Consider the following 461,373-nt stretch of genomic DNA (forward strand, 5'->3'; position numbering starts at 1 on the left):
AAGGCGTTCGACGATGTAATGAATGTAGAGACTGCCGCGTTCGCCGGCGTTCTCCAGGAAGGACGGGTTGCTCGCGAACCACAGGCGCTGTTGCTCGATGCGCGGGTTGACGCCAACGTTGTCCTGCAATTGAAAGCCCCGGCGCATGCGTTCCCAGACGTCCTGGGGTACTTCGGGGCTGGGCTTCTCTGTGAGCCAGATAGGTTTTTGCTTGATCTTGGCAGCAAGATTGGGTTTGGGTTGCACGGTGGTTTGTGCAGCGTAATTTGTCGATTGGCAGCCCGCCAGAGTTGCGGAGACAGCCACCGCCACAGCTTGAGCCAGGCGGGTCAATGCGTCTGAATGGTTGGATTTACGAATAGATGACGACATTGGCTGGAAGTAAGTTCCGGGCAAAAATGTCGGGCGATTCTAGAAAGCGCTTTGGTTCCGGTCAACCATTCAGAAATTACGTATCAGATTGCATCGTCTTAGAACTTATCTTTCCACGCCCTCAAGCTAGCAAAAACCTCGGCCCCAGAGCGGTTGTCGCGGCCGTTCCGTTCGTCCGCTTTTTGTTTAACGGATGTTTCAGAGGTGCGCAAAAAAGGGTTGGTGCGTTTTTCCAGGGCCAGGTTGGAGGGCAGTGTTATCTCGCCACGGGCCCGCAGTTGGCGGACGCTTTCCACCCGTTCGGCGATATCGGCGTTGTCTGGTTCCACCGCTTGGGCAAACTTGAGGTTACTTTGTGTGTATTCGTGGGTGCAGTACACCAAGGTGTCGGCGGGCAGGACAGCCAAACGCTCCAGCGAAGTGTGCATCTGTTCAGGCGTGCCCTCGAACAGGCGCCCGCAACCGGCGGCGAACAGGGTGTCGCCACACAACAGCACGCCCGGGTGATAAAAAGCGATATGGCCTAGGGTGTGGCCGGGCACGGCATAAATGTCGAAGTCCCAGCCGAGCACCGTGATGCGGTCGTTATCATTTAACGCCACGTCCCGCGCCGGGATCTGTTCGTTGGCCGGGCCGTAGACCTTGGCGTTGGTCGCGTGCTTGAGTTGTTCGACGCCACCCACGTGGTCATGGTGATGGTGGGTGATCAGGATATCGCTCAAGGTCCACTCGGGATTTTGCGTGAGCCAGGCCAGTACCGGCGCGGCATCGCCGGGGTCGACCACCGCGCAGCGCTTTTTAGGCGGGTTCTGTAACAACCAGATGTAGTTATCGGTGAAGGCGGGCAGGGCACTGATCTGTATCATTCTTCGATTCGCCAAGCTGAACACATTGGTGCATCTTAGAACGTCTAGGCGAGTTGGAGAATGCAATGACTGATAAAGCGTTCGCCCAGGCCGATCCTGAGTGGCTGGCCCTGATCGGCGCGGCCCGTGAATGGCTGTCCGGGCCCATCGGGCAATTTCTGCTGGATGAAGAACGGCGCATGCTCGAAGACGAGCTGGGCCGCTTCTTTGGTGGCTATCTGGTGCATTACGGTCCCTCCGCACAGACGCCGCCGTCTGCGCCGCAGGTGCAACGCAATGTGCGCCTGGGCGCACCTTTGCCGGGCGTCGAGATCGTTTGCGAGGAACAGGCCTGGCCGTTGAGCGAGCACGCCGCCGATGTGGTGGTGTTGCAGCATGGCCTGGATTTCTGCCTGTCGCCCCACGGTTTGCTGCGCGAGGCGGCGAGCAGCGTGCGCCCTGGTGGCCATTTGCTGATTGTCGGCATCAACCCTTGGAGCAGTTGGGGGCTGCGCCATGTGTTCGCCCATGATGGCCTGCGCCAGGCGCGCTGCATCGCGCCGTCGCGGGTGGCGGACTGGCTGAACCTGCTGGGCTTCGCGCTGGAGAAACGCCGCTTCGGGTGCTATCGTCCGCCGCTTGCCTCGACCAGGTGGCAGGCGCGCCTCAGCGGCTGGGAACGCCGGGCGGGTATCTGGCAACTGTCGGGCGGCGGCTTCTATCTATTAGTGGCGCGCAAGATTGTGGTCGGGCTACGGCCGGTGCGCCAGGTAGCGCGCCAGCCCATCGGCAAACTGGTGCCGATGCCGATGGCCAAGGTCAACCGCAAGCAAAGTGAAACGTAAAACCCCTTTTTGATTTAAGACCGAGTAACTGATGACTGACAGCGTAGAACTCTTCACCGATGGCGCCTGCAAGGGCAACCCAGGCCCTGGCGGCTGGGGCGCCTTGCTGGTGTGCAAGGGCGTCGAGAAGGAACTGTGGGGCGGCGAAGCCAACACCACCAACAACCGCATGGAACTGATGGGCGCGATTCGCGGCCTGGAAGAACTCAAGCGTCGCTGCAACGTGCTGCTGGTCACCGACTCGCAGTACGTGATGAAGGGCATCAACGAATGGATGGTCAATTGGAAGAAGCGCGGCTGGAAGACCGCCGCCAAGGAACCGGTAAAAAATGCCGACCTGTGGCAATTGCTCGACGAGCAATGCAATCGCCATGACATCACTTGGAAGTGGGTTCGCGGGCACATCGGCCACCCCGGCAACGAGCGGGCAGACCAGCTCGCCAACCGTGGTGTAGACGAGGTGCGAGGCTACAAGCAGAGCTGACGTGCTAACATCGCGCCCTTTGACGCACACCACAGTGCACACCACCGTTGAGAGCTGAACCCTGATGGCCATCCGATCTGTTGTACTCGATACCGAAACCACCGGCATGCCGGTGACTGACGGCCACCGGATCATTGAAATCGGCTGTGTCGAACTCATGGGTCGGCGTCTCACCGGGCGTCACTTCCACGTCTACCTGCAACCGGACCGCGACAGTGACGAAGGCGCCATCGGCGTCCACGGTATCACCGACGAGTTCCTCAAGGGCAAGCCACGCTTCGCTGAAGTGGCCGATGAGTTCTTCGAATTCATCAAGGGCGCCCAGCTGATCATCCATAACGCGGCGTTCGACGTCGGTTTCATCAATAACGAATTTGCCCTGATGGGGCAGACTGATCGTGCAGACATTTCCCAGCACTGCTCGATCCTCGATACCTTGATGATGGCCCGTGAACGTCACCCCGGCCAGCGCAACAGCCTCGATGCGTTGTGCAAGCGGTATGGTGTCGACAACTCCGGCCGCGAACTCCACGGCGCTCTGCTCGACTCCGAGATTCTCGCCGACGTCTACCTGACCATGACCGGCGGGCAGACCAGCCTTTCGTTGGCGGGGAATGCGTCCGATGGTAGTGGCTCGGCAGAAGGCTCGGGCAACCGTCCTTCGGAAATCCGCCGCCTGCCGGCAGATCGCAAGCCGACCACGATTCTTCGCGCCAGCGAACAGGACATGGTCGAGCATGCACAACGCCTGGAAGCAATTGCCAAGTCGGCCGGTGCTCCTGCGTTGTGGACTCAGCTGACACAACAATAGCCATCAAAACGTCGGAGGGGGCTTGCCCCCCTACAGTTGATCTCCATAGCTCTCAAAATCTTCATTCGCGTCATCGCAGCCTAGCTTCTACCCTGAGTGCATAGCCCTCAGGACTCTACGCCCTCATGTACAAAGACCTGAAGTTCCCTGTTCTTATCGTGCACCGCGACATCAAGGCCGACACCGTTGCTGGCGACCGGGTCCGCGGCATTGCCCGGGAGCTGGAACAGGAGGGCTTCAGTGTTTTTTCCGCCGTGGACTACGCTGAAGGTCGGCTGGTGGCGTCTACCCATCACGGCCTGGCCTGCATGTTGATCGCCGCCGAGGGCGCTGGCGAAAATACCCACCTGCTGCAAAACATGGTCGAGCTGATTCGCCTGGCGCGGGTGCGGGCACCCAACCTGCCGATCTTTGCCCTGGGCGAGCAAGTCACCCTGGAAAACGCCCCGGCCGATGCCATGAGCGAACTCAACCAGCTGCGCGGTATTCTTTATCTGTTCGAAGACACCGTGCCATTCCTGGCCCGGCAAGTGGCCCGCGCCGCACGCACCTATCTAGATGGCCTGTTGCCGCCATTCTTCAAGGCGTTGGTACAACACACCGCCGACTCCAATTATTCCTGGCACACCCCCGGTCATGGCGGAGGCGTGGCGTATCGCAAAAGCCCAGTGGGGCAGGCGTTTCATCAGTTCTTCGGGGAAAACACCCTGCGTTCGGATTTGTCGGTTTCAGTGCCCGAACTGGGCTCGCTGCTGGACCACACCGGCCCGCTGGCCGAAGCCGAGGCTCGTGCTGCGCGCAACTTCGGCGCCGACCACACCTTCTTTGTGATCAATGGCACATCCACCGCCAACAAGATCGTCTGGCATTCCATGGTCGGCCGCGATGACCTGGTGCTGGTGGACCGCAACTGCCACAAATCCGTCCTGCACTCGATCATCATGACCGGCGCGATCCCGCTGTACCTGTGCCCGGAACGCAATGAACTGGGGATCATCGGCCCCATTCCCCTGAGCGAATTCAGCCCCGAGTCGATCCGCGCCAAGATCGACGCCAGCCCCCTGACCCGTGGGCGGCCCGCGAAAGTGAAGATGGCCGTGGTCACCAACTCCACCTATGACGGCCTGTGCTACAACGCCGAGCTGATCAAGCAGCAACTGGGCAACAGCGTCGAGGTGCTGCACTTTGACGAAGCCTGGTATGCCTACGCAGCGTTCCATGAGTTTTTCGCCGGGCGCTATGGCATGGGCACCTCGCGTACCCCGGACAGCCCGCTGGTGTTTACCACCCATTCCACCCACAAACTGCTGGCGGCCTTCAGCCAGGCCTCGATGATCCATGTCCAGGACGGCGGTGCGCGGCAGCTGGACCGCGACCGTTTCAACGAAGCGTTCATGATGCACATCTCCACATCGCCGCAATACAGCATCATCGCCTCGCTGGACGTAGCGTCGGCGATGATGGAAGGTCCGGCCGGGCGTTCGTTGCTCCAGGAAATGTTCGACGAAGCCCTGAGTTTTCGCCGCGCCCTGGCTAATCTGCGCCAGCATATCGCCGCCGAGGACTGGTGGTTCTCCATCTGGCAACCGCCGTCGGTGGCCGGCATCGACCGCGTCGCCACGGCGGATTGGCTGTTGCAGCCGCAGGATGAGTGGCATGGCTTTGGTGATGTGGCCGAAGACTATGTGTTGCTGGACCCGATCAAAGTCACGCTGGTGATGCCCGGCCTCAATGCAGGCGGTGCCTTGAGCGATTGCGGGATTCCCGCGGCGGTGGTCAGTAAATTCCTCTGGGAGCGCGGGCTGGTGGTAGAAAAGACCGGGCTATATTCCTTCCTGGTGCTGTTTTCCATGGGCATCACCAAAGGCAAATGGAGTACGTTGCTCACGGAGTTGCTGGAGTTCAAGCGCAGTTATGACGCGAATACCAGCCTGGCCAGTTGTTTGCCGTCAGTATTTGCCCAGGGCCCGGCGCGTTATCAGGGCCTGGGTTTGCGCGACCTGTGCGACCAACTGCACAGTTGCTACCGCAGCAACGCCACCGCCAAACACCTCAAGCGCATGTACACCGTATTACCGGACGTCGCGATGAAACCGGCGGACGCCTACGACCAATTGGTAAGAGGAGAAGTGGAGGCCGTGTCGATTGATGCCTTGCCAGGACGCGTCGCAGCCGTGATGCTGGTGCCTTATCCGCCCGGCATTCCGTTGATCATGCCCGGCGAGCGCTTTACCGAGTCAACCCGCTCGATCATCGACTACCTGGCATTTGCCCGGACGTTCGATAGCAGTTTCCCCGGTTTTGTTGCCGATGTTCACGGGTTACAACACGAAGATGACGGCAGTGGTCGTTGTTACACCGTAGATTGCATCAAGGGTTAAGGATGTTTATGCAAGCCGTAATGAACCCGAAGTACCCAGGGCTCAGTGTGCGAGTCGCCGACGAAGGCTTCGATGCCTACGTGTGGGGCAATGACTTCAGTTTCGAGGTCAGCGCCTATAGCGTGCCGGAGATGGGCAAGCGCGTCGATCAGTGGCCGCTGGAGCGCATCCTGCCGTACCGCAAATGTTATGGGATTGATCCTGAGGAGTTCGCCAGTTTCCGCGATGCGCCAGACAGCGCGATTTTCATGGCCTACCTGGACGATCGAGCGGTGGGGCATATCGTGGTCAGTACCAACTGGAATGGTTTTGCCCATGTGGATGAACTGGCGGTGGTCCTGCCGGCACGGCGGCACGGCGTGGCCAAGGCGTTGCTGGATGTGGCGCAGTTCTGGAGCCGCAAGAAAAACCTGCCGGGCATGATGCTCGAAACCCAAAACAACAACCTCGGCGCGTGCCGTCTTTATGAGCGCTGCGGTTATGTGATGGGGGGATCGACCACCTGCGTTATCGCGGCATCGACCCGCAAACGCGCGAAGTGGCGATTTTCTGGTATCGGTTGTTCAAGTCCGAAGTCGACAAGACTTAACCCAACAGCAGGCTTTCAGCCTTCTGCGTGACAATCTCCAGCAATGCATTCAAGGCTGCAGAAGCCATCCCATCCTTGAGGGTCAGCGCGTACAGATGGATCGTGATCGGCGGCGACACCGGGCATGCATCCAGCCCGGCCTCCCGTGCGCCGAACGCGGTGAACGGGTCGACAATCGCCAGGCCTTCTCCCGCTTCCACCATGCTGCGCATCATCTGGTAGGTCTGCACGCGGGTTTGCACCACCGGCAGTGGCCGAAGGGCTTGCAGCTTGGCGTCCAGCAGGCGGCTGAGTGGGTCTTGCCCCTCCAGCCCGATCATCGACTGCCCGGCCAGGTCCTGCAGCGCAATGTACTTTTGCTTGGGCTTGAGCCAACCGTGGGGTGCGAGTAGCTGCAGTTTGCCCTGGGCGAGCACGGTGCTGAGGATTTGCGGGTGTTCCGGGTCATGCAGGCTCAGGCCGACGTCGGCCTCGTGCAGCAACAGGCTCCTGACGATTTCTCGTGTGGGCTGGCTCGACAGGTTGCAGGGGGTGTCCTGGAAACGTCGGCGCAGCACCGCGATGCTGTGCGGCAACAGTTGATTGGCCAGGGGCGGGGTGCAGAGCGCTCGCAGGGGTGGGGCGTGATGGTGTTTCAGGCGGCTGGCCAGCCGTTGCACCGGCTCCAACGCTTCGTACACATGGGCGATTTCTGGCTGCAACGCCAGGGTTTCCCGCGTTGCCTGCAAGCGCCCGCGTACGCTGGCGAACAGCATAAAACCCAGTTGCTGCTCGGCTTCCTTGAGCGACGCCTCCACATCGCCCACGGGGAGCTGCAACCATTCGGCGGCCGTGCCGAGGTGTCCGGTCTGCAAGATGGCCTGAATCACTTCGAGATGACGTAAACGCATGGCCGGAGTCTATGTGCAGTGCCGTGGGGTTTCAATGGTACAAGTGGTCGTGCGTAAAAAAGACGGTGCAGGTCGCCTGTGCCACTGGCGTTCAATCACGACCTCACTAGAATGGCTTGTCTGATCATCAACGACCAAAGCCGGATACCGGCACTTACAACAAAAACAGGTCTGGTCTCAAATGCCTATTCCCTCGACGTTCTTCGGGGTAACGGCCAAGCAACTCCTGGTCCTGGTGACCGTAGGGTGCGCGGCGGCTTATCTCTTCAGCAATCACGACGACACACCGCAGAGCCTCGCGCTCGAAGCGTTTATCCGTGCCCAGGAACAGGTGGGCGAGCAGGTGGGGGCGGTGTTGGGGGTTACTCTGGTCAGGCAGGTGGAGGCATATCCCGCCTACAACACGTCAGGCTACACGCGCACGGTGTACGCCGTTGAAGGGGAGCGGGGGCACTTGCTGGTGACGCTCAAGCAGAGCGAGCAGGGTCTTGAGGTCACGGAAATCCGCAGCCCTTGATCACCCCGGCCCAGTCGATGCCATCAATGGCCAGGACTGAGCAGGTCATCAAGGCGAGATCTTATGACGCGAGGGTGGTTTGCGATTCGCGGACAATAATGATGCCCGACTGGATCAGTTTGAACTCATCGCCTTCCAGTTTTTCTACACGGTCGCCAATGGCCAGCTTGTAGGTCGTGGTGGGCGTCGAGCCAGCCAAGTCGGCTTGCGCCGGGTTGGATTCCTGGAACTCATGCACGGAATACACGCGGCCTTCCGCGTCTCTGGCATGGAACTGTCCGACAAGTACTGCTGCCATCTGTTTAGAACCTCTGGAGATAAACACTCGATTTACGGTTCTGTAGACCGCCATAAAGAGAGGTAGTTTGCCTACACAAAAAAAATACTATTCATTGAGATTTTCAGACACTTCCTACGCAGCAGCGTGCGACGCAAACGCCTGGAGGAATCTCAAAACCTTCTGGTGAACCCGTCGTGAAGTCTCTATAACTACAAGCTCCATTAGTCAGACATCGGGAAAACCTCCATGAGCAAGGTCTACACGATTGCCGTCCTGGTTGGCAGCTTGAGAAAACAGTCGATCAACCGCAAGGTCGCGTTGGCATTGGCCGAACTGGCTCCGGCCAATCTGAAGTTGAGCATTGTCGAAATCGGCGATCTGCCGCTCTACAACGAAGACATCGACGCTGATTCACCGCCGGCAGCCTACAGTACTTTCCGCAAACAGGTGAGTTCATCCGACGCGGTGCTGTTCGTGACACCGGAATACAACCGCTCGGTGCCGGCCCCATTGAAGAATGCGATTGACGTGGGTTCCCGCCCTTATGGACAAAGCGCCTGGAGCGGCAAACCGGGAGCGATCATCAGCGTGTCGCCGGGCGCCATTGGCGGCTTTGGCGCCAACCACCATCTGCGCCAGTCCCTGGTGTTCCTGGATGTGTGGTGCATGCAGCAGCCGGAAGCCTACCTGGGTGGGGCGGGCAGTGTGTTTGATGAGTCGGGCAAGGTGTCAGAAAAGACCAAGCCGTTTTTGCAGACCTTCATTGATGCCTACGCACAATGGGTAGAAAAACAGACCGCATAGGTATCTACACAAGTTCTACAGGATAATGCGAAGCGGCTGCCAAGTATCCCCGTCACCCGTAGCAGCTGCCGAGCGCAAGCGAGGCTGCGTTGGGCGCCCCGCAGATCGCGGGGTGTCAATACGTCCGCCACGCAGCCTCGCCAGGCAAGCCCCTCTTCACCTGTTCAGATCAGCGCAGCCAGTTGGTCCGCGCTAATTCGATCACCTCATCGCCACGCCCACTCATCACCGCCTTGAGCATATACAGGCTGAACCCCTTGGCCTGTTCCAGCTTGATGCTCGGCGGCATCACCAGTTCCTGAGTGGCGGTTACCACATCCACCAGCACCGGGCCATCGTGGGCCAGGGCGCGGCGCAGGGCGGGTTCCAGATCTGCGGATTGCTCCACGCGAATGCCGAGGATTCCCATGGCGTTGGACATCGCCGCGAAATCCGGATTCTTCAGCTCGGTGCCCGTGTCCAGATAACCCGCGGCCTTCATCTCCATGGCGACAAATCCCAGTGACGAGTTATCAAATACGATGACTTTGACCGGCAACTTCAGCTGCGCCAGCGAGATGAAATCCCCCATCAGCATGGCGAAACCGCCGTCGCCGGACATGGAAATCACTTGCCGACCCGCAAATGCGGCCTGCGCGCCAATCGCCTGGGGCATCGCGTTGGCCATGGAGCCATGGTTGAACGAGCCGATCAGGCGGCGCTTGCCGTTCATCTTCAGGTAGCGCGCCGCCCAGACCGTGGGCGAGCCGACATCGGCGGTAAAGATCGCGTCATCGTCGGCCAACTCACTGAGCAGTCGCGCAACGTATTGCGGGTGGATCGGTCGATTGGCCTTGGACGGTTGCGCAAGGTCGTCCAGCCCCTGACGGGCTTTTACGTAATGCTTCAACGAGGTTTCAAGGAAGCTGCGATCCGTCTTGCGGGTCAAGCGCGGCAGCAGGGCATCGATGGTTTCGCTGACATCCGCGGCGATACCCAGGTCCAAGGTGGCGCGACGGCCCAGTGCCTGCGGATTGCGGTCGACCTGGATGATTTTTGCGTCGGTGGGGTAGAACTGGCGATACGGGAAGTCGGTGCCGAGCATGATCAGCGTGTCGCAGTCGAGCATGGCGTGGTAACCGGAGCTGAAACCGATCAGGCCGGTCATGCCCACATCAAAGGGGTTATCCCATTCCACATGTTCCTTGCCGCGCAAGGCGTGTACCACCGGCGCGCCCAGCATGTCCGCCAGGGCCACCACTTGCGCATGGGCGCCGGCACAGCCGCTGCCACACAGCAGCGTGACCTTTTCACTGCGCGAGAGGATCTCGCTCAATTGCAGCAGATCGGCCTCTGCCGGCAAGGTGCGTGGCGCGTGCAGGGCCGGCCACGGCTTGAGGGTGTCTTCGACTTCCAGCAGCGACACATCCCCCGGAATCACCACCACCGCCACGCCGCGATTGAGGATCGCCGAGCGCATGGCGCGGTGCAGCACCTGGGGCATCTGCGCGGGGTTGGTGACCAGCTCGATGAAGTGGCTGCACTCCTTGAACAGTTCCTGGGGATGGGTCTCCTGGAAGTAGTTCAGGCCGATTTCCGAGGATGGAATCTGTGCGGCAATCGCCAGCACCGGCACATGGTTGCGATGGCAGTCGAACAGACCATTGATCAAGTGCAGATTACCCGGCCCGCAACTGCCGGCGCACACCGTCAACTCGCCGGTGGCGGCGGCCTCTGCACCGGCGGCAAAGGCCGCGACTTCTTCGTGGCGCACGTGCATCCACTCGATACTGTCCATGGTGCGCAGCGCATCGGTGAGACCGTTGAGGCTGTCGCCGGTCAGGCCCCAGATGCGCTTGATGCCCGCCTGTTCAAGTGTGGTCGCCAGTTGCTGGGCCAGGTTGATTTTCGCCATGAAGCACTCCAATCGTCAGTGAGGTTAAAAGCTGCTGATCAATAGGGGACAGTTCGATCACGGCGAATGCTCCTTCTTTAATGTGAAGATTGCGTCATGGCCGCACGGTATTGCCGTGTGCGGCGGGCGATAAACCATTGGTCACACGCCAGTGCCAACCAGGGCATCACCTTGGGGTTGGGCCGCCGACCACGGCTGAGGCGGCGCATCTGGTTGCGCACCACGGCGAGCGTGGCGAGCGAGGCCAGGGGCTTGCGCTTCCAGTCGATCGGCTTGAGTTGCGGGTTGAGGTCGCGACCTTCGCGCCAGTGTTTGATCAGTTGCGGTTCCAGCGTCAGGGCGGTGGCGATACCGGCCATGGCGATGCCGCTGTCCAGCACTTGCTGCACGATAGGCAGGCGGCGAATGCCCCCGGTGACCATCACGGGCATGCTGGCGACGCTGGCCATTTGGGCGGCAAATTCAAGGAAGTACGCTTCACGGGCGAGCGTGCGACCGTCCCGTGCTTCGCCTTGCATGGCGGGCGCTTCATAGCTGCCGCCGGACAGTTCCAGCAGGTCGATGGGCAATGGGTTGAGCATTTCCACCACTGCCCGCGCATCGGTTTCGTCAAAGCCGCCGCGCTGGAAATCCGCCGAATTGAGTTTGACCGCCACGCAAAACGACGGGCTGACGCTGGCGCGCACCGCGTGAATCACTTCCAGCAGCAGGCGCGCACGGTTTTCCAGCGAGCCGCCCCAGCGGTCAGTGCGGTGGTTGCTCAAGGGCGAGAGAAACTGACTCAGCAAATAGCCGTGGGCGCCGTGGATCTGCACGCCGGTAAAGCCGGCTTTCTCGGCCAGGCGTGCGCTGGTGGCGAAGCGCTGGATCACGTCCTGGATTTCGTCTTCGCTCATGGCTTTGGGCTTGGCGAACATCTTGGAAAAACTGCCCAGGTCGAGGGCAATGGCGGACGGCGCCAACGCTTGCTGGCCGAGATTGGCCATGGTCTGGCGCCCTGGATGGCTGAGCTGCACCCAGAAGTGCACGCCCTTGTTGCGCGCCACATCGGCCCATTCGCGAAAGCTGTCCAGGTGTTGCTCGTTTTCCAGGGCCACGCCGCCGGGGCCGGTCATGGCGTGGCGGTCGATCATCACATTGCCGGTCAACAGCAGGCCGGGTTCGCCGTCTGCCCAGGCCTTGTACAACTGCTTCAATTCGCGGGACGGCGCCTGGTTGATATCGGCCATGTTTTCTTCCATCGCCGCCTTGGCGATGCGGTTGGCGATGATTTGGCCGTTGGGCAGTTGCAAGGCTTCAAAAGGTGACATGCGTTGACTCCTGAGTGGGGGAGGCCTCAGGCTAAGCTTAAAGTTAACTTTAATGTCAAGCAGGCGTTGTGATGAATATTGGTGAGCTGGCAAAACAGAGCGGCCTGGCGGCTTCGCGCATCCGCTTTTACGAGAGTGAAGGCTTGATCAGTCAGGTGGGACGCCAAGCCAATGGCTATCGGCGCTATTCAGAAGACGCGTTGCAAACCTTGCAGTTGATCCAGAGCGCGCAACAGGCCGGGTTTACCTTGCAGGAACTCAAGGCGTTGATGCCCGCGCCGGGGGAGCACAAGCGCGACGAACTCATCCTGGCCTTAGAGAGCAAGGTGGCGCAGATCGAAGTGATGCAGGCGCAACTGGTCCACAGCAAAGCCCAGTTGCTGGGAGTGATTGAGGCCGTACGTGCGCAGCCGGAAGGCGTCCCATGCTCCATGGGACAGAAACAGGTGCTGGCGTCGATCAAACTCCAGCCATGAAAAAGCCCTGGCATGCCAGGGCTTTTTCATGTCCGCAAACTTACCGGCGACGAAACAGCGGCAGCGGCTCATCCGTTGCAGCCTGGTACGTCACCGAGAAGTCCTTGAGGCTTTCCAGCGCTTCGTACGGGTCTTTGTCTGCGCGCAGGGCGAAGGCATCGAACCCGCAACGGCGCAGGTAGAACAACTGGTCGCGCAGCACGTCGCCAATCGCCCGCAGTTCGCCCTTGTAACCGTAGCGGTCGCGCAGCAGGCGGGCGTTGGAGTAGTTGCGACCGTCGGTGAAGGCCGGGAAATTCAGCGCGATGACCTGGAAGTGTTCCACGTCGGCGCCGATCTCTTCGGCTTCTTCATCGGCGTCCAGCCACACACCCAGGCCGCCGTCGCGGGCCTTGAGGGCGTGGCCGTGTTCGCGCCACAGCGCCAACGGTACGATCAGGTCGTCGCAGTTGGAGATGCCGTCGAAGCTCGCGTCCTTGGGCAGCAGGTGCCAGGTTTCGTCGAGGACTTCGTTGTTCTTAATGATTCGCTGCATAGACGCGCTCCTTGAACAGGTCAATGCCGATGCGCTGGTAGGTGTCGATGAAACGCTCATCTTCGGTGCGCTGTTCGATGTACACATCGATCAGTTTGCCGATCACCTCGGGCATGGCTTCCTGGGCGAAGGACGGGCCGAGGATCTTGCCCAGGCTCGCATCGCGGCTGGCGCTGCCACCCAGGGACACTTGGTAGAATTCTTCGCCTTTCTTGTCCACGCCCAGGATGCCGATGTGGCCGACGTGGTGGTGACCACAGGCGTTCATGCAACCGGAAATGTTCAGGTCCAGCTCGCCGATGTCGAACAGGTAGTCCAGGTCGTCGAAACGGCGCTGGATCGATTCGGCAATCGGGATCGACTTGGCGTTGGCCAGGGAGCAGAAGTCGCCACCCGGGCAGCAGATGATGTCGGTCAAAAGGCCGATGTTCGGCGTGGCGAAACCGCCTTCGCGCAGCTCGCCCCACAGGGTGAACAGTTGGCTCTGCTCAACGTCCGCAAGGATGATGTTCTGCTCGTGAGAGGTACGCAGTTGGCCGAAGCTGTAGCGGTCAGCCAGGTCGGCGACGGCGTCCAGCTGCTTGTCGGTGATGTCGCCCGGTGCAACACCGGTCGGTTTCAGCGACAGGGTCACCGCCACATAGCCCGGCTTTTTGTGCGCCAGGGTGTTGCGGCCACGCCAGCGGGCAAAGCCTGGATGCTGGCGTTCCAGCTCGGCGATTTCGGCGTCCTGGTTGGCCAGGGCCTTGTACTCGGGATCGACGAAATGCTTGGCAACGCGATGCACTTCGGCTTCGGTCAGGGTGGTCTGGCCGCCGCGCAGGTGTTCCATCTCGGCGTCGACTTTCTGGGCGAACACCTCGGGGGTCAGCGCCTTGACCAGGATCTTGATCCGGGCCTTGTACTTGTTGTCACGACGGCCGTAGCGGTTGTAGACCCGCAGGATGGCGTCGAGGTAGCTCAACAGATCCTGCCACGGCAGGAACTCGTTGATGAATGCGCCCACCACCGGCGTACGGCCCAGGCCGCCACCGACCAGCACACGGAAGCCCAACTCGCCAGCGGCGTTGTACACCGGCTCCAGGCCGATGTCGTGGACTTCGATGGCTGCGCGGTCCGAGGTCGAGCCGTTGACGGCGATCTTGAACTTGCGCGGCAGGTAGGCGAATTCCGGGTGGAAGGTGGTCCATTGACGGATGATTTCACACCATGGGCGAGGGTCGATCAGTTCGTCGGCAGCAACGCCGGCGAATTGGTCGGTGGTCACGTTGCGCAGGCAGTTACCGCTGGTCTGAATGGCGTGCATCTGCACGGTGGCCAGTTCAGCCAGGATGTCCGGCACATCTTCCAGGGCCGGCCAGTTGAACTGCACGTTCTGGCGGGTACTGATGTGGGCATAGCCTTTGTCGAAGTCGCGGGCAATCCTGGCCATCATGCGCATCTGGCGCGAAGTCAGTTGGCCGTAGGGCACGGCCACCCGCAGCATCGGCGCAAAGCGCTGAACATAAAGGCCATTTTGCAGGCGCAGAGGGCGGAACTCTTCTTCGCTCAGTTCACCTGCTAAGTAGCGTCGGGTCTGATCACGGAACTGCTTGACGCGGTCCTCGATGATGCGCTGATCGTATTCGTCGTATACGTACATATAGGTCCTGTTCTCGGCAAATCTGCGCGCACGGCCGCGCACTCCCAACGGAGCCGGCGCACGATACCAGTTTGCGTTTATGCGCAAAAGTGATGTTTGGGTATATGGAAATAACCAAAATGACTAATGAGAACGGTTATCGGGATATCCACATTTGTCATGCGGGCAATCGTCGACTTTACTGTGAGCGAGTCTTAGTGCAATCACCTATAAAACCGACAAGAGGCGATGCGATGAGCAATCCGACAAAAGCCCGTAAACCCGACAGTACCGTGGATGCCTGGGCCATTCTGTTCTTGATCATTCTGGTGGTGGGAACCGCCGTTTTCTGGGTCAGCCACCAATAAAGGACGTTGATTGAGCCTCGATTGGTTTAGGCATTGCCACTATCATGGCGGCCTAATTTCGAGGCTCAAGCGTCCATGTTGAAGGTGTTGATTACGTGTGTCTGGTTGCTGGGATCGACGTACGGGGCGATGGCCCATGCCACGTCGGTGGTGTTTCTCAATCCGGGCATGTCGACCGAAACCTTCTGGGTCAGCTACACGCAATTCATGCAGGCCGCCGCCAAGGACCTCGGCCTGGATTTGCGTGTGCGTTATGGCGAGCGCGATGTCGCCAACACGCTGCTCCAGGCGCGTGAGGTGCTGCAAGGCAGCCAGCGTCCGGATTACCTGGTGCTGGTCAATGAGCAGTACGTCGCCCCGCAGATCCTGCGCATGGCCGAGGGCAGTGGCGTCAAGCTGCTGATGGTGAACAGCGCACTGACCGTCGATCAAGAGCAACTGTTGGGCACCCGCAGTGGTATCCGTTTGATCGGCAGCCTGGTCGCTGACGATGAAGAGGCGGGCTACCTGATGCTGCGTGATCTGTTGCGCCAGCACGGGCCGGTTGCGCCGGGCCAATCCCTCGACCTGTTGGCCTTTTCCGGCGCCAAGACCACCCCGGGAGCGCAGTTGCGCGAGCGGGGCCTGCGTCGAGCACTGGCCGAGCATCCCGAGGCGCGCCTGCGCCAGTTGGTCTACGGCGAGTGGAACCGCGAGCGCGCCTTCGAGCAAGCGACGCAACTGTTCAAGCGCTACCCGCAGACGGCGCTGGTGTGGTCGGCCAACGATCAGATGGCCCTGGGCGCCATGCAGGCGTTGCAGGCCAGTGGGCGGTTACCGGGTAAGGACGTGCTGTTCAGCGCGGTCAACAGTTCACCCGAGATCCTGCAGGCGCGCCTGGACGGTCGCTTGTCGAGCCTGGTCGCCGGGCATTTCACCGTAGGCGGGTGGGCCATGGTGCTGATCAATGATGATGCCAAGGGCGTGGATATCAGCGCCCACGGTGGGCGCGACCGCCAGTTGGCGTTGTTCCAGTTGATCGACATTCCCCAGGCGCGGCGCTTGTTGGGGCACACGGCACCGGTGAATTTTCGTGCGCTGTCCGCCCAGGGCAAGCCAGCATCCTACCTTTACCCGTTCAGCCTGCAGTTGCTGCTGCGCTAGGCACCGGCCAGGTGCAGCACCAGCTTGACGATGCCAAACAAGGTCAGCGCAAACACGGCTGTGAACACAATCCCCAGGACCACGAAGTGGCTGGGTTTGCCGTGGGTGAAGTCGCGCGCGCGGTTCTTGCCGCTTTGCACGCCAATGGCCGCAGCCATGACGCTCTGCAGCATCTGCCATAAGGTCGGCGGTTTATTGTCCGGGGTGTCCATGAAGCCTCCGCAGGTCGGGTGGTATCGGCGCGGTGCCACCCACAGGATAGTTCAGGAAACGTCATAGCTAAGTACTTCGGATGCGCCCGCGCGCGGTGATCAACTGGTCTCTTCATTATCAGGAGAGTCAGTATGTCGGTAGTTCCCCAGACAAACGTGCCTGCACGGGCGGCAGGCGCATCCGCGAGCATTCATGCCAAGTCATTGATAGCGGCTGTCCCACCGTGGCTGATCGATGCCACACCGCAGCGTCGTGAGGCACTCAGTAAAGCCGATACAACGCTGGCGCAGGCGTATTGGCGCGCAACCCCACAGCGGCGTCAGCGAGTGCACGATTGCGTACTTGAGAGCTTCACCGAACAAACGGTGCTGGATAAGACGATGTCAGCCTTGCAGGACATCGAGACGTTCGGCCGACCGTTACTGGTAAAGGCACTCAAGGATCAGTACGGCGTTGAGCTTGCCGGCGGGCTGTCCACCTGGATAAGTCTCAGAAAGTCGCTGCAAGTGAGCTATCTGAATATAGAAGCGCGTACCTATGATTATTTGAAGCTTGAGCTGTTTCAGGTCGCGCTCCACAACTTCGAGGCGAGCGAGTGTGAAGAGGGTTTTTTTCATTCGTCCTCCGGCTTCAGATGGCAAACAGGATCGCTTTCTGAGCCGCTGTTACCGGTGCGCCTGGGGGGGCTGAAAGTCCATCAATTTCTGACACTGTGCCGGCAGTTGAATATTGGCGGGCAGTATCAGGCCTATCTCAAGCGGTTTTTTCACCCCGCCGAGGCTTCTGTCGAGGCCACCTTAAGGTTGCAATTCGCCCTCAGCCAAAAGGCCGCGATGCGGGCCGCCGCCGAATTGGCTTTGTTGCAGCAGGATATCGACGACGATGTCTACGCCATGCTGCTTCGCGTCATTGAAGGCGAGCGCTCACCCCGTATCGGGGCGCAAACCGTGCTGGTTCGCGACGTTGGCCTGATGAATCTGCGAATCACCGGCTGCGTGATGTTTCAGGTCATGGCGGGTGAGAAGGTTGATTACCCCATTCTCTACATACCCCATGACCCGTACCACCCGCTGAAGCGCTATCGCGATTACGGCCACATGCTCGCGACGTTGAGCGACCGGTTTATCACGCCAGGCGCCCCCACACAGCGGGTGACAGGCCCCACGGCTTACCAGCGTTTTTTCAGTCAGTTCGTGAGCCATGCCGATTGGCCGCGTTACTTCAGTGAGTTCACGCAGGATGCCGCAGACGCGACTTTTCGCGAGAAAATCGGTTCCACGTTTCCCGGCATAGGCGATATGTATGAGTTGGTCAGTCGCATGACGCCTTTTCGACTCAAAAATTTCCCACCCTTGCCTCGATCTCCCCAGGTGCCAAACCCGGCGCCCTATCTGGCGCCCGCAGCCCTGGTGTTCAAGGACAGTCCGGCGGGCGCTGACGCCATTGATCTTTGGACGTATCTCTACAATCAAAACCGAGACAAGGTTGTGTCGGACGCCGCCAGTTATGCCGTCCCCACCGCGGACGTCGATGCCAGGGTGCGTCAGCGAAAACTGGCGATGTTTCTCAATGTGGGGGTGTTCGTACTGGGTTTCGTTGCCGGGTTCGTGCCTGTGTTGGGTGCAATCATGCTGGGGGTCATGGTCGCACAGCTGTTGTACGAGACATTTGAGGCGGTGTCAGAGTGGAGTGAAGGCGATCGCAAAGCGGCCAAGGTGCACCTGATCGACCTGGCAGAAAACCTCGCCTTGATCGGGGTGACCGCCGGCGTGGGTAAAGCCCTGAGCAGACCAAGGGTCGAACCGGTCATTGAAGGCACGGTAAGGGTCAGCCTGCCTGACGGTAAGGCGCGTCTGTGGAAGCCTGACCTGGCACCCTACAGGAGCGACGTGGTGTTTGATTCAGCAGTCCGGCCTGATGCGACGGGTCAGTACATGCGTGGAGGCAAGACTTACATCCGTATTGATGGATCATTCTACGAAACAAGCTTTGACGCCGATCTGCGCAAATGGCGAATCAGACATCCGCACGACGACATGGCTTACCAGCCAATCCTTGAGCATAACGGCGAAGGTGCCTGGCGACATATTCATGAGTATCCGCTGTCGTGGGAGCGCCTGAAGCTGCTGCGTCGCCTGGGGCATTGCGCGGAGGGTTTTTCTGATGAAACCCTGAGCGCCGTGGGTGAAATAAGCGGTGTCAGCGACGACCAGTTGCGAAAAGTGCACATGGACGGCTTGCCTGTGCCGGCGGTGCTGGCCGATACCCTGGAGGATTTCAAGGTCGACCAGCAGGTTGATGAGCTGATCGGCCAGATTCGTCGAGGAACACCGAGGGACGCTGGCTATGAGTACGCGTTGGGTCTCGTGGTCGAAATGCCAGGCTGGCCGCAGGCAAAGGTATTGGAGGTGTTTGCAGGTTCTGAACCCGTGGGGCACCCGCGTGTCGATGTCGGCAAGACGCCCATCGAGCAACTGGTGGGTAGCACTGGCCCGCTAGGCGAGGACGCGGCTAACTGCGCGTTGGGCCAATTGGGCAGCCGTTTCGAACCGGTTACCCCGCTGATCGATGAGTGGTCTGGTGCCCCCTTGAAAGAGCCACTTCAGGTCCAGGAAACGACGATTTTCAGCGGGCGCTCCGTGCGCCATGGTCGGGCTCTTGCTCCGGGCGCTAACCAGGCCACTCTCAAAATCAGTATTGACGATGTATTCCAAGGCAAGCTCGCATCGACTGTCTTGTCTGGCCTGAGCGAAGACGAAACCGCCCAGCTGTTGGGCAGCGAGTCAACCTGGGGTGGGGCCACCAGAACGCAGGTCTTCAATGAGAGGCTTGCAGACGTGGCGCTGCAAAGACAGCAGGCCTTGTTCAGCGCTCTGTTGCGCGCAAGAAACCCGCACCACGCCGCCCCCGGTTCGCTGCACCGGCGGTTCCCCACGTTGTCAAGACGAGCGCACGCGCAACTGCTCGACCTGGATACCGGCAACGCCGCAGAGCGCCTTGATCTCGCCGCGCGTATCGCTGTGCAACAGGGGCGCCTTGGACGGGCACTCAGCGGGCTGCATCGGGACAGGCTAGCCGGCGTCGACAGCGACTGGCTGGCCCTGCATACCCTTGCGCGCCTGCCAGGGTGGCCGGAGGGGCTGCGCCTGGAAATACGCGAAGGCCATATCAACGGACCATTGAAGGCCGGCATAGGCGAAGAAAGCGCGGCAATGCGCAGATACCTGATCAAGATCGACGAGCGTTTTCAAGCCGTTGACGCGGCCGGCAATGCGCTGAATGAATTGCCCCCCCATGGTCGTAACTTCTATGCGTCAATCATGCATGCCTTGCCGGACGAAACCCGTCAAGCGCTGGCGCTGCCGTCGACCAGCCAGGGCGCCGATTTACAACAGGCGTTGGCCGCGTATGCCAGATCGCACCGAGACGTTGTGGCCAATCAAGTGTTCAAGCTGCGCATCCCGAGGTCAAAGCCCTCATGGCGTCTGCCGAGCGGGCGTTTGGGCTATGAGTTGTCGGGCAGGAGCAAGGCTTTTTTCCTGAGTGAACAGTTGATTCGTCAGTTACGCAGTGTCTATCCGAATATCCCTGAAGAGGAGGCTGAGGCATTTTTGTGGTCTCGAAGGCGCGACGGTGAAAGCGATGCGCAGGTTTCGCAGATGCTTTCCTCGCGTCAACGCGAACTGGCGGCATTACAGCTCAGGCTCGCGCAATGGGCCGGGCAGGATGGTTATCGCTCACGTGTTGCCAACGATGTGATCGGCTGTTGGCGCCAGGGCCTGGACCGGGATCGCGCGCCCAGTGCGGTTCTGAACATTCGCGGGGCGCAGCCGCTGCCGACGCTGGAGGCAGACTTTTCCCATGTGCGTACAGTGTCGTTATCAGGCGCCAGATTGCTTGCCGAGGGGAGCGAGGCCTTGCACCGGTTGTTACCCCGTTTACAGCGTCTTGAACTCTACGTTAACCCCATGGACCTGGACGCGGTGGCCGCTCGGTTGCCAAGCCTGCCCGGTATTACCGAACTGTTGATTCAAGGGCCTTCACTCGCGTATTCCAGTGAGGCGTTGCAGGCTATCAACCGAATGGCGGGGCTGGAGCAGCTGGTTCTCGGGGGGGCTCTTCAAACGCTGGACGTCAGCGAGTTGACATCATTGCGTCGCTTGACCGTGTCGGGGGCCCTGGGGGCTTGGCCGCGTGGCGTCACTGCGCTTGAGCACCTTGAGTCCCTCGATCTCTCGGGTACCCGATTGCATTCGGTGCCGCCTGAGATGTTCAGCGGGCATGAGCGCGTGTGGCGCGGTTTGCAGATGAATTGGGCAGGGTTTGAATCCCAGGACTTCAAGGCGGTGTTTGATCACTTGCAGGGCAACCCCGCCCATCTGATGGATGAGGCCCGGCTGGTGCGGGACTATTGCGAGGGGGTGCTGAGAGGCCTCTGGAACGGTGATCCGGTTTTTGTTTCGAGTGCCATGGCCGAATTCAGCGAGCAGGGGTTGTCGCCGCCGATGCGTGTGGCGCGTGTGAACACGGTCCGTGAAGAATATCAGCGACTGGCCGCAGAGCTTGAACAATGGCGGCAGCAAGATGCGTCCCGGGATATGGCCGCCGAAAAGCTGCTGGAGTGTTGGCGTGCGGGTTTAGCGCAGCGTTTTATCACCCCTGGTCAGCCCGGCCATTTCGAGGGCGATGCGCCGGCAGGCTCGCGGCTCGATCTGTCAGGAGATCGGCTGGGTGGTTTGCCGCCGTTGCCGACGGCCGGTTTTGCCCATGTTCGCGACCTGAACTTGAGCGGTGCAGGTGTCCCCATCGAAGCCATCAACCCGTGGCTCGACCATTTTACCGGGCTCCAGGCCGTCAGCCTTGCAGGGAATAACCTGACGGAACTGCCGTCGACACTCACTCGATTTGAAACCCTCAGGCAGTTGGACCTTTCGCGCAACAGGTTGGTCATTACTGCGCCCACACAAGCCCGGTTGAACACGTTCGCGCAGCTTTCATCCTTGCAATTGCAGTACAACCCAATCGGCAGTCTGGATGCGCGCAGTCTCGAACAACTGCGTAGCCTGGACCTGAGTCACAGTGCAATTAACGCCTGGCCGCAAGGCTGGCAACACCTGGAACGTCTGGACCTGAGCCACAGTGCGGTGACCGCTATCCCCGAGGCGGCCTTGCAGGGGCATGATCCCTTGCTGCTCGGCACCAGCCTGCGGGGCTGCCGCCTTACCACTCAAGCACGTGCGCAAGCGCGGTTGTTTGCGCGACGCTACACCCAGGATCACTCAATGGACACGTTGGAAAACCCATTGGGCATACCCCACGACCTGCTGTTTCAGGGATTGACCGGAGGCGACCCTGAGTATTTCCCGGATGACCTTCACCAGCGTCCCGAGTGGCTCACTGCGCTGCCCGGTATCTCAGACCCCGCGCGTGTCAGGCCAACCCCAGCGGAGCGGCTGCAACGTCTGAACCCTTCGCTGGACGACGCCCAGGCGCAGGCATGGATGGATGAGTTGGGTGTCAGCGGTCACGACGCGTTTAAGGTCGAGGCCAAATTGGTCGAGTGGGAGAGGCAATACGACGAGTGGGTATCGCTGTTGAATCAGTGGATCGGTGCTGAGGATTATCAGAGTGAAAGCGGGATCAGTGCGCTGGATCGGCGCAGGGCGGCGGATCGATTGCTGCAGGGTTGGCGTTTCACATTGCGGGCAGAACCCTCGGCGTTTGTGCCAGAGAGCGCTCAACAATTGAACTTGTCGGGCCTGACGTTGGGGGATCTACCTGCCGTGCCGGCATATTTCGCGCATGTAAACGAGCTTGACCTGAGCGGCGTCGCCCTGACGGCAGAGGGCTCCAGCGGGTTTCTGCGCAGTTTCGCCCATGTAAAAAACTTGACGCTCAGTCATAACGCGCTGCCCGTCTTGCCGAACGTGCTCAACGAATTTCATTCGTTAAGCCGGCTGGACTTCAGCGGTAACCGACTGCGTAACTCGATCGTATTACAGCCGCTCCTGGGCAATATGCCTGAACTGGCATGGTTGGACCTGAGCGGCAATATCCTTAGACGGGTGGATGCCACGGGCTTGAACAGGCTTGAAACACTGAACCTGCAGCACAACCTCCTGGAGGATTGGCCGAGCGCTGTGCTTGAGCTGCCACGGCTGCGTCAGATGGACCTGGGCAACAACTGGATCGAGACTATCCCTGCCGCCGCCCTGGAGCCGCGGCATCAACAATTGATGGCCGGCACCACGCTCTCGGGAAATGAGCTTGGGCTGCATGAGCTTGAAGATTTACGCACCTATCTGCTCCAGACCGGCAATGGCCTGGGGTATTCCGCCCAGGAGCTGGAAGGCCTTATCAACCCCTCTCGCTCGACCAGTGAAGCCGAGTTTTCCGGGGCGGAGCACGTCTTTCAAAATCACCCGGACATTGAGCCTGTGCACGTCCAGAAAAACCGTTGGTTTGCCACGCTGGAGGCTGACTCCCCCAGGCATGCCGCGTGGGATGTACTCGTGGCTGAAGAGGGCAGCGCGGACTTTTTCTTTGTGCTTTCCCGGTTGGCGGACACCGTAGACTTTCTTCAGTTTCCTGCCGAGTTGAGGCGGCGAGTATGGGCGGTGCTGGACGCGATGGGCGATAGTCTGCAACTGAGGCGGTACATATTCGCCAGGGCGACGGCCCTTATACCGGGTGCTACGTGCGGTGACGGTCGAATCCTGATTTTCAACGAGCTTGAAACGAGCGTCCTGGAGTTCGATGCGCTTAGAGAGTCTGAGCTGGCGCAAGACGGCGCTGCGCTGTTGGCACTGGCCAGGAGCATGATCCGTCTGGAGGCGGTGGAGGACATTGCCCGGGCCGCTATCGAGCGCAGCCCCCATATCGATCCCGCCGAAGTACGGCTGGCTTACCGTATCGGCCTTGCCGAGCGTCTACAGTTGCCCACGCAACCCTCGGGCATGTTGTATGCCGACCTGGCACAGGTCAGCCAGGCCGATATCGACGATGCCTACGTTGAAGTCCTGGCGCGTGAACGCGAACCAGATTTCGATGAAAAACTGATCACCCGTGAATATTGGCTTAATTACTTGAAAAACAAATACGCCGACGAGTTCTCGGCGCTGGCCCACGCGCTCGATAAGCAGATTGATGCACTTGAGGAGCGTTTTCCGGAGGTAGGCCCCGCGTATTTGAAGGAGTACGCAGAACTGGGTGCCAGGCGCAGCGAGCAACAAACCGCGCTGGCTATCCGGCTGACGCGGCAGGAGCGAGAGCGACTCCAGCGTTAGGGGCGGGCCGATGCAGGCGTTCGATAACGCCTGCACCGGCTGCGGGCCTTAGTTGTCGTAACCCAGGTTCGGCGCCAGCCAGCGTTCGGTCACGGCCAGGTCCTGGCCCTTGCGTGCGGTGTAGCTGGTCACCTGGTCCTTGTCGACCTTGCCCACGGCAAAGTACTGCGCCTGCGGGTGGGCGAAGTACCAGCCGCTGACCGCCGCCGCCGGGAACATCGCGTAGTGCTCGGTGAGGAACACGCCGCTGCGCCCGGCCTGCATCTCGCGGGCTTCAGGGTCCAGCAGTTGGAACAACTGGGCTTTCTCGGTGTGGTCCGGGCACGCCGGGTAGCCCGGGGCAGGGCGGATACCGCTGTACTGCTCCTTGATCAGCGCTTCGTTATCCAGCTGTTCGTCCTTGGCGTAACCCCAGTGTTCTTTACGCACCTGCTGGTGCAGCCACTCGGCACAGGCCTCGGCCAGGCGGTCGGCCAGGGCCTTGACCATGATCGAGTTGTAGTCGTCGCCCGCGTCCTGATAGGCCTTGGCCACCTCTTCGGCGCCGATGCCGGCGGTGGTAATAAAGCCGCCGATGTAGTCGGTCACGCCGCTGTCCTTGGGCGCGACGAAGTCGGCCAGGGAGAAGTTCGGCTTGCCGTCGGTCTTGATGATCTGCTGGCGCAGGTGGTGCAGTTTGGCAATCGGCTGGCCATCTTCGCCGTAGACTTCGAGGTCATCGTCCTGCACCTGGTTGGTCGGCCAGAAACCGAATACTGCACGGGCGCTGATGAGTTTTTCGTCGATCAGCTTCTTGAGCATTTCCTGGGCATCGGCGTACAGCGCGGTGGCGGCTTCACCCACCACTTCATCGGTAAGGATGCGCGGGAACTTGCCGGCCAGGTCCCAGGAGATAAAGAACGGGGTCCAGTCGATGTACTCGGCCAACACGTTGAGGTCGATATTGTCCAGCACCTTGGAGCCGGTAAACGTCGGCTTGACCGGCGTGTAGCTGCTCCAGTCGAACTGCGGCTTCTTGGCGATTGCCACCGGGTAGCTCAGACGCTCGGTGCGCGCACTGCGGTTGGAGGTACGCTCACGTACATCGATGTATTCCAGGCGAGTCTTCTCGACGAAGCCGGCCTTCAATTCCTTGGACAGCAACTGCGTAGCCACGCCCACCGCACGGGAGGCGTCGGTGACGTAGATCACCGCGTCGTTGCTGTACTTGGGCTCGATCTTCACCGCTGTGTGCGCCTTGGACGTCGTCGCACCGCCGATCATCAGCGGCAGGTGGAAGTCCTGGCGCTGCATCTCGCGCGCCACGTGCACCATCTCGTCCAGGGACGGGGTGATCAGGCCGGACAGCCCGATGATGTCGCACTTCTGTTCCTTGGCCACCTGCAGGATTTTCTCGGCCGGCACCATCACGCCGAGGTCGACGATGTCATAGCCGTTGCAGCCGAGCACCACGCCGACAATGTTCTTGCCGATGTCATGCACGTCGCCCTTGACCGTGGCCATCAGGATCTTGCCCTTGGCTTCGGGCTTGTCGCCTTTTTCCAGCTCGATGAACGGAATCAAGTGGGCCACGGCCTGCTTCATCACGCGGGCGGATTTGACCACCTGGGGCAGGAACATTTTGCCCGCGCCGAACAGGTCGCCGACGATGTTCATGCCAGACATCAGCGGGCCTTCGATCACTTCGATCGGGCGTGCGAACGACTGTCGGGATTCTTCCGTATCTTCAACAATGTGCGTGGTGATGCCCTTGACCAGCGCATGTTCCAGGCGCTTGTTCACCGGCCAGCCGCGCCATTCCTCGGTCTCGGCTTCTTTGACGCTGCCGTCGCCCTTGTACTTGTCGGCGATGGCGAGGAGGGCGTCGGTGCCTTCCGGGGTGCGGTTGAGCACCACGTCTTCCACGGCGTCACGCAGCTCGGCCGGGATCTGGTCGTAGATCTCCAGCTGGCCGGCGTTGACGATGCCCATGGTCAGGCCGTTGCGAATTGCATACAGCAGGAACACCGAGTGGATCGCCTCGCGCACCGGGTTGTTGCCACGGAACGAGAACGACACGTTGGACACGCCGCCGGAAGTCAGCGCGTACGGCAGCTCGTCGCGGATGTAGGCGCAGGCGTTGATAAAGTCGACGGCGTAGTTGTTGTGCTCTTCGATACCGGTGGCGACCGCGAAGATGTTCGGGTCGAAGATGATGTCTTCCGGCGGGAAGCCGACTTCATTGACCAGGATGTCGTAGGAGCGCTTGCAGATTTCCTTTTTGCGCGCCTCGGTGTCGGCCTGGCCGGCTTCGTCGAACGCCATTACCACCACGGCGGCACCGTAGCGCTTGCACAGCTTGGCGTGATGAATGAACTGCTCGACGCCTTCCTTCATGCTGATGGAATTGACGATGCCCTTGCCCTGGATGCACTTGAGGCCGGCTTCGATCACTTCCCACTTGGAGGAGTCGATCATGATCGGTACGCGGGAGATGTCCGGCTCGCCGGCAATCAGATTGAGGAAGGTCACCATGGCCTTCTTCGAATCGAGCATGCCCTCGTCCATGTTGATGTCGATCACCTGGGCACCGGCTTCCACCTGTTGCAGGGCGACTTCCAGGGCTTCGGTGTAGTTGTCTTCGCGGATCAGACGGGCAAAACGCGCGGAACCGGTGATGTTGGTACGCTCGCCGACGTTGACGAACAGCGAGCTGCGATCAATCGTGAACGGCTCCAGACCCGACAGGCGACAGGCCTTGGGAATGTCCGGGATCGGGCGCGGCGCGTAACCGGCCACGGCCTTGGCGATGGCTTCGATATGGCCCGGTGTGGTGCCGCAGCAACCGCCGACGATGTTGAGAAAGCCGCTCTGAGCGAACTCTTCGATGACCTTGGCGGTTTCCGATGGCAGCTCGTCGTACTCGCCGAATTCGTTGGGCAGGCCGGCGTTGGGGTGCGCCGACACATGGGTGTTGGCCTTGTTGGACAACTCTTCCAGGTACGGGCGCAGCTCGCTGGCGCCGAGGGCGCAATTGAGGCCCACGGAAATCGGCTTGGCATGGGCGACCGAGTTCCAGAACGCTTCGGTGGTCTGGCCCGAGAGGGTACGGCCAGAAGCGTCGGTGATGGTGCCGGAGATCATGATCGGCAATTCGATATCCAGCGCTTCAAACACGCCCTGCACGGCGAAGATCGCGGCCTTGGCGTTGAGGGTGTCGAAGATGGTCTCGATCAGGATCAGGTCGGCGCCGCCTTCGATCAGGCCTTTGGTGGCCTCGGTGTAGTTTTCCACCAGTTCATCGAAGGTGACGTTGCGGTAGCCGGGGTTGTTCACATCGGGCGACAGCGAGCAGGTGCGGCTGGTCGGGCCCAGGACGCCGGCAACGAAGCGTGGCTTGTCCGGGTTCTCGGCGGTCTTGGCATCGGCGATCCTGCGCGCCAGGCGTGCGCCTTCGACGTTCAGCTCGTAGGCCAGCTCTTCCATGCCGTAGTCGGCCATGGAAATGCGCGTGGCGTTGAAGGTGTTGGTTTCGAGGATATCGGCGCCGGCATCCAGGTAGGCCTTCTCGATCCCGCCGATCACGTCAGGGCGGGTAATCACCAACAGGTCATTGTTACCCTTGACGTCGCTTGGCCAGTCAGCGAAGCGTTTGCCACGGTAATCGTGCTCTTCCAGCTTATAGCTCTGGATCATCGTGCCCATGCCGCCGTCGAGGATCAGGATACGTTCCTTGAGGGCGTGGTGAAGGGCGTGCAGACGAGCGCTACGATCGGACATGGGACTACTCTGGTCAGGCATTACGGAGGGCATGGATCATAGCAAACCTGTGCGGATTTGCGGCATGTCAGGCTTTTGCATGAATATCGCTCATGTTGTGAGGGGCGATGGCCCGGTAGAATCATCGCAATTTTCAGCGCATGCATTGAATCGGGACCGGATACATGTCACTTCGTCTTATCGTCAGCGCCGTCCTGGCCTTGATCGCCAGTACTGCGCAGGCAGCAGGTCCCGCTCCGGCGATTTCCTACACCCGCGACATTCAACCGATTTTCACCGAGAAGTGCGTGGCCTGCCATGCCTGCTACGACTCCGCCTGCCAGCTCAACCTGGGCAGCGCCGAGGGCGCGGCGCGGGGCGCGAGCAAGATGCCGGTGTATGACGGCGAACGCAGCCAGGCCGCGCCGACCACCCGTTTGTTTTACGACGCATTTGGCAAGCAGGCCTGGCAGCAGAAGGGCTTCTATTCGGTGCTGGACGCCCAAGGCAGCCAGGCCGCGCTGATGGCGCGCATGCTGGAACTGGGGCATAACGCGCCTTTGCAGCCCAATGCCAAGTTGCCCGATGACATTGTGTTAGGCCTGAACCGCGAAAACATGTGCGCCACCCCCGGCGAGTTCAATGCCTATGCCGGCGCCCATCCCAGAGAAGGCATGCCCCTGGCGGTCACGGGCCTCACCGACCAGCAATACCAGACGCTGCAACGCTGGCTCGCGTCCGGCGCGCCGATTGATCAGCAGGGCCTGGCGCCGAGTGCCAACGAAGCCTTGCAGCTTCTACAGTGGGAAAACCTGCTCAACCAGCCCGGCGCCCGTGAAAGCCTGGTGGCCCGCTGGTTGTTCGAACACTTGTTCCTGGCCCATATTTATTTCGAGAACGGCGAGCCAGGGCATTACTTCCAGTGGGTGCGCTCGCGTACGCCGAGTGGGCAGCCCATCGACCTGATCAACACCCGTCGCCCCAATGACGACCCAGGCACGCGGGTCTACTACCGCCTGTGGCCGGTGCAGGGCGTGATTGTGCACAAGACTCACATCACCTATCCGTTCAGCGCTGCGAAAATGGCGCGTATCAAAGACCTGTTCTACAGCGGCAACTGGCAGGTCAACGCCTTGCCGGGTTATGGCCCGGGCCGCCGCGCCAATCCGTTCGACACCTTCGAGGCGATCCCGGCCAAGGCGCGCTATCAGTTCATGCTGGATAACGCCGAGTACTTTGTACGCACCTTTATTCGCGGGCCGGTGTGCCGTGGGCAGATCGCCACGGACGTGATCCGCGACAACTTCTGGACGCTGTTCCAGGACCCGGACCACGACCTGTACATCACCGATGCGCGGTACCGCGGCCAGGCCACGCCGTTGCTGGCCATGCCGGGGCAGAACGACGATGTGGGCAGTGTGCTGAGCCTGTGGTTGGCCTATCGCGACAAGCGCAACAGGTACGAGGCGTTGCGTCGGGACAGTTATGCCGATTTACCGCCGCCGAGTTGGTCGAGCCTGTGGGCGGGCAATGACAACGCGTTGCTGAGCATCTTTCGCCACTTCGACAGTGCATCGGTCAACAAAGGCCTGATTGGCGAAGTGCCGCAGACGATGTGGCTGTTCGACTATCCGTTATTGGAGCGCACCTATTATCAGTTGGCGGTGAATTTCGATGTGTTCGGCAACGTCTCGCACCAGGCCCAGACTCGGTTGTACTTCGATTTGATCCGTAACGGTGCAGAGCAGAACTTCCTGCGCTTGATGCCGGCGGACGCTCGTGAAGGCTTTATGGATGATTGGTATCAGAACAGCGGCAAGATCAAGCTGTGGCTGGATTACGAAGCGATTGATGACGATAAACCGACAGGCTTGCACTTGAATGAACAGGACCCCAAGCGGGACTTCGCCAACCAGTTGATTGCCCGTTACGGTGATCTGAATGCGAGCCCGGACCCGATTAATCGGTGTTCTGGCGCGTATTGTTCGCGTGACGGGATTGACCCGGCCTTGCAGGATGCTGAGCAGGCGCTTAGCCGGTTGACGTCGCGTCCGGCGGCGGGGCTCAAGGTGATTGATCAGTTGCCTGAGGCGACGATGCTGCGGGTTGAGACTGCCAGCGGGCAGCGTGTGGTCTATAGCCTGCTGCGCAACCGTGCCCACAGTAATGTGGCGTTTTTGCTGGGCGAGGCGTATCGCTATCAGCCGGGGCTGGATACCTTGACCCTTTATCCGGGGGTGCTCAGTAGTTATCCGAATTTCATCTTCAATATTCCGGCAGGGGACGTGCCGGCGTTTGTGGCGCAGATGGAGCAGGCCAAGGACGCCCAGCAGTTTGAGAGGATCGTTGATCGTTGGGGGGTACGCCGGAGCCATCCGCTGTTCTGGCAGTATTTCCACGATTTGTCGGAGTATGTTCGGGAGACTACGCCGGTTGAGGCGGGGGTCCTGGATATGAATCGGTATGAGAATTTGTGAGTGGTGGGTTGGGGGAGCGCTCTCAGATCAAAAGCAAGCGCGCGGCGGCCTTAGAGCAGACCGGGTTGTTAAGTCGAGCCCCCTCCCACATGTTGATCTCCATATATCAGGTAGGTGTCACCCCACCCCCCGCCAACCCCTAACCCGACAAAAACACTGGGACTTTGTACCTCCGTAATAATTTGGCGTAAACTCCGGGCAAGCCTGTGAGGAGTTTCCATGACTGCCATAACCATTACCGACGCCGCCCACGATTACCTGGCTGACCTGCTGTCCAAGCAGAACACCCCAGGTATCGGCATCCGCGTCTTTATCACCCAGCCCGGCACCCAGTACGCCGAGACCTGCATTGCCTATTGCAAGCCTGGTGAAGAGAAACCTGAAGACACCGCCCTGGGGCTCAAAAGCTTCACCGCGTACATCGACCACTTCAGCGAAGCTTTCCTGGACGATGCCGTAGTCGACTATGCCACCGACCGTATGGGCGGCCAGTTGACCATCAAGGCGCCCAACGCCAAGGTGCCGAGCGTCAACGCCGACAGCCCGGTCAACGAGCGCATCAACTACTACCTGCAAACCGAGATCAACCCAGGGCTCGCCAGCCACGGCGGTCAGGTCAGCCTGATCGACGTCGTTGATGACGGTATCGCGGTGCTGAAGTTCGGCGGCGGTTGCCAAGGCTGCGGCCAGGCGGACGTGACCCTGCGTGAAGGCATCGAGCGTACCCTGCTGGAGCGCGTCCCGGAGCTCAAGGGCGTACGTGACGTGACCGACCACACGCAGAAAGAAAACGCCTACTACTGAGTAAGGCGTTCACTGCGAACAAAAAAACGGCGCCCCGTGAGCGCCGTTTTTTTTGCTTAAAATTCATTGCTTTACGCAATACATCTAACAAAGAAGATCAACTGTGGGAAGGGGCTTGCCCCCGATAGGGTCATATCAGCCGCCACCTAAGCAAGCTGGTACGCCGCCATTTGTGAGGTAAAAACTCACGGCCGATAAAGGTGCGCATGCCCCGCCCGATACAGCGACGATTCACTGAAACTGTCACTCTCCAACACCCGTCCCACCACAATCAGCGCCGTACGCCGAAAACCCTTGGCCTCGACCTTTCCGGCAATGTCACTGAGCGTGCCCACCACCCAATCCTGATCCGGCCACGTGGCCCGGTGCACCACCGCAATCGGGCAATCAGCGCCATAGTGCGGCAGCAGTTCGGCGACGATTTTCTCCAGATGGTTGACCCCCAGATGAATCGCCATGGTTGTCCCATGCCGCGCCAGACTGTCGAAGTCCTCGCCGGCCGGCATGCTGGTTTTATCGGCATAGCGGGTCAGGATCACGCTTTGGGCGATGTCCGGCAGAGTCAGTTCGGTCTCCAGCAGCGCGGCGCAGGCCGCTACGGCGGTGACGCCAGGGATGATCTGGAATGGGATGCCCAGTTCACGCAAATGACGGATTTGCTCGCCGATTGCGCCGTAGAGGCTCGGATCACCGGAGTGCACGCGCGCGACGTCCTGGCCTTTGCCGTGGGCAGTCTTGATCAGGTCGATGATCTGCTCCAGGTGCAGTTCGGCGCTGTTCACCACCTGTTCTGCCTGATGCCCCTCCAGGACCGCAGCGGGCACCAGCGAACCGGCGTAAATGATCACCGGGCAACTACGGATCAGCCGCTGGCCTTTGACGGTGATCAATTCCGGGTCGCCGGGGCCTGCGCCGATGAAGTAGACGGTCATTGGGGAGTTCCTGTCAAAAACGGGCGAGCATGAAGATTGCTCATGATCGGGGAGGGCGATTATCGGGGGTTTAACCGGCGCAGGCCAACGCAAAGGTGGCTTGGGCGGTTTTTTTGCGGGTGATGAGCAACCGGGCAGGAGCGCCGCAGAGCTGTTCCGCAAGGGCCAGGGCGGCGCTTTCGGCGATGCCGTAACAGCCCGTATGGGCGAACGCGACGGCGGACTTGTGGCTGAGTCGGTCTGCATAAGCGGCCAGTTGCTCGGCGCTGAAGCACTGCAAAGGCAGATTCAACTGCCGCGCCAGCGCCAGCAAGCCTGGCTCGTCCTGTTTGCGGTCGATGCTGGCCAGTGCGGTGATGCTGTGGCGATCAATCCCGCCCTCGGCGAGGGCGGTATCCAACAGCGCCAGCAGGGCGTGAGCCGCACAACCGCGCTGGCAACCCAGGCCGACCACGTAGGTCATGCCGAGTATTGATCGTCGCGGTTGCGGCGGAACAGCCAGGCGCTGATCAGGCCCAGGGCCAGCCAGAACGCCACGTTGGTCAGTTGCGAGGCGATTTTGAACTGCGCTTCCAGGGCTTGCGGCGCGAGCATCGCATGCACTTCCGGTTGCGGCGCGCCGATCACGTGCGGTACCGCAAGGATGGCAGCGCCGAGCACTTTGAGCAGCCAGTTGCGGCCGAACACGATGAGCGCAATCCCGGCAGCGGTGGAGGCCGCAGTGCCGATCCACCACGTCTGGCGCAGCGCCAGATCAGCGGCTGCCGTGCCCGGCAACTCGGGCGGCAGGCCCATCGTCGGTGCCAGCACAAAGGTCGCGTAACCGGCCAAACCCCACAGCAGGCCTTGTGCCGTGCGGGTGGGCGCACGCAAGGTGTAGAGGCCGGCCAGCATCAGCGCGAAACCGACCGCTACCACCAGGTTGCCACCCGTAGTGGACAGCACGCGCTGCCAGCCGTCTTCCGGCTCCCAGGCTTCGGCATCGTGGGTGTGGGCAGCAGCGCTGGCGGCGTGTTCGTGCACCACTTCGGTGGCTGCAGGGGCTTTTTCAAAGGTTTCCGCCTGCAATATCAGCGGGGCGACCCAAAAGCTTTGCAGCAGGGTCAGCAGCAGGGCGGCCAGCAAGCCGGTGAACCCTGCGGTTTGCGCAATACGCTTGATCATGTCGGCAGGTCTCAGTGGCACGGGAACGCGGCGCTGTGGCGAGTATCGTGGGCAGCGTTGTGCACCGCCTCGATATGCGAGAAACCGGCGAAATACACCAGGCACGCGCCGAGAATCGACGCACCGATGGCGGCGGTCAGGCGTTGGCTCAGGGTAGAAGTGCTGCTGGCGGAGGGCGAAGTGCTGCTGATGATCGACATGGCGCGTCCCTTTCAGGTGTCTGGGTGAAACGAGCGCATGAAAACCCCGCGAGCCAGGCACGCAGGGTTCCGAACAGCGCCCGCCCACCGCGGGTTTGTTATCTGATTTTTCGGGCCGGTCTCCGGGCTTGCGAGGGACACTGGGTCTATAAAGCATCGCCTTCCCATGCCGTACTGGCACAGTGGATCTGACGCTTCACTCGCTTACCGTTGCGGGGGCAGCACCGGACTGGTCATGGCGTGCATGATTTACCGGTTTCCCGTTTCACCCCGTGAGGGGCACCCGAAACAAGATGTGTAGGAGAGCATGGGCGGGGGACGGTAGTCAAATGCGGCAAGCCCCTGTAGCCTTGCACCTTCGAGGTTCTTCGGCCCAGGCCGAAGCTAAGAAGGGAACGCGGTTCAAGCCGCGGCTGCCCCCGCAACTGTGAAGGGTTCATCCGACTGCCACGCCACTGCCATCAACGGCGGGAAGGCGCAGTCGGCGCCGGTCTCGCGACCCGCAAGCCCCAAGCCAGGAGACCTGCCTCGCAACCGATTTTCCAATTCAACCGGGCGGGGTGATCCGGTGACGAAATCCGCTTCTGCGCCATGCCGCAGGGCCTATCGTCCCGTATGCCCGCCCCCAAGGGCATCCGATGAAAACACTGGCCAAACTTCCCGTCACCATCGTTACCGGCTTCCTCGGCTCGGGCAAAACCACCTTGCTGCGCCATATGCTCGACAACGCCCAGGGCCGTCGCATCGCCGTGATCGTCAATGAGTTCGGCGAGCTGGGCATTGATGGTGAAATCCTCAAGCAGTGCTCCATTGGTTGCACCGAAGAAGAAGCCAACGGCCGTGTCTACGAACTGGCCAACGGCTGCCTGTGCTGCACCGTGCAGGAAGAATTCTTCCCGGTGATGCGCGAGTTGGTCGCCCGTCGCGGCGACCTTGACCATATCCTTATCGAAACCTCGGGCCTGGCCCTGCCAAAACCACTGGTACAAGCCTTCCAGTGGCCGGAAATCCGCAGCGCCTGCACGGTAGACGCGGTGATTACCGTGGTCGACAGCCCGGCCGTGGCCGCTGGCACCTTCGCTGCGTTCCCCGATCAAGTGGACGCCCAGCGCAAGCTCGACCCGAACCTGGACCACGAGTCGCCGCTGCACGAGCTGTTCGCCGACCAACTGGCCAGCGCCGACCTGGTGATCCTCAACAAGTCCGATCTGATCAGCCCGCAAGACCTGGCCCGTGTCCGCCTGGAAGTCGCCGAAGAGCTGCCGCCAGCCGTGAAGATTATCGAAGCCAGCAGCGGTCGCGTACCCCTGGACGTGCTGATTGGCCTGGGTGCTGGGTCCGAAGAGCACATCGACGGTCGTCACAGCCATCACGATCACCACCACGAAGGTGAAGACGACCACGATCACGATGCGTTTGACTCCATCTCCATCGACCTGCCTCAAGCCGATGAAGCGCTGCTGCTCGACGCCTTGACCCAGCTGGTGGTGCAGCACGGCATCCTGCGCGTCAAAGGCTTCGCCGCGATCCCGAACAAACCGATGCGCCTGCTGATCCAGGGCGTGGGCACCCGTTTCGACAAACACTTCGACCGCGCCTGGACGGCCGATGAAGCCCGCATCACGCGCCTGGTGCTGATCGGCCAGGACCTCGACGCGGCCGGCCTCGAAGCGCAATTGCGCGCCGCGCTCAGCGTTTAACCCATGCACCTGCTCAGGACTCAGCCCGGTGGTTTCGTCGCGGACGACAATATTGCCGACCTTGGCCAAACGCCCGCCGAGCTGGTGATCCTGTGCAGCGGTGATTCCAGCCTGGCATTGTTGGCCGAAGCGGCCCAGCAGTTACCCGACGACTACCCCAGCCTGCGCCTGGCCAACCCGATGCAAGTGCAGAACCATGCCTCGGTCGACCTGTATGTCGATGAGGTGCTGCGCCACGCCAAGGTCATCCTGATTTCCCTGCACGGGGGCATCGGTTATTGGCGCTACGGCATCGAACGCTTGGTGGAGTTGGCGGAGCGCGGCGTGCAGTTGATTCTGGTGCCGGGAGATGATCGCCCGGATCCGGAGCTCAGCGGCCTCAGTACCGTCGGCGTCGAGGTTCGGGATCGCCTGTGGCAGTTTCTGCGTCAGGGCGGGCTGGCCAATGCGCTGGATTTCTATCGCTGCCTGGCCAGTGGCTATCTGGACCGCGATTACCCGTGGGCCGAACCGCAAACCCTGGCGCGCACGGCGATCTATCACCCCCATAAAGCCAATGCCCGGCTCGACGACTGGCAGGCGGATTGGCACGCCGAGCAAGCTGTGGCGGCCGTGCTGTTCTACCGCTCGCACTTGCAGGCGGCCAATACCGGTTTTATCGACGTGTTCTGCCAGCGCTTGCAGGCGGCGGGCCTCAATCCGTTGCCGATGGCGGTGGCCAGCCTGAAAGAGCCCGGCTGCCTCGCGGCGGTCGAGGACTGGCTGGATGAAGCGCAGGCCTCGGTGATTCTGAATACCACCGGTTTTGCCCAATCCAGCCCCGAAGCCCCGCATTTGCGCCCGTTTCGCCGCAATATTCCGGTGATCCAGGCGATTTGCGCCCAGGACAACCAGCCGGGCTGGGAGGCCAGCGAACAAGGCCTTGGCCCGCGTGATCTGGCGATGCACATTGCCTTGCCGGAGCTGGACGGTCGCATTATCAGCCGGCCGATCAGCTTCAAGGACCTGGCCTGGCGCAGCGAACGCAGCCAGTCGGACGTGGTGTGCTACCGCGCAGCACCCGAGCGCATGGATTTTGTCGCTGAGTTGGCGCGGCGCTGGGTCGAACTGGCGCGAGTGCCGAATGGGGATAAACGCATCGCGCTGATCCTGGCCAACTACCCGACCCGCGACGGCCGTATCGGCAATGGCGTCGGGCTGGATACCCCTGCGGCGGCGCTGAATATCCTGCTTGCGTTGCAGGCTGAAGGTTACCCGGTGCCGACGGCCCTGCCGGAAAGCGGCACCGCCTTGATCCACGAGTTGCTGGGCGGCGTCACTAACGACCTGGACAGCCTCGACCTGCGCCCGTGCCATCAAAGCCTCGGCCTGGATGACTACGAGGCGATGTTCAAGCGCCTGCCTGCTGCCAATCAACAGGCCGTGCTGGAGCGCTGGGGCACGCCCCACAACGATCCGATGTTCCGTGACGGTCGTCTGATGGTCGCCGGTCTACGCCTGGGCCTGACGTTCGTCGGCATCCAGCCGGCACGGGGTTACCAGGTGGACGCGAGTGCGGTGTACCACGACCCGGACCTGGTGCCGCCCCACGGCTACCTGGCGTTCTATTTCTGGTTGCGCCACACCTATGGCGCCCATGGCGTGATCCATGTGGGCAAGCACGGCAACCTGGAATGGCTGCCGGGCAAGGGCGTGGGCCTGTCGGAAAATTGCTGGCCTGATGCGTTGCTGGGGCCGCTGCCGAATATCTACCCGTTTATCGTCAACGACCCCGGTGAAGGCGCACAAGCCAAACGCCGTACCCAGGCGGTGATCATCGATCACCTGATGCCACCGCTGACCCGCGCCGAAACCTACGGCCCGCTACGTAACCTGGAGTTGTTGGCGGACGAATATTACGAAGCCCAACTGCTCGATCCACGCCGCGCCCGCGAGCTGCAAAAAGACATTCTCAAGCTGGTGCGTGAAGCCTGCATCGACCAGGAACTTGAACTGGATGGCGACGCCGATGCGGCGGTCTGGTTGCCACGCCTGGACACCTACCTGTGTGACTTGAAGGAATCGCAGATTCGCGACGGCCTGCATATCTTCGGCGAGTCGCCCCAAGGCCGCTTGCGCATCGACACCTTGCTGGCGTTGCTGCGCATCCCCCGTGGTGATGGCCGTGGCCCGCAATCGAGCCTGTTGCGCGTGCTGGCCAAGGCGTTTGAGCTGGGTTTCGACCCACTGGACTGTGCCCTGGCCGAACCGTGGACTGGACGCCGCCCGGCGGTGTTGCAGAGCATCGACACGCAGCTATGGCGCACCGCCGGTGACACCCGCGAGCGCCTGGAACTCTACGCGGCGCGCCTGATCGATCAGGCGCTGGAAGGCCCGCTTGAGCAGTTGGAAGAACCCGGTTGGGAAGACGTGAAAGCGGTTATCGAAAGCCTGCGTATTGTCGTAGCGCCACGCCTGGATGCCTGCGGTCCGGCGGAAATGCGCGGTTTGCTGGATGCCCTCAGCGGCCGCTTCGTACCGGCGGGGCCGAGTGGCGCGCCGAGTCGGGGTCGCCTGGATGTACTGCCCACCGGGCGCAACTTCTTCACCGTCGATGTGCGCAACCTGCCCACCACCACGGCGTGGCGCATCGGCTTCCAGTCGGCCAGCCTGATACTGGAGCGGCATCTGCAGGACCACGGCGATCATTTGCGCCAGTTGGGTCTCTCGGTATGGGGCACCGCCACCATGCGCACCGGCGGTGATGATATCGCCCAGGCCATGGCGCTGATGGGCGTGCGCCCAGTGTGGGCCACGGGCAGCCAGCGGGTGGACGACTTCGAGATCCTGCCGGTCAGCCTCTTGGACCGCCCGCGTGTGGATGTAACACTGCGGGTGTCCGGGTTCTTCCGCGATGCGTTTGCCAACCTGATCCGCCTGTTCGATGCGGCGGTTCAAGCGGTCGCGGCCCTCGACGAGCCCGACGACATGAACCCGCTGGCGGCCAAGGTGCGCAGTGAGCGCGCCGCGTTGCTGGCGTCTGGCCTGGACGCAGAAACCGCCGCCAGGCAAGCCGGCTGGCGGATCTTCGGCGCCAAGCCCGGTGCCTACGGCGCGGGCGTGCAGGGCGCGATTGATGGTCGCCTGTGGCAAAGCCGCGAGGACCTTGCCGAGGTTTACCTCAACTGGGGCGGCTACGCCTATGGCGGCGCCGACGAAGGCACCGCTGCCCGCGAGCAGTTCGCCCAGCGCCTGAGCCAGGTGCAGGCCGTGCTGCAAAACCAGGACAACCGTGAGCACGACCTGCTCGACTCCAACGATTACTACCAATTCCAAGGCGGCATGCTCGCCGCCGTGGAAACCCTGAGCGGCGACAAGACTGCCAGCTATCACGGCGATCACAGCCAACCGGACTTGCCGAAGATCCGCACCTTGAAAGAGGAGCTGAACCGAGTGATCCGTTCTCGCGCCGCCAACCCCAAGTGGATCGACGGCGTGAAGCGTCACGGCTATAAAGGTGCGTTTGAAATGGCCGCGACGGTGGACAATCTGTTCGCTTTCGACGCCACCACGTCGCTGATCGACGACCATCAATACGCCTTGCTCGCCGACGCCTACCTGCTCGACCCCGACACTCGGGACTTTGTGCAGCAGCACAACCCCGCAGCGCTGCGCGATATGACCGAGCGCATGCTGGAAGCCCAGCAGCGTGGCCTGTGGCAAGAACCGGGGGCGTACCGCGAGGCGTTGGAAAACCTGTTGCTGGATATAGAAGAAGACAGCTGATGACTGATACCCCCCATTTCCCGCTGTCCGCCGTGGTCGGCGCCGACGCGTTGAAACTGGCGCTGTGCCTGACTGCCATCGACCCGAAGATCGGTGGCGTGCTGATCGAAGGCCCGCGTGGCATGGCCAAGTCCACTTTGGCCCGTGGCCTGGCGGACCTGCTCGCCAGCGGCCAGTTTGTCACGTTGCCGCTGGGTGCGACCGAGGAGCGCCTGGTCGGCACCCTGGACCTGGACGCTGCGCTGGGCGAGGGCCGTGCGCAGTTTTCCGCCGGCGTATTGGCCAAGGCCGACGGCGGCGTGCTGTATGTCGATGAAGTCAACTTGCTGGCCGACCACTTGGTCGACCTGCTGTTGGACGTGGCCGCCAGCGGCACCAACTTGATCGAGCGTGACGGCATCTCCCATCGGCATTCGGCGCGCTTTGTGCTGATCGGCACGATGAACCCGGAGGAGGGTGAGTTGCGTCCGCAGTTGCTCGACCGTTTCGGTTTTAACGTGGCCTTGAGCGGGCAGACATTGCCGGCCGAACGTGGCCAGATCATCCGCCGTCGCCTGGATTTCGACAGTGACCCTGTTGCGTTCTGCGCCCAGTGGGCCGAACCCCAGGCGGCCTTGCGCGAGCGCTGCACCCAGGCGCGGGCGCGGCTCGACAGCATTGCGCTGGATGATCGGGCCCTGGCGCAGATCACCGAGCGTTGTTTTGCCGCTGGCGTGGATGGCTTGCGCGCCGACCTGGTCTGGCTGCGCGGTGCCCGGGCGCATGCGGCGTGGCGCGGTGCCCAGGCGATTGCCGAAGAAGATATCGACGCGGTGGCCGAGTTTGCCTTGCGTCATCGGCGCCAGGCACAGTCTCCGCCGGCCAGTCCGCCGCCTGAAGACCAGTCGCCCAGCTCCAGCGAGACCTCCGCCGGCCAAGGCCAGTGGGGCGATATGCCCGCGCCGCCGCTGCCCACCGGTGCGCGTCGCGAAGTGCCCACCTGGCCAAAAAAGCCTTAGGCATTCGTCCCCGACCTGACGCGGGGGCGGATGCCCGGCCCAAGGCGGGGCGACTGGACAGGGGCAGGCAAGGCAAGGCACGCAGCGCGCAACAGGGCGCGATCAACTGGCCGGGCACCTTGCTCGGTGGTCGGCCGCAATCCCGTGAGGATCTGCTGTTTCACCTGCGCAGCCGTTCGGCCCAGGAGCTGTGGCTGGTGATTGTCGATGCATCGGCCTCCACTCGGCGCCACCACGCGTTGAGCGATGCCAAGGGCTTGCTGGCCCAGCTGTTTGATGACGCCTACCGGCAACGGGCACGCATGGCGTTGTTGACGGCCAGCGGGCAATCGCCCAAATGGCAGGTGCAGGGCTTGAAGGCGGCGAAGAGTATGGCGGGTTGGCTGGAGCGACTTGGCGCGGGTGGCGGTACGCCGTTGCTGGCGGCACTGACCGAGGCCGGGCACTGGTTGCAGGCGCGGCGCAGGCGTTATCCGGCTGAACAGCAGAAACTGCTGGTGATTACCGATGGCCGGCTCAAGGACATCGCCGGGCTGCCTTTGTTGGAATGTTCAGGGTTGCTGGTGGATATCGAACGTGGGCCGATCCGATTGGGTAGGGCTCAGGCGCTGGCGGCTGGGTTGCAGTTGGATTATCGGCATATCGATAGGGTGTAGTGCCGGTGGCGCCGCCATCGGGGGCATCTACACAACTTCCGGAGGATGCTCAATCTATGGCAAATGGGCTGTTGTGGTGAGCGGGCTTGGGGACTGTCATAAATTTTGTGTTCGGGCATAACATGTTGATAGAGGTGCATGTATGCCGACCAAAAAGAAACCGGCCCGTGAGGCCCCGCGAGACCTTCCATCCATTCCCCAAGAGCTGATCGACCAGTTCGTCAGCGGCCCGATGAGTGCCGAAGCCATTCAGGATGCCTCGATGGCGTTCAAAAAGGCGCTGATCGAGCGAGCTCTTGGTGCCGAGTTGGGCCACCACCTTGGCTATCCTCAGGGCGCGGAGCGCCCTGAGGAGTCGAGTAACCAGCGCAACGGCAAGAGCGGAAAAACGGTGCTAACCGATGACGGTCCGCTGCGTTTGGACATTCCCAGAGACCGTGATGGAAGCTTTGCTCCGATTCTGATCCCCAAACACGAACGGCGTTTTACCGGCTTCGATGACAAGATTATCGCGATGTATGCCCGAGGCATGACGGTTCGCGAAATCCGGGCGTTTCTCTCTGAACAGTACGGAACAGACGTCTCTCACGATTTCATCAGCTCCGTCACTGACGCAGTGTTGGAGGAGGTTACCGCCTGGCAACAGCGACCGCTTGAACCGATGTACCCGGTAATTTTCTTCGATGCATTGCGAGTCAAAATTCGCGACGAAGGCTTGGTTCGCAACAAAGCGATCTACTTGGCACTGGGAGTATTGCCGGACGGAACGCGAGATATTCTGGGCATTTGGATTGAAACAACCGAAGGCGCCAAATTTTGGATGAAGGTCTTTAACGACCTGAAAACCCGAGGCGTCGAAGACGTCTTGATCGCCGTAACTGACGGTCTCAAAGGCATGCCCGAAGCGCTGAGTGCTGTGTTTCCTGAGACGACGTTGCAGACCTGCATCGTCCACCTGATCCGTAACAGCCTCGATTACGCCCCGTGGGATAAGCGCCGTGAGCTGGCCAAGGCACTGAAACCGATCTATCAAGCACTCAATGCTGACGCCGCAGAACAAGCGCTACTGGCTTTCGAAGCCGGGCCTTGGGGTAAGCAATATCCGACAGTCGTATCAGCTTGGAAACGTGCTTGGGATCGAGTTATCCCGTTCTTCGTGTTTCCCCCGGCGATACGCAAAGTGATCTACACAACCAATGCCATCGAGAGTATCAATGCCCAGTTGCGCAAGGTCATCAAGACGCGAGGCCACTTCCCAACGGATGAGGCCGCGACAAAACTAATCTGGCTGGCATTACGAAATATCACCGCGAACTGGGGCAGTGCAGCTCATGATTGGAAGAACGCAATGAATCAATTTGCGATTCTGTACGGAGATCGATTTATCAGGCCGACCTGGTAAAGATGGCCTGCCTGACGGCAGGCCGTAACCGGCCCGAACACAAAAAATCTGACACTCTCCGGGCTTGTCCCGCGCTGGGCTGCGCAGCAGCCCCAAAACCTTCACCTCGATTGGTTCTGGCACTCTGCGGTGACCTTATTGGGGCTGCTTCGCAGCCCAGCGCGGGGCAAGCCCGCTCACCACAGGATTCTGTGTCAGCCTTTAAGAGTTGTGTAGATACTCATGCCCCGATGAGGCCATCACCTACACCTCAGATCTATCCGCCAGCCCCCGGCACATTCGGCCAAAGATCCGCCACCAGGAACAACCGCTCCGCTTCCTCCCAGTCCTCACCGTTCTGCACCATCCGCACCAACAACTGCGCCGGCGCCATTGGATCAAGTGCGGTCAGCCAATGCTGCATCCGCTCCTCGCTCCACACGTCATCCGCCAGGTAGTGCGCCGGCGCCAGCCAGGCATGCCGGGGCAGGGGTTGCCAGCGCCCGGGTGCGCTGGCGCTGGCAAACGCCTGCCAATCCCGTTGATGCAACCAGCGTCCACGCAAATGCTGCGCGTGGGCGCCGTCCGGTGGTTCGGCCAGGCCGGGCCAGGGATAGAGCAAATACCCGCCGAGCCACAAATGCGCGTCGAACTGCTGGATATCCAGCGCCGCCAAGACTTCGCGGCTTTCCGGCCGCGCCGAAATCGGCAACTGATGCTGGGCCAGATGTGCCAACTTGCGGTCCAGCCGGTCATGGCAACCCGGCCCCAGCCACTGCGCCGTGTCCTGGCCATTTCCGTTCTGCGGCCCCAGATACAGCTTGATCGCCAGTTCCAGGTGGTGCACGCCATCACGATCGCGCAGCAGCATGTCCAGCTCACCCAAGGTATGCCCCGCGCGGCGGATCGGCAGGTTGGCGGCCAGCAGTTCAACCCCCGGCGCGTGCTGCACGGCAAATTGCCACAGTCGCTCGTAGTACAGGCCCAGGCGGCGAGTGCGGGCCAGGCTCAGCCACTGCTGCAAAGCCCGGCTGTCCTGATCCAGTTGCCGCAACCAATGTTCCAGGCGGTCGGGCGCCTGCACCCAGTCGCTGCCGGCCAACGGATGGCGCTGCGGCCAGGGCGTCTGCGCGAGCATCGGCGGGGCGAGCACCACCCACGCCAGGTCGCGCACCTCAGGGTGACGCAATTGGCGGGGCAGGGTATGCAGGTCGGGGAATACAGTCATGGTCCGAGCATAGCCTTTTAAGCCAGGGGTGGGCGTGTGAGAACCATTGTCATCAAGGCGTAGCGGTGACAAAGGATTTTGTCTGTGGCGGCCTTTCGCCCATAATCGTTTCTTTTTTGCCACACCCCACATCCCGCAGGAGCCCCATGGAGCACTTTCGCAATATCGGCATTATCGGTCGCCTGGGCAGTACCCAGGTGTTGGACACCGTCCGCCGGCTGAAAAAATTCCTGCTGGATCGCCACCTGCACGTGATCCTCGAAGACACCATCGCCGAGATCCTCCCCGGCCACGGCCTGCAGACCTCCTCGCGCAAGATGCTCGGCGAAGTGTGCGACATGGTCATCGTGGTCGGCGGCGACGGCAGCCTGCTCGGCGCCGCCCGTGCACTGGCGCGGCATAACGTGCCAGTGCTGGGGATCAACCGGGGCAGCCTGGGGTTTCTCACCGATATCCGCCCGGATGAGCTGGAAGTCGAAGTGGCCAAGGTGCTCGACGGCCATTACCTGGTGGAAAACCGCTTCCTGCTGCAAGCCGAAGTGCGTCGCCACGGCGAAGCCATCGGCCAGGGCGATGCCCTCAACGATGTGGTGCTGCACCCCGGCAAGTCCACGCGGATGATCGAGTTCGAGCTGTACATCGACGGCCAGTTCGTGTGCAGCCAGAAGGCCGACGGCCTGATCGTCGCCACGCCCACCGGTTCCACGGCCTACGCGCTGTCGGCCGGCGGGCCGATCATGCATCCCAAGCTGGATGCCATTGTGATCGTGCCGATGTATCCCCATATGTTGTCGAGCCGGCCGATTGTGGTCGATGGCAACAGTGAGCTGAAAATCGTGGTGTCCAAAGACATGCAAATCTACCCGCAGGTGTCCTGTGACGGGCAGAACCACTTCACCTGCGCCCCCGGTGACACCATCACCGTGAGCAAAAAGGCGCAGAAGCTGCGGTTGATCCACCCGCTGGACCACAACTATTACGAAGTGTGCCGCACCAAGCTGGGCTGGGGCAGCCGCTTGGGGGGTGGAGGCGACTGATGCTCGATCCCGCGCGTAGCTACGACCTGATTGGTGACGTGCACGGTTGCGCTCATACCCTTGAGCACTTGCTCGACCAGATGGGTTACCACAAGCAGGGCGGCACCTGGCGTCATCCGTCGCGCATGGCGGTGTTCCTCGGCGATATCATCGACCGTGGCCCCCGCATCCGCGAGGCGCTGCATATCGTCCACGACATGGCCGAGGCCGGCCAGGCGCTGTGCATCATGGGCAACCACGAGTTCAACGCCCTGGGCTGGACCACACCGGCGCCCCCGGGCAGTGGCAAGCAGTTCGTGCGTGAGCACAACCCACGGCATGCGCGGTTGATCCACGAGACCCTGACCCAGTTCGAACACCACCCGGCCGATTGGCACGACTTCCTCGGCTGGTTCTACGACATGCCGCTGTTCGTCGACGCTGGGCGTTTCCGCGTGGTGCATGCGTGCTGGGACGACGGTTTTATCGCGCCGCTGCGTGCGACCTTTCCGGACGGCTGCATCGACCAGCATTTCCTGCAGGCCGCCGCCGTGCCCGGCAGTTTTGCCTGCAACGCCTTCGACCGCCTGCTGCGCGGCACCGACATGCGCCTGCCCGATGGCCTGACGCTGACCGGTGGCGACGGCCTGACGCGCTCGTTCTTCCGCACCAAGTTCTGGGAAGACGACCCGAAGACCTACGGCGACATCGTGTTCCAGCCCGACGCACTGCCCGAGCCGGTGGCGCGCACGCCGCTGTCCTCCACCGAAAAAAATTCACTGCTGCGTTATGGCGTCGACGAACCGTTGCTGTTCGTCGGCCACTACTGGCGCAGCGGCAAACCAGCGCCGATCCGCGACAACCTCGCCTGCCTGGACTACAGCGCGGTGCTGTACGGCAAGCTGGTGGCGTATCGCCTGGACCAGGAAACCCGCCTCGACCCGCGCAAGTTCGTGTGGGTCGATGTCGAGCGGCCGCAGGTGCTGAAATGAGCCCCTGCGCGACGCACATGCACTTTTGAGGAACCTCCATGGATGATTCGACGTTCGACCAACTGGAGGCCGCGCTGTCCGCTGCCCCCGGTAACGTCGCGCTGCTGACCCTGCTGCTCGGCGCCAGCCTTGAGCGTGGCGAGCACGAGCGCGGGCTCAAGCTGTTGCCTGCTGATCTGGAACACTTGCAAGACGCCTCAGCCTTGAAACTGGCGGCGGCCCAGTTGTTGCTGGCTGACGGCCAGGCGCAAAGAGCCCTGCCCCTGATTGAAGGTGACGATCCCGCAGCGCGTCTGCTCAAGGCGCGCGTGCTGGCGGCTTTGGAGCGCCTCAAGGAAGCCCAGGTGGAATACCGCGCAGCGGTGGACGCCAACCCGGCCCTGGAAGACATGGCGCTGTGGCGCCGCTTGAATGTGTCGGTGGTGGATTTTCCGGGCGCCGAAGGCCGCCCGCGCTTGCGGGTGATCTCCAATGACGACACCGACCAGAGCGAAGTGGTGCGCCTGCTGGTGCCGGAAAACGAAACCCTGACCTTCGACGACATTGGCGGCCTGGATGAGCTGAAAAAGACCATCCACAAGAAGATCATCCTGCCGTACCAGAAGCCGGGATTGTTCCAGCGCTTTCGCAAGAAAGTCGGCGGCGGCGTGCTGCTGTACGGCCCGCCGGGTTGCGGCAAGACCATGCTCGCCCGCGCCACGGCCGGGGAGTGCAAGGCGACGTTTTTCAACGTGGCGATTTCCGACGTGCTGGACATGTACATCGGCGAGTCCGAGCGCAAGTTGCACGCGCTGTTCGAACAAGCGCGGGCCCAGGCGCCGGCGGTGATGTTTTTCGACGAGGTGGAAGCCCTGGGCGGTAAACGCTCCAACACCCGCGAGTCCACGTCGTCCAAGCTGGTCAGTCAGTTCCTCTCCGAGATGGACGGCTTTACCAACGACAACCACGGCGTGCTGATCCTGGCCGCGACCAACGTACCGTGGTCGGTGGATTCGGCGTTCCGTCGCCCCGGTCGTTTTGACCGCGTGCTGTTTGTGCCGCCACCGGATCGCCCCGCGCGGGAAAGCATGCTCAAGTCGATGATGAAAGGCCGACCGATGGCCGACGATATCGACTTCGCCTTTCTCGCCAAGAATACCTCGGGCTTCTCCGGCGCCGACCTCAGTGAACTGGTGGAAACCGCCGCCGATGAGGCGATTGAAGCGTCCATCGAGAGTGGCGCCGAGCAGTCCATCTGCGACCGGCATTTCAAGGCAGCCTTGAAAGACGTGCGCGCCACCACCCTGGAATGGCTGACCACCGCGCGCAACTACGCGCGCTACGCCAACGAAGGCAACCAGTACGACGAAGTGCTGGCGTTCCTCGACAAACACGGGAAGGGCCGCTGATGGCGCAGTACGGTGGTTATCGCATCGAAGATGAACCGCGTCCGGGGGCCTTGGCCAAGTTTGCGGTTTCGCCCTTCTGGCCGCTGCTGGGCCTGATGCTGGGCGGCGCCTGGCTGGGCTTGCCGTGGTTCGTGTTCAACTCGATTGCGGTCGGCAGCCCGACGCGGGTGCGCGAGTGGATACTTGCCGGCGTGGCGCTGGTGGGCAGTGTCGTGATCGGTTTTGCATTGCTGCAACTGGTGGGCGCCGGTTATATCCAGACCCCGGCCGAGATTCAGTACGCCTTGCTGGTGCTGGTGGTGTGGAAACTCACCATCGGCTACCTGCTGTACATGCAGCAAAACGCGACCATCGAGATTTACCAGTATTACGGCGGCGAGTTGAACCGCTTTGGTCTGCCCTTGGCGTTAATTGGTGGCTTCGTGCTTAAAGGCATGGTCGTCAAATGGCTGCCGTACACCCTGTGGTATCTGGTGGTGAGCTGATGAATACCGACTATCTGCTGCAACTGGCTTACCAACGCCTGCAAGCCGACCACAACGACGGCGCCATTGATGCCCTGCGCCAATTGCTCGCCAGCGATCCGCATTCGGCCGAGGCCCATGCCTTGCTGGCGATCTGCTTGATGAACATGCGCCGGGTGCATGCCGCCAAGCGCGAAGTGCAGTTGGCGCTGGTTTGCGACGCGCAATTGCCGTTGGCCCACTATGCCGCCGCCCAAGTGGCGATTGCCCAGCGCAAATTCAAGCTGGCCCAGGAGCATGTGAACCAGCTGTTGGACATGGAGCCGCTCAACCCGGTCAACTACCGCTGCCTGGCCGACCTGTATCAACTCACCGGCCGCCTGGCGCAGAGCCGCGAGCCGTTGGAAAAGGCCCTGGAACTCGGCCCGGACGATCCGGCGAACCTGGTGGCCATGGCGCAGTTCCATCGCGCCAGCGCCCATTGGGACCAGGCCTATCAGTTTGCCCGCCAGGCGTTGCAGGCCGATCCATCGAACGCCGCCGCCGTGGTGGTGCTCGGCCACCTGTTGCTGCGTGAAGGCGACCTCAACGGCGCCCGCGAGCATGCGATCTGGGCCCTGCAGGAAAACCCCAGCAACATCTCCGCGCTGCATTTGCTCACGGCCGTCAAGGCGCGCAGCAATGTGTTTCTCGGCACGTGGTGGCGCTTCAACAGCTGGATGAACGAGCGCAGCGCCACCGGCGCCATTGTTCTGCTGCTGCTGATGTTTGTGGTCTACCGTGTAGTGGTCATTACCCTCACGGCCCAGGGCTATCCGCAGGCGGCCGAGATGATCAATTGGCTGTGGCTGGCCTTTGCCGCGTATACCTTTGCCGCGCCGCAGATTTTCCGGCGCTTGCTCGACAAGGAGCTTGTCCAGGTCAAGCTCTCCAAGGATTTTTGACGGGCCAGGCCCCGTCGCCCATGCACTCGCTGAACCAGCGACCGTTACCAGAGGTTGTCTACATGTCGTCTTTTGTTGAAATGATCGAAAACATCACCCCGGACATCTACGAGAGCCTCAAACTCGCCGTAGAAATCGGCAAGTGGTCCGATGGCCGCAAGCTCACCGCCGAGCAGCGCGAGCTGTCCCTGCAAGCGATGATCGCCTGGGAACTCCAGAACCTGCCGGAAGAACAGCGCACCGGCTACATGGGCCCGCAGGAATGTGCGTCCAAATCCGAGCCGGTGGCGAACATTCTGTTCAAGTCGGATGCGATCCATTGATTGAAATTGGTCGCGGTGCAGTCAGCAAAATGTCGGCGCAACTCGGTGAGCCGACCGTTCAATATGCGTTTCGCCTGGGCGACACAGAGGTGCCGGTCAATCCATTGATCGGTACTCATATTCGCCTGGAGTACCTCGGTGCCATCCATTGCAGCCATTGCGGCCGCAAGACCAAGACCAGCTTCAGCCAGGGGTATTGCTACCCGTGCATGACCAAGCTGGCCCAGTGCGACCTGTGCATCATGAGCCCCGAGCGTTGCCATTACGACGCCGGCACCTGCCGTGATCCAGGCTGGGGCGAGCAGTTTTGCATGACTGATCATGTGGTCTACCTGGCCAACTCGTCGGGCATCAAGGTCGGTATCACCCGCGCGACCCAACTGCCCACGCGCTGGCTGGACCAGGGTGCGAGCCAGGCGTTGCCGATCATGCGTGTGGCCACGCGCCAGCAGTCCGGCTTCGTCGAGGACGTGCTGCGCGGCCAGGTGGCCGACAAGACCAACTGGCGTGCGTTGCTCAAGGGTGACGCGGCGAAGGTGGACCTCAAGCACGTGCGCGATGAGCTGTTCGCCTCCTGCGCCGAGGGCCTGGAAAACTTGCAGGAACGCTTTGGCCTGCAAGCCATCCAACCAGTGACCGACATCGAGCCGATTGAGATTCGCTACCCGGTGGAGCAGTATCCGGCCAAGATCGTCAGCTTCAACCTGGACAAGAACCCGATTGCCGAAGGCACGCTGCTGGGGATCAAGGGCCAATACCTGATCTTCGACACCGGCGTTATCAATATTCGCAAATACACGGCCTATCAGCTCGCCGTGCATCAGTAGAAGGATGCCACCCATGCGCACCGAACAACCGAAGATGATTTACCTGAAGGACTATCAGGCGCCGGACTACCTGATCGACGAGACGCACCTGACCTTCGAGTTGTTCGAGGACCACAGCCTGGTCCACGCGCAACTGGTGATGCGCCGTAACCCCGAGCATGGCGCTGGCTTGCCGCCGTTGGTACTCGATGGCCAACAGTTGGAGCTGTTGAGCGTTAACCTGGCCGACCAGGAGTTGACTGGCGCTGACTACCAGTTGACTGACAGCCACCTGACCGTGCACCCCAAGAGCGACACGTTCACCCTCGACACCACGGTCAAGATCCACCCGGAAACCAACACCGCCCTGGAAGGCCTGTACAAATCCAGCGGCATGTTCTGCACCCAGTGCGAGGCCGAAGGTTTCCGCAAGATCACCTATTACCTCGACCGCCCGGACGTGATGAGCACGTTCACCACCACGGTGATCGCCGAGCAGCACAGCTACCCGGTGCTGCTGTCCAACGGCAACCCGATTGCCAGCGGCCCCGGTGAAGACGGCCGCCACTGGGCGACCTGGGAAGACCCGTTCAAGAAGCCGGCCTATCTGTTTGCCCTGGTGGCCGGGGAATTGTGGTGCGTCGAAGACAGCTTCACCACCATGACCCAGCGCGAAGTGGCGCTGCGCATCTATGTCGAGCCAGAAAACATCGACAAGTGCCAGCACGCCATGACCAGCCTGAAAAAATCCATGCGCTGGGACGAAGAAACCTACGGCCGCGAGTACGACCTCGATATCTTCATGATCGTCGCGGTGAACGACTTCAACATGGGCGCCATGGAGAACAAGGGCCTTAATATCTTCAACTCCAGCGCCGTGCTGGCCCGTGCCGAAACCGCCACCGACGCCGCGCACCAGCGTGTCGAGGCCATCGTCGCCCACGAATACTTCCACAACTGGTCGGGCAACCGCGTGACCTGCCGCGACTGGTTCCAGCTGTCGCTCAAGGAAGGCTTTACCGTGTTCCGCGATTCGGGCTTCTCGGCCGACATGAACTCGGCCACGGTCAAGCGCATCCAGGACGTGGCGTACCTGCGGACCCACCAGTTCGCCGAAGACGCCGGCCCGATGGCCCACGCGGTGCGCCCGGACAGCTTTATCGAGATCTCCAACTTCTACACCCTGACCGTGTACGAAAAGGGCTCGGAAGTGGTCGGCATGATCCACACCTTGCTCGGTGCCGAAGGCTTCCGTAAAGGCAGCGACCTGTATTTTCAGCGTCACGACGGCCAGGCCGTGACCTGCGACGATTTCATCAAGGCCATGGAAGACGCCAACGGCGCTGACCTGAGCCAGTTCAAACGCTGGTACAGCCAGGCCGGTACGCCACGTCTGGCGGTAAGCGAGTCCTACGACGCGGCGGCCAAGACCTACAGCCTGACCTTCCGCCAGAGCTGCCCGGCCACCCCGGACAAGGTCGAGAAACTGCCGTTCGTGATTCCGGTCGAGCTGGGCTTGCTGGACGGGCAGGGCGCCGGCATCGCCTTGCGCCTCGCCGGTGAGGCGGCGGCGGGTGCCACATCCCGCGTGATTTCGGTAACAGAAGCCGAGCAGACCTTCACCTTTGTCGACATCGCAGAACAGCCGCTGCCATCGCTGCTGCGCGGCTTCTCGGCGCCGGTGAAACTGAGCTTCCCGTACAACCGCGATCAACTGATGTTCCTGATGCAGCACGACAGCGACGGCTTCAACCGCTGGGATGCCGGCCAGCAACTGTCGGTGCAGGTGTTGCAGGAACTGATTGGCCAGCATCAGGCGGGCCAGGCGCTGAAGATGGATCAGCGCCTGATCGACGCGCTGCGCACGGTACTGAGCGACGAAAGCCTGGACCAGGCCATGGTCGCGGAGATGCTCTCGTTGCCGGGCGAAGCCTACCTGACGGAAATCAGCGAAGTGGCCGATGTGGATGCAATCCACGCCGCCCGCGAATTTGCGCGCAAGCAACTGGCCGACCACCTGTTCGAAGGGCTGTGGTTGCGTTATCAGGCCAATCGCGAGCTGTCCAAGCAAACCCCTTATGTGGCCGCGGCCGAGCACTTTGCCCGGCGCGCCTTGCAGAACATCGCGTTGTCGTACCTGATGCTCAGCGGCAAGCCTGAGGTGTTGGCGGCGACCCTGGAGCAGTTCGACAGCAGCGACAACATGACCGAGCGCCTGACCGCGCTGGCAGTGCTGGTGAACTCGCCGTTCGAGGCGGAAAAAGCCCAGGCGTTGGCGGTGTTTGCCGAGAACTTCAAGGACAACCCGTTGGTCATGGATCAGTGGTTCAGCGTGCAGGCCGGCAGCACCCTGCCGGGCGGGCTGGCGCGGGTGCAGGCGTTGATGGAGCATCCAGCGTTTACGCTCAAGAACCCCAACAAGGTGCGTGCCCTGATCGGCGCCTTCGCCGGGCAGAACCTGATCAACTTCCATGCGGCGGATGGCTCCGGCTACCGCTTCCTGGCGGACCTGGTGATCCAGCTGAATGGCTTCAACCCGCAGATCGCATCGCGCCAATTGGCGCCGTTGACCCGCTGGCGCAAATACGACAGCGCGCGGCAGGCGCTGATGAAGGCCGAGCTGGAGCGCATTCGTGGCTCGGGCGAGCTGTCGAGCGACGTGTTTGAGGTGGTCAGCAAAAGTTTGGCGTGATAGCTCGGTACGAGGCGTGCAGCTGGGGCGGGGCTACGAATCCTCTTACTCAACGGGTTGATAAGTCTCCCTTCCAGCCCGGACGTTGTTGATAGGCTGGCGTTCTCCAAAGCAATCATCCTTCTCGGTGAACGCCATACCACCGAGAAGGATGATTCGTGATGATAAATAATCTGCCTCTGAGCCCAGCGCCCAGCAATAACTTCAAGCGGATGCAGGAATTTCGTGAACGGGATGAGCGCGGCAAAAGCCAACCGGCTAATCAAAAGCCTTCCTATACCGGTGATCAAGCATCCGATCATATAGCGGCCAGCGGGCCGGATCCCTGGACCGACAAGAATGGTAATGGGAAGACGGAGCTTACTTACACGTTTTTCAAGCGCCCTACGATTAACTTTGATGACGCGGGGCTGACAGGTTTTTCAGCATTTAACCGAGAGCAAAAAAATGATGCGCTCAAGGCCATGCAGAACTATGGGGACGTGGCGGGCATCACGTTCACCAAAGACTCCCCCAAGGGGTCTGCCAATGGTGGGGAAGGGCATGTCGGCTTTGGCAATTTTGGGGGCACGGCCAATCCCCAGGCAGGCATGCGCGGCGTAACGTTAGTGAGCGCTGAGCGCGAGGGCTGGGACAGCTTCTACCGCAATAAACCCATGCCAGGCACTGCTACGTTTCCCGCGCCGGACGCGCCCGGCAGGTTCTTGAAACTGCATGAACTGGGGCACCAGTTAGGGCAGGGGCATCCGGGGTTCTACAATAACAACCACAGGCTAGGATTTGAGAAGGCCAAAACCTATCAGCAAGACACGAATGCTTACACGGTCATGAGTTATTGGCCCGAAACCCATAGTGGCCATGACTTTACCAAAGATGGTGTTCGACACTACCCCAAAGGATTGATGATGGATGACATCACTTCAATCCAAAAGCGTTACGGTGCCAACCATGAGACACGCTCCGGTGATACGGTCTATGGGTTTAACTCCAATTCCGAGCGGGATCACTACAGCGTCAAATCCAATGATGATCCCTTGGTGGCGTCGATATGGGATGGTGGGGGGCATGATACGTTGGACCTTTCCGGTTATCGCGATGACCAGAAAATCAATCTGAATGCAGGCACGTTTTCCGATGTGGGAGGCATGAAGGGCAACCTCTCCATCGCCCCGAACGTGGTCATCGAAGATGCGCTCGGTGGGTCCGGCCACGACTTGATCCTGGGTAACCAAGCGCCCAACAACCTTGTTGGCGGGGCCGGTGATGATGTGATCGACGGCGGCCCAGGGCAGGACAGGCTCTGGGGCGGGCGGGGCAAGGATACCTTTGTGTTTTCCGACGCCAGCCATTCCACCGCTGCGGCGCCTGACAAAATCATGGACTTTCGCCGGGGGCAAGACACCATTGATGTCTCCAGTATTCGTGCGGCGACCGGAAAACCCGGCTTGAGCTATGTCGATGAGTTCAGCGGGCAGGCAGGAGAGGCCAGGCTCCACTACAACCCTAAGAAAAGATTGAGCAGCCTTGAGATCGATCTTGATGGGAAGGGGATGGCCGGCTTCAAGGTCAATGTTTCGGGCAAAGTCTTGAAGCAGGATATCGTCGCCTGATAGTTGAAGGCGGTGCCGTGGCTGGGTGTGCCTGCTGCTGACAATTACTGACAGTAGGCTCTGCTAAGCTGCGGCACTTTTCCTTTTTCGGCGGGATCAATGTGTCGCGTACCACTCGTCTACTGACCTTGTTGCAGGCCCTGCGGGGCAAGAAACGTCCGGTGACCGCTGCTGTGCTGGCGGCGCAGTTGGAAGTGTCCGAGCGCACGTTGTACCGCGATATCGCCGAGTTGACCGCCCTTGGCGCCCCCATTTTCGGTGAGGCCGGTGTCGGGTATGTGCTGCGCAGCGGGCTGTTTCTACCGCCCTTGATGCTCAACGCCGAGGAGACGGAGGCAGTGGTGCTGGGCTTGCGTTATGTGGATCAGCGTGGGGATGAGGTGTTGAGTCGGGCGGCAGCCAATGCGCTGGCCAAGATTGCCGATGTGCTCGACCCCGCCGCCCAGGAAGCCTTGCGCAACCCGACGCTGCTGCCTGGACCGCCAGGCTTCGGCTACCCGGAAAACCGCGTGCCCCTGAACGTGTTTCGTGAGGCTATCCGCAACCAGGCCAAGCTGCATATCGACTACGCCGATGCCAGCCAGACCCAGAGCCAGCGGCTGGTCTGGCCGCTGGCCCTGGGTTTTCTCAATGAAGCACGCGTGATTGTGGCTTGGTGTGAATTGCGCGGCGCTTACCGCACCTTTCGTACCGACCGTGTGGCGAGCGCTCAAGCCCAAGGTGAAAGGTATCCGGGGCGGCGCAGTGATTGGCTGAGGGCCTGGCGCACGCTGATGGAGCAGAATGAGTCTGCACCGTTCACTCCTGACAAAAGCTGACACAGCCCTGGCTTAGCATGGCGCCATAAATCACCAAAAAAGGAGCTGTGTCATGCCCCAGTCTCAGTTGGCCCCGGCCATTCAGGCCTATATTGCGGCGACCAATACCCGCGACACCTCAGCGGTTGCCCAGTGGTTCGCCGACGATGCGAATGTGTTCGATGAGGGCGAGCACCAGGTCGGCCCCGCCGCGATTGCGCGCTGGATGGAGGACACTGCACGACGTTACCAGCCGCGGGTCGAGGTGCTGAATGTGCAACACCGCACCGGTAAAGTGCTGGTGAGCAACGTGGTCTCCGGCAATTTCCCCGGCAGCCCGCTGGAGTTGCGCTACACCTTCCGCCTTAACGAGCAGGGCAAGATTTCACGGTTGGATATCTCGCTGTAGGTCATAATCGCGGGCATGACTTTCGACTCGCCCCTCGCTGCCTATCAACACGCCATCGCCCAACAAGGCTTCGTCGCCGACGACGCCCAGCGCCGGGCGGTGGATGCCCTGCAAGCCTGTCATGACGCCCTGCACCAAGGCTGCTCGCCGATCAACGGCGTGTACCTGTGGGGGCCCGTCGGGCGCGGCAAGACCTGGCTGATGGATCAGTTCTACCAGAGCCTGCGGGTGCCGGCGCGGCGGCAGCACTTTCATCACTTCATGGGTTGGGTGCACCAGCGCTCATTCCAGCTGACGGGCACCGCCGATCCTTTGCAGGCCCTGGCGCGGGAACTGAGCCAGGCAGTGCGTGTGCTGTGCTTTGACGAGTTGTTCGTCAATGACATTGGCGACGCGATCATCCTGGGTCGGTTGTTCCAGGTGATGTTCGAGGAGGGTGTGGTGATGGTCTGCACCTCCAACCAGCCGCCCGACCTCCTGTATGCCGAGGGTTTCAACCGCGACCGGTTTTTGCCGGGTATCGCAGCCATCAAGCAACATATGCGGGTCGTAGCGGTCGACGGCGTTGAGGACCACCGCCTGCATCCGGGTGTCGGCCTGCAGCGCTATTGGGTCAATCAACCCGAGGCGCTGGCGAATGTGTTCGGGCAATTGGCGCAGGGGCAGAGGGTGAGCCACGAGCCGGTCGTGGTCGGCCACCGCAGCATCGTGACGGTGCGCTCCAGTGACAGCGTGCTGTGGTGTCGTTATGCCGACCTGTGCGAGCAACCCTTGGCCGCGATGGACTTCATGCTGCTGTGTGATCGCTTCAAGGCAATCTTGCTCGGCGACGTGCCTGACCTGAGTGCGCAGCAGCGCCCTGGCCGGATCGCCCGAGGCACCGAAGACGGCGCCGAGCGGGTAGTGGCGGGTGATCGCGAATTGCCGCAGTTGTCCGTGCATGATGACAGCGTACGCCGGTTTATCGCCCTAGTGGACGAGTGCTACGACCGCAAGGTGCCCCTGTTCATTGAGGCACGCGTGCCGCTGGAGCGCCTCTATACCGAGGGCTACCTGGCGTTTCCCTTCCGCCGTACCCTCAGTCGCCTGCAGGAAATGCAGCTGGAACGTTTCGGCGCGGCGTTGTAAGACCCGGCAAGGCTTGCCTGGCGCTGTTTCCCGCGCATACCGTGCGCACTTCAGGCAGATATTTGTAGTTAATCTCCTTCATCTACCGCCGACTCCGCGCTTACAATCGTGCCCCTCAAAGGGAGCCGGTTCCCTTGTTGTCGTGATCGAGGAAGGCAATGGAAACCCCAGATATCCTGGTGCTGCAAGCCAGCTACACCAACCCCGTGCACGCTGAAGCCATAGGCCACGTGCTGAACCACTACGCCGAAGACCCGATGGGCGGTGGCCATAGCCTGCCCGCTGACCTGTTGGAGCAACTGCCGGCAGAACTGGCAAAACGCCCGCACGCCTTCAGTGTTCTCGCGTTTGTCGGCGGTGTGCCGGCAGGGCTGGTGAATTGTTTTGAGGGGTTCTCCACCTTTGCCTGCCGGCCACTGGTCAATATTCATGACGTGGCGGTGATGAATGATTTTCGCGGCCTGGGCCTGAGTCAGAAAATGCTGCAGAAGGTCGAGGAAATTGCCCGCCAGCGTGGCTGCTGCAAAATCACGCTTGAGGTGCTTGAGGGTAATGCTGTCGCCCAGTCGGCGTATCGAAAGTTCGGTTTTGATGATTCGAAGTTTGATCCAGCCCATGGCCGCATGTTGTTCTGGAACAAACCGCTTCAATAAATAACAGGCAAAAAAAGGGCGCCATTAAATGGCGCCCAATAAACCATTGGCCAATGGAGCGGAATGGCCATGGGTGTTGCGGATTAACTAAACATTAATTAACTCTTCGGTTGTTCCTGATCGGTGGTGCTGGTCTTTGACGTCTTGCCGTCGGCGGAAGCGGTCTGTTCATTTGTGCCGTGAACGCTCTGCTGGGTGAAGGTGAAGTTGTTGTAGTACTCCTTCATCCGCTCGGAGCCATCCTCTGCAAACGCGGCGGCGGAGGCCAGGGTCATCAGGCTGGCAAGCATCAAGGTCGAGAGTTTCATCGGGGTATTCTCATTAAGTGTGATCGTTTTATCCGTTCTGTCCTTGAGCAGATTCTTGGGGCGATTGTGGAGTGATCTTATTAAGTGGGAATTAACCCGAGCAATATCCGAAGTTAACGATTTGGTTAACTTCGGATGGGGGGCTTTAAAGTTTCCAGTCCAGCGCGAGGGTAATGGAGCGTGGATCACCCCAGTACACGCCGTTATAGAAGCCGACACGCTCGTAATATTTTTTATCAAACAAATTGTTGACGTTAAGCGACGCTGAAACGTGTTCGTCGAACTGATAGCGGGACATCAGGTTGACCACGGTGTAGGCCTGCTGCGTAATTTTTGCCCGGGTGGTGATCATGTCGCCGTCACTGTCGCGCTCACCGGTCGGTCGATTGCTGAAGTCGTAGATATCGCTCTGCCAGTTCACTGCGCCGCCCACGGTCAGGTTGCGCCATGCGCCCGGCATCCGGTAAGCGCTGGACACCTTCAGCAGGTTCAGCGGTTGCCCGGTGTTGTTGCGTTTGCCAGAGCCATTCACTGAATGGGTGTAGGTGTAGCCGGCCGTGAGGTTCCAGTCGGGCATGACTTCCCCGGACGCTTCCAGTTCGAAGCCGTTCACCTTGTTGCCTTTGCCGCCTGACTTGTAGTACTCCTCGCCGGTCGCTGGGTTGCGTGGTACGGTATAGTCGCGCTCGGCAACGTTGTCCTGGGTGCTCCAGAAATACGCTGCCGCCAGGTTCAGGCGCTCTTGCAGCACGCTGCCCTTGATGCCGACCTCGTAGTTGCTGCCCACCACCGGCTCAAGGTATTTCTTGTTGGCATCCTTGAGGCTTTGGGGTTTGAAAATATCGGTATAGCTGGCGTAGACGGTGTACTCCGGCGAGATGTCGTACAGCAGCCCGGCGTAGGGAGTCCACATGTCATTGTGGGTCTGGCTGGTTTTGCCGGCGGCGGTCAGTTGGTCGTTGTCATCGTAATCAGGAGCGGCGCTTTTCAGTTCCCAACTACCATAGCGGCTGCCCAGCACCGCATGCAGGCGGTCGGTGAGGCTCAGTCGCGTGGCCAGGTAGCCAGCCTTCTGTTGCTTGCTGCTGTGTTCGCCTTTGAGGTCGGTGACGGTGTCGCCGAACTTGGCGATCGCACCCATGTATTTCCAGTCTTCAATGCTGTAGTAACCAGCGGGGATGTTGTCGCGCATAAACGGCGAACTATCGCGTTGCGCGGCCTCGCCATAGCCCATCATCAGCGCGTGTTCGCGGCCCAGTAATTGATAGCTGCCGGCCAGGTTGAGGTCGATGGCCTCCATGCGCGAAGTGCCGCGCATGTGGCTCGCCCAGGCGGCCATGCCGCTGCGGTCGTCGTTGGGGAAGCCTGAGCCGCCGTAGTAGACCTTGCCATCTGTGTCGCTCTGACGATGGGTGTAGGCGGCCTTGATATGCCAATCGCCGCCCAGGCGATGGTCAAGGGTGGCGAAGGTAGTCTTGTCCGTCAGCGGCCAGGAACTCCAGTGCGCCGCCATATTGGTAGAGCGCGACAGCCCGGCCTTGCCGCCCTGGCTGTTCCAATAGGGCACGGTGCCCCAGGAAGTGCCCTGGACTTGTTTGTTCTGGTAATCGAAACCTACAGCCAGCACGGTGTCGTCTGACAGATCGCCTTCGAGAATGCCGTAGCCGACCGCCCGCTGCAGCCCATAGTTGTCACGGAAGGATTGGCTGTCGCGGTAAGCCAGCACCGTGCGCCCGCGCAACTTGCCGTCGAACGCCAGCGGGCCGCCCACGTCCACGTAGCTGTAGTAGTTGTCATGGCTGCCTGCGCTGATGCCGGTTTTCGCCTGCCATTGGGCGGTGGGGCGTTTGCGCACCATATTGATGGTGGCCGAAGGGTCGCCGGCACCTGTGGTCAACCCAGTAGCGCCGCGCACGACCTCGATATGGTCGTAGATGATGGTGTCGGCGTCAGACTTCATGTAACCGAAGGTGTTGAGCATCCCGTCAACCTGATAATTGGTGATGCCATAACCCCGGGCCGAATAGGACACACGGTCGGAGTCATTGTGCTGCACGTTGATACCGGTGGTCTGGCGCAGCACGTCGGTCAAGGTATTGAGATTGAAATCATCCATCTGCTGGCGCGTGATCACCGAGATCGATTGCGGGGTTTCCTTGACGGACAGGTTGAGGCGGGTGGCGGTGCTCATCGAGCCGGTGGTGTAGGCCCCGGTGTGTTCGGTGGTGGCGCCGAGGCCATCGGCAGTGACCCGGGTGGCGCCGAGTTCGAGCGGGGTCTGTTCGGGGGCTGTTTCAGCCAGCAGCTCCGTACTCAATGCGGCGCTGCACAGGCCAAGCGTGAAGGTCAGGGAACGGGTAAAGGGCGCGAACATCGCGGAAGACTCCTTGTCGTCTTTGCGGCCACCCGGAAAGGGAAGGCCTTGGCTCAAAGACGAAAGGAGGGGAGGAACTTTAGGCTTAAACGAGAATGATTGTTATCTTTCTGTTACAAGCCCGGCGCTTCCTGAAGCACCACATCGGTCGGGTCAACCTTCTTCGGCTTGATCAGGCTGAAGTCGATCAAGGCTTTCTGCTGGCGCATATACGGATTGCCGATCAGCTGTGGGCGCGGTTTGAAGCTGTCGCTCACCAGGCTTTTGCTGCGGTCCAGTTCATTGAAGCTCAGCCCGGCCAGGTCGGCCCAGGTGTGAATCAACTGTGAGCTGGTGTACGGGCGTTGCAGGTCGCTTGCGAAACTCCAGTCGTGGGTTTCGCGCCATTTTGGCGAGGCGTAGGCCATGAAGGGAATGGTGTACATCGGCGCAGTCGGTTTGCCTTCGTTACGTCCCAGCGTGGCGTGGCCCGCGGAGTCGAATACGTCTTCGCCGTGGTCCGACAGGTACAGCAGGAAACCGTTTGGATCGGTCTTGGCGTAATCCTTGATCAGGCTCGACACCACGAAGTCGTTGTACAGCACCGCATTGTCGTAGCTGTTGTAGGTGGGCAATTGATCATCGCTGATACCCGCCGGTACGCCTTGGCGATCAGTGAACGTGTCGAAGGTCGGCGGGTAGCGGTACTGGTAGCTCATGTGGGTGCCAAGCAGGTGCACCACGATGAACTTGCGTTCGGCCGGATCGGCCAGGGCCTTGGAGAAGGGCGCAAGGACGTCGCCGTCGTACTGGCGGGCGTTCTGGTTACGGTTGTTGTTCAGGTAGACCTGTTCGTCGGCCTGCTCGGAAAAGGTCGTGAGCATGGTGTTGCGCTTGGTCATGGTCTGCTGGTTGGTGATCCAGTAGGTCTTGTAGCCGGCCTGTTTCATCACGCTGACAATCGACGGCGTTTTCAGGTACAGGTCCGGGTTCTCCTCGTCGGCAAACGTCAGCACCTGTTGCAGCGCTTCGATGGTATAGGGGCGCGGGGTGATGACGTTGTCGAACACGGCCAATTGGTCGCGCAGCTTGTCCAGTTCCGGCGTGGTGTTGCGCGGGTAGCCATAAAGGCTCATGCGCTGGCGGTTGGTGGACTCGCCGATGACCAGCACCAGGGTCGAGGGCTGGCCGGCCATGGTGTCCTTGAGATTGGTCAGGGGCGGGATCTGGCTGGCGCTGTCGAGCATGCCTTGCATGTTGTCGAGTTGTTCGGTGTAGCGCCGATAGGCAACGATCATCTGCCAGGGCACGGCAGGCTCGATGCGCGATTCGAAGCGGTCGATGGCGTCGTCCATCGTGTCGCTGCGGGCGATCTGTTTGACCAGCGGGTAACCGATAATGGCCACCAGGATCGCAGTTGCCGCCACCAGGGCCTGGCCGCGTGGCAGGTACACGGGGCGCACTCGGGTCCACAGGAAAATCGCCACGGCGGTATGGGCAATAAAGGCCAGCACGATCCACCAGGCGAAGTACTGGGTGGCGTACTCGCCCGCTTCAGAGATGTTCGATTCGAACATGATGAAGATGACGCTTTGGGAGAATTCCTGCTGGTAAATGAAGAAATAGCCCAGGCTGGCCATGGAGCAGGCCCACAGCACCACACCGATCAGGGCGGCAAGCAAGCGCGTACGGCGCGGGAAAACGAGCAGGGGGGCAAGCCACAGTGCGCTCATGAAGAACGCTTGGCGAAAACCACTGAAGCCGGACGTGCCGCTGAGTTGAATCAGCAGCTGGGTGATACCGGAGAAGTACCAGAAAAACAGGAATAACCAGCCAAGACCGGCCCAATCAAAGCCTTTCGCAGACTTAGTGCTGCGTTCGAACAGTGCCATCCAGCGCTCCAACCCGGTAATTTTTCAGTCGCGCGCAGGGCTGCGCGCAACGGAGGCCACCCTTGCATGGGATGGCCCTTGGGGGCGGGAGTATCGGGAGGTGCGTGTGAAAACTTTGTGAGATTTTTGTAGCCGTTATCTTACAAAGTGATGACGGGGCTCAGCAGAGCGCAGGTTGCGCGCCGGAAGGCTGGTCCAGTTGGGCTTGAATGATATGAGCACGCAGGCGCATGACCTCGTGCTGCAACTGGTCGCGTTCGTCTTTCAACTGGCGCAGTTCATCGCGACGGAGCGTGACGTAGAGGGTCTGGGGAGGACGGGTCATCTGTGCAGTGCTCATTGCTTACCTCGCAAATAGCCGGTGTGTCGCGGTGTGCCAGAACGCTTGAGTCGAGGTTCTCGGCATCAGTCGGAAGCAATTCTGAATTCTTTTTCAGCGCAATGGAACTTTTTTATTTTTGGCGGTCGTGTGACTTTTGCTGGCGTGATGGTGAAACGATGGCAACATTTTCTCATGAAACTACATGGATCTGCCCCTGACTAACCCTCATTAGCCTCATTGCGCTATAAACTATGTCACACATTTATTTAGTAGTTAGGAGCATCAGCACATGCAACTGGGGATTATCGGACTAGGCCGCATGGGCGGGAATATTGCACGGCGCCTGATGCTCAATGGGCATTCCACCGTTGTTTTCGACCGTAACGAAGCATTTGTCAAAGGCTTGAGCGAGGAGGGCGCCACGGGCGTCGCCGACTTGAAAGCCCTGGTTGCCGGGCTGCAAAAGCCTCGCGCCGTGTGGGTGATGTTGCCGGCAGGCGACCCCACTGAAAACACCATCAATGAACTCAGTGAGCTGCTCGAAGACGGTGACGTGATCATCGATGGCGGCAACACCAACTATAAGGATGACGTTCGTCGCGGCAAGGCACTGGCGCAAAAGGGCCTGCACTACGTTGACGTCGGCACCTCCGGCGGCGTCTGGGGCCTGGAGCGCGGCTACTGCATGATGATCGGTGGCGACACCGAAACCGTACAGCGCCTCGACCCGATCTTCGCCGCCCTGGCGCCAGGCCTGGGCAGCATCCCACGCACCAAGGATCGTTCGGCAACCGCTGACAAACGCGCCGAGCAGGGCTACATCCACGCCGGCCCGGCGGGTTCCGGGCATTTCGTCAAGATGATCCACAACGGCATCGAGTACGGGATGATGCAGGCCTTCGCCGAAGGTTTTGACATCCTCAAGACCAAAAACTCGGACAACCTGCCCGAAGACCAGCGTTTCGACCTCAACGTGGCCGATATCGCCGAAGTCTGGCGCCGTGGCAGTGTGGTCTCGTCCTGGCTGCTCGACCTGACCGCCGACGCCCTGGCCACCGACCCGAAACTCGACGGCTACTCCGGTTCCGTTGCCGACAGCGGCGAAGGCCGATGGACCATCGAAGCCGCCATGGAACAAGCCGTGCCGGTACCGGTGCTGTCCACCTCGTTGTTTGCGCGGTTCCGTTCGCGCCAGCAGAGCACTTACGGTGACAAGATGCTGTCTGCCATGCGCTTCGGCTTTGGTGGTCACGTGGAGACTTCCAAAAAATGACCGCTAACGGCAAGAAACCCAAGGCCGAACCCGCTCCACCGACCACCTTGTTTCTGTTTGGCGCCCATGGCGACCTGGTCAAGCGCCTGCTCATGCCGGCGCTGTACAACCTCAGTCGTGATGGCCTGCTGGGCGATGGCTTGCGCATCGTGGGCGTTGATCACAACGCTATCAGCGATGCCGACTTCGCCAAGAAGCTGGAGGATTTCATTCGCACCGAGGCCGCAAGCAAGGTCAAGGGCAATGCGGACAATGCGTTGGACCCGGACTTGTGGGCGCAGTTGGCCAAAGGTATCAGCTACGTCGAGGGTGATTTCCTCGACGACAGCACCTACGCCGACATCGGCAAGAAAATCGCCGACAGCGGCACCGGCAATGCGGTGTTCTACCTGGCCACCGCGCCGCGCTTCTTCAGTGAAGTGGTGCAGCGCCTGGGCAGTGCCGGATTGTTGACGGAGACTGACGACAGCTTCCGACGTGTGGTGATCGAAAAGCCGTTTGGCTCCGACCTCGCCACCGCCGAAGCACTGAACGCCAGCCTGCTCAAGGTGATGAGCGAGAAGCAGATCTACCGCATCGACCATTACCTGGGTAAGGAAACCGTACAGAACATCTTGATCAGCCGTTTTTCCAATGTGCTGTTCGAGGCGTTCTGGAACAACCATTACATTGATCATGTGCAAATCACCGCCGCCGAAACCGTTGGCGTGGAAACCCGAGGCAACTTCTTCGAAAAAACCGGCACCCTGCGCGACATGGTGCCCAACCACCTGTTCCAGCTGCTGGCGATGGTGGCCATGGAGCCGCCAGCGGCCTTTGGCGCCGACGCGGTGCGCGGTGAAAAGGCCAAGGTGATCGGTGCGGTACGGCCGTGGTCCCTGGAAGATGCACGGGCCAACTCGGTGCGCGGGCAGTACACAGCGGGCGAAATCGGCGGCAAGCAGATGCCGGGCTACCGCGAAGAAGCCAACGTCGCGCCCGACAGCAGCACCGAGACGTTCGTTGCGCTCAAAGTGATGATCGACAACTGGCGCTGGGTCGGCGTGCCGTTCTATCTGCGAACCGGCAAGCGCATGAGCGTGCGTGACACCGAAATCGTGATCTGCTTCAAACCGGCGCCGTATGCGCAGTTTCGCGACACCGAGGTCGATGAACTCAAGCCGACCTACCTGAAAATCCAGATCCAGCCCAATGAAGGCATGTGGTTCGACCTGCTGGCGAAAAAGCCTGGGCCGACCTTGGATATGGCCAATATCCAATTGGGTTTTGCCTACAAGGACTTCTTCGCGATGCAGCCGTCGACCGGGTACGAAACCCTGATCTACGACTGCATGACGGGTGATCAGACCTTGTTCCAGCGGGCCGACAATATCGAGAACGGCTGGCGTGCGGTACAGCCATTCCTCGATGCGTGGAAGGAAGATGATGGGATCCAGGCTTACAAGGCCGGTGAGGATGGTCCTGCGGCGGCAGATGCGTTGCTGGCCCGCGATGGTCGCACGTGGCATAGCCTCGGATGAGTGATGCCGCGATTCATCCCATCCGTTTTATCCTCAGCGACGTGGACGGCACGTTGCTGCACCCGGACCACAGTCTTAGCCAGCGCACGATTGATGCGGTCAGTGCGTTGCGCGAGGCCGGGGTGTTTTTCAGCCTGGCCAGCGGTCGACCACCCAAAGCCATGCTGCACCTGATCGAGACCTTCGGGATCGATGTGCCGGTGGCCGGTTTTAATGGCGGCACCTTGATCAACCCGGATGGCAGCATTCTGGTTGCCCACCACCTGCCGGCCGAGGCGGCGCTGGTGACCTTGGCGATGTTCTCGGCCGAGCCGGACGTGGAAGCGTGGGTATTTGCCGACGGTGACTGGCTGCGGCGCGGCCCGCCGGGACCGGTGGAACCGCGAGAAACCCATGGCCTGGGGTATGGGCCGGTGGTGGTGGAGAGTTTCGAGCCTTATTTGGATCGGATCGACAAGATCGTCGCCGCGAGTAACAACACACAGTTACTGGTGGAACTGGAAGCGCGTTTACAGCCCAAGGTGCAAGGCCTGGCGCAAGTATCGCGTTCGCAACCGATTTATCTGGATGTGACGGCCATGCTGGCCAATAAAGGTGAGGCCTTGAAGACCCTGGCGGCGCACCTTGGGGTGCCGCTGGAGCAGACGGCGGCCATCGGTGATGGGGGTAATGACCCGGCGATGTTTCATGTGGCCGGACTATCGATTGCCATGGGGCAGGCGGAAGAAACCGTCAAGCGCCAGGCCAATGTGGTCACCGGTAGTAATATCGATGACGGTGCTGCAGAGGCAATCGAGCGGTTTATTCTCGCTGCGCAATAAAAGTGTCTTAACTTAAATCAGCCAACTTCCGATCAGTGTTTTGCAGTGATCGGAAGTTGGCGTAGCGACTTACTTCGGCATGGCCCACGACTGCAACTGGTAGCCATCTTTGTCGAGTTCGGCGCGGGCCTGCAACAGCAAGTCTTCCAATTGCGCCGGGTCGCTGTAGGTGTTCGACGACAATTGTTTGCTGCCGATACGGGTATTGGTACGGTCGACGACGCTCAGGCTCAGGGCGCCATTGCCATCGTGCCAGGCCACGCACTGAAAGGGCTGGAAAGCACGGTCTGCGATCAAAAGAGCTTCGTTGATGCGGAGCGGGGCGTTCATGTGGGTCTCTCTCTAAATGCCCATTCAAGTGAGTACCGGCGGTTGGGCTGACCGTGCGGCGGGTTACTTGTACTGATGCACGATGACGGGGTACGGGTCACATGTTAGAGCAACAAATTTCAACCTTTCCTGATTAACGTCATGTAAGCAGCTGTTTTGAAAGCTGAATGAAGGTTTTAGCGTGGCATAACTTTTTTGCCGGAACCCGCAGATGCTGGCTTTTTGCTCGCACTTATAGCGAAACGGTACAAGGCCTGTGTCAAGATTTTGCTAGTGTTAGCGCTGGACGTCACAAGCTATTGTTTATAAATAACTTTGTCGCCACTAACCAACAATTTTGACGCCAAGGAATAGTCATGGTTGTTACACCTGCGCAACGCCGCTTGCTCGTGGTCGACCCGTGTGATGACTGCCATGGGCTATTGCCTGGTTTGCGCACCGCCGGTTGGGAGGTGGACAGCTGTGCGTTGGAGGCGGTAGGCGACCGGTCTTGTGACGTGGGTTTGCTGCGCTTGCAGCCCTATCACCTGGAACGTCCGGAAGCGGTCAAGGAGCTGATTAGCCGCAGCGGCACCGAGTGGATCGCAGTGCTTAGCCAGGACGTCCTGCGCTTGCAGAATGTCGGTGATTTTGTCTGCGAATGGTTTTTTGACTTTCATACCTTGCCGTTTGACGTGTCTCGGGTCCAGGTCACCTTGGGGCGTGCATTCGGCATGGCGCGCTTGCGCGGCAAGGGCAACACCCCGGTGGATGAGGGGCATGAACTGCTCGGTGACAGCCGACCGATTCGTGAGTTGCGCAAACTCCTGTCCAAACTGGCGCCCACCGAATCCCCGGTATTGATCCGGGGCGACAGTGGCACCGGCAAGGAACTGGTGGCCAAGACCCTGCATCGCCAGTCCCAGCGCCATGCCAAGCCCTTTGTCGCGATCAACTGCGGCGCGATCCCGGAACACCTGATCCAATCCGAATTGTTCGGCCATGAAAAAGGCGCGTTCACCGGCGCCCATCAGCGCAAGGTCGGTCGCATCGAAGCGGCGAACGGCGGCACCTTGTTCCTTGATGAAATCGGCGATCTACCCATGGAACTGCAAGCCAACCTGCTGCGGTTTCTCCAGGAAAAACAGGTCGAGCGCGTCGGCGGCAGCCAACCCATCCCCGTGGACGTGCGGGTGTTGGCCGCGACCCACGTCGACCTTGAGGCCGCCGTGGCCCAGGGCCGCTTCCGTGAAGACTTGTACTACCGACTCAACGTGTTGCAAGTCATCACCGCGCCGCTGCGCGAGCGCCATGGCGACGTCGCGATGCTCGCCAACCACTTCGCGCGCTTTTACAGCCAGGAAACCGGCCGTCGCCCACGCAGTTTCAGCGAAGACGCGCTGGTCGCCATGGGCAAGCACCCGTGGCCTGGCAACGTGCGTGAATTGGCCAACCGCGTGCGCCGTGGCCTGGTACTCGCCGAAGGGCGGCAGATCGAAGCCGTTGATCTGGGATTGATCAGCGAACAGGCAATTTCGCCACCCCTGTCTACACTGGAAGACTACAAGCACCGCGCCGAACGCCAGGCGCTGTGCGATGTGCTCAACCGGCACAGCGACAACCTGAGCGTCGCGGCCCGCGTCCTGGGAATTTCCCGGCCAACGTTCTACCGGTTGCTGCACAAACACCAGATCCGCTAGGGCGGGTAAACCGAAAAGCCCCGTAACGACCCTTATCGTTGCGGGGCTTTTCCTTTTTGTTGCGCTGCTGCGCTGGCGCTGCTCTGGCTGAGGCCTTTGCTCTTGATTTGGCTCTTGATTTGGCTCTTGATCTTGATCTCAGGCGCCCCGTCAAACACGCTGGCCGAACGCAGGCTTGAATCCGTGGGTAACCCGGCAGGACGCCGGGTTAGCCGCACTGGGCCATGGATGGCCCATTGCGGCGGCCCACGGATTCAAGCCGGAGTGAGGGAACACCGAGCCTAGGCGAGGTGCCGAGTGTTGGGGCAAGAGCCCTTTTGGTTACTTTTGGGGCTCTTTTCCAAAAGTGACCCGCCGTAAGGGCGGAACCCCAGGTCGCCGTTACCGCAGCAATGGATATGTACTCAGAGCGGTTTGTCGGAGTACATATCCGTTGCTGCGGTAACGTCCGCTATTGGTTCCGCTCTTACAGCGGGTCACTTTGGAAAAGCCCCAAAGTAACCAAAGGGCTCTTGCCCCACCACTCGGCACCTCGCCCAGGCTCGGTGTGCCCGTAATCCGACATTGATTTGGGGGGCCGCCGCCACGCGCCATCCATGGCGCAGGGCGGCTAAACCGGCATCCCTGCCGGTTTACCCCCCAAATCAATATCGGATTCCGGCCAGCGTGGTTAACGGGGCGCTTAAGATCAAGATCAAGATCAAGATCAAGATCAAGATCAAGATCAAGATCAAGATCTAAAGCAAGATCAAGAGCGGCTCACCAAATCTCCCAAGCGTCCTAGAAGTAATACGGAAACTTCAGGCTAAACGTAAAGTCCGGCGCATCATCCGTCATCCCAATCGCCAGGTTCGGCACGATGGTCAAATTATCCGACGCCGCAATTGTCATCCCCACGTTGAAGTACCCTGCGTTCGCATCACTGGATACCACCGACTGCCAGTCCCCGCCATTGGGCTTGAGCCGACTCTTGCGCTGCACCAGGTCCGACACCGAGAACGACATACTCATCTTCTCGTTGAGGGCAAAGGCCACGCCGACGCCAAATTGGAAGCTGTCGCCCAGGCTGACCTTGCCGCCGACCTTCTGGTTGACGTCACTGCTGATGTCATCAAACGAATCTTCGAAGTTGTGGGTGTAGGACAGCGAGCCGAACAACACCGCCGGGTCGAAGGTCTTGACCAGCGAGATCCCCGGCGTGACCGACCAGACGCCGTTGCCCGTAGGCAGGCTTTCCGGCACGAACAGGTTGTCGTTGCCGGGTGTATTGACCAGCTTGATACCAAACGGCTCTTTACCCGTAGGCGCCTTGACCCGCACCGACACCACGGCGTCTGGCAGGTTGGGGGTTTCGTCGAGGAATTTGTACGCCACACCGAAGTTGACGTCGCCGATGGTCGGGTCGCGCGTAACCGAGGCTTCCGAGGTCGCGGTGCCGTTGTTGCCGGCGCCGGCTGACTGGTAGGTGGAGTCGCGGTACACCACGGGCACGTTCACGTCGAACTGCCAGCGGTTATCGAGGTTGTAGCGCCCGGTCAGGTCCAGGGTCCAGTTGTCGGACTTGATCCGGTCCAGGTTGATGTTACCGAGGAAAATCGAGTCCAACGCCAGGAAGCCGTTAAGGGTCAATTGGCGAGCGTCATATCGGGCATAAGTAATGCCGGTTTCAAAGCTGAACTTGCCATTGCCAAAAAAGCCGCTGGCTTCGTTATAGAGGTTGCTCACACTTTGCGCAGGTGCCGAGTCGTCCTTGAGGGACTGGCCATAGGAGCTGCCGCCGCCGCCGCCCGCGCCGCCGGACGCTGCTGCGGCGCCCGTACCTGCGACGGTGGCGCCGCTGGCTTTCTGAAAGTCTGCCGGGGATTTGGCCAGGCGTTTGGGCGCCGGTGCCGCCGGCTGATCTTCGACCTGGCGTACCCGTTGTTCCAGGACCGCCAAGGCTTTTTGCTGAACGTCATACCGCTGCTTGAGTTCCAGAAGCTCCTGTTTGAGCGTTTCGATATCGGCATCTGGCGCGGCATACAGAACGGATGCAGGCAAGAGCGTACTTAAACAGACTACCGCGCGGAGCGATAACGATCGATGCATGAAGTAAGCCGTCCTTTTCCAATGCGTAAGTGACGAGGGTCAGCGTAGTTCAATAACCGAGGGTACGTAGGCCTTTGAGTTGGTCCAGATTGCAGTTCAGCGCGCCGTTGTTCAAACCGTTGTTGTTCATCACCACATTGAGCTGGGTCATGTTGTTGACGAAGTTGGTGTTGCCGGTCAAAACCGTGCCTTGCAGCACCGTGCCGCTGCCGATCTGCTGCACACTGTTACCCTGGTTATGGTTGGCCTGGATCGCCATCTGCAGGCCGCCGTTGTTGGCCGACACACTGACCCGGCCTGCTGCGCTGTCCCCGGTCACCGTGCCACCGGCAACCAACACTTGCCCCGATTGCACGATGTTGGAAGGTGCAAAGCCATTCTCGACGGTGATGCCCACGTTGTTGTAGGCGGTGTTGCCATCGCCCGCGGTGCGCACGCTCTGGGTGACGCCTTGGCCACTGCCCAGGCCGGCGCCGCCTGTGACCGTGCCGGTACCGGTGTTCGGGTTGGTACCGTTGCCGGTCGAGCCGGTGGTCTGTACGTAGAATTGTGGGGTGATGGTCGACGAGTCGACCTGCATGTTGGCCTTGCCGGTGATGGTGTCACCCACGGCGTTGGTCCAGGTGCTGCTCATGACAATGCCGAAGCTGATGATTCGCCCCGGCATCACGTAACGGCCGCGCAGGTCGGCCATTTCCGAATCCTTGAGTTCGATGGGTTTGAACCCCGATGAAGCATAAGCGGGCATTGAGGCTGCCAGACACATGACCGTCAGCCAACGGGAAGTGTTCATCTTCTGCTCCTGGAGCATCCTGCCCCTTATTGCGCTTCTTAGAAGAAGTCGCTCTGGATAAAACCGAAATCCATCAGCTCGGCATCGCCTACGGGCCTGAACTCATTCAACTGGTTCTTGGCGGTCAGCGGGGTAGGCGGGTCGAGCAAGACATTGGCCTTGTCGTAACCCTCGCCCAGCACGGCAAACACGATGCCATTCCAGCCCTTGACGAAATCGTCGTGCGAGTAGCGTTTGTGGCCCAGTACCGGGTCGCCTATGTAGACCCAGTTCTTGTCGGCGCGCTGCATCACCACGAAGTGCTTGTAGCCGCGAATTTCCAGCAGCACCACCACAGGGATTTTGACGGTGACCAAGGTGTCGGCCCCAATCTTGTAGCCCCGGGCACGCATGCCGATGCTTTCGAGGTAGCGCTTCATGTCCAGCATGGAAAAGCCCTGGGTACGCACCAGGTCCTGGTCAGCAGTGACCAGCATGCCTTTGATGATGTGATCTTCGTCGACGTCCAGCCAATAGGCCTGGCGCAGGATGGTGGCGAGTGCCGCAGCACCGCAGCTGAAATCGGTTTTCTGTTCCACCAGGTTGGCGAAGCGGCGTTCGCGGATACTCTCGACCTTCTTGAAGATCACTGCACCGCCAGGCATGGCTGAGATGGCCATGGTGCCCGCCCACGCAGGGCCGGTGAGTAACATCAGGAGGGTGAGGGTCGCGAGGCGCATGATCGACTGACCTGTTGGACACTGGAATAAAAAAAGGGGCCTTGTTGCCAAGGCCCCGTTGGATCAGAAGCGCACGCCGCTGGCGCAGACAGTGCAACCTTGACCGATCGACAGGCTGTTGCTGCCTTGGTTGCCGGCACCGGATTGCAGGTTCACACCCACGTTGCCGGAGTTGCGGTTAACCGAGTTGTCGAGGCTGGAGTTGTTGGACACGTATTGGGCCTTGCCGCCATGGCCATAGCCGTGGCTGGTTGCAGCGGTGTTGAGGTAGCTGTTGCCGAGCGAGTTTTGCTCGGTGTTGGCGGCTGCAGCGATGTTTTTGCCGTCAGCAGTGGTGATTGCCAGGTTGTTTTTACCCTGGTTGCCTTGACCGGCCTGACCGTTGTAACCCACGTTGCCGGAGTTACCGTTAACCGAGTTGTCCAGGGAGGCGTTGTTTTGGGTGCCTTTGTTGCTGTAGGTGTTCAGCAAGCTGTTTTGATTCACATCGACGACCGCGAATACGGTTGCAAAGTCGCCTTTGGCACTGGAGATCGCGCCGGAGTTGTCTGCCTGGTTACCACTGCCCGACTGGACGTTAACACCGGTATTACCGCTGTTGCTGTTTACCGAGCCATCGGCAGAAGCGTTGTTTTCGGTGTTGGTGTCGTCAAACCGGTTGCCCGCGCTGTTTTGCACGTCGGTCACGACAGACGCAACCACGCCGGTTGGTTGAGGCGCAGGGTGCCAGCCACCACCTGCTTGAGCAGCAGCAGCCATGAGTGCGGCGAGAGCGAAAACCATTGGTTTCAGAGCCATTTGAGGTTTCATGGTGTTTCTCCTTGCTTCTAATTAGTTGGTTAAGTGTTGGTACGGTCTGACTAGTGCTACCAAGCAGTTACTTGATAGTGATGCCTAGGGTGTTAGCCACTCGGTTCCCCACCCCGGCACTCTGGTTCACCTGAATCACTCCTCGGCTGCCTGTGAAGGCCTGGTCGCTGGTGGCGACTTGGCGGCTGCCAGTGGTGGGGGTGAGCCCTGAGTCGGTCAACTGCGTCGTGTTCTGTTGCAACAGGACGCTGTCATCGATGCTTTGCGGGCCAGGGTTGATGCTGATCCGCACGGCGTTGATTGATTGGTTATTGGCCCCGGCCGACTGGTTGATGCCCAGTACACCGTTGCCGCTGGTGAAAGAGGTGCCCTGGATCGCCGCTTTGGCATTCAGGGATCGGTCGACGCTGCCGTCCAGGCGCTGGAGGTTGACGTTGGTGGCCTGGCCACCGAGCGCAATGGCGCGGCTGTTGGACATTTGTTGCTGATTACCCGCCGCCTGGTTGATCGACACCACGCCTTCGTAGTGTTGGCCGCTGTTGTTGATCACCGCGGTGTTGTCGGCGAAGGCCGGGGCGCTGGTCAGCAGGGCGAGCACGAGCAGGGAACGGTTCATTATTTGCCCCCCATCATGCTGCCGATGTTGTTCAGCGGAGCCATGCCGCGCTGGATCGAATCACTGATCTGCCCACCCATGCTGCTGCCCGCACCGTGGCCGGCGGCAGAGCCAGCCCCCAGGGTGGACATGCTGTTTTGCGTGGCATGCAGGCCAGTCAGCGTGTTGTTCGTCGGGATAGCGCCAACGATGCTGGAGCCGCTGCTGATCCCGCCGATATCCATATCACTGAGTTCACCCGTGGCATTGATGATGTCGCGGCTGGGATTGGCGTTGGCGGTGGTGGGGTAGGGGTCTTTACCGAAGGCGGCGCGGCCGTACATATGAGCCTGCACGTTGCGCCCTGTCACGATCACGCCGTCACCTGCAAAGCTGGGAACACTGATGCCGACGCTGAGTACACAGCTGATCAGCAGTACGTTCATCGAACCTTGAGTGAGTGTGATCACGGCGGCATTCCTTATTCTTCGCGCTGACCCTAAACAGCGCTGTAAGGGATAGAGCAGAAGCCGTGCCGCTTTTTATATTGCTTTGTTTTTCAATGGGTTGACGTTATTCGAGGGCAAAGTGATGTCAGTGCTGTTTCAGGGCTGATACACCCACGGCCAGGGCACGCGCGCGCGGCCGTACCACAAACGATTCACCCAGCTGTATCAGCGGTGAAACACTGCACATGACAAATCGATGAATCCGCCCAGTACGGGCGATGCAGAGCAGGCGTGTGTTTCAAAAATGGACACAGCAGGCGCGAAAAAGCCCAGGTGCGTGGCTAAGGCTCAGCCTTTGGGGGATTGACGCGGGATGGAGTTGAGCACGGGGTTGCCATCCTGGTTCTGGGTCAGGTAGACCGGCAAAACCTTGGGCAGGGACGGGATGAGGTTGTGAACCTCATTGATGTTGTAGATGCCGCCGATACGAATTGCCCCGGTGCTGGCGTCCGCCAGCATCACCGGTTTGTTCAGGTAGCGGTTGATCAATGGCAACGCATCGGCCAGGGCCAGGTTGTCGAGGATCAGCTTGCCCTGGCGCCAGGCCAGGGCGGTGTCGTTTGGATTGATCGTCGTTACCCGGGGCGTGGCATCGCCGTGTTGATAGCTGGCCTGCATGCCCGGCGTCAGGGGAACGCTGCCGTGCTGCTGGTCGCTGGCAATCTGTACCGAGCCTTCGAGCAGCATCACGCGCACCTGATCGCCATACTTCCAGACGTTGAACTGGGTGCCCGTCACCTGCACCTGGCCTTCGCCAGCACGCACGATAAACGGATGGGCGCTGTCATGGGTGACCTTGAAAAATGCCTCGCCTTTTTTCAGCGTGACCCGACGCTGGTCTTTGTAATTGCTGTAGACCAGCTCGGTGCCCAGGTTCAACTCCACCTGGCTGCCGTCTCCCAGCGTCACCTGGCGTAAACCATTGCTGGCTTCGAAACGTTCGTAGGCGCTGGGCAGCCAACCCGCTTCCCAACCGGTGAACGCGGCCAGGGGCAGTGCGCCCAGGCAGATCGCAGCGGCTACGGCGTAAGTACGCAGTCGACTGCGAGGTTTGAACGGCACCACGCAGGCGATAGGTTCGGTGCGGGGCAGGTGGTCGGCGACGTCCCAGATTTCCAGCATCGCCGCGTATTCAAACGCGTGCAGCGGGTGGCTATCGTGCCAGTGCGAAAAAGCCTGACGCTCCGCCGGGGTGCAATCACACGCGTGCAGGCGCATGCACCAATGCGCGGCGGCCTCGGTGATGGCGTCATATTCGGCTTCTGAAAGGGACTTTTCGCTCATTAACTCATCCTGATTTCCCACATTCTAACCCCCAGGGTGGACCGCGAGAACAGCCATCATGGCGATTGCACATCAATTGGAAGCCATTCTCGTTTGGGCGTGCCCGAAAATGTTCGTATGACCCCCGCGCCGCTCAGGCGCCTTCATCCAGTACACGCCCCAGTTCAGTGATCATGCAGGTCACGGAATCGGCGTTGGCCAGGATGGTGTCTATGCGCTTGTCGCTGTTGCTCATGAAGACTGTGCGGGCATCTTCAAGGGTTCTGCATCCGGTGCTGCTCAGCACTTTTTTCTTGTTGTCGCTGCTGAAGTCCTGCCACTCCTGGGTAAAGGCGTCCCAGGTCCGAAAGAGCATCGAGATGGGGGTCGAAAGGGACAGCGCGTTTTCACGCAAGTCGGTCAAGTCGGTCTTCATGGCGCTGGACCCGCTGATGTTGACGTTTATCAGGTCCGGGAACGGTCGCATGCTGTCCAGGTAAGCCAAGTCTTCGGTCAAGGACTTGATGTGGGTTATTTCGTGAATCAGCGTGGTTGCCCGTGCATGGGCCGAGAGGTTGAACGGCGTGGTCAAGCGGTTCTGGTAGATGTCCATGGGCGGGTCGAAGAAACGGTCCAGCAGGTAGATTTTGTGGTCCGCGTCATCGGGCAGTACAAAGGCAAAGTTGGTATGGCGGTCGAGGCGATGGGTGCCGCTGACAAACCGCATGGAGTCGGGGCCGATGAGCGTGTGGTTAGTCAACTCATCAAGTACCTCGTCGACCCGCCGCTCGACTCTCTGCAACTGTTCGGACGTCAGCGTGACAATGCCGAACAACTCACTGAAAAAACGCCCGAGCCGGCTGCCGGGAGCGCGCAGCGTCGCGAAGTGGAGGAGATTGCGTTTGGCGGTGACGGCATAATACGTCGCGACATTGAGCGCCTCATTAATGCACTGCGCTTTCCAACTGGATAACGCAGCGATCGCCCGTATGCCCACTGCTTCAATATTGATGGCCTCTCGTACCGCCATGCGGTTGAAAAAGTTGTATGAGTAGCGACTCAGGGTTTTGCCGTAGCGCGGGTGGTGGCGGTCGAGGTCCAGCGTCCACTCACCCTGCGCATTGGACTGTACGTAGTGACCCTGTTGCTCGGCCTGGCTCAGGCACCAGTGCTCACCGGCTTTTTTCACCGGATAGACTTTTCCCGCCAACGGCACGAAGTGGCGGGTGTTGGTTTTGTCCGTGTAAACGTGGGTCTGCGCGCTTTTTTCCAGGTCAACCAGCGCTACGTCACGCGCTTCAAACGCGTTCAGTTGTGTACGCCCCGGCGCCGTCAGACCCAGCTCGGCCAGGCTGGCCGCCGCCGGGGGGCGTTGCTCCAGGGTGGTGCTTTCCTGGGCAGGCGAGGCCGGCGGGAAGAGCGCATCCAGCCCCTTGCGCAACGAGGCCAACTCGGCCACCCCGCCGGCAAAGGTTCTGAGCGCGTTTTGCCAGCGGTGCTGCTGCAGGTTTTCTGCGGAGGCGAGGAACAGTTTGTAGCTGCGCCACACCACCATTGGGTAGGCCAGTTTACCCGGCAGAAATTGCAGGCTGTTGTGGATCCCTTTGGTCAGCAGGCTGGTGACCGCATCCCACTGGGTCTTGCCCGACCGGGTGAACTGGCGATCCAGCATCTGCAACAGCTGCTCGATGTTGTCTTTGAACAGTTGCTCAAGCAGGTTGCCCTTGATCGGGGACGCGCCCAGATGGATGTCCGAAGGCTTGCGGCCCCAGCGTTGGCGCAGCAAATTGCGATACGTGGCTTGATGCGGCGCCTGCAACTGGCCGACGACCCACTCCTGCAGGGCTCCAGGGCTGGTGAACTCATTGAGGAGCGCGGCTTCATTGGCGTACTCCTTCAATAAATGTGTGGTGCTGCAAGGCGCATACAGGACCGACGGACCTGAAGCACCGGCCTCAGGACCGATCAGGTAGCAGCCCAGCGCCTTGGCCTTTGCTGCGCCAGCGGTGGCGATCAATTCCAGGGGGCGAATGATTGCCGTCACACCCCTCACGGCGGCGCGTGCCACGCCATCGGGCATATCAAAGACTTGCGCGATGAAGCCCCAGGCCGATGCGGACAGTCGCTCGTCCAGTTTCAGTTGGTGGGCGTATTGCAGGAGTTGCCACGGCAGCTGCCGGCAGAACAAGTGCCTGCGTTTGCGGGTGTCCTCGCTCTGGCCTTTGAGGTGAGTGGTCAGCTGTTGTTGAAAATGGCTTTTCAGGTCGAGCTGTCGAACCAATTGCTCTATGGCGTTGCCATCGAGTGTGTCGGGCAGTGGCATTGCGGTGCGCGATCGTAGCCGGATTTCGTCGGCGCGCAGTTCAGGCAAGTGCTTTAGGGCGAAGTCCGTCAGGCTCAGCGCGTTGCCGTCAAGGCCGATACGGCCGGCGATCAGTATGTTGTCAGGGTTGACCAATTGCCCTGGGAACCGCTTAGCCAGCAGAGTCGAGAGGCTGCTCACCGCGTGTTCGCGCATAGGCGTGATGCTGTGAAGGTAGTCGCGCTCGTCCAGCGCGGCGAGGCGGTACTGTTCGAGCAGTTCGGCCTGCAGAATTTGCTCGTCGGGCCGGGCGAGGCCCAGCCAGACCGGCAATTCCTGCTGGCGGATCATAGCGCGCGCCATGCTGATCGCCCTGGGGAGGTTGGACGGCGGTGCTCGGCGGATCAGCGCGTCCATACACTCCTGAAAGCGTTTTGCGCCCAGATTCATCAAAAGCAGATGGTCAATTTCGTCCCGTACCAGATCACTGTAGGTCTGTTGGCGATTGTTCAGCACATGATCATCAATACGTTGCAGCGGCCCGAGCCGATAGGTTTGATGGGGTAGCCGCCTGGACACCGCCAGGTTCTCTATCAGGTACAAACGGTTCAGAGGATCCTGCAAACGTTGTTCCAGCGCTTCGCGCAAGGCCCTGATCGACGCAAAGGCCTCAAAACCGCAACGCGGCGTCCACAGCAATGCGGCCCCGGAATGAACGGGGTCCAGGCCGCCACGTTCGGTCAGTACAAAACAATTGGCCAGGGTTTGGGGCTGGAGAGTGGCCCCCAGGTTCAGGGTCAGGCCAAAGGCATCCGGCAGAAAACCGTTCAGCCCATGGCGGTGCTGGCGGCTGCGCAGACTGTCAGGGTTGAGCACGCTGGCCAGCAGGGCAAGATTGCCCGGTGACAAGCTCTTGTACAGCCGGCTCAGTTCAGCCTCGCCGCTCAAGCCCTGTAACATCGCGTAGCTAAGGTGCGCCTGGTTGTTTTCCAGCAACTGGTGCGGCAATTGGCGAAGGTCGTGCTGGGTGAACGTCTTCATGGCCTGATCAATCACAGCATTGAAGCTATCGACCGTCAGGTTGTTCAGTTTGTTGGCGCGGCCTTCGCGGCGGGGGCCGTAGAACCAGGTGTGGGGGGAAATCTTAAGGGCGGAGGCTTTGTGGGCCACGCGTTTGATGAAGTGCGCGACCATACTGGTAGAGGTCTGCGGCAATCGTAACTCACGCTCCTGGGCCGCTGTGGCGTAGGTGTTGATGAAGACCTCGGCGGGTTTGAGGTCCAAATGCTTTTTGGTCAACACGACCCCCAGCGCGTGGGCCGCAAGCTCGCTCAGTGTTATGTACTGCTTGCGCTTCAAGGCCATTGCGTCCTCGATGGACAGCAAGGTCTGCAGTTTGCGTTTGGCCTGCTCCGCCCGCACGGTGGTGGGGCGGCCATTGCCCAGGTTGACGGGGTGCACCGTCCAGCGCCCACCGGCATCCTGCTCCAGCAAGCGACTGTCGAGCATGGTGCGCACATCCAGTGCATGGTCGAGCAGCGCCGCCAGGTCAATGTCGCTGGCGCTGCGTCGATAGAGCCCCAGCGCATGTTCCAGGTTACTTAGCTGCTTGGCGACGATGCCGTCGAGCATGTCCTGGAATACGTTACCGGCGATAGGCTGTCCGGTGACCTGGATCTGGTTCATGCCAATAAACAGACTGCGTTCGTCCAGCGACAGGAAGTTGAGCAGTTCGTCCTCATGCCCCGCGGCCTTGAGCATGGCCAGCAGCGCGGCGTTGAGATCATCGAGGTCCTTGAGGACCTGCAGGCCGCGGGTTTGGGTATAGAGATACGCGTGAGAGTTGCTGATCATCAGCGTACTGGCCAGCTCGACATAGTGGTGATAGGGCGCGTGAACCTGCACCTTTTCTACGCGCAGGTGGCGGGCAGATTCGGTCCTGGCGGTCTGGTTCTGAAGGAGCACGGCTCGCAGCGATTGGCTTTCCTCAGTGGACAGGATCTCGTCCTGGTGCTTGAACAGCAGGTCGGCGCGAAATTTTTCACTCATCACCTCGGCAAACAGCTTCAGGCGTGAATTGCCCGCGTTGATATCTTCGTTCCAATAGGTTTGCAGCAGGCTGCCGAGTAACTTCGCGAGAATACCGCTGGTTTGTTCGACCACGCTGTCCCAGCGTCGCTGGTCCTGGATCAGTTGCTCCTGGGTAAAAGCGCGGGTGTCATGCTTGGAGTTGAAAAACGTGTGGGTTTGATCCGTTGGCCAGGCTTGATTGACATAGAACCGCAACAGCACGTCGCGCAGAGGGTCTGAGGCGACCCAGCGGCTGTTCTCCCCGGCCGAGGCGAGGCTGAAGAAGTTTACCCGGGTATCCGCCTGGTTCAGGCCTGGAAAATAGGACCGCGCCATGATGCCGAGCAAGGTGTCGAGCATGCTGTGCAGGTTGGGCAGTTTGCGCAACTCGTCGAGCATCCACGCGACGTTTTTCTGTTGCGCGGCCAGGATGGCCTGCTCCTGGTCGTGCATCACCGCGCCCAGGATGACTTCAGCGGTCACGGCAGGGCGTGCCGTCACCGGCAGTAGATCACGCTCGCTGATCGCCAGAAACCGCAGCAAATCGACGCGCTGCTCGGGTTGCGTGAGGCGCTCCTGCAATTCACTGAGCAGGAAGGCGCGGCTCTCGAACAGCTCCAGGCCGCCATAAGGGGTGTAGAGCACGGCTTTGTTATCGTCAGGGGTCGGGCTCATCATAAATGCGCCGGCCAGAGCAATGGCGGATTGCCCCGTGGGGTTGAGCAACAAGCGTTCCACCCGCATCGGGTAGCTGTGCATGGCCGGGTTCTGGCGTGCAGCGTCGTTGGCGCCGTACAGCGTGAACAGCCAATCGAGGTCCTTGACGGTAAGCCCCAGCGCGCGCTCACGCTGCGTGGGGGTTTTGCGCCTTACCGGACGCAGGAATTCATCGAGAAAGTACGGCGGGGTGATGTGCGCCATGGTACGCGTCTCCAACGTGGCGGGTAGTAAGCCCTCAAGGTAGGGGCTGCCACAGAGTGCTTGGCGGTACATAACTGGGTGGGTTCGCAAGCAGCCGTTGACAGCAGGCACGGCAGGCGTTGTTTAATCGACGGTCTGGATTGTTGTTGTCTCTTCCAATTATAAAATCGGAGCTACAGATGTCTGCCCAGTCCCCGATAGTTGAACATGCCACGGCCTTGATTGAGTTCAACGACCTGGTGGGGTTGTTGCACGCGGTGTTTATCAAGCACGGCACCTCACCCGAGGTTGCAGCGATCCTGGCGCACAATTGCGCCAGCGCCGAGCGCGACGGCGCCCATAGCCACGGGGTCTTCCGCATCCCTGGTTACCTCAGCACCCTGGCCAGCGGTTGGGTCAACGGCAAGGCTGTGCCTGTGGTCACTGACGTGGCGTCCGGCTTTGTGCGCGTCGATGCGTGCAATGGGTTTGCCCAGCCAGCCCTGGCGGCGGCGCGAGGGCTGCTGGTCGAGAAGGCGCGCAGTGCCGGCATCGCATTGATGGCGATCCATAACTCCCACCACTTCGCGGCCCTGTGGCCAGACGTCGAACCCTTCGCCGAAGAGGGCTTGGTGGCGCTGAGTGTGGTCAACAGCATGACCTGCGTGGTGCCCCATGGCGCCGACCGGCCGTTGTTCGGCACCAACCCCATCGCCTTTGCCGCGCCGCGTGCCGACGGTGCCCCGATTGTGTTCGACCTGGCCACCAGCGCCATTGCCCACGGCGACGTGCAGATCGCCGCGCGCAAAGGCGAGCGCTTACCGCCGGGCATGGGCGTCGACAGCCTCGGCCAACCCACCACTGACCCTAAAGCCGTGCTTGAAGGCGGCGCGTTGCTACCGTTTGGCGGCCACAAAGGCTCGGCATTGTCGATGATGGTCGAGCTGCTGGCGGCGGCGTTGACTGGCGGCAACTTCTCCTTTGAATTCAATTGGGCTGATCATCCGGGGGCGCGTACGCCGTGGACCGGGCAGTTGCTGATCGTGATCGACCCGAGCAAAACCGCGGGGCAGAATTTTGCCGAGCGCAGCCAGGAACTGGTGCGGCAGATGCATGCGGCGGGGTTGCGACGGTTGCCCGGTGATCGACGGCATCGCACACGGGCGAGGTCGTTGGAGGCGGGAATTGAGCTACAGGCTCAGGACTTGGCGCAATTGCAAACGTTGGTGATGGACTGAGCAGAGGCTGTCAGGCTGCGTTGGCGGCCCCGCAGATTGCGGGGTGTCAATACGTCCGCCACGCAGCCTCGCCAAGGCTCGACAGCTGCTACTCGAACCTGATGCGCATCCGGCTCGATCAGTTACGACGACCCAGCAACAGGCCCACTACCAGGCCAAAGCCTGCGGAAATCGCCACGGTCTGCCACGGGTGGCCACCGATGTAGGTCTCCGTGGCATCCACCACCGGCTTGCTGCGCTCGCGCACGCTGGACACCGAGTCCAAGGCTTGCTTGAGTTTGATTGCAACTTGCTCGCGCAGGGTTTCGCCTTCTTCGCCCACCAGGGCAGCGCTGCTTTTGAGCAATTTGTCCGACTCTTCGATCAGCGCGGTGAGTTCGCTGAAGGCTTGATCCTTGATTTGGTCTTCGACGGCTTGGGCAGCAGTTTTGCGGGCCATTGGGTGACTCCTTGCGAGTGAATGTGGCAGTGAACAATGGAGTGTCGCGTGATGGCAAAAGTTGCAGTTTTTTTGCCGTGGCGTGCTCTTGAGCAAAATCCGAATCAGGAAATTTCGACCTACAGTGTAAGATGTCGCCTATTTGTGCAGCAGGTAATTCAACATGAGCTTCAATCTCGCCAACAAGACCCTCGCCGAACGCGCCGAGCTGGAAGATGAAAAGTCCCGCCTCTACGACCTGTGGCAAACCAACCTGGGCAAGGCCAAGGGCGAAGCGGCGCGGTTGTTTGGCGAGCGTGCCAAGCGCAAGGGCAAGTGGGCCGAGTGGGTTCGCGCAGAGCTTGATGGCATGTCGCCGCCGGAGTTTTCCGGCATGGTGCGCAGCGAAGTCAACAAGTTGATGGCGGCGGCGAAGTAAAGCTGGCGGCAATCGCTTCGCGTACTTTGAGCAGCATCGGATCCAACTGGGCCTGGGTGCGCCAGCCCAGTTCCACCGGGTAACGCGGCAGTGCCAGCGGGCAGGGCAATACGCGCAAGCCGGTCATCTCGGCAATCGCCTGTGCCGCATGCCCCGGAATGGTTGCCACCGCGTGGCCGCCCTTGAGCAAAAACGGCAGCGCGGCAAAATGGCTGGTCGACGCACACACTTGGCGACTCAGCCCTTGCGCTGCCAACCCCTCGTCGGTGATGCCGATAAACCCGCCGGACGACACCAGCACATGCTCACGGGCGACGAACTCGTCCAGGCTGATGCTCACCTGTTGCGGCGCGAGACTGTTGGGGTCCACCAGACAGCGGTAATCACCTTCTGCCAACACCTGCCGACTCAAGCGGTTCTGCGCAAACCCGCCGGCGGTAACTGCCAGGTCGAGTGTGCGGTCGAGCAGGGCGTCAGCGACGATCTGGCTGTGGGTCTGACGAAAAATCACACGCAGTTTCGGTAAACGTCGGGCGATCTCCTGCATCAAGCGGCGGCCGTAGGCAATTTCAAAGTCGTCGGACAGCCCCAGTACCACGGAGCGCCCCTGATAATGCGGATTGTCCGGGTTGACCATGGCCAGGCTTTGCCGGCAGCGCTCCAGCGCCTCACTGATCACCGGCTTCAATTGGTTGGCCCGCAGCGTCGGCGCCAGGCCTCGGCCAGTGCGCACGAACAACGGGTCGCCGTAGACCTCGCGCAAACGGCGCAAGCCCGCGCTGATGGCCGATTGCGTAACACCCAGGCGCAACGCTGCGCGGCTCGCGCTGGATTCGTCATGCAGGGCTTCGAAGGTTTTCAGCAGGTTCAAGTCGACCTGGGCGATATTCATTTGGCTCATATCATTCAGTGCTGAGGTGGGCTTTATTCATGATCACGGCTGGCCGGAGAATGGGCAACCCCCCTTCTTCGGAGTGATCGTGATGCCTATTTCCACTGTAGCGGCTTTGCAAATTGGCTCATTGCCGGGCGGCAAGGCCCAAACCCTTGAGCAAATCCTCGGCTACGAGGACGAGATCACCCGCAGCGGCGCGCAACTGGTGGTCATGCCCGAGGCGCTGCTCGGCGGTTATCCCAAAGGCGAAGGCTTCGGCACGCAACTGGGCTACCGCCTGCCCGAGGGGCGCGAAGCCTTTGCCCGTTACTTTGCCAACGCCATTGATGTGCCTGGCGTCGAGACCGAGGCGCTGGCCGGCCTGTCGGCGCGCACCGGGGCCAGCTTGGTGCTTGGCGTGATCGAGCGCAGTGGCAGCACGTTGTACTGCACCGTGTTGTACATCGAGCCAACGGGCGGCCTGGTGGCCAAGCACCGCAAACTGATGCCCACCGGCACTGAGCGCCTGATCTGGGGCAAGGGTGATGGCTCGACCTTGCCGGTGATCGACACGGCAGTCGGGCGGATCGGCGGCGCCGTGTGCTGGGAAAACATGATGCCGCTGCTGCGCACGGCGATGTACGCCAAGGGCGTGGAGGTGTGGTGCGCGCCAACGGTGGACGAACGCGACATGTGGCAAGTGAGCATGCGCCACGTGGCCCACGAAGGACGCTGTTTTGTGGTGAGCGCGTGCCAGGTGCAGGCATCGCCCCACACGCTGGGGCTGGAGGTTGCCAACTGGCCAGCAGACCGCCCGTTGATTGCGGGCGGCAGTGTGATTGTCGGCCCCATGGGCGATATTCTCGCCGGGCCATTGCTGGGTGGCGCGGGGCTGTTGACGGCGCAGATCGATACCGATGACCTGGCGAAGGCGCGGTATGACTATGACGTGGTGGGGCACTATGCCCGCCCGGATGTGTTTGAGCTGACGGTAGATGAACGCGCCAAGCCAGGCGTGCGCTATATCACCGATTGAAACCGGGTCGACATGCTGGAGGCCGGCTTGATAAGCCGGCTTCACACGGTTTGAGTGTAAGAGGGCGCCCTCAGCGTTTGTGGGCTTGGGATTCCAACCACTCCTCGCGGGTCATCTCCCAGATATCCCGTAGGAAGGTGCCTTCGACAAACTGCCCCTCATCCGTCCTGATCAGCCGCATCCCCGTACGCTCGGAAATCCGCCGCGACCCCAGGTTGGGTGCGGCCTTGGGCACACGCATCAGCGGGCGCTGCAGCACGGTGAACCAATAGTCGGTCACCGCCGCACTGGCTTCGGTCATCAGCCCCTGGCCCTGCCACGGTAGCGCCAGCCAGAAACCACGGTTGTTATCCACTTCATCCATCAGGCTGACATTGCCGATCAGTTGCTCAGGCGCGGTTTTGAGGCGGATTGACCAATGCCATTCCTCGCCCCGAACCATTGCAGGCAAAGCCACGTTTTGCAGATAGGAGAGGGCGCCGTCGACTGGGTAGGGCCAGGGCACGAGGGCGTTGAGGTAACGCACCACCTCCCAGTGGGGAAAGTGCTGTTGGACCGCGTCGGCATCGTCCAGCGTCAGCGGGCGCAGGATCAGGCGTTCGGTATAAAGGGTGGGCAGCGCATCCATGTTGCAGGAACTCCATGTTTACCAAGTGGCAGTGTTAGGCAGGTCCAGGGTACCGCGATCCACAAACCGCATCGTGCCAAACAACCCGCCCGCGAGTTTGCCGCGCAGTACATAAGGCAAATTGTTCAAGCTCTGGGTTTGGCTCAAGCCCAGGGTTTGGCGCAACACAGAGAACGCCGAAACGCTGACCGGTACCCTCAGCACCGTCTCCGAAAAGCGTGGAATGCTGCCGGCCTGATCGCTCACGCCGGAGGCTAACGGTCGGCCATTGACCTCCAGGTCCAGGGCCACGCCGTTGTAGTCGATCGCTGCTTCATTGGGTTTTGCACCCGCAGTTTCACCACGAAGCGCACTTCCAGTTCCTGGCTTTGCAGGGGCTCGATGCCCACCACCGTGATGTTGACCGGGTCGCGGTTGGGGAACAGCGTGCAGGCGCTCAAGGTCAGCAGCAACAGTGATAGAACCATGAGCTTGCGCATACAAAGGTGCTCCTATTTCGTGACGTCCGGGTCCTGCATCACTTTGAGGGTAGAGGACTCCGGATCAAATTCATCTTCTTGCAGTGCTATGAACTCTTCCGGCAGGAAAATGTTCAGCAGGATGGCACAGAACGCGCCCACGGTAATCGGCGACTCGAAGATGTTGTGCAGGGCCTTGGGCAGGTCACGCAGCACTTCCGGCACGGCGGCGACGCCCAGGCCCATGCCGAGGGAGATGGCCACGATCAGCACATTGCGCCGGTGCAGCCCGGCTTCGGCGAGGATCTTGATGCCGGCCACGGCCACCGTGCCGAACATGATCAGGGTCGCGCCGCCCAGCACCGGCTTGGGCATCAGTTGCAGCACTGCGCCGATCATCGGGAACAGCCCCAGCAGCACCAGCAAACCCGCGATGAAGTACGCCACGTAGCGGCTGGCCACGCCGGTCAGCTGGATCACGCCGTTGTTCTGGGCGAAGGTCACCATCGGCAGGCTGTTGAACGTGGCGGCCATCGCCGAGTTGAGGCCGTCGGCCAGCAGGCCGGACTTGATGCGCTTGATATACAGCGGGCCTTTGACCGGCTGCTGGGAAATCATCGAATTGGCGGTCAGGTCACCGGCCGCTTCCAACGGCGAAATCAGGAAGATCACCGCTACAGGGATAAACGCCACCCAGTCGAACGAGAAACCGTACTTGAACGGCACCGGCACGCTGATCAAAGGCACGTGGGGCAGGGCGGCCAGGTCGACGCGGCCCATCCACCACGCCACCACAAAACCCAGGGTCAGGCCGATCACGATCGAACCCAGGCGCAGGAACGGGTTGTTGAAGCGGTTGAGCACCACGATGGTCACCAGCACCAGTGCCGCCAGGCCCATATTGCTTGCGGCCCCCAGGTCGCTGGCGCCAAAGCCGCCCGCCATGTCGGTGACCGCCACCTTGATCAGCGACAAGCCCATCAAGGTAATGATGGTGCCGGTCACCACCGGGGTGATCAGCTTGCGCAGCTTGCCGATGAACTGGCTGAGCACCACCTCGATAAACGCCGCGAAAAAGCAGATGCCAAAGATCGTCGAGAGGATTTCATCGGTGCCGCCGCCACGGGCCTTGACCATGAAGCCCGCACTGAGGATCACGCTGATAAACGAAAAACTGGTGCCTTGCAGGCACAGCAGCCCCGAACCTATCGGGCCGAACTTACGCGCCTGTACGAAGGTGCCGAGCCCCGACACAAACAGTGCCATGCTCACCAGGTACGGCACTTCGCTTTCCAGCCCGAGCACACCCCCGACGATCAGGGTCGGGGTGATGATGCCGACAAAACTCGCCAAGACATGCTGCAACGCGGCAAAGATCGCCGCAGTGAAGTGCGGGCGATCTTCCAGGCCGTAGATCAGGTCGGATTTATAGCGCGGGCGGGGGGCTTGAGCGTCAGACAAAATGCGGGCTCGGGTCAGAAAATGGAGGCGCAGGATGCCAGAAACGGTCGATCGTCAGAAGTGTAAAAAAATATTTATGAGTGCTCTGCGTAAAACCCTGCACTCAGCCGATAACGTGTATAGGCCCACCGATCAATAACAACAGTGGGCCGAGGTCTGAGCGGTGCGTTGACGCCGGCGGATCGTTTCGCGGCAAGGATGCGCGCAAACACTACTCCAGAGAGTCTCGTCTATGTCCCTCCGTCACCTGAATATCGCCCCTCGTGCTTCTCTCGGTTTCGCGTTTATCGCGTTGTTAGTGGTTGTTCTTGGCGTGTTTGCGGTCAACCGCATGACGCTGATCCGCGAGGCGTCGGTGGCCATGAGCGCCAACCAGCTACCCAGCGTGACGTACTTGGGCACGATCACGGAAAACGTGCTGCGCATGCGCATCCTGTCGTTTCGCGTACTGGTCAATCGCGATCCTGCCGCGTTGCAGGAAGCTGAAACCCGCATCGGCGTGCTGACCGACAAGGTCAAGACAGCCCAGGCCGGTTACGCCACGTTGCCTGCCGGGCCGGAAGAGGCGGCGTTGTACAAGACGTTTGGCGCCACGTTGGACAACTACTTAAAGGCCCAGGCCGACATGCTTACCCTGTCCAGGCAAGGCAAAGTCGATGAGATGCGTGCGCTGATCAACAGCCGCATCAAGGACGGCACCGACCAGATGGGCGAGCAACTGAACAAATTGATCGCTATCAATGCCGCCGATGCCAAGGCTGCCGACGCTGAAGCCGGGCACGGCTACGACAGCGCGATCACCGGCGTAATCGTAGTCTCGGTCGCCGCCGCCTTGCTCACGGTGTTGCTGGCCTGGCTGCTGACCCGCAGCATCGTCACGCCGTTGCGCAAAGCCGTGGCCGTGGCCGAAACCATCGCCGCCGGCAACCTCAGCACCGCCATCGCAGACGACGGCAACGACGAACCGGCCCGTTTGATCGGCGCCCTGGCCGCCATGCAGGCCAACCTGCGTCAGACCATCCAGCACATCGCCGGCTCGGCCACGCAACTGGCGTCCGCCGCCGAGGAACTCAGTGCGGTCACCGAAGAAGCCTCCAAAGGCTTGCAGCAACAGAACAATGAAATCGATCAGGCCGCCACCGCCGTCAACGAGATGACCGCAGCGGTGGAAGAAGTGGCGCGCAACGCCGTGTCCACTTCCGAGGCGTCCAGCCAGTCCAACCAGGCCGCACGCGAAGGTCGCGACCGGGTGGTGGAAACCGTTGGTGCGATCCAGACCATGACCCAGGACGTGCAGAACACCGCCGCGATGATCGAAGGCCTGGCCACCCAGGGCCGCGATATCGGCAAGGTGCTTGACGTGATCCGTGCGATCGCTGAGCAGACCAACCTGCTGGCGCTCAACGCCGCCATTGAAGCGGCCCGTGCCGGTGAAGCGGGGCGCGGTTTCGCGGTGGTGGCGGATGAGGTGCGCGCCCTGGCCCATCGCACCGCACAGTCGACCCAGGAGATCGAAAAAATGGTCGCCGGCATCCAGAACGGCACCGGCGAAGCCGTGCAATCCATGCAGCAAAGCAATCAGCGCACCCAGAACACCCTGGAAATGGCGCGCGCCGCCGGTGTGGCGCTGGAGCAGATCACCCAGTCCATCAGCCTGATCAACGAGCGCAACCTGGTCATCGCCAGCGCCTCGGAAGAACAGGCCCAGGTGTCCCGCGAGGTTGACCGCAACCTGGTGAATATCCGCGACCTGGCTACCCAGTCGGCGGCGGGTGCCAACCAGACCAGCGCGGCCAGCCATGAGCTGTCGCGCCTGGCGGTGGATTTGAATGGGATGGTGGCCAGGTTTGTAATTTGATTCACTTTGCAATGCAATCCAACTGTGGGAGGGGCAAGCTCCCTCCCACATTTGGTTTTGTGTCGTGTCAGGGGTTATTGCTTCCAGGACCCTGGATTCACCAGGTTTTTCGGCTTTTCCCCTGCCAGCGCCGCCAGCAGATTATCCACCGCACACTTGGCCATCGCCTCCCTTGTCTCATGAGTCGCCGAGCCGATATGCGGCGTTGCCACCACATTGTTCAAGCGCAGCAACGGTGAGGCGTGATTCAGCGGCTCCTTCTCAAACACATCCAATCCAGCTGCCCGAATCGTGCGTTGCTGCAACGCCTCGACCAGCGCCGCCTCATCCACCACCTTGCCCCGCGAGATATTGATAAAAATCGTCTCGGGGCCCATCAGTGCAAATTCCTCTGCGCCAATCAGTTTTTCGGTTTCTGCCGTGAGCGGCAACGTCAGGCAGACGAAATTGGCTTCTTTGAGCAACGCCTGCAAGCTGCGGTACTGCGCGCCAAAGCGCTGTTCCACCTGCGGCTTGGGCGAATGGCTGTGGTAGATCACCGGCATGCCAAAGCCAAAATGCCCGCGCTGGGCCAGGGCTTCGCCGATGCGGCCCATGCCGATGATGCCCAGGGTCTTGCCGTGCACATCGCTGCCAAAGTGCGCAGGGCCGATGTTCTTGTTCCATTGGCCGGCGCGCACCATATCGGCCAGTTCCACCACGCGCCGGGCGGTGGCGAGGATCAGCGCGAAGCCGGTGTCGGCGGTGGTTTCGGTGAGCACGTCCGGGGTGTTGCTGAGCAGGATGCCGCGCTGGGTCAGGTAGTCGATGTCGTAGTTGTCGACTCCGACCGACACGCTGGCCACGGCCTCCAGGTGCGGCGCGAGGTCCAGCAATCCGGCGTCCAGGCGCAGGCTGGCGCCCAGCAGGCCATGGGCGGCCGGCAGGGCGTCGCGCAACTTGGCCAGGCCGGTGTCATCCAGGGCTTCGATCAGCGTGACCTCGGCGTGTTCATGCAGGCGGGCCATCAGCGGCGCGGAGAGTTTCTTGTACAACACGACAGACTTTTTCATGAGGTCTTTACCTTCAACTCCAGAGTGGGTGCCGGCGAGCGGTCGCTGGCACCGGGCTTGAGGAAAATCGTCAGCACCACCGAGAGCATCAACGCACCGCTCATCAGCAGGTACGAAGCGCCGGGCGAACCGGTGCTGCTATTGAGATAACCCACCAGGTACGAGCCGCCGAACGAACCGAGCGCGCCCATGCTGTTGATCAGTGCCATGGCGCCACCGGCGACGTTGGCCGGCAGGATTTCCGGGACGATGGCGAAAAACGGTCCGTAAGGCGCATACATGCAGGCCCCGGCAATCACCAGCAGGGTGTAGGACCACCAGAAGTGTTCAGCGCCGAGCACGTAGGAGGCGTAGAACGCGATGGACGCGATCAACAGCGGCGGCCACACAAAGCGTTTACGTTTTTGCAGTTTGTCCGAGCCCCAACTCACCACCAGCATGCCGATCACCGCCGCCAGGTAGGGCAGCGCCGACAGCCAGCCGGCCTCGACCATGTCCATCTGCAAACCGGCTTTGAGGATCGACGGCAGCCACAGCACAAAGCCATACACACCGATGCTCCAGCAGAAGAACTGCAACGCCAGGATGATCACCTTGGGCGAGCGGAACGCTTCGGCGTAATTCTTCACGGCCTTGATGCCGACCTGTTCGGCGGCGAGGGCGGTTTCCAGGCTGTGCTTTTCGCTGTCGCTCAGCCACTTGGCATCCTTGGGCCGCTCATCGGCCAGCTTCCACCAGATAAACGCCCACAACACGGCTGGCAGGCCTTCGATGATAAACATCCAGCGCCAGCTGAAATGCTGCACCAGGTAGCCCGATACCACCGACATCCACAGCATGGTCACCGGGTTGCCGAGGATCAGGAAGGTGTTGGCCCGCGAGCGTTCCGCACGCGTGAACCAGTGGCACAGGTACACCAGCATCGCCGGCATCACCGCGGCTTCGACCACGCCGAGCATGAAGCGAATGACGATCAGCATGTAGGCGTTGGACACCACGCCGGTCAGGGTGGCCAGGCCGCCCCACAGGATCAGGCTGACGAAAATCAGCTTTTTGACGCTGCGCTTCTGCGCGTAGATCGCCCCCGGCACCTGGAAGAAAAAGTAACCGAGGAAAAACAGTGCGCCCAGCAATGACGACATGCCGGGGGTGATCATCAGGTCTTCGGCCATCCCGGAGGCGGCGGCAAAGCCATAGTTGGCGCGGTCCAGGTAGGCCAGGCTGTAGGTGATAAAAACGATGGGCATGATGTACCACCAACGGCGGGTGGCGAGTTTCACGGTTTCCATGGGGTTGCTCCTGAGCTTGTTGTAGTTGTGGCAACAGGGTGTGGGTCACGCAACGGATCGGACGGGTAGTTCAGCGCGGGTCGGCAGGCCTTCCATATCGCCACGGCTTTGCACGGCGCGGCTGCCGATCCAGTTGCCGCGTTGCACCGCCTCGGGGAAGCTGAGGTTTTCCAGCAGGGCGCTGATCATGCCCACGGCAAAGCCGTCGCCGGCACCGACGGTGTCCACCACCTTGTCCACGCGCACGGCGGCGACAAAGCCTTGGTCCAGATGGGTACGGAAGTAGGCGCCGTCCGGGCCGAGCTTGATGGCCACGGCTTCGGCGCCCTGGTCCAGGTAGAACGCGGCGATATCGGCCGGGTCGTCGAAACCGGTCAGCAGGCGGCCTTCACTCAAACCCGGCAATACCCAATCGGCCAGGCCGGCGAGGGCGTTGACCTGGCGGATCATCTGCGCTTGGCTGGCCCACAGCGACGGCCGCAGGTTCGGGTCGAACGACACACTGCGCCCGGCCTTGCGCATCTGGGTCATCAACTCGACCGACAGTTCGCGAGTGGCCTCGGACAGCGCGGGAGGAATCCCGGTGGCGTGCAGATGGCGGGCCTGCAGCAGCGCCGGGCTGATGGCCGCGATGGACAAATGGCTGGCGGCGGAGCCTTTGCGGAAGTACTCCACCTGCGGATCGGCGCCGGCTTCTTCACGGGACTTGAACTGAAAACCGGTGGGGTGCAGCGGGTCGACGGCCACGTGCTGGCAATCCAGACCTTCCTTTTGCAGGGTGTCGACCACAAAGCGGCCGAGCGAATCGCTGCCCACCCGACTCAGCCACGCCACATTAAAGCCCAGCCGCGACAGGCCAATGGCGACATTGCTGTCGGCCCCGGCAATACGCTTGTGAAACTGGCTGACCTGGGCCAGATCGCCAGGCTGCTCGGCGACCAGCATCGCCATGGTTTCACCAAACGAGAGGATATCGATCTCAGACATGGGCATGCTCCGCAGTGGGTTGGCCTAGGACGGCGAGGGCGGCGACCTGCTGCGCGGTCACATCGATCAGGTCATCGCCTTGCAGTGGAAATTCCACCGCCCGTGTAATGCCTTGAGTCATATGCTTGAGCAGTTGTTCCCACAGATGCAGGTCGGTGGCGCCGGGCGGCAGCGCCACCAGCTTGCCGTCCGGGCGGCGGGCCACGGCCTTGCAGTGCAGGTAGTCCACATGCCGGCCCAACAGGCGTGCGGCGGTCAGGGCAGATTGATCCTGCCACTGCCAGTTGCCGATATCGAAGGTCATCTTCACCGGCAGGCCCAGGCGCTCGACTTCGGTAAAGAACCGTTGCATCGGCTCGATGCGCCCGCCGTGCAGGGTCTGGTCGTTTTCCACCAACAGCTGGACCGGGTGGCGATTGAGCAGGGCGTGCAGGCTTTCCATGTCGTTGGTGTCGGTGAAGTAACCGAGGGAGACTTTCAGCCAGCGCGCGCCGAAAGCCTGGGCGCGGTCCAGGGTTGCGCTCAGTTCTGCGTTGGGCTGGGCGCGGCCGGCAACCCATAATTCCAGGGGCGATGAGAACACCGCTTCCAGGCCTTGGGCGGCAGCGGCTTCGGCCAGTTCGGTGGGCTGCTCGGCGGTCAGCAGCTCTTCGCGCCATTCGATGCGCCGGGCACCGGCGGCTGCCAGCAGGTCGACAAAACTCAGCTGGCCCTGCTGGCGGACCAAGTCCGCGCCGTAGCTGGAAAGGCTGATGGAGACGGGGTATTTATGCATTGTTGTGTACCTCTGAAACCGGTTTCATTTTTCGACGTGATAAAAATTCAATCAACCTTGACGCGTCCGCGGGTTTCGCCCCGTAGATACCGTCTTGACTCGCACCGGGCAACCGCAAGTTTCGACCCGTAGATACCGCGTTGACTCTCACCGGGCAACCGCCCGTTTCGGCCCGTAGCAGCTGCCGAGCGCAAGCGAGGCTGCGTTGGCCGCCCCGCAGATCGCGGCGTGTCAATGCGTCCGCCACGCAGCCTCGCCAAGGCTCGACAGCTGCTACGGGGAGCCCGGTGAGAGTGAAGACGGTATCTACGGGGAGGGGCACAGGGTTGAGTCTCTGATGATCAGTTGTGGCAGAAAATCCAGGGTGCGTGTTGGCGCATCGTCACCGCGCAAACGCTTGAGCAGGCAGTCGAACGCGCTGGCGCCAATCGCCTCGGTCGGCTGGGCGAGGGCGGTGATGCCGTTGCCCACTAACGGATACCAATCCAGGTCATCCAGGGCGATCAGGCCCACGTCGTCGAACAGGTTGCAGCCCAACGCCTTGAGCGCGCGGGTGCAGGCCAGTGTGGCGACGCCGTTGGCACAGAACACCGCCTTGGGACCGGTTTTAGTGAGAAAGGCCTGCAGGCCGGTTTCAAGGTTGCCATCCAGTTCCAGCACCACGCCAGTCAGCGATGGGCGCCGGGCAATCTCGGCCTTGAAGCTGTCCAGGCGTTCTACCCGTGAGCTGGTGCCGTCGGCGGATTCGCTCACCAGCAATAGCTGGCGATAACCCTGTTGTTCCAGATGCTCCACCGCCATGCGCACCGCTGCCGGGTTGTCCAGCCCGACCAAGTCGCTGTGCAGCGGCTCGACCTTGCGGTCCACCAGCACCAGCGGCATTTCCCGTTGCAGTTCCAGCAGTTGTTCAAGGTGATGGCCGAGGGTGTTCACGATCAGCCCTTCGATGTTGTACGAGCGCAGTGCGGCCAGGTGCTGGCGCTCCTGCTCGTCGTCGCGGTCGGTGTTGCACACCACCAGGCTGTAGCCGTGCTGGCGGCAGGCGGTTTCGACGCCGTGCATCACGGCAATGGAATAGGGGTTGCGGATATCGGCCACCAGCATGCCGATCAAGCGCGTGCGCCCACGTTTCAAACCACGGGCCATCTGGTTGGGGCGGTAGCCGAGTTGCTCGATGGCCTGTTCGATGCGCAGGGCGATGGCGTCGGAGAGCAGGGCGCGGTCATCGCCGATGAAGCGCGACACGCTGGCCTTGGACACGCCCGCACGTTCGGCCACATCAAGCATGGTGACGCGGCTGCGCTGGGCGGCAGAAAAATTGTTCACGGTCATCGACCTTCTTTTTTATTGGAATGACTGAAACCGGTTTCAGGAAACCATCAAAGTAGGAAAGTCGTCAAGGAGTTGTAGGACAAAGTCGGATGACTGGTGCGTCAAACCACCACACCCAGCCAAGTTGCACCCAACAGCAGCAAAGCCATTGCACGGTTGAAACGCTGCATGGCCTTGGCCGAACGAAGCACTCGCGCAGACCCGGCGCCCAGCAGTGCCCAAGCGCCCAGGCACGGCAGCGCGATCAAGAAAAACACCAGGGACAGCGCCGCCACCTGTGTGCCGTTAACGGCAAAGACACTGACCACCGCCAGCGCCATCATCCAGGTCTTGGGGTTGATCAATTGCAGGCTGGCAGCCCCGAACAAGCCCAGCGGCTTTTGTACCGATTCCGTCTCGACGGCCTGGGGGGGCGCGCTGAAAATCTGCCAGGCCAGGTAGGTCAGCCAGGCAACGCCGACCCATTGCATGGCGGCCTGTACCTTGGGCAGTTGCACCAGCGATTGGCCCACGCCGGACCCCACCAGCCAGACGATTCCGGCCGCACCCGCGCAGGCGCCGAAGATGATCGGCAGGGCGGCTTTGAAACCGTAACGGGCACTGTTGCTCAGCACCAGGAGATTGGTCGGGCCGGGGGTAATGGACGCAACAAAGGCAAACAACATAAACGGCAGCATGGCGGCGTGACTCCGGTAAACCAATCGATGGAGTCGATCTTCACAAGCCGGGGCGTTCGCTGTCTGGAAGGTTTGTGCAGCGCTTGCGGTACGCCGCCGGAGTCAGGCCATAGGCGCGCACAAACCAGCGGCCCATGTGGCTTTGATCGGCAAAGCCCAAGGCAATCGCCACGTCGGCCGGTTGCTCGCCCTTGGCCAACAAATGCCGGGCGCGGGCCAGGCGCAGTTGCACCAGATAGGCATGGGGCGGCAAACCGAAGGCGTTCTTGAACGCACGGGTCAAGCGGAAGCGGTCGACGCCGCAGGCCACGGCCAGTTCGTCCATGCCTGTATCCTGATGCAGATAGGCATGCAGGTATTCCCGGGCTTTATGGGCCACCAGCGGCAGGCGCGGATCGTCGCGGTAGCGGGTGCGCCAGTACAGTTGGTCGGTCAGGCGTTCCAGCAATTGGTCCATGGCCCGTTGCCGCACGATGCGCAACTCGCCGCTGTGCAGGGTGCGAAAGGCCTGGCTGGTAGCCAACGCCAGGCGCGGGTCATCGGTCAATGTTCGAGTGAAGCTCAGCTGGCTGTTGAGCGGCGCTTCTTCGAACACCGCGCTCACTTCCCGCGCCAGCCACTGCGGGTCGAGGTACAGCATGTGGTAGGTGAAGCCGTCCGGCGTGGGGGCATCGCCGTCATGCAGTTCGCCGGGTTCTACGAGGAATACCTGGCCCGGCACGCTGTGATGGCGGGCGCGGCGGCAGTTGAATTGCTGCACGCCCTGTTCGGTCACGCCGATCAGGTAGCTGTCGTGCCAGTGCGGGTCGTAGGCGTGGCCTTCAAAATGCGCGCGCAGGGTCTCGATGCCGGTGTCGGCATCCTGGGACAGGTCGATCCAATTGTGCGCGCTCATACAACACCGAACGTAATAGGTGAGCTTATTAATGCGTGCCGCTTCATGACGGTCTAGAAGGTTTGTGCAGCCTAGCTGAACAGCCCGGCCGCGATATTGATCGAGAAACCCAATATCGCGGTATTGAACAGGAACCCGATCAGCGATTGCCCTAGCACCACCTTGCGCAGGCCACGGGTGGCCACACCCACATCCGAGGTCTGCACCGCGACGCCGATGGTGAATGAGAAGTACAGGAAGTCCCAATAATTGGGGGTCAGCAACCCTTCGGCAAAACGCAACGCCGGCTCCTTGCCGTCCCAGGTGTAATACAGCCGGGCGTAGTGCACGCTGAAAATCACCCCGATCAGCAACCACGAACCGATCACCGTCAGCCCGGTGAAACCGTAGTGCAGCAGGCGTTCGCCGGTCGCCAGGTCCTTGCTGCCGACCAGTTCAAAGGTGATGGTGGCCAGGCTGGCGATGGCGGCGATGCAGACCATGAACAACACCAGGCCGGCGTTTTCGTCTTCGATCTCGGCAATGCGTTTGACGTCTGGCGCCTTGGCGCGGATGGTCAGCCAGAGCATCAGCACCAGGTAGGTCCAGACCCCGGCGTTCCAGCCGATGAGGATTTTGCTGGCGATTGTTTCGGCAGGTACCAGAATGCCCACGGCAAGGCCGAGCACGGCGGCGCTGGAGAGGCGAGGGTGGGTGCGGGCGAGGAAGGGCATGGGAGCTCACAGCTGACAGTGGGTCAACTGACTGTACCTCATCATGTGGGAGGGGGCTTGCCCCGATAGCAGTAGGTCAGTGAAAGGTATTTCAACTGATACACCGCCATCGGGGGCAAGCCCCCCTCCACATGTTTTAACCCGGGTTACCGGAAGATTTTTTCACCAGCTTCATGACCACCACAAAAAACACCGGCACAAACACCACCGCCAGTGTCGCGGTGATCATCCCGCCAATCACCCCGGTACCAATCGCCTGCTGGCTCGCGGAACTGGCCCCGGTGGCAATCGCCAACGGCACCACGCCGAGGATGAACGCCAGTGAGGTCATGATGATCGGGCGCAACCTGAGCCGCGCGGCTTTCAGGGTCGCGTCGATCAGATCTTCACCTTGGTCATACAAGTCCTTGGCGAATTCGATGATCAGAATCGCGTTCTTCGCCGACAGGCCAATGATGGTAATCAAGCCGACTTTGAAGAACACATCGTTGGGCATGCCACGCAAGGTCACGGCCAAGACTGCGCCGAGCACGCCGAGCGGGACCACCAGCAACACCGAGGTCGGGATCGACCAGCTTTCGTACAGCGCCGCCAGGCACAGGAACACGATCAGCAGCGACAGGCCCAGCAGGATCGGCGCCTGAGCGCCGGACAAGCGTTCCTGCAACGACAACCCGGTCCATTCCTGACCCAGGCCCGCCGGCAGTTGACTGACCAGGCGCTGGATTTCTTCCATCGCCTCGCCGGTGCTGTGCCCCGGCGCCGCTTCACCGCTGATGGCAATCGCCGGGTAGCCGTTATAGCGCGTCAGCTGCGCCGGGCCCTGGGTCCATTTGGCCTCGACAAAGGCCGACAGCGGCACCATTTTCCCGGCGTTGTTACGTACGTTGATTTTCATCAAGTCCGCCACCTGGCTGCGCTGGTCGCCTTCGGCCTGCACCACCACGCGCTGCATGCGGCCCTGGTTGGGGAAGTCGTTGACGTAGGCAGAGCCAATCGCCGACGACAGCACATTGCCCACATCCGCAAACGACACGCCCAGGGCGTTGGCTTGCTTGCGGTCCACTTCCAACTGCACTTGCGGCGCTTCGGCCAGGGCGCTTTCACGCACGTTGGCCAGGATCGGGCTTTTTCCGGCGGCCGCCAGCAACTCGGTGCGCGCCGCCATCAACGCGGCATGGCCGACGCCACCACGGTCCTGCAAACGAAACTCAAAACCACTGGACGTGCCCAGGCCATCCACCGGCGGTGGCAGCACGGCGTAGGCAATCGCGTCTTTCAGCTCGCTGAACGCCATGTTGGCGCGGTCGGCGATGGACGCGGCGGAGTCTTCATTGCTGCGTTCGGACCAATCCTTCAAGGTGGTAAACGCCAACGCCGCGTTCTGCCCCGAACCGGAGAAGCTGAAACCCATGATCATGGTGGTATCGCCCACGCCCGGTTCGCCGGCGTTATGCGCTTCGATCTGCTCCGCCACCTGCACCGTGCGGTTTTTACTCGCGCCCGGTGGCAACTGGATATCGGTGATGGTGTAGCCCTGGTCTTCCACCGGCAGGAACGAGGCGGGCAGGCGCATGAACATCAGCCCCAGGCCCACCAGCAGCACCAGATAGATCAGCAGGTAACGGCCGCTGCGCTTGAGGGCGTAGGCCACCCAACCTTCATAGCGGTCGGTGAGCTGCTCGAAGCGCTTATTGAACCAGCCGAAAAAGCCGCCCTTGGCATGGTGCTCGCCCTTGGCAATCGGCTTGAGTAGGGTGGCGCACAAGGCCGGGGTCAAGGTCAGGGCAAGGAAGGCCGAGAACAGGATCGAGGTGGCCATCGACAGCGAGAACTGCTGGTAGATCACCCCCACCGAGCCCGCCATGAACGCCATCGGCAGGAACACCGCCACCAGCACCAGGGTAATCCCGACGATGGCGCCGGTGATCTGGCCCATGGCTTTCTTGGTTGCGTCCTTGGGCGACAGGCCCTCGGTGACCATGATCCGCTCGACGTTCTCTACCACCACAATCGCATCGTCCACCAGGATGCCGATGGCCAGCACCATGCCGAACATGGTCAGCACGTTGATCGAGAAACCCAGCAACAGCATGGTGGCAAACGTGCCCATCAGCGCAATCGGCACCACCAGGGTGGGGATCAGCGTGTAGCGCACGTTCTGCAGGAACAGGAACATCACCGCAAACACCAGCGCCATGGCCTCCAGCAAGGTGTACACCACCTTGGTGATCGAGACTTTGACGAAGGGCGAGGTGTCGTACGGGATCTTGTATTCCACATTGGCCGGGAAGTAGCGCGACAGCTCATCCATCTTCGCCCGCACCAGGGTCGCGGTGTTCAGCGCGTTGGCGCCGGGTGCCAGTTGCACGCTGACGGCGGTGGAGGGCTTGCCGTTCAGGCGCGTGGAGAACTGGTATTCCTGGCTGCCGATTTCCACCCGCGCCACGTCGCCGACGCGCACAGTGGAGCCGTCCGGATTGGCCTTGAGCACGATGTCGGCGAATTCCGCCGGGGTTGAAAGCTGGCCCTTGACCAGGATCGCGGCGGTGATTTCCTGGGTCTTGGTGCCCGGCAGATCACCAATGCTACCGGCGGAAACCTGGGCGTTCTGCGCGCTGATGGCAGTGTTCACGTCAGCCGGCGTCAGGTTGAAGCCGATCAGCTTCTGCGGGTCGATCCAGATGCGCATGGCCCGTTCGGCGCCGTAGAGCTGCGCCTTGCCCACGCCGTCCAGGCGCTTGAGTTCGTTCATCACGTTGCGCGCCAGGTAATCGCTGAGCGCCACGTCATCGAGCTTGCCGTCACTTGAGGTCAGGGTCACCAGCAGCAGGAAGCCGGCGGAGACTTTCTCCACCTGCAAGCCTTGCTGTGTCACCGCCTGGGGCAGTCGGGGTTCCACGGCCTTGAGCCGGTTCTGCACATCGACCTGGGCCATTTCCGGGTCGGTGCCCGGCTGGAACGTCGCGGTGATGGTGGCCGAACCAAGGCTGCTCTGGGATTCGAAATACAGCAAGTGATCGGCGCCGTTGAGCTCCTGCTCGATCAGGCTGACCACGCTTTCATCCAGTGTCTGGGCCGAGGCGCCGGGGTACACCGCGTAGATCTCGACTTTCGGCGGCGCGACATTAGGGTACTGGGCCACCGGCAGTTGCGGGATGGCCAGCACGCCGGCCAGCAGGATAAACAGGGCGACCACCCAGGCGAAAATCGGGCGGTCAATAAAGAACTGCGGCATGGTCGAATAATCCTTATTGGCCCAAAGCCTGGGCAGGTGTCGTCGGGCTGTCGTCTACCTGGACTTTTTCACCGGGTCGCGCGTGTTGCACACCTTCGACGACGATGCGATCACCGGGTTTGAGGCCGCTGCTGACGATCCAGCGGTCGTCGATCACCGCACCCAGTTCCACCGGTTGCTGGCTGACGGTCTGCTCGGCATCCAACAGCAACACCATCGGGATACCGGCACTGTCGCGGGTGATGGCGCGTTGCGGCACGCTGATGCCTTGCTTATCGACCGCTTGTTCCAGGCGCACCCGCACAAAGCTGCCGGGCAACAGGTCGAGGTCCGGGTTGGGGAACTCGCTGCGCAGGATGATCTGCCCGGTGCCGGGGTCGACGCTGATGTCGGAGAACAGCAATTTGCCCGGCAGCGGGTAGAGGCTGCCGTCGTCCTGGATCAGCGTGGCCTTGGCCTGGTCCTGGCCGACCTGCTTCAAGCTGCCGGCGCGAAAGGCGCGGCGCAGGTCATTCAACTCGCGGGTCGATTGGGTCAGGTCGGCGTGGATCGGGTCCAGTTGCTGGATGATCGCCAGGGGCGTGGCTTCGTTCTGGCCGACCAGCGCGCCTTCGGTCACCAGGGCGCGGCCGATGCGCCCGGAAATCGGCGCGGTCACAGTGGCGTAGCCCAGGTTCAGTTTGGCGCGCTCGACGGCGGCGTTGTTGGCGGCGACTTCGGCGTTGGTCTGGCGCACCGCCGCGCGGGCATTGTCGTAGTCCTGGCCGCTGATGGCGTTGCCTTCCACCAACTGGCTGTAGCGCTGCTCTTGCAGGCGCGCCTGGAACGCATTGGCTTGCGCCTTGCTCAGGTTGGCCTGGGCGCTGTCGAGATCGGCCTTGAAGGGCGCTGGGTCGATGCGAAACAGCACGTCGCCCTGTTTGACGTCGTGGCCTTCCTTGAACACCCGTTGCATCACCACACCGGCTACCCGCGCACGCACTTCGGCAATCCGCGGCGCGGCGATGCGTCCGCTCAGTTCGCTGGTGATGGACAGGGGCTTGGCTTGCAGGGTTTCGATACGCACCTTGGCCAGGGGCATTTCTGGCGCCTCGGCGGCGGAGTTGCCACATGCGCCCAGCGCCAGGGTGAGGGCCAACAGGCAAAACGGCGCCAACAGATTCTTCGACATGCTCTTATCCCAATAGTGACTGGCGCATCCTAAGGTCACCTGCGCCGTGGTGCTGTGAAGCTGTGTAGGTGGTGTGTGAAGAAATGTAAGGTGCGGCGCGCGCGGCGTCGAGGGCGTATATCCTTGCACAATCCTGTAAACACTGAAGATCAAATGTGGGAGGGGGCTTGCCCCCGATAGCGGTGAATCAGTCAACAACTCTGCATCTGAAGCACCGCCATCGGAGGCAAGCCTCCTCCCACATTGGATTTGTGTACGACACATCACTGTATTTTCTGGAAACACCTTCATGCCCAACATCCTCCTGGTGGAAGACGACGCCGCACTCTCCGAGCTGATTGCCAGCTACCTGGAGCGAAATGGCTATCACGTCAGCGTGCTCAGCCGTGGCGACCTCGTTCGGGAGCGCGCACGCCTCAACCCGCCGGACCTGGTGATCCTTGACCTGATGCTGCCGGGCCTCGATGGCCTGCAAGTGTGCCGCCTGCTACGTGCCGATTCGGCCGGCCTGCCGATCCTGATGCTCACCGCCCGCGACGACAGCCATGACCAGGTGCTGGGCCTGGAAATGGGTGCCGACGACTACGTGACCAAACCCTGCGAGCCACGTGTGCTGCTGGCTCGCGTGCGTACCTTGTTGCGCCGCAGCAGTTTGTCCGAGCCCCAGGTGGCCAACGACCAGATCCTCATGGGCAACCTGTGCATTGATCTGTCGGAGCGTACGGTGGTGTGGCGCGAGCAGCCGGTGGAGCTGTCCAGCGGGGAATACAACCTGCTGGTGGTGCTGGCCCGGCATGCCGGTGAAGTGCTCAGCCGCGACCAGATCCTGCAACGCCTGCGCGGCATCGAGTTCAATGGCACCGACCGCTCGGTGGACGTGGCCATCTCCAAGCTGCGCCGCAAGTTCGACGATCACGCCGGCGAGGCGCGCAAGATCAAGACCGTGTGGGGCAAGGGTTATCTGTTCAGCCGTTCCGAGTGGGAATGCTGAGCCATGTTTCGTGTGCTGCTGCGCCTCTACCTGATCACCATCGTCACCTACAGTGCGGCGATGTACCTGATTCCCAAATTGGTCATCCAGCTGTTCGAACACCGTTACCTGGATTACAACGTCGAGCAGTCCCGTGGCCAGCAAACCCTGATCGTCAGGCAGTACCAACGGGCGCCGGTGGAGCGTTGGTCCCAGGTGACCGAGCAACTGGGCCGCGACTTTGCACCGCTCAAAGTGCAACTGCTGCTGCGCCAGGACGCCAGCTACACCCCGCAGGAAGCAGCGCTGCTGGAGCAGGGCAAACCGGTGATTCGCCTGGGGGAGTGGGGCTGGATGGAAGAAATCAGCTCGCCGCTCAACCAGCAGTTCGTGGTCAAGCTGACCGTCCCGCCAGACCCGCTGGACATGAACCTGCTGTACTGGTCGATGAATGTGCTGATCGGTGCTGCGTTGCTCGCGTGCCTGCTGTTCTGGCTGCGCCCGCACTGGCGCGATCTGGAACGCCTGAAAAGCACCGCCGCCCAATTGGGCAAGGGCAACCTGGCCGAGCGCACCCGTATCCCGCCCAGCTCCAACATCGGCAGCCTGGCGGCGGTGTTCGATACCATGGCCGACGACATCGAACACCTGCTCAACCAGCAGCGGGATTTGCTCAACGCCGTCTCCCACGAACTGCGCACGCCGTTGACGCGCCTTGATTTCGGCCTGGCGCTGGCGCTGTCCGAAGACTTGCCCGAGGCCAGCCGCGAGCGCCTGCACGGCCTGGTGGCGCATATCCGTGAGCTGGATGAGCTGGTGCTGGAGTTGCTCTCCTACAGCCGCCTGCAAAACCCGGCGCAACTGCCGGAGCGGGTGGACGTGGTGCTTGATGAATTTATCGACAGCGTGCTGGGCAGCGTCGACGACGAGTTGGAAAACCCCGAGATCGTCATCGACGTGGTGCTCGACTGCGCCGTCGAGCGCTTCTGCCTCGATCCACGCCTGACGGCCCGCGCCTTGCAAAACCTGCTGCGCAACGCCACGCGCTACTGTGACAAACGCATCCAGGTCGGGGTCAAGGTGTGTCCCAAGGGGTGTGAAATCTGGGTGGATGACGATGGCATCGGCATCCCGTTGGACCAGCGCGAGCGCATCTTCGAACCGTTCTACCGCCTCGACCGCAGCCGTGACCGCAGCACCGGCGGCTTCGGCCTGGGCCTGGCAATCAGCCGCCGCGCCCTGGAAGCCCAGGGCGGTACCTTGACGGCCCAGGCATCGCCGTTGGGCGGCGCACGGTTTCGCGTGTGGCTGCCGTGCGTCGGTTGATCAGAGCACCTTGACCGCACGGCCGATGGCCTGGATCGGCCCGGTGGGTTTGCCGGTCGGCGAGCCGCGCGGGTCTTCCAGGGTCAGCTCGAACAATTGGTTGGGCGACAGCGGCGGGAGCCGGTCCAGCGGCACCGACAGCGTTTGACCCGGCTTGACCAGCCCCAGTGATACCGGACCTTGCCAGCCATCGCCCTTGGTCCAGAACTGCAGCGCCTTGTCCGCCGGGACCTCCATCACACCCAATGGAATCAGCTGGATGTTCTGGTCATTGCTGGCCTGGATCACCCAACCCGGTGCCTGGCTTTGCGGTGCCACCAGCACCACCACAAAGGCCGGATCCGCGATGGGCGGGCGGGTCAGCAATAACGTCGCCAGCACCACACTCGCCGCCAAGCCGGCAGCGGCCAGGCCACGCCACAACGCCAGCAGGTTCCACCAGGGGACGCGGGCGTCCGGGCTGGCGGTGTGGCGTTCGATACGCCGCCATAACTGTGCTGAAGGCAACACCGGTTCGGCCAACGCAGTCAGGGGCAGCAGGCGCTGTTCCCAGGCATCCACCGCCGCACGCAACTCGGCATCGTGGGGCAGGCGTTGCTCCACCTCGGCCCGTTGTTCGGCGGGCAGGGTGCCCAGCACGTATTCGCTGGCCAATTCGTCCAAGGGGTTGTTCATGCCATGCACTCCCGCAGCGCGGCGAGGCTACGTTTGATCCAGGCTTTGACGGTCCCCAGCGGGGTATCCAGCCTCGATGCGATTTCGCTGTGGGAATAGCCGTCGACATACGCATGCAGGATGCAGGTGCGACGGGCCGGGTCGAGCTGCTCCAGGCAGGTGTGGATCTGCCCGGAACGCGCGGAAAATTCAAACGTGTCAGTGGGCGCTGCGACCTGTTCGTGTTCGTCGCCCAGCGGCACCTCACGGTAATGATTGCGCACCAGATTCAGGGCCAGGTGACGGGTCACGCTGAATACCCAACCCCGCGCCGAACCACGGCTGGGGTCGAAACTGCCAGCGCCGCGCCAGATCCTGATAAACGCGTCATGCACGATATCCTCGGCCAGCGCCCGATCACGCACGATACGCAGGGCTACGCCGAGCAAATGGCTGCTGTCCTGCTCGTACAGTCGGCGCAGGGCGCGTTGGTCGCCACGGGCACAGGCCAGCAGACAGGCTTCGTAATCAAACACGCGCATCCCTCAAATGGCTGAACCCCTGTGGCGAGCGTGCCCGCCACAGGCAGCGTAGCGCAGTTTGCTCAGTTGGCCGCCCAGAAGATGTAGTCGGCCTGGTACTTCACCACTTCCTGCTTGCCCTTGTTGGCGGCTGTGCATTCGCTGCTCGGCGCCACGCCGCCTTTCAGGGCGACACGCTGGATGTAACTCACGCCACTCATCGCGCCTTTGCCTTCGGCCGGGTTGGCCTTGACCAGTTGATACGGCAGGTTGCCCGGACTCGATGGCGCCACGGCCAGTTGTGTACCGGTGATTTTCGAACCGTCCTTTGCTTGCCAGGTGGCAGGTGGGCCGAAGTAAGTGCCGACTGGCTTGCCGCTGCGATCATTGAGCACGGCCTTGGGGCCGACGAAGGTCCATTCGGTCTGGCCCGCAGCGTTGGCTTTATCACGGCACTCGTAGGTGATTTCGCCGACGCCGGTGGTTTCCATCGCCACTTTATGGCCGTCCGGCACCTTGATGCTGTCGGGCAGGCCGGCCTGGGCAAAGGCGGCAGGGCTGGCCACGAGCAAACCGGTGAGGCAGAGCAGGGCTTTAGCGTTCATGGGTGTTTCTCCATTAGATGAAACAGCAGGGTTGCTGCAAGGACTACCCATGGGCACGCCAACTGGATGCAGGGCTCGGCAAAAAAAACTGCATCAGGCGAAAAAGATCTAAAGTCAGATCATATTGGTATAAGTCGTTATAAGAAAAATCGCTATCCTGCCGCCAGAAATTTATAAGGCCGCGGGTAGCTGTAATGGAAGTGGGTAACTTTGGTTTCGTAATTGCCGGCCTGATCGTGGGTTTTATCGTGGGCATGACCGGTGTCGGCGGGGGCTCGTTGATGACCCCGATCCTGTTGTGGTTCGGCATCAACCCGGCCACGGCCGTGGGTACTGACCTGCTGTACGCCGCCATCACCAAGTCCGGTGGCGTGCTGGTCCACAGCAAGAACAAGAACATCGACTGGACCATCACCGGCTGGCTGACCCTGGGCAGCGTGCCTGCGGTGCTGCTGACCCTGTGGTTCCTCGCCAGCTTGCACACCGACCCGACGGCGATGAACGCGGTGATCAAGCAAGCCCTCGGCGTGGTGCTGCTGCTGACGGCCCTGGCGATCCTGTTCAAGAAAACCCTGTTGGCCTTTGCCCAGCGCCATGCGGGCGACAGCTATCACATGAACCCGCGCAACCTCAACGCGCTGACGGTGCTTACCGGCGCCATCCTCGGCACCATGGTCGCCCTGACCTCCATCGGCGCCGGCGCACTCGGTACCGTGGCGTTGTTTATCCTGTACCCGTTCCTGGCCACCCGCCGTCTGGTCGGCACCGAAATCGCCCACGCCGTGCCCCTGACCCTGGTGGCGGGCCTGGGCCATGCGGGCATGGGCAATATGGACTGGCACCTGCTGGGTTTTCTGCTGATGGGCTCACTGCCGGGCATTTATGTGGGCAGCCACATGACCGGCAAGATCCCGGACGGCGTGCTGCGCCCGTGCCTGGCGATCATGTTGATGGCGGTCGGGTACAAACTGGCCTTCTAGGCTATAGGCACTCCAAGTGTGGGAGGCCTCAGTGCTTTGCCGGGCCGTTGCCGATCTGCCATACGAACGGCGGCTCGGTTCCATTGATCACCCAGTCCCCCACAATCCGCGCCTTGTAGATCACCGGGTTGTGTGACGACACCGTCCGCGCATTGCGCCAGTGCCGATCAAGGGCCTTGCCCTGGCGCACATCCGACGCCCCCAGCGCATTGAACAGCTCGCTGGTCGCGCGCTGGATCAACTGCGACACCACCACCTGCGCCGTCGCCGATTCAATCTCGGCCGCCACATTGGCTTCGCGCTCCACCGCATCATCACCGCCAAACCGTGCCACGTAGGCCTGTTGTGCCGGTAACGTCGCCCTCAAGGCACTGGCTTGCGCGGCATACACCAGCGCCGCCACTTCGCCGACTACCTGTTGAATCTGTGCGTCCTGGCTCACATGGGGCGCATTGCCATGGCTGTAGATGCGCTTTCGGCTACGCACTTGATGGGCCACGTCGCGCAGGGCCGCACGTCCGATACCGGCCAGGCTGGCCAGCAGCACCAACTGGTAGAACGCGGTCTGGTATTTGAAGCGGGTGGCGAAGTCGATGACGTTGTCGGCCTCGACCTCGGCGTCGGTAAAGCGCGAAGTGCCGCTGCCAGTGGTGCGCTGGCCGAAGCCGTCCCAATCGTCGCTGTGCACCACGCCCGGCTGGCGTGCGCGGGTGGCGGCGATCACGTCGGCGCCGGTGTCGCTGCGCTGGGCGTACACGTCGATCCAGTCAGAGAAGATGCTGCCGGTGCTGTAGAACTTTTCACCGTTGAGTTTCCACTTGTCGCCGTCGGGGCTGACCTGGGTGACCACCTCCCCGATGGCCACGTTGCCGATTTCGGTCCAGGCGCAGCCGACGATGTCGCCGTCGACAAACCGCTTGAACCACAGGTCACGCCCGGCGCTCGGCGGCGCATTCAGGCGGTCTTCGGCAAAGGCGAAATGCCCGCGCAGCGCCTGCGGCACGTTGGAGTCGGCTTCGGCCAGTTCGATCAACAGTTCAAACAACTGGGGCAGGGACGCACCGCCGCCGCCGTATTCCAGCGGGACGCGCACCGCGCCAAAGCCGGCCTCCTTGAGCCATTGGATCGGCTCATGGGGCAGGGTGCGGCTGAGTTCGCGCTGCACCGCACCGTCGGCAATGCGCTGGAAGATCGGCCGAAAACGCGCGGCCAGGGTGGGGTAATCGACGCCGATGGACAGCGGGTTGATGACGTGATGTTCAGTCATGGGCAAGGCTCCGGGGCAGTGGTCAATGCAGGGGGGATTGCACACTCCGTGCCGGGTGCGTGGCCCAATGTTTACGGGGGATTTGCCTGGGTCACTGTTGCGCCAGCAACAGCAATCCGACAAACCGGCGCAATCCCTGACATTTGCCTGCGCGCCCACCATGGCCTGATTTTTGGCCGCAACCCTGATGGCGTGGGCGTTTGCGTCTGGCTGGCACGCTTGCTGCTCAAGCCCTGTTACATCCCTTTTGCACGAGGTACCGTTCGATGAGTCAGCAAGCCGTGAAATTTGCCTATTGGGTGCCCAACGTCAGCGGTGGGCTGGTGGTCAGCAAGATTGAACAACGCACCGACTGGGGCATCGACTACAACCGCAAACTGGCGCAACTGGCCGAAGCTGCCGGCTTTGAGTATGGCCTGACCCAGATCCGTTTCACCGCCGGCTACGGCGCCGAGAACCAGCATGAATCCGTGGCGTTCAGCCATGCGTTGCTGGCGGCCACCACCACGCTCAAGGTCATCGCGGCGATCCTGCCTGGCCCGTGGCAGCCGGCGCTGGCGGCCAAGCAACTGGCGACCATCGACCAACTTACCAATGGCCGCATCGCGGTGAATATCGTCAGCGGCTGGTTCAAGGGGGAATTCCAGGCCATCGGCGAACACTGGCTGGAGCACGACGAGCGCTATCGCCGCTCCGAAGAATTTATCCGCGCCCTCAAAGGCATCTGGACCCAGGACGACTTCACCTTCAAGGGCGATTTCTACCGCTTCAATAACTACACCCTCAAGCCCAAGCCACTGGGCCAGCCGGAAGTGTTCCAGGGCGGCAGTTCACGGGCGGCGCGGGACATGGCGGCACGAGTCTCCGACTGGTACTTCACCAACGGCAACACCCCGGAAGGGATCAAGGCCCAGGTCGATGACATTCGCGCCAAGGCGGCGGCGAATAACCATTCGGTCAAGGTCGGCGTCAACGCATTTGTGATCGCCCGCGACACCGAAGAAGAAGCCCGCGCTGTGCTCGCCGAGATTATCAACAAGGCGGACCCGGAAGCGGTCAATGCGTTTGGCGATGCGGCCAGGCAGGCGGGCAAGGCTTCACCGGAAGGTGAGGGCAACTGGGCCAAGTCCAGCTTTGAAGACCTGGTGCAGTACAACGACGGCTTCAAGACCAACCTGATCGGCACCCCGCAGCAGATCGCCGAGCGCATCATTGCACTCAAGGCCGTGGGGGTGGATCTGGTGCTGGCGGGGTTCCTGCACTTCCAGGAAGAAGTGGAGTACTTCGGCAAGCGCGTGTTGCCGCTGGTGCGTGAACTGGAAGCCAAGCAGGGGATCAGGGAAGTGGCCTGAGCCCAGGCCAGGCTCAGGCGCCTGGCTGCAAGGTCAACACCTCGAACCCGTCCGCCGTCACCGCCACGGTGTGTTCCCACTGCGCCGACAGGCTGTTGTCCTTGGTAACCACCGTCCAGCCATCCTTGAGGCTGCGTGTCTTGGCGCCGCCCTGGTTGAGCATCGGCTCGATGGTAAACACCATGCCTTCGCGCAGCTCCAGACCGGTGCCGGGGCGGCCGAAGTGCAGGATCTGCGGTTCCTCATGCATCTGCTTGCCGATGCCATGACCACAGTATTCACGCACCACGCTGTAGCCGTTGGCCTGGGCGTGGCTCTGGATCGCGTGGCCAATATCACCCAGGCGGGCGCCGGGCTTGACCTGGCGGATGCCGGCCCACATCGCTTCGAAGGTCATCTCCACCAGGCGCCGGGCCTTGGGGGCAACGGTGCCGATCATGTACATCTTGCTGGAATCGGCGATGTAGCCGCCTTTTTCCAGGGTGATGTCGATATTGATGATGTCGCCGTCCTTGAGGATCTCCTTGGCGCTGGGCATGCCATGGCACACCACCTCGTTGATCGAGGTGTTGATCGAGAACGGGTAATCGTATTGCCCCAGGCTGGCGGGGCGGGCTTTGAGGTCGTTACGGATGAAGGCTTCGACGGCGGCGTCCAGCTCCAGGGTGGAGCGGCCGGCGGCGACAAAACCGTCGAGCATGCTGAACACCTGGGCCAGCAGGCGCCCGGCTTCGCGCATCACGGCCAGTTGGGCGGTGGTCTTGATCATCAGCTGCGCACCCGGATCAGGTCGGGTTTGTCGAGCAACAATCTGTTAATCAGCTCGTTGTAGGGCAGGCTGGGGTTGAGTTCGGCGAGCAGGCCGATCTTGATCCAGAACTCGGCCTGAGCGTTGATGGAACGGTCCATCGTCGCGCTGGCCAGGCGCAGTTGTTCGTGCAGTTGGTCGGTGATCTTGACGATGCCCATGGGGTTCACTGTTTAAGTTGGATATACAAAGCGTATACGTTTCGTATGTCCGGCGTAAACCCCACGGGCTAAATGGCGCTGGGTCATTGACTTGCACGGCAACGCCCGGTTAATTTCGTGACATGACATTTCAAGCCTTCCGCAGCCAGCCAAGCATTATTACCGCCATTCCTCATTTGGCGGGATAGCACACGGCTGCACCCAAACCCGCCTTAGAGGCGGGTTTTGTTTTTCCGTCTCCAGGGCCATCCAAAAAAAGCCAGGAGACACCGATGAGCGCATCAACCCCAAGGGCTAGCCAAGACACCGCACTGCTTGAGCACTACGTGAAAAAGATCCTCGCCGCGCCCGTCTACGACCTGGCGGTGCGCACGCCGTTGCAGGCGGCGCTGGCGTTATCGGCGTTGCTCGGCAACACGGTGCTGCTCAAGCGCGAAGACTTGCAGCCGACCTTTTCCTTCAAGATCCGCGGTGCCTACAACAAGTTGGTGCAGCTCTCCGACGAGCAAAAGGCGCGTGGCGTAGTGACGGCCTCGGCAGGCAATCACGCCCAGGGCGTGGCGCTGGCGGCGCGGGAGCTGGGGATCAAGGCGCGTATCGTCATGCCCTGCAGCACGCCGGAGTTGAAGGTCTTGGGTGTGCGCTCCCGAGGCGCCGAAGCGGTGCTGCACGGCGAGAGTTTCCCGTTCGCCCTGGCCCATGCGCTGCAACTGGCCGAGACCTCGGGCTGTACTTTCGTTTCGCCGTTCGATGACCCAGACGTGATCGCCGGCCAGGGCACCGTGGCCATGGAACTCCTGCGCCAGCAACAGGGCCCGCTGGACGCGATCTTCGTGCCGGTGGGCGGTGGCGGCCTGATCGCCGGCATCGCCGCCTACGTCAAATACCTGCGGCCGGAGGTGCGCGTCATCGGGGTCGAACCGGAAGGCTCCAGCTGCCTGCTGGCCGCCTTGCGCGCCGGCGAACGCGTGGTGCTGCCCAGCGTGGACGGGTTTGCCGACGGCACCGCAGTGGCGCAGATCGGCGCCTACGGGTTTGAAATCTGCCGCGATTGGGTGGACGAGGTCATCACTGTGAGCAACGACCAGCTATGCAGCGCGATCAAGCTGATCTACGACGATACCCGCTCCATCACCGAACCCTCCGGCGCACTGGCGGTCGCGGGCATTCGCAAGTACGTCCTGGAGCATGGTGTGCGTGCCCAGACCCTGGTGGCGGTGAATTCCGGGGCGAATATCAACTTTGATAGTTTGCGACATGTTGCTGAAAGGGTCACAGCGTACGCACACGAACTGCAGGGTTAAACGTTTAATCGTGGCTGTTCGCCGATGATATAAACGCTTCGGGCGAGGCCCTGTTTAAGTTATATAAACTTGTACCGTTCTTATGAGGAATTGTTACTACACGCGCGCATTTTGTTGAGTACGCTGAGTGGATGAAGGCGTCTTCCAAGGCTGGCAAGCGCCTGCATGACACATAACAAAACACTCTGTTGGCAGTCTCAAAAAAGGAGAGGTTAGCCATGCTTTCGGAACTAGAGCTACGCAGCATTATTGAAGGAAGTTTCCTGCCCAAACGGTGCGAATGCACCAAAGCCGAAGATGCTTCGCTGACGATCAAGGTCTACGACGACCGCGACCGTGACCGGGTGGATTTGGAAGTCAAAGGCATCAACGCAGACAAACTCGACAGCAGTCGAGCGATTTGCAACCTGATCACCGGGTTGCGTGAAGACCTCAAACATACCCATGCACCCGCCCTCAAGAGAGCGGGAGGTCGAGCCTATTACTAGGCAGACGCCTGAGAATGAACCACCGAAGACCTATGGGCCTGGACAAATGCCAGGCCCAGTACGGTTTCCGTTGCCACGGCCAGGAAAATCCCCGGCCCGGCATTGCCGCTGAACCACTCACACACGCCCAGCACAGCCAACACCAGGCAACCGATGGCAAAGCCACTGGTTATGGCGCGACGTGTGTCCGAGGGTGGCGCATGGCGGGCGCGGTAAAACATGATGCCGATGGCCAGGAACAGCGCGGCGCTGCGGCGGGCCACCAGGCCGGTGGCGTCGGACGACGTCACGCCCCACATGCCGAGCAGCAGCTCGGGGCGCAGCCCCCAGATAAGCGCGAGGGCGAAGCACAGCAGGGCGGTTGCGGTGGCGAGGGTACGAAAACTCAACGGCATGGCGATTCCTTTCGGCCTTGGGACAAGCCCGCCAGAATACGCCTATCTACGCGGGCTTGTTGTGTGACCGTGCAAGGCTCAATTCTGGAAGCTGCACGCATCGGACAGCTTGCGATAGCCCACATCCTCGATTTTCCCGGCCTTGTCCACGAACTTGATCATCAAACCGGGCGTTCAGCCCAACTGCTGGCGATACGGCAAGTCCGGGCCGGTCTTGGTGCAGGTCAGGGCGGCTGCGCGAATCGCGAAGCCAAGCATGGCGTCGATCTGCGCCCGGGTGAGCTGTTGCAGGCCGTCGACCGAATCCAACTGCTGCTCGGTCAGCCAGGCAATCAACGCCGCCTGGAAGGTATCGCCGGCGCCCACGGTGTCGGCCATCACCACCTTGACCGCCGGTTGCGACCACGTGCCGTGCTGGCGGCTGAACACCGTGGCGCCGTCGCCGCCACGGGTGAGAAACACCAACTGGCACCGGTGCTGCAACCAGCCTTGCAGCACGCTTTCGGGGGATTGGTCGGGGTACAGCAGGTGCAAGTCTTCGTCGCTGACCTTGATCAGGTCGGCATGTTTGGCCAACTCCGCGACGCGGTCGCGCCATAACTGGATATCCGGTTGCGGGTTGAGGCGCACGTTGGGGTCGAGGCTGATCAGGCGCCGGCCGCTTTCGCGCCGGACCAGGGCCAGCAGGGTGTCGCCAATCGGCTGCACCACCAGGGAGAACGAGCCGATATGCAGCCCACGCACGTCATCACCCAGCACGGGCAGGTGCGCGACTTGCAGCTGCCGGTCGGCGCAGCCTTCGCCGCGAAAACTGTACTGCGGCGAGCCATTGGCGCCCACGGCGACCATTGCCAAGGTCGTCGGCGCGGCGAATTCCACCAGAAATTGCTGACTCACGCCTTCATCCTGGAGCACCTGCACCAAGCGACGACCGAGGAAGTCAGTGGACACGCCGCCGAACAGCCCCGCCTCAATGCCCAGGCGGCGCAAGCCGACGGCGACATTGAACGGCGAACCGCCGGCAATCGACTTGTAGTTGACCTTCGACGCCAGCCCGCTGGCATCCTCTTCGCTGAAGAAATCAAACAGCGCTTCACCACACACCAGATACATAGTCGTTCGCTCTTAAAGGGTTGCCACTAGCTGTTGATAACGCTCGTACGCCTGTTGATAGGCGCGGACATTGGCCACGACCGGCAGCGTACGGCTGGCCGGATCGACGCTCACGCATTTGTCGCACAGGCTGGCCAGGGATTCGCCGGACTGGCTCCACGCCGCCTGGATCGCCGCGCCCAGGGCGGCGGCTTCGCTTTGTTCGGTGCAGATCACTTCGGTGTTCATGATATCGGCGACCATCTGCCGCCACACCGGGCTTTTCGAGCCGCCGCCGATCAGGCGGATACTCTGGCTTTGCAGGCCGGTCTGACGCAGCAGGTCGAGGCCGTAACGCAGGCCGAAGGTGGTGCCTTCGACCACGGCGCGGCACAGGTTGGCGCGGGTCAGGTTGGTCATGGTCAGCCCGTGCAGGCTGCCGGTGGCGTGGGGCAGGGCAGGCACGCGCTCGCCGTTGAGGAACGGCAGCATGCTCACGCCGTCGGCGCCGATCGGTGCTTGCTCGACCAGGGCGTTGAAGGTGTTCAGGTCCAGCTCGAACAGCTCGCGCATCACCCCGGTGGCGTTGGTCAGGTTCATGGTGCAGATCAGCGGCAGCCAGCCGCCGCTGGATGAGCAGAAGGTCGCCACCGAGGCCTGTGGGCTCACGTTGGGCTGGTCCGAAAATGCGTAGACGGTTCCCGATGAACCCAGGCTCATGGTGATCACGCCCGGCGCGATATTACCGGTGCCGATGGCGCCCATCATGTTGTCGCCGCCGCCGCTGGCGACAATCGCATTGGGGTTGATGCCCAGGCGTTCGGCAATGGCCGGCAGAATCGTGCCGACGCTTTGATTGGCTTCAACCAATTGCGGCAGTGCCTTTTCAAGGCGTCCGCTCGGGTCGATGTGCTTGAGCAGCGCCACTTCCCACTCGCGACTGCGCACGTTGAAGTAGCCGGTGCCCGAGGCATCGCCGTATTCCGCGACGGCACGGCCGGTCAGCCAGTAATTGAGGTAGTCGTGGGGCAGCAGGACATGGGCGATTTGCTTGAAGATGTCCGGGTGCTGTTCGCGGGTCCAGAGCAGTTTGGACACGGTGTAGCCCGGCGCGATGGCCACGCCCAGGCGCTCCAGCGAGCCGCTTTCGCCGCCCAGGTGCTGCAACAGGCGCTCGTTTTCGGCGGCGGTTTCGGTGTCGCACCACAACTTGGCCGGGCGCAATACCTGGCCCTCGGCATCCAGCAAGACCAGGCCATGTTGCTGGCCGGAAACGCCGATGCCGAGGATGTCCTGGCCGTCCACACCGGCCTGTTGCAGGGCGCGGTGAGTGGCTTCGGTAAAGGCGTCCAGCCATTCCTGGGTGTGCTGCTCGCGGCGGCCGTTGGCGCCGCTGATCAGCGTGTGCGCGGCGGCGCCGAGGCCCAGCACCTTGCCGCTGGAAGCGTCGAGGACGATGGCCTTGGTGCCCTGGGTGCCGCAGTCGATGCCGAGGAACAGGTTTTGCTGGGTCATGATGGTGTGCTCACCAGTCTTGTTGGAGTGTAAATGTGGGAGGGGGCTTGCCCCCGATAGCAGTGTGTCAGTGACAGATTTATTAACTGATACACCCTCATCGGGGGCAAGCCCCCTCCCACATTGTTAAGCCGGTTTCTTCAGGAGGTTCTGTAGGGTTGCCGTGACGCCGTTGTCACGCAAGCTCACAAAACACCGCTCGAACGCTGCCACAAACTCAGGCGAGTTGGGAATAGCCGTGCCGAAAATCTCTTCAACGCCCAGCAAGCGCTTGCTGATCAGCGCGTCATCGCTCACCAGATCCTGGCAAAACTCGGCACGTGGATCCGGGATCTTGTAGCTCACGCCGTTCTCATCCACGCCCTTCAAATACAAGGCCCAGGCGGCGACCACCAGTGCAGCGCGTTCAGTCTCGCGGCCGTCCGCGATCAGACGATTGATGGTCGGCACGGTGAACTTGGGAAATTTCGACGAACCATCCGAGCACACGCGCTCCAACTGGTCGGCAATCGCTTGGTTGGAAAAACGGTCGACCAAGGTCTGTTTGTATTCGGTCAGGTCAATTCCCGGCACCGGCGCGAGGTTCGGCGTGACGTCCAGGTCCATATAGGCGCGCATATAGGCCACAAACACCGGGTCGTTCATGGTCTCGTGCACAAACCGATAACCTTTGAGAAACCCCAGGTAAGTCAGGGCCAAATGACTGCCATTGAGCAGGCCGATTTTCATTTCTTCATAGGGCGTGACGTCATCGGTGAACTGCACGCCGACCTTTTCCCAGGCCGGGCGGCCGTTGACGAATTTGTCTTCCAGCACCCACTGCACAAAGGGTTCGCACACCACCGGCCAGGCATCGTCGATGCCGTGCTCGTCGTGCAATTGCAGGCGGTGGGCGGTGCTGGTCATCGGCGTGATGCGGTCGACCATGGCGTTCGGGAAGCTTACGTTGGCCTTGATCCAGTCGTGCAATTCGGCGTTGTGCAGGGCGGCGAAAGCCAGCAGCGCCTTGCGTGTGACGGCGCCGTTGTGGGGCAGGTTATCGCAGGACATTACAGTGAACGCCGGAATACCGGCGGCGCGGCGCTGGGTGAGGGCGGCGCAGATAAAGCCGAAGACGGTTTTGGGTGCGTTCGGGTGGGCCAAATCATGCTGGATCTGCGGCAGATGAGCCATGAACTCGCCGTTGCTGTCGTCGATGCAGTAGCCGCCTTCGGTGATGGTCAGGGAGACGATACGAATGGCCGGGTTGGCCAGTTTGTCGATCAGCGCCTGGGCGCCGTCTTCGGCCAGCAGCATGTCGCTGATGGCACCGATCACACGCACTTCGGTGTCGTCGGTGTCGCCCAGTTCATACAGGGTGAAGAGAAAATCCTGACCCGCCAGGTCGTCGCGGGCCTTGCGGTCTTCGGCCCGCAGGCCGACGCCGCAGATGCTCCAGTCCAGACCTTCGCCTGAGTTCATCAGCGCATTGGTGTAATACGCCTGATGCGCCCGGTGGAAACCGCCGACGCCGATATGGGCGATGCCCTGGCGGGTGTCGGCAATGGCGTAGGCCGGGATTTTCACCTGCCCAGCCAGTTGCGTGAGGTTCTGTTTATTCAGTTTCATAACGTAATACTCGCGAAATCAGGCGGCAGCGCGCAGTGGGCGGGCCACGGCCACGCCGTCGGTGTCGAACAGGTGGCAGTGCGCCGGGTCCAGGTGCAGGTGCAGGGTTTCGCCATACTGGCTGGCCATGTCGCCGCGGATGCGCAGGGTCAACGGCTCGCCGTTGGCGGTGTTGACGTGGCAGAACGTGTCGCTGCCCAGGCGCTCGCCCACATCGGCGGTGACGGTCAGGGTGGTTTGGCCAGGCGCTGCGATTTCCAGGTGTTCCGGACGAATGCCCAGGGTGATCGCGCTGCCGACGTTCAAGGTCGGGCCACTGAGCGGCAGGGTGATCAAGGTGCCGGCGTCCAGTTGCACTTCGCAGGTCTGGGACTCGACGCGGGTGACCTTGCCCTTGAGAAAGCCCATCTTCGGCGTGCCGAGAAAGCCCGCCACAAACAGGTTGGCCGGCTGGTGATACAGCTCCAGCGGCGAGCCGACCTGCTCGATACGGCCGCTGTTCAGCACCACCACTTTGTCGGCCAGCGTCATGGCCTCGACCTGGTCGTGGGTCACGTAGATCATGGTCGCCTGCAGTTCTTTGTGCAGGCGCGCCAGTTCCAGGCGCATCTGCACGCGCAGGGCGGCGTCGAGGTTGGACAGCGGTTCATCGAACAGGAAAATCTTCGGGTTGCGCACAATCGCGCGGCCAATCGCCACGCGCTGGCGCTGGCCGCCCGACAGTTGCTTGGGCTTGCGCTCCAGCAGCGGGCCCAGTTCCAGGATGCGCGCCGCCTCGCTGACTTTGCTTTCGACCAGCTTCTTGTCAACGCCGGCCAGGTCCAGGGCAAACGACATATTCTTGCGCACGCTCATATGCGGGTACAGCGCGTACGTCTGGAACACCATCGCCAGGTCGCGCTTGGCCGGGGTCACTTCAGTGATGTCGCGACCGTCGAGTTCGATGGTGCCTGCGCTGACTTCTTCCAGGCCGGCGATCAGGCGCAGCAGGGTGGACTTACCGCAGCCCGACGGGCCGACGAAGACCACGAACTCCTTGTCGTTCACTTCCAGGTCGATGCCTTTGATGATCGAGAAACCTTCGAAGCCTTTTTGCAGATTCTTGATTTTCAGGTTGGCCATGATGGGCCCTCCGCTAGAAATTATTATTTAACGGCGCCGAAGGACAAACCGCGTACCAGCTGTTTCTGGCTGATCCAGCCAAAGATCAGGATCGGCGCACAGGCGAGGGTCGAGACGGCGGACAATTTGGCCCAGAACAAGCCTTCGGGGCTGGAGTAGGAGGCGATCAGCGCAGTCAACGGCGCGGCGTTCGATGAGGTCAGGTTCAGCGACCAGAACGCCTCGTTCCAGCACAGGATCAGCGACAGCAACACCGTGGAGGCCAGGCCGCCCTTGGCAATCGGCAGCAGCACGCGGACCATTTCCTGCCACAGGGTGGCGCCGTCCAGGCGGGCGGCTTCGAGGATGTCCTTGGGGATGTCTTTGAAGTAGGTGTAGACCATCCACACCACAATCGGCAGGTTGATCAGGGTGTAGATGATGATCAGCGCGATGCGCGTATCCAGCAGGCCAAAACTCTTGGCCAGCAGGTAGATCGGCATCAGCACGCCCACCGGCGGCAGCATTTTGGTGGACAGCATCCACAGCAGCGTGCCCTTGGTGCGCTGGGTTTCGTAGAACGCCATGGAGTAGGCAGCCGGCACCGAGATCAGTAGGCAAAGAGCGGTGGCGCTGAAGGAAATCAGCACGGAGTTCCAGGCATAGCTGAAGTAGTTGCTGCGCTCGTTGATGTGCAGGTAGTTCTCCAGCGTCGGCGTGAAGATGAACTGCGGCGGCGTGGCGAACGCGTCGATTTCGGTCTTGAAGCTGGTCAGCACCATCCAGAAGATCGGGAAGAAGATCAGGATCGCGATGGCCCAGGCCAATGTGCCGAGCAACAGGCTCTGCAGGCGGCGGGATTGTTGAAGCGTCATGGCGCGGCCCTCAAGGCTTGTCAGTCAGGTTTTTGCCGATCATCCGCACCAGGATGATCGCCGCGATATTGGCGATGACCACGGCAATCAAGCCGCCGGCCGACGCCATGCCCACGTCGAACTGCACCAGCGCCTGGTTGTAGATCAGATAGGCGAGGTTGGTCGAGGCGTAGCCGGGGCCGCCGTTGGTGGTGGTGAAGATTTCGGCGAACACCGAGAGCAAAAGATCGTTTCGATCATCACCACCACGGCAATCGGGCGGGCCAGGTGGGGCAGGGTCAGGTGCCAGAAGATCGCGATGGCGCCGGCACCGTCCAGGCGTGCGGCTTCCTTTTGTTCCTGGTCGAGGGATTGCATGGCGGTCATCAGCAACAGGATCGCGAACGGCAGCCATTGCCACGACACAATGATGATGATCGACAGCAACGGATAGTGCGCCAGCCAGTCCACCGGCTCGGCGCCGAACAGCTTCCATACGGCGGCAAGCACCCCCGACACCGGGTGGAAAATCAGGTTCTTCCAGATCAGCGCACCGACGGTGGGCATGATGAAGAACGGCGAAATCAGCAGCACCCGCACCAGGCCGCGACCGAAGAACTCACTGGCCTCCAGCAAGGCACTGATCAACACGCCGAACACCACGCTGATCAACAGCACGCTGCCCACCAGCAACAGGGTATTGGTGGCGCCGGGCAGGAAGCCCGAGTCCGTAATGAAGTAGGTGAAGTTCTCCAGGCCCACGAATTGGTTTTCGCCGGGGTAGAGCAGGTTGTAGCGGATCAGCGAAAAGTACAGGGTCATGCCCAGAGGCACGATCATCCACAGCAGCAGCAAGGCCACCGAGGGGCTGACGAGAAACCAGCCAGGGTTGGCCAGGCGGTTTTTGGCGGTTGTATTCATGGGGATCAAGACCAGTCAGGTACATGCAAACGCGGTCAGTGTGGGAAGGGCAAGCCCCCTCCCACATTTGACTGTGGTGAGGCTCAGGTTACTTGGGGTAACCGGCGCGCTTCATTTCACGCTCGGTGGTGGTCTGCGCCGCAGTCAACGCCGCATCCACCGTTTGCTGGCCGGTCAACGCACCGGAGAAGAACTTGCCGACCTGCGTGCCAATCGCCTGGAATTCGGGAATGGTCACCAACTGGATACCGATATACGGCACCGGCTTGAGCGTCGGTTTGGTCGGGTCCGCGACTTTCAGCGATTCCAGGGTCACCTTGGCGAACGGCGCGGCTTTCATGTACGCGTCGCTGTAGGTCGACTTGCGCGTACCTGGCGGTACGTTGGCCACGCCGTCGGTCTTGGCGACCAGTGCGCTATATTCCTTGGAGGTTGCCCAACTGGTGAACACTTTGGCGGCGTCCTTGGCCTTGGAGCTGGTCGGGATCGCCAGTGACCAGGAGTACAGCCAAGAAGTGCCTTTGTCGGTTTTTTCATGTGGGGCGAAGGTGAAGCCAACGTTATCGGCCACCTTGCTCTGGGACTTGTCGGTGACAAACGAGCCGGCCACGCTGGCGTCGACCCAGATCGCGCACTTGCCGCTGTTGAACAGCGCCAGGTTTTCGTTGAAACCGTTACTGGACGCCCCCGGCGGGCCGGATTTCTTCATGTTGTCGACGTAGAAGTTCAGCGCGTCCTTCCACTCGGGGCCGTTGAATTCAGGCTGCCACTTCTCATCGAACCAGCGCGCGCCATAGCCGTTGGCCAGGGTGGTGATCAGCGCCATGTTCTCACCCCAACCGGCTTTGCCACGTAGGCACAGGCCGTATTGCTCTTTGGTTTTATCCGTGAGTTTGGCTGCGAATTCGCCGATCTGGGTCCAGGTCGGGTGCTCGGGCATGCTCAGCCCGGCGTCCTTGAACAGGTCGGTGCGGTAATAGGTGATCGAGCTTTCAGCGTAGAACGGCAAGGCGTACAGCGAGCCTTTGACGGACAAACCGTCACGCACCGAAGGGAACACGTCGTCGAGGTCGTAGGACGCCGGCAGATCCTTCATCGGCTCCAGCCAACCCTTGGCGCCCCAGAGTGCAGCTTCGTACATGCCGATGGTCAGCACGTCGAACTGTCCGCCTTGGGTGGCGATGTCAGTGGTCAGGCGTTGGCGCAGCACGTTTTCTTCGAGCACCACCCAGTTCAGCTTGATCTCGGGATGCTCGGCCTCGAAGGTCTTCGAGAGCTTTTGCATGCGGATCATGTCGCTGTTGTTGACGGTGGCAATGGTCAGGGTCTGCGCGCCAAAGCTGACGGCGCTGAGGGTCATGCAGGTAGTCATGCAAGAACAGGCAAGCAGAGTTTTTGCTGTGAACTTCATCGCGCACTCCATTTCCGCGCCCAGGGGGCTACAGAAGGACAGTTATTGTTGTTGTGTCTTCCTACGGGGAGTCAGGAAGAGTGTGCGTTGATTACAGCCTTCAAATGGGGTTGTGACAAATCCTTGGGAGCACTTGGACTGATACTTTTTTGCACTGTAACGTAAGTCTGTTCACTGCAAGTCTGGGCAAAAGCGCTGCCCTCAGCAGCAGTCGCTTTTGCTCGTTATCTCAGTTGCCTATCTTATAAGAGGCTCTTCGGTTTTGTGGTAAACCCATTCACCCAGTCACTATCCATTGGACTTATGGGGCCAGTCCTCATCATTATTTGCATATTGTCGAGTTCCCATTGGCGCATGACTTCTACGAATTTCTGCGTGTACTCGCGCGCAGGGCAAGCGATGTCTGCCCACGGGTCGACAATCCATGCGTCGGCCCACTCAGCGCCCGAGAAGTTGATAGTTCTAGGCGGCTTTACACCAGGGCCGCCGACTACTGTAAAAGCGTGATCCACTGATGCCCTCCATCGGTACGCGCGGCCACCGCTTTTTTCAATAATGTCCTTGGACAGCAAGGCCATTTCGCCGCAGTTGCCGGCGCCCGTTTTCAAGATCAGGTCGGGATGGTTCGGTGCACCATGCTTCACTGTTTCGCGAATCCATCCAAGGGTCTTTGCTGCTGCTTCTGCGCGTGCCTCGTCGGCTTTTGAGCGTATTTGATTGCTGGGCCCCAGCCCGGTGGCCTTCATGGAGCGATTCACGCTGTCTTTTGCCTGGCGGGCATAGAATTCGTTTTGCTTGGCAGGTGCCCACGTGGAAAACCCGTCGGGTTTGGGCAATGCGGTCACTTGATTTGGCCTCAATGCAATATTTACCTTGATCACCTTGGCTTGCTGCAACTGATAAACGACCTCACGTTGTTGTTCAGGGGTGATGTTTTTACACCATTCCCTTAATTCATCGACTTCGTGTTTTGGGTATTCCAGGCGCTCCAGTTCGTCAAACGCAGTGTTGAGTTTGGGCAAGGCAATGAAATTGGCGTCAAACGGCACTTTGGTGACACGTTGGCGCAGTCTGAGTTTGTTCAGGTACTTGTCGACCAGTGGCAGCTCGCTAAACGTACATTTATTGAAGGTCAGTTCGTTGGGCGTGGGGGAACCCAGTTTGGCGTAGTAGAACTCGGCGGTATCAGCCTCTATTACCAGGACATTGTCGGCGCCGTCTTTGACGATTACCCCCCGAACTTCACGTTTGTCTTCGCAGGCATCACTGATCGCGTCCAGTTTGACCACGCGGGTTTCCTTTGCCAACTCGTCTGCCAACTCGTCGCCGGCTTCTGTGCGGAAAAAGCCAAATTCCGGATCATGTTTGAGACTGCCGCTGATCTCTGATTTGTAAATGATGGGGTCGTTTTGAGGCGTGGGGATCAGTTGCGGGCCCATTTCACCGTCAACCATCTTGTATCGACGACGTTCGAAAATGACAAACTGATCCTTTGTCAGCAAGCCCGGTTCCGAGGGAAACAGACGCTGATGTTCAAGCGCTTGGAGTTCCTGGGCCAACTCCCCGGAAACCTCCGTGATGACTTTGGAAAAGCACGTGTCATTCGCCGCGCGCCGGACCCTTGCTGCCCCAGTGGCAGGCGCTGGGCAGACGGCCTCAAACCCTTCGAGCGGCTTGAAGTGGTCGGCAGACTCCAGGTCAGTCAGCACGCCAGGGTTGCGCGCGTCATAACGATACACCTTGCCCTCATTGACCAGATCAAAGCCATGGGTGCGCGGCAGGGTGTAGGCGTCGGCAGCCAAGGGTCGTTGTGTTACCAACGCTTGAGTGCCGTCCGAAAACGTTTCTTGCCTCACGGCAGATGAGGTATCAGAGATGAAACCCTCCAGTGCCGGGCCGTAAGCCGCTTGCGTTTTGGCGTCGTAGGCGTACCAACTGCCGTCCTGATGCACCGCCGTGAGTTTGATCTGTGGCGTACTGCCCGAGCGAATCACAACGCCATTGGCTTTGTCGGCCCCCACGACAAGCTCATCGCCCAACTGTTCCCCAAGCGGGCTGCTCTGCATACGGCTGACAGCGCTGAGCGACTTCAGGGTGGTGGCGGTTGTCACATCCTTGAGCGCAATGTCTGCGCCTTCCTCGATACCAAACTTCTCGATGAACTTTGCCGAGGCCTTGGCGGCCGTCCAGGCCAATCCGGTTTTGGCCACGTTCCAGAGTTTGCCGGCGCCCTGTGTGGCGGCGTAAATCACAATGTCAATGGCCAGGTCTTTTACTGCTTCGGCATATTGGCCATGGTAGATGTCCACGATACTGGAACCGCCCGGCAAGAACCGTAAACCTTTCTGGAAGTAATCACTGGGCTCCAATCCATGTTCAACGGCGTTGCTCAACCCACGTTGTGAAGCTTTGAAAGACGCTTTATTCAGGTATATCGAGTCAACCAGCACCTCAGCCAGATGTTGTGTTCTTACGCTGTCGTAGTTGAGCGGCGTATGGGCTCCGCTCTCTTCATATAAGCGCCTCCTACCGTGATCTCGATTGGCTGGATCTACGAGAGCGTCTTGATCAATGCGCGTTAAAGTAGCCTCGGATTTGATTCCCGGCTGCGAGGATGTTTCGATGGTCAGCGTCTTGGTCTGGCCATTAATCACTGCCCGTTCAAGATCAGGGGCACGGACTATTTTTCCCTCTCCCGGATCAATCACAAACGCTCTTTGTTGCGGATAGTTGTTGACAATTAACGCGATGCCATCGTGGGCGCCTTTGACTTGAAAAATCCTCACGCTTCCGTTGTTGATGCTTTTGCGATCCTCCAACGGCAGTTGGCTCAACATGTTCTTGAACAGAGAGATAGTGTGTGTTCTGCGCAGGGAGAAGTCGTCTTCGAACGCTTTGTCAAATTGCTCATTGATGTCAGGCAGCTCGGAAGCCTGAGCGCTCAAGGTATCGAAGTTGGGGCCACGAGATTCCTCCCAGCGCCAACTTTCACCCAGTCGACCTGCTTCGTAAACATCGACAATGCTCGCTCGGATGCCGGAAAATATGCCCTCGGGCCCAAGCTTTTCGGTGAGGTACGGGCGTTCATAATTGATGTCGGTCCCCCATTTTTCCCTCAGTGCTTTAAGGGCCATTTTCCTTCTGTTTGGCGATTCAAAGGTCAGATAGTGTTTGGCTTCAGAGACGTCCTTGATGTGGCTTTTGAGCTTTTGCTGGCTGTTCGCGAGCTGTTCCAGGCTGTATTCGTCTTTGTCATTCCTCACGACATGGTTGTTGACGATGGCCCAATCCATGACCGGGTTCATCTGGGCGAAGGACTGCAGTTGGGCTTCACGTTCGTTGATGGGGGCGATCCGATGAAGTTTCATGACCTGCTGGAAGGTCATGTCCGCAGCCGCCCCGGGAGCGCTCAGTTCGATCCGATTGACGGCGGTGGTAAAGCTGACCCATTCGGGCGAGCCCATTGTTACGGTCGATGGCACATCGTTAACCAGCAGATAGGGCGCCGCCCCGCTCATCAACAGGCGCGCGGCGACTGGCGCAAGGTTTGCCGGGATTTTTTGTTTATCGGTCAAGTGTTGGGTGAACTGTTCACGAATCTTATCCGTGCCCAACCCCCAGTTATCCGACTGCATCAAGTCAAAGCCCGCAAGGCGATTGCGGGAGGTGCCGGCTGCTGGGTCAAGGTCCAGCACCAGGGCGGACAATAGCCATTGTTTAAGGCTGGTGACGGTTGCGACGCCTTTCATCTCGGTTTGCAGGTTGGTGGCGAGCTCAAGGGCGCCATTGCTGGAGAGAAGCCGGTCCAGTGCTCGGGACGGGCTGCTGCTATCGAGGTTGGGGACTTGAGTGCTCAGGTAGTCGAGGAGATGGGTGTTGGGACCTATCGTGTTTTTAACGGCCGCGTTCATTTTGTCGCGTTGGGCAGGGCTCAGGGGCAGGTCGGTGGAGAGAAACCCCCAGCGGTTACCCAGGGCCGGCGCCTGCGGCAGCGGCGTTTGCAAGGCCTGTAACAGGTTATCGGTCTGCGCGGCTGACTTCGCCTCGTACCAACCCTGATCCGCGAGAAACTTCTGTACGGTCGTCACGCCTTTGGGGCGGTGGGATGAATCTTGATCGACAATGAAACGGGTGTCGTCGTCGTTATCGATATTGCCGTTCTTGAGCTGGTTGATGAGTGCATACCGATCATTGCTATTGCCCAATGCGGTTTTTTGCTGGCTGAGCGAGCTCTCGATGCGCTCCGGGTGCCTGGGGCTATCGGGGAATCTCTTGGTGCGCTCCAGCAGTGACATGCTGCTTTCGAATGCCTGGGTGCCTGATTGCGCACTGATGCTGTAGAAATTGCACACCCATTCCAGCGGTGCGCTGCTGCTGGTGGTCTGAGCCAGGGTGATTGGCCTGTCGTTGGCGAATATCCTGGCGGCGGTCAACACCGGTTTGAGGACGTCGAAATAGTCGGGGTATTTTGCTGCAAAGTCGGCGGCCGTAAAGCGTTGATCGACGCCACGGACTTTGCCTGTCAGCGCATCGCTTATTGGGTCATAGCGCAGTGAAGACACATCCACCTGATGGGTTTTGGCCCATTCAGTGAAACCTGTCCCGTTGATGGCTTTGCTCAGGATACTGCGCCATTGGCCGAACAGGCTGTCAGCCGGGATCGGCCCGACCCTCTGTGGCGGCTCTTGGGTGGGGTTGGATTTCAGTTCGCGCATCGCGCGCAGCGTAGCGGCGGCCAGTGCGCTTTCGGCACTCGCCTCGATGTTTGCCTGGCGGTCTTCGAACGGTTCTGCGTCATTCATAGACTCGCCCGCCGCGTTCGCCAGCGTTTCGAGAGGGGATAAGGTGAGGGGCTGTTCAGCAAGCTGCAAGATGATGGCTTGCTGGGTTTTCTTCACGCTTGTGGAGTGGGCATCGTCCGCCTGCGGGCGGGTCAGGGCCTTGAATCCGTCGTTGCGGGCTATCTCTGTGCTGCTGCGCAAGCAAGCAAGGTGTTGTTTGCGCTGTCGGTCAGCTTCCGGGGGCGAGAGCGGGAGGTATTCGTTGTAAAACCGCATGACCGAGTGAAGCGATTCAGGTGCGGTGGAAGGGAAATCAACCAGGCTGTTGGAGCCCCCCGCCCACTGTAGCACTGCATGCTGGACCTCAACCCATGCGTCATCCCAGCCTGAGAGGTCGTTGCGCAGGAAGGTGGTGTCCACACCATTGACTTTGGCGATCAAGGTACCTGTCACAGGGTCGATGCGCATGCTGGACCGGTCAACGTTGTTGTCTTGCACAAACGTTGTAACCGCAGCGCCGTTCAGCGCAGCCGCCAGATTTTTGCGGGCTTGGCCGAATGTCGAATATTCCGGGATTGCGTGCAGGTCAGGCCAGAAGCCCTGAATCAGTGCCGCGCTGCACTGGCGGGCGAGCTCACGGTCGGCCTCCCGGACTTTTGCCGCTGCGGTCCCAGAGGCGAACCGTTCAATACGTTGGTTTAGTGCGTGTGGGGGTAACTGTGCGAGCTGTTGTTTGGCCGCCCTTTGACGCTGCTTGATCGGTGCGTATTGAGTGGCGTAAAGGGGGTCGTCGCTGACGAGCGCAGGGAATGTCTCTTTGCTGAGCAGTTGTCGGGCCATGAAGAGTGTGTCGTCACTGCCGACGCGACCCAGTGCAACACCATAGAAGGCAGCGACGTCGTAAGCCGATGCATGTTCACGGCCAAAGAACCTGATCTGGCCCCCGTCGGTTCCTGTCAGCTTCCTGGCGGCGGCCAATACGGTCGCTGAGGCCGCCGCCCAGTCGGCGTCTCGCTGAAGGTAGGAAAACGCCCGTCCATTTCTATATTCGGTCAGCCTGCCACTGGGATCAACGGACACTTGGGAAATATCAATCTTCTTGGCTTCGGCAAAAGATTTGAACGGTTCAGCGTGCAGTGCATCTGCCAGTTCAGCCCAGGCCTGGCTGAACGTGGAGTCTGGCGTGATGGCGACCTTCTCGTCATCGTCACCCCGGCGAATATCAGGGTCCTGGTACGAGAGTCGCGAGCGGATCAGTGCGTTGCCGACATTAATCGCCAACTGCCGGTCCGCATGGTCAACCAGCGCATCGGCGAATCGGCCAATCGAGGCCGAGCGCGGGTCTGGAGAAGAACCTGGGTTCTGCAGGTCCCGGCGTGATCGTGATGGCACCTCGCGCGGGCGCTGCGTGCGGGGTAAAGGGTTATCGAGAATGTCCTGAACCAGCTCGGCGTAGGTCTTTTGCGAATTGAGGGCACTTGGCTGATTCAAAAGTTGCGCCACTTCGTTGCGCAGTATCGGGTCCGTCAACGGATCGGCGCAGTTCTTTACGCGTTGATCAATCTGCTCGGCCAGGCTTGGCTGGTCTTTTGTTTGCGTCTGCCGGAGCAGGTACTCGATACGCTGCCAGGCAGGAGCGTCAGTGTGTTGGCTGTTGTGGGGTGAATGAAAAAAATCGATAACCCTGGCTACCGCCGAGACGGCAGGCGTTGTGGTTGGGGCCTGTCCAATGGGGCGCAGTGAAGTGACAGGCGGGAGTGAAGTGTGAGTACTGATCATGCCAAAAAACCTATTGCCGGGTTATCAGGAAGGCGTCAGTCGCTCCAATGAGCGAGCAGACATGCCGTAGCTGAGTGGCAAAGGCTTTGTAACGGTTCCAGCACTCTCAGATGCGTCCTCCCGGTACGCGACAATCAATATTCAAGCCAGGTTCTGCTCGGTCAGCCGCTGTACCGCCAGGCGCCGGTAGTGGGAAGGGGTCATGCCTTTAAGCTGCTGAAAGCGCCGGTTGAAGTTGGAAATATTGTTGAACCCCGACTCAAAGCACACATCGGTGACGGCCTTATCGCCATCTGCCAGCAATTCGCAGGACTTGCTGATGCGCAGCCGATTGACGAACTCGATAAACGTGCGCCCGGTGGCCTGTTTGAACACCCGCGAAAAGTACGTCGGCTTCATGCCCAGGTACTCAGCGACTTCCTCCAGCGGCAACTCGCGGGCGTAGTGGGCGAAGATGTAGTCCACGGCGCGGTTGGTGCGGTCGATGCTGTGCTCGTCAGCCAGCTGTGGCGTGGTCACGCCGGACAGAAGCTGATAGTCCTCACACGCGCTGAGCACTTCCAGCAGGATAAAGAAGTGGCCCAGGCGTGCCATGCCCTGGGCGTCTTCGATGCGTTGCATCAGGGTCACGGCCTGGGCGATGGTCTTTTTGCAGCGGAACTCGATGCCGTACTGCGCCCGTTCCAGCAGCGGGGCAAGGGTCTTCAACTCGGTGAAGATATGGCTGCCGTTCTCCAGCAAGTCATCGGTGAAGTTCACCAGCATGTCGCGCTTGGGCACCACTTCGTCTTCCTCCACCTGGCTGATCCAGTTATGGGGCAGGTTGGGGCCGGTGAGGAACAGACTTTCAGGGTAGAAGTTGCCGATGTAGTCGCCGATAAACACCTTGCCGGAGCTGGCGACGATCAGGTGCAGTTCGTATTCCTTGTGGAAGTGCCAGCGCACCAGCGGGCAGGGGAAGCCGTGCTGGCGATAGATGATGGACAGACCGTTGTGGTCGTCCATCAGTTCATAGGAAGGATCGGTGATGCGCGCTGCTCGGGTCATGCTGGCGTCGCTTTATTGTTGGTTGCGACCCGAATAATGCCCCCTTGTGCGCGACCCTGCCAGCGTCGGCGTTTAGAACGTGCGGTTTTTCGCCTCGATCCACTGGGACATGTACTGGGTACTTTTGTGGGCGTGATGGCGCAGCATGCTGCCGGTGAAGTTGTCGCGGCGATGAGCGGCGAGGTGGCGGCGGCAATGCTCCAGGCACTCCACCAGCGCGGGGCCGTGGACGTTCTGGTCGTAGCGGCGGGCAATCAACTGGCGCCCGTCTTCCTGGGCCTGGGTCCAGCGCTCGCGGTCCTGGTACAAGGCCACCGCGGCGGCGGCCAGGGCCGGCGCGCTGGGTTCGATCATGCCCGGCCATGGCTGCTCATCACCCATGGCCTCGGCGCCGATGGGCGTGGTGATGTTCGGCGTGCCGCACAGCATCGCGTCCGCCAGCTTGCCCTTGATGCCCGCGCCAAAGCGCAGGGGGGCAAGGCAAATGCGTGCGGCGCGCATCACTTGCAGCGCATCTTCGGCCCAGTTCATCACATGAAAACCCTGGGCCGGGTTGTGCAGGGCGGTGGCCTTGGGCGGGGTGTAGGCGCCGTAGATATGCAATTGCGCGCCGGGTAACTGTTGTCGAATCAGCGGCCACAGGCTGTTCTTCATCCATAGCACGGCGTCCCAATTGGGCGCGTGGCGGAAGTTGCCGATGCTGAGGAAGTGCGCGCGGTCCTCAAAGGGAACGAAGGCTTCGGTGGCGGGCTCCAGCATCAGCGGGCACCAGTGGAGCAGGGCGGCAGGCACCTTGAACTGCTCGGTCAGCAGGCGTATTTCCACATCGGAGATCATCAGGTTGATGTCGCAGCGGTAAATCGCTGCGATTTCGCGCTTGGCCACATCGGTGTCGGCCATCAGCTGGAATTCTTCCTCCAGCGCGGGCGCAAACAGGGCGCTGAAGTCGTCGCTGTCGGGATAGGTCTTGAGGTGGTTCTTGAGCCGTTGCTGGCGTGCGTCGCGCAGGCTATGCAGGTCGCAGGTCTCCAGCACGCGCAAGGCGTCGGGGCAGTATTTTTCCACGCGCCAGCCGAACTGCTCTTCCATCATGAAACGGTCGAACAACACGATATCCGGGGCGAGTTGGCAGATAAAATCATCGAAACTGCTGTTGTTGAGCTCGATGGCGCATTCGGCGATGCCCAGGGCGAGCAGGTCGGCCTTGTGTTCGCCGAGTGCGGCAGGGCTGCTGAAGGTAACCTCCCAACCTTGCGTAAGAAAAGTTTCCAGAATCTGCATCATGTGCCCGCCTGCGGCCGAGGAACGCGGCTCCGGCCAGACATAACCAATGACCAGAACTTTGGTGGCAGGCGGTTTCATCAACAACAGCTTCCTTAAAGGGCGGGCGAAAAGCGCGCAATTAAACCACAACCGGCACGCATGACAATTTGTGTCTGGCGGTAGGTCGCCACGGCACTTTGTGGTTAACTTCCGCCTCTTGAATTCGTTTAACCAAAACCCGCATAAGGATTCCGTTCATGGCTCAAGTCACCCTCAAAGGCAACCCGGTCCAGGTTGAAGGCGAATTGCCGAAAGTCGGCGCCAAAGCTGCAGACTTCACTCTGACCGCCGGCGACCTGTCGGACGCAACCCTGGCTACGTTTGCCGGCAAGCGCAAAGTGCTGAACATCTTCCCAAGCGTCGATACCCCGACCTGCGCGACGTCGGTGCGCAAATTCAATGCCCAGGCCAATGATGTAGAAAACACCGTGGTGCTGTGCATTTCCACCGACCTGCCATTCGCCCAGGCACGCTTCTGCGGCTCCGAAGGCCTGGAAAACGTGAAGAACCTGTCGGACTTCCGTGATCCTGCGTTTGCTCAGGACTTTGGCGTGGCAATCGCTGATGGCCCGCTGCGCGGCCTGACTGCCCGCGCCGTCGTGGTGCTGGACGAAAACGACAATGTGCTGCACAGCGAGTTGGTCAAGGAAATCGCTGAAGAACCGAACTACGAAGCAGCATTGGCTGTTCTGAAGTAACTGTTTCTACGCATGTCTGTCGTTTTGCAGTAACACCCGTGATACATGATTGCGGCCTGGCCTAGTCCAGGCCGTTTTCATTTGTGCTTCAGACGTTTAGGGAAATAGCCGACGGACTAAGCCCAGACGTTAAAAGTTGTAAGCCCAAGGTAAATAGCCGGTAAAGGCGCTTTTCTTAATGCGCCCCAGTGCTTATCTTTCAGCCTCCCAAAGAAGAAGCTCTCGCGCCCAATGGTTGATCACTCCATGCAATCCTCCCCCCGCAACTCCCGTCGTTGGCTGTTCGGCCTGCTCGTGCTGCTGGTTATCGCCGGTCTGTGCTGGAAATTCTGGCCCGGCGGCGCGGCCCAAAAAGACGCACCGGCCGGGCACACCGGCAAAACCGGCATGGCGCGCCCCGGCTTCGGCGGTTCCACTGGCCCGGTGCCAGTGCGTGTGGCGCCGGCGGTGCTGGGAGAGTTCCCGGTGTACTACAAGGCGTTGGGCACGGTCACCGCGCTCAACACCATTAATGTACGCAGCCGGGTGGGCGGAGAGCTGGTGAAGATTGCCTTTGAAGAAGGGCAGATGGTCAAGGCCGGTGATCTGCTGGCCGAGATTGACCCGCGCAGCTATCAAAACGCCTTGCTCCAGGCCCAGGGCACGCTGATGCAGAACCAGGCCCAGCTGAAAAACGCCCAGGTCGATGTGGAGCGTTATCGTGGCCTGTACGCCCAGGACAGTATCGCCAAGCAGACTCTGGACACCGCCGAAGCGCTGGTTTTGCAATACCAGGGCACGGTCAAGACCAACCAGGGCGCGGTCGACGACGCCAAGCTCAACCTTGAATTCACCAGGATCCGTGCCCCGATCGCCGGTCGCGTCGGCTTGCGCCAGCTCGACGTTGGCAACCTGGTGGCCGCCAACGACACCACCGCCCTGGCCGTGATCACCCAGACCCAGCCGATCAGCGTGGCCTTCACCCTGCCGGAAAATACCCTGGACACCGTGCTCGCCCGTTACCACGCCGGCAACAAGCTACCGGTGGAAGCCTGGGACCGTGGCGACGTCAAACAGCAGGCCATCGGCGTGTTGCAGAGCCTGGACAACCAGATCGACGTCACCACCGGCACCCTGAAATTCAAGGCGCGTTTCGATAACAAGGACAAGGCGCTGTTCCCCAACCAGTTCGTCAACGTACACCTGCTGGCCGACACCCTGCACAACGTGGTGCTGGCGCCGTCTGCGGCGATCCAGTTCGGCAACAGCGGCACCTTCGTCTACAAGCTCGATGGCGATAAGAAGGTCAAGGTTCAGCCCCTGGTAGTCGGCGATACCGACGGTGAAAACACCGTGATCAAGGAAGGCCTGGTCGCCGGTGACCGTGTGGTGCTCGAAGGCACCGACCGCCTCAAGGAAGGCAGCGAAATCGAAGTGGTCAACGACAGCACCGAAGTCCCGACCACGCCAACTGAACACCTGCAAGGCAAACCCGCGGCGAAAGGGGAGACCGGCGCTGACGCCGGCAAGGCGCAAAAGGTCGGCGCATGAACCTGTCGCGGCTGTTTATCCTTCGCCCGGTCGCCACCACGCTGAGCATGCTGGCCATCGTCCTGGCCGGCATCATCGCGTACCGCTTGCTGCCGGTTTCGGCCTTGCCCCAGGTGGATTACCCGACCATCCGGGTGATGACCCTGTACCCCGGCGCCAGCCCCGACGTGATGACCAGCGCGGTGACTGCGCCCCTTGAGCGCCAGTTCGGGCAGATGCCCGGCCTGACCCAGATGGCGTCCACCAGCTCTGGCGGCGCGTCGGTACTGACCCTGCGTTTCAACCTCGACATCAATATGGATGTCGCCGAGCAACAGGTGCAGGCCGCGATCAACGCCGCCACCAACCTGCTGCCCAAGGATTTGCCGGCACCGCCGGTGTACAACAAGGTCAACCCGGCAGATACCCCGGTGCTGACCCTGGCCATCAGTTCCAAGACCATGCTGCTGCCCAAGCTCAATGACCTGGTCGACACGCGCATGGCGCAGAAAATCGCGCAGATCAGCGGCGTCGGTATGGTCAGCATCGCCGGCGGCCAGCGCCAGGCCGTGCGCATCAAGGTCAACCCCGAGGCCCTGGCGGCCAACGGCTTGAACCTGTCGGATGTGCGCACCTTGATCGCCGCGTCCAACGTCAACCAGCCCAAGGGTAACTTCGACGGGCCGACGCGGGTGTCGATGCTGGATGCCAATGATCAGTTGGTCTCGCCCCAGCAATACGCCGAACTGATCCTGGCCTACAACAATGGCGCGCCGTTGCGCCTTAAAGACGTCGCGCAAATCGTCGATGGCGCCGAAAACGAGCGTCTGGCCGCCTGGGCCAATGAAAACCAGGCGGTGCTGCTGAACATCCAGCGCCAGCCGGGCGCCAACGTCATCGAGGTGGTAGACCGCATCAAGGCGCTGCTGCCGAGCATCACCGACAACCTGCCGGCCGGCCTCGACGTCACCGTACTCACCGACCGCACCCAGACCATCCGCGCCTCGGTCAAGGACGTACAGCACGAATTGCTGATCGCCATCGCCCTGGTGGTGATGGTGACCTTCCTGTTCCTGCGCCGGGTCAGCGCGACAATTATTCCGTCCATCGCCGTGCCGTTGTCCCTGGTGGGCACCTTCGGCGTGATGTACCTGGCCGGGTTCTCGATCAATAACCTGACGCTGATGGCCTTGACCATCGCCACCGGCTTTGTGGTGGACGATGCCATCGTGATGCTGGAGAACATCTCCCGTTACATCGAGGAAGGTGAGACCCCAATGGCCGCCGCCCTCAAGGGCGCCAAACAGATTGGCTTCACCCTGATTTCCCTGACCCTGTCGCTGATCGCGGTGCTGATCCCGTTGCTGTTCATGGCCGACGTGGTGGGGCGCCTGTTCCGTGAATTTGCCATCACCCTGGCAGTGGCGATCCTGATTTCCCTGGTGGTGTCGCTGACCCTCACGCCGATGATGTGCGCGCGGTTGCTCAAGCGTGAGCCCAAGGAAGCAGAGCAGGGCCGTTTCTACAAGGCCAGCGGCGCCTGGATCGACTGGATGATCGAAGCCTATGGCCGCAAGTTGCAGTGGGTCCTCAAGCACCAGCCGTTGACCCTGCTGGTGGCCATCGCCACCCTGGGCCTCACCGTGGTGCTGTACCTGGTCGTGCCCAAAGGCTTCTTTCCGGTACAGGACACCGGGGTGATCCAGGGCATTTCCGAGGCGCCGCAGTCGATTTCCTTTGCAGCGATGAGCCAGCGCCAGCAGGCACTGGCCAAGATCATCCTGGCGGATCCGGCGGTGGAAAGCCTGTCGTCCTACATCGGTGTGGATGGCGATAACGCCACCCTCAACAGCGGCCGCCTGCTGATCAACCTCAAGGCCCACGGCCAGCGCGACTTGAGCGCAGCCCAGGTCATCGCCCGGCTGCAACCGGAAATCGACAAGTTGGTGGGTATCCGCCTGTTTATGCAGCCGGTGCAGGACCTGACCATCGAAGACCGCGTGAGCCGCACCCAGTACCAGTTCAGCATGTCCTCGCCGGATTCCGAGCTGCTGGCGCTGTGGAGTGACAAGCTGGTGCACGCCCTTGGCCAGTTGCCGGAACTCACCGACGTTGCCAGCGACCTGCAGGACAAGGGCTTGCAGGTGTACCTGGTGATCGACCGTGATGCGGCCTCGCGCCTGGGCGTCAGTGTGTCGACCATCACCGACGCGCTGTACGACGCCTTCGGCCAGCGCCAGATTTCCACGATCTACACCCAGGCCAGCCAGTACCGCGTGGTATTGCAGGCCCAGGCCGGCGAAACCCTCGGCCCGGATGCGCTGAACCAGATCCATGTGAAAACCACCGATGGCGGCCAGGTGCGACTGTCGAGCCTGGCCCGTGTCGAGCAGCGTCAGGCGCAGTTAGCCATCGCCCACATCGGCCAGTTCCCGGCGGTAATGATGTCGTTCAACCTGGCCCCCGGCGTGGCGCTGGGCAAGGGCGTGGAGCTGATCAACCAGACCCAGGAGGACATCGGCATGCCGGTGGGCGTGCAGACCCAGTTCCAGGGCGCGGCCCAGGCGTTCGAAGCCTCGCTGTCGAGTACCTTGCTGCTGATCCTGGCGGCGGTGGTGACCATGTATATCGTGCTCGGCGTGCTCTACGAGAGCTATATCCACCCGATCACCATCCTGTCGACCTTGCCGTCGGCCGCGGTGGGCGCCTTGCTGGCCTTGCTGCTCAGTGGCAATGACCTGGGCATGATCGCGATCATCGGCATCATCTTGCTGATCGGTATCGTCAAGAAGAACGCGATCATGATGATCGACTTCGCCCTCGACGCCGAACGCAACCAGGGCCTTGACCCGCAGACCGCGATTTACCAGGCCGCGCTGTTGCGTTTCCGGCCGATCCTGATGACCACCCTCGCGGCGTTGTTCGGTGCGGTGCCGCTGATGCTGGCCACCGGCTCCGGCGCGGAATTGCGCCAGCCGCTGGGCCTGGTAATGGTCGGCGGCCTGCTGGTGAGCCAGGTGTTGACGCTGTTCACCACGCCGGTGATCTACTTGTACTTCGATCGCCTGGGGCGCCGCTGGCGCAAAGAGCCGCAACGCCTGGAGCCGGTTGAGCCATGAACCTGTCCGGACCTTTCATCCGCCGGCCGGTAGCGACCCTGCTGCTGAGCCTGGCGATCATGTTGCTGGGCGGGGTGAGTTTCAACCTGTTGCCGGTGTCGCCGCTGCCGCAGATCGACTTCCCGGTGATCGTGGTTTCGGCAAGCCTGCCGGGGGCCAGCCCTGAGGTGATGGCCTCGACCGTGGCCACACCGTTGGAGCGCTCCTTTGGTGCGATTGCCGGCATCACCACCATGAGCAGTTCGTCGAGCCAGGGCTCAACCCGGGTGATCCTGGCGTTCGACTCCGACCGTGATATCAACGGCGCGGCGCGGGAAGTGCAGGCGGCGATCAACGCCTCGCGCAACCTCTTGCCCAGCGGCATGCGCAGCATGCCCACCTACAAGAAGATCAACCCGTCCCAGGCGCCGATCATGGTGCTGTCGCTGACCTCGGACGTGTTGCAAAAGGGCCAGCTCTACGACCTGGCCTCGACCATCCTGTCCCAAAGCCTGTCCCAGGTGCCGGGCGTGGGCGAAGTGCAGATCGGCGGCAGTTCACTGCCGGCGGTGCGCATCGAGCTGGAACCCAAGGCCCTCGACCAGTACGGCGTGGCCCTGGACGATGTGCGCAATACCATCGCCAACGCCAACCAGCGCCGGCCCAAGGGTTCCCTGGAAGACAGCGAGCGCAACTGGCAGATCCAGGCCAACGACCAACTGGAAAAAGCCAAGGACTACGAACCGCTGCTGATTCGCTACCAGAACGGCGCGGCCCTGCGCCTGTCGGATGTGGCGAAAATCACCGACGGCGTTGAAGACCGCTACAACAGCGGCTTCTTCAACAATGAGCCGGCGGTGCTGTTGGTGATCAACCGCCAGTCCGGCGCGAACATCATCGAGACCGTCCGCCAGATCAAGGCGCAACTGCCGGCGTTGCAGGCCGTGCTGCCGTCCAGCGTCAAGCTCAGCCTGGCCATGGACCGCTCGCCGGTGATCACCGCCACCTTGCACGAAGCCGAGATGACCCTGCTGATTGCCGTCGGGCTGGTGATTCTGGTGGTGTACCTGTTCCTCGGTAACTTCCGCGCCTCGCTGATCCCGACCCTGGCGGTGCCGGTGTCGCTGGTGGGCACCTTTGCGGTGATGTACCTGTACGGGTTTTCGCTGAACAACTTCTCGCTGATGGCGTTGATCCTGGCCACCGGCCTGGTGGTAGACGACGCCATCGTGGTGCTGGAGAACATTTCCCGGCATATCGACGATGGCGTGCCGCCCATGAAGGCGGCGTACCTGGGCGCCGAGGAAGTCGGCTTTACCTTGCTGTCGATGAACGTGTCGCTGGTGGCGGTGTTTCTCTCCATCCTGTTCATGGGCGGGATCGTTACCAGCCTGTTCCGTGAGTTTTCCATCACCTTGTCTGCGGCGATCATTGTCTCGCTGGTGGTGTCCCTGAGCCTGACCCCGATGCTCTGCGCCCGCTGGCTCAAGCCCCATGTCAAAGGCCGGATGACCGGCTTGCAGCGCTGGAGCCAGAAGATCAACGACCGCATGGTCGCCGGCTACGCCACGAGCCTGGACTGGGTGCTGCGCCATCGGCGCCTGACCTTGCTCAGCCTGTTGATCACCGTGGGCGTGAACATTGCGCTGTACGTGGTCGTGCCGAAAACTTTCATGCCCCAGCAGGACACCGGCCAGTTGATCGGCTTTGTGCGCGGCGATGATGGCCTGTCGTTCAGTGTGATGCAGCCGAAGATGGAGATCTTCCGCCAGGCCGTGCTCAAGGATCCGGCGGTGCTCAGCGTGGCCGGCTTTATTGGCGGCAACAACGGCACCAACAACGCGGTGATGCTGGTACGCCTCAAGCCTATCAGCGAGCGTAAAGTGTCCGCCCAGGCGGTGATCGAGCGCCTGCGCAAGGACGTGCCGCTGGTGCCGGGTGGGCGTCTGTTCCTGATGGCCGACCAGGACCTGCAATTTGGCGGCGGTCGCGACCAGACCAGTGCGCAGTATTCCTACATCCTGCAAAGCGGTGATCTGGCCGCACTGCGCCTGTGGTACCCGAAAGTCGTCACCGCGTTGCGCGGGCTGCCGGAACTCACCGCCATCGACGCCCGTGAAGGTCGCGGCGCGGCCCAGGTCACGCTGATTGTCGACCGTGACCAGGCCAAGCGCCTGGGCATCGACATGGACATGGTCACCGGGGTGTTGAACAACGCCTACAGCCAGCGGCAGATTTCCACGATCTACGACAGCCTCAACCAGTATCAGGTGGTGATGGAGGTCAACCCCAAATACGCCCAGGACCCGATCACCCTGAACCAGATGCAGGTCATCACCGCCGATGGCGCGCGCGTGCCGTTGTCGACCATTGCCCATTACGAGAACAGCCTGGCGGATGACCGTGTGAGTCACGAAGGCCAGTTCGCCTCGGAAAACATCGCCTTCGACATGGCCGAAGGGGTGACGGTGGAGCAGGGCACAGCGGCTATCGAACGGGCGATTGCCAAGGTCGGTTTGCCCGAAGATGTGATCGCCAAGATGGCCGGTACCGCCGATGCCTTTGCGGCGACGCAGAAGGGCCAGCCGTTCATGATCCTCGGCGCGCTGGTGGCGGTGTACCTGGTGTTGGGCATTCTGTACGAAAGCTACATTCACCCGCTGACAATCCTCTCGACACTGCCTTCGGCCGGTGTCGGCGCGTTGCTCGCCATCTACCTGACGGGGGGCGAGTTCAGCCTGATCTCATTGCTGGGCCTGTTCCTGTTGATCGGCGTGGTGAAGAAGAATGCGATCTTGATGATCGACCTGGCACTGCAACTGGAGCGCAATAATGGGATGGGCCCCCTTGAATCAATTCGCAGCGCCTGCCTGCTGCGGTTGCGGCCGATCCTGATGACTACGTTGGCGGCGATTCTCGGTGCCTTGCCCTTGCTGCTCGGCATGGGCGACGGCGCGGAAATGCGCCGGCCTCTGGGCCTGACCATCATTGGTGGCCTGGTCTTCAGCCAGATCCTGACCCTTTACACCACTCCGGTGGTTTACCTTTATCTCGACCGCGCGCGCCATCGTTTCAACAAATGGCGCGGCGTGCGTACCGATGCTGCCCTGGACACTGCGCTATGACCGATTCAACCTTTGCCAAATTGGCCATGACCCGCGGTTTCCGCGTCGCGAGCCTGGTGCTTTGCGGTGCATTGCTCAGCGCCTGTGCCATCGGCCCGGATTACAAACGCCCGGATGTCATCGAACCGGTGCAATTCAAGGAAGCCCAGGGCTGGCGTCAGGCCACGCCGAGTGATTCCCTGGCCCGTGGCGCCTGGTGGGAGTTGTACGGCGACCGTCAGCTCAATGACCTGGTGGTGCGCCTGAACAACGCCAACCAGACCGTGGCCCAGGCCGAGGCACGTTTTCGCCAGGCCCAGGCGTTGGTGCGCAGCTCACGCGGGGCGTTTTACCCGACGGTCGACCTGAGCGCCGGTAAAACCCGCGCCAGCCAGGGCACCGGCAGCAGCAGTGCCAGCCTCAGCAGTTCCAGCAGCGGTATCCGCGACACCCTCAATGCCCAACTCGGGGTGAGCTGGGAAGCCGACATCTGGGGCAAATTGCGCCGAGGCCTGGAGGCCAACGAGGCCAGCGCCGAAGCCAGCTCGGCAGACTTGGCGGCGATGCGCCTGAGCCAACAGTCCGAACTGGTGCAAAGCTACCTGCAACTGCGGGTCATGGACGAGCAGACCCGGCTGCTGCAAGCCACGCTGGACACCTACCAGCGTTCCCTGCAAATGACCGAAAACCAGTACCGCGCCGGTGTCTCCGGCAAGGACGCGGTGGCCCAGGCGCAAACCCAGCTCAAGAGCACCCAGGCCAGCCTGATCGACCTGATCTGGCAGCGTGCGCAACTGGAAAACGCCATCGCCGTATTGATCGGCGAAGCCCCGGCCAACTTCAACCTCGCCGTGAGCAAGGACATTCCAGCATTGCCGCAGATTCCCGTGAGCCTGCCGTCGCAACTGTTGGAGCGCCGCCCGGACATCGCCTCGGCCGAACGCTCGGTGATCGCCGCCAACGCCAATATCGGCGTGGCCAAGGCGGCGTACTACCCGGACCTGAGCCTGAGCCTGGCCGGCGGCTACTCCAGCAGCACCTACGCCGACTGGATCAGCCTGCCGAACCGCTTCTGGTCGGTGGGGCCGAAACTGGCGATGACGTTGTTCGATGGCGGCCAGCGCTCGGCTGAGGTCGACCGTACTGTGGCCAGCTACGACGAAACCGTGGCCAAGTACCGCCAGACGGTGCTGGATGGCTTCCGCGAAGTGGAAAACTACATGGTCCAGCTCAAAGTGCTGGAAGACGAGGCGGTGGTCAGCAATGAAGCGCTGGACGCGGCACGCGAGTCGCTGCGCCTGACGCAGAACCAGTACAAGGCGGGGCTGATTGCCTATCTGGATGTGGTCACCGTACAAGCGACTGCCCTGAGTAACGAGCGTACCGTGTTGACCTTGCTGCAAACGCGGCTGGTGGCCAGTGTGCAGTTGATCGCGGCGTTGGGCGGTGGCTGGGACGGTCAGACCGCGATTGATGCCAAGGACTAGCATCGTGCCCCAAATGTGGGAGGGGGCTTGCTCCCGTGACAACCTGATAGCCGACGCGTATCTAATTGATGCCCCGCGATTTAAATGTGGGAGGGGGCTTGCCCCCGATGGCGGCTTGACAGCCGACCAGGATGTTGGATCTGACCGAGTACATATCCGTTTCTGCGGTAACGGCTACTTAGGGTTACGCCCCTACGGCGTGTCACTTTTGTAAAGGCACAAAAGTAACCAAAAGGCCTTCGCCCCAACACTCGGCACCTCGCTTAGGCTCGGTGTGCCCGAACGAAGGCTTGAATCCGTGGGCCGCCGCGATGGGCCATCCTTGGCCCAGCGCGGCTAACCCGGCGTCCTGCCGGGTTACCCACGGATTCAAGCCTGCGTTCGGCCAGCGTGTTTGACGGGGCGCCTGAGATCAACAGCAACAGCAACAGCAACAGCGTAAGAGCAAGCAGTTGTGTAGATACCTATGCTCATCGGGGGCAAGCCCCCTCGCACATTTTGATCTCCACAGATCAGATACGTCTCAGGTTGCTTTTGATCCAGCCCACCCCTGCCAACCCGCCCGTTTTTAGCCGTTTAAAAGCCAGTCCTTTGACGCCAAATTAAAGGTGATGGCCCTCTGCTAATTAATCACCTGTTCAAGATTTATTCTCGCTACAATCGCGCGCTTTGCCACTTGGTACGGACGTTTCAAGACCGTTGCCCGCGAGAAATCCCATGCTCATCGGTAGTTATTCCACCCCCCTCGTCGTGATCTCCCTGTTCGTCGCGATCCTGGCGTCCTACACCGCGCTGGACCTGACCGGCCGCATCGCGACCGCCAGGGGCCGTGGCGTTTATTTGTGGATGGCCGGCGGTGCGTTGGCGATGGGCGTGGGCGTGTGGTCCATGCACTTCATCGGCATGTTGGCCCTGCGGCTGCCGTTTGCGCTGGGTTTTGACATCGGCATTACCGCGCTGTCGTTGCTGATCGCGATGCTGTCCTGTGGCTTTGCGTTGTGGCTGGTCAGCCAGGCGCGTTTACCGGCGTGGCAGCTGGTGTTGGGTGCGTTGGTGATGGGCACCGGCATTGCCAGCATGCACTACACCGGCATGGCGGCGATGCGCATGACCCCAGGCATCGACTACGACCCCACGTTGTTTGGCCTGTCGCTGCTGATCGCCGTGGTGGCGTCCGGTGCGGCGTTGTTGATTGCGTTCAACCTGCGCCGTAACACGCCGTACGTGCGTCTGGCGCGTGGCGGCGCAGCGGTGGTGATGGGCTTTGCCATCGTCGGTATGCATTACACCGGCATGGCGGCTGCACGCTTTGCCGATGAAAGCTACTGCGCCGCTGCGTTGGACGGCTTGACCGGCAACGGCCTGGATAACCTGGTGCTGGTCACCACCCTGGCGGTGCTCGCCATTGCGTTGCTGACGTCGCTGCTCGACGCACGCCTGGAAGCCCGCACCGCAGTGCTCGCCGATTCCCTCAGCCTGGCCAACCAGGAACTGACTCACCTGGCCCTGCATGACATGCTCACCGGCCTGCCCAATCGCACCTTGCTGGCCGACCGGATTCAACAAGCCATGCAGGCGGTCAAAGAGCAGGGCGGTTGCTTCGCCTTGATGTTTATCGACCTGGATGGCTTCAAACCGGTCAACGATGCCTTTGGCCATCACATGGGCGACCAATTGTTGCGCGAAGTCGGCCTGCGCCTGCGCGAGGACTTGCGCAGCCATGACACCCTGGCGCGCATCGGTGGTGATGAGTTTGTGCTGCTGGTGCAATTGAGCCAGCCGGACGATGCCCTGCGCTTGGCCGAGCGCCAGGTCGGGCTGATCAACCGCGCATTCCATGTGGCCGAGCACGAGCTGAAAATCTCGGCCAGTGTCGGTATCGCATTGTTCCCCGGCAACGGTGGCAACCCCCAGGAACTGTTGATGAACGCTGACGCCGCGATGTACCACGCCAAGGGCATGGGCAAGAACGGCTACAGTTTTTTCGATGTGTCGATGAACACCAATGCGCGCAAGCAATTGCAGTTGTTGCAGGACCTGCGCAATGCCCTTGAGCAAGAGCAGTTTCGCCTGTACTACCAGCCCAAGTTCGATGCGGTCAGTGGCATCCCGGTGGGCGCCGAAGCGCTGGTGCGTTGGGAACATCCGCAGCAGGGCCTGTTGTTGCCGGTGACCTTTATCGAACTGGCGGAAAAGACCGGCTTGATCATTCCCATCGGCGAATGGGTGCTCAATGAAGCCTGTCGCCAGATGAGCGTGTGGTATGCCCAGGGTTATGAGGATTGGCGCATCGCCGTGAACCTGTCGGCGCTGCAGTTCTGCCATGCGGGGCTGGTCAAGAGCGTGGCCAACGCCCTGGATCGGCATCAGTTGCCGGCCAACAGCCTGACTCTGGAAATCACCGAGACCACCGCCATGAGCGATGCCGACGCGAGCATGACGGTGTTGCAGCAGCTCTCGGACATGGGCGTCGACCTGTCCATCGATGACTTCGGCACCGGTTATTCCAGCCTGATGTACCTCAAGCGCCTGCCAGCCAACGAGTTGAAGATCGACCGCGGTTTTGTGCGCGACCTGGAGCACGACAGCGACGACGCGGCCATTGTTTCGGCCATCGTTGCCCTCGGCCAAGCCTTGGGATTGCGCATTGTCGCCGAAGGTGTGGAAACCGATGCGCAGCAGAACTTCCTGACGCGGCTGGGTTGCAACTCCCTGCAAGGTTACCTGCTGGGGCATCCGCTGCCGGCCGATGGTTTCATGGCGAATATCCAACGGGCCGAGGACGTATTGGCGCCTGACAAAAACCGTGCGTGACGGTTAGTATTGGATCCAACCCTATCACCAGGTTGGACCAGGAGACCGCACGCATGGACAAAGTTGTCATCATCACCGGGGGCAGTCGTGGCATAGGCGCCGAAACGGCATTGCTGGCAGCGCGTGAAGGCTATCGCGTTTGCATCAACTACCGCTGCGACGAAGCAGCCGCCCTCGGCGTTCTGGAACAGGTGCGTGGCCTGGGTGCCCAGGCGATTGCTGTGCGGGCGGATGTCAGCATCGAAGATGAAGTGATCGCCTTGTTCCACCGCGTCGACGCCGAATTGGGCCGCGTGACCGCCCTGGTCAACAACGCGGGCACCGTGGCACATAAGTCACGGGTCGATGAAATGTCCGAATTCCGTATCCTCAACATCATGAAAACCAACGTGCTGGGGCCGATCCTGTGCGCCAAGCATGCGGTGCTGCGCATGTCGCCCAAACACGGCGGGCAGGGCGGCAGCATCGTCAACGTTTCGTCAGTGGCCGCGCGCTTGGGCTCGCCGAATGAGTACGTGGACTACGCCGCCTCCAAGGGCGCGCTCGATACCTTCACCATCGGCCTGTCCAAAGAGGTGGCGGGCGAGGGGATACGCGTCAACGCCGTGCGCCCCGGCTATATCTTCACCGACTTCCATGCCCTGAGCGGCGACCCGGACCGGGTCAGCAAGCTGGAGTCCGGCATTCCCATGGCGCGTGGCGGCCGACCGGATGAAGTGGCGGAAGCGATTATCTGGTTGTTGTCGGATAAGGCCTCGTATGCCACCGGGACGTTTGTGGATCTGGGCGGCGGGCGGTGAGTCGGTAGCGTCTGTTCGGGCGCCATCGGGGGCAAGCCCCCTCCCACATTCAGATGTGTGAATACCCTCAGTGTGGGAGGGGGCTTGCCCCCGATGACGTCAGAAAGAACACCACCCAGCCCTCAAAACGACCGCACAATCCGCCCCAACGTCTCCATCGCCTTCTCCGACGCCTCGGTCCACGGGCTGCCGTAGTTCAGCCGAATGCAATTGCGAAAGCGCTGGGTCGCCGAGAAGATCGGCCCCGGTGCAATGCTGATGCCTTGGGCCAAGGCCATCTGGAACAACTTCAGTGAATCCGTCTGTTCCGGCAATTCCAACCACAGGAAATACCCCCCGGCCGGCTGGCTGACGCGGGTCTGTGCGGGGAAATACCGGGCAATGGCGGCGAGCATGGCGCTTTGCTGCTCTTCCAGGGCATAGCGCAATTTGCGCAGGTGCCGGTCGTAGCCGCCATGTTGCAGGTAATCGGCAATCGCCGCCTGGGCCGGCATTGACGGGCACAGCGAGGTCATCAGCTTCAGGCGTTCGACTTTCTGCGCATAGCGCCCAGCGGCCACCCAGCCCACGCGATAGCCGGGCGCCAGGCTCTTGGCGAAGGAACCGCAGTGCATCACCAGGCCCTCGGTGTCGAAGGCTTTGGCCGGCTTGGGGGCCTGTTGGCCGTAATACAGTTCGGCGTAGACATCGTCTTCGATCAGCGGCACCTGATGGCTGCGCAACAACTCCACCAGCGCCTGTTTCTTGGCTTCCGGCAGGGTTGCGCCCATGGGGTTCTGGAAACTGGTCATGGTCCAGCAGGCCTTGATCGGGTAGCGCTCCAGGGCTTGCGCCAGGGCGTTGAGGTCGATGCCGTCGCGCGGGTGCACGGGGATCTCCACCGCCTTGAGCTTCAGGCGTTCGAGCACTTGCAGGCAGGCATAGAACGCCGGGGCTTCAATGGCTACCAGATCGCCGGGTTCGGTGACGGCTTGCAGGCACAGGTTCAGCGCTTCCAGGGCGCCGTTGGTGATCAGCAGTTCTTCCATCGGCAGCATCAGCCCGCCGACCATGTAGCGCAGGGCGATTTGCCGACGCAGTTGGGGGTTGCCCGGCGACATGTCCGTGACGACCAGGCGCGGGTCCATCTCACGGCTGGCGCTGGCCAGGGAGCGGGCCAGGCGCGGCAGCGGGAACAGCATCGGGCTGGGGAACGCCGAGCCGAAGGGCACGGTGTTGGGGTCTTTGATCGAGTCGAGTACCGAGAACACCAACTCGCTGACATCCACCTCGGTGGACTCGTGCACCTGTTCGCTCACCACCGGCTCGGAGAACGGGCTCGGCGCATGGGTGTTGACGAAGTACCCGGAACGCGGCCGCGCGCGGATCAGGCCACGGCGCTCCAGCAGGTAATAGGCCTGGAACACCGTGGACGGGCTGACGCCGTAGGTCTGGCTGGCGTAGCGCACCGACGGCACGCGCTGGCCGGGCCCGAGGACGCCGGAGCGGATCAGTTCGGCAATGTCTTCGGCGAATTTTTCGTAGCGTTTCATGTTGGCCTTAAACAAGTGTTTTTTTTGATACCGAGGTATCAGCGGTTGAGCGGCGCCACAAACCGGCTGTCGGCCACGCTGTAAATGCCCGGTTCATTCACATCCATCACCTTGAAGCGCAACGTCTGCGAACTGCTCGCCGGTTTATCCGCGAGCAACGCCACCGACACCGGCACATCAATGATTTCCCCCGGCGCCAGGCTGACCTCGGTCTTGCCGTGCAGCTGGAAACCGTCGGCGTCGATCAGTTCCACCCGGTAATCCTGGCGCTGCTGGGTCTTGTTGATGACCTTGAGGCTGTAGATGTTTTCGATCTGGCCCACGGCGTTCTCGCGGAACAGGCCACGGTCCTTGGTCACGTCCAACGACACCATCGGCCGTTCCACCAGGGCTACCACCAGCGCGGCAATCATCACCAGCAGCACCGCACTGTAGCCGATCAGGCGGGGCCGGAGCAGATGGGTCTTGCCGCCTTGCAGTTGATGTTCGCTGGTGTAGCTGACCAGGCCACGGGCATAACCCATCTTGTCCATGATCGAATCGCAGGCATCGATGCACGCCGCACAGCCGATGCACTCCATTTGCAGGCCGTCGCGGATGTCGATGCCGGTGGGGCAGACCTGCACGCACAGGTGGCAGTCAATGCAATCACCCAGGCCGACATCGGCCGGCCTGACCTCGCGTTTGCGCGGGCCGCGGCTTTCGCCACGGGCGCTGTCGTAGGAAATGGTCAGAGTGTCTTTATCGAACATCACGCTCTGGAATCGCGCGTACGGACACATGTGCATGCACACCGCCTCGCGCAGCCAGCCGGCATTGAGGTAGGTGGCAGCGGTGAAAAACAGCACCCAGAATAGGCTCACGCCGCCTATTTCCAGGGTCAGCAGTTCCTCGGCCAACGGGCGGACAGGCGTGAAGTAGCCGACAAAGGTCAGCCCGGTCAGCACGCTGATGCCCAGCCACAAGGTGTGCTTGGCCGAACGCCGCGCCAGTTTGTTCAGGCTCCAGGGCGCCGCTTGCAGCTTGATGCGTTGGTTGCGTTCGCCCTCGATGACCTTTTCGCACCACATGAACAACCAGGTGAACGAGCTTTGCGGGCAGGTGTAGCCACACCACACACGGCCGGCGAACACCGTGACCGCAAACAGGCCGAAGGCGCAGATGATCAGCAGCGCTGACAGCAGGATGAAATCCTGGGGCCAGAAGGTCGCGCCAAAAATATGGAATTTGCTCTCCGCCAGATCCCACAGCACGGCCTGGCGCCCGCCCCAGTTCAGCCATACGGTGCCGAAAAACGCGAGGAACAGAAAGCCCGCACCCGCCACGCGCAAGGTGCGGAACAGGCCGGTGAAGCTGCGGGTATGAATCAGGGTGTCGCTGGATTTGGCCTTCACCTTCTTGGGGTGAATGGGTTCAAAGGTTTCCACGGTTGGGATGCGTTCGCTCATGGTCATTCGCTCATCAGCCTCCATCAGGCGGATGAACTATGGGCCGGCGGCTGTTTGCATAACAGACTCAGCTAAAGCGATAAAAAGCGGATCAGATGGCCTGCGGGCCGGGCCCTGCGACAATCTGCTGCACCCCAGCGCGCCTGGGGTGCAGGTTGATTTCAGTGGTGATGACACGGATCAATCAAATCAGCGAACCAGGTTCGGTGGCCTTCACATGGTTACGCCCGTCCGTCGCGCCTTCGACCGTCAGGGCGTCTGCTTCGGCTTCGGTGATGTAGATGCGCTCGCCCGCGAGTTCTACGTAGGACATGGACTTGTCATCGTCCGTCACTATCTTCACGCGGGTGGCAGGCACGCTTTGCTCCTGGCCACTGGCGTCGAGCTTGAAATAGCACAGGTGGTTTTCAATACGCAGCGTCATGTTGGACTCCTTTTTCATCGGCTATGCACCTTAGGGGAGGGTGGCGAGGCAGGGTTCAAGGCAACTGACTGGCGGTAGGCGCTGTCCATGAATTATCGACTTCTTTGAAGGACAGCTTTCATGGACGCTTGGTGGCATGAAGTGTGGCAAACCCTGCAGGCCGAATTCGCCGATATCGGCGATGCCAGGCAACTGACCCAGGTCACCGTGCGCCTGCTGATCGCCGCCTTGCTGGGCGGCATCTTGGGCTTTGAACGCGAGAGCAAGGGCAAGGCGGCCGGGATACGCACCCATATGCTGGTGGCCTTGGGCGCCGCGCTGTTTGTGATGGTGCCGCAGATGTCGGGCAATCAGGCGGACGCCATGAGCCGCGTGGTGCAAGGCGTGATCGCAGGGATCGGCTTTCTCGGCGCCGGCACCATCATTAAAGGCAAGGATGATGAAGAGGGGCATGTCAAAGGCCTGACCACCGCCGCCGGCCTGTGGATGACCGCTGCGATTGGGGTCTCGACCGGGTTGGGCCGGGAATCGACAGCGGTCCTGAGTACGTTGTTGGCGTTGGCGGTGTTCCGCGTCATGCCAAAAATCGTCAAGCGTTTCGAGAAGGACTGACGATCACCGGGGGCATGGTTGTCGGCGGCTCTTCCACGGGGGGTGGCAGATTTTCCGGGGGCTCTTTTTCGGGAATCGGTTCCGGTTCAGTGGGCGGCAGGGTCGGGTTGTCGATATTCGGGTCAGGGGTTTCAGCCGGGATCGGGATATTCATCGGTGTGGCCTCCTTTGTGCTTTGCTCTACCGGTGGACAACCGCCTGGGGGATTTGATTCCCCGCTCAATGGCGGCACATCCACCTGAACTTTTGGCCAAGGCTCAGGCTCGGACCTATGACGGCCTTGCTCAGGGAGATCACTGCCGTTTCAGAATTCGGATCAAGCAAAGAGCGTCCACAGGGCGTAAGGGGAAGATGCTCGATGACTGCTGACACTCAGGTTCCAGATAATTGCTCACTGCCGCTGTCCCAGGCGCTGTTGCTGCCCAGGATCGCGATCGAAAGCACCATGCCGGTAATTGATGGCGGTGAATTCGCCGTCAAGGCCGTCGTGGGCCAGCGGGTCAACGTGACCAGCAAGGTATTCGCCGACGGCCACGACAAGCTCGCTGTCCTGATCCGCTGGCGGCCGTTGCAGGACGAAAGCTGGCACAGCGTGGTGATGACCGACGTGGGTAACAATGGCTGGGAAGGCGCGTTTACCGTCACCACCCAAGGCCCTCACGAATACTGCATTGAAGCCTGGATCGATACCTTTGCCAGTTTCTGCTACGAGCTGCGCAAGAAGCACGAAGCCGGCGTGCCGGTCAGCCTGGAGTTGCAGGAAGGCCGCAGCCTGGTGCTGCAGGCCGCCGAACGCAGTGACAACGAACTGCGCGACCGCCTGATGTTGCTGCACCACGAACTCTCCGGCCTGCTGGAAACCGAACAGGTCGCGCTGTTCCTGCACGAAGACAGTGCACACCTGATGACCCAGGCTGATCACCGCGCCTATTTGAGCATCAGCACCGTTTACCCGATCGACGTGGAGCGTGAGGCGGCGCAGTTCGCCAGTTGGTACGAACTGTTTCCGCGCTCGATCACCGACGATCCAGCGCGTCACGGGACCTTCAACGATGTGCACGCACGGCTGCCGATGATCCATGACATGGGGTTCGACGTGCTGTACTTCCCGCCGATCCACCCCATCGGCCGCAGCCACCGCAAGGGCAAGAACAACTCGCTGACCGCCGGCCCCGATGATCCGGGCAGCCCGTACGCCATTGGCAGCGAGGAGGGCGGTCACGAGGCCATTCACCCGCAACTGGGCAGTCGCGACGACTTTCGCCGCCTGGTCCAGGCGGCCGCCGACCACGGGCTGGAAATCGCCCTGGACTTTGCCATCCAGTGCTCCCAGGACCACCCGTGGCTCAAGCAGCATCCGGGCTGGTTCAACTGGCGCCCCGACGGGACGATCAAATACGCTGAAAACCCGCCGAAAAAGTACCAGGACATTGTCAACGTCGACTTCTATGCGGCGGATGCGATTCCGGGTCTCTGGACCGAGTTGCGCGACATCGTGGTGGGCTGGGTGGAAGAGGGCGTGAAGACCTTTCGCGTCGACAACCCCCACACCAAGCCGCTGCCGTTCTGGCAATGGCTGATCAGCGATGTGCGCTCAAAGCACCCCGAGGTGATTTTTCTCGCCGAGGCCTTCACCACGCCGGCGATGATGGCGCGGCTGGGCAAGGTCGGTTATTCCCAGAGCTACACCTATTTCACCTGGCGCAATACCAAGGCCGAGTTGAGCGAGTACTTCACCCAGTTGAACCAGTCGCCATGGCGCGAGTGCTACCGGCCGAACTTCTTCGTCAACACCCCGGACATCAACCCAGGCTTCCTGCATGAGTCCGGCCGCGCTGGCTTTCTGATCCGCGCCGCGCTGGCGACCATGGGCTCGGGCCTGTGGGGCATGTACTCGGGCTTTGAACTGTGCGAAGCCGCGCCGGTGCCGGGCAAAGAGGAATACCTGGACTCCGAGAAGTACGAGATCCGTGTCCGCGACTTCACCGCCCCCGGCAACATCATCGCCGAGATCGCCCAGCTCAACCGCATCCGCCGGCAAAACCCGGCGTTGCAGACACACCTGGGGTTGAAGCTCTACACCGCATGGAACGACAACATCCTGTACTTCGGCAAACGCAGTGAGGAGGGCGACAACTTCATCCTGGTCGCCATCAACCTCGACCCGTTCAATGCCCAGGAAGCGCATTTCGAATTGCCGTTGTGGGAGCTGGGCCTGCCCGATGACGCGCAGACCCAAGGTGAGGACTTGATGAACGGCCATCGCTGGACCTGGTACGGCAAGACCCAGTGGACGCGCCTTGAGCCGCAGATGCCGTTCGGGATCTGGCGCATCACCACCTCCTGAGCCTGGTGAAGATCAACATGTGGAAGGGGGCAAGCCCCCTCCCACATTGACCGAGTTCAGTTTGAAAGAATTTGAGTATTCCAGGAGTTTCCAATGGCGAAGAAACCCAAGGCTGCCAGCTTCATCAAGGACCCGCTCTGGTACAAGGACGCGGTGATCTACCAGGTTCACGTCAAGTCCTTCTTCGACTCCAACAATGACGGCATCGGTGACTTTCCCGGGCTGATCGCCAAGCTCGACTACATTGCCGACCTCGGCGTGAACACCATCTGGCTGCTGCCGTTCTACCCCTCGCCACGCCGCGATGACGGCTACGACATCGCCGAGTACCGTGGCGTGCACAGCGACTACGGCACCCTGGCCGACGCCAGGCGCTTTATCGCCGAGGCCCACAAACGTGGGTTGCGGGTGATCACCGAGCTGGTGATCAACCACACGTCCGACCAGCACCCGTGGTTCCAGCGCGCCCGCAAGGCCAAGCCCGGTTCGGCGGCGCGAGATTTTTATGTGTGGTCCGATGACGACCAGAAATACGACGGCACGCGCATCATCTTCCTCGACACCGAGAAGTCCAACTGGACCTGGGACCCGGTCGCCGGCCAGTACTTCTGGCACCGTTTCTACTCCCACCAGCCGGACCTCAACTTCGACAACCCGCAAGTGATGAAGGCCGTGCTGTCGGTGATGCGTTACTGGCTGGACATGGGCATTGACGGCCTGCGCCTGGACGCCATCCCGTACCTGATCGAGCGCGACGGCACCAATAACGAGAACCTTGCCGAAACCCACGATGTGCTCAAGCAGATCCGCGCCGAAATCGACGCCCATTACCCGGACCGCATGTTGCTGGCCGAAGCCAACCAGTGGCCCGAAGACACCCAGCTGTACTTTGGTGACAAGAAGGGCGACGACGGCGACGAATGCCACATGGCTTTCCACTTCCCGCTGATGCCGCGCATGTACATGGCGCTGGCCCAGGAAGACCGCTTTCCGATCACCGATATCTTGCGCCAGACCCCGGAAATCCCCGCCAACTGCCAGTGGGCGATCTTCTTGCGCAATCACGATGAACTGACCCTGGAAATGGTCACCGACAAAGAGCGCGACTACCTGTGGAACTACTACGCCGCTGACCGTCGCGCGCGCATCAACCTGGGCATTCGCCGACGCCTGGCACCGCTGCTGGAACGCGATCGCCGCCGCGTGGAACTGCTCAACAGCCTGCTGCTGTCGATGCCCGGCACGCCGACCCTGTATTACGGCGACGAAATCGGCATGGGCGATAACATCTACCTCGGCGACCGCGACGGTGTGCGCACGCCGATGCAGTGGTCCATCGACCGCAACGGCGGCTTCTCCCGCGCCGACCCGGCCAGCCTGGTGCTGCCGCCGATCATGGACCCGCTGTACGGCTACCAGTCGGTCAACGTCGAAACCCAGACCCAAGACCCGCACTCACTGCTCAACTGGAACCGACGCATGTTGGCGGTGCGCAAGCAATCCAAGGCGTTTGGACGGGGCAGTCTGAAAATGCTCTCGCCGAGCAATCGCAGAATCCTGGCCTACACCCGTGAATACACCGGGGAAGACGGTCGCACCGAAATCATCCTGTGCGTGGCCAACGTGTCGCGCAGTGCCCAGGCCGCCGAACTGGACCTGTCGGCCTTCGCCGGGATGGTGCCGGTGGAGATGCTCGGTGGCAACGCGTTCCCGCCCATCGGCCAGTTGAATTTCCTGCTGACCCTGGCGCCCTATGGCTTCTATTGGTTTGGATTGGCGGCGCAGAACCAGATGCCTAGCTGGCATGTGGAACCGGCTCAAAGCATCCCCGACTTCACCACCCTGGTACTTAAAAAACGCATGGAAGAATTGCTCGAAGACCCTTGCCGCACCACCCTGGAGCAGACCTCCTTGCCGGCCTGGCTGCCCAAGCGGCGCTGGTTCGCGGGCAAGGACACCGCTATCGACAACGTGCACATCGCTTACGGCGTGCGGTTTGGCGACCCGGAGCATCCGGTGTTGCTCAGTGAGATTGACGTTACCAGCGGCGGCCAGGTCAGTCGCTATCAACTGCCGTTCGGTTTCCTGAGCGAAGACCAGTTCACCAGTGCCTTGCCGCAGCAATTGGCCCTGGCCCGTGTGCGGCGCACGCGGCAGGTAGGGTTGGTCACGGATGCCTTCAGCCTGGAGCACTTTATCCGCGCCGTGATCCAGGGCCTGCAGGCCGGTACGGTGCTGAGCTCCAGCGAAGGCGACCTGCGCTTTGAAGCCACGCCCCATCTGGCGCCGTTGCAACTGACCGATGACGCCCAGGTGCGCTATTTGTCGGCCGAGCAGTCCAACAGTTCGGTGGTGGTGGGCGAGTGCCTGGTGCTCAAGCTGATCCGCAAAGTCAGCGCCGGTGTGCACCCGGAGCTGGAAATGAGCGCCTACCTGACCGCCGCCGATTACCCGAACATCTCGCCGCTGTTGGGCTCGATGATTCGCCGCGACGCCGACGGCCAGGACAATCTGCTGATGATCGCCCAGGGTTACCTGAGCAATCAGGGCGACGCCTGGAGCTGGACCCAGAACAACCTGGAACGCGCCATTCGCGACGAACTGGCGCAGGCCATCTCCGAACAGGACCAGCACTACAACGCCTTGGGCGAATTGGCGGACTTTGCCGGGCTACTCGGCCAGCGCCTGGGGGAAATGCACTTGGTGCTGGGCGCGAAGACCACCAACAAGGACTTCAAGCCCGAGGTCACTACCGCCAAGGACACCCAGGCCTGGGCCAAGGACATCGGCGCGCAGATCGAACGTGCGTTGCAGTTGCTCAAGCTGCATCAAACCCAATTGAACCCTGCGGATCAGGCGTTGGTCAGTGACTTGCTGGCGCAGAAAAAAGCTATCGGCGCCCAGGTCCAGGCGTTGGCGAAAGCCACATTGGGCGGTCTGCGCATTCGGGTCCACGGTGATTTGCACCTGGGCCAGGTGCTGGTGGTGAAGGGCGATGCCTACCTGATCGACTTTGAAGGCGAGCCAGCCAGGCCGCTGCATGAGCGGCGTGGCAAGCACAGCCCGTATAAAGATGTGAGCGGTGTGCTGCGCTCGTTTGATTACGCAGCGGCCATGGCCCTGAATGTGCAAGGGGTGGATCACTCGCCACAAGCCGATCAGGCGCGCCGGCGTGTGACCGATCGCTACCTGAATGAAGCACGCGAGGCATTTATCCAGGCTTATCAGGCAGCTACGTCTACACTGGCGCATGACTGGCAGGATGCCAAAGGCCAGGACGCCGCGCTGACATTGTTCAGCCTGGAAAAGGCCGCGTACGAAGTGGCTTACGAAGCGGAAAACCGCCCGACCTGGCTACCGGTGCCCCTGCAAGGGCTGCACGGTCTGCTCAGCGGGCTAATACCTCTATCTGACACTGCACGCGGTGGGGAGACGTCATGAATTACACGCATAAAGAACCGCTGCAGCCCAAATTGACTGCCATGCCGGCGTCCAAGGACGTCGATGCGCTGGTGCGCGCCGAGCACCACGACCCGTTCTCGATCCTCGGGCCGCACGATGACGAGCAGGGCGGGCAATTTATCCGCGCATTCCTGCCCGAAGCCCTGAGCGTCCAGGTGTTGGCGCAAGGCAGCGGCGAGCCCATCGGCAGCCTGGACGCGACCCAGGTGCCGGGCCTGTTTGTCGGGCACTTCATCACACGCCAGCGCTACCTGCTGAAAATCCAGTGGGCCGGCGGTGAACAGATCACCGAAGACCCTTACAGTTTCAGCCAATTATTGCTGGGGGAAATGGACCTGTACCTGTTTGCCGAAGGCAACCACCGTGACCTCAGCAGCTGCCTGGGCGCCCAGGTGACCAGCGTCGACGGCGTGCAGGGCGTGCGTTTTGCCGTATGGGCGCCGAATGCGCGGCGGGTGTCGGTGGTGGGCGACTTCAATATCTGGGACGGGCGCCGTCATCCGATGCGCCTGCGCCATCCTTCGGGCGTGTGGGAGTTGTTTATCCCACGTCTGCAACCGGGCGCTGCCTACAAGTACGAGATCCTCGGCGCCAACGGAATCTTGCCGCTCAAAGCCGACCCCATGGCACTGGCCACCCAACTGCCGCCGGACACGGCGTCGAAAGTTGCGCCGCCGTTGCAGGTGGACTGGCAAGACCATGCGTGGATGCAGTCGCGCAGCGAGAAGCAGAAACCCACCGCGCCGCTGTCGATCTACGAGCTGCACGTCGGTTCCTGGCAATGCGAGCTGGACGAAGCCGGCGAAGTCGCCCGCCAATATGGCTGGCGTGAACTGGCGGAACGCCTGGTCCCGTACGTGCAGCAATTGGGTTTCACCCATATCGAATTGATGCCAATCATGGAGCACCCGTTTGGCGGCTCCTGGGGTTATCAGGCCTTGTCGCAGTTCGCCCCAACTGCGCGCTTTGGTTCGCCGGAAGATTTCGCCTATTTCGTCAACGCCTTGCACCAGGCCGATATCGGCGTGATTCTGGACTGGGTACCGGCGCATTTCCCCACCGATACCCACGGCCTCGCCCAGTTCGACGGCACCGCGCTGTATGAATATGCCAACCCGCTGGAAGGCTTCCACCAGGACTGGGACACGCTGATCTACAACCTGGGCCGCACCGAGGTGCACGGCTTTATGCTGGCCTCGGCCCTGCACTGGCTCAAGCATTTCCATATCGACGGCCTGCGTGTGGATGCGGTGGCGTCGATGCTGTACCGCGACTATTCGCGCAAGGCCGGCGAATGGGTGCCCAACCGCCACGGCGGCCGCGAGAACCTGGAAGCCATCGACTTCCTGCGTCACCTCAATGACGTGGTGGCCCTGGAAGCCCCCGGCGCCCTGGTGATCGCCGAGGAATCCACCGCCTGGCCCGGCGTAAGCCAGCCCACCCAACAGGGCGGCCTGGGGTTCAACTACAAATGGAACATGGGCTGGATGCACGACTCGCTGCATTACATCCAGCAAGACCCGGTCTACCGCGCCCATCACCACAACGAGCTGAGCTTCGGCCTGGTGTATGCCTGGTCCGAGCGTTTCATCCTGCCGATTTCCCATGATGAAGTGGTACACGGCAAGCATTCGTTGATCGACAAGATGCCCGGCGACCGCTGGCAGAAGTTTGCCAACCTGCGTGCCTACCTGGCGTTCATGTGGATGCATCCCGGCAAGAAACTGTTGTTCATGGGCTGCGAGTTCGGCCAGTGGCGCGAGTGGAACCACGACCAGCAACTGGACTGGTACCTCTTGCAGTACGCAGAGCACAAAGGCGTGCAGAAGCTGGTCGGTGACTTGAACCGTCTGTACCGCGAAGAGCCAGCCCTGCACGAACAGGACGATGCGCCACAAGGCTTCCAATGGCTGATTGGCGATGACGCGATCAACAGCGTCTACGCCTGGCTGCGCTGGAGCAAGGACGGTAAGCCCGTCCTGGTGGTGGCTAACTTCACCCCGGTGCCCCGCAAGGCCTATGCCGTCGGCGTGCCGTTTGCCGGACGCTGGAGCGAAGTGATCAACAGTGATGCGGACATGTATGCCGGTTCCAATTTCGGCAACGGCGGCGAAGTCTTTACTCAGGATGAGCCGCGCCATGGTCAACCGGTGTCACTGTCGCTGAATTTACCGCCGTTGGGCGTGCTGATTCTGCGGCCTGAAGGGGCTTGACCGCTCTGCTGTGCGGGATTCAGTTGTCCGCGGTGCTGGCAGGGTGCCACAATGGCGCCTTTGTCGCGGCAGTCGAATCAGGCGAATTTCATGAATGGCCTTGGGCGTGAGCAGGACCAGGATTGCTTTATAGAGCAGCAGGTGCGGACCGACCGTCTGCACCAGCTGTTCCGGCAGTCATTTGCCGCCATCTTCGGCAGTTACCTGGCGGCGGTCATGCTCTGCTGGCTGTGTTGGGAACGCTTCGATCGCGATGTCATGCTGGTGTGGCTGGCGGTGCTTTCGGTGTCGTCGCTGCTGCGGGTCAAGATGTTCATGGACTGGTTTCGCTGCCCCAACAGTGAGCGCACGCCGGATCGTTGGGAGCGCCGCTACTGGGTTACGTTGATGCTGTCCGCCGGCGTCTGGGGCATCGGTGCGTTGGCGGTGATGCCGCCGGATGACCGGCTGTCCCAGGCACTGGTCATGTTGTTCACCGTGGGCATGTCGGTCAGCGCGGTGTCGTGTTATTCGGCCTATCGCTACATGACGCTGGTGTCCATCGGCCTGGTGTTGCTGCCTTGCACTGTGTGGCTGCTGTTCCAGCCGTCGTCCATGCAGGTGGGGGTCGCCATCGCGGTGCTGGTGTTCGCCACCTTTGTCGCCAGCGCCACGCGTAAATTGTCCGATGCGCTGGAGAAGGCGTTTCGCCTGACCCGGCAAATGGAACGCGCCCACAGCATTTCCGCCCGCGCCGCACAAACCGACGAACTGACCGGGCTGATGAACCGCCGTGCGTTTTTCGAACATGCCCACCTGCTCTACGCGCAGTGCCGACACAACCAGCAGCCGCTGTGCGCGCTGATGATGGACATGGACCACTTCAAGCACATCAATGACACCTACGGCCACCAGGCCGGCGATCAGGTGTTGCGCCAGATTGGCGGCGTGATCAGTGCCTCATTCCGTAAATCTGATGTGTATGGCCGCCTGGGCGGCGAGGAGTTCGCGGTGTTGCTGCCCAATACCTCGCTGGAAGCCGCGCAGGCCATTGCCGAGCAGTTGGTCGAGTCGATTTCCGGGCTGGCGGTCGAGCCGGTCAAGGGGCTTTCGGCAAGCCTGGGCGTGGCGTCGACCCAAGCCCAGGATGAGGACCTGCATGGCCTGATGAACACCGCCGACAAAGCGCTGTACCGGGCCAAGGCGCTGGGCCGCAATCAGGTGGCCGTGGCGCAGTAGGGTGGCGTTCAGTCCTTGAGCATCGCCTTGACCAGCACCCGCGACACCTGCTCGGCCGAGTAAGGCTTGGGCAGGAATTCGAAGCCTTCGTAGCCGCAGTCTGCCAACTCGTCGCTGTAGCCCGAGGTCAACACCACTGGCAGGTCTGCCCGGCGCTGGCGCAGCAATTTGGCCATGACGACGCCCGTGATACCGGGCATGACCACGTCGGAGAAAATCACATCGAAGGCCATTGCATCCTGGCCGGCCAAGGTCAGGGCTTGCTCGGCATCGGTCGCCCAGGTGGTCTGGTAGCCCAGGTCTTGAAGGATCTGGCTGGCAAAGCGCCCGACTTCCAGGTTGTCCTCCACGATCAGCACCCGGCACTCGGTGGTGTCGTGGGGCGCGGCGAGCGTTTCCTGAGGGCTGGGCGGTTGCGATGCCTGGGCTTCGACCTGGGGCAGGTACAGGGTGAATACGCTGCCTTGGCCGGGCGTGCTGGACACATCGATATTGCCCCCCGACTGCTTGGCAAACCCGAAGACCTGGGACAGGCCCAGGCCAGTGCCCTTGCCGACTGCCTTGGTGGTGAAGAACGGTTCGAAAATCCGCTCCACGGCGTCGGCCTCGATACCCGGCCCGGTATCGGCGATGGCGATGGCGATGTAGGGCTGGCGTGATCCCGCGTCGCCACGGATGCGTGGCAGCGCCTGTCGGCCGGCGACCCGCAGGCTCAGCGTGCCCTGGCCGCCCATGGCGTCCCGTGCATTGAGGGCGATGTTGATCAGGGAGGTTTCGAATTGGCTGGCGTCGATACGTGCGAAACAGGCCAAGGGCGGCAACTCGACCTGCACCTGAATGCGTGCGCCGGTGACGCTTTCGAGCATCTCGCCAATGTTCTGGACCCGCTGGCCCACGTCGAAGACTTCCGGGTTGAGCGGTTGGCGGCGGGCAAAGGCGAGCAACTGGCTGGTCAGCTTGCTGGCGCGCTCCACGGTATCCGACACCGCGCCCATGTAGCGCTGGCGCCGTTCTTCCGACAGGCCTGGCTGCCGCAGGAAATCCACCGACGAGCGAATGATCGTCAGCAGGTTGTTGAAGTCATGGGCGACGCCGCCGGTCAATTGGCCGATGGCTTCGAGTTTCTGGGATTGGCGCAGCGCAGCTTCGGCCTGGGCCAGCGCCTGGGTGCGTTCTTCCACCCGTTGTTCCAGGTAGGTGTTCAACTCTGCATACGCTGCCAGGCCTTCACGCACATCGGCATCAGCGCGCACGCGCTCGATGTGCGCCCAGGAACGTTCGGTGACTTCGCGCAGCAAGGCCAGGTCGTAGGGTGACCAGGCCCGTGCGGATTTATCGTGGACGGCCATCAAGGCAGTCAGGCGGCCGTTCTTGATCAGCGGCATGCAGATGGTGGCGGTTACCCCCAGCGCCTGGAAGGCGGCAGATTCTTCTGGCGGCAGCTCGCGCAGGTTGTCGTAGATCACCAGGGGCTCGCCGCCCCGCAGGCAGTTGACGGCCTTCTCGCCGAACCCCGCCAGGCTGTAGCGGCCGATGATGCTCGGCGAGCCGGGCGCGGTCCAATTGTCGCGGATGGTAAAGCCGTCTTCATCGGCGTCCATGTCGGCGTAGGCGCAATTGCTCACTTGCAGGTGTTCGGCGAGCAACTGTGTGGTGTGGGTCAGGATGGCTTGGGCATCAGTCGCATTGACCACCGCATGGCCGATGGCATCCAGCACCGCCAGGCGCCGGGCGAGAAATACCGTGGGCGTGGTTTCGGTCACGGTGTCGAGCAGGCCGACCACGCGGCCCTGGGAGTCGCGGATCGGGCTGTAGCAGAAGGTGAAATACGCCTGTTCGCGCGCCTGGCCGCGTTCGATCACCAACGGGAAATTTTCAATATAAGTCGCGTGCCCCTGGAACGCCGCGTCGGCGATGGGGCTGATGTCGGACCACGCCTCGCGCCAGATGTCACTGAACGGGCGGCCCAAGGCATAGGGCTTATTGCCCAGGATCGGAACGAACGCGTCGTTGTAGATCGTGATGAGATGCGGGCCCCAGACAATGGCCTGGGGAAAGCTCGACGCGAAACACAGCGCAACGGTGGTTTTCAAAACGTCCGGCCATTGCTCCAAGGGACCGAGCGGCGTGTTGGCCCAATCATGCTGACGTACCCGTTCAGCCATGTCGCTGCTGCTTTGCAGCCAATTCATCATTGGGGAAACACCTTGTAATCCAGAGTCTTCAGCGCGCCTTTCAGTGTGTGGCGCAAAGCTACAGACCCGCTTGGACGCTGCCAGTTCAGCATAATTATCCAATAGATGGCAATTTGATGCTCTATTCATTTGAGTAGAGTTGAGCCGCTGGGGTTGGGCAATTGCCCACCCCTTATTGCGTGCCGAACAAACCGGTCCAGTAGATGCCCGCATCACTCTTCGGGTCCATGGCGTAGGCCGCGCCCAGTTCGCGAAATTGCGGGTTCATCAGGTTGGCACAATGGCCGGGGCTGGCGAGCCAGCCGTCGACCACCTTGCGCGGGGTATCGAGGCCGGCGGCGATGTTTTCGCCGATGTTCTTCGCGATGTACCCGGCCAGTTCGGCGCGATCGCCCGGCGTGCGGCCGTCGTGGTCCAGATGGTCGAAGAAATTGCCGTTGGCCATGTTACGTGTGTGGCTGTTGGCGGCGCTGGCGAGGGTGTCATTCCACGACAGCGGGGTGGTCGCGGTAAACGCCTGGGTGCCGCATTGGCGCGGCTGAGTACGGGCGGCGTTGATCAGGTCGAGCAGTTTGCGGCCTTCGGTCTGCCAATCCCCCAGGCCGCTGGACAGCAAGGGGCGGGCCAGCACGATGCGCCAGTCCTGGCCGCTGTTGCTCACGCCGATGTCGATAAATTGCGGGTCCAGGACCACCCGGCAGAAACTCTCGCGCACCGCCTTCATGGCAGCCTGGGCATCCTTGGGACCGGACAGGCTGATGGCCTGCACATTCACCATCGGGTACGCGGCCCGGGCCAGCGCCTGCTGCAGGTCGCCGACGTTAGTGGCCGGCAGCACCAGCCGGGTGTCGCTGGCCAGCGGTGGCAGTTCCTGAGAACCCTGGTCGCCGCAGCGCTGGACCTGGCTGCGGTACTCGTTGATCTGTTGCACCAGCTGACTTTCTTCATTCGCCATCGCGCTGGCGCAGAACACCGAACTGGCGGCCAGCGTCGTAAGACCCATCATCAATGACAGAACGCGCATGGACGTTACCCTTGAGCTTGAAAGCGCCCATGATGCGCGATGTAACCCGGTCTGGCGCAACGCCTTTTTTGTTTTTTTGCCTCAACGGAGGTTATGAAGGCCATTCACGGCGCGGTTGCGGCCCCATGCCATCACGGCGGCAAGAAGGATCAGACCGGACGCTGCGCCGAAGGTAGCGTGCAGGCCATTTGCCACGGACTGCGCGGTGGCGTGGGTCACATCCGGGGTTGCCCACGCGAACACCGCGCCGAGTGCCGAAGCACCGACAATCAGGCCGAGGTTGCGCGACAGGTTCAACAGGCCCGAGACAGTACCGCGCCGCGTCGCCTCGACATCGCGCATCACCGCAGTCGTGTTCGCCGCCTGGAACAGGCTGTAGCCCGCAGTCAACACAATCAGCGCGCCCAGGTAGCTGAGCAACCCTGAAGCCACCGTCAGCCACAGCGCGCCGCACAGCAGAATGCCGAGCCCGCCGCAGGTCATGCGTTGGCTGCCCAGGCGGTCGGTCAGGCGTCCCGCCGGTATGCCGGTGACAGCCGCGACGCATGGCCCGACGGCCATGGTCAGGCCCATCCAGGCGGGGTCAAGCCCCAAGCCACGAGACAGGTAAAACGGCCCGACGACGAAAGTGGCCATGATGACCGCCGCCACCAGCGCACTCATCGCCAGGCCTGTGCGCAATGGCGGATCCTTTAATAGCGCCCAGAACCGGTGGCCGCTGGAGGCTGGCGCAGGGTGTCGATCCACCGGCAGAAAGCGCCAGGCAAGGGCAGCCGCCAGCAGTCCGAGCGGGACGCCCACCAGAAACAATGCCCGCCAGCCCAACAGGCTTAGCAGCACTCCGCCGACGCTGGGGCCCATGGCGGTGCCCACGGCCGACATCGTGCCGAGCAAACCCATCACCCGGCCGGTGCGTTCCTTGGTCACGGTATCGCCGACCATGCCCAGGGCCATGGCCATCATGACCGCCGCGCCAAGCCCTTGCAGGATGCGTGCAGCAATCAGCATGTCAAGAGTGGCCGCCGCGCCGCACAGCCCGCAGGCCAGGCTGAACAGCAGCAAGCCGCCGAGCAGCAGCCGACGCCGTCCCAGGCGATCACCCAGGCGGCCGGCGCTGACAATCACCGCCGTGATCGCCAGCAGATACGCCAGCACCACCCACTGCACGGCGTGAAACGACGCGTCGAACGCCTGCGCCAGGCTGGGCAGGCCGACATTGGCGATGCTGGTGCCCAGTGACGCCAGCAGCATGGACAGCGACAGGCTGATGAGGCTGCCGCGTGGGGAAGGGGACATGGGCAATTCCTTGAGTGAAAGCAACTGTCACAACTCTACGGCGTCGCCTAATATGGCGGAAGACGCAGGGTATGCAGCAAATGCCTGCACCCAACGCCTGATGAGGAGCGCTGATGCCTGATCTGAATCTGCTGGTCACCCTGGATGTGCTGCTCGCCGAAGGCAGCGTTGCGGGCGCGGCCAAGCGCCTGGGGCTGAGCCCTTCGGCCATGAGTCGCGCCTTGGCACGCCTGCGTGAAACCACTGGCGACCCGCTGCTGGTGCGCGCCGGTCGCGGCCTGGTGCCCACGCCCCGCGCCGTGGCGTTGCGCGAACAGGTCAGCCGCCTGGTGCAGGACGCCCAGACGGTGCTGCGCCCCGCGCAGGCTGTGGACATGGCCGTGGTGGCGCGCACGTTCACCTTGCGCACCAGCGAAGAATTCGTCGAAAGCTTTGGTCCGGCGCTCCTGGCGCGTATCGCCCGAGAGGCCCCCGGCGTGCGCCTGCGTTTCGTCAACAAGACCGACAAAGACAGCACGCTGCTGCGCGACGGTAGCGTCGATCTGGAAACCGGCGTGGTCGACCCCACCGCCAGCCCCGAGGTGCTGACCCAGGCGCTGTTCCGCGACCGCCTGGTTGGCGTGGTGCGCAGCGGTCATCCCTTGAGCCAGGGCGATATCAGCGCTGCGCGGTTTGCCGAGGGCGAGCACGTCTACGTCTCGCGGCGCGGGCAAGCGCGGGGGCAGATCGACGATGCGCTTGAAAGCCTGGGCTTTACGCGGCAGATCACCAGCATCGTCGCCGGGTTCTCCACGGCCATTGCCCTGGCGCGCGACACTGACCTGATCGCCAGCGTGCCGCAGCGCTACGTCGCCAACCGTCGCGACGTGTTCTGTTTTGCCCTGCCGCTGAGGTTGCCGACCTTTACCGTGGCGATGCTCTGGCACCCACGGCTGGACGCCGACCTGGCTCACCGCTGGCTGCGCGGGTGTCTACGCGAGGTGTGCGGGCAATAAACCGTGCGCAACAGGTACAATCGCCGCTGCCTAGACGCGAAACCCCAGGAATTTGCATGTTCAGCCTTACCCGTTACACCTCGCCATGCCCCGAGCCCATCAATGGCCAGATCCTGCAGATGGTGGTGGACAACCTCACCGACATCAGCAGCATTGCGCTGCCGCCGAGCAACCTGCTGTACAACATCTACCAGTACGCGATTGGCTTTGAGGTGCACCTGTACCTGGAGGCGCTGAATGGCGAGAAGGGCATTGCCGTCGAACTGATCGTCGCCACCGATGCCCAGGACGCGCAGAAGGTCATCGGCTTTTTACTGTGCCTGCCGGTGAAGGATGATCCCGACGCCTGTGGTGTTGCCTTTATGGCGGTGCAAGCCGGCATGCGCCGCCAGGGTGTGGCGCGGGGCATGATGCAGGATGTGCTGACACGCTATCCCCATGCGGAGCTGGGGTGTGCGGTGGAAAAGGTGCCGGTGTTCGAGGCCCTGGGCTTGCAGGTGCGCGGCGCACGCGGCACCCAGGTGCTGATGAACACGCGGGACTACGGCACCGATGGCTTGATGGGCGTGCTGGATGTGGCCGCGATCTACAACTCCCTGGAAGTGCGGCAGATCCACACGTATTTGCTGCAAAAACACGGCAAGCGCGCAATGGTCGACGCGGAGAAGCAGCGGGATCGGCATCTGGACCAATTGACGCGCAAAGCCCGGTTGTTCGTGCAAGCGCGTGACTGAAACGCCCATCAGCCCCCGGCGATCAGAAGCGATCCAGTCGATACAGCCCAGGCGCCGGTAAACCTGTTTGCTCGGGCGTTTGCGACACCCGTTGACCGACCATCTGCGCTGTCACCGCCGCCTGGGTCAAACCCAGATGCTGGTGCCCGAACGCGAGCAGCACTTTGCCGTCGCACACTCGGTCAATGATCGGCAGTGAATCCGGCAGTGACGGTCGAAACCCCATCCATGGCGTGGCGTCCTGTGCATTCAGCTCATCGCGGAACAACCCCTTGCTCAACCGATGCAGTTGCCAGGCGCGTTGCATGTTGGCCGGGCGTTCGAGCCCGGCGAATTCCACGGTGCCGGCCAGGCGCAGGCCGCCTGCCATGGGCGTCATGATGAATTTGCGTTCCAGCGAGGTCACGGCGAACGGCAGGCGTTGCTGCTCGTGAGGCAGCATCAGGTGATAACCACGCTCGGTATCCAATGGGACTTTTTTGCCGGTCAGCGCGGTGGTGAGCGCGGCTGAATGGGCACCGCAGGCAATCAGGACCTGGCCCGCGCAGAACGCGCCTTGATCGGTGACCAGCTCGACGCCATCGTCGACAACCCGCGCATCCAGCATCTGGCGCTTGAGGAACTGCACCCCGCTGGCCCTGGCGGCATCCACCAATTCACAAAGAACCTCGTACGGGTCGAGAAAGTGCCCGGTACCCGGAAAAAACAACCCGCCCTGGACCTGCTCGCTCAATTGCGGGGCAGCCTTGCGGATGGCCTCCGCCGACCAGAACGCCACCGGCACGTGTTGCTGCTGCATGCGCCGGTGCAGGCGATCGAGCGCCTCACGCGATTGCGCCCGCTCATACACCAGCAGCGAGCCATCCTCGCGCAACAGCCCAGGCCGATCGATGCTGGCCAGCAAACGCTGCCAGGCGCCCAGGCTGCGCTCATTCAATGCACGAATGCCGGCCACGGTTCTCTGATGACGGGTGGGTCGCAGGTTCAGCAACAGCCGGACAAACCAGGGCAGGGCGCGGGGCAGGTATTTCCAGTCCAGGCGCAGCGGCCCCATGGGATCCATCAGCATCCCAGGCAAGCGCTTGAGGATCGACAGATCGGCGATGGGGAACACCTGTTCGGTCGCCAGGTGCCCGGCGTTGCCATAAGACGCACCCATGCCAGGTTCCTGGCCGTCGAGCACCACCACGCGCCGCCCTTGGCGCGCCAGTTGCAGGGCACAGGTGACGCCGATAATGCCGGCGCCGACCACCACGAAATCTTCAGCCATGGCTTATGCCTCTCTCTGGCCATCGAGTAGGCCGCCGTGAACAGCCCTGCGGCGCGCAAACATCAGGCGACGTTCTGTTCTGCCGACCAATTGGCGTACCACTGGCGGAACAGCGCGTACTGATTTTCCGCGTAGCGGCGCTGGGCGTCACTGAGCACGTCGGTTTCGTTGAAGTGCAGGGCGTAGCCCTTGTCGCCGTTGAGCACCATCAGGTGCTTGTAATACAGCACCAGGTCGCAGCCTTCATCGAAGGATGACAGCACCGCCAATGCGGCCTCCAACTCACGGGCCAGGCGCCGCGCCTTGGCATCGCCCTTGGCCGCCTGTGTGCTCAGGGCCACCAGTTGCAGCACTTCCCGTGGCAAGGCATTGCCGATACCGGTGATGGCGCCCGTGGCGTTGCAGTTGACGAAACCGTGCACCACCTGGGTGTCGACGCCGACCATCAACGTCACGCTGTCGTCCTGGGACGTGATGTGTTCGGCGGCGTAGCGCAGGTCGGCGCCGCCGCCGAATTCCTTGAAGCCGATCAGGTTCGGGTGCTCGCGGCGCAGTTCAAAAAACAGCTCGGCGCGGGTGGCGAAGCCGTAGTACGGGCTGTTGTAGATCACTGCCGGCAGGTCCGGCGCGGCCTTGAGAATCGCCGAGAAGTGAGCCTTTTGCGCAGTGGCAGACGCGCCACGGGACAGTACGCGGGGAATCACCATCAAGCCATGGGCGCCGACCTTGGCCGCATGGGCGGCATGGGCCACCGCTTCACGGCTGTTCACCGCGCCAGTGCCGACAATGGTCGGCACGCCGGCCGCCACCAGGCGCGCCACGCCTTCCTGGCGTTCGGCCTCGCTGAGCAGCGGCCAGTCGCCCATGGAACCGCAATACACCACCGCGCTCATGCCGGCCCCGATCAACTCGCGGCCTTTGGCGACCAGTGCGTCGAAGTCCGGCGTGCGCGCGGCCGTGCACGGGGTCATCAGCGCCGGGATGCAACCGGTGAAAATGTTGTCGCTCATGGTGCTCACTCCGTTCATTCAAATAGAGGGGGCTCCGATGCCCCAGGCGAAAGGGTCCTGCTCGTCGATCAGCAACGTGCTGTCGGCGGTCATGTAGGCGCGGCCGGTGATGAAAGGGATGACACGTTCGCCGTCCCATTCATAACGGCCTTCGAATTGGCTGCCGGTGATGCTGGCCTGTACCCAGGTTGCCCCGGCGGCGAGCTTGCCGTCGGCGGCCAGGCACGCCAGTTTGGCGCTGGTGCCGGTGCCGCACGGGGAGCGGTCGTAGGCCTTGCCGGGGCACATCACGAAGTTGCGGCTGTCGGCGTGGGCGTCGTCGGCAAACAGTTCGATATGGTCGATCAGTTCGCCGTCTGCACCGCCGATGCCCTGGTCCTCCAAGGCCTTGAGCATTGCCCAGGTGTAATCGGTGAGCGCGTCGACGTTGTGCATCTCCAGCGCCATGCCGTGCTCGGACACCAGGAAGAACCAGTTGCCGCCCCAGGCGATATCGCCGTGCACCACGCCATGCCCTGGCACCGCCACTGCCACGTGCTGGCGATAGCGATAGGCGGGCACGTTGCGCAGGGTCACGGCGCCGTCGTCATGCAAGGTGGCGGTTACCGGGCCCACCGGCGTGTCGATGCGGTGCACGCCCGGCTGGATACGCCCCAGGTGGTGCAAGGACGCGACCAGCCCGAGCGTGCCGTGGCCACACATGCCCAGGTAACCGGCGTTGTTGAAGAAGATCACCCCGCAGGTAGCCCCTGGCGTGACCGGTTCGCAGTACAGCGCACCGACCAGCACATCGTTGCCACGGGGTTCCAGCAGGCAAGCGCGGCGCCATGGGTCGTGTTCGCTGCGCAGGTTGTGCAACTGGTCGGCAATGCTCGCACCCTTGAGCGCGGGAAAACCGGTCATCACCAGGCGCGTCGGTTCGCCGCCGGTGTGGGAGTCGATCACATGCAGTCGCTTCATCGCGTTGCCTTCTGGTGGGTGATTGGATCGGCAGGCAGTGGCGTTATCGTGAACGCGCAGGTGGCGCGGCGATTGATGTTTTTTGCCGACATCGATGACGAATTCAGCACAGTTTTCCTCCCTCGACAGCACTCGGGGCATCGGGCAATCTGCTATGCGTCGAGGGATCAGCAGGGGGAATACCGTCATGATGCACAGCGCGTTTGCGACCCTTTGCCAAGGCGGCGGTGCGAATCGCCCCCATGACATCGAGCAGTTGGTGGCCGGCGTAGCGCAGTTGCTGCCGATGCTGGATGTGATCCCCAATGCGGCCCTCTTCATCAAGGACCTGGACGCCCGTTACGTGCTTGCCAACCGCACGTTGGTGCAGCGCTGCGGCCTCAAGCATCTGCAACCGTTGCTGGGCAAGACCAGCGCCGAAGTCTTCCCGGCACCATTGGGGCCGGGCTACACCGAGCAGGATCGGCGTGTGCTGGAGCAGGGGTTTGTGCTTGAGGACCAACTCGAACTGCACCTCTACGGCAGCCGTGAACCCGGTTGGTGCCTGACCCACAAATGGCCGTTGTACAACCATGAAGACCGCATCATCGGCCTGGCCGGCATCTCGGTGGACCTGCAATCGGCCAGCCAGACTCACCCGGCCTACCAGCGCCTGGCCGCTGTGGACGAGCACATCCGCATGCACTTCAACCGCCGCGTCAGCCTCAGCGAACTGACACGCATCGCTGGAATCTCCGTGGCGCAGCTGGAGCGCTACTGCAAGCGCGTGTTCCACCTCACACCCCGGCAGATGATCCAAAAGGTGCGGCTGGAACATGCCCATCGCCTCTTGCACGGCGACCTGCCGATCACCGAAGTGGCCTTGCAGTGTGGTTATACCGATCACAGTGCGTTTACCCGGCAGTTCAAGGCTTCGACCGGGTTTACGCCACGCCAGTATCGTCAAGCCACGGAGGGAATGGCGTAACGACGGCCATCGCAATGCAACGAATGGGCTGCGTCCCCCTCATATGTCTACGAGTAACGTTTTACGACGACAGGTACCGAGCTTATGACCGCGGCTGAAAACAACCATGTGAACTGGCTGGTAGAACAATCGATGCTGCATGCCGCCCGCCAGCGCGCCAAGCTCTATTCCGGGCAAGGCCGGTTGTGGCAACAGCCCTTTGCACAGACACGACCGCGCGATGCCACGGCCCTTTCGTCGGTGTGGTTCACCGCGTACCCCGCGTCGATCGTGACCCGCGAGGGCGGTACGGTGCTGGAGGCGCTGGGGGATGAAACCCTGTGGCATACCTTGTCGAAGATCGGCATCCAGGGCATTCACAACGGCCCGCTGAAAAAGTCCGGCGGCCTTAGCGGCACGCGGCACACGCCGACCATCGATGGCAACTTCGACCGCATCAGCTTCGAGATCGACCCGCAGTTGGGCACCGAGGCCCAGTTGCAGGCGTTGACGCGCATGGCAGCGGCGCACAACGCAGTGATCATTGACGATGTGATCCCGTCCCACACCGGCAAGGGTGCGGATTTCCGCCTGGCCGAGATGGCCTACGAGGATTACCCCGGCCTCTATCACATGGTGGAAATTCGTGAGGAAGACTGGCCGTTGCTGCCCGACGTGGCCGAGGGCCGTGATGCGCAGAACCTCAGCCCCTTGCAGGTGGACGCCCTGCGCGACAAGCACTACATCGTCGGTCAGTTGCAGCGGGTGATCTTCTTCGAACCTGGCGTCAAGGAAACCGACTGGAGCACCACCGCCGAAGTCATCGGCGTGGATGGCAAGCCGCGCCGTTGGGTGTACTTGCACTACTTCAAGGAAGGCCAGCCGTCGCTCAACTGGCTGGACCCGACCTTCGCCGCTCAGCAAATGATCATTGGCGACGCCCTGCACGCCATCGACGTGATGGGCGCCAAGATCCTGCGCCTGGACGCCAACGGCTTCCTCGGTGTGGAGCGCAAGCTCGATGGTACGGCCTGGTCCGAAAGCCATCCGCTGTCAATCACCGGCAACCAACTGCTCGGCGGGGCGATTCGCAAGGCGGGCGGGTTCAGCTTTCAGGAACTGAACCTCACCGTCGACGATATTGCTTCCATGTCCCACGGCGGCGCCGACCTCTCCTATGACTTCATCACCCGGCCTGCGTACCAGCATGCGCTGCTGATGGGCGATGCGGAGTTTCTGCGCCTGATGCTGCGCGAGATGCACCGCCAGGGCATCGACCCCGGCTCGTTGATCCATGCCTTGCAAAATCACGACGAGTTGACGCTGGAACTGGTGCACTTCTGGACCCTGCATGCCCACGACAGCTTCCTCTACCAGGGCCAGACCTTTCCCGGCAACATCCTGCGCGAGCACATCCGTGAACAGATGTACGAGCGCCTGACGGGCGAGCATGCGCCGTATAACCTCAAGTTCGTCACCAATGGCGTGTCCTGCACCACGGCCAGCATTATCACGGCGGCGCTGGGTATCCGTGACCTGGAGGCGATCACGCCGGCGGATATCCAACAGATCCGCCAGATCCATTTGCTGCTGGTGATGTACAACGCCATGCAGCCTGGAGTATTTGCCTTGTCCGGCTGGGACCTGGTGGGGGCGCTGCCGTTGGCGGCTGACGACGTTGCGCACTTGATGCAGGACGGCGACACCCGCTGGATTCATCGCGGGGCTTACGATCTGGTGGACCTGAACCCCGATGCCGAACTCTCCGCCGGCCAGATGCCGCGCTCGAAAAGCCTGTATGGCAGCCTGAACAGCCAACTGCTGGACCCCGAGTCATTTGCCTCGCAACTGCAAAAAATCCTGGCCGTGCGCCGCGCCTACGACATCGCCGCCAGCCGCCAGATCCTGGTGCCGGACGTGGAAAACCCCGCGCTGCTGATCATGGTTCACGACTTGCCGGCCGGGAAGGGCACGCAAATCACTGCGCTGAACTTCGGCCCTACGCCGATCACGGAAACCCTGCACCTGCCGGATATCGCCGCGGGGATGGTGGTGGACATCATCAATGAACGGGTTGAGGGCGACCTGACAGCGGAGGGTGAATTCACCATTACCCTGGATGCTTATGAAGGGTTGGCACTGCGGGTCGTGAGCAGCTCACCGATATAACGGTGGCCAGATCCAAAGCCACAGCGTGCTACAAACCCAGTTCAGACAACCCCGGATGGTCATCCGGGCGTCGGCCCTGCGGCCAGTGGAACAGGCGTTCGCTTTGCTGGATCGGCTTGTCGTTGATGCAGGCAAAACGGTTGGTCATCAGGCCGTTTTCGTCGAATTCCCAATTCTCGTTGCCGTATGAGCGGTACCAGTTGCCGGAGTCGTCATGCCATTCATAGGCGTAGCGTACGGCGATGCGGTTGTCGGTGAAGGCCCACAGTTCCTTGATCAGGCGGTAATCCAGTTCCTTGGCCCATTTGCGGGTGAGAAAACCTTTGGCTTCTTCGCGGTTATGGACGAATTCGGCGCGATTACGCCACTGGGTGTCCAGGGTGTAGGCCAGGGACACCCGTTGTGGGTCGCGGGAGTTCCAGCCGTCTTCGGCCAGGCGGACTTTTTCGATGGCCGATTCGCGGGTGAATGGCGGCAGCGGCGGGCGTGTTTCTGGGGTGGATGACATTTCAGCGCTCCTGTTTCAGATAAAGTTGCTCGGCCAGTGCATTCAAAGCGCCAATAATGTTCGCGCCATGCCTTGCGCATTATCCGCAGCGGTTGAATCGCCCATGACCAGGGCAACGGTAATGGCACCATCGATCAGGATCAGCAGTTGTGCGGCCTGCCGTTCGGGGTCGGGGGTGCCGTGGGCTTGGCACAGTTCGAGTGCGTACTCGAACAGTTTCTGCTTATGCGCTTTGGCCAGCTGGCGCACGGGGTTGTGCGGGTCGCCGGTTTCGCCGCTGGTGTTAATGAAGGCGCAGCCGCGAAAATCCGCCGAGCCAAACCAAGTTCTGAGTGCGTCGAACAGCGCGAGCAGGCGTTCGCCGCTGCCGTCGATGCGTTCCACTTCGCCCCGCAACCAGTGCATCCAGCGCTCGTCGCGGCGTTGCAGCGCAGCGATGACCAACTCGTCCTTATTGGCGAAGTAGCGGTAAATACTCTTGCGCGAGACACCGGCGGTTTTCACCAGGAAGTCCATGCCGGTGGCGGCGATGCCGTGGCGATAGATCAGTTTCTCGGTGACGTCGAGGATAATGTCGCGGGTTTCATTGCCAGTCATGTCGTTCATGCGAGAGACAGTAGAACGATCGTTCTTCATGGTCAATTAACTTTTTCCATGCCAGGCGACGAGACCTGAGCAACCCCATGGTGTAAGCTCGGGGCCTCTTCGGATTCGACCCATTGCGAGCCCTATGCCGTCGTTCTTCAAACGCTCCCTGTTGCCCAAGCTGCGTGGTTTCCCCCTCACTCCCGACGCGCTCGACGTGTTGTCCGGTGCCGATGCGTATCGCCGCTGCCTGCTGGAAAAAATCTCCCAGGCCACTCGGCGTATCTACATCGTGGCGCTGTACCTGCAACAGGACGAAGCGGGGCAGGAGATCTACGATGCCCTGCACGCCGCCAAGGTTGCACGGCCGGAATTGGACATCGTGGTGGTGGTCGACTGGCTGCGTGCCCAGCGCGGGTTGATCGGCGCGGGCAAACAGCCGGGCAACAGCGCCTGGTACCAGGCCATGACACACAGCCATGCCAGTGAAGTGCCGGTGTACGGCGTACCGGTGCAAACCCGCGAGCTGTTTGGCGTGCTGCACCTCAAGGGTTTTGTTATCGATGACAGCGTGCTGTACAGCGGTGCCAGCCTGAACAACGTGTACCTGCACAAGTTCGACAAGTACCGGTTTGACCGTTACCACCTGATTCACAGCAAACCCCTGGCCGATTCGATGCAGCACCTGGTGGAACACGGCCTGGTCGCCTCCAAGGCGGTGCACCGCCTCGACCTGCCGAACCCGCCCACCACCCGCAGCCTGCGCAACGATATCGGCGACCTGCGCAGCCGCCTCAAGCACGCGGTGTACGACACCACGGCCGGGCAGTTGCCCAATGGCCACCTGTCGGTCAGCCCGTTGCTCGGCGTCGGCAAGAACAACCCGCTGAGCCGGGTGATCCTGGAGCTGATCGCCAGCGCCCAGCAGCAACTGACCATCTGCACGCCGTATTTCAACCTGCCGCTGCCGGTGACCCGCGAGATCAACCGTGCCCTGGCGCGTGGCGTGAAGATCGACATCATCGTCGGCGACAAGACCGCCAACGACTTCTATATCCCGCCCAGCGAACCGTTCAAGGTCATCGCGGCGCTGCCTTACCTGTATGAAATCAGCCTGCGCCGCTTTGCCAAGCGCCATCAGCCGATGATCGACAGCGGGCAACTGAACCTGCATCTGTGGCGCGACGGCGACAACACCTACCACCTCAAGGGCATGTGGGTCGACGAACGCTATACCTTGCTCACCGGCAACAACCTCAACCCTAGGGCGTTCCGGCTCGACCTGGAAAACGCCTTGTTGATCGACGACCCCAGGGCCGAGTGGCTGGAGCCGCGTCGTACCGAGCTGGCACAGATTTTCCAGCACACCACGCGGATCGAGCGTTACCAGCAATTGCAAACCCTGGTGGACTACCCGGAAGCCGTCGGCAAGTTCCTGCGCCGGGTCAGCCGGGTGCGGATCGAGCGGTTGCTGTACCGGATCCTGTAATCCGGCGCAACGGAATACGTGGGGCGGCCGGACTCGGCTTACAGTCAGCATGCTTCAACGGTTCTTAGATAGCCTCTCCAGACAACGTGCAGAGAGGCTTTCACATGTTGACGTCACTATCGAACACCGGCTCGCCCGTTCCACAGGCCCCCATCGTCGCCGAACACAGCACCAGCCCCGCGATTCAGGCGCCGCGCCAACGGGCCGGCCTGGAACATACGCCGCGCCTGACGGCTGAGCGGGTGGAACGCGAGGCGCTGGCCGAGCGCCTTGAAGCAGGGCTTGGCGATCTCCTCGACGGCGAAATCACCGACTGGTCTTCAGAGGCCTGTGATCTCCCCCCCACATCGGCGCTGCCCGCGCTCAGCCAAGCCGCGATGGCGCGTCTGCAGGCACTTGTGTCTCGCCCGGAAATGCTCAGCCTGTTGCAACGTGAACGATTCGACTGGGACGGCAAGCCCTTCCGTGTGTCTGAAGGCCGTCTTGAACGCTTGACCCCGGTGGGCGGCTGGGTGGACTTGACCCGTTACGTCAACGCAGTGGAGACGTTGCGCGATGAACTGGCGGCATTGACCCCGCTGACCGGACCACTGGGCAATGCGGTGTACTCGACGCCACGCTTTGATGTGCGCCAGCTCCTGGAACTCAAGGGCCTTGGGTCGCCACGCACCGTGGCCGAGACACGCAATGTCATCCGCTGGTTACGGCTGTCGTTGCCGCCGGCGCCCCCGGTGGGCGACTACACCGGGCCGTTTGCGCCCGACACGTTGAGCGCCGCTGACAAGGCCACATTGACCAAGGTCGCGCGAATCAATCTGGGCGGCGTCAAACCTGGCCATATCGCCGGGTATTCGATCTATCAGCCGGCGAACATGGGCCGCACGTTCAGCGAGGTGCGTCGCGATATCGAGCGCCACCTGCAGCAACAAAACAAGCTGACACCGGCCCTGGCAGCGCGGTTGGCCTCGGTATACCTGGCGCAAGCAGCCCCGGAAATGCTGGTCATGGAGGTGCCGGACGCGGTGCGCATCGGCACTCCGGCCTGGATGGAATTACGCCTCGGCTGCGCGCTCGCCGATCATGCCGCACCGGGCACGTCACGGATGATGAGTGAGCACCAGGTCCGCGAGCTGACCCTCCTGGCGCCCACCTCAGAGGCACAAGCCCAGTTGATGCAACTCAATGCACTGAAAATCCTCGCCGACTGGGGCGTATTGAACGGTGCCGTCAGGCTGCGCAGTGACGGCGAGTATTCTCAACACGACATCGAGGACGCTTCGCGGGCGTTGTTCAAGCAGCAGAAAGAGACGGTCGAGGCCTTCGCCTGCGCCAGCGCGGAGCTGCCGACCCGCAAAGCGCTGGCCATCAGGGAGTTGCTGCGGGCATTTCCGGACAGCACTGCGGCTGAGCTTGAGGGCATGTGCCTGGAATTGGCGAGCGCCGCGGATCGCCGCAACGCACCGGTTACGGAGCCGCGCCGCCGTTCGCTGGTGGAAACCTACATGACCGGCGACCTCACACCGGGAAAATGGGTGCACAGCGAAGATCCGCTTGCCCCGCCAGCGCCGGCGAAAACACCCTATCAGTCAGGCCGTGCGCCGCAGATTGCGCAGGGCGACCAGGAAGCACTGGACCGACGTATTCGTCATCTGCCCGAGCTGGATGCGCTGCTTGAAAGCGCTGTCGGCAATCACCTCCAACAGCTCCAGGGCGCCTATGCAGTGAAACTCAAGTTGATGCTTGCCCAGTTGCCGCTGGCCGAGCGCACGATGATCGAGCTGGGCAAGGTCCAATTGTTTACTCTGCGTGGCGAGACCGACGTCATTCAGGTCGAGGAGACCCAGGCCCACAGAGATGCACAGCGCGGTCGCCAGGCAACCCTGATGCGCGTGGAGCATGATCAGGCAGTGGTCTATTACGAGGTCTTTGCCAGCGGCAAGCTGATCAAACGCACGGACCTGCCCGACGCCCTTGAGCTTGGCGGAGTGACCGGCAAGAAACCTATTGGCACGCGCCGTGGTTCGTCGAATGTGCTGGTAACACGTGGCACCCAGATGCCTTTCGACTTTGCTGCCTACACGACCGGCTCAGCGCCAAGGCCAGGGGTAATGACGTCATCGGTTATCGTCGAACCGCTGGGAGGGGCGATTGCATCACGCAAGTTGCCGGCCAACCACACACTGCAAAGCTATGTTCCCAACACCTATGGCTCGCGAAAGATCGCTGCAATTGCCAACAGGATTGCCCGTGACAACTTCCATGAGCCCGCCGAGGCCCTGATGCAACGTGCGCGCGAGCCGTTGCCGCTGGAGAAACGTCGCGAAGCCCGAGCCGGCGAGCATGAATTTCTGTTGGGATTCGTGCCGTTTCTGGGGGCATATCAGGCGTTCAAACGCGGCGATATCGCCCAGGGCCTGGGCAATCTGGCCCTGGATATGGTCGGTGTGGTCATCGGCGCCGGGGGGCAGGCGCGTGGGCTGCTGCGGTCGGCCAAGGCCTTGCTGCCTAACCCGGTGCAGCGCCTCGTCGTACGGTTCAGACCGCCCGCCGCTGCGCTGGCCGCCACCAAGCCGGTGGCCACGTTCGGCGAGCGTGCGTTCGACTTCATCAAGCATTCCGGGTTGTTTGCCAATGCAGTGTTAAACCCGTTGGACGGTTACCCGCAACTGATCCGGGCCGCAACCAAGGGGCTGCTGAAGCTGCCGATGTTGCTGGCCGAGGGCGGGGTGAAATGGGGCAAGGCGGCGCCGCATCTGATCACGGCGGAAGAAAAACTGCGTAGCTACCTGATGGTTTCAGCGGGGCAGGAGAGCTGCGCCCAAGCGCCCAATGCGGTGACATCCCGCGCCGGAACGCAGGACGTCGAGTCAGGTGTTGATCAGTTCAGCCCCAGCTTACCGCGCAGCGTCGATAGGTCTTCAGCCAGGGTGTTGACCGGACCCACGAGCGCCTTGCGGTCGTTTTCCTTCACTTTGTCGTAGGTCTCGAAGCCGCCGCCCTGGGTCTTGTACTTGGCCAGGATCTTGTCCACGGCGGCAAAGTTCTTGTCGACCTTGGTCAGGAAGGCCTTGTCTTGTTTCTCGATCTGGCCACGGAACAGGTCGACGATTTTCTTCGCGCCGTCGATGTTGCCCTGGAAGTCATACAGGTCGGTATGGCTGTAGCGGTCTTCTTCGCCGGAGATCTTGGTTGCAGCGACTTCTTCAAGCAGGGCTGCGGCGCCACCTACGACTTTTTCCGGCGGGAAGGTCAGGCCTTCGACGCGGGTCTTGAGGTCGTTGACGTCGGTGTTGAGCTTGGCGGTCAGCGTTTCCAGGCCCTTGGTCGAATTCTGCGAGAACAGTGCGTATTCGATGCGGTGAAAGCCGGTGAAGTCTTCGGCGGTCACGCCTTTTTCATGGTCATCGACGCGGGAGTCGATGGACGCATCCAGGTCGCTGAACAGCTCGGCGATCGGCTCGATGGACTCATAGTGCACACGGGTCGGCGCGTAGAGTTTCTTGGCGGTGGCCAGGTCGCCTTGGTTGATGGCATCGGTGAACGCCTGGGTCTGGGTCACCAGCTCGCCGATTTCCTCGGTGACGTAGATCTTGTAGTCCGACACCGGCCCTACCAGGTCCAGCGGCGCCGTGGTGGCAGCGAAGGCGGCCAGGGGCGAGAGGGTCATTAACAACGACAACGCGAGAGTCGACTTCTTCATGGGGCGGTTTCCGCTGTGGGGGTTTGGTTTCAGGTGTTGGCAGTGGTTTGGGGATGCGTGGCGGCGAGCAGCGTGCGGCCAATGAAGTCCTTGGCGCCGGTGACGCCCGGCAAGGTGAAGAAGTACCCGCCGCCGACTGGCTTGAGGTATTCCTCCAGGGGTTCGCCGTTGAGCCGGGTCTGCACGCTGATAAAGCCTTTCTCCAGGTCAGCCTGGTAGCAGATGAACAACAGCCCCATGTCCAGCTGACCGTTTTTATTGACGCCGTTGGAGTAGTTGAACGGCCGGCGCAGGATCAAGTTGGCCTGAGTCTGCGGGGTGCGCGGGTTGGCCAGGCGGATGTGCGCATCGAGCTTGGTCAACTTGCCTTCCGGGTCTTTGCTGTAGTCAGGCACCTGGCTTTCCTGGCGGCCATCCATCGGCGCGCCGGTGGTCTTGACGCGGCCGATGATGCTCTCTTGTTCTTGCAGGGGCGTGCGGTCCCAACGTTCGACGAAGTTGCGGATGATGCGCACCGCCTGATAGCTGCCATGGGCGGCCCAGGCCGGTTCGTCGCTGCCGGTTTGCACCCAGACGATCTGGTCCATGGCCTTGGCGTCGTTGGAGTTCGGGTTAGCCGAACCGTCACGAAAACCCAGGAAGTTGCGTGCGCTCTGCGCCGGCTCGCCGGGTTTGGCCGGGGCCTGGGGCGGCACGCTGCCTTCCTGTTTCCAGCGCACCAGCAACAGGTCGGGGAGGTTCTTCACGATGTCGCGCAGGGCGTGGATATTGGTGTCCGGGGTGTTGGAACAAAATTGCAGGCTCAGGTCGCCGTGGCACTGCGCCGGTTCCAGCGCGTCGTTGGGGAAACCGACCATGCGGCTCAGGCGCTTGGGTTTGGCGACGCCCAGGCCGAAGCGCTCATCGAACAGCGACTCGCCGACGGACACCGTGATGGTCAGGTTGTCCGGCGTGACCACCGGGCCAAGAATCCCTGAATCGGTAGGCGGCAGCTTCGGGTCGATCTGGGCGACGGTGCCGCCGGTCATCAGGAAACTGATGCGTTCGTTCAAGGTACGGAACAGGCGCTCCAGGTCTTCGCGGTCGCTGGCCAACACGTCGAAGGCCACGAGCATGCCGCACGCCGGGCGCGGGGTAACGATGCCGCTTTGGTGCTGGCCGAAAAAGTCGTGGTGGTCCTGGGTCTTGTCACTGCGCGGCGCGGTGGTGACTTGTTCCTGGGCGGTGGCGGCCATGGCCGGGCAGCTCAGGCTGCTGCCGGCAATCGCGGCGCCAGTGGCGGCCATGCCCAGCAGGACACGGCGGCGTTGTAGATCAAACGGTGTTGAATCACTCATGTGTGCGGTCGTCTTCACTGCAGGCCGGAAAGGCCAAGGGCGGGGTCGATTCCATCGAGTGCAACGGCCAGAGCCTTGGCCTTGTCGGCGATCTGCTTGCGCTGATCGGCGGTGACGCTGTCATACGTGGCGTAGCCGTTGTCGACCTTGAAACCCTGGAGTTCGGCATCGAAAGCGGCGAGGGCGCTGTCGATATGCGGCAACAGGTCGGCGGCGGACTTGGTCAACAGTGGGCGCATCAACTCGACCACCTTGTGCGCAGCCTCCAGATTGGCGGCAAAACCATTCAGGTCGACATGGCTGTAGCGTTCTTCCTCACCGCTGACGGCACGCATATCGGCCAGGCTGTTGAGGTTGCGCACCACGATGCTGACCAACTGCTCCGGCGGCAGGGACTGGGCCAGCAATTGCTGTTTGAGGGTGCTGACATCCGTTACCAGGCGCTGCGCCACGGGGGCCAGGCCATCAAGGCTGCGTTGCTGGAACAGGCTGTATTCGAGGCGATGGAAACCGCTGAAGGCCGGGTCTTGCTCACGTTTTTCAAAATAGTCGGCACGCGCGTTGATTGCGTTGTCCAACTCGGCCAGGCGCTGGGAGGCCGGTGCCAGTCGTTGGTAAGCCTCACGGGCCGGCACATACAGCGCCTGGGCCTGGGTCAGGTCACCGGCGTCAATGGCGTGCTGCAAGGCGGTCGCAGCCTTGACCAGCGCGCTGCCCTGGCTGCTCAAGTACACGCGGAACTCCGACAGCGGGCCGATAAACGCCACCATCGATGGCTTGGCCTTGGCCTGGGCATCGGAGGCGGCCGTCGGCGTCACATGCAGGGTGCCACGGGGGTTGCTCAGCAGGCCGCAGGTGATCGCATAGTCGCCGGGCAGCAGGTTGGCGTTGATCACCTGGCTCAGGCCGGGGGCGATGTTTTCCCGTTCTTCGACTACCAGCACGCCGTCGAGGATTTCCCATTCCACAGCGCGGTCGGAGCGGTTGATGATGCGAAAGCTCGCACGCCCGGCCGGCACCGTCAGTGCATTGGGCTCGCAGGCGTGGCCATGAATAGTCACAGCGATTTCATTGCTGTTGGTCTGGCGCTTGGCGGCGGCCAATTGCGAGGCGTAATAAAACAGGCCACCGGCGGCGATCATCACGACCACCGAGCCGGCCACCGCCCAGCGCAAGGCGCGGGGAGGCAAGGCGGGTTGAGGCGTTGGGCTGGACAAGAGACGGTCCTTACTGGCTGGAAACGGAAGAGGGCGTGTGGGCGGGTTTGGCCGGTGCGGCAGGCAGGAAGAACATCACCAGCGCCACCACCAGATAAATCAGGTAGGCGCCCAGGGTGCTGACGGTTGGCGCTTCCTGATAGCCGAACATGCCGGCGAGCACCGAACCCAGCGGGCTGTCCATCGGCAACGCGGCGCTGAAGTCGAACAGCACGGTTTGCAGGTGGTTCCACACGCCGGCTTCGTGCAGGGCCTGTACCGAATTGGCCAGGATGCCGGCGGCGACCACCAGAATAAACAGCCCGGTCCAGCGGAAAAACGCGCCGAGGTTCAGGCGCATGCTGCCGGTGTAGATCAGGAAACCCACGATGATTGCCAAAACCAGGCCGAGCAGGGCGCCAATCGGCGCACCCGGCCCTTCGCTTTGCTGGAACACGGCGAGCAGGAAAAACACGGTTTCCAGACCTTCACGGGCCACGGCGAAAAACACCATGAGGATCAATGCCGTGACCTGGTGTTTAGAGCCGGTCAACGCCTGATCAAGAGAGGCGTGCAGCGAATGCTTGATGGAGCGCGCCACTTTGCGCATCCAGAACACCATGGAACTGAGAATGCCCACGGCCACCAGGCCGACAATACCTTCGAACAGTTCCTGTTGTTTTTGCGGGAACTCGGCGCTGACCAACTCCAGGCCACCGCCCACCAACAACGCCAGCGCAGCGGCGAGAAATACCCCGATCCACACCGCCGGCATCCACTGGCCACGGCCGGTCTGTTGCAGGTAACTGGCGATGATGCCAACGATCAATGCTGCTTCAATGCCTTCGCGCAGCATGATGAGAAAGGGGACAAGCATTCGGCACCAGAACGTAACTAGATAGGAGCCTAAGTTGTAACATAATGATACTCATTACTAAACAGCCAATCTTGACGTTTGCTGAACAGGGGCTGAACGGCCCTGAGAAGGCCGTTCAGTAGTCCTGCCCGACGGCCTGGTTATAGGTATCCACCAGCAAGTCAAAGCGCCGTTGAGTTTCAAAGTAATCAGCGTCCAGCCGCTCTGGGTCGGGGTTTTCGCTTGAATGCCGGGCAAGTGTTTGCAGCGCGCCGAGGTAGGCGTAACCGGGTTGTTTAATCTGCTGCCACAGCCGTTGGGCCTCGGCCTCGGAGGTCGGTTGATTGGGGCGCAGGTACCGCTGGGCGTAATCCCAGGTTTGCTGTAAGTCGCTCAACGCATCCGTCAATTGCTTGGGGGATCGCGGGTCAAGGCTGTGCATCGTGTCGCGGGTTTGCAGGATCAGGCCGGAGATAAGCGCCATCTGGTGTTTGTCACGGACCTGCAAGTGCTGCAGTTGTTGCAAGCGTATCTGGCGGTCGGCTTTGTCCACGGCGACGCGCAGTTCGGATGAGACTGCGAGGAATTTTTCCGCCACGGGGAAGAACCGCGCATCGCTGATCGCTCGCTGCGCAGGGGCGAGGCCAGGAGTGGTTGCGTTGGGGTAGAAGTCGAACTCCTTCGCCGATGAATAGACCTGCAGCAGGTGGTCCATATAGTCATCGCGAAGCGCGGCGACCTTCGGCAGGTATTTGCGCAGCGCGCTTCTTTGCGAGGACGTCAGCAGGCACAGGTCCGGGCGCTTGGCGTCGTAGTCCAGCAGGCTTAATTGAGGGCCTTGCGTGCGCTGGTACAGCTCGGGAAAACGCTCGATGAAATCCAGGCTGGGATCGTTGGCGCGGGCGCTGCGATTGCGGTAGTTGAAGTACGCCAACCGCCAATTGCTGTCGACTCGGTTAAGGCAATCGATCACCGGGCGCAGCGCCTGGGCTTGCTGGTGTTCAAGCGCGGCCTGGCGGTTGGCCCAGGTTTTCAGTGGGGCGAGCAGATCGGTATTCGTCAGCAGGCCCACGGCGCTCAGCGTCAGGGGCACGAGGGTGCACAGGGCGGCAATGGTGATGCGGTTCATGGTGTACACCCCGGCGCGCCCGCTTTGAGCCCACTGCAAGGGCTCATCAGGTACGGTTGCAAGCCCTCGTCACGGTGGATACGTTGACTGTTTGCGTACATCAGCGCGGCGCTCAGCAGCAGGGCGCCGAGGCCCAGGCCGATGGCCCATTGGCGTGTCGACGGTTGCGCAGGCCAGCGCCACGTCAGCGCTGCACGTATCGACCGTCGCCCGAGTACGCGCTGCGCCAACCCCAGGCCCTGCAGCGTCAGCACATAGCCGGCGAACGCGTAATTGCCCAGGATGATCCAGATCAGCAGGCCAAGCACCCAGCACGGCAGAATCTCGCGGATCACCAACGGCGGCGGCCGGCGAAAGCTCAGCCAGGGCGACAGGTGCGCGGCGAGCTTCTCGTCGATTTCACCGTAACCGTCAGTAGCCGGACGCCAGATGGCCAGGATGAGCAGCGCCGGTATGGCGATCAGGAAGGCCCAGGTCGGGGCCATGCCGAGGGATTCCATCAAGGTGTGGTCGGTCAGTTGCTGGTCGTGGATCGCCCAGCCTGCGGCCATGCCCAGCAGCGCCACAAACATTGGCCAAGGGCGGCTGATGCGCTCCCAGTCGCGCCAGAAGTAAGGATCCTCATCGGGCATTTGCGCGCACAGCGCCGGGTATTGATTGAGCAGGGTTTCGCTGAGGGTGCGGCAGGCGTTCCAATCGGACTCGCCAAAGCGCCGGGCATAGCGTTGGCGTTGTTCCAGCGTCAGCTCGCCGAACAGCAACCTGGCCGCGCGCGCCTGCGGGTCACGGCTGTTCAGGCTGGCCTGGTGGTAGGCCTGCGCTTTGAAACGCTCCAGGGCGTTGCGCTCCTTTAACGCCGACCACTCGGGCTCTGGGCAGCGGTTTTCCAGGTACTGATCGGACCAGGCCTGCTCAGTGCACAGGGTGTCGAACAGCGCCTCGGACCAGAATCTGCTGGCCAGCAGCGTGCGGGCCAGCGCGTCATTGAGCCGTGCATGGCGCGCCAGGGGCTTGAGCCATTCGGTGTTATGCAAGTCGATCAAGGCGGCGGTGAAGGCCTCGACCTGTTGTTGATCAAGCAATTCGGTCAGTTGGTGCTCGACCTGGGCAAACATCTGCTCCAGCAGCGCGGCCAGGCGGTAGTCAGGCAGCCGCGCCGGCGTTTCCCGCTGCCAGGGGCTGAGCCAGTGCAGGTGAGTCACGGCCCAGTCCGCAATCGCGGGTTCCGTGCCACTCAGGCAGCGTTGCAGCAGCAAGGCTTCAAATGCCTCGGCGCATTCATTGTCCTGGGCTTGTTGATAGAGAAACGCGAGATTGGCCGGCGTGGCATTGGCCACCAGGGCTTGCGCCTGGTCGTAGCGCGTGTCCGGCTCGGCGGCGGCTGGCTGTACGGTGTCGACCGGCAGGGCTTGCGGCACTTCGACGGGCGCCTCATAACGGCTCCACTGCAACGCGTGCTCATAGGCCTCGCGCAGGCGCTGGAAGCCGACAGGGTCTTCGTCCGGGCGATGCTGTTTGAGCAACACCGCGTATTGGCGCTTGATACTGCGGGTATCGGCGTCGGACGGCAGCCCAAGTACTTCCCAGCAACTCATCGATTCAACTCCCTGTCGGTAAAAATCCCGGCGCAGAATACCCGAGACCGGCCCCCCGGTGCCTACTCTTTTGCCGCGTGACTGCCTAAGATGGCCGCACTTCAGGTCACACAGGGCACGGACTGCACCCATGTCGGAAAAAGACACCATCTCCCTCCACCTCGTGCGCGAGGCCTTGTTGCAGAGCTGCGCAACCGGTGCGGCCACCGTGGAGGTGTTGCGCAAGGTCGGGATAGATCCTGGGTTGCTGGAACAGCCGGCTGCGCGCATTCCGGCTACGGCCTATGCACGGTTATGGCGCCTGCTGGCCCGGCGCACGGACGATGAGTTCTTCGGCATGGACCCGCGCAAGCTCAAGTCCGGCAGCCTGGCGTTCCTCTGTCGCGCCTGCGTGGCGCAACCCACGCTTGCCGCCAGCCTGGAGACCGGATTGGGGTTTCTCTCGCTGATGCTGGAACGCATGCCCGCCCAACTGGTGCGCCAACAGAGCCTCGCGGAAATCGTGTTGCTGGAGCCTGAAGATGAGCCCAGTCGCGCTTTCACCTATTTCACCTACTGGATGATCGTGCACGGCGTGGCCTGCTGGCTGGCGGGGCGGCGCATTCCGATCCTGGCCATTGAACTGCGCTGCCCGCCGCCGGATTTTTGCGATGACTATCAGGTGATGTTTTCCGACAACCTGCGCTTCGACCGACCGCGCACCCGCATGATCTTTTCCGCCGACTGCCTCGATTTGCCGATCAAGCGCAGCCCGGAAGAACTCAAGCGCTTCCTGGCCCATGCGCCGGCCAACATCCTGGTCAAATACCGCGACCCCGACAGCCTGGCCAACCGAATCAAGCACGACCTGCGCCAGATGCCCGCCGACACCTGGCCGGAAACCGAAGGCCTTGCGGCCACCTTGTGCATCTCCGCCTCAACCCTGCGCCGACGTCTGGCGGAAGAAGGGCAGAGCTATCAGGGCCTCAAGGACAGTGTGCGCAAGGAATTGGCGATTGTGTGGCTGGCAGAACCGCAGATCAGCTTTGCCGAGATTGCCGCGCGGTTGGGGTTCGCCGACACCAGTTCGTTTTATAAGGCGTTTCGCAAGTGGGCGGGGTCCAATCCTGGGCACTATCGGAGTTTGATTTTGGGCGAGCCCCGTTAAACAGCGCACAGGACTGCTGGCGGCCAAGACTTTTCCTATCCCATCCATACGATTCCCTGCGGCAGGGTAGGCACTCTTCAATCGTGAAAGCGTGCTCCCCAAATGCCCAAGGTCGCTGCTACCCCTGAGCCTGTTGTCGTAGGCTCGCTGTTTACCGCCACCCGCACTCAGCCAGAGCGTTCCGCTGAGATCAACCGTCCAGAACCGTTGCTACGCCCTTCGACGCTGCTTCATCACATCCCAGGCCAATTGCAGGGCATCAGCGATTTTTCACAAGCCATGCTCGACACGGCTGTACTGGATGCCAGAAACAAGGAACGCTGGCTCGTTGCCTTGGAGCAAGGCGTGCAAGGCAAGGCTGATCAGGACCGTATCGACCTCGCGGACATCCGTTTTTCAAGCGTCACGGGGTCCACGCTGGCCACTGACGTTCAACGTGGGCGCAAGGTTCTGTTAGCCCTGGCGAATCGTCCAGGCATGCAGGTGCTCTGGCGCAACCATGGAATCGACGGCCAGACCGCCCGTCTACGCATCTGCGATGGCCGTTTGCAGGCGTCGGGCAGTGCAGGTCGCTGGATCGATATGAGCGACGATGTATCGGCCCGACCCGGCTTGAAGAAGCTCTTCGACAGACTGCTGAAAATGGCGCAAACCACCGGACATGTTCTGCACTCCACGGGCGAAGTCGACGCGTTGCAGGTACTGCGTGTGATGCTACCCAAAGCAGACGGGCAGGACGTACTCCGCTCGGCCGGGGCCATTCGCAATCTGATTGGCTGGCAGCGCCATCCGTTTCCGGCCAGCCCGCCGATGGGCAACTACACCGGCCCATGGCTGGCGCTGGACGCGCCGCTGAAACTGAGCCTGGAAGACCGCCAAACGCTGGTGGAGTCTTTTGAACGCTTCGTCGGCCCACAGTGGCTGGACCAACTCCAGTCTCTTTCCGGTAATGTCGATGCGCACATCCTTGGGCTATTACGCCGTCAGAAAAATCTCAATGTGTATCGCCAGCATCGTTTGCTGGAGGGGTTGAAGCTTCCCCGCGCTGGTTTACGCGAAACACAGCTCAATCAGTTGCTGATCACCGCGCACCTTTTACGTATTGATCCGCACCTGGGACAGCGGAGAAATCACGTGGCGGGTTATGACGTGTACTCGGTACAAAATACCGGGCTCAAGATGGCCGATGTTCGCAACGACCTGCAAACGCACCTTGTGCACAACAAAGGCGTGCATCCGGACGCCGTGGACGCTGTAAGCCATCTATTTCTGGCGACCGTCGCGCCAGAGTTTCTGGTGCGTGATACCCCGGACACTCTGCACATAGGTTCTCCCGCCTGGCTGGTGTTGAGAAAAACCGTTGCCCTGCTTGAAGCGCACGCGCCAGGGTCGAGTCGGACCCTGACGTATGCTCAAGTGCTGGAGCGTGCGGCTCTCCAGCCGCCAATACCCGCGCTGATGCCGTTTTTCCTGGCGGCCGAGGCCGATCCGTTGCTGGATTGGGGCGTGCTCAATGGTGTGATCGTGGGCCGCGCGGATGACCATTACACCGTCGAAGATCTGCGCAAGAGCGCTCAGAAATACAACGACTATATCGAGACCACGCATAAAGCCACCGCCGCCCTGCAGACGGCTCCCCTGACACGCAGAGAATTGGCAAAAGCGGACCTCAAGGTGGCGTTCCCAAAGCGGGACCTGGAAAAACCCGTGCAAAAAGACACCTATCCGATGCCTTTTTTCATGGCCGACCCCGAGTATGAATTGAGCTTGATCGACCTGCATATGATGGGCGCGTTGAAGAGTGGCGAGTATGCGCAACACGTGGCCAACGGCCCGTTTGGCGGCATTACGGTGGACGTGGCCGGGGATCTCGCCGATCTGCAATCGGGTTTTGATCGGCTTCGCTTTACCAAAGACCGACTCGAGCAGTCTGTAAAGTTGGGTGTCGACACGTTCAGTTCGGCCATCACTACACGTATCAAGGACTTATTCAGCAAAATGCCTTTCCAGGACCGACAGTTGCTGGAGCGAGAAGAACTGACGTTTTACAGGGTGGAGGCCGAGTCCATCACTGCCGAGGGAAAGTCCATCAGCAGTGCGGATGAACAAAAGGAACGCGTAAAGGGGCGTTATGGTTTTATCGTCCAGGCGGGACAGGGTGAAGAGGCAAAGTGTTTTGAGTTCTGGCCCTTGAGGGGCGAGTACTTCGAGCGTCCGGCGTTCCTGAAGACACTGGCCCGAGGCGAAGCTGTCGTGCCCCGTCTGTGGGTGACAAAACTGCAATCCCATGTGGACGGCCAAGGGGCTGCGGAGTCCGAAGTACAGATACGAGCCTTGCGCGAAACCCTGCCGGCCGGTGGCGGGCGTGGATTAATGGCAGACGGCGGATATTTTTCGCCGAAGAGCAGGGATTTTGCCGCCTATGTGCGGCGCCATGATCTGGTGCTCAATCGACAGGAACTCCTGGGCTCCGCCATGGGCTCAACGGCGCGTGAGCGTTTCGAGGCACGCACGCAAGAAGCGGTACAGACGATTGAAAACCTGCTTATTCCCTTTAAGGGCTGCTATGACGACATCTCCTCCGGTCGCGTAAAGACCGACCTTGGCGCGCTCACCGGCTGTGCGCTCGACGCCTTGATGATCGGTTCAGTGGTTGCGGGCGAGGCTGTGGAAGGGGCACAGGCTGTCAGTCGGGCAGAAACCGCATTGTCCAAGGTGTCGGCGGCTACCAGGGCGTTTGGCAAGCTGACCCATAGCCTGTTCAATCCTGTTGCGGGCTTGGAGCAACCGTTACAGCAAGGCTACGAATGGTTGAGCAAGCGCAGTTTCTTTCGTCTGGGCAAGCCCTTGGGTGAGCTTCGTACAACCTGGAATACCGCGCTGAAAGAGCAACTGGGCCCCCGGCCCTTTACCATCGAGCGTCCTCGGAAAATGCGCAGGCCGTCTGTTGACGGTGAGCATCTGCGTTCACAGGATCCCGCTCAACTGCCGACCCTGGCGACCGCCGAAGCGTCCACCGCAACAACCCCGCTTGAACAAAGCCGTCAAGCCATTGAACGGGCACTGCCCATCGCCCGGGAGCGGCTCAATGGCGCCCTGCGTGCGCTGTCCGATCCTGAGTTGGAGAAAGATCTCAAATTTGTGTGCAAAACGTTCTTCGGTTCGGACTCCGATGATGCAGTAGCTGCCTTTACGCGCAAGCAGCGCACCATGAAAGCGGACTTGGATAGACTGGATCTTTCCAACATCAACTTCCTTGAAAACGAGGGTCCCGAGTGGCAGGCCCAACTCCTGCCGTCGTCCTACAGCCGCTACAAGGCAGGCAACCTTCAGGAAAAATATATTGAAGTGAATGTGGACGGCGCCACGCACTATTACCGCTACATGGGGCGTAGCGATGAGGCTATGGCCAACACCCTGATCCATGAACAGGCCCATGGATTTCCGGGTGATGAGGATTACGTGTATTCCGGCGCGATCAAGGGGGGACGCGAGGACATCGCAGACCTGCTCAACCTGGGGAAAACAACGGACCCCAACCATTTTCGCCACTTGGGTGACGAGGTGCAGGAGGCGACCTTGAGCTTGTTCGCCAAGGCGCCCCAAGCGCATAACGCCGACTCGACCCTGTTTGGCATTGCGTTGCTGGACCAGGCTAAAAACAACCGGGCGTTGTACGAGGAAAACGTGAAAGCGATTCAACAGGCGCTGGAAAAGGCCAAAGACAATGGCGGCGTGATCGCCGAACACTTGCCCGTCAGAATTATTCGCAAGCGTGCAGTACGCAGCACACCTTTGCCGCGCTTTGTACTGGTGCGCCACGATCAGACGGGCAACATCGTCCAGGTGCTGGAGCGGCTTCCACGGCCAGGGGGGCACGGGCCTCATGCTTCACGGCCTGTCAGTGAGGTTGTGCAGGAGGTGTTCAAGTGGCACTGAAGCGCGTGTTCGAATGCACTGGGAAAAACGGCTTGGCTGAGCCGCAGATCAGCTTTGCCGGGCGACTGGGAATGGCGGGATGCGCCCAGCCTTATCGTTAGGGTCTGCCGGTTGCCGGTTCCAGGAGTTTGGCCTTGGCTAGCTGCTGGATCAGTGCTTCGCTGGGTTTTGGCGGGGGGATATTGGCCAGGCGCGCTTGCAGCCATTGCAGCTTGCCGTCCCAGGCGGGGAGTTTGGCGGGGGGAGGGGGAGGATTTCGTTGATTTCTGGGACTTTGGGATCGGCGTAGGAGTACCCCGCAAGCACGCGCCAGATTGTTTTATAGCGATCAGCGCGTTCAAAGTCTTCCTGTTGGCCGAGGTAGTACAACCCATCGGATGAGGGGTGACCGCGAAAGGCCTTATCCAACCTACTAGCAGCGCTCTCGCGACCTGCCACAACGCCCATCTGGAAGACCTCAAGCGCTTCTTTGTACCGACCCTCGATTTTAAGATCGACCCCCAAAGCGACAGCTGCCTTGCCATGACCTTGTTCGGCCGCACAGCGGCGCATCTGTCGGGCAACATCAGGCGCGATGTCAATCGGCGCAAGTATGTCGCCCACATCGTATTGCGCTTGCGCACTGCCTTCGTCGGCCGCCTTTCGAATGTAGCGCAGCGACATAGCAGCATCCTGCTTCAGTCCTGCTGAACCGTTCTTCAGGAAAACGCCGATAAAGAAGTATCCCGTCGCCACATTTGCCTCGATCAGTTGCTGGCTCAGACGCAGGCGATCCGCGCCACGGAGCTTGAACTGACCGCGCATGGCGCCGTTTTGCAGGTTGATGTTGGCCTTGAAATGGCCATTTTCGGCAGCAATCCGGTACAAGCGCTCGATCTCGGCGTCGACGCTTTTGTCCTGCTTGAGCAGGTTGTTTTTCTGTAGCCAGCGTGCGTACTGGAACAGCTCATCGGTTTCGGCGGACGGCGTAGGGATTTGCTCGTGTACACAGTCAAAGGCCAGCTGGGTTTTGATCTCGGTCAGTGGGTTCATGGGAGTGGACTGGGGCCGGTAAGCAGGGGCACTGCCGGTATCACAGGCAGCGAGCAGCAGACTTGCCAGCAGGAGGAACCTGTTTTTCATACCTTACCCCAGCAGCTGCCATTCAATATTTTCTTCACTGACCGTGATGATGTCGGGCAGCAAAAAGCGGGATTTGTGGCTCTGAACTTTCAGCGTGGGCATGATCTCGTTCTCTTCGAAACGGCGAACGGTGCCATCGTTGAACCGCAAGTAAACATTGCGACTCAGGCTCAATGCCTGCCAGTAGCCAGTCTGCGGGCAGGCCTGGCCGCTGGAGCAGGTCGGTTCGAGGTGGCTGGCCTTGATGAACGCGGGAGAGTCGGGGGTGGCTCTGCCGGTTGCCGGTTCCAGGAGTTTGGCCTTGGCTAGCTGCTGGATCAGTGCTTCGCTGGGTTTTGGCGGGGGGATATTGGCCAGGCGCGCTTCCAGCCATTGCAGCTTGCCGTTCCAGGCGGGGAGTTTGGCGGGGGGGAGGGGGAGGATTTCGTTGATTTCGGGGACTTTGGGATCGGCGTAGGAGTAGTCCGCTAGCAGACTCCAGATTGCGTTATAGCGTTCTGCGCGTTCAAGGTCTTGCTGTTGGCCAAGGTAGTACAATTCATCAGATGGGGGATGACCGCGAAAGGCTTCCTCCAACCAACCGGCAGCGCTTTCGTGACCTGCTACAACGCCCATCTGGAAGACCTCAAGCGCTTCTTGGTACCGACCCTCGATTTTAAGATCGACACCCAAAGCGACAGCTGCATTGCCATTGCCCTGTTCAGCCGCGCAACGGCGCATCTGCCGGGCAACATCAGGCGCGATGTCAATCGGCGCGAGCATGTCGCCCACATCGTATTGCGCTTGCGCACTGCCTTCGTCGGCCGCCTTTCGAATGTAGCGCAGCGACATAGCAGCATCCTGCTTCAGTCCTGCTGAACCGTTCTTCAGGAAAACGCCGGTAAAGTAGTATCCCGTCGCCACGTTTGCCTCGATCAGTTGCTGGCTCAGACGCAGGCGATCCGCGCCACGGAGCTTGAACTGACCGCGCATGGTGCCGTTTTGCAGGTTGATATTGGCCTTGTAATGGCCATTTTCGGCAGCAATCCGGTACAAGCGCTCGATCTCGACGTCGACGCTTTTGTCCTGTTTGAGCAGGTTATTTTTCTGTAGCCAGCGAGCGTACTGGAATAGCTCGTCGGCCTCGGCGGACGGTGCAGGAATTTGCTCGTGTATACAGGTAAAGGTCAGCCGGGCTTTGATCTCGGTCAGCGGGTTCATGGAAGTGTCCTGGGTCAGGTGAGTAGGAGCGCTGCCGTTATCGCAGGCGGCCAGCAGCAGGCTTGTCAGCAATAGGAATCTGCGCATCAGTCAAGGTCCTTCACGGTCTTTTCGCCGTAATAAAACTCAACGAGCGGAGCGTCGGGTGCCAAGTTCTTCGATTGGCGTTCTTTGTTTTCCGTAATGATGCTGCCCCAAGCTTTGAACGCACCCTTGGCATCATCCTGCGCCCCCCTCCCATCCGTATGCAGGTTCCACAACCGTCGTCTCAACCCCCGCGTCACACTCATCCACTCATGGGCAATATTCAGCTCGCTATCCACCTGCATGCTGCGGGTGTTGATGTTGGCTGAGCCGTGGGTGGTGAACACGTCATTGACGATCATCAGTTTGGAATGGATGTACACCGGCATCCACGGCTTGCCGGCAGGCGAATCCGGTGCGACCAGTGAGCACACGTGCACTTTCAGGCCGGGGCGCGATTCTGGTTTAACCGTGCTGTCCTCGATTGCTGCAATCTCTGCTCTGAGATCCATCTGTCGAATGGCATTGTTTCTGGCGGCCACGCGTTGGGCTTCTCGGGCTTTGTCGCTCATCTCGCCACCACCGAGTGCGTCGGTGAGGCTGGTCAAGGTGAGCAAGGCCTGTCGTTCGAGGAGTTCCGCCAAGGTCGGCGTCTGCGCTTCGGCTTGGGCTTTGACCCTTTCAATGCGCTGCAACTTGGTGATTTCAGGAATGGTCTCACCGCGCCCGAGGCTTTCGAGCATGCGCTGGGTGTTCAAGCTTCCAGGGCCTACGCCGTCAGTGCTGGCATTGGTGATCACAAACAGGTGCAGGTTGCCATGCAGGCCCGGATCGCGCCCTGCACGGGTCTGGTCAGCCGCCGCTTTTTTGATGGCCTCGGCCAGCGGTGGCCAGCGAAAGTACTGGTTCTCGATGTAGATGAACTGCGTCGCGTTGTTGACCGCCTTCAGGTAGACCTTTTCGATATCGCGCTTGCCGTCTTGTGCCTGGGTGCGCAGGATCTGCGCCACTTGCCGGGTGATGCCGGGAGTGCATTGCAGTTGTGGTCCCAGCACCATCGCCTTGCGCGATGCGAGCAGGTCCTCGCCGGTTTCCTTGCGCCAGGCGCTGGCGAAGTTATGGTGCAGGTGCTCCAGAATCGGCCCGCTGACCTGGCTGGAAATATCCTGACGAGGGGTATCGCCACGGGGGCCGCAATCAGGTGCAGGTTTGCTGCCCTCGGTGCGATTGAGCGCCGAGTGCCGGTCGGTGTCCCAGTACTCATCGAGCATATTGTGGCCCATGACAAAACCAACGGCGCTGTCCGGCAGTTCGTAGTCGACCAGCACTGTTTTCTGATGGTGAGTCGCGGCGACGGCCAGGGCGCCCAACGTGCTGTGACTGAGCTGCGGGTCGAGGCTTTTGTATTTGGCCTGATAGGCGATTTCAGCCCGCTCATAGACGCTGAAACCACGGCCGACAAATACCGGAATACTGCGCGCCGCCCTAAGCCCTGCCGCGATGTAATCGGCCGTCGCACAGCGGGCAAACCAATAGCGGTCATAGGCGTACTGATCCTGCGTGGCGTTTTGCAGCGCCCGATCCGCGATACGCAGCGGGCCTTTGCCGGGCAGGTTGGCCTCACCCCCTAAGCCAGCACTATTAAACGGTGCTTCCCAGCCCAGCACCCGCACCTCAATCCCTTCCCGCGCTTTGGCCATCAGCAGTTCACCGATGCACGGCGCACGGCCATCACGGATGAAGAACATCGACGGCTGGAAGCCCCAGCAGATGATGTCGACCGTTTTGGTTGCCTGGGCGATCGCCAGGTGCACGGCCTTGAAGGCTTCTTCACCGTTAATCAGAGGTTGATAGGTCGCCAGCGCGGGCGGGTATTCGGTGCTCTGCACGTACCAGGGCGGGGTGCAAGTGACCTGCTGGGCGTGTTGCAGGGCGACGGGGCTGATGATGTCGGGTTCAATCATGAGGTTTTCCCTTCCTGGTCACTGATTGCGCTGATCGCTGCGGCGTACAGGGCACGATGGTCGGTGTGCGAGGTGGGCTGGCTTACCTCGGCGTCGGCTTGCGAGCGGTGGTTATGCATGCCGCCATTGGCAAGATGGCCTTGTTCGGCGTTTCGGTAGTCGGTGGGGACCGGGATCTGGCAGCTCACGCCGTTGGCCAACGCGATTCGGTATTGCTGGGTGACGACCGCGTGGTCGATTAACACGTGCCCGGACTTGTCCAATACGCCTTGCTTGAGCACGATACCGTCGGCGTACAGCGTGTACGGCATGCCTGCCCAGCCTTGATCAGAGGCATTGGGGGTTTGCGGCATGCTGAGCCGCAGCGGTTGTTTGAAAAGGTTTTGCGGATATTCGGGATGTGCGGCTTTCAGGCTGGCGGGGCCGGAGAACGCGTAGTGCTCCGACTTGATGAGGTAGTCGCCCAACGTCCCGGACTCGATGCTGCTTTGATCAAGGGTGATGTAACTGCCCCCTGCGTTGAGGGTGATTTTCTTTTTCGCCGTGATATGGATCTCGTCCTCGGTACTGGTGATCTCCAAGCCGTGACGCGCGAGTAACTCCAGCTTGTCGTTTTGTGCCTGGATCTTTACCGCCCCTTGATTGGCGATCAGCTTGATCCCCAGCTTGCGCACAAACAGGCTCATCCCTTGACCCACGCCGATAAACAACCGCTTGACCACGCTGATATCTGCCTCGGCCCCGGCGTTGATCATCAGGTTGTGTTGAGCCGCCAACTGCAAGTGCTGGCCGCTGGTCATGGCTACACCAGCAGGCGCGCTGAACATCAGCACGGACGACTTGAGTTGCTCCAGGTCTTGCTTGAGCAACTTCAACTGGGCCTCTACATCGGCAGGGTCTGCCTGGGCTGCCTGGGCGTCTGCCGACAACCCGTCCAACTGTTCTCCCGCCTGCTGTAGCCGGCCCAGTGCTGCGCTCATTTCAAGCATCTGGCCCTGCGCTTTGGGCTGTGCGTCCGCACTGATGAAGATCCCGCTGCCTGCACGGATGGCGGCATGGCCATCCGTACGCAATTCGGCGCCCTGGCCTCGGGCTTTGCGCTGACCATCCACCAAATGCCCAAGATTCAACTGGCTCTTGCCACTGTGCTCAGTACTCAGCTTGACGTGCTCCTGCCCCCGCGTGTCGTCCAGGCGCAGTTTGTTATTGGTTGGGGTGCGCAGGACGTTGCGTTTGTAGTTGCGCAAGGTCACGTGGTCGACGTGCTGGCTGTCGTGCAAGGCGTGGGCGATGTAGGGGCGGTCGGGGTCGCCTTGTTCGAAGGCCACCGCCACTTCGGTGCCGGCGATCAGCGGCAGGTGCAGGCCGTGGGTGTCTCCCGCGTAGGGCCGGGCCAGGCGCAGCCAGAGGCTTTCCTGACCGAGCGTCCAGGTGTCGCGGTCAAACAGGAAGTTCACTCGGTAGCGCCCCTCCAGGTCGATATGGGCGTAGGCATCGTTGGCCTGGTTGCTGGTTACGCGCGCGGGGATAGTGCCGGCGATCAGGGGTTTGTTCTTGAGTTCTGGGCGAAAGCACACGCTTTGCGAATAAGGGATGGCCTCGAAGGTGGCGATGAAGCTGCTGTCACGGGCGGCGACGGTGGTCAGGCCGGTGATGACTGCCCCAGGTTTGAAGGCCTGTGGGGCGCCGTCGGTAACGTTGAGCACCTGGCCTGGGGCCAGGGTGGCGCTGCTGGTGATGCCGGCGAGGTGGGTCTGATCGTTGAGGTAGCGCTCGTGGCGCAGGCGTGCGTAGAAGTGGCCGCTTTCGCTGAGCAGGTCTTCGTCCTGATCCAGCCGGTCACCGAGCGCTGTGTAGGGTTCGGCGTAGTGGTAGGCCTCGCCGTAGGTGGTTTTGGCGCCGCGAGTCTGGTCAATCTCGCCGCTCAGGTGCGCGTGGGCTTCGCGGTGGTGGTAGGCGCGAACATGCACCTGTTGCTCGACCACCTGGTGGTTCGATTGCAGGTTCCACACGCCGTCCTGGGCAGTGCTGCCGAGGCCCGATTGCGGGCGGTATGGGAGCTCGACGTTGAACTGGTACAAGCGTTGGTCGTCGCAGAACTCGACCACATCGATGCCCAGGCGCTCGTCGCTGCTGAAGCGGTACCAGATGCCCACTTCGGCCAGCAGGCGGGTGATGAACGCCAGGTCGCTTTCGCCGTATTGCATGACCTGTTCGCGCTTGGGGTAGTCGCGTTTGAGGCTGAACAGAAAGTCCTGGCCTTCAAAGTCGTGGCGGCTGCGCAGGAGACTGTCGACGATCTGCGGCACCGATTGGTGCTGGTAGATGCGAAACTGCCGACCGCGCGCGAGCAGGGCCAGGCGTGGCTGCAGGGTGATTTCATAGCTGGCCTGGTCGTTGGAGCCGCACTGGCGCCTGAAGCCGGTGACCACGCCGCGCAGGGTACGCAGGGACTTGATGGGGGGCGGCGTCAGCCCCAGCAAGGGCAGTTTTTGCGCCGGGGCATGCAGGCTGAAGCGGGCGTGCTGGCCGAGCAGGGTTTCGGCGGCGAGGTCGCGCTCGGTGCTGGTGAATTCGATGTGGTAGGCGAACGGTTCGCTTAGGCGTTCCTGGCTTTTGAAGGCCAGGACGTCGAGGTGGGCGTTGACGTTGCGAACCTTCAGGGTGTGGCGGCTGTGATCGAAAAAAGCGCTCGGTAATAAGCTGGAAGTCATCCCTTTCACTCCTGGACGCGAAAGCCCGGAGAGTAAAGATTTGTTATCTGTGATTAATGTCGGAAAATTCGACTTTACGAGACAGGCGCTTCCTGAATGTGTTTTCGCGTCTCCGAACTATCAATATTCCGTTAGCCGACACCCTATATAGATGGCTGGGACATTAATCAAAAAAAGCCCCATGACCAAACAGGCCACAGGGCTAAAAATTGGCTGGATGCGACCAACCAAAGGAGCTCTTTACATCACTTCGCCGTTGCTACAACGGTGTCCGGCTTCCAGCCACCCCCCAGCGCCTTGTAGATCGCCACGATTCCGCGATACAGGTCCACTTCGGCCTGGGCCTGGGAGTCTTCGGCGGCGAGGCGTTCGCGTTGGGCGTCCAGCAGGACGAGGAAGTCCACGGTGCCTTCGCGGTAGCGGATGGCGGCGAGGTCGGCGGCGGCGCGGCTGGATTCGCTTTGACGGATCAGCGAGATCAGGCGTTGTTGGCGCTTGCCGTAGTCACTGAAGGCGTTCTCGGATTCTTCCAGAGCGAGCAACACTTGCTGTTCGTAGGTCGCCAGGGCGCCATCGGCTTCGGCGTCGGCGCCACGCAGTCGAGCGCGCACGCTGCCCAGGTCGAACGCGGCCCAGGTGATGCTCGGGCCAAGGGCCCAGGCATTCGCTGCCGAGGAGCCGATCTGCGAACCGCGCCCGGCGGTAAAGCCGAGGAAGCCGCTGAGGCTGACCCGTGGGAACAGGTCGGCCTTGGCCACGCCGATGCGCGCGGTGGCGGCGGCCAGTTTGCGTTCGGCGCTGAGGATGTCTGGGCGACGTTGCAGCAGTTCGCCTGGGTCGCCGATGGGCAGTGCCTTGGCAATCGCCGGCAAGTCTTTGGGGCTCAGGTCCACGCTGAGTTTGTCCGGACGCTGGCCGAGGAGGGTGGCGATGCGGTTACGCTCGCGCACTTGTTCGGCCTGCAGTTGCGGCACGCTGGCTTCAACGGCGGCGAGGCGTGCGTCGGCACGTTCCACGTCGAGTTGGTCACCCACACCGGCATCCCGCAGGCTGACGGTGATGGTGCGCGATTCCTGCTGGTTCTTCAGGTTGTCCAGGGCGATCTTTTCACGCAGTTGCGCGCCGCGCAGTTGACCGTAGGCGTCCACCAGTTCGGCAATCATGCTGACTTGCAGTTGGTACAGGTCGGCTTCGGCGGCCTGCTGGTCGGCGTCGGTCGCTTCCAGGTTGCGCTGGATGCGGCCGAACAGGTCCAGTTCCCAGGCCATGTCCAGGCCGAGGTCGTAACGCTCGGTCTTGACGCGGCGAGTGGTCTGGCCGGGGATCTGGCCCTTGCCCTGGTCACTGCTGACGCGGCTGGTGATGGTCGGCATGGCGTCATTGCTGGCGTCATCGCGGATCGCCCGAGCCGCACGCAGGCGGGCAAAGGCGACGCGCAGATCACGGTTGCCTTGCAGCGACTGCGTGACCAACTGGTTAAGCGTCGGGTCCTCGAACTGCTGCCACCAGATGCCTTCGAACTTGGCATGGTCATACTGCTTGGCGTCCGCGGCGGCGGTGATGTTCGCCGCCTCCGGGGTCTGGGTTTTATAGTCCGGGCCGACGGCACAGGCGCTCAGCGCCAGTACCAGCAAGCTCGGCAGGAATACTTTCACACTCATTGCTGTGTCTCCAGCTTCAAGGCCTTGGCCGCTTTGCGCGCTTCGCTGCGTTCCACATAGCGACGGATCAGTACGTAGAACACTGGCGTCAGCAACAGACCGAAGAAGGTCACCCCGATCATCCCCGAGAACACCGCCACGCCCATGGCATGACGCATCTCGGCACCGGCACCGCTGGACAACACCAGCGGCACCACACCCATGATGAAGGCGAACGAGGTCATCAGGATCGGCCGCAGACGCAGGCGGCAGGCTTCCAGTACGGCAGCGAGCGGGTCGAGGCCTTCCTGTTGTTTATCCTTGGCGAACTCGACGATCAGAATCGCGTTCTTGCACGCCAGGCCCACCAGTACGATCAGGCCGATCTGGGTGAAGATATTGTTGTCGCCGCCCGAGATGATCACCCCGGTAATGGCCGACAGCAGCGTCATCGGTACGATCAGGATCACCGCCAGTGGCAGGCTCCAGCTCTCGTATTGAGCAGCCAGTACCAGGAACGCCAGCAGCACGCACAGCGGGAACACGAACAGTGCGGTGTTGCCCGAGAGGATCTGCTGATAGGTCAGGTCGGTCCACTCGTAGGTCATGCCGTTGGGCAGTTCATCCTTCAACAGTTTTTCAATCGCGGCCTGGGCCTGGCCGGAGCTGTAGCCCGGTGCGGCGTTGCCGTTGATTTCAGCGGTGATAAAACCGTTGTAGTGCATCACGCGGTCCGGGCCCGAGGTGTCGCTGACCTTGATAAAGGTCGCCAGCGGGATCATCTCGCCCTTGTTGTTACGCACTTTCAGCTGGCCGATCTGGTCGGAGTCCTGGCGGAACTGTTGCTCAGCCTGCACGTTGACCTGATAGGTGCGCCCGAAGCGGTTGAAGTCGTTGGCATACAACGAGCCCAGGTAGACCTGCAGGGTGTCGAAGATGTCGCTGATCGCCACGCCGTGGGTCTTGGCCTTTTCGCGGTCGATGGCGGCATCGACTTGCGGCACATTGACGGTGTAGCTGGTGAACAGGCCAAACAGCTCCGGCACGCCGTGGCTCTTGGTGATCACGTTCTGCACTTCTTTGTACAGCTCGTCATAGCCCAGGTTGCCCCGGTCTTCGATCTGCAGGCGGAACCCGCCGATCGTGCCCAGGCCCTGTACCGGCGGCGGTGGGAAGATCGCCATGTAGGCTTCTTCGATGTTGGCGTACTGGCCATTCAGCGCGCCGGCAATCGCTCCGGCGGACATGCTCGGGTCTTTGCGCTCATCGAACGGTTTCAAGGTCACGAACACGATGCCGCTGTTCGGGCTGTTGGTGAAGCCGTTGATGGACAGGCCAGGGAAAGCAATCGCAGCTTCCACGCCAGGCTGTTTCAGGGCGATCTCCGACATGCGCTTCATCACGTTTTCGGTACGGTCCAGGCTCGCGGCGTCTGGCAGTTGGGCGAAGGCCACCAAGTATTGCTTGTCCTGAGCCGGCACGAAACCGGTTGGCGTGTGGGCAAACCCGAAGAAGGTCAGCACCATCAGGCCGGCGTACACGAACAGCGCGATTCCACTGCCGCGAATAACCCGGCGTACGGTACCCACATAGCCATGGCTGGCCTTTTCGAAGAAGCGGTTGAACGGACGGAACAACCAGCCGCCGAACAGCTTGTCGAGGAACTTCGAGAAGCGATCCTTCGGTGCGTCGTGACCGCGCAGCAACACGGCGGCCAGGGCTGGGGACAGGGTCAGCGAGTTGAACGCCGAGATCACCGTCGAGATTGCAATGGTCAAGGCGAACTGTTTGTAGAACTGCCCAGTCAAGCCACTGATGAACGCGGCGGGAATGAACACGGCACACAGCACCAACGCTGTAGCGATGATCGGGCCGGTCACTTCACTCATGGCTTTTTCAGTCGCAGGGAACGGCTCCAGGCCCAGCTCGATATTACGTTCGACGTTCTCTACCACCACGATGGCGTCATCCACCACGATGCCGATGGCCAAGACCAAGCCGAACAACGACAGCGCGTTGAGCGAGAACCCGAACAGGTGCATCACCGCAAAGGTACCGATCAACGATACCGGCACCGCCACCAACGGAATGATCGAGGCGCGCCAGGTCTGCAGGAACAGGATCACCACCAGCACCACGAGGATCAGCGCTTCGAACAGGGTATGCACGACCGCTTCGATGGAACCACGTACAAAGATCGTCGGGTCATAGGCGATGCGGTAGTCCATGCCCGCCGGGAAGCTCTTTTTCAGCTCGGCCATCTTGGCGCGCACATCGTTGGAGATGTCGATGGCATTGGAGCCGGGGCGCTGGAAGATCGGAATCGCCACGGCAGGCTGGTTATCGATCAGCGAGCGCAGCGCGTATTGGCTGGACCCCAGTTCAACCCGGGCGATGTCCTTGAGGCGCGTGATTTCACCGTTGGCGCCGGCGCGAATCACAATGTTCTCGAACTCTTCCTCGGTCACCAGACGGCCTTGGGTATTGACCGACAACTGGAAGCTGGTGTCGCTCGGCGCAGGCTGCGCGCCCAGGGCACCGGCCGCCACTTGGCGGTTCTGCTCACGGATCGCGGTCACCACGTCGGTGGCGGTCAGGTTGCGTGAGGCGGTCTTGTTCGGGTCGAGCCAGACGCGCAGGGAGTAATCGCCCATGCCGAACAGTTGCACGTCGCCCACGCCGCCCAAGCGGGCCAGCTCATCCTTGATGTTGAGGATGGCGTAGTTGGACAGGTACAGCATGTCGTAGCGCTGATCCGGGGAGGTCAAGTGCACCACCATGGTCAGGTCGGGAGAGGCCTTGTCCACGGTGATACCGATCCGTGTCACTTCCTCGGGCAGTTTTGGCTGAGTCCGCGTCACACGGTTTTGCACCTGCACCTGCGCGTTGTCCAGGTCGGTGCCCAGGGCGAAGGTGATGGTCAGGGTCAGTTTGCCGTCAGCGGTGGATTGCGAGGACATGTACAGCATGTTCTCGACGCCAGTGATGGCCTGCTCCAGCGGCGCGGCCACGGTTTCGCCGATGACCTTGGGGTTGGCGCCGGGGAAGTTGGCGCGCACCACCACAGTCGGCGGCACCACTTCCGGGTATTCGCTGATCGGCAGTTGGAACAGCGAAATCGCGCCGGCGATCAGGATCAACAGCGACAGCACTGCTGCGAAGATCGGCCGCGAAATGAAGAACTTGGAAAAATTCATCTTGAGTCGTATCCCTTAACCGCGTGGAGTCGCGACGCTGGCCAGTTTGGGCGCGGCTTTATCCGGCGCCACTTGTTCCAGGTTGCTGGCTTCAAGCGCTTGTCGTTGTTGGGCCAAGGCGGCGAGGGTTTCCTGGCTGGCCATCGGAATGGTTTCCGGCGCGACTGGCGAGCCTGGACGCACGCGCTGCAAGCCCTTGACGATAATCGTGTCGTCCTTGTTCAGGCCGCTGCGCACAATGCGCAAGCCTTCGATCTTCGGCCCCAGTTCCACGGCGCGGTAGGCCGGTTTGTCGCCGTCCATGACCAGCACGAACTTCTTGCCCAGGTCGGTGCCCACGGCTTCATCGTTGATCAGCACGGCGGAGTAGGTGCCGCTGCCCACCAGCTTCAGGCGTGCGTAGAGGCCCGGGGTGTATTCGCCCTTGCTGTTGTCGAACACGGCGCGACCACGGATGGTGCCGGTGGCCGGGTTGACCTGGTTGTCGACGAAGTTCATCTGGCCCAGGTGCGGGTTGCCGGTTTCATTCGACAGGCCCAGGTACACCGGGGTGGTTGCGCCACGGCGGCCCTGGCGCGCCAGTTCGGTGTACTTGAGGTACACGCGCTCATCGGCGTCGAAGTAGGCGTAGACCTTGTCGGTGGACACCACGCTGGTCAGCGCGGTGGCATCGGCGGTCACCAGGTTGCCGGCGGTGATCTCGGCACGGCTGACGCGGCCGCTGATCGGCGAGGTCACGCGGGTAAAACTCAGGTTCAGCTTGGCCAGGTCCAACTGCGCCTGGATGCCGGCGACAGCGGCGCGGGCTTCCTGGGCGGCGGTGGTGCGCGAGTCGGCCAGTTCGGCGGAGATTGCATTGCTCTGGCGCAGGCGCTCGCCGCGTTGGGCTTCGTTGTCGCTGCGAGTGGCAGCGGCGCGGGTCTGTTGCAACTGGGCTTCAAGGCGGCGCACTTCAGCCTGGAACGGACGCGGGTCGATCTGGAACAGCAGGTCGCCTTTCTTGACCAAAGCGCCTTCGGTGAAAGCGACTTGGTCAATCTGGCCAGAAACCCGAGGACGGATCTGCACCGTTTCCGGCGCTTCCAGACGGCCGGTGAACTCATCCCACTCGTTGACCGGTTGTTCCAGCACCTTGGCCACGCTGACTTTTGCCGCAGGCATGGCGGCCGCTTGGTCCGGGGTCTTGCCGCACGCGCTCATCACCGCCACGGCCAGAATCGCCAGGGGCAAGCGCAAATGTTTGAGTGACTGTTCCATGAGGTGCATCCGCCAATGTATTTGAGATGGGCGGATCATGCGCGGCGAGGGGGTATGTCACGAATCGAATGAAGCGAAGGTAACTATCATTGCGAATGATATAAGCGCGATATCAGCCCTCTAGCATAGGGGTTTCGTTAGGGGGCTATCAATGGCGATGATGACAAAGGACTGTTGCGGGTGTGCAAGCAATGTCGACTTCGGCATCCGTATGGTTACTATTGCGCATGCAGATCGTTCGACCAGGAAGTCATTCATGACCATGCTCCAACCGTCGCCCCGCAAAGATGTCAGGGTCCAGAGCAACACCTTTTCCCTTGCGCTCAGCCAGACCCTGACGGTGTTGTCCGAGCGAATCCTCCAGGCTCAAGCCAGCATTGCCGCTATCGACCGCCTGAGTTTACGCAGCGCCGAAAGGGAGCGCACCGAAGCCTTGGCTCCGAGCCAGGCGTGCGTGCACAAGTGCCAACAGCAGTTTGATCGGCAGAAAGGTGAAGGGCACGGCTTCGGTTGGCTGCTCAGCCCGTTGGATACGCATCAGGCGTCCGTTGAGCTCAAGGCCGCCCGGCTCCAGCATGAGCAAGCGATCCTGGCTTTCGATGAGCCGGCCATCACGGCACAACGCAACCGCGACATTGACGAGCACAACCGGTACGTCGCTGGCCAGCACGAGGAACGGCTCAAACTCAAGGAACTATTGGCGAAGCTTCTCAGATCCCAGCGCCAGTTGAAGGACTTCGAGTTGGCCGCGACAGAGGCGTTGGCAGCTGCGAAAGGCAACGGATGGCTGGCGCCTGATTTCGCCGTAACCTTGGCTCGGGTGATGGACCTGGTACGCGAGATGAAAATGCCACAAGCCCACGACTGCCTGGGGCAGTTGGTCTTTCAGAAAACGCCGGACGTGGCAGCCTATGCCAAGTGGCGCAAGCGCGCCGAAGGCATTCGCGAACGCGCCAATCGGGATCACTTCGGCGTCGCGGTGACGGGCGGCTTTCCCAATATTGTCGCGGCCAGCGCCAGGCTGGCTGCGGCAAACATGCAACGCGACCCCGCCCGTCAGTTGTTGCAATGTGGTCACACTGCCGATCAGTGGCAACTGCTGAGCCAATTGGCGACTTCACCCACCCACCTGTCCATCGATGTGCTCTGGGCGATCTACTGGGCGATGTTTCAGTGCCAACAGGAAATGGCCAGGTTTCTGAACAGCGCAGCGGCCATTGAGGACCTGTTGAACGGCCGGTTCAGTGCCTACGTCGAACACTGGTTTGGGAACTGGGCGTCCAAACAGGTTCCAAAATTCGGCTACCCCATGTCCCAGTCTTTCCTTGGCACGCTGCAACTGGCGGGCAAGCCGGAAGAAAGCCGTTTAGGGGCCGACCTTGGTGTCATTATCTCGTTGAATATCGGTGGCCTGATCTGTCGCAAAGCCGTGCTTTTGCAGGCCAAGCGGGCCAAGGACTGGGTCGCCGATGTGGGCAGCAAAAAAGGCCAGCTACCCAAGCTGTCCAAGTTGCCGCGGGGCGGTTACTACCTGTTCTACCATGAGTCTGCGAACCTGCAATTGGCCACTGCGGTTCCAACGGTCAGCTCTGCTCAAGCGTTGGAGCAGCTGTTGCTCACGGCGGGCAAAAAACCGGATGGCACCTACCTGCCCGTCGACGTGCGCGAGACGGGTTGGGATTGGGCGAGCTTTATCAGTTTTGGCCTGTGTGACGCCAATTCGCAGATCGGTGAGCCGTTCGACACCATTGATGACGCGCTGCGGATCCTGGGCAGTGGCGAGACCGGCGCGCTGCCCCTTCGGCTGTTCGTGGTCGCTATCGAGGATGAACCCTATGTGCTTGAGATGGCGCAGCGTGTGCGCGAGCGCTATGTAGACCTGCAAGAGCCGCTGACCAAGCAAGAAAAGAAACAGCTGGACGGGGATGAACATGACCATAGCTACAGAATGTGAAGCGTCAAGGACCTGCATGCCGAGTGCCTGAGGGCACCAGGGCTGCGAGCTGACCACGCTCGCAGCCCCGGTTTTTTACGCGGTACCGAACTCGACCCGCACCGTCAGCGCACCTTGATTATCCCCCAGCCCAATCCCATACCGCCCCTCCAGGTCATCGTTGATGCACAGCTGCAATTCCCCGGTCTGCCCCGGCGGAATCTCGGCCAGATCCCCAACCAGAAACGGCGTGCCACTGTTGCCCACACGCCCAATCAGCGCCCCTTCATTGGCACCGGGCAGGGTGTAGCCCGCCTTGGCGATCAACCCCGGACTGCCATTGCCATCGACCATGCCGCCGACCGGGCTGGCCAGCCATTGGCCGCTGACATAGCGCACCAGGCGCGGGCTTGGGCCGTTGATCTGCACGCCAGTGCCTTGCCATGGTTGGTTCGCTTGCACCTGCACGGTGACGGCCTTGAGGTCGTTGCACAGCGTGTCGCCGGCCTGGATCGACAGCGCGGCGATGGTTAGGCTCGGGTTGGAGGTGCCGGTGGTGGGGAACACGCCGTCGCCCACCAGGAACAGGTTGTTGTGGTCCCAACTGCGCTGGTACTTGTCGACCACCGAGGTGGCCGGGTCCGCGCCCATGCGGTAGGTGCCCATCAAGTGGCCGGCGCCCTGGAACGAGTACGACTCGCCCTGGTAGTCAAACAGCCCCGGCTTGATGTCGGCCGTCAGTTCGGTGGCGCCGAGCAGTTCGGTGATGACATGGCTGGCGAGAATCCGCGCCTGCTTGAAGCCTTCCTTGGTGTAGTCCGACAGGTCGTAGTGGATTTCCGGGCGCGGGATGCCCAGGCGGTCCTGGTACTGGCTGGACGGCACGATGTAGCAGTTGGCGTTGTTCGGATCGTCCTCGACTTGTTCCACCAAAAAGCCCACGCGAAATTGCCGGGTGAGCAAGTTGTTCAACTGCTGCACCAGCGCCGTGCCGAACAGCACCTGGGGCGCGCCCGTGGCGTTTGGCAACGGGTTGGTGCGGCTGACGTTGGTGCCGTCGATCAGGTCGGCGACGGTGGTGTAGGGGTCGCCGATCGGCCAGTTGAAACCCTCGTTGCCGATCTCGATCCGCCACGCTGCGCGCTGGCTGCGAAAGGCACCGTCGCGCAGGCTTTCGATGCCGGAGGTGGCCACCGGGCCACGGTACGGGAACACCGTCTTGCCTTCGGGCATCAAGCCCCACGCCAGGTAGATCGGGTGGTCTGCCAAGCTGCGACCGACCTGGCCGCTGCTGTTGGCCACGCCCTTGGGCCAGGCGCTGCTGGTGGAGTTGAGCAGCAGTTTGGGCGTCTCGATGGCATGGGCGGCGATCACATAACGCTGGCCGACCGCGACGCCCGTGCCAGTGGCCGGTCCATCACCCAGCTGGTACTGGATAAACTCGATGCCACTGACCGTCTTGTCCGCTGCCACCGTGACCTTGCTCGCCACGGTTTTGTACAGCACCCGTACATTGCCGGTGTTGAGCGCATTGTTCAGGGTCACCGTGGCGTCGTACTTGGCCTGGATCGGGCAGATCGGCGTGCAGTTGGTATTGCCCGCGCACACCCGGCGCCCGGCATACGGCTGCGAGTTGCGCCCGGCCGGCGTCGGGCTGACCACCAGCGGCAAGCCCTGGAATGACTGGCCCTGCACCGCGCTGACGAAGCTGCCATCGACCAGTGACAACGGAATGCTGGTCATCGGGTATTCATAGTTCGTCGGGAAGGTGATGCCCAGGTAAGCCTGGTCGGCGACGTTGGCCGCCACGCCGATTTCCGCTTCGGCGCGGCAATAGGCGCTTTGCAGGTCGTTATAGCCGATGGGCCAGTCCACGCCCACGCCGTACAGCGACTTCATCCGGAAATCATTGGGCAACATGCGCAGGCATGTGGCGACCCAATGCCAGGTGGTGCCGCCGCCGACCCGTTCATACGTGCTGGTAAATGGCAGCGGGCCTTTCTGCACCAGGTAACTGACCTCGGGGTTGTCCCAGCCCAGGATCAGGTCGGCAATCGTCGCCCGTGGCGCGTTCTGTTCGGCCGGGTTGCGTGCCGGGCTCAGCGTGCTGACCGGCGGGTAGGGCGATTCGGGGGTCTTCAGCGTGGCGGTGTAGAACCGCTGCAGGTACTGGTTACGGTTGGCCGGGACTTCCGGGCCGGACTCCAGCACCAGCACCTTCACCCCCGCCAGGCCGAGTTGGTAGGCAATGATGCTGCCCGCGAGGCCCGCACCGACGATCACGACATCTGCTTGTTCGCTGCTCATGACGATGCTCCTGGCTGTGGGCTGGCGGTGACCCCGGTGAAGTCTTCCAGGCTCGGTGGCGGGCTGTTCCAGTAGCCGAAGAAAAACTCGCTGTAGCCCATCGGGTGAGCCTGAGCGATGCTCCACGCCCAGCTCTGGGTGTAGGCCTCATCACTGACCACGGTTTGCTCGTTCACCGGGAACGCGCCTTGGGTATACGGCTGATACCAAACGCCGAGCATCCACAACTTCATGATTGCCCGCGCTGCCTGGGCGGTTTGTGTCGCGGCGGGTTGGCCGTTCTGCATCAGGATGGCCGTGCCGATTTGCTGCGGCGTCTGTTGCTCACTCACCAGCGCGGCGTATTGGGCGAGCAGGGCGCTGAGCACGGTTTGCCCCAGGCGTGGGCCGATGAAATCGAGAAAGGTGCTGGGCAGGCCGATGGGGTCGACCGACGGCGCCAACAGCTCCTGATTGATGCCGGTGAGCACCACGCTCAGGCCGGTGAAATTGTCCAGGTCGGTACTCATGGCTGACTCCTTGTCACACCGGTGGATTGGGCGCGTTCGAGCAGGTAGGTGAAGTCGGCGAAACTGGTGCGCGGTGATTGCGTCACGTGGGTGGCCGCATTGCCGTGACAGGCGATGCAGCTCGACGACGCCTGGGGCACGGTGCCCTGGATATAGGTCTCCAGCGTGGCATTGGCGAGGAATGACGGCGCCGGGTTGCCCAACGGTTTGGTGGCCGAGATCTGGCACGGGGGCTGGCCGCTGAGGGTCGGCCACTGGGTGCTGATCAACTGGTAATTGGCCCATACGCTATTGGGATTAACCGTGCGCAGCAGGTTCTGGTAGGTGGTGTTGAGGGCCTTGGTTTCGTCGGTCAAAGGGATTTCACGCACGATCTGCGATGGCGTGGCCTTTACCGCCGGGTTCCACGGCCGGGGCGGCGGCTGGTTGACCTCGGCATGGCTGCTGGCGTTGTAGAACAAATACGGGCCTTTGCGCTCGGCGGGCGGCGTGGTTTTCTCCGGCACATTGTCGACGTGCTCGAAGGTCGACCACACCCACTGCGGCGCGCTGGTGGTCTTGTGCACGATATGCAATCCCACCAGCCCCACTGGCTCGGCAACGCAGGACTCGGCCACCACCGGCCCCTTGCTCGGGTCGCTGTTGCCCGGCGTATACACCAGGGCATCGACGGTATGGAAACTGCCAGGCTGGTCGTTGCCGTCCAGCACCTTCCACGACGCCTTGACCATCAGCGAACCCACGTCACTGGTGGCCGGGTTGCCACAACTGAACGCCACCGCATTGGTCGGGCTGGCGGCAAAAAACGCCTGCTGGCCCTGGATGCTGTACAGGCCATTGTTGACGATGCCGTCGAACATCGATTGGTTGACCACGATTTCATTGCGTGTGTACACGCCGCTCTGGTCCACCAGCGGGCCACTTTGAAACGGCTGGATAAACTCGTCCAGCACATCCGGCACCTTGCCCATTTGCTGCAACAAGCGTCCCGAGCCTTTGCCCTCGCAGGCTGCCGGAACGTTGGCGGGCGCCTGCCAGGCCGCCGGTTTCTGCCCTTGGGGCAGGAAAATCTGATAGCTCTCTTTGTAGCTCTCCCACACCGTGGCCGCGTCCTGCTGGCCGATCTGCACACCGGTATTGGGCTTGCCATCGGCCAGCACCGGCCAGTTCAGCGCAATAAACGTCTGCCATGACATCTCGTCGAAGTTGGCTTGCAGGCTGGTGAGGGAAAACGGCGGCGTCGCCGTGACATCGAAGGGTATTTGCGTAGACAGCGTGGGGGCCGCGACGACCAGAGGGCTCAGCAACGCGCCAAACAGCGCACAGCCGAACCCAGGCCGGGGGCGATGGGTTTCCATTCTCATCGTTATCTCCTAGGCATCAGGCGCCAGGAGACAGTGGGTCCGTCATGGACTCTTCAATGCGCCTCCTGGCACGGGCTAGAGCGTAGATAAGGTTGAGAACGCAGGTGTACGCAGCGCTAGATTTATTCGTGATAAAAACAATAGCTCAGCGGCGGTTCAGGCACGGTCTGCGCGAATATACGTGCGAAACACATGGTCCCACAGCGGCGAAGACACGCCGAAGTTCTTCTCGATGCCTTTGCGATGATGCAGATCGTGATTGGCCACCAACCCTGGAATAAACCCATAGGCCCAATGCGCTGGCCGGTGCATCACGTAGTGCACCGAGATGTAATAGAAGTAGCCCGTGACCGCTCCGACAAACGCCGAGGTCAGGCCGGTGTACCAGGCCAGCAGCAGCAACGCCGCAAAGGTGGAACTGGTTTTCCAGCTCGATACACCGATATAGGCCAGCACATCCACATGGTGGGTCCAGTGCTCGTGGCGATACAGCGAATGGAACAGAAAGCGATGCGCCGAATACTCCACCAGTGTCCAGGCCAGCAGGCCCGCGAGCAGTTGCAGCGGCTCAAGCGGCGCCAGGCAGAGCGCCAGGCCGACAAACAGGGGGACGGTGAAAAAATCCAGGTAATACGCGACTGACGACATCAGCCATTTGTTTGAAGCCGCCATGTGCGGATCGTCCTTGAAGTGCATGAACCGAGGGGAAGTCAAGCCGGGTTGTCCCCGGCGGCGGGCAGAGTGCCCGTTGCCTGGCGCCTTTGCAACAACTCGATGTGCTCGGCGGGCACCAGGGTGCGCAGGGTCTTGTAGAGCACTCGGGTTTCCAGCAGGTTCCACACCCGCAGCATGGTTTCCAGCGCGTCCAGCGGTTTGCTGATGAAGTCCCGGGCGCCCAGGGCCAGGGCGCGCAGGCGCGTATCGCGGGTGGCGTCGGCGGTCAGGACCAGGATCGGCAGGTATTCACCCTGGGGGATGCGCCGGTTGAGTTGTTCCAGCACCGCGAAGCCGTCGAATTGCGGCATGTGCAGGTCAAGAATCACCAGGTCCGGTTCGAAGCTGTTGAACAGCTCCAGGGTGCGCAGCGGCTGGGTGCTGCTCAGCACGTTGGTCAGCCCTTCGCGGGCGAGCAGTTGCTCTACCAGGTCCAGGTTCGGGCGTTGGTCGTCGATGATCAGAATGCGCAGGTCGAGGTTCACATGGGCTCCATAAAAGACTGGTCGAGGTGGGCGAGAAACGCGGGCACGTTGATCGGCTTGTTCAACACGGCGGTTGCGCCTGCCGCCTGCAAGGCCTGGCGGGTAAGGTCGCTGGCGTCGGCGGTGATCATCAGCACCGGGGTGTCACGGGTGATCGGCGATTGACGCAAGCGTTGCAGCACCTTCACGCCGTCGAGGTCCGGCAAGCACACATCCAGCAGAATCAACTGCGGCGCGTGCTGCGCGGCCAGGTCCAGGCCCAGTTGGCCTTGCATGCTCGACAGCAGTTTTATCCCCGGTCGGCGTTGCAGCAGGGTTTCGATCAGCGCCAGGCTGGAGAGGTTGTCTTCGATGCACAAGACCTTGCCCAGGTGCGCGCAGGCCGTGGGGGCAGGGCGCGGCGCCTGCGTGTCGATAACGGGCGTGGCGATGCGCTGCAATGGCGCCACGCGCGTGAACGGCAGTTCCAAGGTGAAGCGTGAGCCAATGCCGGCCTGGCTCTGCACGTTGAGGTGGCCGTCCATGTTTTCCAGCAGGCTTTTGCTCAGGGCCAGGCCCAGGCCGCTGCCTTCCACATTCGGGTCGGCGCCCAGGCGCTCGAACGGTTTGAACAGTTGCCCCATATGGTCCGCCGCAATGCCGTGGCCGGTATCACACACCGACACGCCGATACGCGGGCCATCAACGACGACTTCGATGCTGACCTCGCCATCGCGCGCGTTGTATTTGATTGCATTGGACAGCAGGTTCAGCAGCACCTGTGTGAGGCGTTGGCGGTCGGCCACGATGCCCACGTCCGCTGCCAAGTCCGGTAATGGCTGCAATCGAATGCCGGCGTCGGCAGCCATCGGCGAGACCAGCGACAGCGCCTCTTGCAAGACCTCCGCCAGCGGGATCGGCGCGATATTCAACGCCAGGCTTCCTGACTCGATCTTGGCGATGTCCAGCACTTCGTTGATCAGCGTCAGCAGATGCTGGCCGGCGCGCAGGATATGCCCGACGTCGGCCTTTTGCGCCTTGGGCGCGTCCATGTCCAGCAACTGCGCGAAGCCTAGGATCGAGTTGAGTGGGGTGCGCAGTTCGTGGCTCATGCGCGACAGAAACTCGCTTTTGGCGCGGCTGGCGCGCTCGGCTTCCTCACGGGCCTTGCGCAGGGCGATTTCCGCAGCGCGGCGGTCAGTGATGTCGCGGGTGATCTTCGAAAAGCCGCGCAAGGCGCCGGTGCCGTCGTACTGGGCGGTGATCACCACGCTGGCCCAGAACCGCGTGCCGTCCTGGCGGCAGCGCCAGCCTTCTTCGGTGTAATCGCCATTGAGGGTGGCTTCGCGCAGCGCCATGTCCGGGTGCTGCGGGCATTCCTCGGGCAAGTAGAACACCGAGAAATGCTGGCCGATGATTTCCTGCTCGGTATAGCCCTTGATCCGCTCGGCGCCGTTGTTCCAACTGGTGACATGGCCCGCCGTGTCGAGGGCGAAGATCCCGTAGTCCTTGACCCCGTCAATGATCAGCCGCAGGCGTTCTTCGTTGTCACGCAAGGCGCGCTCGCGTTCGGCCAGCAGCAACCCGGCTTCCACCAGGCTGGTGCCCAACTGGCCGATTTCATCGTGTTCCGGCGGTTGCGGCAGCAGGGGCGAGCCCAACGCCAGGCGCTGGGCATTGCGCTGTACATTCTGCACTCGCGCCACAATGCCCTTGGACAGGAACAGCACCGCAACAATCGCCCCAAACAGCCCGCAGATCGCCGCCAGCCAGGTGGACAGCAGCAACCGTTGACGGGTTTCGGCCGCCGCAGCGCTGCGCTCGGCCAGCAACGATTCCTCCAGGGTGAGCATGGTGCTGATGTGTTGGCGCAAGGCATCGAGGATGTGTTTGTTGCTGATCAGGATGGTACTGATCGATTGCGGTGTGGCGTCGCGGTCCTTGAGCATCTCTTCCAGGCCGTCGACCTTGCCTTCGATCAGCGGCTTGATGGCGCTCAGTTGCTCACGCACCCGTGGATCACGCACGTTGCGGTCGAGCCGGCGCAGGGCGGACTCGATCTGTGGCCCGGCGTTGAGGTAGCTGGGCAGGAAGTCTTCACGGTGCGTGAGCAGGTAGCCGCGCACACTGGCGGCGGCTTCTGCGAGCAGGGTGTGCACGGCCTGGATATCGCCTTGCACGCGCAACACGCGGCGCACGTCTTCTTCGGCGCGGGCGGTCTGGCGTTCGGTGGTGTAGATCAGCACCAGGGACAGCAACAGCACCACCAGCGGCAGCGAGATCACCACCAGCGCCTTGCCCCGCAGCGGCAGGTCAGCCCAACGCCGCTTCATGGTGACGTCACCAGGCCCAGGGCGATGCCGCGCACGGCAGCCTGGGTCCGATCAGCCGCGCCGAGCTTGCCGATCACGCGTTCCACATGGGCCTTGGCGGTGCCGGTGGTGATCCCCAACTGTTCGCCGATGGCGCGGTTGCTCATGCCGTTGGCCACCAGGCCCAGTACCTGGCGCTCGCGGGGGGTGAGGTTTTCGCTGGGGGCTGCGCCGCTGGCCTGGCGTTCGGTCATGCGGCGCAACAGCCGCGCGCTGACCGCCGTGTTGAGCGCTTCGCCGCCGGCGCCCACCTGTTGCAGGGCGTCGATCACCTCGGCCCGGCTGGCGTCCTTGAGCAAGTAGCCGACGGCGCCGGCATTCATCGCCGCTTCCAGGTATTCGGGGCTGTCGTCCATGGTGAACATCACCACCTTCACCGCCGGCAGGCGCTCTTGCAGCAAACGCGCGGCGCCCAAGCCGTTGAGCCCGGGCATGCGGATGTCGAGGATGACGATGTCCGGCAGCAGCTGTTCGCACAGCTCGACCGCTTGCAGCCCATCGCTGGCTTGACCGACCACCTCGAACTGCGCAAGGCCGGCCAGCAGCGAGACAAAACCGGTGCGCGTGACTTCATGATCGTCTGCCAGCACGAGACGCAGGACGTGGGTCATTGAGGGGTTCCAGGCAAATGGGCCGGCACGCGGGCGTGCAGTTGGGTACCGCTGTGGGCTGCGCTGACGCAGGTGAAACTACCGCCCAGCAGGCTGGCGCGCTCCTGCATGGTCGCGAGGCCCAGGTGCTGGGCGTCATCGCGCAATGGCGCGCAAGTGAAGCCTTTGCCATTGTCGTCCACGCGCAGGGATGCCTGGCTGTCGTGCAACGCCAGGGTCAAGTGCACCCGGCTGGCGTGGGCATGCTTGAGGACATTGTTGATGGCTTCCTGGCCGATCCGGAACAGCGCGATCTCCACCTGGCTGGCCAGGCGCGTTTCACACTGCGCCTGCCACACCACGCTGATGCCCGCGTCGCGCAGGCGGTCGGCTTCCTTGTCGAGGGCTTTGAACAGGCCGAAATCATCCAGCACCGTGGGGCGCAGGCCGGCGATCAATTGCCGGCCTTCACCGACGCAGTGCTGCGCCAGGGTGAGGATCGCCTGCAAATCGGCGGCGAGTGCGTCAGGCAGTGCGGGGCAGCGGCCGGCAAAGCCTTGCAGTCGCTGGTGCAAACCCGCGAGCGTCTGTGCCAGTCCATCGTGCAGGTCGTAGGCCACGCGTTTGCGCTCGTCCTCCTGGGCGCGGAACAGGCGGTTGACCAGGTCGGACAGGGTCTTGTCGCGGGTTTTGAGGGTGGTCAACAGCCGATCGTTTTCCAGGTGCGCAGCCAGCAGGGTGGCGAGCAGTTGCAGGGATTCGCTGTCTTCGTGCTCCGGCGCCCGCAGGCTGACGCTGTTGCCCAGCACCAGCAGGCCAAAAGCCTGGCCGTCACTGCCACACAATGGCACTTGCAGCACGCTGTGCGGCTGTTCCTGCCAGCGTGGTGCGCGCAGGTCGCGGTCGGCGAGGGCCGCCAGGCCGTTCAGGCGCGCCGGGCTGCCATGGCTTGCCGTGGTGTGGACGGCCCCTTCGGCGTCCCATTCCTGCAGCAGGCCGTGGTCCATCGCAAGAAACGCGCAGGCGCGCACGAGCACGCGTTCGCGCATGGCGTCGGGGGCCAGTTGGCTCAGTTCCTGTCCGGTATCCACCAACAGCCGCAGCCGCGCCGTGCGGCTTTGCGATTGGCGCAAATGCGCGCGCATGGCCAAGGCGCTGCCGGGGTCATGGGGCAGGTTATGCATGGGTGATGCTCCAGCGATGCAGGGAGGGCGGGGCGTCTATTAAACATGGTTAAACGCCTTGGCGGCTATCTGCCAAATGGCATAGGTAAATGACTCCGATTGGCCGATGGCGCGCCATGCTCGGTTTGGCAAAGTGGGCTCAACGAACACCACTGGAGTCTCCCCATGCAATTCAAGCCCGCAGCAATCGCCCTGATGTTTGCCTTGAGCGTTCCGTTTGTTCAGGCCGCTGAAACGTCACCCTATGTCTACCGCGAGGTGGCCCAGGCGCCCGCCAATGTGAAGGACCGGGAGATTGCCGGTTTGTTCGACCGCTGGAACAGCGCCCTGCAGACCGGCAACGTCACGTCGGTGGTCGACCTCTATGCGCCGGGCGCGGTGTTGCAGCCGACCGTGTCCAACCAGGTGCGCACCACGCCGGACCAGATCAAGGACTACTTCGATCACTTCCTGGCGCTCAAGCCGGTCGGCCAGATCAACTACCGTGAAATCCGCCAACTGGGCACTAACGTGGCCATGGACAGCGGGGTCTACACCTTCACCCTGACTGACGCGAAGGGTAAGGTCAGCCAGGTGCAGGCGCGGTACACCTTCGTTTATGAGCAGGTGGGTGGGCAGTGGAAGATTCTGAATCATCACTCTTCGGCGATGCCTGAGGTGCAGGTCAAGCACGCCAAGCAGTGAGGCGTTGATTACGCCGCCGTTGCGCTGAGCAGTTGGCCAGGGATGGCCGCAATCAGTTCGCGGGTGTACGCGGTGGCCGGGCGGTTGAAAATCTGCTCCACCGAACCCTGTTCCACCACGCGGCCATTACGCAGCACCAGCACCTCATGGGCGAAGTTGGCGACCACCGACAAGTCATGGGACACCAGCACATAGGCAATGCCCATGTCCCGTTGCAGTTCTTTCAGCAGGTCGAGAATGTGTGCCTGCACCGACACATCCAGTGCGCTGACCGGTTCGTCCAGCAGCAGCAGGTCGGGTTTCAACGCCAGGGCGCGGGCGATGGCCACACGTTGGCACTGCCCGCCGGACAGCTCGCGGGGCAAGCGGTCGAGGAAACTCACCGGCAAGTGCACGCGGCTGATCAACGCCCGCGCCGCCTGCTCCAGCGCCGCGCCCTTGAGCAAACCGAACGACACCAGCGGTTCGACAATGCTGTCGAACACCGTAAAACGCGGGTCGAGGGCGGCGAAGGGGTTTTGCTGCACCAATTGCAGGCGCTGGCGCAATGGGCGGAAGTCGCGCCAACTGAGGTCAGTGACGTCTTGCTGTTCGAACCTCACCCGGCCCTGGCTTGGCTTCTCCAGGCCGAGGGCGATGCGCAGCGCGGTGCTCTTGCCCGAGCCGGACTCGCCGACGATAGCCAGGGTCTGGCCGGGGTAGACCTCCAGGTTGAGACCCTCCAGGGCCAGGAAGGTCGACGCCTCGCCCTTGACCTTGGGCAGGGCGAACGTCTTGCCGACGTTGTGCAGGCTCAGGATCGGCTGGCGCCCCAGGTCGAGGTTGAGCAAGGGTTCGCGACGCCTGGCGAAGGCGGGCGCGGCGGCGATCAGGGCGCGGGTGTAGTCGTGGCTGGGCTGGGCCAGGATCTGCTTTGGCGGGCCTTGTTCCACCAGCTCGCCGTGCTGCATCACCAGGATGCGGTCGGCGCGGTCAGTGGCTACGCCGAGGTCGTGGGTGATGATCAGCAGCGAAATGCCGCGCTCGCTGACCAGTCGTTGCAGGTGATCGAGGATCTTGCGCTGCACGGTCACGTCGAGGGCGCTGGTGGGTTCGTCGGCGATGATCAGGCGCGGGTTACCGGCCAGGGCGATGGCGATCAGCACGCGCTGGCGCATGCCGCCGGAGAGTTCATGGGGATACTGACGCGCACGCAGTACCGGTTTGTCGATCCCCACCTGTTGCAGCAACTCGACAATATCCGCATCGACGCCGGGGTAGCGCTTGCCCTTGGCCAGGATCAACGCCTCGGCAATCTGCTGGCCGACGCGCAGGGTGGGGTTGAGGCTGACCATCGGGTCCTGGGGCACCAGGCCGATGGTGCGGCCGCGCAGGCTGCGTTTCTGGCGTTCGCTGGCGTGGGTCAGGTTCTGGCCGTCGACCCACAGTTGCCCGGCGCTGATCTGCGCGTTGTCCGGCAGCAGGCCCAGAATGGTGTTGGCCAGGGTGGATTTGCCCGAGCCGGACTCGCCGACAATCGCCACGGTTTCGCCCTGCGCCAGGGAAAACGACAGCGAACGCACCGCCGGATTGACCTGGCCGCTGGCGCGGTAATCGACACTGAGTTGGCGTACATCGATCAAAAGCGCGCTCATCGCTGGATCTCCTCAAAGGTGCGGGCGATATGGTTGAGGCTGAACACCACCGCCACCAGGAACAGGCCGGGCAGCAAGGACACCCACGGTGCGGTGATCAGGAAGTGCCGGCCGTTGGCGATCAGGGTGCCCCATTCCGCCGCCGGTGGCGCGGCGCCGAAACCGAGGAAACTCAAGCCTGCGGTGGCGAGGATTGCCGCGCCGAAATCCAGGGTAGCCAGTACCGCCACCGGGCCCCAGGCATTCGGCAGGATGTGTCGCAGCAAGGTGCGGCCCCAACTGGCACCGCCCAGGCGTGCTGCTTCTACATAGGGCAGGGTTTTCACCCGCAGTACTTCGGCGCGGGTGGTGCGGGCAAAGCCCGGAATAATGCCGATGCCCACCGCGATGGCCACCGGCACGGTGCCAAAACCGATGGCCGTGACGATCGCCAGGGCCAGCAGCAGGCCAGGCAGGGCGAGCAGCACATCGACCACGCGCATGATCACCGCATCGAGACGGCCACCGGCAAACCCGGACAAGATGCCCAGCCCGAGTCCGCCCACCAGTGCGATCCCCACCGCCAGCGAGGCTGCCAGCACCGACAGGCTCGCGCCGTAGACCACGCGGGTAAACAGGTCGCGGCCCAGTTCATCGGTGCCGAACCAGTGGTTCAGGTTAGGCGCAGTGAGCTTGGCGGCGGGGGCGGTGGCGTATGGGTCGAAGCTGCTCAGCAGGTGCGGTGCCACGGCGGCGACCAGCGAGAACAGCACCACCAGCACCGCCAGGCTGAACCCCGGCCGGCGCAACAAGGGCAGCAGGGTCGCCGTGGCGCGTTGCCAGGGGCTGCGGCGGCGCCAGAGGGTTTCACTGCGCACGCGTTTGTGGGTAAGCGTCGTCATGGTCTAGGACACCTTGGGCGTGTGGGAGATGCGCGGGTCGAGCCACGGGTAAAGCAGGTCCACCAGCAGGTTCACCAGGACAAAGGCCGCCGCCGACACGGCAACGATGGCCAGCACCACTGGAATGTCCTGGCGCAGCACGGCTTCCTGGGCCAGGCGGCCGATGCCGGAGCGGGCGAAGATGGTTTCCACCAGCACGGCGCCGGACACGGTATTGCCCACCTGCAAACCGATCAGCGTAAGGATGGGCAGCGCGGCATTCCTGAACCCATGGCGGGCCTGCACCTGGCCTCGGCTCAGGCCTTTGGCGTAGGCGGTGACGATATAGGCTTCTTTCCACACGCCCTGAAAACTGCGTTGCAGCACCTGGGCGTACACCGCCGCACTGGGGATCGCCAGGGTGATCGCTGGCAATACCAGGCTTTCGAAGCCCCGGCTGCCGGTGGCGGGAAACCAACCCAGGCCAAACGCAAACACCTGGATCAGCAGCAAACCCATCCAGAACACCGGCACCGAAAAGCCCAGGGACGGCAAGCGCGCCAGGGCTTTTTTCAACGGTTGCCAGCGGATATACGCGGTGAGGTACGCCAGGCCGATGCCGCCCAGCAGCGACAGCACAATCGCCAGCCCCGCCAGGGACAGCGTCTGGGGCAGGCGTTCGGCGAGCAACTCGGCCACCGGGCGGTTGAGCGACAGTGACAGGCCGAAGTCACCGTGCAACGCGCCCAGCAGCAGGTCGATATATTGCTCGAACAGGCCTTTATCCAGCCCGTAATAGGCCCGCGCCTTGGCCAGGTCTTCCACCGACAGCGCGTCGGCTTCCATGCCGGACGCACTGAGCATGATCGACAAAGTGTCGCCCGGCAGCAGGTAGAGGATGAAGTAAGTGATGCTGTAGGCACCCCAAAGCACCAGCAGCGCCTGGCCGACCCGGCCGATCAGGTAGCGGCTCATGGTGCATCGACCTCGATATCACCCAACAGCGCAAAGCCTTCGGCGGTCCAGCGGAAGTTTTTCACTTTGGACGAGGTCGCCGCCTGCCACACGCGCTCGTAGACCGGGAACGCCGAGCCTTCATCCACCAACAGGTCTTGCAGGGCGCCGTAGGCGGCTGCACGTTGCTGGCTTTGGGTGGCGGTGATGCCGGCGTCGAACAGGCCCTTGGCGGTGTCCAGTACCGCCGGTTCGTAGAGGTTGGTGGCCAGGGTTGAGCTGTTGGCGGTGCGCGGATCGAGGATGGTCTGCAGGATGATCGGGTCGGCGCGCGTCATGTAGTTGATGGTCAGGTCATAGTTACCGGCGGAGTTGTTGGCGACCCACTCGGCGCGGGTGACCACGCTGAGCTTCAACTCGATGCCGACCTTGCGCAGTTGATCCTGGATCAGCACGTCGCCTGCGGTTTCAGCCGGGCTGATGTTGTAGCTCAGGCTCAGGCGCTTGCCGTTTTTGCTGCGGTAACCGTCGGCGCCCTTGGCCCAGCCTGCCTGATCCAACAGGCGCTCCGCGCCCGCCGCGTCATACACCAGCTTGGCCCCCTGGCTCTTGAAGTAAGGCGTGGTCACGTCATAGATGCCGTCCACCACCGGGAATTCAGCGTTGTACACGGTGCTGGCGTAGCTCTTGCGGTCGATGGCTTTTTGCAGGGCCAGGCGTACCTGTTTGTCGCCCAGGGCGCGGCCGTCACGGGTGTTGGGATACAGGTTCAACGCCGGCCCCGGCAGCGAACGGCTCTGGATGGTCGCGCCCTTGGACTGGAACAGCTTCAGGTCGACCTCGGAGAACGGGTTGCGCGGCCACAGGATGTCGGCCTTGCCTTGCAGGAACAGACCGTTGCGCACGCTTTCTTCGGGGATGTAGGTGACGTCCACCGCATCCAGGTGCGCTTCGCCCTGGTTTTTCATATTCGCCGAGGCCCAGGCGTAACCCTTGCGCTTGGTCAGGTGCGCGCCGACTTCCGGGGTGTAGCTGGCCAGCACGAACGGGCCGGTGCCGATGATCTTGCCCAGCGAGCGTTCCTTGGCGCTGAGCGCATAAGAGGCGGGCGCCAGGATCGACAGGTTGGTGGTGGACGTGGCTTGCAGGAACCCGGCGTTGGGTTTGGCCAGCACCAGTTTGACGGTCAGGTCATCCACCACTTCGGCATGGTCGAACCCCGCCAGATAGGTGGCGCCGAAGGTGGCTGGCAACTCGGCGGCCAGCGCCTTGTTGCTGTCGAAGGCGGTTTTGACCGCCACGGCATTGAAGCGCTCGCCATTGCTGAAGGTGACGTTATCGCGCAGGTGAAAGGTATAGGTGAGCGCGTCGTCACTGACTTCCCAGCGTTTGGCCAGCCAGGGAATGATCTTGCCGGTTTGCGGGTCCTGGTCGGTCAGCGACTCGGCGACATTGCGCAGCAACACCCGGTGTTCCAGCCAATAGACCTGGAATGGGTCGACGCTGACCAGCGTGGTGTTGTCGCCAAAGAAGGCGATATTCAGGGTCTTGCCGACCTGGCTGTCACTGCCCGAAGGCGAGCAGGCGGCCAGGCTCAATGCCAGGGCGCAAGGGGCCAATAGACGGCTCATCAAGTTGGAGGTGTTCAATGGGATGCCCTCGTATGGCGATTGGCTTAGAAGTCGTAGGCCAGCTTGGTGTACCAGTAGCCGCCGCCGGGGTAGAACGGCGGGTTGCCGTAGGGCGCCAGGCCCAGGTTGCTGTAGACGGCGTGCCGGTCGGGGCGCACGTCGAAGATGTTGGTGCCGCCGATGCTCACGGTGATCTGGTCGACGAAGGTGTAGCTGACGTCCAGGTCGGTGATCCATTTGGCGCCGAAGCTGCGGTCGCCCGTGGGGTTGACCGCCAGCGTCTTGACCGCGCCGTAGCGGCTGGTTTGCAGGTTGACTGCGAGGTCCTCGACCTTCCAGTTGGCGCCCAGGATCCATTTGGTCGTGGGCGACGCTTCGGTCAGGTCGCCTTCGCGGTCGCGGCCCACCAGGGTCACGCCGGAATTGGCCAGCGCATTCGGTGTGTCGCGGGTGCCTTCGATGGTGGTCTTGTTCCAGTTGAAACCCAGGCTCCAGCGCACTTCGCCCCAGGTATCCAGCGGTGTGGTGTGGTCGGCGACCACGTCCAGGCCACGGGTGCGGGTATCGAAGGCGTTGGTGTAATAGTTGACCCAGGTGCCCGAGGGCACGCCTTGGCCGGTGAGGATGCCGTTGATCACGCCGTTGCCCTGGTCGTAGATATTGCTGGTCAGGGCGATGCGGTCGTCGATGTCGATCAGGTAGGCATCGGCGGTGATGCTGGTGCGCGGTGCCGGTTGCCAGGTGAGGCCCAGCCCGAGGTTGCGCGATTTTTCCGGCTTGAGGTCATCACCGCCCAACGCCTTGGCCAGGTTGCTGCCCGACGGCGTCAGGCGGGTGACGGCGGGTACCACATTGCCGTTCACGTCGGTGGACACGCGGTTGTCGGCCACGGTGTAGCCGATCTGGGTCAGTGACGGCGCACGGAAACCGCTGCCGACAGTGCCGCGCACGGCCACGCTGTCGGTGAGTTCGTAGCGCGAGTTCACTTTCAGGCCGACAGTGTTGCCGGAGTCGTCGTCGTAATGTTCGACCCGCCCGGCGACGTCGAGAAACCAGCGTTCGGTCAGGTCGAAGCCCAGGTCCAGGTAGCCGGCGTAGTTGTTGCGGATCAGGCTGACTTCGTCTTCCGGACGAATCGTCACCGCCGCCTGGGCACCCGATGCCGCCGGGTACGAACCGGTGATATAGGCCTCGGGGTCGCCGGCGAAGGTGCTGAAGTGCTCCCAGCGATGTTCCAGTCCGGCCGACACCTGCACCGGCGAAGTCAGGTTGAACAGGCTGTCGTAGCGGCGGGTGAAATCCAGGTTGTTGACCCACTGCTCGAAGCGGAAGGTCGCCAGGTTGTCGAATTTGGTCGGTGACGCGGTGCCCAGGGACGGGTTGATGTTGAGGTCGCTGGAGTGGTGCACATTGTTGCGCCCGTAGGTAGTGCTCAGGTCCCAGTTCCATTCGGCTGCCTGGCCCTTGCCGCCGAACAGCAGTTGATAATCGCGGTCCTTGATGTTGTTCAACGGGTAGTAACCGTCGGGGAACACCTCGGGCACGGCGGCCCGGCCGGTCGGCAGGCGGAAGTAGTTGGCGGCCTCGGCGTCTCGCTCGCCGTAGGTGGAGAATGAGTACAGGGTCAGGTCTTCCAGGGGCAGTTCGGCGTTATAGGCCAGGTTGAAGGCCTTGAGGTCGGGGTCGCCGTTCTTGATCGCTACGCGGTCCCAGGCGGCTTCCCTGGCCGGATCGTTGAAGGCCCTGACGCTGCCGTCGGCCTTGTCGTTCCACGACGCTTCGCCACGTTTGCGTGCATCCGCCGACAGGTGGAAAAAGCCGCCATCGCCCAGTGTGAAGCCCTGGTCGCCGGCCACCTTGATGGTCTCGCCCTGGCCGGAGAACAACTGGCCGTAACTGGTTTCCAGGTGACCGCCGCTGCTGCCGGTCTTGAGGATGATGTTGATCACACCCGCCACCGCATCGGACCCGTACTGGGCCGCTGCGCTGTCTTTGAGCACTTCGATATGGTCCACCGAGCTGACCGGGATTAAGTCGATGTCCACTGCATTCGCACCGCTGTTGTCGATGGACCCGCGCTGGCCTGTGGCGCCGTTGTGGCGGCGTTTGCCGTTGACCAGCACCAGCGTGTAGGCGGGGCCGAGGCTGCGGTTGCTCAGCGGGCGGGTCACCGAGTTGTAGCCGGCGATGTTGGTGCCGAAGTTGAAGGACGGCAGCAATTTGGCAATCGCTTCGGACAGCTCGGCGCGGCCGGTCTTGAGCAGTTGCTCGCTGTTGATCACATCAATCGGCGCCGGGCTGTCGGCCACGGTGCGCGCCTGACCACGCAGGCCGGTGGAAATCACGGTGACGGTACCGAGCCTGGCGTCTTGCGTAGCGGTTTCGGCGAAGGAGGGCGCCGCAGCGAGCAGCAGCGAACTGGTCAGCAGTGACAGGTGGAAGTGCTTGAGGGGCAGCGGGGCGGCGAGGTCTGGCATGTCGAGATCGGTCCATTTAGCCTTTTACAGGCTCCTGGTGGTCGGGGGTACGTCCTCCGCCAGGTATGGGGTCGGTCTGTGAAGTGAAGATATTCCTATAAAAAACCCGAGGGAAAGTCTTTTTTGGAATAAGCTAATTATTAGATATTGTTATTATGTGATTTATTAAGATCATCTATTTTTATGATGTTTTGCGCTGGTGCCGGCCGCCACGCTCAACGAGAGCAATCCGCTTGCGCCATGTAGCCACCCGCGAAAAAAGACAACAGAACGCAGATGTTTGCGCTCAGTTAATATATGACCCATCGCCACGAATACTGGCTTCAATCGCGGCCAAGCCTTCCCTGAATCCCCCCCTGAGAAACAGTATGAACACCGAATTGACGGAAGAAGAGATGCGACAGGCGCTATTCGGCGTATCTGTGCCCGCAGTGTCGACGGAAGCTGACCCTCAGCCAGAACCCGTTCCGGCAGTCGTGATACCGCCAAAGGCAACGCCCAAAAAGCAACAGAAAACCTCAAAAGGCTTTACCCCGAGGCTCAGGGTCACACTGCGCGTGGGCAATGAGTTCGAAGGGCAGATGCACGAGATCATTCATGAGGCTGACACGCTCAGCACACTTGTAGCCGAGCAAGAAGCTACCAAGGCAGCCAGGAAGAAGTTTCGTTTTGTGGAAGTGGTCTCGGTCAAGTCAATGTAGTTGCGATAGCCATTTCTCCAAGGCGTCGCAGCGGTTTCGCACAGCGCACATTTCTTTTTTGAACTCAACCGGCCACCCACTTTCCGGCATCCCCTGGGCCGCTTTCGGGTCGACTGGAAAATGTGGTGGGACATGCTGACCGGCCGACTACCGTTCTGAAGCACGGCTGCCTTGAAAGTTCAGGGATGGACCTTCACGGCACCAGTTCATTTTTGGACAGGCCGTATTCCCCCAACGAATAGAGCAAGGTTCCATACCCCAGTTGGTCGTAGCCGCCGCTGTTGGGGCCATAATCCCCGCCACCGCCTTCCACCTCGACTTTGTGCGCGAAGGCTTTCACGTTCGGTGCGCTGAGGCCTTTGAGCACGACGTAATGGTTGTAGAGCAGTTCCCAGATCGGGCGGATGTCGCCACGGTGATCGGGCGAGATGACGGTCTGCTTGAACGCGCTGTTGATGAAGGTCGTGAACGGCACGTCATTGCCCAGGTTGTACTTGGCCACATACTCGGCGCCTTGCAGCACCCGGTTGTTCTGGTAACCGAACAGGTCGTCGCCCTGGCTCCAGGCCATTTGGCAGAAGCTGCCGAGCAAGGCGATGTCGAGCAGGGTGTGCGCCTGGTCGCGCCCGCTTTCCTGGACCTGGCCGAGACCATTGCCGTAGAGCTTCCACACCACGTGTTCAATGGCACCGTTGCCGGCGCCGTGCTTGAAGTAGTTGACCGCTTCATCGTAGATGTCGCGGCGGTCGGTCAGCACGCCGATGGCCAGCATCGCGTTCATGTTGGACAAGTCCCAGTTCGCCCAATAGTGGTCGACCGGCGCGTTATTGTGATGCACCAGAAAATCATGATTCATCGGGTAGAAGACCGTGAGCATCATGCTTTGGAACTGATGAAAGTCCGCCGCCTTCCACTTTGAATAACCGCGCAGTAACTCTGCGGCGTTGGCCAGTTGATAACCGTACAAGCCGGATGCCAGGAAGCGGTCCGAGGTGCCTGCAATCGATGTAAGGGTGCTGGACCACTGGTTCAACATCGCTACGGCTTTGTCGGCATACGCGGGATCACCCGAAAGCTGCCAGCGCAGGGCCAGTGCGTACGCTGCTGCAGCGTCATTGAATAAGCGGGCGTAGTTTTCCGGATGTTGGCCATCCGCGCCCCGATACACCACTGCGACCGGGCTCGGGTTCCAGGCCAGTGAAGCGTGCCGGTTGGCGATCAGCTTCTGCCACCCGGCCAGCCACGGCTGGTTATGGTTGGCCAGTTTTTCGCGGATGCGCAGCAAGTCCTGTTCGGTCTGCAACAGGCCTGGATGGACGAATGCGTCGGGATGTGGGGTTGCGGCGTGACTGGCAATACTGATCGACAGTGCGCTGAGCAGCATGGCCCCTTTGGATAGGCGTTTGACGGTGCGCGTCGCCTTGAGCAAAAAAGTCATGGTGTGTTCACCGTGATGTGTGGAGTTTTACGCTGCGTAAACAGCAATACATACAGCACCGGGATCAACCCCAGCGTTACCAACGTTCCCAGTGCAAGACCGCCCATCATGCTGATTGCCATGCCTTTCCACAGTGGCCCGGCAAACAGCATCAACGGGATCAGCCCGAGGATGCAGGTCAGTTTGGTCATGACGATCGGGCGCAGGCGTTTGACGGCGGCATTCACGACGGCCTCGTACACGGGCAGGCCGTCGTGGAGCTCCGCTTCAATACGCTCCAGCAACAGCACCGCGTTATTGACGATGATCCCTGCCAGTGACAGCAGACCGAACGTGGCCATGAAGCCAAACGGGTAACCGGTGACCAGCAACGCGACTGAAACGCCGATCAGTACAAAGGGAATTGCGCAAACCACAATCAGCACCTTGCGAAACGAATTGAACTGCCACACAAACAACAACAGCATGGCGATCAGCGCGTGGGGCAGGTATTGCAGCAGCGCCTGGTTGGCATCTGCCGAGTCTTCGATTTCACCGCCCAGTTCAATCCGGTAGCCCGGCGGCAAGCGCAGTGCCGCGACCTGCGGCGCCAGTTGCTCGACGATGGACGTCGCCGTCAGCGACGGGTTGTGGCCCACTACGGTGATGGCGCGTTCCTGATTGCGGCGCATCAGCGTGGACGGTTCGCTGGAGGCGACAATGCGGGCAATGGCCGACAGCGGCACGGGCGTCGAGCCGTCGGCCGGGTAGACCTGGATACCGCGCAGGTCGGGCGATACGGTGTTTGTCGTCGCAGGTTCGCGTACCACCAGCGGTACGCGGGTCTGATTGTCCTGCAGGGACGAAACCTGGAGGCCGCCGAAGTGTAATTGCAAGGCCTGGGCTATGGCCTGGGTGTCGACCCCGGCGCGGCGTGCACTGTGCTGGTCGACCTCGACGGTATAGCGCGCCAGGCGCGTGCTCCAGTCATTGCGCACATCGAGTGTGCCCGGCATGTTGCGCAAAGCGTTCTCGATCTGGCCGGCCAATAGGCGTAATACGTTCTCGTCCGGGCCAATCACGCGATAGATCGCGACCCCGGCTTCTGTGGTGCCCAGGGAAAACCGTTTGGGCTCGGCGCGCAGCTCGGGGTGTTGTTTGAGCAGATAGCGACGCATATTGGCAATGACCGCATCGATATCCGTGCCCGCCATGACGCTGACGGTGAAGTAAGCGGTTTCCGGTGCTGGCTGCGGCGGGTTGAGGCCCAGCACGATGCGCGGTCCGCCATCGCCCACGTAGCCGATGCTGTCGACTACCTGGGGTTCCTTGCCTAACCACAGGCTGATCTCGCGCACGCTTTGCAAGGTCTTGCGCGAACCGCTGCCGGGCTCCAGGGTGATGGGCACCTGAAACTGCAACCGGTCCGACTGGGGTAAAAAGTCATAGGGCACGCGCATCAGTTCAAAAATGGCGGCGGCCAGCAACACCAACATGGCCATCAGAAACAGCACCTTGTGCTGCAGCACGCGGCAGATGACGGCCCGATAGCCTTGGTAAAAGCGGCTGTTGTAGCTGTCCTCTGACGCCTTATGACGTGGGGGCTTGGCAAAATACAGGCACAGCAGCGGCGTGACGGTGATGCTCAACAGCCACGAGCCGAGCAGGGTCAGGGCAAGAACAATGGCCAATGACCGCAGGTATTCATTGGTGCTGGTCTGGCCGAGGAAGAACGGCGAGAAGGCCAGCACAATCACCAGGGAGGAGGTCAATAGCGGAATCGCCAGCGTACGCCCCGCATCCTCGCAGGCCTGGCGGCGTTCCTCACCGGCATGCAGCCGGCGCTCGATGTCCTCGGCGATGACAATGCCGTTGTCCACCAGCAAGCCTAGCGCGAGGATAATCGCGGCAATCGATACGGTCTGCAGCTCGACCCCCAGCATGCGCATGGCGATCAACGTGCCGAGGATCGTCAGCGGCACAATGGCGCCGACCACCAGGCCGGTGCGCCAGCCAAGGAACAGCATCACCACCGCCATGACGATGACCACGGTTTCGATCATCACATGCTTCATCTTGGACATCTGCTGATCGACTACATCGGCCTGGAACGTCACCACATGGGCGGTAAAGCCCAGCGGGAGTTGCTGCTCCAACTGCGCCAGTCGTTCGCGCAGGGCTGCGCCGAATTGATTAATGTTTTGCCCTGGCGCCATGGACACGGCCAGCACCACGGCGTCCTGGCCCTGGTACACCGCGGCGGTCTGGGGCGGGTCGGCAGCCATCACGGCAATCTGCGCAAGGGCGCTCAACGGCACCGATTGCACACTGCCGTCGGCGCCGGGCAGTTGAATCGGCACCTGGCGCAGCTGTTCCACACCGAGCAATTCGCCGGTCACGGTGAGGGTGGTGATCTGCCCGCCAATGTCGGCGATACCGCCAGGCGCCAGCACATTCTGTTGCTGCAGTTGCTGGAACAATTGCTGCGGGGACAAACCCAGCCCGGCCAGGCGTTGCGGGTTGAAATCAATTGAAAGCTGTTGATCCTGCAAACCATGCAAGGTGACCTGGCCGATGCCGGGCAACCCGCCCAACTGGTCGCGCAGGCGCTTCAACGGCCCGCGCATCTCGCTCATGCTGTAGCCGGGTGCGGTAACGGCGATGGAGGCCACGGCGACGCGCCCGAAATTATCGTCGACAAACGGCCCTTGGGTGCCGGGTGGAAAGCCCGCGCCGGCTTCGGCGACCTTATTGCGCACCTGCTGCCACAGCACGCCGAGGTCCTTGGTTTCATCACGGGCCGTCACTTGGATAACCACGCTGCCGGGATGAATCGTGGTCACGATATTTTTGATTTGCGACAGTTCGCGCAGTTTTTCTTCGGTGGGCCGCGCCAGCAATTCTTCGGCGCGTTCGCTGGGCAGTCCGGGGAACTGGATGCTCACCAGCGCATCGCGGATGGTCACCGAGGGCTCTTCCTGGGTGGGGAAGCTAAGAAACGTCGCCACACCTGCGATCAGGATCAACAGCGCGGTGAAGAGCGTCAGGCGGCTTGCGCCCAAGGCGTGTCGGGTCAGGTTGATCATTCGGTTGTGCTCAAGCGGCTGGAGGGCGCAAGCAGGTTGACGGGCTGGCCGTCACTGAGAAACGCGACGCCCGTGACGACCACTTGCTCGCCATCCTTGAGGCCGTTGTCGACAGTGACGCGGCCCTGGTCGATCAGGCCGATCTTGATGTCACGCTGGGCGACCTTGCCCGCGGTGGGGTCATAGACAAACACTTGCACCTGGCTGGCGTCACCCCCGATGCGCAGGGCCTGGGTTGGAATGGACAGCGGGAGCGGAGCAGGGGGCGCGAGCCTCACATTGAGATTCACGCCGCTGGGCAGCGCGAGGTCGTTGGCGCTCAGGCGAAAGCGCGCGCTTTGCAACATACCGTTCTGTGCGCGCATCGACAGGCCTTCCAACACCAGCGGCAGGCTAGAACCCAGCGCGGTCGGGTCGGCGGCTACGGCGTGGTCCCCAGGCTTGAGGCCGGCGGCCTGTTCCACCGGGATTTGCACCAGCACCTGCAAAGCGCCCGAGGCCTCCAGCTCCATCACGACCTGGCCGGGCGATAGCTCGCTGTACAGCTGCGCAGGCCGAGCCACGACGCGGCCGTTGAAAGGTGCAATCAGTTGCCCTTGGCGCTGATCGCGGCGCACCAGGTCCAGCGCCGCTTCATCGGCTGTCTGCTGCGCGACGGCCGCTTGCCACGCCGCTTCGGCTTGCTCCACAGCGCTGGTCGGGACGCTACCCTGGGTAAACAGCTGTTGCTGGCGGACTTTGTTGCGCTTGCGCTCGCTTGTCTGCGCCACGCTGGCAAACAAGGTGGCCTGGGCCTGTTTCAGGCACAGCCGGACTGCGGCCGCGTCCAGACTCGCCAGTACCTGACCTTGTTTAACCGAATCGCCTACATCAACGTTCAAGGCGACCAGACGACCTGCGCCCTCGAAGGCCAGCGTTGCACGTTGGCGTTGGCGCACGACGCCGGTCAACGGCGCAGCGTCCACCTGCGCGGCGCGCACTGCGGTGACTTTTACGGACCTTACGGCGGGCTCCGGCACGGGTGACTCGCGCGAACAGGCCGCCGTTGTCAGGCAGGCGAGGCCGAGGATCAGGAGACGGGCCCAGGGACGAAACAGCTGAGGAAAACCATACATGCCTGGGGCCTCGTTATCAGAAGGTGTAGTTGATGGCGAACAGGCCAAGGCCGGCGCTTTCACGCAGGACCAGCGGGCTGTTGCGGGCCTGGTCGGCGTACTGGGTCAGCGTCAGGCTGACCAGCGTCGACCAGTGTGCATCCAGGCTGTGCTGCCAGTTCAAGGCGGCGGAGTAGGCATAGATGCCTGCATCGGCGCTGTATTTTCCATAGAGCGAACGCTGGCTCTGCGCCTGGGTGACGCCGAAGTAGGTCTGGTTGTAGCGGCCATCGCCGGCGTGCGCATCGAGGTCCAGGGCCAGGGTGTCGCTGTCGGTATGAAACAGAATGCCTTCGAGGCCAAAGCGGTAGCGGTTGCCCCGGTGCTCGCCGGCCATGCGCAGTTCGGCTTCGCCGCTGACCGACAGCCAGTCAAGCAGTTGCTGGCTGAGGGTGAAGTCGGCGACGGTGGCGCCGTTGACATCGCCCATGCCGTTCAGCTCGCGGCCGCCGGGGCGGCTGGTGCTGTCCTTTTCCTTGCGGCCCAGGTCGTAGTTGATCGCCGCGCTCGCAGCAAAGCCGCTGTCGGATTGAAACTGCACACCCAGGCCACGGGTGCTGTCGGCAAACAACACACCGCGCTGGATGCTGAACATCGGCAGCACGAGCGCACGGTAGCGGTCTGCGCCCATGAAGCGCGGTGTGACGCCCATGCCGAGGCCCAGGGTGGCAGTGGTGGTGTCGGCCGCCTGTGCCTGTGGCGCCAGCGTGCAAGACATCAACGCGGCGGCGCCCCAAAGCGCGGCACGGGTAGGAGGCGTGATCAAACTCATGATGGAACCCTTTCTGCGGAGGAAAATAACGGTGCGCCAGACAGCGCGCGATACAGCGCCAGGCGGTTGAACAACAACTGGTAGGTGGCCTTGCGTAATTCGATGGCGGCTTCAGCCAGGCGAATTGAAGCGCCGGTGTGCTCTGAACGGGCAGCCGCACCCACGGCGATTTGTTGATCAAGACGCTTGGCCTTCAAGGCGGTCAACGCCGCCAGATCAATTTGTGTGGTGGCGTTGGCCAATGCTTGCTGGCGCTGAGTCAACAGGTCGGCGATTTCGCGGAAGGCGTCCTGCACGGTTTTTTCGTATTGGGCGACTGCCGACTGTTGGCGAGCGGTGGCCAGGTCCAGGTTGGCCTGGTTGCGGCCACCGTCGAACAGCGGCAGGTTCAGTTGTGGGGTGAACAGCCAGGCGCCACTGCCGGACGAAAACAAGTTGCTCAAGCGCGGGCTGGCGATGCCGACACCGGTGCTCAAGGTGATCGAGGGGAAAAACGCTGCACGGGCGGCACCGATGTTGGCATTCGCCGCGCGCAGGGCTTCTTCACATTGGCGCACATCGAAGCGCTGCAGCAGGCGCTGTGACGGCATCTCGACCAGCCATGGCGGGGGACTGAGGTCGATGACGGCGCTGTCTGCCGCCGCTGTGGAAAGGGCAGCCTGATAGCCGGTGACCCACGCCAGCGCCTGTTGTGCACGCGAGTAGTCGGCGCTTGCATCCTGCAATTGCAGAGTGGCGCGACGCACCTCCATGCGCTGGGTGTCGACCGTGTCCGGGGCTACCAGGCCTTCCTTTTGCTGACCGTCGAGTACGCTCAGCAGTCGTTTCTGGTCGTCGAGAATGGACCGCGTGTCGGCCTGCACGCCCGCCTGCAAGCGCTCCTGCAAATACAGGCGCGCCACTTCGACGATCAGCGCCTTGCGCGCCGCCAAAGCCCCGTAGCGTGTGGCGAGGTAGTCATGTTGCGCCGCTTCGGACAGGCTGCGCACCCGGCCGAAAAAATCCAGCTCGAAGTCCGATACACCCACGGACGCGACCGCGATGTCCTGCCCGTAACGTTCGTCGGCGGCCTTGTCGTGCAAGTGCTGGCGGTTGCGTTGCAGCCCCAGGGCCAAGGTGGGTAAGCGATCGGCGCGAGAAATGCCGTACTCGGCGCGGGCTTGCTCGACTCGCAGCAACGCCAGGCGCAGGTCACGGTTGTAGTCCAACGCTTGTTCAACCAGAGCTGGCAACTGTGCCGATGAGTCCAGGCCGGCCAACAGGTGTTTTTCCTCGTCGGACAGCGCTTCCACGCTGTTGATCGTGGAGGAGGGCGCGCCCGTTAACCTTGTGCCTTGCAGGGTGTCCGGCACTGGCAACGCGGGCGTCTGGTACATCGGCGCCAGTGAGCAGCCGTTCAGCATGCCCACCAGCAGCACAACCGCGCCGAGGCGTTCAGGCAGCTTGATAGGCTTGGACAGCGGTGCAGTGGTCGGCATAGGATCGGTTCGCGAAAGTCGGGCGTAGGCCAATACTGGCAGCGGACTTTCAATAAACCGTTCGTGAATTATCAAGGTTTCATCAAGAGGCTTCTTTGTGTCAGGAAAACGTATCCTCATTGTCGAAGACGACGCCGACAGCGCCAATATTCTCGAAGCCTATCTGCGCCGGGACGGCTTTGAGGTGGCCTTGGCCGAAGACGGTCAGCGTGGCCTGGACCTGCACAAAAGCTGGCAGCCCGACCTGATCCTGCTGGACGTGATGCTGCCCCGCTTGAGCGGCACGGAAGTGTTGTCCGCCGTGCGCCGCAGCAGCGACACGCCGGTGATCATGGTCACGGCCATGGGCGATGAGCCGGAAAAACTCGGCGCCTTGCGTTATGGCGCGGATGACTATGTGGTCAAGCCCTACAGCCCGCGTGAGGTGGTGGCGCGGGTGCATGCGGTGTTGCGACGTACCCTGGGCAGCCAACCGGTTGAACAGCTGCTGCGCCATGAAAACCTGCGTGTTGATCTCACCGCCTTCACGGCCAGCCTTGAGCACCGCGATGCGCCGCCGCAGGTGCTCGACCTGACGCCGACGGAGTTCAAGCTGCTGGTGACGTTGCTCAAGACACCATCCAAGGCGTTCACCCGTGATGAGTTGCTGGAAATCTGCCTGCCGGAAAGCGAAGCCCTGGCACGGGTCGTTGATGCCCACGTACACAACCTGCGACGCAAACTGGAAACCCATGGCATCGCCGGGGTATTGGTGACCGTACGCTCCATCGGCTATCGGTTCAGGTAAGCCGCATGTTCAAGAAATCTCGGGTCAACGACAAACCGCTGTGGCGCTGGGTCGGTATGCGCATGAGCCTGTTGGCGATCGGCGCCGTTGTGGTGATTGCCCTGTGCATGTGGGTCAACTTCAAACTGTCGGACTGGTATTTCTTGCAGCGCCTGCCGCCGCAAGCGCGTGAGGAGTTGCTGCACCTGCGCGCCGAGCCGCAACTCAATGAAACACGCTTGCGCCAACTGGTTGCCGAATACTACCCGGTGGAATTCTTCCAACCGGATATCGCCAATCGCGACTGGCTGATCCTGGCCTGCCTGGTGCTGGCTGCCATCCCGATCATCATCATCTGTGGCTTGTGGTTTTCACGCCCCTTGTCCAGCCAGTTCTCGGCAATAGCCCAAGGGGCACGGCGAGTTGCCGGCGGAGATTTCTTCACGCGCCTGCCCATTCACCGGCACACCCCCGACGAGCTGCAACGCCTGATCAGCGACTTCAACAGCATGACCACGCAACTGGAGCGTTACGAGCGGGATGTGCGCGAGTCCAGCGCGGTCATCGCCCACGAATTGCGCACGCCACTGAATGCCGCCATGGGGCGCGTGCAGGGCATGCTCGATGAGGTGTTCCCCAGCGATGCCGCACAGTTGGGCATGGTCAAGCGTCAGCTCGATCAGCTCAGGAAACTGGTGGATGACTTGCACCTCTTGTCGATGGCCAGGGCGGGTCGACTGGTGCTGGAGCGCAGCGACTTTTCCCTGGCGGCCCTGGTGAGCGAACGGCTGGCCTGGTTCCAGCCGCAATTGGATGACGTCGGTGTGCAGACGTACATCACTATCACCGACGGTTTTCGTATCAATGCCGATCGCGATCGCCTGGGCCAGGTGCTGAATATCCTGATCGACAACCTGCTGCGCTATGCGGCAGGGGGCGGTGAATTGAGCATCATGGCGCGGCAGGTCGAAGGGCGGGTGGTGATTGAGATCGGAGACCTTGGCCCTGGTATCGAGGCGCAACACCTGGACAGTGTCTTTGACCGCTTCTGGCGTGCAGAGCGTTCCAGGGCGCGTTACTCGGGCGGCAGCGGGTTAGGCCTGTCCATCGCCCGGGCGATTTGCCAGGCCCATGGCGGCGCCATTACCGCCAGCAATCGTAGCCAGGGCGGCACTCTGATCAGGGCGGAATTTCCGTTGTAGTGGTTGCGTTAATATCTATGTCTGGATAGCTATTAATATATAGGTAATAATCGCCCCGACGGCGTTAATTCGAGCGCCTGGCGCAGTATTGACGGGGCACGGCCATGGCGAACGGACAACATCGGTTCAAACGAATTCTGCTTACCAATGACGATGGCATCGATGCCCCAGGGCTCAAGGTACTGGAGCGCATCGCTTGCCAATTGGCGAGTGAGGTCTGGGTCGTCGCACCGCTGCTTGACCAGAGCGGCACCTCCCATTCCTTGAGCCTGCATGCCCCCCTGCGCATGAGCTACCAAGGCACACGCCGGTTTGCAGTCACGGGTACGCCAGGCGATTGCATCGCAGTGGCGCTCGGGCATCTGCTGAGTCACGACAAGCCGGACCTGATTTTATCCGGCGTGAATCGCGGGGCGAATCTGGGAACGGAAACGGTGTTTTCGGGCACCGTCGGCGCCGCGATGACAGGGTTGCTGTTCGGTATCCCATCCATTGCGTTGAGCCAGGCGTTTACCGACCGTACCGCAGTGCCTTGGGGAAACGCACTTGACCACGGGGCACGGGTTATTGAGCAACTCATGGCGATGGATTGGCCGCATGATGTGTGCCTGAACGTCAATTTTCCGAGTTGTGCCCCCGGTGCCGTGCTGCCTCTGAAGATAACGCGCCAAGGCAGTGGGCGCTTGGAGAGGGTCTCCGTACGCTCGGAAAATGACCCGCGCGGCCTGGAATACCATTGGCTTCAGTTGGAGCGGCATCAGGGCGCAGATGAGCCAGGGACCGAAACGGCGGAAAATCTTGCGGGGCACATCACCGCGACGCCTTTGCAGTTCGAACGCACGCACGCAATGGCGGGCGTTGTCTCTGAAAATGGCTTCAGCGTTCCTTGTCGCGGCCATACTGGCTGAGCTTGTCCATCAGCAGCCCGGCCGCTTCCAGTTGCTTGCGTTCACTGGCGGTGAGGCAGGCGTCTGCCGCCTCAGCCAGCCACTCATCACGGCGCTGACGGCTTGCTTGCAGGACGCTCTGGCCTTGTTCCGACAGCCCGATCCAGGTGCGTCTGCGGTCTTGCGTATCTGGCGTGCGGGTAATCAGGTCTCGTGCTTCCAAGTCCTTCAACAGCGAGGCAAGGTTGGATGAGCGGATGTTTTCCGCTTCGGCGATTTTTGAAGGCGTTGCCATGCCGTCCATTTGGTCGATGGCGCTCAGCACCAGCATCTGCGACCAGGTCTCGGGATGATTCTGCGCCTCTTGGCGCAGGCGCTTGTTCAAGCGCGTGAAGCGCCCGCGAAATAATGAGATGTCCATGCTGCAGTACCGTGGAAAAAACCTATGGGATTGTAACTAAATCGGGCGGGATGTGCTGTGGTTGCCTTTGTGCCGGATTGGCTGTGTCGAGCGCGCTTATTAAAAGCTCAAATGCTCTCATTTAATGAATGATTGCAACGTGCCATGAACTTGGGTGGTGAGGGTTATATGTTGAGTAGTGGCATATAACTACTTAAATAATTTTTCATCCTGTGCATTTAGAGTTCCATGTTAAACCTTGTTTCGCACTATGGAGCTGGTCGAGATCGAAGTGTGCTGTGCACTTTAAAATCGGCTTGTCATATAAGCGTTAGTAAAAGGACATCAACATGAAACATGCGAATCACACACCTACTCGCTGGACTCGGGCTGATGCGCTGAAAGTCAATGAAAGTGACCCCACTACCACGCAACCGTTAGTGCCGGCTGATTTTCCCGTGATGAGTGACACGGTATTCATCTGGGACACCATGCCCCTGCGCGACCTCGACGGGGCGGTGGTTTCCGTTAATGGCTGGTCGGTAATTTTCACGTTGACCGCCGACCGGCGCCCCCATGATCCGCAGTTTATTGATGCCAACGGGCGTTATGACATCAAGCGCGATTGGGAGGATCGACACGGCCATGCGCGTATCTGCTTTTGGTACTCACGCACCGGCAAGGACTGGATTTTCGGCGGTCGTGTCATGGCCCCAGGCGTGTCGCCCACCACGCGGGAATGGGCAGGAACGCCGATCCTGGTCAACAATAACGGTGACATCGACTTGTATTACACCTGCGTTACACCCGGCGCGACTATTTCCAAAGTCAAAGGCCAGATAGTGACAACCGAGGAGGGCGTTGAACTCGTCAACTTCAATAAGGTGCACGCATTATTTGAGGCGGACGGGGTTTATTATCAGACCGAGTCGCAAAATGCGACGTGGAACTTTCGCGATCCAAGTCCTTTTATTGATCCGAAAGATGGCAAGTTATATATGGTGTTTGAAGGCAATGTCGCGGGTGAACGCGGCACCCATGTGGTCGGTCCCGACGAGATCGGCCTGGTCCCGCCAGGCCACGAAGAGGTGGGTGGCGCTCGCTATCAGGTGGGGTGTATTGGCCTTGCCGTGGCCAAAGACTTGAGAGGCGATGAATGGGAAATATTACCGCCGTTGGTGACGGCCGTTGGCGTTAATGATCAGACCGAGCGCCCGCATTACGTCTTCCAGGACAACAAGTACTACCTGTTCACCATCAGCCATAAGTTCACCTATGCCGACGGTGTGACCGGCCCCGATGGCGTTTACGGGTTTGTCAGCGAACACCTGTTCGGCCCTTACCGGCCAATGAATGCCTCTGGCCTGGTATTGGGAAACCCACCCGAGCAGCCCTTCCAGACCTATTCACATTGTGTGATGCCAAATGGTTTGGTGACTTCGTTCATCGACAGCGTACCCACCCGCGACGGCGATTTCCGCATCGGCGGCACTGAAGCACCCACGGTCAGGATCCTGCTGCAGGGCGATCGCTCGTTTGTACGGGAGGCATATGACTACGGTTATATCCCGCCGATGCGGGATATCGTGCTGGATTGAGGGTGTTGCGCCGGTAAAGCCTGCCCGTTATCACGCCTGTGCGTGTCCCGTCCCAAGAAACCAAAAGCCACTCAGTCGAGTGGCTTTTGCGCGCGGAGAAAAATCTCGGTATCCCGATTAGACCTCAGACAAACCACGCGGCACGTTGAAGGCGCAGTTATATGAACGACCGGCCAGCCCGTGCGCAGACCAAGCTTACGCGCCAACGTGCTTTTGCCTGAGCCAGGTTGACCAACAATCATCACCCGTTGCATCGAAGCTCCTTTTCGCTTTGCACGCTGATTTTTTGGGGGAAAGATTCTACTTGAGCCACCCGCGCCGCAGTGAGGGACGGCAGGAGCCTCGCTAAAGGCTCCTGTGGTTGTCACTTCGCGTCACCGGCGTGAGCCTCTGACAGCGTTTTGGCATGCTCCAGATGCGATTTCAATTTGGGCAATGTCTCGGTGGCAAACGCTTTAACCTCAGCGTCCTTGCCTTCAGAAATCTCCTTTTCAAAGATTTCAATCGTGGCCTCATGCGCCTTAACCTGATTGTTGGCATAAGCTTGATCGAAGGATTTTGCGCCGCGAAGTTCCAGAATCATCGCTTTGGCCTTGTCCATGAGCTCCGCACTGTCGGAAACTTTCAGATTTTTGGCGTCTGCAATTGTTTTAAGCTTTGCGTTCGCCGCGGTGTGATCCTTGATCATCATGTCTGCAAAGGCCTTAACATCGGCGGCACTGCCTTTTTCTTGGGCGAGCTTGCCAGCTTCGACTTCGGCTACTCCCTTGGCGGAAGCGTCCTCAACAAAATCGTCGTCTTGTGCTGCGAAAGCCCCTTGGGCCGCCAGGCTGACGAGCAAGGTAAGTGCGCAAGTTCTTAGTGCGTTTGGCATATCGATTTCCTCTTCATGTCTAATGAGCAATAGCGCCCATAAACTTGTGAGCGGTAGCCACGCATTACGTTCAAGGTTTCTTTAACGCGACAGACTATCGGGCATAGAAGCCTGCGCATACACGGTTCGGCGTGCATGGGCTCGCGCGGTTTCATGGCCGAAAATACAATGGCATTTCTTCGTGTTTTTATGAGCCATCCCCAAAAAACATTTTGACTAGGCTCTAGATCGGTATTTACAGCCTGAAAAAAACAAATTTTGCCCCCAGTTTTGCCCCCAATTGCACAGGGTGGGCGAGCGATCGCGAATGGCTATTTCTGACCCGGAGCGGGGTGGCCGTGACTGGCATTCAGTGCGCCTTTGTGTACTGGATGACCAACCCGAATCTGGAAAATTTTTGGTCGTTAGATGAGTCGATATCCTTAATCGGAGTTGTCCGGGCCGCCTTTCAGCACCTGTCCTGAAATTGGCAGCGTGAAATGCTCATGCTCTGCGAGATGTTGCAATGGCGCCGGTCGCCAGAGAGATCGATCCGCGTGTCCATCGACAACCGGAGCGTAATGCCAGGCGCCTGGCCACGGAAAGCGCTTAAGAAGCGGTTGTTCGGTATTGAAAGTGGTAGGCAACGTTGCGCATCGTGCTTCTGGTGGTGGGTCTCGATAATCCGGTCGGGCCCATAACTTCCCGCTTCAATTGGCCACTGAGTCGGCGGGCAGCGAAGGCGCTCAGGTTGCATGTTGAGGCGGGCGCCTTACCTTCGCTGTTCATGGACAGCTAAGCCTTTGGGCCAGGATCAGTCATTAGGCAAGTGCAATTGCACTTCCATGGCGTCATGAAGGAGTCGGACGACCTCGATCACGTCGTCGCTTGCTACACGATAAAACACGATATGGCGTGGGCTTTTGACCGCCCCATGGGGCTGTTTGGCCTGCTGGCGTGAATAGATGAGGTGATAGCTGCGAAGGCCCGGTGCCAGCTCACCGCGTTCGTAGCTGCCAATGCGATAAGGCGTGTCGGCAATCGCTTGCAGCGCGGCGAGGATTAGCGCCTGATACCGCTGGCGTGCTTGATCGCCGAACTGCGTCTGGGAGAGCCTGAGGATGTCGACAATGTCGGCGCGCGCCGCGTTGGAAATCCGATACTGCGACATGCTCAGTGTTTCTCGCGCGCGGGTAGGGTTGCCTCCAGGCTCAAGCCCTCGAGGTAGTGCTCCAGATCCCCTTCGTTCAACTTAGTAAAGCGCCCTTGCTCAAGGTCCATGATGCCGATAGAGGTCGCCTGACGCAGGGCCTCAATTTTGGCGGTGTCTTCGGCGACGCGCTGTTCCAATAGCCGCAAACCTTCTCGCATCACTTCGCTGGCATTCTGATAACGGCCGGACTGCACCAGGTCATGGATAACCTGTTCCTGGTGAGGGGTGAGTACAACGTTTCGCGTCGCCATGATTAGCTCCAGCTCTGGACATACAGGTCCTTTCGACTATTGGCATATTATGCCATTTTACCTGCCAGCACATAGTTTGGGACTTGTATCTGACGAACTGTGTCGTGCGGGGTCATCCTTCGCGCCGAACAGCGCGTGCTGGCTCCGGACTGCATGCGCACAGAGTTCAAAGGATGTAGCAGGCGGGGCGTTGAGGGCCGTTTGATTCGTGTGGGCCTTGAGGCCTCAGCCTGGACAAGCCCTGCTTGATGTGTCCGGCGTTCTCACCGATCGTTTGAACGCGCCGCGGACGTTTGTCCTATGCCGCGTTTCCGTACAGGCCTCAAGATGGAAGAAGCATTCCGCAGGAGGCACAAAGTATAGGCAGCTCAGTACTTTGCAAGGCGAACGCTGTCTTATGAGGTGTGACTAATTTATGATGTCTAGATGATAAATTTGGATACACGATCATGAGTACACGTTCAGACCTTTTGACCAGCGCCGAGGTTCTGCTGCGCACGAAAGGCTATGCGGCCTTCAGCTATGCCGACCTTGCGGACGACATCGGCATTAAAAAAGCGAGTATTCACCATCACTTCCCGACCAAGGAAGGCTTGGCAATTGCCATCGTCGAGAGCTACCTGTTCCGGTTTAAAAAGCAGCTGGACGCTATCAATGATGAACACGTCAGTGTTGTCGACCGGCTGAATGCGTTCGCCTTGATGTTCGCACACAGCAGTCTAAACGGGATGCTCCCACTCTGTGGAGCCCTCGCCGCAGAGCTTCTGGCCCTGCCTGAAAGCCTCAAAGAAATGACAAAGGATTTCTTTGAGATCCATCTCACTTGGCTCCAAGCAAACATTAAGCAGGGTCAAGATCGAGGAGAGCTTAAAGCCGACCTGGATGTAATCAGAGTTTCAAGGTTCATATTGAATACTTTGGAAGGTGCGAGCTTTGTTTCTTGGGCGATGAGCGATGATTACGAGAAATCTTCGGGATTTGATTTGATTTTATCTACCCTTCGTCACTGAAAACTCTAGCAAGCACACTTATCGACTCTATCGCTGCATTCCCTTTCCAGGGGGCATCTTTCATCGCTGTATCTTTAGTACATCTTTCAAAAGCTTCTCGATTTGGTCGCCTGCCAAGAGCAGGCGGCCCTGAGTTATTTGATTCAGGGCCGCGTGCCGATCTACGCTTGTATCAATTAGTGCAGACTAAAATCCACCGAATAGATCACTCGGTATTATCTGGTGTGCGGTAGATTTGCAGCCAATGACGCGAAGGCTTGCTTGTAGGCGGCGCTTTTTCGTGATCGCGAATTGTACAGTACCGTCCATGCTTAGCGACGACCGCGCTCTTGGCTGCGTTCAAAGTGACTTCTTGAAACGAACCTCCATCTCGCCCCAACACGTGCCCTGGTGCATAAGCAGCCATAAAACCTCCCTGATTTTTATCCATGTGGTGACGGCCTTATGCCATCAATTCGTACGATCACACAAATTTCACCCGATGCATAGAGGTGTGAAAGATCGTTTCATGGCGTCGCTTTCGAAGTGACTCTGTTGGTCACGACACTCACTGTGTTGTCATCAATATTCCCAATTCCTCTATGCAGCCTAGCTTTTCAAAACTATTGGTATCGTCACCTCTCTTGTAAACCAACCTACTACTTGGTAGGCTTGTTTCTCTTCCGGTCTAATCGTCCGGCTTATCTGAAGAGGAACGTCCACATGAGCAGCAACCTGAATGGTATCGATGTCGCCGCACTCCAGAATTTCGCCGAAGGCGTTGCTGGTGATGCGACCAAGCGCCACGCAAGCTTCAACGTTAAAACCGCTTGGAAGGGTCAGACCCGTTCTGTAGCCAAAGTCAGCCGTTACAGCTTGGCCGGTGAGACCTATTCCCGCGATTTTGAAATTGCAGCCGATGAGCCGAATGAATTGCTGGGCGAGAACACCGCGCCCAACCCTCAGGAGCTGCTGATGGCTGCTCTAAACGCCTGCATGTCGGTCGGCTATGCCGCCAATGCCGCAATGATGGGCATCAAGATTCACAGCCTGGAAATTGAGACCGACGGCACTCTCGACCTGCGTGGCTTCCTGGGGATCGACGAAAGCGTTAACCCAGGCTACGACGAGGTGAGTGTCGTGATTCGCCTGCACACAGATGCTTCGCGTGAGCGTGTTGAGGAGCTGCACAACGTGGTGCTCAAGACTTCGGTCAACTACGCCAACTTCTCTAAAGCCATCCGCATGCTCCCTAAGCTCGAAGTCATCGAAGGCTAACTGTCCTGGTCACAGGTCAGCACGGCACCTGGCCGCTGACCACCTCTCACTTATCTGATACCGGAGTCTGTAATGGACGATTTTTTTAAAGGCAAAAAACTGTTGGTCGTCGGCGGCACGAGCGGCATGGGTCTGGAAACAGCGCGCCAGTTTTTAAAGGCGGGTGGCAGCGTGGTTCTCACCGGCAGTAAACAGGATAAAGCCGATGCTGTGCGCGCCGAGCTGAGTCCGCTGGGGAACGTATCAGTGATCGTTGCCAACCTCATGACCGAGGAAGGGATGAATCATGTACGCAGCGAAATCAATGCCAACCACAGTGACATCGGCTTTATGGTGAACTCTGCAGGCATATTCATTCCGAAGCCTTTCATCGAGCACGATGAGGCTGACTACGACATGTACCTGGATCTGAACCGCGCCACATTCTTTATCACGCAGGCAGTGGTCAAAAATATGCTTGCTGCCAAGCGCGAAGGCTCCATTGTCAACGTCGGTTCGATTGGCGCGCAAGCTGCGCTGGCCGGCTCTCCAGCAACTGCTTATTCGATGGCCAAGGCGGGCCTGCACGCAGTCACTCGAAACCTGGCAATTGAATTGGCTCACTCAGGTATCCGAGTCAATGCCGTTTCGCCTGGCATCGTTCACACCTCGATCTATGAAGGCTTCATGGACAAGGAAGCGATCCCGGATGCGATGAAGTCGCTAAACGATTTCCACCCACTGGGTCGAGTCGGTGTTCCTGAAGACGTCGCCAATACCATCCTCTTCTTACTATCCGATAAAACCTCCTGGGTGACCGGTGCTATCTGGGATGTTGATGCAGGGGTGATGGCGGTACGTGCCTAAACACCGAGGCAAGCGCTGCGTGAAGCGCCTCTCATTGGGGCGCGTTCCAGCAGTTGCTTCGGTGACAAGGGTGCTGGCTGTAGGAGTTTCAAATGTCTATCACGACAAAAGCCGCGCTGCTGAGCTACGCGGAAACCCAGATGCGCTCAAAGGGTTACTCAGCGTTCAGTTACGCGGATCTCGCAGCGAAAGTCGGTATTAGAAAAGCCAGTATTCACCATCACTTTCCTACCAAGGAGTGCTTAGGCGCGGAGCTTATCAACGACTACATCGCTCGGTTCAACGAGACGTTGGTGTCAATCGAGATCATGCATCCCGAGCCACAGCAGCGCTTACAGGCTTTTTCCCGACTTTTCGTGATAAGCGCGAATGAGGGGCTGCTGCCGTTATGCGGCGCCTTGGCGGCAGAAATGGCTGCGTTGCCTTTGTCGCTCCAAGGCCTCACAAGGGACTTCTTCAATTCGCAGCTCACCTGGCTCCAAAGCACCCTCAATGACGCAGTCCGGCAGCACAGCTGGTTGCTGGGAACATCTGTTGAGCACTTCGCTTTCATGCTGCTGAGCATGCTGGAGGGAGCAAGCCTCATTGATTGGACACTGGGTCGCTCAGCCGACCCGTTGGCTGGCTTTAACCATCTGCTTGAAATAGCCGCAATGCAATCTTCACTTCTCCGTGCAGGATAAATTATGCAAACCCCTTCGAAAAAATATGTAGTCGATATCTGGTCTGATTATGTGTGTCCTTGGTGCTGGATTGCCAAGCGTCGTTTTGAAAAAGCGCTCGAAAACTTCCCGCAGAAAGACGATGTACAGGTCAACGTTCGGGCCTATCGACTGGCTGCAAATCACGCCCCTGAACCGATGGTCGCAGCACTGAAACGTAAGCTCGGCAACCCAGATTCCGCAGCAGCGATGATGAACACTGTGAGTAAATATGGCCAGGCCGACGGGCTGGATTACCGCTTCGACACTATGATGTTCGGCGATACTGCTGATGCTCATGTCTTGGTGAAAGCGGTTGAAGACGGGGCAGTGAAAAAGCGCCTTGTGGAAGCGCTGTACGAAAAAAGCACCAGCCACGGTAAGTCACTTTTTGATCGCGCCAGCTTGGCGGTGATTGCGAAAGATGCAGGTGTGTCGGATGCGGCAATTCAATTGGCGTGGTCATCTGTAGAACTGCGCGTAGAGATGGAAGCGGATGAGCATTTCGCCGCCCAGTTGGGTTCTGGCGTGCCTCTCTTTGTCTTCAACGAAGAATTCTCTGTTTCCGGTGCACAACCTGAAGCTGCTTTTCTTGACGCGCTCAATCAAATGGTAGAAAGCGCGAAAGTCGACGATAGCTCATTGATAGGCCAAGTCTGCGGCGTCGATGGCTGCAAAGTTTGATCGGCAACGGAACGTGGCACTCACAAGGTGCCCCCTTTTCCTTAACACAACACGTGAGACCCAAATGAGCCGTATCGTTGAGTTAAGCGCTCCCCAATTTGCCCGCTTTGTTGCCAAAGGCAGCAGTGTCGTACTGTTCTCAGCATCTTGGTGCAAACCTTGTAAAGAGATGAAGCCAGTCTTCGTGGACTTGGAAGCAAAGCTCCATGCTCTGGCAGTGTTTGGAAAAATTGATATTGCGGTATCACCGACGATTGCGCAGATGTATGGCATTCGTACTGTGCCGTCCTTGGCAGTGTTCCACGAAGGCCGATTGTTGAAAGTCTTCGCCGGGTCTAAATCAGTTTCAGCCTTGAAAAAAGCAATCGTCACTGAGCTGGAGGACGCTAGCTAAACAAGCATCCTCCTCGACCGGTAAGTCAGTCAGCTATCTGACTCGCTGCGTGGAAGGCTCACCTTTCCTGGGCCTGCGTCAATTGGATGAGCGCGATCTTCATTGAATATTTCCGTTAGTAAAGCGTTGGCTCGTTTGTAAGCGTCGTACTTGAATTCGGTATCGTCCTCGGGCTGAGCGGCCATCTCTTCTAGCATTTCCAAGTTAAGGCGACGGAATCGATCCGCACGCTCACGAGCTTCGTAGCGTCCTATCCCGAGTTGCTCCAAAGCCCTGCGCCCCAGGGACAATGCGCTTTCAAATGTCTCTCGCTCGACTTCTTCCACACCCATCTGACGTAGGGTAATGATGTGCCCCATATCTCGAGCGCGCACCACCAGTTTTAGGGATGGAAAATGCTCCTGGGCCAACTTGGTCAGTGCCAGGTTATCGTCTTGATTATCGATGGCGTTGATCAGCACCACGGCTTGGGCAGCACCCGCAGCGTGCAGTAAATCGAGGCGGGTGGCATCCCCATAGAACACCTTGACCCCGAACTTACGCAGCGTCTCGATATGGTCTGGATCATGATCCAAGACCACTACCTCAAAACCACAGGACATCAACAGACGCCCAGCGATCTGACCGAATCGACCGAAGCCAGCAATGATGACCCGAGGATTGCTCTGATCAATGGTGTCAGCTTCATTACTGCCCTGTTTGCTCGACGACTCCAGGTGATTGAGTAAAAGGATCAACAAAGGCGTCACGCACATGGACAACGCCACCGCTAGCGTCAGGCTCTTACCCCAAGGGTCGACCAGGATGCCGGCGACGGTCGCTGCGCCAAATACTACGAAGGCAAACTCACTGCCTTGTCCAAGGAATACCGCCTGCCATGAACGCTGGTCACTTGGGACATTCAGGAAGCGCCCCAAGAGCTTGATCACGAGCAGCTTGATCAGGATGAAGCCCAAGGTCAGTGTGATGACTTTCAGCGGCGAATCGATCAGCGTGCCGAAGTCAATCGACATCCCTACACCGATAAAGAACAGACCCAACAACAGGCCTTTGAAGGGTTCTATATCGCTTTCCAGAGCATGGCGATACTCCGAGCTGGCCAAGAGAACGCCGGCTAAGAACGCGCCCATGGCCATGGATAAGCCGGCCTCTTCCAACAAGAGGCCGAACCCAAACACCAGGAACAGTGCGACGGCACTAAAGATTTCTCTCAGGCCTGAGCGCGCTACAAAGCGAAGGACTGGCCGAGAGACGTACTGACCCAAGAGAATCACTGCGACAATTGCACCCACGATTTTGGCAATGGACAGGGCCAGCTCTGCACCTGAGGGCGTACCACCGTTTGCGGCCAGCAGTGGGATCATGGCAACTAGGGGAATCGCCGCGATGTCTTGGAAAAGCAACACGGCGAAGCTACTGCGACCCACGGCGGTGGAGTTCATGTTTCGCTCGCTCATGGCCTGCATGGCGATAGCCGTCGAGGACAGGCTCAACGTCAGCCCTACCAACAACGCAGCCGTCCAATTCAAGCCAAGTACAGCGCAGAAAATTGCGATGGCCGCGCCGCATGCCAGCATCTGCAACGCGCCGCCGCCGAAGACCATGCGGCGCATTGCCCAAAGGCGCTTGGGATCGAGTTCGAGACCAATGATGAACAGCATCAACACCACGCCAATTTCAGCAAAGTGCAGGATGGACTCCACGTCGGTCACAATCTTCAAACCCCATGGGCCGATCAGGCAGCCGGCTGTCAGGTAGCCTAAAACCGGGCCAAGCCCTAACCGGACGGCAATTGGGACTATCAAGGCAGCGGAGCCCAGGTAGATAAGCATTTCAATCAAACTGTGAGTGTCCATTCAATCTTCCCTCCATGACGTCAGGCGCTCGCCATAATTCTGGATCTGTTTAAGCAATGCGGTTTGATCTGCTCTGTAAGCACCATGGACTGCGACTGGACTCAACCAACGCATCCCGCAGTAATTCGCCGTCGCCTGAATGGGCTGGGACAGCACCGCAAAACCTGGGTGGTCGCCGCCTTCAAAATGATCATGCTCACCGCCAGTAGTCACGGCCCACAGCATTTTTTTGTTTTTCAAGGCAGTAGCGCCCGCGCCGTAGGCCCAGCCCTGTGTGAAAACCTTATCGATCCACAGCTTCAAGAGAGGTGGGTAGCTATACCAGTACAGAGGGTGTTGCAGAACGAGGAGATCTGCCTGTTCCACCGCCCTCTGCTCAGCTTCAACGTCGATATTGAAATCGGGGTACATGTCGTACAGCGAACGGATTGCGACATCGGGATTGTTGGCTGCCAGCTTGAGCATCAACATGTTGACGTTAGATTTATCAGGGTAAGGATGGGCGTAGATGATCAGAATCACGGAGTAGTTCCCACAAACCTGGCGTTCTTTAAGAACGGAAAAAGCTCCCTGTTCGTTGAGCATAACCGCACTCAACGAACAGGGAGCTAATGACCTGAAGGAGAAGCCTTACTGACCGGCTTGCAGCTTCAATACTTCCTGCGCGGTCACAGGTTTGCCACCAATACCCCAGTCTCCACTTTTCACCTCTTCGAAGATGACCCACGTGAGGGCGCGCATGTTTTCGCCTTCAACCGACACCATAGCGTCAGTCACTTTGCGAATCACTTCAGCCTTTTGTTCGTCGGAAAAAACGCCTTCAATCCCTTTGATAGTTACGAGTGGCATGGTGTTCTCCTAAATGTTTGTGAAGGAATATCAGGCTTTGGCGGCTGCGTATTCCGGATAGTCGGTGTAGCCCTTATCAATCGAACCGCTTACGCCGTAGTAGGTCGCGCGATCACCTTCGGCCAATGGCCAATCGTTCTGCATACGCTCTACCAGATCAGGGTTGGCAATGTAGGCTGTGCCAAAAGCAATCAGATCTAGCTCGCCTTTAACCAGCTCAGACTCTGCGATCTCTTTGGTGAAGCCGCCCGCAGCCATCAAGGTGCCCTTGTACGCTTCACGGAATGCAGCGCCGAAACCTGGTGGCGTTTGCGCGGCGAGGATGGTCGGTTGGTAGTTCAGGTGAACAAATGCCAGCTCTCTTTCGTTGAGGGCAGCTGCCATGCTCATCCAGGTTTCTTCTTCGCCTTCGTACACACCGAAGTCGTAGAGGCGACCAAAAGGAGAGAAGCGCACACCGATCTTCGATCCGCCGATTTCAGCAGCAATCGCATCAATGGTTTCCAGAAGGAAGCGCTGACGGTTGGCAATGGAGCCACCGTACTGATCAGTACGAGTGTTCAGGGCGCTGCTCAGGAATTGGTCGAACAGAAAGCCGTTGGCTGCCATGATTTCGATACCGTCAAAGCCGGCGTCCATGGCCATTCGTGCAGACTTCACGAAGTCAGCGATGACGCGTTTCACTTCTTCAGTTTCCAGTGCACGTGGAGAGCTTGGCTGTACAGGGCCAGATTTGCCGGGCTCGATCCAGGCATACACCGTGGTATCTACCGCAGGCACCGTGCCCGAGGAGACTGGCGCCATGCCGTGTACCGAGGTGTGGGACATACGGCCTACGTGCCAGAGCTGCGCAAAAATCTTCCCGCCCTTGGCGTGCACCGCGTCAGTCACTTTGCGCCAGCCTGGTAAGTGCACATCTTCGTAAATGCCAGGGGTGTACAGATAGCCGCGAGCCTCATCGGAAATAGGCAGGCCTTCGGTGATCAGCAAGCCGGCAGAAGCTCGTTGTGCGTAGTAAAGCGCGTTGGATTCATTCGGAATGTTGTTCAAGGTTCGGGTGCGAGTCATAGGGGCCATGACAACGCGGTTTTTCAAAGGAGTACCGGCTAGATCGTAAGGAGTGAACAGCTTATTCATGATTTATCTCGACGTCGTTGAAGGGGGGATTCGGCGTTTGATTAGGACTTGTCGAACGCGTCGAGTACGTGGGTGCTATAGACCATTGCAGCCCCGGCGTTCATGTTGATGGCCACACCCAAAGCTTCAGCTACCTCTTCACTGGTTATACCGAGCTTCTTGGCTTCAGCAGCATGGAAGGCAATACAACCATCGCAGCGGGTCGTCACGGCCACTGCAAGGGAGATGAGCTCGCGAGTCTTGGCGTCTAGATGGTTGGTTTTCCCACCGGCGGCGCCGAGTGCGGCCATGCCTTTCATCGTTTCCGGCGACAGGCCGTTGAGCTCTACCAAACGAGTATTGATGTCTTTGCGGGTTTGCTTCCAATCTTGCATGGGATTCTCACAGGGATGGCGTTGTTTGTAGTGATTTAAAACACTAAACAAAGCTACCATCCAGTTGGTAGGTTTTCAACGGTTCTGTGGTGATTTTCACTATCAACGCAATCGAATAAACGGTTTATTGTTTGTTTTATGAAAGAGGTTGCGAGCGGCACGTTGGAAGAGCGGCTGTATCAACTCTCATGCTCATGTATGTTTTCTGAAGTACAGGCCTACATGAATGTAGCTGAGGCGTCTGGTTGATTCGCGGTGCGACTGCTTATTGATTTGCTACCGCGCTCCCAGCTTCCAAGGGAGCTAAGACTCTAAGTCTTTGCTTTTAGAAAACATCCCATCCGGCAGCAGCCCACCTGCTAGCTACGCGAGCACTTGAGGCGCAACAGATGAAGGTATGCTGATCTGCAAGAATCGACAGCCCCTGAGCCAAGTGCCGTGCGGCTGGAAGAGAAAATCGGCAAGCTCGAAACTCAAATTAAGGAGCTTCGGGCGCACGAAGTCCAGCTCAACGACTCTCCGGTCACACAGGTTTCACTGACCGATCCAGACAGCCGTCGATACCCAACACCATTTGATCGTTGCACATGAGGTCACTAACGTCGGTCCCGACTGCGATCTACTCAGCTCGATGGCCATGCAGGCCCGCGAGGTTGTAGCTTCAGAAAAATTTCTGTCGGTAGTGGCTGATCGAGGTTACTTGAAAAGCGAGGAGATTCTTGCTTGTCACGATGCAGGCATCAATGCCTATGTGCCCAATCCAGATGACCTCTGGAGCCAAAGCGGATGGGTGTTTCAATAACGATGCCTTCATCTATGACGCGGCAAAAAAAGAATATATTTACCCGGACGCAGAAGCACTGATTTGGCGTTATACCAACGTTGAAAAAGGCCTGACGCTGCACCATTACTGGAGTTCGAAATGCAGGGGCTGCGCAATGAAACCGCGATGCACGTCGAATCGCTGCGCCCGTTTATTGCTTCGAAGTGATCAAACAACCAATTCGACCGTCCAGAGAGGGTTAGAGACTCTCAGGCAAGCCAAAAAACATCTGAATCCGCGACCTAAGCCACCGCTCCCCCGGATCATTATCCTGCGAGCCGCGCCACGCCATGTGCAGTTCAAATGAACGCACCGGCAACGGTGGATCTTCGGAGCGCAAGCCGCCGGCCGATGTCAGCGCTTCGGCGGCGTAATCCGGCACGGTGGCGAGGATATCGGTGCCCGCCAGCAAGGTACCCAGGCCGTTGAACTGCGGCACGGCCAGGACCACGTGGCGTTTGCGATCGAGCTTTTCCAACTCTTCATCGATAAACCCGCTCAAGTCCCCGGCAAATGACACCAGGGCATGGGGGCGGGCGCAGAAGTCGTCCAGGCTCAGGGCGCCGGGGACGCTGTCGGCACGCAGCAGTTTGGGCAGGCTGCGGCGCAATACTTTGCGCTTGGCGTTGGCCGGCAGGTCGGCGGTGTAGCTGACGCCGATGGAGATTTCGCCGGAAGCCAGCAGGCCTGGCATCAGGATGTAATTCACGCGACGCACCACCAGTACGATGCCTGGGGCTTCGGCGCGCAGGCGTTTGAGCAGTTGGGGCAGCAGGGCGAATTCAACATCGTCGGACAGACCGATACGGAACACGGCGGTGCTGGTTGCCGGGTCGAACTCGGCGGCGCGGCTGACGGCGGTGGAAATCGAGTCCAGGGCCGGGGAGAGCAGGGCGAAGATTTCCACCGCACGGGCCGAGGGCTCCATGCTGCGGCCGGTGCGCACAAACAGCGGGTCGTCAAACAGCCCGCGCAGGCGTGACAATGCCGCACTGATGGCCGGCTGGCCGAGGAATAGCTTCTCGGCGGCGCGGGTCACACTGCGCTCGTGCATCAAGGTTTCGAATACGATCAAGAGGTTAAGGTCGACACGACGCAGGTCGTTACGGTTCATCTTGTGTCCTGGAAGAGTCAGCTGACTTGACGAGAGCGGCCACATACAAACGATGACCAGCATTAATCTTACGGGGAAAGGCTGGTACTCTGCACAGGATAATTGACTTTTCCTACGATGGTTGAGGTCTATTCCTTATACGTGGAATCAATGACAGGCATGTCGACTATTAATGGCGACCTGTGGTCTTACCCGCAAAGCCCAGATAAAGTTCATGGCAATAGAGGTTACTTTGACGAGGTTTGCGATGTCCCGCACGATCCGTTTTCACAAGTTTGGTCCGGCCGAGGTGCTCAAATGCGAAGAGCATGCAGCCGCGCAGCCCGCACCGGGCGAAGTGCAGGTGCGTGTCGAGGCGATTGGCATCAGTTGGTATGACATTTTGTGGCGCCAGAACCTGGCATCGTCCCATGCCCGTCTTCCATCAGGCCTGGGCCATGAGATGGCCGGTGTGGTTGTCGCCCTTGGCGAAGGCGTAGATGACTTGGCAGTGGGCGATAAAGTGGCCAGTTTTCCGGCCGAGAGTCCCAATGATTATCCGGTGTATGGCGAGCAGATCGTCTTGCCCCGTTCGGCCCTGACCCGCTACCCGGACGTCTTGAGCCCTATCGAAGCCAGCGTGCACTACACGCCGCTGTTGATTGCTTACTTTGCCTATATGGATCTGGCCCGGGTCAAACCGGGACAATTTGCGCTGGTCACCGACGCCAGTCACTGCGCCGGTCCGTCCTTTGTACAGCTGGGCAAGGCCTTGGGTGTGCGGGTGATTGCCGCGACCAAGGACAGCACCGAGCGTGACTACCTGTTGTCCCTCGGGGCAGAGAAGGTGATCGCCACCGAAGAGCAGGACCTGCTGATGCAAATCAACAAGTTCACCGACAACCGCGGCGTCGACGTGGTCTTCGATGGTTTGGGCGGCCCGCAGATGTCCTTGCTCGGCGACGTGCTGGCACCCCGAGGTAGCCTGGTGCTTTATGGCTTGCAGGGCGGAAACCAGACGCCGTTCCCAGCGTGCGCGGCGTTCCAGAAGAATATTCAGTTCTTCGTACACTGCATCGGTAACTTCACCGGCAAACCGGAGCTGGGCATCATCCAGGATCAGGTGGCGTTACAGCGTGCGTTGCGTGATATCAACCAATTGACCGCCGACCGCGTGCTGGTGCCGTTGAAAACCACGGTGTTCCCGTTCAATCAGTTCGTGGAAGCCCACCGTTATATGGACGAATGCCCGTGCCGCGAGCGTGTTGCGTTGCAGGTTGCGGCTGTTTGAGCTGTAGGAGTATTCGTAAATGAATGCTCCCGTGTCTGAGTGAAGGGGGCAAATGCGCCATTTGACAGGGCTTAACCCGCCCGCCCCGAAAGGTGCAGACCTGGCACGTTAGCCCCTAAATCCTGCTGTTCCTCCCTGACGCCGCCCTGAATCCCAGCGCGGCGTCTTTGTGTGCGCGACATTTACGTGCCAACGGTCGCTCATCTGCACTGGTTTTCGGCCAGCTTCTGTATCTATTAATCATTATTACAACGCTGATAATTGCGCCTTCACTTTCATCTCAAGGATTGAGCAATGATTGAATCAAGTAGTTATTTGAACGATGAGTGCGGCGAACACGCGAACTCCGCAAGGCAGGTACTTTCATACAAGCTGCCGGCTTGCACAAAAAGAAAGTTGCTTGAGTCTGGTTTGTCGGACACTTCTTTAAAAGGTTGGTTAAAAATGCGTAGGAGCTTGTCGGAAGAGTCCTAAGGGTGCGCTTTTATCAAGATAACCCCTTTAAATTCATTGGGTTGCATGGTCTCAGTGTTGAGGTGAGCACCCACGGAGATCCATGTCGTTTTGTTGCGCGGTGCTAGTGTTTATCCATCGACGCACAACGCGATGCGCGATTTTCCTACACGCACAATAGGTCGGGCAGATACGGTCAGTAGTTGCTCGAAACTGATATTTCAACTCGGGTAGTAGAACTATGAGCACTATTCACGAACAAGCTATGAATCATGTTTATCAGCAAGTTCTGCAGCGTTTGATTGGGCATCTTAATCGCGCGAGCCGCACGGCTCTTCAATTACTGGTCCAACGGATCGTTGTGGCGGCAGGGGGCATGGAGCAGGTGGGGAATTTCAAGGTGCTGGTCGCCCACAGCGGGGGCGAAGTCAGCAGCTATACCCTGGCGTTACTGCGCGCGGCCCAATTGACCATTGCCGGCCGGGCGCCGCGCACCTTTGAACTGAGAGTCGCGACGTTGCGGCACGCGGGCATGACTGAGGGGCACCTGGACACGATCAATCGCGGCTATGGTCGCTTGTTTCTGCATGACGATCCGCGCGTCGAGTTGCTGGTGGTGGAAAACCGGGAAGTACAGCCCTTCAATCACCACCGCCCCGCCTCGGCGGCCGGGCGTGAGGCCAGCCAACGCAATATGTTGATGGTGGGCCACCTGAGCGCGGGCGACTGCCGCGCCACACTGTGTAACGACACTTACCTGGCTATGGGTGATTTCTACCAGCGGGTCACCACCTGCAATGGCGGCGTCCATGCACTGGTCAGTGGCGACTCCCCGCGCAAACAACGTCAGTTTTTTGCCTGGCTCAAGAAAACCGCCCAGAACGCGGGCCTCGCCGTGCCAAATGGCTATCCATCCTCGCTCAACGCGTTGTTCGCGTGCATGGACGAGTGGAGCGATGGCTATTACCGGGATCTGTTCGGTGAGCATTATGTGGCGAGCGATAACCCGAGCAAGGCGGGGCATCGTCACTTGGCCTACATCGGCATCGCCGATCTACTGGAAGATGTCGACCTCATGTCGACAACCTTGTTGACCGAGTTCATGGCCTATACGCCGGACCCGCTGGGCTTTCACTTTAGCCATCCGGCTTATTCCAATCCGTTGCTGATGGCTCATCTGCGCGGACTGCAGGCCGAGAGCCTACGTGAGCTGGAGTATGAAGAAGGGGTGCAAGACTTTGTGCAGCAAGCCGCTTCTTACCTGCGCCGTCTGCGCATGCCCGACGATGTGCTCGCGGAGGTCGGGACCCGTGAAGGCCGCATTCTGTCGGCTACTTACGCACAACAGTTCTTTGGCCTGGATGAAACCCAACTGACCTGCCTGTTGTTCTCGCCGTTTCTTCATCACGGCGAGCGACTGGAAGGTTATTTGCGCCAATGCCATCCGGGCATGCTGGTGGCGCTGCCCGAGTTGCACAAAGTCCTTCAGGGCAAACCCTGCGCCGAGATGCTGCAACAGTGGGTAACGGACACCAGCGGCTTGCCCCTGTGCTTGTTGCAGCACCTGTACGGCAAGCGGCCGCGGCTCAGTGTTAAACGCAGGCGTCCAGTCGCAAGGACCCATGGCGCCGCCCAGACTGTGCAATTGTCCGAGCGATGACGCTGCGCACGGAGCGTCAGGCGGACTTCGCGTATCAGGCGGTCTATCGCTACATGATCAGCCTGATCAACGAAGCCAGTACCGACACCCGGGTAAAATTGCCGTCATTGCGGCAGTTGGCCGTGCGCCTGAACGTGTCGATTTCGACGATCCAGTACGCCTACGCGCTGCTGGAGAAGGAGGGCAGGGTCTATTCAGTGGCCAAGTCGGGGTACTACGCTTGGCCAAAGTCGATAAACCCTTTGGCGTGGAGCGGCGGGGACCTGCTCGACCGCCTCTACGCGGCAGCCCGGCGCCCCGGCATGGTGGTGCTCAGTAGCGACGAGCCGGCGTTGCTTGGCTCCCTGGATGAAACATTGCTGAGGCTGGAGCGTGAGCTCGTGCGCCAGCATCCATCGCATCTGCAGCCGTGGTCCCAGCCTTGCGGTGTGTGGGAATTGCGGGCGGCGCTGGCGGCCCGGTATACCTCGTCGCCAACACACTGCTGGCATGCTGACGACGTGTATATCGGTGCCGACCTGCGCGGCGTGCTCGACATTCTGATCGAAGTGCTGGGTCTGCGCGGCACCACCGTGATTGTGGAATCGCCCTGCGACTGGCTGATCCTGCGCCTGTTGCAGGACGCCGGGGTGCACATCATCGAACTTCCCTGGACGCCGGAGGGCGGCCTGGATCGCGCCGCACTGGAAAGGCTGCTGCGTGAAGAGGCGGTGCATCTGGTGTTGTTTTCCTCCACGGTCAGCCTGCCTTCTGGCGTGGCGATGTCGGTCGACGATCGCCTGGACGCGGCCCGGTTGCTGGGCCAGTACGGGTGCTGGTTGCTGGAAAACGATACGTTTGGTGAGCTGGGTTTCGGCGCGCCGCAGCCGGCACTGCGTGAAGAAGTGAACCCTGAGCGACTGATCGTGTTTTCTTCATTCGAGAACACACTTGGCTCGGAAGCGTCTTACGGTTATCTACTGTCCCGACGCATGAGCAATGAATTGCAGCGCCAGTTCCTGCTGCGCTCATTCCGCTTGTCGTCGATCCGCCAGCGTGCGATTGCGCGCCTGTACCAAAACGGACGGATTGATCAGCATCTGGGCACATTGCGCCAACAGCTGAGCGAGCAAGCCGCGCAGATGAGTCAGCGCCTGCTGCATTACTTGGGCGACCAGGTGACCTGCCGCATGCCGAACGCAGGCGCCGCCTGCTGGCTGCAGTCCACCCGCGCAGTGGACATGCGCCAGGTGTTCCAGCGTTTGCTGGCGCAGCAAGTGGTCATTGCACCCGGCGAGCTGTTCAGTGTCAGCGGGTTGCATCATCAGAACTTGCGCTTGAGCCATGCTTTTCGTGGGCAAGCCAGCCTGGATGTTGCCCTGGCAGCGTTGAGTGAAGCGCTGCGGCAGGCGCAGACTGCGTGAAGTTTCTCTGGCGGTTGTAGGATCTATACCGTCGCACCGTAGTCCAACACTTAGTAAACTGCGATTTTTCCATATCCTTCTTTCCGAGGTTCATGCATGACAATCAGTCCTTTTGCGGGCAAACCGGCGCCGGCCCAGTTGCTGGTGGATATCCCGCGACTGGTGACGGCCTATTACACCGGCCAGCCTGATGCAGCGATCTCCACCCAGCGCGTGGCCTTTGGTACTTCCGGCCACCGTGGCAGCTCCTTCGAGCTGAGCTTCAACGAATGGCATGTCCTCGCCATCAGCCAGGCCATCTGCCTGTACCGGGAAGCCCAGGGCATCAACGGCCCACTGTTTGTCGGCCTGGACACCCACGCCCTGTCGACCCCAGCCGGCGCCAGCGCCCTGGAAGTGTTGGCGGCCAACGGCGTTCACGTGATGCTGGCTGAAGGCGACGAATACACGCCGACCCCGGCGATCTCCCACGCCATCATCTGCTACAACCGCGGCCGTACCAGCGGCCTGGCTGACGGCATTGTCATCACGCCGTCCCACAACCCGCCGCAAAGTGGCGGCTACAAGTACAACCCACCCAACGGCGGCCCGGCCGATACCCACGTGACCAAGTGGATCGAAGCCAAAGCCAATGAGTTGCTCGCCAATAAACTGGCCGGGGTCAAACGCATCACCCACGCCCAGGCACTCAAGGCCGACACCACCCATCGCCACGACTACCTCAACAGCTACGTGGCCGACCTGATCAACGTGATCGACATGGACGCCATCCGCAGCGCTGATCTGCGCCTGGGCGTTGACCCATTGGGTGGAGCAGGGGTGCGCTACTGGTCGGCGATTGCCGAGCACTACCGGTTGAATCTGGACGTGGTGAACACTGAAGTCGATTCCACCTTCCGCTTCATGAGCGTCGACTGGGATGGACAGATCCGCATGGACCCGTCTTCCAGCTACGCCATGCAGGGCTTGATCGGGCTCAAGGAGCGTTTCGACGTGGCCTTCGCCTGCGATCCGGACCACGACCGTCACGGTATCGTTACGCCATCTGGTGGCCTGTTGGCGCCGAACAACTACCTGGCGGTGTCCATCGACTACCTGTTCCAGAACCGTCCCGACTGGCGCGCCGATGCGGCCGTGGGCAAGACCGTGGTCAGCAGCGGGTTGATTGATCGCGTTGCGGCGCGCATTGGCCGCCGCCTGTACGAAGTGCCAGTAGGCTTCAAGTGGTTTGCCGATGGTTTGTTCGAGGGTTCGCTGGGTTTTGGCGGTGAAGAAAGCGCGGGTGCGTCATTCCTGCGCAAAGACGGTACCGTATGGAGCACCGACAAAGACGGTCTGATCCCGGCGCTGCTCGCCGCAGAAATGACCTCGCGCAAAGGCCAGGACCCGAGCCAGATCTACCGTGGCCTGACTGATGCGCTGGGTGAGCCGTTCGCTATCCGTGTGGATGCCAAAGCCACCCCGGCGCAGAAGGCGTTGTTGGGCAAACTGTCGCCGGAGCAGGTGACCTCTACCCAACTGGCTGGGGAAAGCATCCAGCAGATCCTCAGCCATGCGCCGGGTAACAATCAGGCCATTGGCGGCCTGAAGGTGATGACCGAAAACGGCTGGTTCGCCGCACGGCCATCGGGCACCGAAGACATCTACAAGATCTACGCCGAGAGCTTTATTGGCGAAGATCACCTCAAGCAACTGGTTGAAGAGGCCCAGGTCCTGGTGGACGGCGCCATTTCGCAGTAACCCCGCAAGCCCCCGTAGCAGCTGCCGAGCGCAAGCGAGGCTGCGTTGGGCGCCCCGCAGATCGCGGGGTGTCAATACGTCCGCCACGCAGCCTCGCCAAGACTCGACAGCTGCGACCCGAAACTTGCGATTGCCCATCTACGTGGGCTACTCCGACATCAGGCGAGGTCAACCAACACGATCTCGCTGTCTTCAACCGCCGTTACCCGCAGCACCTGCTCGTCCTCAACCGCAACACCGTCTCGCGCTTGCGCTCGCAAGCCATTGACTTCAATCACACCCTTGGCCGGCACCAGATAGGCACGGCGTCCAGTGTCCAGGCGGTACTCTGCCGTTTCCCCGGCTTTCAGGTTGGCTGCCACCAGGCGGGCATCAGCGCGGATGCGCAGGCTTTCGCTGTCTCCGCTTTTGCCGCTGGCCAGGGTCACAAACCCCTCACGCTCACCTTTCGGGAACGGCTTGGCGCCCCAGGACGGCGGCAAACCGGCTTCATTCGGGATAATCCAGATCTGGAAAATCCGGGTCGGCGTCGCTTCCAGGTTGTATTCGCTGTGGGCGATCCCGGTGCCTGCACTCATGACCTGCACGTCACCGGCTTCAGTCCGGCCCTTGTTGCCCAGGTTGTCGGCATGGCTGATGGCGCCTTCGCGCACATAGGTGATGATTTCCATGTCACGGTGCGGATGCTGTGGAAAGCCCGTGCCTGGCGCGATGATGTCGTCGTTCCACACGCGAAGATTGCCCCAGTGCATACGCTTGGGGTCGTGGTACTCGGCGAACGAAAAATGGTGATGGGCGTCAAGCCAGCCATGGTGGGCGCCGCCCAGGGAGTTGAAAGGTCGAAGTTCCAGCATGATCGTCTCCTGTTGATGGCGCCTATGATCCAGCAGGCCATGATCGATAAAAAGCGTAAAAAATGCCTGATTCCTATCAGTGGAACCGATTGGTTAGTGGCGTTTTAACTTTCATTTCATCGCCTAACTGCATGACAACAAAGCAATTGGCTGGAACTGAGCGCCGATTCCGGCGACCATGGCGCCCTTGTCACCACCTAGCTCACCGCAGGAGTCCGCGTGCCGCAACACAAGCCTGATCTGCCTCCCGAACTGCGCCCGTTGGCGCAAATGCCCTTGCTCAAGCGCTTGGCCGCGCGCCTGTTCGGCCATGGGCTGACCCGATTGCGCGCACAGCACCGGTTTTCCTGGTTGCACGGGCAGGCTGACGGTTTTCGCAGTGGTCACGAAGCGGGTGTGGAATATGGTTATCGCGAAGGCAAGGCCGATGGCATCGAGGAGGGCCGCCAAGTACTGCTGATCCGCGACTTTCGCCCCGATGAGCACCGTGCGCCCGGTATTGATGACAGTCTGTTCGATGATTGGCGCCTGCCCCTGACGGCGCACGTGAAGAAACGCATCAAGGCCGACGTCGCCCGCTTGCTGCCGGCCCATGCCCAGCCCAGTGTGGCGCAATGGAAGATGATTTTCAGCGACACGCCGTCCACCTCCGTGATCGCCGGCGCCGGTGCAGGCAAGTCCACCTCGCTGGTCCTGCGCATCCTGCTGCTCACCCATTATCTGGGCTTTGAATTGAGCTCGATGACCGTGGTGACCTTCACCCGCGAATCGCGCAAAGACTTCATCAACAAGCTCATGGAGATTCTTGGACTGTGGGGGCAACCCCTTGACCTGAAAGAGGCTCAGGCGGTGGTGCGCACTTTTCACTCGCGCATCCTCCCGATGGTCCGCAGCCTGCCGGGGTTTGAGCGTCTGCAAGCGTTCGAGAACCTGAACGCGGGTGTCGAGGATGCTGACGGTAACCCGTTCGACCTGCGCATCAACGACGCCCAGCGTCAGCAGATGAATGCCTGCTACCACCGGCTGCACGGCCAGCACCCGCGCTTTCGAGAGCTGATCGCGCCATTGGCCCGACATGGCCTGCAGCTCAAGGAGCTGGAACGTGATCACCCGGATGTGCAAAAGCGCATGGCAGTGACCGAACTGGCGGCCAAACGCGATGAAGAGCTCTGCGACGTGATCGAAGACCTGTGGTTTCGCGCTGGTGCGTGGCCGATCAAGGGCATTGAATCCAATCGCCAGACTATCGAGATCAATGGTGCGCAGTTCCATTGCCATGGCTACATCCCCGAACTGGACGCGTGTGTGGTGCTGGGATTCGATTCCCGGGAAAACGCCCAGCTCAGCCGGCCCAATGCCAAGCTGTCAGTGCGTGCGGAATGGGCGGTTAAGCGCACCCTGTTTCAAGCTTTCTGCCGTAAGCCATTGATTTGGCTTGATAGCTACGAATCGTCCAAGCGCCTTTTAAGCAGTTTGGCGGGGGATGCCTGCGCGGGCCCTGGGTTTGATTACAAGGTCAAAGGCGAACTGGCGTCCGCGCCGTTGCTGGACAGTTTTGTCATGGCCGCCGGCTTTATCGAAAACCTTGGGTTGGACGTGCCGACGGCCGTGGGCAAGATGACCTTCGCCAAGGACGATCCTGACCGTTTCTTCTTCGAGGCCTTGAGCATTTTCTGGAAAGCCCTGGAAGATCATCTACTCGATCAGTCGCCGCCGATCATGACCTACAACCGCATGTTCTCGCTGTTCGGCGAAAACACCCCGGAAAACCTCAAGTTGCTCAGCGACCCACTGCTACGGCCGTTGTCGCACCTGATGATTGACGAGTTCCAGGATGTGTCGCCGCAGATCGTCTCGTGGATCCGCGCCACCCTGCGGGAAATCCGCAGCCGTGGCCCGGCCATGCATGTGGGGCGCGGTGCCCAGTATTCTTCGTTGTTGTGCGTGGGCGATGATTGGCAATCGATTTACGGCTGGCGGGGCAGTTCGCCCAAGTATTTCATGGAGTTCGATCAGGAATTCCCGTCACCCAGCACCACCCGCGTGATGCTGGGCGAGAATTACCGCAGCCACCAACACATCATCGACGCTGCCGAGCACATCGTACGCGCCGCGCCGGCCATCCCCGGCAAGAAAGCCAAGGCCAGTGGCACGCTCAAGGCGTTGGAGCCAGTCAAGGTACTGGTGCGTGACGATGCGGCGCTGGGTCGCCAGTTGCTGGAGCACTATCAAAAGGGCGATTCGATATTAATGCTGTATCGAAAAAGTAGCGATAAGCTACTGATTAAAGAGCATATTCAGTCAGTAGTTAATGTGGATTCTAGCTTGCCGGCTCAGTCACGCAGGTTGAAACAGCTGACCTATCACAGTGCTAAAGGCTTGCAGGCGGACGCCGTGTTTCTGCTGGGAGATTGCCAGCACCTGACCAGTTCGCCCTATAAGAACCAGGTCTATCGCATGGCTGGCCTGGGTAAATCTGGCGACAGCGAACCCTATGACTCGGCGCAAAAGGACGAAGTGCTGCGCCTGGCGTACGTGGGCATCACCCGGGCCGTCAGCCATTGCTACTGGTATGTGGAAAAGCCCGAAGGCCAGGCAGTGAATATGCCTAAAGCCTCGGAGCGTGTAGACGGGAAGAAGGCGTTTTTTGACGATCAGCGCAGCTAAAGGCTGATCGATCACGCCCGAAGGGATAAAGGCGGCACAAACGACGCCAACTCATCTTCCACCGCCTCGATAATCCGCTCCACGTCGGCGGCATTCATTACCGTGGCACAGGGAATGCCGGCGATGGCAATCAGCGTTTCGCCGCTGGCACGGTCGAAGAGGCGCACGATCATGCTGCCGGGCGCGTCCATGCTGCCCTCGAAGCCCATCGGATGAAAATGCCAGCGCATCAGCTGGCAGGCGTTGGGGAACGTCACTTTATTCATGTTGCCCACCTTGATCATTGAGCGCTTCCTTTAGCTCGCGGCAGGGGGCCATGACCGTCACTGGTCTTGGCAGGGTTGGTTTCAAAAATAGCATTCGTTCTCAACCGGAGGTGACTTTTTTCGCCCCGTTCGGCGGTTGTTTTCCTAAAGGTTGACGTGGGTCAGGTCCTACTGAAACCTGGGCAAATAGCCATTAGTCAAAAGTGCGCCTGGCCATTGAACGCACCAGCGAATTTCGGCAATCTCCACGGTCTACCCCGCCGCAGAGCCGAACATGCCTGACATCGCCCCTGACGATGATTGCCTGCACACCCAAGCCACGGGTGACCTAGTGTTACGTCATCACCTGTGCTGGCGCCATCGTGACTTGGACGGGGTGATGTCCTACTACCACCCGGATATCCAATACCACGACTTTTTTCAGAACCGCGTAGTCGGTTACGCCGAGCTGCGCGACTACCTGCAAGCCAGCATGCCCCGCCAGGCTGACGAAGCGATTGAACACACCGACCGCATTCGCGCCGACGGTGATACCGCCTTTATCCAGTACCGCATCACCCTGCGTGGCGGCCAGGGGCTGGTGTCATTCCGTACCAGCGAGGCCATCACCGTGCGCGACGGGCTGATCTGGCGCGTCAATGAATACGCCTCATTGGTGCACGAACAACCGTCCCAGGCCCAGCGCCCCAGCGTCAGCCGCCTGGGCCTGTCCCCCCAGCAACTGGGGCATATGGCCAATGACTTGCAGCAGTATTTCGAACGCAAGCAAGCGTATCTGGACCCGGACCTGGACCTGCAGCGGGTCGCCAAGGAGTGCGGATACAGCCGTAATCAGATTTCTTACCTGCTCAATCAAGTACTCGGGCAAAGCTTCTACCGCTACGTCAACCAGGCGCGGCTGCAGCATTTGCTCGCCGCGCTGGACAAGGCGCAGCCGCCGATCAAGGTCGACGACCTGGCCTTTGCCGCCGGTTTCAATTCGCTGTCGGCGTTCTACAGCGCCTTCCGCCAGCACACCGGCCAATCGCCCAAGGCCTACGTCAAACAAATTTCCCTGCGTGCACGCGCGCAAGACAGCGAATAACCGCCGGCTCTAGGATCACCCCATCGAAACGTGGGTGGGGAGCTTGGCATGCCGGCATGGCGCAACATCAGTTTATGGATGGACCAACTGGACGACCCGCTGGTGGCGCGGCCGTCCCTGGAACACGACCTGGACGTCGATGTGGCCATTATCGGCGCCGGCTACACCGGGCTGTGGACCGCCTACTACCTGAAACGCCATGCCCCTGAGCTGAAAATCGCGATCATCGAGGCGCAAACCGCCGGCTTCGGTGCATCGGGCCGCAACGGTGGCTGGCTGATGGGCAACCTGTTGGGCGAAGACCGCCTGCTGGCCGGCCTGGCACCTGAACAACGCCGCGCCTCCTTCGACCTGCTGCACGGCATTCCCGATGAAGTGGCCCAGGTCCTGGCCCGCGAAGGCATCGACTGCGACTACCGCAAGGGCGGCGCCCTTTACTGCGCGGCACGCTACCCCGAGCAGGAGGCCAGCCTGCGGGCCTACCTGGACAAGCTCTACGCCCAAGGCCTCAGCGAAGCCGATTACCGCTGGCTGAGCCCGCAGCAGTTGGCGGAGCAGATCCGCATCGCCAAACCCTATGGCGGTATCTATGCACCCCACGTCGCGACGATCCACCCGGCCAAGCTGGTACGCGGGCTGGCGCGAGCCCTGGAGCGCCTGGGCGTGACGATTTACGAACGAAGTCCGGTCACCCAGTGGCAGTCCGGCAGCCTGCGCACCGCGACGGCCAGTGTGCGCGCCGGCTGGGTAGTGCCCGCCGTCGAGGGTTACGCGAACACCTTGCCGCCCTTGGGCCGCTACCAGTTGCCGGTGCAGAGTTTGATCGTCGCCACTGAGCCACTGCTTGCCAGCACCTGGGACGAAATTGGCCTGCGCCACGGCCAGGCCTTTGGCGAAAGCAGCCGCCAGGTCACCTATGGCCAGCGCACGGCGGATAACCGACTGGTGTTCGGTGCCCGCGGCGGTTACCAGTTCGCTGGCAAGTTGCGCCACAACTTCGATCTGACTGACAGCGAAGTGGAGCTGCGTCGCTACCTGTTCGGCGAACTCTTCCCACAGCTCAAGAACGTGCGGATTACCCATTCCTGGGGCGGCAACCTTGGTATGTCGCGTAATTTCCGACCGCACATGCTCTGTGACCACAACACCGGCATCGCGCTGTCCGGCGGGTACGGCGGGGAGGGCGTGGGTGCCACCAATTTGGGGGGGCGCACGCTGGCGGATTTGATCCTCGGGCGCGACACGCCCCTGACCCATCAACCCTGGGTGATCCGCGAGCGCGGTCTTGACGCGCTCAAGGCCTGGGAACCCGAACCGTGCCGCTGGCTGGGTTACAACGCGATCATTCGTAGTTTTGTCCATGAAGACCAGGTGTTGGCCAACCCCAACACCGCCCCTTGGCGCCGCAAGCTGGCGACCGGCGTGGCCGGGTTCATGGAAGGGTTCATGCACTGAGTCGTTTCACTTACACGGGAAAACCCCATGAGCATCACGCAATTCAAAGACACGCTGAATGCCCACCTGCCGGACTCATCACCCGTGGCCGTGCCCTTGGGCGAGCCGATTGCGGTGGCCTCCACCTTGAGCGTAGAGCGCAGCGATGGCGTCGAAACCGGCATCTGGGCCTGCACCCCAGGCCGCTGGCGTCGGCAGATCAAATCCCAGGAGTTTTGCCACTTTATCCAGGGCCGCTGCACCTTCACCCCCGACAACGGTGAAACCGTCCACATACAAGCCGGCGACGCACTGATGTTGCCGGCCAACAGCACCGGAATCTGGGATATCCAGGAAAGCGTGCGCAAGACCTACGTACTGATTCTGTAACGCTTTGATCCTTGATCGCCTGCCATAAAAACAGCCCTAAAACCGCCAGGAAATCGAACCATGAAAGCCATTGCCCTGTTGCCCTTGATGTTGGTGGCCTCTATCAGCCAGGCCGCCGAGACGGTGAAGATCTACAACTGGTCGAGCTACATTGCGCCAGACACCACGAAGAACTTCCAGAAGCAGACCGGGATCGGTTTCAGCTACGACGTGTACGACAGCAACGAAACCCTCGACGGCAAGCTGATGACTGGCAACTCCGGTTATGACGTGGTGTTTCCGTCCAACCACTTCATGGCCCGGCAGATCCAGGGCGGCGCCTTGAAGAAGCTCGACAAGAGCCAGTTGCCCAACTGGAAAAACCTCAACCCGGTGCTGCTCAAGGCATTGGAGAACAACGATCCGGGCAATGCCCATGGCTTCCCGTATCTGTGGGGCAGCACCGGCATCGGCTACAACATCGACAAGGTCAAGGCCGTGCTGGGGGATAACGCTCCGGTGGACTCCTGGGACTTGATCTTCAAGCCCGAGTACATGGAAAAACTCAGCAAGTGCGGGGTGGCCATCCTCGATAATGGCCCGGAACTGTTGCCCATCGCCCTCAATTACCTGGGGCTGGCGCCTCACAGCAAGAACCCGGAGGACTACAAAAAGGCGGAAGCCTTGCTGATGAAAGTGCGGCCTTACGTGGCGTACTTCCACTCCTCGAAATACACCGGCGACCTGGCCAATGGCGATATCTGCGTGGCCGTCGGCTTCTCCGGCGATGTGCTGCAGGCCGAAAGCCGCGCCAAGGAAGCCAAGAACGGCGTGAAGATCGGGTATCAGATCCCCAAGGAAGGCGCCGCGATCTGGTTCGACATGGTGGCCATGCCTGCCGATGCCCCGGATGAAAAGGCCGGCTACGCGTTCATGAACTACCTGCTGGAACCCCAGGTGATGGCGGACATTACCAACTCGGTGCATTACGCCAACGGCAACAGCGCGGCGGACAGCCTGGTGGATCCAGAGATCAAGGGCGACACCAAGATCTATCCAAGCGAGGCCATGATGGGCAAGTTGTTCGCACTGGAAGCGATGCCGCTGAATATCGACCGGATTCGCACGCGGGTCTGGAACACCATTCGTATGGGCCGCTAATCGGTAACATTTCGTCGCCCAATGGGCGCTCTGTTTAGACGTTGTTGTCTGTAGCTTTCTTGCCTCCTTTCAATAAAGCGGGGCAAGGAATGCTCATATCAAACAAGTCAGGACGGTTGCGTACAGGGCGGGTTTCACAGGTGGGCGGGGTGTATTTGCTCACCGCTGTGGTCAATCGACGAGAACCGATCTTTGATGATTGGCGGCTTGGACGGCTGGTTGTCAGGCAGTTTCGCGACGCGCATGAAGATGAGTGGGTTGATTCCCTGGCATTCGTCGTGATGCCAGACCACCTGCATTGGTTGGTTCAACTGCGGGACAAGACCTTGGCAGAAGTGATGTGCCGGCTTAAATCGCGCAGCAGCCTGGCGGTCAACCGGGCTCTGGGTCGAAAAGGGCGGCTATGGCAGAAGGGCTATCATGATCGTGGCGTGCGGCGAGAGGAGGATTTGAAAGACTTCGCGCGTTACGTGGTGTTGAACCCCCTGCGCGCGGGGTTGGTAAAGCGTATTCACGATTATCCGCTTTGGGATGTTTGGTGGTTGTAGATCCGTCACGCAGCCTCGCCAAGGCCGTAGATACCGTCTTGACGCTCACCGGGCAACCCCCAAGGTTTGGGTCGTAGCAGCTGCCGAGCGCAAGCGAGGCTGCGTTGAGGGGCCCGCAGATCGCGGGGTGTCAATACGTCCGCCACGCAGCCTCGCTTGCGCTCGGCAGCTGCTACGAGGGTTTTTGTGGTGCTGGATAAGACGGTATCTACGCCGCCGCCGATCTCATTGAGCATCTACGGGTTCTCCAGATCATGTCCCAGCGACTGGATAAATAACGAAAACAGCTCCGGCTGTGACGAGATATCGAGCTTGGCGTACAAATGCCGACGGTGCACTTTCACTGTGTCTGGCGAGATGTTCAGGCGTTCAGCCATGGCCTTGGAGGAAAAACCGCGCAATACCAGGCGGGCTATTTCCAGCTCGCGGTCCGAAAGCACGCCGCAACCGAACTGGCTCAAGGCATCCCTGATCTGGCTGTCCATGGCCGGTGCGCGCTGGGTGCTTTGCTGCCAATGCTGCTGCATCAACGGCAGTACCCAGGCCGCCATCATCGTCATCAGCCCGGTCTCATCGGCACTGAACCGCCGCTGCATGCCCAGCGACAGCGACAACGTCCCCGCACCGGGCAGTTGCAGGATGAATTGCACCTCATCTTCCAGCACGTTGTCGTGGAAGTAGTTGAGGAAGTACTCACTCTGACGGAAATGGTCCGGTGCCACTTCCTCCAGGCGATAAACACCGCTGGCATAACCTTCGCGGCACGCCTGGAAAAACGGATCGAGCAAGTACAGGCCATTGAGGTACGTCAGCATCGACGCCGGTTTGCTGCTGGGCTGGGCGTCGTATTCTTCCAAGGCCTGGGGCGCACCCTCCTGCGGGTAGAAAATCGCCAGGGCGTTATCGAAGGGCAGGCACTGGTGCAGCAACAGCACCAACTGTTTCCAGAAACGCTCGGTACCAATGTGCGCGACGGTGCGGCCCAGGCCAGCGTGCATGCCGACCTCACGAAACAGGCTCATATCACAGGCTCCCGCCAGCAAGAGATCGTCCAAGGGTTCGGCTTTTGCCGGATGCCGTCAAGGGGAGTACGCCAATAGGGGAATTGGCTGACAAGCCACCTGCGGATAACGTCTTCATCATTCAACGGGAAAAATATCCCGACACATACATCATTTTTCGTTTCTGCCTCACACCAAGAACAACGACAGAGGATAACGATATGAGCACTTCCCCCACGCCCGACGGCGTGTTGAAACCTACCCTGAGCGTCTTCGATGTAGTGGCCATCACCGTTTCCGCAGTGACGCCGGCCAGTTCCGTCTTTGTGATTGCGCCGTTTGCCATCCAGCAGGCGGGCAGTGGCGTGTTCCTGGCATTCGTGATGGCGGGCCTGCTCGCGCTGATGTTCGCGTTTTGCTACGCCGAACTGGGCCGCGCCCACAACAGCGCCGGTGGCGAATATGTGTACGCCAAGCGCGTGTTTGGCGGCATGGCCGGCTATGCGACCTTCCTTACCGTGCTGGTGATGTTGCTGTTTATCCCGCCGGTGTTGGCCACCGGGGCTGCGACGTATCTCAACAACGCCTTGGGCACGAAGTTTGATTCGCAAACCGTCGCCCTGGTGATCGTCGTGTGCAGTTACGCCCTGGGCATCCTCAATATCAAGCTCAATGCGTGGATCACCGGCACCTGTTTGCTGCTGGAAGTGGCGGCCTTGCTGGTGATCGTAGTGATCGGTTTTGGCAACCCGGTGCAGCCCGCGAGTGTGTTGTTCCAGCCGCAGATTGTCGAAAACGGCGTGCTGCACCTCGCGCCCTGGGCCTTGGTGATCGGCGCGGTGGGCATCGGTCTGTTTTCCTACAACGGCTACGGCCCGGCGGTGTTGCTGGCCGAAGACATGAAGTGCGGCGGCAAGGGCGTGCACAAGGCGGTGCTGTGGTCCCTGGGCCTGGTGGTGGTGATTGAGCTGGTGCCGATCACCGCGCTGTTGATCGGCGCGCCGTCCCTGAGCGAAATGATCAGCAGCCCCGACCCCATCGGCTACCTGCTCACCAGCCATGGCAATGAAACCCTGTCGCGCCTGGTCAGCGCCGGGATCTTCCTCTCAGTGTTCAACGCGATTGTGGCCATCGTGATCCAGATCGGCCGCGTGGTATTCAGCAGCGGGCGCGATGCGCTGTGGACGCCGACCATCAACAAACTGTTCACCCGCATTCACCCCCGCTGGGATTCGCCGTGGCTGGCTACGCTGTTCCTGGCGATCCCGTCGGCGTTGCTCAGCTTCAGTTCCAACCTGGCCGACCTCACCTCGTTCAGCGTGTTGCTGATTATCCTGGTGTACCTGGTGGTGGCGTTGAGCGCGTTGATGAGCCGGGTGTTGCTGCGCGATCGCGAGCACCCGTATCGCATGCCGCTGTGGCCGTTGCCGGCAGTGTTGGCGGTGATCGGTGCAGGTTACCTGCTGGCGACCTTGATCTACGCGGCATCGGTGCGCGACATCATGATCATCCTCGGCTTGCTGGCCCTGTCGGTGATTTTCTATTGCATCAGTGGCCGGTCGAGTCCGGTCTTTCAGAAATTGTAAGGAGTGGTTATGCGCGCACGTCAATTGGGCATCACGTTGGGGCTGGGTACACCGGGTGAGTTGAATGCCATCACCGATGTACCGGGCGTGCGGGTGGGCCACAGCACCCTCAACACCCGTATCGATGGCAAGCACGTGCGCACCGGCGTGACGGTGGTCCAGCCACGCGCCGGGGAAGCGCGCCAGCAACCGTGCTTTGCCGGCTACCACGTGCTCAATGGCAACGGCGATGCCACAGGGCTGGAATGGATCAGCGAAGCGGGGCTGTTGACCACGCCGCTGGCCATCACCAACACCCACAGCATCGGCATTGTGCGCGACACCCTGATTGCCCTGGAGCGCGAGCGCCTGGCAGACCCGGCCGTGTATTGGTGCATGCCGGTGGTGATGGAGACCTACGACGGGCTGCTCAACGATATCTGGGGCCAACATGTGAAGCCCGAGCATGTGCGCGAGGCCCTCAGCAATGCCGAAACCGGTCCGGTAAAGGAGGGCGCGGTGGGCGGTGGCACCGGGATGATCTGCCACGAGTTCAAGGGCGGCATCGGCACGGCGTCGCGGCGCTTGCCGGCGGAGCAGGGCGGCTGGACCGTCGGCGTGTTGGTGCAGGCCAATCATGGCAAGCGCCAGGAGCTGCGCGTCGACGGCTACCCGGTGGGGCGCCGGTTGATGGACATTCCATCGCCCTTCGCCGAGCGCGGCACGCCGGGCATGGGTTCCATCGTAGTGATCCTCGCCACGGATGCGCCGTTGCTGCCCCACCAATGCCAGCGCCTGGCGCAACGTGCGTCCATCGGCATCGCCCGCACCGGCGGCGGCACCGAAGACTCCAGTGGCGACCTGTTCCTGGCCTTCGCCACCGGCAACCAGGACCTGCCGGCGGCGGATTACGGGCGCAAGGGCCTGCCGTTCAGCAGTGCCTTGCAAATGGTCAATAACGACCACATCTCGCCGCTGTTCAGTGCGGCGGCCGAGGCCGTAGAAGAGGCAATCATCAATGCCATCCTCGCGGGTGAGACCATGAGCACCGATGACGGCGTGCAAGTGCCGGGTTTGACCGGCGAGTCGCTGTTACAGGCATTGCATGACACCGGCTGGAGTATGTCCCGGTAATGGGGGACAACCTCTGTTATTAGTTTAAATACTGGCCGTTTAATGTTGCCAATGACACCATGGCAATATATTGGATCCATTTAATAAGCGCGCCGCTCAACTTGAGCGGCGTTAGCGCTATTTAATATTTAAATAGGGGTTCGTTGTTTTTTGTCGGACAAAATCAAGTTGGCCCAATAAACGCGGCACAAAACTTCAATTAGTTACCAGGCTGCGACTTTTTCACGTTGGAAATAGATGTAGACGAAAGATTTCAAGTTGTGTCAGTTTTCTTACGCCTTCAAAAGAGGCGAGTGATAGGACGATCTCGCCCGCGGGGTTCCTATCGATCAAAGACTGATGCACTTGCAAACAAGGAAGTACGTTTATGTCCAAAGTAAAAGACAAGGCTATCGTGTCGGCGGCGCAAGCCAGCACCGCTTACTCGCAAATCGATAGCTTCAGCCATCTGTATGACCGTGGCGGCAACCTCACGATCAATGGCAAACCGTCCTACACCGTCGACCAGGCCGCCACCCAGCTGCTGCGCGACGGCGCCGCTTACCGGGACTTTGACGGCAATGGCAAGATCGACCTGACCTACACCTTCCTGACCTCGGCGTCGTCGAGCACCATGAACAAACATGGCATCTCGGGCTTCAGCCAGTTCAACACCCAGCAGAAAGCACAGGCCGCACTGGCCATGCAATCCTGGGCGGATGTGGCCAACGTCACGTTCACCGAGAAAGCCACCGGCGGTGACGGCCACATGACCTTTGGCAACTACAGCAGTGGCCAGGATGGCGCGGCTGCGTTCGCCTACCTGCCCGGCACCGGTGCAGGCTACGACGGCACCTCGTGGTACCTGACCAACAACAGCTACACGCCAAACAAGACCCCGGACCTGAACAACTACGGCCGGCAGACCCTGACCCACGAAATCGGGCATACCCTCGGCCTGGCTCACCCTGGCGACTACAACGCCGGCGAAGGCGCGCCGACCTACAACGACGCGACCTATGGACAGGACACGCGCGGCTACAGCCTCATGAGTTACTGGAGCGAGAGCAACACCAACCAGAACTTCAGCAAAGGCGGCGTCGAGGCCTACGCTTCCGGCCCGCTGATCGACGACATTGCCGCGATCCAGAAGCTCTACGGCGCCAACTACAACACCCGCGCCGGCGACACCACCTACGGCTTCAACTCCAACACCGGGCGTGATTTCCTCAGCGCCACCTCCAACGCCGACAAGCTGGTGTTCTCGGTGTGGGACGGCGGTGGCAACGACACCCTGGACTTCTCCGGTTTCACCCAGAACCAGAAGATCAACCTCAATGAAGCCTCGTTCTCCGACGTGGGTGGCCTGGTGGGCAACGTGTCCATCGCCAAGGGCGTGACCATCGAAAACGCCTTCGGCGGTGCAGGCAACGACCTGATCATCGGCAACAACGCCGCCAACGTCATCAAGGGTGGGGCCGGCAACGACCTGATCTACGGCGCTGGCGGTGCGGACCAACTGTGGGGCGGCGCCGGCAACGACACCTTTGTGTTCGGCGCCAGTTCCGACTCCAAGCCAGGGGCGGCAGACAAGATCTTTGACTTCACCTCGGGTTCGGACAAGATCGACCTCAGCGGCATCACCAAAGGCGCGGGCCTGACCTTCGTCAATGCGTTCACCGGGCATGCCGGCGACGCGGTATTGACCTACGCATCCGGCACCAACCTGGGTACGCTGGCCGTCGACTTCTCCGGGCACGGCGTGGCGGATTTCCTCGTCACCACCGTAGGCCAGGCAGCCGTCAGCGACATCGTGGCGTGATACAAAGGCGCGGCGTTTCGGCGTCGCGCCTCCAGGATGGAGCGTGAAGATGCAGCGTTTTTTCAACTTGATCGCCTGCGTGTTGCAGGTGATGTTCGTGTCGGCAGGAGCCCACGCAATGGCGAGCAGTCTTGTTTTACCCTCCAGCGCCCAATTGGCCGGGCATTGGCAATTGCACCAGCAGGATCAGGTCTGTGCCCTCGACCTGCTCGAACAGGCCAATGGCTTGAGCGGTGATGTAGCCTGTGCCGCGCAATGGCTGGGGGACACGCCGTTGACCTGGTCGCCCACACCGGACGGCATCTGGCTGTTCAACGCCGAAGGCAGCGGCATCACCCATTTGAATCGCCAGAAAGACGGCGACTATCAAGCGCGCACTAAATCCGGCGCCGTGGTTGAATTAAAACGTATGCCTTAGTTATCGCTATAAGTTTATAACTCGATTTTATTAGTTGGCCGGCCTTGATTCGGGGCTCGGGCAACTTATGCGCGCAATTTGGCTCAAGGAAGATCAGAACATATGGCCAAGCCCTCTGCGGTTGCGCCCTTATTCAAGGCGCTGGGTGAATACAAGAGCATCTTGATCAGTATTGGCTGCTTCACGGCATTGATTAACCTGTTGATGCTGGTGCCGTCGATTTACATGCTGCAAGTGTACGACCGCGTGCTGTCCTCCCAGAACGAAACCACTCTGGTGATGTTGACGCTGATGGTCGTGGGCTTCTTCGCCTTTATTGGCACGCTGGAAGTGATCCGCAGTTTTATCGTGATCCGTATCGGCAGCCAGTTGGAACGGCGTTTCAACTTGCGTGTGTACAAAGCCGCGTTCGAGCGCAACCTGCAACGCGGCCAGGGGCATGCCGGGCAATCCCTGGGCGACCTGACCCATATCCGCCAATTCATCACCGGGCCGGCGCTGTTCGCGTTTTTTGACGCGCCGTGGTTTCCGATCTACCTGTTTGTGATTTTCCTGTTCAACGTCTGGCTTGGGGTGCTGGCCAGCGCCGGCGCGGTGTTGCTGATCGGCCTGGCGTGCCTGAATGAATACCTGACCAAGAAACCCTTGGGCGAGGCCAGCGGTTTCTCCCAGCAATCGACCCAACTGGCCACCAGCCATTTGCATAACGCCGAAACCATCCAGGCCATGGGCATGCTCGGCGCGCTGCGCAAGCGCTGGTTTGCCGTGCACGCGCAGTTCCTTAACTTGCAGAACAAGGCCAGTGACACCGGTTCAGTCATCACCGCCCTGAGTAAATCCCTGCGCCTGTGTTTGCAGTCCCTGGTGCTGGGCCTGGGCGCACTCCTGGTGATCCGCGGCGATATGACGGCAGGGATGATGATTGCCGGTTCGATCCTGATGGGCCGTGTGCTCAGCCCCATCGACCAGTTGATTGCCGTGTGGAAGCAATGGAGTTCGGCCAAGCTGGCCTATCAGCGCCTGGATGAGTTGCTGCGCGAGTTTCCACCGGAGGTCGAGCAGATGGCCTTGCCGGCGCCCAAGGGCCAGGTCAGTTTCGAGCAGGTCAGCGCGGGCCCGCCGGGCAAGCGCGTGGCGATGCTGCATCACGTCAGTTTCAACCTGGGCGCGGGCGAGGTGCTCGGTGTGTTGGGGGCTTCGGGCTCGGGCAAGTCGACCCTGGCCCGTGTGCTGGTGGGTGTCTGGCCAACCCTGGCCGGCACGGTGCGGCTGGATGGCGCAGACATCCATCGCTGGGACCGCGACGACCTGGGCCCGCATATCGGTTACTTGCCCCAGGACATTGAGCTGTTCAGCGGCAGCATCGCCGACAACATCGCCCGCTTTCGCGAGGCTGACCCCGAGCGTGTGGTCAAGGCGGCGCAACAAGCCGGTGTGCACGAGCTGATCCTGCGCCTGCCCCAAGGCTACGACACGGTACTCGGCGACAACGGCGGGGGCCTGTCCGGCGGGCAGAAACAGCGCGTGGCCCTGGCCCGTGCGCTGTATGGCGAGCCACGCTTGATTGTGCTGGATGAACCCAACTCCAACCTCGACACCGTGGGCGAAGCCGCCTTGGCCAGCGCCATCGTGCAGATGAAGGCTCAAGGCAGCAGCGTGGTGCTGGTGACCCATCGGTCGTCGGCATTGGCCCAGGCCGACAAGTTGCTGGTGCTCAACGACGGCCGTTTGCAGGCATACGGACCGAGCCAAGAGGTGCTGCGTGCCTTGTCCGGCCAGCAGGAAGCGCCGAAAGACAAACCCGGCGTCAGTTTCAGTCGTCAGTACCAAGCGGGAAGGAATCCAGGCGCATGAGCAGTATCACTTTCGAACAACCTGTCAAAGAGCGCGACGCCGGTTTTTTTGCCCGTCTGGGCTGGCTGCTGACGGTGGTAGGCGCCGGTGGTTTCTTCCTGTGGGCCAGCCTCGCGCCCCTGGATCAGGGCATTCCGGTGCAGGGCACGGTGGTGGTGTCCGGCAAGCGCAAGGCCGTGCAAACCCTCAGCCCCGGTGTGGTCAGCCGTATCCTGGTGCGTGAAGGCGAGCGGGTGAAACAAGGCCAGCCGCTGTTCCGGCTTGACCAGACCCAGAACCAGGCCGACGTGCATTCGCTGCAAGCCCAATACCGCATGGCCTGGGCCAGTGTGGCGCGCTGGCAGAGCGAGCGCGATAACCACGCCAGCATCACCTTTCCTGCCGAACTGAGCAGCCATCCCGATCCCGCCTTGGCGTTGGTGCTGGAAGGCCAGCGTCAGTTGTTCAGCAGCCGTCGCGAGGCCTTCGCCCGCGAGCAGGCCGGCATTCGCGCGAATATCGACGGCGCCACCGCGCAACTCGGCGGCATGCGCCGTGCCCGCAGCGACCTGACCGCCCAGGCGCAATCCCTGCGTGATCAACTGAGCAACCTGCAACCCTTGGCCGACAACGGCTACATCCCGCGCAACCGGCTGATGGAGTACCAGCGCCAATTGTCCCAAGTGCAACAGGACCTGGCGCAGAACACCGGCGAAAGCGGTCGGGTGGAGCAGGGCATCGTCGAGTCACGCCTCAAATTGCAGCAGCACAGCGAGGAATATCAGAAGGAAGTGCGCAGCCAGTTGGCCGACGCGCAACTGCGCAGCCTGACCCTGGAACAACAACTGACTTCCGCCGGGTTCGACCTGCAACACAGCGAAATCAACGCACCGGCCGACGGCATCGCGGTCAACCTTGGCGTGCACACCGAAGGCGCCGTGGTGCGTGCCGGTGAAACCCTGCTGGAGATCGTGCCCCAAGGCACGCGCCTGGAAGTGGAAGGGCACCTGCCGGTGCATCTGGTGGACAAGGTCGGCACGCACTTGCCGGTGGATATTCTGTTCACCGCCTTCAACCAGAGCCGCACACCGCGTGTGCCGGGGGAGGTCAGCCTGATCTCGGCCGACCAGATGCTCGATGAGAAAACCGGCGCGCCCTATTACGTGTTGCGCACGACGGTGAGCGAGGCCGCGCTGGGAAAACTCCACGGCCTGGTGATCAAGCCCGGCATGCCTGCCGAGATGTTCGTGCGCACCGGTGAACGTTCGTTGCTCAACTACCTGTTCAAGCCGTTGCTGGATCGCGCCGGCTCCGCGTTGACTGAGGAATGAACATGAAACCTGTGTTCTTCGCTGTGCTGTTGAGTTGCACCAGCGCCCACGCCGCCATGGGCCCGTTCGATGTGTACGAGCAAGCCTTGCGCAACGATCCGGTGTTCCTCGGCGCGATCAAGGAACGTGACGCCGGCCTGGAAAACCGCACCATCGGCCGCGCCGGGCTGCTGCCAAAGCTGTCCTACAACTACAACAAGGGGCGCAACAATTCCCAGGCCACGTTGCCTGACGGGCGCGGCGGCAATTATCACGACGACCGCAACTACAACAGCTACGGCTCCACCTTCAGCCTGCAACAGCCGCTGTTCGACTACGAGGCCTATGCCAATTACCGCAAAGGCGTGGCCCAGGCGTTGTTTGCCGACGAAAGTTTTCGCGACAAGAGCCAGGCGTTGCTGGTGCGCGTGTTGACCTATTACACCCAGGCGCTGTTCGCCCAGGACCAGATCGACATCGCCCGCGCCAAGAAGAAGGCCTTCGAGCAGCAGTTCCAGCAGAACCGGCACCTGTTCCAGCAAGGCGAGGGCACCCGTACCGATATTCTTGAAGCCGAGTCGCGCTACGAGCTGGCCACCGCCGAAGAGATCGAAGCGCTGGACGAACAGGACGCATCATTGCGGGAGCTGGGCGCCTTGATCGGCGTGCAGAGCGTCAACATCCACGACCTGGCGCCGCTGAACCAGGGGTTCGCCGCATTCACCTTGAGCCCGGCCAACTACGACACGTGGCACGCATTGGCGATCAGCAATAACCCCACGCTCGCCTCCCAGCGCCAGGCCCTGGAAGTGGCGCGTTATGAAGTGGAGCGCAACCGCGCCGGGCATCTGCCCAAGGTCACGGCGTACGCCAGCTCACGCCAGCAGGAATCCGACAGCGGCAACACCTACAACCAGCGCTATGACACCAACACCATCGGCGTGGAAGTCAGCGTGCCGTTGTATGCCGGTGGCGGTGTCTCGGCATCCACGCGCCAGGCCAGCCGCGCCATGGAGCAGGCCGAGTACGAGTTGGAGGGCAAGACACGTGAAACCTTGATCGAATTGCGTCGCCAGTTCAGTGCGTGCCTGTCCGGCGTGAGCAAGTTGCGTGCTTATCAGAAAGCGCTGTCCTCTGCCGAAGCACTGGTGGTGTCGACCCAGCAGAGCATCCTCGGTGGTGAGCGGGTCAACCTGGATGCGTTGAATGCCGAGCAGCAGCTCTACAGCACCCGCCGCGACCTGGCCCAGGCGCGTTACGACTACCTGATGGCCTGGACCAAGTTGCATTACTACGCCGGTAACCTGCGCGACACCGACCTGGCAAAGGTGGACGAGGCGTTCGGCCCGGCAGCGCATTAATGGGTTTTCTCGCTAATTCCAACAACAAGAGAGGCAATACCATGGGTGTCTTTGACTACAAAAACCTCGGCACCGAGGGCTCCAAAGCACTGTTCGCCGATGCCATGGCGATCACGCTGTATTCCTACCACAACCTGGATAACGGCTTTGCCGTGGGCTATCAGCACAACGGGCTGGGGTTCGGTTTGCCGGCCACCCTGGTCGGCGCATTGCTCGGCAGCAGCGATTCCCAGGGCGTGATTCCCGGCATTCCCTGGAACCCGGACTCAGAAAAAGCCGCCCTGGAGGCGGTGCAAAAAGCCGGCTGGACGCCGATCAGTGCGAGCACCTTGGGCTACACCGGCAAGGTCGACGCCAGGGGCACGTTCTTCGGCGAAAAAGCCGGCTACACCACGGCCCAGGTCGAAGTGCTGGGCAAGTACGACGCCGCCGGCAAGCTGCTGGAAATCGGCATCGGTTTTCGCGGTACATCCGGCCCACGGGAAAGCCTGATCAGCGACTCCATCGGCGACCTGGTCAGTGACGTGCTCGCCGCCCTGGGCCCCAAGGACTATGCCAAAAACTACGCGGGCGAAGCGTTCGGCGGCTTACTCAAGAACGTCGCCGACTATGCCAGTGCCCACGGGCTCAGCGGCCACGATGTGGTGGTCAGCGGGCACAGCCTCGGCGGTTTGGCGGTCAACAGCATGGCCGATTTGAGCACCGGCAAATGGGCGGGCTTCTACCAGGACGCCAACTACGTGGCCTACGCCTCGCCAACCCAGAGCAGCGGGGACAAGGTGCTTAATATCGGCTATGAAAACGACCCGGTTTTCCGTGCGCTGGACGGTTCATCCTTCAACTGGTCGTCGTTGGGCGTACATGACAAGCCCCATGAATCGACCACCGACAATATCGTCAGCTTCAACGACCATTACGCCTCGACGCTGTGGAATGTACTGCCGTTCTCCATCACCAACCTGCCGACCTGGATCGCCCATTTGCCCACCGGGTATGGCGACGGCATGACGCGTATCCTCGATTCCGGGTTCTATGAACAGATGACCCGCGACTCGACGGTTATCGTCGCCAACCTGTCCGACCCCGCGCGGGCCACCACCTGGGTGCAGGACCTCAACCGCAACGCCGAAACGCACAAGGGCAACACCTTCATCATCGGCAGCAATGGCAACGACCTGATCCAGGGCGGCAAGGGCGCGGACTTTATCGAAGGAGGCAACGGCAATGACACGATCCGCGACAGCAGCGGGCACAACACGTTTTTATTCAGCGGGCAGTTTGGCCAGGACCGGGTGATTGGCTATCAGCCGACGGACAAGTTGGTGTTCACGGATGTGCAGAGCGCTGGCGATTATCGGGATCACGCCAAGGTGGTGGGCGGGGATACGGTCATCAGTTTTGGCGGGGATTCGGTGACGCTGGTGGGCGTGGTCGGCTTATCGGGGGAGGGGATCACTATCGCTTGAACGGGAATGGGGTAAAACCTGTGGGAGGGGGCTTGCCCCCGATAGCAGTGGGTCAGTCAATAAAGATATCGGCTGAAGACCCACCCCTCCCACAGTTGCTCAGTGTCGGCGGCTGGCAATCATTTTTCCTTGCGCACCGTCGCCACATCATCGGCTTTGACACGGACGCGCTTGCCGGCGATGTCGGTGAACTCGTAAAAACCGTCGGCGGTCTTGGCGTTTGGCGTGTCCTGGGTCAAGTACTGTGTGCCATTTTGCAGCGTCACTACGGTTTGCGTCGCGCAACCGGCCAATACCAGAAAAGTGAGTGCAACCAGTGGCAGACCCAAATTCTTCATGTTCATAACCCTTACCGTTAACCCTGAAAAGTCCCGCGCCAGAGGCTGCGGGCCATAAATGTTACGCGATCGACTCCCCCATCTGATCACTTTTATACAAAAAGTTGCGTGAGCCATTTATCTATTACCGATTGCAACAGAGCAGCAGGGGCGGCACTCTGTATGCATAACCAGTATTTGACTCGCTTGCGCCATGGCCAATCCCCTCGACGATCCGCTCTATTACCTGCATAACTTCCGCCAGGTCCTGCATTGGCTGGGGCAGCGCTATGCCGACTTGCTGGAGCCTGACGAAGAGCATTTCATTCAGCAATTCGACAGCTTGGCGCAACCGTCCCAGGCGTTGTTGGTGCGCATGGTGATGCGCAAGGGTGTGCATTTTCGTGCTGGCAAACTCAGCTACCAGGAGGTCGGCTGTACCCACGCCGCTGCGATGCCATTGCGGGCATTGGGCTGGGTGGACGATCAATGCCTGCTGGCCTTTGAAGAAGTGTTCGCCTTGCTGCAAAAAGGCGAAATCCTCAGCACGTTCAAGCCCTGGATCGACCACCCCAAGGGCAACAAGGCCGACTGGCTTGAGGGCCTGACGGCGCAGTTCAGCGAAACCCGCAGCTTTGCCCAATGGTGCCCGGCGCTGGCCGAACCGCTGTACAGCCTCACCGTGATGGACCTGTGTGACCGCCTGCGCCTGATGTTCTTCGGCAATCTGCACCAGGATTGGTCGGAGTTCGTGCTGGCGGACCTGGGCATCTACACCTACGAAAAAGTGGCGTTCTGCGCGGAATCCCGTGGCTTGCGCAGCCGGGATGACGTGCACGGCGTGCTGTTCCTGCACCAATGCCAGCACGCCTTTGAAACCGGCGCAGCGCTGCACGACGTGCTGGCGCAGGTGGCCACGCTGACCACCGACAACCCCTGGCTGGAAAAACGCCGGGCCAAGCTGTTGTTCCAGGTGGGGCAGTATTGCGAGCGCAGCGCGGAGTTGGCGTTGGCCGAGCAGATCTACCGCACCTGCGCCTATCCCGGCGCACGTGCGCGACTGATCCGCGTGCTGGAGCGCCAGGAGGACTATGCCCAGGCCATGGCCCTGGCGAGTGCCGCGCAACAGGCACCGGAAAGTGCGGCCGAGCAGCAACACCTGCTGCGCGTTATGCCTCGCCTGCGCCGCAAACTCGGTGAACCCAGGATGCCCAAGCTGAAACCACGGGACCTTTCGCGCCTGGACCTGGAACTGGCACTGCCGGAACCAGTGATGTCGGTGGAGTACTGCGTCCAGGCACATTTGAGCGAGCCCGATGCACCGGTGCATTACGTGGAAAACGGCTTGATCAATTCGCTGTTCGGCTTGCTGTGCTGGGACGCGATCTTCGCACCGCTGCCGGGGGCGTTTTTCCACCCGTTCCAGCGTGGCCCTGCGGACCTGCACAGCGAAGATTTCCACCAACGCCGTGCGCCGCTGTTCGCCGCCTGTTTCGAGCAATTGCAGGATGAGCAGTACAAACACCTTATTCGCCAGCGCTACGCCGATAAGTGGGGCATTCAGTCGCCCTTCGTGTTCTGGAACCTGCTCAGTGAAGACCTGTTGGAGCAGGCCCTCGAATGCCTGCCCGCCGCCCACCTGCGCTACTGGTTCGAGCGCCTGCTGCTGGATATCCGCGCCAACCGCGCCGGCATGCCGGACCTGATCCAGTTCTGGCCAGCGCAAAAAACCTACCGCATGATCGAAGTCAAAGGCCCTGGCGACCGCCTGCAAGACAATCAACTGCGCTGGCTGGAGTTTTGTGGCGAGCACCAGATGCCGGTCACCGTCTGCTACGTGCGCTGGGCGGAGCAACCGGCTTGAGTTACAGCGTGGCCGTGCGTGCACTGTGTGAGTTCACGGCCAAGGTCGGCGATCTTGACCTGCGCTTTACCCCGTCGCCCAGCGCCCAGGAAGGGATTGTCGGCCACCGCACGGTTGCCTCGCGCCGCAGTGCGCACTACCAGAACGAAGTGGCACTGGAGGGTGAGTACCAACAACTCACAGTAAGGGGCAGGGCAGACGGCTACGACCCCGATGCCAACCGCCTGGAAGAAGTCAAAACCTATCGTGGCGACCTTGATGCCCAGCCGGCCAACCATCGGCTACTGCATTGGGCCCAGGTCAAGGTGTACGGCTGGCTGATGTGCCAGAAGTTGGGGTTGGGCGAAATCGACCTGGCGCTGGTGTACTTCGATATCGTCGGTGAGGGCGAGACCCTGCTCAATCAACGCTTCCAGGCGGCCGATCTGCAGACGTTCTTCAACCAGCAATGCGCGCTCTTCCTCGGCTGGGCCCAACAGGAAATGCAGCACCGCGAAGCGCGCAACGCAGCCGCGCAGGCCTTGAGTTTCCCCCATGCCGACTTTCGTTCCGGCCAACGCACATTGGCCGAGTCGGTGTACAAGGCCGTCAGCACCGGCCGTTGTCTGATGGCCCAGGCGCCCACCGGCATCGGCAAGACCATTGGCACAATCTTCCCGCTGCTCAAGGCCCTGGCGCCGCAGCAACTGGACAAGGTGTTTTTCCTCACCGCCAAGACACCCGGTCGCAAGCTCGCCCTCGATGCGTCACAGGTGCTGTTCACCAGCAGCCCCGGCCTGGAGCTGCGCGTGCTCGAACTGGTAGCGCGGGACAAAGCCTGCGAACACCTGGACAAAGCCTGCGACGGCGATTCATGCCCGTTGGCCAAGGGTTTCTACGACCGTCTGCCCGCTGCGCGCAGTGCTGCGTCCAAGGTAAGCCTGCTCAACCAGCACAATCTGCGCGAGGTTGCCCTGGCCCATGACGTCTGCCCCTATTACCTCAGCCAGGAAATGGCGCGCTGGGCCGACCTGGTGGTCGCCGACTACAACTACTATTTCGACTTTGGCGCCATGCTGTTCGGGCTCGCCCAACTCAACCAATGGCGCGCCGCTGTGCTGGTGGACGAAGCCCACAACCTGGTAGAGCGTGGTCGCTCGATGTACAGCGCCAGCCTCGATCAATACAGCCTCAAGACCCTGCGCGACTGCGCCCCCGAGCCGCTGAAGAAACCCCTGCAGCGCCTGAACCGCGAATGGAATGCCCTGCACAAGGACCAGCTCGCGCCGTACCAGGCCTACGCCGTCCGCCCGGAAAAACTGCTCCAGGCCTTGAGCCTGTGCGCCAGCGCCCTGGGTGATTACTTCAACGACCACCCCGAAGCCCTCAACGGTGAGCTGCAAGCCTTCTACTTCGAAGCCCTGCAATTTGCCAAGGTCGCCGAGCTGTTCAACGAGCACTTCATCTTCGACATCAGCAAACGCCAACTCAACGGCAAGCGCAGCAGTTCAACCCTGTGCCTGCGCAATGTGGTGCCCGCCGAATTCATCCGCCCCCGGCTGACGGCTGCCCGCAGCAGCGTGCTGTTTTCTGCAACCTTGAGCCCACGCCACTATTACGCCGACCTGCTTGGGCTGCCGACGGATACCGCGTGGATCGATGTGGAGTCGCCGTTCAAGGCTGAGCAACTGCGTGTGCGCATTGTTGATGAAATCTCCACCCGTTTTGTGCATCGCCAAGCCTCCTTGGCACCCATCGTCGAGCTTATTGCCCGCCAGTTCGCGCAGCAGCCGGGCAACTACCTGGCGTTTTTCTCAAGCTTTGACTACCTGCAACAAGTGGCGCAGTTGCTCGCCGAGCGACACCCACGGATCGCGCTGTGGCAGCAGTCCCGGGGCATGGCGGAGGCCGAACGCCAAGCCTTTCTCGATCAGTTCACCGAACACAGCCAGGGCATCGGCTTTGCGGTGCTTGGTGGTGCCTTCGGCGAAGGTATCGACTTGCCCGGCGCACGGTTGATTGGCGCGTTTATCGCGACGCTCGGCTTGCCGCAACTGAACCCGGTCAACGAACAGATGAAGCTGCGTATGGGAGCGATCTTCGGTGCCGGTTACGACTACACCTACCTGTATCCCGGCGTGCAGAAAGTGGTGCAGGCCGCGGGCAGGGTGATCCGCAGTCAGCAGGATGAGGGTGTGGTGATGCTGATCGATGACCGCTTCGGCGAGGCACGGGTCCGTCAGTTGTTGCCGCGCTGGTGGACGGTCGACTGATATTCCCGCCATCAATGATGATGGCTTGGAGAGCACCCATCGCGCAGTCTCACCTGACTAGAACAAGGGCCAAACTTCCAGTGAATGCGGAATCTATGTCAAACGCGCTGTTGTGGTGAGCGGGCTTGCCCCGCGCTGGGCTGCGAAGCGGCCCCAATCCAGGCACCGCGTTTTTTCAGTCATAACCCATTGGCCGGTTTTGGGGCGGCTTCGCCACCCAGCGCGGGGCAAGCCCGCTCACCACAAAAAGCCCGCTCACCACAGGGTTCGGTGTCAACCTTTAAGAGTTGTGTAGATTCCTATGCCTCATGAGCCAATCCACCGAGCAACGCGTCGCCGGCCCCGAGCAGGGCCCGCCCCGCAGTTGGAACAGCATGTTCTTGCCAACTGCGGGCACTGGATCCAGAACGAGCAGGCTGCGCAGGTCAACCGGCTGCTGCTGGATTTTTTACGCCAGCGCTAGACCACTTCCAGATAAGAACTATGGATCGCCCGCGCCAATTCCCGCACGGTGTCGATAAAGTCCGTGAGACGGCTGTGCAGGCCGTCTTCAAGAATTTCATCAATTCCGGTATAGCGCAGCCGTGCCTCGAACTCCGCCGCCAGGCGCTGCGCCGCACGGCCATAGCTGCCGGGCAGGTCCGCCAGGATATGGCTCAACTCCTCGATGCACGCATGCAACGAACGCGGTACATCACTGCGTAACAACAGCAATTCGGACACCGAGCGCGCATTCAGCGCATTGGGGTACAGCTCGGTATACGCCTCGAAGGACGAAAGCGCACGGAGCAGGGCGCTCCACTGGTAATACCCGCGTGCCGAGAGGTCGCTGACTTCTTCCGACTCTTCGCCAAACATCTCGTAGCGTGCATCCAGCAACCGCAAGGTGTTGTCCGCACGCTCAACGAAGGTGCCCAGGCGGATAAACCGATAAGCGTCGTTACGCATGATGGTGCCGGACGTCGCCCCACGAAACAGGTGCGAGCGCTGCTTGACCCAGTCACAGAAGTGGCTGATGCCGTGTCGCGCCAGGCCGCCGGCGGCGATGCTGCGCATTTCCAGCCAGGTGGCGTTGAGGTTTTCCCACATATCGGCGGTGATGCGCCCGCGCACGGCGTGAGCATTGCCACGGGCGGCGCGCAGGCAGTTGTAGATGCTGGCGGGGTTTTCTTCGTCGAGGGCGAAGAAGTGCAGCATGCGCTCGGCGTCCAGGGTTTCATGGCGTTCGAGGTAGCTGTCCAGGGTGCCGCTGCTGAGCAACGACATGGCCAGTTCGTCGAGGCCATCGGTGTGCCCGGCTTGCGGCATCAATGACAGCGAGTAACTGACTTCGAGCATGCGCGCCAGGTTCTCGGCGCGCTCCAGGTAGCGGGACATCCAGTACAGATCTGCGGCGGTTCTACTCAACATGATTCAGCCCTCCACCACCCAGGTGTCCTTGGTTCCGCCGCCTTGCGACGAGTTGACGATCAACGAGCCCTCACGCAGCGCCACCCGCGTCAGGCCACCGGGCACCAGGCGGGTCTCCTTGCCCGAAAGCACGAAGGGCCGCAGGTCGATATGCCGCGGGGCAATGCCGTTTTCGACAAAGGTCGGGCAGGTGGACAGGCTCAGGGTCGGTTGGGCGATATAGGCGTGAGGACGGGCCTTGATGCGTTGGCGGAAGTCCTCGATCTCGGCGGCGGTGGAGGCGGGGCCGACCAGCATGCCGTAGCCGCCGGAGCCTTGGGTTTCCTTGACCACCAATTCACCCAGGTTGGCCAGCACATGGGACAGTTCATCCGGCTTGCGGCACTGGAAGGTCGGCACGTTTTGCAGGATCGGCTCTTCATCCAGGTAAAACTTGATCATCGCCGGCACGTAGGGGTAGATCGACTTGTCGTCCGCCACGCCAGTGCCTATTGCGTTGGCCAGCACCACGTTGCCGGCGCAATAGGCCGCGACCAGGCCAGGCACGCCGAGCATCGAGTCCGGGTTGAATGCCTGGGGGTCAAGGAAGGCATCGTCGATGCGCCGGTAGATCACATCCACCGCCTTGGGACCGTCGGTGGTGCGCATGAAGACCTTGAGGTCGTGCACGAACAGGTCGGCGCCTTCCACCAGCTCCACGCCCATTTCCCGCGCCAGGAACGCATGTTCGAAGAATGCGCTGTTGAAGCGGCCAGGGGTCAGCACCACCACGTTGGGGTTATCCAGGCGGCTGGCGCTTTTCAGGGTCTTGAGCAGCAGGTTGGGGTAGTGGTCCACGGGTGCGATGCGCTGCTTGGCGAACACTTCCGGGAACAGGCGCATCATCATTTTGCGGTCTTCGAGCATGTAGCTCACGCCGCTGGGAGTGCGCAGGTTGTCTTCGAGCACGTAGTACGTGCCGTCGCCGTCGCGCACCAGGTCGACGCCGGATATATGCGAGTAGATATCGCGGTGCAGGTCCAGCCCGACCATCGCCTTTTGATAACCCTCATTGCCCAGCACCTGATCCGCCGGAATGATCCCGGCCTTGATGATGCGCTGGTCGTGGTAGATATCGGCGAGGAACATGTTCAGCGCGTTGACCCGCTGAATACAGCCGCGTTCGATCACGCTCCACTCACTGGCGGGGATGCTGCGGGGGATGATGTCGAAGGGGATCAGGCGCTCGGTGTCTTGCTCGTCACCATAGAGGGTGAAGGTGATCCCGGCGCGGTGGAACAGCAGGTCGGCCTCGCGGCGGCGCTGGGCCAGCAGTTCCGGCGGCGTGTTGGCCAGCCAGCGGGAGAAATCCTGATAGTGCGCACGGCATACGCCATTTGCGTCATTCATTTCATCAAAGAAAGATCGAGCCATTCCAGTACCTTGTCAGTGCCCAGGGTTGCGTGGGGGGTGGCACTGCCGCTTTAAAAAACGCATGTTTTTATGAGCCTGTGGCGCAGAGTGCCAGCAGGCCTGGTCCTTACTTTCTTATGAGGTCGGCTCTGGGTCGGGGGGTAACGATTGCTCCTGTTTACGGGCAGATGAATGGGTTAAGCAATGCGTGTGCCGAAACCCATGCCCGCGTGCTCAATGACCTTGTAGTGAGCGGGCTTGCCCCGCGCCGGGCTGCGCAGCAGCCCCCAAAAAGAATCGCATCGCTGCGCACTCCAGCGACGAGCAGGCCCAATCCCCACAAAGAGGCAATGGGCGCCCTTGTTTGGTGCGCAACAAACTTGAACTTCATCCGCGCCAGGTTTTTCTAACAGGACTCGAAGCCTAATGGAGCACGATCGTGCCCAGAATCATCTCTCCGCACACACCGGAAGCGGCGCTGACCGATCACAGCGAACACAGCGCCAAGATCTTTGGTTCACCCAAGGACCGCCTGGACTTCTACCGCCGCGAGATCCAGTACGAAACCAGCATCCTCGCCAACCGCACCGATGCCTACCTCACGGCGCAGTCGTTTCTGGTCATCGCCTTTGTATCGGGCATGGGCAATCTCAATCCGGAGTGGGGCAAGCTGTTTACCCTGGTGGTGCCGGTCTTTCTGGCGGTGCTGGGCATCCTCAGCTCGCTCAACGCCTGGCCGGGCATTCGTGCGGCCTACGACATCATTGATCACTGGCATTACAAGCAAAGCGAGCTGCTGCGCAGCGAGCCAGTGATGGGCCTGGCCTATGACGAGTCGCCGCTGTTCTCGGAAGTGGAGTCGTCCCACAAGGGCTATCGCAAGTCGCTGTTGTTTTCGATGCGCGCACCGTGGTTGTTCATGGCGTTCTGGCTGTTGCTGGGGATGTATGCGTTCTACATCCAGATCGACAATCCCATCCGCTAAGCAATCGAACGGAACTTCAAGCGGCCTCGCGGCGCCTTAACATCATGTAGGCCAAGTAGAGGTGAGTACCATGAGTACAACTGACGACCCGCAAACCAGCAACCGTAACGACCCGGCGATTGATGGCGGCGAGCCAGCACCGTCGACGGCTGCGGATGCGCCAAAAGACCCGAATGCCGGGCGTGATCCCAAAGCCGAGGAGAACGCTTATAGCCCCGATTTCGAGCCTGAGCCTGAGCACAAGCCTGAAACCGATGCGGACATCGACACACAAGGCGGATAGTGGAGAGGGTCATGTCAAAAGAACTCGACGAAGAACTCAACGACCCGGGCAATGAAGACCCAGGTTCATTGATGGATGATGCCGAAGTGCCGCTGAATGATCTGGATGAAGCGGCGGACGTGGGCAATACCGAGGATCAGGATTGATCCGATGTGTCCCGTGACGACGGGTCCAGGATGAAGTAGATGTCGCCTTCATCCTGCCCGTCCGGCGGCAATTCCTGACCCAGCACGCGGTTGTCGATCAGTGTTTGCGCCTGCGCACGGCTGATGGAGATAACAGTGCTGGGCTTGCCAGTAATCACGTACACCACATCCACACCTTCAGCGGCCAACGCCGCGAGGTAATCGGCGCGCGGCATATCTTCCCCCTGCTCATACTGCCGCTGTTCCCGCGCCGTTACGCCGCCGGCCTGAGCCAGGTATTGCTGGGAATACCCCAGGCGTTGGCGCTCTTCATACAACCGCTGGCCTATCTTTTTCATCGCATTTCTCGCGCTGCTGGTCCTGACAGTTAGAAGCTGCGGTACGGTGCGAAATTCAGTTTTTTTCGATGTGTCATGCGTGCCCTACGCGAGCAACAGTTGCTCCAGCGCTTCCACTGGCAGCGGCCGACTGTAGAGATAACCTTGAATCTGATCACACCCGGCCTCCTTCAGGAACGCCAGTTGTGCAGCGGTTTCTACGCCTTCGGCGACGACCAGCAAGCCCAGTCCGTGGGCCAGTTCGATAATCGTGCGGGTGATAGCCGCGTCCTGCGGGTTAGTGGTGACTTCACGGATAAAGGCGATGTCGATCTTCAATGTATCCAGGGGAAAGCGGCGCAGGTAGGCCAGGCTTGAATAGCCGGTACCAAAATCGTCAATGGAGATCTTCACGCCCATGGCGCGCAAACGTTGGAGGCTGGCGATGGTGCGCTGGGTGTTTTCCATCAGTGAGCCTTCGGTCAATTCAACCTCCAGCCAGTGCGCTTCAACCCCGGTTTTGGCGAGGATTCGCGCAATGTCGGCAATCAGGTCGCCGTTGATCAACTGCAGGCCGGAGACATTCACCGAGACCTCCCGTGCACCGATATCGCTGCGCTGCCACCTGGCGATCTGTTCGCAAGCCCGCTCAATGACCCAGCGCCCAACGGGTACGATCAGGCCCAGGCTCTCCAGGATCGGCACAAACACCGCGGGCGAGACCGCACCATAGCCGGGCCGGTCCCAGCGCAGCAGGGCTTCCAAGGCGCAGACTGTTCCGCTGGCTACCTCGACCTTGGGCTGGTAATGCAGCGTGAACTCATTGCGTTCAACCGCTCCGCGCAGGGCTTTTTCCATGTCTTGGCGTGCGAGGTCGTGCACCGTAAACAGGGTGGTGTCATCGGCGTGCAGTTGCTGCTCAAGCATGATGCTGTGTTTTTTCAGCTCGTCGCCATGGGCCTTGAGCCGCAGCAAATTACGCACGCGCAGCCACAACTCGACCCGTTCAATCGGTTTGCTGATGAACTCTTCAGCGCCCGTCTCCAACCCGCTGACCCGCGCACTGGCGTCGCTCAACGCCGAAAGCATGATGATCGGGATGTTCGCCGTGGCCGGGTTGCCCTTGAGCTGGCTGGCGACCTCGTAGCCGTCCATGCCCGGCATCATGATGTCCAGCAGGATCAGGTCCGGCGGCTGCTGCGCCACCAGGCGCAAGGCCTCTTCACCGCAGCAGGCACTCTGGGTCACGTAGCCCTCGTGATGCAGCAGGGTTTCCAACAACTTGCGAACCTGGGGTTCGTCGTCAACGATCAATAGCGTTGCGGGTGAGCTGGCCATGGAGAGGACTCATACAGGAGGAGTGAGGGTCGGGTTCAGCAGGGTGTCGATCTCCTGGTACAGCTCCTTGTAGCGCAGGGGTTTGCTGACATACGCGTCGCACCCGGCCAACCGGGCTTTTTCCCGGTCTTCCTTCATGGCCATGGCGGTAAGGGCGATCACCGGGATGTGCGCGGTATGAGGGTCTTGCTTGAGCAATCGGGTTGCTGCCAGGCCGTCCATGCCTGGCAATTGAATATCCATCAGGATCAGCGCCGGCTGGTGTTCGCGGGCCATGGTCAGGCCGCTCTCGGCATCGGCGGCCCACAACACGCTGTGGCCGGCGTTGACCAGCAACAAGCGCGCCAGGCGCATGTTGGCTTCGTTGTCTTCGACAATCAGGATTTCGGGCATGTGGCCTCCGCCGTGTCGATCGCACGATGCAGCGGCAGCCACACCACAAAACGCGCACCCAGGCCTTCGCGGCTGGCCACGGCAACGCTGCCACCCTGAAGGTCGGTGAGTTGCTTGACCATCGCCAGGCCCAGCCCGGTACCTTCGAATTTGCGCGCCAGGCTGCTGTCGATCTGGCTGAAGGCCTTGAACAGCTTGCCCATGTCATCCGGGGCGATGCCGATACCGCTATCGCTTACGCTCAGCTCAAGGAATCGCTGGTGCACGCTGGGTTGCAGGGCAAAGCCGTGTACCGGCCAATCGCCGGGGACCTCGCCGACTTGCGCGCGGCCGACCTCCCGCACCGCCAGGGTCACGTCGCTGCCGTGTGCGCTGAACTTCACCGCATTGGCCAGCAGGTTGTAGACGATCTGCTTGGTCTTGCGCAGGTCCAGCACCAGCGTGCCCAGGTCGTCCTGGCTGTCGAGTTTGAGTTGGATACGCTGCAGGGCGGCCTTTTCGCGCACGATCAGCAGGCTGTTGGCCAACAGGCCGGCCAGTTCCACCGGCTCCAGTTCCAGGTCCATCATCCCGGCCTCGACCTTGGACAAATCGAGGATGTCGTTGATCAGCGACAGCAAGTGCTGGCCGCTGGTGAAAATATCGCCGATGTATTCACGCTGGATCTCGCTCATGTCGCCCACCAGGCCGTCCTTCAACGCCTCGGAAAAACCGATCACCGCATTCAGCGGCGTACGTAGTTCGTGGGACATGGTCGCGAGGAACTCGGACTTCATGAGGTTGGCGTGTTCCAACTCCAGGTTCTTTTCTTCCAGGGCGCGCTCAAAGCCTTTGCGCTCGGCTTCTTCCTGTTTGCGTGCAGTGTTGTCGGTGCCGATCAGCAGGTAGCCGATGATGGTGTCATTGCGATTGCGCAACGCCGTCACCGACACCATGGCGGACAGGCGACTGCCGTCCTGGCGGATGTAGGTCAGCTCGTAGATGTCCTCAATGCCCCGCGAGGCTTTGAACACCAGCGCCTCGAAGCCAGGCGTGATGGGCGTGTCGAGTTCTTGACTGAGGGCGGCGGCGCGGGTGATCAGCTCAGCAGGGTCGGATATATCGGCGGGGGTGATGCGGTTGACTACATCGGCTGCGGCGTAACCGAGCATGCGTTCGGCACCGACGTTGAAGATCTGGATCACGCCTTTTTCGTCGGTAGCGATGCTGGAGAAGTAAGCACTGTTGAAGATGGCGTCTTGCAGGGCACCGGTCTTGAGCAGGGTTTTCTGACGTTTGAATTCGACGATTTTTTCCGCGCGTGACTGCGGCGGCGTGATTCCAGGTGTTTCCATCGTTAGCGCGTTCCGTGAACTTCAGGCCCGCCTTCGTCAGCAGGCGAGGGCGCAGAGCATGCTCACAGAAGATCGCAATGACGCGACGAGGAGGAGATGAGGTGCTTGGACAATAGCAGAGATTATGGCGCTTTGATGGCTAACCGTATCCGTTTGGTGTGATACGTCTGCATTGGGGTGTTTTTAGTTTTGTGCGCTGATGAAACGTTTCACTAATCGATAAATGGCGTAGGCAAGCGCTTGCGTAAGCAAATGTATCTGAATTAGAGTCGTCCTCGCTCGACCACAAAAATAATAAAACCAGGAGCTCATTGATGAGCCTTGAACCCTTGCTTGAGATGCAGGGCATCAGCAAAACCTTCAACGGTTTGCGCGTGCTCAAAAGTGTCGGCCTGAAGGTCTACCCCGGCGAAATCCACGCCTTGATGGGGGAGAACGGCGCCGGCAAATCGACGCTGATGAAAATCCTCTCCGGCGCCTACCAGGCCGATCCCGGCGGCGAAATCCGCATTGCCGGCCAGGCCATCGCCACCTACAACCCCGCCACCGCCAAAGCCCTCGGCATCGCCGTGATCTATCAGGAATTGAGCTTGTGCCCGAACCTGAGCGTGGCCGAGAACATCTACCTGGGCCGCGAACTGCGCCGAGGCTGGACCATCGACCGCAAGGCCATGCAGGCTGGCTGCATCGAAGTGCTGCAACGCCTGGGCGCGGAGTTCACGCCGACCACCCAGGTCAGCAGCCTGTCGATAGCCGAGCGCCAACTGGTGGAAATCGCCCGCGCCTTGCACGCCCACGCCAGGATTCTGGTGATGGACGAACCCACCACGCCGCTGTCGTCCCGCGAGACCGACCGCCTGTTCGCGCTGATCAAGCAACTGCGCAGCCAGGGGTTGGCGATCATCTATATCAGCCACCGCATGGCCGAGATCTATGAGTTGTCCGACCGCGTCTCGGTGCTGCGCGACGGCCAGTACATCGGCGAACTGACCCGCGACGCGCTGTCGGCCGAGGTGTTGGTAAAGATGATGGTGGGCCGCGACCTCTCCGGCTTCTATAAAAAGGAACACGCCGCCTACAACCCCGGCAACGTGGTGATGCGTGTGCGCGACATGGCCGATGGCAAGCGCGTGCGCAACTGCAGTTTCGACGTGCACGCCGGTGAAGTGCTGGGCATCGCCGGGCTGGTCGGGGCAGGGCGCACGGAGCTGGCGCGCTTGATCTTTGCCGCCGACCCACGCACCAGCGGCACCCTGGAAGTGGTGGGCAAGACCGTCACCCAACTGCGCACCCCGGCGGACGCGATTCGCGCCGGCGTGGTGTACCTCACCGAAGACCGCAAGGCCCAGGGCCTGTTCCTGGACATGAGCGTGGCCGACAACATCAACGTCTGCGCTTGCGTGCCCGATGCCCACGCAGGTGGCGTACTCGATCGCGGGCATGCGGCGCAGCGCGCGAATGCTGCCATCAAGTCACTGTCGATTCGCGTGGCGTCGGGCAAGGTCAACGTGGGCGCGCTGTCCGGCGGCAACCAGCAGAAGGTGTTGCTGGCCCGGCTGCTGGAGGTCAAGCCCCACGTGCTGATCCTCGACGAACCTACCCGGGGCGTGGACATCGGTTCCAAGTCCGAGATTTACCGCATCATCAACCAACTGGCCCAGGCCGGCGTGGGCATCGTGGTGATTTCCAGCGAGCTGCCGGAAATCATCGGCACCTGCGACCGGGTGCTGATCATGCGCGAAGGCCAGTTGGTGGCCGAAGTCGGCGGGGCCTCGGGCCACGCTATATCCCAGGAACGTATTATTGACCTCGCCACCGGTGGCGATCAGGTGGTTGCCCATGGCTGATTCAATGATTGCAACAACAGGCGAGGCAGAGCGCGCCCGCGAACTGATGCGCACGGTCGGCATGTTGCCGGTGCTGATCCTGCTGCTGGTGGGCTTTGCCTTGGCCAGCGAGAACTTCCTGACGGTGCAGAACCTGTCGATCATCACCCAGCAGGCCTCGGTCAACGTGGTGCTGGCGGCGGGCATGACCTTTGTGATCCTCACGGCGGGCATCGACCTGTCGGTGGGCGCGATTCTGGCGGCATCCGCTGTGGTGGCGTTGCAGGCGTCGATGTCGCCGCAGTTCGGCATGTTCGGGATTGCCGCCGGGATTGGCTTTGGCCTGCTGCTGGGGCTGGTCAACGGCGGGTTGATCGCCTTTATGCGCCTGCCGCCGTTTATCGTCACCCTCGGTGCACTCACCGCCATGCGTGGGTTGGCGCGGTTGCTGGCGGACGACAAGACGGTGTTCAACCCCGACTTGCCGTTTGCATTTATCGGCAACGACTCGATCCTGGGTGTGCCGTGGCTGGTGGTGATCGCCGTGGCGGTGGTGGCGCTGTCGTGGTTCATCCTGCGCCGCACGGTGATGGGCGTGCAGATTTATTCGGTGGGCGGCAATCCAGAGGCGGCGCGGCTGTCCGGGATCAAGGTGTGGAAGGTGCTGCTGTTTGTCTATGCCATGTCCGGTGCGTTGGCCGGGCTCGGTGCGGTGATGAGCGCCTCGCGGCTGTTCGCGGCCAATGGCCTGCAACTCGGGCAATCCTATGAGCTGGATGCGATTGCGGCGGTGATCCTCGGCGGCACCAGCTTTACCGGCGGCGTGGGCACCATTGGCGGCACCTTGATCGGTGCGCTGATTATCGCGGTGCTGACCAATGGCCTGGTGCTGCTGGGCGTCTCGGATATCTGGCAGTACATCATCAAGGGCATCGTGATCATTGGCGCGGTGGCGCTGGATCGTTATCGCCAGTCCGGTGCGCGGACCTGATTTCACTCATACAACAATCACAAGAGAGATCACCATGAAGCTTAAACACCTGTTCCCCGTCGTTGCGTTGGCTGCCCTGATGTCCCAAGCCGTGGAGGCCCGTGAACTCAAAGCCCTGGGCATCAGCATGGGCTCGTTGGGCAACCCGTACTTCGTGACCCTGGCCGACGGCGCAACCGCCCGCGCCAAGGAGCTGAACCCCAGCGTCAAGGTCACCTCGGTGTCGGCCGACTATGACCTGAGCAAGCAGTTCTCACAGATCGATAACTTCATCTCGTCCAAGGTCGATCTGATTCTGATCAACGCCGTGGACCCCTCCGCCATGGCATCGGCGATCAAGAAGGCCCGCGATGCCGGGATCGTCGTGGTCGCGGTGGACGTCGACGCAAAAGGCGTGAACGCTACCGTGCAGACCGACAACGTCGAAGCCGGCAAGCTCGCCTGCCAGTACCTGGTGGACAAGCTCTCGGGCAAAGGCAATGTGATCATCCAGAACGGCCCGCAAGTCACCGCCGTGACCGACCGCGTCAAAGGCTGCAAGGCGGCGCTGGCCGGGGCGCCGGAGATCAAGGTGCTGTCCGACGACCAGGACGGCAAGGGCTCGCGCGAAGGCGGCTTGAATGTGATGCAGGGTTACCTCACGCGCTTCGCCAAAATCGACGGGCTGTTCGCGATCAACGACCCGCAGGCTATCGGCAGCGACCTGGCGGCCAAGCAGCTCAAGCGCAGCGGCATCATCATTACCTCGGTGGACGGCGCGCCGGATATCGAGAACGCCCTGAAGACCGACACCCAGATCCAGGCCTCCGCCAGCCAGGACCCTTGGGCCATGGCCAAGACCGCGGTGAATGTGGGCAATGACATTCTCAATGACAAAGCCCCGGCCGAAGCGGTTACCCTGCTCACCCCCAAACTCATCACGCGCGACAACGTCGGTACGTATAGCGGCTGGTCGAGTAAACATTGATCTATTGAAAGGAACCGCGCCGTGGTCACCATGGATGACGTGGCAAGCCGGGCGGGGGTGTCGACCTCGACCGTGTCCCATGTGTTGAACGGCACCCGCAAAGTCAGCCCGGCCACGGTGCAGGCGGTGCAGCGGGCGATCCAGGCGTTGGGGTATATCCCCAATACCCTGGCGCGCTCGCTGGCCCGTTCCAGTACCAACACCATTGGCGTGGCGATCTCGGCGTTGTCCAACCATTACTTCAGCGAAACCGTGCACGCGATTGAAACCGAGTGCGCCAAACACGGCTACATGATGCTGTTTGTCGATACCCATGACGACTCGGAGCAGGAGTTGCGGGTGGTCACGGCGCTGCATCACCGGCGCGTCGACGGGATTGTGCTGGCGCCGTCCAACGGCTCGATGGCCCTGGAGTACTTGCAGGCCAACGAGATTCCGGCGGTGCTCGTGGATCGCATGATGAGTGAGCAGTTCGACCAGGTCGGGGTGGAGAATGCGCAGCCGACCCAGGCCCTTATTGAACACCTGGTTGCCCATGGGCATCGCCGTATCGCTTTCATTGCCGGGCGTGCCGGGTTCAGCACCACGGATGAGCGTGTGGCCGGGTACAAAGCGGCGTTGCAGGCGGCGGGGCTGGTGTTTGATGCGCAATTGTTGGTCAACGGCGGCTCCAACACTGAGCCGGCACGCCAGGCCACCGTGCAGTTGCTGCGCCTGGCTGCGCCGCCTACGGCAATTATGGCCGGCAATAACCTGATGACCCTCGGTGCCATGCAGGCATTGCGGGAGGCGCAGATCGAGGTGCCGGGGCAGATGGCCCTGGTGGGCTTCGATGATTTCGATTGGGCGGATTTCTTCGTGCCGCGCTTGAGCCTGATCGCGCAGCCGGTCCAGGCCCTCGGCGCACGTGCGGTGGACTTATTGCTGCAACGCATGGCTTCGCCCAGCTCGCCGCCGCAGAGCGTACGACTGGCGCCGACCCTGCAAATACGTAACTCCTGCGGCTGTGATTGATTGGAATAACCCACGTATGAACGGTCCTGTTTCCCTCGGTATTGATCTCGGCACTTCTGAACTCAAGGCCATCCTCATGGACACCGACGGTGCCGTGCTGGCCCATGCCGGCGTGCGCTTGAGTGTGTCGCGGCGCCACAGCGGCTGGTCCGAACAAGCCCCTGAAGACTGGTGGCAGGCCTGTCTACAGGCCTTGGACCAATTGCGTCGGCATGAGGCGTTTGCCCGTGTGGCCTGTATCGGGTTGTCCGGGCAGATGCACGGTGCGGTTTTACTCGGTGATGACGACCGCGTGCTGTACCCGGCGATCCTGTGGGACGACTCCCGCGCTGTGGCCGAAGCCGAGCAACTGGGGTCGGCGTTTGCCGACGTCACCGGCAGTTTGCCCATGGCCGGGCTGACCGCACCCAAACTGTTGTGGTTGCAGCGGCATGAGCCTGACGTGTTCAAGGCGATTGACTGCGTGCTGTCGCCCAAGGACTACCTGCGTCTGCGCCTGAGTGGTGAGCGCATCAGCGAGATGTCGGATGCCGCCGGTACGCTGTGGCTGGATGTGGCGCGCCGCGAGTGGTTCGCCCCGATGCTGCACGCAACAGGCCTCACGCCTGCGCAGATGCCCAGGCTGGTGGAAGGCGGTGCGCCGAGTACGCGTGTGACCGCGAGTGGCCTCGGTTTTTCAGCCGACGTTGTGATTGCCGGTGGTGGCGGTGATAACCCGGTGGCCGCTGTGGGGATCGGTGCAATCAACGCCGGTGACGGTTTCATCACCCTCGGCACCAGCGCGGCGATTGTGGCTATTACCGATCATGCGGCTGGCAACCCGACCAGCGCGGTCCATAGCTTCTGCCATGCGTTGCCCGAGCGCTGGTACACCATGGGCGCCATGCTCGCGGGCGCCAGTTGCCTGCGTTGGGTCACGCGACTGACCGGAACGGCGGATGAGCAAACGTTGCTTGATCAGGTCCAGGCGCAATTGCCGATCACCCAGGCGGTGCCGCTGAACACGCCGTTGTTTTTGCCGTACCTGGCCGGGGAGCGCACGCCCCATAACGATCCCTTGTTGCGTGGCGGTTTCATGAACCTGGGGCACGACTGCACACCGGCCATGCTCGGGTATGCGGTGATGGAAGGCGTTTGCTTTGGCTTGCTGGATGCGTTGCGCGCCGTGCAATCGGCTGGTGCCAGCGTGGGCGCCTGTGCGCTGGTGGGCGGTGGTGCACGTAGCGAGTATTGGGCGCAGTTGTTGGCCAATATCCTTCAGCGGGAAATTCATACCCTGCACGGCAGCGAGTTGAGCGCGTGTATCGGGGCGGCGAAGCTGGGGTTGCTGGCGGTGGGGCAGGGCGAGGAGTTGCTGGCCAAGGGCATGCCGGTCAAGGCGCGCTACCTGCCCGACGAGTCACAACAGCCAGTGCTGGAGGCGCGGTATGTCCAATTTCGAGCCTTACTGAGGGCTGCGCAGGCGCTGCGTAGTTGAAGCAATCAATATCCCCCGAGCTTTGGCGGGGCTGAGTGTGCGGTGTGCCTGACACTGCGCTGACGCAGCCTCGCTTGCGCTCGACAGCTACGCGACGAAGTGAGTACTTGGCATCTAGTCCGCCAACGGCGGCAAACGCCGCTTCACCGGGGTTTTCTTGACGATGGCGGTGTTGGTTTCGGCGTAGACGTTGAGGCGGTCGAGCAAGCTGTCGAGGTGGTCCATGGTGCGCACATGCAGGCGGGCGATAAAGCAGTCTTCGCCTGTCACCTTGTCGCACTCGGTGAACTCGGGGATCGCCTGGATCTGGCGTTCCACTTCCTGCAATTGGCCGGGCAGGGGGCGGATGCGCACGATGGCTTGCAGTAGATAGCCGAAGTGCTTGGGGTCCACGTCTACGGTGTAGTGGGTCAACACGCCGCGCTCTTCCAGGCGACGCAGGCGTTCACTGACGCTGGGCGAGGACAGCCCGGTAATGCCCGCCAGCATCTTGAGCGACAATCGCGAGTCGTCCATCAGCGCCGTGATCAGTTGCTGGTCGATAGTGTCAATCATGGTATTCGCCTAATAAGTAAAGGTGATCCGGGCATCTGGCCTGATTTAGTCGCTGGAGCCGCCACCCAGCAGATTGCCATAATTGAGCCTCACTTGAGGAGCTTCAATCATGGACACATCCATCCGTCGCGGTTTGTGGGAAATGGTCGCCGCCATGCTGATCTCCGGCACCATTGGCTGGTTTGTGCTGGTATCGGGCGTGTCGGTGATCGAAGTGGTGTTCTGGCGCTGCGTGATCGGCGGGCTGACGTTACTGCTGGTCTGTGCGCTGCTGGGTTACCTGCGCCTGGACCTGCTCAGTTGGGCCAAGCTGGGGTTGGCGATGCTCAGCGGCGTGGCCATCGTCGGTAATTGGCTGCTGCTGTTTGAATCCTATTCCCGTGCGTCCATCGCCATCAGTACGGCGGTGTACAACGTGCAGCCGTTCATATTGGTCATGCTGGCGGCGCTGTTTCTTGGCGAACGGATCACCGTGCAGAAGCTGGCCTGGCTGAGCGTGGCGTTCCTGGGGATGCTGGCAATCGTCACGGCCCATGGCGATCAACAAGGCAGTGGCGGGGATTATATGGCGGGCGTCGCGCTGGCGTTGGGTGCGGCGTTTTTGTATGCGGTCGCGGCGTTGATCATCAAGCGCTTGAAGGGCGTGCCGCCGCATTTGCTGGCATTGATCCAGGTGATCACCGGCACGTTGCTGTTGGCCCCGCTGGTGCCTTGGAACAGCTTGCCGCAGACGAGCTATGCCTGGCCGGCGTTGGTCACCCTCGGTGTGGTCCACACCGGGTTGATGTATGTGTTGCTGTACGGCGCGATCCAGAAACTGCCGACGGCCATGACCGGCGCGCTATCGTTTATCTACCCGATAGCGGCGATAGGTGTCGACTGGATTGCATTCGGACACCAACTGGGTTGGCTGCAATGGCTGGGAGTGGCAACGATTCTGCTGGCGGCTGCCGGGTTGCAGCGGGGCTGGTGGTGGCCCCGCTCCCGCAGTGTCAGTGCGTGCCCTGGAAGATGATTTTGTCCGGGTTGAAATGCTCAACCACGCTGCCCGGCTGCGGCAGGCCAAGGATATGCCCCTTGATCTTGCCCACCACGTGCATCTCGCACGGTTTGCAGTCGAACTTCAGTGTCAGCACTTCGTCGCCATGGATCAATTGCATCGGCGCGACCTTGGTTTTCACGCCCGTCACACCCTTGGCCTGTTTAGGGCACAGGTTGAACGAGAAACGCAGGCAGTGCTTGGTGATCATCACCGGCACTTCGCCGGTTTCTTCATGGGCTTCAAACGCCGCGTCGATCATCTGGACGCCGTGACGGTGGTAGAAGTCGCGGGCCTTCTGGTTGTAAACGTTGGCCAGGAACGACAAATGCGCTTCCGGGTACACCGGCGGCGGGGTGGTTTCGGCCTTGCGTCCACCACGGGGGTGGGCGGCGACACGGGCAGCCGTCAGTGCTTCGATCACTTCACGGCGCAATGCCTTGAGCTGAGAGTTGGGGATGAAGAACGCCTGGGGCGCGTCCAGCTTGATATCCGTTGCGTGGTACTCGGTGGTGCCCAGTTGGCCAAGCAGGTCGCGCAGGGTATCCAGCGCTTGCTCAGGCTTATTGGCCACGCCGAACGGGCCGGGCAGGGTAACGCCAGCACTGATGCCTTCTTCGCTGGTCGCGGTGATTTCCAGTTGCTCTTCACGCAGGCGCGCCACCCACGACAGGCCGATACGGCGCTCGGCTGAGGTCTTGAGCAGTGCCTGTTGCCAGTTATGGTCCAGGTTGCGGTTCAGCGGATGGTGCGGGCGCAACTGGTGCAGGCCGGCGGGCATTTCGTTCGGCTCGACGCGGTAGCGGTAGCGCTTCTGGCCGTCTTCCTCGAACTCGCCCTTGGGCTCGGCGATGTTGGCGCGGAACCCCACCACTTCACGTTTGACCAGCACGTTCAGGCCATCACCGTTGGACAACGGCTCATGGGTGACCACTTGCAGGTCGCGCTTGCCGGCTTTTTCCACGGTCCCTACCGGCAGGCCGGTGAAGGTCGGGGTATCGAAGGCGCCGATGTCGATCTTGCGGTCGCTGACGAAATAGTCGGTGCTGCCACGGTGAAAGGTTTTTTCCGGGTCAGGCAGGAAGAAGTGCACGGTACGGCCGCTGGATGCGCGGGCGAGGTCCGTGCGGTCTTCGAGCACATCGTCGAGGCGCTGGCGGTAATAGGCGGTGATGTTCTTCACATAACCCATGTCCTTGTAGCGACCTTCGATCTTGAACGAACGCACACCGGCTTCGACCAGGGCGCGGATGTTGGCGCTCTGGTTGTTGTCTTTCATCGACAGCAAGTGCTTTTCAAAGGCCACGACGCGGCCCTGATCGTCTTTCAAGGTGTACGGCAGGCGGCAGGCCTGGGAGCAATCGCCACGGTTGGCGCTGCGGCCATTTTGCGCGTGGGAGATGTTGCACTGCCCGGAGAACGCCACGCACAGGGCGCCGTGGATAAAGAACTCGATGGCGGCATCGGTCTCGTCGGCAATGGCGCGGATTTCTTGCAGGTTCAGCTCACGGGCCAACACCAACTGCGAGAAACCGGCCTGGTCGAGAAACTTTGCGCGGGCCAGGGTGCGGATATCGGTCTGGGTGCTGGCGTGCAGCTCGATGGGCGGAATATCCAGCTCCATTACGCCCAGGTCCTGCACGATCAACGCGTCGACACCGGCATCGTAGAGCTGATGGATCAGCTTGCGTGCGGGTTCCAGTTCGTTGTCATGCAAGATGGTGTTGATGGTGGTGAAGACGCGCGCATGGTAACGGTGGGCGAATTCTACCAACTGAGCGATATCGCTCACGTCGTTACAGGCGTTATGGCGAGCGCCGAAACTGGGGCCGCCGATGTAAATGGCGTCAGCGCCATGCAGGATCGCCTCGCGCGCGATGGCGACATCGCGGGCAGGGCTGAGCAATTCCAGGTGATGCTTGGGCATGGACATAGTTTTTTTAGTCAGGCTTGTCACGGTTGAGGCGCGCATTGTAGCTGTGAAATGCCTGACCGGCACGCACTCAGGCCTTGGCGGCCATCGCGGTCACTTCCACGCGCATGCCTTCTACCGCCAACGCAGCCACGCCAACCGCCGCACGCACGGGCCACGGCTTGGCGAAGAAGCGTTTGTAGACCTCGTTGAACGCGGCGCGATCGGCCATATCCGTCAGATAGATGGTCAGGTGCATCACCCGGTCCATGGAGCTGCCGGCCTTTTCCAGCGCGACTTTCAGGGCTTGCAGGGTGCATTCGCATTGCAAGGTGATATCGCCCAGCTCCAGGCTGCCGTCAGCGCGGGTCGGGATCTGGGTGGAGACCAGGATACCGTTGAAACCGATCACGTCGGAGGAGATGGAATCGGCATCAGGATCGGGGGTGTAGGACAGGTCGTGGTTGGCCATGGGTGCCTCTCGTTGGACGGTTCGTAAAGGCGCCCATGGTCCCCGAAATCAGCCGCTTGGGCAAACCCGCGGGAGCAGCTTTTTGACGCCAGAAAATAAATATCAACGCCGCGTAAAGTCGCGTATTCAGCCGCCGATAGCGAGTTAGAGATAGCTTCTGCACACGGTTGAGGTTCACGTCATGTTCAATACAACGCTTAAAACAGAACTGGCAGCCAGGACGGCCGAAGTCACCGAATACAAGGGACTGATTGCAGCACTCGAACGCTCCATGGCCGTGGTCGAATTTGACCTCAATGGCAAGGTGTTAAGCGCTAACGACAACTTTCTGCGGACGCTGGGTTACAGCCGCGAGCAGCTGGCCGGTAAATCCCATCGTGATTTTTGCTTGCCGGCGCTCACCAGCAGCCCGGCCTACGGCCAGTTCTGGGCGGACCTCAAGGCCGGCAAGTTTGTGTCGGGCAAGTTCAGGCGGGTGGACGCCCAAGGCAAGACCATCTGGCTTGAGGCCAGCTACAACCCGGTCCTGGATGAGGGTGGCCGGGTATTGAAAGTGGTCAAGTACGCGCTGGACATCACCACCAGCGTCGAACAGGAAGCGGCTACCCGCAGCAAACTGGCGGCGCTGGACCGGGCAATGGCTGTCATCGAATTCGACTTGAACGGCCAGGTATTGGATGCCAACGCCAACTTCCTGAACGTCATGGGGTATTCGCTGGCTGAGCTCAAAGGCAAACATCACCGCCTGTTTTGCGAACCCACCTTGATCAACAGCCACGAGTACGCCGACTTCTGGCGCCGCTTGAACAACGGCGAATTCTTCACCGGGCAATTCAAACGCCTCGGCAAACATGGCCGCGTCGTGTGGCTGGAAGCGAGTTACAACCCGGTCTACGACGGCGACGGCAAGCTGCTCAAGATCGTCAAGTTCGCGAGTGACATCACCGAACGCGTGGAGAAGTTCGAAGAAGACTCCCGTGGCGCCTCGCGGGCTTACCACATCTCGTCCGAAACCGAACGGTTTGCCGAGCACGGCACTCAGGTCATTCAGGAAACTGCCACGGAGATGCGCCGGATTGCTGAAAACATCGGCTCCTCGGCGCGCCTGGTCGGGCAACTGGGCGATCGTTCGGAGCAAATCACCGCGATCGTCAACACTATTCGTGGCATTGCCGACCAGACCAACCTGCTGGCACTCAACGCCGCCATCGAAGCCGCACGGGCCGGCGACCAAGGCCGGGGCTTCGCGGTAGTGGCCGACGAAGTCCGGCAACTGGCTGGCCGAACCAGCCGCTCCACGGCGGAAATCGCCGAGATGATCGGCATGATCCTCTCCGAAACCCGCGACGCGGTGACCAGCATGAATGCCACCCAAGAAGGCGCGCAACGTGGCGTTCAACTGGCGGACCAGGCAGGTTCGGTGATCTTGCAGATTCGCACCAGCACCAGCGATGCGGTGCAGGCGGTGAGTATGTTTGCGTCGAAGCTGGATGAGTCGGAGGTGATTCCCAAGGCTGCCGTAGGTTGGGTTGGCTGATAGCGGGGAGCAGATCAGCTTTTGTGGTGAGCGGGCTTGTCGAACCGTCGCACAGCCCGCGTTGGGACTGCTACCTACTCTTTGACGTCCATGAACTCTTCAGCCCACGCCACGTAGCTTTCGGGCAGCGTGTAGGTGTGCGTCAGTTCGGTCGCGCTGAGGTTGGAGGTGCTGTGGGTTAACTGGCGTTGGGCACGCAAGCTGTCGTAAGTGGCTTTGATTGCCGCGAAATAGGCGCCATGCCCGGCAACCACCACGCGCACGCCCAGGCTGGCCAGACGCTGGGCGTCGTTGAGCTTGGGATTGCCGTAAGTCACCAGCATCAAGGGAACGGTGAGCTTTTCTGCGATCTTTTCCAGGTGTTCGAAGTCGCTCACACCCACCATGCAGATCCCATCCGCACCGGCTTTTTGATAGGCCAGCGTGCGTTCGATCACCGCTTCGGTGGGCAATACACCCGCATTGGTCCGGGCAATGATCGACAGCTCAGGGTCGACACGGGCTTCCAGGGCGGCGCGGACTTTGCCGATGCCTTCCTCGATGGAAATCAGGTCAGTGGATTTACGCCCGAATTGCGCCGGCAGCAAGGTGTCTTCAATCGTCAATGCGGCCACGCCGGCGCGCTCTAGTTCTTCGACGGTGCGCATCACGTTGAGGGCGTTGCCGTAGCCGTGGTCGGCATCTGCAATAAACGGCAGTTGGGCCACACGCCCGATGCGCGTGGCCTGCTCAACGAACTCACTCAAGGTAATCAACGCAAAATCGGGCGCCGCCAATACCTGCAACGACGCGACTGACCCTCCCAGGATACCCACTTCAAACCCCAGGTCTGCCGCGATGCGCGCGGACATGGGGTCGAATACGGAAGCGGTTTCAACGCAGCTCGGCTTGGCAAGCAATTCGCGGAAGTTACGGCGCAGCGCTGAGTGAGATTTTTTGGGCATGTTCTATCCTGGCTCTGATCGTCATATGACGACTTATGTCTATTCGTGGTCGCGCGAGATTACCATGCAGGCGGTCCGGGGATTATGACGTTTGAGCATGGGGTATGCGCGAAACAGATGTAGCACGCCCAGCTAAAAATGCACGTAAGGCATTATTATAGAATTACGTTATGCGTTATCAGTATTTTACAGTGGCCGTGGCGCGCCTCATCGTATGGCGCAGATTATTCCTGTTAACACGACCGAGACCGTACGCACGGATCGACTTGAACTGCCTGACAAGGCATCTGGAGACGAACGTGCGTTACCTGACAACACTGGCGGCCGGGTTGGCCGCCGCCTTGCTGAGCCTGACCGCGACGGCGCAAACGCTGGTGGTTGGTGACTAAAGCTACAACGCCCAGGCCGTGATGGAAGCGGCGGGGGTGCTTGATGATTTGCCCTATACCCTGGAATGGAAGCAATTTACCGCCGGGTCGCCGGTTGCTGAGGCGCTCAATGTCGGCAGCCTGGATATAGGCCTGCTGGGGGATGCGCCGGTGCTGTTTCTGGGCGCATTGGGCGCGCCGATCAAAGTGATTGCGGTCAGCCGGCAAAGCCTCGACGGCGTGGCCATCCTGGTCAGCAAGGATTCGCCCATCAAGAGCCTTGCCGATCTCAAGGGCAAGCGTGCGGCGATATGGAAAGGCTCCTGGAGCCAGCAACTGCTGCTGACGGCGCTGGATAAAGCCGGCGTGGCCCGCGACTCGCTGGAGCTGCGCTACCTCAGCGCGCTGGACGCCTCCCATGCGCTGGAAGGCGGCTCGGTTGACGTCATCGCGACCTGGGAACCTTACGTGACGCAACAGGAACGCCAAGGTGCGCGGGTGCTCGCCACGGCTGAAGGCTTGATTCCAGCACAGAGTTTCATTGCCGCCAACGCCAGTGCCGTGGACGCCAAACGGGCGCCCATCAACGATTTTCTGCAGCGCCTGAAAAAGGCGCGTGACTGGGCTCGCCAAGCGCCGGCCAACACCGATGCCTACGCCGATGCGTGGGCCAAACGTACCCGGGCGGACGCGGATATCGCTCGAACCTGGTTTGCCCGTGCGCGCACCACCGTAGAGCCCGTGACCGCCCAATCTTCCGTTGAAGCGCAAAAGACCGTGGACTTTTTTACCGGCCAGGGCTTGGTCAAGTCTTACTCGGCCGCCAGCCTGTTCGATGACTCGTTCGCGGCGTCCTTGCAGCCTGCCGTTGCCAATAAACAGCCGTGAACAGGAAGCCTCTGCAATGACCAAACGACAACTCAAACTGGGCGCCCTGACCATGGGCAGCGGCGGGCCGGGTCGCCACAACTTGTGGCTTGACCCGCAGCTGCCAGCAGATGCCAGCGTCAACATCGACTGGTACATCGACATTGCGCGTCAGGCCGAAGCGGCGCTGTTCGACCTGATATTCATCGTCGACAGCCAGTTCATCACGCCGGGCTCGCCGTCCCATTACCTCAATCGCCTGGAACCACTGACCCTGTTATCGGCGCTCGCCGTGAGCACCCGCCATATCGGCCTCGTCGGCACGCTGACCACGTCTTACAACTCGCCGTACAACGTGGCGCGGCGCCTGGCTTCATTGGACCTGATCAGCAAAGGTCGTGCAGGTTGGAACGTGGTGACCAGCGGCGATGCCGGTACTGCGGGCAATTACAGCCGGGATGAACACTACGACTACGACACACGCTACGGCCGCGCGGTCGAACATGTCCAGGTGGTGCAGGGGTTGTGGAACTCCTACGAGGAGGAAGCATTCGTGCGCGACCGGGCGACCGGGCAGTTTTTGGATCCCAGCAAGCTGCATAGCCTGAACCACCAGGGCGAACACTTTTCGGTGGTCGGCCCGTTGAATATCCAACGTTCAGCGCAAGGCCAACCGGTGATCTTCCAGGCCGGTGATTCGCAGCAGGGCCGCGAGCTGGGTGCTGCGACGGCGGATGTGATCTTCACCCATGCTGCGAGTATCGAGCAGGGCTAGGCTTTCTATCAGGATATAAAGGGCAGGGCGGTGCAACAGGGGCGCGACCCGGAGCAATTGCTGGTGATGCCGGGCGCCGAGATTTATGTCGGCGACACCGATGCACACGCGCGGGAAATCGAGCAGCACTATCATCAGGCCGACCATAGCTTTGAGCTCGCACTGAAGGAGTTTGGGCGCAATTTCGGCTGGCATGATTTCAGCCAGTACGACCTCGATGCGCCGTTTCCACAGCAAAGTCTGGAAGCGGCACGCAGCAGCTTCTTTACTGCCGCCAAACGCATTGCAGATCATGCACGGGAAAAAGGCTTCACGTTGCGTCAGACCGTGGAGTTTGGCCGGCAGTTGCGTCCGGGCGCGTTTGTGGGATCGGCTGAAACCGTCGCACGGAAAATGGCCGAATGGTTCGAAGCACGGGCTGTGGATGGGTTCAACATCTATATAGGGCATCCGCAGCAGTTCACGCGGTTTACCCAGGAAGTGATCCCTTTGTTACAGGCGCGAGGTGTGTATCGCACGGCGTATGAAGGCACGACGTTGCGCGAAAGCCTGGGCCTTGTGATTCCAAGGTTCGTGCGCGAGTGATGCTAGAGTGCGCATCGGTTTTCAACTGATGTATGAAGAATGAGTTCTCAGCTGTTTATTACCCTGGATGGGCCCAAGGGCGTTGGCAAAACTACGCTTTTGGAGGCCGTCACGACCGTACTGAGGGCAGACAACCTGAAGGTGATCCGGCTTTGCGAAAGCAAAAGTGACCCACATCGAGCGCAAACGATGGCCCTCGTCAACGAACTCGTCAGACATCCAAGTCGGGAATTGGAATTGAGGGTTTGCGAGCGTTTTGCTGAGAGTCGGGCGTGGATCACTCAGCACGTGCTGCCCAAACAGCCACGGGACAGCATCATATTGATTGATCGTTGGTACCCATCGGACGCAGCGTTTCGCCGGACCGTGCCGTTCGCAGAGATTCTTCAGTTGAACCTTGATCGAAACGTGCGAGTGCCAGACCTGCACGTCGGCGTCGTCACCGCGCCTGAGATCTCATGGGCGCGAGCGGCAGCACGACGGCGCGGGTTAAGCAGTACGGTCATGCATGCGCTGGAAGAACATGTTGCCAGCACCCAGGCGTTTGAGCAGGCGGCTGCCGAACATGGCTGGGTGTTGTGCCGTAATGAAGGAACGATCGAAGAGGCAACGATGCAGGTGGTGGCTGAGATTCAGAGAGTGGTGTGAGTCAATCAGTTAGCCGCCACCAGTAACCCATAGCTCATCCCTAATCCATTGATGCAGCAAGAGCACGAGCGCAGTTTTCAATAACTGGTAGCTTTCGTGCAACGAAAGCTCTCGCTTCATGAAATGGTAGCTTTATTTTATTCTTCATAATCAACAGTATAGCTCAGCCTTCAAAGAATGTTTGAAATTTGAAACATTGCTGCTAAACCTTGATGCAAGGTCTGGTATTGGAGCACAACATGTTCTACGCAGGGGCAATGGGAATACAGCGCAGCGATGGGGGCATGTGCCTTATAAGCAGTCTGACATGCCAGGATGGCAGGGTACGGTTAGTACGCCTGGCGACCGGCGCTGTGAGGACGGCCAAGGCTGAAGACATCTTGCTCCTGCAGCCTCGGCAATTCCTCGTCCAGTTCAACAATCACATGCTGGAGATGGTATCGACATCACATAGTTTGGAATCGAAGACCGCCGGAGCAGAAAAGCCCGTTCCAGCGTCGACCATTAAACTCATAAAACACTATTTTGAAATCGTTAGGAGCGACCCATCACGCAAGCATGAATGTTGTTTTCTACAAGAGTTCATTATATCAAGTGTTTGGCATTATGAGTTAGGTATGCCTATGACGAGCAGGATAATTATGGTCAGTAAGATTCAAAATATTTTTGGATATATTGATATGAGTTGCCCAAGCAAATCACTTCTATATTGTCGCTTTGTAAATCTTAAGCGCTCAATAGCTCTAAGTGGTCAATAGTCGTAAGCTTATCTTGGGGGCTTGACTATGGAGCTTGACCAGAGCACTCCGGTTTTCATTGAAAGCGTACCTGGCAAAGTCTTCAGCATCAGGGGCTATGATGCTACCACTAATCTAGTTTCCGTCCAGTCACTTGATTTGGCTGAAACGCACAGCGTACCTGTTAGCGAGATAGTACCTTTTGACTCCGGAATCGCAACGTCGCTTTTTGAAGCATCTCTGCAACTGCGTAAACAGCAGGATATCCTCAACAGCGAGGACGAAACCCGCATTGCAAACGAATATGATAGCGATGAAGTTAGCGAAGCTCAAAAAATAACTTCAATAATAGTTAAATTTCAAGCCAAGAAGATCGACTTGGAAACTGCTTTGGCTGAGGCGGGAATGGCATTTAGCACTTTCAAGAAACGACGGAAGCTCTACAACGAGGATCCCCGGTGGCAGTCCCAGTTACCCCGAAAGTCTGGGCGGCGTTTAGGCGAGGGGACTATAAGGCCTGAAATCGAAATCATAATAGCAGAAGCGTTTGACTCCCATTATACTGGCTACGGCGCAAACTACCAGCTTGTGTACGACGAAGTCGTGACACGTTGTGATGGAAGAGGCTTGAAATCACCATCCCAGACTACTATGTGGCGCAGGCTCAGCGCGATATCAGAAAAAATAAAAGTAAAGGAACAACTGGGCCCGGATATAGCAAATAAACGATTTAGGGCTTTCCCAGCTATCGATCACATAAATCCGATGAAATGGCTTCATGTCGATCATACGCCGACAGATATAGTCTTGGTGCATGAGGATACAAGAGAACCCCTAGGCAGAGCATGGTTGACGGTTGTCAGTAACCCATTCTTTAACGCAGTAATGGGTTTTTCCATAAGCTATAATGCTCCAAATCGAGCGAGTGTTGCAGCGGCTATCCACCATGCAATGATGCCCAAGGCCAGGTTCATGACTGAGCTCGGGCTTTCTAATTATAGTTGGCCTATGCACGGCACTGGAGAAGGTTACATCGTTGATGGCGGCTCAGACCTCAATGCAAAAACCGTTCGCAAGGCTTTTGATCTTTACGGTATACACCATGAACGGCGGATGAGACCTCAGTCAGGTGGTGCGGTGGAGAATGATCAGGGAGTTATCAATCGCTTTTGCCTCCAAACATTGGCTGGCAGTACGGGCTCTGCGCCCCTTAAAAGTCCAGATTTCGACCCTGAAACTGCAGCGCGGTATTCAATCAAAGAAATTACTAAGATAGTTGCCATCGACATTTGCAAAAACCACAACACTGGCGGTGAGGGTGGACTAACCGCTAATATGAGGTGGGACAAGGTATACGGTATTCATGACGGCGTTCTAAAGTTACCACCGGTCATGAATGACCCCCTTGGATTTATGATTGAGATGCTACCTTCAAGTAGGGTTACGGTTCGGCCTGCCGGAATTGTAACTAGATACATTCCTTATGAGCATGGGCCTTACTTTAACAAGATCGGAAGTATGGTGTCGATAAAAATTGACATCAATAATTTGCATAGGATATGGGTTAAGCATGATGGGAAGTGGAAGCCTTTGCGTACCCTCAGGCCTTCTAAAACGCCAAGAACACTCTTGGAATACAAGATCCAACAAAAGCAGGGCCTCCAGCGTGGGCAGCTTACGCAGGAAGGAATGGCTCTCCACAGAGAGTTCAACAAGGCAACAGGCCGAGATAAGGAGACTACCCGCTCGGTTTTAAGGGCTCAGGAGAGTGCTGCGCAGGCCGAATGGATTGGCCCTTTCAAGGATATGGATGGAGATAGGGCACCTACTGGCTCACAAGAGGGTGTTACTTCATCTTCCAAAACCTCGACAACCGCTTCTCCATCCTCCAGGCGCGTCGTGAGAGCTTTCACTGGAGATGACGACTTATGATCCAGCTAAGCCCAGGCACACGCAAGCTTCTTGACCTTCCACCCGCTGAGCGTGCGTTGAAGTGTGCTCGTGACATCTGGGTTAACTATCCTGCCGCAGGCGTCGCCACAAATATGGTGAAGCATCTTGCCTCTCTTCCTAGGCGCGCATCGAACCCAGGCCTGGCGTTGATTGGAAGTCCAGGCGTTGGCAAAAGCTATCTGGCCCAGCGTTGGGAGAAGGAGAGCTTCAAGCACGGGTCTGGGTGGCAAGGCAGGGTGCTCTACATCGATATGAGTGAAGAAACATCAAAATTATCATCTGACGTAGAAATAAGAATGCTTCAAGTTATTGGCATGCTTTACAGAGGGCAACCGTTCAGCTCTAGCCATCAGGACTATCTTTCGGCTATCCGGGCCGTGAAAGCCCTCAATATTCGAGTGGTGGTTTTTGATGAGATCCGGGATCTACAAGAAAGGCTAACCAAAACCAGTGTTAAAAAGTGCCTTTCAGCATTGAAAGGCTTTTCAGGCAGGAATTGGCAGTTGAATGTGGTCGTGGTGGGCGTATCCCTCTTGTCAGAAATGCTGGATGGGGATGATCAGCTAGGCACCCGGTACGCGCTTAGGAAAATGGAACTGCCCGATTGGAGCTATGGGATCCAATCGGATGGGTCGATAGATCTAACGTCAGAGATCTTTCAAGCCATGCTCCTGGGAGTCATGTGTTACATGCCGTTGAGGGGCCAGTCCGATGTAGAGAGCCACGAGTTCCTCAGCACGTTGCAGCAACTCGCATCCACAAAATACTCCGAAACAGTCAGGCGAGACGTGTGCCCGTTGCGTTCAGTAATGGATCTTGTCACAGAGTCCTGCATGCAGGCCATTTTGTCGGGCGAGGAGCGGATAGACGCCAAAAGCCTCCTGCGCACGAAGGAGCGAATGCTTGGCAATTTCGACGCTGACGAATACATCGAGCACTACTCACGGCGCAATCCGGCTTGAGTTGATCAGTATGGACTCCGCAACTGTTTCCTACATGGCTGGGGAGTTTTGGGTCAACACCCCCCTATCTAAATTAATTTTTGAGCGGTGTCTGTCCCATGCCGCTGTAGCCAGCCTGACCGAGGTTGAGATTCCCTTGGTGGTGTGTATCGCTGGTATGACGGGATCTGGATTGTCGGGTGTTGGACGGCAGCTCGGGGTAAGGCTGCGTAGGTCACATCACACACTAATACTCGATCAGCCTCTGATGACTGGTAGTCAGTACCTGCTAGGCAAGATCATCTATTCAATGCGTTTGTCACTCAGTACGGTCGTTGAGCCGGTACTGCACTTGCCCCTGACCTACGAAGAAGCTCTCAGGTTGAGACGCTATCATGCCCTCATCGTTGAGGACGCTCAGGATCTCTTGCATGGGACGAAGTCGGTCGTCCGGTCTAATCTTGGAGCGCTGGCCTACCTCCTGCGCATGGGGCACTTCAAGATTGTTTTTTTGACGGCCGACCCGATCGCTATCGGGCAGTACTCCGATTATCTACTGTCCGCTGACATAAGGGTTGAGGTGCTTGAGCTATCTACATTCGATCTTGATGAAAGCTTTGAGAGCTTCGTTGATGCCATCTGTGCCCGAGTTGGGGATGCCTCTAAGCCCTACGGCGGTCGATACTCAGATGTGCATGAGCTGACGGGTGGCAAAATGGGAAGCGTTGTCCGGTTACTACGGGAAGGCTGCGTATGAGAGGCCGGAGAGCCCAGCGTGATACCAATGTGGGGGGTGAGCCTTTCCAATTTCATGGTCTCATCAAACCCGTGTACGACGAGACCCTTTCCTCATGGCTGGTAAGGGTTGCCTTGAGCGAATCTGTCTTGCCTCCTTGGGTTGTCACCGCTCTGGACATGATCACCGCTCCAAACCCTGAATTTGACGATCCTGACCAGCTCTATTTGCATGAGCGCCTAATGGCAGAGATGCCTCCAGGGGTTCAGAGCGTCATCCAGAGTTATTTCCACATATCTCAGGAGCTCCATGTGCCGTACGCCGCGAGCCATGCCTATTGCCACGTGTGCCTGCAGGGCGACATAGCTGCTGGAAGGGCGCCGTCCTGGCGTCGAGCTTGGCGACTGAAAGGGCGTGCACTCTGCCATGCGCATCCGCGGCCTGTTTTGCTGAGCCGATTGAATTCAGCGAAGTACGACATCGCAAAAAAACCGTGGGCTGCGTTCAGTGAATATGTCGAAAGCCCCGCGCCTCGACTTAAAACCAGCTATGTCCTTACCTATTTTACAAAAGAGCTGATTGGCACCGTTGACCGCAAGCTCAACGTGTTGCTCAAGCGTGTTGAAAATTGGTATGTCGGATCGGTGCTAAAGCGAGATGTGGAAGAGCTGTCCCCTGAGGCTGCCAATTTTCTACTTGTCCTATGGATGCATTACTTAGGCTCAGGAAGTGACGGATGCGGGGTGGCAATAAACTTGGCATTCAATAGTAGGGGTGGGCATCTTGTTGCACGTACCTCTGCCAAAAGTCCGTTAAGCACAATATACACTGCGAATCCGCGCGCACTAGCTGTTGGTTATTGGCTTCTAGGTGTGTCGTACGACGTAATCACCTTAGAAGAGGCGAAATTTATACGGAGGGCTCTATACAGTAACTCAATGCTGTTTCCTGTTGATAGGCACGAACTGGCTGCATATAGTCGCAGTGGGCTATCGTCCGAATCTTTGCGGCCTGTGCTCAAAGCCCTTCGTAAAAGTTTAGCTGGCAACGGCCGTGTTCAAATTGCTTGGTTAGGGCTTCCCCGGTGGTTGGCCTGGAATTTTAAAGACTAACAAAACTTAGCCATTAAACAAATTGAGTATGGAATCATAGCAGGCTGATCAAATCTGTTTTTACCAACCCTCCCTATGTACATGGCACGGGTAGGGGGGGGCGCCTGGTACACTGAAATTCCCTAGCGGTGTATTGAGCTCGCTTACGCAGACCAGTCTGGCTAGTGATGGGGCTGGGGGCCGTCAGAGTCCTACCCACCTTCAACATCTGCACGGTGACCCACCTCAGTCTCCGCCGATTTTTAGCGATGCACAGGCTATTGATACGAGCCCGTACCAATGTTAAGTACGAAATATGGATTTATTTAAGTGTTTGAATGACAGGCATAAACAAGAAGAAATAGATTGTTTCGTTAGCTAAGCCGGACTTTACGGATGCGTCGTCAACAAATCCAGAGCGAAGGTGCGGCGAGTTTTCCGATATATTGTAGTTTCTACCATCTAGACATAGCCCAGTAATAGCCTATGCCTATCATCATAGGCAGCGAAATCCCAGGGCTGATACCGCAGGAATTTTTAACCTGAAAAATTTTCATGCGTCGGCTCAAGGGCTGCAGGGCACGTCATCAAGGACAGCTCCCACGATTTCGGGTAGGGAATCTAACTGCCAAAATCAACCAAGCGAACTCACCATGTGCTCGTAAGTATATGATTAGTATGACATACGAAAGAGTGCTGTGGCACATGTACGCGAGAGTGTGTGTAAGTGTGATCACTCTGGCAGGCCCTCACCAAGCCCGCATTGCAAACTCGGCCAGGGTTACCTCCAAGGCCGCCTTCGGCTACACTCTTCACAGGGTATCTATCAGCTAAGTAAGGAGTTGGCCTATGAACCGACGCCACACACTGGTCGAGTATCGACAAGTCGAACACCGTCTTACAATGGCGTTGAGGGCATTGAAAGCCGTGCAGGGGCAAGCTGATTACCAGCTAGATCTTCAATTCCATGCGGAGCTGACTGCTTTGATGCAAAGCTTTGACTTGCATAAAGACGACGTAGTGCAGCTGTTGCTTGCTCGTGATCATGCGGGCCAGGCCAGTATGGAGTTCCTAACCATGCTGGCTGGCAATCAGGGCAATGGACGTCATGTGGTCGCAGCAAGCGAGGAAACCCTATTTGAGCAAGAAGCCACCAGTACTGTGTGAAAACCTAATTGCAGACTTTGCAGCAAGGACACAATCGGGTAACTATAATGGCAGCCAATCAAGCTATAGCGAAAGTAACAGGCGTACTCTCGGCCAGCGCGAATGTTGCACCCGACTATGAAGTGCTCAATCCGTTAATTGAAGACCTCCAAGATCCTGAGGTTGCAAAATCTTTGGAGTTTCTCAGGTGCTTGGAAGTTATAGCGGCAAAATATCAGTTCTCAATTAAGGATATTATTCTGCTGCTTGATCCATCACAGGCTGAGAAACTTCAATCCGCCCCTGACGGCAGATGTTTCGAAGAGTCGGCTAAACCTAAATCAGTTCGACCGCTCAAAATTTATACCAATCCTCATACCGGGCAACGAATTGAGACGCGTGGTGCCAACCACTCTGTATTGAAAAGTTGGAAGTTGGAATATGGCGCTGAGGAGGTTAGTAGCTGGGCACAGTGACTTTTAGTGCACATGGCCTGGTTGGATATACTTCCGGAGTGACTCAATCGGGCGTGTACTGCAAAGCCTTCGATAACGTATCAGGCGCTCTGTACCTCATACGGATGTCATTCACAAGAAGCCAGATATGTACTGGCACCCACCGAAACCGGCTCCGAGCAGCCCTACGAAAGCCGGGCGCCTACACTGATAGCCATCCGAGAATAAGTCTTTTAGTTGCTGGTGTTGTTGCTTGCTCGCCGTTTGGCTAGGAATTAACACATCTTACCTACTGATTTTTGTCTTGAAGACCGTAGGTGTCGATAAGAGCCTGGATCAATCCATTTTCTTCAAGTGGTTACTGACAGTCTGACGAGCAACACCCAAGCACCTGGCTACCTCAGCCTGACTCAGCCCCTGATCCATGAGCTCCCTGATCCGGACACGCAGTGCTTCTGCTGCAGCAGTGACTGGATGGGAGGTCTCAACGGGCTGGGAAGGAATCTCGCTGGTAAGCAAACCATTAGCTCCCAAATCGCCCGCAAGGTGGTCAAGCACCTGTTGCGGCGTCTGACCTCGCTCTGCAGCGTAAGCCAGGAGCAGGAGAGTAAGAGGATCTACCTCCAGCGCCTCGGCAAGGGAATGACTGACGTCGAGCGTCACCGAGCGTGTACCCGCCTCCAGCCGGCTGATGTAGGAGCGATCGGCAGCCTGGCCCAACGCCTGCTGAGAAGCCTCTCGTCGGGTGCGTAAGAATTTCAGGGCAGAGGCGTAAGCGGTTCGGAGCGACATAGGCGTTTCCGTGTAAACGGAACGATATGCTGAATTTGCTTTGTCATACGCAAATGCCTATAGTCACATTTGTTGACGTGGTGTGCGCTGCTTGCCAGCGCGCGCCCATCCAAGTAGGCGCTCCCAATATACGCATAAACCGAATTTCCGCTCGGACATGCGGTGAATCGGGGTTGACTCTGCAAGCCACACCCATGCAGCAAGGCCAAAACCACAATTCCCATGAAAGTCCTCATCTACTCAGATCTGCATAACGAATTTGACCGGTTCATCCCACCAGATGTGCCGGCGGATTTGGTGGTGCTCGCTGGCGACATTGATCTACAAGCAAGAGGCGTATTGTGGGCAAATGACACCTTCAAAGCTCCAGTCGTTTACTGCGCTGGGAACCATGAGTGCTACAAAGGCCATATCGATCGAACAATCGAGAAGATGCGAGCGGCGGCGGCCCCCCACGTCCATGTGATGGAGAACGAGTCCTTGACCTTGGGGAACGTGAAGTTCCTGGTGGGGACTGCATGGACGGATTTTTCGGCCACTGGCGACACGGCCGCCGCATCCATGATGTGCAGCCGGGCCATGAATGACTTCAAAACGATCAGGGCCGACTCCAATTATCGGCGCCTGCGGCCGGCCGACCTTATTGCCAAAAACCACGCCACGCGGGAGTTTCTGAGCCAGGAGTTGAGTCGGCCATTCGCGGGGAAAACATTCGTTGTCACTCACCATGCCCCATTGGCTGAGGTGGCGGGCGATGAGCACGATGGGCATGTCAGCGCAGCGTACTACAACAGATGGCACTCCTTGGTGGAGCGGGCCGACTTTTGGGCGTTCGGCCATACCCATTTCTGCATCGACACTGTCCTGGGTGGATGCCGTTTGCTGTCAAACCAGCGTGGTTACCCAGGTGAAGACTGCGGATTTGATCCGTACAAACTAATTGATATCAATTGAGGGATGGTGAGTAGCGTGAGTGCTTGTGAATTGATCGAACTTCCACCGCTAGTTGGGCAGGCAGCCGGCATCGATTGGGGAGTCACGGTTGACGCGTACCTCATGGAAGCGGCACGCGTGGGCGATCGCGTAACGGCAAGGGTCTATTGCGATTTGTCGGGCGTTATTAGCGATGGCATGACCGTTGCGACCCCGGAACTTCGTATTGTGAGGCAGAAGGGTGATTACACCTTAGTGCAAAGCGTAACTGGCCGCGACCATTATGTGATTGTATCTGAGCTGTTGGAACGCTCTGTAGGTGGTGCGCGACACGTCATCGCCCCAACACACGTGTGGTTGAGTGAGAGCTCGGCTGGGTACCCCTCGGAGGCTCCTGATCCTGGTGCCTGAAGAGTCCAGCCATGACAGGCAGCACCTAACGGCTGTGCCAATTATCTCCGCCTGGTGAGCACACACGCCTACTAACCAGGCCCCTCAGTGCATCCACTACTTAAGGAAAGGTATGTCCGACCTCAAAAAGCTGACCCTCACGGTCAAGAACTACAATCTCAAGGCGAGCAGTGATATCGACGCACTCTACGATCAGGTACGTTGCGAAGATAGTGAGGGTAAAACTTTTCACTTCAAAGAAGTTGCGATGTTGGATTACTTAAAGCGACATGGCGCCATTGTGACTGACAGTCCACGAAGTTGGTATTACAAACATTTGAATAAAAAATCAATTGTTCTCGTGGCTTTTGAAAAGGGTAACGGAAAGGTCGAATATGACCTAGACCATATGCGGCTAGTCGCTAGATCAAGCGTTCTGAAGGGTATTGTGTTTGGGCTTGCGGCGATCCCCGCGGGCCTGATCATCGCGACCGCCACGTACGGGGTCGGGCTCTTGTTCATCCCTGTCTGCTTTTTCTACAGCTATAGAAGCCTGTTCAAAATCCCCAAAATGCTTCGTCGTAAGACGCTGGTAGACGACCTGGCCACTCACGGCATTGTCGTTCGTTAGCAGTCGGCAGCTACCTGCCTGTACCTGTCGCCAGCCGCCAGGTATAGGCTTATGTTCGCCGCGATGGGGGATCAAAGTTACCTGAGCGGTATCGTAAAATCTCAATCGTGATGATTAAAGGTCTATCGAGGATGCCGGATGAGTCAGCTTGAAATCATCGCCCCCTGTGTTCACTCGTCAACATCTGGATGGAGTGGTAAGCATCGCTGCTTTAGGAGCCGATACGACCAAGTTGCGATGATTGCACTGCAGGTATTCGGAAATTCTAAGATCGCGGAAGACTGGTTGAAGAGGACTGTGCGTGGACTAGGCTATCGAACCCCCTGCAGCCTGCTGTGCACTCCATCAGGGTATGCCGACATCCGTGAGCTACTCATGCGTCTTGACCACGGCATCCTTGCCTAGGCCTGATCCACGCAAGCCTCGCTCGCCTGTCTGGGTTAGGGGCTGGATCGTCCAGCCACCGCCTGCTTTGTAGCTGATATCCCCCATGGGAACGCTTTTGCCATCATATTGATGTTATCCATGACGCTTGGTGGTAATCTCCCCGCCTTTCTAATCCCCCGTTGCTGATGGCCTTGGTGCCCCCCCCCCGACCGCAGCAGCCCCGCGTTCCGATCCTCGCAGTGAGGAAGAGGATGAGGTCAGGGGGAGGCAGCGAACGGGAGCAAGGAATGGCACGAAAAACGTTTTTTTCCTTCCACTACCAGGAAGACGTGTGGCGAGTCTGGAATGTGAGGAACTGCTGGGCCATCGGTAAGGATCGTGAGGCGGATGGATTCTTTGACGCCAGTGTGTTCGAAGCTTCCAAAAAGGAAAGCGATGATGCGCTAAAAGCCTTCCTTCGCAACGGCCTGAAGAACACATCTGTGACGTGTGTGCTTGCCGGCCGGTACACCGCTGGCAGGCGGTGGGTACGTTACGAGATCGTGCGCAGCGTCTTGAAGGGCAATGGGTTGGTCACGGTTGACATCCATGGTTTGAGGAATAAAGCACAGGAGCTTGGCGTGAAAGGCACAAACCCACTTGATGAAGTGGGTGTCTACCTCGCCAACGACAAGATTTACTTCGCAGAGCGAAAGGACGATAAGTGGGTGAAGTACTCGGACTACGTCTCCGCCATTCCTGCCTCTGATCTTTGGTTTGACGCTCCTACCAGCAATTCGGTTATCAAGCTGTCCAAACACTGCATGAGGTATGACTTTGCGGCTCAAAACGGCCGTGAAAACATCGCTGGCTGGATAGAAACCGCAGCTGGCCTAGCCGGTCGTTAATCGCTCGGCCTGAAGCTTACTAGTCGCACCAGCCGATTCTCATGTCATTTAGGAATTTCACATGGCAGCCACGCAGCGCCTGGCCGGCGTAAGAATTCACCTGTCCGGCTCCAACAAAGAACTGCAAGCCGACATCGCCGAGTTCGTACAGAAATTTGCAGCGAAGGTCTTCAGTGAGGGAGGCTCTATTGTCCATGGAAGTCACCCTTCATTTACCGAGCCGCTGCGCAAAGCTGCAGAAAACTTTATCCAGGCAGGTGGTAGCAAGGGCGCGTTGACCCTCGTGAGGGCTAAGAGCTACTCCACCGAGCAGTACACGGCTGAAATCGAAGAGCAGAGGGCATTTGCTTCTGTAGAGATCGTGCCTGCCGATAATAGCGATGGCCTAGGCGTAGACGGCCTGACGCCGATGCGTGAGTGGATGGCCGATCGTTCTGACGTCGTCGTATGCGTGGGTGGTGCCTGGTGGGACGTCAACAAGGCAAAGGCGGGCGTCCCCAATGAGCTAGATACGATGCTTGAGCTCGGCAAGCCAGGGTTTGTCGTCGCAGGCTTTGGCGGGGCGATCGCCGGCTACCTTGAAGACGATCCTTCGCTGTTGTCCCGCCTGCGAAATGGGTTGGCTGAGGATGTGAACCAGACCATTGCCAAGAGCACGTCAGCTGGCCAGATCGTAAAGCTGATTGTCGACCAGTTGATGAATTTACCGCTTACTCGCCGTAACGTTTCTCGCGGCCGAAATTTTCGCATCTTGGCGCTCGACGGAGGAGGGCTAAGAGGCACCTTCACCGCAGCAGTCTTGGCCAAGTGGGACGATATGCTGAAAGCAGGCGGTGACAACGACCTCGTTTCGCACTTCGACCTGGTGGCTGGCACATCCACGGGCGCGATTCTGGCCATAGGGCTAGCCATGGGCTTGAAGCCGCGTGAAATCCTTGATTTTTACGAGAAAAAGGGCCCTCAGATTTTTCCGAAGGATCGCAAGCTGCGGCACTGGCTCAAATCCAAGCATGACTCAGCCACGCTCCGCAGTCTGCTGACTGAAGTGTACGGCGACAAAACGCTGGCTGCAGATTCCCGCTGCCGCTTGGTGATTCCGACGGTCAGGGCCAAGCAAGGTCAGGCAGAGGCAATCGTCACCCCGCATAGCCCAGATCGCACCGCTTACCGAGATATCTCAGCCGTTGACGCTGCACTGGCGTCCTCCGCTGCGCCTACCTATTTTGACGAAGTTACCTTCAATGGGCCTGTCGCGTTGGAGACATTCCTCGATGGTGGCGTTTGGGCAAATAACCCCATCCTCCCGGCGCTGGCGGAAGCGGTTCGATACTTGAAGATCCCTCTGGATAGGATCGATGTGTTGAGCATTGGCACACTCAGCAGCGAAAGCGACTTCACCGACCAGCTCGGAAAAGGGAAGGCAGGTTGGGTACCTCACAGCGTAGATCTCTTTTTTGCCGCCCAAGAACATGGCGCTTTGGTACTTGCACAGAGCTTCCTTGGCCCGACACGTCACGTGCGTGTCAACCAGCAGACTCCTGACGAAATCAAGATGGATGACGCCGAGGCTATCCAGGAGATGGCGCAACGCGGAAACGAAGCGGCCATGGAGCACTTCGCCGAGGTGCGCTCCAGATTCTTTGACGGCCAGCATGTTGATCCGTGGGAGCGGTTCTAAGACGGCATGGGCGCTTGGGAGATAGTCTCCCGGCGCCCGTTTGGTTACTGACGTTTAATCGACCCAGATTGCGAGGCGGTCATGTCATTCATTTATCAGCTTGCTGTTTTGGGAGCGCCATCGGCCGAGCAAGTCTCTGAGCTTGAAGCCACAGTAGCCGATGCGGTTTCAATGTTTGGCTTGAGGTTGGGCCATGAAGTTGGCTGGGAAGTAGCTCCTGCTGCTTTCACTCCTCATCAGCAACGATCGGCCGCCGTCGTATTTTTCGGTGGTGCGGACGCTGACCATCCCAGCCTGCCAAGCCTGCTGCGTGGCGGCGTGCCTGTTGTCCCCGTCGCGTCTGACTTTGGTCGAGTCGCGACGGAGGTCCCGAAAATTCTACGCCCATTGAATTGCTTGGCGTACCGCAATGGTGGGGCGAAGCGGGTAGCAGCCGCGCTTTTGGAGTGCGCAGGTCTGCTTCCGAAGCAACGTCGAGTCTTTGTCAGCTATCGACGCGACGAGGCTCGGCAGGCTGCCCTGCAGATGTTCGACGCGTTGTCTGCCAGGCATTTCGATGTTTTCCTAGATACCCACAGCATCGCTCCAGCTGAAGATTTCCAGACCATACTGTGGCATCGGCTTTGCGACTCTGACGTGCTCTTAATGCTCGACACGCCGGACTACTTCAACAGTCGATGGACGGCTGCCGAATTCGGCAGGGCGCTTGCCAAAGGTATCAGTGTTCTTCGTGTAGGGTGGCCTGAAGCCCAGCGCTCTACTCGACTGGGCACCGCAAGCTTGGCTGAGCTTGACGCGAGCGAGTTAGATGTTGCCTCAGGACGGATTAGTGATCACGCGATTGACCGGATCTGTCTTCAGCTTGAAGAGGTTCGCAGCAAAAGTCATGCGGTTCGAACCGTTAACCTAGTCAGCAATCTGCGGAACGGTATTGAGACCATTGGGGGAGAGGTGATTGGCATGGGCGCCGGCCGCGGGATTCGGGTACGCCTACCTGATGACCGAATGGTGGTGGTTTATCCAACGGTCGGAGTGCCGACCTCCACGACTATGCACGAAGCTTCCTTGAACTCACCTGACGAATCCGTGGCCATACTCTATGACCATGTAGGCCTACATCCCCAGTGGATGACTCATCTGGACTGGCTGGGCCAGCACATTCGGGCGACGCGCTGGGTTAAGGCTAGTGAATCGGGCTGGCAATTTGCAGACTGGAGTGTATAGAAATGGGAGCGATTTTCCTCTCAGCAAGTATCCCTGTAGTCGGACGAGGACAGTACTACGAGACCGCTGACCCGTTTCTGATCCAGTGCGCCGTTCGCGAGATGGCCATCGCTACCGTTCGCCGGCACAAGATTGTATGGGGTGGCCATCCTGCCATTACCCCAATGATTTGGAGCATCTGCGAAGACCTAGGGGTTGAATACACAGAGTCGGTTGTTCTGTATCAAAGCCGCTTTTTTGAAGGCCGCTATCCGGATGAGAACCAGCGGTTTGATAACGTAGTTTATACCGATCCTGTGCCCGGCGATATTCAAGCTAGCTTGCAATTGATGCGGGAGGAGATGCTCTCCCGTGAGGATTTGATTGGGGCTGTATTCATTGGTGGTATGGATGGTGTTGAGGTCGAATACGAGATCTTCAAGCGGTTCAATCCTGAGGCTTTCGTTCTCCCAGTTGCCGCGCCAGGCGGTGCAGCGCTTAATCTCGCTCGCGACAAGGGCTACTTTGATGGGCCGGAGCTAGATGACATAGATTTTGCCACACTCTTCAATCGTTATTTGCCAGTTTAATCGAAGCGGGGAGAGGGTTGACCTCCGAAAATCGCGACTGGGCCAAAGCGTGTAATCAATAAGCCTATGGAATATGGCAGGATCGGGCATCTACGCCCGCTTGTCATCTGAAATAGCTAAAATTTGGATGTATATATGGTCAAGGAATATCATGTACCTCGGATTTGAGCTCGAAGACTACAAGCCACTGGAACGCGTGTCGCAGAAGGAGGTAGATGAATACAAAGCGCGCGCACGCAACCTCAATATCCAGGATCTGGCAGAGTTCGTAGTGACTCGACTACAAGGCCATGATGTTCTCGATGCCAAGGGACTCGCGGACATACTATTTCCGTCGATGCAGGCTCACATTTTTCTCTCTCACTCCCATAGGGATGAAGACAACGCGATAAAGTTCGCTATCGTGATGGAAAAGCGAGACGTGAAGGTCTTCATTGACTCATGCGTGTGGGGATCTGTGGACGATATTTTAGACGTTGTGAATGAGAAATACTCTGACTCCGAAGTCGTTGGCGATCAGAAATATTTCTCGCACAGAAAGTGTGACTTGGCGTCAGCAGCTGTGCATATGCTGCTGACGACTGAGCTTAATAGAATGATCGATGACACCGAATGTTTCGTGTTTTTGAATACGAAGCAATCTGTTCCGATAAGGCAGCAAGGGCAGGAGAATGGCAGAATGCTAACACTGTCTCCTTGGATCTATTCGGAACTGTCTTTCAGCGCGCGGGTGCGCACGAGAAAGCCTTCTAGAAAACGATTGCTGAAGCCCAGTAAGTTTAGTGTTAGAGAAGGTTGCATGCAGGATATATTTCATCTTGCAAGATCTGCTGTCTTCGGGTTCGACGCAGACTCCGATCATCTCCCCACGATCACAGGTGACGAGTTAAGGACGCATTTCTTGCGTACGCGTTATCGGGGAGGCTTTTATCTTGACTCACTCTATTACCAATACGAGCTTGAGGAAGCGTTTTCCGAAAGGGCGGCCGAGTCTACATTAATAGATTAGCCGTGAAGCATGGCCTGAGGGCTAGCCGGATCCATAGAGTGTCCGAGTGCAATATTCGCTTAACTTGATCCGCCAGGATCGGCTAAAGTGAGTCGTGCGTCACAGTTTTGTGCTGCGATGGAGTGGTAATTGAGCAATGGATCGCGATCAACTGGTAGACGACCTCCGGAACTACATAGCTTCTGAGCAAGGCTCTCATGAGGCCGCAATCCAGTCGCTGTTCGATGGGCTTGTCAGAGACAAAGAGATAGCGGGGCTCGCGGCACGCCTTCGATTGTCTGACGATACGGCCTTCAAGTCGGTGATCACAAAAATCTCTGCACGACAGGGCGCATTCAATCGGCTTCAGGAGCGCCTCCGGAAGCTGCGCAATGAGCGACAAGTAAACAAGGTGCCATCAACGAGACCAGGCAAGAACAAGGGCTCGGTTTTGAGAGAACTCACAACCCTTGTCGCCGCTGCTGACCTGCAGTCCGCGGAGCACCTGCTCCTGACTGCGCTGGAAGAGGGCCAAGACCCGGATTATTTGACCTTGCTGGGACGGGTCTACACACTCCAGCATCGTCCCGTAGAAGGGGCTAGGGCCATACAGTCAGCTGATGCAATTCGGCGTCAGCAAGGTGCGTTCGTCCTTGATCGCACCGTGAGGCCAGACGATCACAACCCAAGCGCAGCCGATTTGGATTTCATACAGGACAATGCGCGCCAATTCGCACCTCTGGAAGACGAGACCTTTGAGCTCGTGCATCTTCAGAGTGCCAACGCGAGTGTCCGGGTGGAGCCGATCGCTAGACCGAATGTTCGTGTTATGGATGGCGTCAGCAGCGGAGAACAGCCGCATCGAGCGAATGGTACGAAGGAACCCAAGCGCCGGCTCAGCTTAAACCCAGCGAGGGTTAACTCGCCTAAAAGCGATGGCAGTACACAAACCGACAACGCGGGCGTCCGGGTGGACTCGACGGTTAATACGCCCGGTAATGATTGCAGTGAACAAGCTCACACACTCGGCATGCCGGATCCTTCCCCGTGGTCGACTTCACCAGTCGACAGCACCCAAAAAACAGATATAGAGCTCCCTGTGGAACCAGCCCAGGAGGTCGAGGTAGACATCTCCGCAGAACCATTGAGTCGGTTCTTGGCCGACGAAGCTGTGTTTGGTGCGCTGCCTGATTCCCGCGACCTTGATGCGTTCTGCCTCGACCAGATTGATGGGGAGGATGACTCCATAGGAATGGGGGGCATGCCGTACTCGGAGGATGCCGACTTCGACCCAAACCTCGCAGCGGAATTGGCCGACCTAGAACTGTACGGCACCACGAAAGCGCGTGAAGACAAATCCGAAAGGGATAGTGATTACCTGAAGGACGCTGATGACGAGTTCGCTTTTTATGCATTCGATCCAGACACCGTGTTCGACAATGACAAGTATCAGGTCGAGACTGCTGGGGGCGATTCAGAGGATCGGATAACGCGTGAGGAGCGTGCGAAGCAAAAGGCCGTTGAACTCGTGTACAGGTACGATTGGCCGCATGGAACGCTTCCCCTGATTCAACAGATTTACGTCATGAGCGGCTGGGGCGCGACCCGGGTGGCATTGGAACGAGCGATCGATGAAGGGCTGACACCCGAGGAGCTCGTGCTCGCCGCGCACATCAAGGTCATCTGGGCTGACAATGACTTGTATTGGATCGCATTCGACAGTACTGGCAGCACGCGCCTGTCCTACCACGCGTTGTCTTGGCGCACGGCGCTGATGATTGTCCGTTCATTTGAGTCGATACCACAGGTGGAGGAGATCGATGTGCTCTTGGAGCAGCTTTTTGAGTACTGGTACGAAAACGCCACGCTGAGGCGTGTATTCAAAGCCTTCGCGAGGTACCTGTGGTACCGGTTTGGTGATATCGACGGTGCCCTTCCCGCACGTCAGATGGGCGATTTTGACTCGCCCTATCAGCGCCCTGGAGAAGAGTACAGCGACCTTGGTATTCCGAATGATCTTGAGACAGCAATTCTTCGGGAGCTTCAGGCATATGGCGTACCGCAGATCAAAGACCCGCAAGAACCGAGCTGCTATTTCAGCGATCTCCCCGTTGGTACGGAAGAAGGTGAGGACGTCGCGTCGACTAAACAGCAAAACGATCAGCCAGCTGAACTGAATGGCGGCGAGGTTCGCTCCGATGCCCAGGTAGACACTCCTACCTCGGAGCTGGCCGGGGAAGACAATCGCGGATGACCAAGACAGCAATGGTCAGCTGCGCTACGCAAACAGACGATACAGGCTTGTCCTGCCCGACCACTCGTAAATTGGACTCACAGGGAGTACCGCATGAAGCCGCTTAAACTTACTCACGTACCGGGTTGTTGGGTTAAGCGCTTAAGCCCCGGTGGCCAAGAGGAGATTGGTGTCGTCAAGATGGCAATCCCTGAGACTGGAAAGACTCAAGTTCACTGGATTCGAGCGGGTAGTGCGAGCATCGTTGATTCTGATGCCCTGAAATCGGGATTTGTGAATGGCCAAGACGTTCTGGACGCGATGCCCGGGACAGGTGTTCGCTCGCTAGGCCTAGGCGCGATCATGCAGCTCAGAGACTTGGCTGGGAGCGAGCAGGCGCTCGTGGATTTCCCTGAAAAGGGAGAGCGACACTGGTTGCCGTACCAATACCTACGTCAGGTTAAGGGCGTCAGGCATCGGTTTGTGACCGCTCAGATGGGGGGCGAGCCGGACGCTGAGCGTGTGCGACTGCGGTTGCTCGCTCACGCCATCAAAGTATGGAATGAGAATACGGGATCCCTGTCTCACCTGGAAATTGACCCGCTGCCGCATCAAATCAACTTGGTGCATCACATCCTCGCGTCGAACAATCTGAGCTGGTTGATCGCCGATGATGTTGGTCTGGGCAAAACGATTGAAACGGGCATGTTGCTCCACGCGCTGATCCAGCGAAAGCGTGTGAAGCGCATTCTCCTGATCACGCCCGCGGGGTTAACCAAGCAATGGCAAGATGAGCTGTACTACAAATTCAAGCTCGAAGACTTTGAAATCTATCATGAGGATTTCTTCGTCAATGAGCCGCGCCAGTGGAAGATGCACGACTGCGTAATTGGGTCGTTGGATCGCCTCAAGCAGCCTGATCACCTCGAAAGTCTGCTGCAAGCAGAGCCTTGGGATTTGGTCATCTTCGATGAAGGTCACCGTCTCAGTCGTCGCCAGTACGGCCTGAAGTACGAAAGTTCTGAGCGCTACGATCTCGCCAAAGCGCTTCGGAGTCGCACAGAGCACATGCTGCTTCTCAGTGCGACTCCTCACCAGGGTATGCAGGACAAGTTCGTAGCGTTGCTTGAGTTGCTGCGTCCGGAAAGGCGAGAAGAGCTTCAAATGCTCAGGCTCAAGCCCGAAATTCTGCGTGACATGGTTTACCGCAATCACAAGGCAGACGTTACCGATGCTGAGGGACGCTTCATTTTTGAAGGAAAAATTACCTCTGCGCTGCAGGTATCCAGCAGCCAGGAATCGATTGACTTCGACCATACCCTGCAGCACTACCTGCGCAAAGGGTATGCCGCAGGCGAGGCTTTAGGTCAGACTGGGAACGCTATTGGCTTTGTGATGACGGTGTACCGCAAACTCGCCGTGTCTAGTGCAGCTGCGATCCACCAGGCTCTTCGGAATCGACTTCAGCGACTGCTGGACAACTTTGGTGAAGACAGAATATCCAGTGCACCGGCTGATCAGCGCTATGTGGGTGAGTGGGAAGAGCAGGTCAGTGGTGAGGCAGAAGAGTTCTTCGCAGGGGAGATTCAGCTCCTCAAGCAGCTCATCGATGACGCTGCGCTGCTCATGGCGAATGATTTGAAACTCACGGAGTTTCTCGACAAGGTCATCGGGGCAATCAATGCGAAGAATCTTGAAGAGAAGGTATTGATCTTCACCGAGTACCGAACCACACAGCGCTATCTCAGGGATGCACTGGCGGCCCGGTTTGGTGAGGACAAAGTCGCGCTCATCAATGGCTCCATGCAGCACGTGGAGCGTCGAGAAGCGATCGCTCAATTTGAGACGCAGGGTCGGTTCCTTATTTCCACCGAGGCGGGTGGTGAGGGTATCAACCTACAGAGACAGTGCCACATGATGGTGAACTATGACCTGCCCTGGAACCCCATGCGCCTTGTCCAGCGGATTGGTAGGTTGTATCGCTACGGGCAGAAGATGAAGGTCGTTGTGTTCAACATCCAGCAGTCCGATAGCCTTGATCAGGAGATCGTTGACCTGATGTACCAGCGGATCGATAGCGTTGTTGATGACTTGGCCGAGGTTCAGCATCATGAATTCAACGAAGGTCTGAAGGACGAAATACTCGGCGAATTGGTGGATCTAATCGATGTGGATGACATCCTTCAGCAAGCAACGAAGCTAGGTATCGAGCGTACCAGCGAACGCATTGACGCTGCCCTGGAGGAAGCCAAGCGGGCTGCTGAGAAGCAGAGGGAAATCTTCGCCCACGCCGCGACAAATGACATCAATGAATTGGGGGATCAAGTGGCAATTACCATCGATCATCTCCAAAGCTTCGTCACAGGCATGTTCGGCCAGCTCGGTGTTGAAATTTCTGTTCCTAGCAACGAGCCGCGGCTCTTGCGAATTCGCTTGCCTGACCTGGTCATGCAAGAGCTGGGACGCAGCAGAAAAACTTCGTCGCGTATGGATGTCACCGTTGACAGGGAGCTCGCTGCTCGTCGCCCAGAAATCCAGATGTTGGATTTGACCTCGCAATTGATGCAATACCTGCTTGCCAAAGCATGTTTGTATGACTTTGACGGCCTAGCAGGATCTGTTTGCTCACCCAATCTAGGGAGGGAAGAAGGCGCAGTGCTAGGAGCGATGCTTCGCTGGCAAGGCCCGCAGGGGAATCGTGTGCGCCAGGAGTTTGTGACTATTTTGGCCGGGCAGGGGGGAATCAAGGTCAACTCTCCAGAGGCCAGTAATTGGCTGATGACGCCCGCGCGTTTTAGTGCACAAACGACATCAGCACCCTTATCGAAAGCTCTTTTTAATGCAGCCGATGAGGTAGCCAACAAACGGCTGGCCGAGCTAAGCAATCAGTTCCTGATACCTGAAAACCTCGATTGGGCAGGAGCGGCTTGGACGTTTCCCCGCTGAATGCAGGAGCTATGTCCCGCGCAATCCTGTGAACTGGGTGCCGGCGCTTTCAAGGTGCCGGCACGCCAATTCCAGTCACTACTCGCTTACATGAAACCTCGGTCAACTGACCTGGGCAGTGCAGTCCGTGAACACCTCGGCCAGCAAGAGTTTGAGGGCAAAAGAAAGCCCACTTTTAGGCGGGCAAGGTCTATCACACGTAGGGATGACTTTAGGTTCACTCGCGCACCGTGAAAATTAAGTGAAGAGAAGTCCCTGGAATGTGGTGGTCGCATCGCTAAGGCGGTTCGTTACTGAGCCATTCGCGCAGGTGAAATGGGTGGCCTTGCAGAGCAAGGCAGCAGGTCTGTTAAGGAAGCAGATTTTGGATAGAGCCAAGCAGGGCGCTGAGGGCCGAGGTTGACGCTGGGCGTAGCACCAGTTCGAAGGGGGGGGGCAGACCATGCTGCCCTCCGAGCTGCAGCCAGAGAAGCTCGCAGTGATAGAAATCAGGGCACCCAGGACTCAACGGTCTCTGCGGTCTCTGCGCCGTACTCAGATTTCCACTCTCAACCGGGCGCGTTCAGGATGGATGGTCGCATGATTGGTGCGCCAGTGTTGGCGCGAGCAAGTCGAATCATCTCGCTCGCGAATCTAAATACGTAAAAGCTCCTATGAATGCCTCATGCAGATTGCATGCGGCATTCACAACATTTTCGCAGAGTAAAGTACTTAGGTCATTTGACCTGGTTTATTTGTAGTTTGGGTTATAGCGGCCCTGATCTCTTCTAGCTGATTTTTAGATGCTGCGATTACAATTTTGTCAGCTCTTTTTGCGATCAATTTATTTATTTTTTCCATTCTCAGCTTAAATGCCTTGTCATTTTCGGAGCCAAATAGTAAAAGCTCCTTGCTGAAGGGGAAGCAGAATGATTTAAAGCTGAACAGTTTTTCGTGGCTATCGAAGGATACGGGCCTGTCTGATGAAACAAATGCTTGATTTGTCGGAGCTCGAAATAGATAAATTGTGTCTGACTTTTCGGAAAGGTCGAACGTAATTAGTGGCAACAAAATAAACTGTATGAATTTTACAGCGTGATCTTTGTGCGCTCGCTTTGTTAGGTATTTTATGAGCGTCCGATCATATCTTAAAACAGCCTTCATTTCATTGGTGGCCTGGTCGTATAGATCCATCAGTCTTGGTGTGAATTCTACTGCAAGGTCTCTCTTGCAGGGCGTTCTCCAAAATTGGGTAGCAATCATGTATTTAGCTATTTTCATGAAGTTTGGATCTGATATAAGCTCCGATATCAGGCCGACATCTTGAGAGTGCTCTTTAATTAAGTCGCGGTACTCTGTAAATTTCCCTTCCAATTGAGAGTAGAAATTTTCAATAGCTAATGTCTTTTCCTTGCCTAAGGCTATTGTGTGCAGGTCTAGCTCGTATAGAATTTGAGCCGGCGTACGCGACTTTATCGTGTGATAGTCTTTCTTGTAAGTGAATAATTTTCCATCGTCAGAGTAAAAGCCTTTCTGGTAAAACTCGGGGATAAAGTGATGCTTGGAAGAAGGGTTGTCCATAATGCGAAGCTGCCTCAATTTTGCGACTCGCGAAGCTCATCTGAGCTACCAGGCCTAAAAAAATCAAACGCCGTGGGCGATGAATTGTCTCCTTGCTGTGAAGTGGCTCCTGCATCTTTGCACGGGAGCTTTATCGTGAAGGTTCTTACTACCGTTTGGTAGTCTACCATGGGCTTTTTCACCCAAATGGCATCTTGCCCGCCTCATGATAGAGATGACGGTAACCGCTTACGTTTTTTCAAGGGTATCGATCATTTGGGGTTGTGCTGCCAAGCTGCCGAACGAGTTACTAGCGTCCACATACCTCAACGCGGATTTCATATCTCGCCATCCTACATAGCTCATTAGGCCTTTGATGTCCCAGCCGTTCGCCGATGCCCAGGTTGCAAAACCCCTGCGCATCGAGTGGCTGCTGTAGGTCGAGGCGGGGATGCCCGCAGCTTCCAGAATTCGTCGCAGTAGAGGGTTCATGCTACTGGCCCTGAAGCCTATATCAGAAAGGTTTCCCCAGCGATCAAGCTTGCGGAACACAGGCCCATCCGCAATGCCTGCAACGGTGATCCAGTTGATATAGGCCTCAACTGGGCAGAGCTGCTTCAGCGCCGGCGTATGGAAGGTGCTGCCATGATGTTCACGATCGGTCTTGGAATAGGGCAGGTAGAAGGTGATCCCGACGCCGGCTTCTGCCTGGGTCGTCTCGACTCGCAGCCGTGCCAGCTCATCGCTACGAAAGCCCCGCCAAAAACCAATAAGCAGTAATGCGGTATCGCGACGAAACCTCATCAGGCTGCGGTAATCACCTGCCTCAATTGCCAGGCCGGCTTGCTTATCCAACCAGTCGACCGCTTTGTGCAGATGTCGCAGTTGCAGGGGAGTTGCTTGCTTCTGCTGTGCAGGATGAACGACGCGAATACCTTTGAGCATCTGCCGAACCTGAGGCGACTTAGTTGGATCGGGGAAGCCCTGTGTGATGTGCCATTGAGCCAGAGCAGCAAGCCGCTGCCGCAACGTGCTGAGCGCGAGCGTCTCCGCATACTCCGCCAGATAACGAACGATCCCCTCGGATGTCGCCGGTAGAAAACCGCCCCACGTCGATTCGTAGTGCTCCACGGCTGCTCTGTAGCTTTTGCGCGTGTTGTCACGCGTGCCCGCTGTCAGATACCGCTGTGCCTTGTCCATCTGCTCAACCTGCCATTTGTACCTCGTTCAGAAGCCATTTTGAGGTATTTCGGTGACTAAGAGTACATAACTCTCCATTATTTACTCTTGGATTCTAGGTTGCTGGTGGTCATAAAACGAGCTAAGATGTCATGTATAAACGTGTTATGTAACACATTACGAAATCGTAGGAGAGACCATGGCCCGCGGCGGCATTAACAAGGCTCTAGTGCAGAAGGCGCGCGCTGCGCTGCTTGCCCGCGGGGTAAATCCGAGCATCGACGCAGTGCGCGTCGAACTTGGCAATACAGGGTCGAAAACCACTATTTCGCGGTATATGCAGGAGCTGGAGTCCACAGATGTGCGTCCCCAGTCTCATCCAGACCGTCTGAGTGACGAGCTATCTGCAATGGTCAGCCAGCTCCTAAAACGCGTGCTGGAGGAGGGCAATGTGGCCCTGGCGCAGGAGAGGCAGATTCATGAGCAGAGCATCGCCGCCAGAGATCAGCGTGTTAGCGAGTTGGAAGCTGAGCTCAAGAAAACCAGGCAGGTCGTAGCTAGCCGAGACGTGGCATTGGCGGCCCAGGCTGAAGAATTAAAAACGTCCCAGTCTTCACTCCAAGCGGAAATCACACGAAACGCTCGTATCAGTCAAAGCTGCGCCGATCTGGAGCTGCGGATACAAGAGAAGCATGAGCAGATACGGTCACTGGAGGAAAAGCACGCACATGCCCGTGATGCGATGGAGCATTACCGCTCTGCGATCAAGGAGCAGCGCGAACAGGATCAGCGCCGTCATGAAACCCAGCTACAGCAATTGCAGCATGAGACCCTGCAACTCCAGCAGACCCTGATGGTTCGCCAAGACGAGCTCACTCGGCTTAATCGTAACAATGAGCGTCTTCTTGGCGAGGCGCGCCAGCAAAGCAAGCTGGCGCTGCAAAGCCAAGATGCGATCAAGCAGCTGGAAGGGGATCTGGGGCTGGCGAATATGGCTACAGCCAGGGCTGAGGGTGCGAAGGAAATGCTCCAGGAGCAGTTCACGGCCGTGAGACGTAGCAACGAAATGCTGTCAACCGAGGTCACCGAGCTTCGAGCCAATGCTGTGATACTTGGCGAGGAATTGTCTGAGGCTAATAAGGCACTGGAGACTTACCGCAGTCAGCAGGCTAACGTGGCCACACGTCCCGAGCGACCTCAAGGTGAGTCGGGCAGAGAGGGTGATGATTCGGTTTGATTCTGCTGGCGCCTTAATCGCTCGGCGGCCGAGAAGACGTTGTCTGCTGGATCCGGACGCTCGCTCTCATAGCTATTGCGCGCCAGGGCTGCAAATGACTCCTCTACGGCCTTTTCTTTTGGATTTCGATCGAGAAAGGATTTCATAGCTCTCGCGCTCACAGGGATTAATAAACAGCTAATTACATCTTGGCCATCTGGGGTGGGTCACAAACTGTTTCGAAGAGGTAATCAAGTGTGCGCTGGGCAACCTCGCTTGCAAGCGGAGCTGCGGATCCGCGCAGCACCTGGCTCACCTCCCCAACGGCGAGGTCAGCACCATGGTGGCGGTGCTGATTATGCCTGGGGTCGATTATCCGGCAATGGATCACTATGAGCCATCCATACGGGGCTGATCATGAGGAAGCGAAAATACCTAGAGACTCACGTCGCCGCCGGTATTCACTCGCTAAGTTGAACTGGCTATAGAGCGAGTCCAGTGCAGCTTCACCTTGTACTTTCGTAGGCAGGCTAGTGATCCAACCGTGCAGACGATCGCCCGGAACGGGAGGCAAGTGCTCGTTAAACGCCCTGAAGGCCATAAGGTGCTGCATGCTCTCAAGGCTCATGTTGTTGAACCCTTTGACGTTGTCCAACGTAGCGCCCTGTAGCCTATCTCGAATTCGTTTCGGAGTGGCATGCTGAACCTGAAAGCTGAATTGCAGCTCCGAGAACAACCAAGGAGACAAGGTTCTGGCCTTGCCACCGAAACTCAAGGGAACAGATTTTTCCGATCGGACGAACACGAACATTTCGGCTTGTGCAATGGTGCGGTGAAGGGCTCCCGCCAGCATCATATGAACATCCGCATGGACGCGACTGACGTGTTCTTCCGTTGTTTCTTCATCCAACGGACGTGTCTGGGAGATGATTTTTCGCACCAATTGACCGTAGAAGCCCCAGACAGTCGAGTCTACGAAGACTTTCAGCCCGTGCTTTTCAAGCGCCAGCGCTAGATCGACAGCGTTACGCTGATCGGCGTGCGAGTGGGAGAGAAAAACGTCGTAGTGCGCTTCAGGGAAGATGGTAGAAGCCAGCGCCTCAGCGTCCAGAACGCTAGAGCTATTGTAGGTTCCCACGATGAAACCTGCGAGATCATCGATCCGCTTCTCAGCGTCGCGAAGATACAAGTGCGCATAGAAATCAAGGAAATAGCTGACCGGTTGGTACTGTTCGACTTCGAAACCTAGGTACATCAGAGAATCCCTATTCTGAAAACAGAGGCGCCATTCGGCGCCTCGCCGGTGTTACGCCTTGCCTGCCGCCTTCGCAGCAGTTTCGACCCACGTGCCTAGATTTTCACGCCCGTTATCTTTGTACCAAAGGTAATGAGTTATACCAGGAACACGCAGGCTGCAGCACGTCGTCGTCTTCCCGTTGAGATCGGAAATTTGGCTGATGTCGATGGTCAGGATGCCATTGCCACGCGCGATGCTCTGATCGATCTCGTACTTCACATACTTGCTCTCGTTCGTGGTTGCCCCGACGAGAACAACAGTAACGCTCGTGCCGTGAAGCTGATCATCAATCCATTTCTTGATAGCGGCCTCACCCTTACGTTCGACCTCCTCGAAGTCAGCCTTGTCGATGAAACCCACCTTTTGATCCGAGGCGATGACGTTGCTGTTACGCACGTTCATCGCGCGATGCACGTCCTCGTACTGAAAGCTGAAAAATACCTTTCTTGCCATGACGATCTTCCTTTAGATGAGTGGCAGCAGGTTTGGGATGACGACGTGCGCCTGCGTCAGGTTGGTACCTGCCGCGCCCAGTTCCTGCAGCAGTGGGGTGAATTTCTTGCCGTGTTCATACCTCGTCTCTTTATCGACTGCTATCACCTTTTCCTCTTGCGCTACCGGACATTGAGCTAGAGGTTCCGTACCCACGTGCCATTGCCTCTGGTATCAAAGAGCGCAAGGCTATAGCCGTGTTTGTCGAAATCAATTTTGTTGTAAAGGCTCAGGTACTCGTTGCCATGAAAGTGGCCCTGATTGTCCGAGGTAGGAATGATAGCGATGCGGTCATGGGCCTTTTTCCCGTCAGCGAAACCGATTTCCCAAGGGCACCATCTCGACGCCATGGAGTTCTGGGTCGCCAGGAAGAGAAACCAGTCAGCTCGAACGATTGCGACCTTGATGTTAAACGCGGTTTCACCGTCCGGGATCGCAGGCATCGTGTTGTCCTGCCAATCGATGTAAACGTCCCATCCCGCTTTCTTGAGCATTTCCTGTAGTCCCAAGGCAAGCTGTGCGTCCTGATGGCTGTGGCTCAGGAATGCAGTAGGTTGCCCAGGACGCCGACTGGAGTAGGCTTGGGCAGAGCGACTAAAACTTGTATTGCGCAAATCTGACTGGCGAATCGGCATAAGGCTTCCCTTGCAATTGGCCAGCAAAATGCCATCTTTCTGAAGTTGCCTCAAGCATGCGTAGTGGCTAGGTCAGCACTTGAGTAGGCTGAAACATGCAACTAAGCACAGAGGAAAGCCATGTGCTTCGCGGGTTGGCGGCCAGACCACCAGTTGCGGTGATAATCGCCCTGCGACCAAAGTATTAGAACCCCATTATCCGCTAGCCTGGTGGGGGCACGAATGCATTCCCCGAACTGATGAACGTAGGCTACATTGCCTACCGTATATCTTTGTCATTTCAACAATCTACCGCCCTACGACCACCCATTCTGAAAGGACTCACATGTACCTGCGTAGGCTAGACGTCAGCGGTTTTAAGTGTTTCGGTGAACCGTTCACCATCGAATTCAACGACGGGTTAAACGTCCTAGTTGGCGAAAACGGCGCAGGGAAGACAGGCGTTATCAGCGCCGTAAGGCAGCTGTTCAACGACTCTGAGTCTGGCAAGCGGATGATCAGTGAGCGTGACTTCCATCGCGGTTTCGAGGCCGGTGCGGTTGCATCTGAGCAGATCCACATCCAGGCCACCTTTAGCGATCTGGACGCGATTGATGCGGTGGCGTTCGAGGATTGGTGTGGACACCATGACGAAGCAAAGCTGACGTTCGAAGCACGTAACCAGGAATCCAGGGGGCGTTTCAAGCATCACTCGTATGGTGGTCATGAATACACCAACCCATTACAAACCGAGACCCTCGATCTCATACACTGTATCTACCTGCCGCCGCTGCGTGACGCAGAAACCAAGCTGAGAGAGGGCAGACAGTCCAGATTGGCCCGGCTTCTCAAAGCCCTTTGTCGCAAGGATCTGGACGCTGCGCGCAAATCGCAAGAGCTTCACCCCTTGGAAAAGCGAGTAGGGGAGTTCAACCGTGAGCTTGCTGACAGCGACGAATTTACCATTAAGCTTGCCAACCAGCGCATCGGAGAAAGCCTGAAGGCTGCCCTCGGCCTGCACCTGTCCCAGGGTACGGTAATACAGTTCTCGGAGGTGAGCTTCTCGCGGATCGTGGAAGGATTGCGGCTGCTCTATTTCCCGGATCTCACTCAGGTGGATCCTGCGCAGTTCCGCTCGCTTGAGGAAAATAGCCTCGGTTACAATAACCTCCTGTACATCGCGTCGATTCTGGCAGAGCTGATTCTAGAAGAAGACGAGGGGCAGGGCGAAAAGACCTACCTGCGGCTGCTACTGATCGAGGAGCCAGAGGCGCACTTGCATCCGCAGCTCCAACTGCGTCTGCTTCGACATCTCAAAACCGTCGCGGAGGGACGCGGCATCCAGGTCATCATCACCACGCATTCGACTGTGATTTCGGCTGCCGTCTCCATCAATCACATACTCCACATTTCCAACGAGGGTAGACCTCTGGCAGTGTCGCTGCTGGGCTGTGGACTGCCCGATCCCAGCCGGCGTTTTGTCGATCGGTGGCTGGATGCAACCAAGTCGAATCTTCTGTTCTCCAAGGGCGCGATTCTGGTTGAGGGCATTGCCGAGGCGATTGTTGTGCCAGAGCTCGCACGCTTCGTTCTGCGTCAGTACGGCAACGGCAAGGACTCGCTGGACGATTACGGTGTCTCAGTAATTAACCTCGGCGGCATCTATTTTAAGCATTTCATGCAGCTCTTCTGTGACGTCACAGGTGAGCAGCCTGGCGAAAACGTGCCTATCAGGTGCGCCGGGTTAACAGACAATGATCCGCCCAAATCGATTGTGTCCATTGATGATGGCAAAGGTGGGAAAAGGGATGTGCCCTACCAGCCTCATGCTGACGATTACCAGCTCGGCGAGAATCCTGCGCTGGGGCTTCAAGCCGTCATCAACCAGTCCAAATTCGCTCGTCTGTTTGCTGGCAAATACAAAACGTTTGAGTACGACATTGCCCTGGAGGGCAACAACCTCCAATCAATGATGCCAGTTGCAGCCAACCTGTGGCCGGTACCGGACGGCCCTGTGGTCAGGAAGCTGAACAGTGACGCCGAGCTTGATTTCGAATCGATGAAGCCAGAAGCGAAGGCGCCGTACGCGCACGCGCTACTGGATAGGATTGACACGGATGAAATCGGCAAGGGGGTGTACGCGCAAGCCTTTGCCGACAAGCTTGAAACCCTCGAAGGCGAGTTCGTAGTTCCCGATTACATTCGCCAGGCTGTTCTCTGGGTTTGCGGCCTGCAGGAAAGGGCGGAGTAATGACTGTGATCGATGACGGGGGACAGTCCGCGGTTGCTGATGAGTTGAATTTTACGCGCGAGCAACTGGATTACCTTGATGCCCCTCTAGATCGACACGCGTACCTGAAGGCGTGTCCCGGAAGCGGTAAGACCGAGGTGGTTGCTGCCATGGTGTCCAAGGTCGTGAGCGAATGGTCTCACTTCCCCTCGGGTATCGCGGTGCTGACCTTTTCGAACAGTGCAACGGACGAGCTCAAGGCTAGGATACACAAGCATCTACGCGAGCCCATTGGCTACCCGCATAGCATTTCCACCTTTGATAGCTTTGTCTTCACCCGGCTCGTAGGGAAGATCGCACGAGACCTCACTGGCTACAAAGGGAAGGATGGGGATTACCGGATCCGTATACTTGAAAAATCAGCGAAAATTTTCCCCACGCGTAATCCCATCTGCGGTCGGCGAATCCCTGCGTGCCGGTACAACTATGATCTGGACTCAGCTCGGTTTGTTTTCTCAACCGGGGAGCGGTCGTTAGATCAGCAGCTCAACGACGCCATCATCGACGAAGCTACCCGGCAAGACCTCATAGCTACCAAGAGAAGGCTATGGGAGGCCGGCTTCGCTACCTACAGTGATATCGACATGCTCGCCCTGATGGCGCTGAGGGAAGCCAAGTACGACGCCTACTTCACCCGGGTGGCCCGCCGGTTCCCGCTGGTAATAGTGGATGAGTGCCAGGATCTCTCAGAGGAGCAGCTCAGGATCGTCGAAAAGCTCCATGATCGAGGGGTACATTTTCATTTTGTCGGGGATCTCAATCAGTCGATTTATGGCTTTCGGAGATCGAACCCGGAAAGGGTCGAAAAGCTGATGGCCAAGCTCGACTTCAAGCCGTACGAGTTGACGGCGAATTGGCGAAGCGGGCAGGCGATCGTTGACTTATGCAGCAACCTACTTGGGATCGGCCGAATCAAAGGCAACCCTAAGATAGCCTCAGTACCCCCGCAAATTCTCGAATACCAGCAATGTCCGTCGGAGCTGTTGCCCACCATTCGCGACCTAACCCGGGAGTACCAGAGAGTCGTGCTGGTTGCCCGGGGGCATACCACCCTACAGCGTTTACGCAGTGGCAATGCCTTCGAAGGTGTCGAGGTACTCGCAGTCGCGTTTATTAGTGCCAGCACCGGCTCACTCAAGGACATTAAGGAGAGCCTTCGGACGTTCGCCAAATGGCTGACCGGAAAGCTGGAGATGCAGGTAAGCCGGGCAGGGCCTTATTGCCCGGTCGCAATGGAGTCCAAGCTGGCGTGGCGGCAATTCATCTATGAATGCCTTAAGTTCATGGCTGCCAATCGAGCAGCAGACCCCACCATGACGTGGTCTGCCTGGGCACGGAATGCCAAGCTTGCGATGCGCCAGTTACCTGATCAGGCATTCGTACCCGCAGAGATTCGCGAGGATCTGGAAGGTCTACGTGAGCTGAACATAAGTGCCCGGGCCGGGGAGGGTAAAAACCAGGTATCTGTTCGCCTTATGAGTCACGACTGCCAGGAGTACCGCCAGGATAGCCTACGTTATGAGACCATACACCAGGTGAAAGGCGAAACTCACGATGTCACGGTTCTCGTTTCATCACAGCAGCCAGGTGTTCATCTATCCCATTGGCGTGACTGGTTACGCGATCGGAGTACGGAGGCCGCGCGGTTTGCCTACGTTGCCAGTTCGCGGCCACAGCACAGATTGTTCTGGGCTGTGAAACAACTAAAACCCAAGGAACGAGACGTGCTGACAAAACTGGGGTTTGAACTCCCGTAGCTGGAGCAACTGCCGCTTAGGAAGGAAGGGGGTCGCAAGCTTAGTCCAGACAATAGGAGGGGTACAAATGTGCTCTAGCGTCTCGAAGCAAGGGATCACACCAGACGGCATGATCCCTCCAGGCACCAATATGAGGTGGTAACAATGGCGGACGGTGAGCAGCAGCATGATACGAGTATGACTGATGATGATGTCCTGACTCCCTCCTTCTATCTCGCTCGACGCCCCAACGAGAATGGTTTCTCGGCCAACCTCTATCTCCAAATCTTCGAGCAGGTGGAAACAGGGTCATGGCGATCCCTGCCGGAGGATCAATGGCATCTGTTGGCCTCCATTGATCCTGGCTGGATCACCATGTACCCGATTTACACGAATCCGCATACTCAGCGCTACCGAAGCCCCAGGCACGGCAACGTACACTGCATCATCTATGAGGCCAGTCATGCTCATAATGTCCCAGATAATATTGATGATGCCCTACTTCATATCGATCTTAACCTCCCTGGCAAGCTGTTCAACTCATGTGATGAAGGCTTAGGACTAGTAAAGCAACTAGCTCCATTGTGGCGGGGCTTGAGGTTGATTCCCCGCGCCCACACCCTTGTTATTTGCAGTGATGGGGACACATCTGAGGAAGGGGGGGCCGTATTTGTGCGGGAGACCGAGGTCGATCAGTGCCGAAGGGCGTGCATGAGGATCTCCAGGGCCAAGCGCAGAAGTGAAACCTCGGCTCAGCTGCACTGGGTCATGCAGGAGGTCTTCGCTGGCCTTGTCCCTAATCTGATCTTCACCGGCCAGCGTATCGAATCACCGAGCAAAGGAGCCGGGGCGGTTAAAAGCGCTGTGACGTACGCTGCAAGGCAGGAGCGTCGTAGCCAGCTCAACCAGGTCAAGAACAGCGTAGGATTGCTGGCGCAAGAGGCGCCTCGGGAGCTGTATGAGCTGCATGCCGAGATTGAGCGGGTAACCCTGGCCAAGATGATCGAGCGGTATCAGCAAATGCTTGGGCAAGAATTGCCAGAGAGCCACTGGCAGCGTTTCTTCGAAGACAACATGTTCATCCTGAGTATGGTGTTCGCACGCCCTGTTTCGCTTTTGCACACGCAATTTCATGCCCGCGGATCCATGATTCACGGTGCTGGCGCTCACATTGGTGACCTGCTATTAGCGCAAGGCCGTGAACTGGCGATTGTGGAAATCAAAAAGCCGTCAACGCCGCTCATGCAAAGCAGGCCATACCGCAACCAGGACGTTTACGGGCCGCATCTGCAGCTCAGCGGCGCTATCACCCAAGTGCTGCACCAACAGGGCCTCATGCGCTCGAATTGGCTCTCACACCTTCAAGATAGGGCCATGCGCGATCTGCATCCAAACACCGCCAGGTGCGTCGTGATTGCTGGCACCAAACCCACTGAGGAAAGTCGCCGTCACAGCTTTGAGCTGTTCCGCAATGCTTGTAAGGATGTGGAAGTGGTGACATTCGATGAGCTGCTGGGCAAGCTGCAACTGCTCGCTGAGCACCTTGTACCTGCGGGGCCCAAACCAGTCCCAGATGTGTTTTGAACGGGAGCAGGGCTGAGTGCTAACGCCCGGCCCGGGGGCTCAACGCGACGCAGTCCTTTGTACGAACTCATCCATATAGGATCGAACTGAAGGGCGAATCGATGCGCAGGCGTGTGACGAAATTGACGGCGGAAGGGACTTCAGACTAACAATGCAAACCTGCGTCGCTGCGCTCCGACTGCCTGTCCGAATGAGCGTGGAACGAGTGTCCGGATGACGTGGAATCCGCAGTTTATCTGGCAGGTATCTACAGCTCCCCCCAGGTTGGTGCTCTCGCTGACAAATACGGCCGCCGCCCCACTTTCGTCGTCTCGATTCTCGTCATGGCAGAAGGGCTACTGCTGACCATGGCGCCGCCAGTCGCGATCATTCTGCCTGGAATGGTGCTGTCACGTTTGGGTTCTTCGGCTCCCACTCGGTTGCGAGCAGTTGGATTGGACGTCGGACGGTACGCGCGAATGGTCAGGCCTCATCCCTCTACTTCTTCTCTTACTACGCCGGATCCAGCGTAGTCGGCACCCTGGGCGGTTTTGCTTACCACGCGGGTGGATGGAATGGGGTAGTCCTGTACATAGGGGGGTTCCTATTGCTCGCCATGCTTGTGGCCATGAAGCTCCGGAAGTTGCCGGCCACTTCAACTGATTTGAGCTAGACCGTTTCCATGGTCGGGGCGTACCAGTCCTTCCAATTCAACTTATGACTACCTAGCCACCTGGGATGGTTCGATGAAGGAATAGACTGAACTGGTTAGGAGTACTTATGTACCCCATCGCCAGCACTGGCTGATAATGATCCAGGTTCCCCAAATCCGAGGAAGGCGATATTATTACGCCATCAAACAAGGACGCGACGAGGATTTATCCTCTCGAAAGCAGGGCACGACTGGAGCCTCAGCATGGATCAGCGGAACCACCAATTTTCGATACAGCTAACCAATGGGTTCATCCTGAGTGAGATGCTAGGGGTGGCTTCGTTGCGCCTGAAATTTTATGAGAAAAATTTCTTCTGAACCTCTTAGGAACATCGCATGAGTGAGCGTCAACAGGAATACGCCTTTCACCCCGCTGATTTAGTCGAATATGTGAAGGATAAGCCTATCGGTGCAGCACGCGCTGCATTGACCATGGTGCTGGAGGAAACCGATGTTTATCCAGACGTTATAATCGGTGAACTCTCAGACAACATGGAGTTTAATCAGCGCCTCCTGAAGCAACTTTCTGACGCCTTAAGGAATAACCCAAAAAAGGTTGTCAGCGGTATGTCGAATCGTATAAAGGGTGTTCAATTTGAACGCGAACTCGGATTATGAATTTCCTTACCTATTTCGTGGGTTCTAGATTATTTGCGGAGGAATGTAGCCAATGTCTATAGGTGAAAACTCCATCGAGCTTCCACCGGAACCGGAGTTCATGCTAACAGCTCTCGACGCTCAGAAGGGAGAACCAATTCAACCCTTAGATCGTCTACTGATTATGTCAGCAGACGAGTGGGAGGTTTTTACCTTAGAGCTGGTCTATCACCTAGGTAAAGACTATGAGGTTGTTACACGCTGCGCTGGCGCGGGGGACAAAGGCCGTGACATCATCGGTCGATTTTCGACTGGCTGGGATAACTACCAGTGCAAGCATTATGGCGACAAACTAAACGTCGCCGATGTTGTGGCTGAACTTGGCAAGTTGGTATATTACAGCTGGAAAGGCGATTACATGCTTCCACGTGAGTATCGCTTCGTAACGCCGAAGGGGTGCAGCTCTGACTGCATTGACATGTTTGCCAACAAATCTCGCATCAAAATAGAGCTCATCAGTCGATGGGATAAAGCCTGCCGAGACAAAATTACCAAGACTCAGTCAATCCCTCTAGAGGGGGAGCTGCTGGATTACATCAACGGAATTGACTTCTCGTTTGTTGATGAAATGTCCTCACTTGACCTCGTGGAGAGGCACTCCAAAACACCTTATCACTCGATGCGCTTTGGTACTTACCATTTAAAGCGCCCTCTGGTTAAAAAGTCCGCCCCGGAAGCGGTCGGCGACAATGAAAGAGTCTACATTGAAGCTCTTTTACACGCATTTTCTGATGTGACGGGCACCAAATACACACTAGCAAACATTAAGGGGGTTGAATACAAAGAAGACCTAGATCGAGCAAGAATAAACTTTTTCAGCGCTGAGTCTCTGCAAATATTCTCGCGCGACGCATTTCCTACCGGGTGCTATGAAGATCTCAAAGATGAATGCTACGAAGGCATTCACAGTGTTATCCGTCAAAAGCACGATCACGGTTATGATAGGTTCCTCGCTGTGAGTTCACAGGCCGCCAGTCTTCCCTACAGCGCTCATCCATTGTTCCACTACATTCAGGCTTCCGACCGAAAAGGCCTGTGTCACCAGCTAGTGAATGATCAGAAGTTTAAGTGGATCAAGAGATAGATTATGAATTCAAAGGATTTGTTTAATAGTCCCGTAGAAAATGGTGCAAGGATCGTTATTCTGCTTGCTGGACTTAATCGCGAGATCGATTTAGACGAACTTATATTTCTGGATTACGCGGCGATTTATAGCGATGACTTCCAGGGCGGCCCAAGCTTGCACCCAATGCTCATGAATCGTCTTGCCGAGCTTGTCCGCAGGCGCGAGGTGTTTCCCGGCGCTATGAAGCTTTTCACGTCAAAAGGGATGATCACCTCCAATGTGAATGAGCAGGGGGTTCGCTATCGTATTACACCAGCGGGACGCGATTTCGCCGAAATGCTATCTACTGATTACCATACAGATTTTCGGCGGCGTGTGTCATGGGTAAGTAACAACATCGACTATCTCACCACCCAACGCCGCACCATCTACAAAGTTGACAGGGCAATCTAATGTTTATTGAGAGTGTTGTCGTTAGCGGCCCTGATCTTCCAGACGCTGCAGTTTACTTTACCAAGGGCGCCAACGTTGTACAGGGCGGTTCTGACACCGGAAAGTCCTACATCGTTCAATGTATTAAGTTTGCGCTCGGGTCGTCGAAGCCCCCAAAACCGATAGAGGTCTCAAAAGGCTACACCACCGTTAGGGTGAAATTCGAGAACGACGACGCAAGCACGTTCACCATCGAAAGACCGCTTGCAGAAAACTCTAAGGCAACACTGATTGACGAACAGGGCAGTGTTTCAGTCCTGGGCACCAAGCACAGTGCCAATAACAAATCGACGCTCTCTAGCCATTTCCTGGACAAGCTAGGACTGGATGGGAAGCTGTTGCTTCTGGGCTCTGAATCGCTGAGAAGCGGCGCTTTCTCTCTTCGTGACCTTGAGAAAGTTTTCCTGATTGATGAGTCGAGGATTGTCGCCGAATACTCTCCACTGGGTACTGGCCAGGTCATGGAAAAGACCAAAGAAAATTCGATTTTGAAGCTGCTGCTAACAGGTCGGGATGATTCAGCAGTTAAGTCAGCCAAAAAAGACTTGGAGTCAAAAGGGGCCCTGAAGCACAAGGTCACGGCTGTCGAAGAAATCATCAGCAAGTTTTACCCAGGCGAGGATGCCTCCCAACTTCTTCAGCTCCAGAAGTTGAATTCGTTTAACCATCAGGTCGCCGGCCGATTGGAGCAGGCAGAGGCAGACCTGAAAAGCGCGTTCCAGTCAAGTAAAGGCCTGTTCCAACAAAAGGCCCTCCATACCTCAGAACTGGAGCTCGTCGACGTTAAGATAGCTGAAGACAAAGCCCTTCTTGGTCGATTCGACATGCTTGGCAAAAAGTATGAATCTGACCGCCAACGCCTTCTCGGAATCGAACAGGCAGCGGTTCTTCTGGATGCATCCGACTCAATGCTTTGCCCAACCTGTGGCAATCACTTCGACTCTGAGTCTTGCACGGCCAATGTTGAAGACATCAAGAAGGGCGTTACCTTTGAGCTGAACCGTATTTCCCAGAACATCCAGGAGCTTGGGGAAGCCCAAGGCGCCTTATCAGCCGCCATAGAGAAAAATACTTCCAGTGCGCTGGCGATCAAGGCAGCCATTGCAGTGTTGGAGAAGCAGATCGCCGCAGAGCTTGAAGAGTCGGTGCAGGCAGTCAGCGACCTTAAAGAGCTCTCATCGAGTATCAGATTCGACCTATCCACCATCGATCAACGAGTCGCTGATAAAGCCAAGCTCAGCGACGAACTGAAACGGCTAGGGGCTTTACTGCTCGAAGAGCAAGCAGGCTACACAGCAGAAAGCTTTGAAGAGGCTGTGACACCTTTGGTGGCGGAAATTCAGTCTATCTTGGAGCGCTGGGGTTTCCCTGGCTACCTCCCAGTCGACTTCGATTTCAAGGCAAGAGACATCACTATCGGTGGCAGCGCCCGTGGTAATTTCGGGAAGGGCTATCGCGCCGTCGCCTTCTCTGCATTCGTGCTGGGCTTGATGAACCTGCTAAAGCTTTCAGGACGCCATCCTGGTTTCGTCGTGTTGGACTCGCCGCTGACTACCTACAAGGAAGGGGATGACCAGCCTGAAGATGAGGCCGATGCCATCACCGGCGACCTGATTTATGGATTCTATCGAGACATTGCAGATAGCTTTAGGGACTCGCAGATCATCATCTTCGAGAACAAAGAGCCGGATCCGTCTGTGATCCCGATGCTCAATTACCAGCATTTCACGAAAAATCGGAACAACGGTCGATATGGTTTCTTCACATTGAGGGACTAAGCACCTTGCTCCCGTAGTGATTGATCACCACGATGCGACGTGGTGGTTGATCCAGGGGCCGAGCAGGCAGACGTCAAGCGGCGCCACCTCTGCCGTCTTCGCGAAATAAGCACAGGGTGGTGTCTTCATGTAGGGGGAATACCTGGATTCCCCATTAAACAGCGTCCTTTCCTTCGCTTTTCAGCCACAGGGTGATCCTTAGCGATCAGCCGTGACGTTTGAAGCGGGGAGGGAAGCCGCAGAATACCGTCCCACTGTATTCTTGAGTACCCAGCTTGCAGTGCCCGCTGACCCTTGTTCGCAAACTTCCTTCCTGGATCATCACTCCCTCAACCTACTGCTGCCGCGAATCCTTGAACTGCGACCAAGTGACGTCATAGCGCGTGTGGTAGCCGTGAGAGCGCAATCTACTGAAGGTTTCGGAGTAGGGCGTGAAGTAGTACACCAGCTCCTGGTGATGAGCTTGGTGAACACCGATCCGATAGCCGATATAGGAGCCAGGTACCAATGTACCTTGGTGCGAGTCCAGCTTAGAAATTCTCCTTCTCGTCAGGTCGCTCAAGGAGACCGCATGTATAAGAACGTGAGTTTTACGGCTCGCGAGCTATTCGATTGAGCCTGGTCTACACCGGTTCTGAGGCTGGCGCGGGAGATTGGTGTTTCAGATGTCGCGCTGAGCAAGGCATGCAGGAAGGCTGGCATTTCACTGCCGGCTCGTGGACATTGGGCCAAGCCCGCCGAGAACCGCCCCAGCAAGCCCGCTCCGCCGAACTCTACCGAGCTGATTACGCTTCGCGTATTGGACAGGACGATGCTACCTCCAGCGCCGCCCAAACCACCCAGCACTCCCAAGCTAGAGAAACTCAGTGTGCCGGACAAGTTAATAGACCCCCACCCGCTGGTGCGTAAATGGCTCCAGGCGGTCAGGGCTGCGAAGGATGTTGAAGGACGGGTGGAGCTACGGCGCGAGCGGGTGTTGTATACCCGTATTTCGCGTGACATGGTCGATCGCGCTGCATTGCTTCTGGACGCCTTGATAAAAGACAGCTCAAAACGCGGATGCATTTGGGCGGTGGATGATCACAACCGAACCACGGTAACGTTCGACGGGGAGATGGTTTACGTGACCCTGCGAGAGCGTATTGCAAAAGCAGTGAAACCTCCGCCACCCCCAGAGCCCCAGCCCAAGCGGCGCCGGATGCGTGAGCCGGTGATGTGGTTGGGGCGACGGGAAATCTACGTCTATAGCTCGACTGGAGAATTGACGCTGATTGCTCAAGAAAAGCCAGACGTAGGGTCGCAGAGGAGCTGGACAGACAGTAAGACGGGCCACCTGGAAGACAAACTTCATCAGTTCTGCACAGGTCTCGCCAAAGTAATAGAGCGGATGAGGGCGTATCGGGCGAGCATGGAGGAGTGGCGCCGTCAGCGTGAGAGTGAAGAAGCCATTCGACGCCAAGCCATCATGAAAGCAGAGCACCAGCGAGCGCTGCAGCTGCGTTTAGTGGAGAACATGGAGAAGTGGGAGCAAGCGGTACGCCTGAGAAGGTTCATTGATGCCGTAGCAGCTGGCATTGGCGAGGTCAGCGAGGAGGAGGGGCGTCATGTGAAGGCGTGGGTGGAGTGGGCGAGGGAGCACGTCGATGTACTCGACCCTCTGGGCAAAGACGCCACCACCTCGCTTGACTGAGCAACCCAGAGGGCCGCTGCTCTTTTGAAAGAGCGCTCATAGGTGGCGCCCTCAGGCGGCCGAGCTTGCTCCGCGCCTGGTTAGGATGATTGTCGGAATGGCAAGTCAGATTGACTGTAAACCACTTTTTCACACTGTAAACCAAGCTGGTTAACAGTATAGAAAGCAGGTTTACAGGTCTACGATTGGCTTCGGTTCACGGGTGGCTTGGCTGGCCGGCTAGCATCGCCTATCTGCGAAAGAGCTCCAGTACCGACTCATCGCAATCCGCAGCATCTGGTCGCAAAGCAGTCGACGACAATCAATGCTAGGCACAACCTCATGCCACGAGCTGAGATACAGCCAGAAAGAAGCGATCTTGCACGGCTCGTGCCGGCGAAGGGCAAACACCGATGTTCAAAATCAGGTCGGCGCTGCTACAACACCCGCTAGCGCAGCCTCAGCCGGTCTCCCATGGCCGACTACGCGACGCCCAACAGCTTTTCCAGCTGCGCATGTTCCCAGGTGCTCAGCAGCTCTACAGGATCAGTGCTGTACGACTGCATCGAGTCGAAAACGTAGGCTCGCCCCTCTGGGCTGTAACAGCTGTCGCAATAGTCAAGCGTGTCGCAGTCGTTATAGAACGTGAGCACCCAGCCATCGGCCTCGACTGTCATCAAACCGCAGTAGATTTCAGCCCACGACTGCTGACCTAGTCGTCTCATGCTACGAACCCCGAGAGCGATGTCCCGCAGGATCTGATAAGCCTCGCGGGCTGTCAGTGGTTTTGCTTCCAAAAGAGCGGTACCTGTATCTGGGTGTTGTCGGTCTATCCGTGTCCGACCTGGGCTGACCGAATGGTAAATGAAACCTTGCGTGTTGAGCGTGTTGCGCGGACATCAATTTGGTAGCCTTCGGCCCTTTGGAGCCTACTCATGACAGCCAATGCCCAGTCCAAGCTCAACGCCCGGTACGGCGCCCCTGACATTCCGCCGGTAACGCAATGGAATGAGGTCATTGAGCAACTGCTGGATCACCGGAGCGTCCGGGCATTCACTGATCAACCTCTGCCCGAAGGCACGATCGAGACACTGGTCGCAGCCGCCCAGTCCGCATCGACATCTTCCAATCTCCAGGTCTGGAGTGTCGTCGCCGTTCAAGATGTCGATCGTAAGAAGCGACTGTCAGACCTGGCCGGCAATCAGGCCTATATCCATCAAGCCCCACTGTTCCTAGTATGGCTTGCAGACCTGTCTCGGGTCTCGCGCATCGCGGAGCAGGCAGGGGTAGAGCTGGAGGCGCTGCCGTACCTGGAAAGCTTGCTGCTCGGCACGATCGACGCAGCTTTGGCAGCTCAGAACGCTGTGGTTGCTCTGGAGTCGTTGGGGCTTGGCAGCGTATACATCGGCGGCATCCGTAATGACATCGAAGGTGTCGCCAAAGAGTTGGGGCTGCCGCCACAGGTCTATCCCGTCTTCGGCCTGTGCGTCGGCTATCCATCACCTGACCGTCCTGCAAAGGTAAAGCCGCGGCTGCCGCAGCAAGCCGTACTGCATCATGAAACCTATGCGATCGCCGGCGAGGAGGGCGTCCTCTCGGAATACGATGCGCGCCTGGGTGCGTTCTATCAGCGTGAAGGCATGAAGGCCTCGGGCTGGTCGGAACAAGTGGTCAGCAGACTGCGGAATGTTTCGAGTCTGCATAGGCGTGAGGAGCTTCTGGGTGAGCTGGCGCGGATGGGCTTTGGGCTGCGGTAAAGCTCATTGTAGGCTTGCTGAACCCTTCAGCTGGTGTGCCGCTCGCTAGGTTTTCTGGTGTGGCCGCGAGCGGCTCAAGACGGTTCTTCATCGTATGGGCGCCGGTCTCAGGTTTTGAGGTCGTCCGGGTAGTCTTCAACTGGTAAATGGCCAACCGGGCCGTCAGGCTTATGCTGCGATTCCTCAAAGTGCATTGCCAGGCACAGATAGATCAGCGCAGCCCTGGACAGCTTCAGCATCAACAGGCTCTTCGCGGCGAGGTCATCCCTGTCGAGCACAAATGCCAAGTGATCAGTCCAGAGTTCTGAGGACTCGCCAATCCAATGGCAAGAATCCACGATTTTGGCGTACTTGTGCTCAAGGTGGTTTCTCAATTCATCAAGCGCCTGAGCATCAGGTCGAGCTACATCCTTCAGCTCCTTGGAGTAGATGTCTTGGGATACCCAATAGAGCGCGCGAAGCGGAAGATTCCGGGTGAACATGAATTCATCACGCACAACCCGCGGCTGGAGTAGACGACCATTTTTGTCCGATTTGAACCATACAGTCCGAAAGCCTACCGCCTTTTCGGGTATGCCCAGCTTCCAATAGGCATTGATAAAGTAGGCAACCTTATCCAGCAACGAATAGGCGCTGCGATAGGCAGTCTTGATCTGCTCCAGACCCATGCCATAGAGCGCGTAGTCGCAATTGAAGGCAAGTGCCATGCCCCTGTCTGCTACATGACCGGGTTTGGCGTGTTCTCCTAGGTAAAGACAATGACGGGCGAACCCGTACTCCTGCTTCAGCTGGTTGTAAAAGCCTAGGTACGTGATTCCAGCGTCGGCGTCATGATCGGGTAACGTCAGTACGTCTTGAGCGGCGGCGGGAAACGCTCCCAGGTCGTTCATGGGATTGAGGAATAACTCTTCCTCAAGGCACCATCGCCGGTAATGCCGCTCCTCCTTCGAGGAACCGAGGCTGTGCTCTAACAGCTCTGCATCATCATCGTCGTCGACGGATTCGGCTAGCCTGGCGTGATGCCATTTGAAAAACTCTATCGCTTCAGGATAGGTAGCGCCATCACGGCCCACTCCACCCGCGATGGCTAACCCCAGATTGCGCCGTGCATGTACAAGGAGCCAATACGTATGACCAGGGTCGTATAGCGCCTTGCCATATTGAGCCAAGCCAAGGCCAAGGTTGCCCAGGGCCATACCCAGGATCGGATTATCCTCCAAGGCCTTGCGCCATTCCCCAAGCGCCTCGATCCATCGTCCACACACCTTGAGCGCATTGCCTAAGTTGCAGTGGATTCTGGAGCGAAGGATTGGTGACAGCTCTTTAAAACCTGTGTGCTGTATAGATGCGCGCAAGAAATAAAGCTGTTTGAGCAGAGCAGGGTGGTCAAGGGTATCGTCCTCCCATGACTGCACCTCCAGCTTCCTCAGCGCGGCCCATGCATTGGAACATGAGTAGAAAACGAGGCATCCGTTCTCCGGCTCCATGCGCGAAGCCACTAATTCCACTAGCTCCGTCGCACGCCGCAAGATACCTTCATCGGCGCCGTCATCTGCAGCATCGATCAATGAGTCATAGAAGCGTAGAAGACGAGGAGAGTCGCCTGGGTTGCGAAGCTGTTCATTCAATGCCTTCAGAAGGTGAGAGCGGTCGTCTGCATGGGGTTCATAACCCTGCTCAGCAAAACGACGGGCGAAATCGTCCATGGGTAATCACCGCGATGAGAAGCTGACTATCTTAGCTGCCTTGAAAACATTCAGCGCCTACAACCGCGTAGTCAAAAGGTTGCCATGTCAGCATTAATTGGATGGCTCATGCACGAGCATCGCTCATCGAGCAGGACGACCCGCAACATTGATCCTGAGGCGCTCACTGCTTCCACAGTTACCAGCCCCGTTGAGCACCGATCGGCGGGCTAAGATCATTCAACGTGTGAAAAATTAAGAGGCGCAACTATGGCAGTAGTGTTCTTTCTACCCTGGGTGGCTGCTGCCGAAGAGCTGGGGATCGCAGATATGCGCCTGATCCCGTACGAAAGGGGCCGTTTGCCTGGTGAGGTCTTGGGCATCCCGCAAATAGCTTTCGACGGTGTCCTTGGCAATTACGGCGACCGGGGATTCGGATCTCACCCCTCTCAACCGATACATCAGGCGGCACTCATCATCTGGGATGATGACACACCTGGACTGGAGGTTTCAGACGCTCAGATCCAACAGCGATTGCTAGAGAGCTCCTACCTCGCATTCTCTGCCATGGCAGCCCGCTCGCTATGTTCAATGTTCGGGTACTACAACGCCGACACTCTCCAAGTCGTGGCGCAGCGGTTCGATGTCGCCTCACCGGGTCATTCCTGTATGACCACGCGCCGGCGTGACGGTGGAACACAAAACATGTTGGCGGGGAGTGGGGGGCTCAAGTTCATTCGGCCTTACCACGTCGACAATCGCACGCAGATCTCGCTCGACACGCCACTGCTCGAAGCATTACTCAAGCTACCTAATGGGGAGCTTAAGGAACGCATCGACGAGGCGGTGGTTTCCTTCCTCAGAGCAAACACCGATGCCACATCCATGGATGAGCGATCTGAGCTGATCCTGATGAGGATTGCCATAGACACGTTACTCAACGTCCCACATGACAAAGCCGCCTTCCGCAGGGCTATTAACGAACACTTCGATGAGCTACCGAACCCGCCCATTTGGCATAAAGGGAGCCTAGACGAATCGCGGTGGCGCGAGCACTGGGACAAACACGTCAATCGCCCAGTCGACGCTTGGGTTCACGATTTCTGTGCCGCTCGTAACGCCGCAGCTCATGGCCCCGCAAATGGTGAAAAAGGGAGTATCTGGCCCCGCCATAATCACCTCATTTTTTCCGCCTGGTTGCTGCCCCTAATCGTCAAGAAGCTGCTCGCTCAAGCGGGGATTTATAAACTCAGCGCCGAGAACAAGGTCGCCCGGGCGGGATTTGAGGTTTTTCTGGCCCACGACCTGCTGGCTGTCACCGAGGAGGAGGGTACAAACGTTTGGTGGCAAATAGCGGAGTCTGAGCTTTTTCAGCCTCTGCTTGCTGAGCAATTGCAGCAGGCGCTGAGTGAGACGTCTGGAGAGTGAGCGAGCCTTATGGCTCTAGGCCCTAAGCTCCCGCAGTGGTCGTGTGTGGCTAGCCGCTGAGCATCGGGTACACTATTCGGAATGTGCGTCCGCATCCCAGCACGCTCAAATTTCCAAAGGAGTAGGAGATGGGCATTTTCAGCTGGCTGTTCAACAGGCCCAAGGCCGTCAAATCCAATACCGCAGCAAAGCACCAGCCCGCTCAGGCTCAATCCCAGGTCGCTCAGCCAGATCTCCAAGCTATCCCTCAGATCCAACGTGACAAGCATTTCCTCAGAGTCGATTCGCTCAGTTTCTCAGGCGTCTATCAACTGTCTAAGTCCAAGAAGTGGGCGATCGCCTGGAGAGACTCCGATCCGTCAGCGGGTCGGGGAGGTCACAGAGAATCCGGTTTAGGGGCCTACGTGCTTGCAGATGCGAGCAGCGGTACCGTTGCCTGTCATGGGAGTATGCCTAGGCCAAACAATGGCCACGTGTGTGACACCGGCGTGTTTTGCCTGGAAGATTGGCATTTTGGTAGCACCCTGTCTGGGACGTTCAGCGTTTTCGATCCCAGCGGTTCTGTGATCTTAGCTAAAGAGCTGACGGCAAATATTTTCACCAGTGGTATTTCCAGGCACGGGAAATACGCATTCTTCGCAACCGCCAACAGCCCAACCGATCATGGCAACAAGGTGTTCTTGTTTGACCTGGTCAATCGGATCGAAATGTACAGCGTCACGCCTAAGGCCGGATGGCCTGACAGCTACGAAGTGGACGAGGGTACCGGGGAACTCATGGCGCTGTTCAAGGACATAGGGAGCTTCCGGTACAACGTTCATGGCGAATTCATGGATGCTGATCAGCTTGGCGATGCCAACCTCAATTCCTCCTATTACGACCGCATCATCCTCGCCGCGGAAAAGATCTTGGGGGAGGTCGACCTGACAGACGAGCGCATCCAGGAAGTCCTGACCGCGGTGCAGCATGCCCGCTCGCTCGGCGCCGATGAAAACCCTGCCTGGAAACCCACAGCGCTCAAAATCCAGGGGCTTGCCCACGAGCTCCTGGGCCAGAACCCCGAAGCAGTCCAGGTCTATGAGGAAGCGCTGACTTTGAATCCAAAAATTGGCGTTAAGCGCAGGTTGGCTTCGGTGAGTAAGCGGATCAAGACTTAATAGCAAGGGCCGCGCCCCATTGTTACACCCATTTTCACACCGGAATGACGATCGCTTGGCGCAGCGCAGTGCTCCTGTGACATCAAGATGTACCGCGACGCTGCCTTAACGTCCTGATGGTTCATGGCTATGTGGTCAGGAATGACACTGTTCGGAAAACAATTCTTCTAAATGCAACCGACTAGGCTAACCCAATCTTACCTTGGAAACCGGGCTAGACTGAATTCGCTACTTCCAGGATCCGCCGATCCTACTATCGTAACTATTATCCTCCACGATTTGAGTAAGGCTAGATAACATTGAGCATTTCCCACGCCAAGTTTCTTGATGAAAAACAAGCTAAAGATTCCGCCATTCAGGCTCTATTCGGCGCGAGCCTGGTAGTTATCATTATGTTTGTCATCGCGACTTCATATACTAGCGGCGATGATCCTGAGCCCGAAAAATTTGCCATATTTATGTGTGGTGCCTTGCTTGGCTCAATTTATGTGTTCTTGGGTTTGGTGGAAGTCACCTTGATGCATCGCATCATGAATCTAAAATCAAGCTTGTTGTTGTGGGCCTTCTTTGTGGCATGCCTAGGCTACGTCGCTAGGACAAAGGCATCAGTGGACATCAACACCATATTTCACATGGAAGCCAACGCTTTTCCGATGACCTTGATAGCAGCCACCTTGTTGCACATGATCAACTCCCTGTTTTGGTTTTTCTTTATCTCAGGAGTGGTGTGCTTTCTCCTGGCTGGTTGTTCGTCCATGGAAGGACTTCATCTTGATAAAAGGGCTATGCTCATAGCCTGCCAAGTCGTGACAGGGCTGGCATTTATGATCATTGCTTGGTTTTCGCATTACAAGATTGACAAAGAGGGTGTGAGACATCAAATAATTTACAGAGTCGCTCACTCCGTAGATTTCAATGCACACTCTCCCTGTGCAAATATAGACAGTTCCAAGACAGACATGGTGTTTTTGGATGCCGACAAGCGCTTGGCTCTAATTGCCCCGATCCTAGACGAGTTTGCAGGTTTCGAGTGGAGAATAGTGCCTTACCTGCGCTCGGTTCCTATTCCAGAAAACTTCCAGACAGTCGTATGTGAATATTCCGTCTCAAGCGAAAACGCGACAGCGCCTTGGGACATCGAACGGCATCAGTAGAGTATGTTTTGGTTTGAGCATGGTCGGTCACTGCATTCGCGGCCGGCCAAATCCTGGAGTTTCAGCTCGCTGCAAGCCGGTGGAGCCCCATTCGTGCTTCGCTCGCTTTTCATCAGACGTTCTCGTTGTACCGCTATTGAGGAAATATTGGAGTAGGGCGCACCTGCCTGGCAGCCAGCGTTAACCGACCTCGTAGGCTACTAAGCTTAGTGTCAAAAACTGACAACCAAGTACTCCGTTACTCACCACATGACCTTATCCAACCCTGCAGAACCGTTCCCGGCTGAAGCGTCAATATGGAACGGCTTTTTTGGGTGAAACTCAGCAACAACTGAGGTCTACGGCAATAACCCCGGGAGCAGATCATGCACCACGCTCTCCAGTTTTCTGTTCGCCCGAGCCCAATGCAGGCACTTCACTTCCGGCCTCTGCCTGGGTAGCAGTCAACATGGACGGGGCTGCTACTGACCAGAATGGCACTGCGAAGGAGTAAGTGATCTCCGCCCTCAGCGTCACCAGCTTGCAGGGACGCTCGGCTCGCTGTTCAGCCGATTGTAAACTTTGCTCAATGGCCCGACGAGCTGCGGGGCTGATTCTATATCCGTGGAATTTTAGGAAGACATGCTCAAGGGCCAACTGGCAGAAGCCATCTGGGCAGTGAGGGTGCCTGAACAACGGCTCAAAGCAGAACTCCATCAATTGGAGCATCACACCTAGGTTGCAGCGTTTTTGCATGTACATCCCGCACACAAAATCTATGAGTACGGGTACAGCAGTGTCGAATGCAAGGTGCTCTTCAGCCAAGTAGCTACGCAGGCGGTTGATGCCAAAATTCGCAAACGTCTCACCCTGATTCATCATGACGATGAGATCCACCGCCCGAACCGAAACAAAGCTACGCCTGGCCATGACGAGTCGAATTACGGCTCGGGAATACTCCTCCTGCGATAACCCATCTGCCCGTTGGGCTTCCCTCAGCAACACTTGAGTGGACGCGCCAACGATCCCCAGCATGCCGGCAAGATCGCGTAACCGCGCATCAATCGACAAAAGACCTGCACCATACTCTTGGCAAGCGAGCAGGACTGCATGGTCTTCATCGCTCAGGATGCCCTCAAGCATCTGCAGTTGCTCGCAAGCCTCGGGCGGCCCGTATGCCGGCACCACCTGACAGAACGCTTCGATAGCCGTCTCGATCGATTCGAGATACTCCCGATCCTTGCGCCAAGCGGCTTCAGTAAGCTCCTGCATGCCAAGTTGGCCATCGTGGGAAAAGAGCGTACCGCTCTTTCGATAGTGGGCCGATTTCTCTAACTTTACGTCCAACAGCTGCTTGGTGGCAGCTGTCACGTACAAACGAGGGAAAAGCTCCAGGACATCGAGCAACCCCAGGGTTGCAAGCTCCACCAGCATAGACAGGTCAATGAGCCATGCCTGATCGTGGGATGTGTCAGTCGGAAAGACATCGTGGGGGCCTAACCCCGTCGAAACTTGGAGAAGCGCCCCTTCATCAGGCCACCCCCTCACCAGTTCAATGACGTCCGTACCCAGCAGGCGCGCGAGCAGGCCTATGGTGGCGTGATGCTGACCGTACAGGCTGATGGTATTGAGGCTCTGAGATTTCTTTTGCTCTAGCTGATCGACGAAGAAAGTCGTATCGATCTCGCCGTCATCCCGGGTTGGAATACTCATCGCCACGACTGTCTTGCTCGGGACGACCGAATTGGAAACGCGCTCGTAGGAAAGGTCGATCAGGCGTCGATGGAGGGTGATGATACGTTTCACCGTGAGCGTCTGTTCACCGACCACACTGTTGACGGTTGTGGTATCACCCACTTTCAAACCGAGCAGCCGGGCGGCCCGTGACGAGTCCGCGGCAACGAATTCACCTGCAGGTGCCAGTGGCGGCTCAGCGGCGAAATCGATTGAGACATATCCAGTCCTGCCGGTGCTGTCTTCAAGCTCGACAGAGGTGCCTTCCTCCACCGCAGAGGGAAGGGCATGAACGCCCTCAATTTCCTTCGATGCTAGGAACATGAGAGAGATGTGGCCAGCTGCTGCTTCAACGTCCTCGCCATTCAACCGCATGGCACGGTAGATACGGTCAAGGCCACGTTCCTGCAGACCTCTACTGAGCTCTGCGTTGGCCAGCTTTAACTGTTCTTGAGCGGAGCCGTTCAGCTGGGCAGGTAACCTGACAAGAGCTTCATCCATTCGACCATGGCTTTCGTTCGCCAGAACTTGAATGAGCAGTAACCAGCCTGCGGCCTCACCAGGACTTTCAGCGACGAGCAACTCAGCCATCTCACGCATTCTTGGCCAGTCACAGGCCTCGCCGTAAACAGCCAGTGCCACTTGGCGGGCGTCTGCTGAGTGTCGCCATTCCCCCGGAAGTGATTCCAATAGGTCTCGAACTTTGGATCTTTGGCCACTGAGCGCGTAGCAGTGCAGTAAATCAACATGCAGGGGACTGAACGAGTCTCTTGGCAGGAGGCGTTCAAGCATCGCAATGGCGTCACCGTAACGCCGCACATGAAGCATCCATTGCGATGCCATGGATAGATCCAGTAGGTCAATGCTCTGCGGTGCGAGCTCAGCAACCCGATCTCCGAAGGCCTGACGCATCTCCTCGTTGCCCACATACGCCCGGGCAGCAAACACACCATCACAAATACTGCTGTTTTGCGGCGTGATACCCAGTTGGGCGAGCTCATTCCGCACGGCCTCGTACTGACCTTCGCGTAACAGCAGCTCCCAGTGCATATGCCTCAGCATACGAGTCGCTCGCAGAGAGACATCCGTATCAGGCTGACTGAGCTGAGCGCTGTAAGCCGCGGCAAGCATTTCCGGATTGTTGGCAATCAGGCACGCCTGCCCAAAAATCACACGCGCTTCATCAGAGAGCTGTTCGATTCGATCAGCGCAGCAGGCAACAGCATCGCTGTGACGCTGGAGATCGCAGAGCGCCTCCAACTCCACCCTAACCGTTAATTCGTCCTCGGGAACGCCACGCTGCCTGCCAGCTTCGATCATGCTCAACGCTTCAGCTGGCTCACTCAACAAAAGATGCGCGTAAGCCAGGTGAAAGACAATTTCGGTTTTTGTCCTAGGACTCTGCTCAGCCCATAACACACCCTCGCGGTCATCGAACTTCGACATGGCGTCGAGGATCAGCGCACGCCGATCTTGTGGCTGCGATCGCGTGTTCACGTGAAAGGGGTTGGCAGTGGCCAATCGAAGGACAAACCGGAGATAATTTTCCAGTATGAAAATTGAGCTGTCTGACTGCTCCATTGCCGTCCGGATGGCACCCACCGCGCCCTCATCATCCCCGGCCCCAGCCATTGAGCTGGCCAGCAGCTGCCAAGCTCCCGACTTGTCACGGAATGCCTCAGGTATTTCTTCTGCCGTCAGTTGCTCTCTGTTTAAGAGCCTCGCATTGGTCAGCGCCACCCAGACTGAGTACGAATCCGGGAAGCGCGCGATGGCCTCCTGTCCAACCTGGATCGCAGTCTGTACGTCATTCTTGAGCATCCACGCCCGGACAAAGCCTGCCGCAATACGCTCATCGTCCTGGTAAAGGCTGGCAGCCATTTCGAGGTCTGCCGCGGCTTTAACGTCATCAGCCAAATGCCAGGAACACATCCCACGGAGGAAATACCATCGGGCCTGTTGGTGCGCATCGTATGTGTCAAGACCGTCTTCGAGCACCTCCAGCTGAGCCAGCGCATCGCGGTAACGGTGGTCGTTATGCAGTTGACTGATGCGATCGAGCTGGCGAGAGGCGAGGGTGTTATCTGATGTCGGGTTCGCTGGCGGAAGCTCATCCGCGAGAAAGCTGCTCGTGGCAGGGCGGCTGCCTAAAAGAAGAGGCGCTAGGTATTCCGCTAGAGGGGCAAGCTGAGTGTGCCGCTCTTGGCTAACAACTACAGTGCCCAAGCTCAGGTCTTTGATGGCTTCACGCATGAGCCGCGCCCTGTGAAAATCTTGAGCTAGTCCTTCCAAGTGCAAGTGGAGTGAGGTCAGGTCGACTTCTGCGCCACTGCCATTCAGCTCAGCACAAACACCGACCAGCCTCGCCCACACAGCGCCACTGTCCTTATGGGGCAACGTGTGCTGGATCAGTTGCTTCTGCAATCCAACGTCGTGGCTACGATCTGAATCCAGATCATGGGGGAAAAACTTGAGGTGGAGCGCAAACTGCCGCAAATCTTCGTCCGCGACAGGCGCTTCGTTGTAGTGCTCTGCAGCAGCTCTAATAGCCGCGTACGCAGCCCTGTTTCGTTCATTACTTCCTTCGGCATGAACGCGGGTGTACCAGGTGTCGTGTGACAGCGAGCCAAGCGCAAGCCTCACAACCTCGACAGCGCTTTCCATGTGCGACGAGCTTGCTACGTGATAAACGATCAGGTTGTCGTCGACGCCTCGTTGGAATGCCGAAGCTATGAAGTCGAGCCAGGCAAGACCCACGGACTCTTTGAAAGCTTCGTTACTGGCGATCGCCCGAGGCGACCGCTTCATCTGCATTCTGATGGTTGCTTTCTGGCCGGAGCTAGGAGATACAGCCTGGATCACAAGGTCGTCGGTGTTATGGCCGAACGTCCTGCCTTGGAACATCAGGCTCTCGATGACAAAGCCCTCACGCAACCCTGCACAGTGATCGCCAAGGCACATAGCAAGTAGGCGCACTGCCTGGACACGATGTTCGAACGCAACGCCTCGCGCACCCGTAGAAATAGGGCTTGCGACCTGTTTCTGCGGGCTTTTCGATTTAGAAGCGGGAGCTTTTGCTGCCTTAGTCCGTGGAGGCCGTGCCATACCTGGTTCGCGCAAATGAGATGCTGGCCATCTTATCACCTGAGCCATGACGGTGTGGTACGGCAGTCGAGGATGCCGTACTTGACCGCCATTTCAGGGATGTCGAAGGGGAGAGTTCTACACTGTGCTAGGGTTCAAGGCCCACCTTTCCCAGGATGGTAAAGCATCGCGTAGCCAGCTTTCCAAACGATCGGTGCCCCGATGCCCTAGATCGGGGCTTTTGAGTCTGTGAGGAACAGGCTCGGTCTAAGCCGTGGTATCGAGCTGTTCAAATCCAGATAAGGGGCGCGGGCTCAATGTCTGGTAATCCCAACGGGGCAGGCTTGCGTTACCCGACTCCATTCCGCTGAGCAGCTCACCGAGTGCGGCTTTATTGTCGATCCCAAGGACGAGTTTCAAGTGTTTAAAATAGCGCTTGGATTTGGATCTGGCGAACAGCTCGAATGGCCCCGAGTGCCGTCCAGCGCAAACGAGCGTCTCTGGATACCAAGGGAACGACTCACTAGGCCGCTGCACGCGATCCCTCAAGAATAATACAAAATCAGCCTGCATCAGCTCCCGCATATTGTATCCGCTTGAATGGCTCCGTTGCTCCAGCAGAAATGCCCTCAAGGATGATCGTCCGAGTTTCAAACGGTTATTGCGACGTTCAAATATTTCTGCATAAGTCCGGAAAGCACCGAACGTCACTGTAACATCTCGTCCGTACTCGGATCGACCCGGTAGGTAGAAAGGGCTTCCTATTAGCTCGTTGGCAAATTCGAACTTCTCCTCTTTCAACAGCGTCGCTACCGCGTAAAGGAACAGCTCATGCACGATGAAGCGAAAGTTATCGAAGTCTGTATCTTGGTATTGCGTGATATGATGAGGGCGTTCCTGGTAAGGCAACAGCTTCTCGAAGAAGCGATGGATGTGCCTGCGTGCTTCAGCGGTATCGCGGTACCTGGCGACCGTAGAAAATAGCTCTATAGCTTCATTGCGGTAGGGCAAAAAATCCTCGATGCTGCTCGCAACCTGGTCATCAAAAGGAATATCAGACTGGGGCTTAATACGAAATTGTTCAATACCCTCCGAGAGTACAGTGAGGTAGTCATTGAGGGCAGGTTCGGCAAACGAACGATCGGTTTTTATAGCATCAATAGCACGGCGTAGTTCTGCACTAGTTACTAGCGTGATTGCCCGATTCTCCCGTTCGAGGTAGGCTGGCTTTTTGCCTGTAGGCGGTCGTACGTGCAATGGCTGGTCATGAGCCCAACGGATGAGCCTGTCAAATTCACTGGCGTACCGAGCTGACTCGGACAGATCAATGTAGATGCGTGAAGTGTAGTAGGTTGGCAGATAGGCGTGACCGTGCTCATCCCTTTCACGAACCACCGCTACAAATTTGGTGTTGCTCGCGTTATTATAAATACCAGCTGAAATGATCTGGGCTTCGGTGCCAACGCCGCCGACGCGCCCGTTTGCTTTCTCGGCATAGACCCGATCACAAAGCAGCGCTACTTTCGTCACGGAGGGATCGGACAGCATCTGCTCCATGAACGCCGAAGCTTCCTGGCCCTCTCTCAAATCCCATTTATCCAGAATCACATGGATGCCTGCCGCGGCGAGTTCTTCAGCCAACTCCACCACCCATGCTTCGTGCTCTGGAGTGCTCCAACTGTATGACAAAAAGAGCTTTGGTTGGTCTTGGTGTTCCGTCATAGGATCTGGTTTCCTAAAGGATCGGGCACTGTCATTCCTGTCTACGCACGGCCCGTGCGGCCCTGATGCTATCAAAATAGAAGCATGCGAATCAGGATCGCTAGCTGAATTCCTTTTGCAGGGCGGTGAGATCCATTTTCGCCGCTTCTCTATTGGCAGCAAGGTGGCGTATATGTGTCCAGTGGCCCTTGTTGAGAACCGCATGGAGGTCGACGCTCTCAGGGATCTCTGTCCTTAAAGTGATCTCAGAGCGCCTTACGATGAGCACCACGAAGCTTTTAAGAATGATCTCTTGAATATGGCTGTCATCGAGGATGCGATGCAGTAGGTGACTGCGATCGCTCTCTGTTTTGGAGTCGTGATAGGCGATCACCAAGACAGGCACGCCATAACTCTCTGATTTTTCGCAGGCCTCATCAAGCGAAAACGCCAACCGGTTGCGCAAGACGAATCGTCCGGGAAACTCCTCCGGCAGCTCCTTTGGATCTGTTTTTACTATGCGTACTATGTCAGGCAGGACTGCATTACTAGTGAATTGGTCTTGGGCAGACTGATCTAGCTCACTATTGATAGGTGCCCGAAACACCTCTCCTGTTACGTTGTGCCAGATAATCTCACTGCCGACAATCTCTACCCATAAATGGGTGCAAGCGCGGTAGTCTCCGTGAAGATCCCAGCGAATACGGATATACCCGGGGCTGCCTCTATCGCTAATATCGACTTGCTGCGCTTTGAGATTGCCATAGGTGTGGGTATGCGCTGTCTGATAACATCCCATTGCCCAATTCAACGCCATTCGCAGCCGCGACGAAGTTTGGCCCTTAATCTGAAATAGTGGATTCTCCAAAATGCTCTGCAGTTCACTCAGGTCACCGATCGCCTCCGGCTCCGAAATTTGATTCCGAATTTTCAACAGCTGGAGTCTGACCTCACCGGCTGTCTGAAATCGAGCAGGGGTGTCTGCCTGGAAGGCTCGGTCAAAAAAAGGGTACACCTTATCCAATCCCGCTTTTTTTAGTTTTGAGCGAATATTCTCTCGCTGGTGGGGAAGATAACCTTCTCCATCTCTGAGCTGTATTGGGTTAGCTCCAGTAAGCAGGTAGAGAAAGATCCCTGAGACAGTCGTTAGGTCAGAAACTATATTCCGTTTGTTCCGGCTAGCGCCAAATAGCTCCGGTAACGATAGAAACTGGTTCCCGAGCCGATTGCCATCGCTGGTCAAGACCTTTTTTAATATCTGCATTCGATTGAATGCAATTCCGAAGTCAACTAAGACTGGGCGCATGCCCTGACTCATCATGATGTTGTCGGGCTTTATGTCACGATGCAGGATACCCTTATCGTGGATCCTAACCACGGTTTCGAGCAGATGAAGTGTGATGTCTACAGCGTCGGTAAGGCTGACTTTCCTGACCTTGTCCCGCCATCGTCTAAGGGTAGGGCCTTCAATGAATTCGGTGGCGATGTAGAGTCGGACATCCTTGTCTTCGTGCATGTGCGCGTTTGACTCGATGAGCTGGGGGACGTCCGCCCCTGTAAGCGCTTCATACGCACTGGCTTCAACAAAGCTCCTGGCGCGTCGCTCACCGTGATTACTGTCGAAAACCTTTATGAATGCCTCTCTTCGGTCGGAACGCCTAATGGCACGGAACCCAATGCCTTGCCCGCCCTTACCAACGTGGTCGCCCTGAATATCCCAGCGTGCCTCGAACGAATCAGCATCGACCCAAACATCTGATAGCGACTCAGCCATGATTCCTTTCAGTCTCTCTCATGTGGAGGCGAAATTGTACCGAACATTTCGTCGTGCTGCGAAATCACTATCTTAGGCAAGGCCTTAGCCCCGTCGGGTGGAGGAGCTCTGTTTGGGCGAGGCAAATTGGTAGTGCTTTGACTGGGTAGGGAGGGGATACCATCCAAGCGGTAGTACGACCTGCGTTATCGCGCTAGGAACTCTCCGAGGTATTGCAGGAGCCAGCCCTACCAGTGACTTACGTCATCAACGATAAGCGGTGATGGGGGAGGGGAGGCGTAAGCGTCCGGCAGACACACCTTGACCACACCATTCTCCCCCGTGCTCCTCAAAACCACGCTCATTTGCAAGGCTTTAGTAAGCGCTTGGTTAAGTCACCGTGGTTCGGAATTCGCGCTTAGAAAACTCAATAGATAGTGAAGTGGGACGCCTCAGACCTCGGCAGATGGTGCGGATAAGATAAAGATTCGGTCGTCTTGGATTACCAGACCCATTCTCCGCGCCTTAGCTTCGGTTATCAGCGCCCATTATCAGACTGAGGAGCTTTTTAGCAGGTCAACTCCGAGCGCGAGAACGTTCGTTCAGCTACTGCCCTTATGCTGATGAGGTTGCCAGATTTGCACGGGCCCACTCCTCAGCGGTCGTGACTTGAGTCGACTGCTGCGCGTTGAAAGTGCCTGCTTTAGGCCAGGCCACGCCTCTGCCCTGGGCGAACACAGCGCGGTACTTCTTGATGTGATGCGTTGGGTCTCTCTCCAATTCTTGGAGCAAGTACGGAACAGTCCACACGTTACGTTTGAACGGGCGACCCAGTACACGTTCGAGGAGGCTCGCAACCTCTCCGTACGTCACTGTATCTCCCGAGAGGTACACAATCTGATCGCGGAAGCGAGGTTCGAAGAAAACAATTTCCGCTGTCAACGCACCAATGTCTTCTGGAGTCGTGAGCGTCACGCTGGTCTCAAGACTGCCTAGCGCGTTCACGGTATCGTTTTCGAAGTCAACCACCTCGAATACTGGCTCGAATAGAAAGCTGGTGAACATACCCGTCGAGATGATTACCCATTCAGTTTTATCCTGGGCGCGAAGCAATTCGCGTACATCAAGCTGAGCATCGAACAGATCTTGAGGACTGCCCCGACCGATTACCTCGAAGTCGACACCAAACTGCCAAGGAAAGTAGCGCTTCACACCGGACTTGAGAGCTGCTGTAGCCAGCTTCATCGGGGTTTCCCGGCCTGCAACCATGCCTGCGCAGCCTATTACGGTATCGAACCGTGCGAACACTTCAGCCAACTGATCGATTGAATTATTCACGAGATCTGCGGCCACCATCTGGATGCCAAGATCTCGAAGCTCATCGATTTCGACCTTTTTCTCGGGCACCTGAGTGTTGATGGTCGAATCCCTGAGCAGGACGCTGATTGTGGAGCCGGGCGCGCGCTTTGCTACTCGCGCAAGATTGCGCAGAACCGGCAGCCCAAGCTCACCGGCGCCTAGAACGAGAATGGATTGGGGGGAAAGCTGGGTCACTTCGGTCATGATTTCTCCTGAGACCTGTTGCCTGTAAGATGAACAAATGCTTGCACGATTAGGCAACGTTCGTAAGAAGGCACACCTGTGATACCAGAGAATGAAATGACCGATCAGGAGGCTCTCAGCCAGGCAGAAACAATTTGCCGAACGCTTAGAGAAGACGATGATGGCGTCAGACGAGAAGTGCTTGCTCACGCAGGTAGCCGCTGGTCGTTAGGTATTCTGCATGCCCTGGGGGTTTACGGCACGATGCGCCATGCCGAAATAAAAAGGCAGATGACTGGGGTGACTCAGCGGATGTTAACCAAGACGCTACGCTCCATGGAGCGGGATGGGCTAGTGGTTCGGCGGGAGTTCGGTGAGATTCCGCCACGTGTCGAGTATGAGCTGACGCCGCTGGGTATGGGACTGTTGATCCGCATGTCACCTATCTGGACTTGGGTTGTCGAGAACGTTGAGGATTTCCGCAAGGCGCGGCGTATTTTCGACAGTCAGGATGACAAAAAACCCGCATGGCAAATACCTCCATCGACACCATTAGATTCAGACGCGTCGGACTGAATGTAGCTCATAGCGTGTTAGGAGCCCTGTGCCCATTGATGCGGTAGTAATTGGTCAATTGCACTGGCCCTCTGTGTCGGCAACCGCGTCAGTACATCCTTGAGATACGCGAACGGATCATGCCCATTCATGCGTGCCGATTGAATCAAGCTCATAATTGCCGCCGCTCGTTTACCGCTGCGCAGTGATCCGGCGAAGAGCCAATTCGAACGGCCAAGGGCCCAAGGCCGGATCGTATTTTCGACCCGATTGTTGTCGATGGGCACAGCACCATCATTGAGGTAGCGCGTCAGCGCTACCCAGCGTTTCAGGCTGTAATCCAGAGCCTTGGCTGTGGCCGAGCCCTCGGGCACAAGTTCGCGCTGAGCCAGCATCCACTCATGCAACTTCTCCGCGATAGGAATCGCCATTTCTTGACGTAATCGCCAGCGATCTTCATCGCTCATCTCTTTGGCCTTTCGTTCAACCTCGTATAGGCCGCCGATCGAGTGCAGCGCCTGTTCGGCCAGTTGGCTTTTGTTCGCCACATGCAGGTCGAAGAACTTGCGGCGAGCATGGGCCATGCAGCCGATTTCGGTGATGCCCCCTTCGAAGCCGGCCTTGTAGCCTGCGAAGCCATCGCAGACCAGCTTGCCGTTCCAAGTGCCCAGGAAGTTGCGCGCATGTTCGCCAGCACGGCTCGGGCTGAAGTCGTAGACTACCGCCTTCAGTGCCGAGAATGGTGTCGTGCAGTAGGCCCAGACATACGCTCGGTGCGTTTTCTTTTCACCCGGTGCCAGCATCTGCACGGGTGTTTCATCGGCATGGACGACTCGCTGGGCCAGCACTGCCTCGCGCAGTGCTTCCACGAGCGGTTGCAGTTGTACGCCGGTTTGACCCACCCACTGCGCCAGTGTCGAACGGGCGATGGGCAGCCCGGCGCGGCCGAAGATTTTCTCTTGGCGATACAGCGGCAGATGGTCGGCGAACTTGGCCACCATGATGTGGGCCAGCAGGCCTGCGGTCGGGACGCCTTTGTCGATGACGTGCGCCGGTACCGGCGCCTGGATTAGCGTTTCACACTGCTCGCAGGCCCACTTTCCACGGATGTGACGCTCGACGGTGAATACGCCGGGCGTGTAGTCGAGCTTTTCGCTGGCGTCTTCGCCGATGCGCTTGAGGGCGCAGCCGCACTGGCAGTGGCTGTTGTCCGGTTCGTGATGGATCAGTGTGCGAGGAAACTGCGGTGGCAGCGGTGCGCGCTTGGGTTGCTGGCGCACTTTGGCTTCGACAGGTGCCGGTTGCAGCGCCTCAAGTTCGGCTTCGATAGCGGCGATATCCGTATCGATCAAGTCGTCGAGCAGGCTGGCTTGATCCGGGCTCAACTGCTCGCTGCGCTTGGCAAACTTGAAGCGTTTGAGCAGCGCGATCTCGTGGGCCAGTTTCTCGTTGACCGACTTGTGATGAGTGATTTGCTTGTCCATTGTCTCGACGCGCTGGATCAACTGCGCCGCCAGGGCACGCAGTTGTTCAGGGTTTAATTGATCGAGATTTGGATGCAAAGTCATGCCGCCGATTTTGCCAGAGAGGGCTGATGGCGACGATAGACTGATGGGCCAATTGCGCTGGCAAGCACGCCATGGCAGATGTTAAAGCATCGAGATGATTCCGCCTGCACCGACGCGCTGCCAAGGTAAACCGAGCACCAGGGCCTGAAGTTGCTCGGCATCCAACTCAACTTCGGAGCCGTGTCGCACACCCGGCCAGAAGAAGCGTCCTTGATTCAAACGCCGGGCGGCAAGCCAAATCCCCACGCCGTCATGCACCAGCACTTTCATTCGATTGGCGCGGCGGTTGGCGAACAGATAGGCACAGTGCGGCTTCGCCGCACCGAACACCGCCACGACTCGTGCGAGCGCGGTTTCAGTGCCGGCGCGCATGTCCATGGGCTCGGTGGCGAGCCAGATGGAATCGACGCGGATCATCGCAGCAGGTCTCGTAGGAAAGCAGAACACGCCGCTGCATTTTCTGCTGGCCAACTCACCACGACTACACCTTTTGGATGCGGCACTTCGATTCGGATCGTGGCAGGAAGGGCCTGATGCATCGGCACCGGCGGCGAAGTCTTGACCGGGATGAAGGCAGTTTGCAGTGCCAGGTTTTTCTGCGCATGCACCCGAATCCATTTATGGACGAGGTTTGCATTGAGGTTGTGGGTCAAGGCGACATTGGCAATTGAAGTGTCAGGATGGGCGCACTCAGTAATGACCTGGGCCTTGAAGGACTTGGAATAGGAACGGCGTTCTTGTGGCATGGGCGTCCGCTTAAAAAGGCTAAAAATGGTGTCCACTTAAATTTAGGTGGACACCATCGCCTTAACCGATGGCATCAGGAAGATGTGTTGCTCGGACGGTTACGGGGAGGCCTCTTTTCCTAAAGGTGTAATGATGCCATGGCTCGTTCAGATACGTGCCAGATCGGTGGTATCGAACAGCCGATCCCTGTCGTATTGGAGGTTAAAGGCTCACTTTCTTGCCTGGAGAGGGTGGAGGGATTAATGTTCAGGTGACGCGGGTAGCGATCAAAACCCGATCAAAATCGGGTGACAACTGCGTCCATCCGAGGGCAAACGTCCTGTCCATACGAAGATCAATATTCAGTTAAAGAGTGGAATTACGCCTGATCATAGTCAAATTAATTCTCCTGAATTTGGGTTCGTTCCTCGAAATCAGAGGGTCAGGACTCTGGTTTGCTGCATCCCCGAGGAACGTCCTGAACCCAGCGAGATGCTTGGCCAAACTTAAGGCGGACAATCCAGCGGAGCGTCTTCTTCGCTGCGGAAATAAAGGATGCTGAGGTAGCGGTTCAGAAGCGTCAATGCCTAGATAAAGCAGATAATCCTCAAAATAATGGCCAAATTTCGGGCAAAGCTCCACGCTCGGGGATGAAGAGCCAGGCCTACGCCATTCCCAGCGGCCAAGCCCATTCTTGACAAAGTAAGCAAGACAACCAGGCGCTTGAGGAGTCTCAGTTACCTCATCAATTGAAATCTTCGTATACCTCGCGAAAGCCATGTACATCAGGACTTCCCGTGGGTTTAGCCCCTTGAGCCCAGCTTCAGACACACGGTTAAAAACCCACTGCATTTCATGATCGCTGAGGGCGTCTTTACCCAAGACCGACGTTATCGAGGCGGCGACTTCCACTACAGTGAAACTTTTGCCCTTTGGCGCGCACGTCCATGAGTGAGCATTGCAAAAATGGAAGAAGCCAGCTGCCCAATTATAATTTCGCCGAATTATATGCAGGACACTGGCCTGAGTGACGCCCTTGATGCTGTCCAGCTTGAGCTGGTACGGCCGCCATCTCTGATTTGGCTCCCATTCGCTGAAGGGCAATAACGAATTTTCGACAAAGCGTGGACAGGCCTTTGCACCGATCCAGTTCGCCGGCGGATGGAGTCTGAAGCGGAGATACTCGATAAACTGCTCGTCAGTCCAATCACGCAAAGATATGCCCTGGAGGAAGCTCCAGTTGAGCATGGACTCAAGATGATGAGTCGCAACATTGAAGTCCTTCTGGGGATTATTCCAGGAAGGCGCGATGGCGCGTAAATACCAGGAGCCAAGGCGAATCATAGAGAAAGGCTCGCAGTCGGCGCCGAAACCTTTCAGATAAGCCAAGGCGTAACGGCTTTCAGGGAAACACTCCGTATACGGATCCCAGAGATGGTATGGCGGAAAGATTGGGCATGGGACAGCCGGTTCAGCCATGCAACCCTCGATAAGCTAAAGTGAGTGGCTAGGCGTGTGAGGCCGTCACCAAGGTTTAGCCCATTCTGCGGATGATTCAAATGCTGGCAGCTGGGAGATGTGCGAGGAGGTTCGCTTACACGACGTGAACAAGCATGACGATGGTAAGCTCGGGCTTTGCGAAACCAGGCTTGATATCTAGGATGAGGATTGGGAGCTAATGCTCTGATAGGGTTGAAGCTCTGGGTTTCTGAAAACGTGACTATTGGTTGGTGGAGGCGGCTATCAGTGGAGCACGCAATATAGAAACATAATTTAACATAATATACATTATGCGTAACTATATGTGTCTGACTGCCAGGCGTAGGGCTGAAGAATTCACGCACCACGCCAGCCTTTTTCACCGGCCTGATGGCATTCCTTCAAGTGTCATCTTTGCTCGTCGCAACGGATGTCGATCAGTGCCTTGGAGATTTTGCATGAAGCTGCTTGCAGTCTTGGTGTTCTCGCTCGCATTGCTTGCTCAGTGGCTGCGATATCAGCTTCAACAACAATACGCCCAAGGTCACTGCAAACGATCCCGGCACGCTGCAACAGCAACGCCATCGGCTTTATCGATCAGATGCCGGGCGCACCCGCCGAAAATGACGCAGTGATCGAGTTCGCCTCGACGTTTGCCACGACCACCGTCCAAGAGAAAGTGATCGTGCGTGACGACGAAAAACACTGGGAATCGTCGGTTATTTCGTCCATATGCGCGTTGTTTTTGGTGAGGCCGCCCAGAAAGCCCCCTAGCCGGACGCCGCCTCAGTTATTCAATAATGATATAACTCAACTAAATATCTATTTAGTTGAGTTATATAAACAGCGTTCCGGCCCTGCCCACGTCAAAGCTGAAAACGGTCTACCGATTGCGACAATTTACCCGCCAGACTGGACAGTTCATCCGTGGTCGACGCCGTTTGCCCAATCACGCGGCTGTTGTTTTCCGACATGCCGGCGATCATTTCCACCTGATGCGAAATCTCATTACTGGCCAGGCTCTGCTCGCCAATAGTGCGCGAAATGTCATTCACCAACTCTGTGGTGTTCAACGTGGCCTGCAGAATCTCGCGGATTGCCCGTTCGACTTCCGCCGTCACTGCCATGCCTTTGTCCACTTGTGTGACGCCCTCCTCCATGCTGGTCACCGCCTCCCGGGTGTTTTGCTGGATACGTGCGACCATGCTGGCAATTTCCTGGGTCGAGGCACTGGTGCGGCCCGCCAGGCTGCGCACTTCATCGGCGACCACGGCAAAACCCCGGCCTTGTTCACCTGCACGCGCCGCTTCAATCGCGGCGTTGAGGGCCAACAGGTTGGTCTGGTCGGCGATGCCTTTGATGACTTGGATAATGCTGAAAATCGCCTCGGACTCCTTGTCCAGCGTACGGATCACTTGGGCCGATTGCTGCGCCGAACGGGCAATGCCATCCATGTCCTTGACCACCTGGTGAATGACTCGGCCACCATCCTTGGCCAAGGCTTCAGCCTGGTTGGCCATGTCCAGGGCGCGGCCGGCGTGGCGGGTGATTTCTTCGATGCTCGCCGTCATTTCACTGGCTGCTGCCGCCATGGTGCTGGCGGCCGCGCTTTGTTGCTGGCTGCTGCCGGCGACTTCATGGCAGCCGTGGCTCAATTGTTCGCTCATGCCATTGACGCCGTGGGCGTTGCTGCGCACCACTTCGATCATGCCGCGCAAGTCTCGCTGCATAGTGGCGAGGCTCAGAATCAGCGTGCCGGCTTCATCCTTGCGCTTGGGTTCGACAATCGGTTCGCTCAAGTTGCCCCTGGCGATACTCGCCGCGATGCGACTAGCCGTTTGCAGCGGCCCCATGATGCTCAGGATGACCCAGCGGCCTTGAGCCAACAACAGCAACAGGCTGGCAATCAACACCGTGCCCAGGGTGAAGTTGGCAGTGCTGATGGTTTGACGCGTGCCCTCGCCGGTCTGCTGGGTCTCGGTTTCGATCAGTTCACTCAGGGCCGCCATTTGGTCTTCCAAGTGGCTGAACGCGGTGTTGAAACTGTCCAGTTCTGCGCGAGCGGCTTCGGGATTTTCCAAGGCCAGCGCGACGATGCGCTCACCGGCACTGACGTAGGTATCCAGGCTGGGTTTGATTTTTTCCAGGCTGGCTTTGAGAGCTTCATCCAACGGCAGCTTGAGGTTGTCGCCCAGTACCTGGCGAAAGTGCTCGGCATGCTCCTTGAGCGAACTGGTGACCTCGGCCTTGGTGCTGGTGCTTTTCCCCAAGCCCACCAGCATGGCCGACAGCACGTCGGCGCGCAGGGCGTCGTGCATCATGTCGGCTTCCATATGGTTGCGCAGCACCGTCATGCTCACTTCGTTGGCCTGCACCGCCTCGCCCATGCGCGCGTTGCCCAGGTAACTGGCCAGGCTCATGACCAGGGCAGTGAGCATTCCGGTCGCTATCAACAGCATCAAGCGTAATTTGATCGTCATGCGGGTATCCCCATACCTGGACCGCCGGTTGGGAGCCCAACCGCTATGAACGTTATCGGCAACAGTTGCTGGTTAGTGAAGCCTAAGTTTGCGGATCTGCACGGATCCCTTAAGCTGGCCGTCCCTTGCTCCGCCCGGAACTGCCCATGTCTCGAAGTATTGCCCATTTGGCCCTGCTGCTGGGCCTGATCACCGCCGTCGGCCCGTTCGCCATCGACATCTACCTGCCCGCGTTGCCAACCCTGGGTGCCAGCCTGCACGCTTCGCCCGCCGCCGTGCAGATGAGCCTCACTGTGTTCTTCGTGATTGTAGGTGTGTGCCAACTGTTTTACGGGCCGATCAGCGATGTCTTCGGCCGTAAACCACCGATATATGCCGGCCTGCTGATTTTTGCCATTGGCAGTATCGGTTGCGCCCTGGCGCCGACCATCGAAGTGCTGATTGGTTTTCGGGCGCTGCAAGCGTTTGGTGCCTGCGCCGGCATGGTGATCCCACGGGCCATCGTGCGCGACCTGTACACCGGTCATGAAGCAGCGCGCCTCATGTCGTTGCTGATGCTGGTGATGAGTGTCTCGCCAATCCTCGCGCCGCTGGCCGGCAGCGTGGTGATTGCGCTCTGGAGTTGGCGCGAAGTGTTTGCCGTGCTGGCGGTGGTGTCCTTGTTGTGCATGGTCATGACGGCGGTGCAATTGCCCGAAACCCACCCGCCCGAGCGTCGCCTGGGCAAGACCCTGGGCAACGCCTTCAGCAGTTACGGGACACTGCTGCGCGATCCAGTGTTTATCGGTTTGTCGGTGGTCAGCGGCTTCGGGTTGGCTACCTTCTTTGTGTTTATCGGCAGCGCACCCTTTGTGTACATCGAGTATTTCGGCCTGACGCCCACGCAATTCAGCCTGTGTTTTGCCCTGAATGCAGCGTCATTTTTCGCCATGAGCCAACTGACCGCGCGCCTGAGTGCCCGCTTCGGCCTGGTGCCGTTGATTCGCGGGTCGGTCACCGCGGTGGCGGCGGTCATGCTCCTGCTGGCGCTCACCACGTTGTGGGTGGATAGCCTGGCCCTGATGATGACCCTGTTGTTTATCGGCTTCGGCTTCCTTGGCTTGCTGTTGCCGGCGGCCGGCGTTCTGGCGCTGGAAGATCACGGCGCGGTGGCGGGTTCGGCCTCTGCCTTGCTGGGCGCGATTCAGATGATCACGGGCGCTGTGTCCATGACACTGGTCGGTGTCTTTGCCGACCACACGCCGGCGCCAATGATCATCGGCATTGCGCTCTGCGCGGTCGCGGCGATGCTCACGGTTATCTGGACATTGCGCCGTTTGCCCGCCCACCTGGCGAGCGCCCCACCCTCCCTCTGATGGCCTGCGGCAGGGCTCGGCGCTAACCATTCGTCGGGCTTGGGCGGGATCCGGCACAACTATCGCCGGCCACGGAATTACTAACTCCATAGCACCCTTGGAACCTATGGAGATTGAAATGACTGACTATCCACGTCCGCCCTTCGCCCCCCAAGCCCAATCGGTCCCCGGCGCTCAGAAGAAAATGGACCCGTACCCCGACTGTGGTGAGCAAAGCTATAAAGGCTCCGGCCGTCTGGCCAACAAGATCGCGCTGATTACGGGGGCCGACAGCGGCATCGGTCGCGCAGTTGCCATTGCGTTTGCCCGCGAAGGTGCCGATGTTGCCATCGCCTATCTGGATGAACACGAAGACGCCAAGGAAACGGCCCGCTGGGTGGAAGAAGCCGGTCGACAGTGCCTGTTGCTGCCCGGCGACCTTGCGCAGAAAACCCAGTGCCAGGCCGTGGTCGACAACACCGTCAAACAGTTCGGCCGCATCGATGTGCTGGTCAATAACGCCGCGTTCCAGATGACCCACGAAACCCTCGAAGAGATAGAGGACGAGGAATGGGTGAAGACCTTCGATATCAACATCACGGCGATGTTTCGCATCTGCAAGGCCGCCCTGCCCCATATGAAGGCTGGCAGTTCGATCATCAACACCAGCTCGGTCAACTCCGACATGCCCAAACCGACGCTGCTGGCCTACGCCGCCACCAAGGGCGCGATTGCCAACTTCACGGGTGGCCTGGCTCAGCTTCTGGGCAGCAACGGCATTCGTGTCAACAGCGTCGCGCCAGGGCCAATCTGGACGCCGTTGATCGTGGCGACCATGACCGATGACGATGTGAAGCACTTCGGCGAGGAAACCCCGCTGGGCCGTCCGGGCCAACCGGTGGAAGTGGCGCCGATATATGTGCTGCTTGCTTCGGATGAAGCCAGCTACATCTCCGGTTCACGCTATGCGGTGACTGGGGGCAAACCCATCCTCTAAGGCCGACCATGATCCTTGTGGTGAGGGAGAGCTTGCTGTGGTGAGCGGGCTTGCTGTGGTGAGCGGGCTTGCCCCGCGCCGGGCTGCGAAGCAGCCCCACTAAAGCTGCCGAGATTGTTCAGTGGAACCGCGTCGGTAGGTTTTGGGGCCGCTTCGCGGCCCGGCGCGGGGCAAGCCCGCTCACTACAGGTCGAACCGGTCTACGGCTCGACGGCGTTCGTTGTCGTCACGCACGTCGTAGCTGGCGGTGGTCTGGATATTGGTGTGATGCGCCAGTTTCTGCGCAATCGACAGGTCATGTTCCTCGATCACCCGCGTGATGAACGAACGGCGAAAATCGTGGGGCATGATCTTGACCCCCACCTGCTCCCCGCGTTGCCGGGCAATGTAGTAAATCGCATGTTTGGTGATGCGTTCCCGAGTGATATGGCTGCCCCGACGGATGCGATTGAACAGGAAACTGTCGTCCTGCTCACCCTCCTTCAGTTGTTCACGCCGAAACGCCAACCACGCCTGCAGCTTGGCAAAAGCCCAGTCCGGCGCGTACTTGATCAGTTCTTTGTTGCCTTTGCCGATTACCCGCAAACTGCGTTCGTCGAAATTGATCTGTGACAGGTCAAGGTTGACCGATTCCGACTTGCGCATCCCAGAGCCGTAGAGAATGCCGATCACCGCTGCATCACGCAGCCCCTGTGGTCGAGGGTCAGCGGCGCAGACTTCCATCATTTCGCGGATCAGCGTGCGCCGCAGGTTGCGGCCTTGGCCCAGCCGTGTACCGGGCGCGGGTTTGACCGTGCGCATTTTCAACAAATGTTCCTGGCTGATCAGGCTCATGCGCCAGGCTTCATTCATCACCCCGCGCACCGCGTTGACGTACAACGATGAGGTATTCGGCGCGTAGCCGTCTTCGCGCAAGGCCGCCACCAGGGCGATGACATGTTCAGGTTGCAGCAGGTGCCAGTCGATGTCTTCAAGGTTGATGTCCTCGAAGCCCAGGCGGTCGGCAGCGTCCTGCAGCACATAGCGCATGGTCAGTTGGCTGGAAGGTGCCAAACGGGTGAGGTAGAGGGTCAGCGGGTTGCGGATAGACTCAGACAAAATAGATCAGCCTTTGGATTAAATACCTCGAACAAGCCATTGTTTAATCGAGGTATTTAGTGAATTGGCGAGGGTCGAGTCTAGCGCAGGGCGGCCCCTCTTACCAAATCACGGGGCGCTTTCTTCATCCTCGGTGGGTTCCTGGGGCTGGGTCTGGGCCTGGCTCCACTCGGCGTCCTGCTTCTGCATCAGTGCGAACCAATGCTGGCGCATGAACGTGAGATACGCCTCGGGGGCCTTGGCGAAATCCTTCTCATCGCCATAGCAACCCGGCAATGGCAATTCGGTGCCCTGCTCCTTGTACTGGCTGACCAGCGCTTGTTGCCCGGCGATGCTGCAATCCTTGGGCAGCGGCATACCGCGCAGTGCCCCGGCCTCTTCATCCCACCACGCGGCGCCGTAGCGGTCGACACCGCGCAAACGGTACTTCTGCGATTTGCCCACGTGCATGATCAGCTTGAACTCATTGGGGCTGACGTCGCTGGTGCAGGTGCGCGAATAGCCCACAGTGGCCTGGGTGATGCCATCGCCGGCCAGGTCGGTGACCTTGGTTGCGCCCTGATCGAAGCGCAGGGAGGCGTCGAACTCACAATGCTGTACATCGTCGTAGAGCATCCACACGCGCTTGGGGCGGTTGCCGTCAATCAGGTACTGGGCGGCATACACAAAGGCCGACTGGGTGCCGTCGTCATCCCGCTCGCTGACCTGTTCAGCCAGCACCAGCAGGTTCTTGCCCTGGCGGTCGTCCCAGGTATAGGCGGCGATCTGCTTGCCACGCACTTCCACGCCATCCGGCACCTGATTGATGCTGGTCAGCGCTACGTCTTCATCGGCGCGTACGCTCGCGACACACGCCACGCTCATCAACAACCCCATCAATACCGGCCGCAACTGGCCGCGTAAAAGCTGCACGCTATTCATCCGATCACCCTGGCAAGAGAGCGCTTACTTTACCGGCACTTGGCGGGTATTGCAGAGAAGATTGTTGAATAAAACGCCACGCCGGGATGGGCGTGTCACACCGGAACCAAACGCCTTACAGACAGTTCCTATATCGCCCCAGCCCGCCTTAGTTGACTAGCTGAACCCTAGCTGTCTGCCTGTCAAATAAACGAGTTTTTCATCTGCCTTTCATATCTGTTCCACATTTTTACGCTTAATCTTAAACCCAGTACTTCATAGCGTTCCGCGCTTTAGCGACTAACCTATTGATTATGCTTCACCTTTAGCGCCGCTTTTTAATCTGCGAGCCACCCGTTCGCCCAATGATTGCTGCTGTTTTCACGCGCCAAGTTGCTCTAACCCGAGGTCATGATTCTTTGAAACCCTACCCTATTCATTGCGTGTCGATCGTTATCCCGGTCTACAACGAAGAAGAAAGCCTGCCCGAATTGCTGCGTCGCACCACCGCAGCCTGCAAGCAACTGGCCTACGAATACGAAATCATCCTGGTGGATGACGGTAGCCGTGACAATTCTGCCCAACTGCTCGAAGACGCTGCAGCTGAAGACGGCAGCCACGTAGTGGCCGTGATCCTCAACCGCAACTACGGCCAGCATGCGGCGATCATGGCTGGTTTCGAACAGTGCCGGGGCGAAGTGGTGATTACCCTCGACGCCGACCTGCAGAACCCGCCCGAAGAAATCCCGCGCCTGGTGGAACAAGCCGCCCTCGGCTACGACGTGGTGGCCACCGTGCGCAACAATCGCCAGGACTCGGCCTTTCGCCGCTGGCCGTCACGCCTGATCAACCTTGCCGTGCAGCGCTCCACCGGCGTGGCCATGACGGACTACGGCTGCATGCTGCGCGCCTACCGCCGCACCATCGTCGATGCCATGCTCGCCTGCCGCGAGCGCAGTACGTTTATCCCGATCCTGGCCAACGGTTTCGCGCGCCACACCACCGAAATCCTGGTGCACCACGCCGAGCGTGAACACGGCGAGTCCAAATACAGCGCCATGCGCCTGATCAGCCTGATGTTCGACCTGCTGACCTGCATGACCACCACCCCTTTGCGCCTGCTGTCCATTGTCGGCTTCAGCCTGGCGGCCCTGGGCATGCTGTTCGCCTTCGCGCTGATCGTCCTGCGCCTGGCCTTCGGTGCCGACTGGGCGGGCGACGGCCTGTTCGTGCTGTTCGCAGTGCTGTTCGTGTTCACTGGCGGCCAGTTCATTGGCATGGGCCTCTTGGGTGAATACCTGGGCCGCATGTACAGCGATGTGCGCGCCCGCCCGCGTTTCTTTATCGAAAAAGTGCTGCGCAACCAACCGGCAGCACCGGCTCCGATGGTCGTCGTTGACGGCCTGGCGTCTTCCCATACTTCCACTTCTGCCGATCAGGTCCAGTCATGAGTTCAAAAGCTGTTGTATTCGCGTACCACGATATTGGGTGTGCAGGCATTGAAGCGCTGCTCCATACCGGCTACGAAATTGCTGCCGTGTTTACCCATGCCGACGACCCCAAGGAAAACAACTTCTACGGCTCCGTCGCCCAACTCTGCGCACGCAATGGCATCCCGGTACATGCCCCGGAAGACGCCAACCATCCCTTGTGGATTGAGCGCATCGCCAAGCTGAACCCGGACTACATCTTCTCCTTCTACTACCGCAACCTGCTGAGCGAGCCTTTGCTTGCCACCGCCAGCAAAGGCGCGTTCAACCTGCACGGCTCGCTGCTGCCCAAATACCGTGGTCGCGCGCCGGCCAACTGGGTACTGGTCAACGGCGAGACCGAAACCGGCGTGACCCTGCACCGCATGGTCAAGCGTGCCGATGCCGGCGCGATCCTCGCCCAACAGAAAGTCACCATTGACCGCAGCGACACCGGCCTCACTCTGCACGCCAAGCTGCGTGAAGCGGCCAGCAACCTGCTGCGCGATGCTTTGCCGCAACTGGCCCAAGGCAAGCTGAGCGAAACCGCACAGGATGAAAGCCAAGCCACTTGCTTCGGTCGCCGCACCGCGGCAGACGGCAAGCTGGATTGGAAACAACCGGCCGAAACCCTGTTCAACCTGGTTCGCGCCGTGACCCAACCGTATCCGGGCGCCTTCTGCGCTGTGGGCGAGCACAAGCTGATCGTGTGGCAAGCCGAGGTGGTCAAGGGCAACGAAGGCCTGGCGCCGGGCCGTGTGATCAGTGTCAACCCGCTGCGCATCGCTTGCGGTGAAGACTCCCTGGTGGTCAAGTTCGGCCAGCGCAACGACAACGGCCTGTACCTGGCCGGTCCTTCCCTGGCCAATGAACTGGGCCTGGTGGACGGTTCCGTGCTGCGCGGCGCCGAGTCCGGCCGCACGCCGCGCCGCACCCGCGTACTGATCCTGGGCGTCAACGGCTTTATCGGTAACCACCTGTCCGAGCGCCTGCTGCGTGACGACCGTTACGAAGTCTACGGCCTGGACATCGGCTCCGACGCCATCGAGCGCCTGCGCAGCCACCCCAACTTCCACTACGTGGAAGGCGACATCAGCATCCACACCGAGTGGATCGAGTACCACATCAAGAAGTGCGACGTGGTCCTGCCGCTGGTGGCCATCGCCACGCCGATCGAATACACCCGCAACCCGCTGCGCGTGTTCGAACTGGACTTCGAAGAAAACCTCAAGCTGGTGCGCTACTGCGTCAAGTACAACAAGCGCGTGATCTTCCCGTCGACCTCAGAAGTCTATGGCATGTGCCAGGACCAGTACTTTGATGAAGACACCTCCAACCTGGTGGTCGGCCCGGTCAACAAACAACGCTGGATCTACTCGGTCTCCAAGCAACTGCTGGACCGCGTGATCTGGGCCTACGGCGCCAAGGGCCTGAACTTCACGCTGTTCCGTCCGTTCAACTGGATGGGCCCGCGCCTCGACCGCCTGGATTCGGCGCGTATCGGCAGTTCCCGTGCAATCACCCAACTGATCCTGAACCTGGTGGAAGGCACGCCGATCCGCCTGTTCGACGGCGGCGAGCAGAAGCGCTGCTTCACTGACATCGCCGACGGCATCGAAGCCCTGGCCCGCATCATTGATAACGACAACGATGCGTGCAACGGCCAGATCATCAACATCGGCAACCCGGAAAACGAAGCCAGCATCCGCCAGTTGGGCGAAGAGCTGCTGCGTCAGTTCGAAGCTCACCCGCTGCGCGGCAACTTCCCGCCGTTCGCCGGTTTCCGCGACGTCGAGAGCAAGGCGTTCTACGGCACCGGTTACCAGGACGTGGCACACCGCAAGCCAAGCATCGAAAACGCCAAGCGCCTGCTGAACTGGGAGCCGACCGTGGAAATGAGCGAAACCATCGGCAACACCCTGGATTTCTTCCTGCGTGAAGCCATGCTCGAAATCGCGGACAAAAAGTAATGAAGGCTGGCTTGCGCATTGACGTCGACACCTACCGTGGCACCCGTGAAGGTGTGCCGCAGCTGCTCGAAACCCTGGATGAAGCCGGGGTCAAGGCGACGTTCTTCTTCAGTGTCGGGCCGGACAACATGGGGCGCCATTTGTGGCGCCTGATCCGCCCGCAATTCCTGTGGAAGATGCTGCGTTCCAACGCCGTTGGCCTGTATGGCCTGGATATTCTGCTGGCCGGCACCGCCTGGCCAGGCAAGCCGATTGGCCATGACCTGGGGCACCTGATGCGCCAGGCCAAGGCCGCCGGGCATGAAGTCGGCCTGCACGCCTGGGATCACCACGGCTGGCAGGCCAATACCGGGCGTTGGAGCGAGGCACAGTTGGTCGAGCAGGTCCGGCGTGGCGTCGACACCCTGAGCGACATCCTGGGTGAACGCGTCGATTGCTCGGCGGCCGCCGGTTGGCGTGCCGATGAGCGCGTGGTGCAAGCCAAGCAAGGTTTCAACTTTCGCTATAACAGTGATTGCCGGGGTACCAGCCTGTTTCGACCGACCTTGGCCGATGGCAGCGCGGGCACCCCACAAATTCCGGTGGACCTGCCGACCTTCGACGAAGTCGTCGGGCCGGTGGTGGCTGCCAAAGATTTCAACGGGTTTATCCTCGACCGGTTTGCCGAGTCGAAGCTCAACGTCTACACAATCCACGCAGAAGTAGAAGGGATTCTGATGGCCCATGACTTTCGCCAGTTGCTTGCCCAGGCTGGGCAGCGCGGCATCCACTTCACCCCCCTGGGCGATTTGTTGCCTGCGGACGTGACCACCCTGCCCCAGCAACAGTTGGTACGCGGCGCCTTGAGCGGCCGCGAGGGTTGGCTGGGAGTACAGCAGGCATGATCCGCCGCTGGGCCTTGCCCCTGCTCCTGTTGGCATTCGGCGTGTTTTACCTGCTGCCGCTGGCCACCCATGGCTTGTGGATTCCGGATGAAACCCGCTACGCGCAGATCAGCCAGGAAATGCTGCTGACCGGCAAGTGGGCGTCGCCGCACTTCATGGGCATTCGTTACTTCGAAAAACCCGCCGCGGGGTATTGGATGATCGCGCTGGGCCAGGCGATCTTCGGGCAGAACCTGTTTGGCGTTCGCTTCGCCTCGGCCCTGAGTACCGGCCTGAGCATCCTGCTGGTGTACCTGGTGTCGCGTCGGCTGTGGAATGACCCGCACAAGAGCCTGGTCAGCAGCGTGCTGTACATGAGTTTTGTCAGCATCGCGGCGTTGGGCGGCTATGCCAACCTCGACCCGCAGTTCACCTTCTGGGTCAACCTGACCGGCGTGGCCTTGTGGTTCTGCTTCGACAGCACCACCCGTAATGGCCGCCTGGGCGCCTGGGCGTTGCTGGGCTTTGCCTGTGGCATGGGCTTTATGACCAAGGGTTTCCTGGCGTGGCTGCTGCCGGTGTTGATCGCCCTGCCCTACGCGATCTGGCAGAAACGCTTTGGCGAGTTACTCAAGTTCGGCGTGGTTGCCGTGGTGGTGGCGATTGTGGTCAGCCTGCCTTGGGCGCTGGCTGTGCACCTGCAAGAGCCGGACTACTGGAATTTCTTCTTCTGGCACGAGCATATCCAGCGCTTTGCCGGCGACGATGCCCAGCACGCCGAGCCGTTCTGGTATTACCTGCCGCTGCTGGTCGCGTTTTGCCTGCCTTGGGTGGCCCTGCTGCCGTCAACGCTCAAACAGGCGTGGCAGGACAAGCGCAGTGCAAAAATCGGCTTCGTGCTGCTGTGGCTGCTGATGCCTTTGGCGTTCTTCAGCCTGGCCAAAGGCAAGCTGCCGTCCTACATCATGCCGTGCCTGCTGCCCCTGGCCCTGCTGATGGGCTCGACCCTGGCGGACAAACTCGCTGCCGGCCGTGGCCGTGTGCTGCGGATCAACGGTTGGCTGAACCTGCTGATTGGCGTCGCGGTATTACTGGCGCTGACGTGGGTTCAACTGAAAAAGCCGGTGTACGCACACGGCGAGGAAACCCTCAGCCTGGTGCTGGTGTTTGCCTTTCTGTTCAGCTGGATCATCGTCAACCTGTTGCAGGCCGCACGGCCGCTGCACCTGTGGGCGGCACCGGCGCTGGGCAGTTGGCTGATGGTTGCCCTGCTGCCGGCCGCACTGCCGCACTCCGTGGTCTACAACAAGACGCCGGATCAATTCATCATCGATCACCTGCAGGAGCTACAGCCGGCCACCGCGTTGCTGAGCAATGACCTGGGTGCGGCCTCGGCGCTGTCGTGGCGCTTGCAGCGGCCGGACGTGACGCTCTACAACACAATCGGCGAAGTGAAGTACGGCCTCGCTTATCCGGATGCAGCCCATCACAAGGTGGATACCCGGCAAGTCCAGCAGTGGATGAGCGACGCCCGCAAAAAAGGTGCGGTGGGTGTGGTGATGCGCGTTAAAGGTGACGATGAAATTGCCGAAGTTGCATTGCTGCCCACTGACGGTCAGCGCTATGAGCAAGGCAATCTGATGATTCTGATCTTCCCGCAGGTGGCGCCGTGATCACCCTGCTGTTGTTACTGGTGGCCTGCCTGCTCACCTGTATGGGCCAGGTTTCACAGAAATTTGCTGTAGAAGGCTGGCGCGACCAGCCCGACGGCTGGGCACTGAAACTGCGCTCACCGTGGCTGTGGGCGGCGCTAGTGTGCCTGGGCCTGGGGCTGCTGGTGTGGCTGCTGGTGTTGCAGCGCCTGGAAGTCGGCATCGCCTACCCCATGCTCAGCCTGAATTTCGTGCTGGTCACCCTGGTGGCGCGGTTTGTGTTCCATGAAACCATCGACCGTCGTCACTGGCTGGGTGTGCTGCTGGTGATTGCCGGCGTCGTGCTGCTGGGGCGCCAGGTATGAGCCGGGCTCAAGGCTTCGCCCTGGCCCTGGGCAGCGTCGGCCTGGTCAGCGCCGCACAGTTGGGCATGCGCTGGAGCATGACGCGCTTGCCGCTGCCCAACGAATGGCTCACGGCCCGCATTGATCCGGGCGCCCTTGGCGTGGTGAGCCTGGCGATCTGCGCCTATGCGTTGTCGATGCTCTGCTGGCTCGGCGCACTCAAGCACCTGCCACTGGGTCGCGCCTATTCGCTGCTGAGCATCAGCTACGCGCTGGTGTACCTGCTGGCGGCCAGCCTGCCGGTGTTCAACGAACATTTTTCCGTTTCAAAAACCCTGGGGGTGGCGCTTGTCATCCTCGGTGTGCTGATCATCAACTCTCGTCGTGCCAGTGCTACAAGCCCCAGGAATGCCCCATGAAAATCAGTGTATTTGGTAGTGGTTACGTCGGTCTGGTACAGGCCACCGTATTAGCCGAAGTCGGTCATGATGTGATCTGCATGGACGTCGATCAAAACAAGGTCAAGCTGCTGCAGCAAGGCCATGTGAGCATCTTCGAGCCGGGGCTGGCCGCGATGGTCAAGGAGAACCTGGAAAGCGGGCGCCTGCATTTCACCTTTGATGAAAAGCTCGCCGTCGAACACGGTGAAGTGCTGTTTATCGCCGTCGGCACGCCGTCGGATGAAGACGGCTCGGCCGACTTGAAATACGTGCTGTCGGTGGGGGATGCCGTGGCTCGTCATCGGGTGGCCCCGGTCATTCTGGTGGAAAAATCCACCGTCCCCGTGGGCACCGGCGACACCTTGCGCGCCCACATCGAAAAAGCCCTGCACGTCGCGGGTCGCCACTTGGAGTTCGATATCGTCTCCAACCCGGAATTCCTCAAGGAAGGCTCGGCGGTTGCTGACTGCCGCCGCCCGGACCGCATCATCATCGGCTGCGAGCGCGAAGAAGTCCGCGAGGTCATGCGCGATCTGTACGCGCCGTTCAACCGCAACCATGACCGCATCATCTTTATGGACCTGCGCAGCGCCGAACTCACCAAGTACGCCGCCAACTGCATGCTGGCCACCAAGATCAGCTTTATCAACCAGATCGCCGAGCTGGCCGAGCACCTGGGGGCGGACATCGAAGCCGTGCGCCTGGGCATTGGTGCCGACTCGCGCATCGGCTATCACTTTATCTACCCCGGTTGCGGCTACGGCGGTTCGTGCTTCCCCAAGGACATGCGCGCCTTGATCCACAGCGCCAAACAGGCCAACTGCTCCAGCGACCTGCTGGAAGCCGTGGAAGCCATCAACCAACGCCAGAAGAGCAAGCTGTTCGAGCGCATCAATGCGTTCTTCCAGGGCAACCTGCGCGGCAAGACCTTCGCCCTGTGGGGCCTGGCCTTCAAGCCCAACACCGACGACATGCGCGATGCCCCCAGCCGCGTGCTGATGGAAGCGCTGTGGGCGGCGGGCGCCAACGTACGCGCCTTCGACCCGGAAGCCATGCAGGAAACCCAGCGCCTCTACGGCGACGAAGAGCGGCTGATGCTGATGGGTACGCCGGAGTCCACCCTGGTGGGCGCCGATGCGTTGATCGTGTGCACCGAATGGCAGCAGTTCAAGGCCCCTGATTTCGACCTGATCCACCAGCGCCTGAAAACCCCGGTGATCTTCGACGGCCGCAACCTGTACGACGGCGAACGCCTGTCGCGCAAGGGCTTCCAGTATTTCCCGATTGGCCGGGGCGACTCGTGCCAGTTGCCGATTCCGCAGCAGCAGTGGGTGCCGCAGGTCGTGGAAGCCTGATACGTGAACACAGCCCAACTGCCTTTGCTGAGTACCACGATCCGCCGCCAATCCCTCGGTTTGGGATTGCTGGCGTTATTGCTGTTTATCGCCGGCAGTTGGCACCAGGCGATTATCGGGTTCGACTCACGCTTCGTGCTGTTCGCCCAGGAAATGCTGCGCCATGGGCCAGGCTTTTTCCCCACCACTTACGGCCAGCCGTATGCCGATTATCTGGCCACCTCGACGCTGATGACCTGGCTGTTGTCGCTGCCCTTGGGCCAGGTCACCAGCCTCACCGCCTGGCTGCCGACTTCGCTGGCCTCGGCAGTGATCGTCATTCTGGTGTATCGCCTGACGGCGCCCTACTCCCAGCGCTGGGGCCTGTTGAGCATTGCGGTGTTGCTGTTGAGCACCACGTTTATCAGCGAAACCCGCGCCGTTTCCCTGGACCAGATGCTCGCCGCCATCACCTTGACGGTGTTCTACCTCGGTTACGCCCACGACCACTTCGCTGCCGACAAGCGCCTGCACTGGCTGTTCCTGCTCTTGATCGTGGGGTTTGCGATACGCGGCCCGATTGGCCTGGTGGTGCCTACCGGCGTGCTGTGCAGCTATTACCTGATCAATCGGCAATGGCGCCAACTGGTGAGCTTCGGCCTGGTGGCCCTGGCGCTGTTGGTGGCGTGTGTCGGCCTGCTGTTGCTGATGGCCAAGCTCAGTGGCGGTGAGGGCTTCATGCAGGACGTGATCCGCATGCAGTTCCTCGGGCGCATGGATGGCAGCGAAGGTTCCAGCGGCGTGCTGTATTACTTCACCAGCTCTTTGGGCAATTACGCGTTGGCCTACCCGTTGGCATTATTGGTGCTGCTGGCTGTAGCAATCAGCGGGCGGCGCACACCTGACCCGGCCGTGCAGTTGGTGCTGTACTGCGCCGCAGCGGGCTTGCTGGTGTTGCTTGGCCTGTCGATTCCCCAGGCGAAGAAGGCGCGCTATGTACTGCCGATGCTGCCCATGGCAGCGATTATTGCGGCGTATCCCTTCTCTACCGCGCACGGGCGGCTGTTTGCCTGGTTGCGCGGGCTGATGCTGGTTATATGGACGCTATTGCCCGCGCTGTTGATCGCCGGCCTGCTGTTCGCCCGCCCACGCTACCCGGAACAGCTGAGCCAGCTGGGGCTGATGTTAGGTGTGCTGGGCGTCCTGCAGGCAGTGGCACTGTCGGCGTGGTGCGTGCCTCGCCTGCGACCGGTGGGTCCGGCCATTGCGGCGGTGTTGGCAGTGTGGTCCACGTACATTCTGGTGGTCGAACCGCTGGAGCGCAGTGTCTATGACACTCGCACATTTACCTTGCGGGTTCACCAACAGGTGATGCAACAGCGCGCCCCCGTGGTCTTGCACGGCTTGGGCAAAGACGCCAAGGCCATTAAATACATGGTCAACCTTGACTGCGACCAGGTGCCGTTGTTCACCCAACAGGCGGCCGACCTGACGCCCCTGCAAGGCCCGGCCTGGCTGGTGATGAGTCAGGTGGACTTTGAAGGTCTCAAAGATCCGCGCTTTGCCACTCTCACGCCGACCTTGACCGGTGAGTTCGACCGCAATCCCTATGTGCTGCTGCACCTGGTCAAACCCACGCAGCCTTGAGTTGCCACGCGGAAACCTCCTACGCACCTATACGTAAAGGCTGGTGTCATATCACTTTCCTACGTCCGAACCCCAACGTTAAACTCGATCGCCAGGTGCGTTAAGTATCTACCGCCACTGGCCATGAATAACTACAAGGACGCTAGAAGGCGCAGCGCCTGCTGCGGCTCGCTTCGTGAGAGGACAATGCCGTGCCAAATCATCATTTACTGAATACCCCTGCCTCATTGGTCCGCGATGAAGTGCATATCGGCTACCTGCCGATTCCGCCGCTGGATCGACTGATGGCGCTGCGCAATGCCCTCGTCGCGCTAAAAGGCCCCCTGGCCGGTGAACCTGGCATGCAGGAAAACCTGCAGAAGCAGCTGTTCAATGAAGACACCGATAACCGCGTTCTGGGCAAGCCCAATACCCAGTGCATTCGCGTCTAGTTCATTATTTTTGTATTAAAACCTCACTAATATGCATTGGCGCTGCGCTATAGGGCACGGCACACTGCGCAGGTTCCTCCCCCAAATGCAGGAACTTTCAGAGGGCTTTTCCGGGCAACCAGACAAGCCTTTTTTTTGCCCGCCGTTTATGGATTCCTGTTCAATGCTCGCTCGCTGGTTCCCCGCTGCAATCAATACCCGTCCCTCCGAATGGAGCCGTGCTGCCATTGGCATGGCCCTGGGCACACTGTTCAGTGTCTGGCTCTGTGCCCAGGTGTTTGGCATGGAGGTCGCGTTGCACCTGCTTGGCCCGCTGGGGGCCTCGGCAGTCCTGTTGTTTGCCGTCTCGTCCGGTGCGCTGGCGCAGCCCTGGTCGATCATCGGCAGCTACCTGTGCGCCGCCGTTGTGGCATTGCTGGTTGCGCGCGTGCTCGGGCGCACATTGGGCGGCGCTTGCCTGGCGGCGGGCATGTCGGTGGTATTGATGTGCTGGCTGCGTTGCCTGCACCCACCCGCCGGTGGCCTGGCCATGACGCTGGTGCTGGCCGACCCGGCCTCTGCGGCGCTGGGCTGGCATGAGTTGGGCGCCGTGCTGCTCGGCGCCGGCGCGCTGTTGGCCTGTGCCCTGGCCTATAACAATGCCACGCGCACGCGCTATCCCAAGGGCGCTGTCGAGTCACCGTCAATCGTTTTGAATAACGCCAATGCGGCTCCGGACCCTGCCGTGACCGCCGTCGACTTGAAGCTGGCCCTCGCCGAAATGGAACAGTTCTACGATGTGGCACCTGCAGAGCTTGAGCAACTGATTCACGCGGCCGAAACCCACGCGCGCCGTCGCAGCATCGGCGAAGTGCTGGCCAATCGCACGCCCTGACCGAGGCCACAGCCACCCTGCATAAATGCAACAACCACCTGCATGATTCCGGGTTGTACTGCGCAAATTTGCGCTGGTAGGATCGCGAGAAGGTTCGTCCGCGAACATCTTGATAAAGAACAATAAAAGCAGGGAGTTAGAGATGACTGCTCAGGTTTCATCCGAAGCAAGCCGTGCCGATACACCTCAGGAAGAGGTACTCGCCGACGTCCGCAACCATATCGGCCACCTCACCCTCAACCGCCCCGCCGGTTTAAACGCCATAACCCTGGACATGGTTCGCAGCCTGACCCGGCAACTGCAGGCCTGGTCAGATGACCCTTCGGTGTACGCCGTGGTCCTGCGCGGCGCTGGCGACAAGGCCTTCTGTGCGGGTGGCGATATTCGCTCGCTGTACGACAGCTTCAAGAACGGCGACACCCTGCACGAAGAGTTCTTCGTCGAGGAATACGCCCTCGACCTCGCGATCCACCATTACCGCAAGCCCGTACTCGCCCTGATGGACGGCTTTGTCCTGGGCGGCGGCATGGGCCTGGTGCAAGGTGCGGATTTGCGTGTGGTCACCGAGCGCAGCCGGCTGGGCATGCCGGAAGTGGCCATCGGTTATTTTCCCGACGTGGGCGGCAGCTATTTTCTGCCGCGCATTCCGGGCGAGTTGGGGATCTACCTCGGCGTTACCGGCGTGCAGATCCGTGCTGCCGATGCGCTGTATTGCGGGTTGGCCGACTGGTACCTCGACAGCGCGAAGCTCGACGAACTGGACCAGAAACTCGACCACCTGCGCTGGCACGACTCCCCCCTCAAAGACTTGCAAGGCCTGCTGGCAAAGCTTGCGGTGCAGCAACTGCCCGATGCGCCGCTGGCGGCCTTGCGCCCGGCGATAGACCATTTCTTCGGCTTGCCGGATGTACCCAGCATGGTCGAGCAATTACAAGCCGTCACTGTTGCCGACAGCCATGCGTGGGCGCTCAACACCGCCCACCTGATGCAGACCCGTTCCCCCCTGGCCATGGCCGTCACCTTGCAAATGCTGCGCAAGGGCCGCCGGCTGACGCTGGAACAATGTTTTGCCCTTGAGCTGCACCTGGACCGTCAATGGTTCGAGCGCGGAGACCTGATCGAAGGCGTGCGTGCCCTGATCATCGACAAGGACAAGACCCCACGCTGGAACCCGCCCACCCTGCATGGGTTGGCGGCGGCCCATGTCGAAAGCTTCTTCCAACAGTTCGAGCAGGTTGCGAGATAAATCATGCAAGACATTGAATACACAGAAGAACAAGTGATGATTCGCGACATGGCGCGCGACTTTGCGCGGGGTGAAATCGCCCCGTATGCCCAAGCCTGGGAAAAAGCCGGTTGGATCGACGACAACCTGGTCGCCAAGATGGGCGAACTGGGCCTGTTGGGCATGGTGGTCCCGGAAGAATGGGGCGGCACCTACGTCGACTACGTGGCCTATGCCTTGGCAGTCGAAGAGATTTCCGCCGGCGATGGCGCCACCGGCGCGCTGATGAGTATCCACAATTCAGTGGGTTGCGGGCCGATCCTCAACTACGGCACAACCGCGCAGAAGGAAACCTGGCTGGCCCAGCTTGCCAGTGGCCAGGCGATTGGTTGTTTCTGCCTGACCGAACCCCAGGCCGGTTCCGAAGCCCATAACCTGCGCACCCGCGCTGAGCTGCGTGACGGCCAGTGGGTGATCAACGGCGCCAAGCAATTCGTCAGCAACGGCAAACGCGCCAAGCTGGCCATCGTCTTTGCCGTGACCGACCCGAGCCTGGGCAAGAAAGGCATCTCCGCCTTCCTGGTGCCCACCGACACCCAGGGTTTTGTGGTGGACCGTACCGAACACAAGATGGGTATTCGTGCGTCTGACACCTGCGCGGTGACCCTCAACCAGTGCACGGTCCCGGAAGCCAACCTGCTGGGCGAACGCGGTAAAGGCCTGGCGATAGCGCTGTCGAATCTGGAAGGTGGACGCATCGGCATCGCCGCCCAGGCCCTGGGTATCGCCCGCGCGGCGTTTGAAGCGGCGCTGGCCTACGCCCGTGACCGGGTGCAGTTCGACAAGCCGATCATTGAACATCAGAGCGTGGCCAACCTGCTGGCGGACATGCAAACCCGCCTCAACGCCGCCCGCCTGCTGATCCTGCACGCCGCCCGCCTGCGCAGTGCTGGCAAACCGTGCCTGTCGGAAGCGTCACAAGCCAAGCTGTTTGCCTCGGAAATGGCGGAGAAGGTCTGCTCGTCAGCCATGCAGATACATGGCGGGTACGGTTACCTGGAGGATTACCCTGTGGAGCGTTACTACCGGGATGCGCGGATCACGCAGATTTACGAAGGGACCAGCGAGATTCAGCGGATGGTGATTGCCAGGGAGCTCAAGCACTACCAGCTCTGACCGACTCACGCACCCTCACCGGCATAGGTATCTACATAACTTCCCGTGGATGCTGAATCTATGGCAACTGGGCTGTTGTGGTGAGCGGGACAAGCCCGCTCACCACAGAGTTATGTATAAGCCTTTGAGAGTCCTCTGCTCTCACCGGGCAAGCCGTAGCTGTCGAGCGCAAGCGAGGCTGCGTTGGCGCCCCGCAGATCGCAGGGTGTCAATACGTCCGCCCCCACACGCTTATTTGTCTTTGAACTCCGGCGCACGCTTGGCCACAAACGCCGCCATGCCTTCCTTCTGATCCAGCGTCGCGAAGGCCGCATGGAACACCCGGCGCTCAAAGCGCACGCCTTCGGACAGGCTCACTTCAAACGCACGGTTGACGCTTTCCTTGACCATCATGCTGATCGGCACTGACTTGCCGGCGATCAGGGTGGCGACTTTCAGGGCTTCATCCAACAGCTCATCGGCCGGCACGATGCGTGCAACAATGCCGCAACGTTCTGCTTCCACCGCATCGATAAAGCGCCCGGTCAGGCACATTTCCATGGCCTTGGCCTTGCCCACGGCCCGGGTCAGGCGTTGGGTGCCGCCCATGCCCGGCAGGACGCCGAGGTTGATTTCCGGCTGACCGAACTTGGCGCCGTCGCCCGCCAGGATGAAGTCACACATCAGCGCCAGTTCGCAACCGCCGCCCAAGGCAAAGCCGTTCACGGCGGCAATGATCGGTTTGCGGCGGTTGGCCACGCGGTCGCTGTCGCTGAACAGGTCATCGAGGTAGATCTGCGGGTAGGTCAGCTCGGCCATTTCCTTGATGTCGGCGCCGGCCGCAAAGGCTTTCTTGGAACCAGTCAGCACGATGCAGCCGATTTGCGGATCGGCTTCCAGGCCATCCAGCGCCTGGTTCAACTCACTGACCAGTTGCGCATTCAGCGCGTTAAGGGCTTGCGGACGGTTCAGGGTAATCAGTCCGACGCGGCCCTGGACGTCGAGCAAAATGGTTTCGTAACTCATGTATCGGCTCCTTAGAGATTGCGTGAGATGACCATGCGTTGGATATCGCTGGTGCCTTCGTAAATCTGGCAGACCCGCACATCGCGGTAGATCCGCTCCAGGGGAAAGTCGCTCAGGTAACCGTAACCGCCCAGGGTTTGCAAGGCAGCCGAACAGACTTTCTCGGCCATTTCCGAGGCGAACAGCTTGGCCATGGACGCTTCCACCAGCGCTGGCTTGCCGCTGTCGCGCAGGGCGGCGGCGTAATGCACCATTTGCCGGGCCACGGCAATTTGCGTGGCCATGTCGGCCAGGCGGAAGGCAACGGCCTGGTGTTCGATCAGTGGCTTGCCGAAACTTTCGCGCTCGCGGGCGTAGTCCCGGGCCGCTTCAAATGCGGCGCGGGCCATGCCCACCGATTGCGAGGCGATGCCCACGCGGCCGCCTTCAAGGTTGGCCAGGGCGATCTTGTAGCCTTCGCCCTCCTCGCCCAAACGGTTGGCCACCGGAACCTTCAGGTCTTCAAACAGGATCTGGCAGGTGTCCGACGCATGCTGCCCCAGCTTGTCCTCGACCCGCGCCACGCTGTAGCCCGGAGAATCGGTGGGCACGATGAACGCGCTGATCCCGCGTTTGCCCGCTGCGGGGTCAGTGACGGCAAACACAATCACCACCCCGGCGTTTTGCCCGGAGGTGATGAACTGTTTACAGCCATTCAACACGTAGTGGTCGCCGTTCAGGCGGGCGCGGGTTTTCAGGCTGCTGGCATCAGAGCCGGCCTGGGGTTCGGTCAGGGCAAAGGCTCCCAGCATGGCGCCGCTGGCCAGGGGCGTGAGGAACTGGGCTTTTTGCTGGTCGTTGCCGAACTTGAGGATCGGCACGCAACCCACCGAGTTATGCACGCTCATGATGGTGGAACAGGCACCGTCACCGGCGGCGATTTCTTCCAGCGCCATGGCGTAGGCCAGGTAGCCAGTGTCGCAACCGCCCCACTGTTCCGGCACCAGCATGCCGAAAAAGCCCAGTTCGGCCATTTCGCCGATGGCCTCCTTGGGAAAACGGTGCTCGCGGTCCCACTCGGCGGCGAAGGGTTTGAGGCGTTCCTGGGCAAATTGCCGGGCCGCGTCGCTGATTTGCAGTTGTTCGTCATTGGGCAGCATGGGGGCAGTCCTTAATACAGGCATTCAACGGCCATGGCCGTGGCTTCACCACCGCCGATGCAGATTGCGGCAACGCCTCGCTTGAGGCCCTTTTGGCGCAGGGCCGAGAGCAAGGTCACCAGGATGCGCGCGCCGGAGGCGCCGATCGGATGGCCCAGCGCGCACGCGCCACCGTGGATATTGACCTTGGCGTGGGGGATTTGCAGCTTGCTCATGGTCACCAGGCTCACCACCGCGAAGGCTTCGTTGATCTCGAACAGATCCACCTCATCCAGGCTCCAGCCGGTCTTGCTCATCAGCTTGCGAATCGCGCCCACCGGCGCTACCGGAAACAGCCCCGGCTCATCGGCGAAGGCGGCATGCCCGTGGATGACCGCCAACGGCTTGAGCCCACGCTGGTGCGCTTGGGACTCGCGCATCAGTAACAGCGCCGCGGCGCCGTCGGAAATCGAGCTGGAGTTCGCCGCTGTCACCGTGCCGCCTTCACGGAAGGCGGGTTTGAGGCTGGCGATCTTGTCCAGCCTGGCCTTGGGCGGTTGTTCGTCGTGCAGGATGGTTTTTTGTTCTTTGCCGACAGTGACCTGCACCGGCACGATCTCGGCCGCGAAGTTGCCGTGGGTGATCGCTTCCTGGGCGCGGGCCAGGGACGCAATGGCGAAAGCGTCCTGCGCTTCGCGGGTAAAGCCGTTATGCAGCGCGCAATCTTCGGCGAAGGTGCCCATCAGGCGGCCCTTGTCGTAGGCGTCTTCCAGGCCATCGAGAAACATATGGTCCAGGACGCGGCCGTGGCCCATGCGGTAGCCGCTGCGGGCGCGGTCGAGCAGATACGGCGCGTTCGACATGCTCTCCATACCGCCGGCAATCACCACATCGACGCTGCCGGCCAGCAGTGAATCATGGGCCAGGATCGTCGCTTCCATGCCCGAGCCGCACATCTTGTTAAGGGTGGTGCAGCGGGTGGACTTATCCAACCCGGCGCCCAACGCCGCTTGCCGTGCCGGCGCCTGGCCCAGGCCAGCGGGGAGTACGCAGCCAAACAGCACTTCATCCACGGCGTCGGTGGCGATACCGGCACGCTCGACCGCCGCACGAATCGCGGCCGCGCCGAGCTGAGGTGCGGTCAAGCCCTTGAGGTCGCCCTGGAACCCGCCCATGGGCGTGCGTACGGCGCTGACAATCACGATGGGATCAGTCATGAAGCACTCCTTACTTGGCAGCCATGCGCAAGGCACCGTCGAGGCGGATCACCTCGCCATTGAGCATGCTGTTTTCAATGATGTGCCGCACCAGTGCGGCGTATTCGGCAGGCTTGCCCAGGCGTGGCGGGAATGGCACGCCGGCGGCGAGGGAGTCGCGTACTTCGGGGGGCATGCCGGCCATCATCGGGGTTTCGAAGATGCCGGGGGCGATGGTCATTACGCGAATGCCGAAACGCGCCAACTCACGTGCGGCGGGCAGTGTGAGGCTGGCGATTGCGCCCTTGGACGCCGCATACGCGGCTTGACCGATTTGCCCGTCAAACGCAGCGACCGAAGCGGTGTTGATGATGACGCCGCGTTCACCGTCGGCATTCGCTTCGCTCTCGGCAATGGCGGCGGCGGCCAGGCGCAACAGGTTGAAGCTGCCGATCAGGTTGACGTTGATCACCTGGGCGAAGCTCGCCAGACCGTGAGGGCCGTTCTTGCCGAGGATTTTTTCGCCGCGCACCACACCGGCGCAGTTAACCAGCCCGTGCAAACCGCCAAACGCCGCGACGGTGGCCTGCACGGCAGCTTCGGCAGCCGCTTCCTGGCTGATATCGGCCACGCTGCTGCGAGCGTTATCACCCAACTGCAGGGCCTTGGCCGCCACAGCCTCGGCGTTCAGGTCCACCAGCATCACCTTGGCGCCAGCGGCGACGAGCATCTCAGCGGTGGCCGCGCCAAGGCCTGAGGCGCCGCCGCTGACCAGAAAAACCTTGTTTTCAATCTGCATCATTGTTTCCTTGAACGATGGACCGGGTAACGAGCGTATTGGCCAGATAATCCCTTGCGCGCTGCACAGCGGCAATGGTCAAAGCCTTCAACATGGCTGACTGGTTTGGCCAAGAGTGCATTGATCATAGACCGCACCATTCAGCCCGTTGGCCCAAGCGATTGGACGCCCTCCCCGCCAGCTTCTAACTTGATGGCCTGCGCCACCCAACTGACCTGAAGCCGGTTTGACACCTGCCCTGGTCTGACCGAAGCTGACGGCCTTTGTAATAGCTGCTCAAGCTTTCGGACGCCTGCATGTCAAAGTCACGCCGTTACGCCATCGTCGGCCTGTGCGCCCTGTTGTTCATTGTGCTGATCACTTGGTATTTCTCGCGCTCCGCCCCAATGGCGGTGGCGCCTGCCATTGCCCATGGTTATTCCAAGGCCCTGAAGCAGGCGCGTAACGGCGAACCGGGCGCCGCCCGCGTGCTGTATCAGCAATTGGGCCGCCCGGACCTGACTGATGAGCGCCGCGCTGCGCTGCATGCCGAACTGCACAACTACCCGAGCCCCCAGGCCCTGAAGCTGGCGGATAAGGACCTGGGCAATGACTCGCCCGTGGTCCGCGAAGCGGCGATCCACAGCATTGTCGGCCTGGTTCCCACAGGCCAGCGCACCCTGTTGCTCGGCCCGGCACTGGATGACCCCGAACAGAGCGTGCGCTTTGCCGCCGCCAATGCCTTGCTCGGCCTGTCGCCGGACACCCTTGGCCTGTACTTCGGGCCGTTGCAACAGGTACTGGATGAATTCGTAAAGCACCTCAAGACCCAGCCCGAAACCGCCGAGGGCTGGATTCAGCTGGCACGCCTGTACATCCACAGCGCCCTGCTGCCTGAGGCGCAACATGCCCTGGAGCAGGCGATGCGTTTGCAGCCGGACAACCTGCAAGCAGTGGTTGCGCAGATCGAGCTGCTGGATAAACAAGGCAAGACTGACGAATCCCGCCAATTACTGGCCCGACAGTTGGCGGCGCACCCCGAATCCGCCTACCTGCAACACGCCCTCGGCATGTGGCTGCTGCACCACGGCGAGCGGCCTTATGCGCTGCTCGGCCTGTCCAAGGCAGTGGAACTGGAGCCGGACAATCAGGATTACCGCTACGATCTGGCCACCACCCTGCACGACCAGCAGGAACTGGAAGCAGCGCAACGCCAATTGGAGGAAATCGTCCAGCGTCACCCTTCCAATCGCAAGGCGCGAGTGTTGCTGGTCAACTACTGGAAAGAGAGCGGGCAGTTGCAGAATGTCCAGGTGCTGTTGGCTCAGCTTGAGCAACAAAACCCGGACGATCCAGCGTTGCAACAAGGTCTGTAGAGCCGTCCTGCGCTTACAAATTGAAGCAAATGTGGAACGGTTGCAAAGTGCCACGGTCAAGTAAACATGGCGTGTCGCAACGGACATGCCCTTCTACTTGTACGTGACCCGAGGGCACTTCTTGTCTACATCCAAAGAGCTGTTCAGTGAAAAGGCGGCTATCGGCATCGAAGGTCTTGATGACATTCTTTCCGGAGGTCTATCGCGCAGCCACTTGTTCCTGCTGGAAGGCGAACCCGGCACTGGTAAAACTACCGTGGCGCTGCATTTCCTCCAGGCCGGGGCGAAAAACGGCGAGCGATCCTTGTACATCACCTTGTCGGAGACGGAGCACGAACTGCGCCAGGGCGCCAAGTCCCACGGCTGGGACTTGGACGACAACATCCATATCTTCGAGCTGACCCCACCGGAAAGCCTGCTCAATGCAGAGCACCAGCAGAGCCTGCTGTATTCCTCTGACCTTGAACTGGGCGAAGCCACTCGGCAGATTTTCGAGGTGGTGGAACGGGTCAAGCCCACCCGTGTGGTCGTCGACAGCCTCTCCGAGATCCGCCTGCTGGCGCAGAGCTCTTTGCGTTATCGCCGGCAGATCCTCGCGATCAAGCACTACTTCGTACGTTACGACGCCACCGTATTGCTGCTGGACGACCTGACCACCGAATCCCTGGATAAAACCGTGCACAGCGTGGCCCACGGCGTGATCCGCCTGGAAGAATTGACGCCAAACTACGGCGCCGAACGCCGCCGCGTGCGGGTAGTGAAATACCGTGGTCAGAAGTATCGCGGCGGGTTCCACGACTTCACCATCATGCAGGACGGCGTGCACGTGTTCCCTCGCCTGGTGGCGGCCGAACACCGCGGTGGCTACAACCGCCAGACGCTCACCAGTGGCATCAGCGAGATGGACTCATTGTTGGGTGGTGGCATCGAAACCGGCTCCAGCAGCCTGATCCTCGGCCCAGCCGGTACCGGCAAATCGCTGATCTCGATGATCTTCGCCGCCGCCGCCGTGTCACGGGGTGAGAAGGCTGCGCTGTTTATATTCGACGAAGAGCTGGGGCTGCTGTTCGAGCGCATGAAAAACATGGGCATCGACCTCGAAGCGCTGCAGGCCACCGGCAACCTGATGATCGAACAAGTGGACGCTGCCGAGCTGTCCCCCGGCGAGTTCTCTCACCGGGTGCGCCGCGCCGTCGACGAAGCGGGCATCAAGACCGTGGTGATCGACAGCATCAACGGGTACCAGGCAGCAATGCCGGAGGAAAACGCGCTGATCCTGCACATGCACGAACTGCTGCTGTACCTCAACCGTAGAGGCGCGGCCACCTTCATGACCGTCGCCCAACACGGGCTGGTCGGCGATATGCAAGCGCCGGTCGACATCACCTACCTGGCCGACACGGTGATTCTGCTGCGTTACTTCGAAGCCCTGGGCAAAGTCCGCCGCGCAATTTCGATCATCAAGAAGCGTACCGGCGCCCACGAATCGACCATTCGTGAATACCGCATCGGCAGCCGTGGCCTTACCGTTGGCGAGCCTCTGGACAACTTCCAGGGCGTACTGCGCGGCATCCCGACCTACATGGGTGCCGGCTCCCCTCTGCTCAAGGATGAGGGATAGTGCCCACTCTACCTGGCGTCTCCGAGCGCGCGATTATCCTGGCGCCCGTAGGACGCGATAGCTCGCTGGCGCTGATGATGCTCAACGAGGCCGGTTACACCGGCATCGTCGCGACCCACCTGCCAATGCTGTGCGACGCGCTGGAACAGGGTGCAGGCCTGCTGATCATCGCCGCTGAAGCATTGCGCGGTGTCGACCTTGAGCCCCTGCTGGAGTACTTGCACCAGCAGCCGGCCTGGTCGGACATGCCCATCGTGCTGATGACCCACCATGGCAGCAGCGAGCAGAATGGCTCCTCCCAGTTCAGCGGCTTGCTCGGCAACGTCACCTTCCTGGAGCGGCCCTTCCACCCCGTGACGCTGATCAGCCTGGTCAGCACTGCCCTGCGCGGCCGTCGCCGGCAGTATGAGGCGCGTGACCGCCTGATCGACTTGAGCAAAAGCGAGCTGCGCCTGCAACGCACCCTGGAAACCCTCGAACAGCAAGTCGAGGAGCGCACGGCCCAACTGCGTCACAACGAAGAGGCCCTGCGCCAATCACAGAAAATGGAAGCCGTCGGCCAATTGACCGGCGGCATCGCCCATGACTTCAACAATATGCTCACCGGGATCATCGGCAGCCTGGAGCTGCTGCGAAGGCGCGTGTCCCGTGGCAAATTGGACGACCTCGACAGCCTGATCGACCTGGGCGTCACCTCGGCCAACCGCGCAGCCGGGTTGACCCACCGGTTGCTGGCGTTTTCCCGCCGCCAGTCGCTGGATTCCAAGCCGGTCAATATCAACGAGCTGGTGAGCTCAATGGGCGAACTGCTGCAACGCAGCATCAATGAAAGCATCACCCTTGAGATGCACCTCACGGACCAGCTGTGGACGGCCGAAGCCGACCCCAATCAACTGGAAAGCGCCCTGCTCAACCTGGTACTCAACGCCCGCGATGCCATGCCCAATGGCGGCAAATTGGTGGTGGAAACCACCAACCGACACCTGGACAGCGTGTTTACCGCCGCCTTTGGCACCCTGCCCCCAGGCGACTACGTTGAGTTGAGCATCAGCGACAACGGCTGCGGCATTCCCGAAAGCGTGATTGGCCGTGTGTTCGACCCGTTCTTTACCACCAAGCCGATCGGCCAGGGCACGGGCCTTGGTTTGTCGATGATCTACGGGTTCGCCCGTCAGTCCCGCGGCCACGTGACCCTGCACAGCGAAGTGGGCCTGGGGACGACCGTCAGCTTGTTCCTGCCGCGTTTTCTGGGTGAGACCGTGCTGGCGGCCCCGCTCAACCCTGCGCTGCTGCCATTGGCCAATTCGGGGGAGACCGTGCTGATCGTCGAAGACGACCCCGCCGTACGCGTGCTGGTCTGCGCAGTACTCAAGGAGTTGGGTTATGGCTTTGTTGAGGCCGGGGATGCCAATACGGCATTACCGATCATTGAGTCGGACCAACGCATCGATCTTCTGATCAGTGACGTCGGCCTGCCGGGTATGAATGGCCGGCAGATGGCCGAAATCGGCCGGCAGCTTCGACCGGATCTCAAGGTGTTGTTCATCACGGGGTATGCTGAACATGCGGCGGTACGCGGCGGGTTCCTGGACCCTGGCATGCAGTTGATCACCAAGCCGTTCACGTTCGATCTATTGACGGCGAAGGTCAGGGAGATGATTCGAGCATAACCCCTCCCAACATAATGGGGGGGGGAGCAAGTTATGCAGGGTAACTTGTTAGTGGCTCTTCTAATGCTTTGTAACAATTCAAACATACGTATAGGGACCTTAACTACATCTCTCGCCACAGAACAAGTTGCCGTCTATCTAATCAGACGACTCACTTACATTCGTAGAGAGCTTTCATGACAACCCTGCCGATTATTCAAAGCACGTCCTTGCCCACACCGCGCCCGAAGCATACGGGTGAAACCATTTCCAGACGCAATGTAATGGCGAGCACGGACGGTGACGGCTCGACCCATGTCTTAAATTGGGTGAGCACTAACAGCACTGAAGAGGCTGACAAACGGCTGGCCCAGCTTTATCGTACAGTTTTATTGCGCTACGCAAATAGTGAGTCCGGCATTGAACCCTTTAACGAGGTGATTCGCGATATCCCGGAACATTCAGCATTCGGCAAGTGGCGTTCTTTAATAGGAAAAATATTAAATACTCCTGATGTCATCCAGTGGGCCGCAAAAAACAAAGTCGACCTCTCGAACAAGATAACCATTTCTCCAGAAGATAAATGCATTGTCGCCATGGTCTCAGGGAAGGCGGTTCACTTCCCTTTTGCCAACTTTCAAGCCTTCCCGCTTCTCCTGAAGGTCGCTGAAGCCTTAAGTCCCACGTCCGAAACCACCTACAATCCAAAATCCGCGTCTTTGAGCGATATCGCGAAATTTTATGGCATCACGGTGCCTCAACAGGACGAGACCAACACCCTTAAAGACAGAGTTCGGACGCAGGCGGCCAACTTGGAGGACGGCACTGCCTTCAGCGGCTTCAGTCAAAGTGGCTCACGTTCTGACGCCGAACTTAAGTTAAACCTGAATCAACTCGCCGACCTGAATAATAAACAGGAAGTGACTCGGCTCTTGAACACATTCCCGAAAGACGGCTCGCAAGCACTGGGCGACTTTCTGGAAACGACAACTTTCAGCAGACATTCAGCATCGGAGCATGGTCAGGTCGAATCAACGAGCTCAGCGAGGACTGTGAGCCTTAAACACTACATCAGCGATCAGAACTGGCAATTACCCAGCACTGCTGAAGAGCTGGAAGACCTGTTGATCGCGCTGTCGACTCCTAAGCCAAGTTCACCCTCGCACGGCGATTTTGGCGGTGCCTTGAGCTGGCCGACGCCTCTAGACAGGCATACAGCGCGCGATCCCTACATCGTTGTGCTAGGCCGCGTAAAGCCAGGGCCCGGTGGGCTGTTGGGTTATTTGAGCGGCAATCAACGCTGGGAGCCCAGTCAATTGCGTAATCCACGATTCATCATTGGGCAGATACTCGGTTCCTCTAAAGCGAAAGAACTGGGCGAAGGGTTACAGATAACCTGTTGGGGAGCATCGACGCCTACCAGTGCCAACGATTACCTGTTGGCTGCTATCCATGCAGCCTTTGAAGTAAAACTTGTACCCTCAAGAACGTCAGTGTCGGGGTTTGAGCTAGCCCAACCAGGCAACTCGGGCCTTACGGCCTCGGCTATCGTTAAACGACTTGCGGACCATTTGCTCGGGGCAACCAGTGGCACCGGCCATTCGAGAGTCACGCGCGAAATGGCCCCGGTCGCTGCGTACCTGCTTCTGTCAAAGCGGGCGCCGGAGTTTTTGATCAAGGACATTCCCGATAGCGTAACGTACGGCTCACAGGCGTGGCTGACGTTAAGCACTGCCGTGGGGCGCATAGAGGCTGAAACGCCTGGCGCCACTTCTATGATGAGCTACGCGGATATCTTGCATCGGGGCGATGTTGTCCCCCTTACCGCTGAGCAACGACAGATAGAGCAGACGACTAAGTTTAAGGCACTCATGGACTGGGGGGTTGCCAATAGCCTCATCACGTTAAGCCCTTCAGATGATTACAGCGCGGGTCAAAGGACGTTGGTGCTGGAGGCGTTTCAGAAACAAATGAAGGAGCTCCTTCAGGCGCTGGAGGCAACACAATCCCCCCTGCCTATGCGCAAGGACGTCGGAGCAGAGCAGCTCTTTGAGGCGCTTGGTTTTAGCGAGAATCGGCCCTATTTTGAGGAACTTATGGGCAAGCTTGGAATTCCCGGGGCAAGCACGGAGCAATATCGCAAGGAGCATGGAGATAAGGCTGATTTTTATGATTTCATCAATACCAAATTCATAAAGCTTGTCAACCCCCATAAAGATTTTCCGGGGCCGTACTCGCTATTGGATTTACATATTTCAAAGCGATTGTTCAACGCACCCTCTGTGACGCGCGTTGTGAGGCACGGGGGGATGGTGCAACAAACCGATACGAACGAATGGTACTCAAGTGCGCGCGCCCTGAAGTTCACGGACATTTTCTCCAAGTCTGCTGGTTTTGCTGACATTTCGACAGAATATTCAAATAAAATAGAATCGCACATCGAGAACTTAAAGGCCGGCACTAGAACAGCCGTAAAATACCTTATTTCTCGCCTTCCGGCAGATGACTTAAAGTTTATTGATCGAGGAGAAATTGACTTTTACCGTGAGGAACTCATCTACGACCTGAACCCGGGAGGCAGGTATTTGTCTCGACTCCAGCCAGTCAACAACAAACCGTTGGTCGCACGCTGTAAAATCGGATCAGAGGTGAGGTTCTATGAAATAAATCCGCAGAAAGGCTATATAGAGAGGCGAAACGATCTGGAAAATAATTTTTTAGTGGGGCATTATTCCCAAAGAAAAGATGTTGTTTTAGGCGACGACGCAGACCCTATTGAGGTGGCCCGTTATTGCAGGCTGTCAAGCAATCTTAGATATACGACAAAAGTAGCTAACTTCCCCCCTTCTCCCGGTCAAAATGCTCATGATACCTATAATTGCGCACGCACTCGCGCCATCGCCAACGCTGTAACGGCTAACGTGTATTCCGGTGTTTCAGAGAAACTCAGGGCTTACTCAAAAGGTGCTACGACATTCGAGAGCGAAGTTCCAGAATATGTCCTATACCGTGAGTTCCTGCTGAATTTAATCCCTTTGCGCTCAGCAATTGTGAGTTTTTCAAAGGGCGACTTTGCATCCGGTATTGGTGATCTAACCCTGGATATTCTAGGGTTCGTAACCGCAGGCGCCTCCGTTGCAGCAAAAGTTGCAGCAAAAGTTGCAGTAAACGTTGCAGCAAACGTTGCAAAGAGAGCAATCGCTGCCAGGGCCCTGTCCCTGGTTAAAATTGTAGGGCGGGCAGCCGTGAGCATGCTCAACCCTTTGGATGGCATTGGCGACCTGGTCAAAGGCGGGGCAAAGCTGGCGGGCACAGGCATCAACAAAGTGACCAAAGGCGTAAGACGGCTCAGGGGGGGCGCAGCCAGTTATGACCTTACATCAGCCAGCGCGCGTTTTGGTGAGGCCTCGTCAGGCACCTTCAAGTCAAGTGGGGAAATCTTGGAATCGGCCGCCGTTACGCAAAACGGGCAATGGTATCGCTATGACTCCATTGCACGGCAACCCTATGGAGCGCCTCTGAACGATTTTCTCCCTGCCGTCAGCGCCAATCCCCTAGGGTTGGAGAAATGGAAGACCCTGTCTGCTCCGCAGTCAGCGGAATCCATAGCCAACAAGAGAAAATGGCATCAGTTGCTTGAGGATACAAAAAGTGGGCCGGACAAGGCGGCTTTTGAAAACGGGTACAACACCGGCAGCCCTTCCGATATTGCGGGCTATTCGTCGAAAATGATGTCCGATCAGGTCATATCGCTGGCTATCAACAAAACCACGCTGACGCCACAAGAGCTGGGCACACTTGCTCGACAGAGCGAACGGCTGGCTGTCCAACATGGCTTGAACAGCGCCAGCCGGTTTTCCGAAAACGTCAGTTCCGTCGGCGCGACGCTGATTCCCTGTCCGCAGGTGGTGTACCTCAGCCAGGTCAGTCCCCTTAGCCAAGGCCAGTGCGCAGCGCTTTCACATGCCATGGCTGAAGCCATCAAGGATGGCAAGGAAATGAAGCTGATCGGCAACCTGTTCGAGGCAGCTGCCAATCCGGCGACGCCGGCATCACGCAAATTTGCGGATGCATTGAACGATACCCAAAAGCAAGTCACGAGTCAGACCTTGTTTCACGGAACGGCTAATCCTCGAACAATCTCTTATTTGGATATTGTTCCAGAGTTGACCGACGCGACCAAAACCAAATTCCTGATGCTAAGCACACCCGATCACGCAATTACGGCCGGCGTACGGGTCACTGGCGCCAAGAAAGAATTTTTTCTGTTTGATGCCAACTACGGTCTGGTGCCCTTCCCAGATGCCGATACGATGAAGCGTGGTTTGACCAAAATATTCACCGATAAAAAACTGCCGGTTCAATACGCCACCCATAGCACCAACCCGAACAAACTCGAATTCAAGGTGTCGGTGCAAGACCCTTCATGGGCTACCAAAGCAAGCGTCAACAAGCAGTCGGTGACCGACTTGTACGCAGACTCTCTATTTCCCACACCCAAGCCGCGCCCTAACGTTCAGCCTGCGGCCCCCGTCGCGGCACCGACAGCCAGCAAACCCGAATCCATGTTCGTCCCCGAGTTCGATTCGGCAACGGTTCGAGACACCAGTACGCTGCTCAACACCCGCGGTATCAGTGACTGTTCGGCGATCGTGATCCTTTCGGATCTCAAGGAAGGCATCTACCAGAAACGGACCCTGATGCACCTGCGCGGCAGCGCGCTGAACGATCTGCAAGCCAACGCATTGAAAGACGCACAAACTGCGTTTGGGGACGGCGGCGCCAAACTCATCCTCGTTGGCGGCGACAACACCAGAAGCGCCTATGGGCTCTCATCGGTACTCAGTCAGGAGCACGAGGGCCAAACGTTGCTGCGGGACCTTGCGACCCGGCATCCGGACTCGATCTCCATCACTACTGCCAGTGGCATTGATGTGCACCCTGACGGGACATTCAAGCTGATTGAGGGCAACCATCCGGTGAAGCAATTTACTGCAGACGAGAAGCGTGAGGTATTTGATTTGATCGACTGAAGCTGGTCTTGCCGGCCAGAGATATCTCTGCGCCGGCCCTTTCGTTTCAGGCCAGCAGGCGTTGGATATGTTCCTGCAGCGTATCCAGATCAAACGGCTTGGCCAGGATCGGTGCATTGCGCGTGATCGGGCTGTTGCAATCGAGGATTTCCTGAGGGTAACCGCTGATAAAGATGACCTTCAATTCCGGCCGCAACTGGATCGCAGGTTCCGCAATCTGCACACCGGATATTCCACCCGGCAGCCGATAGTCGGTGACCATCAGGTCCAGGTGCGGTTTGGTCGCCAGAATCTCAAACGCTTCCTTGCCGTTGATCGCCTTCAACACCCGATAACCGAGGCCTGCCAGGTATTCGCCCAGCACAAACATAATGGATTCGTCGTCTTCGACAATCAGTACGACATCTTGTGCATCTTCACTCATGGGAAGCCTTTGTCCGGTCAGTTGCTGCATGTACGACCATAGGGTCACGCAGAAGGTTGCGTCGAAGTGACGATTGATTTCACGCCGACGTATCGAGGGGCAGGCACACCCGAAACAGCGCGCCCTCGCCTATCTGGCTTTCGACCTCGATGGTGCCGCCATGGGCCGCAACGATCTGTTCGGAAATAAACAGCCCAAGGCCCAGGCCTGCTGCCACCTGGCTGGCGGACACGCGCTCGAATTGCTGGAAAATACGCTTCTGGTTCTCTTCGCTGATGCCGATGCCGTGATCGCGCACCTCGACCCGCGCTTCGCCGTGCTCACTGTACACCCGCACTTCAACCGGGCTCTTGGCCCCGTAGCGCAGGGCGTTGGTCAGCAGGTTGGTGACCACCTGTTCGATGCGGAACTCGTCCCAGCTGCCTTCGACGGGCTCGTCTGCAACCAATTGCATCGACGAATCGGCGGCCGCCACTTGCGGCGCAAAGTTTTCCACCAGGTTGCTGACCAGTTGTGCGAGGTCAAACCGCGCCGGGCGTATCGATAACTTGCCGGTACGGATACGCGACACGTCGAGCATGTCTTCGATCAAGCGAATCAGGCTTTTGATCTGTCGCTCATCGCGGTCGACCATCGCGTGCATCTTGTCCAGGGTGAAGGCGGCGGCGTTGTCCCGGGCCAGGTGCATCTTGCGCAGTTGGGTTTCCAGGATCAGCCCGTTGAGGGGCGTACGCACTTCGTGAGCGACGATTGACATGAAGTCGTCACGCATGCGCACGGCCTGCTCCAGCTCGGCTTGGGTGGCCTGCAGGCGGTTCAGCAGCAACTCCTGCTCGCGGCGGCTGCGCTCCAGGGCTTCGACCTGTTGCTTCATGGCCTTGCTCTGGCGATAGAGGTCGACAAACACATTGACCTTGCTCTTCACCGCGTGGATATCCAACGGTTTGTGCAGGAAATCCACGGCGCCGCTTTCGTAGCCCTTGAAGGCGTAGTTGAGTTCGCGGCCAGCAGCGCTGACGAACACAATCGGGATGTTCTTGGTTTTTTCGGTGCCGCGCATCAGCTCGGCCAGTTCGAAACCGTTCATGCCGGGCATCTGCACGTCGAGAATCGCCATGGCGAATTCGTGCTCCAGCAACAGGGACAAGGCTTCATCGGCGCTCAATGCCTTGAAGACCTGGCGATCCTCACGCTTGATCAGCGCTTCGAGGGCCAGCAGGTTCTCCGGCAGATCGTCAACGATCAGCAGTTTGGCCTGGACAGTACTTAACATGGGGAAGATTCCAGCGAAGCCAGTAACGAGCCGATTTGGCTCAGCGTAAGAATATGGTCGGGGGTATGCAGGGCCAGCGCCGCACGGGGCATTACGGAGATGCGCGCCTCGGCCGGGTCTTGCACGACGGTGATGCCACCGGAGCGCTTGACGTGGGCCAGACCACGCGCGCCGTCCTGGTTGGCGCCGGTCAGCAGAATCGCCAGCAGATTTTTGCCGTAGGCATCGGCGGCCGACGCGAACAGGTAATCGATGGCGGGTCGGGAATGATGCACGCGGTCCTCCTGGCTCAGGGACAGGCTGTAATCAAGCTCCACCGAGAGGTGATAACCAGGGCCAGCGAAATAGAGAGCGCCTGCCTTGATCTGCTCTTTGTCACGCGCCTCATGCACCGGGATACGCAGGCGTCGGGCAAACACTTCGGCCAACTGGCTGCGACGCTCATCCGGCAGGTGCAGCACCGCAATGATGGGCAAGCCAAAGCCCTCAGGCAGCTCGCCAAAAATACTCAGCAATGCCTCCACACCGCCGGCAGACGCGCCGACGACAATGGCTTCAATCCCGCGAATCGGGCTGGCTGGCGCTTCGTTCATGATTTGCGGTAGATCCGTTCCTGCCTGACCAAGGGTTCGAATTGCTTGCTGTAGGCCGAAAAATCCAGGGTTTCCTTGCTGCCCAGCACCAGAAAGCCGCGATGGCACAGCGACTCGTGAAACAATCCAAACGCCCTGTCTTGCAACTTTTTATTGAAATAAATCAGTACGTTACGGCACGAAATTAATTGAGTTTCTGAGAATACACTATCGGTCGCCAAGCTGTGATCGGCAAAGGTCACGTTCTCGCGTAGCGTCTTGTCGAAGATGGCGTAATCGTAAGCCGCCGTGTAGTAGTCGGCAAATGAACGTTGCCCACCGGCCTGCTGATAATTGGCGGTGTAGGCGCGCACGTTCTCCAGGGAGAAGATGCCTTGCTTGGCTTTATCGAGCGAGGCCGGGTTGATGTCCGTGGCGTAGATGATCGTGCGTTCCAGCAGGCCCTCTTCGCGCAGCAGGATCGCCATGGAGTAGACCTCCTCCCCCGTGCTGCAACCGGCGATCCAGATCTTGATCGACGGATACGTCTTGAGCAGCGGCACCACTTCCTGGCGGATGGCCAGAAAGTGCGACGGGTCGCGAAACATCTCGCTCACCGGAATCGTCAGGAACTGCAGCAGTTGCATGAACGCCGCCGGATCGTGCAGCACACGCTCCTGCAAGGCCGAGATGGTTGCGCAGTCGAACTGGCGCAGTGCGTGCGCCACGCGGCGTTTGACCGACGCACCGGAGTAGTCGCGAAAGTCATAGCTGTACTTGAGGTAGATCGCCTCAATCAGCAGGCGCAGCTCGATGTCGCTGCTCTTGTCCAAAAAAACGTGCTCCACTTAAATGCGTTCCATCTTCGGTAGCCATACGCGAATCAGTGAGAACAGACGGTCCAGATCGATCGGCTTGGCCAGGTAATCGTTGGAGCCCGCCGCGAGGCAACGCTCCTGGTCGTCCTTCATGGCCTTGGCCGTCACCGCGATGATCGGCAGCTTCTTCCAGCGCGGGTCCTGGCGGATCAAGGCGGTGGCCTCGTATCCGTCCATCTCCGGCATCATCACGTCCATCAGCACCAGGTCGATATCGTCGACTTCATTGAGTTTGTCGATGGCTTCGCGGCCGTTACGCCCGATCACCACCACAGCGCCTTTGTGCTCAAGCGCACTGGTGAGGGCGAAAATGTTGCGCACATCGTCGTCCACCAATAGGATTTTGCGCCCCTCGAACACCTTGTCGCGGCTGCGGGCGGTCTTGAGCATCTTCTGACGGTCATGGGACAGCTGGGATTCGACTTTGTGCAGAAAGAGTGTGACTTCGTCCAGCAGGCGCTCCGGCGAGCGTGCGCCCTTGATGATGATCGAGCGCGAGTACTTGCGCAGCTCGGCCTCTTCATCGCGGGTGAGGTTACGCCCGGTGTAGACGATTACCGGCGGGAACGAGCAGATGTCCTCGGTGGCCATGCGCTTGAGCAGCTCATTGCCGAGCATGTCCGGCAGCTTGAGGTCGATGATCATGCAGTCGTAGACGTTGGTGCGCAGCAGGTCCAACGCGGCCTGGGCAAAGCCGACATCGGTGATCTCGATGTCATCGTCGCCGATCAGGCGGGCAATGCTGTCGCGTTGCAGGTCGTCGTCTTCCACCAGGAGGACGCGCTTGACCTTCTGGGTCAGCTTGGCCTCCAGACGTGCAAACACGTCCTTGAGCTCTTCGCGGGTGGTGGGTTTTACCGCATAGCCGATGGCGCCCATGTGCATGGCGGCTTCGACGCGGTCTTCCACGGAGATCACATGCACTGGGATATGACGGGTACTCGCGTGCTCCTTGAGGCGTTGCAGCACGGTCAGCCCGGAATGGTCCGGCAGGCGCATGTCCAGCAGGATCGCGTCGGGGATGTACTCCTCGGCCAGGCTGTAGCCTTCATCTGCCCCGTGGGCAACCAGGCAGTGGTAGCCCAGTTCGTGGGCCAGGTCGAACAGGATCCGGGCGAAGTTGGGCTCGTCTTCCACCACCAGGATGCAGCGGGTGGTGAACGGTGCCTTGTCGCGGTCATCGGCAAAGCGCGGGATCAAGTCAGCCTCGGCGACCGGTAGCGGCGACACCTTGATCGGTGTCGGGGCAGGCACTACCACGGCGTGGCGCGGTTGCTCGATCGGCGGCGCGTCGTCGGCACGCTCCAGGTACTGCTCCGGCAATATCAGGGTGAACACGCTGCCCTTGCCCGGTTCGCTGGTCACGCTGATGTAGCCACCGAGCAAGGTTGCCAGGTCGCGGGAAATCGACAGGCCCAGGCCGGTGCCGCCGTAACGGCGGTTGGTGGTGCCGTCGGCCTGGCGGAAGGCTTCGAAGATGCTTTCCTGCTGGTCCGGCGCAATACCGATCCCGGAATCGCGCACGGTAAAGGCAATGCCCTCCTCCGATGCGCGGGACACCGACAGGCTGACCTGACCCTGTTCGGTGAACTTGATCGCGTTGGACAGCAGGTTCTTGAGGATCTGCTCCAGGCGCTGGCGGTCGGTAAACAGCATCGCCGGCGCGTCGGCCTGGACCTCCACCTGGAAGCCCAGTTTGCGGTCCGCAGCCAGGGGTTCGAACATCCCGCGCAGACCGTCGACCAGACGCGCCACGCTGGAGTTTTCCGGGCGCACTTCCAGCTTGCCGGCTTCGACCTTGGAAATATCCAGGATGTCGTTGATCAGGTTAAGCAGGTCATTGCCGGCCGAATAGATCGACTCGGCAAACTTGACCTGTTCGGCACTGAGGTTGTCCTGGGGGTTTTCCGCCAGCAACTTGGCCAGGATCAACGAGCTGTTGAGCGGCGTGCGCAGTTCGTGGGACATGTTGGCGAGGAATTCGGACTTGTACTTGCTGGAACGCTGCAACTCTTCGGCGCGATCTTCCAGTTCCACCTGGGCCTGATTGAGTTCGATGTTCTTGCGGTCCATCGCGTCGCGCTGGTCGGCCAGGGTCTGGGTCTGCTCGGCCAATTGTTCGTTGGTCTGTTCCAGCTCTGCCTGTTGGGTCTCCAGGTGGGCCTGGGATTCCTTGAGGATGCGTGACTGCTCCTCCAGCTCTTCGTTGGCGGTCTTGAGTTCTTCCTGCTGCACTTGCAGCTCTTCGTTGAGCTGCTGGGTCTCGGCCAGTACTTCTTGCAGGCGCTGGCGATAACGCGCGGCCTCGATGGAGGTGCCGATGTTGCCGGCGATCAGCTCCAGCAATTCAATGTCGCGGTCATCCAGCGGGCGCAGGAAGCCGAGTTCGATCACGCCGTTGACGCGGTCGTCATCGCTGGTCGGCATCACCAGCACGCTGCGTGTAGGGCCTTCGCCGAGGCCGGAGCTGACTTTGAAGTAATCCACCGGCACATCATCCAGGCGGATCAGACGCTCCAGTTGCGCGGCCTGCCCAACGATACCTTCGTCGCTGTAGATTGATTGCTCCAGCTGCTCCTGCTCGCGGGAGAAGCCATAAGTGGCCACCCGTTTCAGGCCGCCGTGTTCCTCGCGCACATACAGCGCCGCAACGGCCGAGCCCATGTATTGGGCAAAAAACTGCAGGATATTGCGCCCGAGCATGTTCAAGGTCAGTTGGCCCAGCACTTGTTCGGCCAGTTCAGTCTGCCCGTTGCGCAGCCAGGCCTGCTGTTCGAGGCGGCGTGCAATCTTCTGTTGTGACGCGAGGGTTGTGGCGTAGCTCTCTGACAGAGAAAGCAGATTTTTCCTGCCGATATACGCCAGAAAACCACTCAAGCCGAGTACGAACGCCAGGTACAGGGTGACACTGATTATCGTGGTACGTGTGACATCCTCATTGCGGGAAAGACGGAACTGTTGCTCCATCGCCACCGCGTCGTCGTATTCCTTGCGGATCTCATCGGTCAGGCGCTTGCCTCGGCCAGCCTTCACAGCGCTGCGGTAATCACCGCTCTGGCGCTGCATATCAATCATCGACTGGGCGTAATTGTTCCACTCACCCTGCATGGCCTCCAAGCGCTTGAGGCGGTCGACCTGCTGCGGGTTATCCGCCACCAACTCCTGCAAGTTACGCAGATCGGCAATGATGCGCGGCTTGGCCACTTCGTACGGGTCGAGGAAATGCTCGTCACCGGTGATCAGGAACCCGCGCATGCCGGTTTCCAGGTCAACGGTGAGCTTGGAGGACTCGTTAAGGTTATTGATCACCCGATCGGTGTGCTCCACCCACTTGATCACCGTCAGCAAATAAGTGATCAGGCACACAAAAAACACGGCGCTGAGCACACCCACACCCAGGGGTAATGCCACGTTTCGGCTCAGGAGGGTACGAAAGCTCTTTTCATCGACTGACGACGCGGGAGTCATGGGCATGCCTTGGCCAAGTACGGAAAAACCGGGAGTTTGCCCCAAAATCGCGTCAGGCGGCTACGTTTCTGATCAGTCTTCCCTGTCTCAGCCCACAGAACCATGCCCTGAATAAGATTCTCGACATATTCGGATCAGGTTCACCCGGAACGTTTCGGTTTGGCCCCGGCACTCAATTCACGAATGCCTTGGGTTCAAGGAGGTACCTCAAGGACAGCAGTTGCCCTTAATTATCAAAGGTAATCTCTATGCTTGGCGCACTGAACCCAAATCCCACGCAAACCATCCGTCATGCCAATCCTGCAAAGCCCGTCCAGGTAGAAAGTGTCGGCACTGCCAAGCCGGCAGACAGTCAGCGCAGCGCAGCGGCGCCGCTGGGTGGCACGGATAACGGCACACCCTACGCACCAGAAGCCCGGATGCAGGGGAATGCTAAAAACTGGAAAAATCTGGCACAGCAGCTCATGAATGCCGCTCAAAACCTGAGCGAAAACGCGACACCCCAAGCGGTGCTGGCACACTTGAAAAACGCCCATACCGCCATTGATCCACGCGCCGCCGGCATGCCGGATAGCGTGTCCGTCAGCCTGGAAGATTTTATCAACCATCATGGTTTGCCAATCCCTCAAACCCGATCCGATGTAATTCACCTGATGGACGCGGCACAAGCGCGAGCACTGGAGTCGCCGATGGGCGCATTGGGAGGCGCGTTAGACTGGCCTCTGCCCCTGTCCCGAGAACAACAAATCAAAATCAGGAGTATCGTCGAAGCCAGCATTTTGCGCAGTCATCGGCTAGCAGACCCAGACTCGGTACGGCTGGAGCTGTCCAAAGGGACGCTGGGGGTGCTGATCAAAGCCAGCAGCCTGTCGGATACACAACTGCAAGAACCAGCCAAGGCGCTCGACATCCTGCTCAGTTCGCCCAAAGCCCAGGCATTGGGGCTGTATCTGCAAAGCTTACTCGGTGGTATCGACACGCATACCAGCCGCAGCGACTACCTGTTGGCGGCTCTTCAAATCAGCCTGGATCGCGAAACCGTCCAGCAACCCGTCAGGAATACACTCGCCAAATTTGATTTGGCACAGGAAAAGCATTGGGGCATGCCGCCGTCGGATGTGGTCAGCAGCCTGAGTCGTCACCTGGTCAGTCTTGGCCGTGCCACAGACGTCACGGCCAAACTGGCAACGCACATACTGCTGACGCGGACGGCGCCTCAATTTCTGGTCAAGGAGATCCCCGCCAGCGTGGTAGTAGGCAGTCAAGCCTGGGCCGTTTTTTGCATTGCAGCGGCTAAAGTCGAGGCCCATGCGCCCGGCACGGTTGCTCAGATGAGTTACGGTCAGGTCATGAGTGCTGCACAGGCGTTGAATGGCGCCCCGGAAAACGCCACAAAGGCAATAATGTTGGACTGGGGCGTGGCCAACGGCATTGTGGTGAAGAAAGATGATGCGCTCTATGGTCCGGAGGAAGTGGATCGCATCCGCATCGCGTTCAACCAGCAAATGAACGCGAAAATCGCCGCGTCTCAGAGCCTTGATGCCCAGATTCCAAGTAAAAAAGCCATTGCCCTGGAAAAGCTCAAGGAACATTTTGGCAGTGATGTGCCGTTTGAAGTGAAATGCCTTTCAACCGTCACCCAGAATGAGGCGCTTCAATTGGATGGGAAGCACTCGATGCTGGATATGGCCATGATGGGGATGAACGTCAATTGGAAGAGCTACGATGATCGAATTCCCATCGATGCGATTAACCAACAGCCAAGGCTCAATGTAAACGGCGTGTTTTTAAAACAGTACGAACAGGCAGTCGAATCGCTGAAAAAAGGGATCGATACCCACGTTAAACATCTGGTTTGCGAACTCCCGCTGGAGGATCGAAAAAATCTCGAATTCGGCAAAATCGATTTCTATCAGTTCAAGCAATACAAAATTGGCATGGGGTTTATAAACCCTCCTACGTTCCAGTCCAACTTGAACGAACTCCTGGTCAGAACTGAACGGGAGGTGGACGGAAAGCCTGAGGTTTGCGTGTATAAGATCGACATCAGAAATAAGCGCATCGTCAAGCAACCCAGTGAGTCACTTATCACGCGAGGGGGGTGGGTTAACGCCAATATCGAGACAAAGATTGAACCGTTCACGCCTAAAAACCATGATGCCGAAGGCATGGAAAAGAAACCTGCAGGCAGCTCGCTTGTCCCCTCAAGCTTTACCTCGTCCCGCACACAGTTCCTCGCCGATGCTTTCTCCGAGCATCTGGATATCGACAGTCAAGCTAAATGGAGGCAGGCCAGCGGAACCACTACCTTAGATGAACAAAAAGAGCGCAAAGAGCAGGTCAGGCAGTTTTTTCTCAATCTGATCCCCTTGAGATCGGCCATAGTCAATTTTCGCGACGGTGACTATGAGGCAGGGCTTATGGACCTCGGGCTCGATGCCCTCGGCCTTCTGACGGCTGGAGCCGCCACCGGCGCAAAGGTCGCCAAAGTTGCTTCAACCAGCGCTTCTGCCGCCGTCAAAGCACTCAAGACAGCAAAAATCATCGGTGGCGGAGTCATCAGCGCGCTCAACCCTTTGAGCGGCGCCAAGGGCCTAGCGACAGGCTCGGTCAAACTGGCCACACAAGGCGCCAGACTGGTCGGCAACTCGGGTCAATGGCTGATCAACAAGGTACGCGGCGCATCGGGAAGCTATGACCTGTTAAAAGCCGCCAGCAAGGAATACGGTCCAACGTTGGTAGGTTCGTTTAAAGTCGCAGGGAACAGTACCGAAGGCGTTGCCGTCTTGAAAAACGATAACTGGTACAGCTTCGATCCCATCCGAAACACCCCCTACGGCTCGCCCCTTGAAGATTTCACGCCCCTGCGTGGCGGCCTGTTCGACAATGTCGTGGACGCCAACCTTGAGAGCGTACACACGAATATCGTTAAGGCACGAACCCCCAACAAGCTTGTGGAATTCAATCAGGGTTACCAAACGGGATCACTTGATGAGTTGTCGGATTACGCTGGCGAAAACGAATTTGAGAAATTGGTCGCACTGGCGGCGAAACCTGAGCGGACCCCGAAAGAAATGGGGGTGCTGAGCAGAGTGATCAAGGAGAAAAGAATCGAGCACGGCACCTACTTCACAGCCCTTCTGGCGAGCGACGTCGGTGGGCCTGGCGTTTCCATAGACCGTTTTTCCCAATCTTCTTACCTCGCCCGTGTTGATTTGACGTCAAAGGGCGACTGTGCGGGGATGGTGAATGCGATGGCGCTCGCCCTTCACAGGGGAGACGAGACAGTATTCCTCGAAAACATGCGCAGGGCCTCCACTACGCCATTGCCCACCGCGCAGCACAATACATTCAATCAGCATTTAAAGACCCTGCAGGCGTCGGTAAACCAGAAGGACACGTTCCATATCGGCACCGCCCCCTCGCTAATGAGCCCCCCCCGTATTATCGACGAATTGAGCCGAGCCAATAGCTCAAAATATTTGAGAATCAGCACGCGCGATCACGCCCTGCTGGCAGGGGTCAGAATCAACGCGGGTAAAAAAGAGTGGTTTTTCTTCGAGCCCAATGGCGGGCTGGTCAAGTTTGACAACCTGCAGTCCATGCAGGCGGGCCTGGAGAAGGTGCTGAACAGCGGGTCAGTCGCCCAAACGTTAAACCCGAGAATTACCCAGCAAGGCCTGCGTGAGTTTCACGTGAGTCCGTTCCACCCCAATGACATCGTCACGGACAGAGTTGACAGTTTTGCTGTTTCAGTATTGGTATCCGAGCCGTTGCCCGCCTGACGGCACGCCAAGGGCGTTTGGAGGCACCGCCCTTGGCCTATTTTCCAAGTTATGCGTAACGGGACATTTTTCTCCATTCCCGTCACAATGCCTCGGCCAACGGAACTTGCCGAGATTGACGCGACTCATTAGAGAATGGTCTTTCAACCGCCAAAGACCTGCCTGTCCATTTCTCGGGAATTTTGATTATGTCCGCTACAGCCTCCACAATCCTTGTCGTCGAAGACGATGCCATCGTGCGCATGCTGATCGTCGATGTGCTTGAGGAGCTGGAGTTCACGGTGCTTGAAGCGGCCGATGCCGAAGAGGCGCTCAACACGGTTCAAGACGGCGACAAGGTGATTGACCTGATGATGACCGACGTTGGCCTGCCGGACATGGACGGCAAGCAACTGGCAACGATAGTCCGTGAGCTACTCCCCTCTCTGCCGATCCTGTTTGCCAGCGGCTACGCAGAAAACATTGACGTGCCCGCAGGCATGCAGGTGATTGCCAAACCGTTCTCGATTGACCAACTGCGCGACAAAGTCAAATCAATGCTGCCCGACGCCTGATTCCGTCGCCAGCGGGATAACGTGACCTGCGTCATTTTTGCAGGGATTAACGTGACGTTCGGGAAATAAAACCGGAAACTCGCAGCCTTCACTCCCCGTCACTCAAAGCCCCCTGTAAGGACGCAACAACATGATTGGAAAACCGACGCGCCTGCTGTTGGCGAGCCTCTCGATACTCATGAGTACCGGCGCCTGGGCCGATTTCACCGCGACCCCGAGCGAAGCGCGGGCCATCGCCAAGGAAGCCTACCTGTATGGCTACCCGGTGGTGCAGATGTACAAGACGCTCTACACCCAGGCCGTTGATAAAGGCGGCGCCAACTTCAAGGCACCGTTCAACCGGATCGGCAACACCGCCCAGGTGTTTACGCCCAAGGACACGGCGATCTTGACCCCGAACGCCGACACGCCCTACTCCTTTGTATGGATGGACCTGCGCAGCGAGCCGTTGGTGCTCACGTTGCCGAAGATCGAAGATAACCGTTACTACTCGGTGCAGTTGATCGACCTCTATACGCAGAACATCGCCTACCTGGGCACCCGCAGCACCGGCAACAATGGCGGCCACTACATGATTGCCGGCCCGGACTGGAAAGGTCAGCAACCGGTCGACGTGGACCGCGTGGTGTACAGCGAAAGCAACATCGCCTACGCCCTTTACCGCACGCAGCTGTTCGATGAAAAAGACCTGAACAAGGTCAAGCAGATCCAGAACGGCTACAAAGTGCAGACGCTGAGCAGCTACGTGAAACAAGCCGCGCCGGCCAAGGCGCCGAAGGTCGAGTGGCCCAAGCCCACCGCGACCATGGCCGAAGGCCCGCAACTGTTTCGCTACCTGAACTTCATGTTGGCCTTCGCCGCGCCCCAGGACAGTGAAAAAGACCTGCTGGCGCGCTTTGCCACAATCGGCATCGCCCCCGGTGCGCCCTTCAAGTTCAACCAGTTGACGACCGAGCAGCGCAAGGCCCTGGAAGATGGCATCAGCGATGCCCGCGCCGAGTTTGCAACGTTCAAGAAGGACAAGCTCGACACCCACCAAGTGCCCAGCGGTGAGCTGTTCGGCAGCCGCGACCACCTGCAAAATAACTACCTGTACCGCTACGCCGGTGCGGACATGGGCATCTTCGGCAACTCCAGCGACGAGGCCGCGTACCTCAGTTATTTCGTCGACAGCGAAGGCAAACCGGCCAATGGTGCGCGTCACAGTTACACCGTGCATTTTGCCAAGGACCAGTTGCCTCCGGCCGATGCGTTCTGGTCCCTGACCCTGTACGACGCCAAGACCAAGCTGCTGGTGCCCAATCACAAGAAACGCTACCTGATCAACTCGCGCATGCTGGGTGACCTCAAGCGCGACGCCGACGGCGGTGTGACCCTGGCGTTGCAGCACCATGAGCCACCGAAAGCCGAACAGAGCAACTGGTTGCCGGCGCCGCCCGGCCCGTTTTTCGCTGTACTGCGGATTTACCTGCCCAAGCCTGAGGTGGGTAGCGGTCAATGGAAGCTGCCGCCACTGACACCGCTCAAGTAACACCACGCGCCCGGTCGCAACAGGGCCAGGCCGGGCGCGATTGTTTAGGGAGTTGCACCGCACATGACTTGCTGGAATGTCCTCGGCCTGACGCCAGGTGCCGATAGCCGCACGATCAAGCGTCAATACGCCGCCTTGTTGAAAAAGACCCGGCCGGACGATGACCCTGAGCGCTATCAGCGTCTGCGTGAAGCCTACGAGGCGGCACTGGCGTGGAACCCAGGCGAGCAGGTCGCGGATGACGTGCTTACCGAGACCTCCGACCTCAGCCTCGCCCAGCATTACCAAGCGGCCATGGCCGATGGCACCGCGCTGTTGCTCGAAGTCCACCTGTTGCAGCGCTGTATCGACGGCGACCTCAATGCCGAAGACACGCGATGGGCCTTCGAGACCTTCAACTGGCTGACCGCCTGGCAGCGGTTGGAATTGCCCAGCGAATTGATCAGCACCCTGGAGTTCCAGCACCGGACCCGGTTGCAGCAACCCTTGCACCAAGCCCTTGGCCAGCAAGACGACGCTGCGTTCCTGGCCGCCTACGCCGCTACACCCGGCGCGCATGCCTGGGTCAACAATCATCCCCACGCCGAGTGGTTCAACGAATGGTTGGCCAGGCTGCTTGCCAACCATCCTTACTGGTCGAGCACGGTGTTCGATGCAGTGTGCGCCGGACAAAACTGGCACGGCGGCGCAGACCATGGCTGCCCGGCCGGCGACTGGGCGCTGTTGTTGAAGCGCCAGCAAGGGCCAGCCTTTATGGCGCGCCAACGTGCGTTGGCCGCAGAACCGCCCCACAGCCCGCAACAGCGCGCCGCACGTTTACTGCTGGCACCGATGAGCCTGGGCCAGCGCCGTGCCTTCGCCCAACGCTTCGACGAAGATGACTGGAAGGCCTGCAAGACCCTGAGCGCCGATATTTATGCCGATCACGTCAGCGTTGCCGAAGGCATGCCCGGTGGCACGGTGTATTTCTGGCAGGGCTGGGAGTCGGCGATGGACACCTGGCCGTGGCTCGTGGCGCTGGTGCTCAGTTGCCTGGTGGGCGTGCTGGTAAAGGCCGACGCCCTGGCCGGCAACGTGGTACCGACCTTGGGCCAGGGGATTTTGTGGTCGATCGGTGCTGTGGTCGGTGCGGGCATCGCCTGGCAGGCCTGGCGTCCGTTGGCTCATCAATACCGCGTGCTGGATGAACAGCTGAGCCAACGCTTGCCCCGCTGGCTCAGCCCGGCCCACTTGCCGCTGTTGCCTATACGCGACCTGGTCCCCGGCCTCGTTCTGGCGGCGGCGTTGGGTTATGTGTTCAGCCCGTTCGCCAGCTTGACCCTGGTGGTCGCGCTGGCGCTGGTGGGGCTGATCAAGCGGCCTTTCATGAATCACCACACACCGTGGACCGCCCGCCATCCGCGCTGGGCCGTCCTCGGCACGGCGCTTTGCCTCGTCACTGCGGTCGCGCTCTACGCTGGCTTGAAGGTGCTCGACAACCAGCATCGGGTCACCCGCAACCAAGGCCTGCAACAGTGGACCGAACGCCTGTGCAGCCGCATGCCGCGCAGCGTGGTTGAGTGCCAGGCGCCCGCCACGCAGGCGCAGTGGTACGGTCAGGAGGCCAAGCCATGAATCCAAAATGGTTGTTACCCATCAGTCTGGCATTGGGCCTGGGCCTGCTCGGCGTGGCCGGTGCCAGCAGGCCTTTGCAAAAGGTGCAACTGTGGCTGGACCAGCGCGACAGTCCCCACACCGCCAGGGCGAGTGCCCTGGCGCCGATCATTGATTGCGTGAACCGCGTCGACCGGGATACGCGCCTAACTTATTACCCCGAGCCCGACAAGCCGACCCTCGACAACTATGGCGACCGCAACGAGCCGGCGCCGTACCTTATCCAGCGGTCGGTGTGTTCGCAGCAGTACACGGTGAAACTGGAGCGCCAGGCACCCGCCAGCGATTTGCTCGCGGCCGCCGGAGCCTACGCGCAATCGCTGTACGACCTCACGGCCCTGGCGGATGGGAGCGCTCGCGTGCAGGCGCGCAGTCTGGCGCCTACGGGCCAGGAAATAGCCGCAGAGGCCAAACACAAGCAATTGATGCTGGCCTACGACCAGGTCGTCGAAACCTACCTGACGGCGTCCACTTCTCTGCGCCAACAGCTGGAGGATGAAGATCTACGCGTGCGTCCCGCGCAACTGGCGCTGCTGGAGGCGCGCTTTGGCCGGGACATGCAGTGGCATCTGCTCAACTACATGATCACGGCGCGCCAGGCGGTCAACCAGATCGAGCAAGGCGTGCGCGACGCCAACCTGACCCCGCAGCAGGTGGCCGACTTGACCGAAGCGCTGCGCCAGACTGCCGAAGACGGCCGAATCTTTCTGAACGCCATGCCCAGCAGAAGGCTCGACGATGAGGCGATTCACCTCTGGTACAACATCAAGGCGCCTGCCGATGAATACCTCCAGGCCTTGGTTACCCTGCACCAGCACTGGCAGGACCACGCCGCGCCGCAGCAGTTGAGTGACGACTATGACCTCGTCACCCGCCGCTACGACGCCCTGCTCAGCTACTACAACCGGCTGGCCAGGAATGCGTTTTAGGGTTTTCTAAGTTTCATGTAGGACTGATGCAGGTCGGACGCCCATCCGTCGATCACGCCTTTCACGTCATCGGCCTTCATCACCTGTGAATCGTTTGCCAGTGGTTTGCCGGTGCCTTTGCGCACCACTTGGGCGATGACCTTGCCGCTGGCGCCGTCCAGAAACTGCGCCTCGGTGCCCAAGGTGGTTTCCTGGTCACGGATGCCGGTGCCGGTACTCACCGCCGCCACCACCAGGGCCACCGGGATGAACTCATAGGGTTTCAGGCCTTCGGTCTTGCTGCTGACAGCAGTGATTGCCGCACGCACCACGATCACACCTGGGCCGGGCGCGTTGGCCAGGGGCAGTGACTTGGCCAACTCACGCTTGAGCGCCTGGTTGTAGTAGGCGTTGATGCCGTTGAGGGTGCTGTCGGGGATTTTCGCGGTGCCGTGGGGCTTGGGGTAAAACTGCGTGGGTTCGATGTAGGCCGCGTTGTAGCGGCTCAGGTCCAGCTTGGGATCGACCCAGCGCATCACCTCGGCGCCCGACGGTGACTGGGCCTGCTTGAGGTGGCTGTAGTCGGACAGAAAGCCCGAATACTCATCCGGTTGCGTCACCTTACTGGCGCAGCCCGTCATCCCCATCGTGGCAATGCATAGCGTGCTGATCATTAGCCTTAGCTTCATCATCGAACTCCCTGGCGGTTTTCATCGAAACAATGAGCTGTAGGTATAGCCAATCCTGGGGAATACACCTTATTTAGCCCCAGGCATTTGGCAGACCAGCGGGTGTGGCGACAAGACGACTCAGCTGCGCTCGCGAGGGATCAGGCTTTGCAACTGCGAGGCCAGGAAGTTGGCGTCGAAACCGAAGGTATCCGGGTCTTTCAGGCCATTGGTTTTCTTCCACAGCCAGTCGTTTTTATCGGCCGCCAGCACCAGCGAAACGCTGCCGTGGCGCGCCGCGGTCAAGCCCATCACTGCAACGGAAATCGAACCGCCCGCGCCCATCACATCCGGCACGAACTCCACGGTTTTGCCGGTGATCTGCACAATGAGCTTCTCGGTCTTGAAGGTGGACGTCTCCACCGGCACGCTGGGCCCACTGGCCACATAGGCTTGACGATGGACCTCCAGCAGCCCGACGGTTTTCACCGGCTCCAGCCACTGTTCGATCTGCCCGAACAACTCACCGAGTTTTTGTGCCCAGCGGGCTGATTGCACGTCGAATTGCTGCTTCTTGTGCGCTTCGCTGTCGGCGTAATGACGAAGCATCTCGCCCAGTTGCTGTACATCGTCCATTGCCAGATTCCTTGGGTGAGCCAGGTTGCGAGGGCTGATCATGGCAGATGCGGCGGTACGGCGTACGGCTTAAAACTGCACCGGTCATTTGGCTGGCAACTGCGTATGACTATTGGCTGGCCAGTGGGTAAGGTGAAGCCACATCCCTTGTCAGGAGTATCACATGCGCACCATCGGCCTTATCGGCGGCATGAGCTGGGAGTCCAGCGCCGAGTATTACCGGATCATCAACCAGCGCGTACGCGACCAACTCGGGCCGCTGCGCTCGGCGCAACTGTTGATGTACAGCGTGGATTTCGGCCCTGTGCAGCAGGCCCAGCATGCAGGGCGCTGGGATGACGCCGCGTTGATCCTGGAAGAGGCTGCGCGTCGCCTGCAAGCGGGCGGCGCCGAGTGTGTGGTGCTGTGTACCAACACCATGCACAAGATGGCATCACGTATTGAGGAGGCGGTGTCGATTCCTTCCTGCACATCGCCGATGCCGCCGGTTTGGCCGCTGTGGAAGCCGGCACGCTGACGGTCGGTCTGTTGGGGACTGCCTTTACCATGGAGCAGGACTTTCTCACGTCGCGCCTGGCCGAGCATGGCCTGACGGTATTGGTGCCGGACGCGAATGAGCGCCGGGACATGCACCGCATCATCTATGAAGAGTTGTGCGTGGGCGTGATCAGCGACACGTCACGCCAGATCTACCAACGGGTGATCGAATCCCTGGCCGCCCGTGGCGCCCAGGCAATCATCCTCGGTTGTACGGAAATCGGGATGCTGATCAAGCCGGAACACAGCGACCTGCCACTGCTGGACACCACCGAGCTGCATGCGCAGGCTGCGGTGGCGTTTGCCTTGCAGGATTAAGCCGACCGGCGCAGGCGCGCCATGCTCAAGGTGTCGACAAACACACCGTCACGCAGGGCGTAATCGCGCAACACCCCTTCCACCTCGAAACCGAATTTACGGTACAGGTGTTGCGCGGCTTCGTTGTCGGCGTACACCGTGAGTTCCACGCGGTGCAGGTTCATCCAGTTGTCGGCCACGTCCAGCGCGGCCGTCAGCAGGCGCGAACCCACGCCCTTGCCCTGCCAGGCCGGTGCGACGCCCATGCCGAACGAACCCACATGGGCCCGGCGCACGCGCAGGTACTGTTCCAGGCCGAGCTGGCCGATCACCTCGCCCCCGTGCACCGCCACCAGTTGTAGCCGGCGTTCGTTGTCCAGCACCAGTCTGTTGCGCCAGGCCTCCACGGATTGAAAAGGCATTTGCAGCACCTGTCGACACACGGCCGGTTCGTTGTAGAGCGCTGCGACGCCCTCAAGATGGGCCTCGGTAAAGCGCTGGATCACGATATGGGGTTCAGGCGTGTGCATGGTGTTTCATCCTTTGAAAGACACGTGGCCAGCCAGTGTAGAGGCCCTGCCCGTCCGATGGCTAGGGTGCCGGCGCTGTCGACCACAACGCCGGCCAATCGCCGTAACCGACCCCGGTGCAGCGCGGCATGGCGTGCAGCTCGCTGAGCTGGAACCCCTGGCCATCAAACACCCAGACGGCGCCCTCGCCACAATCGCCGAGCCCGCGCAGCTTGTAGAAATAACTCAAGGTGCCGCTGGCCGGGTCGTACCCCACCGTGCCTTGCAGCGGCTCGATCCCCAATGGCAAGGGCTCAAGGTGCATCGGGGTTTGTGCGTACGGCGCCTGGCGCTGGCGGCTGACCACATCGTATTCACAGTTGTAGGCTGCGCAGTCATAACGCACCACCGTCATCGCCTGCTGTGCGGTCAGGGCGCCAGCGTTGGCCTCGGGCGCGCTGCCGGTGCCGTTATCCTCGGGCGTGATGGTATGCAACGCAGCCGCGACGAGGCCAGCTTGCTCCTGCGCAGTCAACCCCGGCGCTCCTGGGAATCTGCGCAACACTGGTGCCTGCAAGCGCGCGGGCACGCCGCTGGCCGCGCCTTTACCCGGCCGGGCCAGGGCGCTGACGTTATCCACCCGGCCCTGCACGGAATCCATCAACAACAGCGAAGCACTCAACCCACTCAGCGACACATGGGCTTGCTCATCCCCCGGCAATTGCACACGCTGGCCATTGCGCAAACGCTGTAGCCACCGCCGCGCTGCAGCGTCCTCGATTACGCCGTAGGATTGCACCTCGGGATCACCGCCCTGATCGTCGAGTTCTATGTGCAGGTCCCGGGTCAGCTCCAGCTCCAGCGGCTGGCCGTCCAACAGCAGAGTCGACAGGTCCAGCGCCTCGCCTCGATGGTCGAACCGCAAACGCAGGAACCCTTCAGGCCCGGCCTGATGCCAGATGTGCAAGGTCAGCGAGCTGTAGTCCTCTTCGTCAACGCCACTGGGTGCGCTGAGGGCATGGCAATTGCGCAGGTTGTCGCAACCTGTGACCCAGTTCTTGATTTCCCGGAGCAAGGGGACGGTTTCGGTGTTGGCTTGAGCGAAAGTGGCAGTGCCGGTCAACAGCAGGGCCAGGAATGCGGGGCGCAGCATGGGGACTCTCCGTGTCAAAAAAGGCGCGGATTGTCCCATGTTCGGCGTTGTCGGGGGTAGGCTTCAGGGGCGTGCCTGGCCGCGTACGCGAGCCGCACGCTTTTCGAGTTGCCGTGCGTGACGTTCTGCCTGTTGCTTCAGTGCCTCACAATATTCAGGAAGGCAATGCTGGGCGTCCGGAGTGTCGACTTCATCAGCCATACGCCGGGCGGTGGCTGCTGAAACTGGAGTACCACGAGGTTTCAATCGGCCCTTGATGACGGCGGCTCTGTCGTTGACCAAAGTTGGATGATTGAGCTTGAGAACCTTGATGGTCTGGGCGGCCTCAGGGCTCAGGCCTTCTACATAGCCGTCACTGCTGTATCTGAAATGGCGCTCGACGTTCGCTGTCAGCGGCGAGACAAAAGGCTCGCGGGCCGAGTCATAGTCATCTTTTTCTACTGCACCATAACCGCAGGCAACTTTGGTCTGGCTGGAGGGATAGCACGCCACCAGGTTGTTGTAGGCAACGCTTTGAGCCTTATGGTGCTTTTGTGAGAGAACATGTTCGATATGGCAACTGAATTGCGTGCCTTGACCCTTCACCTTGCATTGCACCGCTGTCGGCAGCCGCCGCAAGGTGTAGGCGCACAAATGAAACTGCTCCTTCAAGAGCGCCTGGCGCACGGCTTCGCTCGGAAAACTGCTGCCTTTTCCATAGTAAAGATTATGGGGTGTATCTCGGTTTTCCCTTTTCCATTCAATCAAGGCCCACGGTTCGGCGCCCTTTTTAATAGATCTCACGCCTCGCCCTCTTCTAGCGAACTCAAAGAGTCAATGCTGGCTTGGGCTTCGAGGACATCGGGGATTTTTCCGACCTGTTCGCGTAACTGGGCAAGGTTGGCTTGGGCGGACTCAAAATTGTCGTCGTCAAGATCACGGTAAATTCTACGCAGTTGCTGACTGACGTTTTGGTTCTGGGCAAATCCTCCCATCAGTTCTTCAATCACCTCTCCGCTGCGAAGACCCAGTGAGCGTTCTGGATGCCCGAGATACTGGCCGTCTTGAAGCAGCATTACGGATTCTGCCGGCAGTTCACCCAGTATTTGCGGGGAATGGGTAGTGATGATGAACTGGCAGTTGGGGAAGGTTTTTTCAAGGTTGGCGACGACGGTGCGTTGCCAGCCGGGGTGGAGATGAAGGTCTAGCTCATCGATTAGAACGACGCCCTTTCCTTCCAACGGTCGCGGCACTTCACGGTTGAGTAATGTAAGTCTACGAGCCAGATCACCGACCATTGCTAAAAGACACTTTTCTCCATCAGAAAGCTGCAAAACGTTGAATTCAAGGTTTCCTTTAAGAACCGTCATTCTCAGCGTTGGTTTACGGCGAATGCGAACGTCCTTAAATCCGGTGAAAGTCTCAATCGCCTCACGAACTGCCGAAAGCTCTGGATCACGATAACCCGGGGAATCGCGGCTGCTTTCGTTCTCCAAATCTTCTTGGTTACGGAACCATATGAAAAACCGCTTAAAGTCTGCTCCTCCATGGCCAAGCGCCTCGTCGTACCCTTCCGCGATAGCGTTGATTAAACGCTCTCGAACACGTAGCGGCACGTCCAAAACAGACCTATGGACATCGTAATAGACAGCTAACGGAAGCTCGACAGGCATCCCTCCTATCAGCTCGTAGTTGAATGCACTGTTTTCCACTGGACCGACGGCCTTGTTCAACCGAGCGAAATCACTACTTTGTTCTTTCGGGTGTTTACCGGCACGTCGGTTCAGCGCAACAGCCCAGTCGACCTCCTGATCACCAAGCGAGGCCACAACCGCTAATCTTGAGTAATCAGATCCTACTTTAATGTCATCTTTAGAAAGCGTTCTGGACTTAGCTGCCTGATCCACAATGCGCGCCGTCAAATTCGAAAGCGTAATCGCCAACGCATCCAGAATCGAAGACTTGCCCACCCCATTGACGCCCACCAAGGCGACAGTCCTCTTGCCCTCGAAATCGAGTTCCATCTTCTCGATGCCGCGGAAATTGACGAGGGTAAAACGCTTGATCTGCATGATCGCCTTCCAACGTGCCCGGCCAGGTCGGCCAGTCTTCAAAGTAAGCACGGATCATAGTAATTATCGACAGATCTGTCACGGCGCTGACGGCTGCGTCTATCGGCCCCGCGCCGCCACCCGCCACAACCGCGCAATATCCGCCGCCCGCTCACGCAGCAAACGCGGTGCCTCACCGCACGCCTGCTCCAGGCTCATGGGGCCGCAAGGCAGGGCGAAGGCAGCGTCGACGCCGTGGGCGTACATCTGTTCATAACCGTCGCCCAGGGTGCCGGCGATGACGATCACGGGTACGCCGTGCTGTTGGGCGATGCGGGCGACGCCGAAGGGGGTTTTACCGCGCAGGGTCTGGGCGTCGAAGCGGCCTTCGCCGGTGATGACCAGGTCGGCGCCGCGTACGACCGCGTCCAGGCCAACCAGTTCGGCGACGACGTCTACACCGGCTCGAAACTGTGCGCCGAGAAAGGCTTTGGCGGCGAAGCCCAGGCCGCCGGCGGCGCCGCTGCCGGGTTCATCGCGCACGTCCTTGGGCAGCACCTTGGCGCAGTGATCGGCGAAGTGGCTGAGGGCGGCGTCCAGCTTCTGGACTTGCTCGGGATTTGCGCCTTTCTGCGGGCCAAAAATCGCTGAAGCGCCGTGGGCACCGCACAGGGGATTGTTGACGTCGGCGGCGATTTCGAAGCGCACCTCGGACAGGCGCGGATCAAGCCGCTCCAGGCTGATATGGGCCAGCTGGGATAAGGCCAGGCCGCCCGGCGCCAGCACCTGGGATTGGGCGTCAGACAGTTGCACGCCCAGCGCCTGCATCGCCCCGGCCCCGCCATCATTGGTGGCACTGCCGCCAATCGCCAGGATGATGCGCTGTGCGCCAGCATCCAACGCGGCGCGGATCAGTTCGCCAGTGCCGTAGGTGCTGCTGATGCAGGCATCGCGCTGCCCTGGCGGGACCAATTGCAGGCCGCTGGCTTCGGCCATTTCAATGATCGCCGTGTGGCTGTCGGCCAACCAGCCCCAGCGCGCATCAACCGTGGCGCCCAACGGCCCGCGTACGGCTTGGCGGCGCAACTCGCCATTGCAGGCCGCGAGTACCGAATCCACCGTTCCTTCACCGCCGTCCGCCATCGGGCACTGGATCAACTGCGCATCCGGCCAGACCTGCGCCAAGCCTTGGGCAATGGCCTGGGCGACGCCTTCGGCACTCAGGCTGTCCTTGAACGAGTCGGGGGCGATGATGATTTTCATGGGCTTTCTCCGGTTTTTATGACGCCCATGCTGCCAGTTGGCACCGGGAATGACGCCGGTCCGATGCACAAGTGCGGGTGGGGTTTGTTGTTCATTCCGACAAAGGCTGGGGCAACAGCTGTACGCCCAGGTACAGGGCAAGCATGCCGTCCAGGGTCAGTGGGTCGACGCCGCTGAGTTCGGCGATGCGCTCCATGCGGTAGCGCAGACTGTTGCGGTGGATGCCCAACGCATCGGCGCAGGCCTGGCTTTGCCCATCGTGGTCGCACCAACTGCGCAGGGTGGCCAGCAGTTGGCCGTTGTTGTCCTTGGCCAGCACCCTGCGCAGGGGGTTGAGCAGTTCGTCGAGCGCGTCGTCGTTGCGATGGCGCCAGAGCATCACCGGCAAGCGATAACGGTTGAGGGTCAGCAACCGCGAATGCGGCAGAACATCGCGGCCGTAGGCCAGCAAGTCACCGACGCGCCGGTAGCAACGGCGCAACCCGGCCAGCCCCTCTGCCTGCCCACCGACGGCCACCCGCAGGACATTCCAGCCTTGGCCTGCGAGTTTTTCGAGCAACCGTGGATTATCCACCTGCACCGCCGCAGGCCGGCACCATAACAGCGAGAACTGCGCCGAGCTGACGCACCAACTGTCCGGATAGCGCGACGTCAGCCAGGCACTCAACGCCTCCGCCGACTGGCCGTCACCCAGTTCGAACAGGTACGGCGTGCGCGCCAGTTGGGGCTTGAGTCCCAACTGTTGAGCTTCATCGACCAGGCGCGGCGAGTCTCCGGTTTCGGCCAGAAGTAAGGCCAACAGATCATCGCAACGCTGGCGTCGCCATTGCTGCTCGGCTTGCTGATGACGGTGGCTGACCAGCATTTCAGCGGTCATGCGTACCAGTTCGGCGTAGGTGCGCAGCAGCTCAGGTTCGCCGGTGATGCCCAGCACACCGATCAAGCGCTGATCGTGCAGCAGCGGCAGGTTGATACCGGGTTGCACGCCCTTGAGGTGCTTGGCGGTCTGGCCGTCGATTTCCACCACGCGACCGTTAGCCAGCACCAGTTGCGCGCCTTCGTGGCGAGTGTTGATCCGCTCGGACTCGCCACTGCCCAGAATCAGGCCCTGGCTGTCCATGACATTGACGTTGTAGGGCAAAATCGCCATGGTCCGATCAACAATGTCCTGCGCCAAGTCATGATCCAACTCGAACATGAGTCTAAATTCCTGAAAAAACATGATTGTTCATCGGCACAGCGCAAAGTATCCGTCACTGTGCGCGAGCACAAAGACAGCACCCCGCTCCGTGGCCGAGACTCGTTGGGCGATCAACGTTACCCTCGCATCGCGAAAAATCATAATAAAGAGAGAACGCCATGTCACAGAGCGCCGCTGCCACACTGGCCACCGATGACGATAAAAACGCCATCTACAAGCGCATTACCCTGCGCCTGATCCCCTTCATTTTCATCTGCTATCTGTTCAACTACCTCGACCGGGTCAACGTTGGCTTTGCCAAGTTGCAGATGCTTGATGCGCTGAAATTCAGTGAAACCGTGTACGGCCTGGGTGCCGGGATTTTCTTCATCGGCTACGTGCTGTGCGGCGTACCGAGCAATCTGGCGCTGACCAGGTTCGGTCCACGGCGCTGGATTGCGTTGATGATGATCGTGTGGGGCACCTTGTCCACGTGCCTGTTGTTTGTCACCACGCCGACGCATTTCTACACCCTGCGCCTGTTCACGGGCGCTGCCGAAGCCGGCTTCTTCCCTGGCGTGGTGCTTTACCTGTCGCAGTGGTTCCCGACCTTCCGCCGTGGCCGGATCATGGCGCTGTTCATGTCGGCGATCCCGGTGTCCGGCTTGCTCGGCAGCCCGTTCTCTGGCTGGATCCTCAACCACTTCGCCGCCGGCCAAGGCGGCTTGGCGGGCTGGCAGTGGATGTTCCTGCTGCAAGGCATCCCCACCGTGATTCTCGGCGCCCTCGCCTTCTTCCTGCTCAGTGACACGTTTGCCCACGCCAAGTGGCTCAAGCCCCACGAGCGCGCAGTGCTGGAAGCCGATCAGGCGACGGACCTGGCCAACAAGCCGAAGACCACCACCGACTCCCTCGCCGAAGTGTTCAAGAACCCGGCGATCTGGGCGTTCGGCCTGATCTACTTCTGTATCCAGAGCGGTGTGTACGCGATCAACTTCTGGCTGCCGTCGATCATCAAGAACCTGGGGTTCAGCGATAACCTGGTGATCGGCTGGCTCAGTGCGATTCCGTATTTGCTGGCGGCGGTGTTTATGCTGCTGGTGGGTCGCTCTGCGGACTTGCGCAAGGAGCGTCGCTGGCACTTGGTGGTGCCGATGCTGATGGGCGCGATTGGGCTGGTAATTGCTGTGAATTTCGCAACCACCCCGGCGATTGCCATCCTTGGCTTGACCATCGCCACCATGGGCGCCCTCACCGGCCTGCCGATGTTCTGGCCAGTGCCGACGGCGATGCTCAGCGCGGGCGCGGCGGCGGGTGGCCTGGCATTGATCAATTCCATGGGGCAGATGGCGGGGTTTCTCAGCCCGTATATCGTTGGCTTTGTGAAGGACGCTACAGGCTCGACCGATATTGCGCTGTACCTGCTGGCGGCGGTGATTGTGGCGGGTAGCTTTCTGGCTCTGCGGATGACACGCACCTTGAAGGCATAACGCGGCGCTTGTGGGAGGGGTCAAGCCCCTCCCACATTGAGTCCTCTGAGTTCTCGCGGTTTTGTCTACAGCAATCCGCCGCCGTCGATGTCGATCACGCTGCCGGTCATATAGCCATTTTCCATGGCCAGTACATACCCCGCCGCCACCTCCTCGGCCTGCCCTACCCGCCCAACCGGCAACGCACCGCCCGCCTTGGCGAACATCGCCAACCGCTGCTCTTCAGCCAACCCCGCATACGCCGGTGTATCAATCACCCCAGGGCTGACCACGTTGACCCGACGCGGTGCCAACTCTTTGGCCAATTGCTTGCCCAGTGCCTCGGTCGCGGCATTGATGCCGACCTTGATAAATTGCCCCGGCACCCACTTACGCCCCAGTTGCCCCGAGGTCAGGCTGATGCTGCCGCGCTCGTCGAGAAACGGCAGCGCCAGTTGGATCGCGCGCAACGCACCCCAGAGTTTCACGTTGAAATTATCCTGGGCCTCGTCCAGATCGGTGTCGATCAAGAGCTTAGCGCGCACCGACGGGCCTGAGGTGTAGACCAGATGGTCAAAGCGCCCGACGCCTTCGAACAGACGTTGCAGGGATGTCGCGTCTGTCACGTCGACCGGTTCGCTGCGCACGCCGTTGTCGCTGCCGGCGGACAAGCGCCGGCCCGCCAGCACCACGTGGGCACCCCGCGCAACCGCCGCCTTGGCCACCGCCGCGCCAATGCCGCTGCTGCCGCCGATCACGATGACGGTTTTACCGCTGAGGGGAGAAGTCATGGGGAGATATCCTGGGTGAGAAAGTGAGCGTTCATCTTCCCAGCTTGGCAATCGACGAAAAATCCCGGTAAAACGACAAGATCTTTAAAGGATTTTTACAAATGAGCTCAATCCTCGACCTTGAAGTCTTTGTGCGCACCGCCGATACGGGCAGCCTGTCCGCTGCCGCACGCGGCCTGGGTTTGACGCCAGCGGCGGCCAGCATCGCCCTCAAACGCCTGGAAACCCGGCTGGGCATTCGCCTGCTGGCGCGCTCCACCCGCAGCATGCGCCTGACCGAGGAAGGCAAGCGCTACCTCGACAGCGTGCGCGAAGCGTTGGCCGCACTGGCCGACGGTGAACAGGCGCTGAGGCAGCACAGCCAAGGGTTGACGGGTTTACTGCAATTAGCCGCACCCTCGGATTTCGGGCGCAATGTGGTGCTGGGCTGGCTGGACGCATTCAAGGTGGAGCACCCGAACATCCGCCTGCAACTGCTGCTCAACGACAGCAATGCCGACCTGTTCCGCGACACCGTCGACATCGCCCTGCGCTTCGGCGTACCTCGCGATTCCAGCTTGGTGGCGCTGCCGGTGGTGCCCGATCACCAGCGTATTGCCTGCGCCAGCCCCGCGTATCTCGCGCGCCATGGCACCCCCACGACACCCACGCAGTTGGCGCAACACAGCACGCTGCGGTACATGCGACAGGGGCGCGCCAACAGTACGTGGTTCTTTCGCCAGGGCAGCGAGCTGCAGGAAGTCGACGTGACCGGCGATTACCTGAGCGACGACGGTGAAATTGTGCGGCGCTGGGCCTTGGCTGGCCACGGCATCGCCTATAAAGCCAACCTGGATATCGCCCGGGATCTCAAGGCAGGTCGCCTGGTGCACCTGTTGCCGGATTGGCAAGGCGAACCCACCCCGTTCAACTTGATGTGCCCCCACCGTCTGCAAGTGTCGGAGCGGGTGAAAGTGCTGCATCGGTTTCTCCAGGTGCGTTGTCAGGCGTTGCTGAGCGAATGAAGAAACATGCCCAGGGCTTGTTCCAGAGCCTCTGAGTCTGGTATTGCATGGAGACCGTCTCACAGCCGCAAGGAGCTATGCATGATTTACCGCACATTGGGCCAGTCCGGTTTGAAGGTCAGCGCGTTGACCCTGGGCACCATGATGTTTGGCGAGCAGACCCCTACCGAGGACTCGCTGCGCATCATCGACAAGGCCTGGGACCAGGGCATCAATTTTATCGACACGGCGGACGTGTACACCGGCGGACGCTCCGAAGAACTGGTCGGCGAAGCCATTGCCCGGCATCGCCAGGATTGGGTGGTGGCGACCAAAGTCGGTTTCGGCCCGCCGGACGGCTTGCCCAACCGCAGTGGCTTGAGCCGCAAACGCATCTTCAATGCGCTCGACGCCAGCCTGACCCGACTCGACACCGATTACCTCGACATCTACTACTTGCACCGCGAAGACCACGACACCCCGTTGGACGTGACGATCTCTGCGATCGGCGACTTGATCCGCCAGGGCAAGGTCCGCTACTGGGGCTTATCCAACTATCGCGGCTGGCGCATTGCCGAGGTGATCCGCGTGGCCGAACGTCTGGGCGTCGACAAACCGGTGATCAGCCAGCCGCTGTACAACATCGTCAACCGTCAGGCCGAGGTCGAGCAGATCACCGCCGCTGCCGCCTACGGCCTGGGCGTAGTGCCGTACAGCCCGCTGGCACGCGGCGTGCTCAGCGGTAAATATGCGCCGGACGTCACGCCAGAACCGGGCAGCCGGGCGGCACGCCAGGACAAGCGCATCCTGGAAACCGAATGGCGCGTGGAGTCGCTGCGCATTGCCCAGCAGATTCAGCAATATACCCAAGGGCGTGGCCTGGGGATTGTGGAGTTTGCCATCGCCTGGGTACTGAACAACTCAGCGGTGAGTTCGGCGATTGTCGGGCCACGTACCGAGGCGCAGTGGGACGCCTACACCGGCGCACTGGACGTGAAAATCACCGCAGAGGATGAGGCTTTTATCGATTCGTTGGTGACACCGGGGCACTCGTCTACGCCAGGCTTCAACGATGTGAGCCACTTTGTCTCGGGGCGCATTGCCCGATCGTAGGTGGTGGATGGCCTCAGGAGTCAAGGACGACTCCGTGGTGTGAGAAAATTCCCCAACATTTGCCCCAAAACAGAGCAGCCGTTTCACGCCGTAAGCACCATAATGCACGCCTCTCTTGTACAAATCGGCTTTCGCGAGGACAGCGTGTCTAAAGGTGTTGTGTTATCGGTCTCGGCCTCGGTGTTGTTTGCCGTGATGTATTACTTCACATCATTGCTCACACCGTTGAGCGGCCTGGAGATTTTCGGCTGGCGCATGCTGCTGACCGTGCCGTGCATGACGGTGTTCATGATCGTCAGCGGCGAATGGCGGCGCGTATTGGAATTGCTGCGGCTACTGGCGGCCAAGCCACGATTGATCGCGGGCGTCGTGCTGTCTTCGGCACTGCTGGGCGTTCAGCTGTGGTTGTTCATGTGGGCACCGCTGAACGGGCGCAGCCTGGATGTGTCGGTGGGTTACTTCCTGCTGCCACTGACCATGGTGCTGACCGGGCGCCTGGTCTGGGGTGAGCAGCTCTCCTACCTGCAAAAAATCGCGGTGTTTTTTGCCGGCCTCGGGGTGCTCAACGAGCTATACCAGGCCGGTGGTTTTTCCTGGGCGACGCTGGTGGTGATCATTGGTTACCCGCTGTACTTCATCGTACGCAAGTACCTCAAGACCGATAACCTGGGCGGGCTCTGGCTGGATATGGCGCTGATGCTGCCGGTGGCCTGGTGGTTCGTGCAAAGCGGCGAGCAGGGGTTTGCGGTGATGGATGTGCACCCGAAACTGTACGCATTGATTCCCATACTGGGCCTGATCAGCGCGTCGGCATTGGTGAGCTACATCATCGCCAGCCGCTTGCTGGCGTTCAGCCTGTTCGGGCTGCTCAGTTATGTCGAGCCGGTGCTGTTGCTGGTGGTGGCACTGCTGTTGGGTGAAGGGATCAAGCCGGGTGAATGGCTGACCTACATTCCGATCTGGATTGCAGTGATGGTGCTGGTGTTCGAAGGCTTCAAACATCTGGTGCGTCAGCGCCGCGCCTGATTCACAGGCGATAAAAAGCCCGGCCGGGGAAACCTCGGCCGGGCTTTTTTACGCTTAATCGGTGGTCAATACACCGCGACGCACCTGGTCACGCTCGATGGACTCGAACAGCGCCTTGAAATTACCTTCGCCAAATCCATCATCACCTTTGCGCTGGATGAATTCGAAGAACACCGGGCCCATCAGGGTTTCCGAGAAGATCTGCAGCAGCAGGCGCTTGTCACCTTCGATGGATGAGCCGTCGAGCAGGATGCCGCGTGCTTGCAACTGGTCCACCGGCTCGCCGTGGTTCGGCAGGCGACCTTCGAGCATTTCGTAGTAGGTGTCCGGCGGCGCGGTCATGAAGCGCATGCCGATCTTCTTCAACGCGTCCCAGGTCTTGACCAGGTCGTCGGTAAGGAATGCCACGTGCTGGATGCCTTCGCCGTTGAACTGCATCAGGAACTCTTCAATCTGACCGGCACCCTTGGACGATTCCTCGTTGAGCGGGATGCGGATCATACCGTCCGGTGCGCTCATGGCCTTGGAAGTCAGCCCGGTGTATTCGCCCTTGATATCGAAGTAGCGCGCCTCGCGGAAGTTGAACAACTTCTCGTAGAAGTTGGCCCAGTAGGCCATGCGCCCGCGATAGACGTTATGGGTCAGGTGGTCGATGACCTTGAGGCCTGCGCCTTGTGGATTGCGTTCCACACCTTCCAGGTAGACAAAATCGATGTCGTAGATCGAGCTGCCTTCACCAAAGCGGTCGATCAGGTACAACGGCGCGCCGCCAATGCCTTTGATTGCCGGCAGGTTCAGCTCCATCGGCCCGGTTTCAATGTGGATTGGTTGGGCGCCCAGCTCCAGTGCGCGGGTATAGGCTTGTTGCGAATCCTTGACCCGGAACGCCATGCCGCACACCGACGGGCCATGCTCCGCCGCGAAATACGAGGCGATGCTGTTGGGTTCGTTGTTGAGGATCAGGTTGATCTCGCCCTGGCGGTACAGGTGCACATTCTTGGAACGGTGGGTCGCGACTTTGCTGAAGCCCATGATCTCGAAGATCGGCTCCAGAGTGCCTGGGGTCGGCGATGCGAATTCGATAAATTCAAAGCCCATCAGGCCCATTGGGTTTTCGTATTGGTCGGCCATGTTCGGCGCCTCATTCTTGTGATTAACGAAGGTCAATTAGCAGCAAGGATGAGGCAGCAAGGTGGCGCACAGGAAAGGCCTCGCACGCTGCGGGCGAGGAAGTCACCAAAGATGAGGGGGGAGCCGAGTCGCTTCATGGTTACATCAGTCTCTGACGGCTGAGGCTTGCGTGAGCGCAAGTCCTTATTCTTGTATGCGTAAATCGATTCTACACAGCGTAACAGTGTTTGTCCGTAGTCTTCATCAAATCCCTATTGCCCCGACCCGTGCAAGGGGTTTGTTGCACAGGTAAATGCCGGACAGAATCACGGCGCCACCGATCAGCATGGGCAAGGTCAACTGCTCACCCAGCAACAAGGCGCCGCACAGCACGGCTGTCAGCGGGTTGAGGGCGATAAATACGCCGGAACGCGTCGGGCCGATCCGGCGGATGCCGTCGTAATAACCGATATAGGCCAGCGCCGAGCCGAGCACGCCCAGGTACAGCAGGCTCAACAACTGTGACAGCCCCAGGCTGGTGAGTGCTTGAACCGTGAAGCTTCCTGATACCGCGGTAGTCGCGGTCAACATCACCGTTCCCAGCAACACCGACCAGGTAACCGTCTGCAGCGGCCCCAGGCTTGCGTTCAGGCCACGGGAAGCCAATGAATATATGCCCCACGCCGCTACACATCCAAGGATCAGCAAGTCACCCCGCCAACTGTCGACGCCTGCCTGCATCAGCCCAGGGTTGCGACTGACAATCACAGCGGCCGCGCCTGCCAGGCACAACGCGATCCCAGCAACCTTGGTGCAACTCAGGTGCTCTTTGAACAGCAACCACGACGCGAGGCCAATCACCGCCGGATTCAAGGCCACGATCAACGACGCCCGTGACGCATTGATGTACTGCAGCCCATAAAAGAAACACAGGTTGTAGAAAAAAATTCCGAAGAAGCCCAGCACCGTCAATTGCGCAAATTGCCGTGGGCTCGGGCGAGCCAGGCGGACGCGCGCGAAGGCCATGAACAGCAGCAATGCCAGGCTCGCCAGGATAAACCGCAGGCTGGCGGCCAGCAGCGGATTGACCTGATCGGCCAGGTAACGCCCGGCGACAAAGGTGCCCCCCCAGATCATGGTGACGGCGGCGAGTTTGCAATAGGTCAGGCGATCCGAAGTAGGGCTCATTGGGTGGGCTCAAGTGGCAGGCGATCTGGGGTATTCTTCTGCTAATGATTAATCATCGTAAAATGAGTGTTCGCTCATGACCCTGACCCAACTTGAAATCTTTTCGCTGGTAGCCGAGCTGCAAGGCTTCACCAGCGCCGCACACCGGCTGGGCATCAGCCAGTCGGCGGTGTCCCACGCCATCAAGGCCTTGGAGCAAGAGCTGGGCGTCGAGCTGTTCCGGCGCCATCAAAGCCTGGTGGAACCGAGCGAAATCGGCCTGCAATTGCTCGGCCGCGCCCGCGCCATGCTGGGTCTGGCCAATACATTGCAACAGGAAGCCGCCGACGCCCGCGGCATGAAGCGCGGCACCCTGCGCATCGGCTCGTTCGGGCCCACGGCGTCGATTCGCCTGCTGCCCGGCATCCTCAGCCAGTTTCGTGCTGCCCATCCGGGGATTGAGGTTCATGTGGACGAAGGCCCCGACCGCCAGGTGCTGCAGTGGCTGGATGAGCGGCGGATCGATGTGGGCTTTGTGGTGCTGGAGCAGGAACGCTTTGACACCTTCGCCTTGTTCGAGGATCAGATGGTTGCGTTGCTGCCCGCCGAGCATCCATTGGCCGCACGCAACACCCTGACCTTGCAGGACCTGTGCGACGATCCGTTCATTCTCACCGAAGCAGGCTCCTCGGAGCTGGTCTCCAGACTCTTCGGTGCGGCCCAATTACGGCCCAGGGTGCGCTATCGCTGCGCCCAACTGCTGAGCACCCTGGAAGCCGTCAGTCGCGGCGACGGGCTGAGCATCGTGGCCGAGGCATCGTTGCCGCAACGGGACGACCCGCGCTATGTAAAACGGCCGTTATCCCCCCGAGTACCGCGCCAGATTGGCCTGGCGGTGCTTGACCGTCGCCAGTCGTCACCCGCCGCCCTGGCGTTTATCGAGATTGCTCAACGCGCTGGCAAGACAAGCAATTGTCCACCGAGCCATCTATTATCGAAATAATACTGACCGGCCTGCCGGCGCATTTCCTACTCCGCAACAGGCTGCAGAACTCATGCCTCTCACCGTCAAAGGCCCGCGAAAGCCATTCGTCCGCTACTCGATCAGCGCCTTGTGTGGGCTCGCGCCGATCCTGCTCGGCGTGGTCATCCTGTATTGGCAAGCCGAACGCACCCTTGAGCAGAGCACGGCGCAAACGGCTGAAGAAGCCGTGCGCCAATTCGACCTGATGCTCGACAACACTGCCCTCGCCGCCCAGGCCTTGCTGCCGTTGGCCGGCCAGCCCTGTGACAACGGCGCGCAATTGGCCCTGCGTGAACAGGTCACACGGCGGCCATTTGTGCGGGCCACGACGTTGTCCTGGCAGAAGAACATCTATTGCAGCTCACTGTTCGGCGGCGACTACGAATCCCCCGTGAACCCGGACGACTATGTGGAGGGTCGACTCTGGCTGATGAATGGCAACCCGGTGACGCCGGATACGGCTTTACTGGTGTACCGACTGGTCGACGGCGACCAAGGTGCGTTTGCGTCGGTTGACGGCTACCACCTGACTAACGCTTTGCGCCTGATCAGCCGCTATGCGCAGTTGGTCCTGCAAGTGGGGCCCAACTGGCTGGATGCCGAGGGCAAGGTTCATTCCTCTGCAGTCCCGCCATTTGCCGTGGCCCATCATCACCTGGCCTCACAGCGCTATGGCTACAGTGTCGACGCCGGCATGCCGGACGGCGAGGTCTGGCGGTACATGCAGGTGCGGTATCGTGCGATTTTCAGCTTGGTCGTGTTCTTTGGCGTGTTGGCAGGCGTGCTCGCCCATTGGCTGCAAAAACGCGCTTCGGCGCCGACCCATGAACTGCGAAGAGCCTTGGGCGCCAATGAGTTCATCCCGTACTTTCAGCCGGTGGTACGCGGCGACAGTCGCGAATGGGCCGGCTGTGAAGTGCTCATGCGCTGGCAGCACCCCAAGGAAGGTTTGGTGCGCCCCGATCTGTTTATCCCACTGGCCGAACATTCCGGCCTGATCGTGCCGATGACCCGCGCCCTGCTGCGCCAGACAGCGGCCCAGTTGGCACCCCATGCGGCGCGGTTAAGCCCGGGTTTCCATATCGGCGTGAACATCACGGCGCGCCATTGCCTCGACCTCACACTGGTGGACGACTGCCGTGAGTTTCTCGCCGCCTTCGCACCGGGCCAGGTAACCTTGGTGCTGGAGCTGACCGAGCGCGAATTGATTGAGCCCACCGATATCACCCGCCGCCTGTTCGACGCCTTGCACCAACTGGGCGTGATGATTGCCATCGATGACTTCGGCACCGGCCACTCCAGCCTGGGTTACTTGCGCAACTTCAATGTGGACTACTTGAAAATCGACCAGAGTTTTGTCGCCATGATTGGCGCAGACGCACTGTCGAGGCATATCTTGGACAGCATCATAGAATTGTCCGGCAAACTGGATCTGGGCATCGTCGCAGAAGGCGTGGAAACGGCTGAACAATGCGAGTACTTGGCCGCTCATGGCGTAGATTTCCTACAGGGCTATCTGTTTGGCAAGCCATTACCCAGCGATGAATTCATTAAAAACCTGGCCAGCCATTGAATAGCCGTGCACTAGCGGCGTTGAAATATGTTAATAAGACAAAAGACATGATTTACTCGCGGCAGATTAACTACTACAATTTTTCTTGCCTGTGCAGAACTCGCAGGACGACGTCCTCTTTGAGTCGCCTTAACGCTATTGGCTAGTAGCTTTGTCTTCAGTTGATATCAGCCAACTACACTATTGGAGTACAGATTTTGTCCAGACTCGCCGAATTTCGCGCAGCAGAAAAAGCCCTTCAAGAGCAGCTTGCCCAGCTGGAATCCCTGAAGAACGATGCTGGCCTGAAGAAAGAAATCGAATTCGAAGAAAAACTTCAAGGGCTGATGAAAACCTACGGCAAGGGCCTGCGCGACATCATCCTGATCCTTGATCCAAACCCGGGCAAGGCCAGTGCTGCTGCAGCCAATGCACCAAAACAACGCCGTGCACGTGTGGTCAAGGTTTACCACAACCCGCACACCGGCGAACTGATCGAAACCAAGGGCGGCAACCACCGCGGCCTCAAGGCCTGGAAAGAACAGTATGGCGCCGCCACTGTAGATTCCTGGCTTCGCGGCTGATTACAGCGCACTAACAAAGAGCCCCGCATCAGCGGGGCTTTTTTATTCCAGGGTTCGAAACCGAACTTAAATAACATTTCATTTTGTTCAAATTCGACGTGCTAAACGCACTTAAAGTTTGAGGCTATCACGTACGGAACGGACTTCATCCTTGCTCGCTTCGTAAGCATCGGCTTGACCGGCGTATGAAAAAACATAGGCTTTATCGGTATCAACAGCCCCCACCAATGTTTGTGAAAGCAGGTGCCGTCCATTCTCGGTAATCACACAGGTAGTTTCCACCGCGTCAAGACGGCTCAATGTTGTCGGGTGCATTTTGCTGCAGACACTTTGGTAGCCGCTCTGGGCAAAATCCTTCTGAATGGACTTGCGCATTTCCAGCAACACGCCCTGAAGATTAACGTTATGGCCAGCCTCGGTCGGCGTGGCCGTCAACTCCATGACCATCAGTGTGTTGCCGTTTTCATCGTTCTTGATTGCACGCTGACGCGAAACCGGCTGCGGCGTTGGTGGCGTTTCACCGTCAGGCACCACCTCCTCGACTTGCCAGCCGCTGGGCCAGTGAATTTCCGGATCTGCCGCCAAGACGAAAGGACTGGCCAACAGCAACCACACAGCGCTCAACAGCGGTCTACGACATTCGATCATGCGAAAAACACCCAAGGTTCAAGGGCCAAAGTGTGAGCCTCGCTGCCCGCCGGTCGCAAGGCCCCCGTGACCTTTTTCATTTGGCGCCGCAGGCGGGCCTTGCGTATCATGGCTCGGCTGCACGGATGCCAGCCGCAAGCCAAGGGAACGCTCCTCTCAACGGGAGCCGCGTTTGCCCCATTTTTTTCTGGAGGGCCCATGAGCCTGCACGAACTGAGCACTTTCCCGGGCGTCACCGCCCAGCCAGACACCGCCACCACAAATTTTGTGTTCAACCACACCATGCTGCGGGTCAAGGACATCACCAAGTCCCTGGACTTCTACACCCGCGTGCTGGGTTTCTCGCTGGTTGAAAAACGTGACTTCCCCGAAGCCGAATTCAGCCTGTATTTCCTGGCCCTGGTGGACAAATCCCAGATCCCGGCCGACGCCGCTGCGCGCACCCAGTGGATGAAGTCGATCCCAGGCATCCTGGAACTGACCCACAACCACGGCACCGAAAACGATGCCGATTTTGCCTACCACAACGGCAACACTGACCCGCGTGGCTTTGGTCATATCTGCATCGCGGTGCCGGATATCGTCGCCGCGTGCGAACGTTTCGAAGCGCTGGGTTGCGACTTCCAGAAGCGCCTGACCGATGGCCGCATGAAAAGCCTGGCCTTCATCAAAGACCCGGATGCGTACTGGGTCGAGATTATCCAGCCAACGCCGCTATAACGAAAAAAACCCCATGATCACTCATGGGGTTTTTCATGTGCGCCTGCTTATTTACGCGGGTGCGGAGGTGCGGATCAGGTGATCAAAAGCACTCAGGGAAGCCTTGGCGCCCTCGCCTACCGCAATCACGATCTGCTTGTACGGCACGGTGGTCACGTCACCGGCGGCAAACACGCCTGGCAGTGAAGTTTCACCACGGGCATCAACGATGATTTCGCCACGCGGGGTCAACTCGACGGTGCCTTTGAGCCAGTCGGTGTTGGGCAGCAAACCGATCTGTACAAAGATCCCTTCCAGGTCGATGGTCTTGAACTCGCCGCTGTCGCGATCCTTGTATGCCAAGCCGGTGACTTTCTGGCCATCGCCTTTGACTTCACTGGTCAACGCACTGGTGATGACGTCAACGTTTGGCAGGCTGTACAGCTTGCGTTGCAGCACCGCATCAGCACGCAGTTTGCTGTCGAATTCCAGCAAGGTGACGTGACTGACGATACCGGCCAGATCGATGGCCGCTTCCACGCCGGAGTTACCGCCACCGATCACTGCCACGCGCTTGCCCTTGAACAGCGGACCGTCGCAGTGCGGGCAGAAGCACACGCCCTTGGCCTTGTATTCCTGCTCGCCCGGCACACCCATTTCACGCCAGCGGGCGCCGGTGGCCAGGATCACGGTCTTGGACTTGAGCGTCGCACCGCTTTCAAAACGAATTTCGTGCAGATCACCGGGGTTCTTTGCCGGCACCAGGCTGCTGGCGCGCTGCAAATTCATGATATCCACGTCGTACTGACGCACATGGGCTTCCAGCGCACTGGCCAGTTTCGGCCCTTCGGTTTCCTGTACCGAGATGAAGTTCTCGATGGACATGGTGTCCAGCACCTGACCACCAAAACGCTCAGCGGCAACACCGGTGCGAATGCCTTTACGCGCTGCGTAAATGGCGGCTGCGGATCCGGCAGGGCCACCACCGACCACGAGTACATCAAAGGCATCTTTGGCGCTGATTTTTTCGGCGGCCTTTTCAATGCCGCTGGTGTCGAGCTTGGCGAGGATTTCTTCCAGGCCCATGCGGCCCTGGCCGAAGTTCACGCCATTCAAGTAGACGCTCGGCACCGCCATGACCTGGCGTTCATCGACTTCAGCCTGGAACAGCGCGCCGTCGATGGCGACGTGACGAATGTTCGGGTTGAGCACAGCCATCAAGTTCAGGGCCTGGACCACATCCGGGCAGTTCTGGCATGACAGTGAGAAGTAAGTCTCGAAGCTGAACTCGCCTTTAAGGGCGCGGATCTGTTCAATCACTTCGACACTGGCCTTCGACGGGTGGCCACCGACTTGCAGCAGGGCCAGCACCAGCGAAGTGAATTCATGGCCCATGGGGATACCGGCGAAACGCAGGCTGATATCGGCACCCGGGCGGTTGATGGAGAACGACGGCTTGCGCGCGTCATCACCATCGCTTTTCAGGGTAATCAGCGTGGTGAGGCTGGTAACGTCCTGCAAAAGGGCGAGCATTTCCTGGGATTTCGCGCCGTCATCGAGGGAGGCGACGATCTCGATCGGCTGGGTGACCCGTTCCAGGTATGACTTCAACTGAGCTTTAAGATTGGCGTCCAACATACGGGCGATTTCCTTTAATTCTGGGTATAAAAAAACGCCCGAGCGAATCTCGCCCGGGCGTTTTTGAGGGCGGTTGCAGCTTACTGGGTAGGTGCGGAATCCCGCCCTTGATGCTTCACAGACTTAGATCTTGCCGACCAGGTCCAGGGATGGAGCCAGGGTAGCCTCGCCTTCTTTCCACTTGGCTGGGCACACTTCGCCTGGGTGGGCAGCGACGTACTGGGCTGCCTTGATTTTGCGCAGCAGCTCGGAAGCGTCACGGCCAACACCGCCGTCGTTCAGTTCAACGATCTTGATCTGACCTTCCGGGTTGATCACGAAAGTACCGCGATCCGCCAGGCCAGCTTCTTCGATCAGCACGTCGAAGTTGCGGGAGATGGTCAGGGTTGGGTCGCCGATCATGGTGTATTGGATCTTGCCGATAGCTGGCGAGGTGTTGTGCCAGGCAGCGTGGGCAAAGTGGGTGTCGGTGGACACGCTGTAGATTTCGACGCCCAGCTTCTGGAATTCGGCGTAGTTGTCAGCCAGGTCTTCCAGTTCGGTTGGGCAAACGAAGGTGAAGTCGGCTGGGTAGAAGAACACAACGGACCACTTGCCTTTCAGGTCAGCGTCAGACACATCTACGAAGTTGCCGTTTTTGTATGCGGTAGCTTTGAACGGTTTTACTTGGCTGTTGATGATAGGCATCGTTGACTCTCCGTCAGGGGTTAAGAAGTTGATGAGATGAATCCTACCCATTCTTTCTGGCGATGGCTCATTGGCAAACCTGATGCTGACGATTGGTTTTCCCTATCAGGTGGCTGTATTAATAGAAGAAATCTTAAAGCAGCGGTTGGGTGGCCAAGGTCATGCCAAGAAAGGGCGTCGCTTCAACATAGCGCATGGCGGATTTCATGTCGCTCCAGCCGACGTAACTCATCAACGACTTCAAATCCCAGCCACTGCGATGGGCCCAGGTAGCAAAGCCTCGACGCAAGGAGTGGCTGGTGTACTGCTCGGCGGGGATGCCCGCCCGCTCCAGCGCCTGGCGCAATAACGGGATCACACTGTTGGGGTGCAAGCCTTCCTCGCCCAGGTTGCCCCAACGGTCAATGCTGCGGAACACCGGGCCGCGCACCAGGGCCGATGCGCTGAGCCACTCGCTGTAGGCCTGCACCGGACACAGGCGCAACAGCGCCGGCGTGTGATAAGTCTTGCCAAGGTTGTCGCGGTCACTTTTGCTGCGCGCAAGATACAGACTGATGCCGGTTCCGGGCGTGGCCTGAACGTGTTCGATACTCAGTCGACACAACTCATCGCTGCGAAAGCCACGCCAGAAGCCGAGCAGGATTAACGCGATGTCGCGCTTGGCCCGCAGCAGGCGCGGTTGATCGCACGCGAGCGTTGCCTCCTGAGCTTCAGCTTCGAGCGAAGCGACCACCTGCTCCAGATGCTTGAGCTGCAACGGTTCGGCCTGCTTCTCCTGTGCCGGATGCACGGCGCGAATCCCCTTGAGCACTTTGCGCACCACCGGCGCCTTGGTCGGGTCGGGAAAGCCCTGGCTGGTGTGCCATTGCGCCAGCGCTGAGAGCCGCAGTTTCAGGGTGTTGAACGCAAGCACGCCCGCATGGGCCACCAGGTAGCGCGCCACGCTGTCGCTGGTGGCCGGCAGAAACCCGCCCCAGCTGACTTCGAAGTGCTCGATCGCGGCGCGGTAGCTGCGGCGCGTGTTATCGCGGGTGGCGGCGTTGAGATAACGATCCAGATCGCTCATAGGGTGCCTATTCGTACTGCTGAGGGGTGTTTCAGCGCGTCAAATGCGCCTGACACGGGATAATACGCCAATATCCCATCTGTTGAATCGTGATTTTTAACAAGGTTATATTCGTGTTACAGTACGTAAATACATACCACGTACCACAGTACTAAATCGGCGGAGACCCCATGGCTCGCGGCGGCATTAACAAAGCAGTAGTTCAAACGGCACGCCTGGCGATCCTTGCCCGAGGCGAAAACCCCAGCATCGACGCCGTACGCATCGAAATGGGCAATACCGGCTCGAAAACCACGATCCACCGCTATCTGAAGGAGCTGGACGACAGCGAAACCCGCGTCACCATCACCGAAGCGCCCATTGACGACGAGCTGGCTGAACTGGTTTCGCGACTGGCGCAGCGCTTGAAAGAGAAGGCCCAAGAGCCGATTGATCTGGCCCAGGCGCGGTTCGAACAACAGAAGTCCGCCCTGCTCGCCCAGGTCGAAGCCCTTGAAGAGGCCCACGGCCGACTCACGCAGCAATTCGCTATCCAGGCGGCCGCGCTGGCAGAAGAAAGCGCCGCGCTGCAAACGGCCAGCACCAGTTTGCAGACCGAGCAGACCCGTAATGCCGGACTAAGCCAGGCGTGCAGTGATTACGAACTGAGGATCAACGACAAGGACGAACAGATTCGCTCCCTGGAAGAAAAGCACCTGCACGCCCGCGACGCGCTGGAGCATTACCGTAATGCGATCAAGGAGCAGCGCGAGCAGGAACAGCGTCGCCATGAGGGCCAACTGCAGCAGGTCCAGGCAGAACTGCGCCAGGCTCAGCAAAGCGCCATGGTGCGCCAGGATGAGATCACTCAACTGCATCGCGACAACGAGCGTTTACTGATCGAGCATCGGGTGACGGCGAAGGAATTGACGGCGCTGCAGGAGCAAAACCGCAAGGACCAGGCCCAGCAACTGAAGCTGAGCGAACAACTGATTCAAATCGACAACGAGCGCACCCTGCTTCAGGAGCGTCTGCGGGTGGCGGTGCTGGAGAGCCAATCACGCCAGGAAGCGTTGACCGAACACCAGAACACCAACAAAACCCTGGAACTGGACCTGATCAAGGCCCAGGCCAATATCGAGGCATTGCGCCTGGCCGCCGCCGTTGCAGCGGCGCCAGAGGCAACGCCAGAGGACTGATCAGTCCGCCACAGGCGTGCGCATGGTGACGAACTCTTCCGCCGTCGTAGGGTGCACACCGATGGTTTCATCGAAGTGACGCTTGGTGGCGCCCGCCTTGAGCGCGATCGCGAGGCCTTGGACGATTTCACCCGCGTCCGGGCCGACCATATGGCAACCCAGCACCTTGTCGGTGTCGGCATCAACCACCAACTTCATCAGGGTTTTCTCCTGGCAATCTGTCAGGGTCAACTTCATCGGCCGGAAACGGCTTTCGAAGATCTGCACGTTATGGCCGCCCTTCTTCGCCTCTTCTTCCGTCAAGCCGACAGTGCCGATATTCGGCAAGCTGAATACCGCTGTCGGGATCATTGCGTAATCCACCGGGCGATACTGCTCAGGCTTGAACAGGCGACGCGCCACAGCCATGCCTTCGGCCAGCGCCACGGGCGTCAACTGCACGCGACCGATCACGTCACCAATGGCCAGGATCGACGCTTCGCTGGTTTCGTAAAGGTCATTGACCTGCACAAAACCGCGCTCATCGAGCGTGACGCCGGTGTTTTCCAACCCCAGGTTATCCAGCATCGGACGGCGGCCCGTGGCATAGAACACACAATCGGTTTCCAGCACACGACCGTCTTTCAGGGTGGCCTTGAGGCTGCCGTCGGCTTGTTTTTCAATACGTTCGATATCGGCGTTGAATTGCAGGTCCAGGCCGCGCTTGGTCAGTTCTTCCTGCAAGTGCTTGCGCACCGCACCGTCAAAACCGCGCAGGAACAGATCACCGCGATACAGCAGCGACGTTTGAGCGCCCAGGCCATGGAAAATACCTGCGAACTCGACGGCGATATAACCGCCACCGACCACCAGTACACGCTTGGGCAGTTCTTTAAGGAAGAAGGCCTCATTGGAGCCAATAGCGTGTTCGCGCCCTGGAATCTCCGGAATCTGCGGCCAGCCGCCCGTAGCGATCAGAATGTGCTTGGCAGTGAAACGCTCGCCATTGATTTCCACCTGATGCGGATCAACCAGGCGCGCATGCCCCTCATGCAGGGTCACGCCGCTGTTGACCAGCAGGTTACGGTAGATGCCATTGAGGCGATTGATCTCGCGATCTTTATTGGCGATCAGCGTCACCCAATCAAAATTCGCCTCCCCAAGGGACCAGCCAAAGCCACTGGCCTGCTCGAAATCTTCGGCAAAGTGCGCGCCGTACACCAACAGCTTTTTCGGCACGCACCCCACGTTAACGCAGGTGCCGCCCAGGTAGCGGCTTTCCGCCACCGCCACCTTGGCGCCAAAGCCCGCAGCAAAGCGCGCCGCACGAACACCGCCGGAACCGGCGCCAATTACATACAGATCAAAATCGTAGGCCATTTCACTCTCCTCGGCAGGACATCAGCATACCGACTTACATGGGACCGAAAAACGAAAAAGCCACCCGAAGGTGGCTTTTCAGCAGCGGCAAGCGTGAATCAGTAAGCCTTGCCAGTCTTGTAGAAGTGCTCGTAGCAGAAGTTGGTTGCTTCGATGTAGCCTTCGGCGCCACCGCAGTCAAAACGACGACCCTTGAACTTGTACGCGATCACGCAGCCGTCTTTGGCCTGCTTCAGCAGGGCGTCGGTGATCTGGATTTCGCCACCCTTGCCTGGCTCGGTTTCTTCGATCAGCTTGAAGATATCCGGAGTCAGGATGTAACGACCGATGATCGCCAGGTTCGACGGTGCATCTTCAGGCGCTGGTTTTTCAACCATGTCGCGTACGCGGATCAGGCCATCACCAATGTCGTCGCCGGCGATCACGCCGTACTTGTTGGTTTCTTGAGGGTCTACTTCTTGAACCGCAACGATGGTGCAACGGTATTTCTGGTACAGCTTGACCATCTGGGTCAATACGCCGTCGCCTTCCAGGTTCACACACAGGTCGTCCGCGAGGACCACGGCGAACGGTTCGTCACCGATCAGTGGGCGGCCGGTCAGGATGGCGTGGCCGAGGCCTTTCATCTGGGTCTGACGGGTGTAGGAGAAGGAGCACTCGTCCAGCAGCTTGCGGATACCGACCAGGTATTTTTCCTTGTCGGTGCCCTTGATTTGGTTTTCCAGCTCGTAGCTGATGTCGAAGTGGTCTTCCAGTGCGCGCTTACCACGACCGGTGACGATGGAGATTTCGTTCAGACCGGCATCCAATGCCTCTTCGACGCCGTACTGAATCAGTGGCTTGTTTACCACCGGCAGCATCTCTTTAGGCATGGCCTTGGTCGCTGGCAAGAAGCGAGTGCCGTAACCGGCTGCTGGGAACAAGCATTTCTTGATCATATAAGTCCTTACAAAGGGCTGTGCGTACGGAATTCGGCGCAGTCTAATCACGCCGCAGTCACCTTACAATGGGTCCTGCTGGCGTTGCGATGTCAACATAGAGAAAAAATGTCGGCGTAAGTTCCACTTATCTTACGAAGAACCTGTGCACCGACACGACAAAAAACAACCTTGCCCCTATGTTTAAAAGGGCTGAAACCCTTTTAGCACGCTTTTCGGCCAGGCACACTCACTTGGAATTACTTGCGCGGGGCCGCGACATTTGGCGCTATCATGGTGCCCTTGAACCAGACCACGAGATTGTTAATAGATGTCAGAACCCAAAGGCGTGAACGGCTACCTGATCACCAAGCGAGCAGACGGCTGGCACTTGATCAACTTCCACGGGGACAGCGTCGCGGGTGTTTTCGAGACCGAAAGCATGGCGATTGCCGTAGCCGAAGTGTTTGTGGATGAAGCGGGCCACGCGTCGAGCAAACGGCCGAAGACCAAGTAAGCCTGCAGGCACTGCGCAAAAAGCCCCGATTGACGGGGCTTTTTTGTGTTTGTCTGTACCTAGATGGCAGTTCGCTATAATCTGCCGAAAACGCCCCACGACAGTGTCAGCGCCCCTCCCACACCCTCGATGACGAACACTATGAACAAACTTCTGGCACTGACTGCGGTACTGGCACTTGCCGGCTGCACCACTACTTCTGATGTCTACCTCAAGAACGGCGAGCAGGGCTTGACCATCGACTGCTCAGGCGAAGCCAACTCCTGGGCCAGTTGCTACGAAAAAGCCGATGCCTCCTGCGCCGGCACCGGCTATCGCATCGTTGGCACAGAGGGCACGCCATCGCTGAAAGAAAGCGACAAGACCTTGGGCCAGGACGTCGGCAATTTCAAAAACCGTAGTGTGGTGGTGGTCTGCAAGTAACTGCAGACTACAAGTGGATCTCGGCAAACTTGATGCCTAGCTCCCGAAGGATCTCGGTCAGTTCATCCAGCCGTGCGAAGGATTCAACCTCGTCCTGATCGTCGACCAGGAAAAAGCTGCGCCCGCCGCTTTTCTTGAAAAAAACGATCCACTCGCCCAGGTCGGCAGGATTCTGGATGATATGAGTCGCCGAGATTTGCCCCTCGGCCTGCCGGGCTTTGACGTGTTCACGCTTCATATCTGGTTTTCCACAAGGGCATCAGCCGGAAATGCAATCTTCCCCGGCCTTTTTGACATCCCCCGGACGGATCGGCACGTTGGACATGCTCTCGTAGAGCTTGATGCTGCTTCCGCTGGAGCGCTCATCAATTTCGAAAATCGCCGAAGGATCGGCCGAGAACTTCTGCGGCACAATCACTTGTACACCACCGTCCTTATGCGGTTCGATCTGCGGCGGGCGGCGGGTAGCCGACAGTTTATGCACCACACACGCCGCGTATTCCTGGGGCTTTTTACCAGAAATGACCGCCAGCGTCGGTGGGGTCTGCTTGATATCTGCAACCGAAGCACACCCACCTATCGCCAAGGCCAGAACCAACACACTCCACTTCATACAAAATCTCCACTTAAAGATCCTACGACAGTCGGGATGGTAATTTTCTCCCGCCCACGTAGGATTTATCCCTGATAACTCGGTAAATAACTGTTTTAAATTGTCGACGCCGTTGAAGACGGGCCGATAATAAACGCGCTGGGGCTGATAAACTCCATCTTAACCTACGTATCGTTCTGATTTTTCAGAAAAAGCCCTTCTGGAGACACCTCATGAAATTCATTCACCAGCGCGAGCACCTCAATGAGGGAGATATCGTCGTCATCGAATGCTCGCAGACTTGCAATATCCGCCTGATGAGCGATGCGAATTTTCGCAGCTTTAAAAATGGCGGCCGCCACACTTACCATGGTGGCGCGTTTGACACGTTTCCGGCCAAGATCACTGCCCCCAGCACCGGGTTCTGGAATATCACCCTGGATGTAGTGACCCGCCGCGCCATCAGCGTTACGCGCAAACCCGCGTTGTCCCACAAGATTCGCATCGTACGTCGTACCAGCACCAAGCTGAGCTGATCCGAACACGCCACAGGAAATCGCCGTGAACACCACCAAATACGTAATCAAATACAAGCTAAACGGTGAACGCCGCTTCGAGTTCGCCCAGTTGACGACCAACAGTGCGGAAGAGGCCCGCAAAGCCTTGGACAAAATCCATGATGCCGATGATGTGATCACCGACATCAACGTGAGCAAGGCGCTGTAAGCTCATGCCCGGCCCCACTGTCGACCTGTTCGCCGATGACGCCCTGCAACGACCTGCTCGGCGTGAGCAAATTGGTGAACAGTCCTACGTGTTAAGGGGCTTCGCCCTGCCCTGGATTGAGCGGCTTCTGCCAGAACTGCGGCGCGTGCTGGCTCAATCCCCGTTTCGGCAAATGGTCACCCCAGGCGGCTTCACGATGTCGGCGGCGTTGAGCAGTTGCGGCGCACTGGGCTGGACCACCGACACCCGTGGGTACCGCTACAGCCCGCTGGACCCGCGCAGTCAGCAACCCTGGCCAGCCCTGCCCGATGCGTTGCGCCAACTTGCCGTGCTGGCCGCTGCCGATGCCGGCTTTATCGACTTCGCCCCCGATGCCTGCCTGATCAACCGCTATGTACCGGGCGCCAAAATGTCTCTGCATCAAGACAAGAATGAACGGCAGTACAGCGCGCCCGTGGTCTCGGTTTCGCTCGGGTTGCCGGCGGTTTTCCTGTTCGGCGGTCACCAGCGCAGTGACAAAACCCAAAAGGTCTCGCTGTTCCATGGCGACGTGGCTGTCTGGGGCGGCGTTGATCGCCTGCGTTTCCACGGGGTGTTGCCGATCAAGGAGGGTGTGCACCCGATCATGGGGCCACAACGCATCAACCTGACATTTCGTACCGCCGGCTAATTCGAGCGCAAGCTTCGGAGTGCCTGGCCGGTGAGGCGCGGCTAATCTGACCAGGATCCGTCAAGAGTGCCGAACATGACTACTGAACAAGATCCGCGCTGGGCGGCGATTCTCGCCCGCGATTCCAAAGCTGACACACTGTTCGTTTACGGTGTGAAAACCACCGGCGTGTATTGCCGTCCCAGCAGCGCTTCGCGCTTGCCGCGCCCGGAAAATATCGAGTTCTTCGACACGCCGGCGCAGGCCGAAGCCGCCGGTTATCGTCCCAGCAAACGTGCCGCCGGCGACCAGACACAACGCGCCGCGCAGGACGCCCAACGGGTGGCTGACGCCTGCCGACATATTGAGCAGGCGGCTACCCCGCCCAGCCTCAACACCCTCGCCACACTCGCCGGGCTGAGCCCTTTCCATTTCCACCGGATCTTCAAAGCCGTCACCGGCCTGACGCCCAAAGGGTACGCAAGCGCCCATCGCTCGCAAAAAATGCGCGCCGGGCTCAAGGGTACGCAGACGGTGACGGATGCCCTGTACGACGCCGGCTTCAACTCCAACAGCCGTTTCTATGAGTCGGCCAACCAGTTGCTGGGGATGAAACCCACTGACTACAAGGCCGGTGGCACCAACAGCGCAATCCTGTTTGCCGTCGGCGAATGCTCTTTGGGGGCGATCCTGGTGGCCCAGAGCACGCGCGGCGTGTGCGCGATCCTGCTGGGGGATGAGCCGGAGCAACTGGTGCGTGACCTGCAGGATCAGTTTCCCAAGGCTGACCTGGTGGGCGCCGATCACGACTTCGAGCAATTGGTCGCCCATGTCGTGGGGTTCATCGAGGCACCCGCTCTGGGGCTGGATTTGCCGCTGGACTTGCGCGGCACTGCGTTCCAGCAAAGGGTCTGGCAGGCTTTGCGCGACATTCCGGTGGGCGACACCGCCAGCTATGGGCAGATTGCCGAGCGCATTGGCGCGCCCAAGTCGTTCCGGGCCGTCGCCCAGGCCTGCGGCGCCAACAGCCTGGCGGTGGCGATTCCCTGTCACCGTGTGGTGCGCAGCAATGGTGATTTGTCGGGCTATCGCTGGGGCGTTGAGCGCAAGCGGCAATTGCTTGACCGCGAACGCGACCACTAAACGCGCACGAAACCCCAGCGTCGTCCAGTGAATAAAACAGACTGGCCGGATGGCGGACGCCCTGCTAAAAAAGCGAAAAGTCCGACGACCGCTGGAGACGCATCCCATGAGCACCTGGCCAGACACGCGCATTCTCGACCTATTGGGCATCGACCTGCCCATCATCCAAGCGCCTATGGCCGGCGCCACTTCCGCCGCTATGGTCATCGCGGCCTGCGAAGCTGGAGCACTCGGTTCGATGCCTGCTGCGACACTGAACATCGAACAACTGCGCGAGGCCCTTGCGACCATCCGCCAGGCCAGCAAGCGCCCCATCAACGTCAACTTCTTCTGCCACCAACCGCCTGCAGTGGACGTAGCACGGGATCGCCGCTGGAAGGCTTTGCTGGAGCCTTACTACCACGAGCTGGGCGCAGACTTTGATGCGCCCACCCCGGTCAGTGACCGCGCTCCGTTCAATGACGCCGCCTGCCAGGTGGTGGAAGAATTCCGGCCCGAAGTCGTCAGCTTTCACTTCGGCCTGCCGGAAAAAACCTTGCTGGATCGGGTAAAAGCCACTGGCGCCAAGGTGCTGTCGTCGGCCACCACCGTGGAAGAGGCCGTCTGGCTGGAACAGCACGGCTGCGACGCGATCATCGCCATGGGCAGTGAAGCTGGCGGTCATCGGGGCTTGTTCCTCAGCGACGACCTCAACACCCAGATCGGCCTGTTCGCCCTGCTACCCCAGGTTGTCGACGCCGTTAACGTGCCAGTGATTGCCGCCGGAGGCATTGGCGATGCACGGGGCATTGTCGCGGCATTTGCCCTGGGCGCTAGCGCGGTACAGATTGGCACCGCGTATCTATTCACCCCTGAAGCGACGGTCAGCGCGTCCCATCACCATGCACTGCGCCATGCCCAGGCCAGCGAAACCGCGCTGACCAACCTGTTCACCGGCCGCCCGGCGCGGGGCATCGTCAACCGTGTGATGCGTGAACTGGGTGCAATCAACCCGACAGCTCCCGCGTTTCCGCGTGCTGGCGGTGCATTGATGCCGCTCAAGGCCAGGGACGAAGCCGGGTTCAGCAATCTCTGGTCGGGCCAGGCATTGCGCCTTGGCAAAGACGCAACCACCTATGACCTGACCCGCGAGCTGGCGGAACACGCGCTGGCCAAACTCAAATAGTCCAGACATCGGTGGCAACTTTGCGCTGTACCGGCGATGGCTAACCGCTATATATTCCCATACATAGCGGTTAGCCCTTCTACCTATAACACGCCGTACATCTCCAAGGAGCTGCTCCATGATGATTCACGCCTCACGCCTGGCCGTGTTGGTCGCTGCGTTCGCTTTCGGTTCGGCCCACGCCGATGAAGTGCAGGTGGCCGTCGCTGCCAACTTCACCGCACCGATCCAGGCGATTGCCGCCGATTTTGAAAAAGACACCGGTCACAAACTGGTCGCGGCCTACGGCGCCACGGGCCAGTTCTACACCCAGATCAAGAACGGCGCGCCGTTCGAAGTGTTCCTGAGCGCCGACGACACCACTCCGCAAAAACTCGAAAGCGAAGGTGATACCGTCAAAGGCTCGCGCTTCACCTACGCCGTGGGCACCCTCGCGCTGTGGTCGGCCAAAGAAGGCTATGTAGACGCCAAAGGCGACGTCTTGAAGAGCAACGATTTCAAGCACCTGTCCATCGCCAACCCGAAAGCCGCGCCCTACGGCCTGGCCGCCACCCAGGTACTGGCGAAAGAAGGCCTGAGCGAGAAGGTCAAGGACAAGCTCGTCGAAGGCCAGAACATCACCCAGGCCTTCCAGTTTGTATCCACCGGCAACGCCGAGTTGGGTTTTGTCGCCTTGTCGCAGATCTATAAAGACGGCAAAGTCACCAGCGGTTCGGCGTGGATCGTTCCGGCGTCCATGCACGATCCGATCAAACAGGACGCGGTAATCCTGAACAAAGGCAAAGACAGCGCTGCTGCCAAAGCGCTGGTCGAGTACCTCAAAGGACCAAAAGCCGCTGCCGTTATCAAGTCCTACGGTTACGAGCTGGCCAAGTAAATGCCCCTATCGAGTGCCGATTTTTCCGCTATCTGGTTGACCATCAAGCTCGCGTCGCTGACCACCGTGATCCTGCTGGTCATCGGCACGCCGATTGCGTTGTGGCTGTCGCGCACCCAATCGTGGTGGCGCGGCCCGATTGGCGCCATTGTGGCCCTGCCGTTGGTGTTGCCGCCGACGGTGATCGGTTTCTACCTGCTGTTGACCATGGGGCCAAATGGCTACTTCGGCCAGTTCACCCAATGGCTGGGCCTGGGCACCCTCACCTTCAGCTTTGCCGGGCTGGTGATTGGTTCGGTGATCTATTCCATGCCGTTTGTGGTGCAGCCGTTGCAAAACGCGTTTTCCGCCATCGGCACTCGCCCACTGGAAGTGGCCGCGACCCTGCGCGCCAATCCCTGGGACACTTTTTTTACGGTGATCCTGCCCCTGGCGCGACCAGGCTTTATCACGGCCTCGATCCTCGGATTTGCCCACACCGTCGGTGAGTTCGGCGTGGTGCTGATGATCGGCGGCAATATCCCGGACAAGACCCGCGTGGTCTCGGTGCAGATCTACGACCATGTCGAAGCCATGGAATACGCCCAGGCCCATTGGCTGGCCGGCGCCATGGTGGTATTTGCGTTCCTCGTGTTGCTGGCGCTGTACTCCAGCCGTAAAACCAGGATGGGCTGGAGCTGATGTCGATGATTGATGTACGCCTGCAACTCCGTTATTCCGGGTTTGCGCTGGACGTGGACCTGCATCTGCCAGGCCGTGGCGTGACCGCGCTGTACGGGCATTCCGGCTCCGGCAAGACTACCTGCCTGCGCTGCATCGCCGGGCTTGAACGCGCCGAAAATGGTTTCATCCAGATCAACGATTACGTGTGGCAAGACAGCCGCAGCGGGTTGTTCGTACCGCCCCATAAACGCGCGCTGGGTTACGTCTTCCAGGAGGCCAGCCTGTTCGCGCATTTGTCGGTGCGAGCCAACCTGGAGTTCGGCCTCAAGCGCATTCCCCGCCTACAGCGCCGGGTGGATATGGCCCAGGCCACGGCGCTATTGGGGATTGGTCACCTGTTGGAGCGCAACCCGCTGCACTTGTCCGGCGGTGAACGCCAGCGCATCGGCATCGCCCGTGCCTTGCTCACCAGCCCGAAACTGCTGTTGATGGATGAACCGCTGGCCGCCCTCGACAGCCAGCGCAAAAACGAAATCCTGCCGTACCTGGAACGCCTGCACGATGAGCTGGATATTCCGGTGCTGTACGTCAGCCACGCCCAGGATGAGGTCGCACGCCTAGCCGACCATATCGTCCTGCTCAGTGACGGCAAGGCCCTGGCCAGCGGACCGATTGGCGAAACCCTGGCGCGGCTCGACTTGCCGCTGGCACGGGGCGACGATGCCGGTGTGGTGATCAACGGCACGGTCACTGCCTACGACGCGCATTACCAGTTGCTGACCCTGCATCTGCCGGGCAGCGCCTTGTCCATGCGCGTGGCCCATGCACCGATGGCCGTGGGCCATGCGCTGCGGGTCAAGGTGCAGGCACGGGACGTGAGCCTCAGCCTGCAAGGGTCGGAACCGAGCAGCATCCTCAACCGCTTGCCAGTAACGGTGATCCAGGAAACGCCCGCAGACAACAGCGCCCATGTATTGGTGCGCCTGGAAGCCGAGGGCACGCCATTGCTGGCGCGCATCACGCGCTTCTCCCGCGACCAGTTGCAACTGCATCCGGGCCAGACGCTGTGGGCACAGATCAAGGCAGTCGCGGTGCTGGCGTAAGCATTTGGCACGACCGCACAGCGCTGCGGTCAATCAGACATACCGGCCTGATTTGTTGCCAAGGAACCCGCCATGCCCGACTCCGCGATCCCCGCCGACCTGCCCCGCGACCTGCATTATGTTGACGACACCCAACCCGGCATTCGCCGCAAGCGGGTGCGCGGCAAGTTCCAGTACTTCAATGCCAAGGGTGAGCGCCTTGACGACGACGAGGAAATCAAGCGTATCAACGCCCTCGCCGTCCCGCCCGCCTACACCGATGTGTGGATCTGCGCCGACCCGCGTGGCCATCTGCAAGCCACCGGGCGCGACGCTCGTGGACGCAAGCAGTATCGCTACCACCCGCGCTGGCGCGAAGTCCGTGACACCGACAAATACTCACGCCTGCAAGCGTTCGGTCGCGCACTGCCCAAGTTGCGCAAGCAGTTGGAGGCCCAACTGGCCGAGCCTGGCTTTACCCGCGAAAAAGTCCTGGCCACCGTGGTGATGCTGCTGGACGCTACCTTGATCCGCGTCGGCAATACCCAATACGCCCGCGACAACAAATCCTACGGTTTGACCACCCTGCGCAACCGCCATGTGGACATCAATGGCAGCGAGATACAGTTCCAGTTTCGCGGCAAAAGTGGCGTGGAGCATCAGGTCAGCGTCAAGGACCGGCGCCTGGCCAACGTGGTCAAGCGCTGCATGGAATTGCCGGGGCAGGACCTGTTCCAGTACCTGGACGCAGACGGCGAACGACACACCGTCAGTTCCCATGATGTAAACGCCTACTTGCACAGCCTCACCGGCGCCGATTTCACCGCCAAGGACTATCGCACCTGGGCCGGTACCGCCCTGGCGCTGGCGGTGTTGCGCGAGTTGGAATGGCAGCCGGAATCCGACGCCAAACGGCATGTGGTGGCGATGGTCAAGGACGTTGCCCGGCAGTTGGGGAATACACCAGCGGTGTGCCGAAAATGCTACATACACCCGGCGGTATTGGAGCATTTCAGCCTGGGCGAGCTGTCCAGATTGCCCAAGCCGCGGGTGCGCAAAGGGCTCAAGGCAGAGGAAGTCGCGCTGGCCATGTTCCTTGAACAGCTCGCCGAGGCGAGTTAGGCTTTACCTCCTTTCTGCCCCACGGGATGACCGCCGACGTGAACCACTAAGCCTTCCAGAATGTACCTGCAACGAGCCGCCTGGCGTGCTTGTTGGCCTGTTCGACATTGCTTTGGAGGTGCTGATGACTCACGTCAACCGGCTGCCCGCTTTGGTTTCCCTGCAACACCTGTACTTCCAGTTCGCCAATGGCGAAACCCTGCTGGAAGACCTCACCCTGTCCATCGACCCTACGCCCACCGGCATCGTGGGGCGCAATGGCTGTGGCAAAAGTATCCTCGCGAGGTTGATCGCCGGCGAGTTGTCACCCTCCTGCGGCACGCTGGATCGCCGGGCGAGCGTGGCGTTTGTGCCTCAGGCCGTGGTGGTCGAGCCGGGCGATACGGTCGCCAGCCTCACAGGAACCGCTGACACCTTGGCGGCACTGGATCGTATGGCCAGGGGCACCGCCAGTGTGGATGACCTGGCGACGATCGATGAACGCTGGGACCTCGCGGACCGTTTGCGCAGCGCTTTGGATACAGCGGGATTGTCGCAGCTGAGTGTCGACACGCCTGCCGAGCAACTCAGCGGCGGACAACTGGCCCGGGTTGCGATCATCGGTGCGCTGCTGTCTGCGCCGCAGTTGCTGGTGCTTGATGAGCCTAGCAACCACCTCGACAGCGCGGGCCGCACCTGGCTGCTGCGGGTTCTGGCTGATTGGCCTGGCAGCCTGGTGGTGGTAAGTCATGATCGACAGTTGCTCAACCGCATGGGGCGCATCATTGAGCTGTCGCCCCTTGGCGTGCGTGTGTATGGCGGCAATTACGACGCCTATCGCGTGCAGCGTGATGCCCAACAGCAGGCCTCTGCCGCCGCATTGGAGCACGCACGCCTGGAGCGCAGTCGCGAACGCAAGCGCCTGCAAAAGGGCCACGACAGCCTGCAACGCAATGCCGCCCACTCTCGCAAACAGGCGCAAGCCGCCAACGTCGACCGTTTCACCAAGGCGCGCTGGAAAAGCGCCGCTACCCACATCGTCAGCACCGTGCGTAGCGCTCACCAGCACAGCAAGGAGCATCTGGACAGCCAGGTGCGCGAGGCCTACGAGCAGGTGCAGGATGAGTCGACGATTTTGTTGACGTTACCTGCGTCGGTCGTGCCCAGCGGGCGCACCGTCGCGACCTTAGTCGATGCTCAACTGCCATGGCTGCCCGCGAGTTGCGTCAACCTCCACCTCACGGGCCCGGTACGTGTCGCCGTGCATGGGCCGAACGGTTGCGGTAAGTCCACGCTGCTCAAAGTCTTGGCTGGCCAATGGCAAGCGGTCGCAGGGGAATGCAGCGTGCATGTGCCCAGTGCCTATATCGATCAGCATCTGGGCTTGCTGGACAATCATCGCTCGATCATCGAGCAGCTCAACCTGTTGGGTACGCCGCTGACCGAAGCCGAGCTGCGCACGCGCTTGGCCTTGCTGCAACTGGACGCGCTGCGCGTGATCCAACCGGTCGCGCAACTCAGCGGCGGCGAACGCCTGAAAGCCGCCATGGCAATCGCCCTGTGGCGCCATGTGCCGGCGCAACTGTTGCTGCTCGACGAACCCAGCAATCACCTGGACCTGGAATCAGTGACGGCTTTCGAGCAGGCGCTGCAAGGGTTTGGCGGAGCGATGGTGGTGGTGTCCCATGATGCGGCGTTTGTGCAGGCGATCCGGCCGACCCACCGGTTGCGCTTGACGCCGGATGGCTGGCGACTGGACGCTGCCTGAGGTCATTGCGTGTGGGCGCAAAGCGTCCTACCGTAGTGGCCGGATAATCTCACCGAGGAACCCGGCCCTATGCTGCCTTCGTCCCGCAAGCCTTACGCCAATGCTGCACTCGCCCATCGACAGCGTTGGCGCGGCCGAGTCGGCTTGATGCTGGTGGCCAGTCTTTCGGTGTTGGCCGGTATGACCGATGCCATCGGCTTTATGGCCAGCGGCGATTTTGTTTCGTTCATGAGCGGCAACACCACGCGCCTGGCCGTAGCGATCAGCGCAGGCGATCTGGGGCTGACGGGGCGCTTGTTATTGCTGGTCGCCACCTTCGTGGTTGGCAACGCATTGGGCGTGGTGGTCAGTCGCTTTGGCCGGCGGCATACGCTGCCTTTGCTGTTATGTATCGCGGCTTTTTTGTGCGCGGGTGCGCTGTGGCCATCAGACGATACCTTGCCCGCGCTGCTGGCGGCGATCATCGCAATGGGCATGCTCAATGCGGCCGTCGAAGAGGTCAACGGTTTGCCCGTGGGCCTTACCTATGTCACCGGGGCGCTGTCACGCTTTGGTCGTGGCCTGGGTCGCTGGATGCTGGGGGAAAGGCGTAACGGCTGGCGGGTGCAGTTGATCCCGTGGAGCGGCATGTTTGTGGGTGCAGTCATTGGCGCGTTGCTGGAGCAGCACATGGGCCTGAAGGCGTTGCTGGTCAGCAGTGGGTTGGCTGGGGTGTTGGGGCTGGTATCGCTGAAGATTCCGCGTCGCTGGCACTTGGGATTTATGCCGCGATAAGGGCTAAAGATGCTCGCCCGACGGTATGGCCTCGACGTCCGTGTACCGGTAAAGAGCCATCACGCCGGGCAAGCGGTGGGAATAATAAGCCAATGTCCGGCGGCTGTCCCGCCGGGCGTTTCCTAAAAACACTAAGGCAACGGATTACAGACAAGTCGCCAGCGCTGCCAATCGACGTTTGGCGGGCATCGTGTCTTCGCCGGCGTAGTACTTGATGGACGATCCTGCACCGGCACTTTGCACATCGGCGAAGTAATCCCCGCCCCTGGTATAGACGGTGAAACCACCGGCGCCATTCGGCTCCTTGAAGCCACTGGCATCGACGCCGTAGACGCTTTCATCCTGCCAGCCAAATTGAATGCACTCGGCAACCACCACCGTGGCCTTGTCCGATGCCAGGGTCTTGTAGGGCGCTCCCGAGCGCGCTTCGTTCATCTTCGAACCTGCGCAGCCGGCCAGTGCTGCCACGACCAATGCGCCTATAACCACCTTGTGCATGCCATCGCCTCCTTGAAAAAAAACGCGACTGTAGCATTGCCGCGCAACTGACTGGCGCCTGGATGAATTTTGTTTCACGGTGACGCAGGCGAACGCCACCTATAGTGGCCTGGCTCATTTTTGAAGACTCCCTTCTGCCCGCCCTCCCGCGGGCTTTTTTCGTCTGCGCGTCAGAGCCACCAACGGAACAGATAAAACAGCGCCATGCTCAGCACGACCGTGAGCAGCACATTGCGTGTCCAGAACATCAACGCGACCGCACTGATACCCGCCAGCAAATACGGGTTGGCCGGGCTGAGGTTGAGCTGGTGGTCGGCAAGAAAAATAATCGGCCCGCAAATCGCTGTCAGCATCCCCGGCACCGCAAACCCGAGAAACTCCCGCGCGCCACGGTTGAGGCGTACCGGCAGGCGAGGTTCGATAAACAGGTAGCGGTTGAGAAACACCACCAGGCCCATGGCCACAATCATCAGGTAAATCATGGCTGCCCTACTCCCAGTCGCTTGCAGATAAAGCCTGCGCTCATGCCCAACACGCCGGACACCACCACAGCTGACTCCCAGTGCAGGAAGCTCAGCCACACTGAACAGAGCAATGACACCGCTACGCAGACCACTGTCGGCACATCCCGCACTACGGGGGTGATCAAGGCAATGAAAGTCGCGGCAATGGAAAACTCCAGGCCCAGTTGATCGAGACCGGGAATGCTTTTGCCCAGCACAATGCCAGCCAGGGTGAACAGGTTCCAGATGATATAAAACGTCAGGCCGACGCCCAAGGCATACCAGCGATTGAAGGTCTGGCGGTCATAGTGGCTGACCAGGGCGAAGAACTCGTCGGTGAGCAGGAACCCCAGGCTCATGCGCCAACGGCTATCAAGTGCCGACAACGTTGGACGCATATGCATGCCGTACAGCAAATGCTGGGACGTCAGCAGCAACGTGGTCAGTACGATGGAAATCAGGCTGGCACCGCTCTTGACCATGCCAATGGCCACCAGTTGTGCGGCACCGGCAAACACAATGGCGGAGAGGCCTTGGGCCTGCAGCGGGGTGAATTGTGCATCGATGGCCATGGAACCGGCCAACAACCCCCAGGGTGCACAGGCCAACGACAAGGGAATCACTGCAATTGCGCCGCGGGAAAACGCGTGGAGAGGCAAGGCATTGGGCATCTGAAACAGGCTCGTCGGCTGGGGGTCGCCAAGCATGCCTGCCGGTATCAAGATTGTCTTGAACGATATTGCGCGCATCCGCTGTACGCGGGACTGCCCGTTGGGGGGCTATAGCGTCGGCATTGAAGGCTGCATCACAGCAGGCGATAAACCAGCCTGTTGCGCGGTCGGTGTGGATGGCAGATGGGAAAACGCGATGGGAGGTAGCATGTCAACACCTATCGGGTTCAGGAATGTCCTCATCCGATTGGCGATTTCACCGGCACTGGTTCCTATGAATAGTTAACCGAATATGGACGACTGCACTGCCCCATCACGCCAGTTTGACCGACACCCATTCGACCGAATCGCGCGCCTCACGCAGCTCGTAAGCATCCTGATTAAGCCGGTGAATGGTATTGAGCAGGCGCTGGCGTAGCACTTCATCGCCGAGTTTCTCGACGGCGCGCATCAGGTCGAACGCCGCGGTTTCGTTATTTTCCGCGACGGAATCCAAGGTCTTGCGCAGGTTACGAGTGGCACGGGGCACGCGGGGTCTTCCTTCTTCAGCAATGGGCGGGCACTTTAGGACATTCGTGTTTCATTTTAATTTCAATCACTTGTGGCTGAGTTGCCGGTGTTTGAGCCAGGTCAATTTGAAACAAAGTTTGGCTGAAATATGGGGAAATACGTATATTCCCTAACCGCCATACAACTCCCCATGGTTGCAGACCACTACGGGCCAGCATCGCTGCTGAGCTGCCGGAGCGTTAATTCATGCTTGTCGCCGTTGCCATTTTCATCGTCACCATCATCCTGGTCATCTGGCAGCCCAAGGGCCTCGGCGTTGGCTGGAGCGCAACCCTCGGCGCGATTCTGGCCCTGGCCTGCGGCGCGGTCAGCCTGGGCGATATCCCGGTGGTGTGGCACATCATCTGGAACGCCACCGGTACGTTTGTCGCGCTGATCATCATCAGCCTGTTGCTGGATGAAGCCGGGTTCTTTGCCTGGACCGCCCTGCATGTGGCGCGCTGGGGCCGTGGGCGTGGTCGGCGGTTGTTTGCCTATATGGTGCTGCTCGGTGCGCTGGTATCGGCGCTGTTTGCCAACGACGGCGCGGCGCTGATCCTTACCCCCATTGTCATGTCGATGCTGCTGGCCCTGCGTTTTTCACCGGCGGCCACCCTGGCGTTTGTCATGGGCGCAGGGTTTATCGCCGATACGGCAAGCCTGCCGCTGGTGGTGTCGAACCTGGTGAATATCGTATCGGCGGACTACTTCAAGATCGGCTTCAACGAATACGCGGCAGTGATGGTGCCGGTCAACCTCGTCAGCGTCGCGGCCACCCTCGCCATATTGCTGTGGTTCTTCCGCCGCGACATCCCGCACACCTACGACCCCGCCGACCTTGCAGACCCCGCCAGCGCCATCCATGACCGAGCCACCTTCCGTGCCGGCTGGTGGGTGCTGGGGATCCTGTTGATCGGCTGCTTTGCACTGGAACCGCTGGGCATTCCGATCAGCGCGATTTCTGCGGTATGCGCTGTGCTCCTGCTGGTGATCGCCGCCAAGGGCCACAAGATCTCCACGCGCAAAGTGCTGAAGGAAGCTCCGTGGCAGATCGTGGTCTTTTCCCTGGGCATGTATCTGGTGGTCTACGGCTTGCGTAACGCTGGCCTCACCACCTACCTGGCGACCTGGCTTGATACCTTTGCCACTTACGGTGTCTGGGGCGCGGCCATGGGCACCGGGGTACTGACGGCCTTGCTGTCCTCGGCGATGAACAACCTCCCGACGGTCTTGATCGGCGCGCTGTCCATCGAGTCCAGCCATGCCGTGGGCGTGGTCAAGGACGCGATGATCTACGCCAACGTGATCGGCAGCGACCTGGGCCCGAAAATCACCCCCATCGGCAGCCTGGCCACCCTGCTATGGCTGCATATCCTTGCACGCAAAGGCATCACCATCACCTGGGGCTACTACTTCAAGGTCGGGATTGTGCTGACCTTGCCGGTGCTGCTGATCACCCTCGCCGCCCTCGCGTTGCGCCTGAGTGTCTGACGGAGAGACTGCAATGAAAGTCCTGTTCATGTGCACCGCCAACAGCTGCCGCAGCATCTTGTCCGAAGCAGTGTTCAACCACCTCGCACCGCCAGGTTTCGAGGCCATCAGCTCAGGCAGTTTTCCCAAGGGCGAGGTGCTGCCGCGCAGCCTGAGCACCCTGCAGGCAGCGGGCATCAGTACCGAAGGGTTGTACAGCAAGGGCAACGACGCCTTTGAAGGCAGCCCACCGGATTTGGTTATCACCGTCTGCGACAAGGCCGCCGGCGAAGCCTGCCCGGTGTATTTCGGGCCGGCGCTCAAGGCGCACTGGGGGTTAGAGGACCCGTCGGATGTGCACGGCGATGAAGCTTGCGTGGACGCGGCGTTCAAGGCCACGCTCACGATCATCGAACGTCGCTGCCAGGCGTTTTTCGCCCTGCCGTTTGCCTGTCTCGATCCTGCCCGACTAAAGGTCGAGTTATCCCGTATCGCCGCGTTGTAGCGGGAGAACGCAATGACTCACACGGGTCAATCAATAGTCGATCTGGCCCGTGCTGCCAGCGTATGCTCATGCCCACTTCCTGACTGAGCTTGCGCAATGAGCACGATGCAACACGCCTGGCTGGGCCACTACGAAGTCAGCAGCACCGTCTGCACCGGCCTGACCTTCGCCCGCCACAGCCATGACGAATGTGTGATCGGCGTAAACCTGGTCGGCGAGGAAAAAGTCTGGCTGGACCGCCGGGAGTTCGACGCCGGGCCGGGCAGCATTACCCTGTACAACCCTGGGCAGATTCAAGGCGGTGGTGCGGCGGATGGCGCACCGTGGCAGTTCGTCAGCCTTTATGTCACTGCGGATCAATTAGCAGCGGACCTGGGCTTGGCGCATCTGGAGTTTGATCGCTCGTTATGTGTTCAACCACTGCTCGCGCAACGCCTGGCAGCGGTGGTGAAAGGCGCGTTGTGCGCTGATTCGCTGGTCCGTGACCTGAATGAAGACGCCATGGTCGTGATGCTCGGTGAGGTGGTTGCCATGAGCGGCGTACGCCTGCCCGGCAGTACGGCGACAGGTAAAGCCATGGTCCTGCGTGCACAGGAGTTGCTGGCCGAGCACCTGCATCACTCGCTGCCCTTGGACCACCTCGGCGACGAGTTGGGGCTGTCCAAATTCCACCTGCTACGGGCCTTCCAAAAAGAGACCGGACTCAGCCCTCGCCAGTGGGCCATGCAACTGCGCACCCGCCGTGCGAAGGGGTTATTGCGTAACGGCGCCGCCGCGTCGGACGTCGCCCAGGACCTGGGGTTTGCCGACCAGAGCCACCTCAATCGGCATTTTCGCGCGGCGTACGGCATGACTCCGGGTCGTTACCAGAGCGCAGTGAAACGCTGAGCAGCGCAATCTGGTTCAAGACAGCCTTCGCCCCGCGCCTCACACTGCCCCCCTCATTTGAAGGATCGCGGGCATGCTGACAATCTTTTTCTACGCGCTGGTATTCGGTTTTGTGTTTTGCCTGTCCCCTGGCGCCGTGTTGGCGGAGACCTTGCGACGAGGGCTGCTGCACGGCTTTACCCCTGCGCTGATGGTGCAGATCGGCTCGCTGGTCGGTGATGCTGTCTGGGCCGTTATCGGCCTGACCGGCATTGCCCTGCTTATCCAGCATGACGCCGTGCGTGTGCCGCTGACCGTTGTCTGCGCGCTGTACCTGGCGTGGCTCGGCGTACGCAGCCTGATCGATGCGTGGCAGTTACCAGAAGCCGGCAACGCACCGGCCAGTTCCGGACAGAATGCCTTGGCGGTGGGCGCGGCGATTTCCCTGGCTAATCCGAAAAACATTGTTTACTGGGGCGCGCTGGGCAGTGCGTTGTCCGGCATCGTCGGCGCCACGCCCAGTCATGGGCAAACCCTGATGTTTTTTGCCGGCTTCATGCTGGCATCGGTGTTGTCCTGTTTTCTGATCGCAGCGCTGGTGAACCTGTTGCGCAAGAATGCTTCGCCCCTGTGGCAACGTATCAGTTATGGCACCTGCGGGTTGGTATTGATCTATCTGGCGATTCTCGCGGCACGAGGTATATGAAGTTATATATCGCGTAACTTCCAGCGCCTCTCGCCTGAATAAACTCTGAACACTGGGTAATTTAATTAATCATGCGTTGACATTTTGTAAGCGCCTGAGTAGATTGCCCCTGCCCGCAACTGGGGCCTTTTTTAAACCTCACAAAAGAAGCCAATGGACACAGTATCTAGTCGCTGTCCGAGCACCGCGTTTGCGGGCGTCGGGCGCCAAACCCAGAATATGACAGGACTCGCCTCCCCGGTCCGGTAAGCTGCGCTAGAGCTTGATGCTCCACCGTAACTGCCTCGCCGGATGCCCGTCCGGTCCCGAGGTGTGTTATGACCTTCCAACTCCTTGTTTTGCCTGATGTACGCACGCTAGCCGCAGCCCTGCGCGCCAAGCTGTGCCGGGCGCCCGCAGGCTTTGCCCCGGCCCGCCCGACCTTTGTTGCACCCTCCCCTCAAGTGTATCCAGCGCGCCCGCTGGCGCACTGGCGTATCTGCCCGCAAAGCGGCCAATTGGTGCAGCAGTGGGACCACGCCGACCCTCAAGACCCGCAGAGACCGAAGGTTTCCAGCCTGGAGCAAGCCAGCTTGATGCTCGGTCTGTATGTGAGCGCTCGCGCCGCCTGAGCTGGCTGGAAACAGCAACTTTCTTATTAATACCCTGGAGTTCTTTATGAACTTATCCAGTCGTAGCCCGCTGCGTGTTAGTTAACTAACACGCTGTTGGCGGGCGCTGTAGAAATGATGTGAATACTTTATTTAAACCGATCGCCAAGTGCGGCCCGGCATGCTGTTGCTCGCCTGTAATCAGGTAAGTACCGGTATGTTTTGTCGAGAGCCGGCGACAGGAGTACAAACAATGAGCGCCGTAAAAAATACGCCACTGAACAAGAAAAAAGGCACCGACGAAGGCACCAGACTGTCGATGCGTGCCGCCCGCGAAGCCCACAACGGCCTGCAAGCCACCCTCGCCAACGTTCGTGCCACCCAGGATGGACTGACCGAACTGGACGCCTCTGCGCGCCTGCAACGGGAAGGCTATAACGAAGTTGCCCACGACAAGCCGCCCCACGCACTCATCCAGTTCCTGCACGCACTGAACAACCCGTTCATCTACGTACTACTGACCCTGGGCGCCATCAGCTTCTTTACCGATTGCTGGCTGCCGATGCAGGCAGGTGAAGACGCTGACCCGACCAAAGTCATCATTATCATGACCATGGTCCTGCTCAGCAGCCTGCTGCGCTTCTGGCAGGAGCACCGCTCGGCCAAATCCGCCGAGGCCTTGAAAGCCATGGTCCGCACCACCGCTACCGTGCTGCGCCGTGAGCAGGTGGGCAGCCAACCGACCCTGCGCGAAGTGCCGATGCGCGACCTGGTGGCCGGCGATATCGTGCAGCTTTCGGCCGGTGACATGATCCCCGCCGACATCCGCCTGATCGAATCCCGCGATCTGTTTATCAGCCAGGCCGTGCTCACCGGCGAAGCCTTGCCGGTGGAAAAGTACGACACCCTGGGCGACGTCACGCAAAAATCCGCCGGCCCGGTGAGCGCCGATCAAGGCAACCTGCTGGACCTGCCAAACATTTGTTTCATGGGCACCAACGTGGTCAGCGGCCGGGCCAGGGCCGTGGTGGTGGCCACCGGAGCGCGTACATATTTCGGCTCCCTGGCCAAGGCGATTGTTGGCTCACGGGTGCAGACCGCGTTCGACCGTGGAGTGAACAGCGTCAGCTGGCTGCTGATCCGGTTCATGCTGGTGATGGTGCCGATCGTGTTCTTCCTCAACGGTTTCTCCAAAGGTGACTGGGGCGACGCCTTCCTGTTCGCCCTGGCGGTGGCCGTGGGCCTCACCCCGGAAATGCTGCCGATGATCGTCAGCGCCAACCTGGCCAAGGGCGCCACGGCCATGGCCAAGCGCAAAGTGGTGGTCAAGCGCTTGAATGCGATCCAGAACTTCGGCTCCATGGATGTGTTGTGCACCGACAAGACCGGCACCCTGACCCAGGACAAAATCATCCTCGAACACCACGTCAACGCCTTTGGCCAGCGCGATGATGCCGTGCTGTCCCTGGCCTGGCTCAACAGCTATCACCAGAGCGGCATGAAAAATCTGATGGACCAGGCGGTGGTGCAGTTTTCAGAACAGAACCCGAAATTCCAGGTGCCGTTTGCCTACAGCAAGGTCGATGAATTGCCCTTCGACTTTGTCCGCCGTCGCCTGTCCATCGTGGTCAAGGACGCGGCCGACGACCATCTGCTGGTGTGCAAAGGCGCGGTGGAAGAGATGCTCGGCATTGCCACCCATGTGCTGGACGCCGGCGCCGCCGTGCCATTGGATGAACGCCGCCGCAAGGAACTGCTGGCGATTGCCAACGATTACAACGAAGACGGCTTTCGGGTGCTGGTGGTGGCGACTCGCACGATCCCCAAGGCGCTGGCACGCCAGCAGTACACCACCGGCGATGAACGCAACCTGGTGATCCAGGGGTTCCTGACCTTCCTCGATCCACCCAAGGAAACCGCCGGCCCTGCGATTGCTGCACTGCAACAGATCGGCGTAGCGGTCAAAGTGCTGACCGGCGACAACGCGGTGGTCACCAGCAAGATCTGCCGTCAGGTCGGCCTTGAGCCCGGCCGGCCGCTGCTGGGGGTGGAGATCGAATTGATGGACGACGCCAGCCTGGCACGTCACGTTGAAGAACGTACGGTGTTCGCCAAGCTCACGCCGCTGCAGAAGTCCCGTGTGCTCAAGGCCCTGCAAGCAAACGGCCACACCGTGGGTTTTCTCGGTGACGGCATCAACGATGCCCCGGCCCTGCGCGATGCCGACGTCGGCATCTCGGTGGACAGCGGCACCGACATCGCCAAGGAATCGGCCGACATCATCCTCCTGGAAAAGAGCCTGATGGTGCTGGAAGAAGGCGTGCTCAAGGGCCGCGAAACCTTCGGCAATATCATGAAGTACCTGAACATGACCGCCAGCTCCAACTTCGGCAATGTGTTCTCGGTGCTGGTGGCCAGTGCCTTCATCCCCTTCATGCCGATGCTGGCAATCCACTTGCTGCTGCAAAACCTGATGTACGACATCTCCCAGTTGGCGTTGCCGTGGGACAAGATGGACAAGGAATACCTGGCTCAGCCACGCAAGTGGGATGCGAAAAACATCGGTCGTTTCATGCTGTGGATCGGGCCGACCTCGTCGATCTTCGACATCACCACCTTTGCGCTGATGTGGTACGTGTTCGCCGCCAACAGCGTCGAGATGCAGACTCTGTTCCAGTCCGGCTGGTTTATCGAAGGCCTGCTTTCGCAAACCCTCGTGGTGCATATGTTGCGCACCCGCAAGATCCCGTTCTTCCAGAGCACAGCCGCCTGGCCGGTGTTGATGATGACCTGCGTGGTGATCGTGCTGGGGATCTACGTGCCGTTCTCGCCGCTGGGTACCCTGGTGGGCTTGCAACCGCTGCCGCTGGCGTACTTCCCATGGCTGGTGGGCACCTTGGTCAGCTACTGCTGCGTGGCCCAACTGATGAAAACGATCTACATCCGCCGCTTCAAGCAGTGGTACTGATCACCCCTGCCGTTTAAACGGCGGCGGTCGCCGGGCCGCCGCCGTGCCTCACAAGGAACCGGACTATGCGCATCTTGATCTGTGCAGGTCGTCATTACGCCGACACCAAGAAGTCCCGCCACGTGCTGGACGCTTACCACCGCCTGCACCCGGTGCAGGTATTGATCCACGGCGGCAACCAGTTCCTCGGCAGTGACATCGAGGAATGGGCCCGGGAAATCGGGATCGACGTGGTGCGTTACCCGCCCAACTGGCAACGCCATGGCAAGCAGGCCGAACGCCAGCGCAACCACTTCATGCTGACCGACAGCCGCCCGGATGTGGTCATCGCCCTGCCGGGTGGTGAGGACACATCGGAGCTGGTCTGCCAGGCCAAAGCCAGCGGCATTGCGGTGCTGACTGTAGAAAGCTGAACTCAAGCGAGGTGCATCATGCACACCCCACACACTCCAAAACGCCCTGACGGGTTTGCCAAATACCGTGCGCGTCACGGCCGTAATGTGCGCCACAGCCTGCTGCTGTTGCCACCGGCTAAACGCCGTGCATTGCGGCATAACTTAATGTTTATCGGCCTGACGCTGGGCTTTATTTTGCTCATCGCCGTGATATCCAAGGCCAATGCGGCTGGCGGCGCCTATGTGGTCGATGACGGTGCTATCAACGCGCCAGGCGAATGCAACGTAGACGCCTGGTACAGCGCTTATCGCCACGACGGCAGCAGCCACAGCGAAACACTGTCGCCGGCCTGTACGTTAAGTGCCATGCCTGCGGTGCAATGGGGCGCAGCACTGTCACGTGCCAGCGGCGAAAGCCAGCTCAGCCCGCAACTCAAGGCGCAGATGCTGTCACGGGATGATCTTGGGCTGCAGCTGGCGGTTGCCGCCGGCGCGCACTTTGCCCAGGACCGCAGGCATGCGTATGACGGCGCGGATTTCAACGTCCCCCTGACGTGGCAGCCGCTGGCGCCGTTGCGCCTGAATCTGAATGCCGGCTGGACCCATTCCTATAACGACGGCGATGAAAAACACCGCCTGACCTGGGGCACCGGTTTTGAGTATCAGCCGGTACCCATGCTGACGCTGATCGCCGAGCGTTATGGTCAGGCCGGCGGCGACCAGGCATGGCAGGCCGGGCCACGCGTGCATCTCGGGACATACGTCGATGTGGACGTTGTGGTTGGGCGCAGCCTGATCGGCGAGCGTGAACAATGGTTGACGACCGGCGCTACGTTGCGGTTCTAGGCCTTGGCCTGTTGCTCCAGACGCAGCTGGCAATCAAGGCGCGCAACACTGCATGGCTGTGGGCCTCGGCTTCGGGGTCATCAAACTGGTCGACTGTCTGGAAGGACGCGTTGGCGTAGTATTGGCGTTCAACAACCATCGCCCGCCACTGCCGGAACACCCCGACCGCCGAGCGGGCGCGCAGCCAACCAGGGAACACCCGTGAACCGAATCGAGCAGATCGCACTGATGGCGACCTATAACCAGTGGATGAACCGCAAGGTCTATGAGGCCGCCGCCAAGCTTTCAGATGCGCAGTTACGCGCGGATCGCCAGGCTTTTTTCGGCTCGATCCTGGGCACGCTCAACCACCTGGTGCTGGGTGATACGGTCTGGCTCAAGCGCTTCGCCCAACACCCTGCAGGCTCTACCGCGCTGGCCCCCTTGGCGGCCATTGCCATGCCTGTCGATCTCAAGCACCTGGCCTTTGCCGACCTGAGCGCACTGGCGGCGCGCCGCACCTGGCTGGACCAACTGATCATCGACTGGGCCAACCTGTTGCGCGAGCCCGACCTCGACCTACGCCTGCACTACCACAACATGCGTGGCGTTGCCGCCGACAAGCCGTTTGCCAGCCTGCTGCTGCACTTCTTCAACCATCAGACCCACCATCGGGGCCAGGCGACGACCCTGCTGACTCAAGCCGGGGTGGATGTCGGCGACACGGACCTGCTGGCATTGATCGATTGACGTCAACGGGCACTGAACTCGGCGTAGGCCTGCATCAAACGCGGGAAGTCCTGGGGTTCAGGCAGTTGCGCAAAGCTTTCGACCGCAGGGGTCGTGGCCCAGGGCAGTTTTTCGCTGGTCCAGGTTTCCATGAACGGCACATACCCGCTGGCGTTATCCAGCAAGGTCGCACGCACATTGACGAACTCATCAATGCCATGGGGGCGAGTAAACAGCCAGCTCATGCAATGTGGGCACATATAATGACGGTCCGCCCCGTGCAGGCCACCGGTCACCGGGCAGCCCTGGGTCACGGTGAAGGCGCTGGCCGGGATCAACGCACTGAGGGAGAACGCGCTGGAGGTCATTTTCTGACACCCCGTGCAATGGCAGGCCATGGTGATCACCGGGGCCTCACTCACACTGAAACGCACACGACTACAGCGGCAACTGCCTTCCTGGGGCAGAGTCTGGACACTCATCACTCATTCCTTTTTATGATTAGGGGAGTGGCAGGGTAGCGTCCAGGTTTGGGCTTGAACAGGTTGGCGCCATACACGAACGTTTGCGGATACGGCGCGTCAACCGATGCATTGACGGGCTGCCAAGGTGGCATATCGCTACGGCTGTTTGGTATGAGTCTTGTTCCCAAGCCGTGGGAATCCTCTGGATTTTCTCTTAAAGCCTCCGTAGATCACTGATCTTTCGAGCTTTTTCACCCTGGCCCGCGCACAACAAAGCTGCTTTGCGGCCTTGCGCATACGCGCCTGGATCTATATATTCCCAACCCTGCTGCATCGCGCTACCGCCCGAATGGCGAAACTGGTAGACGCATGGGACTTAAAATCCCCCGCTCGTAAGGGCGTCCCGGTTCGATTCCGGGTTCGGGCACCAAGGATATCAAGGGCTTGCCGGGGAAACCTGGGCAGGCCCTTATCTTTTCTGTTCCGCAATTCCCTACCCCCGGCGTCCTGCCGACGAACACCACTCCCAAACCTTTCACGTCTCGACTGCTCTATGTGCATATAGCGTTTGAGTTTTCCCACTCCGCCGCCCGGGCATGGCCCGGCAAGGAATGCCGTATGACTAATGAACACCTGATGGGCCGACCAATAGTGCGGTAGCTCAGACAGGCTTTAGGCTGCTTTCAGTCGTCGAGATCCGTCAGCTCGCACATTCGCTCTCCTACCATTCCACGCAACCACGCCCCATGAAACTCAATATTTTCGAGAGAAGTACCGTCCCCTAGACGATACCCAAAAACCTTGCCCTTCGCTCCGCGATACGCGACGTGAAAATGTCCATCATGAGCAAACGAATTCATCACATAAGGGCAAATGTAGATGATTTCGCTAAACGGGACGCGTACTTCGATGGGGCTTCGACAACGGCGGGTTATGGTGAGGGTCAGCAGTTGCTGATTTCCGTCGAACGTGAAGGCCTGCACTTGAGGCTCAGAGACAACCCAAGCAAAGAACGCACCAATGAGCACTGCACTGGCCAGCATTAACAGAATGAAGGATGACGCTGTGAGGCCTTCACCATGGTTAGGCTGCACACCATGAATGACGTCCGGCCCTGTGAAAAGGAACGTCGCAAGCCCGTAGCCCGGTAAAAGCAGAAGCAGCGCAAGGGAGACGCCAAAAACGCCCATACCATTGTTTCCGATAATTGGTATTTCGGGGCCGTAATACCAAATAGGCGGGTGGGCAGTACTTACCTTGCCAGCATTTGTTGCTGTGGCGTTAGCTGGACTTTGATGATTCATTTGGCCGTCTCCAGGGATGACAGCGCAGACGTTACCACTACTGCTGGACAGTCTGGAAACGGATCACGGGCCCTTCTCGTCGCGCTCCGCACTTCGATTACTCGCGTCACCACGCAATAACCTTCCCCTTCAAAGTCATCCACATCATCAAGACAGCGCGACCCACTGCGCGCGGCGGAAGGTAGGTATGGATATTCATTTTCTGTCGCACGAGGAGGTTTGCACACTCACAGGCGCAAAAACGAAAACCCGCCAGGTGCAAGTGCTAAAGCGGAACGGGATTCGCCACCCCATCAAGCGCAGCGGTTGGCCTTGCGTTATCGCCAACGCCTTAACCCAGACTGAATTTTTTCAACCGGCGCTGTGTCGGCAACCACATGGCCTTTGCGGCAATATCCTTAAGGTTCCCAACTTTGGGTCGATAGCCTGTCGAACGTATCAACCACAGTTGGAAAACAGGAATCCCGAATGCGCCTTAGAAACCTCAACGTAGCACCACGCGCCGCTCTGTTTTTCGCGCTAATTATTGCGTTGGTATTTGTGCTCGGCGCATTTGCAGTTCTGCAGATGGGCAAGCTGAGGGACTCCGAAAAAGATGTCGAACTCAACTGGATGGCTAGCATCCGACAAACGGCGTTGATGGATAAAGCGACACTTCGTCTGAGGCTCGAAACACAGCGAGGCCTTGCTGACCCTCAGTCTCTTCAAAAGAATATTGAAAGCTTCCCTGGCTACCGCAAAGCGTTCATCGATGCAGTGGCGAATTATGAGCCTCTGATCGCGAGTGATAAGGAGCGTTCGTTTTATACACCGGTAAAAAACAGCGCCGATGCCTATTCCAAACAACTGGATATTCTCGAACCGTTGATGAGACAGGGGGACATAGCGGCCGCGGTCAGTCAGGTGAGTAACAACATCCGTCCCCTGACGAATACCATGGAGCAGCAGATCAAGGAGTTGACCACCTTTAACGATGAAGGTGCGGCGAGGGCTGGGCAAAACGCGACCGACTTCTATAACAATGGCTTTTGGCTTGTTGTCGGCCTTATAACGGGCGTGGTCATCTTGACGGTTGGATTGGCATTATTACTGACAAAAAGTATCACCTCTCCGATTAACGATGCCCTGTCTGTGGCAGAGCGTATCGCGGCCAGTGACCTCTCCAAGGAAGTTTTGGTCAGCGGGACGGATGAGGTCGGGCGACTGTTGAAGGCGCTCGCGCAGATGCAGACAAACCTGCGCACTACAATTATGCAGATATCCGATTCATCCACCCAGTTGGCCTCTGCGTCAGAAGAGATGACAGCCGTAACTGAGGAGTCGAGTCGGGGTCTTGTCGCCCAAAATGACGAGGTCAATCAGGCTGCCACAGCTGTCACGGAAATGAGCGCTGCTGTTGATGAAGTCGCTCGTAACGCGGAGTCAGCTTCAGAAGAGTCAAAGCGCACCCAAGGCTATACCGAGGTAGGTTTGGCCCGAGTGGCGCAGACATTGAGCTCCATTCAAAAGCTGAACGTTAACGTTGAAAACACAAGCGAACAAATTCAAGGTTTGTCAGATCGTGCACAGAGCATCACTAAAGTTGTCGAGGTGATTCGGGCGATTGCAGAACAAACCAACCTTTTGGCTTTGAACGCTGCTA

At 59.7% G+C, this 461,373-nt stretch carries 370 protein-coding genes, 1 tRNA gene, 15 pseudogenes and 2 riboswitches (2 of these 388 only partly in view); of the genes and pseudogenes, 202 read left to right on the forward strand and 184 right to left on the reverse strand.

Going from position 1 to position 461,373, the window contains the following annotated elements; genetic code table 11:
- Together AB3G88_RS11580 and gloB are read right to left on the reverse strand one after the other, a co-directional pair.
- Window positions 1-372: the start of a lytic transglycosylase domain-containing protein gene (locus tag AB3G88_RS11580; protein ID WP_099582779.1), read on the reverse strand. The gene continues 1,035 nt to the left of window position 1, outside the view; only the first 372 of its 1,407 coding nucleotides appear in the window; its start codon is at window positions 370-372; its stop codon lies beyond the left edge, outside the window.
- 98 nt (window positions 373-470) lie between these two features.
- Window positions 471-1,238: a hydroxyacylglutathione hydrolase gene (gloB, locus tag AB3G88_RS11585; RefSeq protein ID WP_480454087.1), complete on the reverse strand. Its 768-nt coding sequence runs from the start codon at window positions 1,236-1,238 to the stop codon at window positions 471-473.
- Window positions 1,239-1,303: 65 nt separating this feature from the next.
- Between gloB and AB3G88_RS11590 the strand changes: the two genes are divergently transcribed.
- The 5 genes and pseudogenes from AB3G88_RS11590 to AB3G88_RS11610 all read left to right on the forward strand — a co-directional run bounded on the left by AB3G88_RS11590 (window position 1,304) and on the right by AB3G88_RS11610 (window position 6,327).
- Entirely contained in the window at window positions 1,304-2,062 is a 759-nt protein-coding gene (locus tag AB3G88_RS11590) for a class I SAM-dependent methyltransferase (RefSeq protein WP_480454088.1), read from the forward strand.
- A 31-nt stretch (window positions 2,063-2,093) separates the two neighbouring features.
- Complete coding sequence (gene rnhA / locus AB3G88_RS11595) at window positions 2,094-2,546, forward strand: ribonuclease HI (RefSeq protein ID WP_003173571.1); 453 nt, start codon at window positions 2,094-2,096, stop codon at window positions 2,544-2,546.
- Between the two features lie 70 nt (window positions 2,547-2,616).
- Window positions 2,617-3,357 carry a DNA polymerase III subunit epsilon gene (gene dnaQ / locus AB3G88_RS11600; RefSeq protein ID WP_177411613.1) on the forward strand — a complete coding sequence of 247 codons (741 nt, stop codon included), beginning with the start codon at window positions 2,617-2,619 and terminating at the stop codon, window positions 3,355-3,357.
- 125 nt (window positions 3,358-3,482) lie between these two features.
- A complete protein-coding gene (locus AB3G88_RS11605) occupies window positions 3,483-5,738 on the forward strand; it encodes an Orn/Lys/Arg family decarboxylase (protein WP_158876175.1) in 2,256 nt (751 codons plus the stop codon).
- A gap of 20 nt (window positions 5,739-5,758) precedes the next feature.
- Window positions 5,759-6,327, forward strand: a pseudogene (locus AB3G88_RS11610) (GNAT family N-acetyltransferase).
- Here AB3G88_RS11610 and AB3G88_RS11615 read toward each other — a convergent pair.
- On the reverse strand, window positions 6,324-7,217 hold the full coding sequence (locus AB3G88_RS11615; protein WP_480454090.1) for a LysR substrate-binding domain-containing protein: 894 nt from the start codon (window positions 7,215-7,217) through the stop codon (window positions 6,324-6,326). The pseudogene AB3G88_RS11610 and the gene AB3G88_RS11615 overlap by 4 nt on opposite strands.
- A 181-nt stretch (window positions 7,218-7,398) precedes the next feature.
- On the opposite strand from AB3G88_RS11615, the gene AB3G88_RS11620 reads away from it, so the two are divergent.
- Window positions 7,399-7,734 (forward strand): hypothetical protein, encoded by a 336-nt coding sequence (locus AB3G88_RS11620; RefSeq protein WP_099582786.1) that lies wholly within the window; start codon window positions 7,399-7,401, stop codon window positions 7,732-7,734.
- Window positions 7,735-7,795: 61 nt separating this feature from the next.
- On the opposite strand, the gene AB3G88_RS11625 is transcribed toward AB3G88_RS11620, so the two are convergent.
- On the reverse strand, window positions 7,796-8,032 hold the full coding sequence (locus tag AB3G88_RS11625) for a hypothetical protein (RefSeq protein WP_099582787.1): 237 nt from the start codon (window positions 8,030-8,032) through the stop codon (window positions 7,796-7,798).
- A 228-nt stretch (window positions 8,033-8,260) separates the two neighbouring features.
- On the opposite strand from AB3G88_RS11625, the gene AB3G88_RS11630 reads away from it, so the two are divergent.
- Complete coding sequence (locus AB3G88_RS11630; protein WP_099582788.1) at window positions 8,261-8,818, forward strand: NADPH-dependent FMN reductase; 558 nt, start codon at window positions 8,261-8,263, stop codon at window positions 8,816-8,818.
- Window positions 8,819-8,987: 169 nt separating this feature from the next.
- Here AB3G88_RS11630 and poxB read toward each other — a convergent pair whose 3' ends face one another.
- Together poxB and AB3G88_RS11640 are read right to left on the reverse strand one after the other, a co-directional pair.
- Complete coding sequence (gene poxB / locus AB3G88_RS11635) at window positions 8,988-10,712, reverse strand: ubiquinone-dependent pyruvate dehydrogenase (protein WP_191947861.1); 1,725 nt, start codon at window positions 10,710-10,712, stop codon at window positions 8,988-8,990.
- 77 nt (window positions 10,713-10,789) lie between these two features.
- Window positions 10,790-12,022: an NADH:flavin oxidoreductase/NADH oxidase family protein gene (locus AB3G88_RS11640; protein WP_480454092.1), complete on the reverse strand. Its 1,233-nt coding sequence runs from the start codon at window positions 12,020-12,022 to the stop codon at window positions 10,790-10,792.
- 71 nt (window positions 12,023-12,093) lie between these two features.
- Here AB3G88_RS11640 and AB3G88_RS11645 point away from each other — a divergent pair, with 71 nt between their 5' ends.
- Window positions 12,094-12,498 carry a MerR family transcriptional regulator gene (locus AB3G88_RS11645; protein WP_099582791.1) on the forward strand — a complete coding sequence of 135 codons (405 nt, stop codon included), beginning with the start codon at window positions 12,094-12,096 and terminating at the stop codon, window positions 12,496-12,498.
- Window positions 12,499-12,538: 40 nt separating this feature from the next.
- On the opposite strand, the gene AB3G88_RS11650 is transcribed toward AB3G88_RS11645, so the two are convergent.
- Together AB3G88_RS11650 and AB3G88_RS11655 are read right to left on the reverse strand one after the other, a co-directional pair.
- Window positions 12,539-13,033: a DUF934 domain-containing protein gene (locus AB3G88_RS11650; RefSeq protein ID WP_003235539.1), complete on the reverse strand. Its 495-nt coding sequence runs from the start codon at window positions 13,031-13,033 to the stop codon at window positions 12,539-12,541.
- Window positions 13,017-14,675, reverse strand: coding sequence for a nitrite/sulfite reductase (locus tag AB3G88_RS11655; protein ID WP_099582792.1), 1,659 nt, complete (start codon window positions 14,673-14,675; stop codon window positions 13,017-13,019). The genes AB3G88_RS11650 and AB3G88_RS11655 overlap by 17 nt, the downstream gene beginning before the upstream one ends.
- Window positions 14,676-15,097: 422 nt before the next feature.
- Between AB3G88_RS11655 and AB3G88_RS11660 the strand changes: the two genes are divergently transcribed.
- A complete protein-coding gene (locus AB3G88_RS11660; protein WP_480454094.1) occupies window positions 15,098-16,165 on the forward strand; it encodes an ABC transporter substrate-binding protein in 1,068 nt (355 codons plus the stop codon).
- Here AB3G88_RS11660 and AB3G88_RS11665 read toward each other — a convergent pair.
- A complete protein-coding gene (locus AB3G88_RS11665) occupies window positions 16,162-16,377 on the reverse strand; it encodes a DUF2970 domain-containing protein (RefSeq protein WP_191947864.1) in 216 nt (71 codons plus the stop codon). The two genes, AB3G88_RS11660 and AB3G88_RS11665, sit on opposite strands and share 4 nt — an antisense overlap.
- Window positions 16,378-16,704: 327 nt before the next feature.
- Here AB3G88_RS11665 and AB3G88_RS11670 point away from each other — a divergent pair, with 327 nt between their 5' ends.
- Window positions 16,705-23,664 (forward strand): NEL-type E3 ubiquitin ligase domain-containing protein, encoded by a 6,960-nt coding sequence (locus tag AB3G88_RS11670; RefSeq protein ID WP_480454096.1) that lies wholly within the window; start codon window positions 16,705-16,707, stop codon window positions 23,662-23,664.
- A gap of 48 nt (window positions 23,665-23,712) precedes the next feature.
- On the opposite strand, the gene metH is transcribed toward AB3G88_RS11670, so the two are convergent.
- Window positions 23,713-27,423: a methionine synthase gene (gene metH, locus AB3G88_RS11675; RefSeq protein WP_480454097.1), complete on the reverse strand. Its 3,711-nt coding sequence runs from the start codon at window positions 27,421-27,423 to the stop codon at window positions 23,713-23,715.
- 164 nt (window positions 27,424-27,587) lie between these two features.
- On the opposite strand from metH, the gene AB3G88_RS11680 reads away from it, so the two are divergent.
- The gene (locus AB3G88_RS11680; RefSeq protein ID WP_480454099.1) at window positions 27,588-29,879 is read left to right on the forward strand and encodes a fatty acid cis/trans isomerase; all 2,292 of its coding nucleotides are present in this window, start codon (window positions 27,588-27,590) and stop codon (window positions 29,877-29,879) included.
- Window positions 29,880-30,098: 219 nt separating this feature from the next.
- A complete protein-coding gene (gene nfuA, locus AB3G88_RS11685) occupies window positions 30,099-30,683 on the forward strand; it encodes a Fe-S biogenesis protein NfuA (RefSeq protein WP_032887092.1) in 585 nt (194 codons plus the stop codon).
- Window positions 30,684-30,868: 185 nt separating this feature from the next.
- Here nfuA and cobM read toward each other — a convergent pair whose 3' ends face one another.
- From cobM to AB3G88_RS11705, 4 genes are all read right to left on the reverse strand, one after another.
- Entirely contained in the window at window positions 30,869-31,615 is a 747-nt protein-coding gene (gene cobM / locus AB3G88_RS11690) for a precorrin-4 C(11)-methyltransferase (RefSeq protein WP_480454100.1), read from the reverse strand.
- A gap of 70 nt (window positions 31,616-31,685) precedes the next feature.
- Window positions 31,686-32,078 (reverse strand): cobalamin biosynthesis protein, encoded by a 393-nt coding sequence (locus AB3G88_RS11695; protein ID WP_099585259.1) that lies wholly within the window; start codon window positions 32,076-32,078, stop codon window positions 31,686-31,688.
- Window positions 32,075-32,779 carry a CbtA family protein gene (locus tag AB3G88_RS11700; RefSeq protein WP_480454101.1) on the reverse strand — a complete coding sequence of 235 codons (705 nt, stop codon included), beginning with the start codon at window positions 32,777-32,779 and terminating at the stop codon, window positions 32,075-32,077. The genes AB3G88_RS11695 and AB3G88_RS11700 overlap by 4 nt, the downstream gene beginning before the upstream one ends.
- An 11-nt stretch (window positions 32,780-32,790) precedes the next feature.
- Window positions 32,791-32,979, reverse strand: a complete 189-nt coding sequence (locus tag AB3G88_RS11705) for a CbtB domain-containing protein (protein ID WP_112194995.1) — start codon at window positions 32,977-32,979, stop codon at window positions 32,791-32,793.
- 96 nt (window positions 32,980-33,075) lie between these two features.
- Window positions 33,076-33,281, reverse strand: a riboswitch (cobalamin riboswitch).
- 42 nt (window positions 33,282-33,323) lie between these two features.
- Window positions 33,324-33,524, forward strand: a riboswitch (cobalamin riboswitch).
- 93 nt (window positions 33,525-33,617) lie between these two features.
- Between AB3G88_RS11705 and cobW the strand changes: the two genes are divergently transcribed.
- The 5 genes from cobW to AB3G88_RS11730 all read left to right on the forward strand — a co-directional run bounded on the left by cobW (window position 33,618) and on the right by AB3G88_RS11730 (window position 41,500).
- Entirely contained in the window at window positions 33,618-34,679 is a 1,062-nt protein-coding gene (gene cobW, locus AB3G88_RS11710; protein ID WP_112194997.1) for a cobalamin biosynthesis protein CobW, read from the forward strand.
- Between the two features lie 3 nt (window positions 34,680-34,682).
- On the forward strand, window positions 34,683-38,444 hold the full coding sequence (gene cobN / locus AB3G88_RS11715; RefSeq protein WP_480454103.1) for a cobaltochelatase subunit CobN: 3,762 nt from the start codon (window positions 34,683-34,685) through the stop codon (window positions 38,442-38,444).
- Window positions 38,444-39,442 carry a magnesium chelatase ATPase subunit I gene (locus tag AB3G88_RS11720; RefSeq protein WP_480454105.1) on the forward strand — a complete coding sequence of 333 codons (999 nt, stop codon included), beginning with the start codon at window positions 38,444-38,446 and terminating at the stop codon, window positions 39,440-39,442. Before cobN ends, AB3G88_RS11720 begins: the two co-directional genes overlap by 1 nt.
- Window positions 39,443-39,495: 53 nt before the next feature.
- Window positions 39,496-40,098 (forward strand): vWA domain-containing protein, encoded by a 603-nt coding sequence (locus AB3G88_RS11725; RefSeq protein ID WP_480454427.1) that lies wholly within the window; start codon window positions 39,496-39,498, stop codon window positions 40,096-40,098.
- A 142-nt stretch (window positions 40,099-40,240) separates the two neighbouring features.
- Entirely contained in the window at window positions 40,241-41,500 is a 1,260-nt protein-coding gene (locus AB3G88_RS11730) for an IS256 family transposase (protein WP_015372597.1), read from the forward strand.
- 256 nt (window positions 41,501-41,756) lie between these two features.
- Here AB3G88_RS11730 and AB3G88_RS11735 read toward each other — a convergent pair whose 3' ends face one another.
- The gene (locus tag AB3G88_RS11735; RefSeq protein ID WP_480454106.1) at window positions 41,757-42,707 is read right to left on the reverse strand and encodes a DUF1853 family protein; all 951 of its coding nucleotides are present in this window, start codon (window positions 42,705-42,707) and stop codon (window positions 41,757-41,759) included.
- Between the two features lie 146 nt (window positions 42,708-42,853).
- On the opposite strand from AB3G88_RS11735, the gene AB3G88_RS11740 reads away from it, so the two are divergent.
- The 13 genes from AB3G88_RS11740 to AB3G88_RS11800 all read left to right on the forward strand — a co-directional run bounded on the left by AB3G88_RS11740 (window position 42,854) and on the right by AB3G88_RS11800 (window position 55,929).
- Window positions 42,854-43,744: an NAD(+) kinase gene (locus AB3G88_RS11740; RefSeq protein ID WP_032887076.1), complete on the forward strand. Its 891-nt coding sequence runs from the start codon at window positions 42,854-42,856 to the stop codon at window positions 43,742-43,744.
- A complete protein-coding gene (locus tag AB3G88_RS11745; protein ID WP_371926525.1) occupies window positions 43,741-44,715 on the forward strand; it encodes a metallophosphoesterase in 975 nt (324 codons plus the stop codon). The genes AB3G88_RS11740 and AB3G88_RS11745 overlap by 4 nt, the downstream gene beginning before the upstream one ends.
- A 38-nt stretch (window positions 44,716-44,753) precedes the next feature.
- Window positions 44,754-46,103, forward strand: coding sequence for an ATP-binding protein (locus AB3G88_RS11750; protein ID WP_099585250.1), 1,350 nt, complete (start codon window positions 44,754-44,756; stop codon window positions 46,101-46,103).
- Entirely contained in the window at window positions 46,103-46,588 is a 486-nt protein-coding gene (locus AB3G88_RS11755) for a hypothetical protein (RefSeq protein WP_480454107.1), read from the forward strand. Before AB3G88_RS11750 ends, AB3G88_RS11755 begins: the two co-directional genes overlap by 1 nt.
- Window positions 46,588-47,511 (forward strand): tetratricopeptide repeat protein, encoded by a 924-nt coding sequence (locus AB3G88_RS11760; RefSeq protein WP_400524715.1) that lies wholly within the window; start codon window positions 46,588-46,590, stop codon window positions 47,509-47,511. Before AB3G88_RS11755 ends, AB3G88_RS11760 begins: the two co-directional genes overlap by 1 nt.
- 62 nt (window positions 47,512-47,573) lie before the next feature.
- Window positions 47,574-47,834, forward strand: coding sequence for a YeaC family protein (locus tag AB3G88_RS11765; RefSeq protein WP_099585265.1), 261 nt, complete (start codon window positions 47,574-47,576; stop codon window positions 47,832-47,834).
- Window positions 47,831-48,661 (forward strand): DUF2797 domain-containing protein, encoded by an 831-nt coding sequence (locus AB3G88_RS11770; RefSeq protein WP_480454109.1) that lies wholly within the window; start codon window positions 47,831-47,833, stop codon window positions 48,659-48,661. The genes AB3G88_RS11765 and AB3G88_RS11770 overlap by 4 nt, the downstream gene beginning before the upstream one ends.
- Before the next feature lie 13 nt (window positions 48,662-48,674).
- The gene (gene pepN / locus AB3G88_RS11775) at window positions 48,675-51,332 is read left to right on the forward strand and encodes an aminopeptidase N (RefSeq protein WP_480454110.1); all 2,658 of its coding nucleotides are present in this window, start codon (window positions 48,675-48,677) and stop codon (window positions 51,330-51,332) included.
- Window positions 51,333-51,493: 161 nt separating this feature from the next.
- Window positions 51,494-52,942: a M10 family metallopeptidase C-terminal domain-containing protein gene (locus AB3G88_RS11780; RefSeq protein WP_480454112.1), complete on the forward strand. Its 1,449-nt coding sequence runs from the start codon at window positions 51,494-51,496 to the stop codon at window positions 52,940-52,942.
- Between the two features lie 101 nt (window positions 52,943-53,043).
- On the forward strand, window positions 53,044-53,760 hold the full coding sequence (locus tag AB3G88_RS11785; protein ID WP_099585245.1) for a helix-turn-helix transcriptional regulator: 717 nt from the start codon (window positions 53,044-53,046) through the stop codon (window positions 53,758-53,760).
- A gap of 52 nt (window positions 53,761-53,812) precedes the next feature.
- A complete protein-coding gene (locus tag AB3G88_RS11790; RefSeq protein ID WP_099585244.1) occupies window positions 53,813-54,148 on the forward strand; it encodes a nuclear transport factor 2 family protein in 336 nt (111 codons plus the stop codon).
- A gap of 15 nt (window positions 54,149-54,163) precedes the next feature.
- Window positions 54,164-55,276: a cell division protein ZapE gene (gene zapE / locus AB3G88_RS11795; protein ID WP_480454114.1), complete on the forward strand. Its 1,113-nt coding sequence runs from the start codon at window positions 54,164-54,166 to the stop codon at window positions 55,274-55,276.
- Window positions 55,277-55,434: 158 nt separating this feature from the next.
- Window positions 55,435-55,929, forward strand: coding sequence for a GNAT family N-acetyltransferase (locus AB3G88_RS11800; RefSeq protein WP_480454116.1), 495 nt, complete (start codon window positions 55,435-55,437; stop codon window positions 55,927-55,929).
- A 98-nt stretch (window positions 55,930-56,027) separates the two neighbouring features.
- Here the strand turns inward: AB3G88_RS11800 and AB3G88_RS11805 are convergent, their stop codons facing one another.
- The 4 genes from AB3G88_RS11805 to AB3G88_RS11820 form a co-directional block, all read right to left on the reverse strand.
- Entirely contained in the window at window positions 56,028-56,237 is a 210-nt protein-coding gene (locus tag AB3G88_RS11805; RefSeq protein WP_099585241.1) for a hypothetical protein, read from the reverse strand.
- Window positions 56,238-56,382: 145 nt separating this feature from the next.
- The gene (locus AB3G88_RS11810) at window positions 56,383-58,611 is read right to left on the reverse strand and encodes a TonB-dependent siderophore receptor (RefSeq protein WP_480454118.1); all 2,229 of its coding nucleotides are present in this window, start codon (window positions 58,609-58,611) and stop codon (window positions 56,383-56,385) included.
- 113 nt (window positions 58,612-58,724) lie between these two features.
- The gene (locus tag AB3G88_RS11815) at window positions 58,725-60,482 is read right to left on the reverse strand and encodes a phosphoethanolamine transferase CptA (RefSeq protein ID WP_400524734.1); all 1,758 of its coding nucleotides are present in this window, start codon (window positions 60,480-60,482) and stop codon (window positions 58,725-58,727) included.
- Between the two features lie 160 nt (window positions 60,483-60,642).
- Entirely contained in the window at window positions 60,643-60,822 is a 180-nt protein-coding gene (locus AB3G88_RS11820) for a DUF6026 family protein (protein WP_256592840.1), read from the reverse strand.
- A gap of 271 nt (window positions 60,823-61,093) precedes the next feature.
- Here AB3G88_RS11820 and gnd point away from each other — a divergent pair, with 271 nt between their 5' ends.
- Genes gnd through AB3G88_RS11835 form a run of 3 tightly spaced genes read left to right on the forward strand, consistent with a single transcriptional unit; the run spans window position 61,094 to window position 64,418 of the window.
- The gene (gene gnd / locus AB3G88_RS11825) at window positions 61,094-62,077 is read left to right on the forward strand and encodes a phosphogluconate dehydrogenase (NAD(+)-dependent, decarboxylating) (RefSeq protein WP_122310264.1); all 984 of its coding nucleotides are present in this window, start codon (window positions 61,094-61,096) and stop codon (window positions 62,075-62,077) included.
- Complete coding sequence (gene zwf / locus AB3G88_RS11830) at window positions 62,074-63,597, forward strand: glucose-6-phosphate dehydrogenase (protein WP_099585237.1); 1,524 nt, start codon at window positions 62,074-62,076, stop codon at window positions 63,595-63,597. The genes gnd and zwf overlap by 4 nt, the downstream gene beginning before the upstream one ends.
- Window positions 63,594-64,418 carry an HAD family hydrolase gene (locus AB3G88_RS11835; RefSeq protein WP_112195025.1) on the forward strand — a complete coding sequence of 275 codons (825 nt, stop codon included), beginning with the start codon at window positions 63,594-63,596 and terminating at the stop codon, window positions 64,416-64,418. Before zwf ends, AB3G88_RS11835 begins: the two co-directional genes overlap by 4 nt.
- A 69-nt stretch (window positions 64,419-64,487) precedes the next feature.
- On the opposite strand, the gene AB3G88_RS11840 is transcribed toward AB3G88_RS11835, so the two are convergent.
- The gene (locus tag AB3G88_RS11840; protein WP_099585235.1) at window positions 64,488-64,748 is read right to left on the reverse strand and encodes a hypothetical protein; all 261 of its coding nucleotides are present in this window, start codon (window positions 64,746-64,748) and stop codon (window positions 64,488-64,490) included.
- A 356-nt stretch (window positions 64,749-65,104) separates the two neighbouring features.
- On the opposite strand from AB3G88_RS11840, the gene AB3G88_RS11845 reads away from it, so the two are divergent.
- Window positions 65,105-66,427, forward strand: a complete 1,323-nt coding sequence (locus AB3G88_RS11845; protein WP_099585234.1) for a sigma-54 dependent transcriptional regulator — start codon at window positions 65,105-65,107, stop codon at window positions 66,425-66,427.
- Window positions 66,428-67,207: 780 nt separating this feature from the next.
- Here the strand turns inward: AB3G88_RS11845 and AB3G88_RS11850 are convergent.
- The 8 genes from AB3G88_RS11850 to AB3G88_RS11885 form a co-directional block, all read right to left on the reverse strand.
- Complete coding sequence (locus tag AB3G88_RS11850; protein ID WP_099585233.1) at window positions 67,208-68,515, reverse strand: fibril amyloid transporter FapF; 1,308 nt, start codon at window positions 68,513-68,515, stop codon at window positions 67,208-67,210.
- A 49-nt stretch (window positions 68,516-68,564) separates the two neighbouring features.
- The gene (locus AB3G88_RS11855; protein WP_099585232.1) at window positions 68,565-69,308 is read right to left on the reverse strand and encodes a fibril amyloid subunit FapE; all 744 of its coding nucleotides are present in this window, start codon (window positions 69,306-69,308) and stop codon (window positions 68,565-68,567) included.
- 38 nt (window positions 69,309-69,346) lie between these two features.
- Complete coding sequence (locus AB3G88_RS11860) at window positions 69,347-70,027, reverse strand: fibril amyloid maturation endopeptidase FapD (protein WP_099585231.1); 681 nt, start codon at window positions 70,025-70,027, stop codon at window positions 69,347-69,349.
- 63 nt (window positions 70,028-70,090) lie between these two features.
- The gene (locus tag AB3G88_RS11865) at window positions 70,091-70,837 is read right to left on the reverse strand and encodes an amyloid-like fimbrin subunit FapC (protein ID WP_099585230.1); all 747 of its coding nucleotides are present in this window, start codon (window positions 70,835-70,837) and stop codon (window positions 70,091-70,093) included.
- A gap of 67 nt (window positions 70,838-70,904) precedes the next feature.
- Window positions 70,905-71,453: a fibril amyloid subunit FapB gene (locus AB3G88_RS11870; RefSeq protein ID WP_480454120.1), complete on the reverse strand. Its 549-nt coding sequence runs from the start codon at window positions 71,451-71,453 to the stop codon at window positions 70,905-70,907.
- Window positions 71,453-71,902, reverse strand: coding sequence for a fibril amyloid chaperone protein FapA (locus tag AB3G88_RS11875; RefSeq protein ID WP_099585228.1), 450 nt, complete (start codon window positions 71,900-71,902; stop codon window positions 71,453-71,455). Before AB3G88_RS11875 ends, AB3G88_RS11870 begins: the two co-directional genes overlap by 1 nt.
- A gap of 327 nt (window positions 71,903-72,229) precedes the next feature.
- Entirely contained in the window at window positions 72,230-73,225 is a 996-nt protein-coding gene (locus AB3G88_RS11880) for a FecR family protein (protein WP_480454121.1), read from the reverse strand.
- 133 nt (window positions 73,226-73,358) lie between these two features.
- Entirely contained in the window at window positions 73,359-78,497 is a 5,139-nt protein-coding gene (locus AB3G88_RS11885) for a dermonecrotic toxin domain-containing protein (RefSeq protein ID WP_480454122.1), read from the reverse strand.
- A gap of 179 nt (window positions 78,498-78,676) precedes the next feature.
- Between AB3G88_RS11885 and AB3G88_RS11890 the strand changes: the two genes are divergently transcribed.
- Entirely contained in the window at window positions 78,677-79,714 is a 1,038-nt protein-coding gene (locus AB3G88_RS11890) for an Ldh family oxidoreductase (protein ID WP_158878705.1), read from the forward strand.
- Between the two features lie 118 nt (window positions 79,715-79,832).
- Here the strand turns inward: AB3G88_RS11890 and AB3G88_RS11895 are convergent, their stop codons facing one another.
- Window positions 79,833-80,153, reverse strand: a complete 321-nt coding sequence (locus tag AB3G88_RS11895) for an ElaB/YgaM/YqjD family protein (RefSeq protein ID WP_099585224.1) — start codon at window positions 80,151-80,153, stop codon at window positions 79,833-79,835.
- Window positions 80,154-80,316: 163 nt separating this feature from the next.
- Here AB3G88_RS11895 and AB3G88_RS11900 point away from each other — a divergent pair, with 163 nt between their 5' ends.
- A complete protein-coding gene (locus AB3G88_RS11900) occupies window positions 80,317-80,571 on the forward strand; it encodes a hypothetical protein (RefSeq protein WP_099585223.1) in 255 nt (84 codons plus the stop codon).
- Here AB3G88_RS11900 and AB3G88_RS11905 read toward each other — a convergent pair.
- Complete coding sequence (locus AB3G88_RS11905) at window positions 80,543-81,463, reverse strand: LysR family transcriptional regulator (protein ID WP_112195037.1); 921 nt, start codon at window positions 81,461-81,463, stop codon at window positions 80,543-80,545. The two genes, AB3G88_RS11900 and AB3G88_RS11905, sit on opposite strands and share 29 nt — an antisense overlap.
- Window positions 81,464-81,554: 91 nt before the next feature.
- On the opposite strand from AB3G88_RS11905, the gene AB3G88_RS11910 reads away from it, so the two are divergent.
- On the forward strand, window positions 81,555-82,481 hold the full coding sequence (locus tag AB3G88_RS11910; protein WP_480454124.1) for a carbon-nitrogen hydrolase family protein: 927 nt from the start codon (window positions 81,555-81,557) through the stop codon (window positions 82,479-82,481).
- A gap of 70 nt (window positions 82,482-82,551) precedes the next feature.
- Here the strand turns inward: AB3G88_RS11910 and AB3G88_RS11915 are convergent, their stop codons facing one another.
- The 3 genes and pseudogenes from AB3G88_RS11915 to AB3G88_RS11925 all read right to left on the reverse strand — a co-directional run bounded on the left by AB3G88_RS11915 (window position 82,552) and on the right by AB3G88_RS11925 (window position 85,028).
- The gene (locus tag AB3G88_RS11915) at window positions 82,552-83,109 is read right to left on the reverse strand and encodes a GNAT family N-acetyltransferase (protein WP_480454126.1); all 558 of its coding nucleotides are present in this window, start codon (window positions 83,107-83,109) and stop codon (window positions 82,552-82,554) included.
- Between the two features lie 18 nt (window positions 83,110-83,127).
- Window positions 83,128-83,588: pseudogene (locus AB3G88_RS11920) on the reverse strand (LEA/WHy family protein).
- 12 nt (window positions 83,589-83,600) lie between these two features.
- On the reverse strand, window positions 83,601-85,028 hold the full coding sequence (locus AB3G88_RS11925) for a nucleobase:cation symporter-2 family protein (RefSeq protein WP_112195041.1): 1,428 nt from the start codon (window positions 85,026-85,028) through the stop codon (window positions 83,601-83,603).
- 232 nt (window positions 85,029-85,260) lie between these two features.
- Between AB3G88_RS11925 and AB3G88_RS11930 the strand changes: the two genes are divergently transcribed.
- The gene (locus AB3G88_RS11930; RefSeq protein WP_099585217.1) at window positions 85,261-86,886 is read left to right on the forward strand and encodes a methyl-accepting chemotaxis protein; all 1,626 of its coding nucleotides are present in this window, start codon (window positions 85,261-85,263) and stop codon (window positions 86,884-86,886) included.
- Between the two features lie 74 nt (window positions 86,887-86,960).
- Here the strand turns inward: AB3G88_RS11930 and AB3G88_RS11935 are convergent, their stop codons facing one another.
- The 10 genes from AB3G88_RS11935 to AB3G88_RS11980 all read right to left on the reverse strand — a co-directional run bounded on the left by AB3G88_RS11935 (window position 86,961) and on the right by AB3G88_RS11980 (window position 99,015).
- Window positions 86,961-87,938, reverse strand: a complete 978-nt coding sequence (locus tag AB3G88_RS11935; RefSeq protein WP_480454128.1) for an NAD(P)-dependent oxidoreductase — start codon at window positions 87,936-87,938, stop codon at window positions 86,961-86,963.
- Window positions 87,935-89,227, reverse strand: coding sequence for an MFS transporter (locus tag AB3G88_RS11940; RefSeq protein WP_112195045.1), 1,293 nt, complete (start codon window positions 89,225-89,227; stop codon window positions 87,935-87,937). Before AB3G88_RS11940 ends, AB3G88_RS11935 begins: the two co-directional genes overlap by 4 nt.
- A gap of 45 nt (window positions 89,228-89,272) precedes the next feature.
- On the reverse strand, window positions 89,273-90,214 hold the full coding sequence (locus AB3G88_RS11945) for a sugar kinase (protein ID WP_480454130.1): 942 nt from the start codon (window positions 90,212-90,214) through the stop codon (window positions 89,273-89,275).
- Window positions 90,207-90,989 (reverse strand): sugar phosphate isomerase/epimerase family protein, encoded by a 783-nt coding sequence (locus AB3G88_RS11950; protein WP_480454131.1) that lies wholly within the window; start codon window positions 90,987-90,989, stop codon window positions 90,207-90,209. The genes AB3G88_RS11945 and AB3G88_RS11950 overlap by 8 nt, the downstream gene beginning before the upstream one ends.
- Window positions 90,990-91,295: 306 nt before the next feature.
- Window positions 91,296-92,315, reverse strand: a complete 1,020-nt coding sequence (locus tag AB3G88_RS11955) for a LacI family DNA-binding transcriptional regulator (RefSeq protein WP_480454133.1) — start codon at window positions 92,313-92,315, stop codon at window positions 91,296-91,298.
- Between the two features lie 107 nt (window positions 92,316-92,422).
- On the reverse strand, window positions 92,423-92,998 hold the full coding sequence (locus tag AB3G88_RS11960) for a LysE family translocator (RefSeq protein WP_480454135.1): 576 nt from the start codon (window positions 92,996-92,998) through the stop codon (window positions 92,423-92,425).
- Window positions 92,999-93,038: 40 nt separating this feature from the next.
- Window positions 93,039-93,893, reverse strand: coding sequence for an AraC family transcriptional regulator (locus AB3G88_RS11965; RefSeq protein ID WP_158878978.1), 855 nt, complete (start codon window positions 93,891-93,893; stop codon window positions 93,039-93,041).
- A gap of 71 nt (window positions 93,894-93,964) precedes the next feature.
- Entirely contained in the window at window positions 93,965-94,606 is a 642-nt protein-coding gene (locus tag AB3G88_RS11970) for a DUF1345 domain-containing protein (protein WP_158878979.1), read from the reverse strand.
- Between the two features lie 136 nt (window positions 94,607-94,742).
- Window positions 94,743-97,844: a multidrug efflux RND transporter permease subunit gene (locus tag AB3G88_RS11975; RefSeq protein WP_480454137.1), complete on the reverse strand. Its 3,102-nt coding sequence runs from the start codon at window positions 97,842-97,844 to the stop codon at window positions 94,743-94,745.
- Window positions 97,845-97,857: 13 nt separating this feature from the next.
- Entirely contained in the window at window positions 97,858-99,015 is a 1,158-nt protein-coding gene (locus AB3G88_RS11980; protein WP_099585206.1) for an efflux RND transporter periplasmic adaptor subunit, read from the reverse strand.
- A 289-nt stretch (window positions 99,016-99,304) separates the two neighbouring features.
- On the opposite strand from AB3G88_RS11980, the gene AB3G88_RS11985 reads away from it, so the two are divergent.
- Together AB3G88_RS11985 and AB3G88_RS11990 are read left to right on the forward strand one after the other, a co-directional pair.
- A complete protein-coding gene (locus AB3G88_RS11985; protein ID WP_480454138.1) occupies window positions 99,305-100,006 on the forward strand; it encodes a response regulator in 702 nt (233 codons plus the stop codon).
- Between the two features lie 3 nt (window positions 100,007-100,009).
- Window positions 100,010-101,311: an ATP-binding protein gene (locus AB3G88_RS11990; protein WP_480454140.1), complete on the forward strand. Its 1,302-nt coding sequence runs from the start codon at window positions 100,010-100,012 to the stop codon at window positions 101,309-101,311.
- Here AB3G88_RS11990 and AB3G88_RS11995 read toward each other — a convergent pair whose 3' ends face one another.
- From AB3G88_RS11995 to AB3G88_RS12005, 3 genes are all read right to left on the reverse strand, one after another.
- A complete protein-coding gene (locus tag AB3G88_RS11995) occupies window positions 101,312-101,986 on the reverse strand; it encodes an anti-sigma factor (RefSeq protein WP_158878981.1) in 675 nt (224 codons plus the stop codon). It lies immediately after the preceding gene.
- Window positions 101,983-102,501: a sigma-70 family RNA polymerase sigma factor gene (locus tag AB3G88_RS12000; protein ID WP_256595279.1), complete on the reverse strand. Its 519-nt coding sequence runs from the start codon at window positions 102,499-102,501 to the stop codon at window positions 101,983-101,985. The genes AB3G88_RS11995 and AB3G88_RS12000 overlap by 4 nt, the downstream gene beginning before the upstream one ends.
- Window positions 102,502-102,569: 68 nt before the next feature.
- Complete coding sequence (locus AB3G88_RS12005; RefSeq protein ID WP_158878983.1) at window positions 102,570-103,091, reverse strand: DUF3455 domain-containing protein; 522 nt, start codon at window positions 103,089-103,091, stop codon at window positions 102,570-102,572.
- Window positions 103,092-103,285: 194 nt separating this feature from the next.
- On the opposite strand from AB3G88_RS12005, the gene AB3G88_RS12010 reads away from it, so the two are divergent.
- The gene (locus AB3G88_RS12010; protein ID WP_099585200.1) at window positions 103,286-104,071 is read left to right on the forward strand and encodes a sulfite exporter TauE/SafE family protein; all 786 of its coding nucleotides are present in this window, start codon (window positions 103,286-103,288) and stop codon (window positions 104,069-104,071) included.
- A gap of 28 nt (window positions 104,072-104,099) precedes the next feature.
- Here the strand turns inward: AB3G88_RS12010 and AB3G88_RS12015 are convergent, their stop codons facing one another.
- Entirely contained in the window at window positions 104,100-105,338 is a 1,239-nt protein-coding gene (locus AB3G88_RS12015; RefSeq protein ID WP_480454143.1) for an acyl-CoA dehydrogenase family protein, read from the reverse strand.
- Window positions 105,339-105,604: 266 nt separating this feature from the next.
- On the opposite strand from AB3G88_RS12015, the gene sfnG reads away from it, so the two are divergent.
- Window positions 105,605-106,690 (forward strand): dimethylsulfone monooxygenase SfnG, encoded by a 1,086-nt coding sequence (gene sfnG, locus AB3G88_RS12020; RefSeq protein ID WP_112195068.1) that lies wholly within the window; start codon window positions 105,605-105,607, stop codon window positions 106,688-106,690.
- A 13-nt stretch (window positions 106,691-106,703) separates the two neighbouring features.
- On the opposite strand, the gene map is transcribed toward sfnG, so the two are convergent.
- Window positions 106,704-107,459 carry a type I methionyl aminopeptidase gene (map, locus tag AB3G88_RS12025; RefSeq protein ID WP_112195070.1) on the reverse strand — a complete coding sequence of 252 codons (756 nt, stop codon included), beginning with the start codon at window positions 107,457-107,459 and terminating at the stop codon, window positions 106,704-106,706.
- Window positions 107,459-107,659 (reverse strand): ParD-like family protein, encoded by a 201-nt coding sequence (locus AB3G88_RS12030; protein ID WP_480454144.1) that lies wholly within the window; start codon window positions 107,657-107,659, stop codon window positions 107,459-107,461. Before AB3G88_RS12030 ends, map begins: the two co-directional genes overlap by 1 nt.
- A 272-nt stretch (window positions 107,660-107,931) precedes the next feature.
- Between AB3G88_RS12030 and ilvA the strand changes: the two genes are divergently transcribed.
- Both ilvA and AB3G88_RS12040 read left to right on the forward strand, forming a co-directional pair.
- Window positions 107,932-108,963 carry a threonine ammonia-lyase, biosynthetic gene (gene ilvA / locus AB3G88_RS12035; protein WP_480454146.1) on the forward strand — a complete coding sequence of 344 codons (1,032 nt, stop codon included), beginning with the start codon at window positions 107,932-107,934 and terminating at the stop codon, window positions 108,961-108,963.
- 218 nt (window positions 108,964-109,181) lie between these two features.
- Window positions 109,182-109,451: a DUF1652 domain-containing protein gene (locus tag AB3G88_RS12040; protein WP_112195074.1), complete on the forward strand. Its 270-nt coding sequence runs from the start codon at window positions 109,182-109,184 to the stop codon at window positions 109,449-109,451.
- On the opposite strand, the gene AB3G88_RS12045 is transcribed toward AB3G88_RS12040, so the two are convergent.
- The 12 genes and pseudogenes from AB3G88_RS12045 to AB3G88_RS12100 all read right to left on the reverse strand — a co-directional run bounded on the left by AB3G88_RS12045 (window position 109,448) and on the right by AB3G88_RS12100 (window position 127,317).
- Window positions 109,448-109,846, reverse strand: a complete 399-nt coding sequence (locus tag AB3G88_RS12045) for a hypothetical protein (protein WP_191947904.1) — start codon at window positions 109,844-109,846, stop codon at window positions 109,448-109,450. The two genes, AB3G88_RS12040 and AB3G88_RS12045, sit on opposite strands and share 4 nt — an antisense overlap.
- Window positions 109,847-109,924: 78 nt before the next feature.
- Window positions 109,925-110,005 (reverse strand): annotated as a pseudogene (locus AB3G88_RS12050) (DUF2790 domain-containing protein); the annotation flags it as partial.
- 15 nt (window positions 110,006-110,020) lie between these two features.
- On the reverse strand, window positions 110,021-110,959 hold the full coding sequence (locus AB3G88_RS12055) for a carbohydrate kinase family protein (RefSeq protein WP_099585192.1): 939 nt from the start codon (window positions 110,957-110,959) through the stop codon (window positions 110,021-110,023).
- 12 nt (window positions 110,960-110,971) lie between these two features.
- Window positions 110,972-112,453 (reverse strand): xylulokinase, encoded by a 1,482-nt coding sequence (xylB, locus tag AB3G88_RS12060; protein WP_480454148.1) that lies wholly within the window; start codon window positions 112,451-112,453, stop codon window positions 110,972-110,974.
- A 126-nt stretch (window positions 112,454-112,579) separates the two neighbouring features.
- The gene (locus AB3G88_RS12065) at window positions 112,580-114,061 is read right to left on the reverse strand and encodes a mannitol dehydrogenase family protein (RefSeq protein WP_480454150.1); all 1,482 of its coding nucleotides are present in this window, start codon (window positions 114,059-114,061) and stop codon (window positions 112,580-112,582) included.
- Between the two features lie 18 nt (window positions 114,062-114,079).
- Window positions 114,080-115,183: an ABC transporter ATP-binding protein gene (locus AB3G88_RS12070; RefSeq protein WP_112195084.1), complete on the reverse strand. Its 1,104-nt coding sequence runs from the start codon at window positions 115,181-115,183 to the stop codon at window positions 114,080-114,082.
- A 23-nt stretch (window positions 115,184-115,206) separates the two neighbouring features.
- Window positions 115,207-116,037, reverse strand: a complete 831-nt coding sequence (locus AB3G88_RS12075) for a carbohydrate ABC transporter permease (protein WP_017848429.1) — start codon at window positions 116,035-116,037, stop codon at window positions 115,207-115,209.
- 10 nt (window positions 116,038-116,047) lie between these two features.
- Window positions 116,048-116,937, reverse strand: a pseudogene (locus AB3G88_RS12080) (carbohydrate ABC transporter permease).
- An 88-nt stretch (window positions 116,938-117,025) separates the two neighbouring features.
- Window positions 117,026-118,309 carry an ABC transporter substrate-binding protein gene (locus tag AB3G88_RS12085; RefSeq protein WP_480454430.1) on the reverse strand — a complete coding sequence of 428 codons (1,284 nt, stop codon included), beginning with the start codon at window positions 118,307-118,309 and terminating at the stop codon, window positions 117,026-117,028.
- 281 nt (window positions 118,310-118,590) lie between these two features.
- A complete protein-coding gene (locus AB3G88_RS12090) occupies window positions 118,591-124,908 on the reverse strand; it encodes a hypothetical protein (RefSeq protein WP_480454151.1) in 6,318 nt (2,105 codons plus the stop codon).
- Window positions 124,909-125,049: 141 nt separating this feature from the next.
- A complete protein-coding gene (locus AB3G88_RS12095) occupies window positions 125,050-125,955 on the reverse strand; it encodes an AraC family transcriptional regulator (protein WP_099585185.1) in 906 nt (301 codons plus the stop codon).
- 72 nt (window positions 125,956-126,027) lie between these two features.
- Complete coding sequence (locus AB3G88_RS12100) at window positions 126,028-127,317, reverse strand: glycosyltransferase (protein ID WP_480454153.1); 1,290 nt, start codon at window positions 127,315-127,317, stop codon at window positions 126,028-126,030.
- Between the two features lie 158 nt (window positions 127,318-127,475).
- Here AB3G88_RS12100 and tpx point away from each other — a divergent pair, with 158 nt between their 5' ends.
- The 7 genes from tpx to AB3G88_RS12135 all read left to right on the forward strand — a co-directional run bounded on the left by tpx (window position 127,476) and on the right by AB3G88_RS12135 (window position 140,788).
- The gene (gene tpx, locus AB3G88_RS12105; protein WP_480454154.1) at window positions 127,476-127,976 is read left to right on the forward strand and encodes a thiol peroxidase; all 501 of its coding nucleotides are present in this window, start codon (window positions 127,476-127,478) and stop codon (window positions 127,974-127,976) included.
- Between the two features lie 231 nt (window positions 127,977-128,207).
- Complete coding sequence (locus AB3G88_RS12110; protein WP_480454155.1) at window positions 128,208-129,506, forward strand: MdtA/MuxA family multidrug efflux RND transporter periplasmic adaptor subunit; 1,299 nt, start codon at window positions 128,208-128,210, stop codon at window positions 129,504-129,506.
- Window positions 129,503-132,604, forward strand: a complete 3,102-nt coding sequence (locus tag AB3G88_RS12115; RefSeq protein ID WP_480454156.1) for an MdtB/MuxB family multidrug efflux RND transporter permease subunit — start codon at window positions 129,503-129,505, stop codon at window positions 132,602-132,604. The genes AB3G88_RS12110 and AB3G88_RS12115 overlap by 4 nt, the downstream gene beginning before the upstream one ends.
- Window positions 132,601-135,708: an efflux RND transporter permease subunit gene (locus AB3G88_RS12120; RefSeq protein WP_191959425.1), complete on the forward strand. Its 3,108-nt coding sequence runs from the start codon at window positions 132,601-132,603 to the stop codon at window positions 135,706-135,708. The genes AB3G88_RS12115 and AB3G88_RS12120 overlap by 4 nt, the downstream gene beginning before the upstream one ends.
- Window positions 135,705-137,174: an efflux transporter outer membrane subunit gene (locus AB3G88_RS12125; RefSeq protein WP_480454158.1), complete on the forward strand. Its 1,470-nt coding sequence runs from the start codon at window positions 135,705-135,707 to the stop codon at window positions 137,172-137,174. Before AB3G88_RS12120 ends, AB3G88_RS12125 begins: the two co-directional genes overlap by 4 nt.
- 717 nt (window positions 137,175-137,891) lie before the next feature.
- Entirely contained in the window at window positions 137,892-139,988 is a 2,097-nt protein-coding gene (locus AB3G88_RS12130; RefSeq protein ID WP_099585178.1) for a putative bifunctional diguanylate cyclase/phosphodiesterase, read from the forward strand.
- Window positions 139,989-140,041: 53 nt separating this feature from the next.
- Entirely contained in the window at window positions 140,042-140,788 is a 747-nt protein-coding gene (locus AB3G88_RS12135; protein WP_250925470.1) for an SDR family oxidoreductase, read from the forward strand.
- A gap of 122 nt (window positions 140,789-140,910) precedes the next feature.
- Here AB3G88_RS12135 and mapR read toward each other — a convergent pair whose 3' ends face one another.
- The 3 genes from mapR to AB3G88_RS12150 form a co-directional block, all read right to left on the reverse strand.
- Window positions 140,911-142,320: a GntR family transcriptional regulator MpaR gene (mapR, locus tag AB3G88_RS12140; protein ID WP_099585176.1), complete on the reverse strand. Its 1,410-nt coding sequence runs from the start codon at window positions 142,318-142,320 to the stop codon at window positions 140,911-140,913.
- Window positions 142,321-142,358: 38 nt separating this feature from the next.
- Entirely contained in the window at window positions 142,359-143,768 is a 1,410-nt protein-coding gene (ccoG, locus tag AB3G88_RS12145; protein WP_480454161.1) for a cytochrome c oxidase accessory protein CcoG, read from the reverse strand.
- 184 nt (window positions 143,769-143,952) lie between these two features.
- Window positions 143,953-144,192 (reverse strand): DUF3203 family protein, encoded by a 240-nt coding sequence (locus AB3G88_RS12150; protein WP_191959421.1) that lies wholly within the window; start codon window positions 144,190-144,192, stop codon window positions 143,953-143,955.
- Window positions 144,193-144,312: 120 nt separating this feature from the next.
- On the opposite strand from AB3G88_RS12150, the gene AB3G88_RS12155 reads away from it, so the two are divergent.
- Window positions 144,313-144,804 carry an MgtC/SapB family protein gene (locus tag AB3G88_RS12155; protein ID WP_112195102.1) on the forward strand — a complete coding sequence of 164 codons (492 nt, stop codon included), beginning with the start codon at window positions 144,313-144,315 and terminating at the stop codon, window positions 144,802-144,804.
- On the opposite strand, the gene AB3G88_RS12160 is transcribed toward AB3G88_RS12155, so the two are convergent.
- Window positions 144,782-144,958, reverse strand: a complete 177-nt coding sequence (locus AB3G88_RS12160; RefSeq protein ID WP_177411535.1) for a hypothetical protein — start codon at window positions 144,956-144,958, stop codon at window positions 144,782-144,784. The two genes, AB3G88_RS12155 and AB3G88_RS12160, sit on opposite strands and share 23 nt — an antisense overlap.
- 204 nt (window positions 144,959-145,162) lie before the next feature.
- On the opposite strand from AB3G88_RS12160, the gene AB3G88_RS12165 reads away from it, so the two are divergent.
- The 4 genes from AB3G88_RS12165 to AB3G88_RS12180 all read left to right on the forward strand — a co-directional run bounded on the left by AB3G88_RS12165 (window position 145,163) and on the right by AB3G88_RS12180 (window position 154,044).
- Window positions 145,163-147,151: an alpha-1,4-glucan--maltose-1-phosphate maltosyltransferase gene (locus tag AB3G88_RS12165; RefSeq protein WP_191947915.1), complete on the forward strand. Its 1,989-nt coding sequence runs from the start codon at window positions 145,163-145,165 to the stop codon at window positions 147,149-147,151.
- 93 nt (window positions 147,152-147,244) lie between these two features.
- Window positions 147,245-150,592: a maltose alpha-D-glucosyltransferase gene (gene treS, locus AB3G88_RS12170; protein ID WP_480454163.1), complete on the forward strand. Its 3,348-nt coding sequence runs from the start codon at window positions 147,245-147,247 to the stop codon at window positions 150,590-150,592.
- Window positions 150,589-152,826: a 1,4-alpha-glucan branching protein GlgB gene (gene glgB, locus AB3G88_RS12175; RefSeq protein ID WP_480454164.1), complete on the forward strand. Its 2,238-nt coding sequence runs from the start codon at window positions 150,589-150,591 to the stop codon at window positions 152,824-152,826. Before treS (AB3G88_RS12170) ends, glgB begins: the two co-directional genes overlap by 4 nt.
- A 51-nt stretch (window positions 152,827-152,877) precedes the next feature.
- On the forward strand, window positions 152,878-154,044 hold the full coding sequence (locus AB3G88_RS12180) for a GGDEF domain-containing protein (RefSeq protein ID WP_099585170.1): 1,167 nt from the start codon (window positions 152,878-152,880) through the stop codon (window positions 154,042-154,044).
- A gap of 8 nt (window positions 154,045-154,052) precedes the next feature.
- On the opposite strand, the gene AB3G88_RS12185 is transcribed toward AB3G88_RS12180, so the two are convergent.
- The 3 genes from AB3G88_RS12185 to AB3G88_RS12195 form a co-directional block, all read right to left on the reverse strand.
- A complete protein-coding gene (locus tag AB3G88_RS12185; protein WP_099585169.1) occupies window positions 154,053-156,239 on the reverse strand; it encodes a GAF domain-containing protein in 2,187 nt (728 codons plus the stop codon).
- 172 nt (window positions 156,240-156,411) lie between these two features.
- Window positions 156,412-157,263 (reverse strand): CAP domain-containing protein, encoded by an 852-nt coding sequence (locus AB3G88_RS12190; protein WP_112195110.1) that lies wholly within the window; start codon window positions 157,261-157,263, stop codon window positions 156,412-156,414.
- Window positions 157,264-157,344: 81 nt separating this feature from the next.
- Window positions 157,345-158,559: an MFS transporter gene (locus AB3G88_RS12195; RefSeq protein WP_480454167.1), complete on the reverse strand. Its 1,215-nt coding sequence runs from the start codon at window positions 158,557-158,559 to the stop codon at window positions 157,345-157,347.
- Window positions 158,560-158,672: 113 nt separating this feature from the next.
- Between AB3G88_RS12195 and AB3G88_RS12200 the strand changes: the two genes are divergently transcribed.
- Both AB3G88_RS12200 and AB3G88_RS12205 read left to right on the forward strand, forming a co-directional pair.
- Window positions 158,673-159,554, forward strand: coding sequence for a LysR family transcriptional regulator (locus AB3G88_RS12200; protein WP_112195114.1), 882 nt, complete (start codon window positions 158,673-158,675; stop codon window positions 159,552-159,554).
- A 56-nt stretch (window positions 159,555-159,610) separates the two neighbouring features.
- The gene (locus AB3G88_RS12205) at window positions 159,611-160,288 is read left to right on the forward strand and encodes a GNAT family N-acetyltransferase (protein WP_112195116.1); all 678 of its coding nucleotides are present in this window, start codon (window positions 159,611-159,613) and stop codon (window positions 160,286-160,288) included.
- Window positions 160,289-160,310: 22 nt separating this feature from the next.
- Here the strand turns inward: AB3G88_RS12205 and AB3G88_RS12210 are convergent, their stop codons facing one another.
- The 3 genes from AB3G88_RS12210 to AB3G88_RS12220 all read right to left on the reverse strand — a co-directional run bounded on the left by AB3G88_RS12210 (window position 160,311) and on the right by AB3G88_RS12220 (window position 163,528).
- Window positions 160,311-161,558: an NAD(P)/FAD-dependent oxidoreductase gene (locus AB3G88_RS12210; protein ID WP_480454168.1), complete on the reverse strand. Its 1,248-nt coding sequence runs from the start codon at window positions 161,556-161,558 to the stop codon at window positions 160,311-160,313.
- A gap of 62 nt (window positions 161,559-161,620) precedes the next feature.
- Complete coding sequence (locus tag AB3G88_RS12215; RefSeq protein WP_099585163.1) at window positions 161,621-162,568, reverse strand: dihydrodipicolinate synthase family protein; 948 nt, start codon at window positions 162,566-162,568, stop codon at window positions 161,621-161,623.
- Window positions 162,569-162,586: 18 nt separating this feature from the next.
- Window positions 162,587-163,528 (reverse strand): 4-hydroxyproline epimerase, encoded by a 942-nt coding sequence (locus AB3G88_RS12220; RefSeq protein ID WP_480454169.1) that lies wholly within the window; start codon window positions 163,526-163,528, stop codon window positions 162,587-162,589.
- 187 nt (window positions 163,529-163,715) lie between these two features.
- Between AB3G88_RS12220 and AB3G88_RS12225 the strand changes: the two genes are divergently transcribed.
- Window positions 163,716-164,495, forward strand: coding sequence for a PAS domain-containing protein (locus AB3G88_RS12225; RefSeq protein WP_480454170.1), 780 nt, complete (start codon window positions 163,716-163,718; stop codon window positions 164,493-164,495).
- An 84-nt stretch (window positions 164,496-164,579) separates the two neighbouring features.
- The gene (gene treS, locus AB3G88_RS12230; RefSeq protein WP_400524850.1) at window positions 164,580-166,643 is read left to right on the forward strand and encodes a maltose alpha-D-glucosyltransferase; all 2,064 of its coding nucleotides are present in this window, start codon (window positions 164,580-164,582) and stop codon (window positions 166,641-166,643) included.
- Between the two features lie 28 nt (window positions 166,644-166,671).
- Here treS (AB3G88_RS12230) and AB3G88_RS12235 read toward each other — a convergent pair whose 3' ends face one another.
- Together AB3G88_RS12235 and AB3G88_RS12240 are read right to left on the reverse strand one after the other, a co-directional pair.
- Complete coding sequence (locus tag AB3G88_RS12235; RefSeq protein ID WP_480454172.1) at window positions 166,672-167,151, reverse strand: nuclear transport factor 2 family protein; 480 nt, start codon at window positions 167,149-167,151, stop codon at window positions 166,672-166,674.
- Between the two features lie 42 nt (window positions 167,152-167,193).
- Window positions 167,194-167,757, reverse strand: coding sequence for a TetR/AcrR family transcriptional regulator (locus tag AB3G88_RS12240; RefSeq protein WP_480454432.1), 564 nt, complete (start codon window positions 167,755-167,757; stop codon window positions 167,194-167,196).
- Between the two features lie 124 nt (window positions 167,758-167,881).
- Between AB3G88_RS12240 and pssA the strand changes: the two genes are divergently transcribed.
- On the forward strand, window positions 167,882-169,225 hold the full coding sequence (pssA, locus tag AB3G88_RS12245) for a CDP-diacylglycerol--serine O-phosphatidyltransferase (protein ID WP_099585157.1): 1,344 nt from the start codon (window positions 167,882-167,884) through the stop codon (window positions 169,223-169,225).
- A gap of 104 nt (window positions 169,226-169,329) precedes the next feature.
- On the forward strand, window positions 169,330-172,206 hold the full coding sequence (locus AB3G88_RS12250; protein WP_480454174.1) for a hypothetical protein: 2,877 nt from the start codon (window positions 169,330-169,332) through the stop codon (window positions 172,204-172,206).
- On the opposite strand, the gene efeO (AB3G88_RS12255) is transcribed toward AB3G88_RS12250, so the two are convergent.
- From efeO (AB3G88_RS12255) to AB3G88_RS12280, 6 genes are all read right to left on the reverse strand, one after another.
- Complete coding sequence (gene efeO / locus AB3G88_RS12255) at window positions 172,104-172,925, reverse strand: iron uptake system protein EfeO (RefSeq protein WP_480454175.1); 822 nt, start codon at window positions 172,923-172,925, stop codon at window positions 172,104-172,106. The two genes, AB3G88_RS12250 and efeO (AB3G88_RS12255), sit on opposite strands and share 103 nt — an antisense overlap.
- Window positions 172,926-172,954: 29 nt before the next feature.
- Complete coding sequence (efeB, locus tag AB3G88_RS12260; protein ID WP_099585261.1) at window positions 172,955-174,262, reverse strand: iron uptake transporter deferrochelatase/peroxidase subunit; 1,308 nt, start codon at window positions 174,260-174,262, stop codon at window positions 172,955-172,957.
- Between the two features lie 14 nt (window positions 174,263-174,276).
- Window positions 174,277-175,479: an iron uptake system protein EfeO gene (gene efeO, locus AB3G88_RS12265; RefSeq protein ID WP_480454176.1), complete on the reverse strand. Its 1,203-nt coding sequence runs from the start codon at window positions 175,477-175,479 to the stop codon at window positions 174,277-174,279.
- A 10-nt stretch (window positions 175,480-175,489) separates the two neighbouring features.
- On the reverse strand, window positions 175,490-176,335 hold the full coding sequence (gene efeU, locus AB3G88_RS12270; RefSeq protein WP_122307741.1) for an iron uptake transporter permease EfeU: 846 nt from the start codon (window positions 176,333-176,335) through the stop codon (window positions 175,490-175,492).
- Window positions 176,336-176,450: 115 nt separating this feature from the next.
- Window positions 176,451-177,443, reverse strand: a complete 993-nt coding sequence (locus tag AB3G88_RS12275) for a hypothetical protein (protein WP_480454178.1) — start codon at window positions 177,441-177,443, stop codon at window positions 176,451-176,453.
- The gene (locus tag AB3G88_RS12280) at window positions 177,440-179,038 is read right to left on the reverse strand and encodes a J domain-containing protein (RefSeq protein ID WP_480454179.1); all 1,599 of its coding nucleotides are present in this window, start codon (window positions 179,036-179,038) and stop codon (window positions 177,440-177,442) included. The genes AB3G88_RS12275 and AB3G88_RS12280 overlap by 4 nt, the downstream gene beginning before the upstream one ends.
- Window positions 179,039-179,168: 130 nt before the next feature.
- On the opposite strand from AB3G88_RS12280, the gene AB3G88_RS12285 reads away from it, so the two are divergent.
- Together AB3G88_RS12285 and AB3G88_RS12290 are read left to right on the forward strand one after the other, a co-directional pair.
- A complete protein-coding gene (locus AB3G88_RS12285; protein WP_099585150.1) occupies window positions 179,169-180,185 on the forward strand; it encodes an AraC family transcriptional regulator in 1,017 nt (338 codons plus the stop codon).
- Between the two features lie 102 nt (window positions 180,186-180,287).
- Window positions 180,288-184,124 carry a hypothetical protein gene (locus AB3G88_RS12290; RefSeq protein WP_480454180.1) on the forward strand — a complete coding sequence of 1,279 codons (3,837 nt, stop codon included), beginning with the start codon at window positions 180,288-180,290 and terminating at the stop codon, window positions 184,122-184,124.
- 97 nt (window positions 184,125-184,221) lie between these two features.
- Here the strand turns inward: AB3G88_RS12290 and AB3G88_RS12295 are convergent.
- The 7 genes and pseudogenes from AB3G88_RS12295 to mexE all read right to left on the reverse strand — a co-directional run bounded on the left by AB3G88_RS12295 (window position 184,222) and on the right by mexE (window position 197,242).
- A pseudogene (locus AB3G88_RS12295) lies at window positions 184,222-185,156 on the reverse strand (SEL1-like repeat protein).
- A 93-nt stretch (window positions 185,157-185,249) separates the two neighbouring features.
- A complete protein-coding gene (locus AB3G88_RS12300; protein WP_480454182.1) occupies window positions 185,250-186,533 on the reverse strand; it encodes an SEL1-like repeat protein in 1,284 nt (427 codons plus the stop codon).
- Window positions 186,533-188,434, reverse strand: a complete 1,902-nt coding sequence (locus AB3G88_RS12305) for a phospholipase D-like domain-containing protein (RefSeq protein WP_480454183.1) — start codon at window positions 188,432-188,434, stop codon at window positions 186,533-186,535. The genes AB3G88_RS12300 and AB3G88_RS12305 overlap by 1 nt, the downstream gene beginning before the upstream one ends.
- A complete protein-coding gene (locus AB3G88_RS12310; RefSeq protein WP_480454184.1) occupies window positions 188,431-191,148 on the reverse strand; it encodes a type VI secretion system Vgr family protein in 2,718 nt (905 codons plus the stop codon). The genes AB3G88_RS12305 and AB3G88_RS12310 overlap by 4 nt, the downstream gene beginning before the upstream one ends.
- A gap of 245 nt (window positions 191,149-191,393) precedes the next feature.
- Window positions 191,394-192,809, reverse strand: coding sequence for an efflux transporter outer membrane subunit (locus tag AB3G88_RS12315; RefSeq protein WP_112195154.1), 1,416 nt, complete (start codon window positions 192,807-192,809; stop codon window positions 191,394-191,396).
- A complete protein-coding gene (locus AB3G88_RS12320; protein ID WP_099584252.1) occupies window positions 192,806-195,985 on the reverse strand; it encodes an efflux RND transporter permease subunit in 3,180 nt (1,059 codons plus the stop codon). The genes AB3G88_RS12315 and AB3G88_RS12320 overlap by 4 nt, the downstream gene beginning before the upstream one ends.
- Before the next feature lie 15 nt (window positions 195,986-196,000).
- Complete coding sequence (mexE, locus tag AB3G88_RS12325) at window positions 196,001-197,242, reverse strand: multidrug efflux RND transporter periplasmic adaptor subunit MexE (protein ID WP_099584292.1); 1,242 nt, start codon at window positions 197,240-197,242, stop codon at window positions 196,001-196,003.
- A 256-nt stretch (window positions 197,243-197,498) separates the two neighbouring features.
- On the opposite strand from mexE, the gene AB3G88_RS12330 reads away from it, so the two are divergent.
- On the forward strand, window positions 197,499-199,196 hold the full coding sequence (locus AB3G88_RS12330) for a hypothetical protein (RefSeq protein WP_480454185.1): 1,698 nt from the start codon (window positions 197,499-197,501) through the stop codon (window positions 199,194-199,196).
- A 75-nt stretch (window positions 199,197-199,271) separates the two neighbouring features.
- On the opposite strand, the gene AB3G88_RS12335 is transcribed toward AB3G88_RS12330, so the two are convergent.
- The 8 genes from AB3G88_RS12335 to AB3G88_RS12370 form a co-directional block, all read right to left on the reverse strand.
- The gene (locus AB3G88_RS12335; protein ID WP_480454186.1) at window positions 199,272-201,482 is read right to left on the reverse strand and encodes a GMC family oxidoreductase; all 2,211 of its coding nucleotides are present in this window, start codon (window positions 201,480-201,482) and stop codon (window positions 199,272-199,274) included.
- Window positions 201,479-201,991, reverse strand: coding sequence for a sorbitol dehydrogenase (locus tag AB3G88_RS12340; RefSeq protein ID WP_158878204.1), 513 nt, complete (start codon window positions 201,989-201,991; stop codon window positions 201,479-201,481). Before AB3G88_RS12340 ends, AB3G88_RS12335 begins: the two co-directional genes overlap by 4 nt.
- Entirely contained in the window at window positions 201,988-203,355 is a 1,368-nt protein-coding gene (locus AB3G88_RS12345) for a cytochrome C (RefSeq protein ID WP_400524889.1), read from the reverse strand. Before AB3G88_RS12345 ends, AB3G88_RS12340 begins: the two co-directional genes overlap by 4 nt.
- Before the next feature lie 156 nt (window positions 203,356-203,511).
- Window positions 203,512-204,027, reverse strand: a complete 516-nt coding sequence (locus AB3G88_RS12350; RefSeq protein ID WP_099584257.1) for a sterol desaturase family protein — start codon at window positions 204,025-204,027, stop codon at window positions 203,512-203,514.
- A 38-nt stretch (window positions 204,028-204,065) separates the two neighbouring features.
- Complete coding sequence (locus AB3G88_RS12355; RefSeq protein ID WP_099584258.1) at window positions 204,066-204,554, reverse strand: response regulator; 489 nt, start codon at window positions 204,552-204,554, stop codon at window positions 204,066-204,068.
- Window positions 204,551-206,866 (reverse strand): ATP-binding protein, encoded by a 2,316-nt coding sequence (locus AB3G88_RS12360; protein WP_480454187.1) that lies wholly within the window; start codon window positions 206,864-206,866, stop codon window positions 204,551-204,553. Before AB3G88_RS12360 ends, AB3G88_RS12355 begins: the two co-directional genes overlap by 4 nt.
- Complete coding sequence (locus tag AB3G88_RS12365; RefSeq protein ID WP_250925669.1) at window positions 206,863-207,516, reverse strand: response regulator; 654 nt, start codon at window positions 207,514-207,516, stop codon at window positions 206,863-206,865. The genes AB3G88_RS12360 and AB3G88_RS12365 overlap by 4 nt, the downstream gene beginning before the upstream one ends.
- Window positions 207,513-208,679: a sensor histidine kinase gene (locus AB3G88_RS12370; RefSeq protein ID WP_099584261.1), complete on the reverse strand. Its 1,167-nt coding sequence runs from the start codon at window positions 208,677-208,679 to the stop codon at window positions 207,513-207,515. Before AB3G88_RS12370 ends, AB3G88_RS12365 begins: the two co-directional genes overlap by 4 nt.
- Window positions 208,680-208,844: 165 nt before the next feature.
- On the opposite strand from AB3G88_RS12370, the gene AB3G88_RS12375 reads away from it, so the two are divergent.
- A complete protein-coding gene (locus AB3G88_RS12375) occupies window positions 208,845-209,363 on the forward strand; it encodes an SgcJ/EcaC family oxidoreductase (protein ID WP_099584262.1) in 519 nt (172 codons plus the stop codon).
- 8 nt (window positions 209,364-209,371) lie between these two features.
- Here the strand turns inward: AB3G88_RS12375 and AB3G88_RS12380 are convergent, their stop codons facing one another.
- From AB3G88_RS12380 to AB3G88_RS12400, 5 genes are read right to left on the reverse strand one after another with little or no spacing between them, the layout of a single operon-like run.
- The gene (locus tag AB3G88_RS12380; protein ID WP_480454188.1) at window positions 209,372-210,997 is read right to left on the reverse strand and encodes a dipeptide ABC transporter ATP-binding protein; all 1,626 of its coding nucleotides are present in this window, start codon (window positions 210,995-210,997) and stop codon (window positions 209,372-209,374) included.
- On the reverse strand, window positions 210,994-211,878 hold the full coding sequence (locus tag AB3G88_RS12385; RefSeq protein ID WP_191958721.1) for an ABC transporter permease: 885 nt from the start codon (window positions 211,876-211,878) through the stop codon (window positions 210,994-210,996). Before AB3G88_RS12385 ends, AB3G88_RS12380 begins: the two co-directional genes overlap by 4 nt.
- 3 nt (window positions 211,879-211,881) lie before the next feature.
- Window positions 211,882-212,832, reverse strand: a complete 951-nt coding sequence (locus AB3G88_RS12390; protein WP_112195172.1) for an ABC transporter permease — start codon at window positions 212,830-212,832, stop codon at window positions 211,882-211,884.
- Window positions 212,829-214,442: an ABC transporter substrate-binding protein gene (locus AB3G88_RS12395; RefSeq protein WP_480454434.1), complete on the reverse strand. Its 1,614-nt coding sequence runs from the start codon at window positions 214,440-214,442 to the stop codon at window positions 212,829-212,831. The genes AB3G88_RS12390 and AB3G88_RS12395 overlap by 4 nt, the downstream gene beginning before the upstream one ends.
- A gap of 44 nt (window positions 214,443-214,486) precedes the next feature.
- On the reverse strand, window positions 214,487-216,919 hold the full coding sequence (locus AB3G88_RS12400; RefSeq protein ID WP_480454190.1) for a TonB-dependent receptor plug domain-containing protein: 2,433 nt from the start codon (window positions 216,917-216,919) through the stop codon (window positions 214,487-214,489).
- Window positions 216,920-217,287: 368 nt separating this feature from the next.
- On the opposite strand from AB3G88_RS12400, the gene AB3G88_RS12405 reads away from it, so the two are divergent.
- Window positions 217,288-217,620 carry a hypothetical protein gene (locus tag AB3G88_RS12405; RefSeq protein ID WP_099584268.1) on the forward strand — a complete coding sequence of 111 codons (333 nt, stop codon included), beginning with the start codon at window positions 217,288-217,290 and terminating at the stop codon, window positions 217,618-217,620.
- 51 nt (window positions 217,621-217,671) lie between these two features.
- Window positions 217,672-217,779: pseudogene (locus AB3G88_RS12410) on the forward strand (Mpo1-like protein); the annotation flags it as partial.
- Window positions 217,780-217,813: 34 nt separating this feature from the next.
- Here the strand turns inward: AB3G88_RS12410 and AB3G88_RS12415 are convergent.
- The 5 genes from AB3G88_RS12415 to AB3G88_RS12435 are packed head-to-tail and all read right to left on the reverse strand — an operon-like array spanning window position 217,814 to window position 225,527.
- Entirely contained in the window at window positions 217,814-219,058 is a 1,245-nt protein-coding gene (locus AB3G88_RS12415) for an alginate lyase family protein (protein ID WP_480454191.1), read from the reverse strand.
- On the reverse strand, window positions 219,055-222,123 hold the full coding sequence (locus AB3G88_RS12420) for an efflux RND transporter permease subunit (RefSeq protein ID WP_099584270.1): 3,069 nt from the start codon (window positions 222,121-222,123) through the stop codon (window positions 219,055-219,057). The genes AB3G88_RS12415 and AB3G88_RS12420 overlap by 4 nt, the downstream gene beginning before the upstream one ends.
- Window positions 222,120-223,238: an efflux RND transporter periplasmic adaptor subunit gene (locus AB3G88_RS12425; RefSeq protein ID WP_480454192.1), complete on the reverse strand. Its 1,119-nt coding sequence runs from the start codon at window positions 223,236-223,238 to the stop codon at window positions 222,120-222,122. The genes AB3G88_RS12420 and AB3G88_RS12425 overlap by 4 nt, the downstream gene beginning before the upstream one ends.
- Before the next feature lie 16 nt (window positions 223,239-223,254).
- Window positions 223,255-224,049, reverse strand: coding sequence for a MipA/OmpV family protein (locus AB3G88_RS12430; protein WP_099584272.1), 795 nt, complete (start codon window positions 224,047-224,049; stop codon window positions 223,255-223,257).
- Window positions 224,046-225,527 (reverse strand): efflux transporter outer membrane subunit, encoded by a 1,482-nt coding sequence (locus AB3G88_RS12435; protein WP_480454193.1) that lies wholly within the window; start codon window positions 225,525-225,527, stop codon window positions 224,046-224,048. The genes AB3G88_RS12430 and AB3G88_RS12435 overlap by 4 nt, the downstream gene beginning before the upstream one ends.
- Window positions 225,528-225,624: 97 nt before the next feature.
- Between AB3G88_RS12435 and AB3G88_RS12440 the strand changes: the two genes are divergently transcribed.
- The 3 genes from AB3G88_RS12440 (at window position 225,625) to surE (ending at window position 228,403) form a co-directional block, all read left to right on the forward strand.
- On the forward strand, window positions 225,625-226,314 hold the full coding sequence (locus tag AB3G88_RS12440; RefSeq protein WP_099584274.1) for a response regulator: 690 nt from the start codon (window positions 225,625-225,627) through the stop codon (window positions 226,312-226,314).
- 5 nt (window positions 226,315-226,319) lie between these two features.
- Complete coding sequence (locus AB3G88_RS12445; protein WP_191947786.1) at window positions 226,320-227,495, forward strand: sensor histidine kinase; 1,176 nt, start codon at window positions 226,320-226,322, stop codon at window positions 227,493-227,495.
- A gap of 104 nt (window positions 227,496-227,599) precedes the next feature.
- A complete protein-coding gene (surE, locus tag AB3G88_RS12450; RefSeq protein WP_480454194.1) occupies window positions 227,600-228,403 on the forward strand; it encodes a 5'/3'-nucleotidase SurE in 804 nt (267 codons plus the stop codon).
- Here the strand turns inward: surE and AB3G88_RS12455 are convergent.
- Entirely contained in the window at window positions 228,372-228,803 is a 432-nt protein-coding gene (locus AB3G88_RS12455) for a MarR family winged helix-turn-helix transcriptional regulator (protein WP_480454196.1), read from the reverse strand. The genes surE and AB3G88_RS12455 overlap by 32 nt on opposite strands.
- 329 nt (window positions 228,804-229,132) lie before the next feature.
- Here AB3G88_RS12455 and AB3G88_RS12460 point away from each other — a divergent pair, with 329 nt between their 5' ends.
- Window positions 229,133-230,380 carry a glycoside hydrolase family 68 protein gene (locus AB3G88_RS12460; RefSeq protein ID WP_099584278.1) on the forward strand — a complete coding sequence of 416 codons (1,248 nt, stop codon included), beginning with the start codon at window positions 229,133-229,135 and terminating at the stop codon, window positions 230,378-230,380.
- Between the two features lie 71 nt (window positions 230,381-230,451).
- Here the strand turns inward: AB3G88_RS12460 and AB3G88_RS12465 are convergent, their stop codons facing one another.
- The 4 genes from AB3G88_RS12465 to AB3G88_RS12480 form a co-directional block, all read right to left on the reverse strand.
- Window positions 230,452-230,634 (reverse strand): AAA family ATPase, encoded by a 183-nt coding sequence (locus AB3G88_RS12465; protein ID WP_480454197.1) that lies wholly within the window; start codon window positions 230,632-230,634, stop codon window positions 230,452-230,454.
- Window positions 230,635-230,744: 110 nt separating this feature from the next.
- Window positions 230,745-231,254, reverse strand: coding sequence for a DUF4142 domain-containing protein (locus AB3G88_RS12470; protein WP_112195194.1), 510 nt, complete (start codon window positions 231,252-231,254; stop codon window positions 230,745-230,747).
- A gap of 793 nt (window positions 231,255-232,047) precedes the next feature.
- The gene (locus AB3G88_RS12475) at window positions 232,048-232,404 is read right to left on the reverse strand and encodes a type II toxin-antitoxin system RelE/ParE family toxin (protein ID WP_029290773.1); all 357 of its coding nucleotides are present in this window, start codon (window positions 232,402-232,404) and stop codon (window positions 232,048-232,050) included.
- Between the two features lie 2 nt (window positions 232,405-232,406).
- Window positions 232,407-232,697: a type II toxin-antitoxin system ParD family antitoxin gene (locus tag AB3G88_RS12480; RefSeq protein WP_029290775.1), complete on the reverse strand. Its 291-nt coding sequence runs from the start codon at window positions 232,695-232,697 to the stop codon at window positions 232,407-232,409.
- A gap of 449 nt (window positions 232,698-233,146) precedes the next feature.
- Here AB3G88_RS12480 and AB3G88_RS12485 point away from each other — a divergent pair, with 449 nt between their 5' ends.
- From AB3G88_RS12485 to AB3G88_RS12510, 6 genes are all read left to right on the forward strand, one after another.
- A complete protein-coding gene (locus AB3G88_RS12485) occupies window positions 233,147-233,707 on the forward strand; it encodes a TetR/AcrR family transcriptional regulator (RefSeq protein WP_029290777.1) in 561 nt (186 codons plus the stop codon).
- Window positions 233,708-234,409: 702 nt separating this feature from the next.
- Window positions 234,410-234,964, forward strand: coding sequence for an OsmC family protein (locus tag AB3G88_RS12490; protein ID WP_029290780.1), 555 nt, complete (start codon window positions 234,410-234,412; stop codon window positions 234,962-234,964).
- A 72-nt stretch (window positions 234,965-235,036) separates the two neighbouring features.
- Window positions 235,037-235,810, forward strand: coding sequence for an SDR family NAD(P)-dependent oxidoreductase (locus tag AB3G88_RS12495; protein ID WP_029290782.1), 774 nt, complete (start codon window positions 235,037-235,039; stop codon window positions 235,808-235,810).
- Window positions 235,811-235,902: 92 nt separating this feature from the next.
- The gene (locus AB3G88_RS12500) at window positions 235,903-236,493 is read left to right on the forward strand and encodes a TetR/AcrR family transcriptional regulator (protein ID WP_029290784.1); all 591 of its coding nucleotides are present in this window, start codon (window positions 235,903-235,905) and stop codon (window positions 236,491-236,493) included.
- A 3-nt stretch (window positions 236,494-236,496) separates the two neighbouring features.
- Complete coding sequence (locus AB3G88_RS12505) at window positions 236,497-237,195, forward strand: DsbA family oxidoreductase (RefSeq protein ID WP_029290786.1); 699 nt, start codon at window positions 236,497-236,499, stop codon at window positions 237,193-237,195.
- Between the two features lie 64 nt (window positions 237,196-237,259).
- Window positions 237,260-237,589: a thioredoxin family protein gene (locus AB3G88_RS12510; RefSeq protein ID WP_029290787.1), complete on the forward strand. Its 330-nt coding sequence runs from the start codon at window positions 237,260-237,262 to the stop codon at window positions 237,587-237,589.
- 29 nt (window positions 237,590-237,618) lie between these two features.
- On the opposite strand, the gene kefC is transcribed toward AB3G88_RS12510, so the two are convergent.
- The 5 genes from kefC to AB3G88_RS12535 form a co-directional block, all read right to left on the reverse strand.
- Entirely contained in the window at window positions 237,619-239,445 is a 1,827-nt protein-coding gene (gene kefC, locus AB3G88_RS12515) for a glutathione-regulated potassium-efflux system protein KefC (protein WP_099584281.1), read from the reverse strand.
- The gene (kefF, locus tag AB3G88_RS12520) at window positions 239,446-239,967 is read right to left on the reverse strand and encodes a glutathione-regulated potassium-efflux system oxidoreductase KefF (protein WP_099584293.1); all 522 of its coding nucleotides are present in this window, start codon (window positions 239,965-239,967) and stop codon (window positions 239,446-239,448) included. It lies immediately after the preceding gene.
- Window positions 239,968-240,075: 108 nt separating this feature from the next.
- Window positions 240,076-240,294 (reverse strand): tautomerase family protein, encoded by a 219-nt coding sequence (locus AB3G88_RS12525; RefSeq protein ID WP_029290791.1) that lies wholly within the window; start codon window positions 240,292-240,294, stop codon window positions 240,076-240,078.
- Between the two features lie 30 nt (window positions 240,295-240,324).
- Window positions 240,325-241,431, reverse strand: coding sequence for an alkene reductase (locus tag AB3G88_RS12530; RefSeq protein WP_099584282.1), 1,107 nt, complete (start codon window positions 241,429-241,431; stop codon window positions 240,325-240,327).
- A 41-nt stretch (window positions 241,432-241,472) separates the two neighbouring features.
- Window positions 241,473-241,805: a carboxymuconolactone decarboxylase family protein gene (locus AB3G88_RS12535; protein WP_053481123.1), complete on the reverse strand. Its 333-nt coding sequence runs from the start codon at window positions 241,803-241,805 to the stop codon at window positions 241,473-241,475.
- Window positions 241,806-242,204: 399 nt separating this feature from the next.
- On the opposite strand from AB3G88_RS12535, the pseudogene AB3G88_RS12540 reads away from it, so the two are divergent.
- A pseudogene (locus tag AB3G88_RS12540) lies at window positions 242,205-242,770 on the forward strand (transposase); the annotation flags it as partial.
- A 57-nt stretch (window positions 242,771-242,827) separates the two neighbouring features.
- Here AB3G88_RS12540 and AB3G88_RS12545 read toward each other — a convergent pair.
- The gene (locus tag AB3G88_RS12545) at window positions 242,828-243,742 is read right to left on the reverse strand and encodes a LysR family transcriptional regulator (RefSeq protein ID WP_112195202.1); all 915 of its coding nucleotides are present in this window, start codon (window positions 243,740-243,742) and stop codon (window positions 242,828-242,830) included.
- A gap of 247 nt (window positions 243,743-243,989) precedes the next feature.
- Between AB3G88_RS12545 and AB3G88_RS12550 the strand changes: the two genes are divergently transcribed.
- The 4 genes from AB3G88_RS12550 to pgm all read left to right on the forward strand — a co-directional run bounded on the left by AB3G88_RS12550 (window position 243,990) and on the right by pgm (window position 250,268).
- Complete coding sequence (locus AB3G88_RS12550; protein ID WP_112195204.1) at window positions 243,990-245,012, forward strand: zinc-dependent alcohol dehydrogenase family protein; 1,023 nt, start codon at window positions 243,990-243,992, stop codon at window positions 245,010-245,012.
- Window positions 245,013-245,706: 694 nt separating this feature from the next.
- Window positions 245,707-247,125 (forward strand): hypothetical protein, encoded by a 1,419-nt coding sequence (locus AB3G88_RS12555; RefSeq protein ID WP_480454201.1) that lies wholly within the window; start codon window positions 245,707-245,709, stop codon window positions 247,123-247,125.
- Window positions 247,122-248,528 (forward strand): aminotransferase-like domain-containing protein, encoded by a 1,407-nt coding sequence (locus AB3G88_RS12560; protein ID WP_480454203.1) that lies wholly within the window; start codon window positions 247,122-247,124, stop codon window positions 248,526-248,528. Before AB3G88_RS12555 ends, AB3G88_RS12560 begins: the two co-directional genes overlap by 4 nt.
- Window positions 248,529-248,624: 96 nt before the next feature.
- On the forward strand, window positions 248,625-250,268 hold the full coding sequence (pgm, locus tag AB3G88_RS12565; protein WP_312496969.1) for a phosphoglucomutase (alpha-D-glucose-1,6-bisphosphate-dependent): 1,644 nt from the start codon (window positions 248,625-248,627) through the stop codon (window positions 250,266-250,268).
- A gap of 158 nt (window positions 250,269-250,426) precedes the next feature.
- On the opposite strand, the gene AB3G88_RS12570 is transcribed toward pgm, so the two are convergent.
- Entirely contained in the window at window positions 250,427-251,122 is a 696-nt protein-coding gene (locus AB3G88_RS12570) for a pirin family protein (protein WP_112195208.1), read from the reverse strand.
- Between the two features lie 219 nt (window positions 251,123-251,341).
- Between AB3G88_RS12570 and AB3G88_RS12575 the strand changes: the two genes are divergently transcribed.
- The gene (locus tag AB3G88_RS12575) at window positions 251,342-253,789 is read left to right on the forward strand and encodes a UvrD-helicase domain-containing protein (protein WP_480454205.1); all 2,448 of its coding nucleotides are present in this window, start codon (window positions 251,342-251,344) and stop codon (window positions 253,787-253,789) included.
- Between the two features lie 11 nt (window positions 253,790-253,800).
- On the opposite strand, the gene AB3G88_RS12580 is transcribed toward AB3G88_RS12575, so the two are convergent.
- Window positions 253,801-254,073: a DUF1652 domain-containing protein gene (locus AB3G88_RS12580; protein WP_480454206.1), complete on the reverse strand. Its 273-nt coding sequence runs from the start codon at window positions 254,071-254,073 to the stop codon at window positions 253,801-253,803.
- Window positions 254,074-254,329: 256 nt separating this feature from the next.
- On the opposite strand from AB3G88_RS12580, the gene AB3G88_RS12585 reads away from it, so the two are divergent.
- The 5 genes from AB3G88_RS12585 (at window position 254,330) to AB3G88_RS12605 (ending at window position 258,651) form a co-directional block, all read left to right on the forward strand.
- The gene (locus AB3G88_RS12585; RefSeq protein WP_099582876.1) at window positions 254,330-255,139 is read left to right on the forward strand and encodes a helix-turn-helix transcriptional regulator; all 810 of its coding nucleotides are present in this window, start codon (window positions 254,330-254,332) and stop codon (window positions 255,137-255,139) included.
- Between the two features lie 48 nt (window positions 255,140-255,187).
- Window positions 255,188-256,594, forward strand: a complete 1,407-nt coding sequence (locus AB3G88_RS12590) for an NAD(P)/FAD-dependent oxidoreductase (RefSeq protein ID WP_480454207.1) — start codon at window positions 255,188-255,190, stop codon at window positions 256,592-256,594.
- A gap of 27 nt (window positions 256,595-256,621) precedes the next feature.
- The gene (locus AB3G88_RS12595) at window positions 256,622-256,963 is read left to right on the forward strand and encodes a cupin domain-containing protein (protein ID WP_480454209.1); all 342 of its coding nucleotides are present in this window, start codon (window positions 256,622-256,624) and stop codon (window positions 256,961-256,963) included.
- Window positions 256,964-257,023: 60 nt separating this feature from the next.
- A complete protein-coding gene (locus AB3G88_RS12600) occupies window positions 257,024-258,103 on the forward strand; it encodes a polyamine ABC transporter substrate-binding protein (RefSeq protein ID WP_099582879.1) in 1,080 nt (359 codons plus the stop codon).
- Between the two features lie 89 nt (window positions 258,104-258,192).
- Complete coding sequence (locus AB3G88_RS12605) at window positions 258,193-258,651, forward strand: REP-associated tyrosine transposase (RefSeq protein WP_099582881.1); 459 nt, start codon at window positions 258,193-258,195, stop codon at window positions 258,649-258,651.
- A 236-nt stretch (window positions 258,652-258,887) separates the two neighbouring features.
- Here the strand turns inward: AB3G88_RS12605 and AB3G88_RS12610 are convergent, their stop codons facing one another.
- A complete protein-coding gene (locus AB3G88_RS12610; protein ID WP_099582885.1) occupies window positions 258,888-259,673 on the reverse strand; it encodes a helix-turn-helix transcriptional regulator in 786 nt (261 codons plus the stop codon).
- A 200-nt stretch (window positions 259,674-259,873) separates the two neighbouring features.
- Between AB3G88_RS12610 and AB3G88_RS12615 the strand changes: the two genes are divergently transcribed.
- From AB3G88_RS12615 to AB3G88_RS12650, 8 genes are all read left to right on the forward strand, one after another.
- A complete protein-coding gene (locus AB3G88_RS12615) occupies window positions 259,874-261,238 on the forward strand; it encodes an APC family permease (RefSeq protein WP_099582886.1) in 1,365 nt (454 codons plus the stop codon).
- Between the two features lie 9 nt (window positions 261,239-261,247).
- Window positions 261,248-262,351: a DmpA family aminopeptidase gene (locus AB3G88_RS12620; protein WP_480454211.1), complete on the forward strand. Its 1,104-nt coding sequence runs from the start codon at window positions 261,248-261,250 to the stop codon at window positions 262,349-262,351.
- Window positions 262,352-262,718: 367 nt separating this feature from the next.
- The gene (locus AB3G88_RS12625; protein WP_158878161.1) at window positions 262,719-264,152 is read left to right on the forward strand and encodes a serralysin family metalloprotease; all 1,434 of its coding nucleotides are present in this window, start codon (window positions 262,719-262,721) and stop codon (window positions 264,150-264,152) included.
- Between the two features lie 49 nt (window positions 264,153-264,201).
- Entirely contained in the window at window positions 264,202-264,570 is a 369-nt protein-coding gene (locus AB3G88_RS12630; protein ID WP_099582891.1) for an AprI/Inh family metalloprotease inhibitor, read from the forward strand.
- A 102-nt stretch (window positions 264,571-264,672) separates the two neighbouring features.
- Complete coding sequence (locus AB3G88_RS12635) at window positions 264,673-266,424, forward strand: type I secretion system permease/ATPase (protein ID WP_099582892.1); 1,752 nt, start codon at window positions 264,673-264,675, stop codon at window positions 266,422-266,424.
- A complete protein-coding gene (locus AB3G88_RS12640) occupies window positions 266,421-267,734 on the forward strand; it encodes an HlyD family type I secretion periplasmic adaptor subunit (RefSeq protein ID WP_099582894.1) in 1,314 nt (437 codons plus the stop codon). The genes AB3G88_RS12635 and AB3G88_RS12640 overlap by 4 nt, the downstream gene beginning before the upstream one ends.
- Window positions 267,735-267,736: 2 nt before the next feature.
- Window positions 267,737-269,074, forward strand: a complete 1,338-nt coding sequence (locus AB3G88_RS12645) for a TolC family outer membrane protein (RefSeq protein WP_480454214.1) — start codon at window positions 267,737-267,739, stop codon at window positions 269,072-269,074.
- A gap of 41 nt (window positions 269,075-269,115) precedes the next feature.
- Window positions 269,116-270,540 carry a polyurethane esterase gene (locus tag AB3G88_RS12650; RefSeq protein ID WP_480454216.1) on the forward strand — a complete coding sequence of 475 codons (1,425 nt, stop codon included), beginning with the start codon at window positions 269,116-269,118 and terminating at the stop codon, window positions 270,538-270,540.
- A gap of 119 nt (window positions 270,541-270,659) precedes the next feature.
- Here the strand turns inward: AB3G88_RS12650 and AB3G88_RS12655 are convergent, their stop codons facing one another.
- Window positions 270,660-270,884 carry a YgdI/YgdR family lipoprotein gene (locus AB3G88_RS12655; RefSeq protein WP_112195225.1) on the reverse strand — a complete coding sequence of 75 codons (225 nt, stop codon included), beginning with the start codon at window positions 270,882-270,884 and terminating at the stop codon, window positions 270,660-270,662.
- A gap of 187 nt (window positions 270,885-271,071) precedes the next feature.
- Here AB3G88_RS12655 and AB3G88_RS12660 point away from each other — a divergent pair, with 187 nt between their 5' ends.
- From AB3G88_RS12660 to AB3G88_RS12670, 3 genes and pseudogenes are all read left to right on the forward strand, one after another.
- Window positions 271,072-272,721, forward strand: coding sequence for a VRR-NUC domain-containing protein (locus AB3G88_RS12660; RefSeq protein ID WP_480454217.1), 1,650 nt, complete (start codon window positions 271,072-271,074; stop codon window positions 272,719-272,721).
- Window positions 272,718-274,973: an ATP-dependent DNA helicase gene (locus AB3G88_RS12665; RefSeq protein ID WP_480454219.1), complete on the forward strand. Its 2,256-nt coding sequence runs from the start codon at window positions 272,718-272,720 to the stop codon at window positions 274,971-274,973. Before AB3G88_RS12660 ends, AB3G88_RS12665 begins: the two co-directional genes overlap by 4 nt.
- A 355-nt stretch (window positions 274,974-275,328) precedes the next feature.
- Window positions 275,329-275,436 (forward strand): annotated as a pseudogene (locus AB3G88_RS12670) (alpha/beta fold hydrolase); the annotation flags it as partial.
- Here AB3G88_RS12670 and AB3G88_RS12675 read toward each other — a convergent pair.
- Together AB3G88_RS12675 and AB3G88_RS12680 are read right to left on the reverse strand one after the other, a co-directional pair.
- Window positions 275,433-276,383: an alpha-E domain-containing protein gene (locus tag AB3G88_RS12675; RefSeq protein WP_112195228.1), complete on the reverse strand. Its 951-nt coding sequence runs from the start codon at window positions 276,381-276,383 to the stop codon at window positions 275,433-275,435. The pseudogene AB3G88_RS12670 and the gene AB3G88_RS12675 sit on opposite strands and share 4 nt — an antisense overlap.
- A gap of 3 nt (window positions 276,384-276,386) precedes the next feature.
- Complete coding sequence (locus AB3G88_RS12680; protein WP_099582905.1) at window positions 276,387-277,796, reverse strand: circularly permuted type 2 ATP-grasp protein; 1,410 nt, start codon at window positions 277,794-277,796, stop codon at window positions 276,387-276,389.
- 418 nt (window positions 277,797-278,214) lie between these two features.
- Here AB3G88_RS12680 and AB3G88_RS12685 point away from each other — a divergent pair, with 418 nt between their 5' ends.
- From AB3G88_RS12685 to AB3G88_RS12695, 3 genes are all read left to right on the forward strand, one after another.
- Window positions 278,215-278,760 carry a hypothetical protein gene (locus tag AB3G88_RS12685; protein ID WP_099582907.1) on the forward strand — a complete coding sequence of 182 codons (546 nt, stop codon included), beginning with the start codon at window positions 278,215-278,217 and terminating at the stop codon, window positions 278,758-278,760.
- 70 nt (window positions 278,761-278,830) lie between these two features.
- The gene (locus AB3G88_RS12690; protein ID WP_112195229.1) at window positions 278,831-279,043 is read left to right on the forward strand and encodes a hypothetical protein; all 213 of its coding nucleotides are present in this window, start codon (window positions 278,831-278,833) and stop codon (window positions 279,041-279,043) included.
- Between the two features lie 11 nt (window positions 279,044-279,054).
- Complete coding sequence (locus tag AB3G88_RS12695; protein WP_256592792.1) at window positions 279,055-279,189, forward strand: hypothetical protein; 135 nt, start codon at window positions 279,055-279,057, stop codon at window positions 279,187-279,189.
- Here the strand turns inward: AB3G88_RS12695 and AB3G88_RS12700 are convergent.
- From AB3G88_RS12700 to AB3G88_RS12715, 4 genes are all read right to left on the reverse strand, one after another.
- Window positions 279,180-279,527 carry a helix-turn-helix domain-containing protein gene (locus AB3G88_RS12700; protein WP_099582911.1) on the reverse strand — a complete coding sequence of 116 codons (348 nt, stop codon included), beginning with the start codon at window positions 279,525-279,527 and terminating at the stop codon, window positions 279,180-279,182. The genes AB3G88_RS12695 and AB3G88_RS12700 overlap by 10 nt on opposite strands.
- A gap of 84 nt (window positions 279,528-279,611) precedes the next feature.
- Window positions 279,612-280,844 (reverse strand): EAL domain-containing response regulator, encoded by a 1,233-nt coding sequence (locus AB3G88_RS12705; protein WP_099582912.1) that lies wholly within the window; start codon window positions 280,842-280,844, stop codon window positions 279,612-279,614.
- Between the two features lie 9 nt (window positions 280,845-280,853).
- Window positions 280,854-281,237: a response regulator gene (locus AB3G88_RS12710; protein WP_099582914.1), complete on the reverse strand. Its 384-nt coding sequence runs from the start codon at window positions 281,235-281,237 to the stop codon at window positions 280,854-280,856.
- Window positions 281,222-282,571 (reverse strand): sensor histidine kinase, encoded by a 1,350-nt coding sequence (locus AB3G88_RS12715; RefSeq protein ID WP_112195231.1) that lies wholly within the window; start codon window positions 282,569-282,571, stop codon window positions 281,222-281,224. Before AB3G88_RS12715 ends, AB3G88_RS12710 begins: the two co-directional genes overlap by 16 nt.
- A gap of 314 nt (window positions 282,572-282,885) precedes the next feature.
- On the opposite strand from AB3G88_RS12715, the gene AB3G88_RS12720 reads away from it, so the two are divergent.
- From AB3G88_RS12720 to xylB (AB3G88_RS12740), 5 genes are read left to right on the forward strand one after another with little or no spacing between them, the layout of a single operon-like run.
- Window positions 282,886-284,418: a sugar ABC transporter ATP-binding protein gene (locus tag AB3G88_RS12720; protein ID WP_400524569.1), complete on the forward strand. Its 1,533-nt coding sequence runs from the start codon at window positions 282,886-282,888 to the stop codon at window positions 284,416-284,418.
- Complete coding sequence (locus tag AB3G88_RS12725) at window positions 284,411-285,388, forward strand: ABC transporter permease subunit (RefSeq protein ID WP_480454224.1); 978 nt, start codon at window positions 284,411-284,413, stop codon at window positions 285,386-285,388. Before AB3G88_RS12720 ends, AB3G88_RS12725 begins: the two co-directional genes overlap by 8 nt.
- A gap of 34 nt (window positions 285,389-285,422) precedes the next feature.
- On the forward strand, window positions 285,423-286,355 hold the full coding sequence (locus AB3G88_RS12730) for an ABC transporter substrate-binding protein (RefSeq protein ID WP_480454226.1): 933 nt from the start codon (window positions 285,423-285,425) through the stop codon (window positions 286,353-286,355).
- A gap of 21 nt (window positions 286,356-286,376) precedes the next feature.
- Window positions 286,377-287,369: a LacI family DNA-binding transcriptional regulator gene (locus AB3G88_RS12735; protein ID WP_480454227.1), complete on the forward strand. Its 993-nt coding sequence runs from the start codon at window positions 286,377-286,379 to the stop codon at window positions 287,367-287,369.
- 16 nt (window positions 287,370-287,385) lie between these two features.
- On the forward strand, window positions 287,386-288,846 hold the full coding sequence (xylB, locus tag AB3G88_RS12740; protein WP_480454229.1) for a xylulokinase: 1,461 nt from the start codon (window positions 287,386-287,388) through the stop codon (window positions 288,844-288,846).
- A 114-nt stretch (window positions 288,847-288,960) separates the two neighbouring features.
- Here xylB (AB3G88_RS12740) and AB3G88_RS12745 read toward each other — a convergent pair whose 3' ends face one another.
- Window positions 288,961-289,401 carry an Lrp/AsnC family transcriptional regulator gene (locus tag AB3G88_RS12745; RefSeq protein WP_191947812.1) on the reverse strand — a complete coding sequence of 147 codons (441 nt, stop codon included), beginning with the start codon at window positions 289,399-289,401 and terminating at the stop codon, window positions 288,961-288,963.
- A gap of 109 nt (window positions 289,402-289,510) precedes the next feature.
- On the opposite strand from AB3G88_RS12745, the gene AB3G88_RS12750 reads away from it, so the two are divergent.
- Complete coding sequence (locus AB3G88_RS12750; RefSeq protein ID WP_480454231.1) at window positions 289,511-290,416, forward strand: DMT family transporter; 906 nt, start codon at window positions 289,511-289,513, stop codon at window positions 290,414-290,416.
- On the opposite strand, the gene AB3G88_RS12755 is transcribed toward AB3G88_RS12750, so the two are convergent.
- Window positions 290,394-292,373 carry a peptidase U32 family protein gene (locus tag AB3G88_RS12755; protein ID WP_099582928.1) on the reverse strand — a complete coding sequence of 660 codons (1,980 nt, stop codon included), beginning with the start codon at window positions 292,371-292,373 and terminating at the stop codon, window positions 290,394-290,396. The genes AB3G88_RS12750 and AB3G88_RS12755 overlap by 23 nt on opposite strands.
- A gap of 70 nt (window positions 292,374-292,443) precedes the next feature.
- Entirely contained in the window at window positions 292,444-292,824 is a 381-nt protein-coding gene (locus AB3G88_RS12760; protein WP_099582929.1) for a RidA family protein, read from the reverse strand.
- A 181-nt stretch (window positions 292,825-293,005) separates the two neighbouring features.
- On the opposite strand from AB3G88_RS12760, the gene AB3G88_RS12765 reads away from it, so the two are divergent.
- Entirely contained in the window at window positions 293,006-294,361 is a 1,356-nt protein-coding gene (locus AB3G88_RS12765) for a methyl-accepting chemotaxis protein (RefSeq protein WP_191947813.1), read from the forward strand.
- Between the two features lie 74 nt (window positions 294,362-294,435).
- Here AB3G88_RS12765 and AB3G88_RS12770 read toward each other — a convergent pair whose 3' ends face one another.
- On the reverse strand, window positions 294,436-295,305 hold the full coding sequence (locus AB3G88_RS12770; protein WP_099582933.1) for an oxaloacetate decarboxylase: 870 nt from the start codon (window positions 295,303-295,305) through the stop codon (window positions 294,436-294,438).
- A gap of 299 nt (window positions 295,306-295,604) precedes the next feature.
- Here AB3G88_RS12770 and AB3G88_RS12775 point away from each other — a divergent pair.
- From AB3G88_RS12775 to AB3G88_RS12815, 9 genes and pseudogenes are all read left to right on the forward strand, one after another.
- Window positions 295,605-296,561 (forward strand): annotated as a pseudogene (locus tag AB3G88_RS12775) (ABC transporter substrate-binding protein).
- 16 nt (window positions 296,562-296,577) lie between these two features.
- A pseudogene (locus tag AB3G88_RS12780) lies at window positions 296,578-297,900 on the forward strand (LLM class flavin-dependent oxidoreductase).
- 39 nt (window positions 297,901-297,939) lie between these two features.
- On the forward strand, window positions 297,940-298,548 hold the full coding sequence (locus AB3G88_RS12785) for a dTMP kinase (protein ID WP_191958520.1): 609 nt from the start codon (window positions 297,940-297,942) through the stop codon (window positions 298,546-298,548).
- Window positions 298,549-299,333: 785 nt separating this feature from the next.
- Window positions 299,334-301,217 carry a TnsB C-terminal domain-containing protein gene (locus tag AB3G88_RS12790; protein ID WP_480454233.1) on the forward strand — a complete coding sequence of 628 codons (1,884 nt, stop codon included), beginning with the start codon at window positions 299,334-299,336 and terminating at the stop codon, window positions 301,215-301,217.
- Window positions 301,214-302,200, forward strand: a complete 987-nt coding sequence (locus tag AB3G88_RS12795) for a TniB family NTP-binding protein (protein WP_458285733.1) — start codon at window positions 301,214-301,216, stop codon at window positions 302,198-302,200. The genes AB3G88_RS12790 and AB3G88_RS12795 overlap by 4 nt, the downstream gene beginning before the upstream one ends.
- The gene (locus tag AB3G88_RS12800) at window positions 302,142-302,936 is read left to right on the forward strand and encodes a hypothetical protein (RefSeq protein WP_480454235.1); all 795 of its coding nucleotides are present in this window, start codon (window positions 302,142-302,144) and stop codon (window positions 302,934-302,936) included. The genes AB3G88_RS12795 and AB3G88_RS12800 overlap by 59 nt, the downstream gene beginning before the upstream one ends.
- A gap of 71 nt (window positions 302,937-303,007) precedes the next feature.
- Window positions 303,008-304,027 (forward strand): TniQ family protein, encoded by a 1,020-nt coding sequence (locus AB3G88_RS12805; protein ID WP_458285735.1) that lies wholly within the window; start codon window positions 303,008-303,010, stop codon window positions 304,025-304,027.
- An 828-nt stretch (window positions 304,028-304,855) separates the two neighbouring features.
- Window positions 304,856-305,173: a hypothetical protein gene (locus tag AB3G88_RS12810; protein ID WP_458285736.1), complete on the forward strand. Its 318-nt coding sequence runs from the start codon at window positions 304,856-304,858 to the stop codon at window positions 305,171-305,173.
- Between the two features lie 47 nt (window positions 305,174-305,220).
- The gene (locus AB3G88_RS12815; RefSeq protein WP_480454236.1) at window positions 305,221-305,628 is read left to right on the forward strand and encodes a histone-like nucleoid-structuring protein, MvaT/MvaU family; all 408 of its coding nucleotides are present in this window, start codon (window positions 305,221-305,223) and stop codon (window positions 305,626-305,628) included.
- 315 nt (window positions 305,629-305,943) lie between these two features.
- Here AB3G88_RS12815 and AB3G88_RS12820 read toward each other — a convergent pair whose 3' ends face one another.
- Window positions 305,944-306,399 (reverse strand): helix-turn-helix domain-containing protein, encoded by a 456-nt coding sequence (locus AB3G88_RS12820; RefSeq protein ID WP_480454237.1) that lies wholly within the window; start codon window positions 306,397-306,399, stop codon window positions 305,944-305,946.
- A gap of 222 nt (window positions 306,400-306,621) precedes the next feature.
- Between AB3G88_RS12820 and AB3G88_RS12825 the strand changes: the two genes are divergently transcribed.
- The 10 genes from AB3G88_RS12825 (at window position 306,622) to AB3G88_RS12870 (ending at window position 319,265) form a co-directional block, all read left to right on the forward strand.
- The gene (locus AB3G88_RS12825; protein ID WP_458285739.1) at window positions 306,622-307,353 is read left to right on the forward strand and encodes a metallophosphoesterase; all 732 of its coding nucleotides are present in this window, start codon (window positions 306,622-306,624) and stop codon (window positions 307,351-307,353) included.
- A 502-nt stretch (window positions 307,354-307,855) separates the two neighbouring features.
- A complete protein-coding gene (locus tag AB3G88_RS12830) occupies window positions 307,856-308,353 on the forward strand; it encodes a hypothetical protein (protein WP_480454238.1) in 498 nt (165 codons plus the stop codon).
- A 237-nt stretch (window positions 308,354-308,590) separates the two neighbouring features.
- Complete coding sequence (locus AB3G88_RS12835; protein WP_480454436.1) at window positions 308,591-308,758, forward strand: antitoxin Xre/MbcA/ParS toxin-binding domain-containing protein; 168 nt, start codon at window positions 308,591-308,593, stop codon at window positions 308,756-308,758.
- A 269-nt stretch (window positions 308,759-309,027) separates the two neighbouring features.
- Window positions 309,028-309,627: a TIR domain-containing protein gene (locus tag AB3G88_RS12840; protein WP_458285741.1), complete on the forward strand. Its 600-nt coding sequence runs from the start codon at window positions 309,028-309,030 to the stop codon at window positions 309,625-309,627.
- Window positions 309,628-309,688: 61 nt separating this feature from the next.
- Window positions 309,689-311,305, forward strand: coding sequence for a CBASS cGAMP-activated phospholipase (locus AB3G88_RS12845; protein WP_458285742.1), 1,617 nt, complete (start codon window positions 309,689-309,691; stop codon window positions 311,303-311,305).
- Window positions 311,306-311,386: 81 nt separating this feature from the next.
- Window positions 311,387-312,529, forward strand: a complete 1,143-nt coding sequence (locus tag AB3G88_RS12850) for a Thoeris type III anti-phage system protein ThcB4 (protein WP_480454240.1) — start codon at window positions 311,387-311,389, stop codon at window positions 312,527-312,529.
- 2 nt (window positions 312,530-312,531) lie between these two features.
- Window positions 312,532-313,098: a Thoeris type III anti-phage system protein ThcA gene (locus tag AB3G88_RS12855; protein ID WP_458285744.1), complete on the forward strand. Its 567-nt coding sequence runs from the start codon at window positions 312,532-312,534 to the stop codon at window positions 313,096-313,098.
- Window positions 313,099-313,249: 151 nt separating this feature from the next.
- Window positions 313,250-314,107 carry a hypothetical protein gene (locus AB3G88_RS12860; protein WP_480454242.1) on the forward strand — a complete coding sequence of 286 codons (858 nt, stop codon included), beginning with the start codon at window positions 313,250-313,252 and terminating at the stop codon, window positions 314,105-314,107.
- A 136-nt stretch (window positions 314,108-314,243) separates the two neighbouring features.
- The gene (locus AB3G88_RS12865; RefSeq protein WP_480454243.1) at window positions 314,244-316,340 is read left to right on the forward strand and encodes a hypothetical protein; all 2,097 of its coding nucleotides are present in this window, start codon (window positions 314,244-314,246) and stop codon (window positions 316,338-316,340) included.
- Between the two features lie 93 nt (window positions 316,341-316,433).
- Window positions 316,434-319,265, forward strand: coding sequence for a DEAD/DEAH box helicase (locus tag AB3G88_RS12870; RefSeq protein WP_480454245.1), 2,832 nt, complete (start codon window positions 316,434-316,436; stop codon window positions 319,263-319,265).
- 711 nt (window positions 319,266-319,976) lie between these two features.
- Here the strand turns inward: AB3G88_RS12870 and AB3G88_RS12875 are convergent.
- Complete coding sequence (locus AB3G88_RS12875) at window positions 319,977-320,825, reverse strand: DUF4238 domain-containing protein (protein ID WP_480454246.1); 849 nt, start codon at window positions 320,823-320,825, stop codon at window positions 319,977-319,979.
- Window positions 320,826-321,053: 228 nt separating this feature from the next.
- Entirely contained in the window at window positions 321,054-322,004 is a 951-nt protein-coding gene (locus AB3G88_RS12880; protein WP_480454247.1) for a site-specific integrase, read from the reverse strand.
- A gap of 178 nt (window positions 322,005-322,182) precedes the next feature.
- On the opposite strand from AB3G88_RS12880, the gene AB3G88_RS12885 reads away from it, so the two are divergent.
- Window positions 322,183-323,220: a DNA-binding protein gene (locus tag AB3G88_RS12885; protein WP_480454249.1), complete on the forward strand. Its 1,038-nt coding sequence runs from the start codon at window positions 322,183-322,185 to the stop codon at window positions 323,218-323,220.
- 394 nt (window positions 323,221-323,614) lie between these two features.
- On the opposite strand, the gene AB3G88_RS12890 is transcribed toward AB3G88_RS12885, so the two are convergent.
- From AB3G88_RS12890 to AB3G88_RS12900, 3 genes are all read right to left on the reverse strand, one after another.
- Window positions 323,615-324,454: a toll/interleukin-1 receptor domain-containing protein gene (locus tag AB3G88_RS12890; RefSeq protein WP_480454251.1), complete on the reverse strand. Its 840-nt coding sequence runs from the start codon at window positions 324,452-324,454 to the stop codon at window positions 323,615-323,617.
- Between the two features lie 51 nt (window positions 324,455-324,505).
- Complete coding sequence (locus tag AB3G88_RS12895; RefSeq protein ID WP_367862172.1) at window positions 324,506-324,949, reverse strand: TIR domain-containing protein; 444 nt, start codon at window positions 324,947-324,949, stop codon at window positions 324,506-324,508.
- Window positions 324,950-325,125: 176 nt separating this feature from the next.
- A complete protein-coding gene (locus AB3G88_RS12900) occupies window positions 325,126-325,623 on the reverse strand; it encodes a toll/interleukin-1 receptor domain-containing protein (protein ID WP_460322873.1) in 498 nt (165 codons plus the stop codon).
- A 325-nt stretch (window positions 325,624-325,948) separates the two neighbouring features.
- Here AB3G88_RS12900 and AB3G88_RS12905 point away from each other — a divergent pair, with 325 nt between their 5' ends.
- The 9 genes and pseudogenes from AB3G88_RS12905 to AB3G88_RS12945 all read left to right on the forward strand — a co-directional run bounded on the left by AB3G88_RS12905 (window position 325,949) and on the right by AB3G88_RS12945 (window position 337,586).
- Complete coding sequence (locus AB3G88_RS12905; protein ID WP_367862169.1) at window positions 325,949-327,853, forward strand: ATP-dependent nuclease; 1,905 nt, start codon at window positions 325,949-325,951, stop codon at window positions 327,851-327,853.
- Window positions 327,854-327,897: 44 nt separating this feature from the next.
- On the forward strand, window positions 327,898-329,649 hold the full coding sequence (locus AB3G88_RS12910) for a UvrD-helicase domain-containing protein (RefSeq protein ID WP_367862204.1): 1,752 nt from the start codon (window positions 327,898-327,900) through the stop codon (window positions 329,647-329,649).
- A 177-nt stretch (window positions 329,650-329,826) separates the two neighbouring features.
- Window positions 329,827-331,212, forward strand: a complete 1,386-nt coding sequence (locus tag AB3G88_RS12915; protein WP_480454252.1) for a Shedu immune nuclease family protein — start codon at window positions 329,827-329,829, stop codon at window positions 331,210-331,212.
- Between the two features lie 224 nt (window positions 331,213-331,436).
- Window positions 331,437-331,864 (forward strand): annotated as a pseudogene (locus AB3G88_RS12920) (MFS transporter); the annotation flags it as partial.
- Window positions 331,865-332,239: 375 nt separating this feature from the next.
- Complete coding sequence (locus tag AB3G88_RS12925) at window positions 332,240-332,521, forward strand: hypothetical protein (protein ID WP_038450121.1); 282 nt, start codon at window positions 332,240-332,242, stop codon at window positions 332,519-332,521.
- Between the two features lie 52 nt (window positions 332,522-332,573).
- Complete coding sequence (locus AB3G88_RS12930) at window positions 332,574-333,644, forward strand: ABC-three component system protein (protein ID WP_480454254.1); 1,071 nt, start codon at window positions 332,574-332,576, stop codon at window positions 333,642-333,644.
- 3 nt (window positions 333,645-333,647) lie between these two features.
- On the forward strand, window positions 333,648-334,079 hold the full coding sequence (locus AB3G88_RS12935; RefSeq protein ID WP_178098667.1) for an ABC-three component system middle component 2: 432 nt from the start codon (window positions 333,648-333,650) through the stop codon (window positions 334,077-334,079).
- Window positions 334,079-335,896: an AAA family ATPase gene (locus AB3G88_RS12940; RefSeq protein ID WP_480454256.1), complete on the forward strand. Its 1,818-nt coding sequence runs from the start codon at window positions 334,079-334,081 to the stop codon at window positions 335,894-335,896. Before AB3G88_RS12935 ends, AB3G88_RS12940 begins: the two co-directional genes overlap by 1 nt.
- 868 nt (window positions 335,897-336,764) lie before the next feature.
- Window positions 336,765-337,586, forward strand: coding sequence for a hypothetical protein (locus AB3G88_RS12945; RefSeq protein ID WP_480454257.1), 822 nt, complete (start codon window positions 336,765-336,767; stop codon window positions 337,584-337,586).
- Window positions 337,587-338,047: 461 nt separating this feature from the next.
- Here the strand turns inward: AB3G88_RS12945 and AB3G88_RS12950 are convergent, their stop codons facing one another.
- Window positions 338,048-338,362, reverse strand: a complete 315-nt coding sequence (locus AB3G88_RS12950; RefSeq protein ID WP_038450129.1) for a DUF7693 family protein — start codon at window positions 338,360-338,362, stop codon at window positions 338,048-338,050.
- 138 nt (window positions 338,363-338,500) lie between these two features.
- Between AB3G88_RS12950 and AB3G88_RS12955 the strand changes: the two genes are divergently transcribed.
- On the forward strand, window positions 338,501-339,322 hold the full coding sequence (locus AB3G88_RS12955) for an NADPH-dependent oxidoreductase (RefSeq protein WP_480454259.1): 822 nt from the start codon (window positions 338,501-338,503) through the stop codon (window positions 339,320-339,322).
- A gap of 107 nt (window positions 339,323-339,429) precedes the next feature.
- Here the strand turns inward: AB3G88_RS12955 and AB3G88_RS12960 are convergent, their stop codons facing one another.
- The gene (locus AB3G88_RS12960; protein WP_480454260.1) at window positions 339,430-341,028 is read right to left on the reverse strand and encodes an LA2681 family HEPN domain-containing protein; all 1,599 of its coding nucleotides are present in this window, start codon (window positions 341,026-341,028) and stop codon (window positions 339,430-339,432) included.
- Window positions 341,029-341,277: 249 nt separating this feature from the next.
- Here AB3G88_RS12960 and AB3G88_RS12965 point away from each other — a divergent pair, with 249 nt between their 5' ends.
- The 3 genes from AB3G88_RS12965 to AB3G88_RS12975 all read left to right on the forward strand — a co-directional run bounded on the left by AB3G88_RS12965 (window position 341,278) and on the right by AB3G88_RS12975 (window position 344,746).
- Window positions 341,278-342,435 carry a hypothetical protein gene (locus tag AB3G88_RS12965; RefSeq protein ID WP_480454262.1) on the forward strand — a complete coding sequence of 386 codons (1,158 nt, stop codon included), beginning with the start codon at window positions 341,278-341,280 and terminating at the stop codon, window positions 342,433-342,435.
- Between the two features lie 128 nt (window positions 342,436-342,563).
- The gene (locus AB3G88_RS12970) at window positions 342,564-343,592 is read left to right on the forward strand and encodes a tetratricopeptide repeat protein (protein ID WP_480454263.1); all 1,029 of its coding nucleotides are present in this window, start codon (window positions 342,564-342,566) and stop codon (window positions 343,590-343,592) included.
- A 299-nt stretch (window positions 343,593-343,891) separates the two neighbouring features.
- Complete coding sequence (locus AB3G88_RS12975; RefSeq protein WP_458285772.1) at window positions 343,892-344,746, forward strand: hypothetical protein; 855 nt, start codon at window positions 343,892-343,894, stop codon at window positions 344,744-344,746.
- Between the two features lie 363 nt (window positions 344,747-345,109).
- Here AB3G88_RS12975 and AB3G88_RS12980 read toward each other — a convergent pair whose 3' ends face one another.
- From AB3G88_RS12980 to AB3G88_RS12995, 4 genes are all read right to left on the reverse strand, one after another.
- On the reverse strand, window positions 345,110-349,363 hold the full coding sequence (locus AB3G88_RS12980; protein ID WP_480454264.1) for a tetratricopeptide repeat protein: 4,254 nt from the start codon (window positions 349,361-349,363) through the stop codon (window positions 345,110-345,112).
- Between the two features lie 447 nt (window positions 349,364-349,810).
- Window positions 349,811-351,265, reverse strand: a complete 1,455-nt coding sequence (locus AB3G88_RS12985; RefSeq protein WP_480454265.1) for an SEFIR domain-containing protein — start codon at window positions 351,263-351,265, stop codon at window positions 349,811-349,813.
- 100 nt (window positions 351,266-351,365) lie between these two features.
- A complete protein-coding gene (locus AB3G88_RS12990; protein ID WP_480454266.1) occupies window positions 351,366-353,018 on the reverse strand; it encodes a serine/threonine protein kinase in 1,653 nt (550 codons plus the stop codon).
- 594 nt (window positions 353,019-353,612) lie between these two features.
- Window positions 353,613-354,560 carry an aromatic alcohol reductase gene (locus AB3G88_RS12995; RefSeq protein ID WP_003173940.1) on the reverse strand — a complete coding sequence of 316 codons (948 nt, stop codon included), beginning with the start codon at window positions 354,558-354,560 and terminating at the stop codon, window positions 353,613-353,615.
- A 96-nt stretch (window positions 354,561-354,656) separates the two neighbouring features.
- Here AB3G88_RS12995 and AB3G88_RS13000 point away from each other — a divergent pair, with 96 nt between their 5' ends.
- Window positions 354,657-355,115, forward strand: a complete 459-nt coding sequence (locus tag AB3G88_RS13000) for a winged helix-turn-helix transcriptional regulator (protein WP_003429427.1) — start codon at window positions 354,657-354,659, stop codon at window positions 355,113-355,115.
- A 17-nt stretch (window positions 355,116-355,132) separates the two neighbouring features.
- On the opposite strand, the gene tnpC is transcribed toward AB3G88_RS13000, so the two are convergent.
- From tnpC to AB3G88_RS13030, 6 genes and pseudogenes are all read right to left on the reverse strand, one after another.
- A complete protein-coding gene (tnpC, locus tag AB3G88_RS13005; protein ID WP_042944682.1) occupies window positions 355,133-356,662 on the reverse strand; it encodes an IS66 family transposase in 1,530 nt (509 codons plus the stop codon).
- Window positions 356,663-356,743: 81 nt separating this feature from the next.
- Window positions 356,744-357,079, reverse strand: coding sequence for an IS66 family insertion sequence element accessory protein TnpB (gene tnpB, locus AB3G88_RS13010; protein ID WP_003177794.1), 336 nt, complete (start codon window positions 357,077-357,079; stop codon window positions 356,744-356,746).
- Entirely contained in the window at window positions 357,076-357,408 is a 333-nt protein-coding gene (tnpA, locus tag AB3G88_RS13015) for an IS66-like element accessory protein TnpA (RefSeq protein ID WP_003173944.1), read from the reverse strand. Before tnpA ends, tnpB begins: the two co-directional genes overlap by 4 nt.
- 346 nt (window positions 357,409-357,754) lie before the next feature.
- Window positions 357,755-358,867: a hypothetical protein gene (locus AB3G88_RS13020; RefSeq protein WP_480454268.1), complete on the reverse strand. Its 1,113-nt coding sequence runs from the start codon at window positions 358,865-358,867 to the stop codon at window positions 357,755-357,757.
- Between the two features lie 866 nt (window positions 358,868-359,733).
- Window positions 359,734-360,597: a methyl-accepting chemotaxis protein gene (locus AB3G88_RS13025; protein ID WP_371926549.1), complete on the reverse strand. Its 864-nt coding sequence runs from the start codon at window positions 360,595-360,597 to the stop codon at window positions 359,734-359,736.
- Window positions 360,592-361,347, reverse strand: a pseudogene (locus AB3G88_RS13030) (MCP four helix bundle domain-containing protein); the annotation flags it as partial. The pseudogene AB3G88_RS13030 and the gene AB3G88_RS13025, both read right to left, overlap by 6 nt.
- Window positions 361,348-361,493: 146 nt before the next feature.
- On the opposite strand from AB3G88_RS13030, the gene AB3G88_RS13035 reads away from it, so the two are divergent.
- The gene (locus AB3G88_RS13035; RefSeq protein ID WP_480454270.1) at window positions 361,494-362,702 is read left to right on the forward strand and encodes a multidrug effflux MFS transporter; all 1,209 of its coding nucleotides are present in this window, start codon (window positions 361,494-361,496) and stop codon (window positions 362,700-362,702) included.
- Window positions 362,703-362,820: 118 nt separating this feature from the next.
- Window positions 362,821-363,678 carry an SDR family oxidoreductase gene (locus AB3G88_RS13040; RefSeq protein WP_480454272.1) on the forward strand — a complete coding sequence of 286 codons (858 nt, stop codon included), beginning with the start codon at window positions 362,821-362,823 and terminating at the stop codon, window positions 363,676-363,678.
- Window positions 363,679-363,861: 183 nt separating this feature from the next.
- On the opposite strand, the gene AB3G88_RS13045 is transcribed toward AB3G88_RS13040, so the two are convergent.
- Window positions 363,862-364,776, reverse strand: a complete 915-nt coding sequence (locus tag AB3G88_RS13045) for a site-specific integrase (RefSeq protein ID WP_112195257.1) — start codon at window positions 364,774-364,776, stop codon at window positions 363,862-363,864.
- A 108-nt stretch (window positions 364,777-364,884) separates the two neighbouring features.
- Window positions 364,885-365,697: a M949_RS01915 family surface polysaccharide biosynthesis protein gene (locus tag AB3G88_RS13050; RefSeq protein WP_480454273.1), complete on the reverse strand. Its 813-nt coding sequence runs from the start codon at window positions 365,695-365,697 to the stop codon at window positions 364,885-364,887.
- A 398-nt stretch (window positions 365,698-366,095) separates the two neighbouring features.
- On the opposite strand from AB3G88_RS13050, the gene arnC reads away from it, so the two are divergent.
- The 12 genes from arnC (at window position 366,096) to AB3G88_RS13110 (ending at window position 379,101) form a co-directional block, all read left to right on the forward strand.
- Window positions 366,096-367,127: an undecaprenyl-phosphate 4-deoxy-4-formamido-L-arabinose transferase gene (gene arnC / locus AB3G88_RS13055; protein ID WP_400524548.1), complete on the forward strand. Its 1,032-nt coding sequence runs from the start codon at window positions 366,096-366,098 to the stop codon at window positions 367,125-367,127.
- Window positions 367,124-369,115, forward strand: a complete 1,992-nt coding sequence (arnA, locus tag AB3G88_RS13060; protein WP_480454274.1) for a bifunctional UDP-4-amino-4-deoxy-L-arabinose formyltransferase/UDP-glucuronic acid oxidase ArnA — start codon at window positions 367,124-367,126, stop codon at window positions 369,113-369,115. Before arnC ends, arnA begins: the two co-directional genes overlap by 4 nt.
- Complete coding sequence (gene arnD / locus AB3G88_RS13065) at window positions 369,115-369,999, forward strand: 4-deoxy-4-formamido-L-arabinose-phosphoundecaprenol deformylase (protein ID WP_480454275.1); 885 nt, start codon at window positions 369,115-369,117, stop codon at window positions 369,997-369,999. Before arnA ends, arnD begins: the two co-directional genes overlap by 1 nt.
- Entirely contained in the window at window positions 369,996-371,651 is a 1,656-nt protein-coding gene (gene arnT / locus AB3G88_RS13070) for a lipid IV(A) 4-amino-4-deoxy-L-arabinosyltransferase (protein ID WP_480454277.1), read from the forward strand. The genes arnD and arnT overlap by 4 nt, the downstream gene beginning before the upstream one ends.
- Window positions 371,648-371,995 carry a 4-amino-4-deoxy-L-arabinose-phosphoundecaprenol flippase subunit ArnE gene (arnE, locus tag AB3G88_RS13075; RefSeq protein ID WP_099582979.1) on the forward strand — a complete coding sequence of 116 codons (348 nt, stop codon included), beginning with the start codon at window positions 371,648-371,650 and terminating at the stop codon, window positions 371,993-371,995. The genes arnT and arnE overlap by 4 nt, the downstream gene beginning before the upstream one ends.
- Window positions 371,992-372,393: a 4-amino-4-deoxy-L-arabinose-phosphoundecaprenol flippase subunit ArnF gene (gene arnF / locus AB3G88_RS13080; RefSeq protein WP_099582980.1), complete on the forward strand. Its 402-nt coding sequence runs from the start codon at window positions 371,992-371,994 to the stop codon at window positions 372,391-372,393. The genes arnE and arnF overlap by 4 nt, the downstream gene beginning before the upstream one ends.
- Complete coding sequence (locus AB3G88_RS13085) at window positions 372,390-373,769, forward strand: UDP-glucose dehydrogenase family protein (protein ID WP_099582982.1); 1,380 nt, start codon at window positions 372,390-372,392, stop codon at window positions 373,767-373,769. Before arnF ends, AB3G88_RS13085 begins: the two co-directional genes overlap by 4 nt.
- Before the next feature lie 3 nt (window positions 373,770-373,772).
- Entirely contained in the window at window positions 373,773-375,395 is a 1,623-nt protein-coding gene (locus AB3G88_RS13090) for an ArnT family glycosyltransferase (protein WP_480454279.1), read from the forward strand.
- Between the two features lie 272 nt (window positions 375,396-375,667).
- Window positions 375,668-375,826 carry a type VI secretion system contractile sheath small subunit gene (locus AB3G88_RS13095; protein ID WP_371926550.1) on the forward strand — a complete coding sequence of 53 codons (159 nt, stop codon included), beginning with the start codon at window positions 375,668-375,670 and terminating at the stop codon, window positions 375,824-375,826.
- Window positions 375,827-375,989: 163 nt separating this feature from the next.
- Complete coding sequence (locus AB3G88_RS13100) at window positions 375,990-376,700, forward strand: HPP family protein (RefSeq protein ID WP_112195272.1); 711 nt, start codon at window positions 375,990-375,992, stop codon at window positions 376,698-376,700.
- 142 nt (window positions 376,701-376,842) lie between these two features.
- Window positions 376,843-377,946 carry an enoyl-CoA hydratase/isomerase family protein gene (locus tag AB3G88_RS13105; protein WP_480454281.1) on the forward strand — a complete coding sequence of 368 codons (1,104 nt, stop codon included), beginning with the start codon at window positions 376,843-376,845 and terminating at the stop codon, window positions 377,944-377,946.
- 3 nt (window positions 377,947-377,949) lie between these two features.
- Window positions 377,950-379,101 (forward strand): acyl-CoA dehydrogenase family protein, encoded by a 1,152-nt coding sequence (locus AB3G88_RS13110; RefSeq protein WP_480454283.1) that lies wholly within the window; start codon window positions 377,950-377,952, stop codon window positions 379,099-379,101.
- Window positions 379,102-379,332: 231 nt separating this feature from the next.
- On the opposite strand, the gene AB3G88_RS13115 is transcribed toward AB3G88_RS13110, so the two are convergent.
- The 4 genes from AB3G88_RS13115 to AB3G88_RS13130 are packed head-to-tail and all read right to left on the reverse strand — an operon-like array spanning window position 379,333 to window position 383,219.
- The gene (locus AB3G88_RS13115) at window positions 379,333-380,106 is read right to left on the reverse strand and encodes an enoyl-CoA hydratase (RefSeq protein WP_017528040.1); all 774 of its coding nucleotides are present in this window, start codon (window positions 380,104-380,106) and stop codon (window positions 379,333-379,335) included.
- A gap of 11 nt (window positions 380,107-380,117) precedes the next feature.
- Window positions 380,118-381,245, reverse strand: coding sequence for an acyl-CoA dehydrogenase (locus tag AB3G88_RS13120; protein WP_480454285.1), 1,128 nt, complete (start codon window positions 381,243-381,245; stop codon window positions 380,118-380,120).
- A gap of 11 nt (window positions 381,246-381,256) precedes the next feature.
- Window positions 381,257-382,441, reverse strand: coding sequence for an acetyl-CoA C-acyltransferase (locus tag AB3G88_RS13125; RefSeq protein ID WP_191958508.1), 1,185 nt, complete (start codon window positions 382,439-382,441; stop codon window positions 381,257-381,259).
- A 10-nt stretch (window positions 382,442-382,451) separates the two neighbouring features.
- A complete protein-coding gene (locus AB3G88_RS13130) occupies window positions 382,452-383,219 on the reverse strand; it encodes an SDR family NAD(P)-dependent oxidoreductase (protein ID WP_480454287.1) in 768 nt (255 codons plus the stop codon).
- Between the two features lie 296 nt (window positions 383,220-383,515).
- On the opposite strand from AB3G88_RS13130, the gene AB3G88_RS13135 reads away from it, so the two are divergent.
- The 4 genes from AB3G88_RS13135 (at window position 383,516) to AB3G88_RS13150 (ending at window position 392,877) form a co-directional block, all read left to right on the forward strand.
- Window positions 383,516-384,574 (forward strand): tetratricopeptide repeat protein, encoded by a 1,059-nt coding sequence (locus AB3G88_RS13135; RefSeq protein ID WP_480454289.1) that lies wholly within the window; start codon window positions 383,516-383,518, stop codon window positions 384,572-384,574.
- A gap of 121 nt (window positions 384,575-384,695) precedes the next feature.
- Window positions 384,696-386,195 (forward strand): ATPase domain-containing protein, encoded by a 1,500-nt coding sequence (locus AB3G88_RS13140; RefSeq protein ID WP_112196953.1) that lies wholly within the window; start codon window positions 384,696-384,698, stop codon window positions 386,193-386,195.
- Window positions 386,195-387,865 (forward strand): ATP-binding protein, encoded by a 1,671-nt coding sequence (locus tag AB3G88_RS13145; protein ID WP_112195284.1) that lies wholly within the window; start codon window positions 386,195-386,197, stop codon window positions 387,863-387,865. Before AB3G88_RS13140 ends, AB3G88_RS13145 begins: the two co-directional genes overlap by 1 nt.
- Before the next feature lie 176 nt (window positions 387,866-388,041).
- The gene (locus AB3G88_RS13150) at window positions 388,042-392,877 is read left to right on the forward strand and encodes an Mcf1 protease effector domain-containing protein (RefSeq protein ID WP_480454290.1); all 4,836 of its coding nucleotides are present in this window, start codon (window positions 388,042-388,044) and stop codon (window positions 392,875-392,877) included.
- Window positions 392,878-392,923: 46 nt separating this feature from the next.
- On the opposite strand, the gene AB3G88_RS13155 is transcribed toward AB3G88_RS13150, so the two are convergent.
- The 5 genes from AB3G88_RS13155 to AB3G88_RS13175 form a co-directional block, all read right to left on the reverse strand.
- A complete protein-coding gene (locus AB3G88_RS13155; protein ID WP_112195288.1) occupies window positions 392,924-393,301 on the reverse strand; it encodes a response regulator in 378 nt (125 codons plus the stop codon).
- 79 nt (window positions 393,302-393,380) lie between these two features.
- Window positions 393,381-394,574 (reverse strand): hybrid sensor histidine kinase/response regulator, encoded by a 1,194-nt coding sequence (locus AB3G88_RS13160; RefSeq protein WP_099583006.1) that lies wholly within the window; start codon window positions 394,572-394,574, stop codon window positions 393,381-393,383.
- The gene (locus AB3G88_RS13165; protein WP_099583007.1) at window positions 394,568-395,167 is read right to left on the reverse strand and encodes a chemotaxis protein CheB; all 600 of its coding nucleotides are present in this window, start codon (window positions 395,165-395,167) and stop codon (window positions 394,568-394,570) included. Before AB3G88_RS13165 ends, AB3G88_RS13160 begins: the two co-directional genes overlap by 7 nt.
- A complete protein-coding gene (locus AB3G88_RS13170) occupies window positions 395,164-395,994 on the reverse strand; it encodes a CheR family methyltransferase (protein WP_480454292.1) in 831 nt (276 codons plus the stop codon). The genes AB3G88_RS13165 and AB3G88_RS13170 overlap by 4 nt, the downstream gene beginning before the upstream one ends.
- Entirely contained in the window at window positions 395,995-399,492 is a 3,498-nt protein-coding gene (locus tag AB3G88_RS13175) for a response regulator (protein WP_158878253.1), read from the reverse strand.
- Between the two features lie 248 nt (window positions 399,493-399,740).
- Here AB3G88_RS13175 and AB3G88_RS13180 point away from each other — a divergent pair, with 248 nt between their 5' ends.
- The 5 genes from AB3G88_RS13180 (at window position 399,741) to AB3G88_RS13200 (ending at window position 407,944) form a co-directional block, all read left to right on the forward strand.
- On the forward strand, window positions 399,741-403,277 hold the full coding sequence (locus AB3G88_RS13180) for an Mcf1 protease effector domain-containing protein (RefSeq protein ID WP_480454294.1): 3,537 nt from the start codon (window positions 399,741-399,743) through the stop codon (window positions 403,275-403,277).
- A gap of 188 nt (window positions 403,278-403,465) precedes the next feature.
- Window positions 403,466-403,831 (forward strand): response regulator, encoded by a 366-nt coding sequence (locus AB3G88_RS13185; RefSeq protein WP_480454295.1) that lies wholly within the window; start codon window positions 403,466-403,468, stop codon window positions 403,829-403,831.
- Window positions 403,832-403,961: 130 nt separating this feature from the next.
- A complete protein-coding gene (locus tag AB3G88_RS13190; RefSeq protein WP_112195296.1) occupies window positions 403,962-405,362 on the forward strand; it encodes a DUF1254 domain-containing protein in 1,401 nt (466 codons plus the stop codon).
- A 63-nt stretch (window positions 405,363-405,425) separates the two neighbouring features.
- Window positions 405,426-406,976 (forward strand): J domain-containing protein, encoded by a 1,551-nt coding sequence (locus AB3G88_RS13195; RefSeq protein ID WP_480454298.1) that lies wholly within the window; start codon window positions 405,426-405,428, stop codon window positions 406,974-406,976.
- The gene (locus tag AB3G88_RS13200; protein ID WP_480454299.1) at window positions 406,973-407,944 is read left to right on the forward strand and encodes a DUF3829 domain-containing protein; all 972 of its coding nucleotides are present in this window, start codon (window positions 406,973-406,975) and stop codon (window positions 407,942-407,944) included. Before AB3G88_RS13195 ends, AB3G88_RS13200 begins: the two co-directional genes overlap by 4 nt.
- Here AB3G88_RS13200 and AB3G88_RS13205 read toward each other — a convergent pair.
- Both AB3G88_RS13205 and AB3G88_RS13210 read right to left on the reverse strand, forming a co-directional pair.
- Entirely contained in the window at window positions 407,941-408,612 is a 672-nt protein-coding gene (locus AB3G88_RS13205) for a DUF3313 domain-containing protein (RefSeq protein WP_480454300.1), read from the reverse strand. The genes AB3G88_RS13200 and AB3G88_RS13205 overlap by 4 nt on opposite strands.
- 120 nt (window positions 408,613-408,732) lie before the next feature.
- On the reverse strand, window positions 408,733-409,227 hold the full coding sequence (locus tag AB3G88_RS13210; RefSeq protein WP_191958500.1) for a hypothetical protein: 495 nt from the start codon (window positions 409,225-409,227) through the stop codon (window positions 408,733-408,735).
- Window positions 409,228-409,390: 163 nt separating this feature from the next.
- Between AB3G88_RS13210 and AB3G88_RS13215 the strand changes: the two are divergent.
- Window positions 409,391-410,082 (forward strand): annotated as a pseudogene (locus tag AB3G88_RS13215) (aspartate/glutamate racemase family protein).
- Here AB3G88_RS13215 and AB3G88_RS13220 read toward each other — a convergent pair.
- The 6 genes from AB3G88_RS13220 to AB3G88_RS13245 form a co-directional block, all read right to left on the reverse strand.
- Window positions 410,079-410,591: a GNAT family N-acetyltransferase gene (locus AB3G88_RS13220; RefSeq protein WP_480454302.1), complete on the reverse strand. Its 513-nt coding sequence runs from the start codon at window positions 410,589-410,591 to the stop codon at window positions 410,079-410,081. The pseudogene AB3G88_RS13215 and the gene AB3G88_RS13220 overlap by 4 nt on opposite strands.
- A gap of 61 nt (window positions 410,592-410,652) precedes the next feature.
- The gene (locus tag AB3G88_RS13225) at window positions 410,653-411,723 is read right to left on the reverse strand and encodes a DUF1176 domain-containing protein (RefSeq protein ID WP_480454304.1); all 1,071 of its coding nucleotides are present in this window, start codon (window positions 411,721-411,723) and stop codon (window positions 410,653-410,655) included.
- 63 nt (window positions 411,724-411,786) lie between these two features.
- Window positions 411,787-412,506: an HNH endonuclease family protein gene (locus tag AB3G88_RS13230; RefSeq protein WP_480454305.1), complete on the reverse strand. Its 720-nt coding sequence runs from the start codon at window positions 412,504-412,506 to the stop codon at window positions 411,787-411,789.
- Window positions 412,503-413,774 (reverse strand): AAA family ATPase, encoded by a 1,272-nt coding sequence (locus tag AB3G88_RS13235; protein ID WP_480454306.1) that lies wholly within the window; start codon window positions 413,772-413,774, stop codon window positions 412,503-412,505. The genes AB3G88_RS13230 and AB3G88_RS13235 overlap by 4 nt, the downstream gene beginning before the upstream one ends.
- 99 nt (window positions 413,775-413,873) lie before the next feature.
- Window positions 413,874-415,016 carry a glycerate kinase gene (locus AB3G88_RS13240; protein WP_480454308.1) on the reverse strand — a complete coding sequence of 381 codons (1,143 nt, stop codon included), beginning with the start codon at window positions 415,014-415,016 and terminating at the stop codon, window positions 413,874-413,876.
- A 91-nt stretch (window positions 415,017-415,107) separates the two neighbouring features.
- A complete protein-coding gene (locus AB3G88_RS13245) occupies window positions 415,108-416,214 on the reverse strand; it encodes a sugar diacid recognition domain-containing protein (protein ID WP_480454309.1) in 1,107 nt (368 codons plus the stop codon).
- Window positions 416,215-416,375: 161 nt separating this feature from the next.
- Between AB3G88_RS13245 and AB3G88_RS13250 the strand changes: the two genes are divergently transcribed.
- Window positions 416,376-417,686: an MFS transporter gene (locus AB3G88_RS13250; protein WP_480454310.1), complete on the forward strand. Its 1,311-nt coding sequence runs from the start codon at window positions 416,376-416,378 to the stop codon at window positions 417,684-417,686.
- A 65-nt stretch (window positions 417,687-417,751) separates the two neighbouring features.
- On the opposite strand, the gene AB3G88_RS13255 is transcribed toward AB3G88_RS13250, so the two are convergent.
- Window positions 417,752-418,456: an SDR family oxidoreductase gene (locus AB3G88_RS13255; protein WP_099583024.1), complete on the reverse strand. Its 705-nt coding sequence runs from the start codon at window positions 418,454-418,456 to the stop codon at window positions 417,752-417,754.
- A 101-nt stretch (window positions 418,457-418,557) separates the two neighbouring features.
- On the opposite strand from AB3G88_RS13255, the gene AB3G88_RS13260 reads away from it, so the two are divergent.
- From AB3G88_RS13260 to rarD, 3 genes are all read left to right on the forward strand, one after another.
- Entirely contained in the window at window positions 418,558-419,460 is a 903-nt protein-coding gene (locus AB3G88_RS13260; RefSeq protein ID WP_099583025.1) for a LysR family transcriptional regulator, read from the forward strand.
- Between the two features lie 81 nt (window positions 419,461-419,541).
- Window positions 419,542-420,552 carry an aldo/keto reductase gene (locus tag AB3G88_RS13265; protein WP_480454311.1) on the forward strand — a complete coding sequence of 337 codons (1,011 nt, stop codon included), beginning with the start codon at window positions 419,542-419,544 and terminating at the stop codon, window positions 420,550-420,552.
- 144 nt (window positions 420,553-420,696) lie between these two features.
- Window positions 420,697-421,578 carry an EamA family transporter RarD gene (gene rarD, locus AB3G88_RS13270; protein WP_250925616.1) on the forward strand — a complete coding sequence of 294 codons (882 nt, stop codon included), beginning with the start codon at window positions 420,697-420,699 and terminating at the stop codon, window positions 421,576-421,578.
- Window positions 421,579-421,632: 54 nt separating this feature from the next.
- Here the strand turns inward: rarD and hppD are convergent, their stop codons facing one another.
- Window positions 421,633-422,709: a 4-hydroxyphenylpyruvate dioxygenase gene (gene hppD, locus AB3G88_RS13275; protein WP_099583027.1), complete on the reverse strand. Its 1,077-nt coding sequence runs from the start codon at window positions 422,707-422,709 to the stop codon at window positions 421,633-421,635.
- A gap of 243 nt (window positions 422,710-422,952) precedes the next feature.
- On the reverse strand, window positions 422,953-423,876 hold the full coding sequence (locus AB3G88_RS13280) for a DMT family transporter (protein WP_480454313.1): 924 nt from the start codon (window positions 423,874-423,876) through the stop codon (window positions 422,953-422,955).
- 76 nt (window positions 423,877-423,952) lie between these two features.
- Here AB3G88_RS13280 and AB3G88_RS13285 point away from each other — a divergent pair, with 76 nt between their 5' ends.
- From AB3G88_RS13285 to AB3G88_RS13295, 3 genes are all read left to right on the forward strand, one after another.
- The gene (locus tag AB3G88_RS13285; RefSeq protein WP_480454315.1) at window positions 423,953-424,858 is read left to right on the forward strand and encodes a LysR family transcriptional regulator; all 906 of its coding nucleotides are present in this window, start codon (window positions 423,953-423,955) and stop codon (window positions 424,856-424,858) included.
- Between the two features lie 52 nt (window positions 424,859-424,910).
- On the forward strand, window positions 424,911-426,452 hold the full coding sequence (locus tag AB3G88_RS13290) for an EAL domain-containing protein (protein WP_400524501.1): 1,542 nt from the start codon (window positions 424,911-424,913) through the stop codon (window positions 426,450-426,452).
- Between the two features lie 197 nt (window positions 426,453-426,649).
- On the forward strand, window positions 426,650-427,015 hold the full coding sequence (locus AB3G88_RS13295; protein ID WP_032885697.1) for a histone-like nucleoid-structuring protein, MvaT/MvaU family: 366 nt from the start codon (window positions 426,650-426,652) through the stop codon (window positions 427,013-427,015).
- A 111-nt stretch (window positions 427,016-427,126) separates the two neighbouring features.
- On the opposite strand, the gene AB3G88_RS13300 is transcribed toward AB3G88_RS13295, so the two are convergent.
- Window positions 427,127-427,663, reverse strand: coding sequence for a DUF4946 domain-containing protein (locus tag AB3G88_RS13300; RefSeq protein ID WP_099583031.1), 537 nt, complete (start codon window positions 427,661-427,663; stop codon window positions 427,127-427,129).
- 198 nt (window positions 427,664-427,861) lie between these two features.
- Here AB3G88_RS13300 and gloA point away from each other — a divergent pair, with 198 nt between their 5' ends.
- Window positions 427,862-428,383 (forward strand): lactoylglutathione lyase, encoded by a 522-nt coding sequence (gloA, locus tag AB3G88_RS13305; RefSeq protein WP_099583032.1) that lies wholly within the window; start codon window positions 427,862-427,864, stop codon window positions 428,381-428,383.
- 51 nt (window positions 428,384-428,434) lie between these two features.
- On the opposite strand, the gene ahpF is transcribed toward gloA, so the two are convergent.
- The 3 genes from ahpF to AB3G88_RS13320 form a co-directional block, all read right to left on the reverse strand.
- The gene (gene ahpF / locus AB3G88_RS13310; protein WP_099583033.1) at window positions 428,435-430,000 is read right to left on the reverse strand and encodes an alkyl hydroperoxide reductase subunit F; all 1,566 of its coding nucleotides are present in this window, start codon (window positions 429,998-430,000) and stop codon (window positions 428,435-428,437) included.
- Window positions 430,001-430,123: 123 nt separating this feature from the next.
- A complete protein-coding gene (ahpC, locus tag AB3G88_RS13315; protein ID WP_010210361.1) occupies window positions 430,124-430,687 on the reverse strand; it encodes an alkyl hydroperoxide reductase subunit C in 564 nt (187 codons plus the stop codon).
- Between the two features lie 133 nt (window positions 430,688-430,820).
- Entirely contained in the window at window positions 430,821-431,753 is a 933-nt protein-coding gene (locus tag AB3G88_RS13320; protein ID WP_480454318.1) for a site-specific integrase, read from the reverse strand.
- A gap of 170 nt (window positions 431,754-431,923) precedes the next feature.
- On the opposite strand from AB3G88_RS13320, the gene AB3G88_RS13325 reads away from it, so the two are divergent.
- On the forward strand, window positions 431,924-432,931 hold the full coding sequence (locus AB3G88_RS13325; protein ID WP_480454320.1) for a DNA-binding protein: 1,008 nt from the start codon (window positions 431,924-431,926) through the stop codon (window positions 432,929-432,931).
- On the opposite strand, the gene gorA is transcribed toward AB3G88_RS13325, so the two are convergent.
- Together gorA and galU are read right to left on the reverse strand one after the other, a co-directional pair.
- Window positions 432,932-434,290 (reverse strand): glutathione-disulfide reductase, encoded by a 1,359-nt coding sequence (gene gorA / locus AB3G88_RS13330; RefSeq protein ID WP_480454322.1) that lies wholly within the window; start codon window positions 434,288-434,290, stop codon window positions 432,932-432,934. It abuts the gene before it with no gap.
- Between the two features lie 98 nt (window positions 434,291-434,388).
- The gene (gene galU, locus AB3G88_RS13335; protein ID WP_003212579.1) at window positions 434,389-435,228 is read right to left on the reverse strand and encodes a UTP--glucose-1-phosphate uridylyltransferase GalU; all 840 of its coding nucleotides are present in this window, start codon (window positions 435,226-435,228) and stop codon (window positions 434,389-434,391) included.
- 310 nt (window positions 435,229-435,538) lie between these two features.
- Here galU and AB3G88_RS13340 point away from each other — a divergent pair, with 310 nt between their 5' ends.
- Both AB3G88_RS13340 and AB3G88_RS13345 read left to right on the forward strand, forming a co-directional pair.
- Entirely contained in the window at window positions 435,539-435,724 is a 186-nt protein-coding gene (locus AB3G88_RS13340; protein WP_003191311.1) for a hypothetical protein, read from the forward strand.
- A gap of 141 nt (window positions 435,725-435,865) precedes the next feature.
- A complete protein-coding gene (locus AB3G88_RS13345; RefSeq protein ID WP_032885705.1) occupies window positions 435,866-436,147 on the forward strand; it encodes a hypothetical protein in 282 nt (93 codons plus the stop codon).
- A gap of 7 nt (window positions 436,148-436,154) precedes the next feature.
- Here AB3G88_RS13345 and AB3G88_RS13350 read toward each other — a convergent pair whose 3' ends face one another.
- The gene (locus tag AB3G88_RS13350) at window positions 436,155-436,385 is read right to left on the reverse strand and encodes a hypothetical protein (protein ID WP_112195335.1); all 231 of its coding nucleotides are present in this window, start codon (window positions 436,383-436,385) and stop codon (window positions 436,155-436,157) included.
- Between the two features lie 21 nt (window positions 436,386-436,406).
- Window positions 436,407-436,760 (reverse strand): hypothetical protein, encoded by a 354-nt coding sequence (locus AB3G88_RS13355; protein WP_099583038.1) that lies wholly within the window; start codon window positions 436,758-436,760, stop codon window positions 436,407-436,409.
- Window positions 436,761-436,972: 212 nt separating this feature from the next.
- Here AB3G88_RS13355 and AB3G88_RS13360 point away from each other — a divergent pair, with 212 nt between their 5' ends.
- The 11 genes from AB3G88_RS13360 to AB3G88_RS13410 all read left to right on the forward strand — a co-directional run bounded on the left by AB3G88_RS13360 (window position 436,973) and on the right by AB3G88_RS13410 (window position 446,687).
- Window positions 436,973-437,275 carry a DUF1883 domain-containing protein gene (locus AB3G88_RS13360; RefSeq protein WP_027606593.1) on the forward strand — a complete coding sequence of 101 codons (303 nt, stop codon included), beginning with the start codon at window positions 436,973-436,975 and terminating at the stop codon, window positions 437,273-437,275.
- A 25-nt stretch (window positions 437,276-437,300) separates the two neighbouring features.
- Entirely contained in the window at window positions 437,301-437,465 is a 165-nt protein-coding gene (locus AB3G88_RS13365) for a hypothetical protein (RefSeq protein ID WP_480454323.1), read from the forward strand.
- 4 nt (window positions 437,466-437,469) lie between these two features.
- Window positions 437,470-438,135, forward strand: a complete 666-nt coding sequence (gene alkB / locus AB3G88_RS13370; protein WP_480454325.1) for a DNA oxidative demethylase AlkB — start codon at window positions 437,470-437,472, stop codon at window positions 438,133-438,135.
- A gap of 75 nt (window positions 438,136-438,210) precedes the next feature.
- Window positions 438,211-439,257 (forward strand): bifunctional DNA-binding transcriptional regulator/O6-methylguanine-DNA methyltransferase Ada, encoded by a 1,047-nt coding sequence (ada, locus tag AB3G88_RS13375; RefSeq protein WP_099583041.1) that lies wholly within the window; start codon window positions 438,211-438,213, stop codon window positions 439,255-439,257.
- Between the two features lie 106 nt (window positions 439,258-439,363).
- Window positions 439,364-440,422, forward strand: coding sequence for an NAD(P)H-dependent flavin oxidoreductase (locus AB3G88_RS13380; protein ID WP_480454326.1), 1,059 nt, complete (start codon window positions 439,364-439,366; stop codon window positions 440,420-440,422).
- A gap of 118 nt (window positions 440,423-440,540) precedes the next feature.
- Complete coding sequence (gene modA, locus AB3G88_RS13385) at window positions 440,541-441,299, forward strand: molybdate ABC transporter substrate-binding protein (RefSeq protein WP_480454327.1); 759 nt, start codon at window positions 440,541-440,543, stop codon at window positions 441,297-441,299.
- Window positions 441,300-441,980 (forward strand): molybdate ABC transporter permease subunit, encoded by a 681-nt coding sequence (gene modB / locus AB3G88_RS13390; RefSeq protein ID WP_099583044.1) that lies wholly within the window; start codon window positions 441,300-441,302, stop codon window positions 441,978-441,980.
- Between the two features lie 5 nt (window positions 441,981-441,985).
- Window positions 441,986-443,065, forward strand: a complete 1,080-nt coding sequence (gene modC, locus AB3G88_RS13395) for a molybdenum ABC transporter ATP-binding protein (protein WP_480454438.1) — start codon at window positions 441,986-441,988, stop codon at window positions 443,063-443,065.
- A gap of 72 nt (window positions 443,066-443,137) precedes the next feature.
- Window positions 443,138-444,166, forward strand: coding sequence for a DNA topoisomerase IB (locus AB3G88_RS13400; protein ID WP_480454329.1), 1,029 nt, complete (start codon window positions 443,138-443,140; stop codon window positions 444,164-444,166).
- 124 nt (window positions 444,167-444,290) lie between these two features.
- Complete coding sequence (locus AB3G88_RS13405; protein ID WP_480454330.1) at window positions 444,291-445,913, forward strand: ABC-F family ATP-binding cassette domain-containing protein; 1,623 nt, start codon at window positions 444,291-444,293, stop codon at window positions 445,911-445,913.
- A 69-nt stretch (window positions 445,914-445,982) separates the two neighbouring features.
- Window positions 445,983-446,687, forward strand: a complete 705-nt coding sequence (locus AB3G88_RS13410) for a YoaK family protein (RefSeq protein ID WP_191948148.1) — start codon at window positions 445,983-445,985, stop codon at window positions 446,685-446,687.
- A 144-nt stretch (window positions 446,688-446,831) separates the two neighbouring features.
- Here AB3G88_RS13410 and AB3G88_RS13415 read toward each other — a convergent pair whose 3' ends face one another.
- The 4 genes from AB3G88_RS13415 to AB3G88_RS13430 form a co-directional block, all read right to left on the reverse strand.
- Window positions 446,832-447,185, reverse strand: a complete 354-nt coding sequence (locus tag AB3G88_RS13415) for a hypothetical protein (protein ID WP_099583047.1) — start codon at window positions 447,183-447,185, stop codon at window positions 446,832-446,834.
- Window positions 447,186-447,355: 170 nt separating this feature from the next.
- On the reverse strand, window positions 447,356-447,667 hold the full coding sequence (locus AB3G88_RS13420; protein ID WP_099583048.1) for an AzlD domain-containing protein: 312 nt from the start codon (window positions 447,665-447,667) through the stop codon (window positions 447,356-447,358).
- Window positions 447,664-448,359, reverse strand: coding sequence for an AzlC family ABC transporter permease (locus tag AB3G88_RS13425; RefSeq protein ID WP_099583050.1), 696 nt, complete (start codon window positions 448,357-448,359; stop codon window positions 447,664-447,666). Before AB3G88_RS13425 ends, AB3G88_RS13420 begins: the two co-directional genes overlap by 4 nt.
- Before the next feature lie 313 nt (window positions 448,360-448,672).
- The gene (locus tag AB3G88_RS13430) at window positions 448,673-448,888 is read right to left on the reverse strand and encodes a hypothetical protein (protein ID WP_112195350.1); all 216 of its coding nucleotides are present in this window, start codon (window positions 448,886-448,888) and stop codon (window positions 448,673-448,675) included.
- A gap of 227 nt (window positions 448,889-449,115) precedes the next feature.
- Here AB3G88_RS13430 and AB3G88_RS13435 point away from each other — a divergent pair, with 227 nt between their 5' ends.
- From AB3G88_RS13435 to AB3G88_RS13470, 8 genes are all read left to right on the forward strand, one after another.
- Entirely contained in the window at window positions 449,116-450,399 is a 1,284-nt protein-coding gene (locus tag AB3G88_RS13435; protein ID WP_480454333.1) for an arsenic transporter, read from the forward strand.
- A 13-nt stretch (window positions 450,400-450,412) separates the two neighbouring features.
- Window positions 450,413-450,883 (forward strand): arsenate reductase ArsC, encoded by a 471-nt coding sequence (locus AB3G88_RS13440; RefSeq protein WP_191948146.1) that lies wholly within the window; start codon window positions 450,413-450,415, stop codon window positions 450,881-450,883.
- 96 nt (window positions 450,884-450,979) lie between these two features.
- A complete protein-coding gene (locus AB3G88_RS13445) occupies window positions 450,980-451,771 on the forward strand; it encodes an AraC family transcriptional regulator (RefSeq protein ID WP_480454335.1) in 792 nt (263 codons plus the stop codon).
- 73 nt (window positions 451,772-451,844) lie between these two features.
- A complete protein-coding gene (locus AB3G88_RS13450; RefSeq protein ID WP_112195355.1) occupies window positions 451,845-452,456 on the forward strand; it encodes a LysE family transporter in 612 nt (203 codons plus the stop codon).
- 317 nt (window positions 452,457-452,773) lie between these two features.
- Window positions 452,774-453,067, forward strand: coding sequence for a hypothetical protein (locus tag AB3G88_RS13455; RefSeq protein ID WP_112195357.1), 294 nt, complete (start codon window positions 452,774-452,776; stop codon window positions 453,065-453,067).
- A 232-nt stretch (window positions 453,068-453,299) separates the two neighbouring features.
- A complete protein-coding gene (gene mgtA, locus AB3G88_RS13460; protein WP_480454338.1) occupies window positions 453,300-456,014 on the forward strand; it encodes a magnesium-translocating P-type ATPase in 2,715 nt (904 codons plus the stop codon).
- A 65-nt stretch (window positions 456,015-456,079) separates the two neighbouring features.
- Window positions 456,080-456,427, forward strand: a complete 348-nt coding sequence (locus AB3G88_RS13465) for a DUF2493 domain-containing protein (RefSeq protein ID WP_400524475.1) — start codon at window positions 456,080-456,082, stop codon at window positions 456,425-456,427.
- Between the two features lie 18 nt (window positions 456,428-456,445).
- Window positions 456,446-457,255 carry a PA4824 family protein gene (locus tag AB3G88_RS13470; protein WP_480454340.1) on the forward strand — a complete coding sequence of 270 codons (810 nt, stop codon included), beginning with the start codon at window positions 456,446-456,448 and terminating at the stop codon, window positions 457,253-457,255.
- A gap of 25 nt (window positions 457,256-457,280) precedes the next feature.
- Here AB3G88_RS13470 and AB3G88_RS13475 read toward each other — a convergent pair.
- Window positions 457,281-457,358: pseudogene (locus tag AB3G88_RS13475) on the reverse strand (DUF533 domain-containing protein); the annotation flags it as partial.
- 98 nt (window positions 457,359-457,456) lie between these two features.
- Here AB3G88_RS13475 and AB3G88_RS13480 point away from each other — a divergent pair.
- A complete protein-coding gene (locus tag AB3G88_RS13480; RefSeq protein WP_099583068.1) occupies window positions 457,457-457,984 on the forward strand; it encodes a DinB family protein in 528 nt (175 codons plus the stop codon).
- Window positions 457,985-457,986: 2 nt separating this feature from the next.
- On the opposite strand, the gene AB3G88_RS13485 is transcribed toward AB3G88_RS13480, so the two are convergent.
- Entirely contained in the window at window positions 457,987-458,445 is a 459-nt protein-coding gene (locus tag AB3G88_RS13485) for a GFA family protein (RefSeq protein WP_480454341.1), read from the reverse strand.
- Between the two features lie 325 nt (window positions 458,446-458,770).
- Between AB3G88_RS13485 and AB3G88_RS13490 the strand changes: the two genes are divergently transcribed.
- Window positions 458,771-458,857 (forward strand) — tRNA-Leu (locus AB3G88_RS13490).
- 253 nt (window positions 458,858-459,110) lie between these two features.
- Here the strand turns inward: AB3G88_RS13490 and AB3G88_RS13495 are convergent.
- On the reverse strand, window positions 459,111-459,731 hold the full coding sequence (locus AB3G88_RS13495; protein WP_480454343.1) for a hypothetical protein: 621 nt from the start codon (window positions 459,729-459,731) through the stop codon (window positions 459,111-459,113).
- A 187-nt stretch (window positions 459,732-459,918) separates the two neighbouring features.
- Here AB3G88_RS13495 and AB3G88_RS13500 point away from each other — a divergent pair.
- Window positions 459,919-460,068: pseudogene (locus tag AB3G88_RS13500) on the forward strand (DUF4224 domain-containing protein); the annotation flags it as partial.
- Window positions 460,069-460,199: 131 nt separating this feature from the next.
- Window positions 460,200-461,373: the 5' portion of a methyl-accepting chemotaxis protein gene (locus tag AB3G88_RS13505; protein WP_158878281.1), read on the forward strand. Its footprint extends 446 nt past the window's final position; the window shows 1,174 of its 1,620 coding nt (coding positions 1-1,174); the start codon lies at window positions 460,200-460,202; its stop codon lies off the right edge, out of view.

The sequence above is a fragment of the Pseudomonas arvensis genome, from assembly GCF_056688935.1.

Bases quoted from the DNA above. Each gene is read 5' to 3' on its own strand.
- AB3G88_RS13340 (WP_003191311.1), top strand. From the start codon at position 435,539: ATGTCAGAACCCAAAGGCGTGAACGGCTACCTGATCACCAAGCGAGCA.
- AB3G88_RS11980 (WP_099585206.1), bottom strand. From the start codon at position 99,015: ATGTCGAAGAATCTGTTGGCGCCGTTTTGCCTGTTGGCCCTCACCCTG.
- AB3G88_RS12330 (WP_480454185.1), top strand. From the start codon at position 197,499: ATGACCATGCTCCAACCGTCGCCCCGCAAAGATGTCAGGGTCCAGAGC.
- AB3G88_RS13435 (WP_480454333.1), top strand. From the start codon at position 449,116: ATGCTTGTCGCCGTTGCCATTTTCATCGTCACCATCATCCTGGTCATC.
- AB3G88_RS12825 (WP_458285739.1), top strand. From the start codon at position 306,622: ATGAAAGTCCTCATCTACTCAGATCTGCATAACGAATTTGACCGGTTC.
- AB3G88_RS11940 (WP_112195045.1), bottom strand. From the start codon at position 89,227: ATGGAAACCGTGAAACTCGCCACCCGCCGTTGGTGGTACATCATGCCC.
- AB3G88_RS12915 (WP_480454252.1), top strand. From the start codon at position 329,827: ATGACTGATGATGATGTCCTGACTCCCTCCTTCTATCTCGCTCGACGC.
- AB3G88_RS11735 (WP_480454106.1), bottom strand. From the start codon at position 42,707: ATGACTGTATTCCCCGACCTGCATACCCTGCCCCGCCAATTGCGTCAC.
- AB3G88_RS12595 (WP_480454209.1), top strand. From the start codon at position 256,622: ATGAGCATCACGCAATTCAAAGACACGCTGAATGCCCACCTGCCGGAC.
- AB3G88_RS13465 (WP_400524475.1), top strand. From the start codon at position 456,080: ATGCGCATCTTGATCTGTGCAGGTCGTCATTACGCCGACACCAAGAAG.
- AB3G88_RS12215 (WP_099585163.1), bottom strand. From the start codon at position 162,568: ATGAGCGACAACATTTTCACCGGTTGCATCCCGGCGCTGATGACCCCG.
- AB3G88_RS12555 (WP_480454201.1), top strand. From the start codon at position 245,707: ATGAGCACTATTCACGAACAAGCTATGAATCATGTTTATCAGCAAGTT.
- AB3G88_RS11655 (WP_099582792.1), bottom strand. From the start codon at position 14,675: ATGTACGTATACGACGAATACGATCAGCGCATCATCGAGGACCGCGTC.
- AB3G88_RS12030 (WP_480454144.1), bottom strand. From the start codon at position 107,659: ATGGGCATCGTCAAGATCACCGACCAACTGCACGAACAACTGCGCCTG.
- AB3G88_RS12225 (WP_480454170.1), top strand. From the start codon at position 163,716: ATGATGCACAGCGCGTTTGCGACCCTTTGCCAAGGCGGCGGTGCGAAT.
- AB3G88_RS12970 (WP_480454263.1), top strand. From the start codon at position 342,564: ATGGGCATTTTCAGCTGGCTGTTCAACAGGCCCAAGGCCGTCAAATCC.
- AB3G88_RS11750 (WP_099585250.1), top strand. From the start codon at position 44,754: ATGGATGATTCGACGTTCGACCAACTGGAGGCCGCGCTGTCCGCTGCC.
- sfnG (WP_112195068.1), top strand. From the start codon at position 105,605: ATGAGTCAGCAAGCCGTGAAATTTGCCTATTGGGTGCCCAACGTCAGC.
- AB3G88_RS13025 (WP_371926549.1), bottom strand. From the start codon at position 360,597: ATGCAGCGAGACTTGCGCGGCATGATCGAAGTGGTGCGCAGCAACGCC.
- AB3G88_RS11695 (WP_099585259.1), bottom strand. From the start codon at position 32,078: ATGACCTACGTGGTCGGCCTGGGTTGCCAGCGCGGTTGTGCGGCTCAC.
- AB3G88_RS12905 (WP_367862169.1), top strand. From the start codon at position 325,949: ATGTACCTGCGTAGGCTAGACGTCAGCGGTTTTAAGTGTTTCGGTGAA.
- poxB (WP_191947861.1), bottom strand. From the start codon at position 10,712: ATGGCGAAAATCAACCTGGCCCAGCAACTGGCGACCACACTTGAACAG.
- AB3G88_RS11855 (WP_099585232.1), bottom strand. From the start codon at position 69,308: ATGAACACTTCCCGTTGGCTGACGGTCATGTGTCTGGCAGCCTCAATG.
- AB3G88_RS12130 (WP_099585178.1), top strand. From the start codon at position 137,892: ATGCTCATCGGTAGTTATTCCACCCCCCTCGTCGTGATCTCCCTGTTC.
- AB3G88_RS12605 (WP_099582881.1), top strand. From the start codon at position 258,193: ATGCTCATATCAAACAAGTCAGGACGGTTGCGTACAGGGCGGGTTTCA.
- AB3G88_RS11885 (WP_480454122.1), bottom strand. From the start codon at position 78,497: ATGGCGCACATCACCCCGCCGTACTTTCTCGATGAATTCCTGCGTCCG.
- AB3G88_RS12240 (WP_480454432.1), bottom strand. From the start codon at position 167,757: ATGAACGACATGACTGGCAATGAAACCCGCGACATTATCCTCGACGTC.
- AB3G88_RS12500 (WP_029290784.1), top strand. From the start codon at position 235,903: ATGTCTATCACGACAAAAGCCGCGCTGCTGAGCTACGCGGAAACCCAG.
- AB3G88_RS12135 (WP_250925470.1), top strand. From the start codon at position 140,042: ATGGACAAAGTTGTCATCATCACCGGGGGCAGTCGTGGCATAGGCGCC.
- AB3G88_RS12305 (WP_480454183.1), bottom strand. From the start codon at position 188,434: ATGATTGAACCCGACATCATCAGCCCCGTCGCCCTGCAACACGCCCAG.
- AB3G88_RS12490 (WP_029290780.1), top strand. From the start codon at position 234,410: ATGAGCAGCAACCTGAATGGTATCGATGTCGCCGCACTCCAGAATTTC.
- AB3G88_RS12345 (WP_400524889.1), bottom strand. From the start codon at position 203,355: ATGAGAATGGAAACCCATCGCCCCCGGCCTGGGTTCGGCTGTGCGCTG.
- efeB (WP_099585261.1), bottom strand. From the start codon at position 174,262: ATGAGTGATTCAACACCGTTTGATCTACAACGCCGCCGTGTCCTGCTG.
- AB3G88_RS13495 (WP_480454343.1), bottom strand. From the start codon at position 459,731: ATGAATCATCAAAGTCCAGCTAACGCCACAGCAACAAATGCTGGCAAG.
- AB3G88_RS11590 (WP_480454088.1), top strand. From the start codon at position 1,304: ATGACTGATAAAGCGTTCGCCCAGGCCGATCCTGAGTGGCTGGCCCTG.
- arnD (WP_480454275.1), top strand. From the start codon at position 369,115: ATGAAGGCTGGCTTGCGCATTGACGTCGACACCTACCGTGGCACCCGT.
- AB3G88_RS13380 (WP_480454326.1), top strand. From the start codon at position 439,364: ATGAGCACCTGGCCAGACACGCGCATTCTCGACCTATTGGGCATCGAC.
- AB3G88_RS12615 (WP_099582886.1), top strand. From the start codon at position 259,874: ATGAGCACTTCCCCCACGCCCGACGGCGTGTTGAAACCTACCCTGAGC.
- AB3G88_RS12795 (WP_458285733.1), top strand. From the start codon at position 301,214: ATGATCCAGCTAAGCCCAGGCACACGCAAGCTTCTTGACCTTCCACCC.
- AB3G88_RS12530 (WP_099584282.1), bottom strand. From the start codon at position 241,431: ATGAATAAGCTGTTCACTCCTTACGATCTAGCCGGTACTCCTTTGAAA.
- mgtA (WP_480454338.1), top strand. From the start codon at position 453,300: ATGAGCGCCGTAAAAAATACGCCACTGAACAAGAAAAAAGGCACCGAC.
- AB3G88_RS13415 (WP_099583047.1), bottom strand. From the start codon at position 447,185: ATGCACAAGGTGGTTATAGGCGCATTGGTCGTGGCAGCACTGGCCGGC.
- gorA (WP_480454322.1), bottom strand. From the start codon at position 434,290: ATGGCCTACGATTTTGATCTGTATGTAATTGGCGCCGGTTCCGGCGGT.
- tpx (WP_480454154.1), top strand. From the start codon at position 127,476: ATGGCTCAAGTCACCCTCAAAGGCAACCCGGTCCAGGTTGAAGGCGAA.
- AB3G88_RS11975 (WP_480454137.1), bottom strand. From the start codon at position 97,844: ATGCCGCAGTTCTTTATTGACCGCCCGATTTTCGCCTGGGTGGTCGCC.
- AB3G88_RS12200 (WP_112195114.1), top strand. From the start codon at position 158,673: ATGCCTGATCTGAATCTGCTGGTCACCCTGGATGTGCTGCTCGCCGAA.
- AB3G88_RS13190 (WP_112195296.1), top strand. From the start codon at position 403,962: ATGATTGGAAAACCGACGCGCCTGCTGTTGGCGAGCCTCTCGATACTC.
- AB3G88_RS12405 (WP_099584268.1), top strand. From the start codon at position 217,288: ATGAACACCGAATTGACGGAAGAAGAGATGCGACAGGCGCTATTCGGC.
- AB3G88_RS12205 (WP_112195116.1), top strand. From the start codon at position 159,611: ATGTTCAGCCTTACCCGTTACACCTCGCCATGCCCCGAGCCCATCAAT.
- AB3G88_RS13160 (WP_099583006.1), bottom strand. From the start codon at position 394,574: ATGTTAAGTACTGTCCAGGCCAAACTGCTGATCGTTGACGATCTGCCG.
- AB3G88_RS13360 (WP_027606593.1), top strand. From the start codon at position 436,973: ATGAAATTCATTCACCAGCGCGAGCACCTCAATGAGGGAGATATCGTC.
- AB3G88_RS11665 (WP_191947864.1), bottom strand. From the start codon at position 16,377: ATGGACACCCCGGACAATAAACCGCCGACCTTATGGCAGATGCTGCAG.
- AB3G88_RS12815 (WP_480454236.1), top strand. From the start codon at position 305,221: ATGGCAGCCAATCAAGCTATAGCGAAAGTAACAGGCGTACTCTCGGCC.
- AB3G88_RS11680 (WP_480454099.1), top strand. From the start codon at position 27,588: ATGTCACTTCGTCTTATCGTCAGCGCCGTCCTGGCCTTGATCGCCAGT.
- AB3G88_RS12745 (WP_191947812.1), bottom strand. From the start codon at position 289,401: ATGATTGACACTATCGACCAGCAACTGATCACGGCGCTGATGGACGAC.
- alkB (WP_480454325.1), top strand. From the start codon at position 437,470: ATGCCCGGCCCCACTGTCGACCTGTTCGCCGATGACGCCCTGCAACGA.
- AB3G88_RS12310 (WP_480454184.1), bottom strand. From the start codon at position 191,148: ATGACTTCCAGCTTATTACCGAGCGCTTTTTTCGATCACAGCCGCCAC.
- AB3G88_RS12720 (WP_400524569.1), top strand. From the start codon at position 282,886: ATGAGCCTTGAACCCTTGCTTGAGATGCAGGGCATCAGCAAAACCTTC.
- AB3G88_RS11645 (WP_099582791.1), top strand. From the start codon at position 12,094: ATGAATATTGGTGAGCTGGCAAAACAGAGCGGCCTGGCGGCTTCGCGC.
- AB3G88_RS13000 (WP_003429427.1), top strand. From the start codon at position 354,657: ATGACCGATCAGGAGGCTCTCAGCCAGGCAGAAACAATTTGCCGAACG.
- AB3G88_RS11640 (WP_480454092.1), bottom strand. From the start codon at position 12,022: ATGTCACCTTTTGAAGCCTTGCAACTGCCCAACGGCCAAATCATCGCC.
- AB3G88_RS11995 (WP_158878981.1), bottom strand. From the start codon at position 101,986: ATGAACAACCCCTTGGACGAATTGGCCAGCGAATACGTGCTGGGCACC.
- AB3G88_RS13320 (WP_480454318.1), bottom strand. From the start codon at position 431,753: ATGAGCGATCTGGATCGTTATCTCAACGCCGCCACCCGCGATAACACG.
- AB3G88_RS13485 (WP_480454341.1), bottom strand. From the start codon at position 458,445: ATGAGTGTCCAGACTCTGCCCCAGGAAGGCAGTTGCCGCTGTAGTCGT.
- AB3G88_RS12765 (WP_191947813.1), top strand. From the start codon at position 293,006: ATGTTCAATACAACGCTTAAAACAGAACTGGCAGCCAGGACGGCCGAA.
- AB3G88_RS13280 (WP_480454313.1), bottom strand. From the start codon at position 423,876: ATGAGCCCTACTTCGGATCGCCTGACCTATTGCAAACTCGCCGCCGTC.
- gloA (WP_099583032.1), top strand. From the start codon at position 427,862: ATGAGCCTGCACGAACTGAGCACTTTCCCGGGCGTCACCGCCCAGCCA.
- AB3G88_RS12165 (WP_191947915.1), top strand. From the start codon at position 145,163: ATGACTGCTGACACTCAGGTTCCAGATAATTGCTCACTGCCGCTGTCC.
- AB3G88_RS12835 (WP_480454436.1), top strand. From the start codon at position 308,591: ATGATTGCACTGCAGGTATTCGGAAATTCTAAGATCGCGGAAGACTGG.
- AB3G88_RS12115 (WP_480454156.1), top strand. From the start codon at position 129,503: ATGAACCTGTCGCGGCTGTTTATCCTTCGCCCGGTCGCCACCACGCTG.
- AB3G88_RS12155 (WP_112195102.1), top strand. From the start codon at position 144,313: ATGGACGCTTGGTGGCATGAAGTGTGGCAAACCCTGCAGGCCGAATTC.
- AB3G88_RS13185 (WP_480454295.1), top strand. From the start codon at position 403,466: ATGTCCGCTACAGCCTCCACAATCCTTGTCGTCGAAGACGATGCCATC.
- AB3G88_RS11905 (WP_112195037.1), bottom strand. From the start codon at position 81,463: ATGAATATCGCCCAGGTCGACTTGAACCTGCTGAAAACCTTCGAAGCC.
- rnhA (WP_003173571.1), top strand. From the start codon at position 2,094: ATGACTGACAGCGTAGAACTCTTCACCGATGGCGCCTGCAAGGGCAAC.
- AB3G88_RS13200 (WP_480454299.1), top strand. From the start codon at position 406,973: ATGAATCCAAAATGGTTGTTACCCATCAGTCTGGCATTGGGCCTGGGC.
- AB3G88_RS11740 (WP_032887076.1), top strand. From the start codon at position 42,854: ATGGAGCACTTTCGCAATATCGGCATTATCGGTCGCCTGGGCAGTACC.
- AB3G88_RS11890 (WP_158878705.1), top strand. From the start codon at position 78,677: ATGTCTGCCCAGTCCCCGATAGTTGAACATGCCACGGCCTTGATTGAG.
- ada (WP_099583041.1), top strand. From the start codon at position 438,211: ATGACTACTGAACAAGATCCGCGCTGGGCGGCGATTCTCGCCCGCGAT.
- AB3G88_RS12820 (WP_480454237.1), bottom strand. From the start codon at position 306,399: ATGTCGCTCCGAACCGCTTACGCCTCTGCCCTGAAATTCTTACGCACC.
- AB3G88_RS13440 (WP_191948146.1), top strand. From the start codon at position 450,413: ATGAAAGTCCTGTTCATGTGCACCGCCAACAGCTGCCGCAGCATCTTG.
- AB3G88_RS11780 (WP_480454112.1), top strand. From the start codon at position 51,494: ATGATAAATAATCTGCCTCTGAGCCCAGCGCCCAGCAATAACTTCAAG.
- gloB (WP_480454087.1), bottom strand. From the start codon at position 1,238: ATGATACAGATCAGTGCCCTGCCCGCCTTCACCGATAACTACATCTGG.
- AB3G88_RS12460 (WP_099584278.1), top strand. From the start codon at position 229,133: ATGAAACATGCGAATCACACACCTACTCGCTGGACTCGGGCTGATGCG.
- AB3G88_RS11810 (WP_480454118.1), bottom strand. From the start codon at position 58,611: ATGTTCGCGCCCTTTACCCGTTCCCTGACCTTCACGCTTGGCCTGTGC.
- AB3G88_RS12675 (WP_112195228.1), bottom strand. From the start codon at position 276,383: ATGTTGAGTAGAACCGCCGCAGATCTGTACTGGATGTCCCGCTACCTG.
- AB3G88_RS11700 (WP_480454101.1), bottom strand. From the start codon at position 32,779: ATGATCAAGCGTATTGCGCAAACCGCAGGGTTCACCGGCTTGCTGGCC.
- hppD (WP_099583027.1), bottom strand. From the start codon at position 422,709: ATGGCCGACCAATACGAAAACCCAATGGGCCTGATGGGCTTTGAATTT.
- AB3G88_RS13345 (WP_032885705.1), top strand. From the start codon at position 435,866: ATGAACAAACTTCTGGCACTGACTGCGGTACTGGCACTTGCCGGCTGC.
- AB3G88_RS12335 (WP_480454186.1), bottom strand. From the start codon at position 201,482: ATGAGCAGCGAACAAGCAGATGTCGTGATCGTCGGTGCGGGCCTCGCG.
- AB3G88_RS11910 (WP_480454124.1), top strand. From the start codon at position 81,555: ATGCCTATTTCCACTGTAGCGGCTTTGCAAATTGGCTCATTGCCGGGC.
- AB3G88_RS13425 (WP_099583050.1), bottom strand. From the start codon at position 448,359: ATGCCCAATGCCTTGCCTCTCCACGCGTTTTCCCGCGGCGCAATTGCA.
- AB3G88_RS11900 (WP_099585223.1), top strand. From the start codon at position 80,317: ATGAGCTTCAATCTCGCCAACAAGACCCTCGCCGAACGCGCCGAGCTG.
- AB3G88_RS12885 (WP_480454249.1), top strand. From the start codon at position 322,183: ATGGCCCGCGGCGGCATTAACAAGGCTCTAGTGCAGAAGGCGCGCGCT.
- AB3G88_RS13210 (WP_191958500.1), bottom strand. From the start codon at position 409,227: ATGGACGATGTACAGCAACTGGGCGAGATGCTTCGTCATTACGCCGAC.
- AB3G88_RS12210 (WP_480454168.1), bottom strand. From the start codon at position 161,558: ATGGCTGAAGATTTCGTGGTGGTCGGCGCCGGCATTATCGGCGTCACC.
- AB3G88_RS12705 (WP_099582912.1), bottom strand. From the start codon at position 280,844: ATGGCCAGCTCACCCGCAACGCTATTGATCGTTGACGACGAACCCCAG.
- AB3G88_RS12840 (WP_458285741.1), top strand. From the start codon at position 309,028: ATGGCACGAAAAACGTTTTTTTCCTTCCACTACCAGGAAGACGTGTGG.
- AB3G88_RS12900 (WP_460322873.1), bottom strand. From the start codon at position 325,623: ATGCCGATTCGCCAGTCAGATTTGCGCAATACAAGTTTTAGTCGCTCT.
- AB3G88_RS12715 (WP_112195231.1), bottom strand. From the start codon at position 282,571: ATGGAAACACCTGGAATCACGCCGCCGCAGTCACGCGCGGAAAAAATC.
- AB3G88_RS13420 (WP_099583048.1), bottom strand. From the start codon at position 447,667: ATGATTTACCTGATGATTGTGGCCATGGGCCTGGTGGTGTTTCTCAAC.
- AB3G88_RS12850 (WP_480454240.1), top strand. From the start codon at position 311,387: ATGTCATTCATTTATCAGCTTGCTGTTTTGGGAGCGCCATCGGCCGAG.
- AB3G88_RS12065 (WP_480454150.1), bottom strand. From the start codon at position 114,061: ATGAAACTGAATAAACAGAACCTCACGCAACTGGCTGGGCAGGTGAAA.
- AB3G88_RS11870 (WP_480454120.1), bottom strand. From the start codon at position 71,453: ATGAACCGTTCCCTGCTCGTGCTCGCCCTGCTGACCAGCGCCCCGGCC.
- AB3G88_RS12395 (WP_480454434.1), bottom strand. From the start codon at position 214,442: ATGAGCCGTCTATTGGCCCCTTGCGCCCTGGCATTGAGCCTGGCCGCC.
- AB3G88_RS13225 (WP_480454304.1), bottom strand. From the start codon at position 411,723: ATGCTGCGCCCCGCATTCCTGGCCCTGCTGTTGACCGGCACTGCCACT.
- AB3G88_RS12370 (WP_099584261.1), bottom strand. From the start codon at position 208,679: ATGCATAACCTGCCCCATGACCCCGGCAGCGCCTTGGCCATGCGCGCG.
- AB3G88_RS11765 (WP_099585265.1), top strand. From the start codon at position 47,574: ATGTCGTCTTTTGTTGAAATGATCGAAAACATCACCCCGGACATCTAC.
- AB3G88_RS12430 (WP_099584272.1), bottom strand. From the start codon at position 224,049: ATGAGTTTGATCACGCCTCCTACCCGTGCCGCGCTTTGGGGCGCCGCC.
- AB3G88_RS12495 (WP_029290782.1), top strand. From the start codon at position 235,037: ATGGACGATTTTTTTAAAGGCAAAAAACTGTTGGTCGTCGGCGGCACG.
- AB3G88_RS12880 (WP_480454247.1), bottom strand. From the start codon at position 322,004: ATGGACAAGGCACAGCGGTATCTGACAGCGGGCACGCGTGACAACACG.
- efeU (WP_122307741.1), bottom strand. From the start codon at position 176,335: ATGCTTGTCCCCTTTCTCATCATGCTGCGCGAAGGCATTGAAGCAGCA.
- AB3G88_RS12710 (WP_099582914.1), bottom strand. From the start codon at position 281,237: ATGCCCGAAATCCTGATTGTCGAAGACAACGAAGCCAACATGCGCCTG.
- mapR (WP_099585176.1), bottom strand. From the start codon at position 142,320: ATGAAACGCTACGAAAAATTCGCCGAAGACATTGCCGAACTGATCCGC.
- AB3G88_RS13455 (WP_112195357.1), top strand. From the start codon at position 452,774: ATGACCTTCCAACTCCTTGTTTTGCCTGATGTACGCACGCTAGCCGCA.
- AB3G88_RS12980 (WP_480454264.1), bottom strand. From the start codon at position 349,363: ATGTTCCAAGGCAGGACGTTCGGCCATAACACCGACGACCTTGTGATC.
- AB3G88_RS11790 (WP_099585244.1), top strand. From the start codon at position 53,813: ATGCCCCAGTCTCAGTTGGCCCCGGCCATTCAGGCCTATATTGCGGCG.
- ccoG (WP_480454161.1), bottom strand. From the start codon at position 143,768: ATGAGCGAACGCATCCCAACCGTGGAAACCTTTGAACCCATTCACCCC.
- AB3G88_RS12525 (WP_029290791.1), bottom strand. From the start codon at position 240,294: ATGCCACTCGTAACTATCAAAGGGATTGAAGGCGTTTTTTCCGACGAA.
- AB3G88_RS12760 (WP_099582929.1), bottom strand. From the start codon at position 292,824: ATGGCCAACCACGACCTGTCCTACACCCCCGATCCTGATGCCGATTCC.
- AB3G88_RS11895 (WP_099585224.1), bottom strand. From the start codon at position 80,153: ATGGCCCGCAAAACTGCTGCCCAAGCCGTCGAAGACCAAATCAAGGAT.
- AB3G88_RS13175 (WP_158878253.1), bottom strand. From the start codon at position 399,492: ATGACTCCCGCGTCGTCAGTCGATGAAAAGAGCTTTCGTACCCTCCTG.
- AB3G88_RS12645 (WP_480454214.1), top strand. From the start codon at position 267,737: ATGAAACCTGTGTTCTTCGCTGTGCTGTTGAGTTGCACCAGCGCCCAC.
- AB3G88_RS12630 (WP_099582891.1), top strand. From the start codon at position 264,202: ATGCAGCGTTTTTTCAACTTGATCGCCTGCGTGTTGCAGGTGATGTTC.
- cobM (WP_480454100.1), bottom strand. From the start codon at position 31,615: ATGACCGTCTACTTCATCGGCGCAGGCCCCGGCGACCCGGAATTGATC.
- AB3G88_RS13020 (WP_480454268.1), bottom strand. From the start codon at position 358,867: ATGGCTGAACCGGCTGTCCCATGCCCAATCTTTCCGCCATACCATCTC.
- arnF (WP_099582980.1), top strand. From the start codon at position 371,992: ATGAGCCGGGCTCAAGGCTTCGCCCTGGCCCTGGGCAGCGTCGGCCTG.
- AB3G88_RS11935 (WP_480454128.1), bottom strand. From the start codon at position 87,938: ATGAAAAAGTCTGTCGTGTTGTACAAGAAACTCTCCGCGCCGCTGATG.
- AB3G88_RS12935 (WP_178098667.1), top strand. From the start codon at position 333,648: ATGAATTCAAAGGATTTGTTTAATAGTCCCGTAGAAAATGGTGCAAGG.
- AB3G88_RS12650 (WP_480454216.1), top strand. From the start codon at position 269,116: ATGGGTGTCTTTGACTACAAAAACCTCGGCACCGAGGGCTCCAAAGCA.
- AB3G88_RS12235 (WP_480454172.1), bottom strand. From the start codon at position 167,151: ATGTCATCCACCCCAGAAACACGCCCGCCGCTGCCGCCATTCACCCGC.
- AB3G88_RS12180 (WP_099585170.1), top strand. From the start codon at position 152,878: ATGGCGCCTTTGTCGCGGCAGTCGAATCAGGCGAATTTCATGAATGGC.
- AB3G88_RS11650 (WP_003235539.1), bottom strand. From the start codon at position 13,033: ATGCAGCGAATCATTAAGAACAACGAAGTCCTCGACGAAACCTGGCAC.
- AB3G88_RS12470 (WP_112195194.1), bottom strand. From the start codon at position 231,254: ATGCCAAACGCACTAAGAACTTGCGCACTTACCTTGCTCGTCAGCCTG.
- AB3G88_RS12960 (WP_480454260.1), bottom strand. From the start codon at position 341,028: ATGGACGATTTCGCCCGTCGTTTTGCTGAGCAGGGTTATGAACCCCAT.
- AB3G88_RS12965 (WP_480454262.1), top strand. From the start codon at position 341,278: ATGGCAGTAGTGTTCTTTCTACCCTGGGTGGCTGCTGCCGAAGAGCTG.
- AB3G88_RS13445 (WP_480454335.1), top strand. From the start codon at position 450,980: ATGAGCACGATGCAACACGCCTGGCTGGGCCACTACGAAGTCAGCAGC.
- AB3G88_RS11990 (WP_480454140.1), top strand. From the start codon at position 100,010: ATGTTTCGTGTGCTGCTGCGCCTCTACCTGATCACCATCGTCACCTAC.
- AB3G88_RS12770 (WP_099582933.1), bottom strand. From the start codon at position 295,305: ATGCCCAAAAAATCTCACTCAGCGCTGCGCCGTAACTTCCGCGAATTG.
- pssA (WP_099585157.1), top strand. From the start codon at position 167,882: ATGCCGTCGTTCTTCAAACGCTCCCTGTTGCCCAAGCTGCGTGGTTTC.
- AB3G88_RS13245 (WP_480454309.1), bottom strand. From the start codon at position 416,214: ATGTTCGAGTTGGATCATGACTTGGCGCAGGACATTGTTGATCGGACC.
- xylB (WP_480454229.1), top strand. From the start codon at position 287,386: ATGAACGGTCCTGTTTCCCTCGGTATTGATCTCGGCACTTCTGAACTC.
- treS (WP_400524850.1), top strand. From the start codon at position 164,580: ATGACCGCGGCTGAAAACAACCATGTGAACTGGCTGGTAGAACAATCG.
- arnA (WP_480454274.1), top strand. From the start codon at position 367,124: ATGAGTTCAAAAGCTGTTGTATTCGCGTACCACGATATTGGGTGTGCA.
- AB3G88_RS12465 (WP_480454197.1), bottom strand. From the start codon at position 230,634: ATGCAACGGGTGATGATTGTTGGTCAACCTGGCTCAGGCAAAAGCACG.
- efeO (WP_480454175.1), bottom strand. From the start codon at position 172,925: ATGAAGAAGTCGACTCTCGCGTTGTCGTTGTTAATGACCCTCTCGCCC.
- AB3G88_RS12870 (WP_480454245.1), top strand. From the start codon at position 316,434: ATGAAGCCGCTTAAACTTACTCACGTACCGGGTTGTTGGGTTAAGCGC.
- AB3G88_RS12625 (WP_158878161.1), top strand. From the start codon at position 262,719: ATGTCCAAAGTAAAAGACAAGGCTATCGTGTCGGCGGCGCAAGCCAGC.
- AB3G88_RS12860 (WP_480454242.1), top strand. From the start codon at position 313,250: ATGTACCTCGGATTTGAGCTCGAAGACTACAAGCCACTGGAACGCGTG.
- AB3G88_RS13260 (WP_099583025.1), top strand. From the start codon at position 418,558: ATGAGCTCAATCCTCGACCTTGAAGTCTTTGTGCGCACCGCCGATACG.
- AB3G88_RS12865 (WP_480454243.1), top strand. From the start codon at position 314,244: ATGGATCGCGATCAACTGGTAGACGACCTCCGGAACTACATAGCTTCT.
- AB3G88_RS12415 (WP_480454191.1), bottom strand. From the start codon at position 219,058: ATGACTTTTTTGCTCAAGGCGACGCGCACCGTCAAACGCCTATCCAAA.
- glgB (WP_480454164.1), top strand. From the start codon at position 150,589: ATGAATTACACGCATAAAGAACCGCTGCAGCCCAAATTGACTGCCATG.
- AB3G88_RS13235 (WP_480454306.1), bottom strand. From the start codon at position 413,774: ATGCAGATCAAGCGTTTTACCCTCGTCAATTTCCGCGGCATCGAGAAG.
- AB3G88_RS12925 (WP_038450121.1), top strand. From the start codon at position 332,240: ATGAGTGAGCGTCAACAGGAATACGCCTTTCACCCCGCTGATTTAGTC.
- AB3G88_RS12640 (WP_099582894.1), top strand. From the start codon at position 266,421: ATGAGCAGTATCACTTTCGAACAACCTGTCAAAGAGCGCGACGCCGGT.
- AB3G88_RS13205 (WP_480454300.1), bottom strand. From the start codon at position 408,612: ATGAAGCTAAGGCTAATGATCAGCACGCTATGCATTGCCACGATGGGG.
- AB3G88_RS11930 (WP_099585217.1), top strand. From the start codon at position 85,261: ATGTCCCTCCGTCACCTGAATATCGCCCCTCGTGCTTCTCTCGGTTTC.
- AB3G88_RS12250 (WP_480454174.1), top strand. From the start codon at position 169,330: ATGTTGACGTCACTATCGAACACCGGCTCGCCCGTTCCACAGGCCCCC.
- AB3G88_RS13150 (WP_480454290.1), top strand. From the start codon at position 388,042: ATGACAACCCTGCCGATTATTCAAAGCACGTCCTTGCCCACACCGCGC.
- AB3G88_RS11840 (WP_099585235.1), bottom strand. From the start codon at position 64,748: ATGAACGCCCCGCTCCGCATCAACGAAGCTCTTTTGATCGCAGACCGT.
- AB3G88_RS12535 (WP_053481123.1), bottom strand. From the start codon at position 241,805: ATGCAAGATTGGAAGCAAACCCGCAAAGACATCAATACTCGTTTGGTA.
- mexE (WP_099584292.1), bottom strand. From the start codon at position 197,242: ATGGAACAGTCACTCAAACATTTGCGCTTGCCCCTGGCGATTCTGGCC.
- zwf (WP_099585237.1), top strand. From the start codon at position 62,074: ATGACCGCTAACGGCAAGAAACCCAAGGCCGAACCCGCTCCACCGACC.
- AB3G88_RS12570 (WP_112195208.1), bottom strand. From the start codon at position 251,122: ATGCTGGAACTTCGACCTTTCAACTCCCTGGGCGGCGCCCACCATGGC.
- AB3G88_RS13400 (WP_480454329.1), top strand. From the start codon at position 443,138: ATGCCCGACTCCGCGATCCCCGCCGACCTGCCCCGCGACCTGCATTAT.
- AB3G88_RS12400 (WP_480454190.1), bottom strand. From the start codon at position 216,919: ATGCCAGACCTCGCCGCCCCGCTGCCCCTCAAGCACTTCCACCTGTCA.
- AB3G88_RS12990 (WP_480454266.1), bottom strand. From the start codon at position 353,018: ATGGCTGAGTCGCTATCAGATGTTTGGGTCGATGCTGATTCGTTCGAG.
- AB3G88_RS12680 (WP_099582905.1), bottom strand. From the start codon at position 277,796: ATGGCTCGATCTTTCTTTGATGAAATGAATGACGCAAATGGCGTATGC.
- AB3G88_RS13410 (WP_191948148.1), top strand. From the start codon at position 445,983: ATGCTGCCTTCGTCCCGCAAGCCTTACGCCAATGCTGCACTCGCCCAT.
- AB3G88_RS11865 (WP_099585230.1), bottom strand. From the start codon at position 70,837: ATGAAACCTCAAATGGCTCTGAAACCAATGGTTTTCGCTCTCGCCGCA.
- AB3G88_RS13265 (WP_480454311.1), top strand. From the start codon at position 419,542: ATGATTTACCGCACATTGGGCCAGTCCGGTTTGAAGGTCAGCGCGTTG.
- AB3G88_RS12040 (WP_112195074.1), top strand. From the start codon at position 109,182: ATGCTTTCGGAACTAGAGCTACGCAGCATTATTGAAGGAAGTTTCCTG.
- AB3G88_RS11835 (WP_112195025.1), top strand. From the start codon at position 63,594: ATGAGTGATGCCGCGATTCATCCCATCCGTTTTATCCTCAGCGACGTG.
- AB3G88_RS12385 (WP_191958721.1), bottom strand. From the start codon at position 211,878: ATGACGACGCTTACCCACAAACGCGTGCGCAGTGAAACCCTCTGGCGC.
- AB3G88_RS12420 (WP_099584270.1), bottom strand. From the start codon at position 222,123: ATGATCAACCTGACCCGACACGCCTTGGGCGCAAGCCGCCTGACGCTC.
- AB3G88_RS11805 (WP_099585241.1), bottom strand. From the start codon at position 56,237: ATGAAACTCTCGACCTTGATGCTTGCCAGCCTGATGACCCTGGCCTCC.
- AB3G88_RS12350 (WP_099584257.1), bottom strand. From the start codon at position 204,027: ATGGCGGCTTCAAACAAATGGCTGATGTCGTCAGTCGCGTATTACCTG.
- AB3G88_RS12790 (WP_480454233.1), top strand. From the start codon at position 299,334: ATGGAGCTTGACCAGAGCACTCCGGTTTTCATTGAAAGCGTACCTGGC.
- AB3G88_RS12585 (WP_099582876.1), top strand. From the start codon at position 254,330: ATGCCTGACATCGCCCCTGACGATGATTGCCTGCACACCCAAGCCACG.
- AB3G88_RS12380 (WP_480454188.1), bottom strand. From the start codon at position 210,997: ATGAGCGCGCTTTTGATCGATGTACGCCAACTCAGTGTCGATTACCGC.
- AB3G88_RS12455 (WP_480454196.1), bottom strand. From the start codon at position 228,803: ATGGACATCTCATTATTTCGCGGGCGCTTCACGCGCTTGAACAAGCGC.
- surE (WP_480454194.1), top strand. From the start codon at position 227,600: ATGGCGAACGGACAACATCGGTTCAAACGAATTCTGCTTACCAATGAC.
- AB3G88_RS12750 (WP_480454231.1), top strand. From the start codon at position 289,511: ATGGACACATCCATCCGTCGCGGTTTGTGGGAAATGGTCGCCGCCATG.
- AB3G88_RS12300 (WP_480454182.1), bottom strand. From the start codon at position 186,533: ATGCGCAGATTCCTATTGCTGACAAGCCTGCTGCTGGCCGCCTGCGAT.
- AB3G88_RS13470 (WP_480454340.1), top strand. From the start codon at position 456,446: ATGCACACCCCACACACTCCAAAACGCCCTGACGGGTTTGCCAAATAC.
- AB3G88_RS12365 (WP_250925669.1), bottom strand. From the start codon at position 207,516: ATGACCCACGTCCTGCGTCTCGTGCTGGCAGACGATCATGAAGTCACG.
- AB3G88_RS12695 (WP_256592792.1), top strand. From the start codon at position 279,055: ATGTCAAAAGAACTCGACGAAGAACTCAACGACCCGGGCAATGAAGAC.
- AB3G88_RS12275 (WP_480454178.1), bottom strand. From the start codon at position 177,443: ATGAACCGCATCACCATTGCCGCCCTGTGCACCCTCGTGCCCCTGACG.
- AB3G88_RS12730 (WP_480454226.1), top strand. From the start codon at position 285,423: ATGAAGCTTAAACACCTGTTCCCCGTCGTTGCGTTGGCTGCCCTGATG.
- AB3G88_RS12845 (WP_458285742.1), top strand. From the start codon at position 309,689: ATGGCAGCCACGCAGCGCCTGGCCGGCGTAAGAATTCACCTGTCCGGC.
- AB3G88_RS12375 (WP_099584262.1), top strand. From the start codon at position 208,845: ATGCAATTCAAGCCCGCAGCAATCGCCCTGATGTTTGCCTTGAGCGTT.
- AB3G88_RS12100 (WP_480454153.1), bottom strand. From the start codon at position 127,317: ATGAAACCGCCTGCCACCAAAGTTCTGGTCATTGGTTATGTCTGGCCG.
- AB3G88_RS12075 (WP_017848429.1), bottom strand. From the start codon at position 116,037: ATGACGCTTCAACAATCCCGCCGCCTGCAGAGCCTGTTGCTCGGCACA.
- AB3G88_RS12690 (WP_112195229.1), top strand. From the start codon at position 278,831: ATGAGTACAACTGACGACCCGCAAACCAGCAACCGTAACGACCCGGCG.
- AB3G88_RS13450 (WP_112195355.1), top strand. From the start codon at position 451,845: ATGCTGACAATCTTTTTCTACGCGCTGGTATTCGGTTTTGTGTTTTGC.
- ilvA (WP_480454146.1), top strand. From the start codon at position 107,932: ATGAGCGCATCAACCCCAAGGGCTAGCCAAGACACCGCACTGCTTGAG.
- AB3G88_RS12055 (WP_099585192.1), bottom strand. From the start codon at position 110,959: ATGTATCTGGTGTGTGGTGAAGCGCTGTTTGATTTCTTCAGCGAAGAG.
- AB3G88_RS12480 (WP_029290775.1), bottom strand. From the start codon at position 232,697: ATGGCGACGCGAAACGTTGTACTCACCCCTCACCAGGAACAGGTTATC.
- AB3G88_RS12505 (WP_029290786.1), top strand. From the start codon at position 236,497: ATGCAAACCCCTTCGAAAAAATATGTAGTCGATATCTGGTCTGATTAT.
- AB3G88_RS13195 (WP_480454298.1), top strand. From the start codon at position 405,426: ATGACTTGCTGGAATGTCCTCGGCCTGACGCCAGGTGCCGATAGCCGC.
- AB3G88_RS12700 (WP_099582911.1), bottom strand. From the start codon at position 279,527: ATGAAAAAGATAGGCCAGCGGTTGTATGAAGAGCGCCAACGCCTGGGG.
- AB3G88_RS13100 (WP_112195272.1), top strand. From the start codon at position 375,990: ATGCTCGCTCGCTGGTTCCCCGCTGCAATCAATACCCGTCCCTCCGAA.
- AB3G88_RS11845 (WP_099585234.1), top strand. From the start codon at position 65,105: ATGGTTGTTACACCTGCGCAACGCCGCTTGCTCGTGGTCGACCCGTGT.
- AB3G88_RS12660 (WP_480454217.1), top strand. From the start codon at position 271,072: ATGGCCAATCCCCTCGACGATCCGCTCTATTACCTGCATAACTTCCGC.
- AB3G88_RS13165 (WP_099583007.1), bottom strand. From the start codon at position 395,167: ATGAACGAAGCGCCAGCCAGCCCGATTCGCGGGATTGAAGCCATTGTC.
- AB3G88_RS12955 (WP_480454259.1), top strand. From the start codon at position 338,501: ATGACAGCCAATGCCCAGTCCAAGCTCAACGCCCGGTACGGCGCCCCT.
- AB3G88_RS12600 (WP_099582879.1), top strand. From the start codon at position 257,024: ATGAAAGCCATTGCCCTGTTGCCCTTGATGTTGGTGGCCTCTATCAGC.
- AB3G88_RS11880 (WP_480454121.1), bottom strand. From the start codon at position 73,225: ATGAGCGAAAAGTCCCTTTCAGAAGCCGAATATGACGCCATCACCGAG.
- AB3G88_RS12005 (WP_158878983.1), bottom strand. From the start codon at position 103,091: ATGAACGCTAAAGCCCTGCTCTGCCTCACCGGTTTGCTCGTGGCCAGC.
- AB3G88_RS13130 (WP_480454287.1), bottom strand. From the start codon at position 383,219: ATGCAGATTGAAAACAAGGTTTTTCTGGTCAGCGGCGGCGCCTCAGGC.
- AB3G88_RS12620 (WP_480454211.1), top strand. From the start codon at position 261,248: ATGCGCGCACGTCAATTGGGCATCACGTTGGGGCTGGGTACACCGGGT.
- AB3G88_RS12560 (WP_480454203.1), top strand. From the start codon at position 247,122: ATGACGCTGCGCACGGAGCGTCAGGCGGACTTCGCGTATCAGGCGGTC.
- AB3G88_RS11730 (WP_015372597.1), top strand. From the start codon at position 40,241: ATGCCGACCAAAAAGAAACCGGCCCGTGAGGCCCCGCGAGACCTTCCA.
- AB3G88_RS12285 (WP_099585150.1), top strand. From the start codon at position 179,169: ATGTCGGAAAAAGACACCATCTCCCTCCACCTCGTGCGCGAGGCCTTG.
- AB3G88_RS12485 (WP_029290777.1), top strand. From the start codon at position 233,147: ATGAGTACACGTTCAGACCTTTTGACCAGCGCCGAGGTTCTGCTGCGC.
- AB3G88_RS11615 (WP_480454090.1), bottom strand. From the start codon at position 7,217: ATGCGTTTACGTCATCTCGAAGTGATTCAGGCCATCTTGCAGACCGGA.
- tnpB (WP_003177794.1), bottom strand. From the start codon at position 357,079: ATGATCCGCGTCGATTCCATCTGGCTCGCCACCGAGCCCATGGACATG.
- AB3G88_RS12445 (WP_191947786.1), top strand. From the start codon at position 226,320: ATGTTCAAGAAATCTCGGGTCAACGACAAACCGCTGTGGCGCTGGGTC.
- AB3G88_RS11820 (WP_256592840.1), bottom strand. From the start codon at position 60,822: ATGAGCACTGCACAGATGACCCGTCCTCCCCAGACCCTCTACGTCACG.
- AB3G88_RS12890 (WP_480454251.1), bottom strand. From the start codon at position 324,454: ATGTACCTAGGTTTCGAAGTCGAACAGTACCAACCGGTCAGCTATTTC.
- AB3G88_RS11800 (WP_480454116.1), top strand. From the start codon at position 55,435: ATGGAAACCCCAGATATCCTGGTGCTGCAAGCCAGCTACACCAACCCC.
- AB3G88_RS13105 (WP_480454281.1), top strand. From the start codon at position 376,843: ATGACTGCTCAGGTTTCATCCGAAGCAAGCCGTGCCGATACACCTCAG.
- AB3G88_RS11850 (WP_099585233.1), bottom strand. From the start codon at position 68,515: ATGCATCGATCGTTATCGCTCCGCGCGGTAGTCTGTTTAAGTACGCTC.
- AB3G88_RS12545 (WP_112195202.1), bottom strand. From the start codon at position 243,742: ATGAACCGTAACGACCTGCGTCGTGTCGACCTTAACCTCTTGATCGTA.
- modA (WP_480454327.1), top strand. From the start codon at position 440,541: ATGATGATTCACGCCTCACGCCTGGCCGTGTTGGTCGCTGCGTTCGCT.
- AB3G88_RS12185 (WP_099585169.1), bottom strand. From the start codon at position 156,239: ATGATGAATTGGCTGCAAAGCAGCAGCGACATGGCTGAACGGGTACGT.
- AB3G88_RS13120 (WP_480454285.1), bottom strand. From the start codon at position 381,245: ATGCTGCCCAATGACGAACAACTGCAAATCAGCGACGCGGCCCGGCAA.
- AB3G88_RS12725 (WP_480454224.1), top strand. From the start codon at position 284,411: ATGGCTGATTCAATGATTGCAACAACAGGCGAGGCAGAGCGCGCCCGC.
- tnpC (WP_042944682.1), bottom strand. From the start codon at position 356,662: ATGACTTTGCATCCAAATCTCGATCAATTAAACCCTGAACAACTGCGT.
- AB3G88_RS11760 (WP_400524715.1), top strand. From the start codon at position 46,588: ATGAATACCGACTATCTGCTGCAACTGGCTTACCAACGCCTGCAAGCC.
- treS (WP_480454163.1), top strand. From the start codon at position 147,245: ATGGCGAAGAAACCCAAGGCTGCCAGCTTCATCAAGGACCCGCTCTGG.
- arnT (WP_480454277.1), top strand. From the start codon at position 369,996: ATGATCCGCCGCTGGGCCTTGCCCCTGCTCCTGTTGGCATTCGGCGTG.
- AB3G88_RS12610 (WP_099582885.1), bottom strand. From the start codon at position 259,673: ATGAGCCTGTTTCGTGAGGTCGGCATGCACGCTGGCCTGGGCCGCACC.
- AB3G88_RS12550 (WP_112195204.1), top strand. From the start codon at position 243,990: ATGTCCCGCACGATCCGTTTTCACAAGTTTGGTCCGGCCGAGGTGCTC.
- tnpA (WP_003173944.1), bottom strand. From the start codon at position 357,408: ATGCCACAAGAACGCCGTTCCTATTCCAAGTCCTTCAAGGCCCAGGTC.
- gnd (WP_122310264.1), top strand. From the start codon at position 61,094: ATGCAACTGGGGATTATCGGACTAGGCCGCATGGGCGGGAATATTGCA.
- AB3G88_RS12995 (WP_003173940.1), bottom strand. From the start codon at position 354,560: ATGACCGAAGTGACCCAGCTTTCCCCCCAATCCATTCTCGTTCTAGGC.
- AB3G88_RS13125 (WP_191958508.1), bottom strand. From the start codon at position 382,441: ATGACTGATCCCATCGTGATTGTCAGCGCCGTACGCACGCCCATGGGC.
- zapE (WP_480454114.1), top strand. From the start codon at position 54,164: ATGACTTTCGACTCGCCCCTCGCTGCCTATCAACACGCCATCGCCCAA.
- AB3G88_RS12985 (WP_480454265.1), bottom strand. From the start codon at position 351,265: ATGACGGAACACCAAGACCAACCAAAGCTCTTTTTGTCATACAGTTGG.
- AB3G88_RS11705 (WP_112194995.1), bottom strand. From the start codon at position 32,979: ATGTCGATCATCAGCAGCACTTCGCCCTCCGCCAGCAGCACTTCTACC.
- AB3G88_RS13255 (WP_099583024.1), bottom strand. From the start codon at position 418,456: ATGACTTCTCCCCTCAGCGGTAAAACCGTCATCGTGATCGGCGGCAGC.
- AB3G88_RS11720 (WP_480454105.1), top strand. From the start codon at position 38,444: ATGACTGATACCCCCCATTTCCCGCTGTCCGCCGTGGTCGGCGCCGAC.
- AB3G88_RS13240 (WP_480454308.1), bottom strand. From the start codon at position 415,016: ATGAAAATCATCATCGCCCCCGACTCGTTCAAGGACAGCCTGAGTGCC.
- AB3G88_RS13285 (WP_480454315.1), top strand. From the start codon at position 423,953: ATGACCCTGACCCAACTTGAAATCTTTTCGCTGGTAGCCGAGCTGCAA.
- modC (WP_480454438.1), top strand. From the start codon at position 441,986: ATGATTGATGTACGCCTGCAACTCCGTTATTCCGGGTTTGCGCTGGAC.
- AB3G88_RS12580 (WP_480454206.1), bottom strand. From the start codon at position 254,073: ATGATCAAGGTGGGCAACATGAATAAAGTGACGTTCCCCAACGCCTGC.
- AB3G88_RS12830 (WP_480454238.1), top strand. From the start codon at position 307,856: ATGTCCGACCTCAAAAAGCTGACCCTCACGGTCAAGAACTACAATCTC.
- AB3G88_RS12635 (WP_099582892.1), top strand. From the start codon at position 264,673: ATGGCCAAGCCCTCTGCGGTTGCGCCCTTATTCAAGGCGCTGGGTGAA.
- AB3G88_RS11960 (WP_480454135.1), bottom strand. From the start codon at position 92,998: ATGCTGCCGTTTATGTTGTTTGCCTTTGTTGCGTCCATTACCCCCGGC.
- AB3G88_RS12940 (WP_480454256.1), top strand. From the start codon at position 334,079: ATGTTTATTGAGAGTGTTGTCGTTAGCGGCCCTGATCTTCCAGACGCT.
- cobN (WP_480454103.1), top strand. From the start codon at position 34,683: ATGCACCTGCTCAGGACTCAGCCCGGTGGTTTCGTCGCGGACGACAAT.
- AB3G88_RS11915 (WP_480454126.1), bottom strand. From the start codon at position 83,109: ATGGATGCGCTGCCCACCCTTTATACCGAACGCCTGATCCTGCGCCCG.
- pgm (WP_312496969.1), top strand. From the start codon at position 248,625: ATGACAATCAGTCCTTTTGCGGGCAAACCGGCGCCGGCCCAGTTGCTG.
- AB3G88_RS13050 (WP_480454273.1), bottom strand. From the start codon at position 365,697: ATGAATAGCGTGCAGCTTTTACGCGGCCAGTTGCGGCCGGTATTGATG.
- AB3G88_RS12095 (WP_099585185.1), bottom strand. From the start codon at position 125,955: ATGACCCGAGCAGCGCGCATCACCGATCCTTCCTATGAACTGATGGAC.
- pepN (WP_480454110.1), top strand. From the start codon at position 48,675: ATGCGCACCGAACAACCGAAGATGATTTACCTGAAGGACTATCAGGCG.
- AB3G88_RS12360 (WP_480454187.1), bottom strand. From the start codon at position 206,866: ATGAAGCGGCGTTGGGCTGACCTGCCGCTGCGGGGCAAGGCGCTGGTG.
- AB3G88_RS12195 (WP_480454167.1), bottom strand. From the start codon at position 158,559: ATGTCCCCTTCCCCACGCGGCAGCCTCATCAGCCTGTCGCTGTCCATG.
- AB3G88_RS11860 (WP_099585231.1), bottom strand. From the start codon at position 70,027: ATGCGCCTCGCGACCCTCACCCTCCTGATGTTACTCACCGGCCCTGCG.
- AB3G88_RS12160 (WP_177411535.1), bottom strand. From the start codon at position 144,958: ATGAATATCCCGATCCCGGCTGAAACCCCTGACCCGAATATCGACAAC.
- AB3G88_RS13085 (WP_099582982.1), top strand. From the start codon at position 372,390: ATGAAAATCAGTGTATTTGGTAGTGGTTACGTCGGTCTGGTACAGGCC.
- AB3G88_RS12390 (WP_112195172.1), bottom strand. From the start codon at position 212,832: ATGAGCCGCTACCTGATCGGCCGGGTCGGCCAGGCGCTGCTGGTGCTT.
- AB3G88_RS11965 (WP_158878978.1), bottom strand. From the start codon at position 93,893: ATGAGCGCGCACAATTGGATCGACCTGTCCCAGGATGCCGACACCGGC.
- AB3G88_RS11605 (WP_158876175.1), top strand. From the start codon at position 3,483: ATGTACAAAGACCTGAAGTTCCCTGTTCTTATCGTGCACCGCGACATC.
- map (WP_112195070.1), bottom strand. From the start codon at position 107,459: ATGATCAAGACCACCGCCCAACTGGCCGTGATGCGCGAAGCCGGGCGC.
- AB3G88_RS12340 (WP_158878204.1), bottom strand. From the start codon at position 201,991: ATGAGTACCGACCTGGACAATTTCACCGGCCTGAGCGTGGTGCTCACC.
- AB3G88_RS12475 (WP_029290773.1), bottom strand. From the start codon at position 232,404: ATGTCGCAGTATCGGATTTCCAACGCGGCGCGCGCCGACATTGTCGAC.
- AB3G88_RS13035 (WP_480454270.1), top strand. From the start codon at position 361,494: ATGTCTCGAAGTATTGCCCATTTGGCCCTGCTGCTGGGCCTGATCACC.
- kefC (WP_099584281.1), bottom strand. From the start codon at position 239,445: ATGGACACTCACAGTTTGATTGAAATGCTTATCTACCTGGGCTCCGCT.
- AB3G88_RS11625 (WP_099582787.1), bottom strand. From the start codon at position 8,032: ATGGCAGCAGTACTTGTCGGACAGTTCCATGCCAGAGACGCGGAAGGC.
- AB3G88_RS12280 (WP_480454179.1), bottom strand. From the start codon at position 179,038: ATGAGTTGCTGGGAAGTACTTGGGCTGCCGTCCGACGCCGATACCCGC.
- AB3G88_RS13350 (WP_112195335.1), bottom strand. From the start codon at position 436,385: ATGAAGCGTGAACACGTCAAAGCCCGGCAGGCCGAGGGGCAAATCTCG.
- AB3G88_RS11660 (WP_480454094.1), top strand. From the start codon at position 15,098: ATGTTGAAGGTGTTGATTACGTGTGTCTGGTTGCTGGGATCGACGTAC.
- metH (WP_480454097.1), bottom strand. From the start codon at position 27,423: ATGTCCGATCGTAGCGCTCGTCTGCACGCCCTTCACCACGCCCTCAAG.
- AB3G88_RS12855 (WP_458285744.1), top strand. From the start codon at position 312,532: ATGGGAGCGATTTTCCTCTCAGCAAGTATCCCTGTAGTCGGACGAGGA.
- AB3G88_RS11970 (WP_158878979.1), bottom strand. From the start codon at position 94,606: ATGCCCTTCCTCGCCCGCACCCACCCTCGCCTCTCCAGCGCCGCCGTG.
- AB3G88_RS13355 (WP_099583038.1), bottom strand. From the start codon at position 436,760: ATGAAGTGGAGTGTGTTGGTTCTGGCCTTGGCGATAGGTGGGTGTGCT.
- ahpF (WP_099583033.1), bottom strand. From the start codon at position 430,000: ATGTTGGACGCCAATCTTAAAGCTCAGTTGAAGTCATACCTGGAACGG.
- AB3G88_RS12875 (WP_480454246.1), bottom strand. From the start codon at position 320,825: ATGGACAACCCTTCTTCCAAGCATCACTTTATCCCCGAGTTTTACCAG.
- AB3G88_RS13325 (WP_480454320.1), top strand. From the start codon at position 431,924: ATGGCTCGCGGCGGCATTAACAAAGCAGTAGTTCAAACGGCACGCCTG.
- AB3G88_RS12110 (WP_480454155.1), top strand. From the start codon at position 128,208: ATGGTTGATCACTCCATGCAATCCTCCCCCCGCAACTCCCGTCGTTGG.
- AB3G88_RS11630 (WP_099582788.1), top strand. From the start codon at position 8,261: ATGAGCAAGGTCTACACGATTGCCGTCCTGGTTGGCAGCTTGAGAAAA.
- AB3G88_RS12010 (WP_099585200.1), top strand. From the start codon at position 103,286: ATGGAAGTGGGTAACTTTGGTTTCGTAATTGCCGGCCTGATCGTGGGT.
- cobW (WP_112194997.1), top strand. From the start codon at position 33,618: ATGAAAACACTGGCCAAACTTCCCGTCACCATCGTTACCGGCTTCCTC.
- AB3G88_RS12655 (WP_112195225.1), bottom strand. From the start codon at position 270,884: ATGAACATGAAGAATTTGGGTCTGCCACTGGTTGCACTCACTTTTCTG.
- AB3G88_RS11815 (WP_400524734.1), bottom strand. From the start codon at position 60,482: ATGGCACTGTTCGAACGCAGCACTAAGTCTGCGAAAGGCTTTGATTGG.
- AB3G88_RS12930 (WP_480454254.1), top strand. From the start codon at position 332,574: ATGTCTATAGGTGAAAACTCCATCGAGCTTCCACCGGAACCGGAGTTC.
- AB3G88_RS12810 (WP_458285736.1), top strand. From the start codon at position 304,856: ATGAACCGACGCCACACACTGGTCGAGTATCGACAAGTCGAACACCGT.
- ahpC (WP_010210361.1), bottom strand. From the start codon at position 430,687: ATGCCTATCATCAACAGCCAAGTAAAACCGTTCAAAGCTACCGCATAC.
- AB3G88_RS13040 (WP_480454272.1), top strand. From the start codon at position 362,821: ATGACTGACTATCCACGTCCGCCCTTCGCCCCCCAAGCCCAATCGGTC.
- AB3G88_RS11755 (WP_480454107.1), top strand. From the start codon at position 46,103: ATGGCGCAGTACGGTGGTTATCGCATCGAAGATGAACCGCGTCCGGGG.
- AB3G88_RS12090 (WP_480454151.1), bottom strand. From the start codon at position 124,908: ATGATCAGTACTCACACTTCACTCCCGCCTGTCACTTCACTGCGCCCC.
- xylB (WP_480454148.1), bottom strand. From the start codon at position 112,453: ATGACCCAGCAAAACCTGTTCCTCGGCATCGACTGCGGCACCCAGGGC.
- AB3G88_RS13155 (WP_112195288.1), bottom strand. From the start codon at position 393,301: ATGAGTGAAGATGCACAAGATGTCGTACTGATTGTCGAAGACGACGAA.
- AB3G88_RS12190 (WP_112195110.1), bottom strand. From the start codon at position 157,263: ATGCGCGTTCTGTCATTGATGATGGGTCTTACGACGCTGGCCGCCAGT.
- AB3G88_RS11950 (WP_480454131.1), bottom strand. From the start codon at position 90,989: ATGCATAAATACCCCGTCTCCATCAGCCTTTCCAGCTACGGCGCGGAC.
- AB3G88_RS11945 (WP_480454130.1), bottom strand. From the start codon at position 90,214: ATGTCTGAGATCGATATCCTCTCGTTTGGTGAAACCATGGCGATGCTG.
- galU (WP_003212579.1), bottom strand. From the start codon at position 435,228: ATGATCAAGAAATGCTTGTTCCCAGCAGCCGGTTACGGCACTCGCTTC.
- AB3G88_RS12070 (WP_112195084.1), bottom strand. From the start codon at position 115,183: ATGGCCAACCTGAAAATCAAGAATCTGCAAAAAGGCTTCGAAGGTTTC.
- AB3G88_RS12435 (WP_480454193.1), bottom strand. From the start codon at position 225,527: ATGCCGACCACTGCACCGCTGTCCAAGCCTATCAAGCTGCCTGAACGC.
- AB3G88_RS12510 (WP_029290787.1), top strand. From the start codon at position 237,260: ATGAGCCGTATCGTTGAGTTAAGCGCTCCCCAATTTGCCCGCTTTGTT.
- AB3G88_RS12425 (WP_480454192.1), bottom strand. From the start codon at position 223,238: ATGTATGGTTTTCCTCAGCTGTTTCGTCCCTGGGCCCGTCTCCTGATC.
- AB3G88_RS12015 (WP_480454143.1), bottom strand. From the start codon at position 105,338: ATGACTGAACATCACGTCATCAACCCGCTGTCCATCGGCGTCGATTAC.
- AB3G88_RS12125 (WP_480454158.1), top strand. From the start codon at position 135,705: ATGACCGATTCAACCTTTGCCAAATTGGCCATGACCCGCGGTTTCCGC.
- AB3G88_RS12895 (WP_367862172.1), bottom strand. From the start codon at position 324,949: ATGGCAAGAAAGGTATTTTTCAGCTTTCAGTACGAGGACGTGCATCGC.
- AB3G88_RS12290 (WP_480454180.1), top strand. From the start codon at position 180,288: ATGCCCAAGGTCGCTGCTACCCCTGAGCCTGTTGTCGTAGGCTCGCTG.
- AB3G88_RS12085 (WP_480454430.1), bottom strand. From the start codon at position 118,309: ATGACTACCTGCATGACCCTCAGCGCCGTCAGCTTTGGCGCGCAGACC.
- AB3G88_RS13135 (WP_480454289.1), top strand. From the start codon at position 383,516: ATGTCAAAGTCACGCCGTTACGCCATCGTCGGCCTGTGCGCCCTGTTG.
- modB (WP_099583044.1), top strand. From the start codon at position 441,300: ATGCCCCTATCGAGTGCCGATTTTTCCGCTATCTGGTTGACCATCAAG.
- AB3G88_RS12785 (WP_191958520.1), top strand. From the start codon at position 297,940: ATGAGTTCTCAGCTGTTTATTACCCTGGATGGGCCCAAGGGCGTTGGC.
- AB3G88_RS13115 (WP_017528040.1), bottom strand. From the start codon at position 380,106: ATGAGTTACGAAACCATTTTGCTCGACGTCCAGGGCCGCGTCGGACTG.
- AB3G88_RS12755 (WP_099582928.1), bottom strand. From the start codon at position 292,373: ATGTCCATGCCCAAGCATCACCTGGAATTGCTCAGCCCTGCCCGCGAT.
- AB3G88_RS12315 (WP_112195154.1), bottom strand. From the start codon at position 192,809: ATGAGTGTGAAAGTATTCCTGCCGAGCTTGCTGGTACTGGCGCTGAGC.
- AB3G88_RS13220 (WP_480454302.1), bottom strand. From the start codon at position 410,591: ATGCACACGCCTGAACCCCATATCGTGATCCAGCGCTTTACCGAGGCC.
- AB3G88_RS11985 (WP_480454138.1), top strand. From the start codon at position 99,305: ATGCCCAACATCCTCCTGGTGGAAGACGACGCCGCACTCTCCGAGCTG.
- AB3G88_RS12590 (WP_480454207.1), top strand. From the start codon at position 255,188: ATGCCGGCATGGCGCAACATCAGTTTATGGATGGACCAACTGGACGAC.
- AB3G88_RS12120 (WP_191959425.1), top strand. From the start codon at position 132,601: ATGAACCTGTCCGGACCTTTCATCCGCCGGCCGGTAGCGACCCTGCTG.
- AB3G88_RS13290 (WP_400524501.1), top strand. From the start codon at position 424,911: ATGCCTCTCACCGTCAAAGGCCCGCGAAAGCCATTCGTCCGCTACTCG.
- AB3G88_RS12150 (WP_191959421.1), bottom strand. From the start codon at position 144,192: ATGACGCTGCGTATTGAAAACCACCTGTGCTATTTCAAGCTCGACGCC.
- AB3G88_RS12220 (WP_480454169.1), bottom strand. From the start codon at position 163,528: ATGAAGCGACTGCATGTGATCGACTCCCACACCGGCGGCGAACCGACG.
- AB3G88_RS13250 (WP_480454310.1), top strand. From the start codon at position 416,376: ATGTCACAGAGCGCCGCTGCCACACTGGCCACCGATGACGATAAAAAC.
- AB3G88_RS13405 (WP_480454330.1), top strand. From the start codon at position 444,291: ATGACTCACGTCAACCGGCTGCCCGCTTTGGTTTCCCTGCAACACCTG.
- AB3G88_RS12045 (WP_191947904.1), bottom strand. From the start codon at position 109,846: ATGCCGTTGAGTTTTCGTACCCTCGCCACCGCAACCGCCCTGCTGTGC.
- AB3G88_RS13180 (WP_480454294.1), top strand. From the start codon at position 399,741: ATGCTTGGCGCACTGAACCCAAATCCCACGCAAACCATCCGTCATGCC.
- AB3G88_RS13300 (WP_099583031.1), bottom strand. From the start codon at position 427,663: ATGATCGAATGTCGTAGACCGCTGTTGAGCGCTGTGTGGTTGCTGTTG.
- nfuA (WP_032887092.1), top strand. From the start codon at position 30,099: ATGACTGCCATAACCATTACCGACGCCGCCCACGATTACCTGGCTGAC.
- AB3G88_RS13110 (WP_480454283.1), top strand. From the start codon at position 377,950: ATGCAAGACATTGAATACACAGAAGAACAAGTGATGATTCGCGACATG.
- AB3G88_RS11620 (WP_099582786.1), top strand. From the start codon at position 7,399: ATGCCTATTCCCTCGACGTTCTTCGGGGTAACGGCCAAGCAACTCCTG.
- AB3G88_RS12320 (WP_099584252.1), bottom strand. From the start codon at position 195,985: ATGAATTTTTCCAAGTTCTTCATTTCGCGGCCGATCTTCGCAGCAGTG.